The sequence below is a fragment of the Streptomyces nigra genome, from assembly GCF_003074055.1.
GTDB lineage: Bacteria > Actinomycetota > Actinomycetes > Streptomycetales > Streptomycetaceae > Streptomyces > Streptomyces nigra.
In genome coordinates this window covers 737,845-1,194,632 of sequence record NZ_CP029043.1, presented here as the reverse complement: position 1 = coordinate 1,194,632, position 456,788 = coordinate 737,845, and the positions used below count along the sequence as shown (strand labels likewise).

General features: G+C 72.5%; 408 protein-coding genes, 3 rRNA genes, 6 pseudogenes and 4 riboswitches (2 of these 421 only partly in view). Of the genes and pseudogenes, 253 read left to right on the top strand and 164 right to left on the bottom strand.

Features of this window, described 5'->3' with window-relative positions; genetic code table 11:
• The 8 genes from DC008_RS05495 to nusB form a co-directional block, all read left to right on the top strand.
• Positions 1-286, top strand: partial view of a hypothetical protein gene (locus DC008_RS05495; RefSeq protein WP_108705973.1) — the 3' portion only. The gene continues 56 nt to the left of window position 1, outside the view; 286 of the gene's 342 nt are visible here — the last part of the coding sequence; its start codon lies off the left edge, out of view; it ends in the stop codon at positions 284-286.
• 182 nt (positions 287-468) lie between these two features.
• On the top strand, positions 469-1,653 hold the full coding sequence (aroC, locus tag DC008_RS05490; RefSeq protein WP_108705972.1) for a chorismate synthase: 1,185 nt from the start codon (positions 469-471) through the stop codon (positions 1,651-1,653).
• Entirely contained in the window at positions 1,650-2,168 is a 519-nt protein-coding gene (locus DC008_RS05485) for a shikimate kinase (RefSeq protein WP_108705971.1), read from the top strand. Before aroC ends, DC008_RS05485 begins: the two co-directional genes overlap by 4 nt.
• Complete coding sequence (gene aroB / locus DC008_RS05480) at positions 2,165-3,256, top strand: 3-dehydroquinate synthase (RefSeq protein WP_108705970.1); 1,092 nt, start codon at positions 2,165-2,167, stop codon at positions 3,254-3,256. Before DC008_RS05485 ends, aroB begins: the two co-directional genes overlap by 4 nt.
• 168 nt (positions 3,257-3,424) lie before the next feature.
• Positions 3,425-4,270 (top strand): Pro-rich N-terminal domain-containing protein, encoded by an 846-nt coding sequence (locus DC008_RS05475; protein WP_108710576.1) that lies wholly within the window; start codon positions 3,425-3,427, stop codon positions 4,268-4,270.
• Between the two features lie 350 nt (positions 4,271-4,620).
• A complete protein-coding gene (locus tag DC008_RS05470; protein WP_108705969.1) occupies positions 4,621-5,727 on the top strand; it encodes an aminopeptidase P family protein in 1,107 nt (368 codons plus the stop codon).
• A 51-nt stretch (positions 5,728-5,778) separates the two neighbouring features.
• Positions 5,779-6,345: an elongation factor P gene (gene efp / locus DC008_RS05465; RefSeq protein WP_043498973.1), complete on the top strand. Its 567-nt coding sequence runs from the start codon at positions 5,779-5,781 to the stop codon at positions 6,343-6,345.
• Positions 6,346-6,347: 2 nt separating this feature from the next.
• Positions 6,348-6,782, top strand: coding sequence for a transcription antitermination factor NusB (gene nusB / locus DC008_RS05460; protein ID WP_055623771.1), 435 nt, complete (start codon positions 6,348-6,350; stop codon positions 6,780-6,782).
• Positions 6,783-6,997: 215 nt separating this feature from the next.
• Here the strand turns inward: nusB and bldD are convergent, their stop codons facing one another.
• Entirely contained in the window at positions 6,998-7,501 is a 504-nt protein-coding gene (gene bldD / locus DC008_RS05455; protein WP_004002691.1) for a transcriptional regulator BldD, read from the bottom strand.
• A 252-nt stretch (positions 7,502-7,753) separates the two neighbouring features.
• Between bldD and pyrR the strand changes: the two genes are divergently transcribed.
• From pyrR to DC008_RS05385, 14 genes are all read left to right on the top strand, one after another.
• Positions 7,754-8,326, top strand: a complete 573-nt coding sequence (gene pyrR, locus DC008_RS05450) for a bifunctional pyr operon transcriptional regulator/uracil phosphoribosyltransferase PyrR (protein ID WP_108705968.1) — start codon at positions 7,754-7,756, stop codon at positions 8,324-8,326.
• Between the two features lie 101 nt (positions 8,327-8,427).
• The gene (locus DC008_RS05445) at positions 8,428-9,459 is read left to right on the top strand and encodes an aspartate carbamoyltransferase catalytic subunit (RefSeq protein ID WP_108705967.1); all 1,032 of its coding nucleotides are present in this window, start codon (positions 8,428-8,430) and stop codon (positions 9,457-9,459) included.
• Between the two features lie 5 nt (positions 9,460-9,464).
• A complete protein-coding gene (locus tag DC008_RS05440) occupies positions 9,465-10,751 on the top strand; it encodes a dihydroorotase (protein WP_108710575.1) in 1,287 nt (428 codons plus the stop codon).
• Positions 10,748-11,329, top strand: a complete 582-nt coding sequence (locus DC008_RS05435; protein WP_108705966.1) for a PH-like domain-containing protein — start codon at positions 10,748-10,750, stop codon at positions 11,327-11,329. The genes DC008_RS05440 and DC008_RS05435 overlap by 4 nt, the downstream gene beginning before the upstream one ends.
• Complete coding sequence (carA, locus tag DC008_RS05430) at positions 11,326-12,468, top strand: glutamine-hydrolyzing carbamoyl-phosphate synthase small subunit (protein WP_108705965.1); 1,143 nt, start codon at positions 11,326-11,328, stop codon at positions 12,466-12,468. Before DC008_RS05435 ends, carA begins: the two co-directional genes overlap by 4 nt.
• Positions 12,461-15,769: a carbamoyl-phosphate synthase large subunit gene (carB, locus tag DC008_RS05425; protein ID WP_108705964.1), complete on the top strand. Its 3,309-nt coding sequence runs from the start codon at positions 12,461-12,463 to the stop codon at positions 15,767-15,769. The genes carA and carB overlap by 8 nt, the downstream gene beginning before the upstream one ends.
• 52 nt (positions 15,770-15,821) lie before the next feature.
• On the top strand, positions 15,822-16,928 hold the full coding sequence (locus DC008_RS05420) for a quinone-dependent dihydroorotate dehydrogenase (RefSeq protein ID WP_108705963.1): 1,107 nt from the start codon (positions 15,822-15,824) through the stop codon (positions 16,926-16,928).
• Entirely contained in the window at positions 16,925-17,764 is an 840-nt protein-coding gene (pyrF, locus tag DC008_RS05415; RefSeq protein ID WP_108705962.1) for an orotidine-5'-phosphate decarboxylase, read from the top strand. The genes DC008_RS05420 and pyrF overlap by 4 nt, the downstream gene beginning before the upstream one ends.
• A 287-nt stretch (positions 17,765-18,051) precedes the next feature.
• Positions 18,052-18,375, top strand: a complete 324-nt coding sequence (locus DC008_RS05410; protein ID WP_003977346.1) for an integration host factor — start codon at positions 18,052-18,054, stop codon at positions 18,373-18,375.
• Positions 18,376-18,435: 60 nt separating this feature from the next.
• Complete coding sequence (gene gmk / locus DC008_RS05405) at positions 18,436-19,029, top strand: guanylate kinase (protein ID WP_108705961.1); 594 nt, start codon at positions 18,436-18,438, stop codon at positions 19,027-19,029.
• A 50-nt stretch (positions 19,030-19,079) separates the two neighbouring features.
• The gene (gene rpoZ / locus DC008_RS05400) at positions 19,080-19,352 is read left to right on the top strand and encodes a DNA-directed RNA polymerase subunit omega (RefSeq protein ID WP_003988945.1); all 273 of its coding nucleotides are present in this window, start codon (positions 19,080-19,082) and stop codon (positions 19,350-19,352) included.
• 105 nt (positions 19,353-19,457) lie between these two features.
• The gene (gene coaBC / locus DC008_RS05395) at positions 19,458-20,669 is read left to right on the top strand and encodes a bifunctional phosphopantothenoylcysteine decarboxylase/phosphopantothenate--cysteine ligase CoaBC (protein WP_164492265.1); all 1,212 of its coding nucleotides are present in this window, start codon (positions 19,458-19,460) and stop codon (positions 20,667-20,669) included.
• 230 nt (positions 20,670-20,899) lie between these two features.
• The gene (gene metK, locus DC008_RS05390) at positions 20,900-22,108 is read left to right on the top strand and encodes a methionine adenosyltransferase (RefSeq protein ID WP_055623761.1); all 1,209 of its coding nucleotides are present in this window, start codon (positions 20,900-20,902) and stop codon (positions 22,106-22,108) included.
• 129 nt (positions 22,109-22,237) lie between these two features.
• On the top strand, positions 22,238-24,388 hold the full coding sequence (locus DC008_RS05385; protein ID WP_108705959.1) for a primosomal protein N': 2,151 nt from the start codon (positions 22,238-22,240) through the stop codon (positions 24,386-24,388).
• A gap of 98 nt (positions 24,389-24,486) precedes the next feature.
• Here DC008_RS05385 and DC008_RS05380 read toward each other — a convergent pair whose 3' ends face one another.
• On the bottom strand, positions 24,487-25,020 hold the full coding sequence (locus tag DC008_RS05380; RefSeq protein ID WP_108705958.1) for a hypothetical protein: 534 nt from the start codon (positions 25,018-25,020) through the stop codon (positions 24,487-24,489).
• Between the two features lie 312 nt (positions 25,021-25,332).
• On the opposite strand from DC008_RS05380, the gene fmt reads away from it, so the two are divergent.
• Entirely contained in the window at positions 25,333-26,265 is a 933-nt protein-coding gene (gene fmt, locus DC008_RS05375) for a methionyl-tRNA formyltransferase (protein ID WP_108705957.1), read from the top strand.
• 75 nt (positions 26,266-26,340) lie between these two features.
• Positions 26,341-27,759, top strand: coding sequence for an RsmB/NOP family class I SAM-dependent RNA methyltransferase (locus DC008_RS05370; RefSeq protein WP_108705956.1), 1,419 nt, complete (start codon positions 26,341-26,343; stop codon positions 27,757-27,759).
• A gap of 68 nt (positions 27,760-27,827) precedes the next feature.
• Here DC008_RS05370 and DC008_RS05365 read toward each other — a convergent pair whose 3' ends face one another.
• Positions 27,828-29,939 (bottom strand): MMPL family transporter, encoded by a 2,112-nt coding sequence (locus DC008_RS05365; protein ID WP_108710574.1) that lies wholly within the window; start codon positions 29,937-29,939, stop codon positions 27,828-27,830.
• 134 nt (positions 29,940-30,073) lie between these two features.
• Between DC008_RS05365 and rpe the strand changes: the two genes are divergently transcribed.
• The 9 genes from rpe to DC008_RS05320 all read left to right on the top strand — a co-directional run bounded on the left by rpe (position 30,074) and on the right by DC008_RS05320 (position 40,227).
• Entirely contained in the window at positions 30,074-30,760 is a 687-nt protein-coding gene (rpe, locus tag DC008_RS05360; protein WP_108705955.1) for a ribulose-phosphate 3-epimerase, read from the top strand.
• Positions 30,761-30,839: 79 nt separating this feature from the next.
• Positions 30,840-31,883, top strand: a complete 1,044-nt coding sequence (locus tag DC008_RS05355; RefSeq protein ID WP_055623755.1) for a sugar-binding transcriptional regulator — start codon at positions 30,840-30,842, stop codon at positions 31,881-31,883.
• An 85-nt stretch (positions 31,884-31,968) separates the two neighbouring features.
• Positions 31,969-32,286: a barstar family protein gene (locus tag DC008_RS05350; RefSeq protein WP_108705954.1), complete on the top strand. Its 318-nt coding sequence runs from the start codon at positions 31,969-31,971 to the stop codon at positions 32,284-32,286.
• 128 nt (positions 32,287-32,414) lie between these two features.
• Positions 32,415-33,857 carry a GuaB1 family IMP dehydrogenase-related protein gene (locus DC008_RS05345; protein WP_208646097.1) on the top strand — a complete coding sequence of 481 codons (1,443 nt, stop codon included), beginning with the start codon at positions 32,415-32,417 and terminating at the stop codon, positions 33,855-33,857.
• Between the two features lie 407 nt (positions 33,858-34,264).
• Positions 34,265-35,737, top strand: coding sequence for an amino acid permease (locus DC008_RS05340; protein WP_108705952.1), 1,473 nt, complete (start codon positions 34,265-34,267; stop codon positions 35,735-35,737).
• Positions 35,738-35,747: 10 nt separating this feature from the next.
• The gene (locus tag DC008_RS05335) at positions 35,748-36,200 is read left to right on the top strand and encodes an Lrp/AsnC family transcriptional regulator (protein WP_055623753.1); all 453 of its coding nucleotides are present in this window, start codon (positions 35,748-35,750) and stop codon (positions 36,198-36,200) included.
• A gap of 124 nt (positions 36,201-36,324) precedes the next feature.
• Positions 36,325-37,515 (top strand): MFS transporter, encoded by a 1,191-nt coding sequence (locus DC008_RS05330; RefSeq protein ID WP_108705951.1) that lies wholly within the window; start codon positions 36,325-36,327, stop codon positions 37,513-37,515.
• 180 nt (positions 37,516-37,695) lie between these two features.
• Positions 37,696-38,484 (top strand): carbon-nitrogen hydrolase family protein, encoded by a 789-nt coding sequence (locus DC008_RS05325; RefSeq protein ID WP_108705950.1) that lies wholly within the window; start codon positions 37,696-37,698, stop codon positions 38,482-38,484.
• A 42-nt stretch (positions 38,485-38,526) separates the two neighbouring features.
• Entirely contained in the window at positions 38,527-40,227 is a 1,701-nt protein-coding gene (locus tag DC008_RS05320; protein ID WP_108705949.1) for a flavin monoamine oxidase family protein, read from the top strand.
• A 6-nt stretch (positions 40,228-40,233) separates the two neighbouring features.
• Here DC008_RS05320 and DC008_RS05315 read toward each other — a convergent pair whose 3' ends face one another.
• Both DC008_RS05315 and DC008_RS05310 read right to left on the bottom strand, forming a co-directional pair.
• Positions 40,234-41,163: an LLM class F420-dependent oxidoreductase gene (locus tag DC008_RS05315; protein WP_108705948.1), complete on the bottom strand. Its 930-nt coding sequence runs from the start codon at positions 41,161-41,163 to the stop codon at positions 40,234-40,236.
• 82 nt (positions 41,164-41,245) lie between these two features.
• Positions 41,246-41,932 (bottom strand): DUF5995 family protein, encoded by a 687-nt coding sequence (locus DC008_RS05310; RefSeq protein WP_108705947.1) that lies wholly within the window; start codon positions 41,930-41,932, stop codon positions 41,246-41,248.
• 174 nt (positions 41,933-42,106) lie between these two features.
• On the opposite strand from DC008_RS05310, the gene DC008_RS05305 reads away from it, so the two are divergent.
• Positions 42,107-43,228, top strand: a complete 1,122-nt coding sequence (locus tag DC008_RS05305; protein WP_108705946.1) for a glycoside hydrolase family 6 protein — start codon at positions 42,107-42,109, stop codon at positions 43,226-43,228.
• Here the strand turns inward: DC008_RS05305 and DC008_RS05300 are convergent.
• Positions 43,210-44,619, bottom strand: coding sequence for a uracil-xanthine permease family protein (locus tag DC008_RS05300; protein WP_108705945.1), 1,410 nt, complete (start codon positions 44,617-44,619; stop codon positions 43,210-43,212). The genes DC008_RS05305 and DC008_RS05300 overlap by 19 nt on opposite strands.
• Before the next feature lie 145 nt (positions 44,620-44,764).
• Here DC008_RS05300 and DC008_RS05295 point away from each other — a divergent pair, with 145 nt between their 5' ends.
• Positions 44,765-45,223: an acyl-CoA thioesterase gene (locus tag DC008_RS05295; RefSeq protein WP_108705944.1), complete on the top strand. Its 459-nt coding sequence runs from the start codon at positions 44,765-44,767 to the stop codon at positions 45,221-45,223.
• Here DC008_RS05295 and DC008_RS05290 read toward each other — a convergent pair.
• Positions 45,183-46,403: an MFS transporter gene (locus tag DC008_RS05290; RefSeq protein WP_108705943.1), complete on the bottom strand. Its 1,221-nt coding sequence runs from the start codon at positions 46,401-46,403 to the stop codon at positions 45,183-45,185. The two genes, DC008_RS05295 and DC008_RS05290, sit on opposite strands and share 41 nt — an antisense overlap.
• Before the next feature lie 132 nt (positions 46,404-46,535).
• Between DC008_RS05290 and DC008_RS05285 the strand changes: the two genes are divergently transcribed.
• The gene (locus tag DC008_RS05285) at positions 46,536-47,732 is read left to right on the top strand and encodes an ROK family transcriptional regulator (RefSeq protein ID WP_108710573.1); all 1,197 of its coding nucleotides are present in this window, start codon (positions 46,536-46,538) and stop codon (positions 47,730-47,732) included.
• 60 nt (positions 47,733-47,792) lie between these two features.
• Here the strand turns inward: DC008_RS05285 and DC008_RS05280 are convergent, their stop codons facing one another.
• Entirely contained in the window at positions 47,793-48,542 is a 750-nt protein-coding gene (locus DC008_RS05280; protein WP_108710572.1) for an SDR family oxidoreductase, read from the bottom strand.
• 393 nt (positions 48,543-48,935) lie between these two features.
• A riboswitch (FMN riboswitch) is annotated at positions 48,936-49,066 on the top strand.
• A 147-nt stretch (positions 49,067-49,213) separates the two neighbouring features.
• Between DC008_RS05280 and DC008_RS05275 the strand changes: the two genes are divergently transcribed.
• From DC008_RS05275 to DC008_RS05235, 9 genes are all read left to right on the top strand, one after another.
• Positions 49,214-49,831, top strand: a complete 618-nt coding sequence (locus DC008_RS05275; RefSeq protein ID WP_108705942.1) for a riboflavin synthase — start codon at positions 49,214-49,216, stop codon at positions 49,829-49,831.
• Entirely contained in the window at positions 49,828-50,469 is a 642-nt protein-coding gene (locus DC008_RS05270) for a nicotinamide mononucleotide transporter family protein (protein WP_108705941.1), read from the top strand. Before DC008_RS05275 ends, DC008_RS05270 begins: the two co-directional genes overlap by 4 nt.
• Positions 50,466-51,830 carry a bifunctional 3,4-dihydroxy-2-butanone-4-phosphate synthase/GTP cyclohydrolase II gene (locus DC008_RS05265; protein WP_108705940.1) on the top strand — a complete coding sequence of 455 codons (1,365 nt, stop codon included), beginning with the start codon at positions 50,466-50,468 and terminating at the stop codon, positions 51,828-51,830. The genes DC008_RS05270 and DC008_RS05265 overlap by 4 nt, the downstream gene beginning before the upstream one ends.
• 124 nt (positions 51,831-51,954) lie before the next feature.
• Complete coding sequence (ribH, locus tag DC008_RS05260) at positions 51,955-52,440, top strand: 6,7-dimethyl-8-ribityllumazine synthase (protein ID WP_004002733.1); 486 nt, start codon at positions 51,955-51,957, stop codon at positions 52,438-52,440.
• Positions 52,441-52,474: 34 nt separating this feature from the next.
• On the top strand, positions 52,475-52,747 hold the full coding sequence (locus DC008_RS05255) for a phosphoribosyl-ATP diphosphatase (RefSeq protein ID WP_003988914.1): 273 nt from the start codon (positions 52,475-52,477) through the stop codon (positions 52,745-52,747).
• Between the two features lie 52 nt (positions 52,748-52,799).
• A complete protein-coding gene (gene hisG, locus DC008_RS05250) occupies positions 52,800-53,651 on the top strand; it encodes an ATP phosphoribosyltransferase (RefSeq protein ID WP_108705939.1) in 852 nt (283 codons plus the stop codon).
• A 29-nt stretch (positions 53,652-53,680) separates the two neighbouring features.
• Positions 53,681-54,127: a PH domain-containing protein gene (locus tag DC008_RS05245; protein WP_108705938.1), complete on the top strand. Its 447-nt coding sequence runs from the start codon at positions 53,681-53,683 to the stop codon at positions 54,125-54,127.
• A gap of 224 nt (positions 54,128-54,351) precedes the next feature.
• Positions 54,352-55,677, top strand: a complete 1,326-nt coding sequence (locus DC008_RS05240; RefSeq protein WP_108705937.1) for a hemolysin family protein — start codon at positions 54,352-54,354, stop codon at positions 55,675-55,677.
• Positions 55,674-56,768, top strand: a complete 1,095-nt coding sequence (locus DC008_RS05235; RefSeq protein ID WP_108705936.1) for a hemolysin family protein — start codon at positions 55,674-55,676, stop codon at positions 56,766-56,768. Before DC008_RS05240 ends, DC008_RS05235 begins: the two co-directional genes overlap by 4 nt.
• 49 nt (positions 56,769-56,817) lie before the next feature.
• Here the strand turns inward: DC008_RS05235 and DC008_RS05230 are convergent, their stop codons facing one another.
• The gene (locus DC008_RS05230; RefSeq protein ID WP_108705935.1) at positions 56,818-58,677 is read right to left on the bottom strand and encodes an AAA family ATPase; all 1,860 of its coding nucleotides are present in this window, start codon (positions 58,675-58,677) and stop codon (positions 56,818-56,820) included.
• Positions 58,678-59,155: 478 nt separating this feature from the next.
• A complete protein-coding gene (locus tag DC008_RS05225; RefSeq protein WP_108705934.1) occupies positions 59,156-59,803 on the bottom strand; it encodes a uridine kinase family protein in 648 nt (215 codons plus the stop codon).
• A 195-nt stretch (positions 59,804-59,998) separates the two neighbouring features.
• Between DC008_RS05225 and DC008_RS05220 the strand changes: the two genes are divergently transcribed.
• The 5 genes from DC008_RS05220 to DC008_RS05200 all read left to right on the top strand — a co-directional run bounded on the left by DC008_RS05220 (position 59,999) and on the right by DC008_RS05200 (position 65,207).
• On the top strand, positions 59,999-60,952 hold the full coding sequence (locus tag DC008_RS05220; RefSeq protein WP_208645812.1) for a hypothetical protein: 954 nt from the start codon (positions 59,999-60,001) through the stop codon (positions 60,950-60,952).
• A 37-nt stretch (positions 60,953-60,989) separates the two neighbouring features.
• Entirely contained in the window at positions 60,990-62,531 is a 1,542-nt protein-coding gene (locus DC008_RS05215) for an amino acid permease (protein WP_108705932.1), read from the top strand.
• Between the two features lie 243 nt (positions 62,532-62,774).
• On the top strand, positions 62,775-64,154 hold the full coding sequence (locus tag DC008_RS05210; RefSeq protein WP_108705931.1) for a peptidase C39 family protein: 1,380 nt from the start codon (positions 62,775-62,777) through the stop codon (positions 64,152-64,154).
• Between the two features lie 104 nt (positions 64,155-64,258).
• Positions 64,259-64,399 (top strand): SCO1431 family membrane protein, encoded by a 141-nt coding sequence (locus DC008_RS05205; protein WP_107096825.1) that lies wholly within the window; start codon positions 64,259-64,261, stop codon positions 64,397-64,399.
• Between the two features lie 148 nt (positions 64,400-64,547).
• The gene (locus tag DC008_RS05200; RefSeq protein ID WP_108705930.1) at positions 64,548-65,207 is read left to right on the top strand and encodes a TetR/AcrR family transcriptional regulator; all 660 of its coding nucleotides are present in this window, start codon (positions 64,548-64,550) and stop codon (positions 65,205-65,207) included.
• Positions 65,208-65,266: 59 nt separating this feature from the next.
• Here the strand turns inward: DC008_RS05200 and DC008_RS05195 are convergent, their stop codons facing one another.
• On the bottom strand, positions 65,267-66,508 hold the full coding sequence (locus DC008_RS05195; RefSeq protein WP_108705929.1) for a glycoside hydrolase family 18 protein: 1,242 nt from the start codon (positions 66,506-66,508) through the stop codon (positions 65,267-65,269).
• 336 nt (positions 66,509-66,844) lie between these two features.
• On the opposite strand from DC008_RS05195, the gene DC008_RS05190 reads away from it, so the two are divergent.
• The gene (locus DC008_RS05190; protein ID WP_108705928.1) at positions 66,845-68,017 is read left to right on the top strand and encodes an acyl-CoA dehydrogenase family protein; all 1,173 of its coding nucleotides are present in this window, start codon (positions 66,845-66,847) and stop codon (positions 68,015-68,017) included.
• A 460-nt stretch (positions 68,018-68,477) separates the two neighbouring features.
• On the opposite strand, the gene DC008_RS05180 is transcribed toward DC008_RS05190, so the two are convergent.
• Entirely contained in the window at positions 68,478-68,915 is a 438-nt protein-coding gene (locus DC008_RS05180; RefSeq protein ID WP_055623728.1) for a hypothetical protein, read from the bottom strand.
• Between the two features lie 265 nt (positions 68,916-69,180).
• Between DC008_RS05180 and DC008_RS05175 the strand changes: the two genes are divergently transcribed.
• The 4 genes from DC008_RS05175 to fxsA all read left to right on the top strand — a co-directional run bounded on the left by DC008_RS05175 (position 69,181) and on the right by fxsA (position 73,326).
• Complete coding sequence (locus DC008_RS05175; protein WP_004002750.1) at positions 69,181-69,621, top strand: Lrp/AsnC family transcriptional regulator; 441 nt, start codon at positions 69,181-69,183, stop codon at positions 69,619-69,621.
• Positions 69,622-69,678: 57 nt separating this feature from the next.
• Positions 69,679-71,283, top strand: coding sequence for an amidohydrolase (locus DC008_RS05170; RefSeq protein WP_108705927.1), 1,605 nt, complete (start codon positions 69,679-69,681; stop codon positions 71,281-71,283).
• Between the two features lie 524 nt (positions 71,284-71,807).
• A complete protein-coding gene (locus DC008_RS05165; RefSeq protein WP_108705926.1) occupies positions 71,808-72,617 on the top strand; it encodes a polyprenol monophosphomannose synthase in 810 nt (269 codons plus the stop codon).
• Positions 72,618-72,768: 151 nt separating this feature from the next.
• On the top strand, positions 72,769-73,326 hold the full coding sequence (fxsA, locus tag DC008_RS05160) for an FxsA family membrane protein (RefSeq protein WP_108705925.1): 558 nt from the start codon (positions 72,769-72,771) through the stop codon (positions 73,324-73,326).
• Between the two features lie 119 nt (positions 73,327-73,445).
• Here fxsA and DC008_RS05155 read toward each other — a convergent pair whose 3' ends face one another.
• The 4 genes from DC008_RS05155 to yczE all read right to left on the bottom strand — a co-directional run bounded on the left by DC008_RS05155 (position 73,446) and on the right by yczE (position 76,941).
• Positions 73,446-73,820, bottom strand: coding sequence for an RNA polymerase-binding protein RbpA (locus tag DC008_RS05155; protein WP_003977404.1), 375 nt, complete (start codon positions 73,818-73,820; stop codon positions 73,446-73,448).
• A gap of 278 nt (positions 73,821-74,098) precedes the next feature.
• On the bottom strand, positions 74,099-75,460 hold the full coding sequence (locus DC008_RS05150; RefSeq protein ID WP_108705924.1) for an MFS transporter: 1,362 nt from the start codon (positions 75,458-75,460) through the stop codon (positions 74,099-74,101).
• A gap of 60 nt (positions 75,461-75,520) precedes the next feature.
• Complete coding sequence (locus DC008_RS05145; protein WP_108705923.1) at positions 75,521-76,291, bottom strand: glycerophosphodiester phosphodiesterase family protein; 771 nt, start codon at positions 76,289-76,291, stop codon at positions 75,521-75,523.
• The gene (gene yczE / locus DC008_RS05140; protein WP_108705922.1) at positions 76,288-76,941 is read right to left on the bottom strand and encodes a membrane protein YczE; all 654 of its coding nucleotides are present in this window, start codon (positions 76,939-76,941) and stop codon (positions 76,288-76,290) included. Before yczE ends, DC008_RS05145 begins: the two co-directional genes overlap by 4 nt.
• Positions 76,942-77,040: 99 nt before the next feature.
• Here yczE and DC008_RS05135 point away from each other — a divergent pair, with 99 nt between their 5' ends.
• Complete coding sequence (locus DC008_RS05135; RefSeq protein ID WP_108705921.1) at positions 77,041-78,540, top strand: SCO1417 family PLP biosynthesis transcription factor; 1,500 nt, start codon at positions 77,041-77,043, stop codon at positions 78,538-78,540.
• 95 nt (positions 78,541-78,635) lie between these two features.
• On the opposite strand, the gene DC008_RS05130 is transcribed toward DC008_RS05135, so the two are convergent.
• Both DC008_RS05130 and DC008_RS05125 read right to left on the bottom strand, forming a co-directional pair.
• The gene (locus DC008_RS05130) at positions 78,636-80,276 is read right to left on the bottom strand and encodes a hypothetical protein (RefSeq protein ID WP_108705920.1); all 1,641 of its coding nucleotides are present in this window, start codon (positions 80,274-80,276) and stop codon (positions 78,636-78,638) included.
• Between the two features lie 41 nt (positions 80,277-80,317).
• Entirely contained in the window at positions 80,318-80,512 is a 195-nt protein-coding gene (locus tag DC008_RS05125; protein ID WP_004002760.1) for a hypothetical protein, read from the bottom strand.
• Positions 80,513-80,825: 313 nt separating this feature from the next.
• On the opposite strand from DC008_RS05125, the gene DC008_RS05120 reads away from it, so the two are divergent.
• The gene (locus tag DC008_RS05120; RefSeq protein ID WP_055623719.1) at positions 80,826-81,218 is read left to right on the top strand and encodes an ankyrin repeat domain-containing protein; all 393 of its coding nucleotides are present in this window, start codon (positions 80,826-80,828) and stop codon (positions 81,216-81,218) included.
• A 300-nt stretch (positions 81,219-81,518) separates the two neighbouring features.
• Positions 81,519-82,937, top strand: coding sequence for a HEAT repeat domain-containing protein (locus tag DC008_RS05115; protein ID WP_108705919.1), 1,419 nt, complete (start codon positions 81,519-81,521; stop codon positions 82,935-82,937).
• A gap of 267 nt (positions 82,938-83,204) precedes the next feature.
• Here DC008_RS05115 and DC008_RS05110 read toward each other — a convergent pair whose 3' ends face one another.
• The 5 genes from DC008_RS05110 to DC008_RS05090 form a co-directional block, all read right to left on the bottom strand.
• Positions 83,205-84,074, bottom strand: a complete 870-nt coding sequence (locus DC008_RS05110) for a 5-oxoprolinase subunit C family protein (RefSeq protein WP_108705918.1) — start codon at positions 84,072-84,074, stop codon at positions 83,205-83,207.
• A complete protein-coding gene (locus tag DC008_RS05105; RefSeq protein ID WP_108705917.1) occupies positions 84,071-84,688 on the bottom strand; it encodes a 5-oxoprolinase subunit B family protein in 618 nt (205 codons plus the stop codon). Before DC008_RS05105 ends, DC008_RS05110 begins: the two co-directional genes overlap by 4 nt.
• The gene (locus DC008_RS05100) at positions 84,685-85,443 is read right to left on the bottom strand and encodes a LamB/YcsF family protein (RefSeq protein ID WP_108705916.1); all 759 of its coding nucleotides are present in this window, start codon (positions 85,441-85,443) and stop codon (positions 84,685-84,687) included. Before DC008_RS05100 ends, DC008_RS05105 begins: the two co-directional genes overlap by 4 nt.
• A 27-nt stretch (positions 85,444-85,470) precedes the next feature.
• The gene (locus DC008_RS05095) at positions 85,471-86,286 is read right to left on the bottom strand and encodes a putative hydro-lyase (RefSeq protein WP_108710571.1); all 816 of its coding nucleotides are present in this window, start codon (positions 86,284-86,286) and stop codon (positions 85,471-85,473) included.
• Between the two features lie 68 nt (positions 86,287-86,354).
• Positions 86,355-87,671 carry an MFS transporter gene (locus DC008_RS05090; RefSeq protein ID WP_108705915.1) on the bottom strand — a complete coding sequence of 439 codons (1,317 nt, stop codon included), beginning with the start codon at positions 87,669-87,671 and terminating at the stop codon, positions 86,355-86,357.
• 245 nt (positions 87,672-87,916) lie between these two features.
• Between DC008_RS05090 and DC008_RS05085 the strand changes: the two genes are divergently transcribed.
• From DC008_RS05085 to DC008_RS05070, 4 genes are all read left to right on the top strand, one after another.
• Complete coding sequence (locus DC008_RS05085; RefSeq protein ID WP_108705914.1) at positions 87,917-88,621, top strand: GntR family transcriptional regulator; 705 nt, start codon at positions 87,917-87,919, stop codon at positions 88,619-88,621.
• A 244-nt stretch (positions 88,622-88,865) separates the two neighbouring features.
• Positions 88,866-90,392 (top strand): hypothetical protein, encoded by a 1,527-nt coding sequence (locus DC008_RS05080; RefSeq protein ID WP_108705913.1) that lies wholly within the window; start codon positions 88,866-88,868, stop codon positions 90,390-90,392.
• Between the two features lie 109 nt (positions 90,393-90,501).
• A complete protein-coding gene (locus DC008_RS05075) occupies positions 90,502-91,383 on the top strand; it encodes a hypothetical protein (protein WP_108705912.1) in 882 nt (293 codons plus the stop codon).
• A 46-nt stretch (positions 91,384-91,429) separates the two neighbouring features.
• Positions 91,430-96,091, top strand: a complete 4,662-nt coding sequence (locus DC008_RS05070; protein ID WP_108705911.1) for a hypothetical protein — start codon at positions 91,430-91,432, stop codon at positions 96,089-96,091.
• 96 nt (positions 96,092-96,187) lie between these two features.
• Here the strand turns inward: DC008_RS05070 and DC008_RS05065 are convergent, their stop codons facing one another.
• The gene (locus DC008_RS05065; protein ID WP_164492264.1) at positions 96,188-96,715 is read right to left on the bottom strand and encodes a hypothetical protein; all 528 of its coding nucleotides are present in this window, start codon (positions 96,713-96,715) and stop codon (positions 96,188-96,190) included.
• Between the two features lie 417 nt (positions 96,716-97,132).
• On the opposite strand from DC008_RS05065, the gene DC008_RS05060 reads away from it, so the two are divergent.
• The 5 genes from DC008_RS05060 to DC008_RS05040 are packed head-to-tail and all read left to right on the top strand — an operon-like array spanning position 97,133 to position 105,136.
• On the top strand, positions 97,133-100,036 hold the full coding sequence (locus DC008_RS05060; RefSeq protein WP_108705909.1) for a nitrate- and nitrite sensing domain-containing protein: 2,904 nt from the start codon (positions 97,133-97,135) through the stop codon (positions 100,034-100,036).
• Entirely contained in the window at positions 100,033-100,470 is a 438-nt protein-coding gene (locus DC008_RS05055) for a roadblock/LC7 domain-containing protein (RefSeq protein ID WP_055623707.1), read from the top strand. The genes DC008_RS05060 and DC008_RS05055 overlap by 4 nt, the downstream gene beginning before the upstream one ends.
• Positions 100,471-100,479: 9 nt before the next feature.
• The gene (locus tag DC008_RS05050) at positions 100,480-100,875 is read left to right on the top strand and encodes a DUF742 domain-containing protein (protein WP_055623706.1); all 396 of its coding nucleotides are present in this window, start codon (positions 100,480-100,482) and stop codon (positions 100,873-100,875) included.
• A 24-nt stretch (positions 100,876-100,899) separates the two neighbouring features.
• The gene (locus DC008_RS05045; protein WP_108705908.1) at positions 100,900-104,550 is read left to right on the top strand and encodes a hydantoinase B/oxoprolinase family protein; all 3,651 of its coding nucleotides are present in this window, start codon (positions 100,900-100,902) and stop codon (positions 104,548-104,550) included.
• Complete coding sequence (locus DC008_RS05040; protein WP_055623704.1) at positions 104,531-105,136, top strand: GTP-binding protein; 606 nt, start codon at positions 104,531-104,533, stop codon at positions 105,134-105,136. The genes DC008_RS05045 and DC008_RS05040 overlap by 20 nt, the downstream gene beginning before the upstream one ends.
• A 182-nt stretch (positions 105,137-105,318) precedes the next feature.
• Here DC008_RS05040 and glpK read toward each other — a convergent pair whose 3' ends face one another.
• The 4 genes from glpK to DC008_RS05020 all read right to left on the bottom strand — a co-directional run bounded on the left by glpK (position 105,319) and on the right by DC008_RS05020 (position 109,875).
• Positions 105,319-106,830, bottom strand: a complete 1,512-nt coding sequence (glpK, locus tag DC008_RS05035) for a glycerol kinase GlpK (RefSeq protein WP_108705907.1) — start codon at positions 106,828-106,830, stop codon at positions 105,319-105,321.
• 22 nt (positions 106,831-106,852) lie between these two features.
• Positions 106,853-107,578, bottom strand: coding sequence for an MIP/aquaporin family protein (locus DC008_RS05030; protein WP_108705906.1), 726 nt, complete (start codon positions 107,576-107,578; stop codon positions 106,853-106,855).
• A gap of 684 nt (positions 107,579-108,262) precedes the next feature.
• Positions 108,263-109,453: a lipid-transfer protein gene (locus tag DC008_RS05025; RefSeq protein ID WP_108710570.1), complete on the bottom strand. Its 1,191-nt coding sequence runs from the start codon at positions 109,451-109,453 to the stop codon at positions 108,263-108,265.
• Positions 109,450-109,875: a Zn-ribbon domain-containing OB-fold protein gene (locus DC008_RS05020; protein WP_108705905.1), complete on the bottom strand. Its 426-nt coding sequence runs from the start codon at positions 109,873-109,875 to the stop codon at positions 109,450-109,452. The genes DC008_RS05025 and DC008_RS05020 overlap by 4 nt, the downstream gene beginning before the upstream one ends.
• Before the next feature lie 223 nt (positions 109,876-110,098).
• Here DC008_RS05020 and DC008_RS05015 point away from each other — a divergent pair, with 223 nt between their 5' ends.
• Positions 110,099-110,635, top strand: coding sequence for an NUDIX domain-containing protein (locus tag DC008_RS05015; protein ID WP_108705904.1), 537 nt, complete (start codon positions 110,099-110,101; stop codon positions 110,633-110,635).
• Positions 110,636-110,641: 6 nt separating this feature from the next.
• Here DC008_RS05015 and DC008_RS05010 read toward each other — a convergent pair whose 3' ends face one another.
• Positions 110,642-113,017 carry a TIM-barrel domain-containing protein gene (locus tag DC008_RS05010; protein WP_108705903.1) on the bottom strand — a complete coding sequence of 792 codons (2,376 nt, stop codon included), beginning with the start codon at positions 113,015-113,017 and terminating at the stop codon, positions 110,642-110,644.
• Between the two features lie 214 nt (positions 113,018-113,231).
• On the opposite strand from DC008_RS05010, the gene DC008_RS05005 reads away from it, so the two are divergent.
• The gene (locus DC008_RS05005; RefSeq protein ID WP_108705902.1) at positions 113,232-115,199 is read left to right on the top strand and encodes an acetoacetate--CoA ligase; all 1,968 of its coding nucleotides are present in this window, start codon (positions 113,232-113,234) and stop codon (positions 115,197-115,199) included.
• Between the two features lie 103 nt (positions 115,200-115,302).
• Positions 115,303-116,205, top strand: a complete 903-nt coding sequence (locus DC008_RS05000) for a hypothetical protein (protein ID WP_108705901.1) — start codon at positions 115,303-115,305, stop codon at positions 116,203-116,205.
• A 61-nt stretch (positions 116,206-116,266) separates the two neighbouring features.
• On the opposite strand, the gene ptsP is transcribed toward DC008_RS05000, so the two are convergent.
• A complete protein-coding gene (gene ptsP, locus DC008_RS04995) occupies positions 116,267-117,937 on the bottom strand; it encodes a phosphoenolpyruvate--protein phosphotransferase (protein ID WP_108705900.1) in 1,671 nt (556 codons plus the stop codon).
• A gap of 86 nt (positions 117,938-118,023) precedes the next feature.
• The gene (locus DC008_RS04990) at positions 118,024-118,473 is read right to left on the bottom strand and encodes a PTS sugar transporter subunit IIA (RefSeq protein WP_108705899.1); all 450 of its coding nucleotides are present in this window, start codon (positions 118,471-118,473) and stop codon (positions 118,024-118,026) included.
• A 547-nt stretch (positions 118,474-119,020) separates the two neighbouring features.
• On the opposite strand from DC008_RS04990, the gene DC008_RS04980 reads away from it, so the two are divergent.
• From DC008_RS04980 to DC008_RS04920, 13 genes and pseudogenes are all read left to right on the top strand, one after another.
• Positions 119,021-120,546, top strand: a 16S ribosomal RNA gene (locus DC008_RS04980).
• A gap of 311 nt (positions 120,547-120,857) precedes the next feature.
• Positions 120,858-123,981: ribosomal RNA gene (locus DC008_RS04975) — 23S ribosomal RNA — on the top strand.
• Between the two features lie 90 nt (positions 123,982-124,071).
• A 5S ribosomal RNA gene (gene rrf / locus DC008_RS04970) occupies positions 124,072-124,188 on the top strand.
• The 16S, 23S and 5S rRNA genes sit together here, the layout of an rRNA operon.
• A gap of 110 nt (positions 124,189-124,298) precedes the next feature.
• The gene (clsA, locus tag DC008_RS04965; RefSeq protein WP_055622464.1) at positions 124,299-124,910 is read left to right on the top strand and encodes a cardiolipin synthase ClsA; all 612 of its coding nucleotides are present in this window, start codon (positions 124,299-124,301) and stop codon (positions 124,908-124,910) included.
• Between the two features lie 114 nt (positions 124,911-125,024).
• Complete coding sequence (locus tag DC008_RS04960) at positions 125,025-127,520, top strand: mannose-1-phosphate guanyltransferase (protein WP_055622463.1); 2,496 nt, start codon at positions 125,025-125,027, stop codon at positions 127,518-127,520.
• 98 nt (positions 127,521-127,618) lie between these two features.
• Complete coding sequence (locus DC008_RS04955) at positions 127,619-128,539, top strand: DUF881 domain-containing protein (RefSeq protein ID WP_108705897.1); 921 nt, start codon at positions 127,619-127,621, stop codon at positions 128,537-128,539.
• Positions 128,536-128,868: a small basic family protein gene (locus DC008_RS04950; protein WP_003988855.1), complete on the top strand. Its 333-nt coding sequence runs from the start codon at positions 128,536-128,538 to the stop codon at positions 128,866-128,868. The genes DC008_RS04955 and DC008_RS04950 overlap by 4 nt, the downstream gene beginning before the upstream one ends.
• A gap of 5 nt (positions 128,869-128,873) precedes the next feature.
• Positions 128,874-129,725, top strand: coding sequence for a DUF881 domain-containing protein (locus DC008_RS04945; RefSeq protein WP_108705896.1), 852 nt, complete (start codon positions 128,874-128,876; stop codon positions 129,723-129,725).
• Between the two features lie 424 nt (positions 129,726-130,149).
• On the top strand, positions 130,150-130,686 hold the full coding sequence (locus DC008_RS36225) for an FHA domain-containing protein (protein WP_055622460.1): 537 nt from the start codon (positions 130,150-130,152) through the stop codon (positions 130,684-130,686).
• A 39-nt stretch (positions 130,687-130,725) separates the two neighbouring features.
• On the top strand, positions 130,726-131,463 hold the full coding sequence (ftsR, locus tag DC008_RS04935; RefSeq protein ID WP_108705894.1) for a transcriptional regulator FtsR: 738 nt from the start codon (positions 130,726-130,728) through the stop codon (positions 131,461-131,463).
• An 85-nt stretch (positions 131,464-131,548) separates the two neighbouring features.
• On the top strand, positions 131,549-132,022 hold the full coding sequence (locus tag DC008_RS04930; RefSeq protein ID WP_004002801.1) for a bifunctional nuclease family protein: 474 nt from the start codon (positions 131,549-131,551) through the stop codon (positions 132,020-132,022).
• A 262-nt stretch (positions 132,023-132,284) separates the two neighbouring features.
• Complete coding sequence (locus DC008_RS04925; RefSeq protein WP_108705893.1) at positions 132,285-132,944, top strand: MerR family transcriptional regulator; 660 nt, start codon at positions 132,285-132,287, stop codon at positions 132,942-132,944.
• A 54-nt stretch (positions 132,945-132,998) separates the two neighbouring features.
• Positions 132,999-134,415, top strand: a pseudogene (locus DC008_RS04920) (DNA polymerase IV).
• Between the two features lie 236 nt (positions 134,416-134,651).
• Here DC008_RS04920 and DC008_RS04915 read toward each other — a convergent pair.
• Complete coding sequence (locus DC008_RS04915; RefSeq protein WP_208645810.1) at positions 134,652-135,053, bottom strand: PRC-barrel domain-containing protein; 402 nt, start codon at positions 135,051-135,053, stop codon at positions 134,652-134,654.
• Positions 135,054-135,167: 114 nt separating this feature from the next.
• Positions 135,168-135,263: riboswitch (glycine riboswitch) on the top strand.
• A gap of 177 nt (positions 135,264-135,440) precedes the next feature.
• On the opposite strand from DC008_RS04915, the gene gcvP reads away from it, so the two are divergent.
• The 6 genes from gcvP (at position 135,441) to DC008_RS04890 (ending at position 143,153) form a co-directional block, all read left to right on the top strand.
• On the top strand, positions 135,441-138,326 hold the full coding sequence (gene gcvP, locus DC008_RS04910) for an aminomethyl-transferring glycine dehydrogenase (RefSeq protein ID WP_108705892.1): 2,886 nt from the start codon (positions 135,441-135,443) through the stop codon (positions 138,324-138,326).
• A gap of 118 nt (positions 138,327-138,444) precedes the next feature.
• Positions 138,445-138,618, top strand: coding sequence for a hypothetical protein (locus DC008_RS35375; RefSeq protein WP_164492263.1), 174 nt, complete (start codon positions 138,445-138,447; stop codon positions 138,616-138,618).
• Entirely contained in the window at positions 138,615-138,704 is a 90-nt protein-coding gene (gene kdpF / locus DC008_RS04905; protein ID WP_016434100.1) for a K(+)-transporting ATPase subunit F, read from the top strand. Before DC008_RS35375 ends, kdpF begins: the two co-directional genes overlap by 4 nt.
• 8 nt (positions 138,705-138,712) lie before the next feature.
• A complete protein-coding gene (gene kdpA, locus DC008_RS04900) occupies positions 138,713-140,377 on the top strand; it encodes a potassium-transporting ATPase subunit KdpA (RefSeq protein WP_108705891.1) in 1,665 nt (554 codons plus the stop codon).
• Complete coding sequence (gene kdpB / locus DC008_RS04895; protein WP_108705890.1) at positions 140,374-142,479, top strand: potassium-transporting ATPase subunit KdpB; 2,106 nt, start codon at positions 140,374-140,376, stop codon at positions 142,477-142,479. Before kdpA ends, kdpB begins: the two co-directional genes overlap by 4 nt.
• Before the next feature lie 5 nt (positions 142,480-142,484).
• On the top strand, positions 142,485-143,153 hold the full coding sequence (locus DC008_RS04890) for a potassium-transporting ATPase subunit C (RefSeq protein WP_108705889.1): 669 nt from the start codon (positions 142,485-142,487) through the stop codon (positions 143,151-143,153).
• Between the two features lie 146 nt (positions 143,154-143,299).
• On the opposite strand, the gene DC008_RS04885 is transcribed toward DC008_RS04890, so the two are convergent.
• Both DC008_RS04885 and DC008_RS04880 read right to left on the bottom strand, forming a co-directional pair.
• Positions 143,300-143,506: a DUF5999 family protein gene (locus DC008_RS04885; protein WP_108705888.1), complete on the bottom strand. Its 207-nt coding sequence runs from the start codon at positions 143,504-143,506 to the stop codon at positions 143,300-143,302.
• Positions 143,507-143,893: 387 nt separating this feature from the next.
• Entirely contained in the window at positions 143,894-144,496 is a 603-nt protein-coding gene (locus DC008_RS04880; RefSeq protein WP_108705887.1) for a hypothetical protein, read from the bottom strand.
• 557 nt (positions 144,497-145,053) lie between these two features.
• Between DC008_RS04880 and DC008_RS04875 the strand changes: the two genes are divergently transcribed.
• On the top strand, positions 145,054-146,571 hold the full coding sequence (locus DC008_RS04875) for a glutamate-cysteine ligase family protein (RefSeq protein WP_108705886.1): 1,518 nt from the start codon (positions 145,054-145,056) through the stop codon (positions 146,569-146,571).
• A gap of 30 nt (positions 146,572-146,601) precedes the next feature.
• Here DC008_RS04875 and DC008_RS04870 read toward each other — a convergent pair whose 3' ends face one another.
• Positions 146,602-148,374, bottom strand: coding sequence for a substrate-binding and VWA domain-containing protein (locus DC008_RS04870; protein ID WP_108705885.1), 1,773 nt, complete (start codon positions 148,372-148,374; stop codon positions 146,602-146,604).
• A gap of 203 nt (positions 148,375-148,577) precedes the next feature.
• Between DC008_RS04870 and DC008_RS04865 the strand changes: the two genes are divergently transcribed.
• Positions 148,578-149,378, top strand: a complete 801-nt coding sequence (locus DC008_RS04865) for a CPBP family intramembrane glutamic endopeptidase (RefSeq protein WP_108705884.1) — start codon at positions 148,578-148,580, stop codon at positions 149,376-149,378.
• 60 nt (positions 149,379-149,438) lie between these two features.
• Here DC008_RS04865 and DC008_RS04860 read toward each other — a convergent pair whose 3' ends face one another.
• Positions 149,439-150,248, bottom strand: a complete 810-nt coding sequence (locus DC008_RS04860; protein ID WP_108705883.1) for a PhzF family phenazine biosynthesis protein — start codon at positions 150,246-150,248, stop codon at positions 149,439-149,441.
• A gap of 187 nt (positions 150,249-150,435) precedes the next feature.
• On the opposite strand from DC008_RS04860, the gene DC008_RS04855 reads away from it, so the two are divergent.
• Positions 150,436-151,053 carry a PadR family transcriptional regulator gene (locus tag DC008_RS04855; RefSeq protein ID WP_108710568.1) on the top strand — a complete coding sequence of 206 codons (618 nt, stop codon included), beginning with the start codon at positions 150,436-150,438 and terminating at the stop codon, positions 151,051-151,053.
• 150 nt (positions 151,054-151,203) lie between these two features.
• Here DC008_RS04855 and DC008_RS04850 read toward each other — a convergent pair whose 3' ends face one another.
• The gene (locus DC008_RS04850; RefSeq protein WP_108705882.1) at positions 151,204-151,638 is read right to left on the bottom strand and encodes a type II toxin-antitoxin system Rv0910 family toxin; all 435 of its coding nucleotides are present in this window, start codon (positions 151,636-151,638) and stop codon (positions 151,204-151,206) included.
• Positions 151,639-151,895: 257 nt separating this feature from the next.
• Here DC008_RS04850 and DC008_RS04845 point away from each other — a divergent pair, with 257 nt between their 5' ends.
• From DC008_RS04845 to DC008_RS04835, 3 genes are all read left to right on the top strand, one after another.
• Positions 151,896-152,417 carry a Clp protease N-terminal domain-containing protein gene (locus tag DC008_RS04845; protein WP_108705881.1) on the top strand — a complete coding sequence of 174 codons (522 nt, stop codon included), beginning with the start codon at positions 151,896-151,898 and terminating at the stop codon, positions 152,415-152,417.
• Positions 152,418-152,491: 74 nt separating this feature from the next.
• Entirely contained in the window at positions 152,492-153,490 is a 999-nt protein-coding gene (locus DC008_RS04840; RefSeq protein WP_108705880.1) for an EamA family transporter, read from the top strand.
• A gap of 171 nt (positions 153,491-153,661) precedes the next feature.
• A complete protein-coding gene (locus DC008_RS04835; RefSeq protein WP_108705879.1) occupies positions 153,662-154,612 on the top strand; it encodes a DMT family transporter in 951 nt (316 codons plus the stop codon).
• A gap of 103 nt (positions 154,613-154,715) precedes the next feature.
• On the opposite strand, the gene DC008_RS04830 is transcribed toward DC008_RS04835, so the two are convergent.
• On the bottom strand, positions 154,716-155,393 hold the full coding sequence (locus DC008_RS04830) for a pyridoxamine 5'-phosphate oxidase family protein (protein ID WP_164492262.1): 678 nt from the start codon (positions 155,391-155,393) through the stop codon (positions 154,716-154,718).
• Between the two features lie 35 nt (positions 155,394-155,428).
• Here DC008_RS04830 and DC008_RS04825 point away from each other — a divergent pair, with 35 nt between their 5' ends.
• On the top strand, positions 155,429-156,760 hold the full coding sequence (locus tag DC008_RS04825) for an aminotransferase class I/II-fold pyridoxal phosphate-dependent enzyme (RefSeq protein ID WP_108705877.1): 1,332 nt from the start codon (positions 155,429-155,431) through the stop codon (positions 156,758-156,760).
• Between the two features lie 18 nt (positions 156,761-156,778).
• Here DC008_RS04825 and DC008_RS04820 read toward each other — a convergent pair whose 3' ends face one another.
• Positions 156,779-157,714, bottom strand: coding sequence for a DMT family transporter (locus DC008_RS04820; RefSeq protein WP_108705876.1), 936 nt, complete (start codon positions 157,712-157,714; stop codon positions 156,779-156,781).
• A 75-nt stretch (positions 157,715-157,789) separates the two neighbouring features.
• Here DC008_RS04820 and DC008_RS04815 point away from each other — a divergent pair, with 75 nt between their 5' ends.
• Complete coding sequence (locus DC008_RS04815) at positions 157,790-158,692, top strand: LysR family transcriptional regulator (RefSeq protein WP_108705875.1); 903 nt, start codon at positions 157,790-157,792, stop codon at positions 158,690-158,692.
• Positions 158,693-158,699: 7 nt separating this feature from the next.
• Here the strand turns inward: DC008_RS04815 and DC008_RS04810 are convergent, their stop codons facing one another.
• Positions 158,700-159,167, bottom strand: a complete 468-nt coding sequence (locus tag DC008_RS04810) for a pyridoxamine 5'-phosphate oxidase family protein (RefSeq protein WP_108705874.1) — start codon at positions 159,165-159,167, stop codon at positions 158,700-158,702.
• 141 nt (positions 159,168-159,308) lie between these two features.
• Here DC008_RS04810 and DC008_RS04805 point away from each other — a divergent pair, with 141 nt between their 5' ends.
• Positions 159,309-159,959 carry a cysteine hydrolase family protein gene (locus DC008_RS04805; protein WP_108705873.1) on the top strand — a complete coding sequence of 217 codons (651 nt, stop codon included), beginning with the start codon at positions 159,309-159,311 and terminating at the stop codon, positions 159,957-159,959.
• Here DC008_RS04805 and DC008_RS04800 read toward each other — a convergent pair.
• The gene (locus DC008_RS04800) at positions 159,946-160,395 is read right to left on the bottom strand and encodes a Rieske (2Fe-2S) protein (protein WP_055622434.1); all 450 of its coding nucleotides are present in this window, start codon (positions 160,393-160,395) and stop codon (positions 159,946-159,948) included. The genes DC008_RS04805 and DC008_RS04800 overlap by 14 nt on opposite strands.
• A 209-nt stretch (positions 160,396-160,604) precedes the next feature.
• Here DC008_RS04800 and DC008_RS04795 point away from each other — a divergent pair, with 209 nt between their 5' ends.
• The 6 genes from DC008_RS04795 (at position 160,605) to ung (ending at position 166,089) form a co-directional block, all read left to right on the top strand.
• Entirely contained in the window at positions 160,605-161,369 is a 765-nt protein-coding gene (locus DC008_RS04795; RefSeq protein WP_108705872.1) for a HipA family kinase, read from the top strand.
• Positions 161,366-161,815, top strand: a complete 450-nt coding sequence (locus DC008_RS04790) for a DUF3037 domain-containing protein (RefSeq protein ID WP_108705871.1) — start codon at positions 161,366-161,368, stop codon at positions 161,813-161,815. Before DC008_RS04795 ends, DC008_RS04790 begins: the two co-directional genes overlap by 4 nt.
• A 113-nt stretch (positions 161,816-161,928) precedes the next feature.
• Positions 161,929-162,690 (top strand): 3-oxoacyl-ACP reductase FabG, encoded by a 762-nt coding sequence (gene fabG, locus DC008_RS04785; RefSeq protein ID WP_108705870.1) that lies wholly within the window; start codon positions 161,929-161,931, stop codon positions 162,688-162,690.
• Positions 162,691-162,708: 18 nt separating this feature from the next.
• Positions 162,709-163,470, top strand: a complete 762-nt coding sequence (locus DC008_RS04780; protein WP_108705869.1) for an SDR family oxidoreductase — start codon at positions 162,709-162,711, stop codon at positions 163,468-163,470.
• A 212-nt stretch (positions 163,471-163,682) separates the two neighbouring features.
• The gene (locus DC008_RS04775) at positions 163,683-165,263 is read left to right on the top strand and encodes an ABC transporter substrate-binding protein (protein ID WP_108705868.1); all 1,581 of its coding nucleotides are present in this window, start codon (positions 163,683-163,685) and stop codon (positions 165,261-165,263) included.
• 142 nt (positions 165,264-165,405) lie between these two features.
• Positions 165,406-166,089, top strand: coding sequence for a uracil-DNA glycosylase (ung, locus tag DC008_RS04770; RefSeq protein WP_108705867.1), 684 nt, complete (start codon positions 165,406-165,408; stop codon positions 166,087-166,089).
• Between the two features lie 5 nt (positions 166,090-166,094).
• On the opposite strand, the gene DC008_RS04765 is transcribed toward ung, so the two are convergent.
• From DC008_RS04765 to DC008_RS04750, 4 genes are all read right to left on the bottom strand, one after another.
• Complete coding sequence (locus DC008_RS04765) at positions 166,095-166,577, bottom strand: hypothetical protein (RefSeq protein ID WP_108705866.1); 483 nt, start codon at positions 166,575-166,577, stop codon at positions 166,095-166,097.
• A 283-nt stretch (positions 166,578-166,860) separates the two neighbouring features.
• On the bottom strand, positions 166,861-167,346 hold the full coding sequence (locus DC008_RS04760; RefSeq protein ID WP_123953986.1) for a flagellar biosynthesis protein FlhF: 486 nt from the start codon (positions 167,344-167,346) through the stop codon (positions 166,861-166,863).
• 112 nt (positions 167,347-167,458) lie between these two features.
• Entirely contained in the window at positions 167,459-167,971 is a 513-nt protein-coding gene (locus DC008_RS04755) for a DinB family protein (RefSeq protein WP_108705864.1), read from the bottom strand.
• A 56-nt stretch (positions 167,972-168,027) separates the two neighbouring features.
• A complete protein-coding gene (locus DC008_RS04750) occupies positions 168,028-168,618 on the bottom strand; it encodes a TetR/AcrR family transcriptional regulator (RefSeq protein WP_108705863.1) in 591 nt (196 codons plus the stop codon).
• A gap of 81 nt (positions 168,619-168,699) precedes the next feature.
• On the opposite strand from DC008_RS04750, the gene DC008_RS04745 reads away from it, so the two are divergent.
• Together DC008_RS04745 and DC008_RS04740 are read left to right on the top strand one after the other, a co-directional pair.
• A complete protein-coding gene (locus DC008_RS04745; protein ID WP_108705862.1) occupies positions 168,700-169,902 on the top strand; it encodes an FAD-dependent monooxygenase in 1,203 nt (400 codons plus the stop codon).
• A complete protein-coding gene (locus tag DC008_RS04740; protein ID WP_108705861.1) occupies positions 169,899-170,804 on the top strand; it encodes a Gfo/Idh/MocA family protein in 906 nt (301 codons plus the stop codon). The genes DC008_RS04745 and DC008_RS04740 overlap by 4 nt, the downstream gene beginning before the upstream one ends.
• Here DC008_RS04740 and lnt read toward each other — a convergent pair.
• The 3 genes from lnt to DC008_RS35370 all read right to left on the bottom strand — a co-directional run bounded on the left by lnt (position 170,728) and on the right by DC008_RS35370 (position 173,160).
• The gene (gene lnt / locus DC008_RS04735; RefSeq protein WP_108705860.1) at positions 170,728-172,299 is read right to left on the bottom strand and encodes an apolipoprotein N-acyltransferase; all 1,572 of its coding nucleotides are present in this window, start codon (positions 172,297-172,299) and stop codon (positions 170,728-170,730) included. The genes DC008_RS04740 and lnt overlap by 77 nt on opposite strands.
• A gap of 72 nt (positions 172,300-172,371) precedes the next feature.
• Positions 172,372-172,851, bottom strand: a complete 480-nt coding sequence (locus DC008_RS04730; protein ID WP_108705859.1) for a nuclear transport factor 2 family protein — start codon at positions 172,849-172,851, stop codon at positions 172,372-172,374.
• A gap of 84 nt (positions 172,852-172,935) precedes the next feature.
• Entirely contained in the window at positions 172,936-173,160 is a 225-nt protein-coding gene (locus DC008_RS35370; protein WP_164492230.1) for a hypothetical protein, read from the bottom strand.
• Between DC008_RS35370 and DC008_RS36325 the strand changes: the two genes are divergently transcribed.
• The gene (locus DC008_RS36325; protein WP_108705858.1) at positions 173,108-173,383 is read left to right on the top strand and encodes a winged helix-turn-helix transcriptional regulator; all 276 of its coding nucleotides are present in this window, start codon (positions 173,108-173,110) and stop codon (positions 173,381-173,383) included. The two genes, DC008_RS35370 and DC008_RS36325, sit on opposite strands and share 53 nt — an antisense overlap.
• A 231-nt stretch (positions 173,384-173,614) precedes the next feature.
• Positions 173,615-174,109, top strand: coding sequence for a hypothetical protein (locus tag DC008_RS04720; RefSeq protein WP_244221334.1), 495 nt, complete (start codon positions 173,615-173,617; stop codon positions 174,107-174,109).
• Between the two features lie 34 nt (positions 174,110-174,143).
• Here the strand turns inward: DC008_RS04720 and DC008_RS04715 are convergent, their stop codons facing one another.
• From DC008_RS04715 to DC008_RS04705, 3 genes are all read right to left on the bottom strand, one after another.
• The gene (locus tag DC008_RS04715) at positions 174,144-174,323 is read right to left on the bottom strand and encodes a hypothetical protein (protein WP_063885472.1); all 180 of its coding nucleotides are present in this window, start codon (positions 174,321-174,323) and stop codon (positions 174,144-174,146) included.
• Positions 174,324-174,452: 129 nt separating this feature from the next.
• Positions 174,453-175,328, bottom strand: a complete 876-nt coding sequence (locus DC008_RS04710) for an undecaprenyl-diphosphate phosphatase (RefSeq protein WP_108705857.1) — start codon at positions 175,326-175,328, stop codon at positions 174,453-174,455.
• 97 nt (positions 175,329-175,425) lie between these two features.
• Entirely contained in the window at positions 175,426-175,896 is a 471-nt protein-coding gene (locus DC008_RS04705) for a winged helix-turn-helix transcriptional regulator (protein WP_108705856.1), read from the bottom strand.
• 287 nt (positions 175,897-176,183) lie between these two features.
• On the opposite strand from DC008_RS04705, the gene DC008_RS04700 reads away from it, so the two are divergent.
• Positions 176,184-177,353 carry a thiolase family protein gene (locus DC008_RS04700; RefSeq protein ID WP_108705855.1) on the top strand — a complete coding sequence of 390 codons (1,170 nt, stop codon included), beginning with the start codon at positions 176,184-176,186 and terminating at the stop codon, positions 177,351-177,353.
• Between the two features lie 76 nt (positions 177,354-177,429).
• Here DC008_RS04700 and DC008_RS04695 read toward each other — a convergent pair whose 3' ends face one another.
• A complete protein-coding gene (locus DC008_RS04695; protein WP_108705854.1) occupies positions 177,430-178,212 on the bottom strand; it encodes a TVP38/TMEM64 family protein in 783 nt (260 codons plus the stop codon).
• A gap of 48 nt (positions 178,213-178,260) precedes the next feature.
• Between DC008_RS04695 and DC008_RS04690 the strand changes: the two genes are divergently transcribed.
• From DC008_RS04690 to DC008_RS04680, 3 genes are all read left to right on the top strand, one after another.
• On the top strand, positions 178,261-178,983 hold the full coding sequence (locus DC008_RS04690; RefSeq protein WP_108705853.1) for a DNA alkylation repair protein: 723 nt from the start codon (positions 178,261-178,263) through the stop codon (positions 178,981-178,983).
• 274 nt (positions 178,984-179,257) lie between these two features.
• The gene (gene tuf, locus DC008_RS04685; RefSeq protein ID WP_108705852.1) at positions 179,258-180,427 is read left to right on the top strand and encodes an elongation factor Tu; all 1,170 of its coding nucleotides are present in this window, start codon (positions 179,258-179,260) and stop codon (positions 180,425-180,427) included.
• A gap of 137 nt (positions 180,428-180,564) precedes the next feature.
• A complete protein-coding gene (locus DC008_RS04680; protein WP_267145663.1) occupies positions 180,565-181,356 on the top strand; it encodes a spermidine synthase in 792 nt (263 codons plus the stop codon).
• Between the two features lie 20 nt (positions 181,357-181,376).
• Here DC008_RS04680 and DC008_RS04675 read toward each other — a convergent pair whose 3' ends face one another.
• Positions 181,377-182,672 carry an MFS transporter gene (locus DC008_RS04675; RefSeq protein WP_108705850.1) on the bottom strand — a complete coding sequence of 432 codons (1,296 nt, stop codon included), beginning with the start codon at positions 182,670-182,672 and terminating at the stop codon, positions 181,377-181,379.
• Positions 182,673-182,840: 168 nt separating this feature from the next.
• Here DC008_RS04675 and DC008_RS04670 point away from each other — a divergent pair, with 168 nt between their 5' ends.
• Both DC008_RS04670 and DC008_RS04665 read left to right on the top strand, forming a co-directional pair.
• A complete protein-coding gene (locus tag DC008_RS04670; protein ID WP_108705849.1) occupies positions 182,841-183,278 on the top strand; it encodes a DUF4442 domain-containing protein in 438 nt (145 codons plus the stop codon).
• A gap of 166 nt (positions 183,279-183,444) precedes the next feature.
• Positions 183,445-184,095 carry a DedA family protein gene (locus DC008_RS04665; RefSeq protein ID WP_108705848.1) on the top strand — a complete coding sequence of 217 codons (651 nt, stop codon included), beginning with the start codon at positions 183,445-183,447 and terminating at the stop codon, positions 184,093-184,095.
• A gap of 26 nt (positions 184,096-184,121) precedes the next feature.
• Here DC008_RS04665 and DC008_RS04660 read toward each other — a convergent pair whose 3' ends face one another.
• On the bottom strand, positions 184,122-184,658 hold the full coding sequence (locus DC008_RS04660) for a gamma carbonic anhydrase family protein (protein ID WP_108705847.1): 537 nt from the start codon (positions 184,656-184,658) through the stop codon (positions 184,122-184,124).
• 116 nt (positions 184,659-184,774) lie between these two features.
• Between DC008_RS04660 and DC008_RS04655 the strand changes: the two genes are divergently transcribed.
• Positions 184,775-185,572, top strand: coding sequence for an acyltransferase (locus DC008_RS04655; protein WP_108705846.1), 798 nt, complete (start codon positions 184,775-184,777; stop codon positions 185,570-185,572).
• Positions 185,573-185,666: 94 nt separating this feature from the next.
• On the opposite strand, the gene DC008_RS04650 is transcribed toward DC008_RS04655, so the two are convergent.
• Positions 185,667-186,524, bottom strand: a complete 858-nt coding sequence (locus DC008_RS04650) for a DMT family transporter (RefSeq protein WP_108705845.1) — start codon at positions 186,522-186,524, stop codon at positions 185,667-185,669.
• A 103-nt stretch (positions 186,525-186,627) separates the two neighbouring features.
• Here DC008_RS04650 and DC008_RS04645 point away from each other — a divergent pair, with 103 nt between their 5' ends.
• Together DC008_RS04645 and DC008_RS04640 are read left to right on the top strand one after the other, a co-directional pair.
• Positions 186,628-187,200 carry a helix-turn-helix domain-containing protein gene (locus DC008_RS04645; protein ID WP_055622406.1) on the top strand — a complete coding sequence of 191 codons (573 nt, stop codon included), beginning with the start codon at positions 186,628-186,630 and terminating at the stop codon, positions 187,198-187,200.
• A gap of 44 nt (positions 187,201-187,244) precedes the next feature.
• Positions 187,245-187,808, top strand: a complete 564-nt coding sequence (locus DC008_RS04640) for a YbaK/EbsC family protein (RefSeq protein WP_108705844.1) — start codon at positions 187,245-187,247, stop codon at positions 187,806-187,808.
• A 10-nt stretch (positions 187,809-187,818) separates the two neighbouring features.
• Here DC008_RS04640 and DC008_RS04635 read toward each other — a convergent pair whose 3' ends face one another.
• Positions 187,819-188,958, bottom strand: coding sequence for a cation diffusion facilitator family transporter (locus tag DC008_RS04635; RefSeq protein ID WP_208645809.1), 1,140 nt, complete (start codon positions 188,956-188,958; stop codon positions 187,819-187,821).
• A gap of 62 nt (positions 188,959-189,020) precedes the next feature.
• Here DC008_RS04635 and DC008_RS04630 point away from each other — a divergent pair, with 62 nt between their 5' ends.
• A complete protein-coding gene (locus tag DC008_RS04630) occupies positions 189,021-189,380 on the top strand; it encodes an ArsR/SmtB family transcription factor (RefSeq protein ID WP_164492261.1) in 360 nt (119 codons plus the stop codon).
• Between the two features lie 18 nt (positions 189,381-189,398).
• On the opposite strand, the gene DC008_RS04625 is transcribed toward DC008_RS04630, so the two are convergent.
• Positions 189,399-190,622 (bottom strand): 4-hydroxybenzoate 3-monooxygenase, encoded by a 1,224-nt coding sequence (locus DC008_RS04625; protein WP_108705842.1) that lies wholly within the window; start codon positions 190,620-190,622, stop codon positions 189,399-189,401.
• Between the two features lie 59 nt (positions 190,623-190,681).
• Entirely contained in the window at positions 190,682-191,089 is a 408-nt protein-coding gene (locus DC008_RS04620; protein WP_108705841.1) for a CoA-binding protein, read from the bottom strand.
• A 391-nt stretch (positions 191,090-191,480) separates the two neighbouring features.
• Between DC008_RS04620 and DC008_RS04615 the strand changes: the two genes are divergently transcribed.
• The 6 genes from DC008_RS04615 (at position 191,481) to DC008_RS04590 (ending at position 198,996) form a co-directional block, all read left to right on the top strand.
• Positions 191,481-192,200, top strand: a complete 720-nt coding sequence (locus tag DC008_RS04615) for a hypothetical protein (RefSeq protein WP_108710566.1) — start codon at positions 191,481-191,483, stop codon at positions 192,198-192,200.
• Positions 192,197-192,739: a SixA phosphatase family protein gene (locus DC008_RS04610; RefSeq protein ID WP_108705840.1), complete on the top strand. Its 543-nt coding sequence runs from the start codon at positions 192,197-192,199 to the stop codon at positions 192,737-192,739. Before DC008_RS04615 ends, DC008_RS04610 begins: the two co-directional genes overlap by 4 nt.
• Positions 192,740-192,796: 57 nt before the next feature.
• Positions 192,797-193,423, top strand: coding sequence for a YigZ family protein (locus DC008_RS04605; protein WP_108705839.1), 627 nt, complete (start codon positions 192,797-192,799; stop codon positions 193,421-193,423).
• 96 nt (positions 193,424-193,519) lie between these two features.
• On the top strand, positions 193,520-194,683 hold the full coding sequence (locus tag DC008_RS04600; RefSeq protein ID WP_108710565.1) for an FUSC family protein: 1,164 nt from the start codon (positions 193,520-193,522) through the stop codon (positions 194,681-194,683).
• Positions 194,684-194,815: 132 nt separating this feature from the next.
• On the top strand, positions 194,816-195,979 hold the full coding sequence (locus DC008_RS04595) for an exonuclease SbcCD subunit D (RefSeq protein WP_108705838.1): 1,164 nt from the start codon (positions 194,816-194,818) through the stop codon (positions 195,977-195,979).
• A complete protein-coding gene (locus DC008_RS04590; protein ID WP_108705837.1) occupies positions 195,976-198,996 on the top strand; it encodes an AAA family ATPase in 3,021 nt (1,006 codons plus the stop codon). The genes DC008_RS04595 and DC008_RS04590 overlap by 4 nt, the downstream gene beginning before the upstream one ends.
• Here DC008_RS04590 and DC008_RS04585 read toward each other — a convergent pair.
• A complete protein-coding gene (locus DC008_RS04585) occupies positions 198,990-199,436 on the bottom strand; it encodes an Lrp/AsnC family transcriptional regulator (RefSeq protein ID WP_108705836.1) in 447 nt (148 codons plus the stop codon). The two genes, DC008_RS04590 and DC008_RS04585, sit on opposite strands and share 7 nt — an antisense overlap.
• Positions 199,437-199,579: 143 nt before the next feature.
• On the opposite strand from DC008_RS04585, the gene DC008_RS04580 reads away from it, so the two are divergent.
• From DC008_RS04580 to DC008_RS04570, 3 genes are all read left to right on the top strand, one after another.
• The gene (locus DC008_RS04580; protein WP_108710564.1) at positions 199,580-200,062 is read left to right on the top strand and encodes a rhodanese-like domain-containing protein; all 483 of its coding nucleotides are present in this window, start codon (positions 199,580-199,582) and stop codon (positions 200,060-200,062) included.
• Positions 200,063-200,118: 56 nt separating this feature from the next.
• Positions 200,119-200,634, top strand: coding sequence for an immunity 21 family protein (locus tag DC008_RS04575; RefSeq protein ID WP_108705835.1), 516 nt, complete (start codon positions 200,119-200,121; stop codon positions 200,632-200,634).
• Positions 200,635-200,695: 61 nt separating this feature from the next.
• Positions 200,696-201,529: an SDR family oxidoreductase gene (locus DC008_RS04570; protein ID WP_108705834.1), complete on the top strand. Its 834-nt coding sequence runs from the start codon at positions 200,696-200,698 to the stop codon at positions 201,527-201,529.
• A 9-nt stretch (positions 201,530-201,538) separates the two neighbouring features.
• Here DC008_RS04570 and DC008_RS04565 read toward each other — a convergent pair whose 3' ends face one another.
• Together DC008_RS04565 and DC008_RS04560 are read right to left on the bottom strand one after the other, a co-directional pair.
• On the bottom strand, positions 201,539-203,227 hold the full coding sequence (locus DC008_RS04565; protein WP_108705833.1) for a DUF885 domain-containing protein: 1,689 nt from the start codon (positions 203,225-203,227) through the stop codon (positions 201,539-201,541).
• A 78-nt stretch (positions 203,228-203,305) separates the two neighbouring features.
• Entirely contained in the window at positions 203,306-203,797 is a 492-nt protein-coding gene (locus DC008_RS04560) for an Lrp/AsnC family transcriptional regulator (protein ID WP_062668111.1), read from the bottom strand.
• A gap of 93 nt (positions 203,798-203,890) precedes the next feature.
• Between DC008_RS04560 and DC008_RS04555 the strand changes: the two genes are divergently transcribed.
• Positions 203,891-205,099 (top strand): trans-sulfuration enzyme family protein, encoded by a 1,209-nt coding sequence (locus DC008_RS04555; RefSeq protein WP_244221484.1) that lies wholly within the window; start codon positions 203,891-203,893, stop codon positions 205,097-205,099.
• A gap of 75 nt (positions 205,100-205,174) precedes the next feature.
• On the opposite strand, the gene DC008_RS04550 is transcribed toward DC008_RS04555, so the two are convergent.
• From DC008_RS04550 to pdxR, 5 genes are all read right to left on the bottom strand, one after another.
• Positions 205,175-206,623 (bottom strand): GNAT family N-acetyltransferase, encoded by a 1,449-nt coding sequence (locus tag DC008_RS04550; protein WP_108705831.1) that lies wholly within the window; start codon positions 206,621-206,623, stop codon positions 205,175-205,177.
• A 120-nt stretch (positions 206,624-206,743) separates the two neighbouring features.
• Positions 206,744-209,398, bottom strand: coding sequence for a DUF7824 domain-containing protein (locus DC008_RS04545; RefSeq protein WP_108705830.1), 2,655 nt, complete (start codon positions 209,396-209,398; stop codon positions 206,744-206,746).
• Positions 209,395-210,804, bottom strand: coding sequence for an SWIM zinc finger family protein (locus DC008_RS04540; protein WP_108705829.1), 1,410 nt, complete (start codon positions 210,802-210,804; stop codon positions 209,395-209,397). The genes DC008_RS04545 and DC008_RS04540 overlap by 4 nt, the downstream gene beginning before the upstream one ends.
• A gap of 143 nt (positions 210,805-210,947) precedes the next feature.
• Entirely contained in the window at positions 210,948-212,519 is a 1,572-nt protein-coding gene (locus DC008_RS04535) for an alkaline phosphatase D family protein (RefSeq protein ID WP_108705828.1), read from the bottom strand.
• Between the two features lie 451 nt (positions 212,520-212,970).
• Positions 212,971-214,464 (bottom strand): MocR-like pyridoxine biosynthesis transcription factor PdxR, encoded by a 1,494-nt coding sequence (gene pdxR, locus DC008_RS04530; protein ID WP_108705827.1) that lies wholly within the window; start codon positions 214,462-214,464, stop codon positions 212,971-212,973.
• Between pdxR and DC008_RS36550 the strand changes: the two are divergent.
• Positions 214,455-214,916 (top strand): annotated as a pseudogene (locus tag DC008_RS36550) (EamA family transporter); the annotation flags it as partial. The gene pdxR and the pseudogene DC008_RS36550 overlap by 10 nt on opposite strands.
• A 474-nt stretch (positions 214,917-215,390) precedes the next feature.
• On the opposite strand, the gene DC008_RS04520 reads toward DC008_RS36550, so the two are convergent.
• Positions 215,391-216,221, bottom strand: coding sequence for an alpha/beta fold hydrolase (locus DC008_RS04520; protein WP_108705826.1), 831 nt, complete (start codon positions 216,219-216,221; stop codon positions 215,391-215,393).
• A 225-nt stretch (positions 216,222-216,446) separates the two neighbouring features.
• Here DC008_RS04520 and DC008_RS04515 point away from each other — a divergent pair, with 225 nt between their 5' ends.
• Positions 216,447-217,331, top strand: a complete 885-nt coding sequence (locus DC008_RS04515) for an RNA polymerase sigma-70 factor (protein ID WP_108705825.1) — start codon at positions 216,447-216,449, stop codon at positions 217,329-217,331.
• 165 nt (positions 217,332-217,496) lie between these two features.
• Complete coding sequence (locus tag DC008_RS04510; RefSeq protein WP_108705824.1) at positions 217,497-218,258, top strand: GntR family transcriptional regulator; 762 nt, start codon at positions 217,497-217,499, stop codon at positions 218,256-218,258.
• A 66-nt stretch (positions 218,259-218,324) separates the two neighbouring features.
• Here the strand turns inward: DC008_RS04510 and DC008_RS04505 are convergent, their stop codons facing one another.
• The 3 genes from DC008_RS04505 to DC008_RS04495 form a co-directional block, all read right to left on the bottom strand.
• Positions 218,325-219,482, bottom strand: a complete 1,158-nt coding sequence (locus DC008_RS04505) for an ROK family transcriptional regulator (RefSeq protein ID WP_108705823.1) — start codon at positions 219,480-219,482, stop codon at positions 218,325-218,327.
• Between the two features lie 111 nt (positions 219,483-219,593).
• Entirely contained in the window at positions 219,594-220,256 is a 663-nt protein-coding gene (locus DC008_RS04500; RefSeq protein WP_108705822.1) for a response regulator transcription factor, read from the bottom strand.
• Positions 220,257-220,270: 14 nt separating this feature from the next.
• Positions 220,271-221,452: a sensor histidine kinase gene (locus DC008_RS04495; protein ID WP_108705821.1), complete on the bottom strand. Its 1,182-nt coding sequence runs from the start codon at positions 221,450-221,452 to the stop codon at positions 220,271-220,273.
• Between the two features lie 108 nt (positions 221,453-221,560).
• Here DC008_RS04495 and DC008_RS04490 point away from each other — a divergent pair, with 108 nt between their 5' ends.
• From DC008_RS04490 to DC008_RS04480, 3 genes are read left to right on the top strand one after another with little or no spacing between them, the layout of a single operon-like run.
• Positions 221,561-222,487 carry an ATP-binding cassette domain-containing protein gene (locus DC008_RS04490; protein ID WP_108705820.1) on the top strand — a complete coding sequence of 309 codons (927 nt, stop codon included), beginning with the start codon at positions 221,561-221,563 and terminating at the stop codon, positions 222,485-222,487.
• Entirely contained in the window at positions 222,484-223,206 is a 723-nt protein-coding gene (locus DC008_RS04485) for an ABC transporter permease (RefSeq protein WP_108705819.1), read from the top strand. The genes DC008_RS04490 and DC008_RS04485 overlap by 4 nt, the downstream gene beginning before the upstream one ends.
• A 41-nt stretch (positions 223,207-223,247) precedes the next feature.
• A complete protein-coding gene (locus DC008_RS04480) occupies positions 223,248-223,661 on the top strand; it encodes a hypothetical protein (protein WP_108705818.1) in 414 nt (137 codons plus the stop codon).
• A gap of 4 nt (positions 223,662-223,665) precedes the next feature.
• Here the strand turns inward: DC008_RS04480 and mug are convergent, their stop codons facing one another.
• Both mug and purB read right to left on the bottom strand, forming a co-directional pair.
• Entirely contained in the window at positions 223,666-224,214 is a 549-nt protein-coding gene (gene mug / locus DC008_RS04475; protein ID WP_108705817.1) for a G/U mismatch-specific DNA glycosylase, read from the bottom strand.
• 14 nt (positions 224,215-224,228) lie between these two features.
• On the bottom strand, positions 224,229-225,671 hold the full coding sequence (gene purB / locus DC008_RS04470) for an adenylosuccinate lyase (protein WP_108705816.1): 1,443 nt from the start codon (positions 225,669-225,671) through the stop codon (positions 224,229-224,231).
• 309 nt (positions 225,672-225,980) lie between these two features.
• Between purB and DC008_RS04465 the strand changes: the two genes are divergently transcribed.
• Positions 225,981-226,733: a hypothetical protein gene (locus DC008_RS04465; protein WP_123953985.1), complete on the top strand. Its 753-nt coding sequence runs from the start codon at positions 225,981-225,983 to the stop codon at positions 226,731-226,733.
• A gap of 69 nt (positions 226,734-226,802) precedes the next feature.
• On the opposite strand, the gene DC008_RS04460 is transcribed toward DC008_RS04465, so the two are convergent.
• From DC008_RS04460 to DC008_RS04435, 6 genes are all read right to left on the bottom strand, one after another.
• Positions 226,803-227,585 carry an SGNH/GDSL hydrolase family protein gene (locus tag DC008_RS04460; RefSeq protein WP_108705814.1) on the bottom strand — a complete coding sequence of 261 codons (783 nt, stop codon included), beginning with the start codon at positions 227,583-227,585 and terminating at the stop codon, positions 226,803-226,805.
• A 72-nt stretch (positions 227,586-227,657) separates the two neighbouring features.
• Entirely contained in the window at positions 227,658-228,671 is a 1,014-nt protein-coding gene (locus DC008_RS04455) for a hemolysin family protein (protein WP_108705813.1), read from the bottom strand.
• The gene (locus DC008_RS04450; RefSeq protein WP_108705812.1) at positions 228,668-230,011 is read right to left on the bottom strand and encodes a hemolysin family protein; all 1,344 of its coding nucleotides are present in this window, start codon (positions 230,009-230,011) and stop codon (positions 228,668-228,670) included. Before DC008_RS04450 ends, DC008_RS04455 begins: the two co-directional genes overlap by 4 nt.
• Before the next feature lie 143 nt (positions 230,012-230,154).
• Positions 230,155-230,580, bottom strand: a complete 426-nt coding sequence (locus DC008_RS04445; RefSeq protein ID WP_108705811.1) for a GNAT family N-acetyltransferase — start codon at positions 230,578-230,580, stop codon at positions 230,155-230,157.
• Between the two features lie 65 nt (positions 230,581-230,645).
• Positions 230,646-233,219, bottom strand: coding sequence for an ABC transporter permease (locus DC008_RS04440; protein WP_108705810.1), 2,574 nt, complete (start codon positions 233,217-233,219; stop codon positions 230,646-230,648).
• Positions 233,220-233,221: 2 nt separating this feature from the next.
• The gene (locus DC008_RS04435; RefSeq protein ID WP_055622483.1) at positions 233,222-234,070 is read right to left on the bottom strand and encodes an ABC transporter ATP-binding protein; all 849 of its coding nucleotides are present in this window, start codon (positions 234,068-234,070) and stop codon (positions 233,222-233,224) included.
• 213 nt (positions 234,071-234,283) lie between these two features.
• Between DC008_RS04435 and DC008_RS04430 the strand changes: the two genes are divergently transcribed.
• Together DC008_RS04430 and DC008_RS04425 are read left to right on the top strand one after the other, a co-directional pair.
• A complete protein-coding gene (locus DC008_RS04430) occupies positions 234,284-234,523 on the top strand; it encodes a toxin-antitoxin system HicB family antitoxin (protein WP_108705809.1) in 240 nt (79 codons plus the stop codon).
• A 4-nt stretch (positions 234,524-234,527) separates the two neighbouring features.
• Entirely contained in the window at positions 234,528-234,902 is a 375-nt protein-coding gene (locus tag DC008_RS04425) for a hypothetical protein (RefSeq protein ID WP_055622368.1), read from the top strand.
• A 5-nt stretch (positions 234,903-234,907) separates the two neighbouring features.
• On the opposite strand, the gene DC008_RS04420 is transcribed toward DC008_RS04425, so the two are convergent.
• The 4 genes from DC008_RS04420 to bioB all read right to left on the bottom strand — a co-directional run bounded on the left by DC008_RS04420 (position 234,908) and on the right by bioB (position 239,128).
• On the bottom strand, positions 234,908-235,609 hold the full coding sequence (locus tag DC008_RS04420) for a class I SAM-dependent methyltransferase (protein ID WP_108705808.1): 702 nt from the start codon (positions 235,607-235,609) through the stop codon (positions 234,908-234,910).
• Between the two features lie 298 nt (positions 235,610-235,907).
• Positions 235,908-236,624 carry a dethiobiotin synthase gene (gene bioD / locus DC008_RS04415; RefSeq protein WP_108705807.1) on the bottom strand — a complete coding sequence of 239 codons (717 nt, stop codon included), beginning with the start codon at positions 236,622-236,624 and terminating at the stop codon, positions 235,908-235,910.
• Position 236,625: 1 nt separating this feature from the next.
• Positions 236,626-237,906, bottom strand: coding sequence for an adenosylmethionine--8-amino-7-oxononanoate transaminase (locus DC008_RS04410; RefSeq protein WP_108710563.1), 1,281 nt, complete (start codon positions 237,904-237,906; stop codon positions 236,626-236,628).
• A 16-nt stretch (positions 237,907-237,922) separates the two neighbouring features.
• Positions 237,923-239,128, bottom strand: coding sequence for a biotin synthase BioB (bioB, locus tag DC008_RS04405; RefSeq protein WP_108705806.1), 1,206 nt, complete (start codon positions 239,126-239,128; stop codon positions 237,923-237,925).
• 146 nt (positions 239,129-239,274) lie between these two features.
• On the opposite strand from bioB, the gene DC008_RS04400 reads away from it, so the two are divergent.
• The gene (locus DC008_RS04400; RefSeq protein WP_108705805.1) at positions 239,275-240,402 is read left to right on the top strand and encodes an 8-amino-7-oxononanoate synthase; all 1,128 of its coding nucleotides are present in this window, start codon (positions 239,275-239,277) and stop codon (positions 240,400-240,402) included.
• Positions 240,403-240,456: 54 nt separating this feature from the next.
• On the opposite strand, the pseudogene DC008_RS04395 reads toward DC008_RS04400, so the two are convergent.
• Positions 240,457-240,683: pseudogene (locus DC008_RS04395) on the bottom strand (DUF397 domain-containing protein).
• A 9-nt stretch (positions 240,684-240,692) separates the two neighbouring features.
• Positions 240,693-241,559, bottom strand: coding sequence for a helix-turn-helix domain-containing protein (locus tag DC008_RS04390; RefSeq protein WP_108705804.1), 867 nt, complete (start codon positions 241,557-241,559; stop codon positions 240,693-240,695).
• A 213-nt stretch (positions 241,560-241,772) separates the two neighbouring features.
• On the opposite strand from DC008_RS04390, the gene DC008_RS04385 reads away from it, so the two are divergent.
• The gene (locus DC008_RS04385; protein ID WP_055622361.1) at positions 241,773-242,234 is read left to right on the top strand and encodes an ATP-binding protein; all 462 of its coding nucleotides are present in this window, start codon (positions 241,773-241,775) and stop codon (positions 242,232-242,234) included.
• A gap of 162 nt (positions 242,235-242,396) precedes the next feature.
• Here the strand turns inward: DC008_RS04385 and DC008_RS04380 are convergent, their stop codons facing one another.
• Positions 242,397-242,870, bottom strand: coding sequence for a C40 family peptidase (locus DC008_RS04380; RefSeq protein WP_108705803.1), 474 nt, complete (start codon positions 242,868-242,870; stop codon positions 242,397-242,399).
• Between the two features lie 3 nt (positions 242,871-242,873).
• Positions 242,874-243,071: riboswitch (cyclic di-AMP (ydaO/yuaA leader) on the bottom strand.
• Positions 243,072-243,690: 619 nt separating this feature from the next.
• Positions 243,691-244,707: an ABC transporter permease gene (locus DC008_RS04375; RefSeq protein WP_108705802.1), complete on the bottom strand. Its 1,017-nt coding sequence runs from the start codon at positions 244,705-244,707 to the stop codon at positions 243,691-243,693.
• Between the two features lie 108 nt (positions 244,708-244,815).
• On the opposite strand from DC008_RS04375, the gene DC008_RS04370 reads away from it, so the two are divergent.
• From DC008_RS04370 to DC008_RS04340, 7 genes are all read left to right on the top strand, one after another.
• Positions 244,816-245,463 carry a TetR/AcrR family transcriptional regulator gene (locus tag DC008_RS04370; RefSeq protein WP_108705801.1) on the top strand — a complete coding sequence of 216 codons (648 nt, stop codon included), beginning with the start codon at positions 244,816-244,818 and terminating at the stop codon, positions 245,461-245,463.
• A gap of 114 nt (positions 245,464-245,577) precedes the next feature.
• Positions 245,578-245,880 carry an urease subunit gamma gene (locus DC008_RS04365; RefSeq protein ID WP_055622481.1) on the top strand — a complete coding sequence of 101 codons (303 nt, stop codon included), beginning with the start codon at positions 245,578-245,580 and terminating at the stop codon, positions 245,878-245,880.
• A gap of 8 nt (positions 245,881-245,888) precedes the next feature.
• Positions 245,889-246,200, top strand: a complete 312-nt coding sequence (locus tag DC008_RS04360) for an urease subunit beta (protein ID WP_055622357.1) — start codon at positions 245,889-245,891, stop codon at positions 246,198-246,200.
• A complete protein-coding gene (locus DC008_RS04355; protein ID WP_108705800.1) occupies positions 246,193-247,914 on the top strand; it encodes an urease subunit alpha in 1,722 nt (573 codons plus the stop codon). The genes DC008_RS04360 and DC008_RS04355 overlap by 8 nt, the downstream gene beginning before the upstream one ends.
• Before the next feature lie 13 nt (positions 247,915-247,927).
• Positions 247,928-248,602: an urease accessory protein UreF gene (locus DC008_RS04350; RefSeq protein ID WP_108705799.1), complete on the top strand. Its 675-nt coding sequence runs from the start codon at positions 247,928-247,930 to the stop codon at positions 248,600-248,602.
• 64 nt (positions 248,603-248,666) lie between these two features.
• A complete protein-coding gene (gene ureG / locus DC008_RS04345) occupies positions 248,667-249,344 on the top strand; it encodes an urease accessory protein UreG (RefSeq protein WP_108705798.1) in 678 nt (225 codons plus the stop codon).
• The gene (locus DC008_RS04340; protein ID WP_108705797.1) at positions 249,332-250,114 is read left to right on the top strand and encodes an urease accessory protein UreD; all 783 of its coding nucleotides are present in this window, start codon (positions 249,332-249,334) and stop codon (positions 250,112-250,114) included. Before ureG ends, DC008_RS04340 begins: the two co-directional genes overlap by 13 nt.
• Here the strand turns inward: DC008_RS04340 and DC008_RS04335 are convergent.
• The 6 genes from DC008_RS04335 to DC008_RS04310 all read right to left on the bottom strand — a co-directional run bounded on the left by DC008_RS04335 (position 250,107) and on the right by DC008_RS04310 (position 257,718).
• Positions 250,107-250,832 (bottom strand): lysophospholipid acyltransferase family protein, encoded by a 726-nt coding sequence (locus DC008_RS04335; RefSeq protein ID WP_108705796.1) that lies wholly within the window; start codon positions 250,830-250,832, stop codon positions 250,107-250,109. The two genes, DC008_RS04340 and DC008_RS04335, sit on opposite strands and share 8 nt — an antisense overlap.
• A 304-nt stretch (positions 250,833-251,136) precedes the next feature.
• Positions 251,137-252,363: a PP2C family protein-serine/threonine phosphatase gene (locus DC008_RS04330; RefSeq protein WP_108705795.1), complete on the bottom strand. Its 1,227-nt coding sequence runs from the start codon at positions 252,361-252,363 to the stop codon at positions 251,137-251,139.
• Positions 252,364-252,451: 88 nt separating this feature from the next.
• Positions 252,452-254,908 carry a SpoIIE family protein phosphatase gene (locus tag DC008_RS04325; protein ID WP_108705794.1) on the bottom strand — a complete coding sequence of 819 codons (2,457 nt, stop codon included), beginning with the start codon at positions 254,906-254,908 and terminating at the stop codon, positions 252,452-252,454.
• 155 nt (positions 254,909-255,063) lie between these two features.
• A complete protein-coding gene (gene rocD / locus DC008_RS04320) occupies positions 255,064-256,281 on the bottom strand; it encodes an ornithine--oxo-acid transaminase (protein WP_108705793.1) in 1,218 nt (405 codons plus the stop codon).
• Positions 256,278-257,090, bottom strand: a complete 813-nt coding sequence (gene ddaH / locus DC008_RS04315) for a dimethylargininase (protein WP_108705792.1) — start codon at positions 257,088-257,090, stop codon at positions 256,278-256,280. Before ddaH ends, rocD begins: the two co-directional genes overlap by 4 nt.
• A gap of 115 nt (positions 257,091-257,205) precedes the next feature.
• Positions 257,206-257,718 carry an Lrp/AsnC family transcriptional regulator gene (locus DC008_RS04310; RefSeq protein WP_055622347.1) on the bottom strand — a complete coding sequence of 171 codons (513 nt, stop codon included), beginning with the start codon at positions 257,716-257,718 and terminating at the stop codon, positions 257,206-257,208.
• An 89-nt stretch (positions 257,719-257,807) separates the two neighbouring features.
• Between DC008_RS04310 and DC008_RS04305 the strand changes: the two genes are divergently transcribed.
• The 4 genes from DC008_RS04305 to DC008_RS04290 are packed head-to-tail and all read left to right on the top strand — an operon-like array spanning position 257,808 to position 261,907.
• Positions 257,808-258,557 carry a LytR/AlgR family response regulator transcription factor gene (locus DC008_RS04305; protein WP_108705791.1) on the top strand — a complete coding sequence of 250 codons (750 nt, stop codon included), beginning with the start codon at positions 257,808-257,810 and terminating at the stop codon, positions 258,555-258,557.
• Between the two features lie 2 nt (positions 258,558-258,559).
• On the top strand, positions 258,560-258,925 hold the full coding sequence (locus tag DC008_RS04300) for a hypothetical protein (RefSeq protein ID WP_108705790.1): 366 nt from the start codon (positions 258,560-258,562) through the stop codon (positions 258,923-258,925).
• A gap of 52 nt (positions 258,926-258,977) precedes the next feature.
• Entirely contained in the window at positions 258,978-260,690 is a 1,713-nt protein-coding gene (locus tag DC008_RS04295) for a sodium/solute symporter (protein WP_108705789.1), read from the top strand.
• Positions 260,687-261,907 carry a sensor histidine kinase gene (locus DC008_RS04290; RefSeq protein ID WP_108705788.1) on the top strand — a complete coding sequence of 407 codons (1,221 nt, stop codon included), beginning with the start codon at positions 260,687-260,689 and terminating at the stop codon, positions 261,905-261,907. Before DC008_RS04295 ends, DC008_RS04290 begins: the two co-directional genes overlap by 4 nt.
• A 3-nt stretch (positions 261,908-261,910) precedes the next feature.
• Here DC008_RS04290 and DC008_RS04285 read toward each other — a convergent pair whose 3' ends face one another.
• The 5 genes from DC008_RS04285 to DC008_RS04265 all read right to left on the bottom strand — a co-directional run bounded on the left by DC008_RS04285 (position 261,911) and on the right by DC008_RS04265 (position 266,376).
• Positions 261,911-262,081 (bottom strand): hypothetical protein, encoded by a 171-nt coding sequence (locus DC008_RS04285; RefSeq protein ID WP_107096765.1) that lies wholly within the window; start codon positions 262,079-262,081, stop codon positions 261,911-261,913.
• Between the two features lie 45 nt (positions 262,082-262,126).
• Positions 262,127-263,077: a cytochrome c oxidase assembly protein gene (locus DC008_RS04280; protein ID WP_108705787.1), complete on the bottom strand. Its 951-nt coding sequence runs from the start codon at positions 263,075-263,077 to the stop codon at positions 262,127-262,129.
• Between the two features lie 112 nt (positions 263,078-263,189).
• Positions 263,190-264,215: a 6-phosphofructokinase gene (locus DC008_RS04275; RefSeq protein ID WP_108705786.1), complete on the bottom strand. Its 1,026-nt coding sequence runs from the start codon at positions 264,213-264,215 to the stop codon at positions 263,190-263,192.
• A 167-nt stretch (positions 264,216-264,382) separates the two neighbouring features.
• Positions 264,383-265,111: a type 1 glutamine amidotransferase gene (locus DC008_RS04270; RefSeq protein ID WP_055622340.1), complete on the bottom strand. Its 729-nt coding sequence runs from the start codon at positions 265,109-265,111 to the stop codon at positions 264,383-264,385.
• A gap of 26 nt (positions 265,112-265,137) precedes the next feature.
• A complete protein-coding gene (locus DC008_RS04265) occupies positions 265,138-266,376 on the bottom strand; it encodes a MurT ligase domain-containing protein (protein ID WP_055622339.1) in 1,239 nt (412 codons plus the stop codon).
• 113 nt (positions 266,377-266,489) lie between these two features.
• On the opposite strand from DC008_RS04265, the gene def reads away from it, so the two are divergent.
• A complete protein-coding gene (def, locus tag DC008_RS04260) occupies positions 266,490-267,035 on the top strand; it encodes a peptide deformylase (protein WP_108705785.1) in 546 nt (181 codons plus the stop codon).
• A 22-nt stretch (positions 267,036-267,057) separates the two neighbouring features.
• Here the strand turns inward: def and DC008_RS04255 are convergent, their stop codons facing one another.
• Positions 267,058-267,702, bottom strand: a complete 645-nt coding sequence (locus DC008_RS04255; RefSeq protein ID WP_055622337.1) for a TetR/AcrR family transcriptional regulator — start codon at positions 267,700-267,702, stop codon at positions 267,058-267,060.
• A 184-nt stretch (positions 267,703-267,886) separates the two neighbouring features.
• On the opposite strand from DC008_RS04255, the gene DC008_RS04250 reads away from it, so the two are divergent.
• Positions 267,887-269,113, top strand: a complete 1,227-nt coding sequence (locus DC008_RS04250) for an acyl-CoA dehydrogenase family protein (RefSeq protein WP_108705784.1) — start codon at positions 267,887-267,889, stop codon at positions 269,111-269,113.
• A gap of 61 nt (positions 269,114-269,174) precedes the next feature.
• Here DC008_RS04250 and DC008_RS04245 read toward each other — a convergent pair whose 3' ends face one another.
• From DC008_RS04245 to DC008_RS04225, 5 genes are all read right to left on the bottom strand, one after another.
• Positions 269,175-269,411, bottom strand: a complete 237-nt coding sequence (locus DC008_RS04245) for a DUF6213 family protein (protein WP_055622335.1) — start codon at positions 269,409-269,411, stop codon at positions 269,175-269,177.
• A gap of 25 nt (positions 269,412-269,436) precedes the next feature.
• Positions 269,437-270,831 carry an NADP-dependent succinic semialdehyde dehydrogenase gene (locus DC008_RS04240; protein ID WP_108705783.1) on the bottom strand — a complete coding sequence of 465 codons (1,395 nt, stop codon included), beginning with the start codon at positions 270,829-270,831 and terminating at the stop codon, positions 269,437-269,439.
• A gap of 75 nt (positions 270,832-270,906) precedes the next feature.
• Positions 270,907-271,380: an NUDIX hydrolase gene (locus DC008_RS04235; protein WP_108705782.1), complete on the bottom strand. Its 474-nt coding sequence runs from the start codon at positions 271,378-271,380 to the stop codon at positions 270,907-270,909.
• Positions 271,377-272,915: an ATP-dependent DNA ligase gene (locus DC008_RS04230; RefSeq protein WP_108705781.1), complete on the bottom strand. Its 1,539-nt coding sequence runs from the start codon at positions 272,913-272,915 to the stop codon at positions 271,377-271,379. The genes DC008_RS04235 and DC008_RS04230 overlap by 4 nt, the downstream gene beginning before the upstream one ends.
• Before the next feature lie 131 nt (positions 272,916-273,046).
• On the bottom strand, positions 273,047-273,979 hold the full coding sequence (locus DC008_RS04225) for an NAD(P)/FAD-dependent oxidoreductase (protein ID WP_108710562.1): 933 nt from the start codon (positions 273,977-273,979) through the stop codon (positions 273,047-273,049).
• 92 nt (positions 273,980-274,071) lie between these two features.
• On the opposite strand from DC008_RS04225, the gene DC008_RS04220 reads away from it, so the two are divergent.
• From DC008_RS04220 to DC008_RS04195, 6 genes are all read left to right on the top strand, one after another.
• Entirely contained in the window at positions 274,072-274,647 is a 576-nt protein-coding gene (locus tag DC008_RS04220; RefSeq protein WP_108710561.1) for a helix-turn-helix domain-containing protein, read from the top strand.
• A gap of 89 nt (positions 274,648-274,736) precedes the next feature.
• A complete protein-coding gene (locus tag DC008_RS04215; RefSeq protein ID WP_108705780.1) occupies positions 274,737-275,714 on the top strand; it encodes an NADPH:quinone oxidoreductase family protein in 978 nt (325 codons plus the stop codon).
• The gene (locus DC008_RS04210) at positions 275,711-276,892 is read left to right on the top strand and encodes an acyl-CoA dehydrogenase family protein (protein ID WP_108705779.1); all 1,182 of its coding nucleotides are present in this window, start codon (positions 275,711-275,713) and stop codon (positions 276,890-276,892) included. Before DC008_RS04215 ends, DC008_RS04210 begins: the two co-directional genes overlap by 4 nt.
• Positions 276,889-277,971, top strand: a complete 1,083-nt coding sequence (locus DC008_RS04205) for an acyl-CoA dehydrogenase family protein (RefSeq protein ID WP_108705778.1) — start codon at positions 276,889-276,891, stop codon at positions 277,969-277,971. Before DC008_RS04210 ends, DC008_RS04205 begins: the two co-directional genes overlap by 4 nt.
• Before the next feature lie 195 nt (positions 277,972-278,166).
• Positions 278,167-279,030, top strand: a complete 864-nt coding sequence (locus DC008_RS04200; RefSeq protein WP_108705777.1) for a phosphatidylinositol-specific phospholipase C/glycerophosphodiester phosphodiesterase family protein — start codon at positions 278,167-278,169, stop codon at positions 279,028-279,030.
• Between the two features lie 125 nt (positions 279,031-279,155).
• Positions 279,156-279,350 (top strand): hypothetical protein, encoded by a 195-nt coding sequence (locus DC008_RS04195; RefSeq protein ID WP_055622327.1) that lies wholly within the window; start codon positions 279,156-279,158, stop codon positions 279,348-279,350.
• 3 nt (positions 279,351-279,353) lie between these two features.
• Here DC008_RS04195 and DC008_RS04190 read toward each other — a convergent pair whose 3' ends face one another.
• The 6 genes from DC008_RS04190 to DC008_RS04165 form a co-directional block, all read right to left on the bottom strand.
• A complete protein-coding gene (locus tag DC008_RS04190; protein WP_108705776.1) occupies positions 279,354-280,592 on the bottom strand; it encodes a phosphodiester glycosidase family protein in 1,239 nt (412 codons plus the stop codon).
• A gap of 72 nt (positions 280,593-280,664) precedes the next feature.
• Complete coding sequence (locus tag DC008_RS04185) at positions 280,665-281,027, bottom strand: DUF779 domain-containing protein (protein ID WP_055622325.1); 363 nt, start codon at positions 281,025-281,027, stop codon at positions 280,665-280,667.
• A 56-nt stretch (positions 281,028-281,083) separates the two neighbouring features.
• Positions 281,084-281,716 carry a DedA family protein gene (locus tag DC008_RS04180; protein WP_108705775.1) on the bottom strand — a complete coding sequence of 211 codons (633 nt, stop codon included), beginning with the start codon at positions 281,714-281,716 and terminating at the stop codon, positions 281,084-281,086.
• 40 nt (positions 281,717-281,756) lie between these two features.
• The gene (locus DC008_RS04175; RefSeq protein ID WP_108705774.1) at positions 281,757-283,040 is read right to left on the bottom strand and encodes a sugar ABC transporter permease; all 1,284 of its coding nucleotides are present in this window, start codon (positions 283,038-283,040) and stop codon (positions 281,757-281,759) included.
• Positions 283,034-283,807 carry an ATP-binding cassette domain-containing protein gene (locus DC008_RS04170; RefSeq protein WP_108705773.1) on the bottom strand — a complete coding sequence of 258 codons (774 nt, stop codon included), beginning with the start codon at positions 283,805-283,807 and terminating at the stop codon, positions 283,034-283,036. Before DC008_RS04170 ends, DC008_RS04175 begins: the two co-directional genes overlap by 7 nt.
• Before the next feature lie 45 nt (positions 283,808-283,852).
• The gene (locus DC008_RS04165) at positions 283,853-284,941 is read right to left on the bottom strand and encodes a substrate-binding domain-containing protein (protein ID WP_108705772.1); all 1,089 of its coding nucleotides are present in this window, start codon (positions 284,939-284,941) and stop codon (positions 283,853-283,855) included.
• Between the two features lie 441 nt (positions 284,942-285,382).
• On the opposite strand from DC008_RS04165, the gene DC008_RS04160 reads away from it, so the two are divergent.
• From DC008_RS04160 to DC008_RS04145, 4 genes are all read left to right on the top strand, one after another.
• Positions 285,383-287,878 (top strand): SpoIIE family protein phosphatase, encoded by a 2,496-nt coding sequence (locus DC008_RS04160; RefSeq protein ID WP_108705771.1) that lies wholly within the window; start codon positions 285,383-285,385, stop codon positions 287,876-287,878.
• A gap of 20 nt (positions 287,879-287,898) precedes the next feature.
• Complete coding sequence (locus tag DC008_RS04155; RefSeq protein WP_108705770.1) at positions 287,899-288,984, top strand: sugar ABC transporter substrate-binding protein; 1,086 nt, start codon at positions 287,899-287,901, stop codon at positions 288,982-288,984.
• 58 nt (positions 288,985-289,042) lie between these two features.
• A complete protein-coding gene (locus DC008_RS04150) occupies positions 289,043-289,228 on the top strand; it encodes a hypothetical protein (RefSeq protein WP_108705769.1) in 186 nt (61 codons plus the stop codon).
• 113 nt (positions 289,229-289,341) lie between these two features.
• Entirely contained in the window at positions 289,342-290,565 is a 1,224-nt protein-coding gene (locus DC008_RS04145; RefSeq protein WP_108705768.1) for a glycoside hydrolase family 88 protein, read from the top strand.
• Positions 290,566-290,581: 16 nt separating this feature from the next.
• Here the strand turns inward: DC008_RS04145 and DC008_RS04140 are convergent, their stop codons facing one another.
• On the bottom strand, positions 290,582-291,859 hold the full coding sequence (locus DC008_RS04140) for an alginate lyase family protein (RefSeq protein WP_108705767.1): 1,278 nt from the start codon (positions 291,857-291,859) through the stop codon (positions 290,582-290,584).
• A 325-nt stretch (positions 291,860-292,184) separates the two neighbouring features.
• On the opposite strand from DC008_RS04140, the gene DC008_RS04135 reads away from it, so the two are divergent.
• The 3 genes from DC008_RS04135 (at position 292,185) to DC008_RS04125 (ending at position 294,920) form a co-directional block, all read left to right on the top strand.
• Positions 292,185-292,547, top strand: a complete 363-nt coding sequence (locus DC008_RS04135) for a bifunctional 3-phenylpropionate/cinnamic acid dioxygenase ferredoxin subunit (RefSeq protein ID WP_108705766.1) — start codon at positions 292,185-292,187, stop codon at positions 292,545-292,547.
• The gene (locus DC008_RS04130) at positions 292,544-293,704 is read left to right on the top strand and encodes an NAD(P)/FAD-dependent oxidoreductase (RefSeq protein ID WP_108705765.1); all 1,161 of its coding nucleotides are present in this window, start codon (positions 292,544-292,546) and stop codon (positions 293,702-293,704) included. The genes DC008_RS04135 and DC008_RS04130 overlap by 4 nt, the downstream gene beginning before the upstream one ends.
• Before the next feature lie 64 nt (positions 293,705-293,768).
• Entirely contained in the window at positions 293,769-294,920 is a 1,152-nt protein-coding gene (locus DC008_RS04125) for an aromatic ring-hydroxylating oxygenase subunit alpha (RefSeq protein ID WP_108705764.1), read from the top strand.
• On the opposite strand, the gene DC008_RS04120 is transcribed toward DC008_RS04125, so the two are convergent.
• Complete coding sequence (locus DC008_RS04120; protein ID WP_108705763.1) at positions 294,892-295,638, bottom strand: IclR family transcriptional regulator; 747 nt, start codon at positions 295,636-295,638, stop codon at positions 294,892-294,894. The two genes, DC008_RS04125 and DC008_RS04120, sit on opposite strands and share 29 nt — an antisense overlap.
• Before the next feature lie 170 nt (positions 295,639-295,808).
• On the opposite strand from DC008_RS04120, the pseudogene DC008_RS04115 reads away from it, so the two are divergent.
• The 9 genes and pseudogenes from DC008_RS04115 to DC008_RS04075 form a co-directional block, all read left to right on the top strand.
• A pseudogene (locus tag DC008_RS04115) lies at positions 295,809-296,535 on the top strand (GMC oxidoreductase); the annotation flags it as partial.
• The gene (locus tag DC008_RS04110) at positions 296,532-297,374 is read left to right on the top strand and encodes an alpha/beta fold hydrolase (RefSeq protein ID WP_108705762.1); all 843 of its coding nucleotides are present in this window, start codon (positions 296,532-296,534) and stop codon (positions 297,372-297,374) included. The pseudogene DC008_RS04115 and the gene DC008_RS04110, both read left to right, overlap by 4 nt.
• Before the next feature lie 549 nt (positions 297,375-297,923).
• The gene (locus DC008_RS04105; protein ID WP_108705761.1) at positions 297,924-299,015 is read left to right on the top strand and encodes a quaternary amine ABC transporter ATP-binding protein; all 1,092 of its coding nucleotides are present in this window, start codon (positions 297,924-297,926) and stop codon (positions 299,013-299,015) included.
• The gene (locus DC008_RS04100; protein ID WP_108705760.1) at positions 299,012-301,012 is read left to right on the top strand and encodes an ABC transporter permease; all 2,001 of its coding nucleotides are present in this window, start codon (positions 299,012-299,014) and stop codon (positions 301,010-301,012) included. Before DC008_RS04105 ends, DC008_RS04100 begins: the two co-directional genes overlap by 4 nt.
• A 13-nt stretch (positions 301,013-301,025) precedes the next feature.
• Positions 301,026-301,994, top strand: a complete 969-nt coding sequence (locus DC008_RS04095) for an ABC transporter substrate-binding protein (RefSeq protein WP_108705759.1) — start codon at positions 301,026-301,028, stop codon at positions 301,992-301,994.
• A 181-nt stretch (positions 301,995-302,175) separates the two neighbouring features.
• Positions 302,176-304,614 carry a GcvT family protein gene (locus DC008_RS04090; protein WP_108705758.1) on the top strand — a complete coding sequence of 813 codons (2,439 nt, stop codon included), beginning with the start codon at positions 302,176-302,178 and terminating at the stop codon, positions 304,612-304,614.
• Positions 304,615-304,654: 40 nt separating this feature from the next.
• The gene (locus DC008_RS04085) at positions 304,655-305,926 is read left to right on the top strand and encodes a sarcosine oxidase subunit beta family protein (RefSeq protein WP_208645808.1); all 1,272 of its coding nucleotides are present in this window, start codon (positions 304,655-304,657) and stop codon (positions 305,924-305,926) included.
• A 29-nt stretch (positions 305,927-305,955) separates the two neighbouring features.
• Positions 305,956-309,249, top strand: a complete 3,294-nt coding sequence (locus tag DC008_RS04080; protein ID WP_108705757.1) for a sarcosine oxidase subunit delta family protein — start codon at positions 305,956-305,958, stop codon at positions 309,247-309,249.
• A complete protein-coding gene (locus DC008_RS04075; protein ID WP_108705756.1) occupies positions 309,242-309,841 on the top strand; it encodes a sarcosine oxidase subunit gamma in 600 nt (199 codons plus the stop codon). The genes DC008_RS04080 and DC008_RS04075 overlap by 8 nt, the downstream gene beginning before the upstream one ends.
• Before the next feature lie 4 nt (positions 309,842-309,845).
• Here DC008_RS04075 and DC008_RS04070 read toward each other — a convergent pair whose 3' ends face one another.
• Positions 309,846-310,769: a LysR family transcriptional regulator gene (locus DC008_RS04070; protein WP_108705755.1), complete on the bottom strand. Its 924-nt coding sequence runs from the start codon at positions 310,767-310,769 to the stop codon at positions 309,846-309,848.
• Between the two features lie 134 nt (positions 310,770-310,903).
• On the opposite strand from DC008_RS04070, the gene DC008_RS04065 reads away from it, so the two are divergent.
• Both DC008_RS04065 and DC008_RS04060 read left to right on the top strand, forming a co-directional pair.
• Positions 310,904-312,103, top strand: coding sequence for a cysteine desulfurase-like protein (locus DC008_RS04065; RefSeq protein WP_108705754.1), 1,200 nt, complete (start codon positions 310,904-310,906; stop codon positions 312,101-312,103).
• A 104-nt stretch (positions 312,104-312,207) separates the two neighbouring features.
• A complete protein-coding gene (locus tag DC008_RS04060) occupies positions 312,208-312,483 on the top strand; it encodes a hypothetical protein (protein ID WP_055622303.1) in 276 nt (91 codons plus the stop codon).
• Positions 312,484-312,559: 76 nt separating this feature from the next.
• Here DC008_RS04060 and DC008_RS04055 read toward each other — a convergent pair whose 3' ends face one another.
• On the bottom strand, positions 312,560-312,865 hold the full coding sequence (locus DC008_RS04055) for a hypothetical protein (RefSeq protein WP_108705753.1): 306 nt from the start codon (positions 312,863-312,865) through the stop codon (positions 312,560-312,562).
• A 499-nt stretch (positions 312,866-313,364) separates the two neighbouring features.
• Between DC008_RS04055 and DC008_RS04050 the strand changes: the two genes are divergently transcribed.
• Both DC008_RS04050 and DC008_RS04045 read left to right on the top strand, forming a co-directional pair.
• Positions 313,365-314,150: a response regulator transcription factor gene (locus tag DC008_RS04050; protein ID WP_108705752.1), complete on the top strand. Its 786-nt coding sequence runs from the start codon at positions 313,365-313,367 to the stop codon at positions 314,148-314,150.
• 35 nt (positions 314,151-314,185) lie between these two features.
• Positions 314,186-315,610, top strand: coding sequence for a sensor histidine kinase (locus tag DC008_RS04045; RefSeq protein ID WP_244221483.1), 1,425 nt, complete (start codon positions 314,186-314,188; stop codon positions 315,608-315,610).
• A gap of 26 nt (positions 315,611-315,636) precedes the next feature.
• On the opposite strand, the gene DC008_RS04040 is transcribed toward DC008_RS04045, so the two are convergent.
• Positions 315,637-316,845: a metallophosphoesterase gene (locus DC008_RS04040; RefSeq protein WP_108705751.1), complete on the bottom strand. Its 1,209-nt coding sequence runs from the start codon at positions 316,843-316,845 to the stop codon at positions 315,637-315,639.
• A 316-nt stretch (positions 316,846-317,161) separates the two neighbouring features.
• On the opposite strand from DC008_RS04040, the gene DC008_RS04035 reads away from it, so the two are divergent.
• The 4 genes from DC008_RS04035 (at position 317,162) to DC008_RS04020 (ending at position 320,918) form a co-directional block, all read left to right on the top strand.
• Positions 317,162-317,503, top strand: a complete 342-nt coding sequence (locus DC008_RS04035) for an ArsR/SmtB family transcription factor (protein ID WP_108705750.1) — start codon at positions 317,162-317,164, stop codon at positions 317,501-317,503.
• Complete coding sequence (locus DC008_RS04030; RefSeq protein WP_108705749.1) at positions 317,500-319,245, top strand: SulP family inorganic anion transporter; 1,746 nt, start codon at positions 317,500-317,502, stop codon at positions 319,243-319,245. The genes DC008_RS04035 and DC008_RS04030 overlap by 4 nt, the downstream gene beginning before the upstream one ends.
• 171 nt (positions 319,246-319,416) lie before the next feature.
• Entirely contained in the window at positions 319,417-319,770 is a 354-nt protein-coding gene (locus DC008_RS04025; protein ID WP_108705748.1) for an ArsR/SmtB family transcription factor, read from the top strand.
• Between the two features lie 188 nt (positions 319,771-319,958).
• Entirely contained in the window at positions 319,959-320,918 is a 960-nt protein-coding gene (locus DC008_RS04020; protein WP_164492259.1) for a CHAT domain-containing protein, read from the top strand.
• 47 nt (positions 320,919-320,965) lie between these two features.
• Here the strand turns inward: DC008_RS04020 and adh are convergent, their stop codons facing one another.
• The 5 genes from adh to xylB all read right to left on the bottom strand — a co-directional run bounded on the left by adh (position 320,966) and on the right by xylB (position 327,533).
• A complete protein-coding gene (gene adh / locus DC008_RS04015; protein ID WP_108705746.1) occupies positions 320,966-322,489 on the bottom strand; it encodes an aldehyde dehydrogenase in 1,524 nt (507 codons plus the stop codon).
• Positions 322,490-322,631: 142 nt separating this feature from the next.
• Positions 322,632-323,945 (bottom strand): GAF domain-containing protein, encoded by a 1,314-nt coding sequence (locus DC008_RS04010; RefSeq protein WP_108710559.1) that lies wholly within the window; start codon positions 323,943-323,945, stop codon positions 322,632-322,634.
• Positions 323,946-324,027: 82 nt separating this feature from the next.
• A complete protein-coding gene (locus DC008_RS36420; protein WP_382107486.1) occupies positions 324,028-324,414 on the bottom strand; it encodes an N-acetylmuramoyl-L-alanine amidase in 387 nt (128 codons plus the stop codon).
• A gap of 451 nt (positions 324,415-324,865) precedes the next feature.
• Positions 324,866-326,074 carry an ROK family transcriptional regulator gene (locus DC008_RS04000; RefSeq protein WP_108705744.1) on the bottom strand — a complete coding sequence of 403 codons (1,209 nt, stop codon included), beginning with the start codon at positions 326,072-326,074 and terminating at the stop codon, positions 324,866-324,868.
• 13 nt (positions 326,075-326,087) lie between these two features.
• On the bottom strand, positions 326,088-327,533 hold the full coding sequence (gene xylB, locus DC008_RS03995) for a xylulokinase (RefSeq protein ID WP_108705743.1): 1,446 nt from the start codon (positions 327,531-327,533) through the stop codon (positions 326,088-326,090).
• Positions 327,534-327,736: 203 nt separating this feature from the next.
• Between xylB and xylA the strand changes: the two genes are divergently transcribed.
• On the top strand, positions 327,737-328,903 hold the full coding sequence (gene xylA / locus DC008_RS03990; RefSeq protein ID WP_055622291.1) for a xylose isomerase: 1,167 nt from the start codon (positions 327,737-327,739) through the stop codon (positions 328,901-328,903).
• 210 nt (positions 328,904-329,113) lie between these two features.
• A complete protein-coding gene (locus DC008_RS03985; protein WP_108705742.1) occupies positions 329,114-329,533 on the top strand; it encodes a hypothetical protein in 420 nt (139 codons plus the stop codon).
• Here the strand turns inward: DC008_RS03985 and DC008_RS03980 are convergent, their stop codons facing one another.
• Together DC008_RS03980 and DC008_RS03975 are read right to left on the bottom strand one after the other, a co-directional pair.
• Positions 329,534-330,859: an SWIM zinc finger family protein gene (locus tag DC008_RS03980; RefSeq protein WP_108705741.1), complete on the bottom strand. Its 1,326-nt coding sequence runs from the start codon at positions 330,857-330,859 to the stop codon at positions 329,534-329,536. It lies immediately after the preceding gene.
• Entirely contained in the window at positions 330,856-333,813 is a 2,958-nt protein-coding gene (locus DC008_RS03975; protein ID WP_108705740.1) for a DEAD/DEAH box helicase, read from the bottom strand. Before DC008_RS03975 ends, DC008_RS03980 begins: the two co-directional genes overlap by 4 nt.
• Positions 333,814-333,993: 180 nt before the next feature.
• Between DC008_RS03975 and DC008_RS03970 the strand changes: the two genes are divergently transcribed.
• Positions 333,994-334,176, top strand: coding sequence for a hypothetical protein (locus DC008_RS03970; protein WP_053751218.1), 183 nt, complete (start codon positions 333,994-333,996; stop codon positions 334,174-334,176).
• Positions 334,177-334,218: 42 nt separating this feature from the next.
• On the opposite strand, the gene DC008_RS03965 is transcribed toward DC008_RS03970, so the two are convergent.
• The 4 genes from DC008_RS03965 to DC008_RS03950 all read right to left on the bottom strand — a co-directional run bounded on the left by DC008_RS03965 (position 334,219) and on the right by DC008_RS03950 (position 337,805).
• Entirely contained in the window at positions 334,219-335,586 is a 1,368-nt protein-coding gene (locus tag DC008_RS03965; RefSeq protein ID WP_108705739.1) for a tannase/feruloyl esterase family alpha/beta hydrolase, read from the bottom strand.
• 171 nt (positions 335,587-335,757) lie between these two features.
• Positions 335,758-336,618 carry a hypothetical protein gene (locus DC008_RS03960; protein ID WP_108705738.1) on the bottom strand — a complete coding sequence of 287 codons (861 nt, stop codon included), beginning with the start codon at positions 336,616-336,618 and terminating at the stop codon, positions 335,758-335,760.
• 148 nt (positions 336,619-336,766) lie between these two features.
• The gene (locus DC008_RS03955) at positions 336,767-337,063 is read right to left on the bottom strand and encodes a hypothetical protein (RefSeq protein ID WP_055622285.1); all 297 of its coding nucleotides are present in this window, start codon (positions 337,061-337,063) and stop codon (positions 336,767-336,769) included.
• 142 nt (positions 337,064-337,205) lie between these two features.
• Entirely contained in the window at positions 337,206-337,805 is a 600-nt protein-coding gene (locus tag DC008_RS03950) for a class I SAM-dependent methyltransferase (protein WP_108710558.1), read from the bottom strand.
• A gap of 152 nt (positions 337,806-337,957) precedes the next feature.
• On the opposite strand from DC008_RS03950, the gene DC008_RS03945 reads away from it, so the two are divergent.
• From DC008_RS03945 to DC008_RS03925, 5 genes are all read left to right on the top strand, one after another.
• Entirely contained in the window at positions 337,958-338,731 is a 774-nt protein-coding gene (locus DC008_RS03945) for an MHYT domain-containing protein (protein ID WP_108705737.1), read from the top strand.
• 64 nt (positions 338,732-338,795) lie between these two features.
• The gene (locus DC008_RS03940; protein WP_108705736.1) at positions 338,796-341,327 is read left to right on the top strand and encodes a sensor histidine kinase; all 2,532 of its coding nucleotides are present in this window, start codon (positions 338,796-338,798) and stop codon (positions 341,325-341,327) included.
• Entirely contained in the window at positions 341,324-341,761 is a 438-nt protein-coding gene (locus DC008_RS03935; protein ID WP_108705735.1) for a roadblock/LC7 domain-containing protein, read from the top strand. Before DC008_RS03940 ends, DC008_RS03935 begins: the two co-directional genes overlap by 4 nt.
• A gap of 22 nt (positions 341,762-341,783) precedes the next feature.
• Positions 341,784-342,197: a DUF742 domain-containing protein gene (locus DC008_RS03930; RefSeq protein WP_108705734.1), complete on the top strand. Its 414-nt coding sequence runs from the start codon at positions 341,784-341,786 to the stop codon at positions 342,195-342,197.
• A 224-nt stretch (positions 342,198-342,421) separates the two neighbouring features.
• Complete coding sequence (locus DC008_RS03925) at positions 342,422-343,027, top strand: GTP-binding protein (RefSeq protein ID WP_108705733.1); 606 nt, start codon at positions 342,422-342,424, stop codon at positions 343,025-343,027.
• Positions 343,028-343,051: 24 nt separating this feature from the next.
• Here the strand turns inward: DC008_RS03925 and DC008_RS03920 are convergent, their stop codons facing one another.
• Positions 343,052-343,480 (bottom strand): PPOX class F420-dependent oxidoreductase, encoded by a 429-nt coding sequence (locus tag DC008_RS03920; protein ID WP_108705732.1) that lies wholly within the window; start codon positions 343,478-343,480, stop codon positions 343,052-343,054.
• A 96-nt stretch (positions 343,481-343,576) separates the two neighbouring features.
• Here DC008_RS03920 and DC008_RS03915 point away from each other — a divergent pair, with 96 nt between their 5' ends.
• Positions 343,577-343,987, top strand: coding sequence for a roadblock/LC7 domain-containing protein (locus DC008_RS03915; RefSeq protein ID WP_108705731.1), 411 nt, complete (start codon positions 343,577-343,579; stop codon positions 343,985-343,987).
• Between the two features lie 148 nt (positions 343,988-344,135).
• Positions 344,136-345,041, top strand: a complete 906-nt coding sequence (locus tag DC008_RS03910; protein ID WP_108705730.1) for a DUF6397 family protein — start codon at positions 344,136-344,138, stop codon at positions 345,039-345,041.
• Here the strand turns inward: DC008_RS03910 and DC008_RS03905 are convergent.
• Both DC008_RS03905 and DC008_RS03900 read right to left on the bottom strand, forming a co-directional pair.
• Positions 345,028-345,897, bottom strand: a complete 870-nt coding sequence (locus DC008_RS03905; protein WP_108705729.1) for an acyl-CoA thioesterase — start codon at positions 345,895-345,897, stop codon at positions 345,028-345,030. The genes DC008_RS03910 and DC008_RS03905 overlap by 14 nt on opposite strands.
• A gap of 19 nt (positions 345,898-345,916) precedes the next feature.
• Positions 345,917-348,430 (bottom strand): DEAD/DEAH box helicase, encoded by a 2,514-nt coding sequence (locus DC008_RS03900; RefSeq protein ID WP_108705728.1) that lies wholly within the window; start codon positions 348,428-348,430, stop codon positions 345,917-345,919.
• 145 nt (positions 348,431-348,575) lie between these two features.
• Here DC008_RS03900 and DC008_RS03895 point away from each other — a divergent pair, with 145 nt between their 5' ends.
• Positions 348,576-349,370: a metal-dependent hydrolase gene (locus DC008_RS03895; protein WP_108705727.1), complete on the top strand. Its 795-nt coding sequence runs from the start codon at positions 348,576-348,578 to the stop codon at positions 349,368-349,370.
• Between the two features lie 35 nt (positions 349,371-349,405).
• Here DC008_RS03895 and DC008_RS03890 read toward each other — a convergent pair whose 3' ends face one another.
• From DC008_RS03890 to DC008_RS03875, 4 genes are all read right to left on the bottom strand, one after another.
• The gene (locus DC008_RS03890) at positions 349,406-349,669 is read right to left on the bottom strand and encodes a type B 50S ribosomal protein L31 (protein ID WP_108705726.1); all 264 of its coding nucleotides are present in this window, start codon (positions 349,667-349,669) and stop codon (positions 349,406-349,408) included.
• A gap of 87 nt (positions 349,670-349,756) precedes the next feature.
• Entirely contained in the window at positions 349,757-350,227 is a 471-nt protein-coding gene (locus tag DC008_RS03885; RefSeq protein WP_055622272.1) for a DUF5709 domain-containing protein, read from the bottom strand.
• A gap of 293 nt (positions 350,228-350,520) precedes the next feature.
• Complete coding sequence (locus tag DC008_RS03880; protein WP_108705725.1) at positions 350,521-352,308, bottom strand: ABC transporter ATP-binding protein; 1,788 nt, start codon at positions 352,306-352,308, stop codon at positions 350,521-350,523.
• On the bottom strand, positions 352,305-354,143 hold the full coding sequence (locus DC008_RS03875) for an ABC transporter transmembrane domain-containing protein (RefSeq protein WP_108705724.1): 1,839 nt from the start codon (positions 354,141-354,143) through the stop codon (positions 352,305-352,307). The genes DC008_RS03880 and DC008_RS03875 overlap by 4 nt, the downstream gene beginning before the upstream one ends.
• Before the next feature lie 212 nt (positions 354,144-354,355).
• On the opposite strand from DC008_RS03875, the gene DC008_RS03870 reads away from it, so the two are divergent.
• Entirely contained in the window at positions 354,356-355,099 is a 744-nt protein-coding gene (locus DC008_RS03870; RefSeq protein ID WP_108705723.1) for a L,D-transpeptidase family protein, read from the top strand.
• A gap of 58 nt (positions 355,100-355,157) precedes the next feature.
• Here the strand turns inward: DC008_RS03870 and DC008_RS03865 are convergent, their stop codons facing one another.
• On the bottom strand, positions 355,158-355,607 hold the full coding sequence (locus DC008_RS03865; RefSeq protein ID WP_108705722.1) for a MarR family winged helix-turn-helix transcriptional regulator: 450 nt from the start codon (positions 355,605-355,607) through the stop codon (positions 355,158-355,160).
• Between the two features lie 93 nt (positions 355,608-355,700).
• Between DC008_RS03865 and DC008_RS03860 the strand changes: the two genes are divergently transcribed.
• Positions 355,701-357,503, top strand: coding sequence for an ABC transporter ATP-binding protein (locus DC008_RS03860; protein WP_108705721.1), 1,803 nt, complete (start codon positions 355,701-355,703; stop codon positions 357,501-357,503).
• A gap of 43 nt (positions 357,504-357,546) precedes the next feature.
• The gene (gene mltG / locus DC008_RS03855) at positions 357,547-358,401 is read left to right on the top strand and encodes an endolytic transglycosylase MltG (protein WP_108705720.1); all 855 of its coding nucleotides are present in this window, start codon (positions 357,547-357,549) and stop codon (positions 358,399-358,401) included.
• A 101-nt stretch (positions 358,402-358,502) separates the two neighbouring features.
• Here mltG and DC008_RS03850 read toward each other — a convergent pair whose 3' ends face one another.
• Positions 358,503-359,588, bottom strand: a complete 1,086-nt coding sequence (locus tag DC008_RS03850) for an NAD(P)-binding domain-containing protein (protein ID WP_208645807.1) — start codon at positions 359,586-359,588, stop codon at positions 358,503-358,505.
• A gap of 60 nt (positions 359,589-359,648) precedes the next feature.
• Between DC008_RS03850 and DC008_RS03845 the strand changes: the two genes are divergently transcribed.
• The gene (locus tag DC008_RS03845) at positions 359,649-360,071 is read left to right on the top strand and encodes a secondary thiamine-phosphate synthase enzyme YjbQ (RefSeq protein ID WP_108710556.1); all 423 of its coding nucleotides are present in this window, start codon (positions 359,649-359,651) and stop codon (positions 360,069-360,071) included.
• A gap of 19 nt (positions 360,072-360,090) precedes the next feature.
• On the opposite strand, the gene DC008_RS03840 is transcribed toward DC008_RS03845, so the two are convergent.
• On the bottom strand, positions 360,091-360,591 hold the full coding sequence (locus tag DC008_RS03840) for a hypothetical protein (protein WP_108705719.1): 501 nt from the start codon (positions 360,589-360,591) through the stop codon (positions 360,091-360,093).
• 288 nt (positions 360,592-360,879) lie between these two features.
• Here DC008_RS03840 and DC008_RS03835 point away from each other — a divergent pair, with 288 nt between their 5' ends.
• The 8 genes from DC008_RS03835 to tgmB all read left to right on the top strand — a co-directional run bounded on the left by DC008_RS03835 (position 360,880) and on the right by tgmB (position 368,333).
• Complete coding sequence (locus DC008_RS03835; protein ID WP_108705718.1) at positions 360,880-361,284, top strand: hypothetical protein; 405 nt, start codon at positions 360,880-360,882, stop codon at positions 361,282-361,284.
• 84 nt (positions 361,285-361,368) lie between these two features.
• The gene (locus DC008_RS03830) at positions 361,369-361,968 is read left to right on the top strand and encodes a DUF998 domain-containing protein (RefSeq protein ID WP_108705717.1); all 600 of its coding nucleotides are present in this window, start codon (positions 361,369-361,371) and stop codon (positions 361,966-361,968) included.
• 50 nt (positions 361,969-362,018) lie between these two features.
• Complete coding sequence (locus DC008_RS03825; RefSeq protein WP_108705716.1) at positions 362,019-362,744, top strand: hypothetical protein; 726 nt, start codon at positions 362,019-362,021, stop codon at positions 362,742-362,744.
• Positions 362,745-362,983: 239 nt separating this feature from the next.
• A complete protein-coding gene (locus DC008_RS03820; RefSeq protein WP_108705715.1) occupies positions 362,984-363,625 on the top strand; it encodes a sigma-70 family RNA polymerase sigma factor in 642 nt (213 codons plus the stop codon).
• Positions 363,626-363,855: 230 nt separating this feature from the next.
• Positions 363,856-365,250: an FAD-binding oxidoreductase gene (locus DC008_RS03815; protein ID WP_208645806.1), complete on the top strand. Its 1,395-nt coding sequence runs from the start codon at positions 363,856-363,858 to the stop codon at positions 365,248-365,250.
• A 278-nt stretch (positions 365,251-365,528) separates the two neighbouring features.
• Positions 365,529-367,007: an MFS transporter gene (locus DC008_RS03810; RefSeq protein WP_108705714.1), complete on the top strand. Its 1,479-nt coding sequence runs from the start codon at positions 365,529-365,531 to the stop codon at positions 367,005-367,007.
• Between the two features lie 150 nt (positions 367,008-367,157).
• Positions 367,158-367,349 carry a putative ATP-grasp-modified RiPP gene (gene tgmA / locus DC008_RS03805; RefSeq protein ID WP_108705713.1) on the top strand — a complete coding sequence of 64 codons (192 nt, stop codon included), beginning with the start codon at positions 367,158-367,160 and terminating at the stop codon, positions 367,347-367,349.
• Positions 367,350-367,364: 15 nt separating this feature from the next.
• Positions 367,365-368,333 (top strand): ATP-grasp ribosomal peptide maturase, encoded by a 969-nt coding sequence (gene tgmB / locus DC008_RS03800; RefSeq protein WP_108705712.1) that lies wholly within the window; start codon positions 367,365-367,367, stop codon positions 368,331-368,333.
• Between the two features lie 61 nt (positions 368,334-368,394).
• On the opposite strand, the gene DC008_RS35865 is transcribed toward tgmB, so the two are convergent.
• Positions 368,395-370,194, bottom strand: a complete 1,800-nt coding sequence (locus DC008_RS35865; protein WP_244221331.1) for a C40 family peptidase — start codon at positions 370,192-370,194, stop codon at positions 368,395-368,397.
• An 8-nt stretch (positions 370,195-370,202) separates the two neighbouring features.
• Positions 370,203-370,374: riboswitch (cyclic di-AMP (ydaO/yuaA leader) on the bottom strand.
• A 280-nt stretch (positions 370,375-370,654) separates the two neighbouring features.
• On the opposite strand from DC008_RS35865, the gene paaA reads away from it, so the two are divergent.
• From paaA to paaE, 5 genes are read left to right on the top strand one after another with little or no spacing between them, the layout of a single operon-like run.
• Positions 370,655-371,632, top strand: a complete 978-nt coding sequence (paaA, locus tag DC008_RS03790; RefSeq protein WP_108705711.1) for a 1,2-phenylacetyl-CoA epoxidase subunit PaaA — start codon at positions 370,655-370,657, stop codon at positions 371,630-371,632.
• Positions 371,629-371,922 carry a 1,2-phenylacetyl-CoA epoxidase subunit PaaB gene (paaB, locus tag DC008_RS03785; protein WP_055622255.1) on the top strand — a complete coding sequence of 98 codons (294 nt, stop codon included), beginning with the start codon at positions 371,629-371,631 and terminating at the stop codon, positions 371,920-371,922. The genes paaA and paaB overlap by 4 nt, the downstream gene beginning before the upstream one ends.
• Positions 371,923-371,932: 10 nt before the next feature.
• On the top strand, positions 371,933-372,760 hold the full coding sequence (gene paaC / locus DC008_RS03780) for a 1,2-phenylacetyl-CoA epoxidase subunit PaaC (protein ID WP_108705710.1): 828 nt from the start codon (positions 371,933-371,935) through the stop codon (positions 372,758-372,760).
• Complete coding sequence (paaD, locus tag DC008_RS03775) at positions 372,754-373,263, top strand: 1,2-phenylacetyl-CoA epoxidase subunit PaaD (protein ID WP_108705709.1); 510 nt, start codon at positions 372,754-372,756, stop codon at positions 373,261-373,263. Before paaC ends, paaD begins: the two co-directional genes overlap by 7 nt.
• Complete coding sequence (paaE, locus tag DC008_RS03770) at positions 373,263-374,378, top strand: 1,2-phenylacetyl-CoA epoxidase subunit PaaE (protein ID WP_108705708.1); 1,116 nt, start codon at positions 373,263-373,265, stop codon at positions 374,376-374,378. The genes paaD and paaE overlap by 1 nt, the downstream gene beginning before the upstream one ends.
• Positions 374,379-374,451: 73 nt before the next feature.
• Here paaE and DC008_RS03765 read toward each other — a convergent pair whose 3' ends face one another.
• The gene (locus DC008_RS03765; RefSeq protein WP_108705707.1) at positions 374,452-374,844 is read right to left on the bottom strand and encodes a DUF5997 family protein; all 393 of its coding nucleotides are present in this window, start codon (positions 374,842-374,844) and stop codon (positions 374,452-374,454) included.
• 58 nt (positions 374,845-374,902) lie between these two features.
• Between DC008_RS03765 and DC008_RS03760 the strand changes: the two genes are divergently transcribed.
• Complete coding sequence (locus tag DC008_RS03760; RefSeq protein WP_108705706.1) at positions 374,903-375,682, top strand: LysR family substrate-binding domain-containing protein; 780 nt, start codon at positions 374,903-374,905, stop codon at positions 375,680-375,682.
• Position 375,683: 1 nt separating this feature from the next.
• On the opposite strand, the pseudogene DC008_RS03755 reads toward DC008_RS03760, so the two are convergent.
• Together DC008_RS03755 and DC008_RS03750 are read right to left on the bottom strand one after the other, a co-directional pair.
• A pseudogene (locus DC008_RS03755) lies at positions 375,684-376,371 on the bottom strand (HAD family hydrolase).
• A 19-nt stretch (positions 376,372-376,390) separates the two neighbouring features.
• Positions 376,391-376,870, bottom strand: a complete 480-nt coding sequence (locus tag DC008_RS03750; RefSeq protein ID WP_108705705.1) for an Lrp/AsnC family transcriptional regulator — start codon at positions 376,868-376,870, stop codon at positions 376,391-376,393.
• A gap of 198 nt (positions 376,871-377,068) precedes the next feature.
• Here DC008_RS03750 and DC008_RS03745 point away from each other — a divergent pair, with 198 nt between their 5' ends.
• Together DC008_RS03745 and DC008_RS03740 are read left to right on the top strand one after the other, a co-directional pair.
• Positions 377,069-378,565 (top strand): FUSC family protein, encoded by a 1,497-nt coding sequence (locus tag DC008_RS03745; protein WP_108705704.1) that lies wholly within the window; start codon positions 377,069-377,071, stop codon positions 378,563-378,565.
• 87 nt (positions 378,566-378,652) lie between these two features.
• The gene (locus DC008_RS03740) at positions 378,653-379,702 is read left to right on the top strand and encodes a lactonase family protein (protein ID WP_108705703.1); all 1,050 of its coding nucleotides are present in this window, start codon (positions 378,653-378,655) and stop codon (positions 379,700-379,702) included.
• Positions 379,703-379,769: 67 nt separating this feature from the next.
• Here DC008_RS03740 and DC008_RS03735 read toward each other — a convergent pair whose 3' ends face one another.
• The 4 genes from DC008_RS03735 to DC008_RS03720 all read right to left on the bottom strand — a co-directional run bounded on the left by DC008_RS03735 (position 379,770) and on the right by DC008_RS03720 (position 383,714).
• Positions 379,770-380,693, bottom strand: a complete 924-nt coding sequence (locus DC008_RS03735; RefSeq protein ID WP_107096759.1) for a sirohydrochlorin chelatase — start codon at positions 380,691-380,693, stop codon at positions 379,770-379,772.
• Between the two features lie 120 nt (positions 380,694-380,813).
• Positions 380,814-381,824: an N-acetylglucosamine kinase gene (locus DC008_RS03730; protein ID WP_108705702.1), complete on the bottom strand. Its 1,011-nt coding sequence runs from the start codon at positions 381,822-381,824 to the stop codon at positions 380,814-380,816.
• Entirely contained in the window at positions 381,821-382,498 is a 678-nt protein-coding gene (locus DC008_RS03725) for a uracil-DNA glycosylase (RefSeq protein WP_108705701.1), read from the bottom strand. The genes DC008_RS03730 and DC008_RS03725 overlap by 4 nt, the downstream gene beginning before the upstream one ends.
• A 73-nt stretch (positions 382,499-382,571) precedes the next feature.
• A complete protein-coding gene (locus DC008_RS03720; protein WP_108705700.1) occupies positions 382,572-383,714 on the bottom strand; it encodes a WD40/YVTN/BNR-like repeat-containing protein in 1,143 nt (380 codons plus the stop codon).
• Between the two features lie 185 nt (positions 383,715-383,899).
• On the opposite strand from DC008_RS03720, the gene DC008_RS03715 reads away from it, so the two are divergent.
• Positions 383,900-384,487, top strand: a complete 588-nt coding sequence (locus DC008_RS03715) for an Rv1733c family protein (RefSeq protein ID WP_108705699.1) — start codon at positions 383,900-383,902, stop codon at positions 384,485-384,487.
• A 141-nt stretch (positions 384,488-384,628) separates the two neighbouring features.
• Here the strand turns inward: DC008_RS03715 and DC008_RS03710 are convergent, their stop codons facing one another.
• Positions 384,629-386,323, bottom strand: coding sequence for a DNA alkylation response protein (locus DC008_RS03710; RefSeq protein ID WP_108710553.1), 1,695 nt, complete (start codon positions 386,321-386,323; stop codon positions 384,629-384,631).
• A 75-nt stretch (positions 386,324-386,398) separates the two neighbouring features.
• Between DC008_RS03710 and DC008_RS03705 the strand changes: the two genes are divergently transcribed.
• Positions 386,399-387,160 (top strand): PaaX family transcriptional regulator C-terminal domain-containing protein, encoded by a 762-nt coding sequence (locus DC008_RS03705; protein WP_108705698.1) that lies wholly within the window; start codon positions 386,399-386,401, stop codon positions 387,158-387,160.
• 64 nt (positions 387,161-387,224) lie between these two features.
• On the opposite strand, the gene DC008_RS03700 is transcribed toward DC008_RS03705, so the two are convergent.
• Positions 387,225-388,304 (bottom strand): NADH:flavin oxidoreductase/NADH oxidase, encoded by a 1,080-nt coding sequence (locus DC008_RS03700; RefSeq protein ID WP_108710552.1) that lies wholly within the window; start codon positions 388,302-388,304, stop codon positions 387,225-387,227.
• A gap of 147 nt (positions 388,305-388,451) precedes the next feature.
• Here DC008_RS03700 and DC008_RS03695 point away from each other — a divergent pair, with 147 nt between their 5' ends.
• Positions 388,452-388,811 carry an ArsR/SmtB family transcription factor gene (locus tag DC008_RS03695; RefSeq protein ID WP_108705697.1) on the top strand — a complete coding sequence of 120 codons (360 nt, stop codon included), beginning with the start codon at positions 388,452-388,454 and terminating at the stop codon, positions 388,809-388,811.
• Between the two features lie 200 nt (positions 388,812-389,011).
• Here DC008_RS03695 and DC008_RS03690 read toward each other — a convergent pair whose 3' ends face one another.
• Positions 389,012-390,355: a ferredoxin--NADP reductase domain-containing protein gene (locus DC008_RS03690; RefSeq protein ID WP_108705696.1), complete on the bottom strand. Its 1,344-nt coding sequence runs from the start codon at positions 390,353-390,355 to the stop codon at positions 389,012-389,014.
• Positions 390,356-390,555: 200 nt separating this feature from the next.
• On the opposite strand from DC008_RS03690, the gene DC008_RS03685 reads away from it, so the two are divergent.
• The gene (locus DC008_RS03685; RefSeq protein ID WP_108705695.1) at positions 390,556-391,011 is read left to right on the top strand and encodes a DUF6214 family protein; all 456 of its coding nucleotides are present in this window, start codon (positions 390,556-390,558) and stop codon (positions 391,009-391,011) included.
• A 79-nt stretch (positions 391,012-391,090) separates the two neighbouring features.
• On the opposite strand, the gene DC008_RS03680 is transcribed toward DC008_RS03685, so the two are convergent.
• Positions 391,091-391,774: a DUF305 domain-containing protein gene (locus DC008_RS03680; RefSeq protein WP_108705694.1), complete on the bottom strand. Its 684-nt coding sequence runs from the start codon at positions 391,772-391,774 to the stop codon at positions 391,091-391,093.
• A 63-nt stretch (positions 391,775-391,837) separates the two neighbouring features.
• Here DC008_RS03680 and DC008_RS03675 point away from each other — a divergent pair, with 63 nt between their 5' ends.
• The gene (locus tag DC008_RS03675; RefSeq protein ID WP_108705693.1) at positions 391,838-393,334 is read left to right on the top strand and encodes an LVIVD repeat-containing protein; all 1,497 of its coding nucleotides are present in this window, start codon (positions 391,838-391,840) and stop codon (positions 393,332-393,334) included.
• Here DC008_RS03675 and DC008_RS03670 read toward each other — a convergent pair.
• The 4 genes from DC008_RS03670 to DC008_RS03655 form a co-directional block, all read right to left on the bottom strand.
• On the bottom strand, positions 393,322-394,014 hold the full coding sequence (locus DC008_RS03670) for a TetR/AcrR family transcriptional regulator (protein WP_108705692.1): 693 nt from the start codon (positions 394,012-394,014) through the stop codon (positions 393,322-393,324). The two genes, DC008_RS03675 and DC008_RS03670, sit on opposite strands and share 13 nt — an antisense overlap.
• Positions 394,015-394,169: 155 nt before the next feature.
• Entirely contained in the window at positions 394,170-394,874 is a 705-nt protein-coding gene (locus tag DC008_RS03665) for an HAD family hydrolase (RefSeq protein WP_108705691.1), read from the bottom strand.
• Positions 394,875-394,962: 88 nt separating this feature from the next.
• The gene (locus tag DC008_RS03660; protein WP_108705690.1) at positions 394,963-395,667 is read right to left on the bottom strand and encodes a phosphatase PAP2 family protein; all 705 of its coding nucleotides are present in this window, start codon (positions 395,665-395,667) and stop codon (positions 394,963-394,965) included.
• A gap of 169 nt (positions 395,668-395,836) precedes the next feature.
• Positions 395,837-396,376 carry a DUF5134 domain-containing protein gene (locus DC008_RS03655; protein ID WP_108705689.1) on the bottom strand — a complete coding sequence of 180 codons (540 nt, stop codon included), beginning with the start codon at positions 396,374-396,376 and terminating at the stop codon, positions 395,837-395,839.
• A gap of 143 nt (positions 396,377-396,519) precedes the next feature.
• Between DC008_RS03655 and DC008_RS03650 the strand changes: the two genes are divergently transcribed.
• Together DC008_RS03650 and DC008_RS03645 are read left to right on the top strand one after the other, a co-directional pair.
• Positions 396,520-397,986, top strand: coding sequence for an FUSC family protein (locus tag DC008_RS03650; protein ID WP_244221330.1), 1,467 nt, complete (start codon positions 396,520-396,522; stop codon positions 397,984-397,986).
• The gene (locus DC008_RS03645; RefSeq protein ID WP_108705687.1) at positions 397,983-398,519 is read left to right on the top strand and encodes a MarR family winged helix-turn-helix transcriptional regulator; all 537 of its coding nucleotides are present in this window, start codon (positions 397,983-397,985) and stop codon (positions 398,517-398,519) included. Before DC008_RS03650 ends, DC008_RS03645 begins: the two co-directional genes overlap by 4 nt.
• Before the next feature lie 15 nt (positions 398,520-398,534).
• On the opposite strand, the gene DC008_RS03640 is transcribed toward DC008_RS03645, so the two are convergent.
• On the bottom strand, positions 398,535-398,927 hold the full coding sequence (locus DC008_RS03640; RefSeq protein WP_108705686.1) for a VOC family protein: 393 nt from the start codon (positions 398,925-398,927) through the stop codon (positions 398,535-398,537).
• A 71-nt stretch (positions 398,928-398,998) separates the two neighbouring features.
• Between DC008_RS03640 and DC008_RS03635 the strand changes: the two genes are divergently transcribed.
• A complete protein-coding gene (locus DC008_RS03635) occupies positions 398,999-399,550 on the top strand; it encodes a GNAT family N-acetyltransferase (protein WP_108705685.1) in 552 nt (183 codons plus the stop codon).
• Positions 399,551-399,575: 25 nt separating this feature from the next.
• On the opposite strand, the gene DC008_RS03630 is transcribed toward DC008_RS03635, so the two are convergent.
• The gene (locus DC008_RS03630; protein ID WP_055622228.1) at positions 399,576-400,259 is read right to left on the bottom strand and encodes a glycerophosphodiester phosphodiesterase; all 684 of its coding nucleotides are present in this window, start codon (positions 400,257-400,259) and stop codon (positions 399,576-399,578) included.
• A 388-nt stretch (positions 400,260-400,647) separates the two neighbouring features.
• Here DC008_RS03630 and DC008_RS03625 point away from each other — a divergent pair, with 388 nt between their 5' ends.
• The 4 genes from DC008_RS03625 (at position 400,648) to DC008_RS03610 (ending at position 404,565) form a co-directional block, all read left to right on the top strand.
• A complete protein-coding gene (locus DC008_RS03625) occupies positions 400,648-402,045 on the top strand; it encodes a DUF6421 family protein (protein ID WP_108705684.1) in 1,398 nt (465 codons plus the stop codon).
• Positions 402,046-402,095: 50 nt separating this feature from the next.
• Positions 402,096-402,845, top strand: coding sequence for an SDR family oxidoreductase (locus tag DC008_RS03620; protein ID WP_108705683.1), 750 nt, complete (start codon positions 402,096-402,098; stop codon positions 402,843-402,845).
• Positions 402,842-403,912, top strand: a complete 1,071-nt coding sequence (locus DC008_RS03615; RefSeq protein ID WP_108705682.1) for a threonine aldolase family protein — start codon at positions 402,842-402,844, stop codon at positions 403,910-403,912. The genes DC008_RS03620 and DC008_RS03615 overlap by 4 nt, the downstream gene beginning before the upstream one ends.
• An 80-nt stretch (positions 403,913-403,992) precedes the next feature.
• A complete protein-coding gene (locus DC008_RS03610; RefSeq protein WP_164492258.1) occupies positions 403,993-404,565 on the top strand; it encodes a transglutaminase-like domain-containing protein in 573 nt (190 codons plus the stop codon).
• A 7-nt stretch (positions 404,566-404,572) separates the two neighbouring features.
• Here the strand turns inward: DC008_RS03610 and DC008_RS03605 are convergent, their stop codons facing one another.
• Together DC008_RS03605 and DC008_RS03600 are read right to left on the bottom strand one after the other, a co-directional pair.
• Positions 404,573-405,301, bottom strand: coding sequence for a lysophospholipid acyltransferase family protein (locus DC008_RS03605; RefSeq protein ID WP_108705680.1), 729 nt, complete (start codon positions 405,299-405,301; stop codon positions 404,573-404,575).
• Positions 405,302-405,488: 187 nt separating this feature from the next.
• Positions 405,489-405,905 carry a DUF4395 domain-containing protein gene (locus DC008_RS03600; protein WP_108705679.1) on the bottom strand — a complete coding sequence of 139 codons (417 nt, stop codon included), beginning with the start codon at positions 405,903-405,905 and terminating at the stop codon, positions 405,489-405,491.
• A 76-nt stretch (positions 405,906-405,981) separates the two neighbouring features.
• Between DC008_RS03600 and DC008_RS03595 the strand changes: the two genes are divergently transcribed.
• From DC008_RS03595 to DC008_RS03570, 6 genes are all read left to right on the top strand, one after another.
• Positions 405,982-406,395 (top strand): thioredoxin family protein, encoded by a 414-nt coding sequence (locus DC008_RS03595; RefSeq protein WP_055622221.1) that lies wholly within the window; start codon positions 405,982-405,984, stop codon positions 406,393-406,395.
• Positions 406,396-406,605: 210 nt separating this feature from the next.
• Positions 406,606-407,115 (top strand): flavin reductase family protein, encoded by a 510-nt coding sequence (locus tag DC008_RS03590; protein ID WP_108705678.1) that lies wholly within the window; start codon positions 406,606-406,608, stop codon positions 407,113-407,115.
• Between the two features lie 242 nt (positions 407,116-407,357).
• Entirely contained in the window at positions 407,358-408,146 is a 789-nt protein-coding gene (locus tag DC008_RS03585; RefSeq protein ID WP_108705677.1) for an electron transfer flavoprotein subunit beta/FixA family protein, read from the top strand.
• 51 nt (positions 408,147-408,197) lie between these two features.
• Positions 408,198-409,160, top strand: a complete 963-nt coding sequence (locus tag DC008_RS03580; RefSeq protein ID WP_108705676.1) for an electron transfer flavoprotein subunit alpha/FixB family protein — start codon at positions 408,198-408,200, stop codon at positions 409,158-409,160.
• A gap of 189 nt (positions 409,161-409,349) precedes the next feature.
• On the top strand, positions 409,350-410,648 hold the full coding sequence (locus DC008_RS03575) for a DUF6986 family protein (protein ID WP_108705675.1): 1,299 nt from the start codon (positions 409,350-409,352) through the stop codon (positions 410,646-410,648).
• Between the two features lie 290 nt (positions 410,649-410,938).
• Complete coding sequence (locus DC008_RS03570; RefSeq protein WP_108705674.1) at positions 410,939-412,756, top strand: serine/threonine-protein kinase; 1,818 nt, start codon at positions 410,939-410,941, stop codon at positions 412,754-412,756.
• On the opposite strand, the pseudogene DC008_RS03565 reads toward DC008_RS03570, so the two are convergent.
• Positions 412,702-413,558: pseudogene (locus tag DC008_RS03565) on the bottom strand (hypothetical protein). The gene DC008_RS03570 and the pseudogene DC008_RS03565 overlap by 55 nt on opposite strands.
• Before the next feature lie 6 nt (positions 413,559-413,564).
• Positions 413,565-414,614 carry a LacI family DNA-binding transcriptional regulator gene (locus DC008_RS03560; protein WP_108710551.1) on the bottom strand — a complete coding sequence of 350 codons (1,050 nt, stop codon included), beginning with the start codon at positions 414,612-414,614 and terminating at the stop codon, positions 413,565-413,567.
• A gap of 216 nt (positions 414,615-414,830) precedes the next feature.
• Between DC008_RS03560 and DC008_RS03555 the strand changes: the two genes are divergently transcribed.
• The 4 genes from DC008_RS03555 (at position 414,831) to DC008_RS03540 (ending at position 418,593) form a co-directional block, all read left to right on the top strand.
• On the top strand, positions 414,831-415,784 hold the full coding sequence (locus DC008_RS03555) for an ROK family protein (RefSeq protein WP_108705672.1): 954 nt from the start codon (positions 414,831-414,833) through the stop codon (positions 415,782-415,784).
• 97 nt (positions 415,785-415,881) lie between these two features.
• Positions 415,882-416,874, top strand: a complete 993-nt coding sequence (locus DC008_RS03550; protein WP_108705671.1) for a TIGR01777 family oxidoreductase — start codon at positions 415,882-415,884, stop codon at positions 416,872-416,874.
• 194 nt (positions 416,875-417,068) lie between these two features.
• Positions 417,069-417,404 (top strand): hypothetical protein, encoded by a 336-nt coding sequence (locus DC008_RS03545; protein WP_235071902.1) that lies wholly within the window; start codon positions 417,069-417,071, stop codon positions 417,402-417,404.
• Between the two features lie 145 nt (positions 417,405-417,549).
• Complete coding sequence (locus tag DC008_RS03540) at positions 417,550-418,593, top strand: NUDIX hydrolase (RefSeq protein WP_108705670.1); 1,044 nt, start codon at positions 417,550-417,552, stop codon at positions 418,591-418,593.
• Positions 418,594-418,657: 64 nt separating this feature from the next.
• Here the strand turns inward: DC008_RS03540 and DC008_RS03535 are convergent, their stop codons facing one another.
• The gene (locus tag DC008_RS03535) at positions 418,658-420,013 is read right to left on the bottom strand and encodes a dipeptidase (protein WP_108705669.1); all 1,356 of its coding nucleotides are present in this window, start codon (positions 420,011-420,013) and stop codon (positions 418,658-418,660) included.
• 133 nt (positions 420,014-420,146) lie between these two features.
• Between DC008_RS03535 and DC008_RS03530 the strand changes: the two genes are divergently transcribed.
• The gene (locus DC008_RS03530; protein ID WP_108705668.1) at positions 420,147-421,385 is read left to right on the top strand and encodes a geranylgeranyl reductase family protein; all 1,239 of its coding nucleotides are present in this window, start codon (positions 420,147-420,149) and stop codon (positions 421,383-421,385) included.
• Between the two features lie 31 nt (positions 421,386-421,416).
• On the opposite strand, the gene DC008_RS03525 is transcribed toward DC008_RS03530, so the two are convergent.
• Positions 421,417-421,869, bottom strand: coding sequence for a nitroreductase/quinone reductase family protein (locus DC008_RS03525; protein ID WP_108705667.1), 453 nt, complete (start codon positions 421,867-421,869; stop codon positions 421,417-421,419).
• Positions 421,870-422,024: 155 nt separating this feature from the next.
• Between DC008_RS03525 and DC008_RS03520 the strand changes: the two genes are divergently transcribed.
• The 3 genes from DC008_RS03520 to DC008_RS03510 all read left to right on the top strand — a co-directional run bounded on the left by DC008_RS03520 (position 422,025) and on the right by DC008_RS03510 (position 424,734).
• Entirely contained in the window at positions 422,025-422,717 is a 693-nt protein-coding gene (locus tag DC008_RS03520) for a TetR/AcrR family transcriptional regulator (RefSeq protein WP_108705666.1), read from the top strand.
• Between the two features lie 92 nt (positions 422,718-422,809).
• Positions 422,810-424,072 (top strand): sensor histidine kinase, encoded by a 1,263-nt coding sequence (locus DC008_RS03515; RefSeq protein ID WP_108710549.1) that lies wholly within the window; start codon positions 422,810-422,812, stop codon positions 424,070-424,072.
• Positions 424,069-424,734: a response regulator transcription factor gene (locus DC008_RS03510; protein ID WP_055622205.1), complete on the top strand. Its 666-nt coding sequence runs from the start codon at positions 424,069-424,071 to the stop codon at positions 424,732-424,734. Before DC008_RS03515 ends, DC008_RS03510 begins: the two co-directional genes overlap by 4 nt.
• Here DC008_RS03510 and DC008_RS03505 read toward each other — a convergent pair.
• The 3 genes from DC008_RS03505 to DC008_RS03495 form a co-directional block, all read right to left on the bottom strand.
• A complete protein-coding gene (locus DC008_RS03505; protein WP_108705665.1) occupies positions 424,695-424,979 on the bottom strand; it encodes a DUF6332 family protein in 285 nt (94 codons plus the stop codon). The two genes, DC008_RS03510 and DC008_RS03505, sit on opposite strands and share 40 nt — an antisense overlap.
• A gap of 48 nt (positions 424,980-425,027) precedes the next feature.
• The gene (locus DC008_RS03500) at positions 425,028-426,245 is read right to left on the bottom strand and encodes an MFS transporter (RefSeq protein ID WP_208645804.1); all 1,218 of its coding nucleotides are present in this window, start codon (positions 426,243-426,245) and stop codon (positions 425,028-425,030) included.
• A 71-nt stretch (positions 426,246-426,316) separates the two neighbouring features.
• The gene (locus DC008_RS03495) at positions 426,317-427,264 is read right to left on the bottom strand and encodes a methionyl-tRNA formyltransferase (protein ID WP_108705663.1); all 948 of its coding nucleotides are present in this window, start codon (positions 427,262-427,264) and stop codon (positions 426,317-426,319) included.
• A 252-nt stretch (positions 427,265-427,516) separates the two neighbouring features.
• Between DC008_RS03495 and DC008_RS03490 the strand changes: the two genes are divergently transcribed.
• The 8 genes from DC008_RS03490 to DC008_RS03455 all read left to right on the top strand — a co-directional run bounded on the left by DC008_RS03490 (position 427,517) and on the right by DC008_RS03455 (position 447,585).
• Positions 427,517-428,872: a lysine N(6)-hydroxylase/L-ornithine N(5)-oxygenase family protein gene (locus tag DC008_RS03490; RefSeq protein ID WP_108705662.1), complete on the top strand. Its 1,356-nt coding sequence runs from the start codon at positions 427,517-427,519 to the stop codon at positions 428,870-428,872.
• Between the two features lie 48 nt (positions 428,873-428,920).
• On the top strand, positions 428,921-429,976 hold the full coding sequence (locus DC008_RS03485) for a FecCD family ABC transporter permease (protein ID WP_108705661.1): 1,056 nt from the start codon (positions 428,921-428,923) through the stop codon (positions 429,974-429,976).
• A complete protein-coding gene (locus tag DC008_RS03480; protein WP_235071744.1) occupies positions 429,973-431,076 on the top strand; it encodes a FecCD family ABC transporter permease in 1,104 nt (367 codons plus the stop codon). Before DC008_RS03485 ends, DC008_RS03480 begins: the two co-directional genes overlap by 4 nt.
• 24 nt (positions 431,077-431,100) lie before the next feature.
• The gene (locus DC008_RS03475) at positions 431,101-431,937 is read left to right on the top strand and encodes an ABC transporter ATP-binding protein (protein ID WP_108705660.1); all 837 of its coding nucleotides are present in this window, start codon (positions 431,101-431,103) and stop codon (positions 431,935-431,937) included.
• Between the two features lie 108 nt (positions 431,938-432,045).
• On the top strand, positions 432,046-433,104 hold the full coding sequence (locus tag DC008_RS03470; protein WP_108705659.1) for an iron-siderophore ABC transporter substrate-binding protein: 1,059 nt from the start codon (positions 432,046-432,048) through the stop codon (positions 433,102-433,104).
• Positions 433,105-433,147: 43 nt separating this feature from the next.
• Positions 433,148-434,980 (top strand): ABC transporter ATP-binding protein, encoded by a 1,833-nt coding sequence (locus DC008_RS03465; RefSeq protein WP_108705658.1) that lies wholly within the window; start codon positions 433,148-433,150, stop codon positions 434,978-434,980.
• 7 nt (positions 434,981-434,987) lie between these two features.
• On the top strand, positions 434,988-445,901 hold the full coding sequence (locus tag DC008_RS03460; protein ID WP_108705657.1) for a non-ribosomal peptide synthetase: 10,914 nt from the start codon (positions 434,988-434,990) through the stop codon (positions 445,899-445,901).
• Positions 445,888-447,585, top strand: a complete 1,698-nt coding sequence (locus DC008_RS03455) for an ABC transporter ATP-binding protein (RefSeq protein WP_108705656.1) — start codon at positions 445,888-445,890, stop codon at positions 447,583-447,585. The genes DC008_RS03460 and DC008_RS03455 overlap by 14 nt, the downstream gene beginning before the upstream one ends.
• A gap of 16 nt (positions 447,586-447,601) precedes the next feature.
• Here the strand turns inward: DC008_RS03455 and DC008_RS03450 are convergent, their stop codons facing one another.
• A complete protein-coding gene (locus DC008_RS03450; protein WP_108705655.1) occupies positions 447,602-448,705 on the bottom strand; it encodes an alpha/beta hydrolase-fold protein in 1,104 nt (367 codons plus the stop codon).
• Positions 448,706-448,832: 127 nt separating this feature from the next.
• Between DC008_RS03450 and DC008_RS03445 the strand changes: the two genes are divergently transcribed.
• The 4 genes from DC008_RS03445 to lpdA all read left to right on the top strand — a co-directional run bounded on the left by DC008_RS03445 (position 448,833) and on the right by lpdA (position 453,261).
• Positions 448,833-449,042: an MbtH family protein gene (locus tag DC008_RS03445; protein WP_108705654.1), complete on the top strand. Its 210-nt coding sequence runs from the start codon at positions 448,833-448,835 to the stop codon at positions 449,040-449,042.
• Between the two features lie 134 nt (positions 449,043-449,176).
• Positions 449,177-450,655 (top strand): glutamate-cysteine ligase family protein, encoded by a 1,479-nt coding sequence (locus DC008_RS03440; protein ID WP_108705653.1) that lies wholly within the window; start codon positions 449,177-449,179, stop codon positions 450,653-450,655.
• Between the two features lie 184 nt (positions 450,656-450,839).
• Positions 450,840-451,700 carry an SCO2400 family protein gene (locus DC008_RS35365; RefSeq protein ID WP_164492256.1) on the top strand — a complete coding sequence of 287 codons (861 nt, stop codon included), beginning with the start codon at positions 450,840-450,842 and terminating at the stop codon, positions 451,698-451,700.
• A 148-nt stretch (positions 451,701-451,848) separates the two neighbouring features.
• Positions 451,849-453,261: a dihydrolipoyl dehydrogenase gene (gene lpdA / locus DC008_RS03425; protein ID WP_108705651.1), complete on the top strand. Its 1,413-nt coding sequence runs from the start codon at positions 451,849-451,851 to the stop codon at positions 453,259-453,261.
• Here the strand turns inward: lpdA and DC008_RS03420 are convergent.
• Entirely contained in the window at positions 453,258-455,132 is a 1,875-nt protein-coding gene (locus tag DC008_RS03420) for a glycoside hydrolase family 5 protein (RefSeq protein WP_108710547.1), read from the bottom strand. The genes lpdA and DC008_RS03420 overlap by 4 nt on opposite strands.
• Positions 455,133-455,399: 267 nt before the next feature.
• Between DC008_RS03420 and DC008_RS03415 the strand changes: the two genes are divergently transcribed.
• Together DC008_RS03415 and DC008_RS03410 are read left to right on the top strand one after the other, a co-directional pair.
• A complete protein-coding gene (locus DC008_RS03415; RefSeq protein WP_108705650.1) occupies positions 455,400-456,176 on the top strand; it encodes a class I SAM-dependent methyltransferase in 777 nt (258 codons plus the stop codon).
• Positions 456,177-456,311: 135 nt separating this feature from the next.
• Positions 456,312-456,788, top strand: partial view of a galactose-binding domain-containing protein gene (locus DC008_RS03410; RefSeq protein ID WP_244221329.1) — the 5' portion only. It continues 1,587 nt past the right edge of the window; 477 of the gene's 2,064 nt are visible here — the first part of the coding sequence; its start codon is at positions 456,312-456,314; the stop codon falls past the right edge of the window.

Sequence of the window (456,788 nt, the reverse complement as noted above, 5' to 3'; positions counted from 1 at the left end):
CCAGTTCATGCCGGACTGGATCCAGATTCCCGTCCTGAGCCTGATCGTGCTCCTCGTGGTGGGGTCCTGGGTCTTCAAGGGCAAGCGCAAGCTCGACCAGCGGCGTGCGCGGCGCCAGGGACAGGCGCCCGTCATGGCGCCCCAGCCCGCGCAGGCCAGGGGAGCGGACTTCCTCGGTCCGTACGCCCCGCAGCAGCAGCCCCAGCAGCCCGCCGGGCAGCCGAGCGGCGCCGACTTCCTCGGCTCCTACGCCCCGCCGCGCGGCCAGGGTGAGCCCTCCGTCTGACCTCGCGGCCGTCCGTCGGCTGTCCACCGGCCGTCCGCCAGATGGACCGGCGGCCGGTGGCCCGGCCCGGACGTGGGAGGATCGGAGGTGGCGGGCCCGGGCCGCGCACCTGGCCGCCGTCGCGGTACGCGCAGACGCGCGTACGCAGTGCAGTACCAGGGCGCGAGCATCGAGGAGCACCGTTGAGCAGGTTGCGCTGGCTGACCGCGGGGGAGTCCCACGGCCCCGCACTCGTCGCGACGCTGGAGGGCCTTCCCGCCGGCGTGCCGATCACCACGGAGATGGTGGCGGACCACCTGGCCCGGCGCCGCCTCGGCTATGGACGCGGTGCGCGCATGAAGTTCGAGCGCGACGAGGTCACCTTCCTCGGCGGCGTCCGGCACGGCCTCACCCTCGGTTCCCCGGTCGCGATCATGGTGGGCAACACCGAGTGGCCCAAGTGGGAGCAGGTCATGGCGGCCGACCCGGTCGACCCGGAGATCCTGGCCGGGCTCGCCCGCAACGCCCCGCTGACCCGGCCCCGCCCCGGCCACGCCGACCTCGCCGGCATGCAGAAGTACGGCTTCGACGAGGCCCGGCCGATCCTGGAGCGGGCGTCCGCCCGGGAGACGGCCGCCCGTGTGGCACTGGGCGCCGTGGCGCGGTCGTACCTCAAGGAGACGACCGGCATCGAGATCGTCAGCCATGTCGTCGAGCTGTGCTCCGTCAAGGCCCCGCAGGGCGTGTACCCGACCCCGGCCGACGTCGAGAAGCTGGACGCCGACCCGCTGCGGTGCCTGGACGCCGACACCTCCAAGGCGATGGTCGCGGAGGTCGACCAGGCCCACAAGGACGGCGACACCCTGGGCGGAGTCGTCGAGGTCCTCGCCTACGACGTCCCGGTCGGCCTCGGCTCGCACGTGCACTGGGACCGCAAGCTGGACGCCCGGCTCGCCGGTGCCCTCATGGGCATCCAGGCCATCAAGGGCGTCGAGCTCGGCGACGGCTTCGAACTGGCCCGCGTGCCCGGCTCCAAGGCGCACGACGAGATTGTGCGGACCGAGGACGGCATCCGGCGCACCTCAGGCCGCTCCGGCGGCACCGAGGGCGGTCTCACCACCGGTGAGCTGCTGCGGGTCCGCGCCGCGATGAAGCCGATCGCCACCGTTCCGCGCGCCCTGAAGACCGTCGACGTCACCACCGGCGAGGCCGCGCAGGCCCACCACCAGCGCTCCGACGTCTCCGCGGTCCCGGCCGCCGGCATCGTCGCCGAGGCCATGGTGGCGCTCGTCCTCGCGGATGCGGTCGCGGAGAAGTTCGGCGGCGACTCGGTCGCCGAGACCCGCCGCAACGTCCGGTCGTACCTCGACCACCTGGCCATCCGATGAGCGGGGCGCCCGTGGTGGTGCTGGTCGGGCCGATGGGCGTGGGCAAGTCCACCGTCGGCGGGCTGATGGCCGAGCGGCTCGGCGTCGGCTACCGCGACACCGACGACGACATCGTGGCCGAGCAGGGCCACACCATCTCCGAGATCTTCGTCGACGACGGCGAGGCCGCCTTCCGCGCGATGGAGAAGCAGGCCGTACGCCGGGCGCTCGAGGAGCACGACGGCGTCCTGGCGCTCGGCGGCGGGGCGGTCCTCGACGCCGGCACCCGGGCCCTGCTCGCCGGACAGCGGGTCGTCTACCTCTCCATGGACGTCGAGGAGGCCGTGAAGCGCACCGGCCTCAACGCCGCCCGCCCGCTGCTCGCGGTCAACCCGCGCAAGCAGTGGCGCGAGCTCATGGAGGCCCGCCGCCCGCTGTACGAGGAGGTCGCGACGGTCGTCGTGGCCACCGACGGCCGCACCCCCGAAGAAGTCACCGAAGCCGCGCTGGACGCACTGGAGTTGAAGGACGCATGACCGAGGCAGTGACGCGGATCCAGGTCGGCGGCAGCGCGGGCAGCGACCCGTACGAGGTCCTGGTGGGCCGTCAGCTCCTGGGCGAGCTGGGCGGGTTGATCGGGGACCGGGCCAAGCGGGTCGCGGTCATCCACCCGGAGGCGCTGGCCGAGACCGGTGAGGCGCTGCGGGCCGACCTGGCCGGCCAGGGCTTCGAGGCGGTCGCCATCCAGGTCCCGAACGCGGAGGAGGCCAAGACCGCCGAGGTGGCCGCCTACTGCTGGAAGGCGCTCGGCCAGTCCGGCTTCACCCGCACCGATGTCGTCGTCGGCGTCGGCGGCGGCTCCACGACGGACCTCGCCGGCTTCGTGGCCGCGACCTGGCTGCGCGGCGTGCGCTGGATCGCCATCCCCACCACCGTGCTGGCCATGGTGGACGCGGCGGTCGGCGGCAAGACCGGCATCAACACCGCCGAGGGCAAGAACCTCGTCGGCGCCTTCCACCCGCCCGCCGGGGTCCTGTGCGACCTGGCCGCGCTGGACTCCCTGCCCGTCCACGACTACGTCTCCGGGCTCGCGGAGATCATCAAGGCGGGCTTCATCGCCGACCCGGCGATCCTGGAACTCATCGAGGCGGACCCGCAGGCCGCGCGCACCCCCGACGGCCCGCACACCGCCGAGCTGATCGAGCGCTCGATCCGGGTGAAGGCCGAGGTCGTCTCCTCGGACCTCAAGGAGTCCGGCCTGCGGGAGATCCTCAACTACGGCCACACGCTGGGCCACGCCATCGAGAAGAACGAACGCTACCAGTGGCGGCACGGTGCCGCCGTCGCCGTCGGCATGCACTTCGCCGCCGAACTCGGGCGCCTGGCGGGGCGGTTGGACGACGCCACCGCCGACCGGCACCGCACGATCCTCGAGTCCGTCGGGCTGCCGCTGCACTACCGCTACGACCAGTGGCCCAAGCTGCTGGAGACCATGAAGGTCGACAAGAAGTCCCGCGGTGACCTGCTGCGCTTCATCGTCCTGGACGGCCTGGCCAAGCCGACCGTCCTGGAGGGACCGGACCCGGCCGTCCTGCTGGGCGCGTACGGCGAAGTCGGCCAGTAAGTCCACGGACGCACGATTGTGCCCGATTCGCCTGTGGCGATGGGCACTTCGGACCGCCCCCGGCCGTTCACCAAACGACGGCCAGGGGCGGTACCGTTCGGTAGGGAGCGGGGCCGGGCCCCGCTGCCAGCGCCAATGGCCATGGACGACGAGACGGAGTGGCACCGGATGCAGCACGCAGTGGGTTCTCCGCTGCCGCCGCCCCACCAGCCGGGGCACGGCTGGTCGCCGGCCGCGCACCACCCCGGAGCGCAGGGAGCCCAGCAGGGGTCCGCGCCGCAGCAGGGGTCCGCGCCCGTGCCGCCGGGCTTCGCACCCCCGGGACCCCCGGCGCCCGCCCCGCAGCACGGCTACGGCCCGCCGGCGCCCGAGACCACGGGCCATGTCCCACTGCCGCCCGGCGGCCCCGTCGGCATGCCCAGCGCCCCGCCCGCCACCACGGCCCCCGACCCGGCGTCCACGACCCTCGCGGTGCTGCTCATCGGCCCGGCCGGCGCGGGCAAGACGAGCGTCGCCAAGTACTGGGCGGACCACCGCCGGGTGCCCACCGCCCACATCAGCCTCGACGACGTCCGCGAATGGGTCCGCTCCGGCTTCGCCGACCCCCAGTCCGGCTGGAACGACCACTCCGAGGCCCAGTACCGCCTGGCCCGCCGCACCTGCGGCTTCGCCGCGCGCAACTTCCTGGCCAACGGGATCTCGTGCATCCTCGACGACGCCGTCTTCCCCGACCGGCCGGTTGTCGGCCTCGGCGGCTGGAAGCGCCACGTCGGCCCCGGCCTGCTGCCGGTCGTCCTCCTCCCGGGCCTGGAGATCGTCCTGGAGCGCAACGCCGAACGCTCGGGCAACCGCCGCCTCACCGACGAGGAGGTCGCCCGCATCCACGGCCGCATGGCCGGCTGGTACGGCTCGGGTCTCCCCATCATCGACAACTCCCAACTGGACGTCCCCCAGACAGCCCAGATCCTCGACGAGGTCCTCTCCCGCTCCATCGCCAGCCCCCCAGCCTGGTAAGCACCGGCACGTCTCGAGGGGCGCGGGGAACCGCGCGGGGAACCCCCACGGGCCGGAGACCGACGAACGAGGCTCACCACCCACCCCCCTGGCGGCGCGGGGAACTGCGCGATCAACCCCTACGGGCCCGAGGCCGACGAACAAGCCCGACCACGCACCTCCCCAGGGGCGCGGGGAACTGCGCGCTCAACCCCCACCGGCCCGAGGCGTGAAGGCAAGCACGACCACCCCCCAGGGGCGCGGGGAACTGCGCAAGCACCCCCACCGGCCGAGGCCGACAACAACACCCGCACCGCCCACTCAGCGGCTCCCAACCGGCGCCAACCCCGCGGAGCTCATACGCTCGGGTCATGTCAGAGGTGTACGCCACCCGCCGCTCCCGCCTGAGGGACCGCTGCCAAGCCAGCGGCAGCGCCACCGCGCTGATCTCCCGCCCCGCAAACGTCCGCTACCTCGCGGGCGCCGCCCCGCGGGGAGCCGCGCTGCTCCTCGGCAAGACCGAAGACCTGCTCGTCTGCGCCGAGCCGCCCGACGAGCGCCCCTACGAGGGCCGCCCCGACGAGGCACTGCTGATCCACACCCTGCCCCGCCCCGGCGGGGACGCCGCCGTCGCCGCCGCCCGCCTCGCCGCGGCCCAGGGCGCGGACTCGCTCGCCGTGGAGGAGCACCACCTCACCGTCTCCCGGCACCGGGCCGTCCACGAGACCGCGCCGCAACTGCGCCTGGCCGGCCTCGGCACCGCCGTGGAACAGCTCAGGGTCGTCAAGGACGAGGAGGAGATCTCCTGCCTCAGGATCGGCGCGGAGATCGCCGACCAGGCCCTCGGTGAACTCCTGGAGTCCATCCTGGTGGGCCGCACCGAACGCCACCTCGCCCTGGAGCTGGAGCGCCGCCTCGTCGACCACGGCGCCGACGGCCCCGCCTTCCCGACGGCCGTCGCCACCGGCCCGCACTCCGGCCGCCGTGCGCACCGGCCCACCGACCGCAGGGTCGAGGAGGGCGACTTCCTCTCCGTCTGTCTCGGCGCGACCTACCGCGGCTACCGCTGCGAGATCGGCCGCACCTTCGTGATCGGCACGTCCCCCGCGGACTGGCAGATCGAGCTGTACGATCTCGTCTTCGCCGCTCAGCGCGCCGGACGGGAGAGTCTGGCGCCGGGTGCGGCGTACCGTGACGTGGACCGCGCCGCGCGCCAGGTCCTGGACTCCGCGGGGCACCATGAGGGCCTGCCGTCGCTCATGGGCCACGGTGTCGGACTCGAAATCGACGAGGACCCGCAGTTGGCCCCCGCGGCCATGGGTAAACTGGACGCTTGCGTGCCGGTCACCGTCGAACCGGGGGTCCACCTCCCGGGCCGGGGCGGCGTCCGGATCGATGACACGCTCGTCGTCCGCCCCGAGGCGGACGGCGGACCCGAGCTACTCACCATCACGACCAAGGAGCTGCTCGCCCTGTAGGCAGGTGCGTGCGCCGGGGTCGTCCACGTCAGTCCAGGAGATTCCGCAACCGTGGCTTCCACGAACGACCTCAAGAACGGCATGGTGCTCAAGCTCGAAGGCGGCCAGCTCTGGTCCGTCGTCGAGTTCCAGCACGTCAAGCCCGGCAAGGGCCCGGCCTTCGTGCGCACCAAGCTCAAGAACGTGCTGTCCGGGAAGGTCGTCGACAAGACCTTCAACGCCGGCGTGAAGGTCGAGACGGCCACCGTCGACAAGCGCGACATGCAGTTCTCCTACATGGACGGCGAGTACTTCGTCTTCATGGACATGGAGACCTACGACCAGCTCATGGTCGACCGCAAGGCCGTCGGCGACGCCGCCAACTTCCTGATCGAGGGCTTCACCGCCACCGTCGCGCAGCACGAGGGCGAGGTGCTCTTCGTCGAGCTGCCGGCCGCCGTCGAGCTGACCGTCCAGGAGACCGAGCCGGGTGTCCAGGGCGACCGCTCCACCGGTGGCACCAAGCCCGCCACCCTGGAGACCGGCCACCAGATCCAGGTCCCGCTCTTCATCACCACCGGTGAGAAGATCAAGGTCGACACCCGCACGAGCGACTACCTCGGCCGGGTGAACAGCTAACCGTGGCTGCCCGCAACACGGCCCGTAAGCGCGCCTTCCAGATCCTCTTCGAGGGCGACCAGCGCGGCGTCGGCGTCCTCACCGTCCTCGCGGACTGGGTCCGGCTGTCCCGCGAGGACACCCGGCAGCCGCCGGTCAGCGAGTACACGATGCAGCTGGTCGAGGGGTACGCCGAGCGCGCCCGGCGGATCGACGAGCTGATCGCGCAGTACTCGGTCGGCTGGACGCTGGACCGGATGCCGGTGGTGGACCGGAACATCCTGCGCCTCGGCGCGTACGAACTGATCTGGGTCGACGAGACTCCGGACGCGGTCGTGCTGGATGAGATGGTCCAGCTGGCGAAGGAGTTCTCCACGGACGAGTCGCCGTCGTTCGTGAACGGCCTGCTCGGCCGCTTCAAGGATCTGAAGCCGTCGCTGCGCCGCGAGGACGCGTAGCTTCCGGTCAGTCCGATCGGTCCGGTCGGATCGATCAGGCGAACACGTCGAAGGGCCCGCAGCATCCGCGCTGCGGGCCCTTCGGCATGTCCCGGCACCCGGCCCCAGGACGCGGCTCCCAGGGCCGCAGAAGGCCGCCGGGGTGGCCGCAACCAAGCGGTTCCGGCCACCCCGGCGGCACGTTTCTGCTGAGTGGGCCCAAGCCTGGGGGAGGCTCAGCTCTCCTCGGCGTGGGAGACCGCGCGACGCGCGTCCGCGTCGAGGACACCCCAGCTGATCAGCTGCTCGGTGAGAACCGAGGGGGACTGGTCGTAGATGACGGCGAGTGTGCGCAGGTCGTCCTGGCGGATCGACAGCACCTTGCCGTTGTAGTCACCGCGCTGCGACTGGATCGTCGCCGCGTACCGCTGGAGCGGACCCGCCTTCTCGGCCGGCACATGGGCCAGCCGCTCCAGGTCCAGGACCAGCTTCGGCGGCGGCTCGGCGGCCCCGCCCGGCGTGGTCCCCGGCAGGAGCTCCTGCACCGGCACGCCGTAGAAATCCGCCAGCTCTGCGAGCCGCTGCACGGTCACGGCGCGGTCCCCGCGCTCGTACGAACCGACCACGACGGCCTTCCAGCGGCCCTGGGACTTCTCCTCGACACCGTGGAGGGAAAGGCCCTGCTGGGTGCGGATGGCCCGGAGCTTGGCCCCGAGCTGTTTGGCGTATTCGCTGGACATATAGCTCCCCGGCACTGGGTCGACGCGACTGGCTTGGCTTCCATGCCGCGCGGTTGGTAACTCACTGTGAGGTTACGCAGCGTTACTCTCGTGCGTCAAGCCGAATGGTCCACACCGACGCTTCCGCTTCGCCGCCGGCCGATTGGGCCAGGGGGTGACAGGGGGTGTACCGGGGGCCTGCTACCGTGGATGGCGCAAACCAGACGTCCTTTAAGGTCCGTCCCGTGAGGCGGAGAAGGAGGTCCCTTTCGTATGGACAGGCAGCAGGACACCTCGACGTCCGACGCCCGGCCCGTGCTTGAAGGCCCTGACATCGCGCGGGTGTTGACCCGCATCGCCCACGAGATCGTCGAACGCGCCAAGGGCGCCGACGACGTGGTGCTCCTCGGCATCCCCACCCGGGGCGTCTTCCTCGCCCGGCGGCTCGCCGCCAAGCTGGAGGAGATCACCGAGCGCAAGATCCCGGTCGGTTCGCTCGACATCACCATGTACCGGGACGATCTGCGCATGCACCCGCCGCGTGCGCTGGCCCGCACCGAGATCCCCGGTGACGGCCTCGACGGCCGCCTCGTCGTCCTCGTCGACGACGTGCTCTTCTCCGGCCGCACCATTCGCGCCGCCCTCGACGCCCTGAACGACATCGGCCGCCCGCGCGCGGTCCAGCTCGCCGTCCTCGTCGACCGCGGTCACCGCGAGCTTCCCATCAGGGCCGACTACGTCGGCAAGAACCTCCCCACGTCGTTGCGGGAGACGGTCAAGGTCCAGCTCGCCGAGGAGGACGGTCGCGACACCGTGCTGCTCGGTGCCAAGCAGACCCCCCAGTAGCGCCGCACGGCGTACGCCGCCGTCGTACGCCCGCTCAGTGCGCCCCGGCGCGCCCGTCTGCCCGAAATCTCCTTCATGAACTGCCTTACGGAGCCTGACAGATGCAGCGTCATCTCATCTCGGCCGCCGACCTCACCCGCGACGACGCCGTCCTGATCCTCGACACCGCCGAGGAGATGGCCCGGGTCGCCGACCGGCCGATCAAGAAGCTGCCGACCCTGCGCGGCCGCACCGTCGTCAACCTCTTCTTCGAGGACTCCACGCGCACGCGTATCTCGTTCGAGGCCGCGGAGAAGCGCCTGTCCGCGGACGTCATCAACTTCACCGCCAAGGGCTCCAGCGTGTCCAAGGGCGAGTCCCTGAAGGACACCGCCCAGACCCTGGAGGCCATGGGCGTGGACGCCGTCGTCATCCGGCACGGGGCCTCCGGGGCGCCGTACCGACTGGCCACCTCCGGCTGGATCGACGCCCACGTCATCAACGCAGGCGACGGCACCCACCAGCACCCCACCCAGGCCCTGCTGGACGCCTTCACGATGCGGCGCCGGCTCGTCGGCCGGGACGCCGGGATCGGCCGCGACCTCGACGGGCGGCGCATCACCATCGTCGGTGACGTCCTGCACAGCCGGGTCGCCCGCTCCAACGTCGATCTGCTGCACACGCTCGGCGCCGAGGTCACCCTGGTCGCCCCGCCCACCCTGGTGCCGGTCGGTGTCGAGACCTGGCCCTGCGAGGTGTCGTACGACCTCGACGCCGTCCTGCCCAAGTCCGACGCCGTGATGATGCTGCGCGTCCAGCGCGAGCGCATGAACGCCGCCTTCTTCCCGACCGAGCGCGAGTACTCGCGGCGCTACGGCCTCGACGGCGACCGCATGGCCCGGATGCCGGAGCACGCCATCGTGATGCACCCCGGCCCGATGGTCCGCGGCATGGAGATCACCGCCGAGGTCGCCGACTCCGACCGCTGCACCGTCGTCGAGCAGGTCGCAAACGGAGTCTCCATCCGCATGGCCGTCCTGTACCTGCTGCTCGGCGGCAACGAGCCCGCCGTCACCCACACCCGCCCGCCCGTCGCCCACCACCCTTCCGACGAGCGCTCCGCGCACACCCCTTTCACGGCCGAGGAGAAGTGAAGACGATGAGCAAGACCCTGATCCGTGGTGCGAAGGTGCTCGGCGGCGAGCCGCAGGACGTGCTGATCGACGGCGGCATCATCGCCGAGGTCGGCGCCGGGCTGAGCGCCGAGGGCGCCGAGGTCGTCGAGGCGGCCGGCAAGGTGCTGCTCCCCGGCCTGGTCGACCTGCACACCCATCTGCGCGAGCCCGGCCGCGAGGACTCCGAGACCGTCCTGACCGGCACCCGCGCGGCGGCCTCCGGCGGCTACACGGCCGTCTTCGCCATGGCCAACACCTTCCCCGTCGCCGACACCGCCGGCGTGGTCGAGCAGGTCTACCGGCTCGGCCAGGAGCACGGCTACTGCGACGTGCAGCCCATCGGTGCCGTCACCGTCGGCCTGGAGGGCCGCAAGCTCGCCGAACTCGGCGCCATGCACGAGTCGGCCGCCGGTGTCACCGTCTTCTCCGACGACGGCAAGTGCGTCGACGACGCCGTGATCATGCGCCGCGCCCTGGAGTACGTGAAGGCCTTCGGCGGCGTCGTCGCCCAGCACGCGCAGGAGCCCCGCCTCACCGAGGGCGCCCAGATGAACGAGGGCGTCGTCTCCGCCGAGCTGGGCCTCGGCGGCTGGCCGGCGGTCGCCGAGGAGTCGATCATCGCCCGGGACGTCCTGCTCGCCGAGCACGTCGGCTCCCGCGTCCACATCTGCCACCTGTCGACCGCCGGGTCCGTCGAGATCGTCCGCTGGGCCAAGTCCCGGGGCATCGACGTGACCGCCGAGGTCACCCCGCACCACCTGCTCCTCACCGACGAGCTGGTGCGCACCTACAACCCGGTCTACAAGGTGAACCCGCCGCTGCGCACCGAGCGGGACGTCCTCGCGCTGCGCGAGGCGCTCGCCGACGGCACGATCGACATCGTCGCCACCGACCACGCCCCGCACCCCCACGAGGACAAGGACTGCGAGTGGGCCGCCGCCGCCATGGGCATGGTCGGCCTGGAGACCGCGTTGTCAGTGGTGCAGGAGACCATGGTGGACACCGGGCTCCTCACCTGGGCCGGGGTCGCCGAGCGCATGTCCGCCAAGCCCGCCGAGATCGGGCAGGCCAAGGGCCACGGCCGCCCCGTCTCGGCTGGTGAGCCCGCCAACCTCACGCTCGTCGACACGGCATACCGTGGGTCCGTGGACCCCGCGGGCTTCGCCTCGCGCAGCCGCAACACCCCGTACGAGGGGCGTGAGCTGCCGGGTCGTGTCACCCACACCTGGCTCCGGGGCAAGGCCACGCTCGTCGACGGGAAGCTCACGTGACACCTGCAACACTCCTCGCAGCCGGACTCGCCGCGGGCCAGAAGTCCGCCGAGGTCACCGACTGGGCCGCCCGCGTGGGCTGGGTCGTCGGACTCGGTCTGTTCGTCGCGCTCGTCTACTGGCTGATGCGCGAGGGCTGGAAATGGCGCGGCACGCTCCAGAGCGACCTGCCCGCGCTGCCCAGCGCGCCGGACGACCCGGGCCCGGCGAGACTGAGCATGAGCGGCCGCTACCACGGCTCCACCACCGCCGGTCAGTGGCTGGACCGCATCGTGGCGCACGGCCTGGGCACCCGCAGCCGGGCCGAGCTCACCCTGACGGACGAGGGACTGGACGTCGTACGCCCCGGCGCGGCCGACTTCTTCGTCCCCGCGGACCGGCTGCGCGGCGCCCGGCTCGACAAGGGCATCGCCGGCAAGGTCCTCACCGAGGGCGGCCTGCTCGTGGTGACCTGGGCGCACGGCGACCGGCTGATCGACTCCGGGTTCCGCTCGGACCACGCGGCCGAGCACACCGCCTGGGTCGACGCCCTCAACTCCATGACCAACGACAGCACCACGGAAGGCGCCGAACGATGACCACCTCCACAAGGGGAGCCGGCAAGGTTCCCGCGGTACTCGTTCTGGAGGACGGCCGGATCTTCCGCGGCCGAGCCTACGGGGCCGTGGGGGTGACCTTCGGCGAGGCCGTGTTCTCCACCGGTATGACCGGCTACCAGGAGACCCTGACCGACCCGTCGTACCACCGCCAGGTCGTCGTGATGACCGCCCCGCACGTCGGCAACACCGGCGTCAACGACGAGGACCCCGAGAGCAAGCGGATCTGGGTCGCCGGATACGTCGTCCGCGACCCCGCGCGCACCCCCTCCAACTGGCGCTCGCGGCGCTCCCTGGACGACGAGCTGCGCGCCCAGGGCGTCGTCGGCATCTCCGGCGTCGACACCCGCGCCCTCACCCGGCATCTGCGCGAGCGCGGGGCCATGCGCGTCGGGATCTTCTCCGGCAACGCCCTGCCCGACGAGGGCACGATGCTCGCCGAGGTCCGCCAGGCCCCCGAGATGGAGGGCGCCGACCTCTCCGCCGAGGTCGCCACCGAGGAGGCGTACGTCGTCCCCGCGATCGGCGAGAAGAAGTTCACCGTCGCCGCCGTCGACCTCGGCATCAAGGGCATGACCCCGCACCGGATGGCCGAGCGCGGCATCGAGGTCCACGTGCTGCCCGCCACGGCGACCGTCGACGACGTGTACGCGGTGAACCCGGACGGCGTGTTCTTCTCGAACGGCCCCGGCGACCCCGCCACCGCCGACCACGCCGTCTCCGTGATGCAGGGCGTGCTGGAGCGCAAGACCCCGCTCTTCGGCATCTGCTTCGGCAACCAGATCCTCGGCCGCGCCCTCGGCTTCGGCACCTACAAGCTGAAGTACGGCCACCGCGGCATCAACCAGCCGGTTCAGGACCGCACCACCGGCAAGGTCGAGGTCACCGCGCACAACCACGGCTTCGCCGTGGACGCCCCGCTCGACCAGGCGTCCGAGACCCCCTACGGCCGCGCCGAGGTCTCCCACGTCTGCCTGAACGACAACGTGGTGGAGGGGCTGAGGCTCCTCGACCGCCCGGCCTTCAGCGTCCAGTACCACCCCGAAGCGGCAGCGGGCCCGCACGACGCCGCCTACCTGTTCGACCGCTTCGTATCTCTGATGGAGGGCCAGCGTGCCTAAGCGCACCGATATCCAGTCCGTCCTGGTCATCGGCTCCGGCCCGATCGTCATCGGCCAGGCCGCCGAGTTCGACTACTCCGGCACCCAGGCGTGCCGCGTCCTCAAGGCCGAGGGCCTCAGGGTCGTCCTCGTCAACTCCAACCCGGCGACGATCATGACCGACCCGGAGATCGCCGACGCCACCTACGTCGAGCCGATCACCCCGGAGTTCGTCGAGAAGATCATCGCCAAGGAGCGCCCCGACGCGCTGCTGCCGACCCTGGGCGGCCAGACGGCCCTCAACACGGCGATCTCGCTGCACGAGGCCGGCACCCTGGAGAAGTACGGCGTCGAGCTGATCGGCGCCAACGTCGAGGCCATCAACAAGGGCGAGGACCGCGACCTGTTCAAGGAGGTCGTCGAGGAGGTCCGCAAGAAGATCGGCCACGGCGAGTCCGCCCGCTCGGTGATCTGCCACTCCATGGACGACGTGATCCAGGGCGTCGAGACGCTCGGCGGCTATCCGGTCGTCGTCCGCCCCTCCTTCACCATGGGCGGCGCCGGCTCCGGCTTCGCGCACGACGAGGAGGAGCTGCGCCGTATCGCGGGCCAGGGCCTCACGCTCTCGCCGACCACCGAGGTGCTCCTGGAGGAGTCCATCCTCGGCTGGAAGGAGTACGAGCTGGAGCTGATGCGCGACAAGCACGACAACGTCGTGGTCGTCTGCTCCATCGAGAACTTCGACCCGATGGGCGTGCACACCGGCGACTCCATCACCGTCGCCCCGGCGATGACGCTCACCGACCGCGAGTACCAGACCCTGCGGGACATCGGCATCGCCGTGATCCGCGAGGTCGGCGTCGACACCGGCGGCTGCAACATCCAGTTCGCGGTGAACCCCGAGGACGGCCGGGTCATCGTCATCGAGATGAACCCGCGCGTGTCGCGCTCCTCGGCGCTCGCCTCCAAGGCGACCGGCTTCCCCATCGCCAAGATCGCCGCCAAGCTGGCCGTCGGCTACACGCTGGACGAGATCCCGAACGACATCACCCAGGAGACCCCGGCCTCCTTCGAGCCCACGCTCGACTACGTGGTCGTGAAGGCCCCCCGGTTCGCCTTCGAGAAGTTCCCCAGCGCCGACTCCACCCTCACCACCACCATGAAGTCGGTCGGCGAGGCCATGGCCATCGGCCGCAACTTCACCGAGGCCTTCCAGAAGGCGCTGCGCTCCCTGGAGAAGAAGGGCAGCCAGTTCACGTTCGTCGGCGACCCCGGCGACAAGGACGAACTGCTGCGCGAGGCGGTCCGGCCCACCGACGGCCGTATCAACGCGGTCATGGGGGCCATCCGCGCGGGCGCCACCCCGGAGGAGGTCTTCGACGCCACGAAGATCGACCCGTGGTTCGTCGACCAGCTCTTCCTCATCAAGGAGATCGCCGACGAGCTCGGCGAGTCCCCCGAGCTGACCCCCGACCTGCTGGCCGAGGCCAAGCGGCACGGGTTCTCCGACCAGCAGATCGCCGAGATCCGCGGGCTGCGCGAGGACGTCGTCCGCGAGGTGCGGCACGCGCTCGGCATCCGCCCGGTCTACAAGACGGTCGACACGTGCGCCGCCGAGTTCGCCGCCAAGACCCCGTACTTCTACTCCTCCTACGACGAGGAGACCGAGGTCGCGCCGCGCGAGAAGCCGGCCGTCATCATCCTGGGCTCCGGCCCCAACCGCAGCGGCCAGGGCATCGAGTTCGACTACTCCTGCGTCCACGCCTCCTTCGCGCTGTCGGACGCCGGGTACGAGACCGTGATGGTCAACTGCAACCCGGAGACCGTCTCCACCGACTACGACACGTCCGACCGGCTGTACTTCGAGCCGCTGACGCTGGAGGACGTGCTGGAGATCGTCCACGCCGAGCGGCAGGCCGGACCGGTCGCCGGTGTCGTCGTCCAGCTGGGCGGCCAGACCCCGCTGGGCCTGTCGCAGGCGCTGAAGGACAACGGCGTGCCGATCGTCGGCACGTCCCCCGAGGCCATCCACGCCGCCGAGGACCGCGGGGCGTTCGGCCGCGTGCTCGCCGAGGCGGGCCTGCCCGCCCCCAAGCACGGCACCGCGACCACCTTCGCCGGCGCCAAGGCCATCGCGGACGAGATCGGCTACCCGGTCCTCGTGCGGCCCTCCTACGTCCTCGGCGGACGCGGCATGGAGATCGTCTACGACGAGACCCGGCTGGAGTCCTACATCGCCGAGTCCACCGAGATCAGCCCGTCGCGGCCGGTCCTCGTCGACCGGTTCCTGGACGACGCGATCGAGATCGACGTCGACGCGCTCTACGACGGCACCGAGCTCTACCTCGGCGGCGTCATGGAGCACATCGAGGAGGCCGGCATCCACTCCGGCGACTCGGCGTGCGCGCTGCCCCCGATCACCCTGGGCGGCTTCGACATCAAGCGGCTGCGTGCCTCCACCGAGGCCATCGCCAAGGGCGTCGGGGTGCGCGGACTGATCAACATCCAGTTCGCGATGGCCGGCGACATCCTCTACGTCCTGGAGGCCAACCCGCGCGCGTCCCGCACGGTCCCCTTCACCTCGAAGGCGACCGCGGTGCCGCTGGCCAAGGCCGCCGCCCGGATCTCGCTGGGCGCGACCATCGCCGAGCTGCGCGCCGAGGGCCTGCTGCCGAGGAGCGGCGACGGCGGCGAGCTGCCGCTCGACGCGCCGATCTCCGTCAAGGAGGCCGTCATGCCCTGGTCGCGCTTCCGCGACATCCACGGGCGCGGCGTCGACACGGTCCTCGGCCCGGAGATGCGCTCCACCGGCGAGGTCATGGGCATCGACAGCGTCTTCGGCACGGCGTACGCCAAGTCGCAGGCCGGCGCGTACGGCCCGCTGCCCACCAAGGGCCGCGCGTTCATCTCGGTCGCCAACCGCGACAAGCGCTCGATGATCTTCCCGGCGCGCGAGCTGGTCGCCCACGGCTTCGAGCTGATGGCCACCTCCGGCACCGCCGAGGTCCTCAAGCGCAACGGCATCAACGCCACCGTCGTGCGCAAGCAGTCCGAGGGCACGGGCCCGAACGGCGAGAAGACCATCGTCCAGCTCATCCACGACGGCGAGGTCGACCTCATCGTCAACACCCCGTACGGCACCGGCGGCCGGCTCGACGGCTACGAGATCCGTACGGCGGCCGTGGCACGCTCGGTGCCGTGCCTGACGACGGTCCAGGCGCTCGCCGCCGCCGTCCAGGGCATCGACGCCCTCAACCACGGCGACGTGGGCGTCCGATCGCTCCAGGAACACGCCGAACACCTGACCGCGGCCCGCGACTAGCAGTAGACGAGGGGGACACCGGAAACGGTGTCCCCCTCGTCATGAGGGAATCATGTACAAGATCTTCTTCACCTGCTTCTTCCAGCGGATGGACCCGGAGCAGGCCCACCACCTCGCCTTCCGATGGATCCGTCTCGTCGCCCGCGTCCCCGTGCTGCGCACCTTCGTCGCCGCGGCCCTCGCGCCCCGCTACAAGGAGCTGCGCACCGAGGCGTTCGGGCTGCGCATGCACGGGCCGTTCGGGCTCGCCGCCGGCTTCGACAAGAACGCCGTCGCGATCGACGGCATGTCGATGCTGGGCTTCGACCACGTCGAGATCGGCACGGTCACGGGGGAGGCCCAGCCGGGCAACCCCAGGAAGCGGCTGTTCCGGCTCGTGCCGGACCGGGCGCTGATCAACCGCATGGGGTTCAACAACGAGGGCTCGCTGGCCGTGGCGGCCCGCCTGGCGTCCCGTACGCCGGTCTTCAGGACCGTCGTGGGCGTCAACATCGGCAAGACCAAGGTCGTGCCCGAGGCCGAGGCCGCCGCCGACTACGTGAAGTCGGCCGAGCGGCTGGCGCCGTACGCGGACTACCTGGTCGTCAACGTCTCGTCGCCCAACACCCCCGGTCTGCGCAATCTGCAGGCCACCGAGTCGCTGCGGCCCCTGCTGACGGCCGTGCGCGAGGCCGCCGACCGTGTGGTGACCACCCGCCGGGTGCCGCTGCTCGTGAAGATCGCGCCGGACCTCGCCGACGAGGACGTCGACGCCGTCGCCGACCTGGCCGTCGAACTGGGCCTGGACGGCATCATCGCCACCAACACCACCATCGCGCGCGAGGGGCTCGGCCTGACGTCCGACCCCGCCCTGGTCGAGGAGACCGGTGGACTCTCCGGAGCGCCCCTCAAGGCACGCTCGCTGGAGGTCCTGAGGCGCCTCTACGCGCGCGTGGGCGACCGGATCACCCTCGTGGGGGTCGGCGGCATCGAGAACGCCGAGGACGCCTGGCAGCGCATCCTGGCGGGCGCCACCCTCGTCCAGGGCTACAGCGCCTTCATCTACGAGGGCCCCTTCTGGTGCCGCACCCTGCACAAGGGGCTCGCGGCCCGCCTGCGCACCAGCCCGTACGCCACCCTCGCCGACGCGGTCGGCGCCGACGTGAGGAAGACGGTATGACCGAGCCCTTCGGCAGTCGACTGCGCCGTGCCATGGACGAGCGCGGCCCCCTGTGCGTGGGAATCGACCCGCATGCATCCCTGCTCGCCGAGTGGGGTCTGGGCGACGACATCGCCGGCCTGGAGCGGTTCAGCCGCACGGTCGTGGAGGCGACCGCCGACCGGATCGCCGTCCTCAAGCCGCAGAGCGCGTTCTTCGAGCGCTTCGGCTCGCGCGGGGTCGCCGTCCTGGAGAGGACGGTGGAGGAGGCGCGGGCGGCCGGCGCGCTGGTCGTCATGGACGCCAAGCGCGGCGACATCGGCTCGACGATGGCCGCGTACGCCGAGTCCTTCCTGCGCAAGGACTCGCCGCTGTTCTCCGACGCGCTGACGGTGTCGCCGTACCTCGGCTACGGCTCGCTGTCCCCGGCGGTCGCGCTGGCCCGCGAGAGCGGCACCGGTCTGTTCGTGCTCGCCCTCACCTCCAACCCGGAGGGCGGCGAGGTCCAGCACGCGGTCCGCGCGGACGGCCGGGACGTCGGCGCGACGATGCTCGCCCACCTCGCCGCGGAGAACGCGGGGGAGGAGCCGCTGGGCTCCTTCGGGGCGGTCGTCGGCGCCACGCTCGGTGACCTGTCGTCCTACGACCTCGCCATCAACGGACCGCTGCTCGCGCCCGGCATCGGCGCCCAGGGGGCGACGCCCGCGGATCTGCCCAGGGTGTTCGGCGCGGCGGTGCGCAACGTCGTCCCGAACGTCAGCCGGGGTGTGCTGCGGCACGGCCCCGACGTGGTCGCTCTGCGTGACGCCGCGTCACGCTTCGCCGACGAGGTGCGGGCGGCCGTCGCGGGCGTCTGAGCGCCGCAGCTGACGTCGAAGTGGGCCGCGGAGTCCTCCGATGAGTGCTCCGCGGCCGACTTGAGTCTGGATACATCCTCAAATCCGGGGCAGTATGTCTTAAATGTCCGGCCTGACGGAGGCTGACCAGGACTTTTCCGCTGTTCTCGCTGACTCTTGCGGACTTGCCCGCTAGTCTCCGACGAGAGTCAGTGGGCAAGCGTGTTGCTCGTGGCTCCCCAGGTGTGGGGCGACTAGGTTCCTCACCGGTCCGTATCCGACAGTTCGACATCCGAGGTGACGTAGGCGTGGCTCTTCCGCCCCTTACCCCTGAACAGCGCGCAGCCGCGCTCGAAAAGGCCGCCGCGGCGCGCCGGGAGCGGGCCGAGGTCAAGAATCGACTCAAGCACTCCGGCGCCTCCCTTCACGAGGTCATCAAGCAGGGCCAGGAGAACGACGTCATCGGCAAGATGAAGGTCTCCGCGCTGCTCGAGTCCCTGCCGGGCGTGGGCAAGGTCCGCGCCAAGCAGATCATGGAGCGACTCGGCATCTCCGAGAGCCGCCGCGTGCGGGGCCTCGGTTCCAACCAGATCGCCTCCCTTGAGCGTGAGTTCGGCAGCACCGGCTCCTGAGTCCCGGCTCCCCGGGACCTGGGGTCCCGGGCGGTCCGCGATTGCTGGAATAATCGCTGCATGGCTGTAACACCCCGGGGGACGACCCCCGAGCCCCCGGACGCACGTCCGCGGCTGACCGTGCTCTCCGGCCCCTCCGGGGTCGGCAAGAGCACGGTCGTCGCCCACATGCGCAAAGAACACCCCGAGGTCTGGCTCTCGGTGTCGGCGACGACCCGCAAGTCCCGCCCCGGCGAGCAGCACGGAGTCCACTACTTCTTCGTCACCGACGAGGAGATGGACAAGCTGATCGCCAACGGCGAGCTGCTGGAGTGGGCCGAGTTCGCCGGCAACCGCTACGGCACGCCGCGTGCGGCGGTGCTGGAGCGGCTCGACGCCGGAGAGCCGGTGCTCCTGGAGATCGACCTCCAGGGCGCCCGGCAGGTCCGCGAGTCGATGCCCGAGGCCCAGCTCGTGTTCCTGGCCCCTCCCTCCTGGGACGAGCTGGTGCGCAGGCTCACCGGACGGGGCACCGAGCCGCCCGAGGTCATCGAGCGCCGCCTGGAGGCGGCGAAGATCGAACTGGCGGCCGAGCCCGAGTTCGATGTGACGTTGGTCAACACCTCCGTCGAGGACGTGGCGCGCGAGCTGCTAGCCTTGGTGGACGTTGTGTGATCGTGTCCGATCGCATGACTGAATCTTTCCCATCCATCGGAAGGTAGAGCGTGTCCTCTTCCATCTCCGCGCCCGAGGGCATCATCAACCCGCCGATCGACGAGCTCCTCGAGGCCACCGACTCGAAGTACAGCCTCGTGATCTACGCGGCCAAGCGGGCCCGCCAGATCAACGCGTACTACTCGCAGCTCGGCGAGGGCCTCCTCGAGTACGTCGGTCCGCTCGTCGACACGCACGTCCACGAGAAGCCGCTCTCGATCGCCCTCCGGGAGATCAACGCGGGTCTTCTGACGTCCGAGGCCGTCGAGGGCCCGGCGCAGTAAGTACGATCTTCAGCTTGACGCTGACTTTTCCACAGGCCCGGCGGCGCGTCCGCCGGGCCTGTGGTGTGTAGTGGAGTCGTACACAGCCGAGTCCGGGGAGAGACGGTGGACAAGCCGAAGGTCGTTCTGGGGGTCAGCGGCGGCATCGCCGCGTACAAGGCCTGTGAGCTGCTGCGCCGGTTCACGGAGTCCGGCCATGACGTGCGCGTCGTGCCCACCGCCTCCGCCCTGCACTTCGTCGGTGCCGCCACCTGGTCCGCCCTCTCAGGCAACCCGGTCTCCACGGAGGTCTGGGACGACGTCCACGAAGTGCCCCACGTCCGGATCGGCCAGCACGCCGACCTGGTCGTCGTCGCCCCCGCCACGGCCGACATGCTCGCCAAGGCCGCCCACGGCCTCGCGGACGACCTGCTGACCAACACCCTGCTCACCGCCCGGTGCCCGGTCGTGTTCGCCCCGGCCATGCACACGGAGATGTGGGAGCACCCGGCCACCCAGGAGAACGTGGCGAGCCTGCGCCGGCGCGGCGCCGTCGTCATCGAGCCTGCCGTCGGCCGTCTCACCGGTGTCGACACCGGCAAGGGCCGGCTGCCCGACCCCGGGGAGATCTTCGACGTCTGCCGCCGGGTGCTGGCCCGGGGCGTCGCCGAGCCCGACCTCACGGGCCGCCATGTCGTGGTGAGCGCCGGCGGCACCCGCGAGCCCCTCGACCCCGTCCGCTTTCTCGGCAACCGCTCCTCCGGCAAGCAGGGGTACGCCCTCGCCCGCACCGCCGCCGCCCGGGGCGCCCGGGTCACCCTGGTCGCCGCCGACACGGGGATGCCCGACCCGGCCGGTGTCGACGTGGTGCCGGTCGGCACCGCCGTGCAGATGCGGGAGGCCGTCCTCAAGGCCGCCGCCGACGCGGACGCCGTGGTGATGGCCGCGGCCGTCGCCGACTTCCGTCCGGCCTCGTACGCCGCCGGGAAGATCAAGAAGAAGGACGGCCAGGAGCCCGAGCCGATCGTCCTGGTGCGCAACCCCGACATCCTGGCGGAGATCGCGGGCGACCGGCCCCGGGACGGCCAGGTGGTCGTCGGCTTCGCCGCCGAGACCGACGACGTCCTGGCCAACGGCCGCCGCAAGCTGGAGCGCAAGGGCTGCGACCTCCTCGTCGTCAACGAGGTGGGGGAGCGCAAGACCTTCGGCTCCGAGGAGAACGAGGCGGTCGTCCTGGGCGCCGACGGCAGCGAGACCCCCGTGCCGCACGGCCCGAAGGAAGCCCTCGCCGACATCGTGTGGGACCTCGTCGCGCGTCGTCTGGACGGTGTCGTCTGACACACCCGGGAGGACGTCCGGCGTCCGGCCGATTCGGGCGTGGCGCCTCTGGCCACTGCCGTGTGCGATTGGCAGAATGCCCGTGCCGCAGGTCACAGCCCTCCCGAGAGGCGAGACAGGGGGTCCGTGACCGGGCGCGACAGATAAACTGTCCACGGACGACGCCGGGCGCAGCCCCCGTCCCGTCCACCAATGATCAGCCAGCAGCCGCTGCAACCCCAGGGAGCGTTGTGTCCCGTCGCCTGTTCACCTCGGAGTCTGTGACCGAGGGTCATCCCGACAAGATCGCTGACCAGATCAGCGACACCATTCTCGACGCGCTGCTGCGCGAGGACCCCTCGTCCCGCGTCGCCGTCGAGACGCTGATCACGACCGGCCTGGTGCACGTGGCCGGAGAGGTCACGACCAAGACGTACGCGGACATCGCGACGCTGGTCCGGAGCAAGATCCTCGAGATCGGCTACGACTCCTCGAAGAAGGGCTTCGACGGCGCCTCCTGCGGTGTCTCGGTCTCCATCGGCTCGCAGTCGCCCGACATCGCGCAGGGCGTCGACGCGGCCTACGAGGCCCGGGTCGAGGGCGACGAGGACGAGCTGGACCGCCAGGGCGCCGGTGACCAGGGCCTGATGTTCGGCTACGCCACCGACGAGACGCCGACGCTGATGCCGCTGCCGATCTTCCTGGCGCACCGGCTGTCCAAGCGCCTCTCCGAGGTCCGCAAGAACGGCACCATCCCCTACCTGCGCCCCGACGGCAAGACGCAGGTCACCATCGAGTACGACGGCGACAAGGCCGTCCGCCTCGACACCGTGGTCGTCTCCTCGCAGCACGCCTCGGACATCGATCTCGACTCGCTGCTGGCTCCCGACATCCAGGAGTTCGTGGTCGAGCCCGAGCTGAAGGCCCTCCTCGACGACGGCATCAAGCTCGACACCGAGAACTACCGGCTGCTGGTCAACCCGACCGGCCGCTTCGAGATCGGCGGCCCGATGGGCGACGCCGGCCTCACCGGCCGCAAGATCATCATCGACACCTACGGCGGTATGGCCCGCCACGGTGGCGGTGCCTTCTCCGGCAAGGACCCGTCCAAGGTGGACCGCTCGGCCGCCTACGCGATGCGCTGGGTCGCGAAGAACGTCGTGGCGGCCGGTCTGGCCTCCCGCTGCGAGGTCCAGGTCGCGTACGCGATCGGCAAGGCCGAGCCCGTGGGTCTGTTCGTCGAGACCTTCGGCACCGCCAAGGTCGACGCCGAGAAGATCGAGAAGGCCATCGACGACGTCTTCGACCTGCGTCCGGCCGCGATCATCCGCGACCTCGACCTGCTCCGCCCGATCTACGCCAAGACGGCGGCGTACGGTCACTTCGGCCGTGAGCTTCCCGAGTTCACCTGGGAGCGCACGGACCGCGTGGACGCGCTGCGCAAGGCCGCCGGTCTGTAGGCAGGTCCGCAGTTCTTCACGCCGAGGCCCGGTGCCCTTCTCTGGGGACCGGGCCTCGGCGTGTGGGCGGGCGGCCCCGAGGGGGACGGGCGACGCCGGATGTCAGTGGCTTTTGGTAGGAATGCAGGCGTGAGCAGCGAGGACGAGCAGCCGGCAGGCGGCGCCGACGGGGCGCCGCCCGAGCAGCTTGCCCTCATCCGGGAGAGCGTGCGCAAGGCCAAGGTGCCCCGCGCCAAACCCCGGACCTGGCGCGGCGCCCCGCTCGCCAAGGAGTTGCCCGTGGCGCGGGTGCTGGTCGACAAGGGTGTGCTGCACCTCGACCGCTACTTCGACTACGCCGTGCCCGAGGAGCTCGACGAGCAGGCGCAGCCCGGGGTGCGGGTGCGGGTGCGGTTCGGCGCCGGGGCGCACAACGTCCGCGACGGGCGCCGCGAGGGCGGTGGGCTGCGGGACGGCTATATCGTCGAGCGCCTCGCCGAGAGCGACTACCAGGGGCCGCTGGCCGCCCTCGCCCAGGTGGTGTCGCCGGAGCCCGTCCTCGACCCCGACCTGCTCGCCCTCGCCCGCGCCGTCGCCGACCGGTACGCCGGGAGCCTCGCCGACGTCCTGCAGCTGGCCATCCCGCCCCGGCACGCCCGCGCCGAGGCGCGCACGCTGCCGCCGCCCCCACCGCCGCCCTCCGCGCCGGACCCCGGCCCCTGGCAGCGGTACGAGCATGGGCCGCGGTTCCTGGAGGCGCTGGCGGCCGGGAGGTCGCCGCGTGCGGTATGGACCGCGCTGCCCGGGCCGCAGTGGGCCCAGGAGATCGCCCTGGCGGTCCGCGCCACCCTCGCGTCCGGGCGGGGCGCTCTGGTCGTCGTGCCGTCCGGGCGCTCGGCCGCCCGGGTGGACGCCGCGCTCACGGAGACCCTGGGGGAGGGACAGCACGCGCTGCTGACCGCCGACGCGGGCCAGGAGCGCCGCTATCTGGAGTGGCTGGCCGTGCGGCGCGGGTCCGTCCGGGCCGTGGTCGGCACCCGTGCCGCGATGTTCGCCCCGGTGCGCGACCTCGGGCTCGTGGTCGTCTGGGACGACGGGGACTCCAGCCACAGCGACGACAACGCGCCGTTCCCGCATGTGCGGGAGGTGCTGGAGCTGCGGGCGGCGGGCGGCAAGTGCGGGTTTCTGCTGGGGAGTTGGACCTGCACCGTGGAGGCGGCCCAGCTGGTCCGCAGCGAGTGGGCCGTACCGCTCACCGCGGACCGCGAGCGGGCGCGGCGCCTCACCCCGCTCGTGCGGACCGTCGGCGACGGGGACCTCGCCCGCGACGAGGCCGCCCGCGCCGCCCGGCTGCCGTCCCTGGCCTGGCAGGCCGCCCGGGAGGGGCTGCGGCACGGCCCGGTCCTCGTCCAGGTGCCCCGGCGCGGTTACGTCCCCCGGCTCGCCTGCGACCGGTGCCGGGAGCCCGCCCGGTGCCGGCACTGCGCGGGCCCCCTGGAGGCGAGCGGCGGTGGCGGTGCCCTGTGCTGCGCCTGGTGCGGGCAGGACAGCCCCGACTGGCACTGCCCCCAGTGCGGCGGGTTCCGGTTGCGCGCCCAGGTCGTCGGCGCCCGCCGGACGGCCGAGGAGCTGGGGCGGGCGTTCCCGGCGGTGCCGGTGCGCACCTCGGGGCGTGAGCATGTGCTCGACACCGTGCCGGACGGCCCCGCCCTGGTGGTGAGCACACCGGGCGCGGAGCCGGTGGCCGAGGGCGGGTACGCGGCGGCGCTGCTGCTGGACGGCTGGGCGATGCTCGGGCGGGCGGACCTGCGGTCCGGCGAGGAGGCCCTGCGACGCTGGATCACCGCCTCCGCGCTGGTCCGGCCGCAGGAGGCGGGCGGCACCGTGGTGATCGTCGCCGAGGCGACGCTGCGTCCGGTCCAGGCGCTGGTGAGGTGGGACCCGGTGGGGTTCGCCGTACGGGAGCTGTCCGAGCGCGCCGAGCTGGGGTTCCCGCCGGTGTCCCGGATGGCGGCGGTGTCCGGTCCGCCGGACGCCCTCGCGGAGTTCCTGGCGGGGGTCGAACTGCCGGGCGACGCGGAGGTGTTGGGACCGGTGCCGCTGCCGGTCACCCCGGCGGGCCGCCCCCGCCGCCCCGGCGGCCCACCACCCGGCGAACAGTGGGACCGTGCTCTGGTCCGGGTCCCCCCCGGCACCGGCGCGGCACTGGCGGCGGCGTTGAAGTCCGCACGGGCGGCACGGATGGCCCGGGGCGGGGGCGAACCGGTACTGGTACGGATCGATCCGCTGGACATCGGCTGAGAGGCGACGGGGGCCGGGCCCGTTGGGCATCCGGTGCGCCGCGGCGACAAGGGTCTGCCCTCCCGGGTGCGCTCCGGGAGGGCAGAGTCGAGGGGGTGTCAGCCGTTGCGGGGGCCGGGGAAGGCCGTCGGCCTGGCCTCGTCGCGCAGGGCGGGGCTGCCCGCCGTCGGCTGCGTCGGCATCGAGCGGGCGGCGGGGACCGTCGGCAGGGCGGTGGAGACGTTGACCGCGCGGGTGCCGGTCGGCTCGCTCGTGCGCTCCGCCTCGGCCGCGGCCTGGGCGGCGGCGCGGCGTGCGCCGTAGCGGCGGTGGACGGCCTGCTTGGTGACACCGAGGGCGGAACCGACCGCGTCCCAGGAGAAGCCGAGCGAACGGTCGAAGTCCACGGCCGCCGTGACCAGGGTCTCGACACTGTCCCGCAGCTCCTGGGCGAGGCGGACCGTCGGAGCGGGGGCGCGCCCGTAGACGACGAAGCCCGTGGACGGGCCGGAGCGGCGCGGGCGGTAGACGTTGCCCAGCTGGGCGGTGAGGGTACGCAGTGCGTCCACCTGCCGGCGGACCCGCTCGATGTCCCGCACCAGCAAGTGCAGGCTGGCCCGAGCCTGGGCGTCGTGGGTTGCGTGGTCGGCCATGAACAAGCCTCTCGAACCGGCGTGAAAAGGGGCGGGCCGCCATGTCGGCGTCTGCGGCCCGATGGGGTCAACTCTTTCTTGACCAACGCGGAAGCGCTCCGCTGGTCACGCTGTGGGGGCGTGTGGGCATATGCCTACGCCCGGCGGAGGGGTGCGCGCCGCGACGGCCCGCAGGTGGGACCGGCTTCCCGAACGGCCGGTGTTCCCGCGTGAGTCACAAGCCCCCGCACCCGTAGACGTGAGTCACAAGCCGCCGCACCCATAGACTGGTGCGTCGCCCAGCCGCCCCCGCCCGAGAGGCCCCGCCCACCCATGAAGCTCGTCTTCGCCGGCACCCCCGAGGTCGCCGTTCCCGCTCTGGACGCTCTGATCGCCTCCGGGCGGCACGAGGTGGCCGCCGTCGTCACCCGGCCCGACGCGCAGGCCGGACGGGGACGCCGGATGGTCGCGAGCCCGGTGGCCGAGCGGGCCGCCGAGGCCGGGATCGAGGTGCTGAAGCCCGCCAGGCCGAAGGACCCCGAGTTCCTGGAGCGGCTGCGGGAGATCGCGCCCGACTGCTGCCCCGTCGTCGCCTACGGCGCCCTGCTGCCGCGTGTCGCCCTCGACATCCCCGCCCACGGCTGGGTCAACCTGCACTTCTCGCTGCTGCCCGCCTGGCGCGGCGCCGCCCCCGTGCAGCACGCCATCATGGCCGGCGACGAGATCACGGGCGCCTCCACCTTCCTCATCGAGGAGGGCCTGGACTCCGGACCGGTCTACGGCACGGTGACCGAGGAGATCCGGCCCACCGACACCAGCGGCGACCTGCTGACCCGTCTCGCCTTCGCCGGTGCCGGGCTGCTCGCCGCCACCATGGACGGCATCGAGGACGGCACCCTGAAGGCGGTGCCCCAGCCCGCCGACGGCGTCACCCTCGCCCCCAAGGTCAACGTCGAGGACGCCCACATCGACTGGAGCGCCCCCTCGCTGCGCGTCGACAGGGTCGTGCGCGGGTGCACGCCCGCGCCGGGCGCCTGGACCACGTTCCGCGGCGAACGCCTCAAGCTCATCCAGGTGCAGCCGGTGCCGGGCCGCGACGACCTCGCGCCCGGCGAAATCGCCGCCGGGAAGAACAACGTGTACGTCGGGACCGGTTCGTACGCCGTCGAGCTGCTGTGGGTGCAGGCGCAGGGCAAGAAGCCCATGCGCGCCGCCGACTGGGCGCGCGGTGTGCGCATCGCCGAGGGCGAGCGCGTCGGGGCGTAGCCGCGCGCACGCCGGGCCCGCGGTGGGACGTAGGCTGGTCGTATCTCTCGTCCAGCTATCCGGAGCACCTTTTTCGTGAGCGACACCTCCCGTCGGCCCCGCAGGCCCGGCAAGCCGTACCGTCGGCCCCAGAAGGACCCCGTCCGCATCCTCGCCTTCGAGGCGCTGCGCGCCGTGGACGAGCGGGACGCGTACGCCAACCTCGTGCTGCCGCCGCTGCTGCGCAAGGCCCGGGAGAAGGGCGACTTCGACGGACGGGACGCCGCGCTCGCGACCGAGCTGGTCTACGGCACCCTGCGCCGGCAGGGCACCTACGACGCCGTCATCGCGGCCTGCGTGGACCGGCCGCTGCGCGAGGTCGACCCGCCGGTGCTCGACGTGCTCAGCCTCGGCACCCACCAGCTGCTCGGGACGCGCATCCCGACCCACGCCGCCGTGTCCGCCTCGGTCGAGCTGGCCCGGGTCGTGCTGGGCGACGGACGGGCGAAGTTCGTCAACGCCGTGCTGCGCAAGGTCGCCCAGGACGACCTGGACGGCTGGATCGAGCGGGTCGCGCCGCCCTACGACGACGACCCCGAGGACCATCTGTCGGTCGTGCACTCGCACCCGCGCTGGGTCGTCTCGGCGCTGTGGGACTCGCTCGGCGGTGGCCGCGCCGGTATCGAGCGTCTGCTGGAGGCCGACAACGAACGGCCCGAGGTGACGCTGGTCGCCCGCCCGGGCAGGGCCACGACCGAGGAGCTGCTGGCCGAGGAGGCCGCGGTGCCGGGGCGCTGGTCCCCGTACGCCGTGCGGCTCGCCGAGGGCGGGGAGCCGGGCGCGATCGAGGCCGTGCGCGACGGGCGCGCGGGCGTGCAGGACGAGGGCAGCCAGCTCGTCGCGCTCGCCCTGGCGAACGCGCCGCTGGAGGGCCCGGACCGGCGCTGGCTCGACGGGTGCGCCGGACCCGGCGGCAAGGCGGCGCTGCTCGGGGCGGTGGCCGCCCAGCGGGGCGCCCTGCTCGTCGCCTCCGAGAAGCAGCCGCATCGTGCGGGGCTCGTGGCCCGTGCCCTGGCCGGCAACCCGGGGCCGTACCAGGTGATCGCCGCCGACGGGACGCGGCCCGCGTGGCGGCCGGGCAGTTTCGACCGTGTGCTCGTGGACGTGCCCTGCACCGGGCTGGGCGCCCTGCGGCGCAGGCCCGAGGCGCGGTGGCGCCGACGGCCCGAGGACCTGGACGGGTTCGGGCCGCTGCAGCGGGGACTGCTGCGCAGCGCGCTGGACGCCGTGCGGGTGGGCGGCGTCGTCGGCTACGCCACCTGCTCGCCGCACCTCGCCGAGACCCGGGCGGTCGTGGACGACGTGCTCAAGCAGCGGACCGGCGTCGAGATGATCGACGCGCGCGATCTGCTGCCGGGCGTGCCCGAGCTGGGTGACGGACCGGACGTCCAGCTGTGGCCGCATGTGCACGGCACGGACGCCATGTACCTGGCGCTCATGCGGCGCGTGGCCTGACGCGCGCGGCCACCGCGCCTGACGCGCGCACCTCGCCTCACGCGCATCCCGCCCCCTACGCGCACCGCCTACTCGCGCGCGGGCGGGGCCGCCGTCGGCTCCAGCCGGTTCGGCCACCACACGGGCGGGCCCACGTCCAGGAACAGGGACGTCACCAGGACCGAGCGCACGATGAACGTGTCCAGGAGCACGCCCAGGGCCACCGCGAAACCGATCTCGGCGAAGGCGACCATCGGCAGGGTGCCGAGCGCGGCGAAGGTGCCCGCCAGGACCAGACCGGCCGAGGTGATGACCGCGCCGGTCGCGGCGAGCCCCGTGACCACGCCGGGCCGGGTGCCCTGGTGGGTGGCCTCCTCGCGGATGCGTGTGGTGAGGAAGATGTTGTAGTCGATGCCGAGGGCAACGAGGAACACGAAGACGAACAGCGGGAAGTCCGTCGCCTCGCCCGCGTAGTCGAAGACATGGCGGAACGCCAGCGCGCTGATGCCGAGGGCAGCCGTGAACGACAGGATCACCGTCCCGACGAGCAGCAGCGGGGCGATCAGCGCCCGGAGCAGGACGCACAGGATCAGCAGGACCACGAGCAGCACCAGCGGGATGATCAGGATGTTGTCGTGGGTGGTCGCCCGGTCCATGTCCAGCAGGGCCGCCGTGCCACCGCCGACCTTCGCGTCGGCGTCCGGTACGGCGTGCACGGCGTCCCGGACCCGCTCGACGGTCTCCTTGGCGGCCTGGCTGTCGGCGGGGGCGGTCATCGTCGCCTCGAAGAGGACCTTGCCGTCCCAGGAGGGCCGGGTGCCCGGCGGCAGCCCCAGCGACGTGGGCACGACGCCCTCGGTCTCCGCCACGGCCCGTCCCACCTGCACGGCCTGGGCCCGGTTGCTGACGATGACCAGCGGGTCGCCGCTGCCCGCCGGGAAGTACCGTTCCGACACCTCCTGCCCGGTGATCGAGTCCGGCTTGTCCGTGAACGCGTCGGCGTTGCTCAGGCCCTCCGCGCGCAGCTGGATGAGGCCGAGCGAGCAGATCGCCAGCGCGACGGCCGTGGCCACCCAGGTGACCCGCGGCCGGTGCGAGATACGCCGGCCGAGGCGGGCCCAGACGCCCCGCTCGTCGGGGTTCTCGGTGCCGAGGTGCGGGATCACCGGCCAGAAGATCCACCGGCCGAAGATCACCAGCAGCGCCGGGAACAGGCTCATCATCGCGATCAGCGCGACCGCGACGCCGATCGCCGCGACCGGGCCGAGGCCGCTGGTGGAGTTCATCTCCGCCGCCAGCAGCACCAGCATGCTCACCACGACGGTCGCGCCGGACGCGATCACCGCGGGGCCGGCCCGGTGCAGGGCGCGCGCCATCGCCTCGTGGCGGTCGTCGTGGCGGCGCAGTTCCTCCCGGTAGCGGGCGACGAGCAGCAGGGCGTAGTCGGTCCCGGCGCCGAACACCAGCACCGTGAGGATGCCCGCGCTCTGGCCGTTGACGGTCAGGCCCGCGTGCTCCGCCAGCAGGTAGATGAGGGCCTGCGCGGTGAACAGGGCGACGATCACGGAGACCAGCGGGACCAGCAGCAGCGAAGGACTCCGGTACGTGATCAGCAGCATCACGATGACGACCCCCATCGCCGCGAACAGCAGCGTGGAGTCGATGCCCTCGAACGCCTCGGCGAAGTCCGCCGAGGTGCCGCCCGGGCCCGTGATGTGCACGGCGAGCCCGGCGCCGCCCGTGCCCACGACGTCCCGGATCGACTCGACGGCGGGCGAGATGCGCTCCCAGCCCTTCTCGTCCATGGTGATCGGCACCAGCACCTGCGCCGCGCGCGGATCGGTCTCCCGGTCGAAGACGGGACCGCGGGTCTCGGCACCCCGGATGCCGTGGTCGGTCAGCCGCTTGAGCTCGGACACGTCCTCGGCGATCTCCGCCCGGTCCCGGGCCGTCAGCCCGCCGTCACGGGCGTAGACCACGACCGCCGGGATCTGCTCCGGCCGGAAGTTCTCGGAGAGATGGAGGACCTGGGTGGATTCGGCGGAGCCCGGCAGCCACGAGGCCGCGTCGTTGTCCTGCGCGTCGGTCAGCTTCTGGGCCAGCGGCGCCGTCCCGAACAGGACGACCAGCCACAGCACCAGGACGACCCATTTCGAGCGCCGGCCGCACACCAGGTGCGCCACGCCCCGCGTTCCGGTCATGGCCACCCCCGCAGCCGTCCGACGAGCCGGTCGGCCCCCCAGTATGGCGTGCGCGGCCCGGCCGCGGCATACGCCGATCGCCTCAGGTCTGGACCGGGGGTAACAATCTCGCCCGGGCATGGCAGGCTTGGGTCATGGCCGCGCAGATCAACCCCAGCATCCTGTCCGCCGATTTCGCCCGCCTCGCGGACGAGGCCAGGGCGGTCGAGGGAGCCGACTTCCTCCACGTCGACGTCATGGACAACCATTTCGTCCCGAACCTCACCCTCGGCGTGCCGGTCGTGGAGTCGCTGGCCCGTGCCACGCACACCCCGCTGGACTGCCATCTGATGATCGAGGCGCCGGACCGCTGGGCGCCCCAGTACGTCGAGGCGGGCGCATCCTCCGTCACCTTCCATGTCGAGGCCGCCGCGGCTCCCGTCCGGCTGGCCCGGGAGATCAGGGCCAAGGGCGCCCGTGCCTCCATGGCGCTCAAGCCCGCGACCCCCATCGAGCCGTACGAGGACCTGCTCCCCGAGCTCGACATGCTGCTGATCATGACGGTCGAGCCCGGATTCGGCGGCCAGGCGTTCCTCGACATCATGCTTCCGAAGATTCGCCGCACCCGCGAGTTGATCAGCAAGCACGGTCTGCAGCTCTGGCTCCAGGTGGACGGCGGGGTCTCGGCGTCCACGATCGAGCGATGCGCCGAGGCGGGCGCCGACGTGTTCGTCGCCGGCTCGGCGGTCTACGGGGCCGACGACCCGGCGCAAGCGGTCCGCGCGCTGCGGGACCGGGCCGACGAGGCCACCAGGACGGCCGCCTGGGCGTGCGGCCACTGAACCAAGGGAACGTGAACGCCCGCCCATCAGGGCGGATCAGCAGCGCCGGATCTGCAAGGATGAACGGCGAATCCAGAGTGTGAACAGCAGTGAGGAGATCGCCGTGTCGGGTATGTCGGCGGGCCGGTCAGCCATGCGGATGGGACCCGCTGAGCTGGTGCAGGCGGCGGCCATGGCCCGCCGCTTCTACCTCGAGGGGAAGTCCAAGATCCAGATCGCGGAGGAGTTCGGCGTCAGCCGCTTCAAGGTGGCCCGGGTCCTGGAGACCGCTCTCGAACGGGATCTGGTGCGCATCGAGATCCGCGTGCCGGCCGAACTGGACGCCGAGCGCTCGGACGCGCTGCGCGCCCGGTACGGCCTGCGGCACGCCGTGGTCGTGGAGTCCCCGGCCGACGCCGAGGAGACCCCCGACCCGGAGAACCTGGGAGAGGTGGCCGCCGACCTGCTCGGCGAGCTGGTCGACGAGGGGGACGTGCTCGGTCTGGCCTGGGGCCGGTCCACCATCCACATGGCCGCCGCCCTCAACCGGCTGCCACCGTGCACCGTGGTCCAGCTGACCGGCGTGTACGACGCCGGGACCGCCGAGCGCGGCTCGGTGGAGGCCGTCCGGCGGGCCGCGCAGGTCTCGGGCGGCGACGCGCACCCCATCTACGCGCCGATGCTGCTGCCGGACGCGGCCACCGCGGAGGCGCTGCGGCACCAGACGGGCATCGCCCGGGCCTTCGAGTACTTCGACAAGGTCACGGTCGCCTGCGTCTCCATCGGTTCCTGGGAGCCGGGCATCTCGACGGTGCACGACATGCTCAGCGACGAGGAGCGGGCGCACTACGCCTCGCTCGGCGTCGCCGCCGAGATGTCCGCGCACCTCTTCGACGCCCAGGGCCGCCGGGTCGGCCGGGACCTCGGCGAACGGTGCATCACCGTCAAGGCCGACCAGCTCCGCCGTATCCCCGAGGTCGTCGCGATCGCGGGCGGTGCGCGCAAGGCGGCCGCGATCGACGCGGTGCTGCGCTCGGGGCTCGTCACCAGCCTGGTGACGGACACGTCCGCGGCGGACGTGCTGATGGCGGCGGGCCCGACGCCCAAGCCGGCGCTCAGCAGGTCGGACCCGGACGGGAACTGACGGTATGCCGGAGAGGGGGCGGCCCGGTGCCGCCCCCTTCGCGTATCGACGATTCATCATCGACGATCATCGGAGCGGTGCACGGATGACGGAGCTCGTGGTCACGCTGGACCTCGACGGGGTCACGGACAAGGCGGCGCTGATGGACCGCTGCGCCGAGTCCCTGCGGCTGCCCGACTGGTTCGGGCGCAACTGGGACGCGCTGGCGGACTCCCTGTCCGACCGGACCGTCTGGCCGCAGGACGCCCCGGAGCGGGGGCTCTGGGTCGTCGTACGGAACTGGCGGTCCTACGCGGCGGCGCGGCCCGAGGAGTGGCGGGTGGCCCGGGACGTGTTCACGGAGGCGGCGGACCGCACCCGGGACCTCACCGTGCTGCTCGACCTCGGAGGTTCCTCCAAGTAGGGGTGCGGCCTGCTTGGACGATGTGACCGTTCAGGGCGTTCCGGTCAGCATGGGACAATGAAGTACGTGCTCTTCCCCCTGGCTGTCCTGTCCGGGGGCCACCTCTGATCGACTGGGATGTGCAGCACGTGCGTTCCCTCAACGACATCCAGCCCCCGTACGACCTGACGTACGACGACGTCTTCATGGTCCCGAGCCGCAGCGCGGTCGGTTCGCGGCAGGGCGTGGACCTCAGCTCCCCGGACGGCACGGGTACCACCATCCCGCTGGTCGTCGCCAACATGACCGCCATCGCCGGCCGCCGGATGGCCGAGACGGTCGCCCGGCGCGGTGGGCTGGTCGTCATCCCGCAGGACATCCCCATCGAGGTCGTCACCGAGGTCGTCACCTGGGTGAAGAGCCGTCACCACGTCCTGGACACCCCGATCGTGCTGGCCCCGCACCAGACCGTCGCCGACGCGCTGTCCCTGCTGCCCAAGCGCGCCCACAACGCCGGGGTCGTCGTCGACGACGACCACCGTCCCGTCGGCGTGGTCACCGACGCCGACCTGTCCGGCGTCGACCGCTTCACGCAGCTCGAGGTCGTCATGTCCCGCGACCTGCTCCTGCTGGACGCCGACATCGACCCGCGCGAGGCCTTCAACAAGCTCGACTCCCACAACCGCCGCTACGCGCCCGCCGTCGACGCCGACGGCCGGCTCGCGGGCATCCTGACCCGCAAGGGCGCCCTGCGCGCCACCCTGTACAGCCCGGCCGTCGACGCCGCCGGCAAGCTGCGCATAGCGGCCGCCGTGGGCATCAACGGCGATGTGGCCGGCAAGGCCAAGCAGCTGCTCGACGCGGGCGTGGACACCCTGGTCATCGACACCGCGCACGGGCACCAGGAGTCGATGATCGCCGCGATCCGGACCGTGCGGGCGCTCGACCCCCGGGTGCCGATCGTCGCGGGCAACATCGTCGCCGCCGAGGGCGTGCGCGATCTGATCGAGGCCGGCGCGGACATCATCAAGGTCGGGGTCGGCCCCGGCGCCATGTGCACCACCCGCATGATGACCGGCGTCGGCCGCCCGCAGTTCTCGGCGGTCCTGGAGTGCGCGGCCGAGGCGAAGAAGTACGGCAAGCACGTGTGGGCCGACGGTGGTGTCCGGCACCCGCGCGACGTCGCCATGGCGCTCGCCGCCGGCGCGTCCAACGTGATGATCGGCTCCTGGTTCGCCGGCACCTACGAGTCGCCGGGCGATCTGCAGCAGGACTCGAGCGGGCGGCTCTACAAGGAGTCGTTCGGCATGGCGTCCGCGCGGGCCGTGGCCAACCGCACCTCGGAGGAGTCGGCGTACGACCGGGCCCGCAAGTCGCTGTTCGAGGAGGGCATCTCGACGTCCCGGATGTTCCTCGACCCGGCCCGCCCCGGTGTGGAGGACCTGATCGACTCGATCATCGCGGGCGTGCGGTCGTCCTGCACCTACGCGGGCGCCGGCTCGCTCGAGGAGTTCGCGGAGAACGCCGTTGTGGGCATCCAGAGCGCGGCCGGATACGCCGAGGGCAAGCCCCTGCACGCCAGCTGGAGCTGATGTCTCTTCAAACGGCCCCTGCCGTCCCGTAGTTCGGGAGGGCAGGGGCCGTTTCGTGTGCCGGTGTGCGCCGGACGGCTCGGGTCCTGCCGTGCTCGGGCGGCCGCGGGTGCGTGGGGGTTGTTCGCGCAGTTCCCCGCGCCCCTTCCGGTGCCTGTGGTGAACGCCCCTGATCGGTCGCCCTGTGCAACGGTCGAAAGACCCGCCGCAACGAAACCCCGCCGAGTCGCCGGACACGCAATGATCTTGCGGGTATGCGCAAGGTTGCTGCATTTCACCCGCAACGTCGAAGCTCATAGGCTGTCGCCTCGAACGTGGCGTGGCAGGGACCCCGCTCGGTGGGTCCCCGCCCTCAGGGGTGCCACCGGTCCCTGCCGCCCTGACCGGCAGCGACAAGGAGCCAGCACGTGCTCGACCAAGGCGCACCCCCGCAGGACAGAGGCCAGACAACCGCCCCCGCCCCCGTTGGCCTCGGAGCGCGCCTGATGCGCCGCAAGCCAGTGGAACACCTGGTCGCGGAGGGTGGCCAGGGCGAGGGAGGGTCCCTGCGGCGCTCCCTCGGACTGTGGCAGCTCACCATGATCAGCATCGGTGCCACCCTCGGCACCGGCATCTTCGTCGTCCTCGGCGACGCGGTCCCGGAGGCCGGCCCCGCGGTCACCGTGGCCTTCGTGATCGCGGGTCTGACGGCCCTCTTCTCGGCCCTGTCGTACGCCGAGCTGGCAGGCAGCATCCCCGTCGCCGGCTCGTCGTACTCGTATGCGTACGCAACGATGGGCGAGCTCGTCGCCTGGGTCTGCGGCTGGTGTCTGGTCCTGGAGTACGGCGTCTCGGTGGCCGCCGTCGCCGTCGGCTGGGGCGAGTACCTGAACGAACTGCTCGACGGGACCATAGGCGTCACCATCCCGGCGCTGCTGTCCTCGGCGCCCGGCGAGGGCGGGATCATCAACCTGCCGGCGCTGGTCGTCGTCCTGCTGGCGATGGTGTTCCTGCTCGGCGGGGTCCGCGAGTCCGCCCGGGCCAACACGATCATGGTCGCCGTGAAGATCGCCGCGCTGGTGCTGTTCTGCGCGGTCGGCTTCACCGGCTTCAAGTCCGGCAACTACGAGGACTTCATGCCGCTCGGCATGGCCGGGGTGAGCGCCGCGGGCGCCACGCTGTTCTTCTCCTACATCGGCTTCGACGCCGCCTCCACCGCGGGCGAGGAGGCCAAGAACCCCAAGAAGGACCTGCCGCGGGCGATCATGCTCTCGCTGATCATCGTGACCGCGCTGTACGTCCTCGTCGCCGCGGTCGCCGTCGGCGCCTGGAACTGGACGAAGTTCGAGGGCTCCCAGGCCTCCCTCGCCGCGATCATGACCGACGTCAGCGGCCAGTCCTTCTGGGGCACGCTGCTCGCCCTCGGCGCGGTCATCTCCATCGCCAGCGTGGTCCTCACCGTCCTCTACGGCCAGACCCGCGTGCTGTTCGCCATGTCCCGCGACGGCCTGGTCCCCAAGGCGCTCGGCAAGGTCCACGCGAAGACCGGCGCCCCCCGCCTCAACACGGTGATCGTCTCGCTGTTCTGCGGCGCCCTGGCCGCCCTCGTCCCGCTCGGCAAGCTCGTCGACGCCACCAGCATCGGCACGCTCTTCGCCTTCGCGCTGGTCAACATCGCGGTGATCGTGCTGCGGGTGAAGCGGCCGGAGCTGGAGCGCACCTTCCGGGTGCCGTTCGGGCCGGTGCTGCCGGTGCTCGGCTTCCTGTTCTGCGCGTACAACATGTTCAGCCTCGACACCGTCACCTGGGTGGTCTTCGGGTGCTGGATGGCCGCCGGACTCGTGTTCTACTTCCTCTACGGGTATCGCCGGTCCCGTCTCGCCGTGCCTGAAGTGAAGTGAACCGCCCGCAGTGCTGAACGATCTCGACGAACGCATCGTGCACGCCCTCGCCGAGGACGCCCGCCGCTCCTACGCCGACATCGGGCAACTGGTCGGCCTGTCGGCGCCCGCCGTGAAGCGGCGCGTGGACCGGCTGCGGGCCACCGGGGCCATCACCGGCTTCACCGTCCGCGTGGACCCGTCGGCCCTCGGCTGGGAGACCGAGGGGTTCGTCGAGATCTACTGCCGGCACAACACCTCGCCGGAGACCATCCGGCGAGGTCTTGAGCCCTACCAGGAGGTCGTCGCCGCGTCGACCGTGACCGGTGACGCGGACGCCGTCGTGCAGGTGTTCGCCTCGGACATGCGGCACTTCGAACGGGTCCTGGAGCGGATCGCGGGGGAGCCGTTCGTCGAGCGGACCAAGTCGGTGCTGGTGCTCTCCCCGCTGCTGCGCCGCTTCTCCTCCGGCTCGCCCACCTGAGAGCCGCCAGGGCGCCTATCATCGGTGTCATGACCTGGCGACATTGATCCACCCGCCGCGCCTCCCGAGGCCCGCCCCGGACGCCGTATCCCCGGTGTCCGAGACGTCCCTTCGGGAAGGCCCCATGTCACTCTCACCCACGCGTGTGCCCACGACCGGCGTACGGCGTCTGACGGCCACGCTGTACGGCTACGCGTTCCTCGACGACTTCGTCCTGCTCTACCCGGTGTACGCGCTGCTCTTCGCCGGCACCGGCCTGTCGCTCCACGAGATCTCCTCGCTCTTCGCCCTGTGGTCGCTCACCTGTGTGCTGCTCGAGGTGCCCTCGGGCGTCTGGGCCGACCGGGTCTCCCGGCGCCGGCTGCTGTGGATCGGCCCGCTCCTCACGGCCACCGGCTTCGCGCTGTGGGTGGCCGTCCCGTCGTACGCCGCCTTCGCCGTCGGCTTCGTGCTGTGGGGCGCCGGTGGAGCGCTCGGCTCCGGGGCGCTGGAGGCCCTCGTCTACGACGAACTGGACCGGTGTGGCGCCGCAGGCCGGTACGCGCACGTCATGGGCCGGGCGCGTGCCGCGCGGCTGCTGGGCACCGTGGCCTCCCTCGGCCTCGCCGGTCCCGTGCTCGCCCGGGGCGGCTACCCGGCCGTCGGCGGCGCGAGCGTCCTGGCCTGCCTGCTGACCGCCGCGCTCGCCACCCGGTTCCCCGAGCGGCGGAAGCGTCCCGCCACCGCCCACGGAGGCTGGGCCGAGACGCTGCGGACCGGGCTCGCCGAGGCGCGCGGCGACCGTGCCGTACGCGGCGCGCTGCTGCTGATCCCGGCCGTCGCGGCGGTGTGGGGCGCGCTGGACGAGTACGTCCCGCTGCTGATCCGCGACCTCGGGGTGACCGAGGCGGCCGTGCCGTACCTGGTCATGCTGGTCTGGGCCGCCGTCACCGCGGGCGGCCTCCTCGCCGGGCCCGCCGAGCGGCTCGGCACCCGGGGGCTGGCCGCACTGCTCGCGGGCGCGGCGCTCGCCCTCGCCGTGGGTGCCGCGTCGGGCACCCTGGCCGGGATCGTCCTGGTCGGGCTCGCCTTCGCCGGGTTCCAGCTGGCCGAGGTGCTCGCCGACGTCCGTCTCCAGCACCGGATCGCGGAGGCCCGCCGGGCCACGCTCACCTCGGTGGCGAGCCTGGGCACCGAGCTGGCCACGGTCGCCGCGTTCGGCGCGTACGCGCTGCTCGGCACGGATCTCTCCCACGGCACCGTCTTCGCGGTGCTGGCGATTCCGTACGTCGTGACGGCGGTGGCGCTGACCAGGGCCGAGGCCGCCCCGGCGTGACGGTGAAGGGTGCGGGGGACGGCTCCCGCACCCGGGCCGCGCAACGAATCGCCGCGAAGGCGTCCACGGACGCAACGAAGCGCTCACCGGCGCGCAACGGCTCCTTCTTGTCCCTGTCGGGCGCCCGACCGTACCTTCTACATGGCCCACACAACCACCCTTTCGCCCCGGTGAGGACACATGCGCACCGCCCTGCTCCAGAGCTCCGGCCGGCCCGGCTCCACCGTCGAGAACCTCAAGGTCCTCGACGAGGCCGCGGGCCGCGCCGCCGCCGCGGGCGCCGGGCTGCTGGTGGCGCCGGAGATGTTCCTCACCGGGTACGCGATCGGCGACGAGATCGCCCGGCTCGCCGAGCCCGCCGACGGCGACGGCGCCGACGCGGTCGCGGAGAGCGCGGCCCGGCACGGCCTGGCGATCGCCTACGGCTACCCCGAGCGGGCCGGCGACACCGTCCACAACTCCGCGCAGCTGATCTCCGCCGACGGCACCCGGCTCGCCAACTATCGCAAGACGCACCTCTTCGGCTGCTTCGAGCGCGACCACTTCACGCCGGGGGACCAGCAGGTCGTCCAGACCGAGGTCGACGGCGTCCGCGTCGGCATCCTGATCTGCTACGACGTCGAGTTCCCGGAGAACGTCCGCGCCCACGCGCTGGCCGGCACCGAGCTGCTGATCGTCCCGACCGCGCAGATGCACCCGTTCCAGTTCGTCGCCGAGTCGATGATCCCGGTGCGGGCCTTCGAGAACCAGATGTACGTCGCGTACGTCAACCGGGTCGGCCGGGAAGGGGAGTTCGAGTTCGTCGGGCTCTCCACGCTCGCCGGGCCCGACGGGATCGCCCGCACCCGCGCGGGCCGCGCCGAGGACCTCGTCCTCGCCGACGTCGACCCCGCCCTCGTCGCCGCCTCCCGCGAGGCCAACCCGTATCTGCAGGACCGCCGCCCCGGCCTCTACGGGTCCCTCGTCTGACCCTCCCCGCTCTTCCCCGCAGTCGCAAGGAGTCCGTACCCCATGACGTCCACGGTGCCCACCGCCGTCCAGCACGCCGACGAGCAGCAGCCGCCGATCACCATGTTCGGCCCGGACTTCCCCTACGCGTACGACGACTTCCTGAACCACCCGGCCGGCCTCGGCCAGATACCCGCCACCGAGCACGGCACCGAGGTCGCCGTCATCGGCGGCGGCCTGTCCGGCATCGTCGCCGCCTACGAGCTGATGAAGATGGGCCTCAAGCCCGTCGTCTACGAGGCCGACCAGATCGGCGGCCGACTGCGCACCGTCGGCTTCGACGGCCCCAGCACCGAGGGCCTGACCGCCGAGATGGGCGCCATGCGCTTCCCTCCGTCCTCCACGGCCCTCCAGCACTACATCGACCTGGTGGGCCTGGAGACCCGGCCGTTCCCCAACCCCCTCGCCGAGTCCACCCCGTCGACCGTCGTCGACCTCAAGGGCGAGTCGCACTACGCCGAGACGATCGAGGACCTGCCGCAGGTCTACCGCGACGTCGCCGCCGCCTGGAACAAGTGCCTGGAGGAGGGTGCCGACTTCTCCGACATGAACCAGGCCATGCGGGAGCGCGACGTGCCGCGCATCCGCGAGATCTGGGCCGAGCTCGTCGAGAAGCTCGACAACCAGACCTTCTACGGCTTCCTCTGCGACTCCGAGGCGTTCAGGTCCTTCCGGCACCGCGAGATCTTCGGCCAGGTCGGCTTCGGCACCGGCGGCTGGGACACCGACTTCCCGAACTCCATCCTGGAGATCCTGCGCGTCGTCTACACCGAGGCCGACGACCACCACCGCGGCATCGTCGGCGGCTCCCAGCAGCTGCCGCTGCGCCTGTGGGAGCGCGAGCCGGAGAAGATCGTCCACTGGCCGTACGGGACCTCCCTGAAGTCCCTGCACGCCGACGGCGCGCCCCGCCCGGCCGTCACCCGACTGCACCGCGCCGCCGGCAACCGGATCACCGTGACCGACGCGACCGGAGACATCCGCACCTACCGGGCGGCGATCTTCACCGCCCAGTCCTGGATGCTGCTCTCCAAGATCGACTGCGACGACTCGCTCTTCCCGATCGACCACTGGACCGCGATCGAGCGCACCCACTACATGGAGAGCTCGAAGCTGTTCGTGCCCGTGGACCGGCCGTTCTGGCTGGACAAGGACGAGGAGACCGGGCGGGACGTCATGTCGATGACGCTCACCGACCGTATGACCCGCGGCACCTACCTGCTGGACGACGGACCGGACAGGCCCGCCGTCATCTGCCTCTCGTACACCTGGTGCGACGACAGCCTGAAGTGGCTGCCGCTGTCCGCGAACGAGCGGATGGAGGTCATGCTGAAGTCGCTCGGCGAGATCTACCCGAAGGTCGACATCAGGAAGCACATCATCGGCAACCCGGTGACCGTCTCCTGGGAGAACGAGCCCTACTTCATGGGCGCGTTCAAGGCCAACCTGCCCGGCCACTACCGCTACCAGCGTCGCCTGTTCACGCACTTCATGCAGGACCGGCTGCCCGAGGACAAGCGGGGCATCTTCCTCGCCGGCGACGACATCTCCTGGACCGCCGGCTGGGCCGAGGGCGCCGTCCAGACCGCGCTGAACGCGGTGTGGGGCGTCATGCACCACCTGGGCGGCGGCACGGACTCCACCAACCCGGGCCCGGGGGACGTCTACGACGAGATCGCGCCGGTCGAGCTGCCGGAGGACTGACCTCGCTCAGAGCCCGGCCGCCCGCACCTTCTCGTACACCTGCGCGGCGACGTCCTTGAGCTCCTGGGCGTCCCGCAGGGTGGTCTGCAGGTCGAGCAGGACCTCGTCGACGCCGACCTCGGCGTACGCGGCGAGGTCCGCCACGATCTGGTCGGCGCTGCCCTGGAAGGGCTGGCGGTCGTCGCCCTCGTAGGGCGTGGCGGAGTACAGGGCGTTCACCCGGGGCACCCGCTCGATCGGCCGCGTACGGCCCCGCTCGGCCGCGATGTCCTGGAGCCTGCGCCACCCGGCGGCGTACCCCTGTACGTCCATGGCGACCGGGATCCAGCCGTCGCCGAGGTCGACGACCCGCCCGAGGGCACGGTCGCCGCCCGCGGCCACCAGGACCGGGATCGGGCGCGCCGGCTTGGGGCCGACCACGGCCGCGTCGATCTTCGTCGTACGGCCCTCGAAGGACACCGGGTCCGGGCCCCACACGGCCCGGCACACCTTGATGACCTCCTCCAGGAGGCCGCCGCGCCGGTTGTGCGGCCCGATGGCCGCGGCGGCGAACTCGTCGGTCGACCAGGCCGTGCCCAGGCCCGCCACGACCCGCCCGCCGCTCGCCGCGTCCAGGGTGGCGAGGGCCTTGGCGAGCTGGACCGGGCCGTGCAGCGGGGCGACCACGACACCGGTGCCCAGGCGGACCCGCTCGGTGACGGCGGCGGCCAGGGTCAGCGTGACCAGGGGGTGGGCCATGCCCCGGTACCAGTCCGGCCAGGGCAGCCCCGGCACGTCGTACAGACCCTGGGTGGGCGACTCGGGGACCAGCAGCCGCTCGTAGACCCAGACGCTGTCGTACCCGGTCCGCTCGGCGGCGCGGGCCACGTCCGTCACATCCTTGGCCAGGTCGTACTGCCGCAGTTGGGGAAGACCGAGTCCGAGGCGGATGGCCATGGCGCTGAGCTCCTTCGCGATCGGCGGACCCCCATCGGCCAACGTACTGCGGGCCCGGGGAACCGCCACTCGGCGCCGGCCCTCAGTCCGGCAGCGGGGTCAGCAGCATTCGTCCGGCCAGCCCCACGGCGGCGTCCAGCCGCTCGGTGAACTCCCCGGCCAGCTCCGGGAGTCGGCGCAGCGCCCACAGGGCACGCGCCGCCGACCATGTGGCGTCCCGCGCCCGCTCCAGACTCCACGAGCCCAGCAGATGGGTGAGCGGGTCCGCGATCTGGAACAGGTCGGGACCCGGCATCAGCTCCTCGCGGATGTGCTCCTCCAGCGAGACGAGCAGATCACCCACCCGGTCGAACTCGTCCTCCAGATCGGTCGGTTCGCAGCCGAGGCTACGGCAGGCGTCCACCACGGCGAGCGCCAGATCGTGCCCGATGTGCGCGTTGATGCCCGCGAGCGCGAACTGCAGCGGGCGTACGCCCGGATGGCGGCGCATCTGGAACAGGGGCCGCCAGCAGGCGGGCGGACGCCCGGCCTCCTCGGCGGTCTCCACCGCCGTGAGATACCGTTCCGCGAACCGCACGTCCAGGGTGATCGCGGCGCGCGCGTCGGCGAACCGGCCGGTGTCGATGTGCCGGTCGACCGCCTCGGTGACGGTGAGGTAGACGCGGTTGAAGACCGCGACCCCGTCGCGCTCCGGCAGCCTCGCGTCGAGGGCGCGCATACGGGAGAGGACGGCGTCCACGGGTGTGGTGAATTGTTCGCATTGCGCCATGGGGGCAGATTCCCAGCTTTAGGGTGGCCGGAGTGACGGCGGGCCCGGCGCTTCCCCAGAACGGGGGAACGCGCCCCGCCGTGGGGGAGGGGGAGCAGGACGGTGGCAGGCTCACGCGCCCGGCGACTGGCGTCACGCAGGGATGCGCGCAGAAGGTCCGCACGGCGCAGCGCCATGGTCGCGGCGGCCTCGGTCGTGGTGGCCGCCGGGGCGACGACCGGGCTGATCTCCGCCGTGGACGGCGGCCCCGATCCCGCTCAGGCCGGGCCGTCCGGCACGCGGTCGGTGCGTCTCGACGCGCTGCCCGTCGCGCCGTCCCCGTCGGCCTCGCCGAGCGCGTCCCCGTCCCCGTCGGCCTCCCCGAGCCCGCGGCGGACGCCGTCCGCGACACCCTCGAAGACTCCTGAACGCACGCAGCGCGCGGCACCGGTCTCGACCCGGCTCTACCGGCACCCCGACTCCCAGGTGCTCGAGTGGGTCCGCGACCACACCGGCGACCCCCGGCACGCCGTCATAGAGTCCCGGATCGCCGCGCAGCCGGCCGCCGTCTGGTTCGCCGACTTCACTCCGGGCACCATCACCGCCCGGGTCCGCGCGGTCACCTCGGGCGGCGCCGCGCAGGGCCGCACCCCGGTGGTCGTGCCGTATGTGATCCCGGACCGGGACTGCGGCGGGTACTCCGAGGGCGGGGCGCCCGACCTGGCCGCGTACGACGCGTGGATCGACCGGTTCGCCGCAGGGCTGGGCTCCGGTGACGTCGTCGTGGTCCTGGAGCCCGACTCCGTCGCCCAGTCCGAGTGCCTCTCGGAGCGGGAGCGCGCCGCGCGCTTCGCGTCCCTGGCCCGGGCCGGACGGGTCATCAAGTCCGCCAACCCCCGGGCCCGGGTGTACTACGACGCCGGGCACTCCGGCTGGCACTCGCCGGCCAAGCAGGCGGCGTGGCTGCGGCAGGCGGGCGCCGCGTCGGCCGCGTCCTCCGACGGCGTCTTCAGCAACGTCTCCAACTTCCACACCACGGCCGCCGAGATCGCCTACGACCGGCGGGTCCTCGACGCCCTCGGCGGCGGCCCGGGGCTGGGTGCCGTCATCGACACCAGCCGCAACGGCGCCGGTGCCCCGCCGGACGGCGAGTGGTGCGACCCGTCGGGCCGCAAGCTGGGCCGGGCGCCCACGCTGGCGACCGGCGAGGCCCGGATCGACGGCTATCTGTGGGTGAAGCTGCCGGGGGAGTCGGACGGCTGCAAGGGGGAGCCCGGTACGTTCACCGCCTCCTACGCCTACGAGCTGGCGCGCTGAGGGCCCTCGCCGGCCGCGTTGCCCTCGTCGTACGACGACGTGCCCTCGTCGAGCAGCGGGTGCTGCGTCCGCAGATGCGCCGGGGCGAACGCCCGCAGCGCGTGGTAGCCGGTGATGACGACGAGCGTGCCCAGCGCGATACCGCTCAGCTCGAAGGTGTCGGTGATCTTCAGCGTCACGTTGCCGACGCCGATGACGATGCCCGCGGCGGCCGGCACCAGGTTGAGCGGATTGCGCAGGTCCACCTTGGCGTTGATCCAGATCTGCGCGCCGAGCAGGCCGATCATGCCGTAGAGGATGACGGTGATGCCGCCGAGGACACCGCCGGGGACGGCGGCCACGACCGCGCCGAACTTGGGGCAGAGCCCGAAGAGGAGGGCGAAGCCTGCGGCGGCCCAGTAGGCGGCGGTCGAGTAGACGCGGGTCGCGGCCATCACGCCGATGTTCTCGGAGTACGTCGTGTTGGGCGGGCCGCCCACGGCGGTGGACAGCATCGAGGCGGCGCCGTCCGCGGAGATCGCGGTGCCCAGCTTGCCGTCCAGGTTGTCGCCGGTCATCTCGCCGACGGCCTTGACATGCCCGGCGTTCTCGGCGACCAGGGCGATGACCACGGGCAGCGCGACGAGGATCGCGGACCACTGGAAGGACGGGCCGTGCAGATCGGGCAGGCCGATCCAGTCGGCGCGGGAGACGCCGGACAGGTCGAGCCGCCAGTGGTCGGTGAGCTTGCCGCTCGCGTCGACGGAGTGGATACGGCCGAAGACCCGGTCGAACACCCAGGACAGGCCGTAGCCGAGGACCAGGCCCAGGAAGATCGCGATCCGGGACCAGAAACCGCGCAGGCAGACCACGGCCAGACCGGTGAACAGCATCACCAGCAGCGCCGTCCACTGGTCCTGCGGCCAATAGGTGGAGGCCGTCACGGGGGCGAGGTTGAAGCCGATCAGCATCACCACCGCGCCGGTCACGATCGGCGGCATCGCGATGTGGATGATCCGCGCCCCGAACCGCTGCACCGCCAGGCCGACCAGGAACAGCGCCGCGCCGACCACGAGGACCGCGCCGGTCACGACCGCGCTCGACCCGCCGTCCGCCCGGATGACGGCCGCGACGCCCACGAAGGACAGCGAGCAGCCGAGGTAGCTGGGCACCCGGCCGCGCGTGGCCAGCAGGAAGATCACGGTCGCGACACCCGACATCATGATCGCCAGGTTGGGGTCGAGACCCATGAGGACCGGGGCCACGAAACTGGCGCCGAACATCGCGACCACGTGCTGGGCGCCGAGCCCGACCGTGCGCGGCCAGGACAGCCGCTCGTCGGGGCGGACCACGGCGCCGGGCGCCGGAGTGCGTCCGTCGCCGTGCAGTTTCCAGCGGACGCCGAGATCCATGGTGCGGTTTCGCTTTCGTCGTGCGAACGAGGGGGCCGGACCATTGTCGGGTACACCGACCGGGCCGCCGACCCGGGGCCACCTCGGCTTCTGAGCGTCCGCTTAGGATGGGTGAATCTTCTAGTACCTCCCCGGGAGTCCCGCCGTGACCGCCGAAGCCCTGCCCCTGTCCGCCCCGTCCCACGGCCGGCTCGTGCCCGTCACCGTGCACTTCGACGACCTCGACGCGCTCGGGCTGCTGCACAACGCGCGCTACCCGCTGATGGTCGAGCGGGCCTGGACCGAGCTGTGGCACGAGCACGGCTTCCGCTTCGAGGGCGACTGGGTGGCCGCGGGCGACGCCTGCAACGCCGTCAAGGAACTCCGCATCACCTATGAGGCCCCGGTGACCAGGCCGGGCACCTACGCCGTGCACCTGTGGCTGGAGCGGCTGGGCACCACCGGGCTGACGTACGGCTTCCGCTTCTGCTCGGCCGACGGCGCGATGACCTACGCGCACGGCAGCCGGGTGCTGGTCCGGCTCGACGCCAGGACGCTGCGCCCGGCGCCGTGGAGCGAGGAGTTCAGGGCCGCGGGTCGCGAACTGCTGCGTCCGGGCGGCTGACCTTCGGGCGGTCGCGGTCGGCGGTGCGCAGGACGCCCGCGAACAGCGCCAGGCCCGAGGCGAGCAGCGTGACCAGGCAGAAGGACACCATCAGACTGGTCAGCTGGGCGAGCCCGCCGATCGCGCTGGGGGCGACCAGCCCCGAGGTGTAGGTGATGGTCGCGACGCCCGCGATGGCCAGGGACGGGTTCGAGCCGCTGCGGCCCGCCGCCGCGAAGCACAGCGGCACGACCACCGCGATCCCGAGGCCCAGCAGCGCGAACCCGGTCATCGCCAGGGCCGGCGCGTCCGCGACCACGACCAGCAGCCCGCCGAGCGTGGCGAGGACGCCGCTGAACCGGACCGTGCGCACCGAGCCGAAGCGGTCCACCACCCGGTCGCCGGCGATCCGGGCGATCGCCATCGTGAGCGTGAAGCCGGTCGTGCACGCGGCCGCCAGGCCGGCCGAGGTGTCCAGCTGGTCCCGCAGATACACCGCCGACCAGTCCAGGCTCGCGCCCTCCGCGAAGACCGCGCAGAACCCGACCGCGCCGATCAGCAGCGCGGACCGGGGAGGCAGCGCGAACCGCGGCGGCGCCTCCTCGTCCTCGGCGGCCTGCAGGTCGAGCACCCACTGGCAGGCGGCCACCCCGAGCACCGTCAGCACGGCCGCCGCGAGCGCGTGGTGGACGCGGGCGTCCGAGCCCAGATGCGCCGCGAGGGTGCCGGCCGCGGAGCCGATCAGGGCGCCCGCGCTCCACATGCCGTGCAGCCCGGACATGATCGAGCGGCCCAGGCGGCCCTCCACCTCGACCCCGAGGGCGTTCATCGCCACGTCCGCCATGCCCGCCGTGGCGCCGAACAGGAACAGGGCCACGCAGAGCGTGAGCAGGTCGGGTGCCAGCGAGGGCAGGGTCAGGGCCAGCGTCCACAGGGCCATCAGCCCGCGCAGCGCGTTGCGGGCGCCGAAGCGGTGGCTGATCCTGCCCGCGAGCGGCATCGCCAGGGAGGCGCCGAGCGCCGGGAACGCCAGCGCGAGACCGAGCTGGCCGGCGCTGACCCCCGCGTGGTCCTGGATCCACGGCACCCGGGTCGCGAAGGACCCCGTGACGGCGCCGTGTGCGGCGAAGACGGCGGCCACGGCGTACCGGGCACGCCTGACCTCCCGCAGGTCGTAGACCTTTCCACCGGTCCCACCCATGAAGTGACCCCCTCCTGGCCTCCGCGTCCGCGCGGTCCGGCCGTAAACTATCAGGAACCCTGCCTGATAGATAGAGTGCCCGAGCGCCGCCCGCCGCCGCGCGCGGCCCCGCCGATCTGGAAGGATCCCGGCATGCCCGCATCCCCGAGCACCGCCCGGGCCATCAACGACCGGCTCGCCCTGCGCCTGCTGCAGCGCGAAGGCCCACTGACGGCCGGACAGTTGAAGCAGCTGACCGGGCTGTCCCGGCCGACCGTGGCCGACCTCGTCGAGCGCCTGACCGACGCCGGGCTGATCACCGTCGTCGGCGAGGCCGGCGAGCAGCGGCGCGGCCCCAACGCCAAGCTGTACGGCATCGTCGCCGGTCGTGCCCATCTCGCCGCGCTGGACGTCCGTACCGAGGGGGTAGCGGTGGCCGTGTCCGATCTGGTCGGCACCGTGCTCGCGGAGGCGTCCGTGCCCATCGGCGGCGACACCGGGACCGGGCCCGCCGTGGAGCGGGCGGTGGCTCTCGTCGAGCGCGCGGTGAAGGAGGCCGGAGCGGACCGGCCGCACACCGTGGGCATCGGCGCCCCCGGCCTCATCGACCCGGCCAGCGGCGAACTGCGCGACTCCTCGGGCCTGCCGCAGTGGCACCGCGCCCTCGTCGCCACCCTCCAGGAGCGCTTTCCCGACGCCCGCGTCAGCGTCGAGAACGAGACCAACCTCGCCGCCCTCGCCGAACAGCGCGACGGCGCCGCCCACGACCGCGACACCTTCGTCCTGCTCTGGCTCGGACACGGCACCGGCGCCGCCGTCGTCCTCGACGGGAAGCTGCGCCGCGGGGCGTCCGGCGGAACCGGCGAGATCGGCTTCCTGCCGGTGCCCGGTACGACGGGACTGCCGTCGGCGACCGACTGCGCGGGCGGCTTCCACTCGCTCGCGGGCTCGGCGGCGATCACACGGCTGGCGGCGGAGCACGGATTGGCCGCCGAGGGCGCCCACGCCCCGGACGCCGCCCGCCTGGTGGGAGAAGCGGTGGCGCGGACCGGCGACGACGGCGACGCCGGGCGCTTCCTCGCCGTCCTCGCGGACCGGATCGCGCTGGGCGTGGCCTCCGTCGTCGCCGTCCTCGACCCCGGTTGTGTGGTGCTCGGCGGTGAGGTCGGGCAGGCCGGCGGCGCCCCGCTCGCCGCGCTGGTCGAGGAGCGGGTACGGCGGATGTCCCCGCTGCCGGCCGCGGTGCGCCCGAGCGCCCTCGGCGGCACCGCGGTCCTGCGCGGCGCGCTCCTCACGGCCCGGGACCGGGCACAGGACGAGCTGTTCGCGCCACCAGGGCGGAGTGCCTAGGGTCTCTTGTTCTGGATCATGCCAGACGCCGCGAGCCCGGCCTGATCCAGCCGAGAGAACCTAGCCCCGATGGCCAGACCGCCGGTCCAGGTACTCCTCGAACGTCCCCTTGCCCACCGCGTGCTCCGGAGCGAGATGCCCGCCGGCGCGGAAGGCGCGGTACGCCGCGCCCCACAGCGGCACGCTCACGACGAGCCGCCTGCGGCCGGTGGCCTTGAGGTGGGAACGGGCCAGCGAGTCGAAGGTGCGCACCTCGGGGCCGCCGATGTCCGCCACCCGCCCGGCGGGCTCGCCCTCGGCCAGTCCGGCCAGCCGGTCCGCGACCTCGGCCACCTCGATCGGCTGGTCCTTCACCCGGGCCGGCAGCAGCACGACCGGCAGCTTGGCGAGCGCCCCCAGCATCCGCGCGAGCAGATCGTGGAACTGGGTCGCGCGCAGTACCGTCCAGCCCAGCCCGGACTCCTCGACCAGCCGCTCCACGGCGTGCTTGCTCCGGTAGTAGCCGAACGGCACCCGGTCCACGCCGACGATCGAGATGTAGACGAGGTGCCGCACCCCGGCCCCGCGCGCGGCCGCGATCAGATGCCGCGCCGCCTCCTCGTCCCCGCCGTTCGGCGAGCTGGCGCAGTGCACCACCGTGTCCACGCCCGCCATCGCGGCGTCCAGACCGGGCCCGCCCTTGCGCAGGTCGACGGCGTACGGCTGGGCGTGCCGGCTGAGCACCCGCACCTCGTGCCCGTCCGCCCGCAACCGCTCGGTGACGAGCCTGCCGAGCGTTCCGGTCCCGCCGGTCACCAGCATCGTGGTCATCGTGTTCAGCCCCTTCGCGACGCGGACACTCCCGGTTCGGAGCATCCCTCGCAGTCCTCGACGGAGCATCCCGGGGAGATGTGACATCCCGCGGACGAAAAAAAGGGGGGCGGTTGGGGAGACCCGGCGGCGGGCAAGGGCCGTCGTCACCGCCGCCGGGCGCTCTCGTGGGGGCGGCAGGGCGCCGAGTCCCCGCCGCGCACCGCTGACAGTAGAGAGGACTAGACCAGAGCGTCAATAGGTATGGACCAATCCCAAGCGTGCTCGCGCACATGGGAGTTGAGGGCATCGCCGGCCGCCGGGAAAGTCCAGCGAAGCGCCCTGTGAGCCACCCCACACCCTTCGCCCGTATGGACGCCCACCGGTCGTGGCACACTGGCCATGTACCACAAGCAGCGCACTCCGGGGTCGGTGAAATTCCGAACCGGCGGTTACAGTCCGCGACCCGGTCGCCTCCAGCGACCGGTTGACCAGGTGAAATTCCTGGACCGACGGTTAAAGTCCGGATGGGAGGCAGTGCGCGGCGGGCGAGCCTGTGTGCGCGCCGCCGTACCGGTTCGTCCAAGGGGCGGACCCTCGTCCGGCGTCGCCCCCGGTGTTCTCGCTCGTCCATTCCGCCGTCATCGGCAGCCCCGGAGTCCGTGCCCCTATGAGGCAGGAGGACCCGGGAAGTGTTCACCGGAATCGTCGAAGAGCTGGGCCACGTCACGGCCGTCGAGACCCTCGGTGACGCCTGTCGCTTCCGACTGCGCGGTCCCGTCGTCACCGAGGGCGCCAAGCACGGCGACTCCATCGCGGTCAACGGCGTCTGCCTCACGGTCGTCGACCACGAGGGCGACGAGTTCACCGCCGACGTCATGGCCGAGACCCTCAAGCGCTCCAGCCTGGGCGCCCTCACCGTGGGCTCCCGCGTCAACCTGGAGCGGCCCACCGCCGTCGGCGACCGGCTCGGCGGGCACATCGTCCAGGGACACGTCGACGGCACCGGTCAGGTCCTGGAGCGCACCCCCTCCGAGCACTGGGAGATCGTGAAGATCTCCCTCCCCGCGGACCTCTCCCGCTACGTCGTGGAGAAGGGCTCCATCACCGTCGACGGCATCAGCCTCACCGTCGTCGACGCCGGACCCGACTACTTCACCGTCAGCCTCATCCCGACCACCCTCGACCTGACCACGCTCGGCCACAAGCGGCCCGGCGACCCGGTCAACCTCGAGGTCGACGTCATCGCCAAGTACGTCGAGCGGATGCTGGGCGACCGCCTCTCCTCCGAAGGGACGGCCACCCGGTGAACTCCCTGAACTCCGAGGCCTTCACGCTGTTCGGCCAGCACATCCTCTGGTCGGACATGATCGGCAACCTCTTCGGCCTGGCCGCCCTCGCCCTCGGCTGGCGGCGCTCCCTGTGGACCTGGCCCGTGCAGTTCCTCGCCGGACTGATCCTCTTCGGCGCCTTCTTCGGGCACCTCACCGGCAGCGCCGGCAAGCAGGCCGTCGTCATGGTCGTCGCCCTGTACGGCTGGTGGCAGTGGCAGCGCGGCAAGGGCCGCGGCGAGGACGGCCACATCGCCGTCCGGTTCGCCACCTGGCCCGAGCGAGCGGCCATGCTCGGCGCCGCCGCCGTCGGCACCGTCGGGGTCGCGCTGCTGTTCAGGGCGTACCCGACCCTGTCCTGGGACCCCTGGCCCGACGCCTACATCTTCGTCGGCACCGTCGTCGCCATGTACGCCCAGGCGCGCGGCATGGTCGAGTTCTGGTTCGCCTGGCTCCTCGTCGACCTCGTCGGCGTCCCCCTCAACTTCGCCAACGGCTACGCCTTCTCCGGCTTCGTCTACGTCATCTACGGCGCACTCGTCCTGTGGGGCATGCGCGACTGGTGGCTGCGCTCCCGCAACGGCGCGCGGCCCGTCCTGGAAGGAGCGCCGGCATGACCGCGGCACCGATTCTGTACAGCGCCGAGAGCGCCGAGGACCTGCGGCTCGACCCGATCGAGCGCGCCATCGCCGACATCGCGGCCGGCCGGCCCGTCGTGGTCGTCGACGACGAGGACCGCGAGAACGAGGGCGACCTCGTCATCGCCGCCGAACACGCGACCCCCGAGATCGTCGCCTTCATGATGAGCGAGTGCCGCGGACTGATCTGCGCGCCCATGGAGCCCGACGAGCTCGACCGGCTCGAACTGCCGCAGATGGTGGCGGACAACACCGAGTCGATGAAGACGGCGTTCACGGTCTCCGTCGACGCCTCGGCCGAACACGGTGTCACCACCGGCATCTCCGCCTCCGACCGGTCCACCACGCTGCAACTCCTCGCGAGCGGCACGGCCCAGCCGTCGGACCTCGTCCGCCCCGGCCACATCTTCCCGCTGCGCGCCCGGCCCGGCGGCGTCCTCGTCCGCGACGGACACACCGAGGCCGCCGTCGACCTGGCCCGGCTCGCCGGACTGCGCCCGGCCGGCGCCATCGTGGAGATCGCCGGCGAGGACGGCGAGATGCTGCGGCTGCCCGAGCTGATCCCGTTCGCCCGCAAGCACGGCCTGACCATCGTCTCCATCGCCGACCTGGTCGCCTACCGTCGCGAGGCCGAGCACCCGAAGGCCGTCGAGCCGACCGCCCCGGACGACGAGCGGCTCGCCGCCGACTCCACCGTCCGGCGTGAGGCCGAGGTCCATCTCCCCACCGCCCACGGCACGTTCACCGCCTACGGCTACCGCTCCACCGTCGACGGCGTCGAGCATGTCGCCCTCGTCCACGGCGAGATCGGCGACGGCGAGGACGTCGTGGTCCGCGTCCACTCCGAATGCCTCACCGGCGACGTCTTCGGCTCCCAGCGCTGCGACTGCGGCCCCCAGCTGGAGGCCGCCCTGGACCGCATCCAGGAGGAGGGCCGCGGTGTCGTCGTCTACCTGCGCGGCCACGAGGGCCGGGGCATCGGCCTGATGTCCAAGCTGCGCGCCTACGAGCTTCAAGAGCGCGGCCGCGACACCCTCGACGCCAACCTGGAGCTCGGCCTGCCCGCCGACGCCCGCGACTACGGCGCCGGCGCGCGCATCCTGGCCGACCTCGGGGTGCGCAGCGTCCGTCTGCTGACCAACAACCCCGACAAGTCCGACGCCCTGCTCGCCCACGGCATCCAGGTCGCCGAGCGGGAGCCGATGCCCGTCCAGGCGGGCGAGCACAATCTGCGGTACCTGCGCACCAAGCGCGACCGGATGGGGCACGACCTGCCCTGGCTGGACCCCGAGCCCGTGGTCCCGGCCCCCACCACCCTGTCCACCTGCACCACGCAGTAGGGCCGGCAGGACCAGTAAGACCAGTAAGACCAGTAAGACCAGTAAGACCAGCAGGACCAGTAAGACCAGCAGGACCAGTAAAACCAGCAAGACTTGTAAGACCACACCGAGGAGACACGAGAACGTGAGCGGCAAGGGCGCACCGGAGCTGTCCGTACGCAATGTGGGTGACCTGCGGGTCGCCGTCATCGCGGCGCAGTGGCACGAGAAGGTGATGGACGGACTGGTCGACGGCGCGCTGCGCGCCCTGCACGACCTGGGGATCGACGAGCCGACCCTGCTCAGGGTCCCCGGCAGCTGGGAGCTGCCGGTCGTCGCCAAGGTCCTCGCGGGCCGCGGCTACGACGCGATCGTGGCGCTGGGTGTCGTCATCCGCGGCGGCACCCCCCACTTCGAGTACGTGTGCCAGGGCGTCACCCAGGGCCTCACCCAGGTCTCGGTCGACACCGGCGTCCCCGTCGGGTTCGGCGTGCTGACCTGCGACACCGAGGAGCAGGCCCTGGACCGGGCCGGGATCGAGGGCTCCTCCGAGGACAAGGGGCACGAGGCGGTCACCGCGGCCGTGGCCACGGCGGCGACCCTGCGCTCAGTATCCGAACCCTGGCGCTGACGAACGGCACATGTGGCATAGGCTGAGCGTCACCATGTCCAAGAAGACGTTCGAGGAGCTCTTCACCGAGCTCCAGCACAAGGCAGCCCAGGGCGATCCCGCCACCTCCCGTACCGCCGAACTCGTCGAGAAGGGCGTCCACGCCATCGGCAAGAAGGTCGTCGAGGAGGCCGCCGAGGTCTGGATGGCCGCCGAGTACGAGGGCAAGGAAGCCGCCGCCGAGGAGATCTCGCAGCTGCTCTACCACGTCCAGGTGATGATGGTCGCCCGCGGGATCTCCCTGGACGACGTCTACGCCCACCTCTGAGCCCCGCCGCCCCGCACCCCACCGCACCCGCGAAACGAAGGAAGCCGACCTCATGCTGCGCATCGCCGTCCCCAACAAGGGTTCACTCTCCGGCCCTGCGGCGGACATGCTGCATGAGGCCGGCTACCAGCAGCGCCGCGAGTCCAAGGAACTGCGCACCGTCGACCCGGAGAACGACGTCGAGTTCTTCTATCTGCGCCCCCGCGACATCGCGATCTACGTCGCCTCGGGCCAGCTCGACATCGGCATCACCGGCCGCGACCTGCTGATCGACTCCGGCGCGGACGCCGAGGAGATCCTGCCGCTCGGCTTCGCCCGCTCCACGTTCCGCTTCGCCACGAAGCCGGGCACCGTCGGCGGCGACCTGAACGACCTCCAGGGCAAGACGATCGCCACCTCCTACGAGGGCATCGTCGCCAAGTACCTCGCCGACCACGGCGTGGACGCCTCCGTCGTGCACCTCGACGGCGCCGTCGAGACCGCCATCCAGCTCGGCGTCGCCGAGGTCATCGCGGACGTCGTCGAGACCGGCACCTCACTGCGCAACGCCGGCCTGGAGGTCGTCGGCGAGCCGATCATGAAGTCCGAGGCGGCCGTCATCCGCCGTACCGGCGCGGAGCCCGACGACCCCAAGGTGCAGCAGTTCCTGCGCCGTCTCCAGGGCGTCCTGGTCGCCCGGACGTACGTGATGATGGACTACGACTGCCGCGTCGAGCAGCTGGAGAAGGCCGTCGCCCTCACCCCGGGCCTGGAGTCTCCGACCGTCTCGCCGCTGCACAACGAGGGCTGGGTCGCCGTCCGCGCCATGGTCCCGGCCCGCGAGGCCCAGCGGATCATGGACGACCTGTACGACATCGGCGCCCGCGCCATCCTGACCACGGCGATCCACGCCTGCCGCCTCTGACACACGAGATGTCTTCCGAGAGCCCCGACATGTCCGAGCTGCCCCCGCTTCCCGTCACCTTCCGGCCCGGCCGCACGCGCGTCATCCTGCTCACCGCGGGCGCCGCGATCTTCGTCGTCATCGCGGCGGTCGCGCTGCTGCTGGAGAAGCTCGGACCGGGGGAGCGGCTCAGCTTCATCCTCACCGGCGCCCTGATGTTCGGCGTGCTCGCCCTGCTGGCGCGTGTCCGGGTGGTCGCCGACGAGGCCGGTGTCACCGTGGTGAACATCGCATCGCGGCGCCGTCTGGCCTGGGCCGAGATCGTCCAGGTCAATCTGCGCCCCGGCGACCCGTGGGTGTTCCTGAACCTGAGCGACGGCACCAGCCTGCCCGCGCTCGGCATCCAGCCCGGTATCGCCAAGGCCAAGGCCATCGCCGACGCCCGCGCCCTGCGCGCCCTCGCCGAGGCCCGCTCCGTGGAGGGCCCACAGGGCTGACCCGATACCCATAGGGGCGTACTCGGCAGCGCTCGCCCTGCCGCAAGTGCCCCTGTCTTGATTAATCTGGTGGCGGAGGCGTTCTCACGACGCCTCCGCCTCTCGTGGGTCCGACCGGTCCTTCGAAGGCCCCTGCTACCCGAGGAGTGATTCCCTCCAGCGATGGACGGATCGTCCTGTAGTACCTGCGCCGCCCGCCCCCGACATACCGGGGCGGCGGCATCATGAGTACCCCCCTGCTGCTCCTGGCAGCCGCGTTCCTCCTGATCCTCGCCAACGGTTTCTTCGTGGCCGCCGAGTTCGGCCTGGTCACCGTGGAGGCCACGGACGCCGAGCAGGCCGCCGCCGAGGGCGACCGACGGGCCCACCGGGTCGTCGCCTCCCTCCGGGAACTGTCCTTCCAGCTCTCCGGCACCCAGCTCGGCATCACCATCACCTCCCTGGTCGTCGGCATGCTCGCCGAACCGGCCCTGGCCCAGCTGCTGGGCGGCCCGTTCACCGCGATCGGCGTCCCCGAGGGGGCGGTGTCCGGTGTAGCCGTGGTCGTCGGCATGCTGCTGGCCTCGGCCGTGCAGATGGTGATCGGCGAGCTCGTGCCCAAGAACTGGGCGGTGTCACGGCCCCTGCAGGTCGCGCGCTTCGTCGCCGGCCCGCAGCACGTCTTCGCCCGGCTGTTCCGCCCGGTGATCGCCGCGCTGAACTCCGTCGCCAACCGGCTGGTCCGGGCCATGGGCATCGAGCCCGCCGAGGAGCTGGCGTCCGCCCGCACCCCCGGCGAGCTGGTCTCCCTGGCCCGTCACTCCGCGCAGGCCGGCGCCCTGGAGCAGGACACCGCCGACCTGTTCGTGCGGACCCTGTCCCTCGGCGAGCTGACCGCGCAGCATGTGATGACCCCGCGGGTGAAGGTCAGCGCGCTCCAGTCGTCGGCCACCGCCGAGGACGTGGTGAACCTGACCCGTGCCACCGGCCTGTCCCGCTTCCCGGTCTACCGGGAGCGGATCGACGAGATCGTCGGGATGGTCCATCTGAAGGACGCACTGGCGGTCCGTTCGGGGGACCGGCTGCGCACTCCCCTCGGCCGGATCTCCCGCCCCGCCCTGCTGGTCCCCGAGACCCTGCCGGTCCAGCCGCTCCTCGGCCGGCTGCGCAGCGAGCAGCCCATCGCCGTCGTCGTCGACGAGTACGGCGGCACGGCCGGCGTGGTGACCCTGGAGGACATCGTCGAGGAGATCGTCGGCGAGGTCCGCGACGAGCACGACGGGCAGGACCTGCCCGAACTCGCCGCGGCCCCGGCCGAGGACGGCCGCCCCGCCTGGGAGGCCGACGGCAGCTGCCGTGTCGACATCCTGCAGCGCATAGGACTCGACGTGCCCGAGGGCCCGTACGAGACCGTCGCCGGACTGGTCGCCGATCTGCTCGGGCGGATCCCGGCCGTCGGCGACAAGGCGGAGCTGCCGGGCTGGCGGCTGTCCGTGCGCCGGGTCGGGCACTACCGGGCCGAGCGGGTCCGGCTGGTGCGCACCGGCGCCGTCGTGGAGGTCGCCCGATGAGCGTCCTCCAACTTCTCTTCGCGGCCCTGCTCGTGCTCGCCAACGGCTTCTTCGTGGGCGCCGAGTTCGCCCTGGTCTCGGTCCGCCGCAGTCAGATCGAACCGCTCGGCACGGCCCGCGCCCGCCAGGTGCTGTACGGCCTGGAGCATCTGCCGCAGATGATGGCCGCCGCCCAGTTCGGCATCACCGTCTGCTCGCTGACGCTCGGCGCGGTCGCCGAGCCGACGGTGGCGCATCTGCTGGAGCCGGTGTTCGAGTGGGTGCGTCTGCCCGAGGGCATGATCCATCCGCTGACCTATGTCATCGCGCTCGCCGCGGTCGTCTTCTTCCATCTCGTGATCGGCGAGATGGTGCCGAAGAACCTGGCCATGGCGGCACCGGAGAAGGTCGCGCTCTGGCTGAGCCCCGGCCTGGTGTACTTCGCCCGCTTCTGCCGGCCGATCACCGTCGCCCTCGGCGCGGTCGCCAACTCCATCCTGCGGCTGTTCCGCGTCGAGCCGAAGGACGAGGTCGAGGCGGTGTTCACCAGCGAGCAGCTGAACCGGCTCGTCGAGGACTCCGGCCAGGCGGGACTGCTCGACCCCGAGGAGCAGGAGCGGCTCGAGGACGCCCTGGAGCTGGGCTCGCGCCCGGTGACGGACGTCCTGCTCCGGCGCGAGTCGCTGGTCACCGTCAGCCCCTCGGTCACCCCCGGCCAGATCGTCGCCCTCACCGCCCGCACCGGCTACTCCCGGTTCCCGGTCGCGGCAGAGAACGGCGCCGGCGCCTTCATGGGCTATCTGCATGTGAAGGACGTCCTGGACCTGGAGGAGTCCGAGCGGGCGGTGCCGCAGCACGTGTGGCGCCCGATGACGACCCTGCGCTCCGAACTGCCCCTGGACGACGCCCTGACCGTCATGCGCCGGGCCGCCACCCATCTGGCCCAGGTGGCCGACGCGTCCGGCCGGGTCCTCGGCCTGGTCGCGCTGGAGGACGTACTGGAGCTGCTGGTGGGCGAGGTCCGCGACCCGGCCCACCGGGAGCTGCCGGAGGGCCGGGTCACCGGTCCCCGGCTCAGCACGGGAGAACCGGAGGAGGCCATGGCCGGCTGAACCGGCCGCAAGGCCTGACAGCCGGACGGCCGCAAGGCCGCAGGATCCGTCAGCGGGCGGACGGATCCTGCGGCCCCCGCCCCGACAGCACCTCGCCGTACGCCTGCATCAGATCGGGCAGCCGCAGGGTCGCCAGCTCCTCGCGGGTCAGCGCACCGGGGTACGTCGACAGCCGCAGATCCCGGTAGGCGCAGCTCTTCTCGTACAGCGTCCGCAGGAACCGCCCGTTGCCCAGCTCGTCGATCCACCCCTGGTCGACCACATGCCCGGCGATGGACCGCAGCTCGTCCAGCGCCTCCTCGTCCCACAGGTCGCCGTTCTCGGCGGCCAGCACCTCGCCGATCGCGGTCAGTTCCAGCGGCCGGTACGAGGGGAAGTCGACGCGGGTGGTGAACCGGGAGGAGAGCCCGGGGTTGGCGGCCAGCAGCCGGTCCATGCCCTCGGGATAGCCCGCCAGGATCACGACCAGATGGTCGCGGTTGTCCTCGGCCCGCTTCAGCAGCACCTGCAGGGCCTCGTCGCCGTAGGCGTCGCCCTTGCCGTAGCCGGTGTTGGACAGCGAGTACGCCTCGTCCACGAAGAGCACGCCGCCGAGCGCCGAGTCGATCAGCTCGTTGGCCTTCACGGCGGTCTGCCCCAGATACTCGCCGACCAGGTCTGCCCGCTGGGCCTCCACGAGGTGGTCGCCGCCGAGCAGCCCGAGCGCGTAGAAGACCCGGCCCAGGATGCGGGCGACCGTGGTCTTGCCGGTTCCGGAGGGGCCGGAGAAGACGAAGTGCCGCTTGGGCGGCTGCACCGGCAGGCCCTGCCCGGCCCGCAGCCGCGCCATGTTCAGCTGCGCCGACAGCGCCTTCACCTGGCGCTTGACCGGCTCCAGCCCCACCATGCGCTCGAGTTCGGCCAGCGCCTCCTCGAGCAACGCGGGGTCGGTCGGCCCGGCGGGCAGCGACTGCGCGGGCACGGCAGCCTTCTCCCGCACCGCAGGATCCGCCACCGACGGCAAGGGCCCGGCCGGCGGCTCGGGCTCGGACAGCCGCAGATCGCGTCCCTCGACGCCGAACAGCGGATCGAGTCCCTCGGTGCCGTCGACGTCCTGCCCGAACCCGGCCAGCGTGATCGCGGCGAGGTCGGCGGAGTCGTCGTACCCGTCTCCCTCGGCGATGGCGGCGAGCCGGGCCGAGGTGTCCATGAAGGCCGGGTCGACGCGGTGCACCGCCCGGTAGAGGGGGAGCGCCGCCGCCGAGCGGCCGGTGCCCTCGAGCGCCCGGGCCAGCCAGTAGCGCAGCTCCTTGCGCTGCGGCTGCTCGCTGCGGCACCGCATCAGCGCGGCCGAGAGCAGCGGTTCGGCCTGCCCGTACATCTCCAGCCGCACCCGTGCCATGCCGCCGAACAGACCGGCCTCGATGCCGAGCATCGGGTCGTCGAGCAGCGGGTCGGTGTGCCGGACGAGCTGCTCCCAGTCCTTGACCAGATAGGCCCGGCAGGCGTGCAGAAAGCGGACCTGGTGGTCGGTGTCCACGGGCGGCAGCCCGGCGAGCGCGCGGTCCAGCTCGGGGACGTGCCGTCCGTCCAGCCAGTGCGAGGCGTGGGCCAGCAGCAGATCGCGCGGGCTCTCCAGCACCGGCTGCACCCACCAGCCCAGCCAGTACCAGGAGTTGAGCGTACGGCGGTGCCGGGCGCGCTGCTCCCCGAAGCGGTCCCGGTGCCGGAACATCCGCAGCAGCGCGGTCGTCGTGTCCACCCGCAGCGCGTGCAGGCCCAGCCAGCCGTCGGCCATCCCGGGATCGATCCGCACCGCGGTGCGGAACTCCTCCTCCGCCTGCGGATACGCTCCCATCGTGTAGGCGTCCACACCTCGCAGCCAGGCGAGGTCGGCCGGGGCCTCCGGGCCCTGCGTGCCGAAGTCCATCACGTCCCCCACAAACCGTGCCCCCCGTCGGTTGGCCGACCGCTCGCCCCCGGCCGCCGGTATCGAACCGCCGTACCGCGGACCGGAGTTGCCACGGTGCGCAGAGCAGCCGTCCGTAGGTCGCACCGTGGGCATCGTACCTGCGAGGGCGTGGTGCGCCCCAGGGTGCGGCACAGGCCGTCGGGGGTGGTGGGAGCACATCGGGGGAGCGCGCGGCGGTGACCGAGGGTGATCGGATCGCCCCTCTCGGCGCCGGGAAACGCCGTCCGGGCAGAACGAAGCCCCCGATCACGGGGGAACAACCGGGGGCTTCGCGTCTGGAGAGCGGTTTCTCTTGTCCGCTCATTGAGAACGTAAGACCTGTACGGCCCTTGGGTCAAGCCGAGTTGAGGCACTCCGGGAAGTCGCCGGGGAGCGTGCCTTCACAAGTTCAGCACATTGTCGATGGGTCGTCACGGTGGGTGACAGGACGGTCGGTTCAGGGCGTCACGGCAGGCCCGGGAGTCACCTTGAACCCCTTCAATCCCGGCTCACCCTCTTCTCTCGGCTCTCCCTGCCGGACCAGGAGGTCGGCGAAGGGCCGGGAGGGGTCGGCGGCGAAGTGCGCGCGCTCGGCCGTGACCCAGCCGTCCCAGAACTCCCGCTGTTCCTCCCCGTCGCGGGCACGGCCGCGGGCCCAGGACTCCTCGGCCGGCAGCTCCATCCACAGCAGCCGGGCCAGATACGGCCGCAGTGCGCGGCGGCCCGCGCCCACTCCCTCGACGACGACCACGGGATCGGGCGGCAGCGCGACCGGGGTTCCGAAGCGGCGGGCCCGCCAGTCGTAGGGGGCGTAGTGGGCGGTGCGGCCGCGGGTGAGCGGCTCGATCACCTGGGCGATGAGCCGGTCGGTCCAGCCGAACAGCTGGTCGTGACAGGCGAGATCGTCGAGATGGAGGACCGGGGCACCGCCGAGGGAGCGCGCCAGCTCCCCGGCGAACGTGGACTTCCCGGAACCGGCGTGCCCGTCGACGGCGATCAGCCGGACCGGGCCGCAGGAGGGGGACAGCCGGCGGAGCCGGGAGGCGAGGTCGTGAATCGTTCTTCCCGAAGTCGGAGGGAGTGCTGGACCGAGGTGCCGCAACATTCTAGTGGGCGGCCGGAACCGAGTCCGGACCGTGATGAGAAAACGTGTCGCTTTGAACTACTCCGCGATTTCTCCATTGCCGTCGAAAAACTCCGGCCAACCACGGTGAAATCGATGTTCCGGAGGTGGGCGACGCTGAGTAGGGTGCCTGGTGCACAACGGTGACGTGTCACAACGGGGGATGGGCTGGGACCGATGACCGCGGGGTTATTCGAGGGGCAGTACGTGTGGCATCCGGCGGCCGACGACCGGGTGCTCGCGCGCGTTTGCGTCGAGGTCCGGGCCGGGCGATATCTGGGCGCCCGCGAGGCATTGGCGGAAACCCGCGGCGACTTCGCGCTGCGGGCCCACCGCTCGCTGGTCCTCGCCTCCGAGGCCGCCGACTCCGACCTGGTGGAACGCTGGCTGGCGGAGGAGCCCGGCCCCGAGGCATCCCTGCTGTGGGCGCGGGTCGCGGTCGTACGGGCCCTGCGCGCGGCCGACGCGCACGACCCGCGGGCCGAGGCCCTGGAGCGGATCGCGCTGGCCGCCTGCGACCGGGCCGCGCACACCGACCCCGCCGATCCGACCCCCTGGGTGGCCAAGCTGGCGATGGCCCGGCTGCACCGGCTGCGGGACGCGGCCCCGAGGGGTCTGCTCACCGCGCCGCCCGGGCCGTGGCGCCTCTTCGCGCACGTCCTGTCGCTCGACCCCTGGCACCGCGAGGCCCATCATCGCTTCCTCGCCTGCTTCTTCCCCCGCCACGGCGGGTCGGTGACGGCCGCCTGGGACGTGGCCGCCTTCCTCGGCCAGCGCGCCCCGGCCGGCTCGGCCCTGGGGCTGCTGCCCCTGGTCGCCCTCGTCGAGTGCTACGACCCGACCCGGCTGCTCGCCGACCGAGTCTGGGAGCAGCCGCAGTGGCGCGCCACCGCGGTCGCCCTGCACCGCGACTGGCTGCCCACCGTGGCCGACTACGCCTTCACCCCGGTCCTCGACCTCGCGTACCTCGCGCACGCCCTGGTCATGGCCCGGCGTGAGGAGGAGGCGCGTACGGCGTTCACGGCCATGGGGCCGTACGCCTCGCGCATGCCCTGGGCCGCCTTCGGCGACCCGGCCGACGAGCTGTCCCGGGCGCGCCGAGCCTGTGGGCTGCCCGTCCCGGGCACCTGACGGCCCTCCACCCCCCACCGAGAGGAAGGTCCGACCCGTGTCCTCACGGATATCGGCCTCGCGTGCCCGGGCGCGCGGGGCAGTGGATCCGATCGCCCTGGACGACGACGCGACCCTGCATGCGATGGGTTATCCGAGGAAACTCACACGTCGTTTTCAGGCGTTCGACAATTTCGCCATATCCTTCACCGTCATCAATGTCGTAGCCGGAATCTTCTCCGGTTTCGGATTCGGTTGGAATGCGGGCGGTCCCGCAATTCTCGTCTTCGGCTGGATCGGTGTCTCCGTCATGGTGCTCTTCGTGGGGGCATCGATGGCGGAAGTCGCCTCGGCCTATCCGACGAGCGGTGCCCTGTATTTCTCGGCGGGGAAACTCGCCCGCCGGCACAAGGGTGCCTGGTCCTGGTACACGGGCTGGCTCAACTTCGCCGGCCAGGTCGGTGGGACGGCCGCCACCGGGTACGCCGCCGCCATCTTCCTGCAGGCCCTGATCACGCTGCAGTGGCCCGGCTACGAGCCGACCGGCCACCGGACGGTGCTGATCACGGCCCTGATCATCGTGGCGCAGGGGCTCGCCAACACCTACACCGTGCAGCTGGTCGCCGTGCTGAACCGGATCTCCGTGTGGTGGCTGCTCATCGGGCTGGCGGTCATCGTGACCGCCCTCGTCACCGTGCCCGATCAGCACCAGCCGGCGTCGTTCGTCACCCATTTCGCGAACAACACCGGTTTCACGACAGGCCTTTACGGCGGCATGCTCGGACTGCTCGTCACCAGCTGGACGTTCACCGGCTTCGACGGCAGCTTCCACATGTCCGAGGAAACGGTCCGGGCGACCGTCAACGCGCCGAAGGGGATCACCCGTTCCATCGCCTCCTCGGCACTGGCCGGTCTCGTACTGATGTGCGCCCTCGTCTACAGCGCCCGGGACTACGACCGGGTGGCGGCGGCAGACTCCCCTCCCGTGCGCATCCTGATCGACGGGGTCGGTCTGGCCGCCGCGAAGGCACTGCTGCTCATCGTGATCGGCGCCATGCTGTTCTGCGGACTGGCCAACCTCACCAGCAACGCCCGGCAGATCTTCGCGTTCTCCCGGGACGGCGCGATGCCGGGCTCCCGCTGGTGGCACTCGGTGTCCCCGCGCACCCGCACCCCGGTGAACGCGGTGTGGCTCGCGGTCGGCTGCTCGCTCGTGCTGGTCCTGCCCGGCTGGTGGTCGCGCACGGCGTTCACCGCCATCGTCAGCATCAACGTCGTCGGGCTCTTCCTCGCCTACGGCATCCCGATCCTGCTGCGGCTGCGGCTCGGCGACGCCTTCCAGCCCGGCCCCTGGCACCTGGGCCGCTGGGGCCGGCCCGTCGGGGTGGTGGCGGTGGCCTGGATCCTGTTCAGCAGCGTGCTGTTCATGCTGCCGCACGCCGCGCCGATCACGGTGACCTCGTTCAACTACGCCCCGGTCGTCCTGGCGGGCGTCCTGGGCGTGGCGACGCTGTGGTGGTTCACCTCGGCGCGGCGCCGCTTCCACGGCCCGGTGAGCTACGGCCGCCCCGACGAGGTCGCCGCCATGGACCTCGTCTGAGGCCGCGTCACAGGCCCCCGGCGTACGCCGTCCCGGTGTACGCCGGGGCCCGGGCGCACCCGGGCCGGGGTCGGACATGACAGGCACGTCCGTACACAACCGCAGGTCATGCCAGTGGTCGAGACCAATATTGGCGGGCGCGCCCGGGGTCGAAGTGCTGGCGGACGGTGCCTCATGCAGCCATAGTTGCCGCACACCCGTGCACCGGACCCACCCGACTCGACACCTGGGGGTCTCCCGCCCATGAGCTCAGCCGAACAACCGTCCCGCAGAATCGTTCTGGCGGCAGCGGTGGCCACCGCCGTCACCGGCGCCGCGGGACCCGCGGCCGCCGCCGGCACCGCCGTCGGGCCCGACACCGGCCGGCCCGGCCGCCCCGACCGGGCCGCCGCCCGCCAGGTCGACAACCATGCCTGGACCTCGTACACGGACTGGCGCGGCGGCACCGCCGCGGGCACCCGCGCCGTCGCCGGCGCCCGCCCCGGCCTGGTGATCGGCACCCCCGCGGGCACCACCGACCACACGGATCCGCACACCGGGAAGACGGCCCGCTGGGAGTACGCGACCTGGACGTCCCCCGTCCACCGCCTCTCCGTCCCGGCGACCGAGGCCATCGCGTCCTGGAACGCGCACACGCCGGCCGGGAGCTGGATCCAGATCGAGCTCAAGGGGACCTACTCCGACGGCACCGCCACCCCCTGGTACGTCATGGGGCGCTGGGCGGCCGGCGACCAGGACATCCGCCGCACCTCCGTCGATGACCAGAGCGACGACCGCAGCAGCGTCTGGACGGACACCTTCGCGATCGACGACCCGGCGACCGGGCTGCGCCTCGCCTCGTACCGGCTGCGGCTGACCCTGTACCGCAAGCCCGGAACCAAGGTCACCCCGAAGGTCTGGCTGGCCGGTGTGATGGGCTCCGACGTGCCGGACCGCTTCACCGTCCCCGCCTCCGAACCCGGCCTCGCCCGCGAGCTGAAGGTCCCGCGCTACTCGCAGGAGCTGCACGTCGGCCAGTACCCGGAGTACGACAACGGTGGCGAGGCCTGGTGCAGCCCCACCTCCTCGCAGATGATCATCGAGTACTGGGGCGGTCGGCTCACCCCCGAGCAACTGGCCTGGGTGAACCCGGAGTTCACGGACCCGCAGGTCTGCCATGCCGCCCGTTTCACCTACGACCACCAGTACGAGGGCTGCGGGAACTGGCCGTTCAACGCGGCCTACGCGGCCACCTTCGATGGCCTCCAGGGCGTGGTCACCCGGCTCGGCTCGCTGACCGACCTGGAGACGCTGATCGCCGCCGGCATCCCGGCCATAACGTCCCAGTCGTTCCTCGCGGAGGAGCTGACCGGGGCCGGATACGGCACCTCCGGGCACCTCATGACCGTCGTCGGCTTCACCGCCGACGGCGACGTGATCGCCAACGACCCCAACTCGCCGACCAACGAGGCCGTGCGGCGCGTCTACCAGCGGCGCGAGTGGGAGAACATCTGGCTCCGGACCAAGCGCTACAACGCGAGCGGCAAGGTCGTCTCCGGCACGGGCGGCGTCTGCTACCTGTACTTCCCGGCGCGGCCGACGCCCCGCCAGCGTGCCGCGCTCGCGGCGGTGGGCGTGCGCTGAGCCGATCCGACAGGGCTCCGGGCCGACCGGGGCCCTGTCTGCTCAACGGCGCTGTGGGCAACGTCTCGGCCGCACAGGCGGTTGGCGGTGGCAAGGTGGGGCATATGACCGCGCACTCCACCTCGGCGGGCCGCGTCCGCACGGGCGGACCCCGGGAAGACGGCCCCAAGATCTTCGAGCACCTCATGGGCTGGACCCTCGTCGTGGTGCTCGCCATGCTCGTCACTCAGCTCGGACTGCTGTGAGCTGACCCACATCGGGCCTCCGGGCCGGACATATACCGACCCTGCCGTGAGCGGACCCGTCAGCCTCGATCACACTCGAACAGGCAGCTGGCGCACGTCTGCCATACTGCCGGGATGTCCCGCCGCCCGTTGGATAACAGGGTCGAAATTGAATATTAGTCAACAGCGCGACGCGGCCCGTCCCAGGGCCCGCGGCACCGAGCGTTCGATGGCGCGCCGTGCCGAACTCATCGCCATCGGGCGGAAGCTGTTCGCCGACACGTCCTACGACGCGCTCTCCATGGACGACATCGCCCGGCAGGCCCATGTGGCCAAGGGGCTCATCTACTACTACTTCCAGTCCAAGCGCGGCTACTACCTCGCGATCATCCAGGACTCCGTGGCCGACCTGGTCACCTTCGCGGCGAGCGGCGGCGAGCTGGAGCCGGTGGACCGTGTGCACCGCACCATCGACAGCTATCTGCGCTACGCCGAGCACAACCAGGCCGCGTACCGCACGATCGTCAGCGGCGGCGTCGGCTTCGACACCGAGGTGCACTCCGTCCGGGACGGCGTGCGCGAGGCGATCGTCGCCACCATCGCGGAGGGCGCGTACGGCCGTACCGACATCGCCCCGCTCGCGCGGATGGGCCTGCTGGCCTGGGTGTGCAGCGTGGAGGGTGCCACCCTCGACTGGATCGACCGCCCCGAACTGTCCCGCGACACCATGCGCGAGCTGCTGGTGAAGACCCTGGGCGGATCCCTGCGCGCCGTCGAGGAGCTCGACCCCGCCTACCGGGCCCCGCAGCCGGCACGCCGCGCGCCCTGACCGGCACGGCAAGGGGCGGAGGCTCGTGGTCCTCCGCCCCGAGTCCCCCGTCGGACCGGTTACCTGATGGCCTTGATCAGCTCGCCGTTCGCGGTATCGCCGCTCAGCTCCCAGAAGAAGGTGCCGCCGAGGCCCTGCTGGTCCTTGTAGGTCATCTTCGTGCCGACGGTGGCCGGGGTGTCGTAGCTCCACCACTGGTCACCGCACTTGGCGTACGCGGTGCCGCCCACCGTGCCGGTCGCCGGGCACCTGCTCCTCAGCACCTTGTAGTCCTCGATGCCCGCCTCGTACGTGCCGGGCGCGGCGCCCGTCGCGGTGCCGCCGGGTGCCGACTGCGTGACGCCGGTCCAGCCGCGGCCGTAGAAACCGATGCCGAGCAGCAGCTTGGACGACGGGACGCCGAGGCCCTTGAGCTTGGCGATGGTCGCCGAGCTGTGGAAGTCGGCCTTCGGGATGCCGGAGTACGAGGTCAGCGCCGAGTGCGGAGCCGTGGGACCGGTCGCGTCCCAGGCGCCGAAGAAGTCGTACGTCATCGGGTTGTACCAGTCGACGTACTGGGCGGCGCCCGCGTAGTCCGCCGCGTCGATCTTGCCGCCGCTCGTGGCGTCCGCGGTGATCGCCGCGGTGACCAGGTTGCCGGAGCCGAACTTGGCGCGGACCGCCGACATCAGGTTCCTGAACGCGTCCCGGCCGCTGGTGTCGCAGGTGGCGCCGCAGGCGTTCGGGTACTCCCAGTCGATGTCGATGCCGTCGAAGACGTCGGCCCACTTGGAGTTCTCGACCAGGTCGTAGCAGGACTGCGCGAACGCGGCCGGGTTGCGGGCGGCCTCACCGAACCCGGTCGACCAGGTCCAGCCGCCGAAGGACCACAGGACCTTCAGGCCCGGGTGCTTCTTCTTCAGCTCGCGCAGCTGGTTGAAGGTGCCGCGCAGCGGCTGGTCCCAGGTGTCGGCGACGCCGTCCACCGACTCGGCGGCGGTGTAGGTGCGTTCCGTCGCGGCGTAGGAGTCGCCGATCGCGCACTTGCCGCCGGTGACGTTGCCGAAGGCGTAGTTGATGTGGGTCAGTCTGTCCGCGGACCCGGACGTCTCGATGTTCTTGACGTAGTACTTGCGGTCGTACGTGCCCCATTCGGTGAAGTAGCCGACGACCTTGGAACCGGCGGCGGCCCGTGGGGCGGGGGAGGCGGGCTCGGCGGTGGCGGGGCCCGCCCCGGCGAGCAGTCCGGCGCCGAGGACCGCCGCGCAGGCGGCGGACACGAGCGCCAGGAACCGGGAGCGTGGGGGGTGTGAGAAGTGCATCGGGGTGTGTCTCCTCCGTGGGGAGAGGGGAGCTGAGCCGATTGGCATGAACGCGATGATGGGAACCGCTCCGTCACGGTAGGAGGACTAGACCAGTACGTCAATGGTTCGGACCAATCCGCCTGCCATAACGTGCTGGACACGTCTCGGAGTGAGCGGTCGTTAACTGGTGACGGCATGCGTCCGATCGGGCATACTCACAGCGCACAGCCGCTGGTCAGCAGCCTCCGAGACCCGGAGTTGGCGAGCATCGGACTGGCACCCGAGAGACCTGGCGGAGCCGCCATACCCACGGCGATACGTCCGCCGACGTGCCCGACAGGGAGGATCGTCGCCATGACCGACCGCGCCCCGCAGCCGGTGGACCGCCTACTGCCCTCGGACGAGGCCCGGGATCTGATCTCGCTCGTCCGCGACATCGCGCAGCGCGAGATCCGCCCGAAGGCCGCCGAGGAGGAGGAGGCCGGACTCTTCCCGCGCAAGGTCTTCACCCTGCTCTCCGACTCCGGCCTGCTCGGCCTGCCCTACGCCCACGAGTACGGCGGGGGCGACCAGGAGTACGAGGTCTACCTCCAGGTCCTCGAGGAGCTCGCCGCGGCCCGCCTCACCGTCGGACTCGGGGTGAGCGTGCACACCCTCGCCAGCTACGCCCTCGCCGCCTACGGCACCGAGCAGCAGCGGAGCCGGTTCCTGCCGGCGATGCTCGGCGGCGGCCTGCTCGGCGCCTACTGCCTGTCCGAGCCGGCGTCCGGCTCCGACGCGGCCTCCCTGCGCACCAAGGCGGTCCGGGACGGCGACGACTGGGTGATCACCGGCACCAAGGCGTGGATCACCCACGGCGGCGTCGCCGACTTCTACACCGTCATGGCCCGCACCGGCGAGGAGGGCCCGCGCGGCATCACCGCGTTCCTGGTGCCCGGCGACGCCGAGGGGGTCGGCGCGGCACCGCCGGAGAAGAAGATGGGTCTGAAGGGCTCGCCCACCGCGCAGGTCCACTTCGACGGCGTCCGGGTCGGCGACGACCGGCGCCTCGGTGAGGAGGGCCAGGGCTTCGCGATCGCCCTGTCCGCGCTCGACTCGGGCCGGCTCGGCATCGCGGCCTGCGCGATCGGCGTGGCCCAGGCGGCGCTGGACGAGGCCGTCACCTACGCGACCCAGCGTCGGCAGTTCGGCAAACCGATCGCCGACTTCCAGGGCCTGCGCTTCATGCTCGCCGACATGGCCACGCAGATCGAGGCCGGCCGCGCCCTGTACCTGGCCGCCGCGCGGCTGCGGGACGAGGGCCGGCCGTTCGCCAAGCAGGCCGCCATGGCGAAGCTGCACTGCACCGACACCGCGATGAAGGTCACCACCGACGCCGTCCAGATCCTCGGCGGGTACGGCTACACCGCCGACTTCCCGGCCGAGCGGTACATGCGCGAGGCCAAGGTCCTGCAGATCGTCGAGGGCACCAACCAGATCCAGCGGATGGTCATCGCCCGTCACCTAGCGGGTCCCGAGTCACGCTGAACTGCCCGCGCTTGACCTGCGGCGCCGCGAGCCGGATCCACTCCGGGTCGTGGTGTCCGGGCAGCGTCCGGCCGCGGTCCGCCCACATCCGCATCAGGTCGCGGTAGATGGGCGGATCCTGCTGCTGCGGGGGCGCCGGCGGCTGAAGCGTTCCCGTGGGGCGCGGCACGAAGACGCGTCGCTGGGGCCCGGTCGCGGAGTAGGTGGGGGGCATACCCGGGCAACGCGGAGGCAGCCGGACAAGTCACCGCCCCGGGGATTCGGGCGTGCGTTCGCGGCCACACCCGTCACGGCGGGTAGGGCCCGCGCGCGCACGCCGAACGTCAACACGCCCCGGCGCACGGCCTGTTGACGGGCGGCGTGCGCACGACTCCCGCACCACGGCGCGCAGTGCGGTGCCATGGTGCGGGGCGGTGAAGAGACTTCAGGAACGCGCGCGGCGAGGCGTGTGGACGCCCGCTCAGGCGGCGTGGCGGCGCATGACCGGCACCCGCATGGGCCGTGAGCCCGGGCCGCCGACGTGCGAGAAGGGCTGGGTCCGCCAGTCGAGCCCCTGAGGGAGCGTCAACAGCAGGGCGGTGTCCTGCTCCTGGGGCTCCGCCGACTCGTCCGCGGAGCGGGCCTCGGAGGCCGGGCGGCCGGTCCCCGCGCAGACGGTGAGGCCGAACGGGTTCCACGGCGAGGCGCACAGCGCGTGCTCGGGCAGGACCTCCTCGTCCGCCAGCAGCGCGATCGGCTGCGCGCAGTCCGGGCAGATCACCCGGTACATCTCGAAGGTGTCGTACGCGTCGAGTTCGTCGTCCTCCAGGGCGTCGGGTTCGACACCCTCCGGAGCGGGCTCGACGACGAGCTGCCGGCGCTTGGGTGCCGTACGACCAGGACGCTTAAGACTCTGCATGGGATTCTCCCCCTCGGGCTGGGCCGTGAAGGCGCTGCGGCCTCGACCACAGCAAGCACTTCCCTCCGGCCCAGGGCGTTAATCACGAGCCCATCACGGAGCCTGCTCGGCGCCTGTGGCCTTCGTCACATGCCGCCCGCAGGTGCCCGCGGCGGCCGGTTTGTCCCCCGGCGGACCGGCGGCGGCCCGGTGCCGACATCACGAAGCGGGCATGACCTGGGACGCGAGGTATCCGAGGAGATCACGAGCCCTGTAGGTTCTTGCCATGGAGGAGCTGGACCGACAGATCGTGCAGCTGCTCGTCAAGGACGGGCGGATGAGCTACACCGACCTGGGCAAGGCCACCGGCCTGTCCACGTCGGCCGTGCATCAGCGGGTGCGCCGGCTGGAGCAGCGCGGCGTCATCCGCGGCTATGCCGCGGTCGTGGATCCGGAGGCCGTGGGACTGCCCATGACCGCCTTCATCTCGGTGAAACCCTTCGACCCCAGCGCCCCCGACGACATCGCGGACCGGCTGGCGGGCGTGCCCGAGATCGAGGCCTGCCACAGTGTGGCCGGCGACGAGAACTACATCCTCAAGGTCCGGGTGGCGACCCCGCACGAGCTGGAGGAGCTGCTGGCCAGGCTGCGCTCGCTGGCGGGCGTCTCGACCCGCACGACCGTGGTCCTCTCCACGCCGTACGAGGCACGGCCGCCGAGGATCTGACGGCCCTCCCGGCGACCCCCGTCCGAGGGCGCCCGGCCGAGGCGCGAGACTGTTCCCATGAGTGAGAGCACCGCCCAGCCGCAGACCGTCCTCCTCCGCCGCGGAGAGGTCCACAGCCCCGCCGATCCGTTCGCCACCGCGATGGTCGTGGAGCGCGGCCAGATCGCCTGGGTCGGCTCCGAGGGGGCCGCCGACGCCTTCGCGGACGGTGTGGACGAGGTCGTCGACCTGGACGGCGCGCTGGTCACCCCGGCGTTCACCGACGCGCATGTGCACACCACCGCGACCGGTCTCGCGCTGACCGGGCTCGACCTCTCCGGTGCCCCCTCCCTGGAGGCCGCCCTCGCCCTGGTGCGCGAGTTCGCCGCCGCCCGCCCGGGCGACCGTGTCCTGCTCGGGCACGGCTGGGACGCCGCCCGCTGGCCCGGCGGCCGCCCCCCGACGCGCGCCGAACTCGACGAGGCCACCGGCGGCCGCCCGCTCTACCTCTCCCGGATCGACGTCCACTCGGCGGTCGTCACGACGGCCCTGCTCGAGATGTCCCCGGGCGCCGCCGGCGCGCCGGACGCCCCGCTCGTCGCCGACGCGCACCACTCCGTCCGCGCCACCGCCCTGGCCGCCCTGACCGCGGCCCAGCGCACCGAGGCCCAGCGGGCCGCCCTCGTGCACGCCGCGTCCCTCGGCATCGGCACCGTCCACGAGTGCGGCGGACCCGACATCTCCTCCGAGGACGACTTCACCGGCCTGCTCCGGCTCGCCGCGGAGGAGAGCGGCCCGCGCGTCGTCGGCTACTGGGCCGAACAGGACGTCGACAAGGCCCGCGAGCTCGGCGCCATCGGCGCGGCCGGCGACCTGTTCGTCGACGGCGCCCTCGGTTCGCACACCGCCTGCCTGCACGAGCCCTACCGCGACGCCGGGCACACCGGTACCGCCTACCTGGACGCGGCCGCCGTCGCCGCCCATGTCGTCGCCTGCACCGAGGCGGGCCTCCAGGCGGGCTTCCACGCGATCGGCGACGCCGCCGTGACCGCCGTGGTCGACGGGATGCGCGCCGCCGCCGACAAGGTCGGCCTCGCCCGGATCCGCGCCGCCCGCCACCGCGTCGAGCACGCCGAGATGCTCACCCCCGAGACCGTCGCCGCCTTCGCCGAACTCGGCCTGACCGCCTCCGTGCAGCCCGCCTTCGACGCCCTGTGGGGCGGCGAGGACGGTATGTACGCCCAGCGCCTGGGCGTAGAACGGGCCCGCGCCCTCAACCCGTTCGCGGCCCTGCTGCGCGCCGGGGTGCCGCTCGCGTTCGGCTCGGACAGCCCGGTCACGCCCCTGGACCCCTGGGGCACGGTCCGCGCCGCCGCGTTCCACCGCACGCCGGAGCACCGGGTGTCGGTGCGCGCCGCGTTCACCGCGCACACGCGGGGCGGCTGGCGCGCCGTCGGGCGGGACGACGCCGGCGTCCTGGTGCCGGGCGCCCCCGCCGACTACGCCGTGTGGCGCACCGGCGCCCTGGTGGTCCAGGCGCCCGACGACCGGGTCGCGCGCTGGTCGACCGACCCGCGCTCCGGCACCCCCGGCCTTCCCGACCTGTCCCCGGGCCGTGACCTGCCGGTCTGTCTGCGCACGGTGGTGGGCGGACGCACGGTCTTCGTACGGCCGGGCGAGTGATCTACCGGGGTGGCGTGCGCGGCCCCGACCCGCGCCACGGCGTCGTACGACCTGGGAATCCCTTGCGCTGACCTGGGACGCTTCCGAAAAGCCGCAGGTCGCACGCCTGTTGACAGGCGGAGGTCCGGGGCCGGTAGGTTCGGCGGCGTCCACCACCGGACGCCCGACCGGACCACCGGGGAACTTCCGGGAACCCGTCGCAACGCCGCTGGGTCAGGGACGGTGTGCCGCACCGGCGCACCGCCACTGGGAGCCAGGCTCAGCGCCGGCGCGGCGACGACGGAACGTTCCGGCCTGTCGGGGAGGTGTGACCCGGGTGGGGCCCGGGCGCTCAGTAGACAACGGCTTCAGGTCGACCCGCAGCCGGCGGGTCCCAGGTCGGCCCGAAGGGCGCCGGGCCCCCATCCGCAGACGGCCGCGCACCGCTCCCGCGCATCCACCGCCCCCGTACGACCGTGCCGTCACGTCGGCGCAGGCCGCGCCCACTATGGTGGACCTCTGCGGACGGACATGAAGGGGCAGCAGTGAACGACGGCGACGGGACCCTCGCGGCACAGGACCGGGGGAGACAGTTCGGGCCGCTCGGCACGGCATTGGTGATCATCCCGACCTACAACGAGGCGGAGAACATCAAGGCCATCGTCGGCCGGGTCCGCGCGGCGGTCCCCGACGCGCACGTGCTCGTGGCCGACGACAACAGCCCCGACGGCACGGGCAAGCTCGCGGACGAGCTGGCCGTCGAGGACGATCATGTCCAGGTCCTGCACCGCAAGGGCAAGGAGGGCCTCGGCGCGGCCTATCTCGCGGGCTTCCGCTGGGGTCTGGAGCACGGCTACGGCGTGCTGATCGAGATGGACGCCGACGGATCCCACCAGCCCGAGGAACTGCCCCGGCTGCTGACCGCGCTCAAGGGGGCCGATCTGGTCCTCGGGTCGCGCTGGGTGCCGGGCGGCCGGGTGGTGAACTGGCCCAAGTCCCGTGAGTTCATCTCCCGCGGCGGCAGCCTCTACTCCCGTCTCGCCCTCGACCTGCCCCTGCGGGACATCACGGGCGGCTACCGCGCCTTCCGCCGCGAGACCCTGGAAGGGCTCGGCCTGGACGATGTCGCGTCCCAGGGCTACTGCTTCCAGGTCGACCTGGCCCGCCGTGCCGTCAAGGCCGGCTACCACGTCGTCGAGGTCCCGATCACCTTCGTGGAGCGCGAGCTCGGCGACTCCAAGATGAGCCGCGACATCCTCGTCGAGGCGCTGTGGCGGGTCACCACCTGGGGTGCGCGGGAGCGCGTGGGCAAGCTCGTCAACCGCGCCAAGCCGTCCGCGCCGCAGCGGCCGTAAGGGCTGTCCCGTCATTCCCGGTGGATCGGCGCGCGGCGTCGGATGCGGTGCATCGCAAGGCGTCGCGCGCCCGCCGGGAATGACGGGACAGCCCTTAGGCACAGGGCCGCCTCTTATACCGCTCTGAACCGGGCCCAGGCACACTGGACCCATGACGACTGGCGCACCCACTCCCACCTCGCCCGCCCGGCCCCGGCGGTCCCGTCGGCGCGGCCTCCTGCCGCTGGGCGTCGCCGCGTGGCTGGTGCTGGAGATCTGGCTGCTGACGGTGGTGGCGGACGTGGCCGGCGGGCTCACGGTCTTCCTGCTGCTGGTCGCCGGACTCGTGCTCGGCTCCGTGGTCGTGAAGCGGGCGGGCCGACGTGCGTTCCAGGCGCTGAACGAGGCGCTCCAGCGGGGCGGGACCCCGGAGCGCGGCGGCGGCAACGGCCTGATGATGCTGGGCGGCCTGCTGATCATGCTGCCGGGCCTGGTGTCGGACGCGCTGGGCCTGCTCCTGCTGATCCCGCCGGTGCAGAAGGTGGTCGGCCGGCTGGCGGAGCGGACGTTCGACCGCAAGCTCCGCGAGGCGACGGGCGGGTCGTTCGGCGACGCCTTCCAGCAGGCGCGCATCCACCGCCCCGACGGCAAGGTCGTCCAGGGAGAGGTCGTCCGCGAGCGGCCCGGGGACGACGAGCCGCAGGACCCGCGCCCGCCGCTGACGCGCTAGCGCGGCCGGCTCCCGTACAGCGTCCGGCTTCAGCACAGCGTCCGGCTTCAGCACAACGCACAAAACCGCAGGTGCCGTGGGCACCTGCGGTGTATGTGCGCTCGTTCGGCCGAGGTCCGCTAGGCGGACTTGCGGCTGTCCCGGGGATGAACGGCGATGTTCATCGCCCCTGACCGGAGAACGGCGAGACGCTCCTCGAGGACCTCTTCGAGTTCCTCGCGGGTACGCCGCTCCATCAACATGTCCCAATGCGTACGCGCGGGCTTGGCCTTCTTCTCCTCAGGGCCGTCGCCGTCGACGAGGAGTGCCTGGGCCCCGCAGACCTTGCACTCCCACTCCGGCGGGATCTCCGCCTCGACCGAGAAGGGCATCTCGAACCGGTGCCCCTTCTCGCATGCGTACTCCACGGCCTGGCGCGGGGCCAGGTCGATGCCGCGGTCCGTCTCGTAGCTGGTCACCACGAGGCGCGTGCCGCGAAGAGCTCGCTCACTCATGAATCGTGCCTCCCGGGCTTGTCGCCCACAGGACAGGTGTCGCTGTCGTCGTCATCCGGTCAACGTCCGGTCGGCGGTAAAGATTCCCGTTCCGAGTCACGTTCCGGGTCATGCGTCGCCGTCGTAGCCGCAGCCTTGCTGACCAATGTCGTACCCACCGGCGCCCGGTTTGTCACATCTGTTAGGAGATGTGACCCAGCGTTTCGGCATCTTTGACGCGCAGTAACGGTACGCCTGGTAGGCCAAACGCGTACACTACCGCCCTTTCACTCCGAACGCTAAATCGTGGGCGGTACGGGGTTGCCCGCCTCGCTGATCGCCCGCCGTACGGGTACCCGCGCGAGCAGGATGAACCCGATCACGAAGAAAGCCACGAGCGAGATGATCGCGTCCCGGTAGCTCCCGGTGACCTGGTAGGTCAGACCGAACAGCAGCGGACCCAGCCAGCTCATGCCCCGGTCGCTGATCTCGTACGCCGAGAAGTACTCGGCCTCCTTCCCGGGCGGCACCAGGTGGGAGAACAGGGAGCGCGACAGCGCCTGGCTGCCGCCGAGGACCAGTCCGATCCCGGCCGCCAGCACGAAGAACCACACCGGCGCCCCGGCCGGCAGGAAGTATCCGGCCGCCAGCGTGAGCGTCCAGGCGACCAGCGAGCCGAGGATGGTCCGCTTCGCCCCGTGGACGCGGGCCAGCCGGCCCATGGTCAGCGCGCCGGCCACCGCGAGCACCTGCACCAGCAGCACGGCCCCGATGAGGGTGGACTGGCTGAGCCCCAGCTCCTTGGAACCGTAGACCGACGCCTGGGTGATCACCGTCTGGATGCCGTCGTTGTAGACCAGATAGGCCAGCAGGAAGGCGAGCGTCAGCGGGTGCCGGCGCATGTCGCGCAGGGTCGCGGCGAGCTGCCGGAACCCCGTCGTCGTACCGCGCTGCAGGCCGGCCTTCTCGGCGGACGGCCCGCGGTCGCGCAGCCGCAGCAGCGGCACCAGCGCGAAGACGCCCCACCACAGGCCGGCCGAGGCGAGGCAGATACGGACCGCCATGCCCTCGGAGACCCCGAAGGTCTCGTGCCCCAGATACAGGGCGAGGTTCACGACCAGCATCAGCGAGCCCGCCGCGTAGCCGAACGCCCAGCCCCGGGAGGAGACGGCGTCGCGCTCCTCGGGAGGGGCGATCTGCGGCAGGTAGGAGTTGTAGAGCATCATCGCGACGGACTGCGCGGCGTTGGCCACCACGAGCAGCAGGCCGCCGAGCAGGTAGCGGTCCCCGTCCAGCAGGAACATCGCCGTGGTCGCCGCGGCGCCCGTGTAGGCGGCGGCCGCCAGGAGCGGCTTCTTGCGGCCCGTCCGGTCGGCGGCGGCCCCGACCAGCGGCATCACCAGCACGGCCACGACGACCGACAGGGACACCGAGTACGCGAAGAACGACCCCGCACGCACCGGGACGCCCAGCGGGTGGACGAATCCGTCCGCGTCGGCCGCCGCCTCGGCGACCGACGTCAGATACGGGCCGAGGAACACGGTGAGCACGCTCGTCGAGTAGACGGAGCAGGCCCAGTCGTAGAAATACCAGCCGCGCTGTTCGCGGCGCCGTCCGGCGGCGTCGTCGGCCGCCTCCGTGCGCACGGTATCGGTGCCCACCCCGTGCCCTCGCTTCCCCGTGGAGATCCCGCGCGAGGGCGGAGCCGTACGGGACTCGGGTCAGACCCAGACGCCCCGGTCCTCCATGACCTTGCGCAACGTGTCGATGTGATCGGTCATGATGCCATCCACTCCCAGGTCCAGGAGCCGGTGCATCCGCTCCGGATCGTTGACGGTCCACACGTGCACCTGGAGCCCGCGCGCGTGAGCCGTCCGCACGAAGCGGTGGTCGACGACCTGGACGCCGGACTGGGCCTCGGGAACCTGGGCGGCAACGGCCGAGCGGCGCAGCGCGGCAGGCACGCCCCACGAGCGCAGCCTCAGATTGAGCACCCCACGTGTGCCGTACGACGTCGCCAGGCGCGGGCCCGCCAGGCGCTGTGCGCGCACCACGCGCGCCTCGGAGAAGGAGCCGACGCAGACGCGGTCCCAGGCGTTCGCCCGCTCGATCAGCTCCAGGAAGGGGTGGAGCGCCGGCTCCGCCTTGAGGTCGACGTTCCAGCGGACCTCGGGGAACGTCTCCAGCAGCTCCTCGAACAGCGGCACCGGCTCCCGGCCGGCCACCCGGGCCTGCCGCACCTCCGCCCACGGGAGGTCCGCGATCCGGCCCGCGCCGTCCGTCACCCGGTCCAGCGTGGCGTCGTGGAAGGCGACGAGCCGTCCGTCGCGTGTGGTGTGGACGTCGGTCTCGATGTACCGGTAGCCCTCTTCCACGGCGCGGCGGAACTGCAGTGCCGTGTTCTCCAGGCCGTCCGCCGCCCCGCCCCGGTGGGCGAAGGGGAGGGGACCGGGATGGTCGAGGTAGGGGTGGCGTATCCGCGGGGTGCTCACGGACGCAGTATCGCTCCTTCGGGTCGCGCGCCGGCAACGACGGTGCGGCTGCCGGACGCCCCCGGGACGGCGAACACCCGCAGGAACAGCTGGGCGAGCGGTCCGATGGACAGCGCGTACAGGATCGTGCCGACGCCGACGGTGCCGCCCAGCGCGAAGCCGGTCGCGACGACCGTGATCTCGACGGCCGTGCGCATCAGCCGGATGGAACGCCCGGTGCGCTGGTGCAGGCCGGTCATCAGGCCGTCCCGGGGGCCCGGGCCGAAGCGGGCGGCGATGTAGAGGCCGGTCGCCACGCCGTTCAGGACGATGCCGATCACCAGGAGCGGGATCCGTGCGGCCAGGGCGCTCGTCTCGGGGAGGAGCGCGAGGGTGCCGTCCATCGCGAGGCCCACCACGAACACGTTGGAGACGGTGCCGAGGCCCGGACGCTGGCGCAGCGGGATCCAGAGCAGCAGCACGGCCGCGCCGACGATGATCGACATGACGCCGATGGTCAGGCCTGTGCGTTCGGCGAGACCCTGGTGGAGGACGCCCCAGGGCTCCAGTCCGAGCCCGGCGCCGACGAGCATCGCCGAGCTCACTCCGTAGAAGGCGAGCCCGGCGTACAGCTGGGAGAGCCGTCGTGCCAGATGCCGCTGGGTGGACAATTCAGCCCCCTGGTGGTGGTAGTGGCCTGGTACGTGACACCCTGTGGCTTGGGATGCAACGCCATCCATGGCCAATTCGAAGTAGGTGGACTGGTAGTCATGGCGCAGTGGACTTCCGCGGTGGGTGCCGCGCAGCTCGCCCGTCTCCTCACCTCGCAGCAGGACCGCCCCGCCGGACCCGGTACCCGGCGTCCGCCCGCGTACCGGGCGCTGGCCGACGGTATCCGGCTGCTCGTCCTGGAGGGCCGTGTCCCGGTCGCCGCCCGTCTGCCCGCCGAGCGGGAGCTGGCCCTCGCGCTGTCCGTGAGCCGGACGACCGTGGCCGCAGCCTATGAGGCGCTGCGTGGTGAGGGGTTCCTGGAGTCACGGCGCGGGGCCGGGAGCTGGACGGCCGTACCGGCCGGCAATCCGCTGCCCGCGCGCGGGCTGGAGCCGCTGCCGCCCGAGGCGCTCGGCTCGATCATCGACCTGGGGTGCGCGGCGCTGCCCGCCCCCGAGCCCTGGCTGACCCGTGCCGTCCAGGGCGCCCTGGAGGAGCTGCCGCCGTACGCGCACACGCACGGCGACTATCCCGCCGGGCTGCCCGCGATGCGGGCGATGATCGCCGACCGGTACACGGCACGCGGCATTCCCACCATGCCCGAGCAGATCATGGTGACGACCGGCGCGATGGGCGCCATCGACGCGATCTGCCATCTGTTCGGCGGGCGCGGCGAGCGGATCGCAGTCGAGTCGCCGTCCTACGCCAACATCCTCCAGCTGATGAGGGAGGCGGGCGCCCGGCTGGTGCCCGTCGCGATGGCGGAGGGGCTGGCCGGCTGGGACATGGACCGGTGGCGGCAGGTCCTGCGGGACGCGGCGCCGCGCATCGCCTACGTCGTCGCCGACTTCCACAACCCCACCGGCGCCCTGGCCGACGAGGACCAGCGCCGGCGGCTCGTGGACACCGCCCGGTCGGCGGGGACCGTGCTGATCGCCGACGAGACCATGAGCGAGCTGTGGCTCGACCCGGACCTGGAGATGCCCCGTCCGGTGTGCGCGTTCGACCCCGCCGGGTCGACCGTCATCACCGTCGGCTCGGCCAGTAAGGCGTTCTGGGCCGGTATGCGGATCGGCTGGGTCCGGGCCGCCCCGGACGTCATCCGCAGCCTGGTGGCCGCCCGGGCCTACGCCGACCTGGGCACGCCCGTGCTGGAGCAGCTCGCCGTCAACTGGCTGTTCGGCACCGGCGGCTGGGAGCAGGCGGTTCAGGCGCGGCGCGTCCAGGCCCGCGAGAACCGGGACGCGCTGGTGGCCGCCGTCCGCCGGGAACTGCCCGGCTGGGAGTTCGAGGTGCCGAGCGGCGGCCTCACCCTCTGGGTCCGCACCGGCGGTCTGTCGGGCTCGCGCCTCGCGGAGGCGGGCGAGCGCGTCGGCGTCAGGGTGCCGTCCGGGCCCCGCTTCGGTGTGGACGGCGCCTTCGAGGGGTATGTGCGGCTGCCGTTCACCGTGGGTGGCGCGGTCGCCGAGGAGGCCGCGAGCCGGCTGGCCGCGGCGGCGCGCCTGGTGGAGAGCGGGGTCACGGGCGGCGCCGAGACGGCGCGGCCCTTCGTGGCCTGACCGGGCCGCGCCCGGTCCTCCGCGCCCGGTCCTCCGCGCCCGGTCCTCCGCGCCCGGTCCGCGCCCGGTCGGGGCGCGGCAGGACGACTTGTGGCTCAGGACGACTCGGCCACCACGGCCTCGACCGGGACCGGCTCCGGCTCCGGCTCGGGGTCCGCCTTCGTCAGGCTCGGGGACGGCTCCGCCTCCATCGGCGTGGTGCGCTCGGGCAGCAGGTCCAGGACCGCCTGCCGGTGCGCCTCGCTCGTCGCGTCGTCGTACGGGTCCGGGGTGGCCGGCACCTGGAGGCGGTGGACCGGGCCGGTGCCCAGACGGGCGTAACCGCGGCCGGGCGGGGTGTCGGCGACCGGGGTGGTGTGCGGGGGAGCGCCGAGGACGGACTCCAGCTGCTCGGCCGTCGCCGGGCCGAGCACGACACGCGCGCGGGTGTGCTGCCGTACGGGGTCGCCGAGGGCGTCCAGGGCGTCCCACTGCTCGGCCACGACCACCGTGATGCCGGCGGCGCGGCCGTGCCGCAGGGGCACCTGGAGCAGGGACTGCGGGTCCTTGCGGCCGTCGGCGGCGGCCAGGTGCGTGAAGACGGTCGGGCGGTCCAGCAGGACCCACAGGGGGCGCTTGGTGTCCTCGGGCGGCGGGTTGCCGGCCTGGCGGGCCCGGTTGACGGCGATCAGGCGCCGTTCCGTCTCGGTCGCCACCCATTCGATGCTGGCCACCGCCCCGGCCAGCCCGCACTCCACGGCCAGGACACCGTCGCGGCCGGTGAGACAGGCGTACTCGCCGGTGCCGCCGCCCTCGACGATGACCACGTCGCCGTGCTGGAGGGCCTGGAGCGCGATGGAGCGCAGCAGGGTGGACGTGCCGCTGCCGGGCTGCCCTACGGCCAGCAGATGCGGCTCGGTGGAGCGCAGACCGGTGCGCCACACGACCGGGGGGACGTCGCGCTGATGGCCGCCGTGGGTGAGCGGCAGGGTGCGGCGGACCCGGGTGGCGTCGGTGAAGCCCAGCACGGTCTCGCCCGGTGCCGTGACGAAGCGCTGCGCGGCGATGTCCGTGGGCAGCGGGGCGAGCGCCGACACCGTCAGCTCGTTGCCCTCCTCGTCCCAGTCGAAGTGGTACTCCCGGCCGCGTCCGGCCTTGGAGGTCAGCAGATGCTCGATCCGGGTACGGGCCTGCGTCTCGCCGTCGGTGAAGTAGGCCGGGTAGCGGATCAGCAGCCGGGCCACCCGGCCGGTGGCGTCGAACTCGTACTCGGGCAGGGCCTTCTCCCAGTCGCCGCCGTGGGAGTACAGCGGCTCGGGATCGTCGGGAGCGGAGAAGTACGGGACGAGCGCCTCGTACAGCGCCTTCAGCCGCTCCGTCCGCGACGGGTCGGGGCCGTCGGGAGCCGCCGGCTTGCGGTCCCTGCCCTGCCAGGCTGCCGCCGCCATCAGGGTGATGACGGCGAGCAGCGGCCCGTACGGCACGAGCGCGACGACCAGGACCACCGAGGCCACCAGGAAGACCAGCGCACCGCGCTTGTCCTTGGGGGTCTCGGTCCATCTGCGCCGTCCGGCGGCAGCCAGCCGGCGCAGACCGCGGGTGATCGTGATCAGCGGGTGCAGGACGTCGGAGGCGCTGTCGCCCGCCGTCCGGGCCAGCTCCCGGCTACGGGCGAACTGCGTCCGGGCCAGCTCTCGGCTCCGGGCGAACTGTGCGCTGCCGGTGCTCAGGATGCGGGGGAGGGGGCGGCGGGCCACTGCTGTCTCCTACGAGTGCGTACGGGCGGGAGGGGGCGGCGTCAGAACTGGATGCCGCCCAGGAGGCTCGCCAGGCTCTCGCCGCCTGCCTTGATGCTCGGGGCGATGGCCGTGCTTGCCAGATAGAAGCCGAACAGGGCCGAGATCAGGGCGTGCGACGCCTTCAGCCCGTCCTTGCGGAAGAAGATGAAGACGACGATGCCGAGCAGTACGACGCCTGAGATGGAGAGGATCATCTGAGTGCTCCTGGTTTGTGGGGACAGTCACCATGAGTACTTCCAGGCTCACAGGATGTATCCATACGATAAAAGGTGCAACTGGGTGAAATCCCGCTGATTTCCCCCGGTCGGCGGAGTGTCCTTGGCCGGATGAGCCGGGCTCCTGCGCCCCACTGTGTCTGCGATGATCTTTGCCGCGGACGCATCGGGTCATGTGCCGCGCGAGCCAGTACCCTGGCGAATCACCCGTACGGCCGCGCCCCACTCGCCCGGCCGTACCCTGCTCCCCGCAGAACACCAGTCCCCGTGCACGCAGGAAGGCGGTCCGGTCATGAGCGAAGCCCCCGACCCCGAGGTCGTGGAGCTGGCGACCAAGATCTTCGATCTGGCCCGGCAGGGGGAGACCGAGCAGCTCGTGGCGTATGTGGACGCGGGCGTTCCGGCCAACCTCACCAACGACCGCGGCGACTCCCTCGTGATGCTCGCCGCCTACCACGGGCACGCCGACGCGGTACGCGCCCTCCTCGCGCGCGGGGGCGAGGCCGACCGCGTCAACGACCGAGGCCAGACACCACTCGCCGGTGCGGTCTTCAAGGGCGAGACCGAGGTCATCAAGGCCCTCCTGGAGGGCGGCGCCGACCCGGCGGCGGGGACGCCGTCCGCCGTCGACACCGCCCGGATGTTCGGCAAGACCGAACTGCTCGAGCTGTTCGGCGCGCACTGATCCGACGGTTCTGACCAGCGCGAACACGGAAAACGGGGGAGGCGGTACAGGGCCGCCGTAATTTCGGTCGCGGCGGACGGAAGTGCCGAGTCATCATGACGTCGTGATTCACGGACGCGAGGGCTGGGCAGGTGTTGCCGCACCGCGCGGGCCGTGATCGGTCCGCATGGGCCACCGACGAGAGGCAGAGGAAGATGGTCTACAGCAAGCAGGAAACGGCGGGCGCCCCGACGTGTTGTCACGCGGCCAGGTGAAGCAAGAACCCCGGTTGCGTCGACGCTTGATGTGAGGCTGTTTCCCATGTTCGAACCGGTCATAGCGCCCAGCGGTACGCTGCTCGGCCTGCTCCAGCGGGGCCGCGGCGACGGAACGCTGCACGCGCTCACCGCCCCCCGCGCCGAGGCGCTCGCGGCCCTCGACCAGTGCGTGCTGCACGATCCCCGGCACGAGTGGCAGGTGGAGAACCGCTCCCTCTACTACGCCCGCCTCTACCTCGACCTGAACGGCGAGCTGGACGCGATCGAGGCCCATCTCTTCGACGTCGAGGACGCCCTGGACTCGGACGAGTCACGTACCGGGCTCGCCCTCGCCGTCCTCGGCCATCTCGCGTCCTACGGGCGCCGGGACGCCCTCGAACTGCTCCGCAGGTACGCCGCCTCGGGCTCGAACTGGGCCTGGGCCCTGGACGAGCTCGCGCTCAGGGACGACGACGCGGGTCTGCGCGCCCTCGCCGCGCCCGTCCTGGCGCGCTTCCCCGCCGATCCCGAGGGCGACGCCGAGCTGGCCGTCGCCGTACGCGACGCCTTCGAGCCGCGGCCCTGGCGGCTGTGGGCCGACGATCCCCGCCCGTCGATCGCCACGCGCGTGCGTGCCGCGCACGAGACGGGCTGCTTCGACCGCTGGCAGCGCCAGATGAGCCCCACCGGGCCCCGCCCGGGATGGAGCGTGCAGGCGGTCTTCGACTGGGCCCAGCAGGGCCTCGACCGCGGCGCCGCGCTGCATGTGCCGGCCGCCCGGTGCCTGTCGGCCGTCGCCGGGCCCGAGGACCGGCCGCAGATCGTCGAGGCGGCCCGGGACGGCGGCGACGGAGCCCGCTGCACGGCGCTGCGCTACCTCGCCGACACCGACGACCCCGAGGTGCTCGACCTCGTCGAGGCCGCCGTCGTCACCGGCTCACCGGTCGTCGTGGAGGCCGCCGTCGACGCCTTCGAACGCATGCGCAGTGTCGCCGCCGTCGACCGCGCGCGGGGCTGGGCCCGGCGCCCCGATCCGCTGGGCGCCGCGGCCGGACGGCTGCTCGCCTGCCGGGGCGGCGCCCAGGACAAGGATCTCGTCCTCGCCGCGCTGCGCGAGGCCGTCCGCGGCGAGGGCCCCGACGCGCCCACCCTGTGGACCCTCGTGGACGGTACCGGACGCCTCGGCATCGCCTGTGCCGCCCCCGTCCTGCGCCACATCTACCGGGAGACCGCCTCCTCCCATCTGCGCGGCCGCACCGCCCGCGCCCTCGCCGCCACCGACCCCTCCTTCCCCGCCGGCTTCGCCGTCGAGTGCCTCTGGGACTGCGAGGAGAGCACCCGCGAGATCGCCGCCCGGCACGCCGAGACCGGCGACACCCGGGTCGTGGAGCGCCTGCGCCGCCTCGCCGCCGATCCGGCCGAGGAGGACGAGGTACAGACGGCCGTACGCAGCCGGATCGGGCCGGACGCGACTACGGGCTGACGCGGCGCGTGGCGCGTGCCGCGGGGTGCGATGTGCGCGCTTGTGAAGGCCGGCGGGGTCGGAACCGCCGGCCTTCGGCGTTCGTCGCCGGCCCGGGGGATCGGTGGGGCGCCTACGGCCGGTTCAGCGGCGGCGTACCGGGACCGAGCGGGTCGGGGTGCAGAGCCGTGCGCAGCCGGGTGGGGCCGGACGCGGCCACGGCTGACGCGGAAGCGTGCACTGTGGAGGAGGCCGGCGGGGTCGGAACCGCCGGTCTTCGCGGCCGGATCAGCGGCGGCGTACCGGGACGAATCGGATCGGGGTGCCCGGAGGGGCCTGGGCCGCCGCCGGGAGGTCGGATGCGCGGACCACGGCGATCACCGGGTAGCCACCCGTGGTCGGGTGGTCGGCCAGGAAGACGACGGGACGGCCGTCGGGCGGGACCTGGATCGCGCCCAGGACCATGCCCTCGCTGGGCAGCTCACGGGTGACCGCCCGCTCCAGGGTCGGGCCCTCGGTGCGCAGGCCGATGCGGTTGCTCGCCGGGGACACGCGGTAGGGGCGAGAGGTGAAGACGCGCACCGCCTCGGGGGAGAACCAGTCGTCGCGCGGGCCGAGCGTGACGCGCAGGACCAGTTCGGTGGGCGGCGCCGGCTGCGGAGCGACATCCACGCGCGCGTGGAGGCCCGCAGGGCGGCCCAGGGGCAGGACCGCGCCGTCCGTGAGGGGCGGCGGACCCAGACCGGACAGGAGGTCCGTGGAGCGGCTGCCGAGCACCGGCTCGACGGCGACGCCCCCGGAGACGGCGAGATAGGTGCGGACGCCCGAGACGGCCGGGCCGACGTCCAGCAGGGCGCCCGCCGGCACGCGCACCGGAGCGCCCCACGCGGCCGGGCGGCCGTCCACCGTGACGCGGCAGGGCGCGCCCGTCGCCGCCACCGTGACCGTCGAACGCGGCCGTACCGTACAGCCGTTGAGCGTCGTCTCCAGGACGGCGGCGTCGGTGGGGTTGCCGGCCAGCCGGTTGGCGAGCGCCGCCGCGGGCGGGTCGAGCGCACCCGAGCGGGGCACGCCGAGGTGGGCGTGACCGGGTCGGCCCAGGTCCTGCACGGTGGTCAGGGCGCCGGCGCGGACGACGGAGAGCGCGTGGTCGGTCATGAGCCGTCCACCCGGACGAACCGCACGCGCGTACCCGGTGCCAGCAGGGCCGCAGGCATCCGGGTGTGGTCCCACAGCACCGCGTCCGTCGTGCCGATGAGCTGCCAGCCGCCCGGCGAGGACCGCGGGTACACGCCCGTGTACGGCCCCGCCAGGGCCACCGCGCCCGCGGGGACGGCGGTGCGCGGGGTCGCCCGGCGCGGGACGTCGTACCGCCGGGGCAGCCCGGTCAGATAGCCGAAGCCGGGGGCGAACCCGCAGAAGGCGACGCTGAACTCGGTGTCCGCGTGGATCCGGGCCACCTCCCGCGGCGACACCCCCCAGAGCGCGGCGACGTCGCCGAGGTCGGGTCCGTCGTAGCGGACGGGGAGCCGGACGACGTCACGCGCGTGTGCCGGGGCGGGAGGGACGTCGGACAGGGCGAGCTCGACGGCGAGGCGGTCCGGGTCGGTGAGGCCGTCCAGCAGGACCGTGCGCGCGGCGGGGACGATCTCACGGACCGCCAGCGAGCCCTCGGCACGGCGGCGCAGCAACTCCGCGTGCAGCGCCCGGGCCTCCTCGCCCGAGGAGACCTCCACCAGCAGCGCGTCGACACCGACGGGCAGCGTCCTCATACGAAGGCCTCCACGCGGACGCCCGACTCCTCGAGGCGGTCCCGCACCCGGCGGACCAGCTCGACGGCGCCGGGGGTGTCGCCGTGCAGGCACAGCGACCGCGCGCGTACCTCGACCCGGGTCCCGGCGTGGGAGGTGACCGCGCCGGCGCGGGCCAGCCCCAGCGAGCGTGCCACGACGGCCTCCGGGTCGGTGACCACGGCGCCGTCCAGGCCGCGCGGGACGAGCGTGCCCTGCTCGGTGTACGCCCGGTCCGCGAACGCCTCGGTGACCGGGGGCAGTCCGGCCTTGTCCGCCAGCTCCAGCAGCCGGGAGCCGGGCAGACCGAGCACCGGCAGGGAGGCGTCCGCGAGGAGCACGCCGTCGATCACGGCACCCGCCTGCTCCTCGTCGTGCACGACGCGGTTGTAGAGGGCGCCGTGCGGTTTCACGTACGCTACGCGCGCGCCGGCGGCCCGCGCGAAGACCTCCAGGGCGCCGATCTGGTACGCCACTTCGGCCGCCAGTTCGGCGGGCGGCACGTCCATCGCACGCCGCCCGAACCCCGCGAGGTCCCGGTAGGAGACCTGGGCGCCGATCCGCACCCCGCGCGCGGCCGCCTGCTCGCACACCCGCCGCATGGTGGCCGCGTCCCCGGCGTGGAAGCCGCAGGCCACGTTGGCGCTGGTGACGACCGACAACAGCCGTTCGTCGTCGGTGAGCCGCCAGCGGCCGAAGCCCTCACCCAGGTCGGCGTTCAGATCGATCGAGGTCATGAGTGGGTCGTTTCCCCGGTTCCGTGGTCAGGCGACGATGCGGTACTGCTCGTCGCGGGCGTCGGTCAGGAACATCTGACCCGGTGCATGCGTGATCGCGAACGGCGGGCGCGACGCCATCACCGCGGCCTGCGGAGTGACCCCGCAGGCCCAGAACATGGGGATGTCGCCGGGCTCCAGGTCCACCGGGTCGCCGAAGTCGGGGCGAGCCAGATCCGCGATGCCGAGGGCGGCCGGATCGCCGCAGTGCACGGGAGCGCCGTGCACCGCGGGCAGCAGCCCGGTCTCCCGCAGGGCGGCCGCCACATGCTGCGGCGGCACCGGGCGCATCGACACCACCATCGGTCCGCTCAGCCGCCCCGCGGGACGGCACGGTCGACCGGTGACGTACATCGGGACGTTGCGGCCCTGTTCGACATGGCGGATCGGGACACCGGCCTCGCCCAGCGCCGACTCGAAGGTGAAGCTGCACCCGATCAGGAACGACACCAGGTCGTCGCGCCAGTGGGCGCGCACGTCCGTCGGCTCGTCCACCAGCTCCCCGTCCCGCCAGACCCGGTAGCGCGGCAGATCGGTGCGCAGATCTGCGCCGTCCGCGAGGACCGTCGTCCAGGAACCGGCGTCCGTGACGTCGAGCACCGGGCAGGGCTTCGGATTGCGCTGGCAGAACAGCAGCATGTCGTAGGCCCAGTCGGCGGGCACGGAGATCAGGTTGGCCTGGGTGTGGCCGGCCGCGACCCCCGCAGTGGGGCCCGCCAGCCCGGCCCGGAAGCGGGCCCGGGCCTCGGCGGGGCTCCACGCGCGCGCGTGCGGGTCGAGGAGGGTGACCGGGGAGTCGTCCACGCCGGTGGCGGCGGAGAGGTCGACACGGGTGGCGGCGGAGCCGTCGACGCCGGGTGGGACCGTGCTGTTCACACCAGCTCCTTCCCACGCGTCTCCGGCAGTCCGAGCAGGGCCAGCGCCGCGAGGCCGTAGCCGATCGCGCCGAACACCAGCGCGCCCCCCACGCCCCAGCTGTCGGCGAGGAAGCCCACCATGGTGGGGAAGACGGCGCCCACCGCGCGGCCGGTGTTGTACGTGAAGCCCTGTCCCGTGCCGCGCACCGCCGTCGGATACAGCTCGCTCAGATACGAACCGAAGCCGCTGAAGATCGCCGACATGCAGAACCCGAGCGGGAAACCGAGCACCAGCAGCAGGGTGTTGGCGCCGGACGGGATGTTCGCGTACGCCAGGATGCAGACGGCCGACAGGAGCGCGAACAGCCAGATGTTGCGCCGGCGGCCCAGCAGGTCCGTGAGGTAGCCGCCGGTCAGATAGCCCGCGAAGGCACCCGAGATGAGGAAGGTCAGGTACCCGCCGGTGCCGACGACGGACAGCTCGCGCTCGGTCTTCAGGTAGGTCGGCACCCAGGTCGCCAGGGTGTAGTAGCCGCCCTGGACACCCGTGGACAGCAGGCCCGCGAAGACCGTCACCCGCAGCAGGCCGGGCTTGAAGATCGCGGTGAACGAGCCCTTCTCCGCGCTCTGTTCGCGTACGGCGACGGCCTCGGGGGCGTCCTGCACACGCCGGCGCATCCAGATCACGAGCAGCGCGGGCAGCGCGCCGGTCCAGAACATCACGCGCCACGCCAGGTCGTCCCCGACGAACGAGAAGACCAGGGTGTACATGACCGCCGCGAGGGCCCAGCCGACGGCCCAGGAGCTCTGGATCGCCCCGAGGGTGCGGCCCCGGTTGCGGGCGCTCGCGTATTCGGCGACCAGGATGGCGCCGACCGCCCACTCACCGCCGAAGCCCAGGCCCTGGAGGGCGCGGAAGACCAGGAGCCACTCGTAGCTGGGGGCGAAGCCGCAGGCCACGGTGAACACCGCGTAGGTGACGACCGTGAGCATCAGGGCCCGGACGCGGCCGATCCGGTCGGCCAGCACACCCGCGAGGGCGCCGCCTATCGCGGAGACGACCAGGGTGACGGTGGTGAAGAGGCCGGTCTGGCCGCTGTCCAGACCGAAGTACGCGGCGAGCGCCACCATGCTGAGCGGCAGGGTGAAGTAGTCGTACGAATCCAGGGCATAGCCGCCGAAAGCGCCCGCGAAGGCGCGGCGTCCGCGCGGTCCCAGGTCGCGCAGCCAGCCGAACGCGCCGTCAGCGCCCGTCTGCGGGGCGGGGGTGGCGGGGTGGGCGGTGTCCTGGGGAGCGGTCTTCGAGGTCTGCGGTGGAGGGGTAGTGCTCATGGGCACCTCGCAGTGAAGGGGTGGGTGGGGACGGGGGCGGGCCGGGTGGGGCCCGCCGTGGTGCCGGGTGTGGGGGATGGGGGCCGGCGATTCAGGGGAGCGGGAGCGGATTTGGGATGAAAGGGGCGAACTGTTCTGAACGGGATCGGGTGGCCCCGAACAGTGACCAGCAAGGTAGAGGATCGTTGAACGATCCTTCAATACCCCTGTTGTTTCGTTCTCCTGACTGCGGTTGAATTCCGGGCATGGCAGAGCAGTTGGGCGGACTGGCCGACGACCGTGCCCTCCTGGGGCGGACGAGCACGGCGGAACGGGTCTCGGACATCCTCAGGAGCCGTATCGCGGAAGGCTTCTTCCCGCCCGGGACCCGGCTGTCGGAGGACAGCATCGGCGGGGCGCTCGGTGTGTCCCGCAACACACTGCGCGAGGCGTTCCGCCTGCTCACCCATGAACGGCTGCTCGTGCACGAGTTGAACCGGGGGGTGTTCGTCCGGGTTCTGACCGTGGAGGACGTGGAGGACATCTACCGCACCCGGCGCCTGGTCGAGTGCGCGGTCGTCCGCGGGCTCGGCGAGCCGCCGTACCCCCTGGAGGGGCCCGCCGAAGCCGTCGCCGAGGGGCAGCGTGCCGTCCGCGAAGGTGACTGGAAAACGCTGGGGACGGCCAACATCCACTTCCACCGCGAACTGGTCGCGCTGGCCGGCAGCGAACGCACCGACGAGCTCATGCGCAGCGTCTTCGCCGAGCTGCGGCTCGCCTTCCACGTCGTGGACGACCCCCGCCGGCTGCACGAGCCCTACCTCGCCCGGAACCAGCAGCTCCTGGAGGCGCTGGAGGCGGGCGACAAGGCGGAGGCCGAGCGGATCCTCGCCGTCTACCTCGACGACTCCCTGGAGCGGGTGGTCGAGGTGTACCGGCGGCGGGTGGGGGAGGGGGAGATCGTTCCCTGAGACGGGTTCCCGGTTCCGGGTCCCGAGGCGGGGCTCCCGGTCTTCAGACGGAGTCGCCGGTCCTCAGACGGAGTCGCCGGTCCTCAGGCGGGGTTCCCGGTCCTGAGGCGGGCGCCATCGGTCCTGAGGCGGGGTTCCCGGGGGCGGACGGCGTGACGCGGGGCCGCTCGGAGGGGCTCGCGCCCGCCGGAGGCGATCCGTGCCGTTTGGATCGTTGTCAGACCTAGGACCTAGTCTGTGCACCGTGACTTCGCCTGCATCGACGGACCGCGTTCCGCCCCAGCTCAGCGCGGGGCCGCGCCCCGCGCCGGGCCCGGCCGCCGACGAGGGCCTGGCGCGGCGGCTGCGCGCGCTCGCCTGCACCGCGCCGCTGCACGACCTCGACGCCCGCAAGGCCAATCTGGCGGGCGAGTACTCGGTGTACGGCATGGCCGAGGTGGCCCTCGCCGCCATCGACCTGGTCACCCTGAACATGGACTTCGACACGGGCGCCGACCACGACCAGATAGTCGCCAGACTCATTCCGCGCATCGCCGCCCAGGCCCCGCGGCGCCCCGTCGCCGAGCACGAGCGGGTGGCCCGCTGGGTCCTGGAGAACCTGATCAACGTCGGCAGCGTCGACCGCGGCTTCCGGGCCGTGTACGGCACGTTCACGCCGGACGGCAGCTATGTCCGCCGTGACTACGACTTCAAGCTGATCGAGGAGGTCCCGGGGCCCGGCGGCACCGTGTACCTCCGTACGACCGACGAGGCCGTCAACGTCTTGGTCGGCGCCCTGGACACGGACGTCACCAGCGCCCAGATCGCCGCCGAGGTCAAGCTGGAGGTGCTGATCAACCGCGGGCGCCTCGCCGACGCCCAGCTGGCCGCCGAGCAGGCCCGGTACCGCACCGTGCAGTACTCCGAGACCCTGCGCCGCGCCCTGGACGCCACGCGTCGCAACGTCCGGGCGGTCGACTGGCTGAACGCCGTCCCGGACATGATCGCGGAGGCCCTCGACCACGTCGCCGACCGGTACCGCCACGAGAACGCGATCCTCACCAACATCCGCAAGGCCCGCGACGAGACCGAGGACCCGGAGCACAAGCGCCGCGCGGCCGAGCTGGTCGACATCGTCAAGGACTGCATCCGGCGGCACACCCAGCTCCAGTCCCGGCTGCTGGAGGCCGGACCGCTGTTCCGCGCCGAGCAGGACCGGCAGGCCTTCGCCACGCCCCTGACCACCTCGGGCATGGACCTGTACGGGCATCTCGTCGCGCCCCTACTGCCGCTGCCGCTGGAGCGGGCCGTCCGGGTCACGGACGCCTTCTTCGCGCACGGCACCGGTCTGCGGACGCCGGTGTCGGTGCGGCTGGGCGACCTCGTCGACATCCTGCTCACCCCGCCCGTGGAGCGGGAGCATCTGGGCGCAGAGATGCCCGAGCCGGACCTCATCGCGACACCGGACGACAGCCGGTTCAGCGAGGAGCAGCTCGCCGCCGCCATGGAACTGCTCGACCTGCCGGCCGACGCCCCCCGCCGGCTGTCCGGCCTGCTCGCCGAGGCGCGCCGCCAGGATCCCGAACTGCCGTACCTGGTCGCCCTGCTGGCCGTGCACGCCGCAAGCCCCCCGGTGGGCACGGCATACCGCCAGGGCGAGGAGAAGCTGCTGTTCGCCGTGGACGACGGGACCGAGCTGGACGACCCCGAGTTCGGCGGCGCCGACCTCATCGTCGGCATGGCACTGCTCGACGCGGCCGGCATGGCCGCCGACCGGACGGAAGCGGCATGAGCCGTACCGGGCGCCGGGCGACTCGGTACCCACGCCGAGGCCCCGGCGCGCACCGCCATGACGCCGTACACCGCCTGACCCCGCACCACCCCCACAAGGAGCCGCGACCGTGACCGAGCACGTCGATCGGAGTGAGCCGGAGGCCGCCGCGCCAACGGCGCCCGCGGCCGTCACCCCCGCCGACGCCGCCGACGCGGCGCGGCTCGTCTCCTTCGGGCTCCAGCCCAAGCTGCAGCCCGCGCGCGACCAGGAGTACACCGAACTGCTGCGCCGCTACCGCGAGGACCCGTCCTTCGCGCGGCTCGCCGACGCCGTCGCCACGGGCCTGGGTCTGGTCGTCCTGGAGGTGTCCCCGCGCGCGGGGATGGCGGTCACCGCCGCCGAGGACTCGGTGTTCGCCGTGCGCATGAGCGACTACGCCCGCCGGACGTCCGCCGACGGCGGCGACCGCTTCCTGCACGGGCTGGCCCATCTCGCCGTCGCCGCCATGGCGTTCCCCCGTCCCGAGGACCTCGCCGACGACGGCTACATCGGGCGCGTCACGGTCAACGGCGTCGACGCCTTCGTCCGGCAGGCCTGCCGCCGGCTGGAGGAGCGCGCCGAGGAGCAGGGGGAGAACACCGACCCCGCCACGGACGCCCCCGGCCTGGAGGCCGCCTGGCGCATCTGGATCAGACGCAGCGCCACCGGCGCCACCAAGGACGCCCGGCGGCTCGCCGGTTCCACCACCGGCATCGTCGGCAAGGCCGTCGCCTTCCTCACCGACTCCGGCTTCCTCCAGCGCACCGGCGACGACCATGGCGGCACCTACCGCACCACGGCCCGCTACCAGCTCCAGGTCCGTGACATGGCGGGCAGCGCCGCCATGACCGAGCTGCTGGAGCTGGGCGTCGTCCCGGTCACCGACGGCACACCTACCCTGCTGCCCGCCGAGGACACCGACGCCCTGGACCTGGTCGCCGACGCCGGGCTGCCGTTCCACTCGGCCTGAGCCCCACCGACCTCCCCCACCTGCCGAAGACTTACGAGAGTCCGCCATGTACGAGCTGTCCCGGGTCCGCCTCTACTCCATCGGACCGGCCGGTGCGCGCTACGCCGACACCGTGCTTGACCTGCGCGGTGTGGGCGAGCCCGTGCCCGACCCCGCGCCCACCCAGGCGGAGTTCTTCGAGGAGGAGCCGGTCGGCCCGCCGCGCCGCCCCGCCCCCGCGGGCGTGCTCTTCCTGGAGAACGGCGGCGGCAAGTCGGTCCTGCTCAAACTGATCTTCTCGGTGATGCTGCCGGGCCACCGCAACACCCTGGGCGGCGCCAGCTCCGGAGTGCTGCGCAAGTTCCTGCTCGCCGACGACTGCGGGCATGTCGCCCTGGAGTGGCAGCACACCCTGACCGGCGAGTGCGTGGTGGTCGGCAAGGTCAGCGAGTGGCGGGGCCGCCAGGTCTCCAACGACCCGCGGAAGTTCGCCGAGGCCTGGTACTCCTTCCGCCCCGGCCCTGGTCTCAGCCTGGACAACCTCCCCGTCGCCGAGTCCACCGCCGTACGCCCGCCGGGCGAGGGGCAGTCCGGCGCACAGGGCCGTCGGCGCACCATGAAGGGCTTCCGGGACGCCCTGACCGAGGCGGGCAAGGCGTATCCGCACCTGGAGGTGCACTGGGAGGACATCCACGACCGCTGGATCGAGCACCTCGGTGACCTGGGCCTCGACCCCGAACTCTTCCGCTACCAGCGGGAGATGAACGCAGACGAGGGCGAGGCGGCCGGCCTCTTCGCGGTCAAGAAGGACTCCGACTTCACCGACCTGCTGCTGCGGGCCGTGACCGACACCCGGGACACCGACGGGCTCGCCGACCTGGTGAGCGGTTTCGGCAACAAGCTGGGCCGGCGCGCCGAGCTCATCGCCGAACGGGACTTCACCGCCGGGTCCGTCGACCTGCTCGGCCGGATCGTCGATGCCGCCGAGACGCGCACCCGCGCGCGGGACGTCCACGCCGGCGCCGAGCGCCGCACCCGCGCCCTGGCCCGGCGCCTCTCCGCGCGGGGCACGCGGGAACGCGTCCGGGCCGCCGACCTCGCCCAGCGGGTCACCGAGGCCGCCCACGCCGTCACCCACGCCGAGTCCGCGCGCGAGCGCAGCGCGCTGATCGCCGCCGAACTCGCCTACCGGCACGCCTCGCTGGCGCTCGCCGCCGCCGAGAAGTCCGCCGCCGCGCAGAAGCGCGAGCTGGCCGACGCGCGCACCCTGCACGCCGCCTGGCAGGCCGCCGAAGTCGTCCTGCGGCATCGCGCCGCCGCCGACCGGGTGGCGCGCGTGGCCGCCGCCATCCAGGAGGCCGAACGCGACGCGGCCCCCGCGCTCGCCGCCCGCGCCAAGGCCGCCGTCGACCTCGTACGGGCCCTGCACGCGGCCGCCGAGCGCGCCGAGGCGCAGGCCAACGAGGGCGAGGAGCGCTCCGCCGCGCTCCAGGAGGCCGGCGAGTCCGCCCACCGCGACTCCACGGCCGCCGCCACCGAGGCGCAGCGCGCCCGCAGCGAGGCCGGGCATCTGCGGCAGCGGCTGACCGAGGTCGAGCAGGAGACCGCCGAGGCCGTCCGCGCGGGCTGGCTCGACGACAGCGCACCCGACGCCGATCCGGCCCGTGCCGCGCTCGCGGCGAGCGACGCCGAGAAGACCGCCGTCGCCGCCTGGGACACCGCCCGCGAGGCATCCCGCCGTGCCTCGGAGCACGCGCGCGAGGCGGCCTCCACGGAGTCCCGCGCCGAGCTGACGGCGGCCCGCGCGGCCGATGCCGCCCTGGCCGCGGAGCGTGCCTACGACGCCGAACGCCGTCTCGCCGAGAGCCTCGCCGCCGAGGAGCGCCTGGTCGAACTCCTCGGCCTCTCCGGCGACTCGGGCCCCCGGCGCGGCTCGGTACCCGCCCCGCGCGCGGGCGACCAGGCCGCCGCGAAGGCGCGCACGGACGCGGGCGGCGGCGTGGACGGCGCGCTCACGCCGGAGGACCTCGACCGGTTCGCCGACGAACTGCGCGAACTGCTCGACGACGCCGTCTCCGCCGCCGAGCGTCAGCTCTTCGACCTACGGACGGCCGCCGCCGACGACGCCCGCATCCTCGGCGCGCTCGGTGACGGCGGACTGCTCCCGCCCGGCCCGGACGTCCTGGCCACGGTGGAGTTCCTCGGCGAACAGGGCATCCCCGCGCTGCCGGGCTGGCGCTACCTCGCCCAGGCCGTCGACCCCGTCGACCACGCACGGGTGCTCGCCGCCCGCCCCGAACTCGTCGACGGCGTGATCATCACCGACCCCGGCACCCATGCCCGGGCCCGCGAGGCGCTGGCCGACGCCGCGCTGCTGCCCCGGTCCACCGTCGCCGTCGGCACCGCCGCCGCGCTGCTCGCCCCCACCCCGGCCGCCGACGCGCCGGACACGGACGTCTTCCTCGTCCCGCCGAACCCGGCCATGCACGACGAGCACGCCGCCGACGAGGAACGCCAGGCGCTGCGGGCCCGGGCGACCGAGCGCGACGAGGAGATCCGCGGCCTCGCCGCCCGCCTCGGCAAGGACCGGGAGCTCGCGGCACGCCTGGCCTCCTGGCGCACCGGCTGCCCGGCCGGCCGGCTCGTGGAACTGGCCCAGGCCGCCCGGGACGCGCGTGCGTTCGCCGAGGAGTCCGAGGCGGAGCTGGCCGAGGCCCGGAGCGTACGCGCCGAGGCCGACGAGGCCGCCGCCGAAGCCGCGGCCGTCCGCGACGAACGCCAGGAGGCCGCGCAGAAGGCGCGGCGCGCCGCCGACGCTCTGGCGGGCCTCGCCTTCCGGCTGCGCGAACGGGCCGGCTGGCAGGTCCGGCTGCGGGAACTCGCCGACGAGGCCGCCGAGTCCGAAGCACGCGCCCAGTCCTGTCTGGAGCGTGCCCGCGCCGCCGACGAGGACCGCCGCGCCGCCCAGCGCGCCGCCGACGACGCCCGCCGCACCGCCCGCGCCCTGCGCGCCGAGCGCTCCGAGATCGCCGGCGCCCCCGACGACGTACCGGACGGCGACGCGGACTCCCCGAAGGCCTCCCTGCCGGCGCTGCGCGAGGCGTACCGGGCCGCATCCCAGGTGTACGAGAAGGTCGGCGTCGGCGCCGACCTGCGCGCTGAGCAGGCCCGCGCGGAGAGCGACGAGAGCGCGGCCCGCGCCGAGCTGGACCGGCTGAGCAACAAGGTCCGCACCCGGGCCGAACAGCTCCTCGAATCACCGGACGGCTCCGACGGCCCGTCCAGGCAGGCGGCCGTCTCGCGCGCGGAGGAGCTGGTCCAGCTCCTGGAGACCCGGATGTCCGGCGCCAGCGAGCAGCTGGGCCGGCTGCGCGGCGAGGCCGAGCGCCACGCCCCTCAGGAGGGCGAGGCGCACACCGAGCTGCCGGAGGAGCTGCGACCGCGCGACGCCGAACACGCCCAGTCCCTGCTGCGCACGGCGACCACCGAACTCGCCTCGCACACGGAGGCCCTCACCCAGGCACGCGACGCGCACACGGAGTTCCTGGACGCCCATCGCGCCGCCGAGGACGCGGCGGGCGGGTTCGACGAGATCGCCGCGATGCTGCGCGATCTGTTGCGCGAGCACACCTCCGACGAGGAGCAGGAGGCCGTCGAGCCCTATCCCGGAAGCCTGGAGGAGGCCCGGCGGTCCGCAGCCGAGGCCCGCCGGTCGCTGCGCGGCTGCGCCGCCGACCTCTCCGCCGCCGAGGCCGGAGTGCGCGAGGCCGGCGACGTCCTCGTCCGGCACGCCAACTCCACCCGCTACGAGCAGGTCCGCACCCCGGCCCGCCAGCAGATCCGCGAGCTGCCCGCCTCCGCGCTCCCCGAGCACGCCCAGAAGTGGGCGGACGCCTTCGCCCCCCGGCTGCGCGTGCTCACCGACGAACTGGCCCAGCTGGAGCGCAACCGCGACTCGATCGTCGACCGTCTGCGCGGCCTCGTGGAGTCGGCCCTGGCGACCCTGCGGTCGGCCCAGCGGCTGTCCCGGCTGCCCGAGGGGCTCGGCGAGTGGTCCGGGCAGGAGTTCCTGCGCATCCGCTTCGAGGAGCCAGACCAGGCCACCCTCACCGAACGGCTGGGCGAAGTCATCGACGAGGCGACCCGGGCCGCCGTGAAGAAGAACTCCGACCTGCGCCGGGACGGGATGTCTTTGCTTCTGCGGGGTGTCGCCGCCGCGCTCCAGCCGAAGGGCGTCGCCGTCGAGATCCTCAAGCCGGACGCCGTGCTGCGCGCCGAGCGGGTGCCCGTCGGGCAGATGGGCGACGTGTTCTCCGGAGGCCAGCTGCTCACGGCGGCCATCGCGCTGTACTGCACCATGGCCGCCCTGCGGTCCAACGACCGGGGCCGGGACAAGCACCGGCACGCCGGCACGCTCTTCCTGGACAACCCCATCGGACGGGCCAACGCCACGTATCTGCTGGAACTCCAGCGCGCCGTGTCCGACGCGCTCGGCGTCCAACTGCTCTACACCACCGGCCTGTTCGACACGACGGCCCTCGCGGAGTTCCCGCTCGTGATCCGGCTGCGCAACGACGCCGATCTCAGGGCCGGCCTGAAGTACATCAGCGTGGAGGAGCATCTGCGTCCCGGACTGCCGCAGCAGCAGGCGGGCGAGGCGGGGCACAGCGAGATCACGGCCACCCGGATGTTCAAGCGGCCCGCGCCCGTGGACACCCAGGGGGTGTGAGTCGCGCTGCCCTGAAACAAGGTGCGGGAGGCATGCCTCGGCTCTTCGACGGAGCCGGGGGAGCGCTCGGGCGACCGGCCCGGTGGCCGGCGGGCGTCAGGGGTGCGACAGCTGTCCCGCCCCGGCCCGCCTGCGTATGCGCGCCTGGGCCCGCTCGGCCGACCGCGCCTGCCGCCGGGCCGCACGCCGCTCACGCCGCAGGGACCGGGCCGTGCTGGCGGGCGTCGACACCACACCGTGCCGCTGGTTCCACACCTGCCGGGTCACCCAGACGTCGAGGGCGGCCCAGGTCGCCACGACGACACTGACCACACTGCTGATGACCATCGGAAAGGCCAGCCAGGACCCCGCCAGGGTGCACAGGAACGCCACCATCGCCTGGATCAGCGTCACGGAGACGATGAGCACCGCCCGCACCGCGGCCGTCCGCACCGGATCGGGCATCCGCCGCCGCGGCGCCGGGTCCTCCACCCACAGCGGCCGGCAGTACGGCCTCTCATCACGTTCGGCGCGCTCTCCGTCGCCCACCGGAATGTCGCGATCCCGTACCCCGGGCTCCCGCCGCACGCGGTGCACCGCAGCGCTGCCCCGGGACACCTCGCGCTGCTCCGCCGTAACCGTCACCGTGTCACTCCCCACCGTCCGCGGACCGCTCGCCCGCAACCCAAGACCCAGCCCCTCAGCGACTGCCCGGCTTGCGCTGTTTTACGCGGCCGGGGGGCAGGATGCGGCTCTCGTGGTCCAATCCGCCCCCATTTCCCATGGATAAGGACGATCGACACCTCGTGAAGATTCCCGCTGGAGAGAGATTTCCGGCCAACTGGCCGACGAGGCGGGCCGGAACGCCTCACCGGGGCGCCCGGCGTTTGCTGGAGGTAATTCCCGTAATGCCCGGACAACTCGCCATGTCTCGTCACCCGTGCGGAAGTTCAGGCTCCGGATGTCTCTTCGAGTTACCAGTGCGTCGGTAGTAGGCTCGCGCCCATTGTTGACGCACAGGTGTGCCCCCTGGTCGGCAGGGGGACCGAGCTGGGGGAGGCCATGCGCTTTCGCGGGAAGTCGATCCGCCGGAAAATGGTGGCGCTGCTTCTCGTGCCGCTGGTGTCCCTGACCGCCATCTGGGGATTCGCCACGGTACTCACCGGGCGAGAGGTGACCCAGCTGTTCACGGTCTCCTCCCTCGTCGAGAAGATCGGCTACTCCACCGAGGACGCCGTCCGCGTCATCCAGCAGGAGCGCCGGCAGGCCCTCGTCTACCTCGCCGACCGCCGCGCCTCGGACGCCCTGTCCGCCCTGCGGGAGAGCCGCAGCGCCACCGACACCGCCGTCGCCGAGATCCGCAGGAACGCCAAGGACCCCGACGTCCGCGACGGCCTGGACGCCGGGGACACCCAGCGCCTCACCACCATGCTGGACGCCTTCGACGGCATCGGGCCGCTGCGCCGCAGCGTCGAGGACGGCACGGTGAAGCGCGCCGAGGCCCTCCACCAGTACAACCTCCTCGTCGACCCCTGCTACGCCCTCCTCGCCTCCCTCGACGGCATCGACAACGTCGCCATGGACAAGGAGGCCCGCGCCCTCCTCAACATCACGCGCGCCCGCGAACTGCTCTCCCGCGAGGACGCGTTGCTCAGCTCCGCCCTCGTGGTCGGCCGGCTCACCCGCGACGAGATCCGCGACGTCTCCGATCTCATAGCCCAGCGCACCCTGATGTACGACCTGAGCCTCACCGACCTGCCCTCGGCCGAGCGCCAGCGCTACGAGCACTTCTGGAAGAACGGCCTCACCGCCCCGCTCCGGGTCGCCGAACAGTCCGTCATCTTCTCCCAGCCCGGACGCCCCAGCACCGTGGACGCCCAGGACTGGGACACCGCCGCCGGCGATGTGCTGGAAGAGCTCGGCAAGCTCAACGACGAGGCCGGCGACCGCTACCAGGACCGCGTCCGCCCCGTCGCGATGGGCGTCATCGTGAAGGCCGTCGTCGCCGGTGTCCTCGGGCTTCTCGCCGTGCTGTTCTCGCTGTTCCTGTCCGTCCGGATCGGCCGCGGCCTCGTCCGCGACCTGCGGCAGCTGCGCCTCGACGCCCACGAGGCCTCCGGGGTCCGGCTGCCCAGCGTGATGCGCCGGCTGTCCGCCGGCGAACAGGTCGACGTCGAGACCGAGGTCCCGCGCCTCGCCTACGACAAGAACGAGATCGGCGACGTCGGCCAGGCCCTCAACACCCTCCAGCGGGCCGCCGTCGAGGCCGCCGTCAAGCAGGCCGAGCTGCGCGCCGGCGTCTCCGAGGTCTTCGTCAACCTCGCCCGCCGCAGCCAGGTCCTGCTGCACAAGCAGCTCACCCTCCTCGACACCATGGAACGCCGGACCGAGGACACCGACGAACTCGCCGACCTGTTCCGGCTGGACCACCTGACCACGCGTATGCGCCGACACGCCGAGGGCCTGGTCATCCTCTCCGGCGCCGCCCCGTCCCGGCAGTGGCGCAAACCCGTCCAGCTCATGGACGTCGTACGCGCCGCCGTCGCCGAGGTCGAGGACTACGAGCGCATCGAGGTACGCCGGCTGCCCCGCGTCGCCGTCACCGGACCGGCCGTCGCCGACCTCACCCACCTCGTCGCCGAACTCCTCGAGAACGCCACCGTGTTCTCCCCGCCGCACACCGCCGTCCAGGTCCACGGCGAACGCGTCGCCAACGGCTTCACCCTGGAGATCCACGACCGCGGCCTCGGTATGGCCGCCGACGCCCTGCTCGACGCCAACCTCCGGCTCGCCGAGACCCCTGAGTTCGAACTGTCGGACACCGACCGGCTCGGTCTCTTCGTGGTCAGCCGGCTCGCCCAGCGGCAGAACGTCCGGGTCTCGCTCCAGCCCTCGCCGTACGGCGGCACCACCGCCGTCGTCTTCATCCCGGACGCGCTCCTCACCGACGACGTCCCGGACACCAACGGCATCGGCTTCCGCCTGGACCGCCCCACCCCCTCGAAGGAGGCCGAACTGGAGGAGTCGCGGCGAGCCGCGCTCTCCAAGGTCCCGGCCCGCTCTCCGGGCCTGCCGGCGGCGCTCCTCGACGGCCCCGTGGAGTTGGAGGCCCCCGTCGATCTCGACGCCCTCAGCGACTTCCCGGACCCCCTCGACGAGGAGGACGGCGAGCGCGGCGGCCTCTTCCACCCCCGGCGCGCCTTCGGCCACTCCGACGACGACCCGGCGAGCCGGCGCGGGGAACGTGGTCCCGTCACCGGCGTCCACGACGCCTCGGACGGCGAGGACGACCCGAACGCCCCGGTCCCGCTGCCCCGGCGCCGGACCCCCAAGCTGGTCAGCTCGCACGGACGCCCCGTCAGCGACCACCGGCCACGCCTGGACAAGACCGAGACGGACTCCTCGTACGGTCCGAGCCGCCCGCCGTCCGACGGCCCCGCCCCGCTGCCCACCCGGCGCCGTGGCACGGGCCCGCGGCGCGGCATCGCCGGTGCCACGGAACCGCAGCGGCCCGGTGGCCCCACCGACTCCTCGCGTCTCACCGACTCCGCCCGCTCCGGCGGATCCGCCCGCTTCGACTCCGAAGCACCGCGCACCGCCGGACCCGACACCGGCGCGCGCGAGCCCGCCGCCCTGACCGGACGGGCCCGGCGCCCCGAGATCGCGGCCGCGGGACCGGACGACACCACCCAGGGCCGGACCACCGCCCCGCAGCCGCCCGAAGCCGACACGGGCGCGCTGCCCCGGCGGGTCCGGCAGGCCAGCCTGGCGCCCCAGCTCAAGAAGGCGGCCGCCCCCCGCCCCGCGGCGCCGGACCCCGGCGAACGGGACGCGGACGAGGTACGCAGCCGTATGGCCTCACTCCAGCGCGGCTGGCAGCGGGGCCGCAAGGAGAACGCCGCGGGCGACGACACCGCCCCGGGCGGCACAGCACCACAGGGAACGACAGAGGGGGACGGTCGATGACCGCACCAAAGGCGACCGACCACGCCACGACCACCCAGAACGGCGAGCTGAACTGGCTCCTCGACGACCTGGTGGACCGGGTCGCGAGCATCCGCAAGGCCGTCGTACTCTCCGGAGACGGCCTGCCGACCGGCGCGTCGAAGGACCTGACCCGCGAGGACAGCGAGCACCTGGCCGCCGTCGCCTCCGGGTTCCACAGCCTCGCCAAGGGCGTGGGCCGGCACTTCGAGGCCGGCAGCGTCCGGCAGACCGTCGTCGAGCTCGACGACGCCTTCCTGTTCGTGACGGCCGCCGGTGACGGCAGCTGCCTCGCGGTGCTCTCCGACGCCGACTCCGACGTCGGCCAGGTCGCCTACGAGATGACGCTCCTCGTGAAGCGGGTCGGCGTGCATCTGGGGACCGCACCGCGCACCGAACTGTCCTCGGGCGGGTAGTGGGAAGGCATGAGCGCTGACGGTCAGGGAAGAAGCCACTGGTTCGACGACGAGGCCGGACCGGTCGTCCGCCCCTACGCGATGACACGCGGCCGCACCACGAGTGCGGCCCAGCACCGCCTCGACCTGATCGCGGTCGTCATCACGGAACCGCACACGGGCGACCCGGAATCCGACGCGTCGCTCTCCCCGGAACACGTGGAGATCGTCGGACTGTGCCGTGAGGCCCCGCAGTCCGTCGCCGAGCTCTCCGCCGAGCTCGACCTGCCCGTCGGCGTGGTGCGGGTCCTCGTCGGCGACCTCGTGGACGCGGAATTCGTCCATGTGAACCGCCCCGTACCACCGGCCGAGATGGTCGACGAGAGTATTCTGCGCGACGTGATCGACGGCCTGCGGGCGCTGTGAGCGGCGCGGAAGCGGGGTAGAGACGTGACAGCCTGGCAGTTCTGGGTCGACCGGGGCGGCACCTTCACGGACATCGTCGCGCGCCGCCCGGACGGCCGGCTGCTCACCCACAAGCTCCTGTCGGAGAACCCCGCCCGCTACGCGGACGCGGCGGTCGCGGGCGTCCGCGAGCTGCTCGACGGCTCCACCGCCCCCGTCGAAGCCGTCCGCATGGGCACGACGGTCGCCACCAACGCCCTCCTCGAACGCAGGGGCGAGCGCACCCTGCTGGTGATCACCCGGGGCTTCCGCGACGCCCTGCGCATCGCCTACCAGAACCGCCCCCACATCTTCGCCCGCCGCATCGACCTCCCCGAGCTGCTGTACGAGCGGGTCGTCGAGGTCGACGAACGTATCGCGGCCGACGGGACCGTCCTGTGCCCTCCCGATCTGGAGGCACTCGCCGGCCCGCTCCAGGAGGCGTACGACGACGGCATCCGGGCCGTCGCCGTGGTCTGCCTGCACAGCCATCTGCACCCCGGGCACGAACAGGCCGTCGGCCGGCTCGCCAAGCACATCGGCTTCCCGCAGATCTCGCTGTCCAGCGAGGTCAGCCCGCTGATGAAGCTCGTGCCCCGCGGGGACACGGCCGTCGTCGACGCCTACCTGTCGCCCGTCCTGCGCCGCTATGTCCAGCAGGTCGCCGACGAACTCCACGGCGTACGGCTGATGTTCATGCAGTCCAACGGCGGTCTCGCCGAAGCAGGGCAGTTCCGCGGCAAGGACGCCATCCTCTCCGGTCCGGCGGGCGGCATCGTCGGCATGGCCCGGATGTCGCAGCTCGCCGGGTACGACCGGGTCATCGGCTTCGACATGGGCGGCACCTCCACCGACGTCTCCCACTTCGCCGGCGACTACGAGCGCGTCTTCACCACCCAGATCGCCGGGGTACGCCTGCGTGCCCCCATGCTCGACATCCACACCGTCGCGGCGGGCGGCGGCTCGGTGCTGCACTTCGACGGATCGCGCTACCGGGTAGGGCCGGACTCGGCGGGCGCGGACCCGGGACCCGCCTGCTACCGGGGCGGCGGCCCGCTCACCGTCACCGACGCCAACGTCATGCTCGGCCGTATCCAGCCCGCCCACTTCCCCGCCGTGTTCGGCCCCCGGGGCGACCAGCCGCTCGACGCCGACCTCGTCCGGGAACGCTTCACCGCGCTCGCCGCCGAGATCCGGGAGAGCACCGGCGACGACCGCACCCCCGAGCAGGTCGCCGAGGGCTACCTGCAGATCGCGGTCGCCAACATCGGCAACGCCGTGAAGCGGATCTCCGTCCAGAAGGGGCACGACGTCACCCGCTACGCCCTCACCACCTTCGGCGGCGCCGGCGGCCAGCACGCCTGCAAGGTGGCGGACTCCCTCGGCATCCGGACCGTCCTCGTACCACCCATGGCCGGTGTCCTCTCCGCGCTCGGCATCGGCCTCGCCGACACCGCGGCGATGCGGGAACAGTCGGTCGAGGCACCGCTGGAGCCCGCGTCGATGGGCGGCGTCCACAAGACGGCGGACGACCTGGAGGCTGCGGCGCGCGCCGAACTCCTCGACGAGGACGTCCCCGCCGACCGCATCCGGGTCACCCGCCGCGCCCAACTGCGCTACGACGGCACCGACACCGCCCTCACCGTCGAACTCACCGACCCCGACACCATGCGGCGGGCCTTCGAAGAACGTCATCGCGCCACGTACTCCTTCACGCTCGACCGCCCGATCGTCGTCGAAGCCCTCTCCGTCGAAGCCACCGGCATCACCGAACCCCCCGATCTGTCCGCTCTCGCGTCCCGCTCCACCGCCCCCGAGGGCAGCCCGGAGGGCCCGCGCACCGTCCCCCTCCACACAGGCGGCACCTGGCGTGACGTCCCCCTGCACCGCCGGGAACAGCTGGCTCCCGGGGCCCTGGTCACCGGCCCGGCGATCATCGCCGAGTCGGGTGCGACGACCGTCGTCGACGACGGCTGGCGGGCCGGGACGTCCGACGACGGGCATCTGGTCATGGAACGCGTGGCGGTCACGGAGAGTTCCGATCTGGACACAAAAGCCGACCCGGTTCTGCTCGAGGTCTTCAACAACCTCTTCATGTCCATCGCGGAGCAGATGGGCGCCCGCCTCGAATCCACCGCCCAGTCCGTCAACATCAAGGAGCGCCTGGACTTCTCCTGCGCGCTCTTCGACCCCGACGGGAACCTGGTGGCCAACGCCCCGCACATCCCCGTCCACCTGGGATCCATGGGCACGAGCGTCAAAGAGGTCAACCGCCGCCGCGGCGCCGACATGCGTCCGGGCGACACCTACGCCGTCAACGACCCGTACCACGGCGGCACCCACCTCCCCGACGTCACCGTGATCACCCCGGTCTTCGGCACCGACCCGGCGGCTGACACGGAGGGTGAACAGCGCATCCTCTTCTACGTCGCCTCGCGCGGCCACCACGCGGAGATCGGCGGCATCGCCCCGGGCTCGATGCCGGCGAACAGCCGCACCATCGACGAGGAGGGCGTCCTCTTCGACAACTGGCTGCTCGCCGAGAAAGGCCGCTTCCGCGAGGCGGAGACCCTCCGCCTGCTCACCGAGGCGCCGTACCCCTCCCGCAACCCCAGGACCAACCTCGCCGACCTGCGGGCCCAGATCGCGGCCAACCGGAAGGGCGCCGACGAAGTCGCCCGCATGATCGACGACTTCGGCCTCGACGTCGTCCAGGCCTACATGCGGCACGTCCAGGACAACGCCGAGGAAGCCGTCCGCCGCGTCATCGACGCCCTGGACGACGGCGAGTACTCCTACGAGACCGACTCCGGCGCCGTCATCCGCGTCAGCGTGCGCGTCGACCGCGTCCACCGCACCGCAACCGTCGACTTCACCGGTACGTCCCCCCAGCTGACCAGCAACTTCAACGCCCCCTTCGCGGTCGTCAACGCCGCGGTCCTGTACGTCTTCCGCACCCTGGTCGCCGACGACATCCCCCTCAACGACGGCTGCCTGCGCCCCCTGCGTATCGTCGTACCGGCCGGCTCCATGCTCGCCCCGGAACCCCCGGCCGCCGTCGTCGCGGGCAACGTGGAGACCTCCCAGGCGATCACCGGCGCCCTGTACGCCGCACTCCGCGTCCAGGCCGAGGGCTCCGGGACCATGAACAACGTCACCTTCGGCAACGAACACCACCAGTACTACGAGACGGTGGCCTCCGGCTCCGGCGCGGGCGACGGCTTCCCCGGCGCCCCCGTCGTCCAGACCCATATGACCAACTCCCGCCTCACCGACCCCGAGGTGCTGGAGTGGCGGCTGCCCGTACGGCTCGACGAGTTCGCCGTACGGCCCGGCAGCGGCGGCGCCGGACGGTGGCGCGGCGGAGACGGCGCCGTCCGCCGCATCCGCTTTCTCGAACCCATGACCGTCTCGACGCTGTCCCAGCACCGCAGGGTGCCGCCGTACGGCATGGTGGGCGGCGCCCCCGGCGCCCTCGGCGGCAACCGCGTCGAACACGCGGACGGCACCGTGACCACACTGGCCGGAAGCGACTCGGCCGACGTCGGCCCCGGCGACGTACTCGTCATCGAAACCCCCGGCGGCGGAGGCTACGGCCCACCGCCGCGCGACCCCCATCAAGCAGGAGAAGAGATCGATGATCTTCGGGCGTTCTGAGCGCGGGAAGCCTCCGGTCGAGCCCGTCACGCTCAAGATCCTCGTGGCCGGCGGCTTCGGCGTGGGCAAGACCACGCTCGTCGGCGCGGTCAGTGAGATCCGGCCGCTGCGCACCGAGGAGCTGCTCACCGAGGCCGGACGGCCGGTCGACGACACGAGCGGAGTCGAGGGGAAGCGCACCACCACGGTGGCCATGGACTTCGGCCGGATCACCCTGCGCGAGGACCTGGTGTTGTACCTCTTCGGCACACCCGGGCAGGAACGGTTCTGGTTCATGTGGGACGAGCTGTCCGAGGGGGCGCTCGGAGCCGTCGTCCTGGCCGACACCCGCCGCCTCCAGGACTGCTTCGCGGCCGTCGACTACTTCGAGCGGCGCGCCATCCCCTTCGTCGTCGCCGTCAACTGCTTCGAGGGAGCCGCCCGTTACCCCGCGGACGACGTACGGCAGGCCCTCGACCTCGATCCGGACGTCCCGCTGCTGCTGTGCGACGCCCGGGACCGTGAGTCGGTCAAGGAGGTTCTGATCGGGGTCGTACAGCACGCCATGGCGTTCCAGGCGGAGCGCCGCCAGGCCGTCACCACCTGAGCCCGCCGTCGAACCGACGAGGGCCGCGGCCCGTACCCCCGCCGACCGGGGTACGGGCCGCGGCCCGTGGGCCGGCGCGCCTGTGGGTTCGCGCGGCCCGAACACGCGTGTGCCCCGTCCGGGGATCCTTACACCGGGACCGGCACCCCCATAGGGAAGGGCCGGTCCCGGGAGCGCAGGCCTCAGCCCTCGCCGTCCTCCTCCCAGCCGAAGCTCTTCTCCACCGCCTTGCGCCAGTTGTGGTACTCGCGGTCCCGCTCCTCGGCCGACATGGACGGCGTCCACTCGGCGTCCTTCGCCCAGTGAGCCTTCAGTTCGTCCAGGTCGTTCCACACGCCGGTCGCCAGCCCCGCCGCGTACGCGGCACCCAGGCAGGTCGTCTCCGAGATCTTCGGCCGGATCACCGGCACGTCCAGCACATCGGCCTGGTGCTGCATGAGCAGGTTGTTCTTCGTCATGCCGCCGTCGACCTTCAGGCTGGTGATGTGCACCCCGGAGTCCTGGACCATGGCGTCCACGACCTCGCGGGTCTGCCAGCTCGTCGCCTCCAGCACCGCCCGGGCCAGATGGGCCTTGGTGACATACCGGGTCAGACCGGTGACGACACCGCGTGCGTCCGAACGCCAGTACGGCGCGAAGAGCCCGGAGAAGGCGGGCACGATGTACGCGCCGCCGTTGTCCTCGACGCTCGCCGCCAGCGGCTCGATGTCGTCGGCGGTACGGATGATGCCGAGCTGGTCGCGGAACCACTGGACCAGCGCGCCCGTGATGGCGATCGCGCCCTCCAGGCAGTACACCGGCGCCTCGCTGCCGATCTTGTATCCCATGGTCGTCAGCAGCCCGCTCTTCGACGGCACCGGGCGGTTGCCGGTGTTGAGCAGCAGGAAGCTGCCGGTGCCGTAGGTGTTCTTCGCGCTGCCGACGTCGTAGCAGGCCTGCCCGAACACGGCCGCCTGCTGGTCGCCGAGCGCGGAGGCGACCGGCACCCCGGCGAGCTGCCCGACGGCCGTGCCGTACACCTCGGAGGACGACTTGATCTCCGGCAGCATCGCCTCGGGGACGTTCATGGCCGACAGGATCGACGGGTCCCACTGCAGGGTCTGCAGATTCATCAGCATGGTGCGCCCGGCGTTCGTCACGTCGGTGACGTGCTTCCCGCCGTCGGTGCCGCCGGTGAGGTTGTAGATCAACCACGAGTCGATCGTGCCGAAGGCGATCTCCCCGCGCTCGGCCCGGTCCCGCAGACCGGGCACGTTGTCCAGCAGCCAGGCCGCCTTTGGCCCGGAGAAGTAGCTGGCCAGCGGCAGACCGGTCTGCTCGCGGAAACGGTCCTGTCCCTCCGCGCCGCCCAGCTGCTGGCACAGCTGGGCCGTGCGCGTGTCCTGCCACACGATGGCGTTGTGCACCGGCTTGCCCGTCGCGCGGTCCCACAGGACGGTCGTCTCGCGCTGGTTGGTGATGCCCAGCGCGCTGAGCTGGTGAGCCTTCAGCCCCGCCTTGGCGAGCGCGCCGGCGACGACCGCCTGCACCTTGGACCAGATCTCGGTCGCGTCGTGCTCCACCCAGCCGGGCTTCGGGAAGATCTGCCGGTGCTCCCGCTGGTCGACGGCGACGATGGCGCCGTCGTGGTTGAAGACGATGCAGCGGCTGGAGGTGGTGCCCTGATCGATAGCGGCGACGAACTTGTCCGTCATGACGTCCCCTTCGTCGTTTCCGTCAGAAAGCTGCGTTGAAGATGAGCCCCGACAGCGCCCCGCCGATCAGCGGTCCGACCACCGGAATCCACGCGTAGCCCCAGTCCGACGTCCCCTTGTTGGGGATGGGCAGCAGGGCGTGGATGATGCGCGGGCCCAGGTCACGGGCCGGATTGATCGCGTATCCCGTGGGACCGCCGAGCGACAGACCGATGCCGACCACCAGGAACGAGACGATCAGGATGCCGGTCCCGGAAAGGACCAGTCCCTTCGTCAGACCGAATGCCAGGATCGGCAGCACCAGCCCGATGGTCGCGATGATCTCCGTGATCAGGTTCGCCACGGGATGCCGGATCGCCGGCGCCGTGGAGAAGATCCCCAGCGTCGGTTGTGCGATGTCCTTGTCGGCGTTGGCCTGGAACTGCGCGAAGTAGACCAGCCAGCACAGCACCGCCCCCAGCATCGCGCCCACCATCTGGCCCGCGATGTACAGGGGCACCTTGTCCCAGTCGCCCGTGTCGATGGCGATCCCCAGGGTCACGGCCGGATTGAGATGGCCTCCGGACAGCGGGGCGGCGGTGTACGCCCCCGCCATGACGGCGAAACCCCATCCGAACGCGATGACGATCCAGCCACCGTCCTTCGCCTTCGAGTAGTTGAGTACGACGGCGGCGACCACGCCGGCGCCGAAGAGGATCAGGATCGCGGTGCCTATGACCTCACCGACGAAGATGTCTCCATTGCTCATGGCGGCTCCTAGGCCTGGCCGGGACGATCGGCCCCGGTTTCTCCGTGCGGGGTGCGTTCCCTTGGCGACTTCAGCCGGAGGCGGGGCGTGTCCCGCGCCCCGTCCGGCGTCCGTGACGAGCGTGCCGTCGCAACCGAGTCGCCAGTGGGGGAAGGGGCCTTGATACGGGCGCAACCGCGCGGCGCGCTGCGTGGATACGCCGACAAAATATGGGGCGATGTCGGCTGACACCGGGAAGTGTTCACCGGCGTCCGAGGGGCGTCAAGGTTGCGGACGCCGGCGGTTGTGGGGCGTGCCGACGGCTCACGGACCGTCACGGACCCGGCCCGCGGCACGCCCGCTCGGGTACGGGACGAACGACGGGGCCCTGCACGGATCGACAGGCAGGACAGCTCCTGCCGAGCCGGACAGTGGCCACTGACCATGGCTCACTTGAAGCTCGTACGGATGGCTTCCGCCGACCTCGTGACAGAAGAATCTCACCCTCTGCCCAGGTCCGCCACCGCCCGCGTAGGCGGCCGACCGCGTCCTTCGCTCCGGTAGGGGGCCGGAGCGGGATCGACCGGCCACGCGTCACGGTCACGCACCGACGTCAGGCCGGGACCGCCCCGCCTCTCCGCCACGTGCTGGAGTCGGGCGGGGATCGGCCGCGCCACGGTCACGCACCGGAGCCGGCCCGGCCCCTCACCGCACCGCGACCACCGCGGACCCGTGCCCGAACAGCCCCTGGTTCACCGCCATGCCCACCCGGGCTCCCGGGATCTGCCGGTCGCCCGCGGCCCCACGCAGCTGCCACGTCAGCTCGCACACCTGAGCTATGGCCTGGGCGGGGACCGCCTCCCCGAAGGACGCCAGACCGCCGCTCGGATTCACGGGTATCCGGCCGCCCGGCGCCGTCGAGCCGTCCCGCAGCAGCTTCACGGCCTCGCCCGCACCGCACAGCCCGAGATCCTCGTACCACTGCAACTCCAGGGCGGTGGACAGGTCGTAGACCTCCGCGAGGGACAGATCCTCGGGGCCCACCCCCGCCTCCTCGTACGCCGCCCGCGCGATCGACTCCCGGAACGTCTCCGGCGCCGGAGACACCGCTACGGCGGAGTCCGTCGCGATGTCGGGCAGGTCCAGCACGGTGTTCGGGAAGTGCGGTGTCACCGTGGACACCGCGCGGATCCGCACGGCGTCACCGGCGCCGTGCCGGCGGGCGAAGTCCAGGCCCGCCAGGACGAGCGCGGCCCCGCCGTCGGAGGTCGCGCAGATGTCGAGGAGCCGCAGCGGATCGGCGACCACGGCGGACGCGGCGACCTCCTCGGCGGTGACGGCTCTGCGGTAGCGGGCGTACGCGTTCCGGGCGCCCAGGGCGGCGTTCTTCACCTTGACCTGCGCGAAGTCCTCCAGGGTGTCCCCGTGCACGGCCATCCGCCGGCGCGCGTACAGCCCGAAGTATGTCGGGTTCGTCGCCCCGAGCACCCGGAAGCGCAGCCAGTCCGGGTCGTCCGGCCGGTCACCGCCCGCCGGCCGGAAGAACCCCTTGGGAGCCGCGTCGGCGCCCACCACGAGCACCACGTCCGCCAGCCCCGCCAGGATCTGCGCCCGCGCTGTCGCGATGGCCTGCGCCCCGGAGGCACAGGCCGCGTAGACACTCGTGACGCGCGTGCCCTGCCAGCCGAGCGCCTTCGCGAACGTCGCCCCGGCCACATACCCCGGATAGCCGCCACGCACGGTGTCCGCGCCGACCACCGATCCGATGTCCCGCCACTCCAGCCCCGCGTCGGCGAGCGCCGCACGGGCCGCCGTCACCCCGTACTCGACGAAGCTGCGTCCCCACTTCCCCCACGGATGCATGCCCGCGCCGAGCACCGCCACGTCCCCCGTCATACCCCCGCCCCCGTCGGCCGCCACTGCCAGGTCGTCCAGGTCGTCTCCGCGTCCTCGTGCAGCACACCGGGGACGACCTCCACCTCCGTGCCCACCGTCAGATCGGCGACGGTGACCCCGGGAGCAGCCTGCCCCAGCACCACGAGACGCTCGGCCGCCAGCTCCACAGCGATCAACGTGTACGGCACCCACGGGAGTTCCCGATCGGTCACATAGGGTGACGGAGGCCGGTAGCGGCTGTCGGTGTACGACCAGACGTGCCCGCGCCGCGACAGCGGCGCCTCCATCAGCCGGCCGCCGGGGCAGTGCGGGTTGCGGCAGTGCGTGTCCTCCCGGGGGAAGAAGACCGTGGAGCAGGCGGAGCACCGCGTGCCCAGCAACCGGAAGCCCTCCCCGTCACCGGTGAACCACCCGGCGATCACGGGCGTGCACGTACGTGGCATGAGCCCTCCCGACGCTTTTCCTGACGGTCCGTCAGAAGTTTGCCAGAGGCAGCCGCGGAATGGCAGGGGAGCGCACACCAACCGCCCGGACCCCGCGCGCGAAGGGTGCATTCCACCCCATCCGCGCCCCCGTGTGCCCGTCCGACGAACAACAGACCGGCCCCCGGAGGACGCCCTTCCACTGATCGGATACAGTCCGCGCGTGTCCGAATCTCAGTACTCCGCCCCCAACTCCGCAGCGAACTCCCACTGTTCGAGCTGCGGCGCGCCCTACGGAGAGGGCGTCTCCGGCTGGCCGCGCACCTGCTCCGCGTGCGGCACCGTGGCCTACCGCAACCCGCTGCCCGTGGCCATCGCCCTCCAGCCCGTGTACGACACCAAGGGGACAGCCCTGGTCGTCATCACCCGGAGCATCGCCCCCGCGCGCGGGGGGATCGCCCTGCCCGGCGGCTACATCGACGACCGGGAGGACTGGCGCCAGGCCGTCGTCCGCGAACTCAAGGAGGAGACCGGCCTCGACGCCGCCGCCCGCGACGTACGGCTCGTCGACGCCATGAGCTCGCCCGACGGCCATCTGCTGCTCTTCGGCCTGCTCCCCGAGCGGCCCGCCGACCGGCTCCCCGAATCCGCCGCCACCGACGAGACCGAGGGATGGCAGCTCCTGCGCCGGCCCGAGGAACTCGCGTTCCCGCTGCACACGCTGGCCGTCCAGGCGTTCTTCGAGGGCCGCTACATCTGAGCCCGGCTACAGCTGAGCCCGGCCCCCGCCGAGCCCGCGGACCCGCACCGGGCGCGGTGACGCGATCACGCCGTCCTCGTGCTCCAGCTCGACGACCAGTTTCCCGCCCTCCCAGCGGGTGACATAACGCTCGATCTCCGGCTCCTCCCAGCCGTCCCCCGGATCCGGAACCACCAGCCCGCCCCCGGTACGCCCGGGGGCGGGAGCCCACACCTCCAGCTCCAGCCCGCCGTCGTCCCCCCGCACGGGGACGACGGCGCCCGAACGCGCCAGCACCGGGATCCGTGACGGCGGCGCGTCGACGACCACCTCCCCGGGACCCTCGTACGCCCTCTCCGTCGCCGTGTCGTACCAGCGCCCCCTGGGCAGCCGCACCGCACGCCGTTCGACGCCCCGCTCCAGCACCGGCGCGACCAGCAGACCGTCACCCAGCAGGAACGCGTCCTCGCAATCACGCAGCCGCCGGTCCTCCGGCGCCGACCACCACAGGGGACGGACATAGGGCGCGCCCGTACGGCCGGCCAGATGCGCCAGCGTCACGAAGTACGGCGCCAGCCGGCGCCGCTCGACGAGCGCCACGCGCGCGTGCTCCAGCACCTGGGGGCCGAACTCCCACGGCTCCCTGCGTCCCGCCCGCAGACTCGCGTGGGTGCGGAACAGCGGCAGATAGGCGGCCATCTGGAACCAGCGCAGATACAGCTCCGGTGACGGGAAACCGTCGAAGCCGCCCACATCGGGTCCCGAGTACGGCACCCCGCACAGCCCCAGCCCCAGTACCAGCGACAGCGACGCGCGCAGCCCCGGCCAGCCCGTGGCCACATCCCCGGACCACGCACCTCCGTAGCGCTGCATCCCCGCCCAGCCGGACCGCGAGAACACGAAGGGCCGCTGCTCCGGCGCCAGGTCCCGCAGTGCTTCGTAGCCGGCTCTGGCCATGTTCAGCGCGTACACGTTGTGCGCCTCCCGGTGGTCCCCGCCCCTGCCCTCCAGCGCGTGCCGGGCCGAACGGGGCAGCGTCGACTCCCCGAAGGCCGCGAACGACGTCGGCTCGTTCATGTCGTGCCAGAACCCCGCGAAGCCCTGCCCGAGCCGCTCCTCGTACAGAGCGCCCCACCATCGACGTACGCGCGCGTGCGTGAAGTCCGGGAACACCACCTCGCCCGGCCAGGCCACCCCGCGCACCACACCGCCCGCCGCGTCCCGCACGAACACGTCCTCGGTCGTCCCGCCGTCGTACACGTCATGGCCGGGCTCCGCGCTGACGGCCGGATCCACGATCGACACCAGGCGCACGCCGTCCCCGCGCAGATCCTCGGCGAGCTCCGGCAGCTTCCCGTACGCCTCGCGGTCGACCGAGAACACCCGGTGCGCGTCGTAGTGGTCGATGTCCAGATGGACCGCGTCCAGCGGAAGTCCCCGCTCCAGGTAACCCGACACGATCCGGCGCACCTCGCCCGCACCGCCGAAACCCCACCGCGCGTGATGGTGCCCCAGCGCCCACGAGGGAGGCGGCGTCGGCGCACCGGTGAGCGAGGCCCAGACGAGCAGCACGCGCGCGGGGGTGCCCACCACCACCCAGCAGCGCAGCGGCCCGCCCTGCATGCGCAGCTCACTGGCCCCCGGGCGGTCATGCCCGGAGCCGGCGCCCTCCTCACCCTCGCGCAGCGTCACCGTGCCGTCCCAGGACGTGTCGTGGAACGCCAGATGCGTCGCCGCGTCCGCCACCACCACCTGCACCGGCATCGTGATGTACAGCGGATCGTCGCCAGGACCGAACGCACGGCCCGGGTCCGTGTTCCACAGCCGGTACGTGCCGTTCCGCAGCCGGGGCCCGGACGCCCGCCCGCCCAGACCGAAGAACCGGGCGTCCGCGGTCACCTCGGAGCGCTGCGTCCACCGCGCCACCCCGCCCCCGACCGGCTCCCACCAGCGCGGCGGCAGCTCGCGGCGCACCAGCACGCCACCGGGCGTCTGCACCTCCACCGCACCGTGCCTGGAGATCACCACCGTCACCCGCTCGGCCACCACCCGCCAGCCGCCCTCCGTGTCCGGCTCCAGCACCGCCCTGGCATCGGGCTCCGGAGAACCGGCGAGCGCGTACGACGGCTCCGGCGAAGCCCCGTCCCACCCCCAGAAGACCGCCCCGTTCACCGCGACGATCACACGCAGCTCGGAACGGCTGAACCGGATGACCCCGCCCCCCGGACCGGGCCGCACCTCCTGCACGGTGCCCGGCACCCGGGCGCGCTCCGCACCCCGCGGCGGCAGCCCGGCGGCGTCGGCACGCCGGGCACGCCACGCCGCCCTCATGGTGCGTACGGCGTGGGTCGTCCCCACAGCGCCTACCGCCCTCATCGAACGCACCAGGTCACGACCGTTCATGCTGCTCAGCCTGCCATCGAGGACCCCACGCGCGGAGGGCCGTTCAACTGCCGTTCACTCGTGCCCGGACCACATCTTCACGACACGGACTATGTGCGGTGCACCCTGGTGCCGAAGTCGATCACATGGCATCGTCCGTGTCATCCGCGTCACGCGCACACCCCCGCCCGTGCGCGGCCGACGCACACGACGCGCAGAGTCCGGGAGCCACCCCATGACGATCGAGAACGCCCAGCCGCTGTGGCAGCCAGATCCGCAGCGCATCGCCGACGCCCAGATCACCAAGTTCCAGGCCTGGGCCGCCGAGCACCACGGAGCCCCGGCCCAGGGTGGCTACGCCGCCCTGCACCGCTGGTCGGTCGACGAGCTGGACACCTTCTGGAAAGCCGTCACGGAGTGGTTCGACGTCCGCTTCACGAGCCCCTGCACGCGCGTGCTGGGCGACCGCTCGATGCCCGGCGCCCAGTGGTTCCCCGGCGCCACCCTGAACTACGCCGAGCACGCCCTGCGCGCCGCCGAGACCCGCGCCGACGAACCGGCCCTCCTGCACGTCGACGAGACCCATGAACCCCGCCCTGTCACCTGGGCGGAGCTGCGCCGCGAGGTCGGCTCCCTCGCCGCCGAACTGCGCGCCCTCGGCGTACGTCCCGGAGACCGCGTCAGCGGCTACCTGCCCAACATCCCGCAGGCCGTCGTCGCCCTGCTCGCCACGGCCGCCGTCGGCGGCGTCTGGACCTCCTGCGCCCCCGACTTCGGCGCCCGCAGTGTCCTCGACCGCTTCCAGCAGATCGAACCGGTCGTCCTGTTCACCGTCGACGGCTACCGCTACGGCGGCAAGGAACACGACCGCCGCGCCGTCGTCACCGAGCTGCGCCGCGAACTGCCGACCCTGCGCGCGGTGGTGCACATCCCGCTCCTCGGCACCGAGGCACCCGAGGGCGCCCTGGAATGGTCCGCCCTGACAGCCGCCGACCAGGAACCCGTCTTCGAGCAGGTGCCCTTCGACCACCCCCTGTGGGTGCTCTACTCCTCCGGGACCACCGGCCTGCCCAAGGCCATCGTCCAGTCCCAGGGCGGCATCCTCGTCGAACACCTCAAGCAGCTCGGCCTGCACTGCGACCTCGGCCCCGGCGACCGGTTCTTCTGGTACACCTCGACGGGCTGGATGATGTGGAACTTCCTCGTCTCCGGCCTCCTCACCGGCACCACGGTCGTCCTCTACGACGGCAGTCCCGGCTACCCCGACACGGGCGCCCAGTGGCGGATCGCCGAACGCACCAGAGCCACCCTGTACGGCACCTCGGCCGCCTACGTCATGGCCTGCCGCAAGGCCGGCGTGCACCCGTCCCGCGACTTCGACCTGTCCGCGGTGCGATGCGTCGCCACCACCGGATCGCCCCTGCCGCCCGACGGCTTCCGCTGGCTCCACGACGAGGTCCGCGACGACCTGTGGATCGCCTCCGTCAGCGGCGGCACGGACGTGTGCTCCTGCTTCGCCGGAGCCGTCCCCACCCTGCCCGTCCACATCGGCGAGCTCCAGGCCCCCTGCCTCGGCACCGACCTGCAGTCCTGGGACCCCAGCGGCAAACCCCTCGTAGACGAGGTCGGCGAACTCGTCGTCACCAACCCGATGCCGTCCATGCCGGTCCACTTCTGGAACGACCCGGAAGGCACCCGGTACCACGACAGCTACTTCGACACCTACCCCGGCGTATGGCGCCACGGCGACTGGATCACCGTCACCTCACGCGGCTCCGTCGTCATCCACGGCCGCTCCGACTCGACCCTCAACCGCCAGGGCGTCCGCATGGGATCCGCCGACATCTACGAGGCGGTGGAACGCCTGCCCGAGATCAAGGAATCCCTCGTCATCGGCATCGAGCAGCCCGACGGCGGCTACTGGATGCCCCTGTTCGTCCACCTGACGCCCGGCGCCGTCCTCGACGACGCCCTCCTCGGCCGCATCAAGCAGACCATCCGCGAACAGCTCTCCCCGCGCCACATCCCGGACGAGATCATCGAGGTCCCCGGCGTCCCGCACACCCTCACCGGCAAGCGCATCGAGGTCCCGGTCAAGCGCCTCCTGCAAGGCACCCCGCTGGACAGGGCGGTCAACCCCGGCTCCATCGACAACCTCGACCTCCTCCACTTCTACGAGGACCTGGCCCGCAAGCGCGCCTGACCAACCCCGCCTGACAACCGGCCCCGGACCGCCCGGGGCCGGTTGTCAGTGGCGCTGGTTACTGTGAGTGAGCATTGATCGACCGCTGCTCACAGGGGGAACCATGACGGACACCGACCGCCGCACGATGCGACACGTCCTGCGCCGCGAGATCGCCGGCACGATCGGCCTGCTCACCGACGAACACGACTTCCGAGCCATGCGGCGGTACCGCAGCTTCACCTTCGACGACCACACGACCTACCTCGAACACGTCGAGGCGCTGCTACGAAGCCGCGCGGCCCAGGGCACCCACACCACCATCGCCCTCTTCGACCCGGAGGACTACGCCGTCTTCTGCGCCGGCACCGGCCTCGAACCCGACACCCCGGCCAGCCGCACCCGCTTCACCGCCGAACTCGCGACCACGGGCCCCACCGTCCCCTACGACGGCCGGCCCCTCACCGAACTGGTCCCGGTCCTCGTCGACGAAGCCGTCCGACAGGCCACCTGGGAGTACGCCGCGACGCTTCTGGCACGCGTCGGCCCCTGCGTCACCTGCGGCGAGGACATCGGCCGCGCGGCCTTCACCCGCGCCTCGGCCCTCATCACCCGCATCCTCGGCACCGCGCCACCGGGCAACCGTCACCTCGTGTGCAGCGTGACGGGCACCCCGGAAACTCTCCTCGCCGTCCTGCACGCCGACCAGGACCCCGACGGCACCCCGCAGCTCGACGAGGCCGAACTGCTGGAGTTCACCACCGTCCTCGCCCTCGGCCTGGCCACCGGCGGCCCCGGCGGGCTCGTCATGCGCACCAGCACCCCCGGCACCACCGACCGCATCTACGGTTGGCGGCTGCGCGGAAACCAGGGCTCCGGCCTCGTCCCCCTCACCGCCGGCGAGGTCTTCGACGCCTACTGCACCGACGTGGAGTCCGGCGACCTCGTCTCCCCGGAATCCGGCGTCGACTACTGCGTACCGCCGGACCTCGGAGACGGCGGGACGCCACCGGCACACCACCACTGACGCGAACGGGGCGCCCCACCCGAAGGCGGAGCGCCCCGTCGAAGCGCCGAACGTGTCCGGCTCACTCGCCCGACAGCACCGCCTGAGCGGCGTTGCGCGCCTCCTCGGCGCTGTCCGCCGCACGAGCCGCAGCCGCCGCACGCTCGCACTGGGCCAGCGTGTACTTCGCCAGCGTCGCCCGGACATACGGGATCGACGCCGACCCCATGGACAGGGAGGTGACCCCCAGACCGGTCAGCACACACGCGAGCAGCGGGTCAGACGCGGCCTCACCGCACACACCACAGCTCTTGCCCTCTGCCTTCGCCGCCTCGGCGGACAGCGCGACCAGGTCGAGCAGCGCGGGCTGCCACGGATCCTGCAGACGGGACACCGCACCCACCTGACGGTCCGCGGCGAAGGTGTACTGGGCCAGGTCGTTCGTCCCCAGCGACAGGAACTCGACCTCCTGCAGGATGGACCGGGCCCGCAGCGCGGCCGACGGGATCTCGACCATCGCGCCGAACTTGGCCCGCAGCCCCGCCTCACGGCAGGCGTCCGCGAACGCCTTGGCGTCGGCGCGGTCGGCCACCATCGGGGCCATGACCTCGAGGTAGACCGGCAGCCCCTCGGCCGCCTTGGCCAGCGCCGTCAGCTGGGTCCGCAGCACCTCCGGGTGGTCCAGCAGCGTCCGCAGCCCGCGCACGCCCAGCGCCGGGTTCGGCTCGTCGGCGGGCGTCAGGAAGTCCAGCGGTTTGTCCGCACCCGCGTCCAGGACACGCACGACGACGCGTCCCTCGGGGAAGGCCTCGAGCACCTGGCGATAGGCCGCGATCTGCTTCTCCTCGGACGGCGCCTGCTTGCTGTCGTCGAGGAAGAGGAACTCGGTGCGGAACAGACCCACACCCTCGGCCCCGGCCTCGACGGCCGCTGGCACATCGGCCGGCCCGCCGATGTTGGCCAGCAGCGGCACCTTGTGGCCGTCCGCCGTCGCACCCGGCCCGGTCGAGGCGCTGAGAGCGGCCTTGCGCTCGGCGGCAGCGGCCTCCAGTTCGGCGCGCTTCTCCGCACTCGGCTCCACGAAGACGTCACCGGTGCTGCCGTCCACCGCGACGACCGTGCCCTCCGCGAGCTCACCGGCACCCGGGAGCGCCACCACGGCCGGCACACCGAGCGCCCGCGCCAGGATCGCGCTGTGGCTGGTCGGCCCGCCCTCCTCGGTCACGAACCCGAGCACGAGCGTCGGGTCCAGCAGCGCCGTGTCGGCCGGAGCCAGATCACGGGCCACCAGCACATACGGCTCGTCGCTGTCCGGGACACCCGGCATCGGGACGCCCAGCAGCCGGGCGACGATGCGATTCCGCACGTCGTCCAGGTCGGCCACGCGCCCGGCCAGGTACTCACCGGCACCGGCCAGGAGCTCGCGATAGGCGGCGAACGCGTCGTACACGGCACGCTCGGCAGTGCTGCCGACGGCGATACGGCGATCCACGTCGGCCATGAGCTCGGGGTCCTGGGCCATCATGGCCTGCGCCTCGAGGACCGCCTGGGCTTCCCCGCCCGCCAGGTTGCCGCGCGCCATGAGGTCGGCGGCCACCGCCTCCACGGCCTTACGAGCGCGCCCCTGCTCGCGCTCCGCGTCCTCAGCCGGGATCTGCTTGGCCGGCGGCTCCAGGACCGCCGTACCCATGTGCCGTACCTCGCCGATCGCCACACCGTGGCTCACGCCGACGCCTCGCAGCGTTGTCTCCATCTCACCCGTCTCCGTTGGCGCGGCGGGCCCCGCCGCCGCGGTGGTTGTCATCGCTACCTGTGCGCCGCCCTACGACGGCGCAGAAGTCACTGCCAGGCGAAGAGACTGTCGCCGGCCTTCACCTCGCCGCTCTCGCGGAGGTCGGAGAGGGCCTCGGCCGTGGCCTCGAGCGCCACGACCGGACACACGGGGGACTTGCCGGCGGCCTCGACCGCAGACGGGTCCCAGCGCACGACGGCCTGGCCGCGCGTCACGGTGTCGCCCTTGCTCACCAGCAGCTCGAACCCCTCGCCGTTCAGCTGCACGGTGTCGATGCCGAGGTGGGTGAGAACGCCGTGACCCTGGTCGTCGACCACGACAAAGGCGTGCGGATGAAGAGAGACGATGACTCCGTCCACCGGAGACACGGCCTCGGAGGGCTCACGGACGGGGTCGATCGCGGTACCCGGGCCGACCATGGCCCCGGAGAAGACCGGATCCGGTACGGACGCCAGTCCTACGGCGCGTCCGGCGAGCGGGGACGTCACGGTGGTCATGGGAGCCTCCCAGGGGTGGAGATCCGTAGGGCCGTCTCTGCCTGTGCGGGACGGCACTGCTGAGCAGGGTATGTCACATGAAGTGCCGATTCCGCGTGAGCACCTCAGAGTGGTCTAGACCATACAGCAATCCGATTTGCACCCGCTCGTCGGCCGCGTGTACAGTCGTACTCCTGCCAGGGGGTGACCGACGCCAGCGTGCGTCGTGACCCGGCAGCAACCAAACGATGTCAGATCCAGTTCTCGGATCCCTTTCTGCATGCCTGCGGATCGGTGGTCAGAGGGACGGAGCAACACTGATAGAGTCTGGAACACCGAAGGGAAGCGCCCGGAGGAAAGCCCGAGAGGGTGAGTACAAAGGAAGCGTCCGTTCCTTGAGAACTCAACAGCGTGCCAAAAGTCAACGCCAGATATGTTGATACCCCGTCTCCAGCATCTGCTGGGGCGAGGTTCCTTTGAAAAAACACAGCGAGGACGCTGTGAACGTCGGGATTATTCCTCCCGATGTTCCGCTCTCGTGATGTGTGCACCCGATCACGGGTAAACATTCACGGAGAGTTTGATCCTGGCTCAGGACGAACGCTGGCGGCGTGCTTAACACATGCAAGTCGAACGATGAACCACTTCGGTGGGGATTAGTGGCGAACGGGTGAGTAACACGTGGGCAATCTGCCCTGCACTCTGGGACAAGCCCTGGAAACGGGGTCTAATACCGGATACTGAGCCACTTGGGCATCCAAGTGGTTCGAAAGCTCCGGCGGTGCAGGATGAGCCCGCGGCCTATCAGCTTGTTGGTGAGGTAATGGCTCACCAAGGCGACGACGGGTAGCCGGCCTGAGAGGGCGACCGGCCACACTGGGACTGAGACACGGCCCAGACTCCTACGGGAGGCAGCAGTGGGGAATATTGCACAATGGGCGAAAGCCTGATGCAGCGACGCCGCGTGAGGGATGACGGCCTTCGGGTTGTAAACCTCTTTCAGCAGGGAAGAAGCGAAAGTGACGGTACCTGCAGAAGAAGCGCCGGCTAACTACGTGCCAGCAGCCGCGGTAATACGTAGGGCGCAAGCGTTGTCCGGAATTATTGGGCGTAAAGAGCTCGTAGGCGGCTTGTCACGTCGGTTGTGAAAGCCCGGGGCTTAACCCCGGGTCTGCAGTCGATACGGGCAGGCTAGAGTTCGGTAGGGGAGATCGGAATTCCTGGTGTAGCGGTGAAATGCGCAGATATCAGGAGGAACACCGGTGGCGAAGGCGGATCTCTGGGCCGATACTGACGCTGAGGAGCGAAAGCGTGGGGAGCGAACAGGATTAGATACCCTGGTAGTCCACGCCGTAAACGGTGGGCACTAGGTGTGGGCAACATTCCACGTTGTCCGTGCCGCAGCTAACGCATTAAGTGCCCCGCCTGGGGAGTACGGCCGCAAGGCTAAAACTCAAAGGAATTGACGGGGGCCCGCACAAGCGGCGGAGCATGTGGCTTAATTCGACGCAACGCGAAGAACCTTACCAAGGCTTGACATACACCGGAAACGTCCAGAGATGGGCGCCCCCTTGTGGTCGGTGTACAGGTGGTGCATGGCTGTCGTCAGCTCGTGTCGTGAGATGTTGGGTTAAGTCCCGCAACGAGCGCAACCCTTGTCCCGTGTTGCCAGCAGGCCCTTGTGGTGCTGGGGACTCACGGGAGACCGCCGGGGTCAACTCGGAGGAAGGTGGGGACGACGTCAAGTCATCATGCCCCTTATGTCTTGGGCTGCACACGTGCTACAATGGCCGGTACAATGAGCTGCGATACCGCGAGGTGGAGCGAATCTCAAAAAGCCGGTCTCAGTTCGGATTGGGGTCTGCAACTCGACCCCATGAAGTCGGAGTCGCTAGTAATCGCAGATCAGCATTGCTGCGGTGAATACGTTCCCGGGCCTTGTACACACCGCCCGTCACGTCACGAAAGTCGGTAACACCCGAAGCCGGTGGCCCAACCCCTTGTGGGAGGGAGCTGTCGAAGGTGGGACTGGCGATTGGGACGAAGTCGTAACAAGGTAGCCGTACCGGAAGGTGCGGCTGGATCACCTCCTTTCTAAGGAGCACTTCTAAGCCAGGCTTGCCTGGTTCAGAGGCCAGTACATCAGCGAATGTCTGATGCTGGTTGCTCATGGGTGGAACGTTGACTATTCGGTCCTGACCTCGGGTCGGTGGCTGCAAGTACTGCTCTTCGGAGCGTGGAACGCACGATCATCGGACAGGGACGGACCGGGCACGCTGTTGGGTGTCTGAAGGTACGGCCGCAAGGTCGCCTTCAGTGCCGGCCCCGGTAAAAGTCTGCTTAGGCGGGCTGTGACGGGTGGTTGGTCGTTGTTTGAGAACTGCACAGTGGACGCGAGCATCTGTGGCCAAGTTTTTAAGGGCGCACGGTGGATGCCTTGGCACCAGGAACCGATGAAGGACGTGGGAGGCCACGATAGTCCCCGGGGAGTCGTCAACCAGGCTTTGATCCGGGGGTTTCCGAATGGGGAAACCCGGCAGTCGTCATGGGCTGTCACCCTTGCCTGAACACATAGGGCAAGTGGAGGGAACGCGGGGAAGTGAAACATCTCAGTACCCGCAGGAAGAGAAAACAACCGTGATTCCGGGAGTAGTGGCGAGCGAAACCGGATGAGGCCAAACCGTATGCGTGTGAGACCCGGCAGGGGTTGCGCATTCGGGGTTGTGGGATCTCTCTTGATCAGTCTGCCGGCTGGTCGACGAGTCAGAAACCGTTGATGTAGGCGAAGGACATGCGAAAGGTCCGGCGTAGAGGGTAAGACCCCCGTAGTCGAAACGTCAGCGGCTCGTTTGAGAGACACCCAAGTAGCACGGGGCCCGAGAAATCCCGTGTGAATCTGGCGGGACCACCCGCTAAGCCTAAATATTCCCTGGTGACCGATAGCGGATAGTACCGTGAGGGAATGGTGAAAAGTACCGCGGGAGCGGAGTGAAATAGTACCTGAAACCGTGTGCCTACAAGCCGTGGGAGCGTCGGGCGAGCACTTGTGCTTGCCTCGTGACTGCGTGCCTTTTGAAGAATGAGCCTGCGAGTTTGCGGTGTGTTGCGAGGTTAACCCGTGTGGGGAAGCCGTAGCGAAAGCGAGTCCGAATAGGGCGATTCAGTAGCGCGCTCAAGACCCGAAGCGGAGTGATCTAGCCATGGGCAGGTTGAAGCGGAGGTAAGACTTCGTGGAGGACCGAACCCACCAGGGTTGAAAACCTGGGGGATGACCTGTGGTTAGGGGTGAAAGGCCAATCAAACTCCGTGATAGCTGGTTCTCCCCGAAATGCATTTAGGTGCAGCGTCGTGTGTTTCTTGCCGGAGGTAGAGCACTGGATAGGCGATGGGCCCTACCGGGTTACTGACCTTAGCCAAACTCCGAATGCCGGTAAGTGAGAGCGCGGCAGTGAGACTGTGGGGGATAAGCTCCATGGTCGAGAGGGAAACAGCCCAGAGCATCGACTAAGGCCCCTAAGCGTACGCTAAGTGGGAAAGGATGTGGAGTCGCAGAGACAACCAGGAGGTTGGCTTAGAAGCAGCCACCCTTGAAAGAGTGCGTAATAGCTCACTGGTCTAGTGATTCCGCGCCGACAATGTAGCGGGGCTCAAGCGTACCGCCGAAGTCGTGTCATTGCGATATGTACCCCCAACGGGGATCGTGATGGGTAGGGGAGCGTCGTGTGCCGGGTGAAGCAGCACCGGAAGGTAGTTGTGGACGGTTCACGAGTGAGAATGCAGGCATGAGTAGCGATACAAACGTGAGAAACGTTTGCGCCGATTGACTAAGGGTTCCTGGGTCAAGCTGATCTGCCCAGGGTAAGTCGGGACCTAAGGCGAGGCCGACAGGCGTAGTCGATGGATAACCGGTTGATATTCCGGTACCCGCTGTGAAGCGTCAAACATCGAATCCAGTGATGCTAAGCCCGTGAAGCCGCCGGCTGAGTCTTCGGACGAGGTCGGAGTGGTGGAGCCGGTGACCCGAGCTGGTAGTAGGTGAGTGATGGGGTGACGCAGGAAGGTAGTCCATCCCGGGCGGTGGTTGTCCCGGGGTAAGGGTGTAGGACGGTGTGTAGGCAAATCCGCACACCATTGAGTCTGAGACCTGATGCCGAGCCGATTGTGGTGAAGTGGATGATCCTATGCTGTCGAGAAAAGCCTCTAGCGAGTTTCATGGCGGCCCGTACCCTAAACCGACTCAGGTGGTCAGGTAGAGAATACCGAGGCGTTCGGGTGAACTATGGTTAAGGAACTCGGCAAAATGCCCCCGTAACTTCGGGAGAAGGGGGGCCACATCCGGTGAGAGGACTTGCTCCTCGAGCTGGGGGTGGCCGCAGAGACCAGCGAGAAGCGACTGTTTACTAAAAACACAGGTCCGTGCGAAGCCGTAAGGCGATGTATACGGACTGACGCCTGCCCGGTGCTGGAACGTTAAGGGGACCGGTTAGTCCGATTTCGGTCGGGCGAAGCTGAGAACTTAAGCGCCAGTAAACGGCGGTGGTAACTATAACCATCCTAAGGTAGCGAAATTCCTTGTCGGGTAAGTTCCGACCTGCACGAATGGCGTAACGACTTCTCGACTGTCTCAACCATAGGCCCGGTGAAATTGCACTACGAGTAAAGATGCTCGTTTCGCGCAGCAGGACGGAAAGACCCCGGGACCTTTACTACAGTTTGATATTGGTGTTCGGTTCGGCTTGTGTAGGATAGCTGGGAGACTGTGAAGCTTGGACGCCAGTTCAGGTGGAGTCGTCGTTGAAATACCAGTCTGGTCGTGCTGGATGTCTAACCTGGGTCCGTGATCCGGATCAGGGACAGTGTCTGATGGGTAGTTTAACTGGGGCGGTTGCCTCCTAAAGAGTAACGGAGGCGCCCAAAGGTTCCCTCAGCCTGGTTGGCAATCAGGTGTTGAGTGTAAGTGCACAAGGGAGCTTGACTGTGAGACCGACGGGTCGAGCAGGGACGAAAGTCGGGACTAGTGATCCGGCGGTGGCTTGTGGAAGCGCCGTCGCTCAACGGATAAAAGGTACCCCGGGGATAACAGGCTGATCTTCCCCAAGAGTCCATATCGACGGGATGGTTTGGCACCTCGATGTCGGCTCGTCGCATCCTGGGGCTGGAGTCGGTCCCAAGGGTTGGGCTGTTCGCCCATTAAAGCGGTACGCGAGCTGGGTTTAGAACGTCGTGAGACAGTTCGGTCCCTATCCGCTGTGCGCGTAGGAGTCTTGAGAAGGGCTGTCCCTAGTACGAGAGGACCGGGACGGACGAACCTCTGGTGTGCCAGTTGTCCTGCCAAGGGCATGGCTGGTTGGCTACGTTCGGGAGGGATAACCGCTGAAAGCATCTAAGCGGGAAGCCTGCTTCGAGATGAGGACTCCCACCCACTTGATGGGGTAAGGCTCCCAGTAGACGACTGGGTTGATAGGCCGGATCTGGAAGCACGGTAACGTGTGGAGGTGACCGGTACTAATAGGCCGAGGGCTTGTCCTCAGTTGCTCGCGTCCACTGTGTTGGTTCTGAAACCACGAACAACCCCATGCCATGGTCACGGTGTGGTGCGGTTGGACAGTTTCATAGTGTTTCGGTGGTCATAGCGTGAGGGAAACGCCCGGTTACATTCCGAACCCGGAAGCTAAGCCTTACAGCGCCGATGGTACTGCAGGGGGGACCCTGTGGGAGAGTAGGACACCGCCGAACTCCTTTTAGAGCTCTGGCTCTTGGGCATCACTGCCCGAGAGCCAGAGCTTTTTTGCGTTGAGGTAGGGTCGGGGAGCATCGTTGGTTCGTTTACCACAGGAGGCCCCCGGGTGGAGGTCCAGGAGACCCGTGTCCAGACAGACCGGGTGCTCACCATCCCCAACATCCTCAGCATGGCGCGGCTCGTTGGTGTGCCGCTGTTCCTGTGGCTGATTCTGCGGCCCGAGTTCGGTGGGCCCAAGAGTGACGGCTGGGCGCTTCTGGTGCTGGCCCTGAGCGGTGTCAGTGACTACCTGGACGGCAAGCTGGCCAGGCGCTGGAACCAGATCAGCAGCCTCGGCCGGCTTCTCGACCCGGCCGCCGACCGGCTCTACATTCTTTCGACTTTGGTCGGCCTCACATGGCGCGAGATTCTCCCGCTGTGGTTGACCGCGGTACTACTGGCGCGCGAGCTGGTTCTGCTGGTCATGGTCGGCATCCTCAGGCGGCACGGCTATCCGCCGCCCCAGGTGAACTTCCTGGGGAAGGCGGCCACCTTCAACCTGATGTACGCCTTCCCGTTGCTGCTGCTCAGTGACGGTAGTGGTTGGATCTCGTCACTCGCTGCTATTTTCGGATGGGCGTTCGCCGGATGGGGTACAACGCTCTATTGGTGGGCAGGAGTCCTCTACGTGGTACAAGTCCGCCGCCTCGTTCGCGCGGACGCCGCCATGGCCGATTGAACTCGCCGATTGCAGAGGGCGTAGCGGCTCGATGGCCCGCTCGGGAAAAGTGCGGGACAATCTGGACGGGTGAAGTCGGCTAGACCGTCGTCTCTGGAGGAGGACGCTTCCGACATGAAGGCCGTCGTGATGGCCGGGGGTGAAGGCACACGCCTTCGCCCCATGACCTCGAGCATGCCCAAGCCGCTCCTGCCGGTGGCCAACCGGCCGATCATGGAGCATGTGCTGCGGCTGCTCAAAAGGCATGGGCTGAATGAGACCGTCGTCACCGTCCAGTTCTTGGCGTCGCTCGTCAAGAACTACTTCGGTGATGGCGAAGAGCTCGGTATGGAGCTCACGTATGCCAATGAGGAGAAGCCACTCGGTACCGCCGGAAGCGTCAAGAACGCAGAGGAAGCACTGAAGGACGATGCTTTCCTTGTGATCTCCGGCGACGCCCTGACGGACTTCGACCTCACCGAGCTCATCAACTTCCACAAGGAAAAGGGCTCGATGGTCACCGTCTGTCTGACGCGTGTGCCGAATCCGCTGGAATTCGGTATCACGATCGTCGACGAGGAGGGCCGCGTCGAGCGCTTCCTGGAGAAGCCGACCTGGGGCCAGGTCTTCTCGGACACCGTGAACACCGGTATCTACGTCATGGAGCCCGAGGTATTCGACTATGTCGAGGCCGATGTGCCCGTCGACTGGTCCGGTGACGTCTTCCCGCAGCTGATGAAGGAGGGCAAGCCGATCTACGGCTATGTCGCCGAGGGCTACTGGGAGGACGTCGGTACGCACGAGAGCTATGTGAAGGCTCAGGCGGACGTCCTGGACGGCAAGGTCGACGTCGAACTCGACGGCTTCGAGATCTCTCCCGGCGTGTGGGTGGCGGAGGGTGCCGAGGTGCACCCTGACGCCGTCCTCCGTGGGCCGGCGTACATCGGTGACTACGCCAAGGTCGAGGCCGGTGCCGAGATCCGTGAGCACACGGTCGTCGGCTCCAACGTCGTCGTGAAGAGCGGTGCCTTCCTGCACAAGGCCGTGGTGCACGACAACGTGTATGTCGGGCAGCACAGCAATCTGCGTGGCTGTGTCGTCGGCAAGAACACCGACATCATGCGGGCCGCGCGGATCGAGGACGGCGCCGTCATCGGTGACGAGTGCCTGATCGGTGAAGAATCGATCGTTCAGGGCAATGTGCGGGTCTACCCGTTCAAGACCATCGAGGCCGGTGCCTTCGTCAACAACTCGGTGATCTGGGAGTCCAGGGGCCAGGCGCATCTCTTCGGTGCCCGCGGTGTCTCCGGCATCCTGAACGTCGAGATCACGCCCGAGCTGGCCGTACGGCTGGCGGGAGCGTACGCGACGACCCTGAAGAAGGGGGCCACCGTCACGACGGCGCGTGACCACTCCCGTGGTGCACGTGCGCTGAAGCGGGCGGTGATCTCCGCGCTGCAGGCCAGCGCCATCGACGTACGAGACCTGGAGAACGTGCCGCTGCCGGTCGCGCGGCAGCAGACCGCGCGGGGCAGTGCCGGCGGCATCATGATCCGTACGACGCCAGGCGTGCCCGACTCGGTGGACATCATGTTCTTCGACGGGCAGGGCGCCGACCTGTCGCAGGGCAGTCAGCGCAAGCTGGACCGGGTCTTCGCGCGGCAGGAGTACCGGCGTGCGTTCCCCGGTGAGATCGGCGATCTGCACTTCCCGGCCAGCGTCTTCGACTCCTACACCGGGTCGCTGCTGCGCAACGTCGATACGACGGGTATCGCCGAGTCCGGGCTCAAGGTCGTCGTGGACGCCTCGAACGGCAGCGCCGGTCTGGTGCTGCCCAGCCTGCTGGGCAAGCTCGGCGTGGACTCCCTGACGATCAACCCCGGTCTCGACGAGTCCAGGCCCACCGAGTCCGCCGACACGCGGCGGTCCGGGCTGGTGCGGCTGGGTGAGATCGTGGCGTCGGCGCGGGCCGCGTTCGGTGTGCGGTTCGACCCCGTCGGCGAGCGGCTGTCGCTGGTCGACGAGAAGGGGCGGATCGTCGAGGACGACCGGGCCCTGCTCGTCATGCTCGACCTGGTGGCCGCGGAGCGGCGCAGCGGGCGTGTGGCGCTTCCGGTGACCACCACGAGGATCGCCGAGCAGGTCGCGGCCTATCACGGGACACAGGTGGAATGGACGACGACGTCGCCCGACGACCTGACCCGGGTGGGCGCCGACGAGGCGACGATCTTCGGCGGTGACGGCCGGGGCGGTTTCATCATCCCCGAGTTCAGCAGTGTCTTCGACGGCACCGCCGCGTTCGTACGGCTGATCGGGCTGGTGGCGCGCACCCAGCTCACCCTCAGCCAGATCGATGCGCGGATCCCGCGGGCGCACGTCCTCAAGCGGGACCTCGCGACCCCGTGGGCGGTCAAGGGCCTCGTGATGCGGCGCGTCGTCGAGGCGGCCGGGGATCGCTTTGTCGACACGACCGACGGTGTGCGCGTCGTGGAGACGGACGGCCGCTGGGTGATGGTGCTGCCCGACCCGGCCGAGGCGGTCACCCATCTGTGGGCCGAGGGTCCGGACGACGCGTCCGCCCAGGCGCTGCTCGACGAGTGGGCGGCGGTGGTGGACAGCGCCGGACGCTGAGTCCCGCGTAGACACATGTGCCGGACAGGCCCCCCTGAAAGGGGCCTGTCCGGCACACGCGGTGGGGCCATTCGGAGTATCGGCGGCGACGTGCGACCATGTGCGGCATGCCGCAGCCCCCCGTTCGGAGCACACCCACGCGCCCGCCGCGTCCGGACGCGTCCATGTCGCTGCTCACCAACGTCATGGACCACAGTCTCGACGACGGCTACGCGGAGGCCGCCGCCCGTAAGCAGGCCGCCGGCGAGGGCGGGCTTCCCAAGACGCTGCGGGCCAAGCTGGGGCTCGCGGTCGGCCTGGTGCTCGCGGCGCTCGTGGTGACCGTGGGAGCGGCGCAGGCGCGCGTGGCGGCGCCCGTCGTGGCCAAGGAGCGCGAGGAGCTCGTCGACCGCGTCGAGAAGGAGACTCAGGCGGCGGACGAGCTCGAGGAGACGGTCGACAAGCTGCGGGCCGATGTGAACGCGCGGCAGCGCGAGGCGCTGAAGTCGGGCGGGCACGGCGAGCAGGCCGACCTCGTCAGCGTCCTGTCCGGCGCCGTCGAGGTGCGCGGACCGGGCGTGAAGCTGGTCGTGGACGACGCCAAGGAGGCGGGTTCCCCCGCCGGCGGTGACGCGCGCGGGGCGTCCGGCTTCTCCGACACCGGGCGGGTCCGCGACCGCGACATGCAGCGCGTCGTCAACGGGCTGTGGGAGTCGGGCGCGGAGGCCGTCTCGATCAACGGGCAGCGGCTGACGGCCCTGTCCGCGATCAGGGCCGCGGGCGACGCGATACTGGTCGACAACAGGCCGCTGGTACCGCCGTACACGGTGCTCGCGGTGGGGGACGGGGAGCGGCTGAGCCGCGCTTTCCAGGACAGCGCCGACGGCCTGTACCTGAACGCCCTGCAGGAGAACTTCGGGATCAGGACCAACATCTCCGCGCAGGAGGATCTCCGGCTGCCCGCGGCGCCGAGTGTGATCGTCCGTACCGCACAACCGGCACAACCGAACACCGAGACAACTGAGAAGGGCACATCGTGATCGCCGTACTGGGCCTCGTCGTGGGCGTCGTGGCCGGCCTGTTGGTCCGGCCCGAGGTTCCGGCGGTCGTCGAGCCGTATCTGCCGATCGCCGTCGTGGCGGCTCTCGACGCCGTCTTCGGCGGTCTGCGGGCCATGCTCGACGGCATCTTCGACGACAAGGTCTTCGTCGTGTCGTTCCTGTCGAACGTCGTCGTGGCCGCGTTGATCGTGTTCCTGGGCGACAAGTTGGGTGTGGGCGCGCAGCTGTCCACCGGTGTCGTCGTGGTGCTCGGCATCCGGATCTTCTCCAACGCCGCGGCGATCCGCCGGCACGTCTTCCGGGCGTGAGGCCGATGAGCAACGAGGACGCGACCCGCGAGAACCGGCTGCGCGAGGAGCTGCCCGAAGAGGTGCGCCCCGACGCCGACGAGGCCCCTGAGGCCCCTCAGACGGCCGAGGAGGACGGCGGGCGGTCCGCCGAGCTGACCGGCCGGCAGCGGCTGGTGAAGGGCCTGTGGCCGCCGCGCGTGAGCCGGGCCCAACTGATCGTGGCGGTGCTGCTGTTCGGCCTCGGCTTCGGTCTCGCCGTGCAGGTCGCGTCGAACAGCGACGGCGACAGCGCCCTGCGCGGGGCACGCCAGGAAGATCTTGTTCGCATCCTCGATGAACTCGACGACCGAACTCAGCGTCTTGAGGACGAGAAGCAAGGTCTCGAGAAGCAGCGCGACGAACTGGAGAACAGTTCCGACCAGGCCGAGGAGGCCCGCAGGCAGACGGTCGAGAAGGAGAGGCAACTCGGCATTCTGGCGGGCACCGTGGCTGCCGAGGGACCCGGCATCAGGATCACCATCGACGACACGAAGGGGACGGTCGAGGCGGACATGCTGCTCGACGCGATCCAGGAGCTGCGCGCGGCCGGGGCGGAGGCGATGCAGGTGAACGGTGTCCGCATCGTCGCCGGCACCTATCTGTCCGACGCGGGCAACGCCGTGAGTGTCGACGGGAACAAGATCAACGCCCCGTATCGTTTCAAGGTCATCGGCAAGCCGCAGGACCTGGAGCCGGCGCTCAACATCCCTGGAGGCGTGGTCCAGACACTCGAGAAGGAGCAGGCCGTCGTGACCATCGAGCGGTCTGACAAGATCGTTGTGGACGCCTTGCGAGCGGCGAAGCGGCCTGACTACGCTCGGTCGTCCTCCCGGTGAACCGGCGGTGCATGGGGGACATCCGGCAAGGGCATGAGGTTGCGGGGGGTCGACGCACCGATTGGGTGGTGCGTGGTGGAAACTGTCTGGCGGAGACGGACGTTGTGAAGATGTCCGGGTCGGCCAATAGGTTCAGTCAGGGTTCGTCCTGCCCCACGGGCGGGTCTGTTTCGGTCAAGGGGAATCGCCCGTGAAGTTGTTTGGGAAGCTGTTCGGCAAGAGTGCGCGAGACGAGAACGCGACCACTCGTCACCGCGCACAAGGGGACGAGGATGGGCAGCGCCCCCTGTTCAGGGACCAGGTCCCTGGACCGGGCGGTGACATTTCCGGAGGTCAGGGCGCGCCGTCGGTTGACCCTGGCCAGTCCGGCGACATAGGTTTCGGACAACCGTCAACCTCACGTACGGGTGGAGGGTTTTCCCCGATGTCGGCCCTGGTGTGTACGAGGTGCGGTAACCGCAACGCGGAGAACAGCCGCTTCTGCTCCAACTGCGGCGCGCCGCTGCGTGCCGGCGCGGCGCCCGAGCGCCCGTCCGAGACGACGTCGACGATCTCCATCTCGGGCATCGAGGCCTATGACGCCGAGACCACGGGACAGACGCAGATCCCCGCGCTCTCCCCGGAGGCCCAGGCCGCCGTCGACGCGCTGCCGGTGGGCTCCGCGCTCCTGGTCGTGCGTCGTGGACCGAACTCGGGCAGCCGCTTCCTGCTGGACGGCGATCTGACCACCGCCGGGCGGCACCCGCAGAGTGACATCTTCCTGGACGACGTGACGGTCTCGCGTCGGCACGTGGAATTCCGCCGCGCCCAGGACGGCTCGTTCACGGTGGCCGACGTCGGCAGCCTGAACGGCACGTACGTCAACCGCGAGCGGATCGACCAGGTCGCTCTGAACAACGGCGACGAGGTGCAGATCGGCAAGTACCGGCTGGTCTTCTACGCGAGCCAGCAAGGCTACTGACCTCCCCCGGACCCGTCCGGGGAGACCCAGGGAAGGTCCATGCTGAAAACACCGGGCGGCGGTGCCGGGCACGGCGCCGCCGCGACGGACGGTCGGCCGATGAGCATCGGCACGGTGCTGACCGTGCTGCGCGAGGAGTTCCCTGACGTCACGATCTCCAAGATCCGTTTCCTGGAGTCGGAAGGGCTGGTCGAGCCGCGGCGCACACCGTCGGGTTATCGCAAGTTCGGCCCGCAGGACGTCGAGCGGCTGCGCCATGTCCTGCGGATGCAGCGCGACCACTATCTGCCCCTCAAGGTGATCCGCGAGCACCTGGACGCCATGGAGCGCGGCGAGGCCGCGGCCCTGCCCGCCCTGTGCCGGCAGCGGGACGGCGACGGGATCCTGGAACCGGTCGGGGAGCCCACCGCCGCCCGCATCGGGCGGGCGCAGCTGCTCGCCGCGGCCGGGATCGAGGAGCGGGAACTCGCCGAGTGGGAGTCGTACGGGCTGATCACCCAGCTGCCGGACGGCGCCTACGACGCGGAGGCGGTGACCGTGGCCACGCTCGTGGCGGAGCTGGGGCGCTTCGGCATCGAGCCGCGGCATCTGCGGGTGATGAAGGCCGCCGCGGACCGGGAGGCCGGCCTCGTGGATCAGGTCGTGGCACCGCTGAAGCGGCATCGCAACCCGCAGACCAGGGCTCATGCCGAGGCCAGGGCCAAGGAGCTGGCGGGGCTCACCGTCCGGCTGCACGCCGCGCTGATGCAGACGGCGCTCGGGGTGCGGCTGCCCTGAGCGGGGCATGCACGGATCGGCCGGATCGGCCACCCGATCCCGGCCCGACTACCCAAACGTCCCGAGCACGGCCTAGGGTTGCTGTGTGAACGAGCTCGATGTCGTAGGTGTCCGGGTCGAAATGCCCTCCAACCAACCGATCGTGCTCCTGCGCGAAGTGGGAGGCGATCGCTACCTCCCCATCTGGATCGGGCCCGGGGAGGCGACGGCGATCGCCTTCGCCCAGCAGGGAATGGCCCCCGCACGACCGCTGACCCACGACCTGTTCAAGGACGTGCTCGAGGCCGTCGGCCAGGAGCTCACCGAAGTGCGCATCACCGATCTGCGGGAAGGTGTGTTCTACGCCGAGCTGGTGTTCGCCAGCGGTGTCGAGGTGAGCGCCCGTCCCTCCGATGCCATAGCGCTGGCCCTGCGCACCGGAACGCCGATCTACGGCAGTGACGGCGTGCTCGACGACGCGGGTATCGCGATCCCGGACGAGCAGGAGGACGAGGTGGAGAAGTTCCGCGAGTTCCTCGACCAGATCTCGCCGGAGGACTTCGGTACCAGCAGTCAGTGAGACGGCGTGGGCGGTCCCGCCCGACCTGGTCGGAGCGGTGCGGCCCGCGGTCCGTCACGGCCCGTGGGCCGGGCATGTGCCACGGGCGAGGGAAGGCGTCATGGAGCCCGGTTCAGGCACATTCGGCTAGCCTTTCCCCGCGGCAAGGCACGGGAAACCACTCGTAGGGTGATTATCACTCGGCGTGCCGAGTGTGGCGATCGTTGACGCACCCCCGGTGACTGCCTACCGTCGAGAAGGCAGGTCAAGGACGGAGGTCGGCGTGAGAAGCAGCGGCGGCGGTACGGCTGGGGGTGCACCCGAGCGCGGCCTCGGGGCGAGCGGCCCGTACCCGCTTCACGGCAGCGCTGTCCAGGGCGGTGCGGCCGATCACGCGCAGCGACCGACGGCCGTGCCGAGCAGCGGCGGAGGGGCGGCGTCCATGGCATCCGAGGAGATCGGGTACCGGGGTCCGACGGCCTGTGCGGCCGCCGGGATCACGTACCGGCAACTGGACTACTGGGCCCGCACCGGTCTCGTCGAACCGAGTGTGCGGCCCGCGTACGGATCGGGGACGCAGCGTCTCTACAGCTTCCGGGACGTCGTCGTCCTCAAGATCGTGAAGCGTTTCCTCGACACCGGTGTGTCCCTGCAGAACATCCGGACCGCCGTCCAGCATCTGCGCGAGCAGGGCTTCCACGACCTCGAGCGGCTGACGCTGATGAGCGACGGCGCGACGGTGTACGAGTGCACCTCGCCGGACGAGGTCCACGCGCTGCTCCAGGGCGGCCAGGGGATCTTCGGGATCGCCGTGGGCGTGGTGTGGCGGGACGTCGAGAGCGCGTTGTCGCAGCTGCACGGGGAGCGGATCGACACCGGCGAGACGCTGGTCGGGCACAACCCGGCCGACGAGCTGGCGCGGCGGCGCAATCGCGCGGTCTGAGGACGCGGTCCCGGAACGCGAGCGTTGTCAGTGCCGTAGGGCAGCATCGGAACTGTGAGAAACGCGCCCACCATCCTGCACCTCGACATGGATGCCTTCTACGCGTCGGTGGAACAGGCGTCCAAGCCGAGCCTGCGCGGGAAGGCCGTGATCGTGGGCGGGCTCGGGCCTCGCGGGGTGGTCGCCACGGCCTCGTACGAGGCCCGGATCTTCGGGGTGCACTCCGCCATGCCGATGGCGCAGGCGCGGCGGCTCGCGCCCAACGCCGCGTATCTCGTGCCTCGCTTCCGGATCTACCGGGATGTCAGCGAGCGGGTGATGGGTCTGCTGCGGGAGCTGTCGCCGCTGGTGGAGCCGTTGAGCCTGGACGAGGCGTTCGTCGACCTGGAGGCCGGGGGAGTGGCCTGGGACGCCGAGTCCGCCCGGCTGGTGGGGGGGAAGCTGCGCTCCGACATACGGGCGGCCACCGGGCTCGCCGGGTCGGTGGGGCTGGCCGCCTCGAAGATGGTCGCGAAGATCGCCTCGGAGGAGGCCAAGCCGGACGGGCTGGTGCTGATCGAACCGGGGACCGAGCGGGGGCTCCTCGGGCCGATGTCCGTGCGGGTCCTGCCGGGGGTGGGGCCGGCGACCGGGGACCATCTGCGGCGGGCCGGGATCCACACCGTCGAGGAGATCGCCGAGGCGGGTGAGGACGAGCTGGTGCGGCTGCTGGGGAAGGCGCACGGGCACGCCCTGTACGCGATGGCGCTCGCGCACGACGAGCGGCCCGTGGTGGCCGAGCGGGAGGCGAAGTCCGTCTCGGTCGAGGACACGTACGACGTGGACATCCATGACCGGGTGCGGGTGGGGCTGGAGGTGCAGCGGCTTGCCGACCGGTGTGTGCGGCGGTTGCGGGGGCCGGCCTTTCGGGGCGCACCATTGTGCTGAAGGTGCGGCGGTACGACTTCTCGACGCTGACGCGGTCGGAGACGTTGCGGGGGCCCACGGATGATCCGGCGGTGGTGCGGGAGGCCGCGGCGCGGTTGCTGGAGGGGGTGGATACGACCGGGGGTGTGCGGTTGCTGGGGGTCGGGGTGAGTGGGCTGGCCGACTTCACGCAGGAGGACTTGTTCGCTCAGGCGGCTGGGGAGGTGGCCGTGGAGGGGACGACCTCGGCGGGGGTGGTGCTGTGGCTGAGGAGGCTCTCGGTACTTCTGGGGCCGCTGTGGAGGGGGATCGGGACGGTGACGCCGAGGGGGAGGCGCAGCCGCAGCCGGCCGAGCGGCGGTGGCATGCGGGGCACGATGTGCGGCATGCCGAGTACGGGCACGGGTGGGTGCAGGGGAGTGGGGTCGGACGGGTGACGGTGCGGTTCGAGACGCCGGAGTCGGGGCCGGGGCGGGTGCGGACGTTTCGGGTCGATGACCCGGCGTTGGAGGTGGCGGAGCCGTTGCCGTTGGTTGCGGCGGAGACGCCTGTGGCGCCGGGGTAGTGGCGCGGGGCGCTGTGCCCGCGCTTATGGGGTGTCGCTGCGCCCACCACGACTGCCCTCAGCTGGGTGGGCCGGGGGTCGCCAGCGTTGCTGCCAGGGGCGTGGTGCTGGGCCGCGCCTACGGGTGCCGCTGCGCCCAACCGTGCCGCCCCTGCGGCACGACTGCCCTCAGCTACGGCTGAGGCCTCCCGCTGGCTCGCAGCTACGGGGCATGCGGCCCAGCGGCAGGGTGGGGGTCAGGTGTGGGGGTGGGGGGTTCGGGGGAGTTCGGGGGTTCGAGGGGCCAGGGTGCCGAAGTCGATGTCGGGGGGTGGGGGGCCCGGCGGGGCCACGTCGAGGCCGTAGTGGTGGTAGAGCTGGAGTTCCTGCTCGGGGGAGAGGTGGCGGCCCACGCCGAAGTCGGGGGCGTCCTTGATCAGGGCCCGGTCGAAGGGGACGTGCAGGGCGCCCTCCACCAGTTCGCTGGGCTCCAGGGGGACGAAGGCGTCGCGGGAGAAGAGGCCGGTGCGTATCGCCGCCCACTCCGGTACGCCGGTCGCGTCGTCCAGGTACACCTCGTCGATGGTGCCGATCTTGGTGCCGTTGCGGTCGAAGGCCTTGCGGCCGATCAGGTTGCGCGGATCGATGTCGGTCTGCACGGTCCCTCCACTTGGTCGCAAGTCATCCGTAAGCACTACGAAAAGGCAGATCCGTGACGGCGGCCACTCGAAGGTCCGTGCGGTGCCCCCGCTGGTAGGCTTGGCAGCGGCTGCTGACCCCGTGCGGGAGAGTCCTCCGGAGATCGCCGGAGGCGCCGAAGGAGCAAATCCTCCCCGGAATCTCTCAGGCACACGTACCGCACGGACGAGGTCACTCTGGAAAGCAGGGCGGGTGTCGACGGCTCCCGCCCTCACCGACGGTGAAAGCCGGGGCCCTCAGGGCGCCCCGGTGAAGCTCTCAGGTTGAGATGACAGAGGGGGAGGCCGTCCGGGCACCCGCGCCGTGGTGCCCCTCGAAGGTCGCGTCAGACCATGGAGGCCTCCGCAATGACCGCCCATCGCATTCCGCTCTCCGAGCTCGAGCAAGGGATTCCCTTCGAGCAGCGTCACATCGGTCCCGATTCCGAGGCGCGGGCCAAGATGCTCGCCCATGTCGGGTACGGCTCGCTCGACGAGCTGACCGCTGCCGCGGTCCCGGACGTGATCAAGAACGCCGACGCCCTCGACCTGCCCGGTGCCCGCACCGAGGCCGAGGTGCTGGCCGAGCTGCGCTCGCTCGCCGACCGGAACCAGGTCCTGGACTCGATGGTCGGGCTCGGCTACTACGGGACGTTCACCCCGCCGGTCATCCTGCGCAACGTCATGGAGAACCCGGCCTGGTACACGGCGTACACGCCGTACCAGCCCGAGATCTCCCAGGGCCGGCTCGAGGCCCTGCTGAACTTCCAGACGATGGTCGCCGACCTCACCGGGCTGCCGACGTCCGGCGCCTCCCTGCTCGACGAGGGCACCGCGGCCGCCGAGGCCATGGCCCTGTCGCTGCGCATGGGCAAGAACAAGAAGGGCCTCTTCCTAATCGACGCGGACGCCCTTCCGCAGACCATCGCCGTGATCCAGACCCGCGCCGAGCCCACCGGCATGGAGGTCGTGGTCGCCGACCTCAGCGAGGGCATCCCCGCCGAGGTCGCCGAGCGCGAGATCAACGGCGTGCTCCTGCAGTACCCGGGCGCCTCCGGGGCCGTACGGGACCTCACGCCCGTCATCGAGCAGGCCCATGGGCTGGGCGCCCTGGTGACCGTCGCCGCGGACCTGCTGGCGCTCACGCTGCTGAAGTCGCCCGGCGAGCTCGGCGCGGACATCGCGGTCGGCACCACGCAGCGGTTCGGTGTCCCGATGGGCTTCGGCGGGCCGCACGCCGGTTACATGGCGGTCCGCGAGAAGTTCGCGCGCAGCCTGCCCGGCCGCCTCGTCGGTGTGTCCGTCGACGCCGACGGCAACAAGGCGTACCGCCTCGCGCTGCAGACCCGTGAGCAGCACATCCGCCGTGAGAAGGCCACCAGCAACATCTGTACCGCCCAGGTGCTGCTCGCCGTGATGGCCGGCATGTACGCCGTCTACCACGGCCCGGACGGCCTGAAGGGCATCGCCGCCCGCACCCACCGCTACGCCACGATCCTCGCCGCGGGCCTGTCGGCCGGCGGGGTCGAGGTCCTGCACGGCTCGTTCTTCGACACCGTGACCGCCCGGGTGCCCGGCAAGGCCGCCGACATCGTCGCCGCCGCCCGGGACCACGGGGTGAACCTGCGCCTCGTCGACGCCGACCACGTGTCGGTCGCCTGCGACGAGACCACCACCCGCGCCCAGGTCTCCGCCGTGTGGAAGGCGTTCGGCGTCGAGGGCCGGATCGACGCGCTGGACGCGTCGGCCGGCGAGGGGCTGCCCGGCGCGCTGCTGCGCGGCGACGAGTATCTGACGCACCCCGTCTTCCACCAGCACCGCTCCGAGACCGCGATGCTGCGCTACCTGCGCCGGCTCGCCGACCGGGACTACGCGCTGGACCGCGGCATGATCCCGCTGGGCTCCTGCACGATGAAGCTCAACGCGACGACCGAGATGGAGCCGGTCACCTGGCCCGAGTTCGGCCAGCTGCACCCGTTCGCGCCCGCCGAGCAGGCGGAGGGCTACCTCACGCTCATCCGTGAGCTGGAGGAGCGTCTCGCCGAGGTCACCGGCTACGACAAGGTCTCGCTCCAGCCGAACGCCGGTTCACAGGGCGAGCTGGCCGGTCTGCTCGCCGTACGCGGCTACCACCGGGCCAACGGCGACGAGCAGCGCACCGTCTGTCTGATCCCGTCCTCCGCACACGGCACGAACGCCGCCAGCGCCGTGATGGCCGGTATGAAGGTCGTCGTCGTCAAGACCGCCGAGGACGGCGAGATCGACGTCGAGGACCTGCGGGCGAAGATCGAGAAGCACCGTGACGAGCTCGCCGTGCTGATGATCACCTACCCGTCCACGCACGGGGTGTTCGAGGAGCACGTCGCCGACATCTGCGCGCAGGTGCACGAGGCCGGCGGCCAGGTGTACGTCGACGGCGCCAACCTCAACGCGCTGGTGGGGCTGGCCAAGCCCGGCCACTTCGGCGGCGACGTCTCGCACCTGAACCTGCACAAGACCTTCTGCATCCCGCACGGCGGCGGTGGCCCGGGCGTCGGCCCGGTCGGTGTGCGCGCCCACCTGGCGCCGTACCTGCCGAACCACCCGCTGCAGCCCGCGGCCGGTCCCGAGACGGGCGTCGGCCCGATCTCGGCCGCGCCCTGGGGCTCCGCGGGCATCCTGCCCATCTCCTGGGCGTACGTCCGTCTCATGGGCGGCGAGGGACTGAAGCGGGCCACGCAGGTGGCCGTGCTCAGCGCCAACTACATCGCCAAGCGGCTCGAGCCGCACTACCCGGTGCTCTACACCGGTCCGGGCGGCCTCGTCGCGCACGAGTGCATCATCGACCTGCGGCCGCTGACCAAGGCCACCGGCGTCAGCGTGGACGACGTGGCCAAGCGCCTCATCGACTACGGCTTCCACGCGCCGACGATGTCCTTCCCGGTGGCCGGCACGCTGATGATCGAGCCGACCGAGTCCGAGGACCTGACCGAGCTCGATCGGTTCTGCGACGCGATGATCGCCATCCGCGCCGAGATCGAGAAGGTCGGCTCGGGCGAGTGGCCCGCCGAGGACAACCCGCTGCGCAACGCCCCGCACACCGCCGGTGCGCTCGGCGGCGCGTGGGAGCACGCGTACAGCCGCGAGGAGGCCGTCTTCCCGGCCGGGGTGTCCGCCGCCGACAAGTACTGGCCGCCGGTGCGCCGCATCGACCAGGCCTTCGGCGACCGGAACCTGGTGTGCTCCTGCCCGCCCATGGACGCGTACGAGGGCTGACCGTCCGCTGACCCGAAGGGCTCCGCCCCTGGCCGCACCGGCCGGGGGCGGAGCCCTTTCGCGTGCCATCTGGGTCGGGGCGCCGTATGGGTTGCGTCAAGGCGGTGCCGAGGGCCGTATGGGAGCCGTCAACGGCGGTCGTTTCCGGCCACGGAGGGCGTTTCCTCGAAGCGTCCCCGTCCGAACGACCTTCACCCAGGAGTCCACGATGGCCGATCTGGCCTTCGTCGTCACCACCATCGCGTGCTTCGCCCTGGTGGCCCTCGTCGCCAAGGGGGTGACGAAGCTGTGACCGCCGAGAACATCGTCGGCCTCGTCGTGGCCGTCGCCCTGCTGGGCTATCTCGTCCTCGCCCTGATCTTCCCGGAGAGGTTCTGAGAACGCAGATGGGTCCCGTCCTCGCCGGCGTCCTCCAACTGCTGGCCCTCACCGCAGCCCTGGCGCTCGCCCACAGACCGCTCGGCACCTACATGGCCCGGGTGTACTCCGCGGACCGGCACTGGCGTGCCGAGAAGTGGATCTACCGGTGCATCGGTGCCGACCCCGACCGGCAGATGCGCTGGACCGCGTATCTGCGCGGTGTCCTCGCCTTCTCCGCCGTCGGCGTCCTCCTCCTGTACCTGCTCCAGCGGCTGCAGGGCGTACTGCCCGGGTCGCTCGGGTTCGCCTCCATCGACCCGGACCAGGCGTTCAACACGGCCGTCTCCTTCGTGACCAACACCAACTGGCAGTCGTACTACGGCGAGCAGGCCATGGGCCATGTCGTGCAGACCGCCGGGCTGGCCGTGCAGAACTTCGTCTCCGCCGCCGTCGGCATGGCCGTCGCCGTGGCGCTGGTGCGCGGGTTCGCGCGCTCGCGCACCGGTGAACTCGGCAACTTCTGGGCCGACCTGGTGCGCGGTGTCGTCCGCGTCCTTCTCCCCCTCGCCGCCGTCGCCGCGCTCGTGCTCGTCGCCTGCGGGGTGCTCCAGAACTTCTCCGGCATCCACGAGGTCGGCCAGTTCCTGGGCGGCCCCCGGCAGTGGAACGGCGGCGCGGTGGCCTCGCAGGAGGCCATCAAGGAGCTCGGCACGAACGGCGGCGGCTACTTCAACGCCAACTCCGCGCATCCCTTCGAGAATCCGACGCCGTTCTCGAACCTCTTCGAGATCTTCCTGATCCTCCTCATCCCGTTCGCGCTGACCCGGACCTTCGGCGTCATGGTCGGCTCGGTGCGGCAGGGGTACGCGATCCTCGGCACGATGGCCGCCCTCTGGCTGGGTTTCACCGCCCTGATGATGTGGACCGAGTTCAGCCACCACGGCCCGGCGTTCGACCTCGCGGGCGGGGCCTACGAGGGCAAGGAGGTGCGCTTCGGCGTCGGCGGCTCGTCGATCTTCGCCGTGGCGACCACCCTGACCTCGACCGGTGCCGTCGACTCCTTCCACTCCTCGTTCACCGGCCTCGGCGGCGGCATCACCCTGCTGGGCATGATGCTGGGCGAGATAGCGCCCGGCGGCGTGGGCTCCGGTCTCTACGGCATGCTGATCATGGCGATCATCGCGGTGTTCCTCGCCGGACTGATGGTCGGCCGCACGCCCGAGTACCTGGGGCGGAAGATCGGCTCCCGGGAGATCAAGGCGGCCGCCTGCTACCTCCTCGTCACCCCGGCGCTGGTCCTCGTCTTCACCGCGCTCGCGATGGCGCTGCCGACCCCGGCGCACTCCATGACCAACAGCGGGGCGCACGGCTTCTCCGAGATCCTGTACGCCTACACGTCCGCCGCCAACAACAACGGCTCGGCCTTCGCCGGGCTGAACGCGGACACGCCGTGGTTCAACACCACGCTCGGCCTGTGCATGCTGTTCGGCCGTTTCCTGCCGATGGTGTTCGTCCTGGCCCTGGCCGGCTCGCTCGCCGGACAGCGGCCCGTCCCGGTCACCTCGGGCACCCTGCGCACCGACAAACCCCTGTACGCCGGTCTGCTCGTCGGCACGATCGTCGTCGTCACCGGTCTGACCTACTTCCCGGCCCTCGCGCTCGGACCGCTCGCCGAGGGGCTGGCGTCATGAGCATCGAGTCACAGAAACAGAGCACCATGTCCCCTTCCCCTCTCGCGCCCAGCCAGGACGCGCCGGCCGGGCCCAGGCCACCCCAAGGACGCGTCGGCGCGGGCCTGTTCGACCCGAAGCAGCTCCTCAGGTCGCTGCCGGACGCCTTCCGCAAGCTCGACCCACGCGTCATGGTCAAGTCGCCCGTGATGTTCGTGGTGTGGGTCGGTTCGGTGCTGACCACGGCGTTCGCTCTCGCCGATCCCGGCGACTGGTTCGGCTGGACCATCAGCGCCTGGCTGTGGCTGACGGTGATCTTCGCCAATCTGGCGGAGGCCGTCGCCGAGGGCCGCGGCAAGGCGCAGGCCGACACCTTGCGCCGGGCGAGGACGGACACGGTGGCGCGCCGGGCCGACGGCACGGTCGTCCCCGGCACCGAACTGCGCGTCGGCGACCTCGTGGTGTGCGAGGCCGGTGACGTGATCCCCGGCGACGGGGACGTCGTCGAGGGCGTCGCGTCCGTCGACGAGTCCGCGATCACCGGTGAGTCGGCGCCGGTCATCCGGGAGTCCGGCGGCGACCGTTCCGCCGTCACCGGCGGGACGAAGGTCCTCTCCGACCGGATCGTCGTCCGGATCACGACCCGGCCCGGCGAGACGTTCATCGACCGGATGATCGGCCTGGTCGAGGGCGCCGCCCGGCAGAAGACACCGAACGAGATCGCGCTGACCATCCTGCTGGCCTCGCTCACCATCGTCTTCCTGCTCGCCTGCGCCACCCTGCCCCCGCTGGCCGGCTACGCGGGCGCGCAGCTGCCGATGGTCGTGCTGGTGGCCCTGCTGGTCTGCCTGATCCCGACCACGATCGGCGCGCTGCTCTCCGCCATCGGCATCGCGGGCATGGACCGGCTCGTGCAGCGCAATGTGCTCGCCCTGTCCGGGCGGGCCGTCGAGGCCGCCGGTGACATATCGACGCTGCTGCTCGACAAGACCGGCACCATCACGCTGGGCAACCGCAGGGCGGCCGAGTTCGTGCCGATCGGCGGGGCGACGGCCGCCGAGGTGGCCGACGCGGCCCAGCTGTCCTCGCTGGCCGACGAGACACCCGAGGGCCGTTCGGTCGTCGTGCTCGCCAAGGAACTGTTCGGGCTGCGCGAGCGGGAGTTGACGGGCGCCGAGTGGGTCGCGTTCACCGCGCAGACCCGGATGTCCGGGGTGGACGTCCCCGGGCACAGGATTCGCAAGGGCGCCGCCGGGGCCGTCGTCGCCTGGGTCGCGGAACGCGGCGGCGACGTGCCGGGCGCGGCGTGGGAGGTGGCCGACCGGATCGCCGAGGCGGGCGGGACGCCGCTGCTGGTCGCCGTCGAGGACGCGGCCGGAGCGCGGGTGCTCGGCGCCGTCCACCTCAAGGACGTCGTCAAGGACGGTCTGCGCGAACGCTTCGCGGAACTGCGCCGCATGGGCATCAGGACCGTCATGATCACCGGCGACAACCCGCTGACCGCCAAGGCGATCGCCGAGGAGGCGGGCGTCGACGACTTCCTCGCCGAGGCCACGCCCGAGGACAAGATGGCGCTCATCAAGCGGGAACAGGCGGGCGGCAAGCTCGTCGCGATGACCGGTGACGGCACCAACGACGCGCCCGCGCTCGCGCAGGCGGACGTCGGCGTGGCCATGAACACCGGTACGTCGGCCGCCAAGGAGGCCGGCAACATGGTCGACCTCGACTCCGACCCGACCAAGCTGATCGAGATCGTCGAGATCGGCAAGCAGCTGCTCATCACGCGGGGCGCGCTCACCACCTTCTCCATCGCCAACGACGTCGCGAAGTACTTCGCGATCATCCCGGCGCTGTTCGCGGCGGTCTACCCGGGCCTGGACAGGCTCAACATCATGGGCCTGTCCTCCCCGCACTCCGCGATCCTGTCGGCGGTCGTCTTCAACGCGCTGATCATCGTCGCGCTGGTGCCGCTGGCGCTGAAGGGCGTGCGCTACCGGCCGGTCAGCGCGGACCGCCTGCTGCGGCGGAACCTCACCGTCTACGGACTGGGCGGCCTCATCGCGCCGTTCGCCGGCATCAAGCTCATCGACGTGCTCCTCTCCCTCATCCCCGGAATCGGCTGAAGGCCATGAACCACTCCCTATCGAACACGGCCCGTCTGCTCGGGGCGGGCCTGCGCGCCCTCCTCGTCCTCACCCTGGTCACCGGCGTCCTCTATCCGCTGGCCGTCACCGGCATCGCGCAGGGACTGTTCCCCGGCAAGGCGAACGGCTCCGAGGTGCGGGCGGACGGCAAGGTCGTCGGCTCCTCGCTGATCGGGCAGGCGTACGACCTGCCGCTGAAGAAGGGCCAGGAGACTCCGGCGCCCGACCTCAAGTGGTTCCAGGGCCGCCCGCAGAACGGCCTCGGCAGCAACAACGTCAACACGCAGTACCGCCTCATCCTGTCCGGCGCGACCAACCGGTCCGGCGACAACCCGGAGCTCGTGCGGTGGGTGAAGGAGGCCAAGGCGGCCGTCGTCAGGGACAACTCGACCGCCGGGTACCGGGTGAAGCCGTCCCAGGTGCCCGCGGACGCGGTGACGTCCTCCGGTTCCGGACTGGACCCGGACATCTCCCCGGAGTACGCCGCACTCCAGGTCCACCGGGTCGCCGAGCGCAACGGCCTGTCCACGGGGCAGGTGCGGAAGCTGGTCGAGGCCCACACCGAGGGCCGTACGCTCGGCTTCATCGGGGAGCCCCGGGTCGACGTGCTCGAACTCAACATCGCGCTGCGGGACTTGGTGGGCGGGAGCTGACGGGGGCCGTCCGCCCGGCTACCGTGCGTGATCGGGGCCGGACACACGTGGGGGCCGGCTCGCAGTCGGAGTCTGCGACCGGCCCCTGGGAGTACTCCGGGCGTGCGGCGCGCGCCGCCCGGTGCCGCGGGGATCGTCCGGGACGACTACGCGGCGGTGACCACCTTGCCGGCGCCCAGCGGACGGTGCGGGGCGATGATCTTGCCGTCCGGCAGGAGTTCACCGGTGTCCTCGAAGAGGAGAACACCGTTGCACAGCAGGCTCCAGCCCTGCTCCGGGTGGTGCGCCACGAGACGGGCGGATTCCCGGTCGGCGGATTCGGCTGAGGGGCACGGTGGTTGGTGCTGGCACATGGAGGGGATCTTTCGCTCTGTCGTGACGGATGAGATGGCTGATGTGTCTGTCTCGCGGCGTGAAACGTCGTTCATGGCCGCCCCCCGTTGTTAAGTCGGTCTGGACCCAGTGTTGCCCTACGGGCGGTCATCCGCAGGGATTTCGCAGCACCGCTTCTCACAGGTTGATGACGCATCACCCGCGCGGGCGGTTCACCCCAACCGCACTGTCCCTTCGGATGGTTCCGCCTGGTCGGATGGGGCTAGTCCGGGGTGGCCCGGGTGGTGCTGCGACACGTCTGAGCGGGGGTGTCGCTCGGGCGAGTCGCGGCGCTCCTCGGGCCGTGATGCCGCGTACCCCGCCACCCGGAGTGGATGGCGGGGTACGCGGGCCTCGCGCCCGTGCCGTCAGGCCGGCGAGCCGAGCAGGGGTGGCAGGGGCGGCAGCGGAGCCGGGGTGGCCCGCAGGGTCAGGACGGGCAGCAGGTCGGCCACCCGGTGCGGCACATGGGAGGCGACGCCCGGAGGAGCGGGGGCCAGCGGGACGAGGACGTCGGCGGGGTCGGGGTGGCCCGTGGCGGCGTCGGCGGTGCTGTCGCCGTGCAGCCACAGCGTGAGCATGTAGAGGCCGGGGAACGACAGCAGCCGCGGCTGGTACGGCTGCGTCAGTGTCTCGGCCTGGCGCAGCGCGCGCTCGGTGGAGGCGATGTAGGGGCCCTCGAAGAAGTGGGAGAAGGCCCAGCCGTCGGGGGTCAGCCGGGTCTCGGCGGCGGCCACCGCGCGTTCCCCGCAGCGGATCAGGAAGCGCCAGCCCGCCAGCCGGGTCGTGGACATGCCCGCCGGGGTGAGCTCGTCCAGCACATGGACGGGCAGCGGGAGTTCGGGGGTGGCGGGTCCCTGTGCGGCGCGCAGGGAGGGTGTTCGGGCCTCGCTGACGGCGGTGGGGGAGCCGAGCGCGGTCAGGACGGAACGCAGGGCGGGCGCGGGAGCCGGGGGAACATGCAGCGGCATGGTGGGTCGCCTCTCATTCGACAGGCACGATGGCGCGAGGGCGGGGCAGGGCGGACAGCGCTGTCTGCTCGGGGGGAGGCCAGAGGTGCCGGGGAGCCGGGGTCCTGAAGCGCGGGGGATGTCGGGCCTGCCGTACGTCACCTGGACGACAGGTACGGGGACCGCGGGTGCCGACCCTCTGCCTGATAGCGCAGTTTATACGACGACGGTTCAGATGATGTTTCATCTAGCCGGTCCCGGTGTACACGGCAAGAGTGCATTCGGTCGGCGATATGCGGGAGAAAATCCCCATTCCCGGCCGAAGGTGTGGTGGTGACCTCGAAAAACGTCCGGGGCGCGGTCGGCCAATTGTCGTCGGCGTTTTTCACGACTTCGTGAACGCCCGGAAACTGCGCTGTGCCGCTTGCCCGGTGAATGTGCCGCCGGTCACAGCGGAACAGACTAGCGGGCCACAGGCCCGGGCGGGGACGTTATCGATCGCCTTGGCTGGGCATCATCCCACCTGACCCGCGAGACCGGCGGCCGATCCTCGGCCCGCCCATCCGAGGAGGGACCCGATGGGGGAGAAGGTCGTGGCAGGTCGGTTCGACCTGTCCGATCGTCAGCACTACCGTGACAAGCTGCGGCAGTGTCTGACGGGGCTGGAGCGGCTGCTGGAGGAGCGGCGGTTCGACCGTCCCAGGAATCTCCTGGGGCTGGAGATCGAGCTGAATCTCGCCGGCGCCGACGGTATGCCGAGAATGTTGAACGGGCAGGTACTCGAACGTATCGCCAGCCGTGACTTCCAGACCGAACTCGCGATGTTCAATCTGGAGGTGAACATAGCCCCGCACCGTCTGGAGGGCCGTGTTTTCGACCAGCTCGGCGAGGAACTCCGTACGTCACTGGCATATGCCGACCGAAAAGCGGGCGAGGTCGACGCCGGAATCGTGATGATCGGTATTCTGCCGACCCTCGACCGCGACGACCTGGTCTCCTCGAATCTCTCCGCCGTGGACCGTTACGCGCTCCTCAACGAGCAGATCGTGGCCGCCCGCGGCGAGGACTTCACCCTCGACATCGACGGCGTGGAACGCCTGACGTGCACCTCGAAGTCCATCGCCCCCGAGGCCGCCTGCACCTCGGTGCAACTGCACCTCCAGGTCACCCCGGGCCGCTTCGCCGACGTCTGGAACGCCGCCCAGGCGGTCGCCGCCGCGCAGATCGCCGTCGGCGCCAACTCGCCGTTCCTCTTCGGGCGCGAGCTGTGGCGGGAGTCCCGCCCACCGCTGTTCCAGCAGTCCACCGACACCCGCCCACCCGAGCTCCAGGCGCAGGGCGTCCGGCCGCGCACCTGGTTCGGGGAGCGCTGGATCACCTCGGCGTACGACCTCTTCGAGGAGAACCTGCGCTACTTCCCCGCGCTGCTGCCGATCTGCGACGACGAGAACCCGCTGGAGGTCCTGGACGCCGGCGGCACCCCCACCCTCGCGGAACTCGTCCTGCACAACGGCACCGTCTACCGCTGGAACCGCCCCGTCTACGACATCGCCGACGGCGTCCCGCATCTGCGCGTGGAGAACCGCGTCCTGCCCGCCGGGCCCACCGTCACCGACGTCATCGCCAACGCGGCGTTCTACTACGGCGTCGTCCGCGCCCTCGCCGAGGAGTCGCGGCCCGTGTGGACCAGGATGCCCTTCGAGGCGGCGGCCGCCAACTTCGACGCCGCCTGCAAGGACGGCATCGACGCCCGGCTGCTCTGGCCGCGCCGGGGTCGGCACGGTGCCATGGCCGAGGTCGACGCCGTCAGCCTCGTCCGCGACGAACTGCTGCCACTGGCCGAGGTGGGCCTGGACGCGTGGGGCGTCGAACCGGCCGACCGGGACTTCTACCTGGGCGTCATCGAGGAGCGCTGCCGTCGGCGCACCAACGGCGCGTCCTGGCAGGCGGCCACCTTCCACCGGGCGCTGGAGTCCGGGCTGGGCCGGGACGCCGCGCTGGCCGCGACGACCCGGCGCTACCGGGAGCTGATGCTCCGCGGCGAGCCCGTGCACACCTGGCCGGTGGGCCAGCCGGAGCCGGTGCCCGCGGTGTGAGGACCGTTCGGGAGATCGTGTCGGCGGCCGTCAGCCCCGCCGGTCGGGGGAGGCCGCCTTCACGATCGCCTTGAGGATCGCCGTCTCCATCTGGGCCGGGTCCGTCACCTCGTGGCCCGAGCCCCCGGTCGCCTTCGCGATCCGGTCCGCCTCCTCGCGGTCGGCGTCCGGACCCACGGCGATCATGATGAGGGGGAGCGGGCGCTTGGCATCGGCCAGCTTCCCGAGACGGGAGAGGAGCGCGGACCGCGAGATGCTGCCCGGGTCCTCGTTGACGCCGTCCGTGAGGACGACCACGGCGTTGAACCGGCCCTTCGCATAGGAGGACCTCGCCGCCTCGTACGCGGCGAGCGTCGTGTCGTACAGGCCCGTCGCGCCCTCCGGCACCGGCTTCAGCCGGTCGACGGCCGCCGACAGCCGGTCCCGCTGCGTGACGTCGCCCTCGCTGTCGCCGAGGCGCCCGGCCGGCACCCGGACCCGGTAGTCCTTGGTGCCGTCCAGGGCGGTGGAGAAGTCCCACAAACCGATCTCGTCGTCCGCCGTGAAGGTGTTCAGCGCGCGCCGCAGCGACGCCCTGGTGACGTCCATCCGGGACCGCTCGGTGCCCGGCACCCGCTCCTCCATGGACGCGGAGGCGTCCACGACCATGGTGATCCGCGCGCTGCGCACGGTGATCTCCCAGACGCCGAGCGCCTCCTGCAGGGCGACCGCCGTCACCGGCCGGTCCACCGGCTCCGCATACGGCTGCGGGGCGCTGCCGCCGGCCCGTGCGACCAGGCCGTCCGGCACCTTCTCGTCCGAGGTGCGGAAGCCGTACCGCTCCAGCAGGCGCTGCTGCTCCGGGTCGTCGAGGTAGCTCATGAACCGGATCGCCGCCCGGCTCTCGTCGGTGGTCAGCCCGGTCTGGTCCAGCAGCGCGTACGGGTAGTCGAGCCGGGGCGCGCCGTCCTCCGGGTAGAAGAAGTCCAGGTCACGGGCGTCCTCGGTGGCCGCGTTGTACTTGAAGGCGGCCTGCTCGCTGAGGACCACCGCCTGGTTGCGCCGGGGGTTGGCCGTCTCGCTGTCCGAGGCGTCACGCGGCAGGCTCTCCAGGATCTGCCCGCCGCCCTCGGTGACCCGCTCCGACAGCGCCTTCATCAGAGCGGCCGCCCGGGTGTCCCCGCCCTCCGTCGCGTCCGCCGCCGCGCTCACCCGGGTCAGTGCGAGCAGCCCGGCAGCGCTGCGCGCCGGATCGCCGGCTCCGAGCCGCACGGGGCCGTCGCCCAGCGTCTCCCCGGCCAGCTCCGTCCAGGTGTACGTCCGGCGCGGCCAGCCCAGCCTCTTCGCGGCGGCCGGGACCATGGCGACCCCGACCGGTGAGGCGGCGACATTGCCGATCGTGGAGACCTCGGCCGTCCCGCCGTCCGCCGTGAGCCGCTGTACCCAGGCCTGCGAGTCCGGCACCCACACCTCGGCGCCCGGGTCCTCGTCCGCCGACAGCGCCTCGGCGATCCGATGCGGCTCCCGCGCGGTCACCGTCACCGCGACGCATCGCCCGTCCGAGGTGAGACCGGCCCGCCGGGCCCGCTCCGCGGCCGTCTTCAGCGCGGGCGCCACCTCGGGGGACGCGGCCAGCGTCAGCCGTACCGCGTCGTCCTGGCACGAGGTGCCGAAGGTCAGCAGGCCCTCCTCGACCGCCGCTGCGGTGCCGCCGGCCACCGTCAGCGCGACCGCCGTCACCAGGGCCAGCCTGCGCCTGAAGGCGCGTCGACCGGGGTCGCCGCTGCCCGCTCCATACTGATCGGGCAAGCTGTGACGTCCCATGACGGTGGTGCCCCTCCCTGTCGCCCCGCCCGGTCCCGCGCCGCACTCCGGCCGCGGGCGGGCGGCGGGGCGGCGCCGGCGGAGCGCCCCGTACGGAAACCCCGTCCCCCGACGGCGGGCCCCGCACGGTCCTCGATACTTTTTTCGAGACCCTAGCGGGGCCGCGATGAGGATGAGGCGGGATTAGCCAACTGGAGGCAGGTGTGCAGGGCGAGGCAGGTCCCCTGGCCGATCCCTTTCCGAACGAGCGGCCCGCACGGCGGATCCTCCGTGACGAGACGCTGCTCGTCCTGGCCCTCTCGCTCGGCGCGAGCGGGGTGTCCGCCCTGATCAGTTTCGTCGGGTCCGTGACGAAACCGGGCGGCCTCAAGGACCAGGCGGCCACGCTCAACGCCTCGGCCGCACCGGGCCGTCCGTGGCTGGATCTGGCGTGGCAGCTCTTCGGGATCGCCAGCGCGCTGGTGCCCGTCGCGCTGGTCGCGCACCTCCTCATGCGGGAGGGCCGGAGCATGCGCACGCTCGGCTTCGACCGCGGGCGCCCCTGGTTCGACCTGGGACGTGGGGCGGGGATCGCCGCCGTCATCGGCAGCACCGGCATCGCGTTCTATCTCGCCGCCCGCGAGCTCGGCTTCAACCTCACCGTGGTGCCCGAGGCGCTGCCCGACGTGTGGTGGAAGTACCCGGTGCTGATCCTGTCGGCCCTGCAGAACGCCGTCCTCGAAGAGGTCATCGTCGTCGGCTATCTGCTGCGGAGGCTGGGGCAGCTGGGCTGGACGCCGGCCGCCGCGCTGGTGGCCAGCTCCGTGCTGCGCGGCTCGTACCACCTCTACCAGGGCGTCGGCGGCTTCATCGGCAACATGGTGATGGGCGTGGTCTTCGTCCTGCTCTACCGGCGCTGGGGGCGGGTGGGCCCGCTGGTCGTCGCCCACACCCTGCTCGACATCGGGGCGTTCGTCGGATACGCCCTGCTCGCGGGCCGGGTGGACTGGCTGCCGACGCCCTGACCCGACGGCATACCGAAGGGGGCGTACGACTCGGTCGTACGCCCCCTTCGACGTGTCTGCCTAAGCGTTGAGCTCGCCCTCGATGACCGTGACCGCGCGGCCCCCGAGGAGCGTGCGCTCGCCGCGGAGTTCGACGCGGACGTGCCCGGGGCGCCGGGACGCCTGCAGACCCGTGAGCTCGGTACGGCCGAGGCGCTCGGACCAGAACGGGGCGAGGGCGGTGTGGGCGCTGCCGGTGACGGCGTCCTCGTCGATGCCGACGTTCGGGAAGAACCCGCGGCTGACGAAGTCGTGGCCGTCGGCGGGGTCCTCGGCCGCCGCGGTGGCGATGACGCCGCGCTCGGAGTGCCCGCCGAGCGCCCGGAAGTCGGGGGTCAGGGCGCGGACCGTCTTCTCGTCGGGGAGTTCGACGAGCAGATCGCCGACGAACGGCCCCGTGTCGAAGGCGCACAGCGGCTCGGCGCCCAGGGCTTCGACGAGCCCGTCGGGCACCGGCACCGGGGTCAGCGGGGCCGTCGGGAAGTCCAGCGTGATCGAACCGTCCGCGCGGGGCGTGGCGACGAGGACACCGCTGCGGGTGGCGAACCGCACGGGGCCCTCGTGGGCGCCGGTCCCGAACAGGACGTGGGCGGTGGCGAGGGTCGCGTGACCGCACATCGCGACCTCGGCGGCGGGTGTGAACCAGCGCAGCGCCCAGTCGGCCTCGCCGCCCTCGGGCAGCGGGTGGGCGAAGGCCGTCTCGGGGTGGTTGACCTCCATGGCCACGTCCTGGAGCCAGGCGTCCGCCGGGAAGGCGTCGAGGAGCAGGACCCCCGCCGGATTGCCGGAGAAGGGGCGGTCGGTGAAGGCGTCGACGATTCGAATCCGCATGTCGTCGACGGTAGGGGGTTCCGGGAGCGGGGGGCCAAGGCCAATCGGAGGGTGCTGGACCGGTCATGGGGACGGCGGGCGACGCGGATGGGGGTTGCCGGGCGGCGCGGAAGGGGGTTGTCGGGCGACCGTTCCCGATATATCGTTGAAGCATCGCGACAGATCAACGATGGATGGAGTGATGGCGATGCGTTCCCATGGATACGAGCGTGGACACGGTGGTCATGGTGAGCACGGGCACCACGGCCGAGGCGGCTTCGAAGGGCGCCGTGGCGCCTTCGGTCCGTTCGGACCCGGTGGCTTCGGTGGACCCGGATTCGGTCCCGGCCCGTGGGGGCCCCGGGGTCGGGGTGGACCTCGGGGGCGGGCCCGGCGCGGTGACGTGCGGGCCTCGATCCTGGCCCTGCTGAAGGACCGCCCGATGCACGGTTACGAGATGATCCAGGAGATCGCCGAGCGCAGCGGCGGGGCGTGGAAGCCCAGCCCCGGCTCGGTGTACCCGACTCTCCAGCTGCTGGAGGACGAGGGCCTGATCGTCAGTGAGAGCGAGGGCGGCAAGAAGCTGTTCGCGCTGACCGACGCGGGCCGCGAGGCGGCCGAGGCCGGCCCGGAGGCCCCCTGGGAAGAGGCTTCCCGGGGCGTCGACTGGGAGGCGCTGGGCGAGATCCGGCAGGCCGGCTTCGGCCTGATGGAGGCCTTCGGTCAGGTCTGGAAGACGGGCACGAAGGAGCAGCGCGAGAAGGCGCTCGCCGTCATCGGCGAGGCCCGCAAGAAGCTGTACCTGATCCTGGCCGACGAGGACTGAGCGAGGGCTGAGCGGGGCTCGCCGCCTGCCCGCCGCGGTGCCTGTGGCCCTCCCGCCGCGGTGCCCGTGGCCTGCCCGCCGCGGTGAAGGAAGCGCCCCGTGGAGCGATCCGCGGGGCGTTTCGCGTCGCCCGGCCGGACCGGGACGGCGTCAGGCGACCAGCCCGGCCAGCTTGCGCAGCGACTCGTTCAGGGCCGCCGTCGCCGAGTCCTTGAGCTTGCCGGCCATCAGCGACACGGCCGCGCCCGTGAACTCCCCGTCGATCCTCAGCGTCGTGGCGGAACCGCCGGACTCGGGCGTCAGCGTGTACCGCGTGACAACCGTGACCGCCATCGGTCCCTTGCCGCGGATGGCCAGCGTGCGGGCCGGCTCCAGTTCCTCGATGGTCCACTCGACCTCCGCCGGGAAGCCCATCAGCTTCATGTTCTCCTGGAAGGTCCCGCCGACCTCGAGGGCCGAGGGGCCGCCGGCCGGGAAGTTGGTGTGGGTCGCGTTCCACTCGCCGTACGACGGCCAGTCCGTCAGCTGTGCCCAGACTTTCTCGGCGGGTGCCTCGATGCGTGCCTCCGCGCTGACTTCGGCCATGCGACCACCTCTTCGTGTCGGGCTCGGGTGTCGCGGAACGTAGCCGTGAGGCCCGCAACATTCAAGAGTGATGAACCGTCAGATGCGCGGCTCGGACCGACATGTGGAGGGCAAGGCGGCGCGCGCCGCATCGCCGTCTTCCGTCAGATCTCCTCCCCAAGGAGGAGATTTCCGTCCCGGGAGTCCACTTCGCGTGGGACGCCGAGATGGTTCCCCTCGTGGATGCCCGGCAGCGAAACAGTTGATGGGGTGAACATGTGCAGCCCCGTATCCCCCGGCAGTCCACCCAGGAACAGGACTCCCGGCGCCAGGACGCCGCCCGGCCCAGTGACGAGCTGACGGCGGTGGTCTCCGGCGCGCGCCGCCGGGCGGTCCGGGACGGGGACCGGCACGTCGACACGGCCCATCTGCTGCACTCGCTCCTCGAACACGACCCCGCCGTCCACGCCGTCCTCGGCGAGGGGCCGCAGGTCGCCCGGCTGCTCGGCTATCTCGTCCAGCGCAGCATCGGCTACGGCCTGCGCTGGCAGGGCACCGTCGAGGACTCCGGGGCCGTACCCGTCGTACCGGACGCCGACGGTCTCTCGCCGCTGGCGGCGGACGCCATGCACGACAGCAGTCTGCGGGCCGCCCACCGCGGCGACCCGCTGGCCCGCGGCCTCGACCTGCTCGGGGCGCTCGTGCGGGACCCGCGCGCCGGCGCCGTGGAGGTGCTGCACCGCGCCGGCGTCGACGTGGACGACCTGCGGGCCCGCATCGACAAGGAGGGTGTGCTCTAGGGCGTCCGCGTCCAGCCAACGAGACAGGTGTCACCGGGGATGACGCTCATGTCATCGCCTGTCATCATGGGCCGGTGCGCACGTCTGAGAGCGGCCTGGCAGGCCGCGGCAAAGGGATCGGGCTCGGTCTCGCGATCGTCTCCGCGATCGCCTTCGGTGGTTCGGGTGTCGCGGCGAAGCCGCTGATCGAGGCGGGGCTCGACCCGCTCCATGTGGTGTGGCTGCGGGTCGCGGGCGCGGCCCTCGTGATGCTGCCGCTCGCCGTGCGCCATCGCGCCCTGGTCCGCCGTCGGCCGGCCCTGCTCGCGGGGTTCGGACTGTTGGGTGTGGCCGGTGTGCAGGCGTTCTACTTCGCCTCCATCTCCCGTATCCCGGTCGGTGTCGCGCTGCTCGTGGAGTACCTGGCGCCGGCGCTCGTCCTCGGCTGGGTCCGGTTCGTGCAGCGGCGGCCCGTCACCCGCGCCGCCGCCGTCGGTGTCGTCCTCGCGGTGGGCGGGCTCGCCTGTGTCGTCGAGGTGTGGGCGGGACTCGGCTTCGACGCCCTCGGGTTGCTCCTCGCGCTCGGCGCCGCCTGCTGTCAGGTCGGCTACTTCGTCCTGTCCGACCAGGGCAGCGACTCCGGCGCCGACGCCCCCGACCCGCTCGGCGTCATCGCGTACGGCCTTCTGGTCGGCGCCGCCGTGCTCACCGTGATCGCCCGCCCGTGGGCGATGGACTGGGCCGTGCTCGGCGGCACCGCGCACATGGACGGCATACCGGTCCCGGCCGTGCTGCTGCTGGCCTGGATCGTCCTCCTCGCCACCGTCATCGCCTATGTCACCGGCGTGGTCTCGGTCCGTCGGCTCTCGCCGCAGGTCGCCGGGGTCGTCGCCTGCCTGGAGGCGGTCATCGCGACCGTCCTGGCCTGGTTCCTGCTCGGCGAGCACCTGTCCGCCCCGCAGATCGTCGGCGGTGCCGTCGTCCTGGCCGGTGCTTTCATCGCGCAGTCGTCGGCACCCGCGAAGGGGGCGCCGCAGCCCGTGGCGGCCGGCGGGGTCGATACCGAGTTGTCCGAGCGGGAGAACGTCGCCTAAGGTGCCGATCATGCCGTTGACACGCGTTCTTCCGCCTCCGGCCGCCTGAGGCGGGCCTTCCGGATCGTCCGCCCGGCCGTGCCGGGCGGTGCCGTGCTGCCCGCAGACGTGTTCCCCGGACCCCGCTGAGCCGGGTCCGTCCACCTTCTGCGCGTTCCCGGAGAACCACTCGTGTCTCACACCGCTCTGTCCGGCCTGCCCGTCGGGCGTGGCCTGCTCTTCCTGATCGTCGCCGGCGCCGCCTGGGGCACCGCGGGTGCCGCCGCCTCCCTGGTCTACCGGGCCAGTGACATGGGGCCGGTCACGCTGTCCTTCTGGCGCTGTGCGGTCGGCTTCGTGCTGCTGCTCGCCGTCCATCTGATGCGTCCGCGCACCCGCGCCGCCGACCCTGCGCCGCTGCGGCGCAGGCTGTCGCGGGCCGGGGCCACGGGCCTGGGCCTCGCCGTCTTCCAGACCGCCTACTTCGCGGCCGTCGAGGCCACCGGTCTCGCCGTGGGCACCGTCGTCACGCTCGGCGCCGGTCCCGTGTTCATCGCGCTCGGCGCCCGGCTGATGCTGGGCGAGCGGCTGGGGCGCGGGGGAGTGGCCGCCGTGGCCGGCGCGCTCACCGGGCTCGGGGTGATGGCGCTCGGCGACGCCGGGGCGACCGTACGGCCCTCCGGTGTGCTGCTGGCGCTGCTGTCCGCGGCGGGGTACTCCGTGATGACGCTGCTGACGCGCAAGTGGGGCCGCGACGGAGGGGCCGACGCCGCCTCCACGTCCGTGTGGGCCTTCGCGGTGACCAGCGTGTGCCTGCTGCCGTTGGCCCTGGCCGAGGGACTCGTCCCGCACGCGGCCGAACCCGCCCGGGTCGGCTGGCTCCTGCTCTACATCGCGGCCGTGCCGACCGCGCTGGCCTACGCCCTCTACTTCGCGGGGGCGGCCGCCGTCCGCTCGGCCACCGTGTCCGTGATCATGCTCCTGGAGCCGGTCAGCGCGGCGGTGCTGGCGGTGCTCCTGCTCGGCGAGCAGCTCACGGTGGCGACCTGTCTGGGCACCCTGCTGATGCTCGGGTCCGTCGTCGGGCTCGCGCTGGCGGAGGCCAGGGGGGCCCGCCGGGACCGCCCGAGCCCGGCGGTGTGACCGGCGGGGGCCCGTCGCCGGGCGGGGAGCCCGCCGGGACCCGCCCGGCGGTGTGACCCCGCGGGGCCCCGCCGGCCGAGCGAGGCACCCGCGTCCTCGGCCCTCAGGCGAGGTACTCCGGCAGCGCCGTCCCGGGGGCGAGGGCGGGGTCGCCGACGGGGGTGTCGTAGCCCTTGCGCAGCGGGACGACACCGGCCCAGTGGGGGAGCGCCAGGTCCTCGGGTTCGTCGTTGACACCGCCGGTGCGGAGCTTGGCGGAGACCTCGGCCAGGTCGAGGCGGATCACCGCGGTGGCCGCCAGCTCCTTCTTGTTCGCCGGCCGGGAGTCGGCGGACCGGCCCGGTACGACGTGGTCGACCAGGGCGTCCAGGGCGAGCCGCTTCTCCTCGGGGTCGGTCACCTGGTGGGCGGTGCCGTGCACCACGACCGAGCGGTAGTTGATCGAGTGGTGGAAGGCCGAGCGGGCCAGGATCAGCGCGTCCACGTGCGTGACCGTCAGGCAGACGGGGAGTCCGGGGTCGGGCTCGCCGGTCATCCGCAGCGGGCGCGAGCCCGTGGAGCCGTGGACGTAGAGCGTCTCGCCGACGCGGGCGAACAGTGTGGGCAGCACGATCGGGGCGCCGTCGCGGACGAAGCCGAGGTGGCAGACGTAGGCCTCGTCGAGTATCGCGTGCACCAGTTCCTGGTCGTACGACGCCCGTTCCGGGGAGCGGGTGGGGACGGTGCGGTCCGTCGGCGTGTAGGCGCCGGGCGGCGGGGTCGGCTGCTGGGTCACCTGCATGGCGCTCTCCATTGCACTAGTGCATAATGTTGTTTGTGCTAGGAGAATATCGGATCGAAGGCCGGCGGGCGACGGAGATTGCGTCGAGCGTCGAGCGCGGGGTCGGCACGGGCGAGCTGGAACCCGGCCAACTGCTGCCGCCCATGCGGGAGTTGGCCACAGACCTGGGCGTGAACCCGAACACGGTCGCCGCCGCCTACCGCGTCCTGCGGGAGCGCGGCGTCATCGAGACCGCGGGGCGCCGGGGCAGCCGGGTGCGGCCCCGGCCCGCCACGACCGGACGCGAGTACACCCGGGTCGAGGTGCCCGAGGGCGTCCGGGACGTGGCGAGCGGCAACCCCGACCCGGCGCTGCTGCCGTCGCTGGCGCGGGCGTTCGCCGCCGCCGGCGAGCGGGGCGACCGCGAGCCCGTCCTGTACGGCGCCGATCCCGTGGAGCCCGAGCTGGCGCGCCTCGCGCGGGCCGGTCTGGACGCCGCCGGGGTGCCGCCGGGGCCGCAGGCCGTCGCCTCGGGCTCCCTCGACGCCATCGAGCGCGTCCTGGAGGCGCACTTCAAGCCCGGCGACACCGTTGCCGTCGAGGACCCCGGCTGGGGCGGCCTGCTCGATCTGATCCCGGCCCTGGGGCTGCGGCTCGCCCCCGTGGGCGTCGACGACGACGGGCCGCTCCCCGAGGACGTACGCCGGGCCCTCGCCTCCGGCGCACGGGCCCTGATCGTCACCGACCGCATGCAGAACCCCACCGGCGCCGTCGTGAGCGCCACGCGCGCGCGTGCCCTGCGCTCGGTCCTGCGGGACCACCCCGACGTGCTGCTGATCGAGGACGACCACGGGCACGGGATCGTCGACCAGCCGCTGCATCCCCTCGCGGGCGGGACCCGGCACTGGGCCTTCGTCCGCTCGGTCGCCAAGGCGTACGGACCGGACCTGCGGCTCGCCGTGCTGACCGGCGACGACGTCACCGTGGACCGGGTGCGCGGACGGCAGCGGCTCGGCGCGGGCTGGGTCAGCCGGCTGGTGCAGCGGGCCGTGGTCCGGCTGTGGACCGACGGCGGACACGACCCGGCGGCCGTGGCGGCGGCGTACGGCGAGCGCCGGGATCTTCTGCTGCGGGCGCTGGCCGAGCGCGGCATCGAGGCCCATGGGCGCAGCGGTCTCAACGTCTGGGTGCCGGTGCCCGACGAGACCGGGGCCGTGTCCCGGCTGCTGCACGCAGGGTGGGCGGTCGCCCCTGGCGCCCGTTTCCGCACGGCGGCCCCGCCCGGCATCAGGATCACGACGTCGACCTTGCGGCCGGACGAGGCCGGGCCGTTGGCCGACGCGGTGGCGGCGGCGCTGGGACCGGGACCGGTGCGGAGCTACGTCTGAGCCCTGGTCGTCGCCGGGTCAGGTGCCCCGCTTCACCTGGGTCAGGGCCGCCCCGGCCAGGACTATGACCGCCCCGACCGGAGTCGACCAGGCCAGGGACTCGCCCAGGACGGCCACGCCCGCCGCTGTGGCGATCACCGGGATGAAGTACGTGACCATCTGTGCCGTGGTCGGCCCGACCTCCGCGACCAGGCCGTACTGGATCAGCACCGCCAGCCCGGTGCCGAGCGCGCCCAGCGCGACCACCGCCAGCAGGGGCAGCGGCGAGAAGTGCGCCGGGAAGGATGTGAACAGCGGTGTGACGATCGCCAGTTGCACCGTGGCCAGCAGCAACTGGGCGCCGGTCAGCGCCAGATGCGACGAGCCGTTCCCGGCCAGGGTGCGGCGGACGTAGATCCAGCCGATCGGGTAGCTGAGCGAGGCCAGCAGTGCCATCGCCGTGCCCTTGGCGTCCAGTCCGTGGAAACCCTGCCAGGCGCCCAGCACCGTCAGCACGCCGATGAACCCGATCCCCAGCCCGGCGACCCGCACGCGCGTGGGCCGGTCCTCGGAGAGGGCGACCATCGACAGGGCCATGCCCCACAGCGGCGAGGTCGCGTTGCAGATGCCCGCGAGCGTCGACGGGATCGTCAGCTCGGAGTACGCGAACAGCGAGAACGGCAGCGCGTTCAGCAGGAATGCGGCCACCGTCAGATGCCCCCAGGTGCGCGCCCCGCGCGGCAGCCGCTCCCGCTTGACCGCCATCGCCGCCGCCAGCACCGCCGTACCGAACACCAGCCGTCCCAGGGTGACCTGGAAGGGCGCGAACCCGTCGGTGCCCACCTTGATCAGCAGAAAGCTGAAACCCCAGATCAGGGAGAGGGCGGCGAAGCGCAGCCGCCAGTCGAGGCGGGGGCGGGAGCGGGGGAGGTCCGGTGCGGCGGCCGGAGTGCGTGACGGGGTGGCGGTGGTCATGGCATCTACGATGCGGCACGATGATCTCGTAGCACAATCGAGATTTCGCGCACGATATCTCGTAGCATCGCTTACATGTTGAATCTGGAGCGCCTGCGCACCCTCGACGCCCTCGCCCGGCACGGCTCGGTCAGTGGCGCGGCCGAGGGGCTGCACATCACGACCTCGGCCGTCTCCCAGCAGATGTCCAAGCTGGAGCGCGAGGTCGGTCAGCGGCTGCTCGCCAAGAACGGCCGGGGGGTGCGGCTCACCGACGCGGGGCGGCTCCTCGCCGACCACGCGGCGCGCATCCTCTCGCAGGTCGAACTCGCCCAGTCCGACCTGGAGGCGCAGCGCGGGCAGGTGGTCGGCGAGCTGCGGCTCGTCGCCTTCCCCACCGCGCTGCGCGGGCTCTTCCCGGCCGCGCTCTCCGCCCTGCGCGCCGAACACCCGGCGCTGCGCGTGCACTCACGCGAGCTGGAGCCCGAGGGCGGGGTCGCGGCGGTGGTCCGCGGGGACGCCGATCTCGCCGTCGTCCTCGACTGGTACAACAAACCGCTGCCGATGCCCGAGGGCCTCGCGAAGGCGTCCATCCTCAAGGACCGCGTCGAGATCGCCATGCCCGAGGGGCATCCGCTGGCCGGGCGCAGCGAGGTCACCATGGAGGACTTCGCGGACGACGAGTGGGTCGCCTGGCCGGAGGGCGAGTTCTGCCACGAGTGGCTGCTCTACACCCTGCGCACCGAGGGCATCGAGCCGCGCATCGCCCACCGCGCCGAGGAGCACCACACCCAGCTGGCCCTCGTCGCCGCAGGACTGGGCGTCTGCGTGGCGCCCCGGCTCGGCCGGGACCCCATGCCGCCCGGGGTGCGGGCGGTGCCGGTGCGCGAGAGCGTCCACCGCCACATCTACGCCGTGTGGCGCACGGACGCCGACCGCCGCCCCTCGATCCGGGCGGCGGTGCGGGCGCTGCGCTCGGCGGCGGAGGACACCGTCTGAGCGCTCGCTACGCCGAGCCCAGCTTCCGGAAGTCCCAGGACACGATCTTCTCCGGGGTCAGCCGGACCCAGGCGTGGCGCCCGTCGTGCGGCATCTCCTCGATGCCGAAGTTCTTGCGGGCGAACAGCGTCTCGGGCACGTCGAGTTCGGCGCACAGCTCGCCCACTCGCGGGGCCTCGCCCACGAAGTCGACGGTGCCGGACAGCTCCACCCCGCGCAGCTGCTCGTACTCCTCGCCCGTGTCGACCACGATCGCCACCCGAGGATCGCGGCGCAGATCGGCCCACCGCTTGCTGCGGACCACCGAGTACAGCCACAGCGACGTACCGTCCCACGCGAACCACAGGGCGCTGACATGCGGAAAGCCGTCGGCGGACACCGTGGCGACCCGGCAGGTGCGCTGCTCGGTGAGGAACGCGTCCAGCTCGCCCGGCGACATCATGATCTTCCGGCCCCGGCGCTGAGTGACGGTCATACGGCCCCCTCTTCCTTCTCCCACGTCGTGCCAGAGGAGAGATCCTCTGACATCACGTCAGAAAAGGATGAGTCGTCTTCCGTCCCCACGCAATGGTGGCTACGCTCACCGCCCACGCCGCCGCCGGCCCCTGGGGGAGCCATGCCGCAGCACACCGAGCTCAGCGAACTCCTCGACCCCGCGACCACCGTCCTGCTCACCGTCGAGTGCCAGAACGGCGTCGTCGGCCCGGACAGCGCCCTGCCCGAACTCGCCGAGGAGGCCCGCGGATCGGGCGCCCTCGCCCGGGTCGCCCGGCTGGTCGACGCCGCCCGCACGAGCGGCGTGCAGGTGATCCATGCCGTCGCCGAACGCCGCCCGGACGGCCGCGGCGCCAACCGCAACGCCCGGCTCTTCCGCGCCGCCGAGCGGCTTCCCGTCCGGCAGCTGTCCGGCACCGACGCGGTCCGGGTGGCGGCGCCGATCGAGGTCGCCGACGAGGACCTGGTCGTACGACGGCTGCACGGCCTGTCCCCCATCCAGGGCACGGATGTCGACGCCCTGCTGCGCAACCTCGGCTGCCGCACGCTCGTCGTCGCGGGCGTCTCGGCCAATGTGGCCGTGCCGAACGCCGTCCTCGACGCGGTGAACCGCGGCTATGTGGTGGTCGTCCCCCGTGACGCCATCGCGGGGGTACCCCCCGAATACACCCCCGCGATGATCGCCCACACCCTCGCGCTCGTCGCCACCGTCGTCACCACGGACGAGGTACTGGACGGCTTCGCGCGGGCGGCGCGCGTCAGGCCAGCGTGATGGAGCCGCCGGCCACGTCGATCTTCTTGGCGGGCAGCGGCTGGGTCGCCGGGCCCTTCTTCACGCTGCCGTCCAGGACAGAGAACTGGCTGCCGTGACAGGCGCAGGACAGCGTGTCCTCCTTGAGGTCCGTCATGGGGCAGTTCTGGTGTGTGCAGATCGTCGAGAAGGCCTTGAAGTCACCGGCCGCCGGCTGCGAGACGACCACCTTCTCGGCGTCGAAGACCTTGGCGCCGCCCTCCGGGATGTCCGCCGTCTTCGCGAGCGCGGCACCGCCGCCACCGCCCGCCGCCGCTCCCTGCTCCGTGGACGAGCCGGACGCCTCGTCCTCGGACCCGCACGCGGTCAGCGCGACGGCGAGCCCCGCCGCGCCCACCGCCGCCACGACGGTACGGCGGCTCGGGCCCGGCTTCGGCTGTACTGATTCGCTGGTCATGCTGACGTTTCCTTCCGGTCATCCGTGATCTGCCGAGAGGTACGGTCCCTGGGGACCCCCTGTTCAGACGCTGCGGAAATCCTGTCGTGCCCGGCCTCGGACGCGGGTAAAGAGGAGCTGTCGGTCCGCTGTCGACAGCTGTCGGTCCGCTGTCGGCGCGGCGGCACACCGAGCCCCGGACCGCACCTCCCCGCCAGTAACCTGGGGCGATGCTCAAGGAAGTCATCGCGACCCGCTACGTCACGCCCCTGCGTGAGGGCGGCTCGCTGCCGGGACTCGTCGAGGCCGACGACCTCGGGACCTACGTCATGAAGTTCGCCGGGGCCGGACAGGGCCGCAAGACGCTGGTGGCGGAGGTCGTCTGCGGCGAACTCGCCCGCCGGCTCGGCCTGCGGGTGCCCCGGCTGGTCACGATGGAGCTCGACCCGGTGCTGGGGCTCGGCGAGCCCGAACAGCAGGTGCAGGACCTGCTCCGGTCCAGCGGGGGCACCAACCTCGGCATGGACTTCCTCTCCGGCGCGCTGGGCTTCGACCCGCTCGCCTTCGAGGTGAGCCCCGAGGAGGCCGGCCGTGTCCTGTGGTTCGACGCGCTGGTGAACAACGTCGACCGCTCCTGGCGCAACCCCAACCTGCTGATGTGGCAGGGCGAACTGTGGCTCATCGACCACGGCGCCACGATGATCTGGCATCACAACTGGCCCGGCGCCGACGCCTCCGCCGCCCGCCCCTACGACGCTTCGGACCACGCCCTGGCCCGGTTCGCGCCGGACCTCGCGGGCGCCGCCGCCGAGCTGGCACCCAGGGTCACCGAGGATCTGCTGACCGAGGTGACCGCCGAGATCCCGGACGTCTGGCTGGCCGGTGAACCGGGCTTCGACACCGCCGACGACCTGCGGCGGGCCTATGTGCGGCCGCTGCTCGCGCGCGCGGCCGCCGTCCACGAGCGCGTCACCGGAATCGAGGAGGTCGCGTGAGCGAGCGGCACATCCACATGGCCGGCCATGTCGTCGAGCGCCACATCATCCGCGGCGGCGAGGCGAACGAACGGGACGTCTTCGAGTACGCCCTCCTGCGCGTCGTCCCCCGGGTCGAGCGCGGCGAGTGCGTCAACGCCGGTGTCCTCGTGTACTGCCGGGCCCGCGGCTACCTGGGAGCCCGCACCCACCTCGACGAACGGCGGCTGCTCGCCCTCGACCCGGACGCGGACGTGGCGGGTGTACGGGCCGCCCTCGACGCGGTCGAGCGCGTCTGCGGCACCGGCGAGACGGCGGGCCAGGCCGCCGGCGACGACGCGGGACGCCGTTTCCGCTGGCTGATCGCGCCCCGCTCGACCGTGGTGCAGCCCGGGCCCGTGCACACCGGGCTCACCCTCGACCCGGCGGCCGAGACGGAACGGCTGCTGGATCGTCTGGTGCGGTGAGGGGCAGGTAATGGATCACATGCGCGCGGTGGCCGTTGACACCGCGTGCCAGGACTTCTAGCGTCACGTCCATCGAAGGTACTAAGCGGTCGCTCACCTGAGGAGAGTCACTGATGTCCACCACTGAGCAGCGGGTCGCCGTCGTCACCGGCGCAGCGCGCGGCATCGGCGCCGCCACCGCCGTACGGCTGGCCGCCGAGGGCCGCGCGGTCGCCGTCATCGACCTCGACGAGGCCGCCTGCAAGGACACCGTGGAGAAGATCACCGCGGCCGGCGGCACGGCCCTCGCGGTCGGCTGCGACGTGTCGGACGAGGCGCAGGTGGAGGCCGCGGTCGCCCGGATCGCCGACGAGCTGGGCGCCCCGACGATCCTGGTCAACAACGCCGGTGTGCTCCGTGACAACCTGCTGTTCAAGATGAGCGTCTCCGACTGGGACACCGTCATGAACGTGCATCTGCGCGGCGCCTTCCTGATGTCGAAGGCCTGCCAGAAGCACATGGTGGACGCGGGCTTCGGCCGGATCGTCAACCTGTCGTCGTCCTCCGCGCTCGGCAACCGCGGCCAGGTCAACTACTCCGCCGCCAAGGCCGGTCTGCAGGGCTTCACCAAGACCCTCGCCAAGGAGCTCGGCAAGTTCGGCGTCACCGCCAACGCGGTCGCCCCCGGCTTCATCGCCACCGAGATGACCAAGGCCACCGCCGACCGCGTCGGCATGGGCTTCGAGGACTTCAAGGCCGCCGCCGCCACCCAGATCCCGGTGGCCCGCGTCGGCGAGCCCGAGGACATCGCCAACGCCATCGCCTTCTTCACCGGCGAGGCCGCCGGCTTCGTCTCCGGCCAGGTCCTGTACGTGGCCGGCGGACCGCTCGACTAGGGCCGAGGAGCCACCGACATGACTGAACTTCCCGCACTCTCCGGCAAGGTCGCCCTCATCACGGGCGCCAGCCGCGGCATCGGCTACGGCGTCGCCGAGGCGCTCGTCGCCCGCGGCGACCGCGTGGTCATCACCGGCCGCAACGAGGACGCCCTCAAGGAGGCCGTCGAGCAGCTCGGCGCCGACCGGGCCGTGTACGTGGCCGGCAAGGCGCACGACGAGGCCCACCAGACCGTGGCCGTCGAGCGCGCCATGGAGTCCTTCGGCCGCATCGACCATCTGGTCAACAACGCCGGCACGAACCCGGTGTTCGGGCCGATCGCCGACCTCGACCTGGGTGTCGCCCGCAAGGTGTTCGAGACCAACGTGATCTCGGCGCTCGGCTTCGCGCAGAAGACCTGGCACGCCTGGCAGAAGGACAACGGCGGCGCGATCGTCAACATCGCCTCCGTGGCCGGCATCGCGCCCTCGCCGTTCATCGCCGCCTACGGCGTCAGCAAGGCCGCGCTGATCAACCTCACCCAGCAGCTCGCCCACGAGTTCGCGCCCAGGGTGCGGGTCAACGCGATCGCGCCGGCCGTGGTGAAGACGAAGTTCGCGCAGGCCCTGTACGAGGGCCGCGAGGAGGAGGCCGCCGCGGCCTACCCGCTGGCCCGCCTCGGCGTACCGTCCGACATCGGCGGCGCGGCTGCCTTCCTCACCTCCGACCAGTCCGACTGGGTCACCGGACAGACGCTCGTCGTCGACGGCGGCATCTTCCTCAACGCCGGCGTCGGCTGATCCGCACCGCTCCGGCACCGTCTTTCGCCGGTCCGACAAGGGCGCCGCTGTACGACAGTGGCGCCCTTGTGCGTGTATCGGACGATCGGCGACTCTCTGACAACGTAGTCAAACCACATACGCAAAAGTGCTCCCAAGACGAGAGGTTCACAGGCCGTGAGCCTGCGGTATGTTTTGCCGACCCTTGGTATGGCAGATCGAGGAGCGTGCGCGTGTTCAAGCGGATCCGACGCCTGCGTCAGGTGGCGGCCATCGCATCCATAACGTCCCTGGTGGCTGGATGCGGTGTCCTCTCATCCGACTCCTCGGAGGAGCAGGGCCCGATCATCGTGGGGACGACGGCTGCACCAAGCACCCTCGACCCCGCCGCGGCCTGGGACAGTTCCTGGGAGCTGTTCCGGAACATCTATCAGACGCTGCTCAGTTACCCCTCGGGGGCGAGCGCGCCCGAGCCGGACGCCGCGGAGGAGTGCCGGTTCACGGACGGCTCCAACAAGAAGTACCAGTGCGAACTGCGCGAGGGTCTGAAGTTCTCCGACGGGCACGCGCTGAACGCGCAGGCCGTCAAGCACTCGATCGACCGCATCCGGAAGATCAACGTCAACGGCGGCCCGGCCGGACTGCTCGGCAGCCTCGACCGCGTCCAGGTGCTCAACGACCGCGAGGTCGTCTTCCACCTCAACAAGGCCGACGCCACCTTCCCGTTCGTGCTCGCCACACCCGCGATGTCGATCGTGGACCCCCAGGAGTACCCGGCCGGCAAGCTGCGCGAGGAGAGCTCGATCGTCGGCTCCGGCCCGTACAACCTGCAGTCCTACGACGAGGGCAAGCAGGCCGAACTCGTCAAGAACGACACCTACAACGGGTACGCGGAGCGGAAGAACGACGCGGTCACCATCCGCTACTTCCAGGACTCGCCCACCATGGTCGGCGCGCTGCGCGACAAGGAGCTCGACGTCGCCTTCCGCGGTCTCAACGCCGATGACATCGTCGAGCTCCAGGCCGACGACAAGGACGAACTCCAGATCACCGAGGGCTTCGGCACCGAGATCAACTACCTGGTGTTCAACCCGAAGGACCCGACGGCCGGCAAGACCGCCGTCCGCAAGGCCATCGCCCAGATCGTCGACCGCCCCGCGATCGCCCACAAGGTCTACAAGGACACCGTCGAGCCGCTGTACTCGATGGTCCCCAAGGGCCTGACCGGCCACACGACCGGCTTCTTCGACGACTTCGGCGACCCCAGCAAGGCCAAGGCCCGCAAGATCCTCACCGAGGCGGGCATCACGACGCCGGTGTCGCTGACCCTCTGGTACACCAGCGACCGCTACGGCTCCTCCACCAAGGCCGAGTTCGAGGAGCTGAAGCGCCAGCTGGAGAAGTCGGGGCTCTTCCAGATCACCCTCAAGAGCCGCCCGTGGAAGACCTACGTCTCCGGCTACCAGAAGGGCGAGTACCCGGTGTTCGGCCGCGGCTGGTTCCCCGACTTCCCGGACGCGGACAACTTCATCGCGCCCTTCGTCGGAGACCAGAACGCCCTCGGCACGCCCTATGTCTCGCCGAAGATCACCGAGACGCTGCTGCCCAGCTCCCGCGCCCAGAGCGACCGCGCCAACGTCGTCAAGGACTTCGAGGAGGCGCAGCGCATCCTCGTCGACGACGCGCGGCTGCTGCCGCTGTGGCAGGGTCGCCAGTACGTGGCGGCCAGCACGGAGATCTCCGGCTCGGAGCGGGCCCTCGACCCGTCGACGATCATGATGGTGGGCGAGCTGTACCGCAAGACCAGCTGGTAGACACGCTCTTCCCCGGGCCACGGGGGCGGGACGTACGGTCCGCGAGGCGATTGTCAGTGGCCGCCTGTAGGTTCGGAGAATCAACAGGCGGCCCTTGGCCGTGGACCGCACACCGTCCGCCGCACACCGTAAGGAAGTTGACGTGACCGACATCGCCATGCTGCCCGAGTCCTGGCGCGGGGTTCTGGGCGACGAACTGCAGCAGCCCTACTTCAAGGAGCTGACGGAGTTCGTCGAGGAGGAGCGGGCGAAGGGTCCCGTCTACCCGCCGCGCGAGGAGGTCTTCGCCGCCCTCGACGCGACGCCGTACGACAAGGTCAAGGTGCTCATCCTCGGCCAGGACCCGTACCACGGCGAGGGCCAGGGCCACGGCCTGTGCTTCTCGGTCCGCCCCGGCGTGAAGACCCCGCCGTCACTGCGGAACATCTACAAGGAGATGCAGGAGGAGCTCGGCCTCCCCATCCCCGACAACGGCTATCTGATGCCCTGGGCCCAGCAGGGCGTCCTGCTGCTGAACGCGGTGCTGACGGTCCGCGCCGGCGAGGCCAACTCGCACAAGGGCAAGGGCTGGGAGAAGTTCACCGACGCCGTGATCCGCGCCGTGGCGAGCCGTCCCGACCCGGCGGTGTTCGTCCTGTGGGGGAACTACGCGCAGAAGAAGCTCCCGCTCATCGACGAGACCCGGCACGTGGTCGTCAAGGGCGCCCACCCCTCGCCGCTCTCGGCCCGCAAGTTCTTCGGCTCCCACCCGTTCACGCAGATCAACGAGGCCGTTGCCGGGCAGGGCCACGAGCCGATCGACTGGCGCATCCCGAACCTGGGCTGAGCTGACTAGGGCGCGTCCCCCAGGCGGCGCTCCAGCCGGCGGATCTCCGCCCGCACCCCGTCCCCGTAGCTGTCGTCGCCCAGTGCCCCGGCCGCGCCCCGCGCCCGTCGCAGATGGGCCCGCGCGGCCTCGGCGCGGTCGAGCTTGACGTAGTCGGCCGCCAGGTTCAGATGCAGGGAGGGGTACAGCGCCTTCAGCGCGGGGACGCTGCGGGGGCCGCCGGCGGGCCCCGCTCCGCCGGCGCTCTCCGCCTCGGTCAACGCCCGCAGGTCCCAAGCCAGTTCGTCGGTGGGATCGTCGTGGGTGTCGGCCAGATAGTGGGCCAGGGTGCAGCGGTGCAGGGGGTCGCCGTCCGCGCCGAGCTCGGTCCACAGATCGAGCAGACGGCGCCGGGCCTCCTCACGGTCACCGGCGTGATGCAGGATGACGACCTGCCCGATGCGTGTCAGCACGGCTTCGGCAGCCGTGCGCTCCTGTCGCTCCGTCACCGCGTCCTCCGGGCCCTCGTCGGCTGGTCCCTCCTGACGCTAAGGGCTGTCCCGTGATTCCCGGTGGATCAGCGCGCGGCGTCGGATGCGGTGCATCGCAGGGCGGAGGGCAGTGCGCATACCGGATGTATGCGGACGACCCGGCAACGCGGCGAGCGTGCGGGCCAGGCGTCGTGAGCCGGGCTCCACTTTTGTTCGGAGCTCTTAGCCGCCCGCCCCGGCGATCCCGGTCAGGCGGCCCGTACCCGGCCCGCCCATACGGACAGGGGAGGGCCGGGCGGGCTCACCGGCCGTACGCCTGGTCGCAGATGCGTGCCTCCTGGCTGTCGGGCCGCCAGCCGCCGTACTTCCGGCCGAGCGCGCAGACGTCGGCGTTCCCCCCGGCGTCCTGGGGGAGGTGCCGGGTCACGTCGGGCACCGTGACCCGCGGCTCCCGCGGGGCGGTGGTGGGCGCCGGGCGGCGCGGGGCCCGCTGCTCCGGCTGGGGGCGCGGGGCCGCCGGGGCCGGCCGGGAGGTGTGCGACGGTGCCGCTGGGGCGGCGGACCGCTTCGGGTCCGGGCGCCGGGAGGGGCCGATGAGCGCCAGCGCCTCACGGGCCGGCGCCTGGACGACCTCGGGGTGGGTGTGCCCGCTCGGCAGGGGCGGGGCGGGCCGTACCGGTGTCGCCCGGGGTGCGGAGGCCGGCGGGGCCTGGACCGTCGTACAGCCCGTGAGGGCCGAGACGGCCGCGGTGACCAGAAGCGTCGCGGTGGTCGTCGATCGATGCACCCGCTCCACTCTGGTGGGTGCCGGGGCCGCCCGGAGAGCGGACAGGCGCAGGTTGCTCCGCACGGGTGATCTCCGGCCCCGTACGGGCGGCCCCGGCCCCCTCAGGGTGACGTCACTCGCCGGTCGCGCCGTCGATCCGCTCGCGCAGCAGGTCGGCGTGCCCGTTGTGACGGGCGTACTCCTCGATCATGTGCGTATAGATCCAGCGCAGGTTGTAGCGCTCGCCCGTGCGGGCGTGGGCGCCCTCCGACATGTCGTCCAGGCCGAAGCGCGCGGCGTGCTGCCGGGCCTTGTCGATCTCCGCCTGCCAGCCGTCGTACGCCTGATCCCAGGTGTCGCCGGGGGAGAAGTGGAACTCGCCGTCGGGGTCGGCGTCGCTGTAGTAGACCGGGCCGGCGTCCTCGGCGGCCATGACCCGGCGGAACCAGCTGCGCTCCACCTCCGTCATGTGCCGGACCAGTCCCATGAGGGTCAGCTCGGACGGCTCGGCGGAGGGGGTGCGCAACTGGTCCTCGGTCAGGCCCTCGCACTTCCACGCCAGGGTCTGCCGGTGGTACTCGAGCCAGCCCTCCAGCATGGTGCGCTCGTCGGCGGTGGTGGACGGTTCATGGCGTTCGGTCGTCATCCGAGCATGATCGCCCAACTCGGCCCCGGTCACCAGGAGTTTCCCGGGCGGCGAGGTCAGGGACCGGACATCCCCGCGACAAGTTCACGCAGTCCGGCCCTGACCTCCTCCAGGCTCGGCACCTCGGAGCTGAAGGAGCCGGCCACACAGCTGAAGAGCAGTCCGTCCGCCCACGCGACGAGGGAGAGCACATGGCGCCCGGGGGCCGGTGAGCCGGCCGCGGTGAGCAGCGCGCCGAGCTGGTCGCGGAAACGGCGGCCGGTCGCGTCGAAGTACGCCCGCAGCTCGGGCCGGCGCGTGGCCTCCAGGGCCAGTTCGTAGCGGGCCAGCGTCAGCTCGCGGTGGCAGGTCAGCGAGCGGTGGGTCGCCAGGGCCAGCCCGTCGGCCAGGGCGTCGAGGCCGCCGCGCGGGTCGGGCATCTCCTCCAGGGCCAGCACCCGCGCCTCGCGCTCGGCCAGCCGGCGTACCGCCAGCTCCAGCAGGGCCTGCCGGGTGCGGGCCACATTGGACGTCGAGCCCTGCGGCAGGCCCGCCGCCTCGTCGACCGCCCGGTGGGTGAGCCCGCGCATCCCGCGCTCGGCCAGCAGCGCGAGGGCGGTGTCGGCGACGAGATCGGCGCGGGCGGCGGACGGCGTGCGTACGGACATGGGGCCAACCTACCCGTCGCACTACGTCTGTAGTACGGTCGAAACGTCGGGCACTACACCTGTAGTCACTCTGGAGGAGTCATGGCACCCACCGGAAGGGCCGTCGTGATCGGCGGTGGTATCGGCGGCCTGGCCGCGGCGGCCGCACTGCACCAGAAGGGCTGGGCCGTCACCGTCCTGGAACGGGCACCCGGCCTGGAGCCGGTCGGCGCCGCCATCTCCCTGGCCCCCAACTCGCTGCGCGCCCTCGACGTCATCGGGGCCGGTGACGAGATCCGTGACCTCGCCTCCCGGATGGACGACGGAGGACTGCGCACCCCCTCCGGACGCTGGCTCGCCCGCACCGACGCCGACGCCCTGGCCCGGCGCTTCGGCGGCCCCCTCGTCCTGCTGCACCGCGCCACCCTCGTCACCAGCCTCGCCACCCGCCTCCCCGCGGACGCCGTACGCACGGGCATCCCCGCCACGGTCGCCGACCCCGGCGACGCCACCCGCCCCGCGCGCGTCGGCACGCCCGACGGCGAGTTGGAGGCCGACCTCGTGGTGGCCGCCGACGGCATCCGGTCCGCCGTACGGGACGCGCTGTTCCCCGGCCACCCCGGGACCGTCTACTCCGGATTCACCACCTGGCGGCTCCTGATCCCCGTGCCCGGCGTCGACTTCGCCTCCCACGAGACCTGGGGCCCGGGCCGCATCTGGGGCTCCCACCCGCTCAAGGACGGCCGGGTGTACGCCTACGCCGCCGCCGTCACCCCCGCCGGCGGGCGGGCCCCCGACGACGAGAAGGCCGAACTGCTGCGCCGCTACGGCGACTGGCACGACCCGGTGCCCGCGATCCTCGCCGCCGCCCGCCCCGAGGACGTGCTGCGCCACGACGTCCACCACATCGCCGAGCCGCTGCCCGCCTTCCACCACGGCCGGGTCGCCCTCGTCGGCGACGCCGCGCACGCCATGCCGCCGACCCTCGGGCAGGGCGGCAACCAGGCCATCGAGGACGCCGTCGTCCTGGGCCATCACGCCGGCGACCTCGCCGCCTACACCGCCGCCCGCCTGCCCCGGACGACGGCCATCTCCCGCCAGGCCGTCCGGGCGGCCCAACTGAACATGATGACCGGCCGGGCCGCCGGCGCCGTACGGAACGCGGCGCTGGCCGCCGTGTCGAAGGCGGCGCCGCTGCTGTTCCTGAAGGGCTTCGAGGGCATCGCCGACTGGCGGCCGCCGCAGGCGCCGTATGCTGCCCGCAAGACCCCGGACGGCGATCACCCCAAGGAGCACACCCCGTGAAGGTCGGCTGCATCGGACTAGGTGACATCGCGCAGAAGGCCTACCTGCCGGTGCTCGGGGTGCAGCCGGGGATCGAACTGCATCTGCAGACCCGTACGCCGGCCACGCTCACCCGCGTCGCCGACGGCCTGCACCTCCCCGACGCGCAGCGCCACACCGACCTCGAGTCGCTGCTGTCCGCCGGGCTGGACGCCGCCTTCGTGCACGCCCCCACGGTCGCCCACCCGGAGATCGTGACCCGGCTGCTGGAAGCCGGGGTGCCGACCTATGTCGACAAGCCGCTCGCCTACCGGCTGGACGACTCCGAGCGGCTGGTGACGCTCGCCGAGGAGCGCGGCGTGAGCCTCGTGGTCGGCTTCAACCGGCGTTACGCCCCCGGCTACGCGCAGTGCGCCGACCATCCGCGCGAGCTGATCCTCATGCAGAAGAACCGCGTCGGGCTGCCCGAGGAGCCCCGCGCGATGATCCTCGACGACTTCATCCACGTCGTGGACACCCTGCGCTTCCTGGTGCCCGGACCGGTCGACGACGTGACGGTGCGCGCCCGCACCGAGGGCGGGCTGCTCCACCACGTCGTGCTGCAGCTGTCGGGCGAGGGCTTCACCGCGCTCGGCGTGATGAACCGGCTCAGCGGCTCCACCGAGGAGATCCTGGAGGTCTCCGGGCAGGACACCAAGCGGCAGGTCCTGAACCTCGCCGAGGTCGTCGACCACAAGGGCCAGCCCACCGTGCGGCGGCGCGGCGACTGGGTGCCGGTCGCCCGCCAGCGCGGTATCGAGCAGGTCGTCCTGGCCTTCCTCGACGCCGTGCGGGCCGGGAAGGTGCTCAGCGCCAGGGACGCGCTTGCGACCCACGAACTGTGTGAGCGGGTGGTACGGGCGGTTCAGGAGCAGGCCGCCTGAACCGGGGCCGCAGACCGCGCGTCGCCTCGCCCAGGCACCACAGGGCGACGATCAGCACCGCCGCGTGCAGCGGCCAGTCGCCGAACCGGACGTACGGCGTGACCCCGTCGGCCAGCGGCACCTCGAAGACGGCGCTCGCGCCGGCGCTCGTGCCCACCCAGGACCCGACGCGCTGCCCGTCCGGGCCGTACACGGCCGACACACCGGTGAGCGTCGCGTGCACCATGGGGCGGCCCGTCTCGGCGGCCCGCAGCGCCGCCAGCGACGCGTGCTGCTCGGGAGCCCAGCTCTGCTGGAACGTCGACGTCGCCGACTGGGCGATCAGCACCTCGGCGCCGTCGTCCGCGAGATGGCGGCTCATGTCGGCGAAGGCGGACTCGAAGCAGACCATCGGGCCGACACGCAGGCCGTTCCCGACGTCCATCACCACCTGCTCGGTGCCCTGCCTGCGGTCCTCGGCGGCCGCCTTGCCCACCGAGGTCGCCCAGCCCAGCATCGAACGCAGCGGGATGTACTCGCCGAACGGCACCAGCCGCATCTTGTCGTAGCGGTCACCGGTCGGGCCGTCGGGGCCGACCAGGACGGAACTCTTGTAGATGCCGGGCCGGTCGGAGCGCCGCGCGTCGACGTTCACCAGGACGTCCGCGCCGGTCTCGCGGGACAGGGCGGCCAGCCGGCGCGACAGGTCCGGCCGGTCGGCCAGGTCGAAACCGACGCTGCTCTCGCCCCAGACGACCAGATCGACGTCCTGGCCCGCCAGTTCGTGGGTCAGGCGCTCCTCGCGGTCGAACCGCGCGTCCGGTCCCTTCACGACGCCCGGCTGCACGACCGCGATCCGCACCCGGTCGTCGACGTGCGGGCGCGGCGCCCACATCCAGGCGGCCGACGTGCCGACGGCCGCCGCGGTCAGTCCGGCCACCGCCGGGACGCGGGCCGCCCGCTCCGTCAGCACCACGGCGAGCGCCACGTTCACGGCCACCACCAGATAGCTGACCAGCCACACGCCGCCCACCGAGGCGAGGCGCAGCGCCGGACCGACGTCCCACTGGCTCGCGCCCAGCACGCCCCACGGCCCGCCGAGCCCCTGCCAGGACCGCACCAGCTCGATCAGCAGCCAGCCCGACGGCAGCAGGACGAGCGCCGCCGTGGCGCGCGCCGGCGTCTGCCCCGCACCGAGCAGCCGGTGCACCAGCCAGCCCCAAGGCGCCCAGAGCGCGCCCAGCAGGGCGGCGATGACGAAGGTGAAGACGTGCAGGTTCGGCAGCAGCCAGTGGTGCATCGCCAGCATGAAGCCGAACCCGCCCCACCAGCCGTCGTATGCCGCGCGCCGGCCCGTGGGCGCACCGCGCAGCAACGCGATCCACGGGATCAGGGCGACGTACGCGAACCACCAGAGCGACGGCTGGGGAAAGGCGAGCACGGGCAGGGCGCCCAGGGCCGCGGCGATGGCCGAGCGCCGCCATGGTGAGGCGAGCCGGCGACTGATCGTCTTCATGCAGCGCCTCCTACCCCGTCGTCCTTCCAGTGTGCGCACAGGACCGGTACCGGGACATCCGGCCGCCGCCGGTCAGCCGACGCCGGCCGGTGCGGTCCGCTCGGGCGTACGGCGCCACTTCTCCTCGATGACGACCTGGCGCAGCCGCCAGCCGTCGTCGGTGCGCACCAGACCGAAGGCGTACCGGCCGCCGCTGACGAAGTCCGGCGCCCCCGCTCCCTCGCCGGCCAGCCGCATGGGGTTGACGTAGTCCGCCCGTACGTCCGCGGTGTCCCCGACGTCCTGCTCGAGGACGCCGAAGCGCACCCGGCGGTTGACGATCAGGTGCTGCCGTACCGAGAAGGCCCGCATGCTCTCGGCCAGCCACACCGCGACCGTCCCGGCGTCCCCCTCGGTGCCCCCGGCCGAGCGGTAGTCGGCACGGCCACCCGGGGCGAAGAGGCCGCGATACGCCTCCCAGTCGCCGTCGTCCACGGCCACCGCGTACTCGCTGATCAGCTCGTCGACGGCCAGTCGGTCCCTGAGGGTGGCGAGCTCCACACGCTGCGTCATCGGCTCAGTGTTGGGCATGGGGCGCGGCGCGCCAAGAGGGCGTGCGGGGATATCAGGGCGCGGCCGGTCGTCGGGTGGGCGGGGCTACGCCCCAGCCCCTGGGCGCGTGGTGGCCGTAGGGACCGCGGGCACGGCCGAGTCGGGGTCGACGCCGGCGAAGGCCAGGCCGATGACGAACCCCGCCACCTCCTCCGGCTGACGGACGCGGTCCAGGGTTCCCAGCGTCGCCAGGAGCCCGCCCACGTCCCGCACCAGGGTGCCGTCGCCCCGCAGTGCCGCCGCATCGTCGCCGCACACCGCCACCGTCACCGGGGACCTGGGGTCCTCGGTCGGGGTGGTCCACCGGTCGGCGGGGGAGAGGTGGAACGCCCTGCACCGCCTGCTCGCGAACGGTTTGATCGAACGCCACGCCCAGGCTGGGGTGCAACCACGCGTGGAGTACGACCTGACCGCCTTGGGACGCAGCCTGGTCGAGGGCCCGATGGCGGCATTGGGTCGCTGGGCTCTGGAGCATGCCGACGAGCTGTTGTAGGCGCGGGAGCGGGGGTGAGGGGCGTCAACTCGGTTGGAACGTCCGGTCCCAGCGTGGATCATGAGCGCTGTGAAGAGGTGGACGAAGAAGACGGCCCGCGTCGAGGAACCGGAGCCTGAGCCCGGGCTCTTGGCGTACCAGAGGGCGATGCGCGATCGGCTCCTCGCGGCTCCGGTGGTGTCCCCGCCCGAACCCTGACGACGCGTCTTCGACCATGCGTACGGCCGGCCGGTGGGCGGGCTCTTCGGGATCGGCTTCGCCACGCATCCCGGCAGCGGGCACGATCTGGTGATGGTCGTCTCGCACGACGGTCATGGCCTGTTCGACACCGTGACCGGCGAGATGGTCGCCCGGAATCACCACCCGGACGAGGAGGACGCCGTCCCCGACGGGGTCGCCGACCTCTCCTGCCCCGGACTGGGGCCGGTCGCAGGGAGTCGGGTGCGCATCGCGGAGCTGTTCGGCGGAGGGCTGCACACCACCACTGAGGACGGCTGGACCCTGGAGGTCGTCGCGCCGGCCTGGCCGCACGAACGGGTCCTGTTGTCCCGTGACGGGGGGTTGCCCCATGCCGGGCCGCACGAAGAGCAGTGGTGGCACATCTACCACGCCCACCACTCGGAACTTCGAACTGCCGGATTCTCCCCCTCCGGCGAGACCATCGCCGTGGCGACAAGCAGCGACCTGGCCCTGTGGGCACGCCGAGCCGAGCAAGGCTCTCACTGAGGGTTCGTCACTCCCCGGGCTTCGGCTCGTCGCTTCAAGCGGCCTGGACCACCTCGGCGCGGATGGCGGCCGCCCACTCGACCACCAGCAGTTCGTACTCTTCCCGTTCCTGGGCCGAGAGGGAGCCGCCCGCGCGCATCCACAGGGCGCGGATCGCCTCGTTCACCTCGGCGGCGGAGCGCACGGAACCAGGGTCTAAGGAACTGGGGGACATGGCGTCAAGCCTAGGGGCAAGCGCTGACCGTGCGCTACCGGACGGCTACACGCCACGTATGTCTTCGGTCACGAATACGGCCAAAAACGTTTGCACACCGGCGAGTCGGTGGCTGGCGAGTCGCGCGGGTCAGCCTGCCGACTCCGCCGCGTGCGGGCTCAGGACGCCCGCCGCGACCAAGGCGATGATGACCAGGCCGAGAACCACCCGGTAGTACACGAACGGCATGAAGCTCTTCGTCGAGATGAACTTCATGAACCATGCGATGACCGCGTATCCGGAACCGAAGGCGATCACCGTGGCGAAGATCGTCGGACCCCAGGACACATGGTCGTTCTCCAGGGCGTCCTTGAGTTCGAAGAGGCCCGAGGCGAGCACGGCGGGGATCGCGAGCAGGAACGAGTAACGGGCCGCGGACTCACGCCGGTAGCCCATGAAGAGGCCGCCGCTGATGGTGGCGCCGGAGCGGGACACGCCCGGGATGAGTGCCATGGCCTGGCACAGGCCGAAGATGAGGCCGTCCCTGACGTTCAGGTCCTCCAGCGACTTGCGCTCCTTGGCGGCGCGGTGCCTGCCGCCGGACTCGTCACGTGCCGCCAGCCGGTCGGCGATGCCGATGATGACGCCGACCACGATCAGCATCGTCGCCGTGATGCGCAGATCCCGGAACGGGCCCTCGATCTGGTCCTTGAACGTCAGGCCGAGGACGCCGATCGGAATGGAGCCGACGATGACCAGCCAGCCCATCTGGGCATCGTGGTCGCGCCGCATCTCCTTGTCCGTCAGCGACTTCAGCCACGCCAGGATGATCCGCCCGATGTCCTTGCGGAAGTAGATCAGGACCGCTGCCTCGGTGCCGATCTGCGTGATCGCGGTGAACGCCGCGCCGGGGTCCTCCCAGCCCGAGAACGCCGCGGTCAGTCGCAGGTGCGCACTGGAGGACACGGGGAGGAATTCGGTCAGCCCCTGGACGAGTCCGAGGATGAGGGATTCAAACCAAGACATGAAGTTACGGAGTCCAAGCGCTGATCGTGGGTGTCGAGGGGCAGCGTAGCGCCCCTCGGTGAACACCCCCGTCACAGGGCTCGCGCGTGGTCCGTGGTCAGGCGGCCGTGGGTCCCGACACCGACCAGCCCGGCGCCTGGGGGTGCGCCGTGAGGTCCTCGTGGCGGACCGTCTCCCCGCAGGCCCGGCAGGTGACCTCCGGGAGCAGTTCATTGCCGCAGCTGTGCTCGATCACCATGGGCCGGTCGTCGTCCTGGCGCAGATGGCGGTCGCCCCAGGCCATGAGCGTCATCAGGACTGGTTCCAGTTCCAGGCCGGCCTGCGTGGGCCTGTACTGGAACCGCTGCGGGCGCTCGCTGTACACGCGCTTGGTGAGGATCCCGGCGTCGACCAGTCGCCGCAGCCGGGTGGAGAGCACGTCGCGCGGGGCGCCGATGTTGCGGACGAGCTGGTCGAAGCGGCCGTTGCCGAGGCATACCTCGCGCAGGACGAGCAGGGAGTACTTCTCGCCGACCAGGGCCAGCGTGTCGGCGATCGAGCAGGGGCGGGGGTCCTTGGTGGCGGCCATGCCGGTCAGTTTAGGGAAGTGAGCGTCTGGTTTTCCAACCCGGCGGTTCAGACGGGCTGTGCGGCTCTGCTGCTTTGCTGTGCGGCTCCGCTCTGTGGTCCTGCTCTGTGGCCCTGCTCTGTGGTCCTGTGCAGCCCCGGCTGCGGGTTTGGTCCTCCTGCGGGTTTGATTTTCCAACTTACGGCGCTATGGTGAGTTCAGATTTCCTACTCACCAGTAGTCCCGCTCCGGTAATCCCGCTCCGGCTCACGCCGGTAATCGGCTCGCGCGCCAAGGAGGCCCGCACCATGCGAGACGCAGTCATCGTCGAAGCCGTACGCACCCCCATCGGCAAGGGCAAGCCGAACGGCTCCCTCGCGCACGTCCACCCCGTCGAACTCCTCGCCCACACGCTGCGCAGCCTCGTGGAGCGCTCCGGTGTCGACCCGGCGCTGATCGACGACGTCATCGGCGGCACCGTCGACCAGGTCGGCGAGCAGGCCATGAACACCACGCGCTACGCCGCCCTGTCCGCCGGGTTCCCCGAGACCGTGCCGGCGACCACCGTCGACCGCCAGTGCGGCTCCTCCCAGCAGGCCGTGCACTTCGCCGCCCAGGGTGTCCTGTCCGGCGCGTACGACATGGTCGTCGCATGCGGTGTGGAGTCGATGAGCCGGGTGCCGATGTGGTCGAACGTCCCGCCCGGCAAGGACCCCTTCGGTCCCGGCATCGCCGCCCGCTACCCCGACGGGCTCGTCCCGCAGGGCATCAGCGCCGAACTGATCGCCGCCAAGTGGTCCCTCACCCGCGAACAGATGGACGCGTTCGCCGTCAGCTCCCACCACCGGGCCGCCGCGGCCTGGCAGCAGGGCCTGTTCGACGCCGAGGTCGCGCCCCTGGACGGCGTCTCACGTGACGAGAGCGTCCGGCCCGGCACCACGGCCGAGATCCTCGCCGGCCTCAAGGCCGCCTACCACGACCCGGTGTTCGCCGAGCGGTTCCCGCAGATCGAGTGGAACATCACCGCGGGCAACGCCAGCCCCATCAACGACGGCGCGTCCGCCGTGCTCATCACGTCCTCGGAGACAGCCGCCCGCCTCGGCCTGCGGCCCCTCGCCCGGCTGCACAGCTTCGCCGTCACCGGCTCCGACCCCGTCCTCATGCTGACCGGTGTGATCCCGGCGACCGACAAGGTGCTGCGCCGGGCGAACCTGTCCATCGCCGACATCGACCTGTTCGAGGTGAACGAGGCGTTCGCCAGCGTGGTGCTCGCCTGGGGGCAGGAGACGGGCGCGGACCTCGCCAAGGTCAACGTGCACGGCGGCGCGATCGCGCTCGGCCACCCGCTCGGCGCGAGCGGCACCCGGCTCACGACGACCCTGGTCCACGCGATGCGCGAGCGCGGCGCCCGCTACGCCCTGCAGACGATGTGCGAGGCCGGCGGGCTCGCCAACGCGATGATCCTCGAAGCCGTATGACCGAAGCCGTATGACCGAAGCCGTATGACCGAAGCCGTCTGACGGAAGCCGTCCGAGCGACGGCGACAGCGGCGGCTCAGCGGCCGCGCAGGTGGTGGCGCTTGCGCCAGGCCACCACCACGCCCGCCAGCGCCGGTACGGCGATACAGGCCAGCGCGATCAGGAACGCGGGCGACGTCGGCGTCTGGGCACGCGCCCCGGCGACGACGTACGCGGCGGTGTTCGGGATCGACCCGAGGGCCGTCGCCAGCAGGAACGGGACGTACCCCATGCGGGAGACGGACGCGGCGTAGTTCGAGGCCCAGAACGGCACCCCCGGGAAGAGCCGCACCGCCAGCATCGAGCGGAAGCCGTGCCGGCTGAACTGCCCGTCCGCCGCCTTCAGCACGCGTCCGCGCAGCAGCGGCCGCAGCGCGTCCTGGCCAAGCAGCCGGCCCAGCCCGAAGGCGACCCCCGCCCCCAGCACCGTGCCCGCGAGCGCCGCGCCAAGCCCCAGCTGGGAGCCGAACAGCGCGCCCGCCGCCAGATTCAGCAGGGGGCGTGGCACGAACGCCACCGTGACCAGCCCGTACGCCACCGCGAACAGCACGACCGCGGCCGCGCCCTCGAGGTGCGCCGGCCAGCCGTCCGACAGAAGTCTCTGCGGCTCGAAGAGCAGCACGCAGGACGCCCCCGCGGCCAGCAGCAGCACGAGCGCCGACAGCCGCGACCAGGGCGAGAGCAGGGCTCTGCCGCAGCGCGCGGCGAGACCGGCGGGCGTGGACGCGAGCGGGGGGACGGGGACGGCGAGCTCCGTGGTGACGGCCCGGGGAGAGGCCGTCGCGGTGCCCCCAGAGCGGGTGGTGGCATCGTCGAGCATTCGGCGACAGTAACCGAAGTGGACGTGTGATCGCCGTATGGTCGTTCCATGAGCGTGACAGGTGCGGGGGTGCCGGACGTGCCGCGCAGCGTGCTCGCCGACACGGTGATCGAGCGGCTGACCGCCGTCTACGGGGCCGCCGCCGATCCGGAACGGGCCGCCGCCATGCGGACGTACATGAAGGACGTCGCCCCGTTCCTCGGCATCCCGAGCCCCGAGCGCCGTGCCCTGTCCCGCTCGGTCCTCCAGGGCACCCCGCGCCCCGACGAGCGTGACTGCACCGCCGTCGCGCTGCGCTGCTGGCGGCTGCCCGAGCGGGAGTACCAGTACTTCGCCGTCGACCTTCTGCGCCGGCATGTGCGACGGCTGTCCTCGGGCTTCCTCCCGGTGGCCCGGTACCTGGTGACCACCGTGCCGTGGTGGGACACCGTGGACGCGCTCGCCGCGCACGTCGTCGGCGGGCTCGTCGCGGCCGACCCGGCGCTGACCGCGGACATGGACGCCTGGATCGAGGACGACGACCTGTGGGTCGTCCGCACCGCCCTCCTGCATCAGCTGCGGTACGGGGAACGCACCGACGCCGGGCGCCTGTTCGCCTACTGCCTGCGCCAGGCGGGCCACCCCGACTTCTTCGTCCGCAAGGCCATCGGCTGGTCTCTGCGCGAGCACGCCAAGACCGACCCCGACGCCGTACGGGACTTCCTGGCGCGCGAGGGCGGGCGGTTCGCCCCGCTGTCCGTGCGTGAGGCGCTGAAGAACATCGGCGCCTGAAGGTCCTGGTCGGGCACGGAAAATCATTCGACGCCGGGGGCGGGCTAGGCGATGATCGACGTCATGTTCCGGTACGCCTTCGTTCTCGCCGCATCCGCAGTCGCGGATACGCCGAAGGCTGCCGTCCTCGTCTTCCTGGCCGCCGTCGACGGCGCCCGAAGCTGACCCTCTCCGGAACGTCCGGCGGACCCCGCAGGGGGAGGGTCGGCGGCACCACGGGGTCCCCACTCTCCTCGCCGGGAGTTCCTGAGTCTTCCCACTTCGGAGTACACCCATGTCCAAGACGGCGTACGTGCGCACCAAGCCGCATCTGAACATCGGCACGATGGGCCACGTCGACCACGGCAAGACCACCCTGACCGCCGCCATCACCAAGGTCCTCGCCGCGCGGGGCTCCGGCACCTTCGTGCCGTTCGACCGGATCGACCGGGCGCCGGAGGAGGCCGCCCGCGGCATCACCATCAACATCGCGCACGTCGAGTACGAGACCGACACCCGGCACTACGCGCACGTCGACATGCCCGGCCACGCCGACTACGTGAAGAACATGGTGACCGGCGCGGCGCAGCTCGACGGGGCGATCCTCGTCGTCTCCGCGCTGGACGGCATCATGCCGCAGACCGCCGAACACGTGCTGCTCGCGCGGCAGGTGGGCGTCGACCACATCGTCGTCGCGCTCAACAAGGCCGACGCCGGCGACCCGGAACTGCTCGACCTCGTCGAGCTGGAGGTCCGGGACCTGCTCAGCGAGCACGGCTACGGCGGCGACGCCACGCCCGTCGTACGGGTCTCGGGGCTGAAGGCGCTGGAGGGCGACCCCCAGTGGACGGCGGCCGTCGAGGCGCTGCTCGACGCGGTGGACACGTACGTTCCGATGCCGGAGCGGTACGTGGACGCGCCGTTCCTGCTGCCCGTCGAGAACGTCCTGACCATCACCGGCCGGGGGACCGTGGTGACCGGTGCCGTGGAGCGGGGGACCGTCCGTGTCGGCGACCGGGTCGAGGTGCTCGGGGCCGAGGTGGAGACCGTCGTGACCGGCCTGGAGACCTTCGGCAAGCCGATGGACGAGGCCCAGGCCGGTGACAACGTGGCGCTGCTGCTGCGCGGTGTCCCCCGGGACGCCGTCCGGCGCGGGCACGTGGTCGCCGCGCCGGGCAGTGTGGAGCCCCGCAGCCGCTTCACCGCCCAGGTGTACGTGCTGTCGACCCGCGAGGGCGGCCGCTCGACGCCGCTGTCCACCGGGTACCGGCCGCAGTTCTACATCCGCACCGCGGACGTGGTGGGGGACGTCGACCTCGGCGAGGCGGCGGTCGCGCGGCCCGGCGAGACCGTCACCATGACCGTCGAGCTGGGGCGCGAGGTGCCGCTGGAGCCCGGCCTCGGGTTCGCCATCCGTGAGGGCGGCAGGACCGTCGGGGCGGGGACGGTGACCGCCGTCGGGTGAACGGACGGGGGGCCGTACGACCGGGACGACCGGTCGTACGGCCCCCGTGCCGGTGCCCGGCGGGCGCGGCCCACAATGGGGGAGTGAACGACTCCAGACCCGTCGCCGGTGCCACCGAGCACGGCTTCGCCAAGCTGATGCCCGACGTCGACCGGGAACGGGCCTGGCTGCTCACCGTCGACGGGGCGCCTCAGTCGTACGTCGACCTCGACGAGCCGACGCATCTGGAGTTCGAGTACGCGCGCAGGCTCGGGCACGCCCTGGACACCGTGGTGGAGCCGGGGCGCGCCCTGGACGTGGTGCATCTCGGGGGCGGCGCGCTCACCCTGCCCCGGTATGTGGCCGCGACCCGGCCGGGGTCCCGGCAGCAGGTCGTGGAACTCGACGGCGCGCTGCTGGAGCTGGTCCTGGAGCATCTGCCGACGCCCGCCGGCGCGGACATCACCGCGCACGCCGCCGACGCGCGCGCGTGGCTCGACGCCGCCCCGGCGGAGTCGGCCGACGTCCTCGTCGCCGACGTCTTCGGCGGCTCCCGGGTGCCCGCACACCTGACGTCCGTCGAGTACGCCCGCGCCGCCGCACGGGTGCTCCGCGGTGACGGCGTCTACCTGGCGAACCTCGCCGACGCCGCGCCGTTCGCCTTCGTGCGCTCCCAACTCGCCAACCTGGCCACCGTCTTCCGGGAGCTCGCCCTGATCGCCGAGCCGGCCGTGCTGCGCGGACGCCGCTTCGGCAACGCGGTCCTGGTCGCCGCGCACCACCCCGTGGACGTGCCCGCCCTGGCCCGGCTGACCGCGGGCGACGCGTTCCCGGCCCGCGTGGAACACGGGGCGGGGATAAGGACGTTCATCGGCGCGGCCCGTCCGGTGCACGACGAGGAGGCCGTCCCGTCGCCCGAGCCGCCGGAGGGGGCGTTCGGGATCGGCTGATGGGCAGGCGGCGGCCGCTCTCAGCCGACTTCTTCGGCCGGGGTCTGCGCCGGGGTGGCGGTGTCGCTCGTCGTCACCGGCTTGCTGCGGCGGCGCAGATTGCGGACGTCCGGTACGCACAGGACCGCCGCCGTGACCAGGACGATCATCGCCGCGCAGCCCCAGAGGGCCGACGTGCGTCCGAACGCGGTCTCCGCCGGGCCGGCGAGGGCCGTCGCCAGCGGGACCATGGCGACCGAGCCGAACCAGTCGTAGGCGGAGACCCGGGACAGCTTGTCCTCCGGTATCTCCTGGTGGAGCGCGGTCATCCAGGAGACGCCGAACACCTCGAGGGTCACACCGGTCAGGAACATCACCGCGCACAGCGCGCCCACCGGCACCGGCACGGCGAGCGCGGCGGAGGGCAGTGCCAGCGGGAAGACGCACAGCGTGCCGGCGAGCAGGAGCCGGCGCGGCTGCCAGCGCGTCATGAGCAGCGCGCCCGCCACCGTGCCCGCGCCGAAGAAGCCCAGGGCCACGCCCCACGGACCGGCCCCGCCGAGATGGTCCCGGGCGACGAGCGGACCGTAGACGGCGTCGGCCGCCGCGACCACGGCGTTGGCGATCGAGAACTGGACCACCACGGCCCACAGCCACGGCCGTCCCGCGAACTCCCGCCAGCCCTCGCGCAGATCGGCCAGCATGCCGCCGCCGGGCACCCGTCGTGGCACCCGGCTCACGTCGAGCAGGGCCCGCATCGCCCCGGCGACCGCGAAGGCCGCCGCGTCCGCCGCCAGCACCCAGCCGGGGCCCATCGCCGCCACCATAGCACCGCCGAGCGCGGCGCCCCCGACGGCGGCGCCCTGCATCGCCATCCGGAACACCGCGAACGCCCGGCCCGCCTGGTCCCCCCGCACGGACGACAGCAGCATGCCCTCGGCCGCCGGGCTGAAGAACGCCTGGCCGGTGCCGCCGAGCGCGGTCAGCAGCATCATCTGCCACAGCTCGGCCTCGCCGGTGAGGACGAGCGCGGCGAAGAGCGCCTGCGAGACGCAGTTCAGGGCGTTGGCCGCGACCATCACCCGGTGCCGGGGCAGCCGGTCCGCGACGGCGCCGCCGATCAGCAGGAAGAGCACGAGGGGCAGGGTCCGCGAGGCCGCGACCAGGCCCACGTCACCGCCGTCGCCGCCCGCCTCGAGGACGGCGAAGGCGGCGGCGATCAATGCGCCGTTGCTGCCGAGGTTGGTGACGAACGCCGAGGCGGTCAGCAGGCTGTAGTTGCGGCTCGCCCATATCGGGCGGCGGGAGCGGCGGGAGTCAGGGGCGGCGCGGGTCACCGGCCGACTATCGCCGCCCGGCCCCCGGTTTGCCAAGCCGATACGCAGGTCACGGGCGGATGGCCGTGCGTATGCGCGGTCCGCGGTGAGGGGTGCGTCACGGCGGCCCGCAGACTCTGTCGCCTCTTCCTACTCGCTAGTAACGTGCCCGCCATGAGCGCAGACCAGATGTCCGTCGGCGAGATGCTCGCCGCCACCGTGCCCATGGCCCGGACCCTGAACCTCGAGTTCGTGGAGACCACGCCCGAGCGGGCCGTGGTGGTCCTGCCGGATCAGAGCGCGTTCCACAACCACGTGGGCGGGCCGCACGCCGGCGCCATGTTCACCCTCGGCGAGTCCGCGAGCGGGGCCATCGTGCTGTCCGCGTTCGGCGACCAGCTGGCGCGCGCCGTGCCGCTCGCCGTCAGCGCCGAGATCGCCTACCGCAAGCTCGCCATGGGAGCCGTCACGGCCACCGCGACCCTGGGCCGCCCGGCCGCCGAGGTCGTCGCGCAACTCGACGCCGGTGAGCGGCCCGAGTTCCCGGTGACCATCGAGATCCGGCGCGGGGACGGCGCCGTCACCGGAGAGATGACCGTGGTCTGGACCCTGCGGCCGAACAGCTGAGCCCAGCGGCGGTCGCCGGCACGGCACGCGCGCGTCGGACGCCTGATTCGTATGCAACCCCAGGGGCGCCAGGGACGTCCCACAGAGCGGGTAGGCTTCCCCGACGCGCGCCCACCGCTGAGCGGGCGCCCGGGAACGAGGATCAGGCACACGAGAGGAAGCGGCGTTGCACGTCCAGGAATGGCTCGAAACGGTGCCCCCGCTGGCGATCTATCTGCTGGTCGGCCTGGTCATCGGACTGGAGAGCCTGGGCATCCCGCTGCCCGGCGAGATCATCCTGGTGTCGTCGGCGCTGCTCGCCTCGCAGCACGGCGACATCGACCCGTTCGTGCTCGGCGCCTGCGCGACCGCCGGCGCGATCATCGGTGACTCCATCGGCTACGCCATCGGCCGCAAGGGAGGCAGACCCCTGCTGGCCTGGCTGGGGGCCAAGTTCCCCAAGCACTTCAGCGAGGGGCACATCGCGACGGCCGAGCGGTCCTTCCAGAAGTGGGGGATGTGGGCGGTCTTCTTCGGCCGGTTCGTCGCCCTCCTGCGCATCTTCGCCGGTCCCCTCGCGGGCGTCCTGCGCATGCCGTACTGGAAGTTCCTGACGGCGAACGTGCTCGGCGGCATCGTCTGGGCCGGCGGCACGACCGCCGTCATCTACTACGTCGGGGTGGTCGCCGAGTCCTGGCTGAAGCGCTTCTCCTGGCTGGGCCTGGTCGCGGCGGTCGTCATCGGCCTCGCGTCGTTCCTGATCGTCAAGCGCAAGGCCGCCAAGGCGCAGACCGCCCACCAGGAAGCGGAACCCGCGCCGGTCCCCGTGGGCGACTGAGCACCCCGAGGCCCGGCGCGGCGCTCTCAGCCGCGCCCCTCGTGCTCCTCCCGGTGCGCCTTGGCCAGTTCGGCGTACATCGTGCCGTTGAGCGTGACCCCCTGCCGCTCCTCCTCGGTGAGCGGCCGCTTCACCTTCGCCGGCACACCCGCCACCAGCGACCCCGGCGGCACGACCATCCCCTGCGGCACGAGCGCCTGCGCGGCGACCAGCGAGCCCGCGCCGATCACCGCGCCGTTCAGCACGGTCGCGCCCATGCCGACGAGACAGTCGTCCTCGACGGTCGCCCCGTGCACCACCGCGTTGTGCCCCACGGACACCCGCGCGCCCACGCACACGGGGAAACCGGGGTCGGCGTGCAGCGTGCAGTTGTCCTGGATGTTGGCCTGCTCCCCGACGGAGATCGCCTCGACGTCGCCGCGCACCACGGCGCCGTACCAGACGCTGGCGCCCGCCTCCAGGGTCACGTCCCCGATCACGGACGCGGTCGGCGCGATGAACGCGGACCCGTCGATCCTGGGCTCCCGTCCCGCGATCCCCATGACCAGTGCCTTGTGCGTCATCGCCCTCTCCTCAACCGCGAACGTCGTCGACACAGCGCACCGTACGCCACCCGGTAGGGCGAAGATCACAGCCCTTCGGACTCATCCCGACCGCGAACGCTCAGTACCGTGAGGCCGTGCCCAAGCGCAAGAACACGTTCTCATCCTGGCGACGCCGACTGGCGCAGCGCGCCGTCCACGCGGGCTGGGCGTGGGCGCAGCGCACGGGTTCGGTGACGGCGGAGCACCCCGGCCGCTTCCGGTTCGGCTCCCTCGGCGAGGCCACCCGGCTGGCCTTCCCGCTCGGCACGGTCTTCGGTGAACCGTGGATCCATCTCGGCTCGCACTGCATCGTCGGCGAGCAGGTCACCCTCACGGCCGGTCTGATGCCCGACCTCGACCTCGGCCCGGAGCCGATCCTGCGCATCGGCGACGGCGTCGTCCTCGGCCGCGGCAGTCATGTCATCGCCGACACGACGGTGACCATCGGCAGCGACTGCTACTTCGGCCCGTACGTCTACGTCACCTCCACCAACCACTCCTACGACGACCCGCACGAGCCCATCGGCCGGCAGTGGCCGCGGATGGAGCCGGTCGCGATAGGACCCGGCTGCTGGATCGGCACCGGCGCGGTGATCCTGCCGGGCGCGACGATCGGGCGGAACGTGGTGGTCGCCGCCGGCGCGGTCGTCCGCGGCACGGTCCCCGACCACGCCGTGGTGGCGGGCGCGCCCGCCCGTGTCGTACGGCGCTGGACGCCGGAGGACGGCTGGCAGCCGCCGCTGCGCACCCCGGCGCCGGTGCCGATCCCGGACGGCGTCACCCCCGGTCAGCTCCAGGCGCTCGCCGGCCTCGACGAGGAGACAGTGGCACGGCTGGCGGAGCTGGACGAGTGCGCGACGGCCGAGCTGGCGGAGCCGGCCGCCGAGTCCTGACGCGGCCGTTACACCCGGGCGCCGAGTCCTGACGTGGCCGTTTACACCCGGGCGCCGACTCCTGACGTGGCCCTCCCACCCCGGCGCCGCTCGGCTAGCCGGCGGCCAGCAGCACCGTGCCCACCAGGGCGAGCCCTGCGCCCGCCGCCTGCACGACCGCCAGCCGCTCCCGCAGCACGCCCCGCGCCGCCAGAGCCGTCACCACCGGGTAGAGCGAGGCCAGTACGGCGGCCACGGTCACCGGGCCATGGTGTGCGGCGACCACATAGGTGCCGTTCGCGGCGACATCGGCGAGACCGACGAAGGCGAGCGCGGGCAGCGAGCGCCAGGGGAAACCGTCGTCCGGGAGGGCGGGCGCGCCGCGCCGCACCGAGACATACAGCGCCAGCCCGCCCGCCCCCACATTGACGACGCGCTGCACGAACAGCGCCAGGAACAGGCCGGTGATGGTGGTCGACGCCTCCGCGACCAGCACGAAGACCGTGCCGAAGCCGAAGGCCGCGATCAGCGTCAGCAGGATGGCCTGCCGCTGGACGGGAGCGCCCCGCAGCTGCGGTCCCCCCGCCAGCACCACGCCGAGCACCGCCACCGCGATCCCCGCCGTCTGGATCAGTCCGGGCCGCTCGCCCAGGAGGAGACCCGCCCCGACCGGGACGGCCACGCCGACCGTGCCGAGCGGGGAGACCACGCCCATGGGGCCGAGCGCGAGCGCCTTGTAGAAGCACAGCAGGGCGACCGGCCCCACCAGGCCGGCCGCGACCGCCCACCAAAGCCGTGGCCCCGCCTCGCTCCAGGCGCCCGTGGCCAGGACGATCACACCGAGGACGGCCGCCGCGATCGTCTGCGAGACGACGACCACCGTCAGTGCGGGGGTGCGCCGGGTCAGCACGCCTCCGCCGAAGTCCGCCAGACCCCAGAGCAGGCTGGTGGCCAGAGCGAAGAGTGCTGTCACAGAGGCCTCGCAGTACAGTTCGGTGCACGATCGGGTGCACCACACGATAGTGCTCTCTGATGAACCCTGTCATCCAGAATATTGGACTCCGCAAGGACGGAATGTGTCGGACCTCGACCTGCTGACCCAGTCCCTGGCGCGCAACGTCAAGCATTGGCGGACGATGCGCGGCTTCACGCTGGACGTGCTCGCGACACGGGCGGGCGTCAGCCGCGGCATGCTCATCCAGATCGAGCAGGCCCGCACCAACCCCAGCCTCGGCACCGTCGTCAAGATCGGCGACGCGCTCGGCGTCAGCATCACCACGCTCCTCGACTACGAGCAGGGGCCCAGGGTGCGGGTCGTCCCGCCCGACCAGGTCGTACGGCTGTGGCACACCGAGGCCGGCAGCCACAGCCGGCTCCTCGCCGGGGCGGAGGCGCCCGGCCCGCTGGAGATGTGGCAGTGGCGGATGATGCCCGGCGAGAGCACCAGCTCGGACCCGCACCCGGCCGGCACCGTCGAGATCCTGCACGTCACCTCCGGCGAACTGACCCTCACCGTCGACGGCGTGGAGCACCGGGTGCCGGCCGGCGCGAGCGCCACCTTCGAGGCCGACGCGCCGCATGTGTACGGCAACAAGGGCGACGTCCCCGCCGAGTGGATGCTGGCCGTCTCCGTGCCGCCCGCACGCTGAGACGTCCCTCCCGGCGTCCGCGGAGAGCCTGTTAGCGTGCCGCCATGGACGCACCCATCGGTCACTTCGACACCGTCACACCCGCTCCCGAGTGCCTCGACGAGCTGATCAGCCCCGTCGCCGACGCCGTCCGGAACTGGCAGGGCAGCGTCCCCGCCGAGCAGATCCTCCACGTCGACACCGACCCGCGGTGGGCCGACACCGCCGTCTTCGTCGAGCACTACGGGCAGGACCTGCTCGAGGCGTCCGCGAACTGCGTGGTCGTCGCAGGCAAGCGCGGCGGGGAGACGACCCTGGCGGCCTGCCTCGTCCTGTCCACCACCCGAGCCGACGTGAACGGCGTCGTGCGCCGCCGGCTCGGCGCCCGCAAGGCGTCCTTCGCCTCCATGGACACCGCCACCGGCGAGACCGGCATGGAGTACGGGGGCATCACCCCGATCGGCCTGCCCGAGTCCTGGCCCCTGCTGGTCGACCCGGCCGTCGTCGACCTCCCGTACGTGCTGGTCGGCAGCGGACGCCGGCGCGGCAAACTGCTGGTCCCGGGCAAGGCGTTCGCCGAACTGCCGGGAGCGGTCGTGCTGGAAGGGCTCGGGGTCGCCGCCGGCTGAGGCGCCGCTCTCACGCGGTCATGTGATGCGCGAGCGCGTGGTGCGGGTCCGCCTCGCCCGCCACCGGCGCCGGATCGGCGTGCACCAGGGCCGCGGTGAGCCGGGGGACGGCGTGCAGCAGCGCGTGCTCGGCGTCGACCGCGATGGCGTGCGCCTGACGCACCGTCGCCTCGCCGTCCACGACCACCGCCACCTCGGCGCGCAGCCGGTGCCCGATCCAGCGCAGCCGCAGTTCGCCGACCTCCCGGACGCCCGGGACATCGCGGAGGGCCCCCTCGGCCCGGTCCACCAGAGCCGGGTCCACGGCGTCCAGCACACGCCGGAACACCTCGCGCGCCGCGTCACGCAGCACCAGCAGGATCGCGGCCGTGATCGCGAGCCCGACGACCGGGTCGGCCGGCCGCCACCCCAGGGCCGCGCCGGCCGCGCTCGCCAGCACCGCGAGTGACGTGAACCCGTCGGTGCGGGCGTGCAGTCCGTCGGCGACCAGCGCCGCCGAGCCGATGGCACGGCCGACCCGGATCCGGTACCGGGCCACCCACTCGTTCCCGGCGAAGCCGACGAGTGCCGCCACCGCCACGACCGGGATGTGCTCCATGGGGCGCGGGTCCAGCAGGCGGGCCACGGCCGTCCAGCCCGCGAAGGCCGCGGACGCGCCGATGGTGAGGACGATGACGAGGCCCGCCAGGTCCTCGGCGCGGCCGTACCCGTAGGTGAAGCGGCGGGTCGCCGCGCGCCGGCCCAGGACGAAGGCGATCCCGAGCGGTACGGCCGTCAGCGCGTCGGCGGCGTTGTGCACCGTGTCGCCCAGCAGCGCCACCGAACCGGAGACGGCCACGACGACCGCCTGGGCCAGCGCCGTCACGCCGAGGACCGCGAGGGAGACCCACAGCGCCCGCATCCCACGGGCCGACGACTCCAGCGCGGAGTCGAGCTTGTCGGCCGTCTCGTGGGAGTGGGGGCGTAGGCGGTGGGCCAGGCGGTGGGGGAGGGAGGCCCGGATGTGCGGGCTTTCGTGGGTGTGCGGATGCCCGTGGGTGTGCGGATGCCCGTGGGTGTGAGGGGGCCCGCCATGCCCGCGCCGGCCCTCGTCGTGCTCGTGCCCGTGGTGCCCGTGCCCGTCCTGCCCATGCGCGTGATCGTCGCTCACGGCGATCCCCTTCCGATGCGCGGAGGTGGACGGCCGGCCGCCCACGGGGCCATTATGTGCGTATGAGCGCACGCATGCACCTATCACCTGCGCACGGTGCGCATCCGCGCAGCCCGGGCGAGGAGCAGTTCGCGCTCGCCGCCGAGCTCCTGGCCCTGCTCGGCGACCGCACCCGGCTCGCCCTGCTGCACGCCCTCACCGCAGGGGAGGCCGACGTCACGACGCTCACCGAGGCGTGCGCGGCCGCCCGGCCCGCCGTCAGCCAGCACCTGGCCCGGCTGCGGCTCGCCGGGCTGGTGGACACGCGCAAGGAGGGCCGGCGGGTGATCTACTCCCTGCGCGACGGGCATCTGCGCCGCCTCGTCGACGAGGCCCTGAACGTGGCGGACCACCGGCTCAGCGACCGGCCGCCGCACGACTGAGGTGCGCCGGGGCGACCGTCAGCGGGTGGCGGGCTGCCCGAGGTACTGCTCGGCGAACGCCCGAGCCGCCACCGGAGAGGCGAACACCCGACGCAGCCGCGCCAGCGTCGTGCCGGCGCGATACGGGTCGCCCGACGAGACGCCGTGGTACACCTCGGACAGCCAGTGCGAGAACTCCTGGTAGTCCCAGACCCGTTCGAGGCAGGCGGCGGAGTATCCGTCCAGGCCGGCGCTGTCGCCCTTCGTGAGGTGGGCGGCGAGTGCGTCGCCGAGCAGGAAGGCGTCGTGCAGCGCGAGGTTCATGCCCTTGGCGGCGATGGGCGCGGTCAGATGCGCCGCGTCGCCCGCCAGCAGAAGCCGCCCGGACACCATCGGCTCCACCACGTAGTTGTGCATCTCGAGGACGCGCTTCTCGATGAGCCGCCCCTCGGTCAGCGGCGGTGCGCCGTCCGCCCCGAGCCGCTCCCGGAGCTCCTCCCACACCCGGTCCTGCGGCCAGTTCTCCGGGTCGTCGTCCGGCGGACACTGCAGGTAGTAGCGGGTCACGTCGGCACTGCGCGGCATATGGCCGGCGAACCCGCGCGGATGCATGCCGAACACCACGCAGTCCGCCGACGGCGGCGCCTCGGCGAGCAGGGCCAGCCATCCGATGCCGTAGTCGCCGCGGGACGTCCGGGCGCGGCCCGCCGGTATCGCGTCCCGCGTCACGCCGCGCGCGCCGTCGCACCCCGCGACGAAGTCGCACCGCACCACCTCGCGCCGCCCTGTCTCCGGGCAGACGTAGGACACCGAGGGGTGGTCGCCGTCCACGTCGTGCAGTTCGACGTCCCGCACGCCGAAGCGGATCTCGCCGCCGCGTACGTCCGCGTACTCCCGCACCAGGTCCGTCACCAGGAACTGCTGCGGATACACCCAGTGATGAACGCCCGTCAGCTCCGTGTACGCGAACCGGTGGCGGCGCCCGTCGAACCGGAACTCGCACTCCGTATGCCGCTGAGCCCGCCGCAGCAGGGTGTCCGCCAGCCCGCGCCGCTCCAGTCCACGGACGGCCCCCTCCTCCAACACCCCGGCGCGCGGCCGCTGTTCGATGACGGCGCGGGTCTCGGTCTCCAGGACCAGGCAGTCGACGGACGCGGCCCGCAGGATGTTGCCGACGGTCAGACCGGCCGGGCCGGCGCCCACGATCACCACCGGAAAGCGGTGCTGGGCAGGGGAGTTGATGTGGGGGGAGGTCGAAGTCACCCGAGCATTATGGAGCGGCCGCCCGGGGGAGGGGAGACGGGTGGCGACCGGGCGTCCGGTCAGCCGAGGCGGGGTATCTCGATCGCCGGGCAGCGGTCCATGACCATCTCCAGGCCCGCCGCGCGCGTGCGGTCGTAGGCCGCCTCGTCGATGACGCCGAGCTGGAACCAGACCGCCCTGGCGCCCTTGGCGACCGCCTCGTCGGCGACCGCGCCCGCGAGGTCGCTGTTCACGAAGACGTCGACCACGTCGACGTCGAAGGGGATGTCCGCGAGCGACGCGTAGCCCTGCTCGCCGTGGACCGTCTCGGCCTTCGGGTGGACCGGCACGATGCGCTTGCCGTAGCGCTGGAGCACGTCCGCGACGCCGTACGCCGCCCGTCCCCGGTTGGACGACAGGCCCACGACGGCCCACGTGTCGCCGAGTTCACCGAGGGTCCTGCGGACCGCCGCGTCGTCTCCGTACACCGCCGGCCTCCTTCTGTGTCGTCGTTCAGCTGGGGAAGGCGAAGGCAGTCGCCTTGTCCCACGCCTTCGCCTTCCCCAACGGATGACGGGTCGTGACGATTCCCGCTGCCGGCGTGTCGTTCAGCTGGCGCGTCGATCCGGAAGCCCGCCCGCACGCCTGTCCGGTCGGGCCGGTGCGCAGTACCGTGCGGGCAGTCCGCACGGCAGGGGGTGGCGATGCCCGGGTACGACAGCACCCACGCGCGCGTGGGCGGGCCGTGGCCCTATGGGTGACCGGCCCATGGACGACCGGCCCACCGACGCGGCCCCCGGGGACCCCGGAGCGCGGCACGCCGCGCGGGAAGCGGGCCGGACGGCTGCGGACGGCCGCTCGGGCGCCTACGCTCGCTCCGTGCTGCGCATCATCGACGCCCGAACCGGCCAGCCCGTCGACGCCGCGCCCGCCCGGCGGGGCCTGACCCGCGTCGAGGCGCATACCGAGGGCTTCGACGTCACCGCCCTGCGGGTCCTGCTCGTCGCGGACCTCCTCGTGCGCGCCCTGGAACTCGGGGGCACACCGGTGTGGGCGCTGCTCGACGAGGAGCGGCAGCAGGCGGAGCTGCGGGCCGGAGCCGCCGCGCTCGGCATCCGGCCCTTCGAGGACGGCCGGGACGCCGCCTCCGGGCTCGGCGAGACACAGGTCCTGCACGTCGTGCGCGAGGGCGGCGCGGAACCGGACGGCGTCCGCGTGGCCGTCGCCGCCGTGCACGCCTCCGCGCCGCCCGAGGACGCCGACCCCGCCGTCCTGCGTCTCGCACTGCTCGGCCGGCGCCGGGGCGTCCCCCTGTCGCTCGACGCGGACACGCTCGACGAGGCCCACGCGACCCTCGCGCGCTGGCGGCACGCCGTCGCCGACTGGGCGCGGCGGCCGTCGCGCCCCGTGCCCGACGAGGTGCGGACCGAGCTGCGCACCGCCTGGGAGGACGACCTGGACATCCCCGGGGTGCTCGGCGTCCTGCGCTGGGTGGAGAGCGCGCCGGACCTGCCGGACGGCGCCCGCTTCGAGACGTTCGCCCACGCCGACCGCCTCCTCGGCGTCGACCTCACCCGGGACCTGGGGAGCCCGCGGTGAGCGCCCACATCGGGGCGGGCCCGCTGCGCCGGCTGGTCGTGCTGCGGCACGCGAAGTCGGCCTGGCCGGACGATCTGCCCGACCACGAGCGGCCGCTCGCCGCGCGCGGCCGGCGCGACGCCCCGGTCGCCGGCCGGCTGCTCGCCGAGGCCGACTGCCTGCCGGACCTCGCCCTGTGCTCCACCGCCGTACGCGCGCGGCAGACCTGGGACCTGGCGTGCGCCCAATGGGGGACACCGCCGCCGGTCCGTCACGACCGGCGGCTGTACGCGGCGGGCGTCGCCGACCTGCTGGCCGTCGTGCACGAGGCGCCCGCCGAGGTCGCGACACTGCTCCTGGTCGGCCACAACCCCGGTCTGGAGGAACTGGTCCTCGACCTCGCCGGGGACGGCCTCGACGATCTGCTGGACGAGGTCGGCACGAAGTTCCCGACGGCCGCCGCGGCCGTCCTGGCCTGGCACGGTCCCGCCTGGCGCGACCTCACGGCGGGCACGGCCCTGCTGACGGACGTCATGGTGGCGCGGGGACGGAAGGGCTGACCGGGCGGGCACGCACGCGCGTGCCGGGCCGGACGAGGAGCGGCTTAGGCTGGCCGGATGCAGGACGAGTACCGCACCGTCGCCCGCGCGGGTGTGCACGAGACCGAGATCAACCGCTCGCGCTTCATCTGCGCGCTCGCGCCGGCCGCCACCGAGCAGGAGGCGCAGGACTTCGTCGCGCGCGTGCGCAAGGAGCACGCGGACGCCACCCACAACTGCTGGGCCTACGTCATCGGCGCCGACGCCTCCGTCCAGAAGGCCAACGACGACGGCGAGCCCGGCGGCACGGCCGGGCTCCCCATGCTCCAGATGCTGCTGCGCCGCGACATGCGGTACGTCGTCGCCGTCGTCACCCGCTACTACGGCGGCGTGAAGCTCGGCGCGGGCGGCCTGATCCGGGCCTACGGCGGAGCGGTCGGCGAGGCGCTGGACGCCGTGGGCACGCTCACCCGGCGCCGCTTCCGGCTCGCCACCGTCACCGTCGACCACCAGCGCGCGGGCAAGGTGCAGAACGACCTGAGGTCCACCGGCCGCGACGTACGGGACGTCCGGTACGCCGAGGCCGTCACCCTCGAGATCGGGCTGCCCGACGCCGACGTGGAGGCGTTCCGGGCCTGGCTCGCGGACGCCACCGCGGGCACGGCCGTCCTCGAACTCGGCGGGGAGGCGTACGGCGACGCCTGACCCGGCGTGCCCCCACGCGCGTGTGAGGCCCGCCACACGCCGCGTCGATCGGGTCGTGGGCCGCATTCATCGCGCCGTATGTGGCACCTGCAGGGCATGGGGATGAGCGAGACGGCGGTACGCGCCCGGCGCGGTGCCCGCAGCCTGGGAGAGCCGGTCCGGCGGGCGTGGACCCGGCCGGGCCCCGAACGGGACGTGGCGATCCAGGCCGGCAAGGCGGCCCTGGCGGCCTGCGTGGCGTGGCTGGTGGCCGGCTGGTGGCTCAAGGCGCCGAACGCGTTCGTCGCGCCCTGGGTGGCCATCGTGCTGGTGGAGTCGACGGTCTTCCGGTCGATCGCGCGCGGGCTGCAGCAGCTCGCGGCCATCGCCACGGGCACCGTCGTGGCGACCGGCGTGGCCATGCTGCTGAACTCCCCGACGCTGGCGATGGCCTTCGTGCTGCCGGTCGTGGTGCTGCTCGGCAACTGGGGGCGGCTCGGCAGCCAGGGGATCTACGCCGCCACCGGCGCGCTGTTCGTGCTGACCAGCGGCCCCGTCACGCTCATGGCGTCGGCCACCCGGATCGCCGAGGCGTGCTTCGGCGCGTTCGTGGGCATCGCCGTGAACGCGCTGATCCGGCCGCCGGTGTATCTGCGCGGCACGCGCGTGGCGCTGGAGGAGGCGGCCGACGAGGCCCGGCGGATCCTGGAGGCGGTCGCGGACCGGCTGGCCGCCGGCGAGTGGGACAGCGAGCCCGCGCGGGAGCTGCACGAGCGCGCGCTGCGCCTGTTCCGGCTCGTCGAGCAGGCCCGCTCGGCGGTCGGCTGGAGTCGGGAGAGCCTGCGCGTCAACCCGCGCCGCCGCAAGCTCGCGGAGGCACCGCCCGGCCAGGAGTACGACGACGCGGTGACCGTCCTCGACTACGTCGCCGTGCATACCTCCGGCGTCACCCGGGCGGTGCTGGAGTCCAGCGACGGCGGACGCCCGCAGCCCCGGCCGGGCCCGGCGGTCAGCGAGGCGTACGCCGGCTTCCTGCGCGGCAGCGCCCACGCGATCTGCCTGTACCCGCAGAGCCGGTTCGCCCCGGGCGGCTACGACGCGAAGGTGGACGAGGAGCTGCGCCAGGTCGTCGACGACATGCGCCGCACCCTGGACGATCTGCACCGGCGGCTGCCCGACGGCGTGCTGGAGGACCCCGAGGCCCTGGCCACCTACGGCACCCTCCTGACCCAGGCCCGCCGGCTCGCGGACCAACTGGTCACCGGGGAGCGCGTTTCCTGACATGTCTGAAATGACGTACCCGGTACGGCGGATGACCGGCCGGTGCGGACGTGCCCGCGGGAACGTGCGAGACCGGGCGATACGGGAGTAACCGCCTGCGTTGTCGGACCCGGCCGATAGGGTCGGGGGATCATGAGACTGCTGCACACCTCCGACTGGCACCTCGGCCGCGCGTTCCACCGGGTCAACATGCTCGGCGCCCAGGCCGAGTTCATCGGGCACCTCGTCTCCACCGTGCGCGAGCACGACGTGGACGCGGTGCTCGTGTCGGGGGACGTGTACGACCGGGCGGTGCCGCCGCTCGCCGCCGTGGAGCTGTTCGACGACGCGCTGCACCGGCTCGCCGACCTGGGTGTGCCCACCGTGATGATCTCCGGCAACCACGACTCCGCGCGCCGGCTCGGCGTCGGCGCCGGCCTCATGGGCCGCGCCGGCATCCATCTGCGGACCGACCCGAAGACCTGCGGCACCCCCGTGGTCCTGGCCGACGACCACGGCGGCGTCGCCTTCTACGGGCTGCCCTATCTGGAGCCGGCCCTCGTCAAGGACGGCCTCGGCGTCGACAAGGCCGGGCACGAGGCCGTGCTCGCCGCCGCCATGGGACAGGTCCGCGCCGACCTCGCCACGCGCGCCCCCGGCACCCGCTCGGTCGTCCTCGCCCATGCCTTCGTCACGGGCGGCGAGCCCAGCGACAGCGAGCGGGACATCACCGTCGGCGGGGTGGCCGCGGTGCCCGCCGGCGTCTTCGACGGCGTCGACTACGTCGCACTGGGGCACCTGCACGGCTGCCAGACCATCGCCGAACGCGTCCGCTACCCGGGCTCCCCGCTGCCGTACTCGTTCTCGGAGGCCGGACACCGCAAGAGCATGTGGCTCGTCGACCTGGACGCGGGCGGCGCGGTCACGGCGGAGCGGATCGACTGCCCGGTGCCCCGGCCCCTGGCACGGATCCGGGGGACCCTGGAGGGCCTGCTCGCCGATCCGGCCCTGCGCCCGCACGAGGAGTCCTGGGTGGAGGCCACGCTCACCGACGCGGTGCGCCCCACCGACCCCATGGCCCGCCTCGCCGAGCGCTTCCCGCACACCCTCAGCCTCGTCTTCGACCCCGAGCGCGTGCCCGGAGAGCCCGCGGTGTCCTACGCGCGCCGGCTGGCCGGACGCAGCGACCAGGAGATCGCGGAGGACTTCGTGACCCATGTGCGCGGCGCCGGACCCGACGCCCATGAACAGGCCGTCCTGCGGGACGCGTTCGACGCCGTGCGCGCCGACGAGGCCGTGCGGGAGGTGGCCCGGTGAGGCTCCACCGTCTCGATCTGACGGCCTTCGGGCCCTTCGGCGGCACCCAGTCCGTCGACTTCGACGCGCTGTCCCAGGCAGGCCTGTTCCTGCTGCACGGACCGACCGGCGCCGGCAAGACCTCCGTCCTGGACGCCGTCTGCTATGCGCTCTACGGCTCCGTGCCCGGCGCCCGGCAGAGCGGCCAGGGCCTCACCCTGCGCAGCGACCACGCGGCGGCCGGCACCCGCACCGAGGTCCGCCTCGAACTCACCGTCGCCGGACGCCGTCTCGAGATCACCCGCCAGCCCCCGTGGGAGCGCCCGAAGAAGCGCGGCACGGGCACCACGCTCGACAAGGCCCAGACATGGCTGCGCGAGTACGACCCGCGCGCCGGCGCATGGAAGGACCTCAGCCGCTCCCACCAGGAGATCGGCGAGGAGATCACCCAGCTCCTCGGCATGAGCCGCGAGCAGTTCTGCCAGGTCGTCCTGCTGCCCCAGGGCGACTTCGCGCGCTTCCTGCGCGCCGACGCCGAGGCGCGAGGCAAACTGCTGGGCCGCCTCTTCGACACCCACCGCTTCGCCGAGGTCGAGAAGCGCCTCGCCGAACGCCGCCGCACCACCGAGGCCCGCGTCCGCGACGGCGACGCCGCGCTGCTGGCCGACGCCCACCGTATGCAGCAGGCGGCCGGGCACGCCATGGAGCTGCCCGCACTCACCCCCGGGGAACCCGGGCTCGCCGAGGCCGTCCTCACCGCCGCCGCCGTCGCCCGCAGCACCGCCCGCGAGGAACTCACCGTCGCCCAATGCCGCCTGGCAGCAGCCGAGGACGCCCAGGCCGACGCCGACCGCGCCCTGGCCGACGTACGCGAAGTGGCGCGGCTGCAACGGCGGTTCGCCGAGGCACAGGAGCGCGCCCGCGCGCTGGAGACCCGGGCCGACGCCCACCGTGCCGCACAGGCCCGTATGGACCGGGGCCGCAAGGCCGAGGCGGTGGCACCGGCCCTCCAGCTGCGCGACGCGGCCGAGGCCGAGCACCGCAGGGCGGCCGCCTCCCAGGCACGCGCGCGTGACCTGCTGCGGGACGCCCTCGGCGACGACACCCGCCTCAAGGCCGTCTTCGACGACGGCGGCGCGGCCGGTTTCGCGGGCGCCGCGCGCCGGGCCGCCGAGGAACTGGGCGGCCTGGAATCGGCGCGCCGAGGCGAGCTGCGCCTGAGCGAACTCGTGGCCGAACGCGATGAACTGGACCGCCAGGAGCGGGCCGACGACGACGTCCGGGCCGAGGCGGAGACCTGGCTCGCGGGCTGGGAGGAGACCCGGACCCGCCTGCAGACGGCGATCGAGACCGCCCAGGAGGCCGCGCACCGCGCCGACCAGCTCGCCGCCCAGCGCGAACCGGCCCGGCAGCGGCTCGCCGCCGCCCGCCTGCGCGACCAGCTCGCCGGTGACACGGAGACCGCCGCCGCCCGTGTCGCACAGGCCCAGGAGCGGGCCCTCGCCGCCAAGGCGCACTGGCTCGACGTCAGGGAACGCCGCCTCAGCGGCATCGCCGCCGAACTGGCCGCGCAGCTCCAGGACGGCCAGGCATGCGCCGTCTGCGGCGCCACCGAGCACCCCGCGCCCGCCCGCAAGGACGCCGGCCATGTCGACCGCGAGGCCGAGGAACGCGCGCTGGCCGCCACCCGGCAGGCGGAGGAGCGGCTCGCCGAGGCCGAGCAGCACCTCGGTGTCGTCCGCGAGGCGCTGGCCGCCGCCACCGCCGAGGCCGGCGACCTGCCGACCGACCGCCTCGCCGAAGCCGCCGAGGACGTGGAGCGGCAGTACGCGGTGGCCCGCCGGGACGCCTCCGCGCTGCACGCCGCCCACGAGGAGCTGCGCCGCGCCGAGGGGGAACACGAGCGGCGCACCGCCGCCCGGCAGCAGGCGGACGTACGGGCCGCGGCACGGGTCGGCCACCGTGAGCGGCTGGACCGCGAGCAGGCCGGTCTGGAGGCCGAGCTGACGCAGGCGCGCGGCACCGCCGCCAGCGTGACCGCGCGCGCCACCCAGCTGGAGCGGCAGGTGGCCCTGCTCACCGACGCCGCCGACACCGCGCGCGCCGCGGAGGACACCGCCCGGCGCCTCAAGGACGCCGACGCCCGGCTGGCCGACGCCGCCTTCCGCGCCGGCTTCGACACCCCGCGGGACGCGGCCGACGCCCTCCTCGACGACGCCACCCACCGCGAGCTGCAACGGCGCCTGGACGCCTGGCAGTCCGAGGAGTCCGCCGTCCGCGCGGTGCTCGCGGAGGCCGACACCGCGTCCGCCGCCCGGCGTCCCCCCGCGGACCTCGCGGCGGCGGAGCGCCCCGCCGAGTCCGCGGCCCGGCGGACCCGCGACGCCGCCTCCGCCCGGGACGCGGCCGCCCGCCGCCGCACCGAACTCGACCGCCTCTCCACACGCGCGGCGCGCGCGGTACGCGATCTCGCCCCGCTGCGCACGGAGTACGAGCGGGTGGCCCGCCTCGCCGCTCTCGCCGCCGGCACCTCGGCGGACAACGAACGCAGGATGCGGCTGGAGTCCTACGTGCTCGCCGCCCGCCTGGAGCAGGTCGCCGCCGCCGCGACCGTCCGGCTGCAGCGCATGTCGTCCGGCCGCTACACCCTCGTCCACTCCGACGACCGCACCGGCCGCGGCCGCAGCGGCCTCGGGCTGCACGTCGTCGACGCCTGGACCGGACGCGAGCGGGACACGGCGACCCTGTCGGGCGGCGAGACCTTCTTCGCCTCCCTCGCCCTCGCCCTGGGCCTCGCCGACGTCGTCACCGACGAGGCGGGCGGGGTGCGCCTCGACACCCTCTTCATCGACGAGGGCTTCGGCAGCCTCGACGACCAGACCCTCGACGAGGTCCTCGACGTCCTCGACTCACTCCGCGAACGCGACCGCAGCGTCGGCATCGTCAGCCACGTCCCCGACCTGCGCCGCCGCATCCACGCCCAACTGGAGGTCGTCAAGGACCGGACGGGATCGGTGCTCCGCCAGCGCGGTCACTGACCGACCGCCCGCCGGGGCAGCGGTGAGGAGTACACCACGCTCGTCGTCACCGAACCCAGGGCGCCGATCCGGCCGGAGACCTCCTCCAGGTGCCGCATCGAGCGGGCCATGACCTTGATGACGAAGCAGTCGTCGCCCGTGACGTGATGGGCCTCCAGCACCTCCGGCGTGACGGCGACCAGGTCGTGGAAGGGCTTGTAGTTGCCGTGGGGATAGCGCAGGCGGACGAAGGCCAGGATCGGCAGGCCCAGTCGCTCGGGGTCGACGACCGCCGCGTACCCCTGGATGACGCCCGCCTCCTCCAGCCGGCGCACCCGCTCGGTGACCGCGCTCGCGGACATGGAGACGGCGCGGGCGAGTTCGGCGTAGCTGGCGCGGCCGTCCCGCTGGAGGACGTCGAGGATGCGCCAGTCGGTGGCGTCCGGGGAATACGCGGTCATGACCGAGAGATAGCAGAGGATTCACCGGCGGATCAAGGAGAGCGCCGGGGAACGCCCCTTCAGGGCGGCGGCCGGCGACCGTAGATTTTCGATCATCAGAAGGCCGGGATTCCGGCCCGCCGATCGATCCGAAGGGCATGATCATGACCGCCGCCGTCCCCGCCGTGAACCCCGTCCTGCGCGTCGCCCCCGCCGCGCCCGCCGAAGCCGTCGCCCACTTCCGGGCGAGCCTCGCCTTCCACGCGGACGTGGCCGACGTCGCCGCCGGGCTCGCGGCCGGCGGCGACCCCGGATTCGTCGTCCTCGACTCCCGGTCCACCGCGGCCTGGGACCAGGGGCACGTCCCCGGCGCCGTGCACCTGCCCACCGCGCTCATCGCGGAGCAGGCCGGGGACCTGCTCGACCGGGCCGTGCCCGTGGTGACGTACTGCTGGGGCCCGGGCTGCAACGGGGCGACCCGCGCCGCACTCGCCCTCGCCGAACTCGGCTACCGGGTCAAGGAGATGCTCGGCGGCTTCGAGTACTGGGTGCGCGAGGGCTTCGCGTACGAGACCTGGGAGGGCCGCGAGAGCCGGCCCGCCGACCCGCTCACCGCCCCCGCGACCGACGCGGACTGCGGCTGCTGAGGCGCCTGTTGGACACCATGACCCGTGCGGCGGCCCTGCGTGTAGGTTCTGCTGCCATGGTGACTTACGCGGAACCGGGGACGCTGGAGTGGATCGAGTCGGGCGGCGGCCCGCTGATAGCCGTGCCGGAGACGGTTCTTCCGTTCTGGGCCGGCGCCGACGGCGACGAGACCGCCTCGGACTACGACCGGGCCTGCGAGGTCGACACCGCCGTCGGCCTCCTCCCCGTCGGGGACGGCGCCGCCCTGGTCCTCGGCGACGAACCCGCGTCCACCGCCTACCTCCCGGCCCACGGCGTCTTCGTCCGGTGGTGCGCCGCCGACTCCGAGGCGGACCTGCTCGCCGGGGTGCCGTCCGCCCTGGCCACGGCGGACTGGGGGCACGAGGTCCACTGGAAGGTGGCAGGCCCGGTGGTGCTGTTCGACTCGGCGTGGCCGGGCGGGGAGACGGAACGGACCGAGCATCTGCGGGTGCCCCTCACCCCGGGGACGTACGCCGTCCGCGCCTCGCACGCCCGGCCCGGCCCCGAGACCTGGCTGATCCTGGTCCAGCTGCGGAGACTCGCGCACTGAACCGAAGGGCGCCCCGATAACCAGGTGCGTGGCCCGGGAGCGACCCGCATGATGATCTGTCATGCCGCGACTTCCCCACCCCAGCACCGACGAACTGCGCCGCGACCCGCTGCCGTTGCGCGGCCGTACCGCCCTGGTGACCGGCGCCAGCCGGCGCGGCGGCATCGGGCACGCCGTCGCCCGTCGGCTCGCCGCCCACGGCGCGAGCGTCTACCTGCACCACCACGTCCCGCACGACGCCGCCATGCTCTGGGGCGCCGACCGTCCCGAGGACGTCGTGGCCTCCGTGCGCGAGGCGCTCGGCGACCCCGGCGCACGCGTCGTGGCCGGTCCCGGCGACCTCTCCGACCCGGCCGCACCCGCCGAACTCATCGCCACGGCCGCCTCGGCGCTCGGCGGCCGCCTCGACATCCTCGTCGCCAACCACGCCCTGAGCGGCGGCGACGGCACACTCGACGAGATCGACGCGGCCATGCTGGACGCCCACTGGACGGTCGACACCCGCTCGGTGCTCCTGCTCGTCCAGGCCCACGCACGGCTCCGGCCGGCCGGTCCCGGCGGACGCGTCGTCATGATGACGTCCGGGCAGGACATCGCGGGCGGCATGCCCGGCGAGATCGCCTACGCCCTCCAGAAGGGCGCCCTCGCCTCGATCACCCGCTCCCTGGCCACCACGCTCGCCGAGCGCGGAATCACCGTGAACACCGTCAACCCCGGCCCCGTCGACACCGACTACCTGACCGGCGACGCCTACGACGCCGTCGCGGAGCGCTTCCCCGGCGGGCGGTGGGGGCTGCCCGACGACCCGGCCCGCCTCATCGCGTGGCTGGCCACGGACGAGGCGGGCTGGATCACCGGCGAGGTCGTCAACTCCGAGGGCGGCTTCCGGCGTTGACTGCCGCTGCTAGAGCGCGGCCAGTTCGTCCACCAGGTCGTCCAGGCCCAGCGACCCCTGGGACAGGGCCGCCATGTGCCACGCCTTGAGGTCGAAGGCGTCGCCGTGCCGCTGCCGCGCCTTCTCACGGCCGAGCAGCCAGGCACGTTCGCCCAGCTTGTAGCCGATGGCCTGACCCGGGATGGTCAGATAGCGGGTCAGCTCGCTCTCCACGAAGTCCGCCGGGCGGCTGCTGTGCGCGCCGAAGAACTCCTGCGCCAGCTCCGGCGTCCAACGCTCGCCCGGGTGGAACGGCGAGTCCGCCGGGATCTCCAGCTCCAGGTGCATACCGATGTCGACGATGACGCGCGCGGCCCGCATCATCTGCGCGTCCAGATAGCCGAGCCGGTGCTCCGGGTCCGTGAGGAAGCCCAGCTCGTCCATCAGCCGCTCCGCGTACAGCGCCCAGCCCTCGACGTTGGCGCTGACCATGCCGATGGAGGCCTGGTAGCGGGAGAGGTTCCCGGCGACGTACGCCCACTGCGCCAGCTGGAGGTGATGCCCCGGCACACCCTCGTGGTACCAGGTGGAGACGAGGTCGTAGACCGGGAAGCGGGTCTGGCCCATCGTCGGCAGCCAGGTGCGGCCCGGCCGCGAGAAGTCCTCCGACGGAGGCGTGTAGTAGGGGGCCGCCGCGCCGCCGGGCGGGGCGATACGGGACTCCACCTTCCGTACCGGCTCGGCGAGTTCGAAGTGCGTGCCGTCCAGCTTCTCGATGGCCTCGTCCATCAGGCCCTGCAGCCAGTCGCGGACCTCGTCCACGCCCTCGATGTGCTTGCCGTGCTCGTCGAGGTGCGCCAGCGCCACCCACGGGGTCGCCGCACCCGGCAGGACGCGCTCGGCCTCCTTCCTCATCTCGCCGAGCAGCCGGTGGTACTCGGACCACCCGTAGGCGTACGCCTCGTCCAGGTCCAGGTCGATGCCGTTGAAGTAGCGCACCCAGCGGGCGTACCGCTCGCGGCCCGCCGTGTTCGGTGCGCCCTCGATCGCCGGCGTGTACACGTCCCGCATCCAGTCCCGCAGCCCGGCCACGGCTGCCGTCGCCGCCCTGGCGGCCTCGTCCAGCTCGGTGCGCAGCGCCTCGGGGCCGCCGGCGGCGAAGTCCTCGAACCAGCCGCGCCCGCCGTCCGGGCCCGCCCACTCGGTGAGCTGCTCGACGAACGTGGCCGTCGGCCGCGGCGCCGCGTACAGCTCCCGCTCCAGGCCGAGCTCCAGGGACTCCCGGTAGCCCGCGTAGGCCGCCGGCACGGCGCGCAGCCGCTCGGCGATCGCCGCCCAGTCCTCGTCGGTCTCGCTCGGCGTCACCGTGAAGATCTCGCGGACCGTGTGGGCGGGCGTCGCCATGTTGCCGACCGCGCGCAGCCCCTCGTCGGCGTCGTGCACGGCGAGTTCGGCGGTGAGCCGCTCGCGCAGCAGCCGCGCGCACCGGCGCTCGCTGTCGCTGTCCGCGCCGGGCCTGCGCTCCGCCTCGTCGAGGCGCGCGAGCGTGGCGCGCTGCAGTTCGGCGAGCGCCTCCTGGCCGGCCGGGGACAGGTCGGGCAGCCTGCTGCTGCTCTCCTTCACTCCCAGGTAGGTACCGGTGAACGGGTCGAGGGCGACGAGTTCGTCGACATACGCGTCGGCGACCTCACGGGGCAGTGGGGTGTTGGTGTCGGACATGCCGCCATCCTCGTACGACCGCCGCCCCCGCGTCAGCCCGGACGGCGTCCGCGGCACCCCTCACCGGCCCGATTTCGCTCAGGGCGTGCCCCTCGGCGCGCCGGGTGGCAACAGCGGCCCACAGTCCCACTGCTGGAAGATCAGCCGGGTCTCCACCCGCGCCACCTCACGGTGCGCGGTGAACTCGTCCAGCACCAGACGCTGCAGATCCGTCATGTCCGCGACCGCGACATGGACGAGGTAGTCGTCCGGTCCCGTCAGATGGAAGACGCTCCGGGACTCCGGCAGCGCCCGGATCCGCTCCACGAACGGCCCGACCAGCTCCCGGCGGTGCGGCCGGACCTGCACCGACAGCAGGGCCTCCAGACCGCGGCCCAGTTTGGCGGGGTCGAGCCGGAGCTGATGGCCGAGGATCACCCCCGAGCGCCGCAGCCGCGTCACCCGGTCCAGACACGTCGACGGAGCCACGCCCACCTGCGCCGCGAGGTCCCGGTAGGTGGCCCGGGCGTCGTTCTGCAGAAGCCGCAGCAGATGCAGATCGACCGGATCGAGTACGACAGATTCCGCCATTGGCCGAACGTAACACGGGATTCAGCCGCATGGATCCGGTCACTGTTCACTCTTCCGCTCATGGACCCAGCGAGCAGGGAGGCGAACGAGCGTATGTCCGGGTACGACGACGCACGCACCGCAGCAAGAGCACTGGCCACCGAGGCCGTGCACGCCGGCCGCGACGACCTCGCCAGGCAGGGCCTGCACGCCCCGCCGATCGACCTGTCGACCACCTACCCCTCGTACGACAGCCGCGGCGAGGCCGCCCGCATCGACGCCTTCGCCGCCACCGGCGCCGAGCCGGACGGCCCGCCCGTCTACGGCCGCCTCGGCAACCCGACCGTCGCCCGCTTCGAGACCGCCCTCGCCCGTCTGGAGGGCACCGACGCCGCGGTCGCCTTCGCCAGCGGCATGGCGGCCCTGAGCGCGGTGCTCCTCGTACGGGCCTCCATGGGCCTGCGCCACGTCGTCGCCGTACGCCCCCTGTACGGCTGCAGCGACCATCTGCTCACCGCCGGGCTGCTCGGCTCGGAGGTGACCTGGACCGACCCCGCGGGCATCGCGGACGCGCTGCGCCCCGACACCGGCCTGGTCATGGTGGAGACCCCGGCCAACCCGACCCTCGCCGAGGTGGATCTGCGGGCCGTCGCCCACGCCTGCGGCTCGGTGCCGCTGCTTGCCGACAACACCTTCGCCACCCCCGTCCTGCAGCGCCCCGCCGAGCACGGCGCACGGCTGGTCCTGCACAGTGCCACCAAGTACCTCGGCGGACACGGCGACGTGATGGCGGGCGTCGTGGCCTGCGACGAGGAGCTCGCCGGACGGCTGCGGCAGATCCGCTTCGCCACCGGCGGCGTCCTGCACCCGCTCGCCGGCTATCTGCTGCTGCGCGGCCTCGCCACGCTCCCCGTACGGGTGCGCGCCGCCTCCGAGAGCGCCGCCGAACTGGCCCGCCGGCTCGCCGCCGACCCGCGCGTCGCCCGGGTCCACTACCCGCGCATCGGTGGCGCCATGGTCGCCTTCGAGGTGAAGGGCGACCCGCACGAGGTCATCGCCGGTGTCCGGCTGATCACCCCCGCCGTGAGCCTCGGCAGCGTCGACACCCTCATCCAGCACCCGGCGTCCATCAGTCACCGCATCGTCGACGCGGACGACCGCCGGGGCGCCGGCGTGAGCGACCGGCTGCTGCGGATGTCCGTGGGCCTGGAGGACGTCGACGACCTGTGGGCCGACCTGGACCAGGCGCTGGGCGGTACGGCATCCGAGGCCGACGCCACCTCCTATGACACCGGCACGCGGGCACCCGCCGGCGCCCACTGACCCCGGCCCGGGCCCCGCTCTCGTCGTCCTGACGGGGGGAGAGCGGGGCACCGGCCGGTTTCCTGACTGACCGCGCTACGTCGCCGACGTGGTGCCGAACTCGCCGGTGCCCGACAGATGAGGGGCGGCCGGCCGGGAAGTGCCCAGCCGGGCGGTGATCACCAGGGTGCCCTCCTCGATCTGGTAGTCGAGCGGGAGACCCAGGGAGCGCATCGCCGCCACCATCGCGGTGTTGGACGCCTGCGTCACGGCGTAGACACTCTCGCAGCCCGCCTCGACCGCCATCGCCACCAGCCGTGACAGCAGCTCACCACCGATCCCGCGCTGCTGCCAGGCGTCCTCGACGAGCAGCGCGACCTCCGTCTCGTCGCCGTCCCACAGCAGATGCCCGAGCCCGACGACCCGGCCGGAGGCCGTCTGCACGGCGAGGGTGCGGCCGTAGCGGGGGCTCAGCAGATGGTTCAGATAACGGTCGGCGTCCCCGACCGGGCCGTGGTAGCGCATCGAGAGCGTCCGTGCCGAGCAGCGGTCGTGCATCTCCCGCGCGGCCCGCAGGTCGCCGGTGTCCGCTCGGCGCACGGTGATCGCGTCGCCCTCGGAGAGAGTCAGGACGTCCTGGCCGGCCGGGACGCGCGGGCCGAGCCGGGCGTCCAGCTCCACCAGCGCCCGCGCCCGCGCGAACTCGGTCGGGGTGAACGGGAGATACGGCCGCTCCACCGTGATCACCCCGCCCTCCGGCGCCCGCAGACGCATCACGGTCTCCTCCAGCACGCCCTCCACCGGCACCGGCGACGGCCCCCGGCCACCTGTGGCGGGCACGCCGGGCAGCTGGCGGATGGTGCACCGCCCCAGCAACTGCCGCAACGCCAGCGGTAGTTCCGCCGCGTCCAGGGCCGTCCGGGTGGCGAGACCCAGCACGCGGGTCGGCGCGTCCACCAGATCGTGGGTGTCGGCCCGCTCGATCCAGGTCCGGATGCCCCCGGCCGCCGCGACCGCGCCGACCAGACCGTCCGCGTCCACGTCACCCGGCGCCCGCAGCAGGAACTCGTCCACCGTGCCCTCGGCGAGCGGATGCGTCTGGAGGCTGAGGATGTCCACGCCGAGCCCCGCCAGTGCCGTGCACAGCGCGGCCAGGGAACCCGGCTCGTCCTTCACCGTCGTCCGCATCCGCCACAGGACGCTCGCCGCGCGGCGCCGCGCCACACCCTCTTCCGGCCCCGACTGCCCGGCCCGCTCCACGCTGGGCGGCCGGGCACCGGTATCGCTCGAAGGCGGTGCGTGACCGTGGCGGCGTGCCCACCGTGCGCGGACACCGGCCGCCACGAACAGTGCCGCCGCGACCGGCAGCGCCGTGGACAGCGGCAGGGGCCAGGACGCGCCGGGGCCCCGGTCGAGCAGGTGGACCACGACGCCCGTCACGGCCGCCGTCGTCAACAGGGCCGCCAGGCGCAGGGCGTTGCTCCGCCCCGGGCGGACCGGCCGGCCGTTCTTCGCTCGTGTCACATCACATATGTCTCGGCTCATGCAGCCACTGTGAAGGAACGGTGTTGCGTGATCACGAACGTTTTGTGACCGGGCGGTAAAGACCCCCTTTGTCCCTGTTTCTACTTTTGTGTTGTCAAGTACCCGTCCCTCGGTGGGACTTCAGGCGGCCGCCCCCGGCGTCAGGGCCGTGCGCAGCCGCCGCGCCTGGCCGGTCAGCCGGGACGATCCACGACGGTCCGCCAGATCCGTCAGATGTGGCACCTCGCCCCGGGCCCCCGTCCGCTCGGCGCACTCGGCGGCCACGGCCAGCAGATCCGCCAGCCCTCGCGCCGGAGCCGCAGCCGTGCCGGTCGCCACGTCCGCCAGCAGCACCGGCAGCGTGTGCCGCAACGTCTCCCAGACGGTGCCGTACGCCCCCGTGGACACCGCCGTGCGCAGCGATTCGACGAGCCGTGACGGCTTGACCGCCCCGCGCCGGGCCAGCTCACCCAGGTCCGTGCCCAGCCCGGCCGTGTCCAGCTGCCCGCGTGACGCCAGCACCAGCATCGCGTCGACGGCGGCGAGACGGTCCTCCGGGTGCCGTGCGCCGAGCCCATGGGCCACACCGAGACGCACGGCCCGACCGGCCTCCCCGCCCGACTCGGCGATCAGCGGCAGGATCGCCGCCTCGCCCCGGCTGTCGTGGATCGCCGTGGACGCGATGTCGCCCAGCACCCGGGCCGCCACCAGCTCGCGTGCCTCGGGGAGCAGGGCGAGCCAGTGCGGGCGTATGCCCTCGTGCCAGTGGGGGCAGGCCCAGCGCGCCGGTTCACCGGTCACCGGTTCGCCCAGCGAGCCGAACGCCTCCGGGAGGCCGTCCCCCGACTCGGGTATCTCGTCCGCTTCGACGAGGACACGGTCCTCCGCTGTCCGGCGCCGGCAGGTCGGCGTGGGCGGGGCGGAGGCCAGCCATTCCGCCAGCCGCTTCCCCTCCGCCGTGCCCAGCGCGGCCGCCCGCTCCGCCGCCGCGGCGGCCCGTGCCCGGTCGCCGCGCCGGACCCGCAGCAGCGCCAGCGCGAAGTCGGTCTCCGACACCCGCGCCCCGAGGCCCCGGTAGTCGTCGAGACGCGTCACCAGGTCGTCCGGCTCCAGCAGCCCCGTGCTCCAGGTCGGCTTCGACAGCAGGAACGGCAGGGGTTCGGTGCGGACGCGATGGGCCAGCTCCCAGACGCGGGTCTCGAAGGCCCGGGCCAGCGGGGCGTGGACGCACCCCGCGCTCACCGGCCCGTGCACGAGGACGCTGTGGAGGGCCGCGGTGGGGACCGCTCCGGCCAGGGTGGCCAGGAGCAGCTCCAGCGCCTGTGACGGCACGGTCAGCCCATGGGGGTGGGTGAAGGACGTCTCCACCGGATGGGACCGCGCATCGGCCCCGTACCACCAGCGGCGCGCCAGCACGGGTGCCAGCGCCTCCAGCAGCCCTTCGCGGTCCCGGTGCGTCTGGCGCACCAGCCCGTCGAGGGCCCGTTCGAACGTCGCCACGTCACCGTCGGCCGCGAGCAGCGCCCCGATCTCCTCGGCGAGTTCCGCGACCGACGCGGGCGCCGGGGCCAGCCGCACCGGCTGCGGCGCGGGCGGCAGGACCTCCTCGTAGGCGTGCGTCTCCGGCACGTCGAGGACGACCCCGAGGGCGTCGGCCGCCCGCTTGCGCAGCGCCGGAATCAACTGCTCCGCCGCCGAGCGCAGTTCGTCACGGACCGCGTCCGTGCCGAGGGCGCGACGGTGCCGCTCGACCAGCTTCAGGGCGCGCTCCTGCGCCTCCGAGTCCTCATGTCCGAACGCCTGGGCGACGGCGGGCAGCAGCGCGTCGGCGGTCGAGGCGTCCCGGGCCAGTACCTTGCCGAGCAGGATCAGCTGAGCACGGACGATCTTCTTCTCGGTGCGGAACAGGACCGCACCCGACATCTCGGCCAGCCGGCGGGCGGGCAGCTCGCCGTCCAGGGCCAGCGCCGCCAGCACCGACTGCGCGTGCGCGGCCACCGGGGACGGCCCGTCCGACGCCAGCGCCAGCCAGTCGGCGACGCGCTCGCGCTCCTCGTCACGGGTCAGCTCGAAGGCCTGGAGCACCCGCAGGAACATCCGGTGGTCGGAGGCGGGACCGCCCCGCAGCAACCGGGCCACGCACGCATCGACCGTCGCCCTCCGGTCCAGCGTGCCCTCGACGGTGAGCCGGGCCAGCGCCCCGCTCCAGCCGTCCTTCCCCTCGCTCGACGCCCAGGCCAGCCGGCCCCCGACGTCGGCCGTCTCGAACAGCGCGGCCACCAGCGGCGTCAGATGGGGGTCCGTGCGCAGCCGCTCCAGGATCGTGTCCCCGCGCTGCCAGACATGGCCGATGTGCTCCACCCAGCCGTGCACATACGCCTCGGTCGTCGGCACCGGGCACCCGGACAGCCGCACCAGCCCCGCCATCAGCTCGTACGGCACCCGGGAGGTGGCCGGCCGCGCGGCCAGGCGGTGCGCCACATCGGCGAGCCACGCCGGGGAACGGTCGCCGAGCAGATCGATCAGCACCCCCGGGGAGGCGGACCACCACCGCATGTCGGACGCCGCGATCCAGGCGGCCACCCCGGCCGCCCCGGTCTGGCAGGCGGTGCCCGCCGCGTGCAGCGCCGGATAGACCCGGCGCGCCTCGGCGGTCCAGGGGTCGGCCCGGAGTTCCTTGCGCAGCGCCCGCAATCGGGGGAACTCCGCCCGTCGTTCGGCGTCCGTCATCCCGTCGAGGAGGCTGACCACCTCCGCCGAGCGACCCGCGCGTACCGCTTCGACCAGCGCACTCATCGCGCACCCCCGCCGGCCGCGACCCCGTCACGCTCGACGGCGGCGGCGCCCCGCCGCACCATCCGGACCGCGAGCGCGTGCTTGCACGGTCCCCGTCCACCCCGGTACTTGGCCCACCAGAGGCAACTGCAGCTGAGCACCCCCGACTCGTCCCGCACCCGGTGCACGTGCCCGTCCTCGGCCGTCACCGTGCCGATGCCGCCCTGGAGGGTGACCGCGCCGGCCGCCACGAGGGCCCTTGCCGCCCGCAGCCTCGGATTGTGGCGCTCCGCGCGCTCCGCGTCGTACGGCAGCTCCCGGTGGAAGTAGGCCGCCTCCGCAGTGTCGTAGCCGACCCGGCCGGAGGTGCCGAGACGGACCAGGGCCGCCCGCACCCGCTCCGGTGTGAGCCCCGAGGAAGCCGCCAGGTCGGCGACGTCGATCCGGGGCTCCCAGGCCAGCAGCACCGCGACCAGCTCCGCGTCCTCGGCGGCCTCGTCGGTGGCGAGCGCGTCGAGGACGCCGCCCTCGCCCGAGAAGCCGCGCGCGGCGTCCGGCGACAGGGTCAACGTCAGCCGCATCCCCGGCAGCACGGCCTCCCACGCGCTCGCCGTGCCGGCCGAACCGCCGGTGAGCGCGGGCCCGTACACCCGCAGGGCGGTGGCATGCCGCAACACCCGCTGGAGCGCGGCCAGCCGCTCCGGGCCGGGCAGGCACACCGCGCCCGGCACCGCGCGGGTGGTCGGCCGCAGGCTCCTCCCGGAGGGCACCACCCAGCGCGCCCCGACCGAGGCGCCCCGCGCACCGTCACGCGGCAGCGAGCGCAGGAACCGCACCGCCTCGGCCGCCGGCAGCTCCGCCCGGAGATCGAAGCCGGCCGCGACGACCTGGGCCTCCGCGAAGCCGCGCAGCCAGCGGTCCGGCAGAGGCACCTTCTTCTCCACGACCGGGCCGTCCACGGTGGTCACCGCCAGCTCGTCCGGGCCCACGCGCAGATGCAGCGGATCGTCCGCGCCGATCCTGGACAGCGCCTCCCGGAGCGGGTTGTTGACGTCGACGTTCGTCGTGCCGTGCCCCACCTCGCCGCCGTCGAGGCCCGGCTCCAGGACGTCCAGACGCGCGTACACCCCGCAGCAGCCGGAGAAGGACTCGAAACGCAGCCGGTCGCCGTTGCCCGTCACCACCGGGTCCAGGGAGGTGGGCGCCTGCCGCTGGTAGTACCGGGTGACCGCCACGTCCGCCACCGCGAGCAGACCGGCCGACGCCACCTGGGGAGACGTCAGAAAGCCCGTGAAGAACCTCGGGTGGTCCTCGACGCCCGAGGGCGTCGCGCCCCGGGACGTCTCGAGTCCCAAGTGCTGTCCGTCCGCCGCGGACCGCAGCGCGGAGGATCGCCGATAGGCCACGGCCTGGAGTGATCGCGTCATGGGAAAGACCGTAGAGGCCACCACTGACAACGGGCCCCGATCTGCGAAGACACCGCCGGATCACCGGTGTTGCGGCATTCGGGGGCCGTGCCGCGCACCGTGGGATGACACCGGTGCGCGACACATCTCCCAGGGTAGAGGAGTCACTGACCGACGCGGCCCGGCTGCAGGACCTTGGTGAACAGCACGGTGCCGTCCGCCTCACGCAGCCGCACCGTCAGCTCGCCGCTGTCGCCGTCGATCTCGACCTCGCCGAAGAACTGGTAGCCGCCGGCGGGGGAGACGTTGGACACCGTCGGGGCCTTGAGGAAGACCCGCTCCGGGCCGAAGGTGCCGTCGAGCCGGGTCGCCGGGAACGCACCCGCGTTGAGCGGTCCCGAGACGAACTCCCAGAACGGCTCGAAGTCGTTGAAAGCCGCCCGCTCCGGCCGGTAGTGCTGCGCGGAGGTGTGGTGCACGTCGGCGGTCAGCCACACCGTGCCCGTGATCCGCCGGTGCTTGATGAACCGCAGCAGCTCGGCGATCTGCAGTTCCCGTCCCAGCGGGGCGCCCGGATCGCCCTGCGCCACCGCCTCGACGTCCGGCCTGCCGTCCCCGGTGTCCGGCACCACCAGGCCCAGCGGCATGTCCGAGGCGATCACCTTCCACACCGCCCGCGAACGCGACAGCTCCCGCTTGAGCCACGCCAGTTGCTCGGCGCCGAGGATGCCCTGCGGATCCGTGGGCTGGGTGCCGGGGGAGTTGGCGTTGCGGTAGGAGCGCATGTCGAGCACGAACACGTCGAGCAGCGGGCCGTGGTGGACGACCCGGTGGACGCGCCCCGACGGGCGGCGCAGAGTCGCCACGGGGAAGTACTCCGAGAACGCCCGCCGGGCCCGCGCCGCGAGGACGTCGACGTTCTTCTCCGTGTAGCGGGCGTCGGTGAGGATCTCACCCGGGTACCAGTTGTTCAGCACCTCGTGGTCGTCCCACTGCACGATGGACGGCACCTGGGCGTTGAACCGTCTGAGGTTCGTGTCGAGCAGGTTGTAGCGGAAGGCTCCCCGGAACTCGGCCAGCGTCTCCGCCACCTTGGACTTCTCCTCGGTGGTGACGTTCCGCCAGACGCTGCCGTCGGGCAGGGTGACCGAGGAGCCGATCGGCCCGTCGGCGTAGATGTTGTCGCCGCTGCACAGGAAGAAGTCGGGGTCCAGCCGGGCCATCGCCTCGTAGATGCGGTAGCCGCCGAAGTCCGGGTTGATGCCCCAGCCCTGCCCGGCCAGATCGCCGGACCACAGGAATCGCACACCGTCCCGGCGCCGGGCGGAGGCCGTGCGGAACGTGCCGGCGACGGGCTCCCCGGTGCGGCGCGGATCGTCCGGGTCGGCGAGCAGCACCCGGTAGTGGATCTGCTCCCCGGCGGGCAGGCCGTGCAGCCGCGTCGTACCGGTGAGGTCGGTGCCGGGGCCCAGCAGCGGGCCGTGCCATCTGCGTGTCCTGCGGAACGACTCGGTCGCCGACGTCTCGACGATCATCCGGGCCGGGCGGTCCGAGCGCACCCACACCAGTCCCGAGTCCGTCGTCACATCGCCCGTCTGCACACCCCAGCCCGCTCGCGGCCGCCCCGCCCGGGCGAAGGCCGGTGCGGAGCCCAGGGCCGTGGGCAGGGTGAGGGCCGCCGACGCGGCCAGCGAGCCGCGCAGAACGCCGCGGCGGTCCGGGAGCGGAAGGGACATGGCAAGCCTCCAGGGACGTGATCCGGCCGGTGTGCAGAGCCACAACTACTGGTGCGCCTGGGCATTCACGGAAACCACAAGTGAACAACCGGTCCCGCCGGGAGGGAACCGGGCGTCGACCGAACGGCCCAGGCGCCGCGTGGTTCCGGCCGCGCGAGGGAGATCACCGGCCGAGCTCGTGCGCTCCCGCCACCAGCTCCACCTCCGCCCGAGAAGGGTCACCGGCCTCACCGTTCCGCTCCCACCGCACCGAGGAGGGTCACCGGCCGAGCGCTCCCGCTCCCACCGCCCCCGCCATCAGCCCCACCCCCGCCCGAGAAAGGTCACCGGCCGGGCCCTCCCGCTCCCACCGCCCCCGCCATCAGCCCCACCCCCGCCCGAGAAAGGTCACCGGCCGGGCCCTCCCGCTCCCACCGCCCCCGCCATCAGCCCCACCCCCGCCCGAGAAAGGTCACCGGCCGGGCCCTCCCGCTCCCACCGCCCCCGCCATCAGCCCCACCCCCGCCCGTATCCGCCCGGGCGGCAGGTGCGCGTACCCCAGCACCAGCCGTACCCCCGGCTCCTCCCCGTCCTCCCCGGCACGCGCGTGCGTGTAGTGCGTCAGAGGGCGTACGGCCACCCCGGCCTGCGCCACGCGCGCGAGGAACCGTTCCTCGGGGCCGTACCGCGCCGGCAGGGCCGCGATGACGTGCAGACCGGCGGCGATACCGGTGACCCGGGTGCCAGGGAAGTGCGTGCCGAGCGCCTCGACGAGCGTGTCGCGGCGCTCCCGGTACGCGCGCTGGCAGCGGCGCAATTGCCGGTCGTAGTCCCCGCGCTCCACGAACCGCGCGAACACCGCCTGGTCGAGCGTGGGATGACCGAGGTCCATGGTCCGCTTGCGCTCGACGACCTCCTCGGCCAGCGCCTCCGGCACCAGCAGCCAGCCGAGCCGCAGTCCGGGCGCGAGGGACTTGCTGACCGAGCCGCTGTAGGCGACCCGTTCCGGGTCGAGCCCCTGGAGCGCGCCCACGGGTGCCCGGTCGTACCGGAAGTCGCCGTCGTAGTCGTCCTCCAGCACGAACCCGTCCACCTCCCGCGCCCAGTCCAGCAGTTGGGCGCGGCGCCGGGCCGAACAGGCGATGCCCGTCGGGAACTGGTGCGCGGGTGTCGTGACCAGGCACCGCACCCCCGACTCCCGCAACGGCCCCAGGGCCGGCCCCTCGCCGTCCAATGGCAGCGGCACGGCCCGCACCCCGGCGGCGGCGTACAGGCCGGCGTGCTGCGGGCTCCCCGGGTCCTCGACGCCGACCTCGCGGATCCCGCGCGCGTGCAGCACGGAGCCGAGCACCGCCATGGCCTGCGACACCCCGGACAGCACCACGATCCGCTCGGGGTCGGCGACCACGCCCCGGCGCCGCGCCAGGAGCGCGGCCAGCGCGGTCCGCAGCCGGGGCAGCCCGCGCGGATCCGGGTAGCCCAGTTCCTGGTGGGGGAGTTCGGCCAGTACAGAGCGCTGCGCCGCCGCCCAGGAGGCCCGTGGGAACAGCGAGACGTCCGGGGTGCCGGGCACGAAGTCGGCCAGGTCCCCGGCGGGGCGTGGCGCGTGGTCACGCGCGCGGGGCGGCGCGGCCCGCGTGGCACCCCCGACCCAGGTCCCGGCGCCCCGGCCGCTGCGCAGATACCCCTCCGCCGTCAGCTGCTCGTACGCCTCGGTGATCAGCCCGCGCGACACCCCGAGGTCGGCGGCGAGATCGCGGCTCGACGGCAACCGGGTGCCCGGCGCCAGCCGCCCCGACCGCACCGCCTCGCGCAACGCCTCCCGCAACGACCGCCCACGCGCGCGTGCGGGCGCCTCGACGGCGGGCAGCAGCACCTCCCAGGCGGGTGAGTGCGCCTCGCCCGGCGAGCCGTCCGCGCCGGACGCAGGAGAGGGCCGTGCGGAATTGGTCCCCGATGACGTCATGGAAGTGGACCTTAAACCGGGCCGCCGCCGTTCCTAGCGTCACTGCCATGAACGCCACCACCACGCGCGGCGCCCTGCTCGCCGCGCTCGCCTGTGTCCTCGTCGGAGGATCCTTCACCGCCAACAGCCTGCTCGGCGACTACCCGTACGCCGGCGGCCAGTTCCTGCGCTACGCGCTCGCCGGCGTGCTGCTGGTCCCGCTCGCCGGCCGCGGCGCCACTGCCCGGCTGCGGGCGCTCACGGCCCGTCAGTGGACGCGCCTCGCAGTGCTCGCCGCCGTCGGCATGGTCGGTTTCAACCTGGCCGTCCTGGCCGCCGAACGCACCGCGGAGCCCGCCGTCCCCGGCGTGTTCGTCGGCTGCGCGCCGGTGGTCGTGGCCGTCCTCGTCCCCCTCCTGGACGGCCGCCGCCCGCAACGGGCCGTCCTGTACGGGGCGGCGCTCGTCGCGGTCGGTGCCTTCACGGTGCAGGGCTGGGGCCGCACGGACGCCGCCGGGATCGCCTTCTCGGTGTGCGCCCTGGTCGGCGAGGTGGGCTTCGCGGTCCTCGCCGTGCCCGTCCTGCGGCCCCTCGGGCCACGGCTGCTGTCCGCGACGGTCTGCGGCGTCGCGGCGGTCCAGGCCGCGGTGGTCGGACTCCTCGTGGACGGCACCGCGTGGCTGCCCCGGCCCGACGCGACCGAGACCGCCGCGCTGCTGTGGCAGGCGGCGATCGTCACCGTCGTCGGTTTCGTGTGCTGGTACATGGGCATGCAGCGGATCGGCGCCGAGCGGGCCACGCTCTTCTCGGGGCTCATCCCGGTGGCCGCCGCCTGCACCGCCCCGCTGGCCGGGACGGGCTCGTACGGCGCCGTCCAGGCCGTCGGCAGCGCCCTGGTCGGTGCCGGGGTCGCCCTGGGCTCCGGCGCGCTCAGGCCGCGGCGCCGGTCAGCGGCTGCCGTCGAGGATGACGCGCGCGACGAGGGCCGGGTCGTCGTTCATCGGGCAGTGGCCGCAGCCGGGCAGCCGGACGAGCCGCGCCTTGGGGATGACGCGCTTGGCGCGCACGCCCTGACGGGGGATGAGCAGCCGGTCCCGGCTGCCCCAGGCCACGGTCACCGGGACGTCGGGGATGTCGTCCAGGAACTGGACGGCCCGGCCGGACCGCAACGTCTGGTCGAAGCCCGTGGCCCCGGCCAGCGCGAGCGTCTCGGCGACCACCGCCTCGGGTGAACGGCGACCCGGACGGGCGTAGATCGTGCTGGTCAGGGCCGTACGGCCGGCCGCCGACCGGGACAGGCGCTCGACCACCGGCAGCGGCATCCGCCGGGAGATGTGCCGCATGGCGAGGAGCACGCCGAACGCGTAGCGCCGCTCGGCCGGGGACCAGAAACCCGCGGGGGACAGGGCCGTGACGGACCGGGCGAGCTTCTCGCGTCCGAGCTCCAGCGCGATCAGGCCGCCCAGCGAGTTGCCCACCACATGCGGACGGTCCAGCTCCATTGCCTCGCAGAACGCGCCGAACACGGCCGTCGTCGTGGCCAGGTCGTAGGCGAGCCCGTCCGGCAGGCCGGGGGAGGTGCCGAAGCCGGGCAGGTCCACCGTGATGACGTCACGTTCGGTCGCCAGGATGTCGAGCACCGGGTCCCAGACCTGCCGGTGGTGACCGATGCCGTGCAGCAGGAGCAGCGGTTCGCCGCGGCCCACGCGCGCGTAGTCGACGGTCACGTCGCGCGGCCCGGCTGGCGACGCGACCTGGAAGGAGACGGTGGCGGACATGACGGTGCTCCTACTCTGAACCCGGCTGGACACGCCGACGGACGGCCGTAGACAGCTTGTCAGCAATTGCTACCGACGGGTAGACCCCGGCGTGCACCACCCCACCCGGACGTCATCCGTCCGCATGCTGAGCCCACTTCCGGCCCCCGCGATCGGGACGGACATCACGTGCCCGCCCGCCCGTATCGCCTGGACACGTCCCACCCCGTCGGCTGGGATGGAGCCGTGACCACCGACGCCGGAACCGATGTCTTCGAAGAACACCGCCCCGTCCTCCTCGGGGTCGCCTACCGCATGCTCGGCCGGGTCGCCGACGCCGAGGACGTGGTCCAGGAGGCCTGGCTGCGCTGGTCCCGGGCCGATCGGTCCGAGGTGCGCGAGCCGCGCGCCTACCTGGTGCGCGTCACCACCCGCCTGGCCATCGACCGACTGCGCCAGGTCAAGGCGCGCGGCGAGACCTATGTCGGCCCGTGGCTGCCCGAGCCGTACGTCACCGACTTCGGCGACCGCGTCCCGGACACCGCGGAGCGGGCCGTCCTCGCCGACTCCGTCTCCCTCGCCGTCCTGATCGTCCTGGAGTCCCTGTCACCGCTGGAGCGGGCGGTGTTCGTCCTGCGCGAGGCCTTCGGCTACCCCTACGCCGAGATCGCCGCCATGCTCGACCGGGGCGAGGCGGCGGTACGTCAGCTCGCCGGGCGCGCCCGGCGGCACGTCGACGAACGGCGGCCCCGCTACGAGGTCGACCCCGTCCAGCGGCGCGATCTGACCGAGCGGTTCCTCGCCGCGGCGGCCGGCGGCGACCTGGAGCAACTGATGTCGCTGCTCGCCCCGGACGTCCGGCTCATCGGCGACAGCGGAGGCAAGGCCAAGGCCCCGCTGCGGATCCTGGAGAGCGCCGACCACGTGGGCCGTTTCCTCGCCGGCGTCGCACAGAAGGGCCTCGCCGACGCCACGTTCCACTTCCTGGAGGTCAACGGCGGCCCCGCCCTGCTCATCCGGACCGCCGGAGCGCCCGACAGCGTCTTCCAGGTGGACGTCCGGGACGGGCGGATCCACACGGTCTACGTCATCCGCAATCCCGACAAACTCAAGGTGCTCGCCGACGTCTGACGGGCCGTGGGCCCCTCGTGAAGGCGTGCTCACAGCCCGTGAGCGGCCCGGGTGATTGGTATTGACCAAGGGTGAGGGCCGTCCTATGGTCGCTGACAAGTGCAACAACCTTTAATAAACAAGGCGCTGAAACGCCGCCGGGCCACGGCGATTGCGGAGGACAGGGTGGGGACCACGCAACTGGAAACGGTGCCGGAACCGAAGTACTGGCATCTGAGGACCGTGCTCAGCGAGGCACTGGAATCGGAGTTCTCGGTGGGCGAGATCCTGCCCAACGAACGCGACCTGGCCGCCCGTTTCGGCGTCGCCCGGGCCACGCTCCGCCAGGCACTGGAACAGCTCGAACTCGAAGGCAGGCTGCAGCGCCGCCGCGGTGTCGGCACGACCGTCGCCCCGCCGCGCGTGGGCGTGGCCGTGGGCACCGAGCAGCACGCCTGGCCGGGGGCCGGCGAGGACGGCTGGCAGGCCACGGACAGCGCCCTCGCGGTGCCGCCCGCCACGGTCGCCGACGCGCTGGTGACCGGCGCCGAGGACCCCGTGCACATCGTCCGCCGCTCCCGGGTGACCCACGGTCAGCCGGTCGCCGCCGAACTGCTCTACGTACCTCAGTCGTCGGTGCCGGACCTCTCTGCCATCGACGCCCCGTCGGGTGCGGCACGCGCGCGTGCGGTGCTGCGCGAGCTGCAGCGCCTGGAGCTGGACGGCCAGGAGAGCGCCGTCGAGCTCGGCTCGGCCCGTGCCGACGAGGCCAGGGAACTGGACCGGCTCACCGGCGCGCCCGTGCTCGTCGTCACGACCCGCTACCTCGCGCACGGCCGGACCGCCGCGCTCTCCGTCGCCACCTACCGCGCAGACACCTGCCGGCTGACCTTCGGCGACACCGGGGGCGTGGAGATCCACCAGGACCCGGAGCGCCGGGCCTCCTGAGCACCGGACGAAAGCGTGCCGTCGCCCGCTGAGCCGTCCGGCCGTCGCCTCCCGGCGGCCGCGCGCTCAGCGGCGGCCCGTGACCGTCCCCTCCACCGCGAACAACTGCTCCTCCACATGGTCGAGGGCGAGCCGCAGCGCGCCGGTCGCCACGGCGGCCTCACCGAGGAGGGACAGCGTGACGTTCGGGGGGCGCAGACAGTAGCGGGACAACTCCCGCCGCAGCGGCTCCAGGACACCGTCAAGCCCCGCCGCCCAGCCGCCCACCACGACGACCTCCGGATCCAGGGCGAGGACCAGGGCGGCCACATCGTGGACGAGACGCTGGATGAACCGCTCCACGGCCTCCAGAGCGCGCTCGTCGCCCTCACGCGCCTGGGCGAAGACCGCAGCCACGGCCCGCTCGTCGAGCGGGCGCAACGGCTCGTCCGTGGTCGACAGCAGCGTCTCCGGCGTCGCCTCACGGCCCAGCATGTGCAGCGCGCCGATCTCCCCGGCCGCGCCGCCGAACCCGCGGTGCAGCTTCCCGCCGATCAGCGAACCGGCGCCCGGACTCAGCCCCGCCAGCACGAACACCACGTCGTCGGACTCGGTCGCCGACCCCTTCCAGTGCTCGGCGACCGCCGCCGCGTTGGCGTCGTTCTCCACCAGCACCGGGCACTTGAACGACCGGCTCAGCCGCTCGCCCAGCCGCAGCCCGGTCCAGCCGGGCAGCGCGGCACCCAGCCGTACGGTGCCGTCGGCCTCCACGATGCCGGGCGTCGCCACGCCCACGGCCCGCAGCGACCCGCGCGCGACCCCCGCCCGGCGCAGCAGCTCCACGACCGCCGTCCGCACCTTGTCCAGCCGCTCGTCGGCCCCGGCCGCCTCGTCGACGTCCTTGGTGGTGGCGCCCATGACGCGGCCGTCCAGGTCGGCGAGGAGGGCGGCGACCCGGTGCGCGCCGATGTCCAGGCCGAGCAGATGACCCGCCTCGGCACGGAACCGGAACCGCCGCGCGGGCCGCCCCTGCCGGCGGGCGACACTGTCGTCGGCCGCCTTCTCGACGACGAGCCCCGCCTCGATGAGCCCCTCGACGACCCCCTCGACGGTGGGCCGGGACAGCCCCGTCACCCGGGTGATCTCCGTCAGCGTGGCGGCATCCGTGGCACGCAACGCGTGCAGCACCACCGCGGAGTTGATCCTTCGCAGCAGCGAGGGATCCCCACCGGTCAGCTGCCCCAAAGGTCCGTCCTCCCAGCTCGTGCGCGTGTTGGGCGGATGCTACTCGTCGGCGCCCACCCCTGCGAGTGCCGTACGCCACAGGGAACGCGGGACTCCCTTCGCCCGGCCCCCTCACCCCGGCGCGACGAACCCCGACTCGTACGCCGTGATCACCGCCTGCGTCCGGTCGCGCGCCCCCAGCTTCGCCAGTACGGCGCTCACATGCGACTTCACCGTCTCCGTGCCCACGACGAGCCGCGCGGCGATCTCGGCGTTCGACAGGCCCCGTGTCATCAGCCGCAGGACCTCCGCCTCCCGGTCGGTCAGCCGGGCCCGCTCCAGCGCCGCCCGCGCCGCGCGATTGCCGCCGTCGTCCCCGTAGCGTGCGGCCAGCTGCCGCACCGAGGCCGGGAACAGCAGCGACTCGCCCGCGGCGACCAGCCGTACGGCGTGCACGATCTCCGCCGGCCGGGCCCGCTTCAGCAGGAAGCCGTCCGCTCCGGCGCGCAGCGCCTCGTAGACGTACTCGTCGTTCTCGAACGTGGTGATCACGACGATCTTCGGCGGCTCGGCGACCGTACGCAGCACCGCGCGCGTGGCCTCGATGCCGTCCAGCAGCGGCATCCGCACATCCATCGCGACGACGTCCGGTCGCAGCTCGCGCACCAGCGGGATGACCGCCGCCCCGTCGGCGGCCTCGCCGACCACCTCGATGTCGCCCTGCGCCTCGAGCACGGTCCGCAGACCCGCGCGTACGAGAGGCTCGTCGTCCACGAGGAGAACGGTGACCGGCATCCGGTCAGACTAGATCACCTCACCGGCAGCTCGACGTGCACCTGCCAGTCGTCCCCGACGGGTCCGGCGCTCGCGCGGCCACCCAGCAGGGCGGCGCGCTCGCGTATGCCCCGCAGGCCGCTGCCTCTTGCCGGGTCCGGCGGATCTGCGGGCAGCGGATTGCGCACGTCGAGACGGAGGGTGGCTCCCTCCACGCTGACCCGGACCCGGGCCGGGACGGGCCCCGCGTGCCGCAGCACATTGGTGAGCGACTCCTGGAGGATGCGGTAGCCCTCCCGTGAGACCGGCCCCGGAACGCCCTCCAGAGGGCCCGTCAGATCGGCGTCCACCTCGGCGCCGGACGCCCGCGCCGACTCGAGGAGACGGTCCGCGTCCGTCAAGGTGGGCCGGGACCCTGCGGGCTTCCCGGATTCCCGCAGGACGCCGAGGACGCGCTCCAGGTCCTCCAGCGCGGCCCGGCCGGTCTCCTCGATGGCGTCCAACGCCCGCCGGGTGAACGCCGGATCGTCCGCCGCGCGGGCCGCCCCGGCCTGGAGGACGGCCACCGTCAGGGCGTGCCCGATCGAGTCGTGCAGCTCCCGGGCGATACGGGTCCGCTCCAGAAGCTGCTCGGTACGCTCCTCCAGAGCCGCCAGACGCTCGGCAGGGGAGGGCCCGAGCAGCCGTACGGCCAGGGCCGTGACCAGCGTGCCCGATCCCCGGACAGCCGTCGCCAGCGCCGCGAGCAGCACGGGCACGAACGCGATGTGCCAGGCCTGGGGCGGACCGAGCAGGCCTACGGCCCCGCCACCGGGCCGGTCACCCGCCGCGGCGACCACCAGATCCACCACGGCGTAGAGCAGTTGGGCGACCAGGAGGCTGGTGGCACAGCCGAGCAGCAGCCGGGCCTCCAGCCACAGCACGAGCCGCCCACGGTCCTCCCAGGTCGACGAAGGCGCGACGACGATGCCGTCCCCACCCCCACCCCCATCCCGGTCGGAAGGATGTCCGGTCAGCAACAGCCGGGCCTGCAGCCCCTCCACCGTGCGCATCGCCGGCACCAGCCCGGCGGGCACCAACGCGGCGGCGGCCACCGCCCAGATCCACCACGCGTCGGTCACGAACTGCAGCACGGCGGGCCACACGACCGCCACGAACAGATGCAGCAGCCGTGTGTACGTCACCGCCCGGCCGAACGGGCGCAGCAGACCGGCCATGGCGCCATCGTGCCAGCCGCCACCGACAACGGACCTCCCCCGCACGGGGGAGGCGATCTCCACCCGCGGGGGAGGACCCGGCGCACCCGAGGCGGCCACGCTGAGGCCATGACCAGCATCGAAGTCCAGGCACTCACCAAGGAGTACGGTCGCAGACGAGCCGTGGACGACCTCACGTTCACCGTCCGCCCCGGCCGCGTCACCGGCTTCCTCGGCCCCAACGGCGCCGGGAAGTCCACCACCTTGCGTCTCGTGCTCGGCCTCGACCGGGCCACCTCCGGCACCGCCACCATCGGCGGCCGCGCGCACGCCACCCTCGAGGACCCCCTGCGCACGGTCGGCGCCCTGCTCGACGCCGGCGCGGCGCACGGCTCCCGCACCGGCCGCGACCACCTGCGGGTGCTTGCCGCCAGCAACCGGATCCCGGCGTCCCGGGTCGCCGAGGTGCTGGCGCAAACAGGGCTCACCCCGGTCGCGCGGCACCGGGTGCGGACGTACTCCCTGGGCATGCGCCAGCGGCTCGGTATCGCGGCGGCGCTCCTCGGCGACCCCGAGGTCGTGCTGCTCGACGAGCCGTCCAACGGCCTCGACCCGGAGGGGATCATCTGGATCCGCGAGCTGCTGCGCCGTCTCGCGGGCGAGGGACGCACGGTCCTCGTCTCCAGCCATCTGATGGGCGAGACCGCGACGTTCGCCGACCACCTGGTGGTCCTGGGCCGCGGCCGGCTGCTGGCCGACACCCCGATGCGGGACTTCATCAGCGCACGCGTGGAGCCACGCGTCCGCGTCCGCACCAGCGACGCCGAGGCGCTGGAGACGCTGCTCGCCCGGCACGGCCTCGACGCCGTCCGGCATGAGTACGGGCACTGGACGGTGCGCCACGCGCGCGTGGACGCCGTCGGACGCCTCGCCTCGCAGGCCGGCGTCCCGATCCTCGAACTCGCCGCCGAGGAGGCGACGCTGGAGCAGGCGTACCTCGACCTCACCTCGGAGGCCACCGAGTTCACCGCACAGCCGCAGGAGGTCTCACGATGACGCACGCGCCCGTGCTCCACTCGGAGTGGCTCAAGATCCGCACCCTGCGGTCCCTTCCGGCGGCGCTCCTCGCGCTGTTCGCGGTCACCACGGCGGTCTCCGCGCTCGCGGGCGCCGACGCGGCCGACGACCCGCAGTCCGACCCGCTCTTCACGGCGCTGTCCGGGGTCCTGCCCGGCCAGATCGCCGCCGTCTCCTTCGGCGCCCTCGCCATGGCGGCGGAGTACCACGGGGGTGCCCTGCGGCTGTCGCTGGCCGCGGTACCGCGACGCGGCCGCTGGTTCGCCGCGAAGGCCACCGCCGTCGCCGTACCGGTGCTGCTCACCGGGCTCGTCACGGCCGTTGCGGCCCTCGGCGCGGCCCGCGCGCGGGGCGGCGCGGCGGACGGCCTCACCGGCTCCGAACAGGCGCGCGCGATCGTCGGATGCGCCGTCTACCTCATGCTCATGGCCCTGTTCGCGGCGGGCCTGACCGCCGTGCTGCGCAGCGGGGTGGCCGCACTGTCCGTCCTGGTCCCGTTCATCCTCGTGGTGTCGTTCGTCGTCGGCGACTCGGTGGGCACCGTCGCCGACTTCCTCCCGGACAAGGCGGGGCAGACCGTTCTTCACCGGACGTACGACGGCTCCCTCGGACCGTGGTCAGGGCTCGCGGTGGCCGCGCTGTGGACGGCCGCCGCGCTCGCCGCCGGTGCGTGGTGCGTGCGGCGCAGGGACACCTGACGCCACGCCAATTGTCAGTGGGGGCGGCGATACTGCACCCCATGGACGTCGTGAAGGACCTGGCCCTGACCGACTCGTTGTGCACCCGGGAGTTCCCGGCCCGGTGCGACGGGACGGCCCCCACCCTGGGCGGTCCCGGCTACTTCCTGGTGGTGCTGGGGGCCGCCACCGGCCGGACGGCCGCCGACCTGTACGCCCACGAGGCCGCGCTCATAGAGCGGTTCGAGGAGCGCTGGGGGGAGGGGTCGCGCTGGGGGAGTGTCACACTGCTGGAGCGCGGGGCCCGGGGCGAGGAGATACCCGAGCCCTGGGCAGAGCTCGGCACGCGCGCGGACGACCTGCGGACCTGGCGGGCGCCGGGCAGCGGACGCTGGATCAGCCTCGCCGTCGCCGACCGGGACCCGGAGGCGGCCCCCGAGCTGCTGCTGATGGTGACCGACACGGACCCGCCCTGACGGGTCAGTCCGCCGCGGCCATCCGCAGCCGCGCGAACTCCTCCGCCATCGTCGCCGCCGTCCAGTGCGCGTTCAGCCCGCTCGGGTTGGGCAGCACCCACACCCGCGTCCGCCCGATCACCCGGTCCTGCGGACCCACCTGGGCCTTGCGGTCGTCGAACGCCGCCCGGTAGGCGGTCACCCCGACGACGGCCAGCCAGCGCGGCCGCAGCCGCTCCACCTTTGCGGCCAGCAGCCGCCCGCCCTCGCGGTACTCCTCGGCGCTCAGCTCGTCGGCCCGGGCGGTCGCCCGCGCGACGACGTTCGTGATGCCGAGCCCGTACGACGGCAACTCGTCCTGCTCCGACGGCTTCAGCCGCCGCGGGGTGAAGCCGGACAGATGCAGCACCGGCCAGAAGCGGTTGCCCGGGCGGGCGAAGTGGTGGCCCGTCGCGGCCGTCATCAGACCGGGGTTGATCCCGCAGAACAGCACGCGCAGGCCGTCCGCGACCACGTCCGGGACGAGACGGTCGCGGGCGGCCTCCAGCTGCGCGGGGGTGAAGCGGGGCGGCATGCCGTGCGGCGGGGTCAGAGGATCGCGCCGGGCGTGTAGCCGGCGGCCTCCGGGCGCTGCTTGACGATCTCCTCGACCCGGCTGACGACCACACCGACCTGCGCGGCGGCGGCGCCCGTGAAGGACAGCTTGTCGGCCATCAGCGCGTCCAGCGCCGCCCGGTCCAGCGGGATGCGCTCGTCGGCGGCCAGCTTGTCGAGCAGTTCGTTGCGCTCGGCGCCCTGCTCCCGCATGGCGAGGGCGGAGGCGACTGCGTTCTCCTTGATCGCCTCGTGCGCGACCTCACGGCCCACACCGGCGCGCACCGCGCCCATCAGCACCTTGGTGGTGGCGAGGAACGGCAGGTAGCGGTCCAGTTCGCGGGCGACGACGGCCGGGAAGGCGCCGAACTCGTCGAGGACCGTCAGGAACGTCTCCAGCAGGCCGTCCAGCGCGAAGAACGCGTCCGGCAGCGCGACCCGGCGCACCACGGAGCAGGACACGTCGCCCTCGTTCCACTGGTCGCCCGCCAGCTCGCCGGTCATCGAGGCGTAGCCGCGCAGGATCACCATGAGGCCGTTGACGCGCTCGCAGGAGCGGGTGTTCATCTTGTGCGGCATCGCGGAGGAGCCGACCTGACCCGGCTTGAAGCCCTCGGTGACCAGCTCGTGCCCGGCCATCAGGCGGATCGTCTTGGCCAGCGAGGACGGCGCCCCGGCGAGCTGCACCAGCGCGGTGACGACCTCGTAGTCCAGCGAGCGCGGGTAGACCTGCCCGACCGACGTGAACGCCTGGGAGAAGCCCAGATGCGCGGCGATCCGGTCCTCCAGCTCGGCGAGCTTCACCGGGTCCCCGCCGAGCAGGTCGAGCATGTCCTGCGCCGTGCCCACCGGGCCCTTGATGCCGCGCAGCGGGTAGCGGCCCAGCAGCTCCTCGACGCGGCCGTACGCCACGAGCAGCTCGTCCGCGGCGGTCGCGAAGCGCTTGCCGAGGGTGGTGGCCTGGGCGGCGACGTTGTGGGAGCGGCCGGCCATGACCAGTTCGGCGTACTCGCCGGCCAGCTTGGCGAGGCGGGCCAGCACGGCCACCGTACGGTCGCGCATCAGCTCCAGCGACAGACGGATCTGGAGCTGCTCGACGTTCTCCGTGAGGTCGCGGGAGGTCATGCCCTTGTGCACGTGCTCATGCCCGGCGAGGGCGTTGAACTCCTCGATCCGCGCCTTCACGTCGTGCCGGGTGACCTTCTCGCGCTCGGCGATCGACGCGAGGTCGACGGTGTCGAGGACACGCTCGTAGTCGGCGAGCGCCTCGTCCGGCACCTCGATGCCGAGGTCCTTCTGGGCCCGCAGCACGGCGAGCCAAAGCTGACGCTCGAGCTTCACCTTCTGCTCGGGGGACCAGAGCGTGGCGAGCTCGGTGGAGGCGTAGCGTCCGGCGAGGACGTTCGGGATGCGGGGCTTGGCGAGCGCAGAAGTCACGTGCACGGAGTTTACCCGCCGCCCCTCCGGCCCCGGGCGCCGCTCCGCCCGAGCGCCCCAGGTCAGGGGCCCGGCCCCTGGGAAGCCGGCGGTGGCGGGTCGAACGGGTGAATTCCCCGGCCGTGGCCGCGTCCCGGTTTCCGGGGGCCTTCACAACTCGTTCATAGTCTGCAGGTCGTGGCGAGTTCGCGGCCACGCGTCACTTCTCCGGCCACGACCTCTCGAATTCCGGCGAGCGACGAATCCGTGTCGATGACCGACGTCGGCCTCCCTTTCCGTCCGATTCCGTCCGAAAGAAAGACAACGAGAATGCGACAGGCTCTGACCAGGGGATTGATCGTGGCCGCCGCCGCGACGAGCGCCCTGTCCCTGTACGGCACCGGCGCGTCCGCGGCCCCGCGTGTACACGGCACCGTGGTGAAATCCGCCGTCGTGCTGCCGGGCCACGCGAAAGCGTCGGACCCGGACGGGCTGAACCAGCTGGACGACAAACTCGGCGCCATGGACGAGCAGCTCGACGGCGTGGACAAGAGGATCGACGACCTGGAACTCCCGGGTGCGGCCCCGGAGCCCGCCGCCTCCGGTCAGGGCACCGCCTCCTACGGAACCGACGAGCCGTCCGGTGGAAGCTACGGCGCCGATGAACCGACCGGTGACGCGGGCTACGGCAAGGAGCCGGGCGGATACGGCTACGGCTCCGACGAGCCGTCGGACGAGGGCCCCGGCTACGGCGACGAGCCCACCGAGCCCACCGGGCCCGGCTACGGATACGGCGACGAGCCCGACGAGCCCACCGGGCACGGCTACGGCTACGGGTACGGCGAGGAGCCGAAGTCCCCCGAGCCCGAGCCCACCCCCACCCCCACCCGCCCCGCCTCCCCGACGCCCACTCCCCACGAGCCCCGCCCGGAGCCCTCGCAGACCCCGCCCGCGGGGCCGGAGCGCCCGCACCTGCCCGAGACCGGCTCCGGCGGCATCGTCGGAGGCATCGCAGCCAGCGGCGCCCTGCTGATCGCCGGCACGGCCCTGTACCGCCGCAACCGGGCCGCCGCCCGCCGCTAGAGAACCCCCGACGCCCCTGCCGCGCCCGAGAGGCACGGCAGGGGCGTCGTCACGACCACAGGGGACTCGCTACGCGGACGGCCCCTCGTAGGGCAGCAGCTCCGGCCGCTTCGCCGGCAGTCCGTCGCCCGAGGAGCGCCCGGTCAGGCGCCGCCCTATCCAGGGCAGCAGATGCCGGCGGGCGAAACGCGCGTCCGCGATCCGTCGCGCCACCCAGCGCGGCGGCACCGTGGCCGGCAGCGGCGTACGCCACTCGGTGTCGTCCGGGTCGTAGCCGAGCTCCTGCCACACGGCCTCCGCGACCCGGCGATGCCCGTCGGCCGTCAGATGGAGCCGGTCCACGTCCCACATACGGGGATCGCTCAGCGACGGCGCCCCGTACAGGTCGACGACGATCGCGCCGTGCCGCTCCGCCAGCTGGTCCACGCAGGCGAACAGCTCCTCCATACGGGGCCGGAACCGCTCCAGGACCGGCCCCTGCCGGCCGGGGCTGCGCATGAGCACCAGCTGCCGGCAGGCCGGGGCGAGCTTCTCCACGGCCTCCTCGAGCAGGCCGCGCACCCGGCCCATGTCGCACTTCGGGCGCAGGGTGTCGTTCAGTCCGCCGACGAGCGTGATCACGTCGGCGCCCATCGCGGCCGCGACATCGACCTGCTCGTCGACGATCTGCCCGATCAGCTTCCCGCGCACGGCTAGGTTCGCGTACCGGAAGCCGGGCGTCTGGGCGGCCATCCGGCCGGCGAGGAGATCGGCCCAGCCCCGGTACGAACCGTCCGGAAGAAGGTCCGACATGCCCTCGGTGAAGGAGTCGCCGACGGCGACAAGGCTGCTGTAAGTGGGATTCGTCTGCATGGCGACGGAAATGGTATCCGGGGCTCCATACCCAGCGGTCGGTCGGCCCGGGAATCCCTTCCGTCAGCGCCGTCAGGTGCGCTGCCCGAACAGCTCCCGCAGGACGTCCTCCATGGTCACCAGCCCGGCGAGCCGCCCGTCGGCGCCGAGGACGGCCGCGAGGTGGGTACGGCTGCCCCGCATGGCCGTGAGCACGTCGTCCAGCGGTGTGCTCTCCCGGACGCGGGCGATGGGCCGCATGTCCCGGATCTGGAACGGCACGTCCCGCGGGGAGGCGTCGAGCGCGTCCTTGACGTGGAGGTAGCCGACGATACGGCGGCCCGAGTCGACCACCGGGAAACGCGAGAAGCCCGACCGCGCCGACAGCTCCTCCAGCTCCTCCGGGGTGACGCCGACGTGCGCGTAGACGACCCGCTCCAGCGGGAGCACCACGTCGCGCACCGGACGGCGGCCCAGCTCCAGCGCGTCGTGCAGGCGCTCGCGCGCACGCTCGTCGATGAGGCCGGCCTCGCCCGAGTCCCGCACCATCCGGGCCAGCTCGGAGTCCGAGAAGGTCGCGGTGACCTCGTCCTTCGTCTCGACGCGCAGCAGCCGCAGCAGCGTGTTGGCGAACGCGTTGATCGTGAAGATCACCGGGCGCAGCGCCCGCGACAGCGTGACCAGCGGCGGGCCCAGCAGCAGGGCGCTGCGGACCGGCTCGGCCAGGGAGATGTTCTTCGGCACCATCTCGCCGAGCAGCATGTGCAGATACGTGGCCAGCGTCAGCGCGATCACGAAGGAGACCACGTGACCGGCGCCCGCGGGGACGCCCATCGCGTGGAACACGGGCTCCAGCAGATGCGCGATGGCGGGCTCCGCGACGATGCCGAGCACCAGGGTGCACAGGGTGATGCCGAGCTGTGCGGCGGCCAGCAGCGCGGACACGTGCTGCAGTCCCCACATCACGCTCTTGGCGCGGCGGTCCCCCCGCTCGGCGTAGGGCTCGATCTGGGAGCGGCGCACCGAGATCAGCGCGAACTCGGCGCCCACGAAGAAGGCGTTGACGACCAGCGTCAGCAGGCCGATGAACAGCTGTACGGCGGTCATCGCCCGTCCTCCTGCGTCTCGTGCTCCGACGGTGCGTCGAGCGGGGGGTGCAGCAGCACCCGCGCGGCCCGGCGGCCCGCGGCGTCCACCACGTCCAGCCGCCATCCGGCGACCTCGACCGTGTCACCGACGGTGGGGATCCGGCCCAGCTCGGTGGCGACCAGGCCGGCCAGGGTCTCGTAGGGCCCCTCGGGGGCCTTCAGGCCGACGCGCGCGAGCTGGTCGGTGCGCGCCGAGCCGTCGGCCGAGTACAGCGGCCGTCCCTGCGGGTCGGTGCCGGCGGGCGCGATGTCGGGGGTCTCGTGCGGGTCGTGCTCGTCGCGGACCTCGCCGACGACCTCCTCGACGATGTCCTCCAGCGTGGCCACGCCCGCGGTGCCGCCGTACTCGTCGATGACGACGGCCATGGTGCGCTTGCCGGAGAGCCGGTCGAGGAGCCGGTCGACGGTGAGGGTGGCCGGGACGAGCAGGGGCTCGCGCATCAGCTCGGCGACCGGGGTGCGCGGCCGCTCCTCGGCGGGCACCGCGAGGATGTCCTTGATGTGGGCGGTGCCCACCACCGAGTCCAGGGTGTCGCGGTAGACCGGGAAGCGGGACAGGCCGGTCGCCCGGGTCGCGTTCGCCACGTCCTCGCAGGTCGCCTGGGCGTCGAGGGCGACGACCTGGACGCGCGGGGTCATCACGTTCTCGGCGGTCAGATCGGCGAGGTTCAGGGTCCGTACGAACAGTTCGGCGGTGTCCGCCTCCAGCGCGCCCTCGCGGGCGGAGTGCCGGGCCAGCGCGGCCAGTTCCTGAGGGCCACGCGCGGCGGCCAGTTCCTCGGTGGGCTCCACGCCCATCCGGCGCACTATGCGGTTCGCCGTGTTGTTCAGATGGGTGATGAAGGGGCGGAAGACGGCGCTGAACCAGCGCTGCGCGCTGCCCACCCGCTTGGCGACGGCCAGCGGGGAGGAGATCGCCCAGTTCTTCGGGACGAGTTCGCCGACGACCATCAGGACGACCGTCGACAGGGCCGTGCCGATGACGAGGGCGATCGAGCTGGCCGTCGAGGGGGAGGCCCCCATGGACTTCAGCGGGCCCGCCAGCAGGGCGGCGATGGACGGCTCGGCGAGCATGCCGACGACCAGGTTGGTGACGGTGATGCCGAGCTGCGCGCCGGAGAGCTGGAAGGTCAGATTCCGTACGGCTTTGAGGGCGCCCGCGGCGCCCCGCTCGCCGCGCTCCGCCGCGCGTTCCAGCTCGCTGCGCTCGACGGTCGTCAGGGAGAACTCCGCCGCGACGAACGCGCCGCACGCGAGCGAGAGCAGGATCGCCACCAGAAGGAGGAGCACTTCGGTCATCGGGTCACCTCCGTCCCATGGTCGGACAGGGAGGGAACGAACGCGCGATATCTAAAACTGGGAGGCTCGCCCATGGGCGGAGGCTCACACCTTTCACTGGAGGACCGAAGTGGCGCTCCAATAGTAAAGGATCGGCAAAGCGGTCAGTCGGTGAAGTGCTTCACCCACCGCCGCCACTGGTCCTCGGGCGTGTACCCCGCCGCGCGCCAGGCATGATGCGCACGCGCGTTCCGTTCCAGCACCATCGCGTCACCGCGCCGCCCGCCCAGCGCCACGAACCTGTCCTCGGCGGCGGCCAGCAGCGCCGAGCCGATGCCCTGCCGGCGCCGGTCCGGGTGCACCGCCAGCCGGTACAGATGGCAGCGCCAGCCGTCGAAGCCCGCGATCACCGTGCCGACCAGTTCGCCGTCCCGCTCCGCAAGGATCAGCGCCTCGGGGTCGCGAGCGACCAGGCGCTCCACACCGTCCCGGTCGTCGCTGATGCTGGTGCCCTCGGCCGCCGTCTTCCAGAAGGCCAGCACGGTGTCCAGGTCGCCGGCCGTGGCCGGGCGCATACGAAGATCATCCATGGTCCGATCCCACCACCGGGGCCGGGGCTCCACAGAGGTTTCCGGTATGTGGACGCCGTAGGCGGTCACTCGTGCGCGATCGCGTCCAGCACGTTCATCCGCGAGGCGCGCAGCGCGGGCAGCAGCGCCGCCACGACCCCCACCACCGCTGAGCCGATCACCACCGCGACGATCGTGCCCCAGGGGATCGCCAGCGCCGTCATGCCCTGCAGGGCCAGCACCTGCTGGGCGCACACCCCCCACACCAGCCCCAGCGCGAGCCCGAGGACGGCGCCGAACACGGCGATCACCACCGACTCCAGCCGGATCATCCGGCGCAACTGGCGCCGGGCCAGCCCGATGGCCCGGAGCAGCCCGATCTCACGGGTCCGTTCCACCACCGACAGGGCGAGCGTGTTCACGACGCCGAGCACCGCGATGACGATCGCGAGGCCGAGCAGGGCGTACACGAGATAGAGCAGGACGGCGATCTGGTCGTGCACCAGCTCCTTGTAGTCGGCGACGTCCCGGACCTGCACCTGCGGATACGGCTCGAGGGCCTTCTCCAGAGCGGCCCGCAGCGCGTCCGCGTCCGTGCCGGGGGCGCGGTTCACGTACACGGCCGCGTCCTGGCCGCCCGGTGCGTACTTCTCCAGCGTGGCCAGGCCGAAGAACACACCGCCCTGGGTGCCGAACCCCTCGGTGGACTCCTGGTCGGTGAGGGCGCCGACCGTCAGCCGTGCCTGCCGTCCCCCCTGGAACTCGACGGGCACCGCGCTGCCGACCCGCACCCCGTGCTCCTCGGCGAACTCCCGGTCCATCCCGAGATGCCCGTCCGCGAGCGCGGCGGCCGTGTCCCCGCGCGCATAGGTGAGATGGGCGACCTCGTCGAGCTCGGACTCGTACCCGGCGGCGGTGGTCCGCACCCGGTCGCCGTCGGGCAGCCGCAGCGCGATCGTCGTGACCTGCGAGCGGACGACCAGCCCGACGCCCTCCGTCGCGCGGATCCGGTCGGTGATCTCCCGGGGGAAGGGCACGAAGTTGCCGTCCTGCACGACGAAGTCGGCGCCGAGCGTCTTGTCGATCTGCTGGTCGAACGACTGTGTCATCGAGGCGCTGGCCACCGACATCCCGCCGACCAGGGCGAGCCCGATCATGAGCGCCGCCGCGGTGGCCCCCGTACGGCGCGGGTTGCGCAGGGCGTTGCGCTGGCTCATCCGGCCGACCGGCCCGAACAAGGCCGGGAAGGCGCCGCCGAGCACCCGGATGACAGGACGCACCAGCAGCGGGCCCGCGACGACCGCGGCGACGAGCGTGAGCAGGATGCCGAGGCCCAGCAGGGAGGCGGCCGTGGACGTCTCCGAGGACAGGGCGGCACCCACGAGCGCGGCCGCCCCCGCCGCCCCGACCACCGAGCCCGCCACCGCGCGCAGCCGCAGCGGGCGGCCCACGTCCGCGATCTCCGCGTCCGCCAGGGCCGCCATCGGCGACACCCCGGCCGCCCGCCGGGCCGGGAGGTACGCGGCGACGAACGTGACGCCCAGCCCGACGACGTACGCGGCCACCGGTGTGCCCCAGCCGATCACCATATCGCCGGTCCTGATGCGCATGCCGAGCAGGCCCATCAGCTCGATCAGTCCGATCGCGAGGCCGATGCCGGCCGCCAGCCCCGCCGTCGAGCCGAAGAGACCCAGCAGCAGGGCCTCGGTGAGGACCGAGCGGCGCACCTGGCGGCGGTCCGCGCCGAGCGCGCGCAGCAGCCCCAGCTCCCGCGTGCGCTGGGCGATCAGCATGGAGAACGTGTTGACGATCAGGAACACGCCCACCAGGACGGCGACGCCGGCAAAACCCAACATCACGTACTTGATGACGTCGAGGAACGTGCCGAGCCGCTCGACGTCCGACTTGGCCTGCTCGTCGGCGGTGCGCAGTTCGTAGGCGTCGGCGTCGGAGCCGAGGGCCTGCGCGACCCGCCGCTTCAGCTCCGGGTCCGGGACGCCGTCGGCCGCGTCCACGGAGACGGCGGTGGCCGCGTCCGGGTCGCCCAGCAGCCGTTTCTGCGCGGTCGCCGTGTCGAAGAAGACCAGGGCGGCACCGGGGTTGGTGGTGGTGAAGGTCGCGATGCCGACGACCCGCACCGGGAAGGAGCCCCGCGGCCCGATGACCGTGAGCCGGTCGCCGACCCGCACGTCCGTCCGATCGGCGGTGTCCGCGTCGAGCAAGACCTGCCCGTCTCCGCGCGGCGCGTGTCCGGAGGTGAGTTCCACGGGGCTGCGGTCCGTCGGGTTCCAGACGGCGGCCAGGGTCGGCGCGCCCGACGTCGGGCTGACCCGCTCGCGGTCCGCGTCGACGACGGTGATGCCGTCCACGTCGACCTCCGAGCGGGCCGCCGCGACACCGTCCACCCGGGAGAGGCGGCCGGCGAGCGCGGCCGGCAGCGTCGGGGTGCGCCCGGAGGGGATCGTCTCGTCGAACGACTCCTTCGGCGTGACGGTGACGTCCGCAGCCGTCGAGGCGAACAGGCGGTCGAAGGTACGGCCGACGGTGTCCGAGAAGATCAGGCTGCCCACGACGAACGCCACCGACAGGAGCACCGCCAGCGCGGACAGCGCCAGCCGCCCCTTGTGGGCGAGGAAGCTCCTGAGTGTCGCTTTGAGCACGGTCAGCCCTTTCCGAGCGCCGGGCCCTCCCCGGCCTCGACGCCGCCCGGTGCGCGCCCGCCGTCCTCGGACGCGCCGCGGATCACGTCGAACCGCTTCATCCGCTCCAGCACGGCCTCGGCCGTGGGCTGCGGCATCTCGTCGACGATCCGCCCGTCGCCGAGGAAGAGCACCAGGTCGGCGTGGGCGGCGGCACCCGGGTCATGGGTGACCATGACGACCGTCTGGCCCAGCCGGTCGACGGCCTCGCGCAGGAACCCGAGCACCTCCAGGCCCGCCCGCGAGTCCAGGTTGCCGGTGGGCTCGTCGGCGAAGATCAGCTCCGGGCGCGAGGCGAGCGCACGGGCGCAGGCGACGCGCTGCTGCTGGCCGCCGGACAGCTGGGAGGGCCGGTGCCGCAGCCGGTCGCGCAGCCCGAGCGTGTCGATGACCTGGTCCAGCCATGCCTCGTCCGGCCTGCGGCCGGCGATGTCCATGGGCAGGGTGATGTTCTCCGCCGCCGTCAGCGTCGGGATGAGGTTGAACGACTGGAACATGAACCCGATCCGGTCCCGCCGCAGTCGGGTCAGCTCACGGTCCTTCAGCCCCGTGATCTCGGTGTCGCCGAGCCAGACCCGGCCCGCCGAGACGTCGTCCAGACCGGCCAGGCAGTGCATCAGTGTGGACTTCCCGGACCCCGAGGGCCCCATCACCGCCGTGAACCGGCCGCGCGCGATGTCGACGTCCACCGCGTCGAGGGCGAGCACGGTGGTCTCGCCGGACCCGTACGCCTTGGTCAGATCGCGGGCGCGGGCCGCCACCCCGCCGGCCGGCGCGGGACCCGGGACGTACTGCGCAGCTGCTGTGGACAAGGCCGCCTCCTCACGGGACGCCACGACGGCCGCCGGGACGCCGCCCCTATTCGTCGCCGCCGAGCCTAATGTGATCCACCGCACACCGGGTATCCTCCTGCGGTGCCGCGCCGTCTCCGACCCAGGTGGGGGCCCCGAGACCGGTGTAAGGGGCACCATCCCGCCGCCCGGAGGGAGCTTGCCGTGCTAGCGCCTGCGCGCTAGCTTCGAAGTATGGCGAAGACCCAGCTGAACGTGAGAGTGGACGAGGGCACGGCCCGCGCCGCCCGCGAACGTGCCCTGGCCCGCGGGATGAGCGTGAACCGCTACATCGAGGAGCTGGTCCGCCAGGACACCGGCGAGGTCGGGCATACGTTCGTGGAAGCCGCCGCGGACTTCATGAAGCAGTACGAGTCGGTGTTCGCCGACGAGTTCGGGGCCGAGCGCGAGGGCCCGCGCGAAGGGCGCCACTGATCCGTTGAGCCAGCTGACCATCGATCTCGCCTGGCTGCTCATGGTCGCCGAGAAGCGCACACCGGGGGACCCCCGGGTCACCGACTGGGGTGCCCTCGTCGCCGCCGTCGCCCGCCATCAGGCCGAGATATTCGACGTCCCCGTGTACGACAGCCCGCAGGCCCGCGCGGCCTCCCTGCTGCAACTCCTCGTCCACGTCCCCGCCCTGGAGCGCTCCAACGCGATGTTCGCGTCCGCGGTCGCCTACGCCTACCTCGTGGCCAGCGGCCTGAAGGTCGTCACTTCGCCCGAGCAGGTGCGCGACCTCGCCCGTCTGGTGCACAGCGGCGAGGCGTCGGTCCAGGACATCGCGCGGGAACTGGAGAGCTGGAGCCTGTGATGGTCCTACCGCCCGGCTGACGCCTCGTCGGCCGGCGGCCGCCACGCCGTGCCCAGAGCGCAGTACGACGCCGGAAGGACCGGCCCGTTCTCCGGGACCATCAGCCGCCGGTACGGGCCGAGTTCGAAGCCGGCCCGCCGCAGGGCCGCCACCGGATCGCGCGAAAGATGGCAGCCGCCGGCGACCAGCGGCCACACCGTCCGGTCCAGGACGCGCTGGGTGCGCAGCATCGCGGGTCCGCCGCCCCGGCCGTGCTCGAAGAACCGCACGGTCCCGCCGGGCCGCAGCACCCGGCGCACCTCCGCGAGGGCCCGCGGCACGTCCCGCACACTGCACAGCACCAGCGACAGCACCACCGCGTCGAAGCCCTCGCTCTTGACCGGCAGCGCCTCCGCCGTGCCCGGCACCACGTCCACGGGCACCTCGGCGCGCAGCGCCGCCTCCACCGCCAACCGCCGCAGCACGCGCTCCGGTTCGATGGCGACGACCTCGGAGACGGTGCTCGGGTAGTGGGTGAAGTTCAGGCCGTTCCCGGCGCCGATCTCCAGCACCCGGCCCGACAGCCCGTCCAGCAGCCGCTCCCGGATCCGGGCCAGGCCCATCCTGGTCTCGGCGCCGACGCTCGCCCGGGCGTAGTAGCGGGCGAACACCGGATGGTGCACGGCGTCGCGTGGACGGGTGCCCGCACGGGCGGAGCGCAGGGCCATGGGACCTCCCGGGCAGAACGGGACTCACTCCCGATTCTCCCCCGAACGGGGCGGACGCACCCCCGCTTCACGCATCCGCCGCGTCAGGGCCCGCTCAGAACCCCGTCCGCTTCGCGCATCCGCCCGTCCCTGCCCCTTCAGAGCCCGTCCGCTTCGCGCATCCGCCCGTCCCTGCCCCTTCAGAGCCCGTCCGCTTCGCGCATCCGCCGCGTCAAGCCCCATCCGCTGTGCGCGTCCGCCGAGTAAAGCCCCGCTCACCGCCCGGTCCGCTGCGCGCGTCCGCCGCGTCAGGCCCCGCTCACAGCCCCGTCCGCTCCCGGAACGCGTCCGCGTCCCATCGGCCGAACAGCCGGGGTGCCAGCCACTCCGGTGCGCAGGCGCGGAAACCGGCGGACGGCAGCCCGCCCGCGCCCGCCGGCACCGCGCCGAGCAGCGGCGCCCCCGACACCTCCGGAAGGTCGGCCACATTGCACCGCGACGCCAGATCCGGTTCGCCGGGCCAGCTGCCGATGACCACGCCGAGCGGGTCCAGCCGCCGGCGCCGCAGCTCACGAGCCGTCAGCGCGGTCGTGTTCAGGGTGCCCAGGCCGGCCGACGCCACCACCAGGACGGGTGCCGCCAGCAGCTCGGCCGCGTCGGCCAGGGTGCCGCCCGCCTCGTCGAAGCGGACGAGGAGCCCGCCCGCCCCCTCCACCAGCACCAGATCGTGCTCGGCGGCCAGCTTCGCGGCGGCCTCGGCGATCTCCGCCGGACGGACCGGGGCCCGGCCCGCCCGCCGCGCCGCCGTCGCCGGAGCCAACGGCTCGGGATAGCGGGCGAGTTCGGCCGTCGTCACCGGACCGGCCAGCCGCGCGACCTCGGCCGCGTCACCGTCCTCGTCCGGTCCGACGCCCGTCTGCGCGGCCTTGAGCACCGCGACGGTACGGCCCGAGGCCAGCGCCGCCGCGGCCACCGCGGCGGTCGTGACCGTCTTGCCGACCTCCGTGCCCGTGCCCGTGACCACCAGTACCGGCATGTCAGCCCTCTCCCGCTGCCGCGCACACCGCGCGGGCGATCCGTGCGACGTCCGCGTCGCCCGTGACGTACGGCGGCATCGTGTAGACGAGGTCGCGGAACGGGCGCAGCCACACGCCCTCACCTACGGCGGCCGCCGTCGCCGCCCGCATGTCCACCTCGTGGTCCAGCTGGACGACGCCGATCGCGCCGAGGACCCGTACGTCCTTGACGCCCGGCAGGTCCGCCGCGGGTGCCAGACCGGCCCGCAGGCCCGCCTCGACGCGCCGGACCTCGGCCTGCCAGTCCTGGCCGAGCAGCAGCTCGATCGACGCGCAGGCCACGGCGGCCGCCAGCGGGTTGCCCATGAACGTCGGGCCGTGGGCGAGCACCGGGACCTCGCCGCGCGAGATGCCGTCGGCGACACGGGACGTGCACAGCGTCGCCGCCATCGTCATATAGCCGCCGGTCAGGGCCTTGCCCACACACATCACATCAGGCGTCACCGCCGCGTGGTCCGCCGCGAACAGCGCGCCCGTACGCCCGAAACCGGTCGCGATCTCGTCGAACACGAGCAGCACGCCGTGCGCGTCGCACGCCTCGCGCAGCACGCGCAGATACGCGGGGGAGTGGAACCGCATCCCGCCCGCGCCCTGCACCACGGGCTCCACGATCACCGCCGCCAGTTCGTCCGCGTGCCGCTCGATCAGCGACCGCAGCCGTTCGGCGTACGCCTCGTCGTACTCGGCCGGGGGCGCGTCCGCGAACAGCTGGCGAGGGAGCACGCCCGACCACAGCTCGTGCATCCCGCCCTCGGGGTCGCACACCGACATCGGCTGCCAGGTGTCGCCGTGGTAGCCGCCGCGCCAGGTCAGCAGCCGCCGCTTGCCGGGCCGGCCCAGCGAACGCCAGTACTGCAGGCACATCTTGACGGCGACCTCGACCGACACCGACCCGGAGTCGGCCAGGAAGACATGCTCCAGACCCTCGGGAGACAAGTCGACAAGGAGCTTCGCCAGCCGTACGGCGGGCTCGTGCGTGAGCCCGCCGAACATCACATGGCTCATCCGCGCCAGCTGCTCGTGCGCCGCCTCGTTGAGCACCGGGTGGTTGTAGCCGTGGATGGCCGACCACCACGACGACATGCCGTCGACCAGCTCGCCCGAGCCGTCGGCGAGCCGCAGCCGCACCCCGCTCGCCGACTCCACGACGAGCGGTTCGGCGCGGCCGGGCATCGGGCCGTACGGATGCCAGACGTGCCGCCGGTCGAGCTCCAGCAGCTCGGGCACGCTCAGACCGGACATGCTCAGGCCGGGCAGATCAGGCATTGGGCGCGAGATCCGTCCCTGCGCCCCGCCGCCGTACGGCGACCAGATCGGTGCGCGGCTCGGCGGCCGGCGCGGCGGGCTCCGCGGCGGCCGTACCGCACACCCCGCCGTCCGCGTGCGAACCGCAACCGCCGCCCTCGTGGGACCCGCAGCCCGCGCTCGCGTGCGATCCGCAGCCGCCCCCGCCCGCGGTCGCCCGGTGCTCCGGCAGGGTGACCTCGCCGGCGCCCTCCACCTCGAAGCCGGCGTCCGCGATCATCTCCAGGTCGGCCCTGCCGGCCTGGCCCTCGCTGGTGAGGTAGTCGCCGAGGAAGATCGAGTTGGCCAGGTGCAGCGCGAGGGGCTGCAGGGTGCGCAAGTGCACCTCGCGGCCGCCCGCGATACGCACCTCGACGTCCGGGCACACGAACCGCACCATCGCGAGGATCCGCAGACAGCGCTGCGGGGTGAGGTTCCACTCCTTGGCGAGCGGGGTGCCCTCGAACGGGATCAGGAAGTTGACCGGCACCGAGTCCGGGTCCAGCTCGCGCAGCGCGTAGACGACGTCGACCAGGTCCTCGTCGCTCTCGCCCATGCCCGCGATCAGCCCCGAGCAGGCGGACAGACCGGCCGCGTGCGCCTTGTTCACCGTGTCCACCCGATCGGCGTACGTGTGGGTGGTCGTGATCTCCCCGTACGTGGACTCCGAGGTGTTGAGATTGTGGTTGTAGGCGTCCGCGCCGGCCTCGCGCAGGCGCTCCGCCTGCCCGTCCGAGAGCAGCCCGAGGCAGGCGCACACCTCGACGCCCTCGTTGCCGTCCTTGATGGCCTTGATGGTCTCCGAGACCCGGTCCACGTCCCGGTCGGTCGGGCCGCGCCCGGATGCCACGAGGCACACCCGCTTGGCGCCACCCGCCAATCCGGCGGCCGCGGCCTGGGACGCCTCGTCCGGCTTCAGCCAGGTGTACTTGAGGATCCCGGCGGTGGAGCCGAGCCGCTGCGAACAGTAGGAGCAGTCCTCCGGGCACAGGCCCGACTTGAGGTTGACGAGATAGTTCAGCTTCACCCGCCGGCCGAACCACTTCCGGCGCACCTTGCCGGCCGCGGCCACCACGTCGAGCAGGTCGTCGTCGGAAGTGGCGAGAACGGCGAGCGCTTCCTCGCGGGTCGGCAGCTCGCGCCGAAGCCCCTTGTCCACCAGCGTGTTCAGCAGGTCCATGGGAGCTGATCCTGACGTACGGAGGGGGCCGGAGCCAAGGTGAGTTTGCACAACCCTGTCGATTCGATGTGTGGGTATTGCCACACCGTGGGCGGCGGTCCCGGCCGCTAGTGTCTGTGCACTGCCTACAAAAGCCCGGAGGAGCCATGGCGTTCGGCTGGATCGACGGACAGGCGGACCAGCGCCGCCGCGCCGGACTGGTACGGACCCTGCGGCCCCGCCCCGCCGACTCCCCGCTCCTCGACCTCGCGAGCAACGACTACCTGGGCCTGGCCCGGAACCCCGAGGTCGTCGAGGGCGCCGCGCGCGCCGCGCGCACCTGGGGCGGCGGCGCGACCGGCTCACGGCTCGTCACCGGTACGACGGAGCTGCACACGGAGCTGGAGGACGAGCTGGCCCGCTTCTGCGGCTTCGAGGCGGCGCTCGTCTTCTCCTCCGGCTACGCGGCCAACCTCGCCGCGGTCACCGCGCTCGCGCCGCACGGCTCGCTGATCGTGTCGGACGCGGGCAACCACGCCTCGCTCATCGACGGCTGCCGCCTGTCCCGGGGCACCACGCAGGTCGCCGCCCACGCCGACCCGGACGCCGTCCGCAAGGCGCTGCGCACGCACGACGGCCCCGCCGTGGTCGTCTCCGACACCGTCTTCTCGGTCGACGGCGACGCCGCCCCGCTGGCCGCCTACGCCGATGTGTGCCGGGAGCACGGCGCCGGGCTGGTCGTGGACGACGCGCACGGTCTCGGCGTCCTCGGCGACGGCGGCCGGGGTGCCCCGTACGCGGCGGGGCTCGCGGGCGCGCCGGACGTCGTCGCGACCGTCACGCTCTCCAAGTCGCTCGGCAGCCAGGGCGGTGCCGTGCTGGGGCCCGCCCGGGTGATCGACCATCTGGTCAACGCGGCGCGGACGTTCATCTTCGACACCGGTCTCGCCCCGGCGGCGGCGGGCGCGGCCCTGGCGGCGCTGCGGCTGCTGGACCGGGAGCCCGAACGGGCCGCGCGGGCCCGCGCGGTGGCGGGCGAACTGCACACCCGGCTGACGGCCGCGGGTCTGGAAGCGGTGCGTCCGGACGCCGCGGTCGTCTCCGTGCGGGCGCCGTCCCCGGAGGGGGCCGTGCGGTGGGCCGCCGACTGCCGTGCGGCGGGTCTCGCCGTGGGCTGCTTCCGTCCGCCTTCCGTGCCGGACGGCGTCTCACGGCTGCGGCTGACCGCCCGCGCGGACCTCTCCGAGGGGCAGATCGAACGCGCTGTACAGGTCATCGGTACGACACGACCATGAGTCGGCGTGACACGGCCGGGCGGAACCGGGACGGGCAGAAACGATCAGAAATGGTCAGGACTGGAGTGCGGCCGTGAAGCCCGCCCAGCTCTCGGGGAGAAGAGCAGCGCGGGGCCGGCCGGATCCTTGGAGTCGCGCACGGCCAGCAGGCCGGTCCAGGGGCCCGCGTGCGGCCGGGCCGTCTCGACGCAGTTGTTCGCCCCGGTGCTGTAACTGCTGCGCAGCCATCGTGCGTCCGGGAGTTCGGTGCTCGACCTGAGGTTCCGAGGCAGTGCGGTCATGGTGCCTCCTTACGCGCCGCCACCTATCGCGGCGATGTGATCCAGCGATTCCTCGGGCGAAAGGGCGTGGAGCCGAAGGGTGTCGAAGGCCTCCGTGTAGGCCTGGAGGTCTTCTTTCCGTTCGAGATAGAGGCTACTCGTCAAGTGGTCGAGAACAACCACGTCCAGATCAGAAGTGCTCGAAAATGAGAAGATAACGAAAGGCCCGGTGACGCCGACATGCTCACCGGCCGTGAACGGCAGCACCTGCAGGGTGACTTGGGGCAGCCGCGCCGCCTCCACCAGCCGCTCCAGCTGGCGCCGCATCACCTCGGGGCCTCCGACCTCCCGGCGCAGCACCGCCTCGTCCAGCACCGCGCTGAACCGCAGCGGCGGATCGGCCCGCAGCACCTCCTGCCTGGCCAGCCGCACCGCGACCAACGCGTCGATCCGGTCGTCGGTGCCGTCGTCCGTCCCGCCGGTCGCCGCCCGGGTCACCGCCCGCGCGTACTCGGGCGTCTGCAACAGGCCGGGCACCACGGACGTCTCCAGCGTGCGCATCGCGCGGGCCTGGGACTCCAGACTGATGAAATCCCGGTACGCCGGCGGCAGGACCCCGCGGTAGGCGTGCCACCAGTGGTGCCGCCCGGCGCCGTCGGAGCCGGCCAGCGCCAGCAGCACCTCCCGGAGCCGCGCGTCCCGGACACCGTAGGCGTCGAGCAGTAAGCGCACATCGGCCGGTTTCACCCCGCTGGCACCGGTCTCGATACGGCTCACCTTGGACTGGTGCCAGCCCACCAGGCGGGCCGCCTCCCCACTGGTGAGCCCGGTCCCGGTGCGTAACGCACGCAGTTCCGCGCCCAGTTTCCGGCGGCGTACCGCCGGGCCGTGCTGCATGGGCAACTCCTTACTCCGACCGGGCCGCCCAAATACGGTCTGCCGTCGCAGAGTTCACCGCTTCGAGCGACAGATATATGCATATCTTGGCGGATCGCCACCCGTGACCGCCGCGGTGATGGCAGTCTGGCGGCGAAGCACCAGTCCGGGACCGTACTCGAACCCTCCGCTCCGTGTCGGACTGCGGTCCCGTGGGAAAGGGACGACGTCGCCATGGCAGACCATCTGGAAGCATCCGTCACTCTGCCGAGCGATCCCGCCTCGGTCTCCGCGGCCCGGTCCTATGTGGTCACCACACTCGCCGAGTGGGGACTGCCGTCGGACACGGACACGGCGGACACCATCCGGCTCATCGTCTCCGAACTCACCACGAACGCGGTACAGCACACCCTGGGGCAGTCGCCCACCTTCACGGTGGACCTCGAGCTCGACCGTGACGAGCAGCTGCGCATCGGGGTGACCGACAGTCATCCCCGGTTCCCCAAACGGCTTCCGGCCGCCGTCCAGCAGGACAACGGCCGGGGCATGGTGATCATTCGCTGGCTGACCGCCGAGTGCGGCGGCCGGCTCCGGGTGTGGCCGACCCGTGAGGGCGGCAAGACGGTCTCCATCGAGCTGCCGTGGACCGTACCGGCCTCGCCGGTCACGGTCGCGACGCCGCAGGACACCCCCTAGAAGCGCCGCGTGGCGCCGCACCGGGCGCCATGCGGCCCGCTCCGCCCCCGTCGGCCCCGGGAGGCCCCGGAGGCGCCGGAGTGCCCGGCCCGTGCCGGACGCCCTCCGCGCCCCGGGAGGGCGCCGGCGGGGGTGGGGGCGCCGTCGGCGCCCCCACGAGGGTCACTTGACCCGGCCGTACCAGACGCTCCTGGTCCAGATCTTCTGCAGCCGGACCACGTCACCGCTCTTGGGGGAGTGCCAGATCTTGCCCTTACCCGCGTAGATGCCCACGTGGTAGACGTACGACCCCGAGTGGAAGAAGACCAGGTCCCCCGCCTTGCGGTTCGAGGCGGAGATGTGGCGGGTCTTGTTGTACTGCTGGGCCGCCGTGCGCGGCAGCTTCTTGCCGGCCTTCTTGAACGAGTACAGCGTGAGCCCGGAGCAGTCGAACCGGTTCGGCCCCGTGGCGCCCCACTTGTACGGGGAGCCCTTCTTCGAGGCCGCGATCTGAAGTGCCTTCGTCGCCGGCGTGGCGGCCTGCGCCTCCGAGGCGAGACCGGGCGTCACGATCGAGCCGCCCACCGCGGCGAGAGTGAGGGCCGAGGCCGTACCGGCCCTGGCCATGAGCGACGGGACACGATTGAGCGCAGTCATGCGCAACCCTTCGTCAGCCGCCTGTGAAGGATGACCTGTCGGATTCGGGCTGGCGAAGTTGCCCGGCCGCAATGTCGCGGCTTCACCCCAAGGGTTGCTCGGTTCGAACGAACGTCCGTACCGGCGACCCGTCTTGCTCGGGTCCTCCACTCCTGCCGATCCACTCCTGTCGACCGGTCATCCGGGCGGCGGCAGGACTCGGCGTCCGCCCGGATCGCCCCGCCGCTGCGGCGGGGTCTTGTCGTCAGTCAGGGATCTTGGCGCACGGAAGAACGAAAATCCCAACGGAACCGGGGATTTGTGGTGTTACTCACCACTCACCCGTTCGGGTGGACGCTACTGCGTTCGAGGTCGTCGCCGGATACCCGACGAGCCCCGGACCAGCGGCGGAAGGCTCAACCCGGGCTGTGCGTCCCGTCCCTGACGCAAGCCGTACGAGCGCGTGGACGGAGTGCGGAATACGCCGATGGGGGGTACGCCATTCGGTCCGTTTCGGCGCGTCGGCGGACGTTCCGAGCCGGGCGGCGTGCCCGGGACGCGGCTGTGGCGCCGTCAACTGTCGGAGCGCGCCACCGGCGTGGCACGAGCCGTGCGGCGCCGCCCGTCCGGGACGCGCGGCGCACGCTCCAGCGCCCGTACGCACGGTCCCGTCCCGCCCGACGCCGCGTCAGCGCCGGCGCGCCCCGGGGTGACGGCCGATCAACTCGTCCGCCGGAACCGGGACGTACGGCCGTTCGCGTGGTCACGGCCGCCGGAGACGCCGAGGCCGTGCGCCCCCGTCCGCTACAGCGGGGGCGCACGGCCGGTTCGCGGGGCCGGGTCAGGCGGCGGTGGCCGGTTCCCGGGCGGTGGTCGGCTCCGGGCTGGTGCCGTCGGCCTTGAGGCGGTCTCCGAGGAGGACCGCGCCGAGGCCGACGGCGGCCCACCAGGTCAGGGTGAGGGCGGGGCCGACCGCCGCGGCGCCGTCGAAGAAGGACACCGACCGCAGCAGGGTCGTGCCCGCGCCCGGCGGCAGCCACTGGCCGATGGTGCCGACCGGCTCCGGCAGCATCCGGGGCGCCGACGCCGCCCCGGAGAACGGGTTGCCGATCAGCATGACGGTGGCGGCCATCAGGCCGACGCCGGCCGGTCCGAGGAGGGCGGCGAGCCCGGCGACGGCGGCGCTCACGGCGAGGGTCATCAGCGCGAACACCCCGGCCTCCGCCCACCAGTCACCGGTGATCACACCCAGCCAGCTGTGCGCCAGCGCGGCGGCGATCAGGCCGATCAGGGCTGCGACGCCCGCGAGAGCGCCCGCGGCGCCCAGACCGCGCAGCCCCAGCAGGGTGACGGCGGCCCCCGCCGCCAGGCCCGCGAGGGCGAGCGGCAGCACGCTGGAGTTCAGGGCCGCCCCGCGCGGGTCCTCCTCGGGTGCGGGCACCACGTCGACGGTCTCCACCTGCGTCCCCTCGGCGGCCGCCTGTCCGGCCACCGCCTGCTGCAGCAGCTGGGCCACGGCCGGGCTCGCGGCGGACGCGGTCAGCAGCTTCGGCCCCTGGGGTGTCACCACGACCGCGCCGTACACGTCCCGGTCCTCGATGGCCTCGCGGGCGGCCGGCTCGTCGGCGTAGCGGTGCACGTCGAACGCGCCGTCGTGGGCGGACAGCTGTCGCTCCACCTGCGTCACGGCCGCGGCGGGCCCCGCCACGCCGAGCGGGAGGTCGCGCGGCGCGGTGCGGGCGGCCGGCCAGGCGAACGCCCACAGGGCGAGGGCGGCCAGTACGGGGACGAGCACGACCACCGCGACCAGGCGCCGGGGTGCGGGCTTCCTGGGCGGTGTGGCGGACGGCGAGGACATGGGATCTCCCGTGATCTCAAAAAGAAGGATCGTTCGTTTTTGGTGAGTCCACCGTGCTCCCCGATGTCGATGCTTGTCAAGAAGGAATGTTCGTTTTAGCTTGAGGGCATGGCCCGCGTATCCCAGGAACACCTCGACGCACGCCGCCGCCAGATCCTCGACGGCGCCGCCCTCTGCTTCGCCCGCAACGGCTTCCACGCCACCTCGATGCAGGACGTGCTGAAGGAGGTCGACCTCTCGGCGGGGGCCGTCTACCGGTACTTCAAGGGCAAGGAGGAGCTGATCGGCGCGATCGTCGCCGAGGTGCTCGGCTCGGTCCGCGCGGCGTTCGAGGAGGCCGCCCGGCAGAGCCCGCCCCCACCGCCGGACGAGCTCGTCGCCTATGTCCTCGGCCACACGCTCGCCGCCCGGGAGTCCCTGGTCGTCGACGGCAAGCCCGCCTTCCCCCGGCTCGTCGTCCAGGTGTGGACGGAGACCCTGCGCAACGACGAGCTCGCGGCCATCCTGCGCGAGGGCTACGGCTCGGTGCGCGCCGCCTGGGCCCGGATCGTCGAGGGCTACCAGGAGGCCGGGCTGATGCGGACGGACGTGGACCCGGACCATGTCGCCCGCACGATGATCGCCTCCGTGCTCGGCTTCATCGCCCAGCAGTCCCTGTTCGGGCCCGCGCCCGTGGACGTCCTGCAGCAGGGTCTGCGCGCCCTGATGAGCATGCGGTACGACGACGCCGCCCCCTCCGGCCCCGCGCGGGGTTAACGCGCCCGAAACGCGGTCCAACTAGCCTGCCGACCCACGTCGTCGGGCCCTCGCCCGAGGGCGTCGGCCACCGGACCCCGCAGGTCCGGAGCGAGGACTGTGAGGTGGGACGCCGTGCAACTGACCCCGCACGAGCAGGAGAGGCTGCTCATCCATGTGGCGGCCGACGTCGCCGAGAGGCGCCGGGCCCGCGGGCTCCGGCTGAACCACCCCGAGGCCGTCGCCCTCATCACGGCGCACATCCTGGAAGGCGCTCGCGACGGCCGTACGGTCGCCGAGCTGATGTCCTCCGGCCGGACCCTGCTCACCAGGGACGACGTCATGGAGGGCATCCCCGAGATGATCCACGACGTCCAGGTCGAGGCGACGTTCCCCGACGGGACCAAGCTCGTCACCGTCCACGACCCGATCGTCTGAGGGCGGCCATGACACCCGGAGAAGTCCTGTTCGCCGAGGGCCCGATCGCATACAACGAGGGCCGCGAGATCACCCGGCTGACCGTCCTCAACGCCGCCGACCGGCCCGTCCAGGTCGGCTCCCACTACCACTTCGCCGAGGCCAACCCCGGCCTGCGCTTCGACCGCGCCGCGGCCCGCGGCAAGCGGCTGAACGTCGCCGCCGGCACCGCCGTGCGCTTCGAGCCCGGCATCCCCGTCGACGTCGAACTCGTCCCCCTCGCCGGCGCCCGCGTGGTGCCCGGACTGCGCGGGGAGACCGGAGGTGCCCTCGATGCCTGAGATCTCCCGCGCCGCCTACGCCGACCTGTTCGGGCCGACCACCGGCGACCGCGTCCGGCTCGCCGACACCGATCTGCTCATCGAGATCGAGGAGGATCGTTCCGGCGGTCCCGGACGCGCCGGTGACGAGGCCGTGTTCGGCGGCGGCAAGGTCATCCGCGAGTCCATGGGCCAGTCCCGGGCCACCCGCGCGGACGGCACCCCGGACACGGTGATCACCGGAGTGGTGATCGTCGACCACTGGGGGATCGTCAAGGCCGACCTCGGCATCCGCGACGGCCGGATCACCGGCATCGGCAAGGCCGGCAACCCCGACACCATGGACGGTGTGCACCCGGACCTCGTCATCGGCCCCGAGACCGAGATCATCGCGGGCAACGGCCGGATCCTCACCGCCGGCGCCATCGACGCGCACGTCCACTTCATCTGCCCGCAGATCGCCGACGAGGCGCTCGCCTCCGGCATCACCACCCTCGTCGGCGGCGGCACAGGCCCCGCCGAGGGCTCCAAGGCGACCACCGTCACGCCGGGCCCCTGGCATCTGGCCCGGATGCTGGAGGCGATGGAGCAGTACCCGCTCAACATCGGCCTCCTGGGCAAGGGCAACACCGTCTCGCACGAGGCGATGCTCTCCCAGATCCAGGGCGGCGCCGTCGGACTGAAACTGCACGAGGACTGGGGCTCGACCCCGGCCGTCATCGACGCCTCCCTCACCGTCGCCGACCGGACCGGCGTCCAGATCGCCATCCACACCGACACCCTGAACGAGGCCGGTTTCGTCGGCGACACCCTCGCCGCCATCGGCGGACGCGGCATCCACGCGTACCACACCGAGGGCGCGGGCGGTGGGCACGCGCCGGACATCATGACCGTGGTCTCCGAGCCGCACGTCCTGCCCAGCTCCACCAACCCGACCCGCCCCTACACCGTCAACACCGCCGAGGAACATCTCGACATGCTGATGGTGTGCCACCACCTGAACGCGGCCGTGCCCGAGGACCTGGCCTTCGCCGAGTCCCGCATCCGGCCGTCCACGATCGGGGCCGAGGACGTCCTCCACGACCTCGGCGCCATCTCGATCATCTCCTCCGACTCCCAGGCCATGGGCCGCGTCGGCGAGGTCGTCCTGCGCACCTGGCAGACCGCGCACGTGATGAAGCGGCGGCGGGGCGCCCTGCCCGGCGACGGCCGCGCCGACAACCACCGCGTACGCCGGTACGTGGCCAAGTACACGATCAACCCCGCGCTCGCGCAGGGCCTGGCCCGCGAGATCGGCTCCGTCGAGACCGGCAAGCTCGCCGACCTGGTGCTCTGGGAACCCGCCTTCTTCGGCGTCAAGCCGCTCCTCGTTCTCAAGGGCGGGCAGATCGCCTACGCGCAGATGGGCGACGCCAACGCGTCCATCCCGACGCCGCAGCCGATCCTGCCCCGGCCGATGTTCGGCGCGACCGGCCGGGCGCCGGCGGCGAACTCGGTCAACTTCGTGGCCCCGCTCGCCCTCGAGGACGGGCTCTCCGAACGCCTCGCGCTCGGCAAGCGGTTCGTGGGCATCGAGTCGACGCGCGCCGTCACCAAGGCCGACATGCGCGAGAACGACGCCCGGCCCGATGTGCGCATCGACCCCGACAGCTTCGCCGTGCACATCGACGGGGAGCTGGTGGAGGCCGCGCCCGCCGCCGAACTGCCCATGGCCCAGCGTTACTTCCTCTTCTGAGGGCCGGCCGACGATGACACGGGCCACGCTTCTCGTCCTGGCCGACGGCCGCTTCCCCGCCGGGGGACACGCCCACTCCGGCGGTGCCGAGGCCGCCGTCCGCGCCGGGCGGATCACCGGCGCCGCGAGCCTGGAGGACTTCTGCCGGGGCCGGCTGCACACGGCCGGGCTCGTCTCGGCCGCGCTCGCGGCGGCGGCCGCGGCCGGGCTGGACCCGGTGGAGCTGGACGCGGCCGCCGACGCCCGTACGCCGTCACCGGCACTGCGGACCGCCGCGCGCAGGCTCGGCCGGCAGCTGCTGCGGGCCGGCCGCGCGACCTGGCCGTCCCCCGAACTCGACGCACTCGCCACCCGGTTCCCCAAGGGCGCGCACCAGCCCGTGGTCCTCGGCACCGTCGCCCGCGCCGCGGGTCTCGACGCGCCCGACGCGGCGTACTGCGCCGCGTACGAGGGCGTGAGCGGGGCCGCCACGGCGGTCGTACGGCTGCTCGGCCTGGACCCCTTCGAGGCCACGGCCGTGCTGGCGCGGCTCGCCCCGGAGCTGGACCGTGTCGCGGACCGGGCGGTGGAGGCGGCCCGGCGCGCGGCGGACGAAGGCGTCGACGCCCTGCCCGCGGCCTCCGCGCCCCTGCTGGAGATCGCGGCGGAGGCCCACGCGGCCTGGCCGGTCCGCCTCTTCGCTTCCTGAACCGACCGTTCCCGACCCGACGGCCCTTCCGCGCCAGGGCCCCCACCCACAGGAGCCGTGACTCATGCACCTCGACCACACCCACGACGGCCCCGCCGCCCTCAGCGCCGACGCGCGCCGCCCCGACGGCTCCCGCCGCGCCCTGCGCCTCGGTCTGGGCGGTCCCGTCGGCTCGGGCAAGACCGCCACGGTCGCCGCCCTGTGCCGGGCGCTGCGCGAGGAGCTGTCCCTCGCCGTCGTCACCAACGACATCTACACCCGCGAGGACGCCGAGTTCCTGCTGCGCGAGGCCGTGCTGCCGCCGGAGCGGATCACGGCCGTCGAGACGGGCGCCTGCCCGCACACCGCCATCCGGGACGACATCTCCGCGAACCTGGAGGCCGTGGAGGATCTGGAGGACGAGGTGGGGCCGCTCGATCTGATCCTCGTGGAGTCCGGCGGGGACAACCTCACCGCGACCTTCTCCAAGGGGCTCGTGGACGCCCAGATCTTCGTCATCGACGTGGCGGGCGGCGACGACATCCCGCGCAAGGGCGGCCCCGGCGTCACCACCGCCGACCTGCTCGTCGTCAACAAGACCGACCTCGCCCCGTACGTCGGCTCCGACCTGGCGCGGATGGCGGCGGACGCCAAGGCGCAGCGGGCCGAACTCCCCGTCGTGTTCCAGTCGTTGAGGAGCGAGCCGGGTGTCCGGGACGTCGCCGACTGGGTGCGGGCGCGGCTGGCCGCGTGGACGGCGTGACCGCCAGGGTGCGGGCCCGCGCCCGGATCGTCGCCCGGCCGGACGGACGGGGCGGCACCGCCCTGCCGGTCCTCGAAGGCGCCGGGCCGCTCGCGCCGCGCCGGACCCGGGGCTCCGGCGGGGAGGCGCACGTCCTGATCGTGGGGGCGATGAGCGGGCCGCTCGGCGGCGACCACTTCACCGTCGGCGCGGAGGTACTGGCCGGGGCGAGCCTCCGTGTCGGTTCGGCGGCCGCCACCCTCGCACTGCCGGGACAGGGCAAGGGCGGAGCCCGCTACGACGTCCGCCTCTCGGTGGCCGACGAGGCCGAACTGCGGTGGCTGCCGGAACAGCTGATCTGCGCGCGCGGCAGCGACCTGACCGTGACGACCGAGGTCGACGTCGGTGCCACGGGGCGGCTCGTGCTGCGCGAGGAGCAGGTGCTCGGACGGGTGGGGGAGGAGCCGGGACGCCTGGCGAGCCGGATCCGGGTGCGGGTCGCGGGGCGGGTCGTCCTCGACCAGGAGCTGGAGTGCGGGCCCGGCGCTCCGGGCGGCTGGGACGGGCCCGCCGGGCTCGGCGGCCACCGCACGGCCGGGCAACTCGTCGTCGTACGGCCCGAGTTCGCGGACTCTCCGGTGGCGCCCCGGATGCTGGGGGAGAGCGCCGCCGTCCTGCCGCTGGCCGGACCGGCGGTCCTGGTCAGCGCGGTCGCGCCGGACGCGATGCGGTTGCGCGCGACGCTCGACGAGGCGCTGGCCCTGCTCGGTCAGGCGCCCCCGGTCATCTGAGGGGCAGCCGGGGGAAGCGCCGGCCCTGCTCGGCCTTGGCGGCGGCCTCCTCGGCCTTCGCGACGGTGGCGTACTGGTCGACGTACTCCTGCTCGGAGAGCGACAGGATGGCGTACATGATCTCGTCGGTGACGGCCCGCAGGATCGCCTTCTCGTTCTCCATCCCGGCGTAGCGGGAGAAGTCGAGGGGCTTGCCGAAGCGGATGGTGACGGGGTGGACGTTCGGGATCACCTTGCCCGGCGGCTGGGCCTCGAACGTGCCGATCATCGCGCACGGGATCACCGGGACGCCGGCCTTCAGCGCCATCACGGCCACGCCGACCTTGCCCTTGTAGAGACGGCCGTCGTGCGAGCGGGTGCCCTCGGGGTAGATGCCGAGCAGCTCGTCCTTGCGCAGCACCCCGAGGCCCTCGCGGATCGCGGCCTGGCCGGCCTCCTTGCCGGTGCGGTCGACCGGGATCTGCCCGGCGCTGCGGAAGAAGGCCGCCGTCAGCCTGCCCTTGATGCCGGGGCCGGTGAAGTACTCCTTCTTGGCGAGGAAGGTGATGCGCCGCTTGAGGATCGCGGGCATCAGGAAGTGGTCCGAGAAGGACAGATGGTTCCCGGCGACGATGGCCGCGCCCGTGGCCGGCACATGCTCCAGACCCTCGATACGGGGCCGGAACACCAGTCGCAGCAGCGGGCCCAGCAACACGTATTTGAGGACGTAGTAGAACAAAGGGGCGCTCCTCACTCGGGCGGATCAGCTCGGGCCGCCATGTTCTGGCAGGTCAGCCAGCGTGCAGTGGGGCTGTCAGTGTAGGCGCCGGGCCGGACCACCGGAACCGGCGCGGACCGGCGGCGTCCCGGCACATGACGGCACGTCAGCGGGCGGACGGACGGCGGGTGTCGCGTGTGGGGAGGACCGCCGGACCAGCCTCGTCCCCGGGGCCCGGCACGGCAAGCCGATCCCGGGCTTTGGCGTGATCACGGCGGCTCGGGCGGTGGACCCGCCCGGCCGTGGCGGAGCCGCTCGACCCGCATCACAGCCGCACGATGACCAGGGCCGTGTCGTCCGTGGCGCCGCCCGGCGGCAGCAGCTGCAGCAGGACGGCGTCGGCCAGTTCCTCGGGGGTGTCGGTGCGGTGCTCGACCAGCGCGTCGGCGAGCCGGCCGAGACCGACGTCGATGTCCTCCCGCCGGCGCTCGATCAGACCGTCCGTGTAGAGCGCCAGCGTGGCGCCGTCGCCGTACGAAGTGGCGGCCTGCGGACGCCGTATCGGGTCGGGGCGGGCGTCGAGCGGGGTGTCGGTGGCCTGGTCGAGGAACTCCACCCGGCCGTCGGCGTGCACCAGGACGGGCGGGGGATGGCCGGCGCTGCTGTAGGCGATGGTCCGGGCGTCGAAGTCGATGAACGTCGTGACGGCGGTGGCCGATTCGGCCCCGTCCACGACGTGCGCGTACCGTCCGAGCACGTCCAGCGCCTGCGCCGGGCCGTCGGCCACCCGCGACGAGGCGCTCAGCGCGCTGCGCAGCTGCCCCATGACGCCCGCCGCCCGCAGCCCGTGCCCGACGACGTCGCCCACCGAGACCCCGATGCGGTTGCCGCCGACCAGGTCCACCAGGTCGTACCAGTCGCCGCACACGTTGAGCGCGCCGACCGCGGGCCGGTAGCGGACGGCCGTGCGATGCCCGCCCACCTGCCGGCCGGCGGGCAGCATCGCTTCCTGGAGGGCCAGCGCCACCTCGCGCTCACGGGCGTGGGCCTGCCGCAGCCGCTCGTTGAGCTCCTGGAGCTCCCGGGCGCGCGTGTACAGCTCGGCCTCCAGGATCCGCGCCCGGCTGTCGCCGCCCGCGCCGCCCCGCACCCGGATCAGCTCGGTGACCTCCTCCACCCGGTGCAGGATGTACGCGACCTTCCCGTCCGGGCCGGCGACGGGCGCGTTGACCGGGCTCCAGTAGCGCTCCTCCCAGTGCCCGGGGTTGCCCGCGTCCTCCACGTCGTAGCGCTGGAGCGCCATGGCGTCGCGCTCGCCGGTCTCCGCCACGCGCTGCATGGACGCCCGCACGTTGCTCATCCCGGTCGCGGCGGGGTTGTCGGGGTTGTCCGGGAACACGTCGAAGATGTAGCGGCCGACGAGCTGCTCCCTGCTGCGCCCGGACAGCCGCTGGAAGTCGTCGTTGGCGTCGACGTAGATCAGATCGGTGTCGAGCAGGGCCACCATGCCGGGCAGCGCCTCGAAGACCGCCTTGTAGTCGACCTCGTCCATGGCACCCGCCTCACCGCCGTGATCCGACCAGTTTCGCACGCTATGCGCTGTATGTGCCGATGTTCCGCATCCGGTCCGGTCCGGCAGGTCAGGGCGGTGCGTCCGTCAGCGACTGCTCGGCCCAGATGATCTTCCCCTCGGGGACGAACCGGGTCCCCCACTGCTGGGTGAACTGCGACACCAGCAGCAGCCCGCGCCCCCCTTCGTCCGTGGTGCGGGGATGGCGCAGATGCGGCGCGGTCGCACCCCCGTCGTAGACCTCGCAGAACAGCGCGCGCTCCTTGATCAGACGCAGCCGGATGGGGCCCGTGGCATACCGGATCGCGTTGGTGACCAGCTCGCTGACCACCAGTTCCGTCGTGAACGCCAGGTCGTCCAGGCCCCACTCCGCGAGCTGCCGGGTCGCGGTCCGGCGGGCGTCGGCCACCCCGGCCGGGTCCGCGGGCAGGTCCCATTCGGCGACCTGCCCGTCGCCGAGCACCCTGGTGCGCGCCATCAGCAGGGCCACGTCGTCGTACGGCCGGTCCGGGACCAGCGCGTCCACGACGGTCCTGCACTGCAGCTCCAGCGAATCGGCCCGTTTCTCCAGGGCCTGCCGCAGCCGCTGCCGGTCGGCGTCCACGGTCCAGCGCGCCCCGGCGGCCAGCAGCCCGTCCGTGTGCAGGGCCAGGGTGCTGCCCGCCGCCAGTGCCAGCTCCACCGACTCGAAGGGCGGGCCGCCCACCCCGAGCGGCGGCCCCTGCGGCAGGTCCACGAAGGCGACATGCCCGTCCGGCATCACGACCGCGGGTGCCGGATGCCCAGCGGCGGCCATCGTGCACGTCCCGTCCACCGGGTCGTACACCACGTAGACGCACCCGGAGCCGACCCCCAGGGTGTTGTCGGCCTCCGCCGTCCGCGGTTCGACGCCCTCCTCCCGGGCCGCCCGCGCCACCAGGTCGTCGAGATGAGCCAGCACCTCGTCGGGTGGCAGATCCAGCGCTGCCAGTGTCCGTACGGCCGTCCGCAGCCGCCCCATCGCCGCCGCCGCGTCGATGCCGTGCCCCGGCACCTCGCCCACGACGAGGGCCACGCGCGCGCCCGACAGGGGGATGACGTCGTACCAGTCGCCGCCGAGGCCGGTCAGCTCGTCGGCCGGGCGGTAGCAGGCGGACACCTCCAGGGCGTCCTGCTCCGGCAGCCGGTGCGGCAGCAGGCTGCGCTGCAGGACCAGCGCCGCGTCGCGTTCCCGGGTGTAGCGCCGGGCGTTGTCGATGCAGACCGCCGCCCGGGACACCAGGTCCTCGGCCAGGCTGAGGTCGTCCTCCTCGAAGGGCTCCTGGCGGTGGCGCCGGAAGAACGTGGTCAGGCCGAGGGTGACGCCCCGCGCGCGGATCGGCACGATCATCGCGCTCTGCAGCCCGAGTTCCAGGAAGATGGCGGTCCCGCCGCCCTGGGCGTGCTCCGCCCACGCCTCGCCCAGCGGGTCCAGCTTCGGCTCCCGCCAGGACCGCTCCGTCCTGAGGGTGCGGATCGGCGGCGACCCCGCCGGATAGGTGACCACCTCGCCGATGTCGACGACCGCCTCCGGCGCGCGCCGGCTGACCGACCGGTAACCGGCGCGCCGCAGCGGCACCCGGCCCGCCTCCGCCGGCTCGTCCGACGGCTCACCGCCGCTCAGCACCGACTCCAGCAGATCCACCGCGACCACGTCGGCGAGCCCGGGCACGGCCACGTCGGCCAGTTCCTGCGCGGTGCGCGTGACGTCCAGCGTGCGGCCGATGCGCTCTCCCGCCCGGTCGAGCAGGGCCAGACGCTGGCGGGTGCGGTGCCGGTCGGTGACGTCCTCGACCGTGTAGTACACGCCCATCGGGTTGCCGTTGCCGTCGTCGAGCCGGGTGAACGACATCATGTGCGCGGTCTCCCGCAGCGGCGCAGAGCGGACCTGCCCGACATGCTCGTAGCCGACGACGGGCTCGCCGGTGAGCAGCACCCGGCGGATCTGCGCCTCGATGTTCTCGGCGTCCAGGCCGGGCTGGATGTCCCCCAGCCGCAGCCCGAGCCGGGTGCTCGGGGGCCCGCCGCCGAACTGGGTGAGGGCGGGGTTCGACCAGACGAACCGCAGATCGGTGTCGACGACGGCCACCCCGACGGGGGAGCGGGTCACCATCTGCTCCAGCACCTGCCGGCTCATGTCCCAGCCCGGCGCCCCCGCGAGCTCCGACAGGAGCAGCAGCCGGCGTGTGGAACCGCCGGCGTCCAGGGCCTGCGTGATGCGGGCCATGAGCCGCAGCCGCGTCCCGTCGGCGCGCACCGCCGAGATCAGCCCGGCCCAGCCGCCCTCCCGGCGGCACCGCTCCATCAGCTCCGGCACCCGGTCCGCGTCCGGCGCTGCGAGCACCGCGGCGACATCGCGGCCCACGATCCGTTCGGCGGTGTGCCCGAGCAGCCGTTCGGCCTCCCGGGTCCATCCGGTGACCACGCCCTGGGCGTCGAGCAGTACAGGCACGGCGTCCGCCACGTCGAACCCCTGCCGGGTCACGCTCCGCTCGTCATCCGGACCCACGGCCGACCTCTCTGTCGCTGAGAGCGGTCTACCACCACTTGTCCCCATCTTCGCCCTTCCCCGCACCCGTGCCTCTTCGCGGGGGCCGTGCGTGTGGGAACGACGCCGTACGGCCGCCCGGGTGGACCACCCGGGCAGCCGTACGCGGGAGAGTGCTACGCCAGCACCTTCTCCAGGGCCGCGAGCGCGCCCCGCAGCTCGTCCGCCGTGATCGTCAGCGGCGGGGCCAGCCGGATCGTGGAGCCGTGGGTGTCCTTGACCAGGACGCCCTCGGCCATCAGCCGCTCACCGATCTCCCGGCCGGTGCCGAACGCCGGGTCGATGTCGACGCCCGCCCACAGGCCGCGGGCGCGGTAGCCGACGACACCCTTGCCGACGAGCGCCGCGAGACCGCCCCGCAGGACCACGCCGAGTTCGGTGGCCCGGCGCTGGAACTCGCCGGTCTCCAGCAGTTCCATCACCGCCGTGCCGACCGCGGCCGCCAGCGGGTTCCCGCCGAACGTCGAGCCGTGCTCGCCGGGCCGCAGCACCCCGAGCACGTCCCGGCGCCCGACGACCGCCGAGACCGGCACGATGCCGCCGCCCAGCGCCTTGCCCAGCAGCACCAGGTCCGGCACGACCGACTCGTGCTCCACGGCCAGCGTGCGCCCGGTGCGGCCGAGACCCGACTGGATCTCGTCGGCGATGAACAGACAGCCCTTCCGGCTGGTCAGCTCACGCACCCCGGCCAGATAGCCCTCGTCCGGGATGACGACCCCGGCCTCGCCCTGGATGGGCTCGATCAGCACCGCCGCGGTCGTCTCGTCCACCGCCGCCTCCAGCGCCGGCAGATCGTTGTACGGCACGATCCGGAAGCCCGGCGTGAACGGCCCGAAGCCCGTCCGCGCGGTCTCGTCCGTGGAGAACGACACGATCGTCGTCGTCCGGCCGTGGAAGTTGTCCGCCGCGACCACGATCGTCGCCCGGTCGGCGGGGACGCCCTTCACCTCGTACGCCCACTTGCGGGCCACCTTGATGCCGCTCTCCACGGCCTCGGCGCCCGTGTTCATCGGCAGCACCATGTCCTGGCCCGTCAGCGCCGCCAGCCGCTCGGCGAACCCGGCGGGCCGGTCGTTGTGCAAGGCGCGGGAGGTAAGCGTCAGCCGGTCGAGCTGGCGGTGCGCGGCCTCGGTCAGCGCCGGATGGCGGTGGCCGAAGTTCAGCGCCGAATAGCCGGCGAGCATGTCGAGGTAGCGGCGGCCCTCCACGTCCTCGACCCAGCTGCCCTCGGCACGGGCGACGACCACCGGCAGCGGATGGTAGTTGTGCGCCAGGACCGGCTCCTCGGCGCGGATCAGATCGGCGGACGAACGGGTCTGCGCGGGCGCGGTCATGAGCGGATCTCCTGAGTGCAGCACTTGATGCCACCGCCGGCCTTGCGGAACTCCGACAGGTCGACGGGGACGGGGACATAGCCGCGGTCGTCCAGCCGGGCCGCCAGGGCCTCGGCCTGCGGCGCGATGAAGACGTGACGGCCGTCGGACACGGAGTTCAGCCCGAACGCGGACGCGTCCTCCCGGGTCGCGAGCACCGCGTCCGGGTAGAGCCGCGCGAGCACCTCGCGGCTGCCGGCCGAGAACGCCTCCGGGTAGTAGACGATGTTGTCGTCGTCCAGCACGAACAACGCCGTGTCCAAATGGTAGAAGTACGGGTCCACCAGCGTCAGGCTGATCACCGGGTGGCCGAAGAACTCCTGCACCTCGCGGTGCGCCTCCCGGGTGGTGCGGAAACCGGTCCCGGCGAGCACGTAGCGGCCCGTCCAGACCAGGTCGCCCTCGCCCTCGCACACCGACGCCGGGCGGTGGACGTCGAAGCCCGCCGCCTTGAACCACATGTCGTAGTGCGTGGACTCGGGGCGCCGCTCGGGCGCGTGGAAGAGGGAGCCGAAGACACGGCCGCCGACGACGACCGCCGAGTTCGCGGCGAAGACCATGTCGGGGAGACCGGCGACCGGCTCCACGACGTCCACCGCGTGACCGTGCGAACGGTAGGCGCTGATCAGTGTGTGCCACTGCTCCCGCGCCAGGTCGACGTCGACGCGGACGTCCGGTCGCATCCAGGGGTTGATCGCGTACCGCACGGCGAAGTGTCTGGGTTCGCAGACGAGGAAGCGCCGCCGGCGCGGCACACGGGTCTCGGGCACGAAGGGGTTCCTCCGCTTCCTACGGTGTCGATGAGGATCGACTCCAACGGTAGAAACCGACGCCGACGAGCGACAAGGAACGGGAATTGCGTGTCCACGCAGCGATGCTGCGCATTTATTGCGGTTCACGCAGGAGTGCTGCGTCGGAGGGTGCGGGCTGGCTCGCGCCCGCCTCCGGGCTCTCCGGGATGAGGTGGGACAGCACCATCACGCTGATCGTCTTGCGGATGAACGGCTCCACACGGATGCGCTCCAGCACCTCCTCGAAGTGCTCCACGTCCCGCGCCCGCACATGCAGCAGCGCGTCCGCGCCGCCCGTCACCGTCATCGCCGCGGTGATCTCCGGATGGTTGCGGACCACCTCCGCCAGCCGCCGCGGCGGCGCCGCGCCCTCGCAGTACACCTCGACGTACGCCTCCGTGCGCCAGCCCAGCGCCGATGGGCGGACCGTGGCCGTGAACCCGGTGATCACGCCCGTCTCCCGCAGCCGGTCCACCCGCCGCTTGACGGCCGTCGCCGACAGCCCGACGCTCATGCCGATCTCGGCGAAACTCGTCCGGGCGTTCGCCATCAGAGCGGTGATGATCTTCCGGTCGAGATCGTCGAAAGAAGCCGCGCCGCTGTTCATGAGGGCACTGTAAGCGCCCGGGCACCCAGCGCGAACGTCGCCTCCCGGCACATGTCCAGCGGCGCTCGTTGCTCCTACACTCCCGTTCCATGTTGCGCGCGCTGGCTGTCGACGACGAACGCCCCTCGCTGGAGGAACTGCTGTACCTCCTCAACGCCGACCCGCGGATCGGCAGCGCGGAGGGCGCCGGCGACGCCACCGAGGCGCTGCGCCGCATCAACCGCGCCCTGGAGTCGGGCCCCGGCGGGGCGGAGGCCATCGACGTCGTCTTCCTCGACATCAACATGCCCGGGCTAGACGGCCTCGATCTGGCCCGGCTGCTCACCGGCTTCGCCGAACCGCCGCTCGTCGTGTTCGTCACCGCCCACGAGGACTTCGCCGTCCAGGCCTTCGACCTCAAGGCCGTCGACTACGTCCTCAAACCGGTCCGCAAGGAACGCCTCGCCGAAGCCGTCCGCCGGGCCGCCGAACAGCGCGGCGCCACCCCCCGGATACCCGTCAGCGAGCCCGACCCCGACCATCTCCCGGTCGAGCTCGGCGGGGTGACCCGCTTCGTCCCCGTCGACGACATCACCCATGTCGAGGCCCAGGGCGACTACGCCCGCCTGCACACCGGCAGGGGCAGCCACCTCGTGCGCATCCCCCTGTCCACCCTGGAGGAGCGCTGGCGCTCCCGCGGGTTCGTCCGCATCCACCGCCGCCATCTCGTCGCCCTGCGGCACATCGGCGAACTGCGGCTCGACGCGGGCAGCGTGAGCGTCGTCGTCGGCTCCGAGGAACTCCAGGTCAGCCGCCGCCACGCCCGCGAACTGCGCGACCTGCTGATGCGGAGGACGTGACGATGCCCAGCAGCCCCGCCGACCGCCGTGTCGTCGTCACCGGCCCGCCCCGGCGCACCCGGACCCGCCGTGTCTCCGGCTACTACCGGCCCCGCACCGAGATCGACGAGCAGACCACCCTCGGCCACACCTACGTCCGCTCCCTGATGCGCACCCAACTGCGCACCGCCCTCGCCGTGCTCGCCGTCCTCGGCCTGCTCGTCGGCCCGCTGCCGCTGCTCTGCGCGGCGATGCCGCACGCCCGCCACCTGGTCTGGGCGATCCTCGGCTTCGGCCTGTACGCGCCGCTCGTGCTGCTGGCCCGCTGGTTCGTCCGCCGCGCCGAACGCAACGAACGGGACTTCGTACGGCTCGTCGAGGACCGCTAGCGCGCGCACCAGCCCGTCGACCCGAGACCCGAGACCAGGAACCGATCCGGCCGTGAACTCCAGCTACGCCGTCCCCGCCGTCGCCCTCGTGGCCCTGGCGACCGTGCTCGTCGGCGCCTTCGGCCTGCGCATATCCCGCACCACCTCCGACTTCTACGTCGCCTCCCGCACCGTAGGACCCCGCCTCAACGCCGCCGCGATCAGCGGCGAGTACCTCTCCGCCGCCTCCTTCCTCGGCATCGCCGGGCTGGTCCTCGTCCAGGGCCCCGACATGCTCTGGTACCCGGTCGGCTACACCGCCGGTTATCTCGTCCTGCTGCTGTTCGTCGCCGCCCCGCTGCGCCGCTCCGGCGCCTACACGCTGCCCGACTTCGCCGAGGCCCGGCTCTCCTCGCAGGCGGTACGGCGGCTCGCGGGCGCCTTCGTCGTCGGCACCGGCTGGCTCTACCTGCTGCCCCAGCTCCAGGGCGCCGGGCTGACCCTGACCGTCTTCACCGGGGCGCCCGACTGGGTCGGCGGACTCGTCGTCGCCGTCGTGGTCGTCGCCATCGTCGCCGCCGGCGGTATGCGCAGCATCACGTTCGTACAGGCCTTCCAGTACTGGCTCAAGCTCACCGCGCTGCTGGTCCCCGCCCTCTTTTTGATCCTCGCCTGGCAGGGCGACGGCGCGCCCCGGCACGCCTTCGACGAACCCGCGAATTTCCGCGAGCAGCGCGTCGTCCGCGTCGACGACACCATCACGATCAGACTGCACAGCCCTCTGACGGTCACCGTGGACGGCACCGTCGACGGCCGCGTCCACGACGACCGTCGGGTACGGCTCGACGCCGGCGCCCACCGCGTCAAGAACGGCACCCGGCTGACCTTCGCCCGCGGCGACGAGGTCCCCGCCCGCGACCACGGCACCGGCGGCGGACTGTCCCCCTCACAGGCCGAGAGCCGCGGCGAACGCCCGCTGTACGCCACGTACGGGCTGATCCTCGCCACCTTCCTCGGCACCATGGGGCTGCCGCACGTCGTCGTCCGCTTCTACACCAGCCCCCACGGCGTCGCCGCCCGCCGCACCACGGTCGCCGTGCTCGGCCTGATCGGCGCCTTCTACCTGCTGCCCCCGGTCTACGGCGCCCTGGGCCGGCTCTACGCCCCCGAGCTCACCCTCACCGGTGACGCGGACGCCGCCGCGCTGCTGCTGCCCGGACGCATGATCGGCGGCGTCGGCGGGGAACTGCTGGGCGCGCTCGTCGCGGGCGGCGCCTTCGCCGCGTTCCTGTCCACCGCGTCCGGTCTCACCATGGCCGTCGCCGGAGTCCTCACCCAGGACGTCCTGCCCTCCCGGGGCGTACGGCACTTCCGGCTCGGGACCGTCCTCGCCATGGTCGTCCCGCTCGCCGCGAGCGCCCTGGTCGGCGGGCTGCCCGTCGCCGACGCCGTCGGCCTGGCCTTCGCCGTGTCGGCGTCCTCCTTCTGCCCGCTGCTCGTCCTGGGCATCTGGTGGCACCGGCTGACCCCGCCCGGCGCGGCCGCCGGGATGCTCGTCGGCGGCGGCTCCGCCCTGCTCGCCGTCGCCGCCACCATGGCCGGCTTCCCCAAGGCCGGGGCGCTGCACGCGCTGCTCGCCTGGCCCGCCCTCTGGTCGGTGCCGCTCGGCTTCCTCACCATGATCCTGGTGTCCCTCGCCACCCCGGGCAGGGTGCCGCCCGGCACCGCGGCGATCCTCGCCCGCTTCCATCTGCCCGAGGAACTGAGAGCGGAGGTCAAGGCATGAGCGGCTTCGTCGCGGGCCTGTGCGTGGCCATCCTGCCGCTGCTCGCCGCGGGCTTCTGGCTGGGCCGGCGCACCGCCCGCCCGCAGAGCCTCGGCGACCTCGGCACCCCGGTCGAGCACGCCACCTTCGAGACCCTGCACACCGCGTCCCTCGCCGCGCCCCCGCTGCGCGCCGGACTCACCGAGGAGACCGCCCGCAAGTCCGCCCGGCGGCTGCGCTCCCTGCTCGGCACCGACGCGCTGTGCCTGACCGACCGCACCGACGTCCTGGTCTGGGACGGCGTCGGCCAGCACCACCGCACCCAGATCATGGAGCTGCTCGCCGGGCCCCTGGAGTCGGGGCGAGGCGAGGCGCTGCCGCTCGACTGCGACAGCCCCGACTGCCCGGTGCGCTGGGCGGTCGTCGCCCCGCTCACCGTCGACGACCGCGTGCACGGCGCCCTCGTCGCCTGCGCGCCCCGCGAGTCCGCCGTCCTGGTACGCGCGGCGGCCGAGGTCGCCCGCTGGGTGTCGGTACAGCTGGAGCTGGCCGACCTCGACCGGTCCCGCACCCGGCTCATCGAGGCCGAGATCAAGGCACTGCGCGCCCAGATCTCCCCGCACTTCATCTTCAACTCGCTCGCCGTGATCGCCAGCTTCGTGCGCACCGACCCCGAGCGCGCCCGCGAGCTGCTGCTCGAGTTCGCCGACTTCACCCGGTACTCGTTCCGCCGGCACGGCGACTTCACCACCCTCGCCGACGAGCTGCACGCCATCGACCACTATCTGGCGCTGGTGCGGGCACGCTTCGGCGACCGCCTCGACGTCACCCTCCAGATCGCCCCCGAGGTCCTGCCGGTGGCCCTGCCCTTCCTGTGCCTCCAGCCGCTCGTGGAGAACGCCGTCAAGCACGGCCTGGAGGGCAAGGGGGCGTCGTCGGCGTCCGCGAAGTGCCGGATCGGCATCACCGCCCAGGACGCCGGCGCCGAGGCCCTCGTCGTCATCGAGGACGACGGCGCCGGGATGGACCCCGACGCGCTGCGCCGCATCCTCGCCGGCGAGGTCAGCCCGTCCGGGGGCATCGGGCTGTCCAACGTCGACGACCGGCTGCGGCAGGTCTACGGCGACGAGTACGGGCTCGTCATCGAGACCGCCCCGGGCGCGGGCATGAAGATCACCGCCCGGCTCCCGAAGTACCAGCCGGGCGTGCACTCCGGCGGACGGCTCACCGCCCCCTGAGACTCAGGTGCTGCGGCTGACGACCATCCCCAGCGTGATCAGGCCCAGCACCACCCACCCGAACCACAGCCAGCCGTTGCTCCCGAGGGCGACCGTGTACGCCGTCACCATCACCAGGGCGCCTACCGTCAGCGCCCCCATCGCCTTGGTGGAACCGTCCGCGGAACCGGGCATCGCGACACCCTCCTAAGGTTCGGTTCCCTCCATGGTGCCCCGATATCAGTTCCCGCGTGCGTTCAATGAGGCGAGATAGGCGTTGTACGCCTCCAGTTCCTTGTCGCCGTCGCGGTCGGCGGCGCGGTCCTTGCGGCGGGCCTGACGCTGCTCGGAGCGGTACCACTGGAACAGCAGCGCGATCAGCACGAGCACGGACGGGATCTCGCTGAAGGCCCAGGCGATACCACCCGCCGCGCCCTGGTCGGAGAGCGCGTCGATACCGAGGGAGGCCGGCGGGTTCTTGAACGTCTCCACCATGGGGACGGACCCCATCATCAGCGCGATGCCGAAGAACGCGTGGAACGGCATGCCCGCGAACAGCTCCAGCATCCGCATCAGATGGCCCGGCCGGTGCGGTCCGGGGTCCACGCCGATGATCGGCCAGAAGAACACCACGCCGACCGCGAGGAAGTGCACCATCATCGCGGTGTGCCCCGTCTTCGAGCCCATCAGGGTGTCGAACAGCGGCGTGAAGTACAGCGCGTAGAGGCTGGCGACGAAGATCGGGATGGTGAACGCCGGGTGCGTCACGATCCGCATGTACCGGCTGTGCAGCAGCGCGAGCAGCAGCTCACGCGGCCCCTTGCTGCCCCGGGCCGCGGGCGGCAGCGCGCGCAGCGCCAGGGTGACGGGCGCGCCGAGCAGGATCAGGATCGGCGACAGCATGCTGATCACCATGTGCTGCACCATGTGCACGCTGAACATGACCATGCCGTACTCGTTCAGCCCGGTGCACATGACCAGCAGCACGGTCAGCACACCGACGACGTACGACACGGTCCGGGTCACCGGCCAGGCGTCCCCGCGCCGCCGCAGCCGGACGACACCCCACGCGTACAGGCCGAGCCCCACCAGGCAGGCGATGAGGAAGAACGGGTCCGTGGACCACGCGAGCCCTCGCTCCAGCGTGAACGGCGGCAGATCCGACATCGTGCCGTGGCCGCTGTGATCCATCCGACGGCTCCTGTTTCGTGGGGGTTGTGCGTTTCTGTCCGCACACAGACTAGGACTGCCCCCGGCCGCGCTCGCGGCCGGGGGCAGACTCGTCAGATCAGTGCGGTGTCGCCTACAGGACGCACTCGGCTTCCTCGTAGCGGTCCCCGGGGACCGTCTTCAGCGTCTCCACGGCCTCCGCCAGCGGCACCATCTCGATGTCCGTGCCGCGCAGCGCCGTCATGTGCCCGAACTCGCCGCGGTGCACGGCCTCCACCGCGTGCCAGCCGAACCGCGTCGCCAGCACCCGGTCGTACGCGGTCGGGGTGCCGCCGCGCTGCACATGCCCGAGGATCACCGGACGCGCCTCCTTGCCGAGGCGGTGCTCCAGCTCGATCGACAGCTGGCGGGCGATCCCGGCGAAGCGCTCATGGCCGTAGACGTCCTTGCCGCCCTCGTCGAAGGCCATCGTGCCGGGCGCCGGCTTGGCCCCCTCCGCGGCGACGACGATCGCGAACCGCTTGCCCGCCTCGAACCGGGCGCCGACCCGCCGGGTCAGCTCGTCGATGTCGAAGGGCCGCTCGGGGACGACGATGGCGTGCGCGCCGGCCGCCATGCCGGAGTGCAGCGCGATCCAGCCGGTGTGCCGGCCCATGACCTCGACGACGAGGACGCGCTGGTGGGACTCGGCGGTGGTCTTCAGCCGGTCCAGGGCCTCGGTGGCCACGGTCACGGCGGTGTCGAAGCCGAAGGTGACGTCGGTGACCGCGATGTCGTTGTCGATGGTCTTCGGCACCCCGACGACCGGCAGGCCGCTGTCCGACATCAGCCGGGCCGCCTTGAGCGTGCCCTCGCCGCCGATCGGGATGATCGCGTCCAGGCCCAGCTCCGCGACATGGCCCTTGGCCCGCTCCACGCCGTCGCGCAGATGGGAGGGCTGGACACGGGAGGATCCGAGGATCGTGCCGCCGCGGGCGAGGATGCCGCCCACCGCGTCGAGGTCGAGCTTGAGGTAGTCGCACTCCAGGAGGCCCTTCCAGCCGTCCCGGAAGCCGATGACCTCGTCGCCGTGGTCGACGACGGCGCGGTGCACGACGGACCGGATGACGGCGTTCAGGCCGGGGCAGTCGCCGCCGGACGTGAGGACACCAATGCGCATAGCCCGAAAACCTTCTCCACGTGGGCCGGGACCGGACCACGCTGTCCGGCTCGAATTCCCCGCCACCCTAGCGGCACAGGGGGGCGGGGCCGAACCGTGCGTCCGCCTGCTGGACGGCCCCGCTCACCTGTGCGGACTCGCTGTCAGACGGGCTGCCGCGGCCCGCGTCAGGCGGGCTGCTGCGCGGCCGCGATGCGCTCGTCGCGCAGCGCCTCGTACCAGCGGTCGTCGGTCGGGGGCAGCGCGTTCACGTCGAGCGCCAGCTTCAGCAGCAGATCGGCGATCTGCGGGTTGCGCGCGAGGACCGGGCCGTGCATGTACGTACCGAAGACGGTGTCGTTGTACGCGCCCTCGGTGCCGTCGCCCGTGCCGTTGCCGTTGCCGAAGCGGACCTGGGCGAACGGGCGGGCGGTCGGGCCGAGGTGGGTGACGCCCTGGTGGTTCTCGAAGCCGGTCAGCGGGGGCAGGCCGAGCCGCGGGTCGATGTCCGCGAGCACGTCGCCGACGCAGCGCGCGCCCTCGCCGCGCACCGACACCACGTCGATCAGCCCGAGACCGGGCTCGCGCTGGCCGAGGTCGTTGATGAACTCGTGGCCGAGGATCTGGTAGCCGGCGCACACCGAGAACACGATGGCGCCGTTCTCCACGGCCCGGAGCAGGCCGCCGTCCCGGCGCAGCCGCTCGGCCGCGAGCCGCTGCGGCCGGTCCTCGCCGCCGCCGATGAGGTAGATGTCCCCGGAGGTCGGGATCGGCTGGTCGCTGCGCACGTCGAGACGGGCCACGTCGAGGCCGCGCTGCCGCGCCCGGCGCTCCACCACGAGGACGTTGCCCTGGTCGCCGTAGGTGCTGAGCAGGTCCGGGTAGATCCAGACGACCCGCAGTTGGTTGTCGCTCACTTGAAGTCCCCTGAAAGTCTCTTGGCTCAGTTGCCGACGCGGCGGCGCAGGTCCTGGAACGCGGTGTAGTTGGCGATGACCTCGATCCGGCCCGGCGGGCAGGCCCGTACGGCCTCGTCGAGCGTGTCGAACACCTGGAACTGCTGGTTCGCCACCTCCAGACGCACCGCGAGGTCGAGCCGGCGGTCACCGACGACGCAGATCGGGTGGCCGGACAGCCGCGTGTAGTCGACGTCCCACAGCCAGGAGGTGTCGGTGCCGTCGGCGCCGCGCGCGTTCACCGAGAGGATCACCGGGGTCGGCGGCGGGTCGATCAGGGAGAACGTCTCCAGCCAGCCCGCCGGGTTCTTCGCCAGCAGCAGACGCAGGTCGCGCTCCATGAACTGCACGACGTCGTACCGTCCGGCGACGGCCTGCACGCTGTACATCCGCTCCAGGGCGACCTGCGGGGGCACGCCGAAGACGGCGGCGACGGCGGCCGAGGAGGCGGCGTTGGCCTTGTTGGCCCGGCCGGGCAGCTGCAGCCGGATGGGCCACGCCGAACCGTGCGGGTCGAGCACATGGTCGCCGGAGAGCGCCCAGCTCGGCGTCGGCCGGCGGAAGCCGCACTCGCCGCAGAACCAGTCGTCGCCCGGCCGCTGCATCACACCGCCGCAGGACGGGCAGGACCAGGCGTCGTCCTTCCACATCTGCCCGGCGGCGACCCAGATCACGTTGGGGGAGGAGGACGCGGCCCACACGACCAGCGGGTCGTCGGCGTTGGCCACGACCACGGCCTTCGAACCGGCCAGGCCCTCACGCCAGTTCTCGGCGAGCATCCGGGTCTCGGCGGCCCGGTCCAGCTGGTCGCGCGAGAGGTTGAGCAGCGCGATGCACTTCGGGTCGGTGTCGCGGGCGACTCCGGCGAGGTACTTCTCGTCGACCTCGATGACGCCGTAGCGCGAGTCCGAGCCGCCGGCGAGCGCCGAGGTGATGCCGGCCGGCATGTTGGCGCCGAGCGCGTTGGAGACGACCGGCCCGGCGGCCCGCAGCGCCTCCGCGATCAGCCGGGTGGTCGTGGTCTTGCCGTTGGTGGCGGACACCAGGACCACGTCCAGGTTCTGCGCCAGCCGGGCGAGGAGGTCGGGGTCGAGCTTGAGCGCCACCCGGCCGCCGATCACCGAACCGCTGCCGCGCCCTGCGGCGCGTGATGCAGCCGCGACCGCCTTGCCCGCGGTCACGGCCAGCTTGGCCCGCGGCGAGAGCGGGTCCGAGTTGCCTGCCATCAGATCTCGATCCTCCTTGCGTACGCGCCGCGCCTGAAGCCCAACGGCACCGTGGTGGTGGTCAGCCTATTCGAGATCCAATCGCACTCCCGAATCGCCGTACCCTTGCGGCCATGCGCAACAGCTCCATTCCGGGCACCCGTGGGCGAGTCCGGCCCCTCACCCTGCTCGGCGACCCCGTCCTGCACACACCCTGTGCGGAGGTCACCGCATTCGGACCGGAACTCGCGGATCTCGTGGAGGACTTGTTCGCGACGATGTACGCCGCGCAGGGCGTCGGCCTCGCGGCGAACCAGGTGGGGGAGTCCCTGCGGGTCTTCGTCTACGACTGTCCCGACGACGAGGACGTCCGCCATCTCGGCCATGTGGTGAACCCGCGGCTGGTCGAGGCGGACGGCGTGGTCGTCCGGGGCCCGGAGGGCTGTCTGTCCCTGCCGGGCCTTGAGGCGGGCACCGAGCGGTACGACCACGCGGTGGTCGAGGGGTTCACGATGTCGGGCGAGCCGGTCACCGTGCACGGCACCGGGTTCTTCGCCCGCTGCCTCCAGCACGAGTGCGACCACCTGGAGGGCCGGGTGTACGCGGACCGGCTGAGCGGACTGCGCCACCGGCGGCTGATGCGCCAGGTGGCACGGGCCCCCTGGCACCGGTCCGGCTGACCGCCCGCGGGCGGTCCCGGCGTCAGAAGCCGGGTCCGCCGATCTTGTCGCCCGCCGCGGCGAGCCGCCCCCACAGCAGGTCGGCCAGGCTGCGCACCAACTCCGCCCGGGAGCACGGCCGCTCGCCGAGCCACCAGTCCCCGGCGGCGTGCATCATGCCGACGATGCCATGGCCCCAGACCCGGGCCAGCTGCTGGCTGCCGGGGCCGAGGTCGAGGCGCTCCTCGATGACGGTGGCCAGTTCCTCGCCCATCCGCCGCAGCAGCGGGGCGGAGTGCTTGCCGACGTCGAAGCCCTGGTCGCCGGTGTGGCCGCCCTCCGCCGGATGCATCAGGAACCGGTAGACCTGGGGGCGGGCCTCGATGGCCGCCAGATAGGTGTCGAGCGTGGACTCGACGCGCTCGCGCCGGTCGGCGGGCGCGTCCAGGGCGGCCCGCAGCGAGTCCAGCAGGGCGTCCGTGTGCCGCTTGGCCAGGGCCGCGTAGAGCCCGCCCTTGTCGCCGAAGTGGCGGTACAGGATGGGCTTGGTGATGCCCGCCTCCGCCGCGATGGCGTTCATCGAGGCCTGCGGGCCGTCCCGCAGCACCACTCTGTCGGCGGCCTCCAGCAGCTCGCGCCGACGTCGGTCGGCGGACCGCTGCTGATCCGTCCGCTGCGTGGTGTCCATGAGCTCTCCCCACCCGTACTGGTTCGGTGACGCCTGCGCAAAGTAACACTCAACCAGGCATGACCCTCGAACGGGCTGCCGAGGGCGCATCGCGGGTTGACTTTACCTACCGACGGGTAACAAACTAGGGTTACCGCTAGTAACAAGCATGCAGCGGGCATGCGCGTACGCCGCTGGAGGGGTCATGGCCGAGTTCACCATGGAGCTCAACGACGAACAGAAGGAGGTCCGGGACTGGCTGCACGGCTTCGCGGCCGATGTGATCCGCCCCGCGGCCGCCGAATGGGACGAGCGTGAGGAGACTCCCTGGCCGGTGATCCAGGAGGCCGCGAAGGTCGGCATCTACTCGCTCGACTTCTACGCCCAGCAGTACTTCGACCAGACCGGCCTCGGCATCCCCATGGCGATGGAGGAGCTGTTCTGGGGCGACGCGGGCATCGCCCTGTCGATCGTCGGCACCGGTCTCGCGGCCGTCGGCGTCCTCGCCAACGGCACCGAGGAGCAGATCGGCACCTGGGTGCCCCAGATGTACGGCGACGCCAACGATGTCAAACTCGCGGCGTTCTGCTCCTCCGAGCCCGACGCCGGCTCCGACGTCGCCTCCATGCGCACCCGGGCCGTGTACGACGAGACCAAGGACGAGTGGGTGATCAACGGCACCAAGACCTGGGCGACCAACGGCGGCATCGCCAACGTCCACGTCGTCGTCGCCGTCGTCGACCCGGAGCTCGGCTCCAAGGGCCACGCCTCCTTCATCGTCCCGCCGAACACGCCGGGCCTGTCCCAGGGGCAGAAGTTCAAGAAGCACGGCATCCGCGCCTCGCACACCGCCGAGGTCATCCTCGACAACGTGCGTGTGCCCGGCTCCTGCCTGCTCGGCGGCAAGGAGAAGCTCGACGAGCGCCTCGCGCGGGCCCGTGAGCGGGCCAGGACGGGCGGCGAGCGTGTGAAGAACGCCGCGATGGCCACCTTCGAGGCGTCCCGGCCGGCGGTCGGCGCGATGGCCGTCGGCACCGCCCGCGCCGCCTACGAGGTCGCCCTGGACTACGCGACGACGCGTGAGCAGTTCGGGCGCCCGATCATCGACAACCAGGGCGTCGCCTTCCAGCTCGCCGACATGCGCACCCAGATCGACGCGGCCCGGCTGCTGGTGTGGCGGGCCTCGTGGATGGCGATCAACGGCAAGCCGTTCACGGCGGCCGAGGGGTCGATGTCGAAGCTGTTCGCGAGCGAGACGGCGAAGAAGGTCACCGCGCAGGCCATCCAGATCCTGGGCGGCAACGGCTACACCCGGGAGTACCCGGTGGAGCGCATGCACCGGGACTCGGCGATCTACACGATCTTCGAAGGGACGAGCGAGATCCAGCGGCTGGTGATCGCCCGCACGCTGTCGGGCATGTCGATCCGCTAGAGCGGTGGACGGGGGCCCGCGTGCGGCGCGCGGGCCTTCGTCCTGACCGGCGAGACATCCCCTACGGGGTGGTGCCGCTGCTGTGGGCGATGCAGGCCACGTCGATCCGGTCCGCGAGCTTGGCCAGCTCGATGGTCAGCGCCGCGACCGTGTCCTCGTCGAGTCCGTCCGCGCCGGCCTCCACGAGGTGCAGCCACCGGCCGCCCACCGTGCGCAGCAGCTTGCTCACGTCGGCGGCGGCCACCTGCAAGGTCCCCCGGTCGTCGACGATCAGCGGCAGAGTAACTTCGCGGTTCACAGCTGGGATCGTAGTCGCGCTGCGCTCACGCGCCCTGCCAAACCGTAGTGATGTTGCAGAACTCCCGGATTCCGTGCCCGGACAGCTCACGGCCGAAGCCGGACCGCTTCACCCCGCCGAACGGGAACGCCGGATGGGACGCCGTCATGCCGTTGACGTACACGCTGCCGGCCTCCAGATCCCGTACGAAGCGCTCCACCTCCGCGTCGTCGCGTGTCCAGACGTTCGAACTCAGGCCGAACGGCGAGTCGTTGGCGATCAGCACCGCCTCGTCCAGGTCCGCCGCCCGGTACAGCGTCGCGACCGGCCCGAACGCCTCCTCACGGTGGATGCGCATCTCGCGGGTGATGCCCGTGAGGACGGTCGGCGGGTAGTACCAGCCCGGCAGTTCGGGCCGGCGCAGCGCGTGCCCGCCGCACAGCGCGGTCGCCCCGCTGCGGGTGGCGTCGTCGACGAGTTCCTCCAGATCCGTGCGTCCCTGTTCGCTGGCGAGCGGACCGACGTCCGTGTTCTCGTGCATCGGGTCGCCGACCACCAGCGCCTTCATACCCGCCACGAACCGTTCGGCGAAGGCGTCAAGGACGTCCGTGTGCACGATGAACCGCTTCGCGGCGATGCAGGACTGCCCGTTGTTCTGCACCCGTGCCGTCACCGCGACCTTCGCGGCCCGGTCCAGGTCGGCCGACGGCATCACGACGTACGGGTCGCTGCCGCCCAGCTCCAGCACCGTCTTCTTGATCATCTCGCCGGCGGTGGAGGCGACCGCGCGTCCCGCCGGCTCGCTGCCGGTGAGGGTGGCCGCCTTGACGCGCTCGTCGCGCAGGATGTCGTCCACCTGGGCGGAGCCGATGAGCAGGGTCTGGAAACAGCCCTCGGGATAGCCCGCGCGATGGAACAGGTCCTCCAGATACAGGGCCGTCCGGGGGACGTTGGACGCGTGCTTGAGCAGACCCACGTTGCCCGCCATCAGCGCGGGCGCGGCGAACCGGATCACCTGCCACAGCGGGAAGTTCCACGGCATCACGGCCAGCACCGGCCCCAGCGGGCGGTAGCGGACCCGCACCCGCGAGGCGCCCGAGTCCTTCACGTCCGACTCGGCGGGCTCCTCGTCGGCCAGCAGCCCCTCGGCGCGCTCGGCGTACCAGCGCATCGCCTTCGCGCACTTGGCGGCCTCGGCGCGGGCCTGGGCGATGGGCTTGCCCATCTCGGTGGTCATCATCCGGGCGACGTCGCTCTGGTCCTCGTCGAGGAGGTCCGCGGCGCGGTTCAGCAGACGCGCCCGGTCGGCGAAGCTCGTCGTCCGGTACGTGCGGAACGTGGCCTCGGCGAGCTGGAGCCGGCGCTCGACCTCCTCCTCGCCCATGGCCTCGTACGTCTTGAGCGTCTCGCCGTTCGCCGGATTGACCGTCGCGATGGGCATGACCGACCTCCTGGGGAGCGACCTGTTGCTTCGACCTTCCCGCGCCGCGGTGGGTCCCGCAACGCGTGCTGCTGCTCAGGACGAGTGCTCCGCCAGCCGGTCGAGAAACGCGGCCTGGGCCTTGACGATCACCTCGCGCGCCCGGTCGAGGGACAGCCAGGCCACCCGGTCCAGCTCCGGGAACTCCTGGGTACGGCCCGAGCGCGGCGGCCACTCCATCGTGAACGTGCCCGGTACGACGGCCGCCGGGTCCAGGTCGGCCTCGACCGCCCAGACGGTGACGGTCTTGCCGCCCGCCTGCTTGACCTCGCCCAGCGGGACGGCCTCGCCCTCCGGCGGCGGCAGCCCCAGCTCCTCCTCGAACTCGCGACGGGCCGCGTCCCACGCGGGCTCGTCCGGCGTGTACTCGCCCTTCGGGACCGTCCACGCCCCGGCGTCCCGCCGTGCGAAGTACGGGCCACCCATATGGCCGAGCAGTACCTCCGGTCCGGCGTCCGTGCGGCGGAACAGCAGCAGGCCGGCGCTGCGCCGCTCGCGGGCCGGGCTCACGGCCGTACCCCCGGATGGGCGGCCAGCAGCGACTCGACGGTGTCCGCCTCCTCGGGGCGCTTGTCGTCGCGGTAGCGCAGTACGCGCGCGAAGCGGAGCGTCACGCCGGCCGGGTAGCGGGAGGAGCGCTGCAGTCCGTCGTACGCGATCTCGACGACCAGCTCGGGGCGCACGGTCACCCCCCAGGGGTGTGTGCTCACGGCGAGTTCCTGGAGCCGTTCGGTCTGCCAGGCCAGCAGCGCGTCCGTCATGCCCTTGAACGTCTTGCCGAGCATCGCGAACCCGCCGTCCGCCGTGCGCGCCCCCAGGTGGAGGTTGGACAGCTTGCCGGTCCTGCGGCCGTGCCCCCATTCGGCGGCCAGCACCACCAGGTCCAGGGTGTGCACGGGCTTCACCTTCAGCCAGGACGCGCCGCGCCGGCCCGCGCCGTAGGCGGCGTCCAGCGCCTTGACGACCACGCCCTCGTGGCCGCGCTCCAGGGTCTCGGCGAGGAACTCCTCGGCGCGCGGCAGGTCGTCGAGCCCGGACACCAGGGCGCGGCGCACCCGCATCGGCCCCGGGACCAGCCGGGCCAGCTCCGCGTGCCGCTCGGTGAACGGCAGGTCGAGCAGATCGCGGCCGTCGACGGACAGGGCGTCGAAGAAGACGGGGGAGACGGGGACCTCCCGGGCGGCCGTCGCCACGTCCACCCGGGACCCGACGCGGCCGGCGGTCTCCTGGAAGGAGCGGGGCCGTCCGGTGGCGTCGAACGCGATGACCTCGCCGTCCAGGATGAACCGCTCACCGCGCAACTCCCGCGCCGCCGCGACGACTTCGGGGAGACGGTCGGTGATGTCGTCCAGGGTGCGGGTGTACGCCCGTACGGTGTCGCCGTCGCGGTGCAGCTGGACGCGGATGCCGTCCAGCTTCTCCTCGACCACGCAGTCGCCCAGTTTGCCGACCGCCTCGGACACCGTGGACGCGGTGTGCGCCAGCATCGGCAGCACCGGCCGGCCGACCGTGAGCCGGAAGCGGGCCAGCGCCTCCGGGCCGTCCGCGAGCAGCGCCTGCGCGACGCTCTGCAGGGAACCGGCGAGCATCACCGCCCTGCGTACGTCCGCGGGCGGCGCCCCGGTGGCCTGCGCGAGCCCCTCCACGGCCACGGCGTCCAGGGCGCCCTGGCGGACCTCGCCGGTGATGAGGCCGAGCAGGAAGCGCTGCTCGTCCTCGGTCGCCGCGCCCAACAACTCACCGACGAGGCGGGTCCGTTCGGCCTGCGAACCGGCGCCGGACACCTTGCCGAGCGCGGTGAGGCGGGCGTCGACCTCACGCACGGTCAGGGTGGGCTCGGCGGCCGGGGGCACCGGTCGGCTCAGCACCTTCCAGCCCACGCCGAGCCGCCCCTGGGGCAGCCGTCCCGCCAGATACGGGATGACGAGGGGGACGTCGTCCGCCTCGGCGTCCCGGAAGAGCTCCGCGAGCAGAGCGATCTTCCGGGACCGTGCCGATGTCGCGGCGACCTCTTGGGACACGTTGGCCAGACGGGTCAGCAGCATGCGAACCATCCTGGGGTTTTCGACGCCGGTCCACACCTGCGCGGTTGCGGTGTGTTGGTCCGCTGCGGCGCCGTTGGGGTCTGTCGCGCGGTTCCCCGCGCCCCTTCAGGGCGTTTCTGCTCGCGGCGTTCCTATGATCCGGCGTCCAGGTCTGTGAAGAGGAGCTCGCCGTTGAGGGTGGCCGCGGCGCGGTAGCCGGCCGACGCCGCGTTGATCACCTGCTCGGAGAAGCCCATCGCGTTGCCCGCCGCCCAGACGCCCGGCACCGAGGTGAGGCCGGTGGCGTCGACCACGGGGTAGGAGCCGAACGGGGTCTCGTGGAGCTCGGCGCCGAGCTTCTCCAGCAGACCGGTCTGCGGGACCGGGCGCGGGGCGACGAACAGCACCTCGCGTGTGTGCGGCGTGCCGTCGGCCAGGCGGACGCCGGTGAGCCGGTCGCCCTCGACCGTCAGTTCGGCCACCCGGCCGGGGACCACCTTCACACCGGCCGCCGCGAGCCGGCGCACGTCGTCGTCCGTGAGGTCGGACTCGGCGACCTCGTGCAGGAAGAAGGCCACGTCCTTCGACCACTGCGACACCATGATCGCCTGGTGGGCGCTCAGCGGCGTGGTCGCCAGCACGCCGAAGGCCCGGTCGCGGACCTCCCAGCCGTGGCAGTACGGGCAGTGCAGCACGTCCGTGCCGAAGCGCTCGGCGACGCCGGGGACGGACGGCATCTCGTCCTTGAGTCCGGTGGCGACGATCAGGCGCCGGGCGCCGACGCTCCGGCCGCCCGCCAGCTCGACCGTGAAGTCGCCGGTGTCCCCATCCCGGGAGACGTCCACCGCCCGGTCCCGGACCAGTTCCACGCCGTACCGCGCGATCTCCTCCCGGCCCTTTGCCAGGAACTCGGCGGGCGGCACGCCGTCCCGGGTCAGATAGCCCTGCATATGGGCGGCGGGCGCGTTGCGCGGCTCCCCGGCGTCGACGACCAGGGTGTGGCGCCGGGCGCGGCCCAGGACGAGCGCGGCGGACAGCCCGGCCGCGCCCCCGCCGATCACGATCACTTCGTATGTCTCGGTCACGATGACCACCTCCACCCGCACCGTGCGGCTCGGAATGCGGGATTGACAAACAAGTTTGCCGAAACTGCAATGGCCGTATGACGGACGAGACCATGAGTGACGACGATGTCCTTGCCGGTGTGGGACCCAGGTTGCGCCGGATGCGCAAGGAGCGCGAGGTGACGCTCGCCGCGCTGTCCGAGGCCACCGGCATCTCGGTGAGCACGCTCTCCCGGCTGGAGTCCGGCCTGCGCCGCCCCAGCCTGGAGCTGCTGCTGCCGATCGCCCGCGCCCACCAGGTGCCGCTGGACGAACTGGTCGGCAACCCGGTCGTCGGCGACCCGAGGGTGCGCGCGACCGAGCCCATCGAGCGCTACGGCCGCAAGCACTGGCCGCTCACCCGCCAGCCCGGCGGCCTGCAGGCGTTCAAGGTGCTCGAACCGCAGCGCAGCTGCCCCCCGGAGCCGCGCACCCACGAGGGCTACGAGTGGCTGTACGTCCTGTCCGGCCGGCTGCGGCTCGTGCTGGGCGACCACGACGTGGTGCTCACGGCCGGGGAGGCCGCCGAGTTCGACACCCGGGTCCCGCACTGGTTCGGCTCGACCGGGGAGGGGCCGGTGGAGTTCCTGAGTCTCTTCGGGCCGCAGGGCGAGCGGATGCACGTGAGGGCGCGGCCGCGGCAGGCGTGACGCGACCGACGGTTCCCTGAACGGCAAGCGACCGCTTAGTATGCCAACCGACCCCGGTCAGACGACGCAGTCCCCCGTGGAGGCACCGCATGCAGGCATGGCAAGTGCACGAGAACGGCGAGCCGAGCGAGGTGATGCGGCTCGCGGACGTCGGGACGCCCACGCCCGGCGACGGCCAGGTCCTGCTCAAGGTGCGTGCCGCGAACATCAACTTCCCGGACGCGCTGATGTGCCGGGGTCAGTACCAGGTGCGGCCCCCGCTCCCCTTCACGCCCGGTGTGGAGATCTGCGGCGAGACCGAGGACGGCCGCCGCGTCCTCGCCAACCCCGCGCTGCCCCACGGCGGCTTCGCCGAGTACGCCGTCGCGGACGCCGCCGCCCTGCTGCCCGCGCCCGACGCCCTCGACGACGCCGAGGCCGCCGCCCTGCACATCGGCTACCAGACCGGCTGGTTCGGCCTGCACCGCCGCGCGCGCCTCGAAGCCGGCGAGACCCTGCTGGTCCACGCCGCCGCGGGCGGCGTCGGCAGCGCCGCCGTCCAGCTCGGCAAGGCGGCCGGCGCCCGTGTCATCGGTGTCGTGGGCGGCGCCGCCAAGGCGGCCGTGGCCCGGGAACTCGGCTGTGACGTGGTGGTCGACCGGCACACCGAGGACGTCATCGCCGCCGTCAAGGAGGCCACCGGCGGACGCGGCGCCGACGTCGTCTACGACCCTGTCGGCGGCGCGGCCTACGCGCAGTCCGCCAAGGTCGTCGCCTTCGAGGGCCGGATCGTCGTCCTGGGCTTCGCCAGCGGCACCGTCCCGAGCCCCGCCCTCAACCACGCCCTGGTGAAGAACTACTCGATCCTCGGCCTGCACTGGGGCCTGTACAACACCAGGAACCCCAAGCTGGTCCAGCACTGTCACGAGCGGCTCACCGAGCTGGCCGCTCAGGGCGCCGTCAAGCCGCTGGTGAGCGAGCGCGTCCCGCTGGGCGGGGCGGCGGCCGCCGTGCAGCGGGTCGCCGACGGTGTCACCACCGGCCGCGTCGCCGTGGTCCCGGGACTCACCGAAGGAGGAGCGGCATGACCGACGCCGTCGAACTGCGCCGGCGCACCCAGGAGTTGCTGGCCGCGCACCCGCCGGCCACGACCGACCGCCTGGACTTCCTGCGCGCCCGCTTCGACGCGGGCCTCGCCTGGGTGCACTACCCCGAGGGCCTGGGCGGCCTCGGCGCGCCCCGCTCCCTCCAGGTCGTCGTGGACGCCGAACTGGAGGCCGCCGGCGCCCCCGACAACGACCCGCGCCGCATCGGCATCGGCCTCGGCATGGCCGCCCCGACCATCCTCAAGTACGGCACCGAGGAGCAGAAGCAGCGCTTCCTGCGGCCTCTGTGGACCGGCGAGGAGGTCTGGTGCCAGCTCTTCAGCGAGCCCGGCGCCGGCTCCGACCTGGCCGCGCTCGGAACGCGCGCGGTGCGTGAGAGCGACACATGGGTCGTCAACGGGCAGAAGGTGTGGACGTCCAGCGCCCATCTCGCCCGCTGGGCCATCCTCATCGCCCGTACCGACCCGGACGTGCCCAAGCACGCGGGCATCACCTACTTCCTGTGCGACATGACCGACCCCGGTGTCGAGGTCCGTCCGCTGCGGCAGATCACCGGCGAGGCCGAGTTCAACGAGGTGTTCCTCACCGACGTCCGCATCCCCGACAGCCGCCGGCTCGGCGAGGTCGGTGACGGCTGGCGGGTCGCCCAGACCACCCTCAACAACGAGCGCGTCGCCATCGGCGGCATGCGGCTGCCCCGCGAGGGCGGCATGATCGGCCCGGTCGCCAAGACCTGGCGCGACCGCCCCGAACTGCGTACCCACGACCTGCACCAGCGGCTGCTGAAGCTGTGGGTGGACGCCGAGGTGTCCCGTTTCACCGCCGAACGGCTGCGCCAGCAGCTCGTCGCCGGGCAGCCCGGCCCGGAGGGCGCCGGCATGAAGCTCGCCTTCGCCCGCCTCAACCAGGAGATCAGCGGCCTGGAGGTCGAACTGCGCGGCGAGGAGGGCCTGTTGTACGACGACTGGACCATGCGCCGGCCGGAGCAGGTGAACTTCACCGGCCGCGACGCCGGGTACCGCTATCTGCGTTCCAAGGGCAACAGCATCGAGGGCGGGACCAGCGAGGTCCTGCTGAACATCGTCGCCGAGCGCGTCCTGGGCCTGCCCGCCGAGCCGCGCACCGACAAGGACGTCGCCTGGAAGGACCTCGCCCGATGAGCACACAGCCCGACCTGCTGTACTCCGAGGAGGAAGAGGCGCTGCGGGCCGCCGTGCGGGACCTGCTCGCCGACCACTGCGACGCCCCCGGCGTCATCGCCCGCACCGAGTCCGACGCGCCGCACGACATCGCGGCCTGGAAGGCGCTCGCCGGGACCATGGGGCTCGCCGGTCTGCTGATCCCCGAGGAACTGGGCGGACAGGGCGCCACGCACCGCGAGGCCGCCGTCGTCCTGGAGGAACTGGGGCGGGCCGTCGCCCCGGTGCCGTATCTGACCAGCGCCGTCGTGGCCACCGAGGCGCTGCTGGAGTGCGGGGACGACGAACTGCTCGGCCGGCTGGCGTCCGCGACGACCGTCGCCGCGCTCGCGCTCTCCCTGAACACCGCCGCGGGCGGCGCCTACAAGGCCGTACGCCTTGAAGGCGGCGCGCTGCACGGCGAGTTGACCGGCATCGCGGACGCCGTCGCCGCCGACGTCCTGCTGGTGCCGGCCGACGACGGCGGGCTGTACGCGGTCGACGCCGACGCCGTGACGATCACACCGCGCCCCTCCCTGGACCTGACCCGGCCCGTCGCCACGGTCACCCTGGACGGCACCCCCGGGCGGCTGCTCGGCGACGCCGAACCCGCCGTCCGGCGTGCCCTGCGCGCCGGCGCCGGACTGCTCGCCTCCGAGCAACTCGGCCTGGCCGAGTGGATGTTGACGGAGACCGTCCGCCATCTGAAGGAGCGCAGGCAGTTCAACCGCCCCGTCGGCGGTTTCCAGGCGCTCAAGCACCGGCTCGCCCAGCTGTGGCTGGAGGTCGTCAATCTGCGCGCCGCCGCCCGCGCGGCCGCCGACGCGCTGGCGACCGGCGAGGACACCGATGTGACGGTCGCCGTCGCCCAGTCCTACGCCGCCCCGGTGGCCGTCCGCGCCGCCGAGGAGGCCCTGCAGCTGCACGGCGGGATCGGTATGACCTGGGAGCACCCGGTCCACCTCTATCTGAAGCGGGCCAAGGCCGACTCCCTCGCCTACGGCACGGCGGGCACGCACCGGGAGGCGCTGGCCGAACTGGTCGACCTCCGCGCACCCTGACGCGACGGAGCGGACCCCGCGAGAAGCCCACCCCGACGACCAGGGGTGGGCTTCTCGGCTCTTCCGTGCGCGCTGCGCCGGTGAAGTGAACGAGGGGCGGCGGTTCGGCCAATTCCCGCCCCCGCCCCTGCTGTTCGGGCTCCTCGGGACCGCATACTCACTGCGGTCCCGTCCGGCCCGACACGGAGGCGAAGCATGGCCCTCACCACCCGTCGCAGAGCCCTCACCACCCTCGGCGCCGCCCTCGCCGGCGCGGCCGCCCTCCCCGTGGCCCGCGCGCAGGCCGGCGAACACCCGCACCACCCCCGCCCGTTGTGGCGGGCCCACGCCCACAACGACTACGAGCACCCGCGGCCCCTCCTCGACGCCCTCGACCACCGCTTCGGCAGCGTCGAGGCCGACGTCCACCTCGTCGACGGCCGGCTCCTGGTGGCGCACGACCCCGAGGACCTCGACCCCGCCCGCACCCTGGAGACCCTGTACCTCGACCCGCTCGCCGCCCGCGTCCGCGCCCACCACGGCCGGGTGTACGCCGGTGCCCGCCGCTCCTTCCAGCTGCTGATCGACCTCAAGACCGAGGGCTCCTCGACCTACCTCGCCCTCGACCGGCTCCTCGCCCGTCACCGCCACCTGTTCACGACGTACGCCCACGGCCGGGTGCACCCGGGTCCGGTCACCGCCGTGATCTCCGGGGACCGCGCCGCCCGCGCCCCGATGGAGGCCCAGACGTTCCGCCGCGCCTTCTACGACGGCCGGCTCAGCGACCTCGGCACCGCGGCGCCCGCCTCCCTCATCCCGTTGATCAGCGACAACTGGACGCTCAACTTCACCTGGCTCGGCTCCGGCCCCTTCCCGGACGCCGAGCGCCGCAAGCTGCACGCCCTCACCGACGCCGCCCACTCCCGCGGTCAGCGCGTCCGCTTCTGGGCCACCCCCGACACGCCCGGCCCCGCCCGCGACGCCCTCTGGACCGAACTGCTCGCCGCCGGCGTCGACCACCTCAACACCGACGACCTCGCCGGCCTGGAGGCCTTCCTCGACAGCCACCGCCGTATCTAGCCGTTCGACGCGCAACATCACACGTTCGGAGGACAGGTCAGCCGCCCGGACGAACCCTTCGCTACGCCACACTTGCGGCCGAACGCCGTGAACCGGGCGATTCGGCGTGGCGGAGGAGGTTGACGATGGCCATTTCCATCTCGGTGGTGCTGCTGCTGTTCATTCTGGCGGTGATCTTCATCCGCAACGGCGGGCTGAAGGTCACCCACGCGCTGGTGTGCCTGCTGCTGGGCTTCTATCTGGCCAGCACCAGCATGGCGCCGACCATCCACAGCGGCCTGACCGCCACGGCGGACATCGTCAGCGGCCTCAGGCCCTGAGCGTCAGGACGTCGAGAACACGCCGATGCCGTTGGCGACCGGGCGCTCCGTGCCGTCGGACGGATGGTTGCGCACCGAGACGGCCGATGCGCCCGGCTCACGCGCGACCAGCGTCGAGGAACCGCCGCCGTCCAGGCTGAAGGCGGCCGTCGACCCCAGCGCCCGCATGACCCCGGCCACCTCCGCGATCGTCAGGCCGGTGCGGTACTGCGGCGCGCCGTCCAGCGCGAGCAGCACCACGCGCCGGCCGCCGTCCGCGATGCCGACGGCGGTGCGCACCGCCGACGTCCGGTCGTCCAGGCCGGGCAGCGGCCGTCCGCCGGCCAGCACCGGATACCCGCCGAGCGCGAAGCGGTACGGCACCCGGGACGTCGCCGCCACCAGCCGGTGCCGTACCGCCACCCGCTCGCCCACGAAGAGCTTCCGCAGCTGCCGCGCCCCCTCCTCGCGCCCCACGAGCACGGTCGTGCCCGCGGTGACGGGGCCGCTGCCGGGGGTGTCCGAGGCCGACACGACCCGGCCGCGACGGACCGTGACCTCGTAGGTGTCCGTGCTGCACGGGGCCGCCCGGTCGGTGTCCGTGCCGCACGTGGCCCGCACCCGCGACGCGCTGCCCCAGGCCGGGGTGAACGCCCCGATCGAGCCGACCGGCAGCGCGTACTGGTTCAGACCGCGTAACGCCAGCACGCCCTCCGGGGTGCGTACGGACCCGGTGAGCCGCAGCCGGTCCAGCCGGGCCCGGCGGTCGGCGCCCACCCCGAAGACGTCCTCGGTGCCGGTGCCGGGCGGCAGCGCCGGTCCGAAGCGCTGCCCTGCGGGCACGGCGCCCTTCACGGCCCGGCCCCGCGCGATCGCCGGTCCCACGCTCGCGCCGGTCGCCTGGACGCCGGGGTGCTGCGTCTCGCTGATGTTGAAGAAGTCGCCGTTCACCCCGGCGACGGCGCCCTGCGCGGCCGCCTGCCGGGAGACGGCCGCCCGGGCGGCCACCGCGCCGGGGTGCAGCAGGCCCAGCCGGACCCGCCGGTCGCGCAGGTCGACGGTGAGGACATGGGCGTGCGCGGTGCCCCTGGCCGCCGCGATGTCGAACCGGTCGTAGACCACGCCCGGCGCGATCGTCGTGCCCCGCTGCGCGGCGCCGGCCGGTGCCGCCCCCGTCAGGGCCGCGCCGGCCAGCGAGCCGAGTGCCGTGAGCAGCGTGAGCGCCGCCCGGGCCGTGCCGAATCTTCTCCGACGAAGCGTCACGATCCCCCCTGAGGTCACGTCAAATGTGGCAGGACTCAGGGGAAGTGCACCAGACGGCGATGACCTGCGGCGTCAGCGAGCGCCGACGACGCGGGAACGGATCAGGAAACGCACTCCCTCGGGTGCCTCCAGGGAGAAGCCGCTGCCCCGCCCCTCGACCACGTCGACGATCAACCGGGTGTGCCGCCACGCCTCGTACTGGCTCCGTGACATCCAGAACGTGACCGGCTCCGCCACCCCCTCGACGTCGAGCTCGGCGAGGAGCACGTCGGAGCCGCCCGTGCGGAACTCGCCCTCCGGGTAGCACATGGGCGCGCTGCCGTCGCAGCAGCCGCCGGACTGGTGGAACATCAGCGGCCCGTGGACCGCGTGCAGCCGCCGCAGCAGATCGGCGGCGGCGGGTGTGAGTTCGACGCGCGGGGTCTCCTCATACATGCGCCCAGCGCATCACACCCGACGTTGCGAGGGGGTTGCGGCGTGTGCCGCCGGGGTCAGCGGTCGCGCCGCTCGCGCCGGGCCCGGGCGAGGACCGGCAGGGCGGGCAGCAGGGAGAGCACCACGACGACGGCGATCAGAGGGAGCAGATAGGACTCGATGTCCGGGACGGAGTGGCCCAGGGCGTAGCCGGCCAGGACGAGGCTCTGCGACCAGAGCAGTCCACCGACGATCTGCCACACCGTGAACGTGCGCGCGGGGACGCCGAGCGCGCCGGCCGCCGGGTGCAGGACCGTGCGCACCAGCGGCACGAAACGGCCGATCACCAGCGCCTTGCCGTAGCCGTACCGGGCGAGCAGGGTCTCCGCGCGGGCCGCCGCCTCGCGCACCCGGGGTCTGGAGGTGCGGGCCAGCAGCGCCCGGCCGCCGTGCCGGCCGATCAGATAGCCGACCTGGCCGCCGAGCAGGGCCCCGGCCGCCGCGCACAGCAGGACCTGCCACAGCACGAGGTGCGGTCCCTGGCCCGCGCCGGCCGCGCACAGGACCCCGGCCGGCAGGAGCAGGGTGTCGCCGGGCAGGAAGAAGCCGAACACCAGCAGACCGGACTCGGCGAAGATCACCACCAGGACGCCGAGGGCGCCGAACGTGGCCAGGACCGCGTCGCCGTCGGTCGGGTTGACGGCCATCAACGCCCTCACCTCCCGGCTGCCCGGCGCCGCCCGCGCGGGGTCACGCGCGGCCGTGGGTTTCCTGCGAGCGGCGGGACAGCGCGTCGATGACGACCGCCGCGAACAGCACACCTCCGGTGATCATGAACTGGATGGCCGCGGGGGTGTCCGTGATGGCCATGCCCGAGGCGATCGACTGGATGACGAGCATGCCGAGCACCGCCGACCAGGTGGAGCCCCGCCCGCCGAACAGGCTGGTCCCGCCGATCACGGCCGCCGCGATCGCGTTGAGCAGCAGGACGCCCGAGCCCGAGCTCTGGCTGACCGAGGTGATGCGCGAGGCCAGGAACAGACCGCCGACGGCGGCCATGGTGCCGGACACCGCGAGGACCGCCGTCTGCACCCGGGTCACCCCGAGGCTGGCCCGGCGCGCGGCCTCCACCCCGCCGCCGAGGGCGTACACCTGCCGTCCGTAGTGCGTGCGGCGCAGCACGATGTCGAGGCCGGCCACCACCACGAGGAAGATCAGCAACGCCAGCGGCAGCCCCTGGAAGCGGTTGAGCACATAGGCGGAGACGAAGGCGATCACCGCGAGCCCGCCGGCCCGCGCGACGATCACCTGGAGCGACCGGTGCGGCATCCCGGCGGCCACCCGGCGCCGCCGGTCCAGCCACGACACCAGCAGGACGAGGCCCACCGCCACGGCGGCGATGGCGTAGGCGACGGCGTCCTGGTTGAAGTAGTAGCCGGTCAGCTTGGCCACCAGGCCGTTCTCGTCGAGGTTGATGGTGCCGCTGGTGCCCAGGATGTAGAGCATCAGCCCGTTCCAGGTGAGCAGCCCGGCGAGGGTGACGACGAACGCCGGCACCCGGGTTCTCGCGAAGCTGTAGCCCTGCACGGCGCCCGCGGCGGTCCCGGCCAGGACGGCGATGACGAGCGCCAGCCATTCGGGCACGCCGTTCTGCACGTTCAGCACGGCGAACACGGCCGCCGCGAGCCCGCTGATCGCCCCGACGGACAGGTCCAGCTCGCCGAGCAGCAGGACGAAGACGATGCCCACGGCGATCAGGCCGGTGCCCACGATGTCCACGCTGAGGTTGGACAGGTTCCGCGGGGAGAGGAAGTTGTCGTTGAGGGACTGGAAGGTGATCCAGACGATGGTCAGCACGACCACCACCGGGAGCGAGCCGACCTCACCGGCCCGCAGCCTGCGCCGGCCCTCGGCGATCCACCGCTTGACGGCGTCTCCCGCCGCCCGCCCCCGGGAGCCGTGGCCGTCCCCGGCGGGGGGAGCCGCGGTCCCGGTGGTCCGGTCCTCCGTCCTCGTGGGGGTCCCTTTCACCACGCCGCCTCCTGGTGCGCCGGCCGGCGGGGCGTGTTCTCGGTCGCGCCGGTGATGGACGAGATGATCTGCTCCTGCGAGGCCGTGTTCACGTCGAAGAAGCCGTTGTTGCGCCCCAGCCGCAGCACGACGGCCCGGTCCGCCAGGGCCTTCACGTCGCCCATGTTGTGACTGATGAGCAGCACGCCCATGCCCCGGTCGCGCAGTTCGTCCACCAGGTCCATGACCTCGGTGCTCTGCTGGAGCCCCAGGGACGCCGTCGGCTCGTCCAGCAGGATCAGCCGCGGGTCGCCGAGGAGCGAGCGGGCGATGGCCACCGTCTGCCGCTGCCCGCTGGACAGGGACACCACGGGCGCCCGCAGGTCGGGGACCGCCCGGGTCAGCCGTTTCAGCAGCTGCAGGGTGCGGCGCTCCATCTCCATCTCGTCGAGGAAGCCGTACCGGCGGATCTCGCGGCCGAGGAACAGATTGCCGACGACGTCGAGGTTCCCGCACAGCGCGAGGTCCTGGTAGACGGTGGCGATCCCCAGCTCGCGGGCGTCGGCCGGCCGCCGGATCTGCACCGCGCGGCCCTGCCACTCGATGACGCCCCGGTCGGCGGGGGACACCCCGGAGATCACCTTGACCAGCGTCGACTTGCCGGCACCGTTGTCTCCGAGGAGCGCGACGACCTGGCCGGCCCGGATCTCCAGGTCGATGTCCATGAGGACCTCCACGGCGCCGTAGCGTTTGCTCACGCCGCGCAGGGCCAGCAGTGGGGGAGAGGACACGGGGACGATCTCCTTCCCTGGCGTCCGGCCGGGCCGGACCGGTGGTCAGGTCAGCCCTGCCGTACGGCACGCGGCGGCGAGGTCCGGAATGCAGATCTGGCGGACCGTGTAGACGCCGTCCTTCACCACGGTGTCCTCGATGTTGTTCACGGTCACGGGGACGGGGGCGAGCGTCACCGCAGGCACCTCGTGCCCGTCCCGGGTCGTCACGTCGTCGCCGGCCACCCGGCCCAGGTTCTCCCCGCGGGCCGCCGCCACGGCCATCTCGGCGCCCGCGGTCGCCTCCGGGCGGAACGGCTTGTAGACGGTCATGTACTGCTCGCCGGCGACGATGCGGCGCACGGCGCCGAGTTCCGCGTCCTGTCCGGTCACCGGGGGCAGCGGCCGCACCTGGTTGGCGCGCAGGGAGGCGATGCTGCCGGCGGCCAGCCCGTCGTTGGCCGCGTACACGCCGTCGATGCCCTCGCCGCCCAGGGCCGCGATGGCGGCGGACATGTTCTGGTTGGCCGCCTCCGGCCGCCACTGGAGGGTGTCGTACGCCTTGCCGATCTTCACCTTGCCCCGCAGCACGGACAGCGCGCCCCGCTTGAACAGCACCGCGTTGGGGTCGCTCAGGTCGCCGTTCATCATGACGATCTCGGCGCCGGGCACCTCGTCGCCCATGGCCCGCAGCAGGGCCGTGCCCTGCAGTCTGCCGATCTGCTCGCCGTCGAAGCTGACGAACCCCGAGACCGGCCCCTCGGCCAGCCGGTCGTAGGCGACGACCGGGATGCCGTCCGCCTCCGCCTTGCGGACCGCCGACGCCATCGCCCGGGCGTCCACCGCCACCAGCAACAGCGCGTCGGCGCCGTTCGCGATCATCGAGTCCATCTGCTGCTGCTGGGCCGCCACGTCCGCCTTCGCGTTGGCGGTCTCGACCGTGCAGTCGCCGCAGCGCTCCGCGATCTCCTTCTCCAGCAGCGGCCGGTCCTGGGTCTCCCAGCGTGCCGTCGTGTTGTCCGGCAGGAGGATCCCGATCTTCGGGCCGTCGCCGCCGTCGGTGCCGCCCCCGCCGTCCGACCCGCAGGCTCCGGCGGCGACGGCGGTGGAGGCCGCGAGCAGGGCGACGGCGGTGTCCCGTATGCGAACTCTCATACGGAAGACCTCCCGAACGTGCCGACGCGGCACCGCCGGAGCGGCGATGCCGTGGCGCGGCGGCGGAGCCGGTGGAGTGCGGCGCGGGGCGGCGGAGTCGCCCACCCGCCGGCCGGCTCAGGCGGCACGCGCCCGGCCGGGTGGAAGGCGGGCCGACCGTGCGGCCACGCGCCCGGACCCGGCTGCCGGCCGGTGCGTGCTCCGTGGCAGCGGCAAGACGACCACCTGGTCAGTCTGACACCGGCCAGGTCGAAGGGCGAACGCAGTGATGGCGCCGCCACCGGGGCGCGTCGCACGGCGGACGGAGACGTCCGGGAAGAAATATGTCCGGGTCATCCGGATATGTAATTCTGGTGTCCCGGGTTCCCGTGCGCCCACCGCGTGAGGGTGCCCCCGATCTCCCCCAGCACCTCCGGCAGGGACGGGAGGAAGGTTGCGGACATGCCTCATGACGGCCGTGCCCGGGCCGGAGTTCCGGAGCCGGACGCACCGGAGGCCGGCACCACGGGCACCGGTGCCGCGCTGACCGCGGAGCAGGCCGCCTCGGGCGAGCGCGCCCTGGCCTTCGCCGGCACAGCCCTCGCCGCCGTCTACGTGGCCGACCCGGACGAACCCGAGCTGCGGCTGCTCGACTCGGCCGGCCTGGAGTCCCCCGAACGCCGGCTGCCGCCCACCCTCTCCACGACCGGCGGCTCGGCCGCCGCCCACGCCTTCCGCACCGGCCGGCCGCTGTGGCTGAACGCCGCCGCCCTGGCGTCCTACCCGGAGGGGGCACCCACCCCGCCGCCCCCGCGGACCACCTCCCTCGGTGCGCTCCCGCTGCGCGGCCGGGACGGCTGGCTCGGCTGCCTCGTCGTCGTCGGCACCTCCGCCGACGGCTTCGACGCCGGCCAGCAACGTTTCCTGGAGTGCTACGCCGACACCGTCGGCCGGCTGCTCGACGCCGAACCCGCCGGGTCCGCGCCCACCCTCCTGCTCGCCCGCGCCCTGCACGCCATGCGCGCCGGCTCCTTCGTCCTCGTCCCCGAGACCGGTCTGATCGACGCCGACGAGACCCTGCTCGGCCTGGTCGGCACCACCCCCGACGTCTTCGACGGCAAGGTGGAGTCCCTGCTCGCGCACGCCGTCCCCGAGGACATGCCCGCGCTGATGGCCGTCCTCGAACCGACCACGCAGGCCCCCGTCCGCCGGGAACTGGAGTTCCGCGTCCGCCGCCCCTCCGGCGAGCTGCGCTGGCTCAGCCTGAGCTGCCGGGTGCGGCCCGCCGCCGACGACCGGCCCGAGGAGGTGCTGGGCGTCGTCACCGCCACCTCCGTGGAGCACGGCACCACCGACGACGTGTCCCGGATCCAGTGGCTCACCGCCGCCCTCGACGACGCCGTGACCGTCGAGGACGTCGGCCGGGTCGCCGTCACCGCGCTGCGCGAGCCGCTGGGCGCCGACCGGGTGGCACTGGCCGACATCCGCGACGACCGGCTCGTGGTCACCCTCCTCGACCCGCCCGAACCGTCGGCCTGGCCCCAGGTGTGGCAGGCGCAGTGGCGCTCGGAGTGGCCGGACGCCCCGATCGCGGCCGTACCGACGCTGCAACTCGCCCTGCGGGACGGCCGGATGGACCTGTGGCCCGCCGGGACGCCCCTGGAACCCGCGCTCGCGGGCATCGGCTCCGGAGGGCTGGCCGTGCTGCCGCTGCCCGCCAAGGGCAGTGTCGCCGGGGTGTGCCTGGTCGGCTGGGAGAGGCCGCACGAGTTCAGCCCCGAGGAGCGGTCGCTGCTGACCGCCACCGCCGCGCTGGTCGGGCAGGCACTCAAACGGGCACACGCCCATGACGCCGAGCAGGAACTGGCGACCATGCTGCAGCGCAGCCTGCTGCCGCGGCGCCTGCCCGAGCTGCCCGGCGGCACGGCCGTCGCCCGCTATCTGCCCGCCCGGCGCGGACTGCAGGTCGGCGGCGACTGGTACGACGTCATCGCGCTCTCCGACGACCGGGTCGCCCTCGTCATCGGCGACGTCCAGGGCCACAGCGCGGGCGCCGCCACGATCATGGGCCAGATGCGGACGGCGGTCCGGGCCTACGCCGTCGAGGGGCACCCGCCCGACGTCGTCATGGCGCACGCCAACCGCCTGCTGACCGGCATGGAGACCGACCTCTTCGCCACCTGCTGCTACGTCGAGCTCGACATGGAGGAGGGCAACTTCCTCTTCGTCCGGGCCGGGCACCTGGCACCCCTGCTGCGCCACCCGGACGGCACCACCGAGGAGGTGCTGGTCGAGGGCGGGCCCCCGCTCGGCGTCCTCGCGGACGCGGAGTTCCCCATGACGGCGGTCGCGCTCGGCACCGGCACCGTGCTCGCGCTGGTCACCGACGGTCTCGTGGAGGCGGCCGACCTGCCGCTGGACGTCGGCATGGAGCGCACCCGGGCCGCGCTCGCCGCCGCCGACCCCGCCGATCTGCCCCGCACCGCCGACCAGCTGCTCGGCGACCTCGGCCGCCGCGAGGACGACGTGGCGCTGCTGCTTCTGCGCTACGACGGCATGCGGACCAAGCCGCTGCGGGCCGGCTGGGTGGTGTGGCGGCTGCCCGACGCCGTGATGCACGCCCGCCGGTTCACCGCGCGCACCCTGCGCCGCTGGCATGTCGAGGAGGCGGCCGACGCGGTGCTGCTCGTGGTGTCGGAGCTGGTCACCAACGCCCTCATGCACACCCAGGGCTCGGTCCGCCTCGATCTGATCCTGCGCGGCGACCGGGTGCGGGTGTGCGTCGTCGACTCCTCGCCGCGGGCGCCCGCCAAGCCGGTCGTCGTGGACTGGGAGTCGACCGGCGGCCGGGGGCTGCTGCTGGTGGAGGCGGTGTCGGAGGCCCACGGGTCGTTCCCGGTGGCCGGCGGCAAACAGGTGTGGGCCGAGGTCGCCGTGCCGGGCGGCCGCGCGCCCTGAACCGGACGAGGGGAGCTGTGATGCGCACCCGTACGCTGCACGTCGCCGCGGCGCTCGTCGCGGGTCTGCTGACGGTGCCCCTGGCCGCGTGCGGCTCCGACGAGCGGACCGGCGGCAGCGACGGCTTCACGGTCGGCCTGCTCCTGCCGAACCGGGTGACCCCGCGCTGGGAACTGGCCGACAAGCCGCTCATCGAGAAGCACGTCGAGCGGCAGTGCCCGGAGTGCCGGGTGGAGTACGCCAACGCCGACGCGGACGCGGCCCGCCAGCGCGACCAGGTCACCTCCATGATCACCAAGGGGGTGAAGGTGCTCATCCTCGACCCTGCCGACAGCAAGGCGCTGCGCTCCTCGATCCAGGAGGCGCGCCGGGCCGGGGTGCCCGTCGTCGCCTACGACCGCCTCGCCGAGGGGCCCGTCTCCGGGTACGTCAGCTTCGACGGCGCCCGCGTCGGCAGACTCCAGGGCGAGGCGCTGCTGACGGCGATGAAGGCGCGCGGCGACGGCCGGACGGTCGTGATGATGAACGGCGACCCGAGCAGCGCCAACGCCGGGTGGTTCCGCCGTGGCGCCCTGTCCGTCCTGGCGGGCCAGGTGACCGTCGCCCGGTCCTACGACACCGCGGGCTGGAGCCCGGAGAGCGCCCACGCGAACATGTCGGCCGCGATCTCCGCGCTCGGGGCGGACCGGATCAGCGGGGTCCTGGCCGCCAACGACGCCATCGCCGCCGGGGTGGTCTCCGCGTTCCGCAAGGCCGGGGTCGACAAGCCGCCGCCGGTCACCGGGCAGGACGCCGACCTGGAGGCCGTACGGCGCATCGTCGCGGGCGAGCAGTACATGACGGTGTACAAGCCGTTCGAGAAGGAGGCCGAGGCGGCCGCCGCCATGGCCCTGGCGCTCGGCCGGGGCGAGTCCGCGGAGGACGTCGCCACCACGACGATCGACAGCGCCACCCGACGGGACATCCCGGCCACCCTGCTGACCCCGACCGAGGTGACCGCGCAGGACGTGGAGCGGACCCTGGTGCGGGAGGGTGTCTACACCGTCGGGCAGATCTGCGTCCCGGAGCTGCGGGCCGCCTGCGACCGGCTGGGGCTGACCCGCTGAGCTGGTCGGCGGCCCGCGCCGGGGGGAGCATGGAGACAACCGTCGAGGGAGGTCGGCCATGAAGAGCGGAGCCTCGTACTACGACCGCTGGCTGTACTCGCACACCCCGTCCCAGGCCGAGGGTGAACGCGACGAACCGGCGGAGCGCGCGGCCACGGAGCAGCACCCGGAGGTCCCGAGGACGGAGCCGTCCCAGGCGGAGGGCGAGCGGGACGACGTCAAGGAGCCTCATCCGTTCAGGTGACCGTTCCGTCTGTTCAGGTGGATGAACATCGCCCACGTGGGTGTACAGTGCGGCACGGCTCATGCAAGGCTCGGTCAACTCCGTTCCCCCACCGAGCAGTTGGAGGAGTCCGCATGAGTCTTTCCCGGCGTACTGTGCTGGCCACGGCGGCCGGAGCCGCGACGGCCGGTGCGTTACCGGCACCGGCCGCGGCCGCGGCGACGACGGCACCCGCATCGGCCCAGCGCACCCTTCGCGAGGCGGCCGACTACGCGGTCGACAAGCTCGCCGCCGTCTCACCCACGGTGACCGCCTTCCCGGTGGGCACCAGATTCGAGAAGTGGGTGTACTCCCAGAACGGCGACTGGGTCGGCGGCTTCTGGCCGGGCACGCTGTGGATGGCGTGGCTGTACAGCGGCGACGACGCGTTCCGCACCCGGGCCCTCGCCTCGGCGCAGAAGCTGGCACCCCGCCAGAACGACACCGGCACCCACGACCTCGGCTTCCTCTTCTATCCGTCCTGGGTGACCGCGTGGCGTCTGACCGGGGACGACGCCTGGCGGGCCGGAGCGTTGAAGGCGGCGGGCACGCTCATCCGCCGGTACAACCCGCGCGGGCGTTTCATCCGGGCCTGGGGCGGCCTCGACGACCCGAACAACGCCGGCCGGGTCATCATCGACACGATGATGAACCTCGACCTGCTGGCGTTCGCGAGCGAGCAGACCGGCGACGAGACCTACCTGGACATCGCCGTCGAGCACGCGAGGACCGCGCGGCGCGTCTTCCCCCGCCCCGACGGCTCCACCCCGCACGTGTACGACTTCGACCCGGCCACCGGCGCCCCGATCGGGCCCGACACGGTCCAGGGCTACAGCCCCACCTCCTGCTGGTCGCGCGGACAGGCGTGGGGCATGTACGGGTTCACCACCATGTACCGCAGGACCGGCGACCGCGACTTCCTCGCCACCGCCCGCGCCCTCGCCGACCACGCCATCGGCGCCCTCACCCCGGACCACATACCGGTGTGGGACTTCCGCGCCCCGCAGCAGCCCCACGACGTCAAGGACGCCTCCGCCGGCGCCGTCATGGCCTGCGCCCTGCTGGACCTGGCCGCCGTCACCGGGAGGCAGCGGTACCGCGAGGTGGCGCTGCGCATCCTCACCGCGCTGGCGGAGACGTGCCTGACGACCTCCTCGGCCCGGGCGGACGCGGTGGTGGCCCGCTGCACCCGCAACCGCCCGGCCGAGGACGGCGTCGAGATCTCCCTCCCGTACGCCGACTACTACCTGCTGGAGGGCATCCTGCGGGTGCTGCGGCCCGCCGACGTCGACCGGGCGATCGACCTCTCCACGGTCTGACCCGCGGGGCCGCCGGTCACCCCGCGATCGAGTCCAGCTGTTCCGCCGCCGGGCGCAGGGCCCACAGATCGCCGCCCGGCGGCTCCTCGAGCAGTGGGACGGCCTGCCGTGCCCGGCGGTCCCCGGCGTCGGCCGCCGCGTGCACGACGTCCGTCGCCGCGAAACGGTGGAACTCCAGCTCCGGATGCGGCCAGGGCGCGGCACCGGTCGCGGCGGGCAGCAGATAGTCCACGGCCTTGAACAGGCTCTGCCCGTCCGGTCCCCGGTACGCCCACAGATCGACGCCGACATGACGGCCGATCGCCGCGAGACGGGTGTAGGCGACCAGGTCGAACGTCGAGTAGTGCCAGCTCCGGGTGCGGGCGAGTTCCTGGGGCTGCCCGCCGTCGGACGCGATCTGCGGCGCGATACGCCGGGGGCCCACGTCCCGCACGGTCCGCCGGGCCAGCTCCCGGTCGCCGGTCGCCGACGCCAGCCCGGCGAGCAGCAGATCGTAGAAGGTGCCGTGGTTGTTGGCGGCCGCGGCCTCCTGCCGGCCGAAGTCGCTGTCCCGGAGCCAGGTCAGGAAGTCGGCGTTCCACTGCCGCATGGCGGCCCGGTCGTCCGCCGTCCAGCCGGGAGCGCCCGTCTCCAGCAGGGCGACCGCGTCGAGGACGGCGGTGTACGACTGGGAGAAGTCGATGATGCCGATGGCGCGGCCGTCGTACCGGCACGGGATGAACTGCGCGTGGTCGAGGTTCGGGTTCATCCTGGTGGCCGGGTCGAGGAACCAGGTGCGCAGGACGCGCGCGGCCTTCTCGGCGTACCGGCGGTCCCCGGTGTAGTACCAGGCCAGGGAGAGGTCGTAGGACGAGTCGAAGGTCTTCTCCACGTCCTGGCGGTCGGTGCCGGAGTCGACCTCGGGATTGCGCTGACCGTCGCGCTGCTCGTACGGGCAGCCCCACGGGTTGTCCGCGGTCGGGGCAGTGGTGGGCCACCAGTAGGGGGCCTGGCTCAGATAGTCGTGGACGTCGCCGCCGGGGGCGGGCCGGGGTTTGTCGACGACCGTCCACGGGCCCTGGTCCAGCCAGGCGTCGGCCCGGACGCGCAACGCCCCCACCGCGCGCCGGAGTTCGGGGTCCCCGTGGTCGAGGCGGACCTTCGTCCGCTGCATGCGGGAGCCGTCCAGGACGACGGTGTGCGGTACGCGGGGCGTGTGCCGCTCCCGCGCGTCGGCCGTCGCGGCCGGGACGGCGCCCGTGGTGAACGCGGCCAGCGCCATCAGCAGGACACCCCATCGGGACGTCGCTCTCATCTCCAGCCTCCGAGTCGCTCAAAGCCATAACGGCCATATACATGAACGCTGTTCAGGAATACGTTCGCATGAGCATGGCATGAAGGGGCCCCCTGCGGAACGGGCCGTGCGGCGGTCCGTCGTGGACGGGCGGTCGCGAGTGTCGTCCCGGCTGGTCGCTCTCGCTGGCGCCGATTCCGTTGTTTTCGCAGGTGGTTCGGGATCTTCGGAGGGTCCGGAGAGGGGCTGGATCGGTGCCCGGTGACTCCTTGACAACGCTTCTGGGCCGCCTCCAGACTGGCGTTGCGTTCACCGCAATCCGTTTCGCTATACGCACCGAGGTGTCATGATGATTCCCGTGTGCCGTCTTGCGGATCTGCCGCGAGGCGAGGTTTTCCGGCTCGATCTCGATCCGCCGGTCTCGGTGTTCCACACCGACGACGGTGAACTCTTCGCCATCGACGACACCTGCACCCATCAGGACGCCTCGCTCGCCGACGGCTGGCTGGAGGGCAGTGCGGTCGAATGCCCGCTGCACGCCTCGGCGTTCGACCTGCGGACCGGGGCGGTCGACGGCCCGCCCGCCCGGCGCCCGGTGCGGACCCACGAGATCGTCGTCGTTGACGGTGTGATCCACGTCCGGCTCTCCACCGCGGCACGCGACCTGCCGCCCTGCGTCACCGTCCGGGTGGCCGGCGGTCCCGCGTGAGGACCGTCGCCGTGGTCGGCGCCTCCCTCGCCGGACTGTCGGCCGCGCGCTCCCTGCGCCGGCGCGGCTACGACGGCCGGCTCGTCCTCGTCGGGGACGAACCCCATCGCCCTTACGACAGGCCCCCGTTGTCCCAGGAGTTCCTCACGGGGACCGTCGACGAGACCGACCTCGCCCTGGAGACGGACGACGAGGACCTGGGCGCCGAATGGCTGCTCGGCACCCGGGCCGTCGCCCTCGACCCCACCACCCGTGCCGTCCGGATCGCCGACGGCCGGGAGATCCGGGCCGACGGCGTGGTCGTCGCCACCGGCGCCGCCGCCCGCACCCTGCCCGGCACCCGGGGTCTGACCGGAGTGCACACCCTGCGCACCCTGGACGACGCCCGTGCCCTGCGAGCCCAACTCACGCCCGGCGTACGGCTGGTGGTGATCGGCGCGGGCTTCGTCGGCGCCGAGGTCGCGTCCACCGCGCACGGCCTCGGACTCGACGTGACCGTCGTGGAGGTGGCCCCCACACCCCTCGCCGGACCGCTCGGCGCGGCCATGGGCGCCGTCGTGTCCGGCCTGCACACGGACCACGGGGTGCGGCTGCTGTGCGGAGTGGGCGTCAAGGGGCTGAGCGGAGAGCGGCGGGTGACCGCCGTCCTGCTCGAGGACGGACGGACCGTCCCGGCCGACGTGGTCGTGGCCGGCGTCGGCGCCCGCCCCTGCGTCGCCTGGCTGACGGGCTCCGGCATCGCCCTGGGGGACGGCGTCACCTGCTCGGCGCACGGGAGTACAAGCCTCCCCGGAGTGGTCGCGGTCGGGGACTGCGCCGACTGGTACGACCCGCGGGCCGGCCGGCACCGCCGCGTCGAGCACTGGACGAGCGCGCGTGAACGCGCCGACACGGCGGTCGCCGCCCTGCCGGCCGAGGGGGCGGCACAACCGGGAGCCCCCAGGCCGCCGTACTTCTGGTCCGACCAGTACGGCGTCCGCATCCAGTTCGCGGGGCACGCCGCCGGTGCCGACAGCGTGACCGTGGAGGAGGGGGGCGCCGAGAGCCGCGACGTCCTCGCCGTGTACCGCCGGGCCGGGCACCCCGTCGCCGCGCTCGGGATGAACCGCCCACGCCTCTTCACCCGCTGGCGCAGGCAGCTCGCCGCCGCCTCCTGACCGGCGCGGCCGCCCCCGCCCCGCGCGTGAACTCACCCTCCCCGACGTCCCCGAGGAGCGCACCGTGACTCCGACCGGCCTGCCGGACAGCCTGATCGCCACCCTCCCCGGCTCCGCCTACACGGACCCCGGCGTCTTCGCCCAGGAGCAGGAGCGCATCTTCGAGGCCATGTGGTGCTGCGTGGCGCGCGCCGCCGACCTGCCCCGGCCCGGCGCCTTCCGCACCGTCGACGTGGGCCGGGAGAGCGTCCTCGTCACCCGGGCCCGCGACCACGGCGTCCGCGCCTACCTCAACGTGTGCCGGCACCGCGGGGCCCGGCTCGTCACGGAGGACGGCGGCGAGGTGCGGCGGGCGTTCAGATGCCCGTACCACGCCTGGACGTACGGACTCGACGGCACGCTCGTCGCGGCCCCCAACCTCAGCAGGATGCCCGACGTCGGGCGCGGCACGTACGGCCTCGCGACCGTGGCCGTCCGTGAATGGCTCGGCTATGTGTGGGTGTGCCTCGCACCGGAACCGCCGTCCTTCGAGGAGGACGTGATCGGAGACGTCGTCACCCGCCTCGGCGACCTCCCGTCCCTGGAGCGCTACGGCATCGAGGAGTTGGCGGTGGGCCGGCGGATCGCCTACGACGTACGGGCGAACTGGAAGCTCATCGTCGAGAACTTCATGGAGTGCTACCACTGCGCCACCATCCACCCCGAACTCACCGAGGTGCTGCCCGAGTTCGCCGACGGCTACGCCGCCCAGTACTACGTCGGCCACGGCGCCGAGTTCGGCGCGGACGTCCGGGGCTTCACCGTCGACGGCTCCGAGGGCCTGGACCGGCTGCCCGGCATCGCCGGGGAACAGGACCGCCGCTACTACGCGATCACCGTCAAACCGCAGGTGTTCATCAACCTGGTCCCCGACCATGTGATCTTCCACCGGATGTACCCGGTCTCCGTCGATCGCACCCTCGTGGAGTGCGACTGGCTGTACCTCCCGCACGTCGTCGACGGCGGCGCGGACGTCAGCCGGTCGGTGGAGCTCTTCGACCGGGTCAATCGGCAGGACTTCGCGGCCTGCGAGCGCACCCAGCCCGGGATGAGCTCCCGCCTCTATGCCCAGGGCGGCGTGCTGGTGCCCAGCGAGCACCACATCGGGGCCTTCCACGCCTGGGTGACGGAACGCCTGACGGAAGGCGTCAGCCCAGGAACCCCATCCGGTGGCTGATCTCCTCGGCGCCCTTGAGCAGCACCGGGGACAGCTCGTGCATCCGCTGCTCGGTGAGCCGGTACGCCGGGCCGGAGGCGCTGAGCGCGGCGATGACGTTGCCGTCGCGGTCGCGCACCGGTGCCGCCATGGCGTGCAGACCGATCTCCAACTCCTCACGCGTGAGCGAGTATCCGCGCTCCCGCACCGCCGCCAGATCCTTCTCCAGCTTCGTCCGGGCCGTGATGGTGTGCGGGGTGACCTTCTTCAGGCCGGCCCGGGCGAGCAGCGCCGCGCGTTCCTCGGCGGGCAGATGCGCGAGCAGGATCTTGCCGCTCGAGGTGGCGTGCAACGGGGTCAGCTGGCCCACCCAGTTGTGCGCGGTGATGGCACCCGGCCCACGCACCTGGTAGAGGTTGATCGCGTAATGCTCCTGCATCACCGCGATGTTGACGGTCTCGCCCAGCTCCTCCGCGAGACGCTCGCAGATCGGGCGGCCCTGCTGGGTGATGTCGATACGGCCCGTGACCGCCCCGGCCAGCCGGACGATGCCGAAGCCGAGCCGGTACTTGCCGCGCTCCCCGGCCTGCTCGACCAGCCCGCGGGACTCCAGCGCGCCAAGGAGCCGGAAGGCGGTGGACTTGTGGACGTCGATCTCGGCGGCGACCTCGCTCACCCCCGCCTCGCCACGCTGCGCGAGGATCTCCATGACAGTGATGGCGCGGTCCACCGACTGCACGCCGCCCGCCTGCGACGTCGGCGTCTCCGGGTCAGGGCTGTAGTTGCTCACAGTGAAACTATACGCGCAGTAAACAACACGGTTACCGGGCGGACATGTCTCGATCGGGTCTCCACGTTGCGCCGTCCGCAACCTGGTGCGTATCACGCGTCGCGTCTGGCATGCCTGGCGACGACGTGAGGAAGCAGGAGGGCTTCGCCGCCTTCGACCGCACCCTGCACCGAGGCCGCCGGCTCTCCGCCTCGAAGGCGTACCTGAGGCCCGCGACGGCGCGGCCCAACCTCACCGTGCGGACCCGCGCCCTGGTCACCCGCGTCCTCTTCGAGGGCGGCCGGGCCGTGGGCGTGGAGTACCGGCGCGGCCCGAGCGGCTTACGGCAGGTCCGCGCCGGCGAGGTGATCCTGTGCGGCGGCGCCATCAACTCCCCGCAACTACTCCACCCTCTCCACCGAACAGGACCGCCGCGAGTGGGTGGAGGCCGTCCGCGTCGCCCGCGACATCCTCGGCCGCCAGGCGCTCGCCCCGTACGACGCGGGCGAGATCTCCCCGGGCCCGGAGGTGGAGACCGACGAGCGGATCCTCGACCGGGTCGCCCGGGAGGGCGAGACGGCCCTGCACCCGTCCTGCACCTGCCGGATGGGCACCGACGACCTGGCCGTCGTCGACCCGGCGAGTCTGCGCGTCCACGGCCTGGACGGACTGCGGGTCGTGGACGCCTCGGTCATGCCGTACGTCACCAACGGCAACGTCCACGCGCCCGTCATGATGATCGCCGAGAAGGCCGCCGACCTGATCCTCGGCAGAGAGCCCCTGGCCCCCGCGAAGGTCGCGTTCCACCGGCACCGCGGCGAGAGTGGAGGGACCGTGTCCACCGACCTCCACCCGGGAGAGGAATGACCACCGGAACCGACTGGCCGCTCACCCACACCTTCACCAGCACGTCCGGCGCCGTCCGCTGGGACCGGCTGGGCCCGCCCGACGGCCCCCCGGTCGTCCTGCTGCACGGCACCCCGTTCTCGTCGTACGTCTGGCGGGGCGTCGCCCGCGCGCTCGCCCGGGACCACCGGGTCCACGTCTGGGACATGCCCGGGTACGGGCGGTCCGAGAAGGCGGCCGGACAGGACGTGTCCCTGGCCGCCCAGGGCCGCGTCCTCGCCGAACTGCTCGCCCACTGGGGCCTGGAGGAACCGCTCGTCGTCGCGCACGACATCGGCGGCGCCGTCGCCCTGCGCGCCCACCTCCTGCACGGCGCCCGCTACCGGGCCCTCGCCCTCGTCGACCCGGTCGCCCTCGCCCCGTGGGGCTCGCCGTTCTTCCGCCTGGTCCGCGAACACGCCGCCGTGTTCGAGCAGTTGCCGCCCGCTCTGCACGGCGCCCTCGTGCGCGCGTACGTCTCCTCCGCCAGCGCCCCCGGGCTGCGCCCCGGCGTCGTCGAACGGCTCGTCGAGCCCTGGCTGGATCCGTCCGGGCAGGCGGCGTTCTACCGGCAGATCGCACAGGCCGACCAGCGCCACACCGACGAGATCCAGAGCCGTTACGGCGACATCGCGATCCCCGTGCTCGTGTGCTGGGGCGAGGAGGACACCTGGATCCCGGTCGCGAAGGGGCGCGAACTGGCCGCGCTCGTGCCCGGCGCGCGGTTCGAGCCGCTGGCGGGTGCGGGACACCTCGTCCAGGAGGACACCCCGGCGGAACTCGTTGCCGCGCTCCTCGGATTCGTCGCACAAGTCCCTTAGTCCACTGGGAAGTTGGGAGCCGTGGCACCGGCGTCCGGGAGTCGCCGCGTTCGGCGCGCGGTGCCGTGGGGAAGGCATGGCATACGCGATCGTCATCCGTCGCCCCCTTGACGCCGGTCGGCCGATTCGCAAAGGTGTTCCACCACAAGCAATCGGGTGCACATTGCGCAACGACTTCTGTCGAAAGGCTCGGCGCGTGGCAGACCTGTTCGTGGACGGCGCGTGGCGGGGCCCGGTGGCCGGAAACCACCGGGCGGTCCGACGCCCCGCCGGGTGCACCCCCACGGCGACGCGAGCCTCTGCCTCACGCGGCGACGGCGGCGCGCGTGCCGAGGCGCCCGGACCGTCCGGGCGGCTGAACCGGCCCCACCGGCCCAACCGGTCCCGCGCCCCACGCCCCCGACGCGGCGACACCGGCCCGTCGGACGCGGACCACGCACCGAGGCCGGCCCGTCCGGACGCCTTCCGCATGCCCCCATCCGCCCGGCAGCACATCCATCACCGGCCGCAGCACCGGATCCGCGGCTGAACGCCGAAACGAGGTCGACCGTGACCACTCACACCGAGGTGCCGCCGCAGCGGCGCGGCCCGTCCGAGGACCCGGACTCCACCCCGGTCGTCTCCGTACGCGGGCTGTGGAAGGTGTTCGGGCCGAAGGCCGACCGGGTGCCGCACTCCGAGGAGCTGCGCGGACTGACCCGCCGTGAACTCATGGACCGCACCGGCTGCACCGCCGCCGTGCGCGACGTCCACTTCGACGTCGCACCCGGCGAGGTCTTCGTCGTCATGGGCCTGTCCGGCTCCGGCAAGTCCACCCTGGTGCGCTGTCTCACCCGGCTGATCGAACCCACCGCGGGAGAGGTCGTCTTCGAGGGCGAGGACATCAGCGGCGCCGACACCGCCCGGCTGCGGGAGCTGCGGCGCCGCAAGTTCTCCATGGTCTTCCAGCACTTCGGGCTGCTGCCGCACCGACGGGTCGTCGACAACGTGGCGTTCGGACTGGAGATCCGCGGCATGAGCCGCGGCGACCGCCTTCGCCGCGCGCAGGAGGTCGTCGAACTCGTCGGGCTCGCAGGCTACGAGAACGCCTACCCCGACCAGCTCTCCGGCGGTATGCAGCAACGCGTCGGCCTGGCACGGGCGTTGGCGGGCGACCCCGACGTCCTCTTCTTCGACGAGCCCTTCTCCGCGCTCGACCCGCTGATCCGCCGCGACATGCAGAGCGAGGTCGTCCGGCTGCACCGCGAGGTCGGCAAGACGATGGTGTTCATCACCCACGACCTGTCCGAGGCGCTCAAGCTCGGCGACCGCATCCTGATCATGCGGGACGGCCGGACGGTCCAGTGCGGCACCGGCGACGCCCTCGTCGGCGCCCCCGCCGACGACTACGTCCGTGAGTTCGTCGAGGACGTGCCACGCGGTGACGTCCTGACCCTGCGCTGGATCATGCGCCCGCCCCAGGACGGTGACGCGCTCGACGGCCCGGAGCTGGGCCCGGACGTCGTGGTGCGCGAGGCCACCCGGGCGGTGCTGGCCGCCGACCGGCCCGTCAAGGTCGTCCGGGACGGCGAACTCCTCGGCATCGTCGGCGACGAGGAGATCCTCGCCGTCGTCGCCGGAGGGGACGGCGGCACCCGATGACCGTCGCCGTGGAGAGACCCGAGGAGACCGGCACCGACGCACCCGGCCCCCCGCCCCGGACCGCGCGCAGGCCCGGCCGTCCCCTCGTCATGGCCGCGATCCTCGTGCTCTGGCTGCTGCTCTTCGCCGTCCTGCGCGGCCGGCACACCCTGTCCCTGGCGGCCGCCGACCTCACCGATCTGCACCGCTGGTTCAACGACGTCAACGACTCGATCGGCGCGGACCGCAACTCCGACCCGCTGTTCCTGTACTTCTTCAACGAGATCCGGCTCGTCGTCGACACCCTGGTCACCTTCGTCCAGGAGCTGATCTCCCAGTCGGGGGCCGGCCGTCCCGTGCCGCAGATCGGCTGGCTGGGGGTCGTCGGCCTCGCCGGATACGTCTCCTGGGCCGTCGGCCACTGGAAGGTCGCGCTGCTCGCCGTGGCCGGTTTCACCTTCCTCGGCCTCCAGGGGCTGTGGCAGGAGAGCATGGACACCCTGGCGCTGACACTCTCCGCCGTACTCGTGGCCCTGCTCCTCGCGATCCCGCTCGGGGTGTGGGCGGGCCTGTCCGACCGGGTCCACCGGATCGTGACGCCGTTCCTCGACTTCATGCAGACGATGCCGACCTTCGTCTACCTCGCCCCGCTCACCCTGTTCTTCCTCATCGGCCCGGCCTCCGCGACCATCGCGACCCTCATCTACGCGGCGCCGCCCGCCATCCGCCTCACCGCGCACGCCATCCGCTCCGTGCCGACCACCACCGTCGAGGCGGCCGACTCGCTGGGCGCCACCCGGCGGCAGACCCTGACGAAGGTGCTCCTGCCGATGTCCGCGCGGACCGTCGTCATGGGCGTCAACCAGACCATCATGGCCGCCCTCGCCATGGTGACCGTCGCCGCCCTGATCGACGCCCCCGGCCTCGGCAAGACCGTCGTCCAGGCCCTCCAGTCGCTCGACGTCGGCACGGCGTTCAACGCGGGCCTCGCCATCGTCGTCATGGCCATCGTGCTGGACCGCGTCACCACCGCCGCGGGCGCCCGCCAGGAGGCCGCCCGCCACGCGCACGGCCGTACGGCCGCCTGGCGGCGCCCCCTGCTCGGCGCGGGCGCGGCCGTCACGGCCGTCCTCGTGTATCTGTCCCACACCTATGTCTGGGCGGCCGAGTTCCCCGGCGAGGGCGGTGTCGGCAGCGCCATCTCGCGGGGCGCGGACACCGTGACCACCTGGGCGCAGGACCACCTCTCCGGACTCACCAACGCCTTCCGCGACGCGCTCACCACCGGCCTGCTCAACCCGTTCCAGACGCTGCTCACCGACTCCCCGTGGTGGCTGGTCGGCGCGGCCCTCATCGCCCTCGGCGCCGTCCTCGGCGGATGGAGCGCCGGCCTCACCACGGCCGTCTGCGTGGGTCTGCTCGTCGGCACCGGACTGTGGTCGGACAGCATGACGACCCTGGCGTCGACCGTCGTCGCCACGGTCCTCGTGATGGTCCTCGGCATCGGCCTCGGCGTGTGGATGGGCCGCAGCGCCCTCGTCGACCGGTTGCTGCGGCCCACCCTCGACGCGGCCCAGGTCTTGCCGCCGTTCGTCTATCTCGTGCCGTTCCTCGCCCTGTTCGGCGCGACCCGCTTCACGGCGATCGTCGCCGCCGTCGTCTACGCGGCACCCGTCGTCGTGAAGATCGTCGCGGACGGGGTGCGGAACGTGCCGGCGGCCACCGTGGAGGCGGCCACCTCCGCCGGGTGCACCACCTGGCAGATCGTCACCAAGGTGCAGCTGCCCATGGCACGGAGCGCCCTGACGCTCGCGACCAACCAGGGCCTGATCTATGTGCTGTCGATGGTCGTGGTGGGCGGTCTGGTGGGCGCGGGAGCCCTCGGCTACGACGTGGTCGCCGGGTTCTCGCAGGGACAGCTGTACGGGAAGGGACTCGCCGCGGGGCTCGCCATCGTCCTGCTCGGCGTCATGTTCGACCGGATCACCCAGGCGGCGGCTCGCCGCACCAGCGCATAAGGAGCACCCCACCATGGCACGACATTGGCGGGCCGGCGCGGCCGGTACGGCCGTCCTCGCCCTCACCCTCACCGCGTGCGGCGGCGCGAAGGTCGGCGACGACTCCGCGGGCTCCGGCGGCTCGTCCGGCTCCGGCTCCTGCGGCACCTTCAACCTCGCGGTCAACCCGTGGGTCGGCTACGAGGCCGACGCGGCCGTCGTCGCGTACGTCGCCGAGCACGACCTCGGCTGCACGGTCCGGCAGAAGGACCTCAAGGAGGAGATCGCCTGGCAGGGCTTCGGGACGGGCGAGGTCGACGCCGTCATCGAGAACTGGGGCCACGACGACCTCAAGAAGAAGTACATCACCGACCAGAAGACCGCCGTCGACGCCGGGCCCACCGGCAACAAGGGGCTCATCGGCTGGTACGTACCGCCGTGGCTGGCGAAGGAGCACCCCGACATCACCGACTGGAAGAACCTGAACAAGTACGCCGACGAGTTCCGCACCTCCGAGTCGGGCGGCAAGGGCCAACTCCTCGACGGCGACCCGTCGTTCGTCACCAACGACGAGGCCCTGGTGAAGAACCTCAAGCTGGACTTCAAGGTCGTGTACGCGGGCAGCGAGACCGCGCTGATCCAGGCCTTCCGCAAGGCGGAGAAGGACAAGGAATGGGTCATCGGCTACTTCTACGAGCCGCAGTGGTTCATGTCCGAGGTGCCCCTCGTCAAGGTGAAGCTGCCGCCCTACACGGACGGCTGTGACGCCGACGCCGAGAAGGTCGCCTGCGACTACCCCGAGTACGAACTGGACAAGATCGTCAGCGCGAAGTTCGCCAAGTCGGGCAGCCCCGCCTACGACCTGGTGAAGAACTTCACCTGGACCAACGACGACCAGAACACCGTCGCCAAGTACATCGCCGTGGACAGGATGAGCCCCGAGGCGGCGGCGAAGAAGTGGGTCGAGGCCAACCGCGACAAGGTGGAGGCCTGGCTCAAGTAGACGCCCCGGGAAGCCCGGTGGCCGCAGCGCGCGACCTGCGCCCGGCCACCGGGCTTCCGTGCTTCCCGGAGCCCTTCCACCACGTCACCCGCGCCCTTGACACCCCCTGGCACGGCGGGCACATTGAGTTGCGCGACCCGAGGCACGTTGCGCACAGAGCAACTCAAGCGGAGGTGCGGCGATGGCGGGACCCCGAGTGGTCATCATCGGAGCGGGAGTCGTCGGAGCGGCCCTCGCCGACGAGATCTCCGCCCGGGGCTGGACCGACGTGACCGTCGTCGACCAGGGCCCCGTCCCCGCCACCGGCGGCTCCTCCTCGCACGCCCCCGGCCTGGTCTTCCAGACCAACCCCTCCAGGACCATGACCCACCTGGCCCGCTGCACCGTCGAGAAACTCACCTCCCTCGACGTCGACGGCGAGCCCTGCTTCCTCCAGGTCGGCGGGCTCGAAGTGGCCACCGGCCCCGAGCGGCTGGCCGAACTGCGGCGCCGGCACGGCTGGGTCACCGCCTGGGGCGTCGAGGCCCGCCTGCTGACCCCCGACGAATGCGTCGCCGCGCACCCGCTCCTCGACCCCGCCCGCGTCCTCGGCGGACTCCTGGTCCCCACCGACGGCCTCGCCCGGGCCGTCCTCGCCGTCGAGGCACAGCTCCGCCGCGCCCGCGCCCGCGGCGTACGCGTCCTCGACCGCCACGAGGTCCTCGGCATCCGCACCGCCGACGGCGAGATCACCGGCGTCCGCACCGACCACGGCGACCTCGACGCGGACATCGTCGTGTGCTGCGCCGGCATCTGGGGCCCCCGCATCGCCCGCATGGCAGGCATGAACCTGCCGCTGACCCCACTCGCCCACCAACTCGCCTGGACCGGACCCGTCCCCGCCCTCGCCGGCCAGAGGGAGGAGGCGGTCCGCCCGATCCTGCGCCACCAGGACGCCGGCCTCTACTACCGCGACCGCTTCGACCGCCTCGGCATCGGCTCCTACGGACACCGCCCGATGCCGGTCCGCGCCGACGACATCCTCCCCGTCGACGCCGCCGGCGGCATGCCGTCCGTCCTCGACTTCACCGAGGACGACTTCGCGCCGGCCTGGACCGAGACCCGCTCCCTGCTGCCCGCCACCCGGGAGGCGAAGGTCGAGGACGGGATCAACGGCCTGTTCTCCTTCACCACCGACAACTTCCCGCTCCTGGGGGAGTCCCCGGACGTCAAGGGCTTCTGGGTCGCCGAGGCCGTCTGGGTCACCCACAGCGCCGGCGTCGGCCGGGCCATGGCCGAATGGCTGGTCGACGGCCACTGCTCCTCGTTCGACCTGCACGAATGCGACGTCAACCGCTTCGAACCGCACCAGCTGGCACCGGAGTACGTCCTGACCCGCGGCTGCCGGAACTTCGTCGAGGTGTACGACATCCTCCACCCCCTCCAGCCGTCCGGGGAGCCGCGCCCGCTGCGCACCAGCCCCTTCCACGTCCGCCAGCGGGAGCACGGCGCGTACTTCCTGGAAGCGGGCGGCTGGGAACGCCCGCAGTGGTACGCGGCCAACGCCCGTCTCCTGGACGGCCGTTCCATCCCCACGCCGGACGACTGGGCGGCCCGCTACTGGTCGCCGATCGTCGGCGCCGAGGCCCAGGCCACCCGCGAGACCGTCGCCCTGTACGACATGACGCCCCTCAAACGCCTGGAGGTCAGCGGCCCCGGCGCCGCCGCCCTCCTGGAACGCCTGTGCACCGGCCGGGTCGCCAAGTCGGTCGGCTCGGTCACCTACACCCTCCTCCTCGACCACGACGGGGGCATCCGCAGCGACATCACCGTCGCCCGGCTCGGCCGCGACCTCTTCCAGGTCGGCGTCAACGGCAGCCTCGACCTCGACTGGATCACCCGCCATCTGCCCGCCGACGGCACCGCACAGGTCCGCGACATCACCCCGGGCACCTGCTGCGTCGGCCTGTGGGGCCCACGCGCCCGCGACATCCTCCAGCCCCTCACCGAGGACGACTTCTCCGACACCGGCCTGAAGTACTTCCGCGCCCGCCGCACCCACATCGGCAGCGTCCCGGTGACGGCGCTACGGCTGTCGTACGTCGGTGAACTCGGCTGGGAGCTCTACACCACCGCCGACCTGGGGCTGCGCCTGTGGGACACCCTGTGGCGGGCCGCCGAACCGGTCGGCGGCATCCTCGCAGGGCGGGGCGCCTTCAACAGCCTCCGCCTCGAGAAGGGCTACCGCTCCTTCGGCACCGACATGACCTTCGAGCACGACCCCTACGAGGCCGGCCTCGGCTTCGCCGTCCGCCCCGACAAGGACGACTTCATCGGCAAGGCCGCGCTGGAGCGTCGGCGGACCGACGTCCGGCGCCGGCTGACCTGCCTCGCCATCGACGACCCCCGGTCCGTCGTGATGGGCAAGGAGCCCGTGTACGACGGCGACCGCGTCGTCGGCTACGTCACCAGCGCCGGGTACGGCTACACGGTCGGCACCGGCGTCGCCTACGCGTGGCTCCCGGCCGAACGCGCCGTCCCCGGAAGGGCCTTGGACATCGGCTGGTTCGGGCGGCGCGTGAAGGCGGTCGTGGCGGAGGAGCCACTGTTCGACCCGGCGATGACCCGGCTCCGGGGATGAACCCACCGTGCCGCGGCCTTCACAGGCGGACGGAGACCCCATGAACGGCTTCGGCACCTCGGAGGCCGACGTCCCGGGCCCCCCGGACCTCCGCGGCCACCCGGACCTCCCCGGCCATCCCGACCGGCTCTGGCGCACCCCCGACCTCAAGAAGTCGTACGACGTGGTGATCGTCGGCGGCGGGGGACACGGCCTGGCCACCGCCCACTACCTGGCCCGCAACCACGGCATCACCGACGTCGCCGTACTGGAGAAGGGCTGGCTCGCGGGCGGCAACATGGCCCGCAACACCACGATCATCCGCTCCAACTACTTGTGGGACGAGAGCGCCGGCATCTACGAACACGCCCTACGGCTCTGGGAGCGACTGGAGCAGGAGCTCGACTACCCCCTGCTGTTCTCCCGGCGAGGTGTACTGAACCTCGCGCACAGCCTCCAGGACGTCCGCGACGGAGTGCGCCGCGTCGAGGCCAACCGTCTCAACGGCGTCGACGCGCAATGGCTCGACCCCGACGGCGTCAAGGAGGTCTGCCCGATCGTCGACACCTCGCCCGACGTACGCCACCCGGTGCTGGGCGCCACCTACCAGCCGCGCGCCGGCATCGCCAAGCACGACCATGTGGCCTGGGGCCTCGCCCGGTCGGCGGACGCGGCGGGCGTCGACATCGTCCAGAACTGCGAGGTCATCGGACTCGACATCACCGGCGGCCGAGTCGTAGCAGTCCGCACGAACCTGGGACCCGTGGCAGCCGGCCGGGTCGCCCTGTGCTCGGCGGGCCACACCTCCGTCCTCGCGGCCATGGCCGGCATCGAACTCCCGCTCCAGAGCCATCCGTTGCAGGCCCTGGTCTCCGAACTCCTCGAGCCGGTCCACCCCACGGTCGTCATGTCCAACGCCGTCCATGTCTACGTCAGCCAGGCCCACAAGGGCGAGCTGGTGATGGGCGCCGGCATCGACGCCTACCCCTCCTACACCCAGCGTGGAGCCTTCCACATCATCGAGGAGCAGATGGCGGCCGCCCTCGAACTCTTCCCCGTGTTCGCCCGCGCCCACGTCCTGCGCACCTGGGGCGGCATCGTCGACGTCAGCCCCGACGCCTCACCCATCGTCGGCCTCACCCCCGTGGACGGCCTCTACCTCAACTGCGGCTGGGGGACCGGCGGTTTCAAGGCGACCCCCGGTGTCGGCTGGGTCTTCGCGCACACCATCGCCCACGACCGGCCGCACGCCCTCAACGCCCCGTTCTCCCTCGACCGTTTCACCACCGGCGCGCTCGTCGACGAACACGGCGCGGCCGCGGTGGCCCACTAGAACCGGCAGCCAGCCCCGGGAGCCGACCCATGCTGCTCATCCCCTGCCCGTGGTGCGGGCCCCGCGACGAGGCCGAGTTCCACCACGGCGGCCAGGCCCATGTGCCCTACCCCGAGGACCCGGCCGCTCTGTCCGACGAGGAGTGGGCCCGCTACCTGTTCTTCCGTGCCAACCCCAAGGGCCCGTCCGCGGAACGCTGGATGCACGGGGCAGGCTGCCGCCGCTGGTTCAACGCGATTCGTGACACGTCGACGAACGAGATCCTGCTGGTGTATCGGGCGGGTGAGGAACGCCCGGAGCCACCGGAACGGGCGGAGCCGAGGCGGGCGGTGCCGTCAGACCGTCCTGCTCTCCAGGACGAGACCGATTCAGGCTTTTCAGCCCGTCCGACGTCTGAGGACGAGGCCCGTCCAGGGCCGAAGCGGGGGTCCGGGGGCGGCAGCCCCCGGGGGACGGGAACGGGTAGGGGCGGCAGGGGCGATCCAACCCAACCGTTCCGCCACCCCACCCAAGGCCGAATCAACCGCCGAACCCCCCTCACCTTCACCTTCAACGGCACCAAATACCACGGCTACCAAGGCGACACCCTCGCCTCCGCCCTCCTCGCCGAAGGCGTCATCCAAACAGGCACCAGCGTCAAACTGGGCCGCCCCCGAGGCATCTTCACCGCCGGCGCGGAAGAGCCGAACGCATTCGTCCAGATGGAAGAACCCTTCCCCGAGCCGATGCAACCGGCAACCACCCTCGAGCTGTACGACGGCCTGGCCGCAACCACCCTCCCCACCCCCGGCCGCGGCCGCCTCGCCCCCACCCCCGACCCCGCCCGCTACGACGCCGTACACACCCACTGCGACCTCCTGATCATCGGCGCCGGCCCGGCCGGACTCGCGGCAGCCGCCGCGGCAGCGGACACCGGCGCCCGAGTCGTCCTCGCCGACGACCAGCCCGAGCCCGGCGGCACCCTCCTCACGAGCGCCGACCACCTCGACTGGGTGGAAGAGGTAACCGCCCGCCTCCAGAAGGCCCCCGAGGCCCGCGTCCTCGCCCGCACCACCGTCTTCGGCTACTACGACGACAACCACCTCCTAGCCCTCGAGCGCCGCACGAACCACCTGGGCGCCACCGCCCCCGCCCACCTCGCCCGCGAACGGATATGGCGCATCCGCGCCCGCCGAGTCGTCCTCGCCACCGGCGCCCACGAACGCCCCCTCGCCTTCCCCGACAACGACCGCCCCGGCGTGATGCTGGCCGCCTCGGCCCGTACGTACGTCAACCGGTACGGCGTCCTGCCGGGCCGCGAGGCCGTCGTGTTCACCACCAACGACACCGCGTACCCGGCGGCGCTCGACCTAGCGGCGGCCGGCGTGCACGTCGCCGCCGTCGTCGACACCAGACCCGACGCAGGGGAGTGGGCCGCCCACGCCGAGGCAGCCGGCATCGAGGTACTCCCCGGCCACACCGTCACCGGCACGGCAGGCACCGCCCGCCTCACCACCGTGACGGTCGCCCCCTCCGAACACCCCTCCCGCCAACGGCGATCGCCCGCCGACCTACTCCTGGTCTCCGGCGGCTGGAACCCGGTAGTGCACCTCTTCAGCCAGTCCGGCGGCACCCTCCGCCACGACCCGGTGCTGGGCGCCTTCGTCCCCGACCGGACACGCCAGGCGGTCGAGGCCGTGGGCGCCGCCAGCGGCGTACTCGACCTGAAAACCGCCCTGAAGCAGGGCTCGGACGCCGGCGCCCGAGCCGTCGAGACCGAGGGCCACCCACCCGCACCCACGCCCCCACGTCTGCCGGACCCCGCACCGCAGCCCCGCCCAACACCCCCCATGCGCCTGTACGACATCCCCGGCGACGGCGACGACGCCGGCCCCCGCTTCGTGGACCTCCAACGCGACGTCACCGTCGCCGACCTGGCCCGCGCCACCGGCGCCGGACTGCGCTCCGTCGAACACACCAAGCGCTACACCACGGCCGGCACCGCGGCCGACCAGGGCAAGACCTCGGGCGTCCTGGCGAGCGGCGTCGTCGCCGGACTGCTCGGCATCGACATCGCCGACCTCGGCACGACGACGTTCCGCCCGCCCTACACACCGGTGTCGTTCGCCGCGCTCGCCGGCCGGGACCGGGGCGCCCTGCGCGACCCGGTGCGCACCACAGCCCTGCACGAGTGGCACGTCGCGCACGGCGCCCTCTTCGAGAACGTCGGCCAGTGGAAACGCCCCTGGTACTACCCGCGCGACGGCGAGGACATGACGGCCGCCGTGCTGCGCGAGTGCCGGGCCGCCCGCGAGGGAGTGGCCTGCATGGACGCCTCCACTCTCGGCAAGATCGACGTCCAGGGCCCGGACGCCGGCGTGTTCCTCGACCGGCTCTACACCAACCTGATCAGCACCCTGCGGCCCGGCACGATCCGCTACGGCGTCCTGTGCCGCCCGGACGGCATGGTCTTCGACGACGGCACGGTCACCCGCCTCGCCCCGGACCGCTTCCTCGTCACCACGACCACCGGCAACGCCGCTGCCGTCCTGGACTGGATGGAGGAGTGGCTGCAGACGGAGTGGCCGAAGCTGAAGGTGCACTGCACTTCGGTGACCGAGCAGTGGGCCACGGTGGCCCTGGCCGGCCCGCGGTCCCGCGCGGTGCTGGCCGCCCTCGCACCACAACTCCCGATCGAAGCCGCCGACTTCCCCTTCATGGCCTGGCGCGACGCGACCGTCGCCGGCATCGAGGCCCGGGTCTGCCGGATCAGCTTCTCCGGCGAACTCGCCTACGAGATCAACGTGTCGGCGTGGCACGCCCTCGCCCTCTGGGAGGCGGTGCACACGGCCGGCGCCCCGTACGGCATCACCCCGTACGGCACCGAGACCATGCACGTGCTGCGGGCCGAGAAGGGCTACCCGATCATCGGGCAGGACACCGACGGCACGGTCACCCCGCAGGACCTCGGCATGCACTGGGTGGTGTCCCGCAAGAAACGCGACTTCGTCGGCAAGCGGTCCCACACCCGCGCCGACACCGCCCGCCCCGACCGCAAGCACCTGGTGGGCATCCTGCCCGACGACCACGACACCCTGCTCCCCGAAGGCACCCATCTGATCGCGGACGGTGTGCTGCCGACCCCGCCGGTCCCGACGCTCGGCCATGTCACCTCCAGCTACCGCAGTGCCGCACTCGGCCGCACCTTCGCGCTCGCCCTGGTCAAGGGCGGCCGTGACCGTGTCGGGGAGCGGCTGTTCGCCCCCGTCGGCGGCCGGCTGGTCCCGGTGACCGTCGCCCACCCCGTCCTCTACGACCCCGAGGGAGCCCGCCGCGATGGCTGACCCCGCCCCGCGCAGCCCGCTGGCCCGGCACGCGCACCGCCTGACCGCCGCCACCCGCGCCTCACAGGGCGCGGTCCGGCTGGCCGAGATCCCCTTCCTCACCCAACTGGACATACGCCTCGACCCGAAGGGCCCGGCGGCCGGCGCCGTAGGCCTGGCCCTCGACCTGCACCTCCCCACCCAGCCCAACACCGTCGCCCGCGCCGGGCACCTGACCGCGCTGTGGCTGGGCCCGGACGAGTGGCTGCTGGTGGCGCCACCGGGCGCCGAGCGGCACCTGGAGCGCCGTGTCCGGGAGGCCGCGGGGGAGGAGTCGGTCTCGGTCACCGACGTCTCCGCGCAGCACACCACGCTCCTCGTCTCCGGCGCCCGCGCCCGCGACCTGCTCGCACACGGCTGCTCCCTCGACCTGCACCCACGGGCCTTCGGCCCCGGCCGGTGCGCCCGCACCCGACTGGGCCGCACACAGGTCGTCCTGATCGCCCGGGACACACACCGGGCCGGTTTCTGGGTGCTGGTCCGCTCGACGTTCGCCACCTACCTGACGGACTGGCTGCTGGACGCGGCGACGGAGTATCTCCGGGACGCCTGAGGACCTACGCCCCGACGTCCCGCAGCGCCGCTGTCAGCAGGGTGACCAGCTCGTCGGCGATCGGGGGCCGGGTACCGGGCCGGCTCACGGCCAGCACCTCCCGGCGCATCGGTGCCGACCCCGGCGGCAGCACCACGCGCTGCACGCCGCCCCCGCCGTGCTCACCGTCGATCAGGCTGGCCGGGATCCAGCCGACGGCCAGGCCCGCCCGGATCATCGCCAGCATGCTGTGCAGATCCTCGGTCTCCAGCGTGACCTCGGGGGCGATGCCCAGCTCACCGGCCCAGCGGTGCAGCAGCCGCCGGTCGGGGCTGTGCGCCAGACCGGACGTCCACTCCCGGTCCAGGCAGTCCTCCAGGGCGAGCGGGCGGCCACCGGGCTGCGGGCCGGCGACGAGGACGAGCGGTTCGTGGCCGAGCGAGGTGAGGGACAGTTCGGCGGACGCGACGGGCGGGTCCTCGGGGAGATACCGGTAGGCGATGAGCAGATCGAGGTCGCCGGAGCGCACCCTGGGCAGCCCCGCGTGCGTCTCCACGATGATCAGCCGAACCCGGACGCCCCGCTCCCGGGGCCGCAGCGCGGACAGCACGTCCGGGAACAGATGGCTCACCGCGCTCGGGTACGCGCCGACGCGCAGTTCGGCCACCTCTCGGCGGGCGATGCCGTCGGCGGCGTCCCGGAAGCGGGCGGTCGCCTCGAACAGGTCCGCGGCGGCACCGGCCAGCGACCGTCCGGCGGAGGTGAGGATCAGCCGGCTGCCCGGACGGCGGACCAGCAGCTCGACCCCCAGGTCACGTTCCAGGGCGGCGACGTGCTGCGACACCGCGGACGGCACATAGCCGAGCGCGGTCGCAGCCGCGGCCATGGAGCCGTGCTCGACCACGGCCAGGAAGGTGGACAACAGCTTCAGATCCGGCTGGTCCTTCATGACGCACCGCCTCGCACGAGCCCTCGCCCCATCATGAAACGTGAACTCTCCCTTCGCGATCCATCGCTTTACGTGTCGCACGGCCGGGTGCCAGAGTCTAGGTGTCCACGGCGTCCCGACCGAAAGCCGAGGCCATGGCCATCGACCTGACCGCACTCCGGGCCCACTTCCCCTCCCTTCGGGACGGACTGGCCTTCTTCGACGGACCCGGCGGGACCCAGACCCCGCGCCCCGTCGCCCACGCCATCGCGGCCACGCTGAGCGCACCGCTCTCCAACCGGGGCGCGGTCAGCCCGTCGGAGCTCAACGCCGAACGAGCCGTCGCCGACTTCCGCGCCGCCTACGCCGATCTGCTCGCCGTGCCCGCGCGGGGCGTCGTCCACGGGCGCAGCGCCACCCAGCTGACGTACGACTTCTCCCGGCATCTGGCCAAGGACTGGGCGCCCGGCGACGAGATCGTGCTCAGCCGCCTGGACCACGACTGCAACGTCCGCCCCTGGATCCAGGCCGCCGAACGGGCCGGGGTCACCGTGCGCTGGATCGAGATCGACGCCGGGACCACCGAGCTGGACCTGGACTCGTACGAGCGCGCGCTGTCCTCCCGCACCCGCCTGGTCGCGGTGACCGCCGCCTCGAACGTACTCGGCACCAAGCCGCCTCTACGCCGGATCGCCGACCTGGCGCACGAGGCCGGCGCGCTGGTGTACGTGGACGGCGTGCACTACGCCGCGCACGCCCTCGTGGACATACCGGCCCTCGGCGCCGACCTGTTCGTATGCTCTCCGTACAAATTCCTCGGCCCGCACTGCGGTGTGCTCGCCGCCGCTCCCGAACTGCTGGAGACGCTGCGGCCGGACAAGCTCCTGCCGTCCACCGACGCGGTGCCGGAGCGCTTCGAGTTCGGCACGCTGCCGTACGAGACGCTGGCGGGCGCGACGGCCGCCGTGGACTTTCTCGCAGCCCTGGACCCCGCGGCCGAGGGCGCGCGCCGGGAGCGGCTCGCGCACTCGCTGGCCTCGCTCCACGAGCACGAGACCGTGCTGCGCGCCCAATTGGAGGACGGACTGCGCGCACTCGGTGACGCCGTGACCGTCCATGCGAAGGCGGCCGACCGCACCCCGACCCTGCTGATGACTCTGGAGGGACGCGACGCCCGAGCGGCGCAGGCGCATCTGGCGGCGCGCGATGTGGTGGCTCCCGCCGGGTCGTTCTACGCCTACGAGCCCTTCACCGCGCTGAAACTGCCCGACCCCGCGCTGCGCGTCGGTCTGGCGCCGTACAACACGGCCCAGGAGGTGGACCGTTTCCTGGAGGGGCTGGCGTCCTTCCTCTGACACGGCGCGCCAAAAGGCAATTTGGGACATTTCTCATTAATCTCCGTAAATCGTGAGGGGTCACTCTCTCGCGATTCGCATCCACCTCGCTCCACGGAGATCACATGCTCAAGCTTCGCAAGGCCGCCGTCATGGTCGCCGCCCTCGGCAGCGTCAGCTTCCTCGCCGCCGGCACCGCCCACGCCGACGGCCCGCAGGGCAACGCGTACAACGTCCAGCAGAGCACCGAGTGCAAGTCGCACGACCTGAACATCGACATCCTCGGTGTCGTCGGTCTGCTCAACGGCGTCCTCGGCAGCGGCGTCAACGGCGAGGGCGACTCGGGCGCGCAGAGCACGCACCTCGGCTCGGAGATGGGCTGCAACAACAGCGCCTTCTGAGCGAACCCCTACCGGGGCCACCAGCCAGGCGATCGGCATCAGCCGGTCGCCTGGCTGTCGCGTTTCCGGAGCCGTCTCAGCTCTCCTCGTCGTCGTCCTCATCGTCATCGTCATCGTCGAGGTCGTCGTAGTCGTCGTGGTCGTCGTCGTCCGGTGACGCGCTGCCTTCGGGCTGTTGCCGTTCCGCCGGTTCCGAGGGGGAGTCCGACGGTGGGGACGGTGCCGTCGTCTCGCTGGGGGAGCCGGCGTCCTCCGAGGGGGCCACGATCGACGTGCCGTCCCCGGCGGGCCGCGTCTCGTCCGAACTGAACGTGATGCCGTCGGTGATCATCGACATCACGAAGAGGACGCCGAGGAGGACGCCCCCCCGCCAGCGCGGCACTGGCGGCCGTCGCTCTGCGGTCGCCCAGCCGCTCCCACAGCCCCACGCGGTCCTCACCGATCAGGTCGTCGGCCTGGCGGATGGTGTGGACGTCCTGGCGCGTGGCGGAGGCGTCCGTCGTGTCGGAGTGCGCGAACCGCGAGGATCCGGCTTCGGGGTCGCGTGACACGGTGTCCTTTCTCTCTGCGGGACAGGGCCGTGGTGCGAAACCGCCGGCGGGCTGCGCCGCGCACCGGCCGGTCCGCCCCCACCTCAGGAGCGCGGCTGACGGCGACGGGCCAGTGGACGGTCGAGGAACCTCCAACGTTCTGCCTGTTCCATGGTCGTCACAACGGCGGTGCCTCGCCACGAGAGTGATCCCACAACAACTCCGGTGAACGACAGGTGCCGTGCGCACGTACTCGACGGCGGCGGGCCGTGCGCCGCCCAGACCCATCCGCCTGCCTGCCGCACGCGCCGCTCACTCCCCGCCCTCTCAACCCCCTTGGGAGTCCGCCGAATGCATGTCTTGCTGATCGAGGACGACGATCGGGTGGCCGGTCCCCTGAAGGAAGGGCTGGGCCGTTTCGGCTTCACGGTCGACCGTGCCCGCACCGGAGCGGAAGGGCTCGCCGCCGGACCCTGCGACATGGTGCTGCTGGATCTGGGTCTGCCGGACGTGGACGGCATCGAGGTGTGCCGGGCGCTGCGGCTTCGCTCCCAGGTGCCCATCATCATGATCACCGCCAGGAGCGACGAGGTCGACCGGGTCCTCGGTCTGGAGATCGGTGCCGACGACTACATGTCCAAGCCGTTCGGTGTCCGTGAGTTGATCGCCCGGATCAGGGCCGTCACCCGGCGCTCGCAGAGCGCCTTCGCCGAGGGTCCGCCGACCGCGGCCGCGACCGGGCCCACCACGCTGGGCCGCCCGACTCCGGGCCTCCAGCGGATCGGCCCGCTGACGGTCGACCGCCGGACCCGTCAGGTGCACCTCGGTCGGGAACCGGTCGCCCTGTCCCCGAAGGAGTACGACCTGCTGGTGTGCCTGGCCGACGACCCCGGCGCCGTCTGCACCCGGCAGCACATCCTGGACACCGTGTGGCAGCCCAACTACTTCGGTCCCACCAAGACGTTGGACGTCCACATCGCCGCCCTGCGCCGCAAACTCGGCGACTCCGGCTGGATCGACACCATCCGCGGCGTCGGGTTCCGGCTCCAGCCGCCCGACGCCGCGCGGGTGCCGCCTCCCGCCGCCCCCGAGTCCGCCGTACCGGCGTGGCAGGGGACGGGGGAGAACTTCCGGTGACCCGCCGGCTCCTGCTCAGCTAGCTCAGTGTGACCATGCTCGTCCTGCTCGGCCTGGAAGTGCCTCTCGGCTACTTCTACGCCCGAGGCGAGGTGTCCCGCTTCACCGGCGACGGACGGCACTCGGCCGAACTGCTCGCCCAGGCCCTGGAGGTCCGGGTCGAACGGCGCGCCACCTCGGACGTCCCGGAACTGGTGTCCGACTTCATCGAGGGCAACGGCAGCCATGTCCTCGTCGTCGACGCCACCGGTAAGGTGCTCGCCGACTCGGACGAGGCCATCGCCGTCGGCACCGACCTGTCCGCCCAGCCCGACATCGACGCCGCCCGGCGCGACCGCTCGCTGTCCACCACCCGCGAGAACCGCGCCGTCCAGGGCGACACGTTCACCGTCACCGTGCCCGGCTCCTCCGGTACGACCGTCCGCTGCGTGGTCCGCGTCTCCTACCCGGTCGCCCCGGTCACCGCGAAGATCCACGGCATCTGGACGACCCTGGCCCTGATCGGCCTGGGCCTGCTCGTGGCCGTCGCCGCCATCGCCTTCGCGCTCGCCCACTGGGCCACCGGACCCGTACGGGCCCTGGAGCACGCCACCGCCGAACTCGCCGACGGCAGCCTGAAGGCGCCGCCCACCACCTCGCAGGGCCCGCCCGAACTCCGGCGCCTCGCCCACACGTTCACCCGGACCGCGACCCGGCTGCAGCATCTGCTCCAGGCACAGCGGGCGTTCGCCTCCGAGGCCTCCCACCAGCTGAAAACCCCGCTGACCGCGCTACGGCTGCGGCTGGAGAACTTCGAGCCCTACCTCGATCCGCGCGCCCACGGCAGCCTCGAGGAGGCGGTGGGGGAGGTGGAACGCCTCGGCCGTATGGTGCACGGACTGCTGGCCCTGGCCCGGCTCGAGAACTCCGCGACCGCCCCGGAGGCCACCGACCTCGACGCGGTCGTGGCCGACCGCGCGGCCACCTGGACCGCCTTCGCCGCCGAGCACCATGTCGACATCATGGTGACCGGAGACCCGGCCGGCCGGGTCTGGGCGGTCCCCGGTGCCCTGGAGCAGGTCATCGACAACCTGCTCTCCAACGCCCTCCGGGTCACCCCGCCTGGCACCGCGATCACGCCGGCCACCCGGCGCACCGGCGACGAACGCTCAGGCGGGGGACGCTCCGGCGGTGTCGAACTCCATGTGATCGCCCAGGGACCCGGTATGAGCGAGTCGGAACGGGAACGCGCCTTCGACCGGTTCTGGCGGGCCGCCGACTCCTACCACGAGGGCACCGGCCTCGGCCTGCCCATCGTGCGCCAACTCACCCGGGCCGGCGGCGGCGACGTCATCCTGAAGGTCGCACCCGGCGGTGGTCTGGACGCCGTGGTCCGGCTGCGCCCCGTGGTGGAACAGCCCACCGGCACGCCCCGCCGCGCACGGTCGGGCCAACGGGAGGAATGGGTCTCGGTGTTCTGACGGGCGCGTCTGCGCGCCGGCGCCCTTCAGTGCTCGCCGTGGAGCACGAGCAGGGTGATCTCGCTGGGTGCGAAGACCCGGAAGGGCGGGCCCCAGAAGCCGGTGCCACGGCTGGTGTAGAGCTGGGTGCGGGTGCCGTGCCGGCTGAGCCCGGCGAGAGCGGGCTGGTCGAGTCGGACCAGGTGGTGGAAGGGCCAGATCTGGCCGCCATGGGTGTGTCCGGACAGCTGGAGGTCGACACCGGCGGCCGCCGCCCGGTCCACGAACTTCGGCTGGTGCGCCAGGAGCAGCACGGGCAGGTCGGGGTCGGCGCCCGACAGGGCCGCGGCGACGTCGGCCCGGTGACCGGGCAGGCCGGAGGACTGGGCGGTGACGTCGTCCACGCCGGCGACGACGAGGGTGTCACCGCCGCGTTCGAGCAGCAGATGGCGGTTGCGCAGCGGCTCCCAGCCCAACTCGTCCATCAGGTCGACCCAGCCCTGGGCCTCGCTGTAGTACTCGTGGTTGCCGGTGACGTACACCTTGGCCCGCGAGGCGCGCACCGTGCCGAGCGGGGCGGCCTGGGCGCGGCGGCGGTCGGCGGTGCCGTCCGCGATGTCGCCGGTGTGGCACACCACGTCGGCGTCCAGGCCGTTCACCGTCTCGCAGACCCGCGCGGACCAGCGGGCGCGGTCGAGAGGGCCGTAGTGGGTGTCGGTGACGAGGGCGACCCGCAGGCCGTCCAGCCCGGCGCCGAGCCGGGGGAGCCGGACGTCGACCTGCCGCACGCGGGGGACGCGCCGGGCCTCCGCGTAGCCCCAGGCGAGCAGGACGGCGGTGACGCCGAGGACGGCCCAGGTGACGATCCGGGCCCGGTCCTGTCCCTCGCCGACACCGGCCAGGGCGAGCGCGATCCGCAGCGGCACGCCCAGCAGCACCGACCAGGTGAACAGCACCCAGCTGCCGCCCAGCAACGAGTCGCCGAGGACGGCCGCCCGGTCCTGCTGGCGCCGCCCGTGACCACGCGCCATCGCGACCGGCATGACCACGAGGCCCAGTACGAAGAGGGCGGTGCCGGTGAGCGTGACGGGGAGCGGCCACTGCTGACCGGTGTGCAGGAGCACCCAGCACGGCACGGCCCACAGCAGGACGGGGGCGATCGCGGGGAGGTAGCGCATCACGCGGTACAGCAGCCGCCTCGGCCGCGGGGTCCGCGTCTCGCCGTCGGTGGATCGGGTGTTGCTGGTGTCGGTCACGCGTCCCCTCCAACGAACTGCCGTCTTTCCGCACTGTATCCGCCGCCCTCGGGACCTGTGCGGGCTGGCCGGGCATGGGGCGCAGCGGGTGGGCGGCCGCACGGGGTGAGCCGCACGAGGGGGGCCGTCTGTGGAAAATGCTGAATTGCAAAATTACGCAATTGCATAGATGCTGTTGTTGCTGCTCACGCAAAGGCGTGCCGACGCAAGGGTGTGCAGACGCCAGGACGCACCGACGACAGGACATGCCGACGCCCGGGTGCCGCACCTCCACAGGCCCCCGCCCGGGGTGCCGTCCGCAGGAAGCCGAGGGGTCGTGTCCGTTCCGCTGTACCAGGCCAAGGCCGAGTTCTTCCGGACGTTGGGGCATCCCGTCCGTATCCGGGTCCTGGAGCTCCTGCAGGACGGGCCGATGCCGGTCAGGGACCTGCTGGCCGCCATGGAGATGGAGGCGCCCGGCCTGTCGCAGCAGCTCGCGGTGCTGCGACGGTCCGGCATCGTCACCTCCACCCGGCAGGGCTCCACAGTCGTCTACGAGCCGGCCGGCGGTGACGTCGCCGACCTCATGCGCGCCGCGCGCCGCATCCTGACCGACATGCTCGCCGGACGGGGCGAACTGCTGGCCGAGCTGAAGGAAGCCGAGGTCGTCGCGCGATGACCTCCGGTGCCCGCCGGGTGTGGACCCGGATCACCTCCCTGCTCCCCGGCCGCGACGACCTCGCCGACGTACGGCGCGACCCGCGCCGGGACCTCCTCGCGGGGCTGACCGTCGCGATCGTGGCGCTGCCGCTCGCCCTCGGCTTCGGGGTCTCCTCCGGGCTGGGCGCCGAGGCGGGCCTGGCCACCGCCGTCGTCGCGGGCGCCCTGGCCGCCGTCTTCGGCGGCTCGAACCTCCAGGTCTCCGGACCCACGGGGGCGATGACCGTCGTCCTGGTGCCGATCGTCGGCACGTACGGCCCGACCGGCGTGCTGACGGTGGGCCTGATGGCCGGCGTGCTGCTGGTGGCCCTGGCCGCGCTGCGCGCCGGGAAGTACATGCGGTACGTGCCCGCCCCGGTGGTCGAGGGCTTCACCCTCGGCATCGCCTGCGTCATCGGCCTCCAGCAGATCCCCAACGCCCTGGGCGTGCCCAAGCCCGAGGGCGACCGGGTCCTGGTGGTCACCTGGCACGCGGCCGAGGAGTTCGCCCACTCCCCGAACTGGACCGCCGTCGGCCTAGCCGTCGCCGTGGCCGCCGTCATGCTCGCGGGTGCCCGGTGGCGGCCTACCGTCCCCTTCTCGATCGTCGCGGTGATCGCCGCCACCGTCGTCGCCCAGCTCGCGCACCTGGACGCGGCGCAGCCGATCGGCGACCTGCCGTCCGGCCTGCCCGCCCCGACCCTCGCCTTCCTCGACCCCGGCGCGCTCGGCTCCCTGCTCGCACCCGCCGTCGCGGTCGCCGCCCTCGCCGCCCTTGAGTCCCTGCTGTCGGCCTCGGTCGCCGACGGCATGACCGTCGGACAGCGGCACGACCCCGACCGGGAACTCTTCGGACAGGGCCTGGCCAACATCGCGTCCCCCCTGTTCGGCGGCGTCCCCGCGACCGGTGCCATCGCCCGCACCGCCGTCAACGTCCGCACCGGCGCGACCTCACGGCTCGCCTCCCTCACCCACGCCGCCGTCCTGGCCGTGATCGTCTTCGCCGCAGCGCCCCTCGTCTCCAGTATCCCGCTGGCCGCGCTGGCGGGCGTTCTGCTGGCCACCGCGATCCGCATGGTCGAGGTCGGCTCCCTGCGGGCCATGGCCCGAGCCACCCGCTCCGACGCCGTGATCCTCGTCCTCACCGCCGTCGCCACCCTGGCCCTGGACCTCGTGTACGCCGTGATCATCGGCCTCGTCGCCGCCGGCGCCCTCGCCCTGCGGGCGGTGGCCAGGCAGGCCCGACTGGACCAGGTCCCGCTGGACCGAGGCGACCACAGCGCCGAGGAGCACGCCCTGCTCGCCGAGCACATCGTGGCCTACCGGCTCGACGGCCCCCTGTTCTTCGCCGCCGCCCACCGCTTCCTGCTCGAACTGACCGAGGTCGCGGACGTCCGGGTGGTCGTCCTGCGCATGTCGCGGGTGTCGACGATGGACGCCACGGGCGCCCTCGTCCTGAAGGACGCGGTCGAGAGACTGACCCGCCGCGGCATCCTCGTCCTCGCCTCCGGCATACGGCCCGGCCAACGCCAGGTCCTGGACTCCGTGGGCGCGCTCGAACTGCTCCAGCCCGACGGCCGGGAGTACGCCACCACCCCGGAGGCGATCCGCGCCGCCCGCGACCACCTGGAACTGACGGGAGTCCTGTCGGCCGACACGGTCCCGCAGCAGCCGGCACCGAAGGCCTCGCTGCCGTCGGAGTCCCAGGAAGAACCCGCCTGACCGGGCCGGCGTCCGGGCGCTCAGGCAGTGCGGGACCCTTCTGCCCGATTGCTAATGTTGGCAATTCGAGAGGTCGTCACCACAGAACAGCGGTGCGCCCGGAACCGAGCGCGGAATCGGCGGTGCCGGCTCTGCCGGCGAGGATGGCAGCATGGACACGGAGGCGGCACGATGAGCACGCCGCTGTACCAACTGAAGGCCGAGTTCTTCAAGACGCTCGGGCATCCCGCCCGCATCCGGGTCCTGGAACTCCTCAGCGAACGCGAGCACGCGGTCGCGGAGATGCTGCCCGAGGTGGGCATCGAACCCCCGCACCTCTCCCAGCAACTGGCGGTCCTGCGCCGCGCCAACCTCGTCACGACCCGCAGGGAGGGCGCCACCGTGTACTACTCCCTGGCCACCCCCCAGGTCGCCGAACTCCTGCGCGTCGCCCGCACCATCCTCTCGGGCGTCCTCACCGGCCAGGCCGAACTGCTGGCGGATCTCCAGGCGGGGTCCGGCCCGACGGCCGAACCGCCGTCCTGACTCGGCCCGGGCGCGGACCGGTGCGAGCGCCGCTGGAGCGAGGTGCCGTCCTCATCACTCCCGACGGCACCGCCGAATAGGTCGCCCTGCCGGCCACCTCCGGCGACGACGAGGCGCTGGCCGGATACATCGAGGCCCTGCGATCCCGCACACGCCCCGCCGACGACCCAGAGGCACGCACCGAGGCCGTGGCGCGATGGCGAGAGGCGCTGCGGGAGTTGGCAGAACGGACGGGACGCAGCCACCTCGCTCCGCTGCTCCACACGCTGACGCGCCGTTGCGGACGGCGCACCGACGGCCGCCACCGGGTCGTTCTCGTCCCGGTGGGCGATCTCGCGTTCGTGCCGTGGGCGGCGGCCGTCCTGGACCGAGGGGTCCCCGCCATGGACCGGCTGGTGATGACCATGGTCTGCGGAGCCCGACAGTTCATCGCCGCCTCGGAGCTCCCCAGGGTCGGACCGGCCCGCACCGCCCTCCTCGTCAACGGCCTCACCGGCAAGGAGGCGACGTGGGCCGCGACGGGCCTGCTGCACGAGGCGGTCTACCCCGACGCGGTCCGCCCGTCCACCGAGGAGACCACCGTGCCCTGGCTGCTCGGGCACCTGTCCGACGAGCACTTCGACGTCGTGGACATCGCCGCTCATCTGGCCGCCGACGTGACCGAGTCCTGGCGCGCCCGGATCGTCCTGCCAGGTGGGGGACTGGGGATCGACCGGATCGGCGCGCTGGACCTCACCGGTGAGGGTGTTTCCGGTGCCTCGGGCGGCGTATGCGTGTCACTCGCGTGCTGTGCCAGCAACGTCAGTCTCAGCCACCCGGACGAGGGCTTCACGGTGGCCTCGGCCTTCCTCGCCGCCCGAGCGAGCGCGGTCATCGCCTCGCTGTGGCCGTTGACCAACGCCACCACGGGCTTTCTGATGACCGTCTTCCACTACCACCTGAGCGTGGGCCGCGAGCCCGCCGAGGCGCTGCGTCGTGCCCAGCGCTGGATGCGCGACCCCGACCGGCGCGTCCCGGGAGGCTTCCCGGAACCGCTCGCCGAAGCCTTCGCGGACCGGGTCGCCCGGGTCGAGGCCGCCCTGCGCAGACGCGGAGACACCATGACGTCACCGGCCCACTGGGCGGGGGTCGTCCACATGGGCCGGTGAGAGGGGGTGTCGGGTGTCCGGAAGGAGCGGGTCCAGAAGAGGCGGGTCTAGAAGAAGCCCAGCTTCTTCGGCGAGTAGGAGACCAGGAGATTCTTCGTCTGCTGGTAGTGCTCCAGCATCATCTTGTGCGTCTCCCGGCCGATCCCGGAGCCCTTATATCCGCCGAATGCGGCATGTGCCGGGTACGCGTGGTAGCAGTTCGTCCACACCCGGCCCGCCTGGATGGCCCGCCCCGCGCGGTACGCCGTGTTCACGTCGCGGGTCCACACACCCGCGCCGAGGCCGTACAGCGTGTCGTTGGCGATCTTGATGGCGTCGTCGAAGTCGTCGAACGACGTCACCGACACGACCGGTCCGAAGATCTCCTCCTGGAAGATCCGCATACGGTTGTCGCCCTCGAAGATGGTCGGCTGGACGTAGTAGCCGCCCTTCAACTCGCCCTCGTGCTCGAGGCGCTCCCCGCCCGTGAGGACCTTCGCGCCCTCCTGCCGGCCGATGTCGAGGTAGGAGAGGATCTTCTCCAACTGGTCGTTGGACGCCTGCGCGCCGATCATCGTGTCCGTGTCCAGCGGATGACCGGTCTTGATCTGCTCGGTCCGCGCGACCGCGGCCTCCATGAACTCCGCGTACTGGCCCCGCTGCACCAGCGCCCGGGACGGACAGGTGCAGACCTCGCCCTGGTTGAGAGCGAACATCGTGAAGCCCTCGAGCGCCTTGTCCCGGAAATCGTCGTTCGCCGACCAGACGTCGTCGAAGAAGATGTTCGGGGACTTGCCGCCGAGCTCCAGCGTCACCGGCGTGATGTTCTCCGAGGCGTACTGCATGATCAACCGGCCCGTGGTGGTCTCACCGGTGAACGCCACCTTCGCCACCCTCGGGCTGGACGCCAGCGGCTTGCCCGCCTCCACACCGAAGCCGTTGACGATGTTCAGCACGCCGGGCGGCAGCAGATCGGCGACCAGGCTGAGCCAGTAGTGGATGGACGCCGGGGTCTGCTCGGCCGGCTTGAGCACCACCGCGTTGCCCGCGGCCAGCGCCGGCGCAAGCTTCCACGTCGCCATCAGGATCGGGAAGTTCCACGGGATGATCTGCGCGACGACGCCCAACGGCTCATGGAAGTGGTACGCCACCGTGTCGTCGTCGACCTCCCCGAGCGTGCCCTCCTGCGCCCGGATCGTGCCCGCGAAATAGCGGAAGTGGTCGATGGCCAGCGGGATGTCGGCCGCCAGCGTCTCGCGCACCGGCTTGCCGTTCTCCCAGCTCTCGGCGACGGCCAGCCGCTCCAGGTTGGCCTCCATCCGATCGGCGATCTTCAGCAGGATGCCGGCCCGCTCGGTGACCGCCGTACGGCCCCACGCCGGAGCGGCCGCGTGCGCCGCGTCGAGCGCCCGCTCCACGTCCTCCGCCGTGCCCCGCGCGATCTCGGTGAACGGCTGACCGGTCACCGGCGACGGGTTCTCGAAGTACTGCCCCCGGCTCGGCGGCACATACTCACCACCGATGAAGTGGTCGTAACGCGCCTGGTAGGAGACGATCGCGCCGTCGGTGCCGGGCGCCGCGTAACGGGTCATCTTGCTCTGCCTCCCGAAGAAGCGCTGCCCGCCGTTGGGCAGCTCGCACCGCGAGGCTAGGAGCGGCGAGGTTGCAACCAGGTTGCGTGCCCCCCGCCCGGCCCCCGCCCCCCCCGCCGCCCCGCCCCGCCCACGGCCGCGCTCACCACGGCGAACGGCGCTCCCGTACGGGGCCGGCCGTCAGTTCGTGCTCCAGCGCAGCCAGCCGCGACAGTACGGCCGGTATCGGCCGGACCGCCGCCAGCGCCCGCCACACGTCGAGGTCGTCCTCACCCCACGGCGCGTGTGCCCAGTCGGCCAGCAGGTCCGGGTCGCGACGGGCGATCAGGGCCGTCCGCAGCCCGTCGGCCAGGCGGCGCCTGAGCCGCACCACCGCCGGCGCCTGCGAACCCGGCAGCAGCGGCCCGGCGTACGCCGTCGCCGCCGCCGTGACCGCGCCCGCCTCCAGCCGCCGTTCCACGACCGCCACGTCCGACTCCACCGGCACCAGCAGGCGGTAGGGCCGCGAGCCCAGCAACGACGGGCCCAACGTCCGGCGCAGCCGGGCCAGTTCGGCGCGCAGGGTCACCGGCGTCACCGACTCGTCCTCGTACAGCGCGCACAGCAGCTCGTCCCCCGTCAGCCCCTCCGGATGACGTGCCAGCAGCACCACTATCTCGCTGTGCCGCCGGCTCAGCCTGATCCTGCGGCCGGCGACGAGCAACTGCGCCTCATCCCGCCCCAGCGCCGTCAGTTCCGGCGCGCCCACCGGGTCGTCCTGGGGGCCGAGCAGCGCCAGATGGGACTCCGCGGCCCGGGCGACCGCCTGCACGAACCCCAGACTGTGCGGATGCGCGAGCCCGTCCCCGCCCGTGATGTCCACGGCCCCGAGGACCCGCCCGGTGCGCGGATCGTGCACCGGCGCCGCCGCACACGTCCACGGCTGCACCCGGCGGATGAAATGCTCCGCCGCGAACACCTGCACGGGACGGTCCACGGCGACCGCCGTCCCCGGCGCGTTCGTCCCCACGGCCGTCTCCGCCCAGCGCGCCCCCGGCACGAAGTTCATCCCGTCCGCCTTGCGCCGGGTCGCCGGATGCCCCTCGACCCACAACAGTCGGCCGTGCGCGTCGCACACCGCGAGCAGATGCTCCCCGTCGGCGGCGAACGTGCCCATCAGCTCCCGGAACAACGGCATCACCCGCGCCAGCGGATGCTCCGCCCGGTAGGTGCCGAGGTCGCCGTCCGCCAGCTCCACGCTCGCCGTGCCGTCCGGACCGACCCCCGCCCGCGCCGATCGCCGCCACGAGTCCGCCACCACGGCACGTACCGGCCTCGGCACGGTGCCCACCGCGGTGAAGGTCTCATGGGCGCGGCGCAGCACTCGGACACGTTCGGCAGGGTCGGTCCCGGGCTCCAGGGCCACCCATGGATCGGACACGTCGGCCTCCCCGGACGGCGATGCGGCTGGGGACATCGTCACGCCGGGTAGGCGTGCCGACAACCACTTCGACGCCGCTCACTCGAACGATGTCCCGGCGGCGCGGCCGTACGAACCCTCAGGCGGCGTCGACCAGACGTAGGTAGCGCGCCCAGTCCCAGTGCGGTCCGGGATCGGTGTGGTCGCTGCCCGGCACCTCGTGGTGCCCGATGATGTGCGCGCGGTCCTTGGGTATCCCGCGCCGGGCGCATATCGCGGCCGTGAGGCGGGCGGAAGCCTCGTACATGACGTCGGTGTAGTAGGACGGCTCGTCCACCCAGCCCTCGTGCTCGATGCCGATGCTGCGCTCGTTCTCCTCCCAGTTCCCCGCGTGCCAGGCGATGTCGGACTCGCGGACGCACTGCGAGATGTGCCCGTCGGAGGACCGGACGACGTAGTGCGCGGACACTTTCTTCCGTCCGGCCTCGAAGAGGAACAGGGTCTTTCGGTAGGCGGTCTGGGTCATGTGGATGATCACGCGGTCTATGGGGCGGACCGTCCCGGGGGCCACGGCCGTGTACGCGCTTCTGCCCGCCGGCCTCCACTCGGCGGACGGCTGATCCGGTCCGGGGACATGCGCCCCGGCCGGCCGCTCGGGAAGCAGGACGTAGGGGACTGCGGCGAGTGCGGTCCCCTGTAGGACCCGACGTCTGTTGAGGTGCGGACGTACGCGCTCCACGACGTGAACCGCCTTTCTCAAGGGGTGGGGTGTGGGCGGGAGCCCAGAGGAGAGGAGAGGGCGACGCCCGCCCGGGTTCCTCACCCGGCCCGTGCGGGCGGCGTGTGAATCAAGGTACGGCCCCGAACCACCAGGCAGAAGGGCTGATCCGGTTTCCGTGGACGGCCCGCGACTTGTGGACAACTCGCTCACTCGTGTGAGTGAACTGGGCCTCGCGCAGGCGGAATTCAGGCCCGAATCAGGCCCGCGTGGCCACCGACGCCGGGTCGTCCAGCACCGCCCGCACCACCGCGTGCGCGGCCCCGAGCAGCGGACCCTCCGGGCCCAGCTTTGACACGGACACCGGACAGGCGGGGCCCGCGGTCCGGCGGTCCAGTTCGGACTCCAGCGACGGCAGAAGCCACGGCGCCAGCGCGGCCAGGGCGCCGCCGAGCACCACCGTGCGGGGGTCGAGCAGATTGACCGCGCCCGTCAGCGCGATGCCGAGCGCCGTCCCCGCCTCGCGCAGTGCGCCCCGTACGTCCTCGTCCCCTGCGGCTGCCCGCCGCGCCAGCAGCCCCACCTGGTCCTCGCCCGGTTCGAGTCCGGCCGCGCGCAGCACCGCCTCCTCACCCGCGTACTGCTCGAGGCAGCCACGGCCCCCGCACGGGCACGCCGGTCCCTCGGGCTGGACGGGGACATGCCCCAGCTCGCCCGCGAATCCACGGGTCCCGTGCAGCAGTGATCCGTCCACGACGACCGCGGCGCCGATGCCGATCTCCGCCGACACGTGCAGGAAGTCCGGCGGGGTCTCGTCGCCCAGCCACAGCTCGGCGAGGGCGCCGAAGTTGGCCTCGTTGCCGACCGTGAGGGGCACGTCGGTGGCGAGCAGGTCGCCCAGGTCGGCGTCCCGCCAGTCGAGGTTCGGGGCGCGGACGACGGTGCGGGCGTCGCGGGCCACGAGACCCGGCACGGCCACCGCCAGACCGGCGGGCCACAGCCCCTCACGGCCCGCCTCCGCGACGACCTGGTCCACCAGCTCGCGGAGTTCGGCGAGCACGGGCTCGGCGGCCCGGCCCCGGTTCGCGGCATGCCGCACCGCGCGGGCCCGCACCTCGCCACGCAGATCCACGGCGCAGACGGCGAGATGATCCACGCCGACCTCCGCGCCGATCCCGGCCGGACCGTGCGCGCTGACCGCCAGGGCCGACCCGGGACGGCCGACCCTGCCGGGCCGCTCGGGACCCAGCTCCTCCAGCAGGCCCGAGCGGATGAGCTCGTCGACCAGGGTGGACACCGCAGCGCGGGTCAGCCCGATACGGGAGGCCACGGCAGCGCGCGAGAGCGGTCCCTCGGCGCTGACCGTGTGCATCACCCGGGCCAGATTGCGGCGGCGCATGCCCTGCTGGGTGTCGGGCAGCGTGCGCCCGGCCCCGGCCGGGTTGACCTCGTGCAGCGGTGCGGTCATGCCTCCGTCTTCCTCAGTGCGCCTCAGGGCTCCGCTCCAGCAGCGGGGCCGCGTCGGAGAGTACCCCGCTGATCCTCGCCAGCGTCTCGTCGTCCCGCTCCACGGCGTCCAGCACCGGCCCGCGCGCGGTGTTCCAGCGCCGGGCGACCGCGGCCGGGTCCTCGCCGGTCAGCAGCCCGGCGGCCTGCGCGGCGGCGCCGAGCGCGACCAGCTCCTTGGCCTCCGGGACCTGAACCGGGCGTCCCGACAGCCGGCGGACGGTCTGCTGCCAGGCCGTGCCCCGGGCGCCCCCGCCGATCAGCAGCAGCGGAACCGAACGGTCCGCGTCCTCGTCGAGCACCAGGTCCAGGGCGCCCAGCAGCGCGTGGACGGCACCGTCGTACGCCGCCTGCAGAAGCTGCCCCGGAGTGGTGTCGTGCCGCAGGCCGTGCAGCACACCGGACGCGTGCGGCAGATTCGGCGTCCGCTCGCCGTCCAGGAAGGGCAGGAAGGTCAGGTTCGACACCGGTTCCACGGCCTCCCGGTCGAGGCCCAGCAGGGCGGCGAGCTTGTCGACGGCGAGAGTGCAGTTCAGCGTGCAGGCGAGCGGCAGCCAGTCGCCGTGCGCGTCGGCGAAGCCCGCCACGGTGCCGGTCGGGTCCGCCGGGCGCCGCCGCGACACGGCGTACACGGTGCCCGAGGTGCCGAGGCTGAGGACCGGCGCGCCGGGGAGCAGGCCGAGGCCCAGCGCCGCCGCCGCGTTGTCGCCGGTGCCGGGCGCCACCAGGGTGCCCTTGGAGAAGGGCAGGTCGTGGCTGTCGCGCACGGTGCCCGCGACCTCGCCGGGCCGGACCACACGGGGCAGCAGCGCCGGGTCCAGGCCGACGTGCTCCAGGATCCCGGCGTCGTACGTCTCCGTCTCCGACGCCCACCAGCCCGTGCCGGAGACGTCGCCCCGGTCGGTGGTGCCCTGACCCGTCAGACGCTCGGTGAGGTAGTCGTGGGGGAGGCGCACGGCCCGCGTGGCTCGCACCGACTCCGGCTCGTTCTCGGCCAGCCACGCCCACTTCGTCACCGTGAACGAGGCCGTCGGGACGGAGCCCGTCCGGTCCGCCCAGACCTTCGCACCGCCCAGCTCCTCCGTCAGGCGGCGGGCCTGCGGCGCGGAGCGCACGTCGTTCCACAGCAGAGCCGGACGCACCGGCTCACCGTGCTCGTCCAGCGTGACCAGACCGTGCTGCTGCCCGCCGATCGACACGGCGGCCGCCTCACGCGCGGGCTGGCCGCACTGGCGCAACGCCTCGCACAGGGCGTCGTACCACTGGCGGGGGTCGCTCTCGCGGCCCGCGCCGGACGTGACGGTGTGCGGTGCCTGGCCGCTCGCGACGACCCGCCCGGTCGACACGTCGACGACCAGCGCCTTGGTGGACTGGGTGGACGTGTCCACGCCGACGACGAGCGGACCCTCGGCTGCTGACATCGGGTTCTCCCTTTTTCCGCGGCTCTGCGGCTCTCTGACCTGCTGTTTTGTGGCCGTCCGGCGCGTGGCGACCCGGATCCGGCCCTTTCGGGGACATCGTGTCCCTTCCCAGGGACGCGTTGGCATACTAATTTGTAAACCGCCATGACGAAATAGTCGTAGCGAGTCGTTCAAGCAGTCGTCAGTAAGCAAGGAGCCGCGTCATGAGCTACCAGCCCACCCCCGAGGACAGGTTCACCTTCGGTTTGTGGACCGTCGGCTGGCAGGGACGGGACCCGTTCGGCGACGCCACCCGCAGCGCCCTCGACCCGGTCGAGACGGTGCAGCGCCTGGCCGAGCTCGGCGCCCACGGCGTCACCTTCCACGACGACGACCTGATCCCCTTCGGGTCCTCCGACACCGAGCGCGAGGCGCACATCAAGCGCTTCCGCGAGGCCCTCGACGCCACCGGCATGAAGGTGCCCATGGCGACGACCAACCTCTTCACCCACCCCGTCTTCAAGGACGGCGGCTTCACGGCCAACGACCGCGACGTGCGCCGCTACGCCCTCCGCAAGACGATCCGCAACATCGACCTGGCCGTGGAGCTCGGCGCCGAGACCTACGTCGCCTGGGGTGGCCGTGAGGGCGCCGAGTCCGGTGCCGCCAAGGACGTGCGGAACGCGCTCGACCGCATGAAGGAGGCGTTCGACCTCCTCGGCGAGTACGTCACCTCCCAGGGCTACGACATCAAGTTCGCGATCGAGCCCAAGCCGAACGAGCCCCGCGGCGACATCCTGCTCCCGACCGTCGGCCACGCGCTGGCGTTCATCGAGCGCCTCGAGCGTCCCGAGCTGTACGGCGTCAACCCCGAGGTCGGCCACGAGCAGATGGCCGGACTCAACTTCCCGCACGGCATCGCCCAGGCGCTGTGGGCGGGCAAGCTGTTCCACATCGACCTCAACGGCCAGTCCGGCATCAAGTACGACCAGGACCTGCGCTTCGGCGCCGGCGACCTGCGCTCCGCATTCTGGCTGGTCGACCTTCTGGAGAGCGCCGGTTACACCGGTCCCCGGCACTTCGACTTCAAGCCGCCGCGGACCGAGGACTTCGACGGCGTGTGGGCGTCGGCCGCGGGCTGCATGCGCAACTACCTGATCCTCAAGGAGCGCGCCGCCGCCTTCCGCGCCGACCCGGAGGTCCAGGAGGCCCTGCGCGCCGCCCGTCTTGACGAGCTCGCCCAGCCGACCGCGGCGGACGGTGTCAAGGGCCTGCTCGCCGACCGTTCGGCCTTCGAGGAGTTCGACGTCGACGCGGCCGCCGCACGCGGGATGGCGTTCGAGCACCTCGACCAGCTCGCGATGGACCACCTGCTGGGCGCCCGCGGCTGACGCCACGCACGCGCGCGTGTGCACCGCCTGGCGAGGGACGGGCGGTGCACACGCGGTGCTGTTCGGCCGTGCGGCTGCGGCCATGATGGGCCGTTCGGTGCGGTCATGAATCGAGCGATTGTTCCGGAATCATGAGGTCCATGGCCGGGACCCGTCCCAACTCCCTTGACGGGGTCGCGAATCGGCCCTGGCCTTGCGACCCTTGACGGTATGGCCACGCCCCCCGTACCGCCTCAGCCGCCAGGACCGCCCCCGGGCCACACGCCTCCGGGCGGTTTCGGCCCGCCCACCGACGGCTACGGCAGCGGAGGGCCGCCCCCGTACGGTGGCGGCGGTCCCAGGCGTCCCCGCAATCCGCTGATCGTCCTGCTCGTCGCCGTGGTCGCCGTCGCGGCCGTGGTGGCGGCCGTCGTACTGGCCACGCGCGGCGGGGACGACGACGGCTCGCCGGCCGGGACGACCACGGGCCCTTCGCCCCGGCCGTCCCTCAGCATCCCCAGCGAGCTGCCGACCCGGCTGCCCAGCGAGCTCCCCACGTCCCTCCCGTCAGGGTTCCCCAGCGATCTGCCGAGCGGCTTCCCGAGCGGTCTTGAATCGCTCCTGCCGTCCCTGGAGGGCGCGTTGCCGTAGTCACGGGCCCTCGGGCACCAGGGGGCCGTCGGTCCGGTGACCGTCGGGTTGCGCGGTGGCCAGTGCCGTCGCGGGGTCCCGCGCGGGTGCTCCGGCGGGCACCCACCGGCCCGCCTCCTCGCGGTAGGGCCACCAGCGGCCGTCGCGTCCCAGGCGGAGTTGGGCGGGTGCGTCCTCCACCGTCCAGCGGTTTCCGTCACGCCGCAGCGGTGGCCGTTCGTCCTCGTCCCAGGCCGACTCCAGAGCGGCACGCGCGCGTGCGAGCGCCTCGCCCTCCACCTGCCACTCCTCGTCGTGCACGGACAGGGCCGCCTCACCACCGAGCCGCCACGCGCGTACGGCCGTCTCCAGCCCTTCGCGACCACGCCCCGAACCCTCGGCCAGCCGCTCGATCACACCTGCGTCCGACGCGCCCGCGGCGAGACGCGCCGCGTCCTGAGCGACCGTCAACTCCGAGACCGTCCCCGGCGTGGTTCGCAGCGCCTCCGCCAGCATGCGGTGCGCCTCCCCGGCCGTGCCGGCGGCCAGGACTTCCAGGGCGGCGGGGTCCACGCCCGGCACGCCCGGTGCGGCCTCGGTGTCCAGGGAGGGCGGTACCCCCGGTTCCGTGGGCAGTTCGGGCAGGGCGGGCAACGGCGGCAGGATGTCACCGGTCGCGTACGCCTCCGTGGCGTCCACGCCCGGCCGCGCGCGGGACGCGGGGGAGTCCCGTGTCCCGTCGGCGGACGCCGTGTCGCCGCGGACCTGGAGATCGGCCAGGAGGGTCTGTTCACCCCGCCCGCGCATCAGGAACAGGACGAAGGGGTCCTCGTCCAGCAGCCGTGCCACCTGGTAGCACAGGGCGGCCGTGTGCTCGCAGTGGTCCCAGGCACCACACGCGCACTCGGGCTCCAGCTCGCCCAGCCCGGGCAGCAGATCGATCCCCGTGACCGAGGCGTCCTCCACCAGATGCGGCGGCATCTCCCGGTCCAGCAAGGCCGCGACATGCCCCGCCCGCTCCACGGCCATGTCCAGGAATCGCTCCCACTGCGCCTCGGCCAGCGGCTCCACCAGCACGTCCGCCCGGTGCGCCGTACGGTCGCGGCCCCGCACCATGGCCGTGATGCGCCCGGGCCGCACCGACACGACGCCGACCGCTCCCGCGCGCGCGAGCCTGCGTCCCGCCTTGAGCTGCCGGAGATCCAGAGCCGACTCCTCCAACGCCGTCAGCCAGGCCTGACCCCACCAGGTGGCGGCGAAGCCCCTCCCGCGCGCGGGAGGGAACGCGGCGAACGTGCGCTCCACATCGGTGCTCCGTCCCTCCGTATCGTCCTCGCGTCCGGTCATCGTGCGCCCCCTCGCAGTTCCACCAGTTCGGCCAGCTCCGCGTCCGTGAGCTCCGTCAGGGCCGCCTCGCCGGCACCCAGTACGGCGTCCGCCAGTGCCTGCTTGGGGCCGAGCATGTCGGCGATACGGTCCTCGACGGTGCCCTCTGTGATCAGCCGGTGCACCTGCACGGGCCGGTTCTGGCCGATCCGGTACGCGCGGTCGGTGGCCTGCGCCTCCACGGCCGGGTTCCACCAGCGGTCGTAGTGCACGACGTGCTCGGCGCGCGTGAGGTTCAGCCCGGTGCCGGCGGCCTTCAACGACAGCAGGAAGACGGGCACCTCGCCGTCCTGGAAGCGCCGCACCATACGCTCGCGCTCGACCAGGCTCGTTCCGCCGTGCAGGAACTGCACGGCGATGCCCCGGGCCGCCAGGTGCCGTTCGATCAGCCGTCCCATCCCGACGTACTGGGTGAAGACCAGCACGTTCGCCTCCTCGGCGAGGATGGTGTCCAGCAACTCGTCGAGCAGCTCCAGCTTTCCGGACCGTCCGGCGATCCGCGGCACGTCCTCCTTGAGGTACTGCGCGGGGTGGTTGCAGATCTGCTTCAGCCCCGTCAGCAGCTTCACGATCGCACCGCGCCGCGCCATGTCGTCGGCGCCGGCGATCGCCGCGAGGGCCTCCCGGACAACGGCCTCGTACAGGCCCGCCTGTTCCGCGCTCAGCGACACCGTGCGATCCGTCTCCGTCTTCGGCGGCAGCTCCGGCGCGATCCCCGGGTCGGACTTGCGCCGGCGCAGCAGGAACGGGCGTACGAGGCGGCCGAGACGTTCCCCGGCGGCCGGGTCCCGACCGCTCTCGACCGCGTCGGCGTACCGTCTGCGGAACGTGCCGAGGCGGCCCAGCAGACCGGGTGTCGTCCAGTCCAGGATCGCCCACAGTTCCGACAGGTTGTTCTCGACGGGGGTGCCCGTGAGCGCCACACGCGCGCGTGCGTCGATGGAACGCAACGCCCGCGCGGTCGCCGAGTACGGGTTCTTCACATGCTGGGCCTCGTCCGCGACGACCATGCCCCAGGGGACCGTCGCGAGCCGGTGCGTGTCCTGACGCATCGTCCCGTACGTGGTGAGCACGAACTCGCCCTGTCCCACGGACGCGAGGTCACGCCGGGCCCCGTGGAAGCGACGCACGCGCGTGCCGGGCGCGAACCTCTCGATCTCGCGCTGCCAGTTGCCCATCAGGGACGCCGGGCACACGACGAGCGTCGGCCCGGCCGACGAAGGGTCGCCCTGCCGGTGCAGGTGCAGCGCGATCAACGTGATCGTCTTGCCCAGGCCCATGTCGTCCGCCAGGCAGCAGCCCAGTCCCAGGGACGTCATGCGCGCCAGCCAGCTCAGGCCCCGCCGCTGGTAGTCCCGCAACGTGGCGGCGAGGGCGGGCGGCTGGTCGATCTGCTCCTGCCCCTCGGGGTCCGCGAGCCGTTCCCGCAGCGCGGTCAGCCAGCCCGTGGAACGCACCTCCACCTGACGGCCGTCGACCTCGATCGACCCGGTCAGGGCCGCTCCGAGCGCGTCGATGGGCTTGAGGTCACGTCCGCCCCGCGCGTGGGCGCGCCGCACCTCGTGAGGATCGACAAGGACCCACTGGTCGCGCAGACGCACCACCGGACGGCTCGCCTCGGCGAGGCGGTCCAGTTCCTCGCTCGTGAGCCGCTGGTCGCCCAGGGCGAACGACCAGTCGAAGGAGAGCAGGGCGTCGGCGGACAGGAACGCGGGTGCTCCGGAGGAGAGTGCGCCCGGACCGGTCGCGTCGTCCGGCGGACCGATCACCGCGTGCGTGGTCAGCTCACGGGCGAGGCCGAGGCCCTTGGGCCAGTGCACCTCGACGCCGATCCCGGACAACCGGTGAGCGCCTTCCCGGAGCAGGTCCGTCACCTCGTCGTCGGCGAGGGCGACGGCGTCCGGGACGGCCGCGGAGAGCAGCGGCGACAGGGGAGCCCAGGCCCGGGCGGCGCGGCGCAGCGCCAGCAGGGTGTCCATACGCGCGCGTGGCTCGAACCTGTCGGAGCCGCCCCACACCTCCACCGCGTCCGCGACCAGCGTCGGGTCGCTCACGCTGTGGACCTGGAGCACGGCCCGGAACGACGGCGCGTCGCCGCTCTGGAACGTCGCGTCGAACTCGGCGCCACCGGCGAACTCCACGCGCAGGGACAGCCGTACGCCCGCGTCATGGCCGGCCGCGACGTCGGAGGCCCAGGCGCGCAGCCCCGGCAGGTGCTGGGGAGGCGTCGCCGCGTAGGCCGGCCCGCCGGTGACGAGCGGTGCGGCGGGGGAGCGCGGGAGCGTGTCGGCGACCGCGTCCAGGAAGGCGCGGACCAGCCGCTCGGGGTCCGGCAGCCTCAGCGGCTCCTCGCCGGGCAGCGGCAGCGCGTGCGCCTCGGGCGGCATCGCGGCGGCGAGCAGCCGGATGCGCTCGATGTCCTCGGGGGGCAGCGGCCCGGCCCGCCACGCGTCGTGGTCCTCGGCCGAGAGGCCGGGCAGCAGCAGGCCACGGGCCACGACATGCAGGGCGAGGACGGCCGCCGTGCCCCAGAAGACGCCCGCACGGGCGGCCTGGGGCGACCTACGCGCGCGGGTGAGCACCGGCAGCGCGGCGCGGACGGGGAGCAGCAGCGCCGGTACGGTCACCTGCTCCGCGCCGTCCTCACCCGGCACGACGACGGACAGCTCCTCGACGCTCCCGCCGGGGAGAGTGGGTACTGCGCCGCCGTCGGACCGCCAGAAGGCGACCCGACCGGCGCGGGCGGGCTCGCCCGGGAGGAACACGACGTTGCAGGAGGACAGGTCGGGGACGTCGGACGAAGTTGCCTTTGCCTCGGGAAGCCTCGGCACGACTGAGCAGCACTCCTCAAATTTGACTACTCGAAGACGAGTCGCCGAGGCTACACCATTCGACCGTCCGGCGGGTACGGTCATGGTGTGACCCAGGTCACCCCGTCCACGAGGCGGCCTCAGCGGTGACTGCGGATCAAGGTGACCCGCGACCACTAGGGGCCGGACCTCAGGGTCGTCTCAGGGGTGCGGTGCGGAACTGCCGGAGACGCGGGCCCGTTTTCAGGTCAGAGAGCGGCAGTGGCCGCGAAGGAGGCGACGCACATGTCGAAGAACGCCAAGATCGCCGCAGGAGGTGTGGCGGTCGGTCTCATCCTGCTGATCTGGCTGCCCTGGTGGGCGGCACTCCTGATCGTGCTCGGGGTCCCGGCCGCCGCCTACCTCACCCTCGATCCGTCACAGCGGCGCAGGCTGCGGCGTGCCACCCGCAAGGAGCTCGGTCGCTGACCGGCCCCTTTGCGGGCCCCTCGAGGGTGGCGGGCCAGACGCCTACAGCGCGCAGGAGTTCACGACGTCGCCGTCCACCGGCCTGACCACCGTGTGGTCCGCGGGCGGGCGCACACCTCGCTCCACCCAGGAGACCAGCCTGTCGAAGGCGGACCGGTAGCAGGGAAGGATCGGCCGGAGCCGGTCCGGATAGGAGTCGTACAGGCCGTCGACATGGGTGCCGCCGGTGACGGTGACATAGCTGTGCAGCCGGCCGCGTCGGCTTCCGTCGACCATGCGCGCGTACACGTCGGAGTCGGCGGCCTTGGGCAGCAGGGTGTCCAGATCGCCGTGCAGGGTGATCAGGGGGCGGCCGATGCGTCCCGTCAGCGCGACGCGGGCCACGGCGCGATGCACGGAGGCGGGCCGGGAGGCGTAGTCGTAGGAGGCGTCGGAGGCACAGGGCGCCAGGATCTGGTCGGTTGTGGTGCCGGCCGAGGCTCCGGGGCAGGCGGGGTCGTACGCGGGGTCGAACTCGGCGCGATAGATCTTCTGCGTGATGCCCCAGTACGCCCGCTCGTGATACGGCCACAGGAATTCGGAGCCGCGGGCGAAGCCGGCGGCGTACAGGTCCTCGTCGCGCGCGGAGCCCAGCATCCGCGCCACGGCGGTCGGCAGGGAGGTGAGGAGGCTGGGGCCGTTCACCGTCCACAGCGCCCCCTCCCAGTCCACGCCACCGTCGTAGAGCTCGGGGTGGTTCTCCAGCTGCCAGCGGGTGAGGTAGCCGCCGTTGGAGATGCCGGTCATGTACGTCCGGCGGGGAGCGTGCCCGTAGCGCTGGGCCACGGCCTTGCGCGCGGCCCGGGTGAGCTGGGTGGTCCGCGTGTTCCACTCGGCGATCGCGTCACCGGGACGCCGGCCGTCGCGGTAGAAGTCGGCTCCGCTGTTGCCCTTGTCGGTCGCCGCGTAGGCGTACCCCTGCGCCAGCACCTGGTCGGAGATCGCCGTGTCCGTCGCGTACTGCTTGCGGGTCCCCGGCGCCCCGGTCACCACGAGGCCGCCGTTCCACCGGTCGGGCAACCGGATCACGAACTGCGCGTCATGGTTCCAGCCGTGCGTGGAGTTGAAGCGGGAGGAGTCCGGGAAGTAGCCGTCGATCTGGACGCCGGGGACGCCCGACGGCTTCCGGGTGTCGCGTGCCGTCAGCCCGGCCTGGTCGGCCATGTCGGTGTACGGGGTGCCGGCGAGGCCCGTCGTCGTCAGATCCGCGAGGCACGCGGTCTGCTGGAAGGAGGCTCCCGGTACCCGTAGACGGTCCTGGCGGGCGCAGTGCTGCTCGGTACCCGTCGCGGCCGAGGCGGGGCCGGGCCCGCCGAGGGTCGCGGCCAGCAAGGTGGCGGCGAGGAACGGGACGGCTCTGGACAGGCGCATGGCAGCACTCCTGGCGGAAGAGGGACGGCACATGAAGCGGGCAAGCCTCGAGGGCTGCCCCATGGTGCGGTCCCGGCTCCGCCTCATCCATGGGCTGGAACCACATGGAACGCGACTGCCGAATGGGTCCCCACGACAGGGGGCGTGTCCGCGGACGGCGGACCGGCCGGCTCAGCTCGGGCGGACCGCCATCTTGTCGAGCGCTTCCAGCAGCCCGGGCAGCTCGGGGCCACGGCCCACCGGCAGGACCTCGCCGGGCTCGTCGTCCAGCAGCACGAACGCGATGTCGTCGGTCCGGGCGACCATGGACCAGCCGGGGCCGTCCGCCCGCAGGGTGCGGGCGTCACCGGAGGCGAAGGACGAGCGGACGCGGCCGAGCGGCGGCGGGGAGTCCACGTACGCGCGTGCCTCGGCGAGCACCCGCCGGATACCGCTGTGCCCTCCCGGAGGGGCGGCCTTGCCCTTCTCCCCTCTCTCGTCCTCGCCGTCTTCCGCGTCCGCGGAGGAGGCGGCGGTGCCGGGCGCCGCGAAGTCGTCGTCGCCGATCTGCTCGCGCCACATCGCCCACTGGAGGGCGATCTCGTCGGCGCCGAGGCGTCGCTGCGCCGGTCCCCACACGCTCGTGTCCGGCGGGGTCAGCGGCGGGCCGTCCGCGATCTCGGGGTCCGGGTCGTGCGGCGCGGGCACGTTGGGGGCGGCCACGGCGACCGCGAGGGGCCACCCGGGAAGGGCGGCCACGACCGTGCGCTCGTCCGGCGACAGGTCGTACTCCATCCCGCAGTCCCAGGACGCGATGGCCACCGCCACCAGGGAGACGTCGTCGATGACGACCGTCCACCGGGCGCCTTCGCCGTCCTGGCCGAGCACCAGGCCGTAACCGTCGGCGAGCGGGGCGAGCCCGAGCGCCGCGCAGGCCTCCGGATAATCGTCGCCCAGCACGCTCGGGAACTTCGCCGGCGTCAGCAGCACCGCCGTGAGCACATAGAGCGCATCGTCCGCGGCGGCGACGGCCTCCTCGTCCGTCCCGGCCATCCCAGCCTCCCCATCGGTTGGTCCATCGGCGCGCACCCTAGTGCGCCCGCAAGCCCCTTGTCACGACTCCCAGACACACCCGGGCCTGCAGGTTTCCGGCCGCACGGGGCGAAATCCACCGCGAACGCCACCCATGACGAGCCCTATGTCACGCCGCCGGAAGCCCCAGGAGCGCCCGAGCGACGGCCTGCGGAGACTCCTCGCGCTCACGGGCGAGGGTGAGGACGGCCCGGCAGGCCAGCTCGCTCACCCCGAAGGACAGGGCCTCAGGAGACACCCAGCCGCTGGCCTCCTCTATTCGCTCCTCGTCGTCCGTCGCGCGGGCCGAGACATACACGGCGGCCGCCTCGAACAGATTGTGCGTGCCCGAGTCCTTGCGGCTGTCCGGCTCCAGACGCATGGAGCGGAAGACTCTGGCCGACGACTCGCGCAACCTGTTCCACATATGGACACCTTCCCCCTGTCGGACGCATGACCGCGACCACGGATGTCGAACGCTCATCTTCCGGTCCCCCAACCTAGGAGCCGGGGTCACCGCTGCATAAGGGGGCCTCGCCGCCGCGGGACCCGCACAAACCTCGAGGCGGTCAGGATGTCCGTGTCGCCAGAGTCAGGAAGCGGTCGTCCTCGTCGACGTACGACGTCATACGCCACCCGGAGCCGGCGAGGAGCGGCCGCAGGTTGGCCTCGGCGCGCAGATCGTCCGGGGTCAGCCGGCGGCCGTGCCGGGCCGCCAGCGCCGCCCGGCCGATCGGATGGAACAGCGCCAGCGTGCCGCCGGGGCGCACGACCCGGGCCAACTCCCGCAGGTTGTCCGCCGGATGCGGCAGATGCGCGATGAGGCCCGCCGCGAACACCGCGTCCAGCGACTCGGCCCGCAACGGCAGGGCGGCCACGTCGGCGAGCAGCAGCCGCCCGTCCCGGTCGCGTCCGGCGTCCAGGGCGGCCTCCAGCATGGCCGGGGTGAGATCGACCCCCAGGACCACTCCCGAGGCGCCCACGGCAGCGCGCAGCGGCGGCAGAGCGCGGCCGGTGCCGCAGCCCGCGTCGAGCACACGATCGCCCTCGCCCAGGCCCAACTCGGCGACGGCCGCCGCGTAGACGGGCCCGTCGTCCGGGAAGCGGCTGTCCCAGCCGGCGGCTCGGGCGGTGAAGAACTCCTGCACGTGTGTGTGGTCGTCGCTCATGTTCCGCATGATCCCTCACCGGCACGGATGACGCCGCTGTGCACATGTTCGAGCCTCAGGCGGTCGTTCCGGCGCATCTCCGGGTCATATTCCAACACCTTTCGAAATGCGCCCCCTTCGTGCGCCCGTGCCCCGGCTAGCGTCCCGGGGCCATGGGACACCTGGACCACGCCGCTCTCGGCTGGCTGACCCCCGCACTGTCGTACGTGATGGCGTGCACGGGCGCCGCGCTGGGACTGCGGTGCACCGTACGAGCGCTCGGCGCCACCGGCCGCTCCCGCCGCAACTGGCTCGTCACCGCGGCCTCGGCGATCGGCACCGGCATCTGGACCATGCACTTCGTGGCCATGCTCGGCTTCAGCGTCAGCGGCACCGACATCCGCTACGACGTGCCGCTCACCGTGCTGAGCCTTCTCGTCGCCATGGCCGTCGTCTGCGGCGGGGTCTTCGCCGTCGGCTACAGCAAGGACCGCACGCGCGCGCTGTTCCTCGGCGGCCTGACCACCGGACTCGGGGTGGCGAGCATGCACTACCTGGGCATGGCCGCCGTACGGCTCAACGGCGACATCACCTACGACCCCACCCTGGTCGGGCTCTCGGTCCTGATCGCCGTCGCCGCGGCGACGGCCGCACTGTGGGCCGCGCTCAACATCAAGTCGCCCGTCGCGGTCGCCATCGCCTCACTGATCATGGGCGCGGCGGTCAGCAGCATGCACTACACCGGGATGTTCGCGGTCCGCGTGGACGTCGTCCCGGCCGGTGGGGTCCTGCCCGGGGCCACGGCGATGCAGTTCATCTTCCCCCTCGCCGTCGGCCTCGGGTCCTACCTCTTCCTGACCTCCGCCTTCGTCGCGCTGTCGCCCGCCAAGGCAGAGCGTGACGCGACCGCTCCGGCCCCCCGCCCGCTGGGACGCGCCGCCGGCTGACCGTGCCCACGGGGCCGCACGGCCCGTCGGAGCAGGTCACGAACCACTCCCGATCGAGGAGGCCATGCGTACACCCCGCAGCAGCACCGCAGTCGACGCCGGATCACCGTCCCCGCCGCCCGTGCGCGGACGCCGCGCGCACGCCGGACCACCGGCCGACGAAGGCCCCGAGGACACACCGGGCGTCGGCGCCGGGACCGCGCCCCCGCGCGCGGGACGCGCCCTGCGCCCCCGCACGGTCCGCGCCAAGATCGTCTGCCTGCTGATGGTCCCGGTCGTCTCGCTGCTGGCCCTGTGGGCCTTCGCCAGCGTGACCACCGCACAGGACGTCGCCCGGCTGCGCCAGCTCCAGCGCGTGGACGACGGCATCCGGAACCCCGTCGCGGCCGCCGTCGCCGCGCTCCAGGCCGAGCGTGCGGCGGCGGTCCGGTACGCGACCGATCCGTCCGCCGGACGCGCGGCCGACCTCAGGAAGGCCGCCGAGGACAGTCGCACCGCGGTGGGCAAGCTCCGGCTCGGGAAGCGCAACACGGTCGCCGACGGTGAGGAGTTCCCCGCCGGCGTGGCCCCGCGCCTGAAGGACTTCGTGACGGGCGCGGAGCGGCTGAGCGTGGTGCGGGACGACGTCCTCGACCACCGCTCCCGCTGGCAGGCGGCGTACGGGCAGTACACCGAGAGCATCGGGAGCGCCTTCGCCGTACTGGGCGCGCTGACCGGCGTCCAGGACGCCGAACTCGGCTCCGACGCGCGCGTGCTGCTCGAGTTCGCCCGCGCGGGAGAGGCGCTCGCCCAGGAGCAGGCGGTGCTGGACAGCGCGCGCCTCGCCGGGCGCCTCGACGGACCGCGGCTACGGCTGTTCACCGGCGCCGTCGGTGTCCGCCGTACGCTCACCGACTCCGCCGTCGCCGACCTGAGCGGCACCCAACGCGCCGCCTGGCGGCGTCTCGCCACCGGCGAGGACTACGCGACCGTCACGGCCCTGGAGGACACGGTCACCGCCACCCCGCCCGGCTCACCGGCGCCTGGCACGACCGCCGGGCCGGGGGCCGGCTGGAGCGCGGCACACACGCGCGTGCAGAGCGCGATGCGGACCATCCAGCAGGACGCCGGACGCGCGGTCGCCGACCGCGCCGACCCGTTCACCCGGGGGCTGCTCACCCCGGCCGGCGCCGCCGTGCTCTTCGGGCTGCTCGCCGTCGCCGCGTCCCTCGTCATCTCCGTGCGCATCGGCCGCGGGCTCGTCGTGGAACTCGTGACCCTGCGGGACACGGCTCTGGAGATCGCCCGCCACAAACTCCCCGAGGCCATGCGGAGACTGCGCGCCGGCGAGGAGATCGACGTCCGCAGCGAGGCACCGCCAGGACCACCGGCCGAGGACGAGACCGGCCAGGTCGGCGAGGCCCTGAACACCGTGCACCGCGCGGCCCTGCGGGCGGCCGTGGAGCGCGCCGAACTCGCCAGCGGTGTCTCGGGGATCTTCGTGAACCTCGCACGCCGCAGCCAGGTCCTCGTGCACCGGCAGCTGAGCCTGCTGGACAGCATGGAGCGGCGCAGCGACGACCCGAACGAACTGAGCGACCTCTTCCGGCTCGACCACCTCACCACACGGATGCGGCGCCACGCCGAGAGCCTGATCATCCTCTCCGGAGCGGCCCCGGGGAGGGCCTGGCGGATGCCGGTCTCCCTCACCGACGTGGTGCGCGCGGCCGTCTCGGAGGTGGAGGACTACGCGCGCGTAGAGGTACGCCGGCTCCCGGAGGCCTCCGTTCTCGGAGCGGCCGTCGCGGACCTCACCCACCTCCGGGCCGAACTCGTGGAGAACGCGGCCCAGTTCTCGCCCCCGCACACGCGTGTGCGCATCACCGGCGAGCCCGTCGGCAACGGGTACGCCGTCGAGGTCGAGGACCGTGGCCTCGGCATGGGCAAGGAGGCCCTCGAGGAGGCCAACCGGCGGATCGAACAGTCCGAGGCGCTCGACCTGTTCGACAGCGACCGACTCGGCCTGTTCGTCGTCAGCCGGCTCGCCGCCCGGCACCACATCAAGGTGCACCTGAGCACCTCGCCCTACGGCGGCACCACCGCCGTGGTGCTGCTGCCCACGGCGCTGCTGCACGCCGGCCCGACGGAACGTTCCGCCCGGGCCCACGCCCACGCCGCGGCCGACGCCGCAGGGCCCGCGGAACACGACTACGCGCGCGGGCCCGAGCGGCGCCAGGAGTCCGTCCCCACGGCCGCCGAACGCCCGGCCCTGGTGGCGTCCGCGCCGCCCGCGCCCGAGCCGACCCGCACCTCACCCCCCGGAGTCACGACCTTGCGACTTCACCGGCCCCCGGACGACTCCGGCACCACCGACGACCTGCCACGGCGGGTGCGGCAGGCGAACCTCGCGCCCCAGCTGCGCGAACGCCGGACGGACGAGCCCGCGCGGACCGGACCGGAGGACGGGCCCGATCACGGGCGGACCCCCGAGATGGTCAGGGACCGCATGGCCGCCTACCGCGAGGGGTGGACACGCGGCGGCGGCAGGCCGCCCGGCAGCGGAACCCCATCCGACCCCGCACTGCGCCACGAAGGCAGCGAAGGAGATTTCGCATGATCCCGGAACCGAGCATGAGGGCCGCCGGCCGGTCCGGCGAACTCGACTGGCTGCTGGACGACCTGGTGGCACGGGTGAGCGAGGTACGGCACGGCGTGGTGCTCTCCAACGACGGGCTCGCGGTCGGCTCGTCGTCCGATCTGCGCCGCTCCGACGCCGAGCATCTCGCCGCCGTCGCCTCCGGGTTCCATTCGCTCGCCAAGGGCACCGGCCGCCACTTCGGGGTCGGCGGAGTGCGCCAGACCATGGTCGAGATGGACGACGCCTTCCTCTTCGTGGCGGCGGCGGGCGACGGCTCCTGCCTCGCCGTCCTGACCGCGGTGACCGCCGACATCGGCCTCGTGGCCTATGAGATGGCGCGGATGGTCAAACGCGTCGGCGAGCACCTGCGCACCCCGACCCGCACCACCACCCGGCCGCCCGCCGGGGGCTGAGAGCGAAGGGCGGCCGGCGCACATGAACGCGCAAGACCAGGACCACCGGCGCGAGCAGGGCAGCCAGTGGTACGACAACGAGGCCGGGCCCCTGGTGCGTCCGTACGCCATGACGGGCGGACGCACCCGACCCGGGCCCGCCGGGGTGCGGTTCGACCTGATCGCCCTCGTCACCCTCGCCGGCACCGCACCCGAGGGCGACGACGACAGCACCCTCGGGCCGGAACACCGCGCCCTGATCGAGCTGTGCCGGCCGGAGACCCAGTCGGTCGCGGAACTGGCGGCGGGCGCCGACCTGCCCGTCGGCGTGGTCCGGGTGCTCCTCGGCGACCTCCTCGAACGCGGGCGGGTCACCGTCAGCCGCCCGGTCCCGCCCGCCCACCTGCCCGACGAACGCATCCTGCGCGAGGTCATCGAGGGCTTGCGTGCGCTGTAGCCACCCCGCGCGCGGGACACCGACAAGAGGGGAGGGTGTGAGATTTCCGAACCCACGCGGTCCGTACGGCCCTCCGCGCGCACCCGTACGGACATCGAACAGGTACGAGACGGTCGCATCGGGCAAAAAGCGGTCCAACCCCACGAAGCGGAGGGTCCGTTGTCATGATGCTGACTTCGCGCAGTGACGTCGACCGATGCCGGCACTCCAGAGAGAAGTGATCGATGGTCTCCGAGCACTCCGACGCCTTCGACGGCGACACGTCCGCCCTGGCGTTGAAGATCCTTGTCGCCGGCGGGTTCGGCGTGGGCAAGACGACCCTGGTGGGCGCGGTCAGCGAGATCAAGCCGCTGCGCACCGAGGAACTGCTCAGCGAGGTGGGGCAGTCGGTGGACGACACCGACGGCGTGGACCACAAGGTCACGACGACGGTCGCCATGGACTTCGGGCGCATCACCATCCGGTCCGGCCTGTCGCTCTACCTCTTCGGCACCCCCGGCCAGGACCGCTTCTGGTTCCTGTGGGACGAACTCTCCCAGGGCGCCCTCGGGGCCGTGGTCCTCGCGGACACCCGCCGCCTGGAGGACTGCTTCCCCGCCGTCGACTTCTTCGAGCACCGGCACATCCCGTTCGTGGTGGCCGTGAACTGCTTCCCCGGCGCCCGGTCGTACGGCGCCCAGGACGTCGCCCGCGCCCTGGACCTCGACCAGGGGACACCGGTCGTCCTCTGCGACGCCCGGGACCGCGACTCGGGCAAGGAGGTGCTGATCCGCCTCGTCGAGTACGCCGGGCGGATGCACACCGCCCGGCTGCTCGACTCCGTCGGCTGACCGGCCCCGCCGGGTGCCGCCGGATCAGTCGGCGACGCCGCGCTCCGCCAGCACCTTGTCGATCGAGACGCGGACGAGGAGTTCACCGGGCACGCCGTTGCGGGCCCCGAACTCCTCGGCGCGGTCCTCACCCATGTAGCGGGCCCCGATCCGCCCGGCCCAGTGCCGCAACTCGCCCAGATCCTCCGACACCCGCGCGCGCCCCTGGATCACCACGAAGGAGTACGGCGGACGGTCGTCGTCCACGCACAGCGCCACGCGGCCGTCACGGACGACGTTGCGGCCCTTCACGCTGGACGCGGCGGTGTTGAACACCAGATCGTCCCCGTCCAGCACGAACCAGATCGGCGTCACATGCGGGCTGCCGTCGGCCCGCACCGTGGAGAGCTTTCCGGTGCGGGTGCCCTGCGAGACGAACGCCCGCCATTCGTCCTCGGTCATCTTCTTCGCCATGCCCCCCATCCTCCTTGCCCGGGGGCCGGATGGTCCGGAATGGTGTCGAGAAGTTCCTCCGGTGCCGGAGGACGCATCTACACGGGGAGACCGACCATGGCGCAGAACCAGAAACTAGGCTGGCTGCTGGACGACCTGACACAACGTGTCGACCATGTGCGACACGCGCTGGTGCTGTCGAACGACGGGCTGGTGACCGGGGCGAGCAAGGGACTCAGGCGCGAGGACGCCGAGCACCTCGCCGCCGTCTCGTCGGGGCTGCACAGCCTGGCCAAGGGCTCGGGGCGGCACTTCGGCGCGGGCAGAGTGCGGCAGACCATGATCGAGTTCGATGACGCGGTCCTGTTCGTGACCGCCGCGGGGGCGGGCAGCTGCCTGTGCGTGCTCAGCGGCGCGGAGGGCGACATCGGGCAGATCGCCTACGAGATGACCCTTCTCGTCAACCGGGTAGGTGAGCACCTCGACGTGGACGCGCGCATGCCGGGAGCGGCCCCGCTCCCGGACTGACCTCCGTCTTCCGAGTCCCTGACCTGCTGTTTCGTCGACCCCGACGGAGTTATCCACAGGCTCGCCACGCGATGCGGCGGCCGGGCTACATTTCTGTCACGGGGCACGCACCGAGCGTGACCGATCGACTCCACGGGGGAGACACACCATGCCCGGCGACACCATCACGACAGCGCACGACCGCTCCTGCACGCCGAGCCGTGCGGCACGGGAACTCGGGCTCAGGCGGAGCGACCTGGACCTCGCCGTCCACCTCGGCCTGATCCGGACCGTCCCCGGCGAGGGCGGGGGCGGCGCCCGCCGCGTCACCCGGTCCGAGATCGACCGGGTGCGCTCGGCGGACGGCTTCCCGGACGCGCTGCTCGCACGGATCGAGGTCGTCGGTACGGCCGAGGGCGCGCGGCTCCTGGACATCCCCGCCGGCCGGTTCACCCGCCTCGCCCGCCTGGGCCTGGTCGTCCCGACCAAGTGGTACCTGAACCGGTACCGAGCCGTCGTCTGGCTCTATCTCGCGGAGGAGCTGCGGCGGTTCGCCGCTGACGAGGAGAACGTCCCGCTCCTGAAGGCCCGCCGGATGCCCGAGGGACCGCGGGCCCTGCTGGACGCGGGTGTGGACCTGCGACCGCGCAACTGGCGGGGGCGGCACCGGGGCTTCCTGCTGCGCCAGTCGCAGGACCCTTGGGAGAGAGCCGGCGCGTACGCCGCGTTCCTCGACCCGGTCGAGATCGCGGAGGCCGTCCCCGACCCCTACGAGCGCTCGCATCTGGGCCGCTTCCGGCCCGGCCCGCCGGTGGCAGGCGCTCCGGGAACACCCGCCGCACGCATCGCCGAGCGGATCATGACCGCGGCCGACGCGGACGAGATCGGCCTGCTGCGGACCGAGTTGGCGGCGCTCGTGCGGGAGGCGCGGGAGGCCGGTCCCGCACCGCGCCCCACGCCACGCCGGGCCCCCGCCCCGCCACGGGCCCTCGCACCCCCACTCGGGGGACCGAAGACACCGCGTCGGCTCCTGGGCCGGTTCCGGCGCCGATCCTCCGCGGCTACAGCGCCCTGAACAGTCCCTCCTGGACGACGGACACCAGCAGACGGCCCTCCCGGTCGTAGATCCGGCCCCGGGCGAGTCCCCGCCCGCCGACCGCGATCGGCGACTCCTGGTCGTAGAGGAACCACTCGTCCGCCCGGAAGGGCCGGTGGAACCACATGGCGTGGTCCAGCGAGGCCATGTCGAAGCCCCGCTTGCCCCACAGGGGTTCGACCGGGATGCGCACGGCGTCGAGGAGCGTCATGTCGCTGGCGTACGTCAGCGCGCAGGTGTGCACCAGCGGATCGTCGCCCAGCGGCCCGACCGCGCGCATCCACACGGCGCTGCGCGGATCGGCGCCCTTGACCTCGTCGTCGGTCCAGCGCAGCCGGTCGACATAGCGGATGTCGAAGGGCTGGCGCCGGGCCATCCGCTCCAACTGCTCCGGCAGTGCGCCGAGATGCTCACGGATCTCGTCCGTGACCGTCGGCAGCGACTCGGGCGCCGGGACCTCGCGGGCCGGCGGCAACTGATGCTCGAAGCTTCCCTCTTCGGGCTTGTGGAAGGAGGCGGTGAGATTGAAGATCGTGCGGCCCTGCTGCACGGCGGTGACCCGGCGGGTCGTGAACGACCTGCCGTCCCGGACCCGCTCGACCTGGTACACGATCGGCACCCCGGGCCGTCCCGGGCGAAGGAAGTACGCGTGCAACGAGTGCACGGGGCGGTCGCCCTCGGTGGTGCGTCCGGCCGCGACCAGCGCCTGGCCGGCCACCTGGCCGCCGAACACCCGCTGCAGCGACTCCTGCGGGCTGCGGCCACGGAAGATGTTGACCTCGATCTGCTCCAGGTCGAGCAGGTCGACGAGCCTTTCGGCCGGGTTGGTCGTCATGGGTGCGTCTCTCCTGAGCTCACAGCTGGCCGACGTCGGTGACACGGACGACCGCGCGGCCCTCCGCGTCGGAGGCCGTGAGATCGACCTCCGCGCTGATGCCCCAGTCGTGGTCGTCGTTGGGGTCGTCGAAGATCTGGCGGACCCGCCACAGCCGGTTCGCCGGCTCCTCCTCGATCACCAGGAGCTTGGGACCGCGGGCGTCCGGCCCGGTGCCGAGGTCGTCGTACTCGTCCCAGTACTTGTCCATCGCCTCGCCCCACGCGTCGGCGTCCCAGCCGGACTCCGCGTCCATCTCGCCCAGCTCCTCGACGTGGTCGAGCGCGGCGAGCTCCACCCGCCGGAACATGGCGTTGCGGACCAGGACCCGGAAGGCACGCGCGTTGGTGGTGACCGGCTTGACCTCGTCGGCCTTCTCCTGGGCCTCCTCGGCGGTCATCACCTCGGGGTTGGCGAGCTGCTCCCACTCGTCGAGCAGGCTCGAGTCGACCTGCCGCACCATCTCGCCCAGCCACTCGATCAGGTCCTGCAGATCCTCGGACTTCAGGTCGTCGGGGATGTTGTGGTCGAGGGCCTTGAAGGCGCTGGCGAGGTAGCGCAGCACGATGCCCTCGGTACGGGCCAGCTCGTAGAACGACACCAACTCCGTGAACGACATCGCGCGTTCGTACATGTCCCGCACGACGGACTTCGGGGACAGCGGATGGTCGCCGACCCAGGGGTGGCTCTTGCGGTACGTGTTGTACGCGTGGAAGAGCAGCTCCTCCAGGGGCTTGGGGTAGGAGATGTCCTGGAGCCGTTCCATGCGCTCCTCGTACTCCACGCCGTCCGCCTTCATCGCGGCGACGGCCTCGCCCTTCGCCTTGTTGAGCTGGGCGACGAGGATCTGCCGCGGGTCGTCCAGCGTGGACTCCACGACGGACACCATGTCCAACGCGTACGACGGCGACTCCGGGTCCAGCAGCTCGAACGCGGCCAGCGCGAAGGTCGACAGCGGCTGGTTGAGTGCGAAGTCCTGCTGGAGATCGACCGTGAGCCGGACGATACGGCCGCTCGCGTCCGGTTCGTCGAGCTTCTCGACGATGCCGCCGTCCAGCAGCGACCGGTAGATCGCGATCGCGCGCCGGATGTGCCGCAACTGCTGCTTGCGGGGCTCGTGGTTGTCCTCCAGCAGATGCCGCATCGCCTCGAAGGCGTTGCCGGGACGGGCGATCACCGACAGCAGCATGGTGTGCGTGACCCGGAAACGGGACGTCAGCGGCTCCGGCTCGGAGGCGATCAGCTTCTCGAAGGTGTTCTCCGTCCAGCCGACGAACCCCTCCGGGGCCTTCTTGCGGACGACCTTGCGGCGCTTCTTCGGATCGTCACCGGCCTTGGCGAGGGCCTTCTCGTTCTCGATGACGTGCTCGGGAGCCTGCGCCACCACCAGGCCCGCCGTGTCGAAGCCGGCCCGCCCGGCCCGGCCCGCGATCTGGTGGAACTCACGGGCGCGCAGCGTCCGGACCCGGCTGCCGTCGTACTTCGTCAGAGCCGTGAACAGCACCGTGCGGATGGGTACGTTGACACCGACGCCGAGGGTGTCGGTACCGCAGATGACCTTCAGCAGCCCGGCCTGCGCGAGCTTCTCCACCAGACGCCGGTACTTGGGCAGCATGCCGGCGTGATGGACGCCGATGCCGTGCCGGACGTACCGGGAGAGGTTCCGGCCGAACTTCGTGGTGAAGCGGAAGTTGCCGATCAGCTCGGCGATCTGGTCCTTCTCCTCACGCGAGCACATGTTGATGCTCATCAGCGCCTGCGCCCGCTCCACGGCCTGCGCCTGGGTGAAGTGGACGATGTAGACCGGCGCCTGCTTGGTCTCCAGCAGTTCCGTCAGGGTCTCGGTGAGCGGTGTGAGGCGGTACTCGTAGGAGAGCGGCACCGGCCGGGTCGCCGAGCGGACGACGGCGGTCGGCCGGCCCGTGCGCCGGGTCAGGTCCTGCTCGAACATCGAGACGTCGCCGAGCGTCGCCGACATCAGGATGAACTGCGCCTGCGGCAGCTCCAGGATGGGGATCTGCCAGGCCCAGCCGCGGTCCCCCTCCGCGTAGAAGTGGAACTCGTCCATCACGACCTGGCCGACATCGGCGTTCTTGCCGTCGCGCAGCGCGATCGACGCGAGCACCTCCGCGGTGCAGCAGATCACGGGGGCGTCGGCGTTGACGGACGCGTCGCCCGTCAGCATCCCGACGTTCTCCGTGCCGAACAGCTTGCACAGCTCGAAGAACTTCTCCGAGACGAGCGCCTTGATCGGCGCGGTGTAGAAGGTGACCTCGTCACGGGCCAGCGCCGCGAAGTGGGCGCCCGCCGCGATCATGCTCTTGCCCGAGCCGGTGGGCGTCGACACGATCACGTTCGCGCCGGAGACCACCTCGATCAGCGCCTCCTCCTGATGGGGGTAGAGCGTGAGACCACGCTCCCCGGCCCACGACTCGAAGGCTTCGTAGAGGGCATCGGGGTCGGCGGTCTTCGGCAGCTGATCGATGAGGGTCACCCACCCATCTTGCCTGCCCGGTGCCCGCACAGGGGAATCGGCTGTGGGAACGAAGATCGCGAACGCTACGCTGTGTCGCCGACCGCAGGTCAGCGGACCGGGTCAACTGGACAGCGGCACACGAGGAATGGGGCGGGCAACGGCGATGATGGGACCAGCGCACTCACTGTCGGGGGCCGCCGCCTGGCTGGGCGTCGGAGCGGCCGCCGCCGCCATGGGCCACGGGATGCCGTGGCCGGTGCTCCTCACCGGTGCTCTCATCTGCGCCGGAGCCGCCCTGGCACCGGACCTCGACCACAAGGCGGCCACCATCTCGCGGGCCTTCGGACCGCTGTCGCGCTGGCTGTGCGAGATCGTCGACAAGCTCTCGTACGCCGTCTACAAGGGCACGAAGAAGCCGGGCGACCCGCGGCGCTCGGGCGGCCACCGCACGCTCACGCACACCTGGCTGTGGGCGGCCCTCATCGGCGGCGGCACCTCGGCCCTGGCACTGGCGGGGGACCGCTGGGCGGTGCTGGCGATCCTCTTCGTCCACCTGGTGCTGGCCATCGAGGGCCTGCTGTGGCGTGCGACGAGGGGCGCGAGCGCCGATGTGCTGGTGTGGCTGCTCGCCGCGACCAGCTCCTGGATCCTGGCGGGTGTCCTCGACAAGCCCGGTCACGGTTCGGACTGGCTGTTCACGGCACCGGGCCAGGAGTATCTGTGGCTGGGGCTGCCCGTCGTGCTGGGTGCCCTGGTGCACGACATCGGGGACGCGCTCACGGTGTCCGGCTGCCCGATCCTGTGGCCCATCCCGGTGGGACGCAAGCGCTGGTACCCGTTGGGCCCGCCGAAGTTCATGCGCTTCCGGGCCGGCAGCTGGGTGGAGCTCAAGGTGCTGATGCCGGCGTTCATGGTGCTGGGCGGGGTGGGCTGCGCGGCGGCGCTGAACGTGATCTGACCGGGCGGCGATCCGCCCGCCGCCCGGACGCCGGGTCAGCCGCCCTGGCCGGCTCCGCCGCCTCCGTAGCGCCGCTCGAACGCGGCGACGCGGCCCTCGGTGTCCACCGTGCGGGCCTTGCCCGTGTAGAAGGGGTGGCTCTCCGAGGAGATCTCGACGTCCACGACCGGGTAGGTCTGGCCGTCGTCCCACTCGATGGTCTGCTCACTGGTCGCGGTGGACCGGGTCAGGAAGGCGTAGCCGGCGGCCCGGTCACGGAAGACGACCGGGTGGTAGTCGGGGTGCTTGTCCTGCTGCATGCGTACTCCTCGTGTGACGGCGGCGGGCCGGAAGGGGAGGCGGAGGTCCGGAGGACGGGTGCCGGACCGCACGGACCGGGGGAGGGCTCAGCCGGACAGGGCGTCCTCGTCGACGATGTGCATCGCGGCCTCCTCCGCGGACGCGGCCGCACCGTCGATACCGACGTCGGTGGCGACGAGTGCGCTCTCCTCGTCCTCATGGGCACCCTCGTCCGGTGCCACGAGCCGTCCGGAGCGCGCGGCGCCGACCTCCTCGTCGAGCAGTTCACCGTCGGTGTCCTCGGCGTCCCCCATACCGTCGCCGTCGGGGGTGGCGAGGTCGGGCAGCTCCTCGGCGAGCCGCTGATCGAGGCTCTCGCCCCGGTGGCGCTCGGCGGCGGTGACACCGTCGTGCTCCACCGCCCAGGGGCGTTCCGGAGGGGACCAGCCGCGGTCGAGGGGATCGTCGACGCCGTCCTCCTCCAGCGTGTCCTCCGCGTCGAGGAGCCCGGTGTCCTCGCGCTGCTCGTCGCTGTCGGGCTGGTAGACGTCGTCACCCCATCCGTCGGCGCTGTTCACGGGTACCTCCAGGTGGTGGGGAAGGGCCCGAGGTCACCGCGGTCGACGGCGTGGCGCCGCGACGCGGGGCACAGGCCGCACCCGGCGCGAACCGCGAGGTTCCCGGGTGCTCCCCGAACCGGTGCCGATATCCAGCCTTCCACCCCTTTTCACCCCCGCGCAACGGCACGGCCGGGGCGAGTGGTCCCGGACCCGCCGGACCTCACCGAGCCGCGCCGTACTCCGGGGGCCCGGGGCGCCGGGCCCCCGGAGTACGGCGCGGCTCGCGCCGACCGCCCTCTCCCGCGTCGCCGTCACCCGTGCCAGGACCGCCACAGCGCCGCGTAGGCGCCGTCCGCCGCCACCAGCTCCGTATGGCTGCCCAGCTCGCTGATGCGTCCGTTCTCCACGACGGCGATCAGATCGGCGTCGTGGGCGGTGTGCAGGCGGTGGGCGATGGCGACGACCGTGCGGCCGTCCAGGACCCGGGCCAGCGAGCGCTCCAGGTGACGGGCGGCCCGGGGATCGAGGAGCGAGGTCGCCTCGTCCAGGACCAGGGTGTGGGGATCGGCCAGCACCAGCCGGGCCAGCGCGATCTGCTGGGCCTGGGCCGGGGTGAGCGCGAACCCGCCGGAGCCGACCTCGGTGTCCAGGCCCTCGTCCAGCGCCCGGGCCCAGGTGTCCGCGTCGACCGCGCGCAGCGCCTCCCACAGCTCGGGGTCGCCGGCGCCGGTGCGGGCGAGCAGGAGGTTGTCGCGGAGGGAGCCGACGAAGACGTGGTGCTCCTGGTTGACCAGGGCCACATGGGAGCGGACGCGCTCGGCGGGCATCCGGGACAGTTCGGCACCGCCGAGGGTGACGTGGCCGTCCCGGGGCGCGTAGATACCGGCGAGCAGCCTGCCCAGGGTGGACTTGCCGGCGCCCGAGGGGCCGACCAGGGCGAGCCGGGTGCCGGGCGCGACCTCCAGGGAGACCTTGCGCAGCACGTCCACGCCCTCCCGGTAGCCGAAGTGCACACGGTCGGCGTGCACGTCCCGTCCGTCCGGCGTCAGCCGCGCGTCCCCGGCGTCCGGCTCGATGTCCCGGACCCCGACCAGCCGGGCCAGGGACACCTGCGCCACCTGGAGCTCGTCGTACCAGCGCAGGATCAGTCCGACCGGGTCCACCAGCATCTGGGCGATCAGCGCACCGGTGGTCAGCTGGCCGACCCCGATCCAGCCCTGCAGGACGAACACCCCGCCGATGAGCAGGACGGAGGACAGGACGGTCACATGGGTGACGTTGATGACCGGGAACAGCACCGACCGCAGCCACAGGGTGTAGCGCTCCCAGGCGGTCCACTGCTTGATCCGCAGGTCGGACTGCTCGATCCGGCGTTCGCCGAGCCGGTGGGCCTCCACCGTGCGCCCGGCGTCCACGGTCTCGGTGAGCGCGGCGGCCACGGCGGCGTACCCGGCGGCCTCCGACCGGTAGGCGGACGGTGCCCGCCGGAAGTACCAGCGGCAGCCCGCCACCAGCAGCGGCACCGCGACCAGGACGGCGGCGGCGAGCGGGGGAGCGGTCACGACGAGCCCGCCAAGGAGCAGGGCCGCCCAGACCACACCGATCGCCAGTTGCGGCACCGCCTCGCGCATCGCGTTGGCGAGACGGTCGATGTCCGTGGTGATCCGGGACAGCAGATCGCCGGTCCCGGCCCGCTCCAGCACACCCGGCGGCAGCCCGACGGACCGGACGAGGAAGTCCTCGCGCAGATCGGCCAGCATCCGCTCGCCGAGCATCGCCCCGCGCAACCGCACCTGCCGGACGAACGCGGCCTGGACGAGAAGTGCGGCGACGAACAGGCCGACGGTGAGTTCCAGACGGAGTTCCCGCCCGGCGGCACCGTCGGACACACGCTCCACCAGCCCGCCCAGCAGCCAGGGCCCGACCATGGAGGCGACGACCGCGACGGTGTTCACCAGGACGAGGAGCAGGAACGCGCGGCGGTGCCTGCGGAACAGCTCGGCCACATAGGCGCGTACGGTCGCGGGGGCGCCGACCGGCAGCGTGTGCGCCGTCGTCGGGGCCGCCGGGTCGTAGGCCGGAGGCGCAACGCCGATCATGCCGACTCCTCGATCTCTTCCAGTTCCTTCATGACGTCGACCAGGGCGGAGCCGTGCGCGGCCGCCACCGGCCGGTCCCCGTCCCGGTGGTGGTCCCGGCCATCGTCGGGCTCGCGGGTCACGACGGCCCGGTACCGCGGCTCGGAGTGCAGCAGGTCGCGGTGGACGCCGACGGCGACGACCTCGCCCTCATGGACGAGGACGACCCGGTCGGCGCGGTCCAGCAGCAGAGGCGAGGAGGTGAACACGACCGTGGTGCGCCCCGCCCGCAGGTCCCGTACGCCCTGCGCGATCCGCGCCTCGGTGTGGGAGTCGACGGCCGAGGTCGGCTCGTCGAGGACCAGCACCTCCGGGTCCGTCACCAGCGACCGGGCGAGCGCGAGCCGCTGGCGCTGCCCACCGGACAAGGACCGCCCGCGTTCGGTGATCCGCGCGTCCATCGGGTCCGCGGCGTCGACCGACCCCTGGACCAGAGCGGCCAGGACGTCCTCGCACTGGGCGGCGGCCAGCGCCGGTTCCGGGGCGACGGCCCCCGACTTGGGCACGTCGAGGAGTTCGCGCAGGGTGCCGGAGAGCAGCACCGGGTCCTTGTCCTGCACCAGGACGGCCGTACGGGCGGAACCCAGCGGCACCTCGTCCAGGGGCACGCCGCCCAGCAGGACGGACTCGCTCTTCTCCGAGGGGTGCCCGCCGAGCCGTTCGGCCAGCCGTCCGGCGGCGTCCGGGTCGCCGCACACCACGGCCGTGAACCGGCCCGCGGGGGCGAGCAGTCCGGTCGCCGGGTCGTACAGGTCGCCGGACGGCAGTTCACCGCCGGTCAGGGTGCCGCCGGTGTCGGTGGCCCGCTCCAGGGACAGCACCCTCGCCGCACGGCGGGCCGACGGCCGCGAGAAGGAGTACGCCATCGCGATCTCCTCGAAGTGCCGCAGTGGGTAGGTGAGGATCATGACCGAGCTGTAGACGGCGACGAGTTCGCCGACGTCGACGCGGCCCTGACCGGTGAGCCGGACGCCGTACCAGACCACGGTGATCAGCAGCAGGCCCGGCAGCAGGACCTGGATGGCGGAGATCAGGGACCACATACGGGCGCTGCGCACCGCGGCGTGGCGCACCTCCTGGGAGGCGGCGCGGTAGCGGTCGAGGAAGAGTTCCTCGCCGCCAATGCCCCGCAGGACACGCAGGCCGGCGACGGTGTCCGAGGCCAGTTCCGTGGCGCGGCCCGCCTTCTCGCGCTGCACGTCGGCCCGCCCGGTCGCACGCGGAAGCAGCGGAAGGACGGCGAGCGCCAGCACGGGCAGGCCCACCGCGACGATCACGCCCAGCGCGGGCTGGTAGACGACGAGCCCGACACAGACCAGCACGATGGTGACCGCGGCCGCCGTGAAACGGGACAGCGCCTCCACGAACCAGCCGATCTTCTCGACGTCGCCCGTCGACACGGCCACGACCTCGCCGGCCGCGACCCGCCGGGTCAGCGCCGAGCCCAGATGGGCGGCCTTGCGGGCCAGCACCTGCTGGACGCGGGCGGCGGCGGTGATCCAGTTGGTGACGGCGGCGCGGTGCAGGAAGGTGTCGCCGAGCGCGCTGCCGGCACAGCACAGCGCCAACAGCCCGCCCGCCAGGGCGAGTCGGCCGCCGGAGCGGTCGACGACGGCCTGGATGGCGACGCCCACGCAGAACGGCAGCGCGGACACCGACAGGAAGTGGAGCATGCCCCAGGCGAGGGCCTTGAGCTGGCCGTCCAACTGGTTCTTGAAGAGCCACCACAGGAAGCGGGGCCCGGAGCGTGCGTCGGGCACACCCGGGTCGGGATACGGAAGGTCTTGAATCTGCATGACGTCCCAGTGGCTCGTGGCAGGGAGGGGAGGAGAGCGGGTGCGTGGGCGGCGGCCTCGCACGGCGGCAGCAAACCGTGACAGGTTGACGTCGGGGCGTGGCCGCGCGCAAACGGTTTTCCGCGGTGCCGCTCGGATCCGGTCCGGGCCGGTCCCGCCTCGGACCGCCCGCCTTCCCGCCCTCGGCGGGTCCTCGGTGCGACCATGGGCCGATGCGCACCACCGGCACTCGACGGACGGTGGCCGCGGCGGCCGCCGTCGCGTCCGTCCTGACGATCCTCACGGCGTGCGACGGCGCGCGGCCCGGCGCGGGCGCGGGCGCGGAAGCCGCCCGGACGGCACGGACACCCTCGGCCGACGTGGCGGAGCCGACGCGCATCCCCGGCGTCGGCGACCACTGGCACGCACGCATCCCCGCGACATCGAGGCAAGCCGTGGCGGTCTACGGCGACGGCAGGAACTCGGCGGACGCCACGGTCGTGTACTACCGCAAGCAGGGCCCCACCTGGGAACGGGTGCGCAGTTGGCCCGCGCACAACGGCAAGAAGGGCTGGACCACCGACCACCACGAGGGCGACAACCGCAGCCCGGTCGGTGTGTTCACGCTGAGCGACGCGGGCGGCGTACGCGCGGACCCGGGCGCCAAGCTGCCGTACACGCGTTCACCGGCGTTCGCGGCACCGCGCTGGTGGGCCGCGTCGCACTGGCACGACTTCGACTACGTCATCGCCATCGACTACAACCGGATCAGGGGCACGTCCCCCAACGACCCCACCCGTCCCGAGGGTCGGCGCAAGGGCGGAAGCATCTGGCTGCACATGGACCACGGCAGTGGCACGTCCGCCTGCGTCAGCGTGTCCGAAACGGCCATGCGGTATCTGCTGCGCACGCTCGATCCGGCGCGGCATCCCGTGATCGTCATGGGCGACAGAGCCGGCCTGCGACGCTCGCGCTGACACGGCGATCGCGCTGCCCCTGACCCGCAAGCCGACTCCCACCGATACCGCGGCGCGCTCAGCAGCCGCGACCCGTGCCCCCGTCCACCAGAGTGTCCAGCAGACCGCCCAGGACCTTCCGCTGGTCGTCCGTCAGCGGCGCGAGGATCTCCTCCGCGGCCGAGCGCCGCGCCCGGTGCAGTTCGCGCAGCGTGGTGCGCCCGTCGTCGGTGAGTTCGATGCGGATCACCCGACGGTTCGTGGGGTCCGGGACCCGGCGTACCTTCCCGCTCGCCTCCAGCGCGTCGACCAGGGTCGTCACGGCGCGCGGGACCACCTCCAGCCGTTCGGCGAGGTCGGCCATCCGCGGGGGCGCTTCGTAGTGCGCGAGCGTACGCAGCAGACGGGACTGCGCGGGAGTGATGCCGACGCCGCACTCCTTCAGGTGCCGTTTCTGGATCCGGTACACCCGGCGGGTGAGGCGCAGCAGCTGCTCGGCGAGCGGGCCGTCGGCATCGGGCATGGTCATGCGGGAACAATATCAGGACTGCATTCATTGTGAGCATAGGTAACAATGAGCTAAGCTCCGTCAGTCCGCGCCTGCCCACCTCCGTAGGAGCCCATGCACCCCGACCGCGAACCCAGCTGGACCCCACCCGCAGCCGACCCCGAGCAGCCGCGGCAGGTCCGCCGTATCCTGCGGCTCTTCCGCCCGTACCGAGGCCGCCTCGCGGTCGTCGGCCTGCTGGTCGGCGCCTCGTCGCTGGTCGGCGTCGCCACGCCGTTCCTGCTGAAGGAGATCCTCGACGTAGCGATCCCGCAGGGCCGCACCGGTCTGCTCAGTCTGCTGGCGCTCGGCATGATCCTCAGCGCCGTCCTCACCAGCGTCTTCGGTGTGCTCCAGACGCTGATCTCCACCACGGTCGGACAGCGCGTCATGCACGATCTGCGCACCGCCGTCTACGGCCGACTCCAGCGCATGTCGCTCGCCTTCTTCACGCGCACCCGCACCGGCGAGGTCCAGTCCCGCATCGCGAACGACATCGGCGGCATGCAGGCGACGGTCACCTCCACCGCGACCTCCCTGGTCTCCAACGCGACCAGCGTGGTCGCCACCATCGTCGCGATGATCGCGCTCGACTGGCGGCTCACCCTCGTGTCGCTGCTCCTGCTGCCCGTCTTCGTCTGGATCAGCCGCCGCGTCGGCAACGAACGCAAGAAGATCACCACCCAGCGGCAGAAGCAGATGGCCGCGATGGCGGCCACCGTCACCGAGTCGCTCTCCGTCAGCGGCATCCTGCTCGGCCGCACCATGGGCCGCTCCGACTCGCTGACCAAAGCGTTCTCCGACGAGTCCGAGCAACTGGTCGACCTCGAGGTGCGCTCCAGCATGGCGGGCCGCTGGCGGATGGCGGTCATCACCATCGTCATGGCCGCCATGCCGGCCTTCATCTACTGGACCGCGGGCCTGGCGCTCCAGCTCGGCGGCCCGCAGGTCTCCATCGGCACGATCGTCGCGTTCGTCTCGCTCCAGCAGGGCCTGTTCCGGCCCGCCGTCAGCCTGCTCTCCACCGGCGTCCAGATCCAGACCTCGCTCGCGCTCTTCCAGCGCATCTTCGAGTATCTCGACCTCCCCATCGACATCACCGAGCGCGAGGACGCCGTCCACCTCGACCGCGTCAAGGGCGAGGTCCGCTTCGAGGGCGTCGAGTTCCGCTACGACGGCAAGGGCGGCCCGATCCTCGACGGCATCGACGTCACCGTCCCGGCCGGCAGCAGCCTCGCGGTCGTCGGCCCCACCGGCGCCGGCAAGTCGACCCTGGGCCACCTCGTGCCCCGCCTGTACGACGTGACGGGCGGCCGCGTCACCCTCGACGGCGTCGACGTGCGCGACCTGGACTTCGACACCCTCGCCCGGGCCGTGGGCGTCGTCTCGCAGGAGACGTACCTCTTCCACGCGTCCGTCGCCGACAATCTGCGTTTCGCCAAGCCGGACGCCACCGACGAGGAACTGCACGCGGCGGCGAAGGCGGCCCAGATCCACGACCACATCGCCTCGCTGCCCGACGGGTACGACACCGTCGTCGGCGAACGCGGCCACCGCTTCTCCGGCGGCGAGAAGCAGCGCCTCGCCATCGCCCGCACCATCCTGCGGGATCCGCCGGTGCTCATCCTCGACGAGGCGACCAGCGCCCTCGACACCCGTACCGAGCACGCCGTCCAGCAGGCCATCGACGCCCTCTCGGCCAACCGCACCACGGTCACCATCGCCCACCGGCTGTCGACCATTCGGGGCGCCGACCAGATCGTGGTCCTCGACGCGGGGCGCCTCGCCGAACGCGGTACGCACGAGGAGCTGTTGGCGCGCGACGGCCGCTACGCCGCGTTGGTCCGCAGGGACGCACAACTGGAGCCGACGAGGTGACGATATGCCGCTTTTGTGACGTTGTGCGGGTTACCGTTCCCGCATGTATCTGAACACTCCGTCACGGAGCACCATCCGACTCACGCGCCGGGGCCGTATCGCCCTCATCGCCGCAGGCGCCGTCGTGGCCGGCACCGCCGTGGCGGTGCCGCTGCTGATCACCGGCGAGGAGGAACCGGCGCCGCCCACCTCCCTCGTGATCCCGCCCGGTTGGCGCGCCGGCCAGGTCTACGCGGCGGTCGACAAGGCCCTCGCCCTTCCGCCCGGCAGCACCAGGAAGTCTTTGGGCAAGGCGAACCTCAAACTGCCGAACGAGGCCGACGGCAACCCGGAGGGCTACTTCTTCCCGGCGACGTACTCCCTGGAGCGCGACGGCACCCGGGTCACACCGGAGACGCTGCTCGCGGACATGGTCGCCAAGGCCGACCAGAAGTTCAGCCGCGCGCCGATCGCCGCCGGGGCCCAGCGCAACGCCATGAACGTCTACCAGGCGGTCACCATCGCGAGCATCATCCAGGCCGAGGCCACGACCAAGGCCGACATGGCCAAGGTTGCGCGGGTCGTCTTCAACCGGCTGGAGCGCGGCATGCCGCTGCAGATGGACTCCACGGTGAACTACGCGCTGAAGCGTTCCTCCGGCCGCACCAGCCAGGCCGACACCCGGATCGACAGCCCCTACAACTCGTACCAGCGCATGGGCCTGCCGCCCACGCCGATCGCCAACCCGGGCGAGGAGGCCATGCGCGCCGCCGTCAATCCGGCCACCGGCGACTGGCTGTACTTCGTCACCGTCAAGCCCGGCGACACCCGCTTCACCGCCGACTACGCGGAGCACCAGCGCAATGTGGCCGAATCCGACGCGCGCCGCAGCAAGGCCGCGCCGTCCCCCAGCAGCTGACCGGCAGGTCGGCCCCCTCACTCAGTGGGTCGGCCCCGCGCCCCCGCCGCTGACCTTCAGGCCGGCCCCGCACTCAGGCCGCTGAACCGCCGAACGGCCGATCACGCCGCCACCGGCTCCTCCGACAGCAGCCGTCTGATGTCCCGGACGGCCGCGCGGCCCGCGCGGTTGGCGCCGATCGTGCTGGCGGACGGCCCGTAGCCGACGAGATGGATCCGGGCGTCGGCGACCGCGCGCGTCCCCTCCACCCGGATGCCGCCGCCCGGCTCGCGCAGCCGCAGCGGCGCAAGATGATCGATGGCGGCCCGGAACCCGGTCGCCCACAGGATGACGTCGGCGGCCACCTGCCGCCCGTCCTTCCACTCCACGCCGTCCGGTGTGATCCGGTCGAACATCGGCTGCGGGTCCAGCACGCCGTCGGCGATCCCCTGCCGCACGGGCTCGGTCAGCGGCAGCCCGGTGACCGACACCACGCTCTTGGGCGGCAGCCCCTGCCGGACCCGCTCCTCGACCAGTGCTACGGCCGCCCGGCCCAGGTCCTCGGTGAAGGGCCCTTCCCGGAAGACCGGCGGACGCCGGGTCACCCAGGTCGTGGCCGCCGCGTACGGGGCGATCTCCATCAGGTGCTGCGTGCCCGACGCGCCACCGCCGACCACGATGACCCGCAGCCCCGCGAAGGCCTCCGGCCCGGGGTACTGCGCCGTGTGCAACTGCCGCCCCCGGAACGTCTCCTGACCGGGATAACGCGGCCAGAACGGCCGGTCCCAGGTGCCGGTCGCGTTGATCAGCGCCCGTGCCGCCCAGGTCCCGGCCGAGCTCTCCACGCGCAGCCGGCCGTCGGCGCCCTCGCGGACGGCCCGCACCTCCACCGGGCGCCGGACGCGCAGGTCGAACGTCCGCTCGTAGTCCGCGAAGTACTCCGCGATCACCTCGGACGACGGCCGCTCGGGGTCCGCGCCGGTCAGCTCCATACCGGGCAGCGAGTGCATCCCGTGCACCTTGCCGTACGTCAGCGAGGGCCAGCGGAACTGCCAGGCGCCGCCCGGACCGGGGGAGTGGTCGAGCACCACGAAGTCACGACCGGGCTCGAACCCGGTGCGCCGCAGGTGGTAGGCGCTCGACAGCCCCGCCTGACCGGCGCCGATGACCACCACGTCGACCGTCTCGACCGCCTCAATGCTGTTCACATCTCAACCAACGGACCGGCGGGCACGGATCTTCCCGTGGGATGAGCCAGGATGGACGGCATGTCAGACGCCTTCACCACCCGAGTCCTGAACATCGCCTCCGGCTCCTCGGAGCGGGTCGTGGATCTCACCCGCGACTGCGAGTCCTTCCTGCGGGAGGCCGCCGGGGGCCGCGACGGCCTGCTGAACGTCTTCGTGCCGCACGCCACGGCCGGCATCGCGATCATCGAGACCGGCGCCGGCAGCGACGACGACCTCCTCGCCGCGCTGCACACCCTGCTGCCCGCCGACGACCGCTGGCAGCACCGGCACGGCAGCCCCGGCCACGGCCGCGACCACGTCCTCCCCGCGATCGTGCCGCCCCACGCGACGCTGCCGGTCGTGGGCGGACGGCTCGAACTCGGCACCTGGCAGTCCGTGTGCCTCGTGGACACCAACCGCGACAACCCGAACCGGCAGGTCCGCCTCAGCTTCCTCGGCTGAGAGGAGAGACGCCGGCCGGTCACAGCAGGGCCGCACGCCTGTCCCGCGCGGCCGGCGCGGCACGGCCCTGGAGGCGGGACAGCTCGCCCGCGCAGCGTTCGAGGGCCACCTCCATGACCTCCGGGATGTTCAGCGTGCCGGAGCCGTCCGGCGGGATCAGCCAGCGCAGCGCACCCCAGCGGCAGTGCGGGGCGGGAGCGGCGATCCACGAGCCCGCCCCGAGCAGCCGCACGCCGGTGCCGACCCACACCGTCCGCGGCTCCGGCGGCAGCAGGAAGCCCACTCGGCGGCGCCGGGTGTCCAGCAGGCAGGGGCCGCGGTCCAGCAGCGGCAACTCGTCCAGCAGGTCCGCCACACGCAGGCCCAGCTCCTCGGGCACGACCAGCACGTCCCAGAAGCGCCCCGCCGCGAGGAGGGCCACGCCGGTCGTGCCGTTCTGCCACTCGTGCTTGCAGGCGCCTGGATCCGCCGAGGCCGCGGCCAGCCACTCCATCGACCTCGTCCACTCCGTCAGTGCCATGTAGGAAGCCTCCCGATGTGAGCGGTGAAGGCCTCAGTGGACCGGGTGACGGGTGCTGCGGCCATACGGCGGAGCGCAATTCCCCGTATGGGGCGAGCGCCCGCGCGCCAAACAGGCGGAAGGTGGAACGCGCGCCCCGGACCGGGCCGTGCGCGCCCGGCGCCGCACCGGACCCCGCACCGTTTTGACGCGATCCCTGTGGGCCGTACGGGGGACGGTCTCACCCGACCGGGTGGTGGCGGTGGCATCGCGCGTACCACCGGCGCACGCCGAACCGTTTGCTCTGGCATGGACAACAGAGACACGGCGCGGCGTGTCCTGGGCAACGATTCCGCGCCCCTGTCGTACGTCGTACCGCCCACCGGCACACCCGGTGGCCGCCCCTCGATCTACGCCGCGCTCGTCGCGGAGTGGCGGGCCAACGGCCGCACCGTCCCCACACGTCTGGACACACGGCGGGACTTCTCCGCCACCGGACTCGGGTCCGCCGGCACCTCCTGGGCGGCCGGCCGGTGGCGCGGCCCGGCCGGCACCAAGGAACCGGAGCGGGGGACCGAACGGTCCTTCGCCACCACCGAGCGGGTCCCCGCCGTAGTCGTCCCCCGGGGGCTGCCAGGCCCGGTGAACCTGTGGGAGTGGGACGGCGCCGCCGGTCACGTCAGCGTCGTCGCCCCTCCCGTCGCGGACGACTGAGCCACCACCCCACCCGCCCCACCCCCAGAACCCCTCCGCGTGTACGTCGCGAAACCGGCTATAAGTCGGCTATACGGTAGTTTGATGCGACTTGTGCCTACGTGGGCTCTGCTGTCGTCGGGATCCGCGCCGGTCGTACTGATCGGGGGCTGGCTGATCGCGGCGCATCTCGAAGGGCCGGCATACGACCCGGTGACCCAGACCATCAGCGTCCTGGCGGCCTACGGGGCCCGGGGATTCTGGGTGATGACCTCGGCGCTCGCCGCCCTCGGCGTCTGCCACCTCTGTACCGCCCTCGGACTGCGCCCCGCGGCGCTCCCCGGCCGGCTCGCCCTCGGCGCCGGCGGCATCACGGCGGTCGTGGTGGCGTTGCTGCCGCCGCCGAGCAGCGGCGGCTCCCTCAGCCACGGAACGGTCGCAGGGATCGGGTTCGCCTTCCTCGCGGTGTGGCCCGTACTGGCCGCGCACCGGGGTGCGACGGCGCCCTGGGGGCTGCGTCCCGTCCCCGCGTTCACGGCGACCGCCGTGATGCTGGGCAGCGCCGCCTGGTTCATGATCGAGATGGAGCAGGACGGCGCCGCCGGGGTGGCCGAGCGGCTGGTGACGGCCATTCAGTCCGTGTGGCCGTTCGTGGTCGTCGCCTCGTGCCTGTGGCATCGGCACCGCCGTGCTGTCCCCCAGTGATGTGTATCCACCGCTGACGAGCCGGCCCGGGATGCGAGGATGAGGCCGTCATGGGTGCTGGGTGGGGCGTACGCGCGTTACGGGCCGCGGTGTTCGCGTCCGTCTGTGTGCTGCTCGCCGCCCTCGGTCACACCCTGATGTCGGGTGCCGCCGTCCCGTGGTGGACGCTCGTCGCCGGTCTGCTGGCGACATGTGGCGTGGGCTGGTGCCTCGCCGGCCGGGAACGGGGACTGCCGCTGGTCGTGTCCGTCGTGGTCGTGGCCCAGGGCGCGCTGCACGCGGTGTTCGAGCTGGCGCAGGGCGTCGGTGTGGGTGAGGCGTCGGCAGGCATGGGCCGCGGGCCCATAGGCGAAGACCACACGGCTCTGCACCAGACAGCGCTGCACCACACGGGTCCGGACCACATGGGTGCGGCCCACACAGCGCACACGGTGGTGGACAACATGGGCGCGGCCCCCACAGGCACGCCGCCCATGTCCATGGCCCACGACATGAGCGGTGACGCTTCGCTCGCCATGTTCGCCGCCCACACACTCGCCGCCCTGCTCTGCGGCCTGTGGCTGGGGCACGGCGAGCGGGCCGCGTTCCAGATCCTGCGGGCCGTCGCCGGCTGGCTGGCCGCACCGCTGCGCCTGATCCTCCTCCTGCCCGCGGCGCCACCCGACCGCCCACGGCTTCGGCCGCGGCGGGCTCGCTCCGAGCGGGCACCGCGCCTGCTGCCGCTCGTCCACACCATCACCTCTCGGGGGCCGCCGGCGGGGCCCGCTGTCGTCTGAGACAGCCGGTTGCCCCGAGGCCACCCGGTCCCGTGCCGTGACGATTCGGCGACACGGAGACACGGCGACATGCCGATACCGGCCGTGCCTCGGGTCCACGGTCGTGCGCCCGTACGGCCGTGGCCGTGCCCTGCATCCCCGGGCCCTCCGGCACCGCGTGTGCGTCTGTCTGCCCTGCACCGTCATGCGCCGTCGTGCATCCGCCGTGCCGGAGTCCGGGCTACCCGAGAAGGACTCAGGTGATCACTCCTGCCCTGCCCGCCCCGCGCGTGCCCCAGGACGAGCCGGCGACCACGTGGGCGCTGGCTGCCCGCGCCGGCGATCCGGACGCCGCCGAGCGTTTCGTCCGCTCCCTGCACCGGGACGTCGTACGGTACGTAACCCATCTCTCGGCCGATCCGCAGGCCGCCGACGACCTGGCGCAGGACACGTTCCTGCGGGCGCTCGGCAGTCTGCACCGGTTCGAGGGCCGTTCGTCGGCGCGCACCTGGCTGCTGGCCATCGCGCGGCGCGCGGTGATCGACAGCCACCGGTACGCGGCCACCCGGCCCCGGCTGTGCGACACCGACGACTGGACGCGCGCCGCCGAACGCGCCCAGCCCGCCGGTCTGCCCGGCTTCGAGGAAGGGGTCGTGCTGCTCGACCTGCTGGACGCGCTGCCCGACGAACGGCGTGAGGCGTTCGTGCTGACCCAGCTGGCCGGACTGCCGTACGCGGAGGCCGCCGAGCGGAGCGACTGCCCCGTGGGGACGGTCCGTTCACGCGTGAACCGAGCCCGCGCCACGCTCGCCCGCCTCCTCGCCGAAGCCGAAGCAACGGCCGACGCCGAAGCCGAAGCTAAGGCTGAAGCCGAAGCCGACCGAGAGGCCGTCGCCGCCTGATCAGGGACCGGTCCGCCCCCACCCCACACCCCCGGCGGGCCGGTCCACGATCGACGTGCGTCCGCCCCACGACCGGAGAACACTGGAGAACGGCGGGACGAGGCGTCCTGCCGACATCTGCACGAGGTGCGAACGGATCAGCCGCACCGTGCGCCCCTGCTCCCGCCCGGACGACGGAGGCCGGGTGCCGCCATCCGTGGCTCACCGACTTCGAGCGAAGGGGTCCGGCCATGGGCGCCATCAACGCAACGGCACTCGAGGAACTGCGCGCGGGAATGCGGGGACCCGTCATCACCCCGCAGGACCCTCAGTACGACGAGACCCGCAAGATCTACAACGCGATGATCGACCGGCGTCCCGCCGCGTTCGCGCAGTGCGTGGACGTCGCGGACGTGCGCACGGCGATCGCCTGCGCCAGGGACACCGGGGTGGAGCTCGCGGTGCGCGGCGGCGGGCACAGCGGGCCCGGCCTCTGCCTCGTGGACGACGCGCTCGTCCTCGACCTGTCGGCCATGCGCGGGGTCCGGGTCGACCCCAAGACGAAGACCGCGCAGGTCGCCGGTGGGGCACAGCTCGGGGATCTCGACCACGCGGCCCACACGTTCGACCTGGGTGTGCCGGCCGGCATCGTCTCGATGACCGGCGTCGGCGGCCTGACGCTGGGCGGCGGGCACGGGTACCTGACCCGCAAGTACGGCCTGACGATCGACAATCTGACCTCGGCCGACGTCGTGCTCGCCGACGGCAGCTTCGTCACCGCCTCAGAGGAGGAGCACCCCGATCTGTTCTGGGCGCTGCGCGGCGGCGGCGGGAACTTCGGGGTGGTGACGTCGTTCACCTTCCGTCTGCACCCGGTGGGCACGGTCGGGTTCGGCGTGACGGTGTGGCCGGTCGACCGGACGCCCGAAGTGCTGCGATGGTACCGGGACTTCCTGCCCGCGGCGCCGGCGGACCTGTACGGGTTCTTCACCCTGTTCTGCATCCCGCCCGGCCCCCCGTTCCCGGAGACGATCCATGGACAGAAGATGTGCGGTGTCGTCTGGTGCTACACCGGTGATCCGGAGAGCGACCAGTTCGAGCGGGTACTGGCCCCGGTGAACGACCCGGCCCCGCCCGCCTTCCACTTCAGCGCGCCCATGCCGTACCCGGCCGTGCAGAGCATGTTCGACGAGCTGATCCCGAAGGGCTACCAGTGGTACTGGCGCGGTGACTTCTTCGACTCGATCAGCGACTCCTCGATCGACGTGCACCACAAGTACGGGGAGAACATCCCCACCCCGCTGTCCCTGATGCACCTGTATCCCGTGGACGCCGCCGCCCATCAGCCGGGGCCCGACGACACGGCCTGGGCGTACCGGGACGCCGTGTGGTCCGCCGTGATCGCGGGCGTCGACCCCGACCCCGCCAATGCCGATGTCATCCGTGACTGGGCGGTCGCGTACCAGACCGAATTGCACCCGTACTCCATGGGCGGCTCGTACATCAACTTCATCGGTGAGGGGGAGGGGACGGACCGCGTCCGGAACACCTACCGCGGGCACTACGACCGGCTCGCCGCCGTCAAGCGGACGTACGACCCGGACAATTTCTTCCGCGCCAACCAGAACATCCCCCCGGCCGCCTGAGCAGCCAACCGCTCCCCACCTACACGCCCCGGCCGTCGTCGGGGCGTGTCGACGGGCAGGCCCGCGTGCCCCTCAAGAGGCCCGTGCCGCCCGGTCGGTGATCGACTGGAGGGCCGTACGGCACCGGCGTACGGTCGAAAGGTGGCGGGCAGCCAGTCCGATTCCGACCCGGCCCCCGAACCCCCGCCCACGGCGATGCGATGAGCCCTTCGGAGCCGACACCCCAAGCAGCGACCACCCCGCAGGACGCGGAGCGGAACAAAGGCCATGGCAACGCCATGGCGCTGTTCGTCATCGCCTCCTGTCAGCTGATGGTGGTGCTCGACATCACCATCGTGAACATCGCCCTCCCGGACATCCAGCGGTCGCTCGACTTCTCGACGACCAGCCTGTCCTGGGTGGTCAACGCCTACACGCTCACCTTCGGCGGACTGCTCCTCCTCGGCGGCAGGATGGGCGACATCCTGGGCCGGCGGCGGGTGTTCGTCTTCGGTGTGCTGCTCTTCGTCCTGGCCTCGCTGCTCGGGGGACTGTCCCAGAACGAGTGGCAACTCCTCAGCGCCCGCGCCCTCCAGGGCGTCGGCGGTGCCATCGCCTCCCCGACCTCGCTCGCGCTGATCAGCACGACGTTCCCCGAAGGGCCCCAGCGCAACCGGGCGTTCGGGGTGTTCGCCGCGGTGTCGGCGGGCGGCGGCGCGATCGGGCTGCTGGCCGGCGGCATGCTCGTCGAGTGGCTCAACTGGCGCTGGGTGCTGTTCGTCAACGTGCCCATCGGCCTGCTCATCGTGCTCGCCACACCTCGTTGGATCCGTGAGTCCGAGCGGCACGCCGGGCACTTCGACATCCTGGGCGCGATGACGTCGACCATCGGCATGGTGCTGCTCGTCTACGGCTTCATCCGGGCCGCGCAGGACGGCTGGCGGGACGGGCTGACGCTCGGCTCGTTCGGGGCGGCCGTCGTCTTCCTGCTGCTGTTCATCCTGGTCGAGCAGCGGTCCAGACAGCCGATCACGCCGCTGCACATGTTCGCCGACCGCAACCGCGCGGGCACCTACGGCATCATGCTGAGCCTCGCCGCGGCGATCTTCGGGATGTTCTTCTTCCTCACACTGTTCGTACAGAACGTGCTGAACTTCAGCCCGCTTCAAGCGGGGCTGGCCTTCCTCCCGGTGAGCGCCGTCATCGCGGTCGGCGCCGGACTCGCCTCCCAGCTGCTTCCCAAGTACGGGCCCAAACCCTTCATGGTGACGGGGGCGATCCTGGCCGCCGCCGGGCTGGCCTGGCTGACCCTGACCGACGTCCATTCGACCTACCTGGGCAGCATCCTCGGGCCGATGCTGGTCTTCAGCCTCGGCATGGGCATGGAGTTCGTGTCCCTGACGCTGATGGCGCTGTCCAACGTGACCCCCGCGGAGACCGGAGCCGCATCCGGGCTGCTCAACGCCACCCAGCAGGTCGGCGGATCACTGGGACTGTCGATCCTGGTCACCATGTACGGGACGGCCAGCAACAACGAGGCCGAGAAACAGATCCCGGCCTTCCTGGCCCAGGCCACCCCGCTGGAACGGCTGCGCTTCGAACGCACCGGGCAGCTCCCGGCGCGGTTCGCCGACGAGATCCTCAGCGCCGGTGTCTCCGCCGCCTTCATCACGGCCGCGATCTTCACGGCGATCGCCGCGGTCATCGCCCTGCTCGTGATCCAGGTGCGCCCGTCGGACCTCGAACGCCTCCAGGGCGGCGGCGTACCGGCGGCCTGACCGGCACCCCGCGGAGCCCCAACGCGGTTCCCGCATCGCCCCGTTGGGTGTGACGACGTTCACCCCCATGTGGCTGGATGTAGTGAATGCGTTACACAACAGGCGCGTAAGGGACGGTAGCGCAGGCATCACGCGACCGCGGAGGTTTCGATGCGACCTTTCACCCTGAACTACGCGTTCCCCACAGGAGTCACCCAGGCGGTGACGCCGTACACGTTCGACCCGGCCCGGCAGTTGAACATGCTGCCCGACGGCCGCCCGGCCGTCAGCGACCCGGATCTCCTCCTCGCCGCCGGCACGACGACCTCCACGGCCGGTTCCGCCACCCACTTCGACGACTGACGAACCGGCCGGCGCATGACGGTACTGATCCTCACGTCCGAGGAGGACGTGACCGCCGACATGGTGGTGAGCGAACTGCACGCCACGGGCACGCCCGTGCTGCGGCTGGACCCGGCCGACCTGCCCGGCAAGGCCGTGCTGTCCGCGGACTACGCCCACGGCGACTTCGACGGGCATCTGTCGGTCAACGGCCATGTGCTGTCGATGGGAGGGCTGCGCTCCATCTGGGTGCGCCGGCCCGGTGAACCGGCCGCCCACGCGCCCGACCCCTCGCCCTGGCTGACCGCCGAGACCCGGCAGGCGCTGTACGGCATGCTGCACTCCGCCGCCGCACGGTGGATGAACCATCCCCGCAACGCCGACCAGGCACGGCTCAAGCCCTGGCAGCTCAGACTCGCCCACCTCAGCGGATTCGCCGTACCGCCCACGGTGTTCACCACGGCACCGCGGCTGGCGCGCGCTTTCGTCGAGCAGCACAAAGAGGTCGTCGTGAAGTCCGCCTCCGGACCGCCGCCCGGCGAGCCGCCGCTGGCCCTGCCCACCACGCTGATCGGCCCCGACGCGGACTTCTCCGCCGTCGCGGCCGGGCCGGCCCTGCTCCAGCGGTACGTCCCCAAGCGGGCGGACATCCGGCTGACCTGCGTCGGCACCGGACTGTTCGCCGCACGCAAGACCGCCGAACCCGACCAGATCGACGGCCGGTACGGCGACACCGGGCATCCGTGGGAACCGGTCCCGGTGCCCGACCGGATCGGCAAGTCGGTGCAGGAGTACGTCACCCTGGCCGGACTGGCGTACGCCGCCTTCGACTTCGCGGAGGACGAGGACGGCATCTGGTGGTTCCTGGAGTGCAACCAGGGGGGTCAGTTCGGCTTCGTCGAGCTGGAGACCGGGCAGCCGATCGCGGCCGCGGTCGCCCACTGGCTGGCGCTGCAGCGCCGCCCGGACCGGCGCGGCAAGGAAGCCGGCATCGGGCGCCCCTGAGCCCTTACGACCACCCACGACCGCACCCCCGACACACCACGGCGTCGGGGGTGCGGTCGTCTCACGCGGGCCGGATCGCGCTGTGGATCGCGTCCTCGCCGGCGTAGTGGATGGACTCCTCGCGGATGACCGTGCCGGGGCCGGGGGCGTGGATCATCATGCCGTTGCCGGAACAGATGCCGACGTGACCGGCGTGGTACAGGACCAGGTCGCCGGGCTCCAGGTCCGTGAGCGCCACGCCCTGACCGGCGGTGGCCTGCTCCTGGGCGGTGCGGGGGAGCGCGATACCGGCGGCCTTCCAGGCGGCCTGGGTGAGGCCGGGGCCGTCGTAGGTGTTCGGTCCCGTCGTGCCCCAGACACAGGGCTTGCCGATCTGAACCCGGGCGAACTCCAGGGCCCGCAGGGCCCGGCTGTCCTGCGGGGCCGCAGGGGTCGGAGCGACCGCCGGATAGCTGCCGGTCTGGTCCACGGCCGGGAAGCCACCCGTCTGCGCGACCGCCGGATAGCTGCCGCTCTGGTCCACGGCGGGGAAGCTACCGGTCTGACCGACAGCCGGGAAACTCCCGGTCTGCGAGACCATCGGGAAGCTCCCGGACTGGTCCACCATCGGGAACCCAGCGGTCCGGTCGACCACAGGGAAGCTCCCGGTCCGGTCGACCGCCGGGAAGCCGCCGGTCTGGTCCACCATCGGGAACCCAGCGGTCTGGTCGACCACAGGGAAGCTCCCGGTCCGGTCGACCGCCGGGAAGCCGCCGGTCTGGTCCACCATCGGGAACCCAGCGGTCCGGTCGACCACAGGGAAGCTCCCGGTCTGGTCGACCGCCGGGAAGCCGCCGGTCTGGTCGACAGCCGGGAAGCTCCCCGTCTGACCGGCCGCAGTCGCGGAGAAGCCCGCGTCAGGCACGCCGTACCCCTGAGAGGCACCCAACTCCGACCCGGCGACAGGAGTTGCCGTGAGATAGGCAGCCGAGGCGGCCGAAGTCTCCGAGGGCTGCCCCGCCCAAGCCGTCGACCCCGGTGGAACCGTCGTCAGATCGGCGGGGCTCTGCGCCTCCAGGGCGTCCCACTGGTTCTGCGCAGAAGCAGGCGCAGCGGCAGCAGCAGGGACGGCGGCCGCCGGCGCCTCGATCGCCGCCAAGGACCGCCCGGTGTACGCCGACAGCAACTCACGCGCCTGCGACAACTTCCGCTGGCTGCGCTCCTTGGTCGTACGCAGGGAGGCCCGCTGATCGACCTCACTCTGCACGGCAGGTGCGACGGGCGCCGCAGGCAGTGCGAGCGCGCCCCCCGCCTCACCCCCCGCGGGCAGAGCCGCCACAGGCCCCGCCGTCAGCTCACCGACAGCCGCCGAACGCGAGGCACCGGACGTCAACTCGGCGACAGGGGCACCCGATCCAGCAGGCAGCTCCAGAGCCGTACGCCCCGATATCTCGCGCGCCCCTTCACCCCCGCCCGACGGGCGCGCACCCCGCGCCGGGGCGGCGGGCCGTTCCGGCATCCGGTCCTTCGGCAGGGTGGCCGGCATCGTCGGACCGAGCTTGGACCGGGCGACGTCGAACCACTGCCGGGCCACGTCGTCGAGCGGGGCGGCGCCACGGCCGCGGTCACCGTCGCGTCCGGAGGCCGCCGGACCGCCCGCGCGCTTGCGCGGTCCTGTGGACGAGGCGCGGGTGGCGTTGAAGGTCCCCGTGTCGGTCTCGGCCCGGTCGTAGAGCGAACTGACCCGCCGGCTGACCTCCTCGCGGCTCGGCCCCTCGTCCGCCTGGGCGGCGCCGGTCGACTGGCCGAACAGGGCCACCGAGGTGAGGGCTGCTGCCGAGGCGAGCGCGGAGTTGCGCATGCCGGTGCGTTCCGGCGCCATGGGCGACGTGCTCCTTCCGTACTCCGCCTACCGAGTTAGCTGACGGGTTCGGGCGTTTCGCGTCGGAAGGTGTGCCCTACGACCCGGCCCGTCACGGCCTCGGGTCGATTCACCCCATGATTCGGTTGGGTCCTCGGCTCCGCGGCCCCGAAGGGCGCGCCGACTCGGCGGAGGTCGCACGTCCCGGCGGGGATCGCCGGAGTTCAACGCGCGTCCTGGGCGGTAACTTAGCCAACTTGTGTGCCTGCAGTGAAGATTGACGTGTGAAATGTCCGATACGTTTTTGTGACCTTCGACGCTTGTGACGGCGGCCGGCCGCCGTCGCCGCGCCATGTACCTGCGTGAATACGGAGGGTGGCGGCGCTCGCGATCCCCTCCGCCGCCCGGACGAGGTCTTGCCCAGCCCTCCGAAACACGTCACACTGGTACCGAACGAATGGTCGGTTGGGAAGCGGGAGCGATGACGACCTCACACTCCGCCGAGGCGCCCCCACAAGGGCCGCTTGAGGAGCACTTCGACGCGACGATCGCGCGCGACCAGCGCATCGAGCCGCGGGACTGGATGCCGGACGGCTACCGCAACACGCTGATCCGGCAGATCGCGCAGCACGCCCACTCGGAGATCATCGGCATGCAGCCGGAGGGGGAGTGGATCACCAAGGCGCCCTCGCTGCGCCGCAAGGCGATCCTCTTCGCCAAGGTGCAGGACGAGGCCGGACACGGTCTGTACCTGTACTCGGCGGCCGAGACCCTGGGCGCCGACCGCGCCGACCTGACCGAGCGGCTGATCGAGGGTCGCCAGAAGTACTCCTCGATCTTCAACTACCCCACGATGAGCTTCGCCGACGTCGGCGTGATCGGCTGGTTCGTGGACGGCGCCGCGATCTGCAATCAGGTACCGCTGTGCCGCAGCTCCTACGGGCCGTACGCGCGCGCGATGGTGCGGATCTGCAAGGAGGAGTCGTTCCACCAGCGGCAGGGCTACGAGCTGCTGATGACGATGATGCGCGGCACCGACGCCCAGCGTGAGATGGTCCAGGACGCGGTGAACCGCTGGTGGTGGCCCTCCCTGATGATGTTCGGCCCGCCCGACGACTCCTCGCCCAACTCGGCCCGCTCGATGGCCTGGAAGATCAAGCGGCACAGCAACGACGAGCTGCGCCGGCGCTTCGTCGACATGACGGTCCCGCAGGCCGAGAAGCTCGGCGTCACCCTGCCCGACCCGGAGCTGCGCTGGAACGCCGAGCGCGGCCACCACGACTTCGGCACGCCCGACTGGGACGAGCTGATGCGGGTCATCAAGGGTGACGGCCCGTGCAACGCACAGCGGATGGAACAACGCAGGAGCGCCCACGAAGAGGGCGCCTGGGTGCGGGAGGCGGCCACCGCCCACGCGGCCAAGCAGGCCGCCCGCGCGGAGAAGGGAGCGGTGGCATGAGCACCGGAAAGCAGGACTGGCCGCTGTACGAGGTGTTCGTCCGGGGCAAGCGCGGACTGAACCACGTCCACGTCGGCTCGCTGCACGCCGCCGACGACCGGATGGCGCTGACCCACGCCCGCGATCTGTACACGCGGCGCAACGAGGGCGTCAGCATCTGGGTCGTGCGCTCCGAGCACATCGCCGCCTCCACGCGCGACGAGAAGGACCCGTTCTTCGAGCCCAGCGCCGACAAGGTCTACCGCCACCCGACCTTCTACGACATCCCCGACGACGTCCCCCACATCTGAAGGAGAGGGCATGAGTGACGACCACGTCTATCTGACCCTCGCCGAGGGACACGAGGACGACACCCGCTGGGCCTACGGCACCGGCTTCGAGGACCCGCTGCACGGCGTCGACACCACCGTGCCGCACGACGTCGACGCCGCCGCCCTGGCCGCCCTGTGCGTCGCCCTCGGCGACGACGCGCTCGTCTCGGCGCAGCGCCTGGGGGAGTGGGTCACCCGCGCCCCCGAGCTGGAGGAGGAGGTCGCGCTCGCCAACATCGGCCTCGACCTGCTCGGCCAGGCCCGGCTGCTCTACTCCCGCGCCGGCCAGACCGACGGCACCGGTCGCGACGAGGACGCGTACGCCTACTTCCGTGACGCGGCCGACTTCCGCAACGTCCGCCTGGCCGAACTGCCCAACGGCGACTTCGCGTTCACGATCGTCCGGCTGCTGGTGCTGTCCAGCTGGCGGCTCGCGCACTTCGAGCGGCTGGCGTCCCACCCGGACCCCGTGCTCTCGGCGATCGCCACCAAGGGCGCCAAGGAACTGCGCTACCACCGGCAGTACGCCGCCGAGTGGGCGGTGCGCCTGGGCGACGGCACCGAGGAGTCCCACCGCCGTATGCGCCGTGCCCAGGAGCAGGTCGCGCCCTACCTGGGCGAGCTGTTCACCGCGTTCGACGTACGGCTGGAGGTCGTCGCCGACCTCAAGCAGGTCACCGACGCGGCCGGACTGCCGATGCCCGTGTACCGCCCGCTGCCCGGCTGCGGACGCGAGGGCGAGCACACCGAGCACCTCGCCCCGCTCCTCGCCGAGTTGCAGGGCGTCGCCCGCGCGCACCCGGAGGCGACATGGTGACGACGCTCCTCGACGCCCGGCGCGCCCGGCACATCGCCGCCCAGGTGCCGGACCCCGAGCTGCCCATGCTCACCCTCGCCGACCTGGGCGTCCTGCGGGACGTCGAGATCACCGAGGACGGCACGGTCGTCGCGAGCCTCACCCCGACCTACTCCGGCTGCCCGGCGATGGCCGAGATGCGGGCGGACGTCGCGGCACGTCTGCGCGCCGCCGGATACCCGCGCGTGGAGATCCGCACCGTCCTCGACCCGCCGTGGACCAGCGACTGGATCACCCCGGCCGGCCGCGCCAAGCTCGCCGAGCACGGCATCGCCCCGCCCGGCCCCGCGCCGCGCGGCGGCCCCGTCGCGCTCGTGCTGTCACCGACCCGGCACGCCGTGGCCTGCCCGCGCTGCGGCTCGGCGGACACCGAGGAGACCTCCCGGTTCGCCGCCACGTCCTGCAAGGCACTGTGGCGCTGCCGGGCCTGCAAAGAGCCGTTCGAGTACGTCAAGGAGATCTGATGGAAGGCCTCAGGGAAGCACAGACGGCCGCCGCGCCCGGCCCGCGCGCCCGCCGCCGTCCGGCCTTCCACAAGCTGCAGGTCGCCGCCGTGCAGCCGCTGTGCTCCGACGCGGTCGCCGTCAGCTTCGACATCCCGGACGGGCTGGCCGAGGAGTTCGCGTTCGCGCCCGGTCAGTCGCTGACGCTGCGCCGCGAGATCGACGGGCGCGACGAGCGGCGGTCGTACTCGATCTGCTCGCCCGTCGGCGCGCGTCCGCGCATCGGCGTACGGGTCGTGCCCGGCGGGCTGTTCTCGTCCTGGCTGGTCCACGACGTACAACCCGGCGACGTCGTCGAGGTGATGGCCCCCACCGGCGCCTTCACCCCCGACCTCGGCACCCCCGGCCACCATGTGCTGATCGCGGCGGGTTCCGGCATCACCCCGATGGTGTCCATCGCGGAGTCCGTCCTGGCCGCCGACCCCCGTTCGACGGTCACCCTCCTCTACGGCAACCGCCGCACGGACACGGTGATGTTCGCCGACGAGCTGGCCGATCTGAAGGACCTGTACCCGGCGCGGTTCCAGCTCGCCCATGTGCTCTCCCGCGAGCCGCGCGAGGCCGAGGTGCTGTCCGGGCGCATCGACGCCGAACGCCTCGCCACGCTCGTCGAGGCACTGGTCGACGTGCACACGGCCGACCACTGGTGGCTGTGCGGGCCGCACGGCATGGTGCGGGACGCGCAGCGGGTGCTGGCCGGCCTCGGCGTCCCGGACGAGCGTGTGCACCAGGAGCTCTTCTACGCCGACGACGAGCCGGTGCGCGAGGCGCGGCACGTGGAGAGCGGGCCGGAAGGCCCCGTCAGCCAGGTCACGATCACCCTCGACGGGCGCTCCACCACGGCGGCCCTGCCGCGCGACCGGACCCTGCTGGACGGCGCCCAGCAGACCCGCCCCGACCTGCCGTTCGCCTGCAAGGGCGGGGTCTGCGGCACCTGCCGGGCCCTGGTCACCGACGGCAAGGCGGACATGCGGCGCAACTTCGCGCTGGAGACCGCCGAGGTCGACGCGGGGTATGTGCTGACCTGCCAGTCGTACCCGGTCTCCGAGTCGCTGACCGTGGACTACGACAGCTGACGTCCGGCTGACGCAGACGCGCCCCGGTGACCGCCCTCCTGCGGTCACCGGGCGCGCTTCGCGTGCGTGCGGGTCAGGCGTCCTTCGACGCCCGCTCGGCGTCGCGCTGCCGCAGCCGGGCCGCCTCCTTGCGGACCTCGGCCTGGGTGGCCCGCTCCTTGGCCAGCCACTCGGGCTGATCCTGCTTCAGGGCCTCGATCTGCTCGGTGGTCAGGGCCTCAGTGACACCGCCGCGGGCGAGCCCCGCGATGGACACGCCGAGCTTCTGCGCGACGACCGGGCGCGGGTGCGGGCCGTCGCGGCGCAGGTCGAGCAGCCACTGCGGCGGGTCGGCCTGGAGCGCGTTCAGCTCCGCGCGCGTGACCTCGCCCTCCCGGAACTCGGCGGGGGTGGCTTCGAGGTACACACCCAGCTTCTTCGCCGCGGTGGCGGGCTTCATGGACTGAGTGGTGTGGTGCGACGTCATGGGGTCCAGGGTATCCACCGGGTGAACCTCCGCCGACCACGGCCGGTAACCTGGCCAGGTGACAGGCTCGGCGGCACCCTCCTCGTTCCGGCTCGCGTACGTCCCGGGAGTGACACCCGCGAAATGGGTGCGGATCTGGAACGAACGCTTCCCCGACGTCCCCCTCACCCTCCACGCGGTGACCGCCGCCGAGGCGCCCGGGCTGCTGCGGGACGGCGGCGCCGACGCCGGGTTCGTACGGCTCCCGGTCGATCGGGACTTCTTCAGCGCGATCCCCCTCTACACCGAGTCCACGGTGGTCGTCGTCCCCAAGGACCACGTCATCTCCGCCGTCGAGGAGGTCACCACCGAGGACCTCGCCGACGAGGTGGTCTTCCACCCCCTGGACGACGTCCTCGGCTGGGAGCGGCCGCCCGGACAGCCCGGCTTCGAACGGCCCGCGACCACCGCGGACGCCGTGGAGCTGGTCGCGGCCAACGTCGGCCTGCTCGTCGTCCCCCAGTCGCTGGCCCGCCTCCACCACCGCAAGGACCTCACCTACCGCACCCTGGTCGACGTCCCGCAGTCGAGCGTCGCCCTGTCCTGGCCGGAAGAGGCGACCACCGACCTGGTCGAGGACTTCATCGGCGTGGTCCGCGGCCGTACGGTCAACAGCACCCGGGGGCGTACGACGTCACAGGCCCCGGCCGCCAAGGAGCAGCCCCGGCGCAAGCGCCCCGAGTCCGGTGGAGGCGCCGCACGCGGCGGAGCCGGCCGTCGTGGCACCTCGGGCGGGACCAAGGGTGCCAAGGGCAGCAAGGGCGGCGCCCAGCGTGGCAAGCCGCGGCGCCGCTCCTGAGCTAGGCAGCCCCGCGCAGCCACGCGTAGGCCGACCGGGCCGAGAACTCCTTCTGCCCCACCGCGCAGCAGCAGCTCGGCGGTCGCGAACTGCGGGCCGTCGGCCTCGGCGGCCACATAGGGCACGGCAATACACCGCATCCCCGCCGCGTGTGCGGCGGCCACACCCGGTGCCGCGTCCTCCAGGACGACACACGCCGACGGGTCCGTGCCGAGGCGCCGGGCCGCCTCCAGGAAGACGTCCGGGGCGGGTTTGCCCTGAGCCACCTCGTCGGCGGAGACGACGGTGCGCAGGTGGGCGTCCAGGCCGGTGCCGGTCAGGATCGCGGTGATGGCCTCGCGCGACGAGCCCGAGGCGACGGCCATCGGGACACCGTCGGCGGCCAGCAGCTCCACGAACGCGCGCATCTCGGGGTAGACACGGATGCCGCCGGCGGCGAGGTCCAGATAGTGGCGGTTCTTGGCGGCGAGCAGGTCGCCGACGCCGGCCCGCAGACCGTAGGCGTCCTTCCAGAGCGTCACCGTCTCCAGGGTGCTGATCCCGACGTACTTCTCATGGTCGGCCCAGGTGAAGCCGGTCACGCCGTGCTCGGCGAGGAGCCGTCGGCCCGCCTCGAAGTACAGGGGCTCGCTGTCCACGAGTGTTCCGTCGAGATCGAAGATGACCGAAGTGCCGCCGAGATCGCTCATGGCCCCAGGATGTCAAAGGTCACCCGCGCGCCGACGCCCGCCCGACCGACTCCAGGAGCGGCAGCAGCCGGTGCGGGACGCGTTCGCGCAGCGCCACCTCCGTGCGGGTGCGGACCACGCCGGGCAGACTGATCAGCTTCTGGATCACGTCCTCCAGATGCGCGTTGTCCCGGGCCACGACCCGGGTCAGCAGATCGCCGCCGCCCGTGATCGAGAACGCCTCCACGATCTCCGGCACGGCGGCCAGTTCGGCGCCCACGTCGTCGAGGTGCCCCTGGGTGACCTCGATGTGCACGAACGCCAGTACCGGGTGGCCCAGGGCGGCCGGCGACAGCGTCGGCCCGGTGCCGGTGATCACCCCGTCCCGCTCCAGCCGGTCCAGCCGGGCCTGGAGCGTGCCGCGCGCGACTCCGAGGATCCGGGCGTACTCCCGCACACTGGTGCGCGGCTGCTCCAGCAGCAGCCGCAGGATGCGGGTGTCGAGCTCGTCCACAGCCATGCTGCCGACCCTTCTCGCTGTTCGATCCTGGTCCGATGGCTCGCCGATGGACGATCCAGGACCGGAATGTCTGTACCAATGGCCCACTCTAAGGGAGACCGCTTGAGCCAGTCGGCCCGGTGATGCTCCAATGGGACGGTCGATGGCGCTGCGGATCCCCGCGGCGCCTTTTCTGTGCCGTCCATCAGGGGGTTCACATTGCTGAAGAGGGTGTTCGTGGCGCCGGACCCGGGGCGCGTACGGCTGCGCTTCGCCGCCCGGGGCGTCCTCGGCATCGGCTTCGCGGTGCTCGTGAGCGGACTCGCCGGACACACCCTCGTCGGCATGGTCACCGGTGGCCTCGCCGCGCTGCTCGCCCTGTTCACGGTCACCGACGCGACCGTGCGCGGGCAGGCCGTCACCACCGCGCTGCTGCCCCTCGCCGGTCTGCCCGTCCTCGCGGCGGCGGCCGAACTGCACGACCAGCCGGTCGCCCGCGACCTCACCTTCCTCGCGGTCGTCGGCGCCGGCGTCTACGCCCGCCGCTGGGGGCCGCGCGGCCACAGCCTGGGCGTGTTCGCCTTCATGACGTACTTCGTGGCGCAGTTCCTGCACGCGACGCCCGGGCGGCTGCCGGAGCTCTACGCCGCCCTGCTGCTGTCCGTCGCGAGCGCGGCCGCCGTGCGCTTCGGCCTGTGGTGCTACGAGCGCCGGACGCCCCCGGCGGCCGTCCCCGCACCGCCGGGCGGCCGCGGCCTCGCCCGGGTGACCACCCGCCAGGCCGTCCAGGCCACCGCGGGCGCCGGATTCGCCCTCGTGGTGGGGCAGGTGGTCTCCGGAGAGCGCTGGTACTGGGCCGTCGGCGCCACCTGGTGGATCTTCGTCAACACGACCTCCCGCGGCGAGACCCTCGTGCGCGGCTTCCGCCGGGTCATGGGCACCGTCCTCGGCATCGGCCTCGGCTTCCTCGTCGCCGTACCCCTGCAGGGCGCCCATCTGCCCACGGCCGTCCTGCTCGCCGCCTGCGTCTTCGGCATCTTCTACTCGGCCGCCGTCTCCTACACCTGGATGATGCTCTGCGTCACGGTGCTCGCCGAGCTCCTCTACGGCCTCCTCGGCGTCCTCGAGCCCGCCCTGCTGGCGGTGCGGCTCGCGGAGACAGCCGTGGGAGCCGTCGGCGCCGTCCTGGCCGTGCTCCTCGTCCTGCCCGTCACCACCCACGCCATCACGGACGCCTGGATCCAGCGGGCGCTGCGCTGCGTGCACTCGGCCACCGCCGAGGCCGCCGCCCGCCTCGCCGGCGACGAGAGCGCCGACCCGGCCCAGCGGGTGGCCGAGCTGGAACAGCTGCTCGCCCGTGTACGGCTCTCGGTCGCCCCGCTCGTGCACCCGCTGAACCCCCTGCCGGCCCGCAAGCGGCGCGCCCGCCACGTCCTGTCCCTGCTGGACGACTGCGTCCGCGAGGTGCGCGGCCTGGCCGCCGTCGCCGCCGACCCGGAGGCCTCGCACGACGCCCGCCTCGCCGCCGCCTGCTGGCGCGTGGAGAGCGCCGTGGAGGCCCTGACCGGCGGCAACGCGGCCATCGCGGCCCCCACCGACCGCCCGACCGCCACGGACCCGGCCCTGGCCCACCTTCACAGCCTCGAACAAGCCCTGTCCGAACTGGCCCACCCCCTGCGCACCGCTTCGGAGCGGCGCCTGGTGGCGGCGGAGTAACAGGGCCGGACACGACTCGGGGCAGTCGGCTTCGAGTGATCCACTGCTACCGTCGGCCGCACGGGACGCGAGCGGAAGGGGACAGCGGTGGCAGACGCCGGCAAGCGGGGGAGACGGGCCTACATCGGGTCGTTCACGGCGGCCGGAGGCGCGGGGATCAGCACGGCGGCCGTCGCCGACAACGGGGCGCTGACCGTGCTGACCGGCGTACGGGACGTGCCCGACCCCTCGTACCTCGCCCTCGCACCCGGCGGCGACACGCTCTACGCGGTCAGCGAGACGGCCGAGGGCGCCGTGGCCGCGTACCGGGTGACCGGGGACGGGCCGGAACGGATCGGCTCCCCGGTGGGGCTGGACGCCAACGGCCCCACCCACCTCGCCCTCCACGACGGGCACGTCGTCACCGCCAACTACGGCTCCGGCAGCGTCACCGCCGTCCCCGTCCGCTCCGACGGCTCCCTCGCGGGCGGCCCGCTCGCCGTGCTGCGGCACACCGGCTCCGGCCCCTGCACACCGCGCCAGCAGGGCCCGCACGCCCACCAGGTGCAGCCCGACCCGAGCGGCCGCTGGATCGTCAGCGTCGACCTCGGCACCGACTCGGTCCGGGTGTGCACCCTGTCCGACGGCACCCTCGCCCTGCACCGCGAGATCGCCCTGCGGCCCGGCTCCGGCCCCCGCCACCTGGCCTTCCACCCGCTCCGCCCGTACGCCTACGTCGTCAACGAGCTGAGCCCGACCGTCACGGTCTGCCACTGGGACGGCGACGACGGCACCCTGAAGCCGCTGACGGAGCACCCGGTGCTCGTGGACGCCTCCTCCGGCGACGCGTACCCGTCGGGCATCGCGATCTCGCCGGACGGCCGCTTCCTGTGGGTCGCCACCCGTGGCGAGGACGTCCTGTCGGCCTTCGCCGTCGACGACGAGGAGCTGCGGCTGGTCGGCACGGTGTCCTGCGCGGGGCACTGGCCGCGCGCCCTCACCGAGGCCGACGGCGTCCTGTACGTCGCGAACGAGCGGTCCGGCGACGTGGCCTGGTTCTCCGTGGACCCCGAGTCCGGGCTTCCGCGCCACCAGGGCTCCGTCGAGGTGCCCGCCGCCTCCTGCGTGGTCGTCGGCGAGGCCCCGGACGCGGTCTGACCGTACGCCGAAGGGCCCGCTCCCTGTGAGGGGGGCGGGCCCTTCGGCGTCACGATCTCCGGGGGCGTCAGCGCACCGGCGTGCCCTGCGCCTGCTGCGGGGCGATGCCCAGCGCCGTCGTGTACTGCGACAGGGCCAGCTTGCCGATCGCCGGGTACGGGCCGAGCGCCTCGGCGGCGGAGCAGCCCACCTCCCGCGCGGCCTCCTCGATCAGGGCGGCGTCGATCTCCGGGCCGATCAGATACGGGGCCAGGGCCAGCTGCTGCGAACCGGAGGACCGCAGCTGCTCGGCGACCGCCGCGATCGAGCCCTCCTGGTCCAGGGCCGCCGCCATCACCGGCACGGCGAGCCGCGCGGCGAGCAGCATGCCGGTGATGCCGGCCGCCTGCACGGCCTCGTCACCGCCGACCGAGGCCAGGATGATGCCGTCTGCGGCCGTGGCCACGGTGAACAGGCGCGCCCGGTCGGCGCGGGCCAGACCTGCCTCCGACAGGCGCACGTGCAGGGCCTCGGCGAGCAGCGGGTGCGGGCCGAGCACATCGGTCAGATCGGCCGCCACACGGCTGTCCATCACGGCCTGGCGGATGACGCGCAGCAGCGCGCTGTCCGGGCCGGCGAGCAGCGGCACGACCACGGCGACGGGGCCCTCGGGCTCCTTGGCCTCCACACCCGCGGCGATCGCCTGCTCGTAACGGGCGGTGCGCTCCTCGGCGGCCCGCGTGAGCACCGACTGGAGCGTGGGGAACTCCCCGTCGTCACCGTCGACGTACCCGATGCGGGCGTCGAGGCCGGGAAGCTCGGAGCGGGCGATGCTCACGACCTCCTCGGCGAGGCCGCGGGTGGCGGCACTCGGTGTGCCGGGCACCGCGAGGACGAGCGCGGGCGCGCCTTCAGGAGCCGCCAAGGGCTCGGGTCGGCGGTGCCGCCCGGGCTGGCGGGGTCGCGGCATTCGTACTGGCAGGCCGGACGCGGGTCCAGTGGGGGAGCTCATGGCGCCGCATGTTACTGGTTTCCTGGGCTCCCCTGTTCGGGGAGGGTGCAGGTGAGCGGTATCCGTCCGCTTTTGTCGGATTGGTTGACGCGTAGAGGGGGATCGCGCGACCCCGGAAGATCACTCCTCGTCGCCCTCTGTCACGGTCGCCCCCTCGATCACGGTCAGCATCGCCGGGTCGCCGGGCAGTGTCAGTCCACCCGTCACCAGGTCGGTCGCGAGGCATACGGACCCCTCCAGCGGGTCCCCGGCGGCCGGCACGCGCCGCGCGTGCGGCAGCCGTCGCGCCATCTCCTCGTCCAGCGGGCCGAGCAGCGGGTCCCCCAGCTTCAACAGGCCACCGGTGAGCGCGAGATGCGGTGTGCCCGACGACGGGCAGACGGCCGCCGCCGAGTCCGCCACATGGCGCGCGGCGGCCCGCAGCACGTCCACGGCCACCGGGTCCCCGTCGGCCGCGCAGGCGGCCACCCGCGGGGCGAACGAGGCGAGGACGGCCGCCCGGTCCGTCCGCGGATACACCGCGCCCGGCAGCCCTCGCACCGGCCCGAACTGCTCCTCGGCGGCCGCCAGCAGCGCGGCGGAACCGCCGGAGCGCCCGTCGTGCGCGCGCAGCGCCGCCTCCAGTCCGGCCCGCCCGATCCAGGCGCCGCCGCCGCAGTCGCCGAGCAGATGCCCCCAGCCGTCGGCGCGCTGCCATGCCGTCAGATCGGTGCCGATCGCGATCAGACCCGTACCGGCCGCGACGACGGCACCGGGCCGGGAGCCCAGGGCACCCACATAGGCGGTAATGGCGTCGGCGGCGAGAGCGACCCGCCGGATGCCGAACGCCCGCTCCAGCGCGACAGGCAGCTCGTCCCGCAGGGCGTCCCCGAGGGAGGCGAGCCCCGCCGCACCGATCGCGGCGGCGCCGAGCCGGCTGACCCCTGCGTCGGCGGTCAACGCACGCACCATGGGCACCAGTTGTCCCATGAGGTGGTCGGGGTCGAGCCCTCGGTCCCCGGTCCGCAGGGGCTCGCGCGACTCTCGCCGGGCCAGCACCCCGCGTCCGGCCTCACCGACGACGACGCGCAGCCCCGAACCGCCGGAATCGACGGCCAGGAACCCGGCCGGCCCGCCCCCGGAACCGGTCACGGCAGACGCCAGTCCACGGGCTGACCGCCCTGCTGGATCAGTAGGTCGTTGGCCCGGCTGAACGGACGCGAGCCGAAGAATCCGCGGTCGGCCGACATCGGCGAGGGATGCGCCGACTCCACCGACGGAAGGGTCCCGAGCAGCGGACGGCAGTTGCGGGCGTCGCGGCCCCACAGGATGGACACCAGAGGCTTGCCGCGCGCGGCGAGCGCGCGGATCGCCTGCTCGGTGACCTCCTCCCAGCCCTTGCCGCGATGCGCTGCCGGTTTGCGCGGGGCCGTGGTGAGCGCCCTGTTGAGCAGCAGCACGCCCTGCTGGGTCCAGGGCGTCAGATCGCCGTTGGACGGCTGCGGCAGCCCCAGGTCGGAACCCAGCTCCCGGTAGATGTTGATGAGACTGCCGGGCAGCGGACGTACCTCGGGAGCCACCGAGAACGACAGACCGACGGCGTGCCCCGGGGTGGGGTAGGGGTCCTGACCGACGATCAGGACCCGCACCTCGTCGAACGGCTGCTGGAACGCCCGCAGGACGTTCGGCCCGGCCGGCAGATAGGTGCGTCCGGCCGCGATCTCGGCGCGCAGGAAGTCCCCCATCGCGGCGATCCGGTCGGCGACCGGTTCCAGGGCCTTCGCCCAGCCCGGTTCGACGATTTCATGCAAGGGTCGTGGAGCCACGGGCGTCACCCTACTGCCGTACGGGTGGCGCCGATCAACCGGTGGCCGGAGGCCGCCCGTAAGCCGCGCGCGGTCATCCGATCACCGCCGCCCTGACGCACAGCACATCCGGCAGATGGGAGGCGAGCTGGCGCCAGGAGTCGCCGTCGTCGGCCGACGCGAACACCTCGCCGTTGCGGTTGCCGAAGTACACGCCCGCCGGATCGGCGTCGTCGGTGCACAGCGCGTCCCGCAGCACCGTGCCGTAGTGGTCCTCCTGCGGCAGCCCCGCCGTCAGCGGCTCCCAGGTCCCACCCGAGTCCGCCGTACGGAAGACGCGGCAGCGCCGCTCCGCCGGCACGCGGTCGGAGTCGGCCTGGATCGGGAACACGTACGCCGTCCCGCCGCGCCGCGGGTGGGCGGCTGCCGCGAACCCGAACGTGGACGGCAGGCCCTCGCCGATGTCCGTCCAGTGCCCGCCCGCGTCGTCGCTGCGGTACACCCCCCAGTGGTTCTGGAGGTACAGGCAGTCCGCGTCCTCGGCGTCCTGCGTGACCTTGTGGACGCACTGGCCGAACTCGGGGTTCGGATCCGGCAGGAACACCGCCGAGACACCGGAGTTGGACGGTGTCCAGCTCGCCCCGCCGTCGGTGGTGCGGAACACGCCCGCCGTGGAGACGGCGACCGTCAGGGTCTTCGGGTCGCGCGGGTCCGTGACCACGGTGTGCAGGCCCTCGCCCCCGCCGCCCGGCACCCACTTGGACCGGGTCGGGTGCTCCCACAGCGGCCGGACCAGCTCGAACGTCTCGCCCCGGTCCTCCGAGCGGTACAGCGCGGCCGGTTCGGTGCCCGCGTACACCACGTCGGGCTCCGCGGCGGCCGGGTGCAGCTGCCACACCCGCTCCAGCGAGGCCCCCGTGTCCTTGGGGAACTTGACCGCCGGCTGGGCCGGTTCGGTCCAGGTGCGGCCCAGGTCGTCCGAGTGGAACACGGACGGGCCCCAGTGCGCGCTGTCGCCGCCGACGAGGAGCCGGGTGCGGTCGCCCCGGGTGTCGACGGCGACCGAGTACACCGCCTGCGCGTTGAAGTACGGACTCTCGTCGAACTCCCAGGTCCCCCCTCGCCTCCGGCCGATGAACAGGCCCTTGCGTGTGCCCACTGCGAGCAATACCTCGGTCATGACGGTCACCTCCGCGACGCCTTTGTCCCAGACATCGGCCAGTCTGCACCCCACCACTGACAGTCACCCCCGCGAAGGGCGACACCGCAGGTCGGAGCGGCGATGACACGTATCGCGTGACGCGGCCCACGCCCGTGTCCGTCCCGCGGCGTGAGCAACCGCGCGCCGGGGCCCGTATGGGTGTGAGCCGGCCCGGCACGTCCGTGCCGCGCGTCCGTGCGCTCGTGAGGAGGCAGCCGCCTATGGCGTTCCGTGGTCGCAGGGTGTGGCTGTGGCGGTGGCGGCGCAATCCGCTCAAGCGCCGCGCCGACGCGCTCGAGTCGTGGGTCCTGCTCGCCGTCTGGGCGGCCATGGTCCTCGCCGGCGTCCTCACCTGCCAGACGACCGCCGACACCGTGGAGCGGGGCCTGGCCCGCGAACGGGCCGAGTGGCGGCCGGTCGTCGCCCTGCTCGGCGACGACGCGCCGGGCCGGGCCGGCGCCCGCACCGGCTCGTCGAACGCCGAGCGGGTCTGGGCCGAGGTCCGCTGGAGCGCGCCGGACGGCTCCCCGCGCTCCGGCCAGGCCCGCGTCCGCCCCGGCAGCCCGGCCGGCACACCGGTCACCGTGTGGACGGACCCGGAAGGACATCTGGTCGGCCGCCCCGCCACCCCCGCCGAGGCGCACACGCGGGCGACGCTGGTGGGCGGCCTGGCGGGCCTGTGCGCGGCCGCCGTCCCGTTCGTCGCGGGCCGCGCCCTGCGCACCCGCCTGGAGAGCCGCCGGATCGAGTGGTGGGGCCGGGAGTGGGCCCGCTTCGGGCCGTCCTGGGGCGGACGCCCCACCTGGTGACGGCGGCTCCCCGGTGGGGGCCCGGGTGGCGAGGCGCCCGCGGTGGTGACGGCGGCTCCCCGGTGGGGGCCCGGGTGGCGAGGCGCCCGCGGTGGGGCCCCGGTGTGGTGCGGGCCCGCCACCTGATGCGCGGCGCGGCCCTCAGACGCCGTCCGGCAGGGCCCGCGCCAGGATCGTGTCGAGGTCCGCGCTGTCGGGGAGGGTCCCGAAGGCGTGACCCCAGTCGCCGCCGAGCCGGGTCGCGCAGAACGCGTCGGCGACCGCAGCCGGGGCGTGCCGGACCAGCAGGGCGGCCTGGAGGGTCAGGGCCATCTGCTCGACCAGGCGCCGGGCCCCGGCCTCCGTCCCCTCGGCCAGCCCGGCCTTGAGCCGGGTGACGGAGGCGTCCAGCCGGGCGTCCGCCCCGCGCGCGAGGGCCAGCTCGGCGAAGAGCGCGTCGGCGGTGGCCGGTTCCCGGCTCAGCGCCCGCAGCACGTCCAGGGCGTTGACGTTCCCGGAGCCCTCCCAGATCGACAGCAGCGGTGCCTCGCGGTAGTGGCGGGGCATGCCCGACTCCTCGACGTAGCCGTTGCCGCCCAGGCACTCCAGCGCCTCCGCGGTGAACGCCGGGCCCCGCTTCGTCACCCAGTACTTGCCGACGGCGGTGGCGATCCGGCGGAACGCCGACTCGGTGCCGTCGGGGTCGTCCCCGCGCACCGACCGGTCGGCGGCGCCCGCCAGCCGCAGCGTCAGGGTCGTCGCCGCCTCCGACTCCAGCGCCAGGTCGGCCAGGACGTTGCGCATCAGCGGCTGGTCGATCAGCCGGGCTCCGAACGCGCTGCGGTGGCGCACATGGTGGCCCGCCTCGACGAGCGTCTTGCGCATCAGCGTCGCCGAGGACATCACACAGTCGAGCCGGGTGCAGTTGACCATCTCGATGATGGTCTTGACGCCCCGCCCCTCGGGCCCGACGAGCCAGGCGACCGTCCCGTCGAACTCCGGTTCGGAGGACGCGTTGGAGCGATTGCCGAGCTTGTCCTTGAGCCGCTGGATACGGAAGGTGTTGCGGCTGCCGTCCGGCAGGACCCGCGGCACCAGGAAGCAGGACAGACCGCCGGGGGCCTGCGCGAGCACCAGGAAGACGTCGCACATCGGGGCCGACGTGAACCACTTGTGCCCGCGCAGCGTGTACACGCCGGGCTCCGCGGACGGCCACGCCGTCGTCGTGTTGGTCCGGACGTCGGAGCCGCCCTGCTTCTCGGTCATCCCCATGCCGGCGAGCAGGCCGCGCTTCTCCGTCGGCACCCGCAGGCCGGGGTCGTACTCCCGGCTGGTCAGCAGCGGTTCGTACACCTTGGCGAGCTCGGGCTGCCGGCGCAGCACGGGGACGGCCGCGTACGTCATCGACGTCGGGCAGCCGTGCCCGGCCTCGGTGTGTCCCCACACCAGCCCGCCCGCGGTCCGGGCGACGTGCGCGCCGGGCCGGTCGTCCGCCCAGGGCGCCGCCGCGAGGCCCTCGCCGACCGCGACCCGCATCAGGTGGTGCCAGCTCGGGTGGAACTCGACCTCGTCGACGCGATGGCCGTACCGGTCGTGGGTGCGCAGCTCGGGCTCGTGGCGATTGGCCAGCTCGCCCCACTCCTGCGCCTCGGCGCTGCCGGCCCGCAGGCCGAGCCGCCGGATGCCCTCCTCGGCCCAGCCGGCGCCCTCGCGCCGCAGGCCCTCCAGCAGCGCGATGTCCTGCGACGCGTCGTAGGGCGCCAGCGGCGGGGGCTGGTTGGAGACGTCGTGGGTGGCGTACGGCCCGGACCGGTCCTGCGGGTCCACGGGCTGCTCCTGGGCGGGTGTCGAGACCATGCCGCCCATGTTGCACCACCTCTACGGCCGCAGCAATACTGTAATACGCCGATCCGGCACGTAAGCTACCCGGTCATGGGCGAGGACGTGGCACAGCGGGGTGACGAGGTGGAACTGCGCCCGTTGTCCGCCCGCTCGGTCGTCCTCAGCCTCCTGCTCGGCCTGCACCCCCCGGAGCTGCCCGTACGGGAACTGGTGCGCGCCGTCGAGCCGTTCGGCATCGCGGGCACCACACTGCGGGCGGCGCTCAGCCGTATGGTCGCCGCCGGCGACCTGCGCCGCGCGGACGGCGTGTACGCGCTCAGCGACCGTCTTCTGGAGCGGCAGCGCCGCCAGGACGACGCCGTCCATCCGGAGACCGGGGTCTGGGACGGCGACTGGGAGATGGTCGTGGTCACGGCCACCGGACGCGACCCGGCCGACCGCGCCGAACTGCGCGCCCGGCTGACCCGGCTCCGCCTCGCCGAACTGCGCGAGGGCGTCTGGCTGCGCCCGGCCAATCTGCGCCGCCCTCTGCCGGAGGCCCTCGACGAGGTCGCCCAGTGCTACCGGGCCCGGCCCGACCTGGCCGCCCGCGACCTGGCCGCCGCCCTGTGGGACCTGGACGCCTGGGCCGCCACCGGGCACGCCCTGCTCGACCATGTCGCCCGCGCCGACACGCCGTCCGCGCGCTTTACCGCCTTCGCCGCGGTCGTACGGCATCTGCTGGCCGACCCGGTGCTGCCGCCCGCCCTGCTCCCGGACGACTGGCCGGGCGCGGGCCTGCGCGCCGCATACGCGCGCTACCGGCGGGAGATGGCCGGCGAGGCGCGCGGGCCGGCGTCCGAAACGGTGTAGCGGTCCCGAGGTGGCGGGCCGTGACCGTGTGGTGCGGCCGCCGGCCGCCGGGCCTCGATGTGGGTCAGACCGACCGGTGGTACTGGTCGGGCACACTCACCTCGCCACCCAGCTCGCGCGCCGCATGGCGGGCGAAGGAAGGGTTCCGCAGCAACTCACGGCCGAGCAGGATGGCGTCCGCCTCGCCGTTCGCGAGGATCTTCTCCGCCTGCTCGGCGTCGGTGATCAGCCCCACCGCGGCGACCGGCAGGGGAGTCTCGGTCTTGACTCGCGCGGCGAACGGCACCTGGTAGCCCGGGCCGACGGGGATCTTGGCGCTGGGGGAGTTGCCACCGGTCGAGACGTCGAGCAGGTCGACGCCGTGGGCCTGCAGATCGGCGGCGAGGCGGACCGTGTCCTCGTCGGTCCAGCCGTCCTCGCCCAGCCAGTCGGTGGCGGAGATCCGGAAGAACAGCGGCTTGTCCTGCGGCCACACCGCGCGCACGGCGTCCACCACCTCGAGGGCGAGACGGGTGCGGTTCTCGTACGAGCCGCCGTATTCGTCCGTGCGGTGGTTGGAGTGCGGGGAGAGGAACTCGTTGATCAGATAGCCGTGGGCACCGTGGATCTCGGCGACATCGAAGCCGGCCGCGAGGGCGCGGCGGGCGGCGTCCGCGAACTGCCGGACCACGTCACGGATCTCGTCGACCGTCAGCTCGCTCGGCACCAGGTGTCCCTCGGCGAAGGCGATCGCGCTGGGCGCGACCGGCTGCCAGCCGTGGGCGTCCGCTCCCACCGCCCCGCCGCCCTCCCAAGGGCGCCCGGTCGAACCCTTGCGCCCGGCGTGGGCGAGCTGGATGCCCGGCACGGTGCCTTGGGCCCGCAGGAAGTCCGTGACCCGGCGCAGCGCCTCGACCTGCCGGTCGTTCCAGATGCCCAGGTCGTACGGGGTGATCCGGCCGTCGGGGTGGACGGCGGTGGCCTCGACGAGGATCAGGCCCGTTCCGCCGGTCGCGCGGGCGGCGTAGTGCGCGAAGTGCCAGTCGTTCGCGGCGCCCGTGTCGGGGCCCTCCGGTGCGGCCGAGTACTGGCACATGGGCGCCATCCACACACGGTTGGGGATGGTCAGGTCGCGCAGGGTGTAGGGCTCGAAGAGCGCACTCACGGCGGACTCCATTCGTCACGGGACCGGTGGTCGACTCGTACGATAGGCATCGTAGTACGGTGGATGTCAAACTACGAGAGGTCTCGTACAATGAACCGAACCGAGTGAGGGACTCCGCGTCAGCGGGCCCGACGAACTGGAGCCGCCGTGACCAGCCCCGCCGTCAGCAGCCGAGACCTGCCGCACCCGGCGCGCGAGGAGATCCGTCTCGAAGGGGTGCTGCACGCCCTGTCGGATCCGATGCGGCTGCGGATCGTGCGCGAACTCGCTTCGGTCGGCCATGAGTTGACGTGCTCGCACTTCGACCTGCCCGTCACCAAGTCGACCACCACGCACCACTTCCGGGTGCTGCGCGAGAGCGGCGTGATCCGGCAGATCTACCGGGGCACGGCCAAGATGAACGGCCTGCGCGACGACGACCTGGACGACCTCTTCCCGGGGCTCCTCGACGCGCTCCTCGACGCGGCCGGCCGACAGGCCGCACGGCTCGGTGAGGACGGGGCCTGAGCCGTGTCCGCGAAGTCCCGCCCGGCGCCCCGCGCGATCGAGGGCCTCTCGTTCGGATCATGCCGGGCTCGCGGGGTCCGGCACCGCACCTCGCCGCGTTGTCGTCGGTTGCCATGGCTCCGCCATGGCGCCCTCCTCCGCCTTGCGATGCGCGGCACCGGACCCCGCTCCCTGATCCGGCCTGATCCAAAAGAAAGACCCTAGGCCCCGCCGCCCTGCGCCGCGCGCATCAGTGACTGCCAGTCGGGGAGCTTGACCGTGCCCCGGCCGAGCGACGCGCCCAGTTCCGCCTCCGCCCGCTCGATGGCGCACCAGCCCTGCCAGCGCACCGGGTCGATCCCGGCCGCCCGCAGGGCCGTGACCGGCTCCTCCGGCACGGACTTCCCCTCCAGCGCGGCCGCGTCCGCCAGCAGGGAGGCGACCGTCTCCTTCGCGCACGGACGGTTGGTGCCGATGACGCCGGTCGGCCCCCGCTTGATCCAGCCGGCCACGTACTCGCCCGGCGTCACCGCCCCGTCGCGCAGCACCCGCCCGTCCCGATGCGGCACCGTGCCGGTCGCGGGGTCGAACGGCAGCCCCTCCAGCGGCACACCGCGATAGCCCACCGACCGCAGCACCAACTGCGCCTCGACGTCCTCGAACCGGCCCGTGCCCGTCACACCGCCCCGCCCGTCCGGTGCCGTCCGCTCGAACCGCACGGCACCCACGCCGCCGTCGGCGGGCAGGAGTTCGACCGGGCGCAGGAAGAAGCGCAGCCGGATACGGTGCCGGGCGGCCCGCGCCGGGGCCTCGGCCCAGGCGTGCAGCACCTCCACGTTGCGGCGCTGCGGCGCGGGCAGCGCGGCGGGCTCGGCGCACGCCGGGTCCATCGCCAGCTCCCGCCCGTCCACCACGACCTCGGTGTCCGGCAGCGCGCCCAGCTCGCGCAGCTCCTTGGTGGTGAAGCGGGCCTGCGACGGGCCGCGCCGGCCCACCATGCTGATCTCGGACACCCGGCTCGCGGCGAGGGCGGTGAGCGCGGCGTGCGGGATGTCGGTGGGGCTCAGCTCGGCCACGCCGCGCGCCAGCATCCGCGTCACGTCGACCGCGACGTTCCCGACGCCGATGACCACCGCGGAGCGCACCCCGGTCAGAAACCCGTCGGCGGCGGCGTCGGGATGCGCGCTGTACCAGGACACGAACTCGGTCGCCGACCAGCTGCCCGCCAGATCCTCGCCCGCGATCCCGAGGCGCCGGTCGCCGGCGGCGCCCACGCAGTACACCACCGCGTGGTACAGCTCCCGCAGCCGTGCCGCCGGTACGCCGTCCGGGCCGACCGGCACCCCGCCGAGGAACCGGACCCGCTCGTGCTCCAGCACCGTGCGCAGGGTGTTCTGCAGGGACTTGATCTTCTCGTGGTCGGGTGCCACCCCGTACCGCACGAGGCCGTACGGGCACGGCAGCCGGTCCAGGACGTCGACGAGCGCGCCGGGATGCTGCTGGACGAGCCCCTGGGCGGTATAGCACCCGCTGGGGCCGGAACCGACGACGGCGATCCTGAGCACGGCGGAACTCCTCGGTCATGGAAGGTCGGGAGTCGCTCTCGACTCCCAGCATCGCACCGCCGCCGCTCCGCTGACAGGGTGCTGTGCCGTGCGCGGGGAGCGTGTTCGTTCGTTATGGAATGTGATCATGCGGTTACGTTGCGTGTGTGCTGGAAGCATCCTTTCTTAATCTTTCCGATCGTTGTGCGACAGACGGCACCGTGTCCGTGTGGCCCGCGTGGGAAGTGCGGGACGGCGCCGGGGCCACCTCGTGGCTGGGTGTCCGCTTGGAGTTCGGTGACGGCGCACATGTCGACGCGGTCGCCGTCGTCGGTGAGGGCGGCGTCTACCTGGAGGACGTCCGGGCCGTACCGGCGCTCTCGCTGGACGACCTCGCGGCGCTCGCCGACTGGATCGAGGATCCGCTCTCCCAGGCGTGCGGTGTCGCGGGGCGGCAGGGCGACGGCTCCGCGGCGAGCCGGGCGCGCCCTGAGTGGCCGCTCGGTGTCGAGGGGCAGTGGCTCGTCGCGCGGGAGTACCGCCAGGCCCAGGAACGGGGCGCGGACCCCGTTCTGGCGGTGATGGGCGCGACCGGGCACAGCCGCCGCCGGTCGCTGCGGCTCATCGGCCAGGCGCGCGACGCGGGATTCCTGCCACCGCGCCGCGCCCGCCGCTGACGCCGGTCGGCGGCCCCGGGTCCACTGCCGACGCCCCTCGACGCACCCCTGTTCGGCTCGTCCGGCTCCTCCGGCTCGGTCAGAGCAGATCCCGCATCCGCGAGATCTCGGTCGTCTGCTGTGCGACGACGTCGTCGGCCATCTCCTCGACCTGGATGTTGTTGCCCTGCGCCTTCACATCGGTGGCCATGGTGACCGCCCCGTCGTGATGGGTGATCATCAGGGTGAGGAAGAGCTGGTCGAACGCCTGCCCGCGCGCGGCGCGCAGCTTCGCCAGTTGCGCCTCGGTCGCCATGCCCGGCATCGGCGCGTGCGCGTGCTCGTGGCCTTCGGCCTCGGTGCCCTTGCCGTGGGTCTTCAGCCAGCCCTTCATGGCGTCGATCTCCGGGCCCTGTGCGGCGGCGATCCGCGACGCGAGCTTCTTCACCTTCGCCGACTCCGCCCGCTCCGGCACGAGTTCGGTCATCAGCAGGGCCTGCTCGTGATGCTGGATCATCATGCGCGCGTAGGAGACGTCGGCGGAGTTGGGGGAGTCGTCCTCGGAGCGCTGCCGTGCGGCCTCCTCCGCGGACAGCACCTTGTTGGGCTCGCCCGGCTCACCCGGCACGATGACCGAAGGCCCGCTGTCCGCGGGCGACTTGGCGTCGGTGGCGGAGTCGCAGGCTCCCAGCGCGAGCACGAGGGCGGCCGCGGCCAGGGCGACGCGGGCCCGGCGCCATGAAAGCGGTGTCACATCTGCCTGGTCCCCTTTTGATATGGGCATGCTGAGACGATACTCGGGCGTGCGTGAACCGTTCCAGTGCGAACGGCACAAGGGAGGAAAACAGTGATCCTGTTCGGCAATTCCCGAACCCGACGCAGACACCTGGGAGTTGTGGCCGTCGCCGCCGGACTCCTCGGCGCTCTGCTGACCGCGCAGCCGGCGACCGCGACCCCCGACCCCGGGGACGGACCCGCCCAGGAGCAGAAGATCTCGGAGAGCACCCGTGCCGAGGTGCGCAAGGCGCTGAAGGACGGCGAGATACCCGGCCAGGACGAGATCGTCCACTCCGCCAACATCCGGCACGTGGCGAACGTCCCCAAGGACGCCCTCCAGGGCACCAACTCCGACCTCGCCTTCCAGGGCAAGTACGCCTTCGCGGGCAACTACGACGGCTTCCGTATCTTCGACATCAGCAACCCGAGGGCCCCGAGGACCGTGGCGCAGGTGCTCTGCCCCGGCTCGCAGAACGACATCACCGTCTCCGGCGACCTCCTCTTCCTGTCCACCGACTCCTCGCGCAGCGACAGCAGTTGCAACAGCACCACCCAGCCCGCCACCGAGAAGTCGTCGTGGGAGGGCATGAAGGTCTTCGACATCAGCGACAAGCGCAACCCGAAGTACGTCGCCGCCGTCGAGACCGCCTGCGGCTCGCACACCCACACGCTGGTGCCCGAGCGCAAGAACGTCTACATCTACGTCTCGTCCTACTCGCCCAGCGCCACCTACCCGGACTGCCAGCCGCCGCACGACGGCATCTCCGTCATCAAGGTGCCGCGGCACGCGCCCCAGAAGGCGGCGGTCATCGACTTCCCGGTGCTCTTCCCCGGTGAGGGCCCGGACGGCGGCGGCAACCCCGGCACGCCCGGCCGCGTCAGCAAGACCACGGGCTGCCACGACCTCACGGTCCTGCCGTCCGAGGACCTGGCCGCCGGTGCCTGCATGGGTGACGGCATCCTGCTGTCGATCAAGAACCCGGAGCGCCCGAAGGTCATCGACCAGGTGCGGGACGACGTGAACTTCGCGTTCTGGCACTCGGCGACCTTCAACCAGAAGGCGAACAAGGTCGTCTTCACCGACGAGCTCGGCGGTGGCGGCGCGGCCACCTGCAACGCCGAGATCGGCCCGGACCGCGGGGCCGACGGCATCTACGACATCGTCGGCAAGGGCGACAAGCGCAAGCTGGTCTTCCGCAGCTACTTCAAGATCCCCCGGCACCAGGCCGACACCGAGAACTGCGTGGCGCACAACGGCTCCCTGATCCCGGTCAAGGGCAAGGACCTCATGGTCCAGGCCTGGTACCAGGGCGGCATCTCGGTCTGGGACTTCACCGACTCCAAGCGTCCGAAGGAGATCGCCTACTTCGACCGCGGCACCCTGACCACGGACACCCTCCAGCTCGCGGGCTCGTGGTCGGCGTACTACTACAACGGCTACATCTACTCCAACGAGATCGCGCGCGGCCTGGACGTCCTGAAGATCGACGACCGCCGCACGGACCCGGCCCGCCGGATCCACCTGCGTGAGCTCAACGTCCAGACGCAGCCGGACTACTTCGACTGACCGTTCGGACGGCCGGGTTCGTCACCGCTCCCGGTCGCGAAGAACCGTGACAGATCCTCGGCGCACGTTCCGCCGGACGCGGCCTCCGCGTCCGGCGGGACGCCCATCTCCCAGTCCAGCCGGTAACGCTTGAACAACTCCGCCCGCAGCACCGGCACCTGCATCGGGACTCCCGGCACCAGCGCCGCGAACACCGCGCCCATCAGCAGGGCGCGCAGCATCGGATAGTCCGCGTCGACGTCCCGCGAACCGTACCGCTCACAGGTCTCCCGCAGCAGCTCGGCCAGCCGCCGCTGCTCCGGGCACTGCACAAAGCCCTCCGCCTGCAGAATGCCCGCCATGTGCTGACGCATCAGCACCGGCCGGTCCCGGGCCAGACCCAGCACGGCGTCGATGGCCCGCGCCATCCGCTCGCGGCCGTCCTCGGTGCGGGGCTCGCGCTCCAGCGCCTCCTCCAGCGTCCGGTGCATCAGCCGGTGCACGGCCGACTGCACCAGCTGGCGCTTGCCGGGGAAGTAGTACGACACCAGTCCGCGCGCCGATCCGGCCCGGTCCGCGATGTCACCCAGGGTGGTCGCGTCGAACCCGCGTTCGCCGACCAGCTCCACCGCCGCCTGGAGGAGCCGTTCCCGGGAACGCCGCCGCAACTCTTCATTGACCGAGGCGCTGCGCGGGGACATCCTGTAACTCCTGCGTTGACTGGCTGCCAGCCAACTATACTCAGCGCAGTCCGTCCGGAGCCGTAGCGCCCGGTCGGGGTCTGTCGTCCGCCCTGGGCGACGCGGGGGATCGTCCAGGGCGGACTCGACGGCGTCTGCCTGCCGCCTTCCGATTCCTACGGCCGCGGGCCGCAGCCCACGAGGTCCAGGACCGGCAGCAGGGCGTCCGGGCGTTCTGTCGCCGGGAGGTGGTCCACGAAGTGGACCGTGCAGCCCAGGGCTGCCGCGCCGCCGTCCGCGCGGTGGCTGTCGCCGACCATGACGGCGTCCCGGGGGTCGGCGCCCAGTGCCTCGCAGGCCACTGTGAACAGGCGGCGGTCGGGTTTCTGGACGCCGTGCTCGAAGGACAGGACGTAGGCGTCGACATAGGGGTCGAGTCCATGTGCCCTGAACACAGGGCGCAGGTCCCAGCCGATGTTGCTGACCACAGCGACGCCCACGCCGCGTTCGCGCAGCGTCCGCAGCACGTCGGCCGCGTCCGGGTAAGGGGCCCAGGCGGCCGGGGTCATGTGCCGGTCGTACAGCAGGTCGTGCAGACGGTCGTCCGGCAGCCGTACCTGCCGTGAGAGGCCGGTGTACGCGGCCCGGTGCAGCTCCTCGCTCGTGTCCCGCACGCCCCACACGCTGGCGACCTCCTCGGGCAGCCAGGAGGGCGGGGCGCCGCCGGGGAGCGCTCCCATCACCTCCAGGGCCCGCGCCGCCTCCAGCAGCTCGGCCTCGGGGAGGTCCCAGGGGGCCTCGGCGAGGGTGCCGCGCAGCCATGACTCGGTGGACTCGACACGGAAGAGCGTCCCGGAGAAATCGAACAGCACTGCGGTCATGGGTGTGATCGTAGGTGGCCGTTCGGTGCGGTGAGGCAAGATCGCGCCATGGGGCGGGGAGGGGGTGGGCAGGCGCGTGCGGGGAACGTCAGGTGAGTACGTCGTCGGTCGGTTGTGCCCGGTCTCGTGAGCGGCGGACGTCCACGCCCACCGCCAGGACCACCACCAAGGCGCCCAGCAACCAGCCTCCGACGACGTCCGTGGTCCAGTGGACGCCCAGCCACACCCGGGTCAGTCCGACCCCGGCCACCGACACGACCGCCACCGCGACCGCCGTGTGCCAAACGGGGCCGACGACGCCGTACCGGTGCAGCAGCCAGAGCAGGAGGCCGCAGACGACCGTCGCGGTCATGGCGTGTCCGGACGGAAAGGCGGCGTAGTGGGCGGAGTCCACGGGGTCGGGCCACACCGGGCGGGGCCGGTCGACGGCTGCCTTCAGTGTCTGCTGGACCAGTGTGGCCAGCGCACATGTGACCACCAGCCATACCGCCGTCCAGCGTGCGGCGTGGCGCCACACCAGCCAGATCGCCACCAGGAAGGTCAGGATCCGCATCGTCCACGGGTCCCACACCCAGTCGGTCAGGATGCGGCAGGCTTGCGTCATCGCGTCCGCATCTACGGCCCAGCCGTGTGATGTGTCCGCGATGTCGGCGTCGAGGCGCATCAGCGGGTTCCAGCGGAGCGCGACGAGGGCGAGCAGGAGTGCCGAGGCGAGGCCGAGGGCGCCGGCCCAGCGGGGGACCGTGCGCTCGGCCCTCGGGTGGGGCGGGGACTCGACGGATCGGGTGGGCATACAGGGATCCTCGCCGACTCGTGGGGCGGGACTCCACTACCAATGGTGCGTCCGCGGCCCGCGCCGCGGCCATTCCGGCCGCCCCCAGGATGAACACCGTGGTCCACCACATACCCAGGGCCACCCCGCGTATCCGTGCGCTTCTGTACGGCCGCCCGGCGGAACCCGTTCAGAGGGTCAGCAGCATCGCCAGCATCGCGATCCCCATGGACAGCCGGCACGCGCGCGCCAACTCCGGGCGGTCGCCCCAGCCCACCCCCGGCCCGCCCGCCGCGACCGGCACCATCCGCACGCCGGAGACGAGTACATAGCCCGTGAAGTAGGCGAGCAGGACGCCCGTCAGGAGCGGGACGCCCGCCTCACCGTGGCCACCCCCGCCCCCGGGCGAGGCGGCCATCGCCAGGGACATGTAGACCATGGCCGCGGCGCCCACCAGATGGTGCAGATGGTGTCCGCCGGCCCGCGCCGACCACAGCGCGTGCAGCGCCGCCGCGCCGAACACGGCCGCGTAGACGGGCCAGGCCCAGTCGGGCGGAGTGAACACCGCCGCGGGCACCGCCATCACCGCCATGCCGAAGCCCATCAGCGCCTCGCCGCCCGCGGCCCGGCGCTGCTCCTCCACATGGCTGCGCATCCGCAGCAGGCAGTAGGCGCCGGTCACCGCGCACAGCGTGACCAGCAGCCAGCCGGGCGAAGCCGGTCCGTGCACGCGTACCTCCCCGCTCGACGGTTCGGACAGTGCGTCGATGCCCGGGCGAGGTGGGGGCCACGCGGGCGCAGAGGTGTACACGGGGAGCGTTCGGAGGTGCATCACATTTGATTCACGGGTAAAACACTCGCTAAAGTAATGAAGTGAGTAGTCGAATTCCGCTTGAGGTCGCCCGAGTGCTGCGCCTCGGCCGGCCCCCGGAGATCTGGTTCAAGCCCGCCCTGAGCGTGGTCGCCGCCGTCGCCCCGCCCAACCTCACCCTGGTGGTGCTGGACCGGCTCGACCTGGCGATGTACACGATGGCCGGATCCCTGTGCGCGCTCTACGCCCACAACCGCCCCTACGCCGCCCGCGCCCGCACCCTGGCCTGGGTGCTGCTCGGCATGCTCGGCGGTCTCGCCGCGGCCCTGCTCGCCGCCTCGCTCACCGGCAGCGCCGTCGTCCTCGTCACCGTCGGCGCGGTCCTGGCCGCCGCGCAGAAGGTGCTGTGCGACGCCACCCGGATCGGCCCGCCCGGCAACGTCATCCTCACCTTCGTCAGCTCCGCCGCCCTGTTCGTGCCCCAGACGCTCGCCGAGATCCCCGGGCACCTCGCCCTGGGCACCGCCGCCGGCGCCTGGGCCTGGCTGGTCGGCATGGCGCCCGGCCTGCTGCGCCCGCACGGCCCCGAGCGCCGGGCCACCGCGGCGGCGCTCCGCGCGGCGGCCATGTACGCCGAGACCGCCGGTGAGCACGACAGCGCCGAGCACGACCGCGCCGGGGCCGTCGGCGAGCACGTCCGCGCGAACGCCGTAACCGCCCTGGCCGCCGCCCGCCACGCCCTGCTCGCCGCCGGCCGCGCCACCGACCTCCGCCAGGCGCTCGGCCGCCTCCTCGACCGTGCCGAGATCGCGCTCGCGGCCCCCGCCGACGCCGACCCGGACCTGCTGCGCGCCTGGGCCCGGGACCTGCGCGGGACGCGGCCCGTACCGCTGGTCGACGACCTCACACTCCTGCGGGGCGAACCCGTTCCGCAGGACCCGCTGTGGGCACGGGTCCGCCCGCTCGGCCGGTTCGCCCTACGCACCGCCCTGGGCTGCGCGTTCGCCGGTTACGCCTCCCTCGCGCTGGGCGTCGGCCGCCCGTACTGGGCGCTGGTCACCGCCGCCTCGCTCTACCAGGCCAGCTTCACGCTGACCTGGGGGAGGGGAGTCCAGCGTGTCGTCGGCAACCTCCTCGGCGTCCTCCTCTTCGCCGCCCTCGTGCCCCTCGCGCACACCGGCGGCCTCGCCCTAGTCCTGTGCTGCGCCGCCCTGAACTTCGGCGCCGAGGCCCTCATCGGCCGCAACTACTGGCTCGGCAGCGTCTGTGTGACCCCCATGGCGCTGCTGATCACCGAGTTCGCCGGCTTCCAGGACCCGGGACGGCTCATCGGCGAGCGCGTGCTGGACACGATCGTCGGCGCGCTCATCGGTCTGCTCGCCGCCCTGGCCGTCCCGGACCGCGCCCGCGCGCGGGTCGTGCGAGCCGGGCGCGGGACACCCCGTACGCTCGCCGGGGCGGAGCACCGCGAGGTGCCGCACCCGGACCAGCGCACACAGAGCGACACGACGGAGGGCGTACGGCCATGACGGCGACGAACGGCGGGCCGACCGGGACGCGACAGGACACGGTGGCCGCCGTGGTCCGCCAGTGGCGGACCGTGCACCCCGACCTCGACACCGCCCCCATGGAGATCATCGGCCGGATCAACCGCTGTGCCGCCCTGCTCCAGCAGGCCGAGGACGCGCCGCTGCGCCGGGCCGGCCTGAGCCGTGCCGAGTTCGACCTGCTGGGCGCGCTGCGGCGCACCGGCCACGAACTCACCCCCAGCGAGCTCACCCGGGAGACCTTCTCCTCCGGGGCCGCCGTCACCAAACGCCTCAAGGCGCTCAGCGAACGCGGACTGGTCGAGCGGCGCGGTGACACCCGGGACCGCAGGGTCGCCCACGTCCGCCTCACCGACGCCGGCCGGGACCTCGTCGACGGCATCCTGCCCGAGCAGCTCGCCTACGAGACGGCCGTCCTGTCCGACCTCGACCCCGACGGCCAGGAAGAACTCGCCTCCCTGCTGGGTGATCTGCTCACCCGGCTGGAGGGGCGGCTCGGCAGCCTGCGGGCCTGACGGGCGGGCCGTCGCTCAGATGCCCGGGCGGTAGCGCAGCGGATGTTCCGCCGGCACCTCGACCAGCACGATCGGTGTGCCGTCCGGGTCGGCGAGCCACATCTCGATCAGGCCCCACGGCTCTCGCAGCGGCGGCCGGACGATCTCGACGCCCTTCGCCACCAGCTCCTCGTGCGCGGCCGCCACGTCCTCGACCTGCATCCACAGCCGCACCGCCGGTGAGGCCGGCGTCTCGGACCGGCCGGAGACCTCCAGGAAGCCCCCGCCGAGGAAGTAGACGGTGCCGCGCTCGGCGCCCGTCCCGAACTCGCGGTACACCGCGAGGCCCAGCTGCTCGCCGTAGAACACTCGGGACCGCTCGGGGTCGGTGGGACGCAGGAGGGTCCGGCCGCTCAGTACATGCACCATGCGGCCGCACAGTAGTGGCGCGTTAGGCTCTGCGGTGCCCGAGCCGCGCCCGAGACGGGGGAGAACGCACCATGGACACCGCCGCGCCCGACGCCCGCGCCGGAATGGTCTTCCGGGACGCCACCGACGCCGACGTGGACTCGATCGTCGCGCTCGTCGAGTCGGCCTACCGCGGGGACTCCAGTCGCGCCGGCTGGACGACCGAGGCCGACATCCTCGTAGGGCGGCGGACCGACCCCGAGGGCGTCCTGGAGGTCGTCAAGTCGCCGGACAGCCGGCTGCTCACCGTCGAGCGCGACGGCCGGATCGTGGCCTGCTGCCAGCTCGAGCACCGCGGGACGTACGCGTACTTCGGGATGTTCGCGGTCAGCCCGGAGCTGCAGGGCGCCGGTCTGGGCAAGGTGATCATCGCGGAGGCGGAGCGGCAGGCCCGCGCCACCTGGGGTGTGACCGAGATGCACATGACGGTGATCTCGGTACGGAACGATCTGATCGCCTGGTACGAGCGGCGCGGTTACCGCCGTACGGGCCGGATGACGCCGTTCCCGTACGGCGACGAGCGCTTCGGCATCCCGCAGCGCGACGACCTCCAGTTCGAGCTGCTGGTCAAGGGGCTCGGCTGAGCGGTACGCGCTCCTGCGGGGGCGGCTACGCGGTGAAGCGGCCGGTGCGCTTGATCTCCGGGTAGTCGGTGGTCGCGCCGTCCAGTTCCAGGGCGCGGACGAGCCGCAGATGATCCTGCGTGTTGACGACCCAGCCGATGATCCTGAGGTCGGCCTTGCGGGCGTGCTCGACGATCTCGAGGGTGAGGCGGCGGATGTTGAGGCAGACCGTCGCCGCGCCCACGGCGACCGCGCGGTCCACGATGTCGGTGCCGTAGCGGCTGGCGATCAGCGCGGTGCGGATCCCGGGCACCAGGCGGGCGATCTCGGCGACGGCGTCGTCGTGGAACGAGGACACCTCGACACGGGAGACGAGATCGCGGCGGGTGATCACCTCGGCGAGCGCCCGGGCCGCGGCCACGTCCTTGATCTCCGCCTGCAGCGGCGTCCGTACCGCGTCCAGCACCTCTTCGAACACCGGTACGCGCTCCCCGCGGCCCGCGTCCAGGGCGCGCAGCTCGGCGAGGGTCTTGTCGGCGATCGCGCCGGTTCCGTCGGTCGTGCGGTCCACGTCGGTGTCGTGCATGACGACGAGGGCGCCGTCCTTGCTCAGGTGGAGGTCGAGTTCGATGACGTCGAGGCCGGCCTGCTGGGCGGCGACGAAGGAACGGAGGGTGTTCTCGGGTTCGAGACCCATGACTCCGCGGTGACCGATGGTAAGGAAGTTCAAGACTCAACTCGCTTCCGTCGACGGCGGCTCGGCACGCAGGCGAACCGGAGGGCACTGTTCGCGTGGCAGCCCGAGCCTAGTGGCCGCCGCGCGTGATGAACCCCACATGTGCGCGGGGTTCGCGCTGCGTGACATGGCACGGCTGGCGCACAGGGCGGTGGGCCGTCACCCTGGGGTGGGCGAGTCCTGTGGGGATTGACCGGGGCTTGCCGGGTAGGAGCGACGTATGCCCATCTGACGGCGGCTCAATCACGTTCCCCGGGTCCGACAGGAAAAAGTGCGGTGACCTTGAGGGTGTGCAGGATAATTTCCCGAGCCTCCTCTTGCTGGGAGGAACCTCGTATGTATACGGTCTCTTTACGCGAGGTTCTCCCGTGGAGGATGGGACATGACGGAAATTCTTGTGCAGGCGGCTTCGGGGGACCAGGTTCCTCCCGTGACCAGGGTGGTGGAGCACCCGGCATGGCCCGTGCTCAAGGATGCCGTGGAGCGGATCCGGCCATGGCAGTCCAAGGACGGGTCGATCGACTTCTCGGCCGAGGGCGCGCCCGAGCGCGGTGACGCCGAGGCCGCCGTACGGCGTGTCGTCGAGGCCGTGGAGGAGCTTTCGCCGCTCCTGCCGCACGATGCCGCGTACCACCAGGCCCTGGTGAAGGACCTGACCCGCTGGGCCGAGGGCGGCTTCGCCATACCCGACTTCCTGGACTCGCTGCTGGCCTTCCAGCCCGCCGCGGACCGTGCGGACGGCCTCCAGCACCTGGTCGTCTTCCCGATGTACACGCAGAACGGCAACCCCGACCGCAACCTCGAGGCCGTCGTCCTGCGCATGGTCTGGCCGGACTGGCTGGCCGAGCTGGAGCGCACCCGCTACGACAACCCGCTGTTCTGCGGCATCAAGTTCGAGGACTTCACCGCGGGCTACGACACCAACTCCGCGGTCCTCTTCCCCGAGACGATCGCCGTGCGCGAGGCGCCCGAGCGCTTCACCTGGGGTGGCATCTTCTGCGACCGCGAGGCAGCCCGCTTCCGCCGCGTCACCGACGCCGCCGTCGACATCCTGGGCCTGGAACTGCCCGAGGACATCGCCGCGATGGTCCACGACCAGAAGCGCTGCGAAGAGGCGTTCGTCCTGTGGGACATGGTCCACGACCGCACCCACAGCCACGGCGACCTGCCGTTCGACCCCTTCATGATCAAGCAGCGCCAGCCGTTCTGGATGTACGGCCTGGAGGAGCTGCGCTGCGACCTGACCGCCTTCAAGGAGGCCGTGAAGCTGGAGGCCGAGGGCGTCTCCCAGGCCCGTGACGTGCAGTTCGCCGTCCTCTTCGACCGCATGTTCCGCTTCCCGGTCACCGGCGAGCGGGTGCGCAACTACGACGGCCTCGGCGGTCAGCTGCTCTTCGCCTACCTGCACAAGCACGACGTCGTCCGCTGGACGGACAACAAGCTGCACATCGACTGGGACCGCGCCCCGCAGGTCACCAACCAGCTGTGCGCCGAGATCGAGAAGCTGTACCGCGACGGCATCGACCGCCCGAAGCTCGTCCACTGGTTCGCCGGCTACGAGCTGGTCTCCACCTACCTGGCCCCTCACCCGGGATCCAAGTGGGCCAAGGGCCCCGACGCCCTCGACCTGAGCCAGCCGCCCCGGAAACTCGTCGATGACGTGCTTCCGGACGAGTTTCCGCTGAGCATGTTCTATGAGGCCCTGTCCAAGAAGCTCAAGAACGTGATCGCCTCGACCCGGGGCATCACCGCGGACGACGCCGAGCGGATCGCCGCGTGAGCGACCGCGACACAGGCGACACGGCTCAGGCTGCCCAGGAGGCGAGGCGCATGGTGGGGAACGGTGCACTCAACGGTGCGGTGATCGCGGTGGCCGGAGCGGGCGGACCCGCCGGCCGGGCGGCACTGCGGCGGCTCGCCGAGGCGGGCGCCACCGTCGTCGGCGCGGACAACGACCCCGAGCGCCTCGCCGAGGCCGTCGACGCGGCCCGCTACGCGTCGGGCGGGGCGACCGTGACCGGGGAGACGGTCGACCTGCTCGACCTGGAGTCCTCGCGTGACTGGGCGCTGCGCACCGAGAAGGAGTTCGGGCGGGTCGACGGGCTCGTCCACCTCGTCGGCGGCTGGCGCGGCAGCGAGACGTTCATCAAGACCAGCCTCGACGACTGGGACTTCCTGGAGCTGCTGCTGATCCGCACGGTGCAGCACACCTCGCTCGCCTTCTTCGAGGCGCTCCAGCGCAGCGACCGGGGGCGCTACGTGCTGATCAGCGCGGCCGGCGCCACCAAGCCGACCGCGGGCAACGCGTCGTACGCCGCCGCCAAGGCCGCCGCCGAGGCGTGGACGCTCGCGCTCGCGGACGCCTTCCGCAAGGCGGGGGGCCCCGGGGGCCCGACCTCGGCGGCTGCCATCCTGGTGGTCAAGGCGTTGGTCCACGACGCGATGCGCGCCGACCGCCCCAACGCGAAGTTCGCGGGCTTCACGGACGTCCACGACCTGGCCGACGCGGTCGTGGGCGTCTGGGACCAGCCCGCCGCCGAAGTGAACGGAAAGCGCCTGTGGCTGACCGAGAAGCCGTGAACCCTCCGAAGACCGACGCCCGCCGTCACCACGACCCGGACGTCCGCGGCTTCGCCAGCGACAACTACGCCGGCGCCCACCCCGAGGTGCTCGCCGCCCTGGCCCTCGCCAACGGCGGGCACCAGGTGGCGTACGGCGAGGACGTCTACACGGAGAACCTCCAGCAGATCGTCCGCGGGCACTTCGGTGCCACGGCGGAGGCGTTCCCGGTCTTCAACGGCACCGGAGCCAACGTCGTCGCGCTCCAGGCGGTCACCGACCGCTGGGGCGCCGTGATCTGCGCCGAGAGCGCCCACATCAACGTCGACGAGTGCGGGGCGCCCGAGCGGGTCGGCGGACTGAAGCTGCTCACGGTGCCCACCCCGGACGGCAAGCTCACCCCCGAGCTGATCGACCGGCAGGCGTACGGCTGGGACGACGAGCACCGGGCCATGCCCCAGGTCGTCTCGATCACCCAGAGCACCGAGCTGGGCACCCTCTACACCCCGGCGGAGATCCGGGCGATCTGCGAGCACGCCCACGCGCACGGTATGACGGTGCACCTGGACGGCTCGCGGATAGCCAACGCCGCCGCCTCGCTGGACGTCCCCATGCGGACGTTCACCAACGCGGTCGGCGTCGACCTCCTCTCCCTCGGCGGCACCAAGAACGGCGCCGTCTTCGGTGAGGCCGTGGTCGTGATCAACCCCGACGCCGTGCGGCACATGAAGCATCTGCGCAAGCTGTCCATGCAGCTGGCGTCCAAGATGCGGTTCGTGTCGGTGCAGCTGGAGGCGCTGCTCGCCAAGGACCTGTGGCTGCGCAACGCCCGCCACTCCAACGAGATGGCCCAGCGGCTCGCCGAGGGCGTACGCGCCGTCCACGGGGTCGAAATCCTCTACCCGGTGCAGGCCAACGCCGTCTTCGCGCAGCTCCCGCACGATGTGGCCGAGCGGCTCCAGAAGAAGTTCCGCTTCTACTTCTGGGACGAGGCGGCCGGCGTCGTGCGCTGGATGTGCTCCTTCGACACCCGCGAGGACGACGTGGACGCCTTCGTGGCGGCGCTCAAGGAGGAGATGGCCCGCTAGCCGCTCACGTTCTGCATAGGTATGCGGTCATTCGAAAAGTCATTGACTCTCGGATGGCCGCATCCTTACGCTCTGCCGTCATGGAGCTCATCCAGGAAACCTCCGACCTCTCCGCCTACTTGGCCGCTGACGAGGTCATCGACCATGACAGTCCGGTGGTGCGGCAGGCGGCTGCGCGGCTCGCCACGCAGGCCGAGGACTCGTATGCCTATGCGCGGCTGGCCTTCGAGTTCGTACGGGACACCGTCCCGCACTCCCAGGACTCCGGCGACCCGCGTGTCACCTGGCGCGCCTCGGACGTACTGAAGCAGGGCACGGGAATCTGTTACGCCAAGTCCCATGCCCTCGCGGCCCTGCTGCGGGCCGAGGACATCCCGACGGCGCTGTGCTACCAGAAGTTCGACGTCGTCCACGGCCTGGTCGCCGTCCGCTTCGGCGGCGCCTGGCACCGCCAGGACCCGCGGGGCGACAAGCCCGGCGTGACCACGCGATTCTCCCTGGACGGCGAGCAGTTGGCCTTCCCGGTGGATCCGGACTCCGGCGAACTGGACTACCCGACCCTGTACGCCGAGCCGCACCCGGCGGTCCTTCAGGCCCTCCGGGCCGCGAGGGACCGGGAGCACCTGTGGGAGCTGCTCCCGACCGCACTCTGAGCAGGGGTCAGCGGGCCTCGGCCGCGCGGACCTGCTCCGGGGTGGGCGCGGTGCCGCCGAGATGGGCCGGCATCCACCAGGTGTCGTTCGCGTCCTTGGGGCGGACCGGGTAGGCGCGCTGGGCGGCCTCCAGCAGCTCCTGGACGCGCTCGCGCAGCTGGCGGGTGATGGCCCCGGCGTACTTCTCCCGGGACGCCTCGATGGCCTCGCCGACCCGGATGGTGATCGGGATGTGGCTGCGCTTGAAGTTGCGCGGGTGGCCCTTGGTCCACAGCCGCTGGGTGCCCCACACGGCCATCGGGATCAGGGGCACGCCGGCCTCCTGGGCGAGGCGGGCGGCGCCCGACTTGAAGCTCTTCAGCGTGAAGGACTGCGAGATGGTGGCCTCGGGGAAGACCCCGACGATCTCCCCGGAGCGCAGCGAGTCCAGCGCGTGGGCGTATGCCGCCTCACCCTGCTCGCGGTCCACGGGGATGTGCTTCATGCCCCGCATGAGCGGGCCGGAGACGCGGTGCCGGAACACCGACTCCTTGGCCATGAAGCGCACGAGCCGCTTCTGGGGGAGCGCCGCCAGGCCGTTGAAGACGAAGTCCAGGTAGCTGATGTGGTTGCTCACCAGCACGGCGCCGCCCGAGCGCGGAATGTTCTCCGATCCCTTGCAGTCGATCTTGAGGTCCCACACCTTGAACAGTGTCTGGGCGAAACCGACGACAGGACGGTAGACAAGCTCTGCCATGGACGGGGTGGACCCTTCCTTCAGTGCCTGGGAAGGAAGCTCCCAGAGGTAAGTTACGCAGCCGTAGGTTTACGGCTTGTCGCCGATCGTGCCCGAAGAACGGCCGAGGGCCAAGCCCAAGTGCCCGGATGCCGCGAGATCCTCGTCACGTCCCCACCTTGATCCACCTCGTGCTTTGGATCGCCCTTTACCCGGCGCGCACCGTCATCCGCCGTACGAGCAGGTACATCTCACACCCCAGGCAGTACCCGAAAACGGCGTTGAGGAACGCGGCGGCCAGGGCGGCGCCGGTGGCGGCCAGGCCGAGCCACTGCGGTCCCAGCGTGTAGCCGACGAGCCCGACGACCGCGAAGACGAGGCCCACGGCCTGCGCGAAGCGCGGCGGCTCCGGCGCCTCGAAGGCGGTCGGCGGCCCGAGCCGCGGCCGCACCACCCGGCGGAACAGCACCCCGTAGGGCGACCGCCCCACCCCGCCCGCGGCGCCCAGCGCGAACGCCAGCGTCTGCCAGGCCAGCAGCCAGGCGCTCCCCGTGACCAGGACGACCGCCAATACCACGGTCGTCACGGCCGCCCCGAAGCGCGGCCCCCTCACATCGATGTCCATGAATCAAGCATTCCGCAACGGACAGACTTCCGGGAGACGGGAATCTTTGCAGTCCTGTGAATGCTTGAGCAGGGTGATGACCGGACTCATGGTGTGCGTGGCGGTGCTGGCGGTGGCGAGCGCCTACGGAGTGCTGCAGCGGCGGCGGAGCGGGAGGGTACGGGTGCGCGGGCGCGACGACGGAAAGCGGCTCGGCGCGGGCGAGTTGGGCGGCGAGCTCGGCGAGCGCGCCACGCTCGTACAGTTCTCCAGCGCCTTCTGCGCCCCCTGCCGGGCCACCCGGCGCGTGCTGGGCGAGGTCGCCGGCATCGTCCCGGGCGTGCGCCACATCGAGATCGACGCCGAGGCGCACCTCGACCTCGTACGGCGGCTCGACATCCTCAAGACGCCGACCGTGCTGGTCCTGGACGCCGACGGGGCCGTGGTGCGGCGGGCCACCGGGCAGCCCCGGAAGGCCGACGTCATCGCGGCTCTGGGTGAGGCGGTCTGAGGGGCCGTGCGGCCGAGGGTGAGTCATCTCCCACATGCCGGGACGCACTTGACTGTGCGGACCACCTATCGTCAGCCTGACACGTATGGGTGAGGAACTCCTTCTCTTCGGCCGGGCCCCCGCCGAACCGGCCCGCACCGTGGGCGCGCGCTGTCCGGGCTGTTGAACCGCCCCGGACCGCCCCGCATCCCCTCGCAGAAGGACAACTCCATGACGGCCTCTCCCGGCCTGGACACCGCTCAGCTCGCCTCTCCCGATCTGCTCCGCTCCGTCTTCCGGCGCCATGCCGCCGGTGTGGCGGTGATCACCGCACGCGGTGAGCAGGGCCTCGCCGGCTTCACGGCGACCTCCCTCAGCTCCGTCTCCGCCGAGCCTCCGATGCTGTCCTTCGGCGTCGGCGCCGGTGCCTCCAGCTGGCCGGTCATCGCCGCGACGGACCATGTCGGCGTCCACATACTCGGCGAGCACCAGCAGGACCTGGCCGCGACCTTCGCCCGCAGCGGTGCCGACCGCTTCGGGCCGCCGACGGTCTGGCGGGAGGGCCCCGAGGGGGTCCCGGTGCTGGACGGGGTGCTCGCGTGGATGGTGTGCCGGGTGGTGGCGCGCGTGCCCGCGGGCGATCACCGCATCGTGCTCGCCGAGGTCGTCCGCGGCGACCCCTCCGGGCAGGGCCGTCCGCTGCTGTACCACCAGGGCCGGTTCAACGGCCTGCGTGACTGAGGTCACCGGGGGCGTGTGACCGGACAGGCGCCGCGGGCGTTCTGCGAAGCCGTCGGATTCCGATTACGCTGCGTTGCAAAGGTCACAGTTCAAAGCGCTTGCTTAGCGGGAACGAACTGGGTGTACTGACGAGTAATATCTCGCTCGGAGCGCGGGTCGCCCCGATCGGGATCGGCCACTTGGGGCGCCTATGCTGCCTGCAAGAGGCAGCAGAGAAATGTCGACGCAGTAGGAGAGCCGGCGTGAGCTTGAGGATCGTTGTCACCGTGAAGTACGTGCCCGACGCCACTGGCGACCGGCACTTCGCCGATGACCTGACCGTCGACCGGGACGACGTGGACGGTCTGCTCTCCGAGCTCGACGAGTACGCCGTCGAACAGGCGCTGCAGATCTCCGAGAACTCCGACGACGACGTCGAGGTCACCGTCCTGACGGTCGGCCCCGAGGATGCCAAGGACGCCCTGCGCAAGGCGCTGTCCATGGGTGCCGACAAGGCCATCCACGTCGAGGACGACGACCTGCACGGCACCGACGCCATCGGCACCTCCCTGGTGCTGGCCAAGGCGATCGAGAAGGCCGGCTACGACCTGGTCGTCTCCGGCATGGCCTCCACCGACGGCACCATGGGCGTCGTCCCGGCCCTGCTGGCCGAGCGCCTGGGCGTCCCGCAGGTCACCCTGCTGTCCGAGGTCACCGTCGAGGACGGCACCGTCAAGGGCCGCCGTGACGGCGACGCCGCCTCCGAGCAGCTGGAGGCCTCCCTGCCGGCCGTCGTGTCCGTCACGGACCAGTCGGGCGAGGCGCGCTACCCGTCCTTCAAGGGCATCATGGCCGCCAAGAAGAAGCCGGTGGAGTCCTGGGACCTGTCGGACCTCGACATCGAGGCCGAGGAGGTCGGTCTCGAGGGCGCCTACACCGTCGTCGACGGCGCGGCCGAGCGTCCGGCCCGTACCGCCGGCACGATCGTCAAGGACGAGGGCGAGGGCGGCAAGCAGCTCGCCGAGTACCTCGCGAGCCAGAAGTTCGTCTAAGGCTCGACACGCCGACCGCCCCTCAACTTCGTTTCGCAGGAGAGCAATCCCATGGCTGAAGTTCTCGTCTACGTCGACCACGTGGACGGCGCCGTCCGCAAGCCCACCCTGGAGCTGCTGACGCTGGCCCGCCGCGTCGGCGAGCCCGTCGCCGTCGCGCTGGGCAACGGCGCCGGTGACACCGCCGCCACCCTCGCCGAGCACGGCGCCGTCAAGGTCCTCACCCACGAGGCCGCCGAGTACGCCGACTACCTGGTCGTGCCCAAGGTCGACGCCCTCCAGGCCGCCGTCGAGGCCGTCTCCCCGGCCGCCGTCCTCGTGCCGTCCTCCGCCGAGGGCAAGGAGATCGCCGCCCGTCTGGCGCTGCGCATCGGCTCCGGCATCATCACCGACGCCGTCGACCTCGAGGCCGGCGACGAGGGCCCGGTGGCCACCCAGTCGGTGTTCGCCGCCTCCTTCACCACCAAGTCCCGTGTCTCCAAGGGCACCCCGGTCATCACGGTCAAGCCGAACTCGGCCGCCGTGGAGGCCGCTCCGGCCGCCGGTGCGGTCGAGGCCCTCTCCGTGACCTTCTCCGCCGCCGCGACCGGCACCAAGGTCACCGCGCGCACGCCGCGTGAGTCGACCGGCCGTCCTGAGCTGACCGAGGCCGCGATCGTCGTCTCCGGCGGCCGTGGCGTCAACGGCGCCGAGAACTTCGCGATCATCGAGGCGCTCGCCGACTCGCTCGGCGCGGCCGTCGGCGCCTCGCGTGCCGCGGTCGACGCCGGCTGGTACCCGCACACCAACCAGGTCGGCCAGACCGGCAAGTCGGTCTCGCCGCAGCTGTACATCGCCTCCGGCATCTCCGGCGCGATCCAGCACCGCGCGGGCATGCAGACCTCGAAGACGATCGTGGCGATCAACAAGGACGCCGAGGCCCCGATCTTCGAGCTGGTCGACTACGGCGTCGTCGGCGACCTGTTCGACGTCGTGCCGGCCCTGACCGAGGAGATCAACGCCCGCAAGGGCTGATCTCCCACCGGCTGCGCCCGAGGCCCCCGTGACCGTTTCCGACGGTCACGGGGGCCTCGTGCGTCCGATGATGGGAGGGAGGCGGGCGGACCGCCGCCCGTGGACACGGTGTTGACCAGCCGGAAGGACTCCGGATACCGTCATTCAACGGATTGTTGATTCCGTATCGCGGAAGCGGAGGGTGTGGGAATGGGCCAGCAGGAGAAGGTGACGACGAGCCTCGCGGGTGCCGTCAGCGAGGAGATCGACGCCTCCCTCGCCCCGGTCGACGCCGAGCTGGAGCGCCGCTACCCCGGTGATCCCGGCACCCGTCAGCCCGTCCACACCGTCTACGTCCCCGGCGACGTCTTCGCCGCCGACACCGTAGGCACCTGGGGCGACCGGGCGCTCGCCTCGCTCGACGAACACGCCCCGGACGCCGCGTCCTTCGCGGCCGCGCTCGGCCTCTGCGACGACCTCGCCGAGCCGGTGTACAGCCGGGTCCGCGCCAAGCTGGAACGCGAGCCCGTGGAAGACCTGCGGGTCGACTTCGAGGACGGCTACGGGCCCCGCCCCGACACCGAGGAGGACGAGACCGCCGGCCGAGCGGCCCGGCTGATCGCCCAGGCCTACCGGGACGGGACGGCCGCCCCGTACATGGGCATCCGTATGAAGTGCATGGAGGCGCCCGTACGTGCCCGGGGCATCCGCACCCTCGACATCTTCCTCACCGGCCTGATCGAGGCCGGCGGGCTGCCCGGCGGACTGCTCCTCACCCTGCCCAAGGTCACCTATCCCGAGCAGGTCACCGCCATGGTGCGCCTGTTGGAGGCGTTCGAGAAGGCCCACGGCCTGGACGCCGGCCGGATCGGCTTCGAGATCCAGATCGAGACCAGCCAGGCCATCCTCGCCGCCGACGGCACCGCCACCGTCGCCCGTATGATCCAGGCCGCCGAGGGACGTGCCACCGGACTGCACTACGGCACCTTCGACTACAGCGCCTGCCTCGGCGTCTCCGCCGCGTACCAGGCCGGCGACCACCCGGCCGCCGACCACGCCAAGGCCGTCATGCAGGTCGCTGCGGCCGGCACCGGCGTCCGCGTCTGCGACGGCTCGACGAACGTCCTGCCCGTCGGCCCGGCCGAGAAGGTCCACGCGGCCTGGCGGCTCCACTACGGCCTCACCCGCCGCGCGCTCGCCCGCGCCTACTACCAGGGCTGGGACATGCACCCCGGCCACCTCCCCACCCGGTACGCGGCCGTCTTCGCCTTCTACCGCGAGGGCTTCGAACAGGCCGCCGCCCGTCTCGCCCGCTACGCCAACCGGGCCGGCGGCGACGTCATGGACGAGCCCGCCACCGCCAAGGCACTGAGCGGCTATCTGCTGCGCGGGCTGGACTGCGGGGCTCTGGACATCGGAGAGGTGGCCCGACTGACCGGGCTGACGCGTGCCGATCTGGAGGGGTACGCGTCGCCTCGGCGCGGCGATCTGACGGCTTCGGGAAGCTGAAGCGGGTGCCGGCCGGCGGGGTCGCGTGACCGCTGCGCGGCCGGGGCATCGGCGAGGTGGTTCGGCTCCTCGGGCTGACCCGTGCGAGACGGGGGAGGGGTACGCGTCGCCTCGGCGCGGCGGCCTGACGACATCGGTAAGCTGACGTCGCCGCCGTTCGGGCGGGTCGCGTCGGCGCACGTACGCCGTTGTTCGCGCCCCCGGGCGCCCGGCCCTCGGTCGCCCACGCCGTCACACGCGCCCCGTAGGCTGTACGGCACGCAAGGACGGGCCACAGGACGGGGTTGCGGGTGTCTTCGGGGGAGAACGGACAGGTGGAGGAGCCCGGCAGGCTGCTGGCCGGACGCTATCGGGTGGTGGCACAGCTCGGACGCGGCGGCATGGGGGTCGTCCGGCGGGCGGTCGACGAGGTCCTCGGCCGTGAGGTGGCCGTCAAGGAACTCCGTACCTTCTCCGACGCCGGCGGTCCCGAACTCGCCGATCTGCGGCTGCGGATGCGGCGCGAGGCCCGCGCGGCGGCCCGGATCCGGCACCCCGGCGTCGTCGCCGTGCACGACATCGCCGAGGTCGACGGCCGTCCACTCATCGTCATGGAACTCGTGGACGGACCCTCGCTGGAGGCGGTGCTGCGCGAACGCGGCACCCTCGACCCGTACGAGGCGGCCCGCATCGGCGCCAAGGTCATGGACGCGCTGGCCGCCGCCCACCGGGCCGGTGTCCTGCACCGGGACGTCAAGCCCGGCAACATCCTGCTGGAGACCTCCGGCCGTGTCGTCCTCACCGACTTCGGCATCGCGACGATGGACGACCCTGGCGACGGCTCCGCGACCCAGCTGACCCGCACCGGTCAACTCGTGGGCTCTCTCGACTACCTGGCGCCCGAGCGGGCCCAGGGCGCCGAGCCGGGACCCTCCTCGGACGTCTGGGCGCTCGGCGCCACGCTGTACGCCGCCGTCGAGGGCTCGGCGCCCTTCCGGCGCACCTCGACCTTCTCCACGCTCACCGCCATCGTCGGCGAGCCCCTGCCCGCGCCGCGCCGGGCCGGGCCCCTCGCCCCGGTCCTGGAACGCCTGCTGGACAAGCGCCCCGAGTCCCGCCCCGAGGCCGAGGAGGCCCGCGACCTCCTCCAGACGGTGGCGGACGCCGGCACGGACACCCCGACGACGGCGTTGCGGGGGCCCTCGGTGGCGGCGGACACCTCCGGCGCCCCGGCCGGTGACGGTGTTCCTGCCTCCGGGCTGCCGGGCGCTCCCCGCTTCGGAGTCGGCGGGCAGGACGCCGACGGGCCCACGGCATCGCAGGGCTTCGGGGCCGCCGCCCAGGACGGTCCTACGGCCCCGGGCCATGGGCCTGTCGACCCAGGGCAGCAGCCGTACCCCGGACCGCACAACCCCAGCTCCACCAGCCCCCTCGCCCCCTCCTCCGGTTCACGCTCCCGCCGTCGCGTGCTGCTCGCCGCCGCTGCCGTCGCCCTCGTCCTCGCCGTGAGCGGGACGACCGTCGCCCTGCTCAGCAACCGCGACGGCAAGTCCGGGACCGAATCGGCGGGGACCGCGTCCCCCACGACCACCGGCCCGTCCGTACGGGCCAACGGCAGCCAGGAGACCGGCCGTACGGGCGACGCCGGGCTGACCGAGCGGGACGAGGCGGCCTCGTCCGACCCCACCGGCGACGAGAGCCGGTCAGCCGACCGGAAGCCCTCCGAGCGGCCCGACGACGCCACCCCCAGTAGGACGGCGGGCGGTGCCCCCGGCGCGGGCGACGACGGCGAGGGCGAGGGCGACGGCGGGCCGACGGGCGGGGGCGACGACCCCTCCACGCCCGCCGCGGCCTGCCACCCCATCGGCGGCGGCAAGTACAACTGCGAGGTCTGGAGGACGGCGGACTCCTACACCGCCGCCGGCGCCAAGGCGGGCATCCTCAACGCGGGCACCAACTACTTCTACTGCCAGCAGAACCTCGGCCGTCGCGAGACGTCCGGCCGCTGGACGAACGTCTGGTGGGCGAAGACCGACGACGACAGCGGCAACACCGGTGTCTTCGTCAGCGACGTCTACATCAAGGGCGGCGACAACGACGAGCCGGTGCCGGGCCTCCCGGTCTGCTGACCTCGGCCCCGGACGGCCGTACGGCTCAGACGTACGGCTCGAGCCCCGACGGCGTCACCAGCTTCTCGCGCGCGAACACCTCTGTGCCGAGCGCGCACAGGCGTATGTCCGCACGCACCCGGGCGCTGAACTCCTCCGGGGTGACCCCGAACAGCTCCCTCAACCGAACCGACCCCGACAGCAGTTCGGTGAGCAGCGGCCGCTGGCCGGGGTGGGTGCGCGGGGCGCCGGTGCCGTCGTGCAGGACGCCGTGGCGGTTGACGTAGACGTGGGCGCCGGGGAGTGACGTGCCGTCGGCCAGGACGATCCCTACGTCCGGCGCGGGCAGCCAGGCGCGGGCGTAGTTGCCGTCGGGCCGGGGCACGCCCTCGCTGGCGTCGATCACCGCGAGCTGTTCGTCGTCCAGCCAGGTCAGGAACAGTTCGGTGACCCGGCCGGGCGCGAGGAACGGCGCGGCGGCCAGATAGCCGAGGCGGCTCACATGCGCGGAGACGCCCACCGCGAGTCCCGTCACCCGCGTCTTCACCAGGGGCACCGGCGAGTCGATCCCGAACGCCTCCATCTTCCGGCGCAGTTGGGCGGGGCAGGCGTTGGAGCCCACGGCGAGGACCGGGGTCCGCCCGTCGTGCACCAGGCGGTCCAGGGGCAGCAGCAGATCACCGTCGAGGAGCGCGGAGTCGTTCGGCCAGGCGCCCGGGTAGAGCAGCGGATGGTCGTGGGGCGACTCGGCCAGGCCCAGCGCCTCCAGCGTGCGGCCGCCGTCCCCGGTCCTCGCCTCCGCCCGCCCGGACGCGCCGTCCATCCCCGCTCAGCTCTCGGGCGGCAGCTCGCCGGAGCCGCGGGTGACGAGGCGGGTCGGCAGCTCGATGCGCTCGGGGGCGACCAGCGTGCCGTCCAGCTGGCTGAACAGCCGCTCGGCGGCGGTGCGGCCGAGGGCGGCGGCGTCCTGCGCGACCACGGTGACACCGGGCTGCAGCAGATCGGCGAGCTCGATGTCGTCGAAGCCCACGAGGGCGACCCGGCGGCTCTGCGCGGCCAGGACCCGGATGACGGTGACGGTCACCCGGTTGTTGCCGGTGAAGATCGCGGTGACGGGGGAGGGCCCGGTGAGCATGTCCTCCGCGGCCCGGCGCACCCGATCCGGGTCCGTCACCCCGAGCGACATCCAGGCGTCCTCGACCGGTATCCCGGCGTCCTCCATGGCGGCCCGGTAGCCGCGCAGCCGCTCGGCGGCCGTGTGGATGCGGGGCATGTCGCCGATGAAGCCGATCCGGCGGTGCCCGTGGGCGATCAGGTGGGCGACGCCGTCGCGGGCGCCGCCGAAGTTGTCGGACAGGACGCAGTCGGCGTCGATCTGCCCCGCCGGACGGTCCACGAACACGGTCGCGACGCCGGCCTTCAGCTCGGGCTCCAGATACCGGTGGTCGTCACCGGCCGGGATGACCACCAGGCCGTCCACGCGCCGTGCGCACAGCGCGAGCGCCAGCTCCTGCTCACGGTCCGGGTCCTCGGCGCTGGAGCCGTTGATGAGCAGGGCGCCGTGCGCCCGGGCCACCTCCTCCACCGCCCGGCTCAGCGGACCGTAGAAGGGGTCCGCGAGATCCTCCAGGACCAGTCCGATACTCGCCGTACGGCCCTTGCGCAGCACCCGGGCGCTGTCGTTGCGGCGGAAGCCGAGGGCGTCGATGGCCTCCTGGACGCGGCGCTCCGTCTCCGGTGTGACTCCGGGCTCCCCGTTGACCACGCGCGAGACGGTCTTCAGACCGACTCCGGCACGCGCGGCGACGTCCTTCATGGTCGGACGGTTGCCGTAGCGGCTCTCGGGAAGTCGGTCGGATCGGCGGATGGTCTCGGGCACGATGCGGTGTCCTGTCCTGTTCTCGTCCACGGAGCTGCGGCGGTCCATGGGCTTGTATGAGGATGTGGCGTCGAGCATAGAGCCTGGACAACGTTGTCAGATCCGGGAGACACTGTCCACCGCAATCTCCGGCCTGCGCCCCCACCGCCAGACCGGCGCGTCCGATTCCCGTCGTGGGCGGGAGTTCCGAATGGTTGACGGGGAGAACTGAATCAGATGCACAACGACCTCGTGGCTGCGCTCGACATCGGCGGCACCAAGATCGCCGGAGCGCTGGTGGACGGTCACGGCACCATCGCCGTCCGGGCGCAGCGCCCGACCCCGGCGCAGGAGGACGGCGAGACCGTGATGCGGGCCGTCGAGGAGGTCGTCCAGGAGCTCGCCGCCTCGCCGCTGTGGGGGCAGGTCGCGGCGCTCGGGATCGGCAGCGCGGGACCGGTGGACGCCTCGGCGGGCACCGTCAGCCCCGTGAACGTCCCCGGCTGGCGCGGCTACCCGCTGGTGCGCCGGGTCAGGGAGGCGACCGGCGGGCTGCCCGTCGAGCTGATCGGCGACGGCGTGGCCATCACCGCCGCCGAGCACTGGCTGGGCGCCGCCCAGGGGCACGACAACGCGCTGTGCATGGTGGTCTCCACGGGTGTCGGCGGCGGTCTGGTGCTGGGCGGGCGGCTGCACCCCGGGCCTACCGGCAACGCCGGTCACATCGGCCACATCAGCGTGGATCTCGACGGTGACCTGTGCCCGTGCGGCGCGCGCGGCTGCGTGGAGCGCATCGCGAGCGGCCCGAACATCGCCCGCCGGGCCCTGGACGCCGGCTGGCGACCGGGCCCGGACGGCGACACCTCCGCCGCCGCGGTGGCCGCCGCCGCACGGGAGGGCGACCCCGTCGCCGTGGCCTCCTTCGAGCGGGCCGCGCGGGCCCTGGCCGCCGGGATCGCGGCCACCGCGACCCTCGTCGAGATCGACATCGCGGTGATCGGCGGGGGCGTCGGCAAGGCGGGCGACGTGCTGTTCGCACCGCTGCGCAAGGCACTCGCCGACTACGCCACGCTCTCCTTCGTCCAGCGCCTGACCGTCGCGCCCGCGCGCATGGGCACCGACGCGGGGCTGGTCGGCGCCGCCGCGGCCGCGCTGGCCGGCCGGACGGGCGTGGCGGCGGCGGGAGTCTGAACCGACCCCCCGGGGGCGCCATCGGCGATGGCCGCCAATGTTTTGAACACGTTCAACAATGGGCTAGGGTCGACCTCGGGCGATGAGAGGGGACCCCATGAAGATCGTGATTCCCGGTGGCACCGGGCAGGTCGGCACCATGCTGAACCGTGCGCTGAGCGCGGCCGGTCACGAGGTCGTCGTCCTGACCCGGCGTCCGGGCCGGGCCGGCGAGGTCGGCTGGGACGGTACGACGCTGGGGGCGTGGGCCGCGGAGATCGACGGCAGCGACGTCGTCGTCAACCTGGCCGGGCGCAGCGTCAGCTGCCGCTACACCGCGCCCAACCTCAAGGCGATGATGGACTCGCGGGTCCGCTCGACCGAGGTCGTCGGCGAGGCGATCGCGGGCGCCGCCCGGCCGCCGCGGGTCTGGCTGCAGATGAGCACGGCCACCGTGTACGCCCACCGCTTCGACGCGCCCAACGACGAGGCGACCGGCGTCATCGGCGGCCAGGAGCCCGACGTGCCGGGCTACTGGTCCTACAGCGTCGACATCGCCAAGGCGTGGGAGCGGGCCCTGGACGAGGCCGACACCCCGGACACCCGCAAGGTGGCCCTGCGCGCCGCGATGGTGATGAGCCCGGACCGGGGCGGGGTCTTCGACGTCCTTCTGCGGCTGGTGCGCCTGGGGCTCGGCGGTCCCGTCGCGGGCGGCCGGCAGTACGTCTCCTGGATCCACGAGCACGACTTCGTCCGTGCCGTCGAGTACCTGATCGCCCGGGACGACCTGTCCGGGCCGGTCAACCTCGCAGCCCCGGAGCCGCTTCCGCAGCGCGCCTTCATGAGCGCCCTGCGCTCCGCCGCGCACGTCCCCGTCGGCCTGCCCGCCACGAAGGCGATGGCCGAGATCGGCGCCTTCGCCCTGCGCTCCGACACCGAACTGCTGCTCAAGAGCCGCCGGGTGCTCCCCGGCCGACTCCTCGACACCGGCTTCGACTTCACCCACCCGACGTGGCCGGAAGCGGCGAGGGAACTGCTGGCGCGGCGTGCTTCGGTGCGGCGCGGGGCAGGGATCGGACCGTCGTCCGATCGGTCCCGGGCGGGGGCGTAACCGCCGGACCCTGCCGAGTGGTCGGAGGCGGCCGAGGGGCTCCTGCGGCGGCGCGTGAGGCCGGGTGTGGGGCGAGGCCGCCGACGCCGTCGGGAGCGGGCGCGGGGGCCTCGGGTGGACGGAGGGCCGGCCGTCGTCCGATCCCTCCCGGTCCTGGGCGTGACCGGTGGGGCGTTTTGGCAGTTGGACCGGGCATGAAGAAGCGCAGCATGCTCGCCATCGCCTCCCTGGCCACCGGATTCGTCGTCGCCGCCGTCACCCCGTCGCACTCGGCGGAGCCGGCGGGCCCTCCCGGCACCGGCAACGGCGCCCCCGACACCGGGCTGCCCGGTCTCACCGGCGGGCAGATCAAGGCCGCCGGGCTGGACATGAGCGGCAAGAAGATCGACGGGCTCGGCACGACCGGTGCGACCAAGCTGGCCGGGGTCGACGTCGATCAGGCCCTGGACACCTTCGGCAAGGCCGTGAACCGCGAAGCGGACCGGGCCGTGAACGACGCCCCGCACGGCACCTCGGGGAAGAAGGGCTGACGAGCCCCGCCGACCCGCCCGCACGGCGCCGTACCCCGCACCCGAGCGGAGGGCGGCGCCGTCGTCATGCGCCCTCTCCTGGGAGTGGTTTCCGTGGCAGTGTGGAGCGGGCAAGCCACAGGGGGCCAACAGAAGAGGGGGAAACGTGATCGTCTGGATCAACGGCGCGTTCGGTGCGGGGAAGACCACCACCGCACGGGAGCTGATCGAGCTGATCCCGAACAGCACGCTCTTCGACCCCGAGGTCATCGGCGCGGCGCTCAGCCATCTGCTGCCACCCAAACACCTGGCCGAGGTCGGCGACTTCCAGGACCTGCCGATCTGGCGGCGCCTGGTGATCGACACCGCGGCGGCGCTGCACGCCGAGCTCGGCGGGACGCTCGTGGTCCCCATGACCCTGCTCCGCCAGGAGTACCGCGACGAGATCTTCGGCGGTCTCGCCGCTCGCCGGATCACCGTCCAGCATGTCCTCCTCGCCCCGGCGGAAACGATCCTGCGCGCCCGGATAGCGGGCCGGGACATCCCGCCCGACGCGTCCGACGGCGAGATACGCGTCCGGCAGTGGTCCTACGACCACATCGAGCCCTACCGTGCCGCGCTCGCCGCGTGGCTCGTGGCGGACGCCCACCCGGTCGACAACAGCTACCTGACGCCGTACGAGACCGCCGTGCGGATCGCCGGGGCGGTCGGCAGCGGCGAGGTGCCCGTCTGCGACATCGTGCAGACGCCGGAGCCCACCGCAGAGACCCTCGCCGCCGGGGTGCTCCTCTTCGACGAACGGGACCGCGTCCTGCTGGTCGACCCCACGTACAAGGCCGGCTGGGAGTTTCCCGGCGGTGTCGTCGAACCCGGTGAGGCGCCCGCGCGCGGCGGTATGCGCGAGGTCACCGAGGAGACCGGGATACGGCTCCAGGACGTGCCGCGGCTCCTGGTGGTCGACTGGGAGCGGCCCGAGCCGCCCCGCTACGGCGGTCTGCGGCTGCTGTTCGACGGCGGCAGGCTGGACTCCACCGACGCCGAACGGCTGGTGCTGCCCGGCCCCGAGCTACGGGAGTGGCGCTTCGTCACCGAGACCGAGGCCGCCGACCTGCTGCCCCCGGTGCGCTACGAGCGGCTGCGCTGGGCGCTACGGGCCCGCGAGCGAGGGGCGGCCCTGTACCTGGAGGCGGGCACCCCCGCACCGTCCTGAACCGGCGGGGCCTCACCGCCCTGACCGGGCGGGGGCACCAGGCGTGCCCCCGACCCGGACGCGCTCAACTCCCCGCGTAGTTCCGCAGGAACAGGGCCTCCGTCACCGACAGGCGCTCCAGCTCCTGCGGGGACACGCTCTCGTTCACGGCGTGGATCTGAGCCTCCGGCTCGCTCAGGCCGATCAGCAGGATCTCCGCCTCCGGGTACAGCGCGGCGAGCGTGTTGCACAGCGGGATCGAGCCGCCCTGCCCGGCGTACTGCATCTCCTCGCCCGGGTAGGCCACCGCCATCGCGTCGGCCATCGCCCGGTACGCCGGGCTGGTCGTGTCGGCGCGGAACGCCTGGCCCTGCCCGATCTGCTCGGTGCTCACCCGCGCGCCCCACGGGGTGTGGGCCTCCAGATGGGCCTGAAGAAGCTTGGTCGCGTGGGCCGCGTCCACGCCCGGCGGCACCCGCAGGCTCACCAGCGCGCGGGCGCTCGCCTGCACGGACGGGGTGGCGCCGACCACCGGCGGGCAGTCGATGCCGAGGACCGTCACGGCCGGGCGGGCCCAGATCCGGTCGGCGACCGTGCCGGAGCCGATCAGCTCCACCCCGTCCAGCACCTTGGCGTCGGCGCGGAACTGCGCCTCGTCGTACTGCAGCCCCTCCCAGGACGACTCCCCGGTCAGCCCGTCGACCGTCGTCGAGCCGTCCTCGGCGCGCAGCGAGTCCAGTACGCGGATCAGCGCGCCCAGCGCGTCGGGCGCGGCCCCGCCGAACTGACCGGAGTGCAGGTTCCCGGCGAGGGTGTCGATCTGCACGCGGACCATCGTCATTCCGCGCAGCGTCGTCGTGACCGTCGGCAGGCCGACCCGGAAGTTGCCCGAGTCGCCGATCACGATGGTGTCGGCCTTCAGCAGCTCGGGGTGCGCCTCGGCGTACCGCTCCAGGCCGCCGGTGCCCATCTCCTCGGAACCCTCGGCGATCACCTTCACGTTGACCGGGACGCCGCCGTCCGCCTTCAGCGCGCGCAGCGCCAGCAGATGCATGATCACGCCGCCCTTGCAGTCGGCGGCGCCGCGTCCGTACCACCGGCCGTCGCGCTCGGTCAGCTCGAAGGGCGGGGTGCTCCACCCGGCCTCGTCCAGCGGGGGCTGCACGTCGTAGTGGGCGTACAGCAGCACGGTCTTCGCGCCCTCGGGGCCCGGCAGATACCCGTACACCGACTGCGTGCCGTCGGGGGTGTCCAGCAGGGCGACGTCCTCGAAGCCCTCGGCGCGCAGCGCGTCGGCCACCCAGCGGGCCGCCCCCTCGCTCTCGCTCCGCGGGAACTGGTCGAAGTCCGCCACCGACTTGAAGGCCACCAGTTCGGTGAGCTCCGCCTTCGCCCTCGGCATCAGCGAGGCGACGGTCTCGGCGACCGGAATCGACGACATGGGCACGCTCCTTGTGGGTGCGACGTTGTACGCGTGAGTGCTGTGATCCTCCCACAGTGGCCTGCGACGACGCCCGCCGTAGGATGCGGGGGGTCAGCATCGGGCGGCGAACAGAGCGGAGCAGTAGGCCATCGTGAGCAGCGAGAACTCTTCGGCGGACGACGTGCGGCAGGTGTGGGACGTCGTCGTGGTGGGAGCGGGTCCGGCGGGGGCCTCGGCCGCCTACGCGGCGGCGGTCGCCGGGAGGCGCGTCCTGCTGCTGGAGAAGGCGGAGCTGCCCCGGTACAAGACGTGCGGCGGAGGCATCATCGGCCCCTCGCGCGACTCCCTCCCGCCCGGTTTCGACCTCCCGCTGCGCGATCGCGTGCACGCGGTGACCTTCACGCACAACGGCCGCTTCGCCCGCACCCGCCGCTCCCGGCAGACGCTGTTCGGGCTGGTCAACCGCCCCGAGTTCGACCAGGCGCTGGTCGAGCACGCGCAGAAGGCCGGCGCCGAGCTGCGCACCGGCGTCACCGTGCAGCGCGTCGAGCAGCACGGCTCGGCCGTGCCGGACCGCCGCTGTGTCGCCCTCGTCCTGCAGGGCGGAGAGACCGTGCTCGCCCGTGCCGTGGTGGGCGCGGACGGCAGCGCCAGCCGCATAGGGGCGCATGTCGGGGTGAAGCTCGGCCAGGTCGACCTCGGTCTGGAGGCGGAGATCCCGGTGCCGGAGACGGTCGCCGAGGACTGGAAGGGGCGGGTGCTCATCGACTGGGGCCCGATGCCCGGGAGTTACGGCTGGGTCTTCCCCAAGGGTGACACCCTCACCGTCGGGGTCATTTCCGCCCGCGGTGAAGGCGCCGCGACCAAGCGGTACTTGGAGGAGTTCATCGGGCGGCTCGGGCTCGCCGGGTTCGAACCGAGCATCTCCTCCGGACATCTGACGCGCTGCCGCGCGGACGACTCGCCGCTCTCGCGCGGGCGGGTCCTGGTCTGCGGGGACGCGGCGGGCCTGCTGGAGCCGTGGACCCGCGAGGGCATCTCCTTCGCACTGCGGTCGGGCCGGCTGGCGGGGGAGTGGGCGGTCCGGATCGCCGAGGCGCACGACGCCGTCGACACCCGGCGCCAGGCGCTGAACTACGCGTTCGCCGTCAAGGCGGGCCTCGGCGTGGAGATGAGCGTCGGCAAGCGGCTGCTGACGGTGTTCGAGCGCCGCCCCGGCCTCTTCCACGCGGTGCTGACCGGGTTCCGGCCGGCCTGGAAGGCGTTCATGGACATCACCCGGGGGACGACGACCCTGGCCGAGATCGTCCGCACCCATCCGATGGCCCACCGCGCCCTGAGCGCGCTGGACCGCCGCCAGGCGCCCGCGGACGAGCAGCCGACCTCCTGACGGCGCCGGGGCGCCACCCGCGCCGCCCCCGTCATCCGTCGACCGTGATCCGGAAGACGGGGTGGTCGGGGGCGCAGGCCACGATCTCCTCGTCGGTGGACTTCGCGGTCACGCCCTGGAAGTACTGGTTGACCTCCCAGCCCCACTTCTCCAGGTAGGTCCGCAGGATCGGGAGCTTCTCCTCGTCGGGGAGCTCCACCGCGGTGAACGTCCGCAGCTTGCGCCCGACCCGCAGCTCCCCGCCGCCGGCGACGCGCATGTTGCGCACCCACTGGGAGTGCCCGCGCGCCGAGACGAGGTACTGCGCGCCTTCGTACTGGTGCGGGTTGACCGGGATGCGCTGCATCTTGCCGCTCTTGCGGCCGCGCACGGACATCTCCGCCGTGCCCGCGATGCTCAGGCCGTGCCGGGCGAGCCAGCCGACGACGTTGTTGAAGCGGACGGCGAGCGGGCTGCCCTTGAGGTAGTACGGCGACGACGACATGGTGACCCCTTGGATCGGACGGAGAACCATCTGGCTCCGCGACTCCGAGAGCACTGCTCTCGCTTGAGAGCAGTGTGCACGAGGATGGCGATCCAAAGCAAGAGCAGTGCTCTCGAATGTGTGCACTGCTCTGTTCTCGTGGGAGACTGCACGGCATGAGCAGCACCGCACAGGGCGCCCGCGCCCGCGCCAGGACGGAAGTCACCGCCGCCATCAAGGAGGAGGCGCGCAGACAGCTCGCGGCGGAGGGCGCCGCACGGCTGTCGCTGCGTGCCGTCGCCCGTTCCCTCGGCATGGTCTCCTCCGCGCTCTATCGCTACTTCCCGAGCCGCGACGACCTGCTGACCGCACTCATCATCGACGCCTACGACTCCCTCGGCGAGGCCGCCGAGGGGGCGAACGAACGGGTCGCGGACGCCGAGCCGCTCGAGCGCTGGACGGCGGTCGCGGAGGCCGTCCGCCTCTGGGCGCTGGAGCACCCGCACGAGTACGCGCTGATCTACGGATCGCCGGTGCCCGGCTACACCGCCCCCGTCACCACGGTCCCACCGGCCTCCCGCGTCGGACTGTTGTTCATCGGCATCGTCCGCGACGCCCACCACGAGGGCGTCCTGGCCGACGCCCCCGAACTGCCGGACGACCTGACCGCCGAGGCCGGGCGCATGGCCGCCGACCTCGCCCCCGACCTGCCCCCGGCGACGGTCGTGGCCCTCATCGCCGCCTGGTCCGAGCTGTTCGGTCTGGTCGGCTTCGAGCTGTTCGGCCAGTTCAACAAGGTCGTCGAGGACCGGCGCCCGTTCTTCCGGCACGGGGCGATCCGTATCGCCCACGAGGTCGGCCTGCGCTGACCCGCCGGCCCACCCGTACTTCCCGGGGAGTACGCGTGATCGCCACGCGCGGGTGACGCCGCGCCCTGGTCCGCGCGTCTAGCGTGGCCACCATGGACGAGCAGCAGGCACACCGGCCCGGCGGTCCACCGACGGGGTGGCGCCACGGGCCGCCGCCGTGGAACCGCTGGGACGACGGCGTGCGCGGCCCGCGCCGGCCGTGGCGCTCCACCGTCCTGGTGACGGCGTTCGTGCTGGTCGGTTCCTCCTTCGCGGCCCGTGGCCAGCACGAGGACCGCCTGGACCTCGACCCCTTCGCACGGGTGCTGCTCGTCGTGGCGTCGGCCCTGCTGCTGTGGCGCAAGCGGTACCCGGTGCCCGTGGCCTTCGGCACCGCGGCCGCCGTCACGGTCTATCTGGCCGCCGGCTATCCGTACGGCCCTGTCTTCCTCACCGTGGCGGTGGCCTGCTTCAACGCCGTCGTCACCGGGCACCGGTGGGCCGGCTGGACGGCGATCGGGGCGGTGTGGGCCGGGCACGTCCTCGTGGGGCACTGGCTGTACCGGTGGCTGCCGCCGTCCGGGGACGGGGCCGCGCCCTGGGAGCAGGAAGGTGTGGTCGCCGCCTGGGTCGTGGCGGTCGTGGCGGTGTCGGAACTGGCGCGGGTCCGCCGGGAGCAGTGGGCGAAGGAGCGCGCCGAGCGGGCCCAGGCGGCCCGGCGGCGCGCCGACGAGGAGCGGCTGCGGATCGCCCGCGAGCTGCACGACGTCCTCGCCCACAGCATCTCCGTCATCAACGTCCAGGCCGGGGTCGGCCTCGCGCTTCTCGACACCGACCCCGAGCAGGCGCGCACCGCGCTCACCACCATCAAGGCCCAGAGCAAGGAGGCGCTCGGCGAGGTCCGCCAGGTCCTCGACACCCTCCGCACGCCCGGCGACGCCCCGCGCGCTCCGGCCCCGGGTCTCGCCCGTCTGCCCGAACTCGTGTCCCAGGCGGCGGGTGCCGGGCTCACCGTCGAGGTCGAGGGCGAGCCGCCACGGCTTCCCCCGGGCACGGATCTGGCGGCCTTCCGGATCGTCCAGGAGGCCCTCACCAACGTCGTACGGCACTCGGGGGCGCGGCGCGCGCGGGTGCGGTTCGAGCAGGCGGACGGGGCGACGCTGCGGTTGTGCGTGGACGACGACGGGCCCGCGACCGGCGCCGACGCGGGCGGCAGCGGCAACGGGCTGGCCGGAATGCGGGAGCGTGCCGCCGCGCTCGGTGGCACGATCGAGGCGGGTCCGCGCGGCGACGGCGGTTTCCGCGTGCTGGCCGTCGTGCCGCTCACGACGTCGAAACGGGCGAAGAACACGACCCCTCAGGAGGAGGACCGGTGATCCGCGTACTGCTCGCCGACGACCAGTCGCTCGTGCGGGCCGGTTTCCGGGCGCTGCTCGACGCGCAGCCCGACATCGAGGTCGCCGGGGAGGCCGCCGACGGCGAGGAGGCCGTCCGCTCGGTGCGCGAACTGCGGCCGGACGTCGTGCTGATGGACATCCGGATGCCCGTGCTCGACGGGCTCGCCGCGACCCGCCGGATCACCGGGGACAGCGCGCTGGAGGACGTGAAGGTGGTCATGCTCACCACCTTCGAACTGGACGAGTACGTCTTCGAGGCGATCCGCTCCGGCGCCTCCGGCTTCCTGGTGAAGGACACCGAGCCGGACGAACTCCTGCGCGCGGTCAGGGCGGTGGTCGACGGCGACGCGCTGCTGTCGCCGGGGGTGACCCGGCGGCTCATCGCCGAGTTCGCGGCCCGCTCCAAGGAGCCCGCGGCCGCCGACGCCCTCGCCCGGCTGACCGAACGGGAACGCGAGGTGATGGCGCTGGTCGGCATCGGCCTGTCCAACGAGGAGATCGCCCGCCGCCTGGTGGTCAGCCCGCTCACCGCGAAGACCCACGTCAGCCGCACGATGGTGAAGCTGGGCGCCCGCGACCGGGCCCAACTGGTGGTGCTGGCCTACGAGTCCGGGCTGGTCCGGCCCGGCTGGCTGGGCTGAGCGCCCGGCCGGAACCGCATCAGCACGCTCACGACCCGGACGACGAACAGCACGGCGGCGACGGTGGCGCCCACACCCACGAGGGCGCGGCGCACCCCGTCCGGCAGGTCGAAGACGAACACCGGTCCCACGACCGCGCCGAACACCACGGCCGCCGCGAACACCGCGCTGCACAGCGCGTATACGATCTCGACGGTGATCGCGTCCCGCTCGGCCTGACCGCGCCGTCCCCCGTGGTCACTCATGGGGCGAGTCTCACACCGGAGCCGGGCCGGAACAAGCGGGCCCTCGGCTCACGCCGCGCCCGGCCGCTCCGGCACCGCGCGCCCCGTCCCGGCCCCGATGAGCGTGGCGATCGCCGCCAGCAGGGCGACGCTGGTGAGGGCGACGGGAAGGGAGAACCAGTCCGCCATGAACCCGATGGCGGGCGGCCCGAGCAGCATGCCGCTGTAGCCGAACGTGGAGGCCAGGGCCACGCCGCTCGGCCCGGCGACCGTGCCGGCGCGTTCGACGGCCACGGGGAAGAGGTTGGCGAGGCCCAGCCCGGTGACCGCGAAGCCCAGAAGGGCCGCCCACAGGGAGGGGGCGAGGGAGCCGAGCAGCATCCCGAGGGCGGCGGTCGCGCCGCCCGCGACGACGGTCCGGGTGTGGCCGAGCCGTTCGAGCAGGGTCGTGCCGGTGAGCCGGCCGACCGTCATGGACAGCGCGAAGAGGGTGTAGCCGAGGGCGGCGACGCCGGGCGCGGCACCGAGGTCGTCCTCCAGGTGCAGCGCTCCCCAGTCGGCCATGGCCCCTTCGCCGTACGCCGTGCAGCCGGCGATCAGCCCGAAGACGATCACGAGGCGGCGGGTGCGCGGGTCCTTGCGACCGGGCGTGGCGCTCGGACGGCCGGGGGCGGCGGTGACCGGCGGGGCGTGCCGCAGCAGGGTGCGGCCCGCGACGGCGGTGACGACCAGACCGATGACGGTGAGGGCCAGCAGATGCCGCGTGGGGGAGAGGGAGCCGGCGACCAGTCCGCCGAGTCCGGCGCCGGCCATGCCGCCGAGGCTGAACGCCGCGTGGAAGCTGGGCATGACGGGCCGCCCCAGGGCGGTCACCAGGTCGACGGCCGCACTGTTGAAGGCCACGTTGATACTGCCGTAGGCGGCGCCGAAGAGCAGGAGCACCAGGCCGAGGGCGAGTGCGGAGTGGGTCAGCGGGGGCAGGGCGACACTGAGGCAGAGCAGGACCGCGCAGACGACGGTCACCTGGTGGCTGCCGTAGCGGCGGCACAGGCGGCCGGTGAACACCATGGTGACGACGGCCCCGGCCGACACCCCGAGGAGGGCAAGACCGAGCGCGCTGGCGGAGGCGCCCGTCTGCTCCTTGATGGCGGGGATGCGGACCACCCAGCCCGCGAAGAGGAAGCCGTCGAGGGCGAAGAAGACGGTGATGGCGATCCGGAGACGGCCGAGCGGGCTGAGGGGGCGGGGCACGACGCTGTGCGCCCGCGATTTGTTTATTTGCGGCACAAAAGCAGGCTAGGCGGGGTCCAGGGATGCGGCAAGGGCTGCTCACCTGTGCGTTCGCCGGATCACACGCCTCAGGGGGCGGCGGTGAGGTAGCCGCCCATGGAGGTGAAGTACTCGGTCGCGGGCAGTTCGCGGCCGTCCTCGGTGCGGACCCGGGTGATCGCCAGGCCGTGGTTGCGGCCGGCGCGGGCGTCGGCGCCGGCGACGATCACCACGCCGTCGCCCTCGCGGTAGAAGACGCGCCCGGGGGTGCCGCCGTAGCGCCCCTCGGAGACGACGGCGGACAGCACCTCGAGCCGCCTGCCCCGGTGGAAGGTGAAGGCGCTGGGATACGGCTCGGACTGGGCGCGCACCAATCGTTCCAGGTCCTCGGCGGGCCAGGTCCAGTCCATGCGGCTGTCCTCGACGGACCGCTTGTGGAAGAAGCTGGCCCGGGAGCGGTCCTGTGGTGTGAACCGTGTCTGTCCCGAGGCGATGAGGTCGAGGGCGCCGAGGGTGACCGGGGCGATGAGGCCGACGGTCCGGTGGAACAGGTCGGTGGCGGTGTCCCGTGGCCCGACCGGGACCGCCTCCTGGCGCACGATGTCACCGGCGTCCAGCTCCTCGTCCATGAGGTGCGCGGTGACGCCCACCTCGGACTCGCCGTTGATCAGCGCCCAGATCAGCGGGGAGAAGCCGGCGTACTTCGGCAGCAGCGAGTCGTGCACGTTCAGGGTGCCGTGGCGCGGGAGTCCGAAGACCTTCGGAGGGATCCAGGTGCGCCAGTTGTTCGCCACGATGATGTCCGGGTCGGCCTCCTTCAGGCGGGCCAGGAGGTCGTCGTCGTCCGGGCGGTCGCGGATCAGGACCGGCACGCCGTGTTCCTCGGCGAGGTCGGCGACGGAGTCGTTCCAGATCTTCTCGTAGGCGTGCTCGCTCTTCGGGTGGGTGACGACCAGGACCACGTCGTGCTCGGAGTCGAGGAGGGCCCGCAGGGTCCGGTGCCCCCACGTCTGGTATCCGAACATGACGACCCGCATGGAGTTCCTCCTCGGAGCAGGGGCTGGTCGTCGCTAGTAAAGCGAGGCTTACCTAACTCGTCAACGGGGCCTATTCTGCGGCCTGTTGAACGCTTTCGCGCACAAGTACCCCTCTGGACAGGCCGCCTGACGTGAGCTTAGCCTTACCTAAGTTCCGGGCGGCCCCGGCGTGCCCGAGCTGTCGTACTTCCCCGCTGCACGTCAATGGCGGCCTGCCTCCGCAGGGCCGCCGCCCCGCACGATGGGAGTGACATGGCACAGGCTCGTCCCGGCGGCACCCCCACCATCCACGACGTCATCGGCATCGGCTTCGGGCCGTCCAACGTGGCCATGGCGATCGCGCTCAGCGAGCACAACGCCGGCCCCGGCGGGCTGCCGCTCCGCGCCCACTTCTTCGAACAGCAGCCGCGCTTCGGATGGCACCGGGGCATGCTCATCGACGACGCCACCATGCAGGTCTCGTTCCTCAAGGACCTGGTGACGCTGCGCAACCCCGCCAGCGACTACAGCTTCGTCTGCTACCTCAAGAGCAGGGGCCGGCTGATCGACTTCATCAACCACAAGAGCCTCTTCCCGCTGCGGATCGAGTTCCACGACTACTTCGAGTGGGCCGCCGCCCGCGTCGACGACCTCGTCTCCTACGGCCATGAGGTCGTCGGTGTCATGCCCGTCCTGCGCGACGGCGTCGTGGAGCACCTGGACGTCACCGTCCGGTCGGCGCAGGGGCTCGCCGTGCACCGCGCCCGCAACCTCGTCCTCGGCACCGGTCTGCGTCCCCTGATGCCGGACGGCGTGGAACGCTCCGACCGGCTGTGGCACACCTCCGAACTCCTCGGCCGGGTCGCCGCGTGGGAAGGCCCGCCGCCCGGGCGGGTCGTCGTGGTCGGCGCCGGGCAGAGCGCCGCCGAGAACGTCGCCTATCTGCACCGCCGCTTCCCGGACGCCGAGATCTGCGCCGTCTTCTCGCGCTACGGCTACAGCCCCGCCGACGACAGCGGCTTCGCCAACCGGATCTTCGACCCGGAGGCCGTGGACGCCTTCTACACCGCGCCGGAGAGCGTCAAACGCCGGCTGATGGACTACCACGGCAACACCAACTACTCCGTGGTGGACATCGACCTGATCGACGACCTGTACCGGCAGATGTACCGGGAGAAGGTGCTCGGCACCGAGCGCCTGCGCTTCCTCAACGTCTCCCGGCTCACCGACGTCAAGGAGACCGAGGACGACAGGGTAAGCGCCACGGTCACCTCCCTCGTCACCGGCGAGGAGACCCGGCTGGACGCCGACGTCGTCGTGTTCGCCACCGGTTACGGCCCGGCCGACCCGGTGGGGCTGCTCGGCGAGGTGGCGGACCACTGTCTGCGCGACGACGAGGGCCGCGTCCGCGTCGAACGCGACTACCGCGTCGCGACCGACGACTCCCTGCGCTGCGGCATCTACCTCCAGGGCGGCACGGAACACACCCACGGCATCACCTCCTCGCTGCTCTCCAACACCGCCGTCCGCGTGGGCGAGATCCTCGACTCGCTCCTCGACCGTGACCCCGGCCCGGCACCCGAAGGGCCCCGCGCGGTCGTCGACGGCACCGGCAGGCCCGCCCGGTAGACACACGCCGGCCCGGCCCCACGGAGCGGAGGGACGACCCACGTCCAGATGAACGCCACAGCCGAACGCACGGCGACCCAGCGCATGACCCCGATCCGCGGCAGGCGGGTGGGCGGACTCGCCGTGCTCGGCGCGGTCCTGGTGACGGCCGCCGCGGTGTCCCTGGCGGTCGGGGCGCGGGCGCTGACCCCGGCCGAGGTGTGGCACGGGCTGTTCGCGGCGCCGGACCCCGACCAGCGGCTCACCGAGATCCGGCTGATCGTGCGGACGGTCCGGGTGCCGCGCACGGTGCTCGCGATCGTGGCGGGCGTCGCCCTCGGGGTCGGCGGCGCCCTGATCCAGGGCCACACCCGCAACCCGATCGCCGACACCGGTCTGCTCGGGGTCAACGCCGGAGCGTCCTTCGCCGTGGTCACGGTGACCGCCGTGTTCGGGCTGTCCGGCCCGTTCCAGTACCTCTGGTTCGCCTTCCTGGGCGCCGCGCTCGCCGGAGTCGTCGTCTTCGGGCTGGCGAGCCTCGGCCGGGGCGCGGGCCATCCGCTGACCCTCGCCCTCGCCGGGCAGGGCGTCGCCGTCTTCCTCGCGGCCATGACCACCGCCGTCGCGCTGTCGGACCAGAAGTCGCTGAACGCGCTGCGGTTCTGGAACGCCGGCTCCGTGGCCGGCGTCGGCTTCGACGTCATCGGACCGGTGAGCGCGTTCGTCGCGGCCGGTCTGCTGCTCGCGTTCGTCACCCTGCCCGCCGTGAACCTGCTCAACCTGGGCGAGGACGTGGCGCGCGGCCTCGGCGTCGACGTCGCGCTGAGCCGGACCCTCGGCATCGCCGCCATCACCCTGCTCGCGGGCGCGGCGACGGCGGCCTGCGGGCCGATCGCGTTCCTCGGGCTCATGGTGGCGCACCTCGCCCGCTCGCTCACCGGTCCCGACTACCGCTGGCTGGTCCCGTACGCCGGCCTCCTCGGCGCGATCGTGCTGCTGCTCTGCGACAGCGTGGGCCGGCTCGTGGTGCGGCCCGGGGAACTGGACGCCGGGGTGCTCGTCGCGCTGGCCGGCGCCCCGTTCTTCGCGGCGCTGGTGTGGCTCGGAAAGGTGAGGAACACGTGAGCGGGGCGAAGGCGCTGCGATCAGGGCCGCCGGACGCGGCGACGGCGCCGGTGCTGCCCGGCGTCCGGCTCGGCCCGGTGTCGTTCGTGTGGCGGCCCTGGCAGGTCCTGGTCACCCTGCTGCTCGCCGCGGTGACCTTCCTGCTGTTCTGTGTGTCGATCGGCGTCGGGGACTTCCCGATCGCCCTGCCCCGGGTCGTCGCCACCCTCCTCGGCCGGGGCGAGCGGATCGACGAATTCGTGATCACGGACCTGCGGCTGCCGCGCGCCCTGGCCGGTCTCGTCGTCGGTGTGGCGCTCGGGGTGTCCGGGGCGATCACCCAGTCCGTCGCCCGCAACCCGCTGGCCAGCCCGGACATCCTCGGCATCACCGGCGGCGCCGGTGCCACCGCCGTGTTCCTGGTGACGGTCTCGGGCGGTGCCTCCGCAGCCGTCATGAACACGGTCGGGCTGTCCGCGGCGGCCCTCGCCGGGGGTCTCGGCACCGGTCTGCTGGTCTACTTCCTCGCATGGCGGCGCGGCATCGAGGGACTGCGGCTCATCCTCATCGGCCTGTCGGTGAGCGCCGTGATGGAGGCGGTCACCACCTGGCTGCTCACCACGGCCGACATCCGGGACGTGGCCCAGGCCCAAGCCTGGCTCATCGGCTCGCTGGACAACCGGTCCTGGGACGAGGTGCGGCTCGCCCTGTGGGGCACCGTCGTCCTGCTCGCCGTCGTGGCGGCCACCGCCTTCCCGTTCCGCCCCCTGCACCTGGGCGACGACGTGGCGGCCGGACTGGGCGTGCGCTTCGCGGCGGTACGCGCGGTCGTGCTGCTGTGCGCGGTCCTGCTGGCCGGTGTCGCGGTGAGCGCGGCGGGGCCGGTGCCGTTCGTGGCCCTGGTCGCCCCGCAGGTCGCGATGCGCCTGACGCGCTGTCCCACCCCGCCGCTCGCGGCGTCCGCCGTGACGGGCGCGCTGCTGCTGCTCGGCTCGGACCTGGTCGCCCGGACGGCTCTGCCCGTCGGCCTGCCGGTCGGCGTGGTCACGGCGGCGATCGGCGGCCCCTTCCTCGTCCATCTGCTGGTGCGGGCCAATCTGCGCAGGGACGGTACGGCGTGAACAGGCGGAGAAAGAGGGGGAGTCGTGGCCATCCACTCCATCACCGGGAGCCCGGCCGAGGTCGCCGGGGCGCGGCTCGCGGCCCGGTCCGTCACGGTCGGGTACGGCGCCCGGCCGGTCATCGAGGGACTCGACGTCGAGATCCCGCCCGGCGTGATCACCACGATCATCGGCCCCAACGGCTGTGGGAAGTCAACCCTGTTGCGGACCCTGGCGCGGCTGCTCAAGCCGGCCGAGGGGGCCGTCGTCCTGGACGGCGAGGACATCGCCCGGCTGCGCACCCGGGACGTGGCCCGCAGGCTCGGTCTGCTGCCGCAGGCGCCCGTCGCGCCGGACGGGCTGACGGTCGCCGACCTGGTGGCCCGGGGCCGTCATCCGCATCAGAGCCGACTGCGGCAGTGGTCCTCCGACGACGCCGAGGTGGTGGCGCGCGCCCTGGCCATGACCGGGGTGTCCGACCTCGCGGACCGCCCCGTCGACACGCTGTCCGGTGGTCAGCGCCAACGGGTGTGGATCTCGATGACGCTGGCCCAGGGGACCGGTCTGCTGCTCCTGGACGAGCCGACCACCTACCTAGATCTGGCGCACGCCGTCGAGGTGCTGGACCTCGTGGACGATCTGCACGAGTCGGGCCGCACCGTCGTGATGGTGCTGCACGACCTCAATCTGGCCGCGCGCTACAGCGATCACCTCGTGGTGATGCGGGACGGGGCGGTCCTCGCGCAGGGTGCGCCGCGGGACGTCGTCACGGCCGAGCTGATGCGGGAGGCGTTCGGGCTGCGCGCCCAGGTGATCGAGGACCCGGTGGGCGGCCGTCCGCTCATCATCCCGATCGGTCGCACACACGTACAACTTCCTTAGGCGGTAGGCAAGTTGACGTACTTAGGCTAGGTTTACCTTACCTGCATGAAGGTACGGTTTCGCTGCCTCGGACGGGGCTCGACAGCGCGACAGGCAAGGGGATTTCGGATGCTCCTGCACACCACTTTGCGGAAGAGGCCCCGGCGGCGGACGGCGGCGCTGCTGTCCGCCGCGGTCCTCGGCGCCGGCCTGCTCGCCGGCTGCGGATCCGACGACGACACGCCCGGCGAGGACCGCGGCGCCACCAAGGCGGCGGCCGGCGCCTTCCCGGTCACCGTGGAGCACGCCTTCGGCACGACCGAGATCACCGAGGCCCCCGAACGCGTCGTCACCGTCGGCTACACCGACGACCAGACCGTCCTCGCGTTCGGCATCAAGCCCGTCGGCATGACCGACCAGTACCCCAACCCCGCCGGCCGCAGCCCCGACATCAACACCCAGTGGCCGTGGGTGAAGGACAGATGGGGCGACACGAAACCAGAGGTCGTCATGAAGAACGGCGACTCCGGCCCCAACTACGAGAAGATCGCCGCCCTGCGCCCCGACCTGATCATCGCGGTCTACTCCGAGATCGACCGGGCCGGCTACGACAAGCTCTCCCGCCTCGCCCCCACCGTGGCCCGCACCAAGGCCGAGAAGGAACTCTTCAGCGCCCCTTGGCAGGACAACGCCCTGCACATCGCCAAGGCGCTCGGCCGGGCCGAGGAAGGCGAACGCAGGGTCAAAGACATCCAGGCCCAACTCGACCGGGCCGGCAAGGACCACCCCGAGTTCGCGGGCCGCACCGCCGTCGCGCTGTCCTGGTACGAGAACTCCGTGGCCCCGTTCACCTCCACCGACGTCCGCGGCCGGCTCGTCTCCGGCATCGGCTTCACGTACCAGAAGAAGATCGACGACATCGCCGACGGCAGCTTCTACACCAAGCTGTCGCCCGAACGCCTCGACCTCGTCGACGTCGACCACATCTTCGTCATCAACGACAAGGCCGACACCGAGGCCCTGAAGAAGTTCGAGCTGTTCACCAACCTCGACGCCGTGAAACAGGGCAACGTCTCCTACCTGCTCGACAGCGAGGGCCCCGCGGTCGGCGCCGCCATCTCCCAGGGCACCCTGCTGTCCATGCCGTACGCGGTGGACGAACTCGTGAAGTCCGCGGCCGGCCGGTGATGCCGGCCGGCACCCCCAGCCCCCGGCCCATCGAGGCCGCCGTATGACCACCGTCGACTCCCGTCCCGCGCCGGCCGTGCTGCGCACCGCCGGCGCGCGCGAGGCCGGCCGCTGGGTCGCGGCGCACTGCCGCGAGCGGCCCTGGCCGACCACCGCCACCGTGCTCACCACGGTGGCGGGCGCCGCCCTCCAGGTGCTGCCCGTGCTCCTGCTCGGCCGGATCGTCGACGCGGTCGCCGACGGCGGGCCGCGCTCGGTGCTCGTCACCGTCGGGACGCTGACGGTGGCCGCCGCGCTGCTCGGCGCCGCAGCCACCGCCGCGTCGGCCTACCTCATCGGCCGCCTCGGCGCCGACCTGCTGGCGCGGCTGCGCGAAGGGGCCGTCCGCGCGGTGCTCGCCATGCCCGGCGACCGCGTCGAGCAGGTCGGCAGGGGAGACGTCCTCTCCCGCGTCGGCGACGACGTGGCCGTCGTCTCCAAGGGCATCCGTACGGCCGTCCCGACCGTGTTCTCGGCGGGCGTGCTGGTCGCCATCGCCACCGCCGGCATGTTCGGCCTGGACTGGCGGCTCGGCCTTGCGGGCGCCGGTGCCCTGCCCGCCTACGCGCTGGCGCTGCGCTGGTATCTGCCCCGGTCCGCCCCGCTGTACCGGCGGCAGCGGCTGGCGCAGGCGGACCGGGCGCAGGCCCTGATCAGCGCCCTCGACGGGATCGACACGGTCCGCGCCCACCGGCTGGAGGAGCCCTTCCGGGAGAAGGTCACCGCCGCGTCCTGGCGGGTGCGCGAGCTCGGCATCGACGTGTTCCGCCTCTTCGGCCGGTTCGTCGGCCGGGAGAACCGCGCCGAGTTCATCGGGCTCGTCCTGATCATCGGTGTCGGTTACGCGCTGCTGGAGGCCGGTGCCGCGAGCCTCGGCGAGGTCGCGGCGGCCCCCCTGCTGTTCCACCGGCTGTTCACCCCGCTGGGACTGATCATGTTCACCTTCGACGAGGCGCAGAAGTCGGGCGCGAGCCTGACCCGGCTGGTCGGCGTCCTGGGGGAGGAGGCCGGGGAACGCCTCGTCGGAGACCCCGCCGTCGCACCGCCGGGCCAGGTCCCGCACCCGGTGGTGGTCCGCGGTCTGACGTTCCGTTACCCCGGCGGCGAGGAACCGGTCCTCAGGGACATCGACCTGACCATCCCGGCGGGCGGCTCCCTCGCACTCGTCGGCGCGACCGGAGCGGGCAAGTCGACACTCGCCGCCCTGGTCGCGGGCATCGGCATCCCGCAGTCCGGGTCGGTACGGATCGGACCGGCCGATCTCGCCGAGCTGGACGAGGCGGGGGCCCGCGCCCTGGTGAGCATCCTGACGCAGGAGACCCATGTCTTCTCCGGGCCGCTCGCCGACGACCTGCGGCTGTCCGCGCCCGGGGCGACCGACGCCCAGCTGTGGGAGGCGCTGCGCACGGTCGGAGCCGACAGCTGGGTCCGGCTGCTCCCCGACGGCCTGGACACACCCGTCGGTGAGGGCGGCGAACGCCTGGACGTCACCAAGGTCGCCCACGTCGCTCTGGCCCGCCTGGTCCTGGCCCGGTCACCCGTCGTCGTGCTCGACGAGTCCACCGCGGAGGCCGGCAGCGAGGGGGCCGCCGAACTGGAACGCGCGGTGCGCGCCGCCTGCGCGGGCCGCACCACCCTGTTCGTGGCCCACCGGCTCACCCAGGCGGTGGCGGCCGACCGGATCGCCGTCCTGGACGCGGGACGGGTCGTCGAACAGGGCACGCACGAGGAACTGGTCGCCCTGGGCGGCCGGTACGCCCGTCTCTGGCAGGCGTGGCGCGAAGGCGGCCGGGCGGGCCCGGAGGGGCTCCCACAGGACTTCGGGAAAGGGTGCTGAGTCTTCGATGAGCGAACCGGACGCACGGCTCGTACGGCTCTCTCCCGCACGCCTGACCGAGGTGCGCGGGCGGACCGGCGACCACTCCGACACCACCATCACCCGGGCGTGCGCCATCGCCCTGTCCTACTGGGCCCGCGGCCACGGCTGCGACGGCCTCGACCTCACCCCCGGCACGCTGTTCGCCGACGTCCTCGGCTGGGCCGAACACGGCGGACAGGGCCCCGCCGACTGGCCGATCGACGCCGACGGCCGCGGCATCCACGTCCCGGACGGCGTCGATCCGTCCGAGGCGCAGCTCGCCCTCGACGACCTCGCGGACTTCCCCGACCGGCCCCTCGGCACCGTCGGCCCGGCCGGCGCCGCCGACCGGCTGGCGGCACTGGCCCGCTGGAACGACACCCGCGTCGACCGGATACGCCCCACCCTCATGGCGCTGTTCCTGGAGCAGGCCCGCCGCAGGCCGGACGCGATCGCCGTGGTCGACGAACGCCGAGCCCTGACCTACCGTCAGGTCACGGAACTCTCAGCCCAGTTGGCCCACCACCTGATCGCGCGCGGACTCACCGCCGAACAGGTCGTCGGCATCTCCCTCGCCCGTTCCGCCGAGCTGGTGGTCGGACTGCTCGGCGTCCTCCGCGCCGGCGGCGCCTTCGTCCCGCTCGACCCCCAGTGGCCCGCCGCACGCCGGGCCGTCGTCGTCCAGGACGCCGATATCGTCCTCCAGCTCAACGCCACCGGCACGCACGACCGTGCCGAACCCCCGGCCGTGGCGGTCGACCTGGACGAGTGGAGCCACGGCACCCACCCGGCCACGGACCCCGGTCTCTCCGTCCACGGCGACCGGCTCGCCTACGTCATCTTCACCTCGGGGTCCACCGGCCGCCCCAAGGGCGCCATGATCCGGCACGAGGCGATCAGCGAGCGTCTGCTGTGGCAGAGCGGCGAGATCCTGCGCTTCGGCCCCACCGACGCCTCCCTGTTCAAGGCTCCCCTGTCCTTCGACATCTCCATCAACGAGATCTTCCTGCCGCTGGTGAGCGGCGGCCGCCTGGTGGTCCTGCGCCCGGGCGGCGAACGCGACCCGCAGCATGTGCTGAGCGTGATCGCCGAGCAGCGCGTCACCTTCACCTACCTGGTGTCGTCCATGCTGGACGTCCTCCTGGAGATCGCCGGGGACTCCGGCGGCCTCGACAGCCTGCGGCACGTCTGGTGCGGCGGCGAGGTCCTGACCCCCGAGCTGTACGAACGGTTCCGCGCCCGGCTCGACATCCCCCTCTACCACGGCTACGGCCCCGCCGAGACGACCATCGGCGTCTCCCACGTCATCTACCGGGGCGCCGCCGAACGCCTGTCGACGTCCATCGGCAAGGCCAACCCCAACACCCAGCTGTACGTCCTCGACCGCGAACTGCGGCCCGTCCCGGTCGGCGTCGGCGGCGAACTCTACGTCGGCGGGCTGCTGCTGGGCCGCGGCTACGCCGGCGCGCCCGGCCTCACCGCCTCCCGCTTCGTGGCCAATCCGTTCGCCGACGACGGTTCGCGCCTCTACCGCACCGGCGACCTCGCCCGGTACGCCCCCGACGGCTCCCTCGACTTCCTGGGCCGCGCCGACAACCAGGTCAAGATCCGCGGGATGCGCCTGGAGATCGAGGACGTCGAGACCGGCCTCGCCGAGCACCCCCGCGTCCGTCACACCTGCGTCGTCGCCCGCAAGAACACGGCGGGCGGCACCTATCTCATCGGCTATGTCATCCCCACCACCGGGAACGAGGACCTCACACCGGACGACGTCAGGGCGTGGGCCACCACCCACATGGTCGACCACATGGTGCCCGCCCACATAGTCGTCCTGTCGCGCTTCCCGCTCACCGCCAACGGCAAGCTCGACCGCGACGCACTCCCGGACCCCGACCTCGGCACGGCCACGGTCGCCCGCCCCACCACCGACGCCGAACGCACGGTCTGCGCGGCCGTGGCAGCCGTCCTGGGACGCGACGAGGTCGGCGTCGACCAGGACTTCTTCCGGCTGGGCGGCGACAGCATCCTCGCCATCTCCCTGCTGAGCGCACTGCGTGACGCCGGACTCCACGTCACCGCACGGCAGATCTTCGCCCACAGCACCGTCGGTGCGCTCGCTGCCGTCGCGAGCCGCCAGGACACCGCACCCCTGGACCACCGCGACATCCCGACCGGCCCCGTCGTCGGCTCGCCCATCGTGCAGTGGCTCGGCGAGACGACCGACGCCGTGGACGGCTTCGTCCAGTCGGTCGTCCTCAACACCCCGCCCGCGCTCACCGCCGGGACACTCGACGCGATCCTGACGGCCGTGGTCCGCCACCACCCCATGCTCCGGGCCCGGCTCGTACGCGGCGAACGCTGGAGCTTCGACATCCCCGAGGCCGGGGACACCACCGCCGACTGGCAGGAGAGTGACCTCCCCCTCGGCGCCTGCGTCGCGCTCGCCACGGAGGGACTCGACCCGGCGGCCGGTGTGATGCTGCGCGCCATATGGCGCCGCACCACACGTCAACTCGTCCTCGTGGCCCACCATGTGGTGGTCGACGGGGTGTCCTGGCGCATCCTGATGGACGACCTCGCCATGGCGTGGCGCCACATGTCCGCGGGGACGCCCATCGAACTGCCCCCGACCGGAACGTCGTTCCGCCGCTGGACCCAGCTCCTCGAACTCGCCGCGTTCGACGCGGACAGCTCCGTCCACCGGCGCCCGCTGCCCGCCGAGGACCAGCCGCTGGGCCGGCGGCCCCTCACCCCCGCCGACACCGTCGCCACCGAACGGACGGCCACCGTCGCCGTCGACGCCCGTACGACGGCCGCGCTGCTCGGCGAGATCCCCGCGAGGTTCCACGCGGGCGTGGACGACGTCCTGCTCACCGCGCTCGCCGTCGCCCTCGCCCGCCGGCGCCGGGACCTGGGGCAGCGCCAGACCTTCGCGCACATCGAGCTGGAGGGGCACGGCCGCGAGACCGGGTTCGTCGCCCGGGCGGCCGGCCTCGAACCCGAACTGTCGCGCACGATCGGCTGGTTCACGACCCTGTGCCCGGTGACCGTGGACCCCGGCACGGCCCCCGACCTCACCGACCCGGCCTATCTGACCTCGGCCCTCAAGGCCGTCAAGGAGGACCTGGCCCAGGTGCCGTACCACGGCATCGCGTACGGCGCCCTGCGCCACCTGACACACACGACGTTCGACAACCCGCCACCACAGGTGCTGTTCAACTACCTGGGCCGCTTCGCAGGCGGATCCGATGTCGACTGGCAACTGGCCGTCGCAGCAGGTCAGCTGGGCGAGCGACGCGATCCGCGGATGCGTCTGCCGCGCGCCCTGGAGTTCAACGCGGTCGCCGAGCCCGGGCCGAGCGGCGCCCACGAACTCGTCACGACTCTGTCCTGGCCGGACGGCATGTTCACGGACGAGGACATCGCCGCACTCGGCGGCCACTTCCGTACGGCCCTGGAAGGACTGGCCGCCCTCGACCCCACGGGCGGCCACTCACCCAGCGACTTCCCGCTGGTGCCGCTCACCCAGGCCGACGTCGACGCCCTGGACGGCCCGGCCCTGCGGGACATCCTGCCGCTCACCCCGCTGCAGGAGGGCCTGTACTTCCACTCCGTCTACGACGACGACGCGGCCGGCGCCTATGTCGAGCAGCAACTCCTCACCCTGGACGGCGACGTGGACCCCGAGCGGCTCGCGGACGCCGCCACCCGGCTGCTCGCCCTGTTCCCCAACCTGGCCGCGCGGTTCGTCGCCCTCACCGACGGCCGGGTCGTCTCCGTCCTGGAGCGGGACGTACGGGCCCCCTTCACCACCCTGGACCGCCCCGGCATCGGCGACGACGAGCTGCGTGAACTCGCCGAGCGGGACCGCCGCGCCGGGTTCGACCTGGCCACGGGCCCGCTGATGCGGTACACGCTGGTCCGATGCGGACCGGGCCGCAGCGTCCTCGTACAGACCGTGCACCACGTCATCGCCGACGGCTGGTCCGTCCCGCCGATGCTGCGGGCCCTGCTGGACGAGTACCACGCGCCCGGCAGCCGGTACCCGGCCGACGGCTTCGCCGACCATGTACGCCGGCTCGCCGCCCTCGACGACGAGGTGAGCGACCGCGTGTGGCGCGAGCGGCTGGCCGCACTGCCCGGCCCCGCGCTGGTCGCCGAGGGGCACACCCCCTCGGACCGGTTCGCCGACGTCTGCGTGGTGCCCGACGGGGACCCCGACACAGCCGCGCGCACGGCCGGAGTCCCGCTGAGCGTGGCCGTGCACAGCGCCTGGGCGCTGACCCTGGGCGGCATCCTGTACCGCGACGACGTGGTGTTCGGGTCCACCGTCTCCGGCCGGGACGCGGACGTGCCCGGCATCGAGGACATGGTCGGCCTGTTCATCAACACCGTGCCCGTGCGGGCCCGCTGGACCGGCACCACCACGGCCCGGGACCTGCTGGCCGAGGTGCGCGCCCACCAGAGTGCCGTCCTGGCGCACCAGCATGTCTCGCTCGCCCGGATCGCACGCCAGGCGGGGACCGGCACGCTCTTCGACACGCTGGTCGTGTTCGACGTCGCCCCCGACGTGGCCGGGCTGCGGCGCCCCGGTGACACGCTGGTCGTCACGGACATCGTGAACGAGGGCGCCCCGCACTACCCGCTGACCCTGGTGGTGGAGCGCGACTCCGACGGCCGCTCCCGCTTCCGGCTGATCCATGACGCGGCTCTGCTCCGCGAGACCGGGGCCCGGTCGATCCTCGACACGTTCACGTCGACCCTGGCCGCTCTCCTCGACCGCCCGGACACGGCGGTACGCGACCTGCGGGCACCGTACGTTCCATGGGAGACGGCCCCCACGACCCTGGCCGACCGCTTCGACGCCGCCGCCCGCCTGGACCCGGACGCCACGGCCGTCACCGAGTGCTCCCTGGACGGGGCCGGGCGGTCGATGACATACGGCGAACTGGCGTCCAGCAAGAACGAGTTGGCGGCCGTCCTGCGGGCGGCCGGGGTGCGGCCGGGCCGACGGGTCGCCGTCGCCGTTCCACGCTCCGCCGCACAGACAGTCGCTCTTATCGCCGTCGTCAGCGCGGGCGGCGCCTACGTCCCGCTGGACCCGGCGTACCCCGACGAACACCTGCGGTACGTCCTGTCCGACGCGGCCCCGCACGTCGTCCTCGTGGCCCCTGAGCTGCGCGAACGCTTCGCCGGGCTGCTGGCCCGGGCGGGATCGGAGGCGCGCGTTCTGGTTCCGGGCGACGACGAGGTGCCGACTGCCTCCGACGGCCCCCGCCCCGCACCGCACGACCCCGCCTATGTGATCTACACGTCCGGCTCCACCGGCCGCCCGAAGGGGGTCGTCGTCCCGCACTCCGCCGTGACCTCCCTGCTCGACCGGACCCGGCCGCTGATGGACACCGGTCCGGACGACGTCTGGGCGCAGTTCCACTCCGCGTCCTTCGACTTCGCCGTCTGGGAGCTGTGGGGCGCGCTGACGCGCGGCGCCGAACTCCTCGTCCCCGACCACGCGTTGACCCGCTCCCCGGTCGACTTCCACCGGCTGGTGCGGGAGCGCGGGGTGACCGTGCTCAACCAGACGCCGTCGGCCTTCTACCAGTTCGCCGAGGCCGACCGGGCGGCCGGGGTCCCGCTGTCCGCCCTGCGCCGGGTCGTCTTCGGCGGCGAGGCCCTGGACCTCGGCCGGCTGCGCGGTTGGGTCGACCGGCACGGCACCCGGACACCCGAGCTCGTCAACATGTACGGCATCACCGAGACCACGGTCCACGTCACCCACCGCGCCCTGACCGACGAGGACTTCGCGCACGACACGGGCGCCAGCCCCATCGGCGGCCCGATCCCCGGCCTCGTCACCCACCTGCTGGACGAGCGGCTCAGGCCCGTGCCGCCCGGTCGTGTCGGTGCCGTCTACGTGTCCGGCGACCAGGTGTCCCTCGGGTATCTGGGCAGGCCCGCGCTCACCGCCGCCCGCTTCGTGGCCGACCCGTTCGCGGCGGACGGCTCCCGCATGTACCACACGGGCGACCTCGCCATACGCACCCTCGACGGCGAGCTGGAGTTCGTCGGCCGGGCCGACGACCAGGTGCAACTGAAGGGCTACCGGATCGAGTTGGGCGAGGTCGAGGCCGCGATCCGGGGCCTGGACGGCGTGACGGACGTGGCCGTCACCGTGGCCGCGAGCGACGACCACCTGATCGCCCACCTCGTGGGCGAGATTCCCGGCGACCTCACCGCCCTGCTCTCCGCGAAGCTGCCCGCGCACATGGTCCCGGCCCGGGCCGTACGGATCGACGCGCTGCCACTCACCGTCAACGGCAAGCTGGACCGCGCGGCCCTGACCGTGCCCGCCACCGAGGACGACACTCCGGCGGCCCTCAGCACCGACGGCGGGCTGGCCGCGCTCGTCGACCTGTTCACCGAGACGCTGCCCGGCGTCCCCGTGGACGCCGACACCGACTTCTTCCGGGCCGGAGGCGACAGCATCGTCGCCCTCACCGTCGTCAACCGGGCCAGGACGCGCGGTCTGCCGCTCACACCCCGGGACGTCTTCCTGCTGCGCACCCCGCGCGCCCTCGCAGGCCACCTGGCGACGACCGCACCGCAGCCCGCGCCCACCCCCACGCGTCGCCGTACCGACGGGGCCTTCCCGCCCACCCCGATCATGCTGCGGCAACGCGAACTGGGCGGCTCCCTCGCCCGGTTCGTCCAGGCCAGGACCCTGGTGGCCCCCCAGGGCACCACGCTCGCCGACATTGAGCGGGCCGCACGTGCCGTCGTGGCCGCACACCCCGTGCTCAGGCTGAGGCTGCGCGTCGAGCACGGCGTGTGGACCCTCGCCACGGAACCGACCCGCGAGGTCACCGTCGTACGACCCGACCGGCCCGACCCCACCCACGGATCGGCCGACCTGCTCAACCCCGCCCACGCCGCCGACCAGGCCGCCGACCGTCTCGACCCCGTCTCCGGTGACGTCATCGCCTTCGCCTGGCTGGAGGCGAGCCGTACGCTCGTCGTCACCGTCCACCACCTCGCCATCGACGCCGTGTCCTGGCTGGTCCTCCTCGACGACCTCACCGCGGCCCTGCGCGGCGACCCTCTGCCGCCCCCCACCACCTCGTACGCCGAGCACGCCGAAGCCCTCATGCTCACCTCCGCCCGCACGGCCGGTGACCTCGGGCACTGGCTCAGCACCCTCCAAGCGCCGCCGCTGCTCGCCGACGTCCAAGGCAGCCGCCGCACCCGGGTCGTCGTGCCCTCCGACGTCACCGCGCGCCTCACGCGCACCGCACTCGGCGTCGGCACCACCGAACTGCTGTGCGGCGCCCTGCGCACCGCGCTCACCCGGATCCAGGACACGCCCACCGACCTGGCCGTGGAGCTGGAGCACCACGGCCGGGTGCCGGCGTCGGTCCACCACGACTACAGCCGCACCGTCGGCTGGTTCACCGCGATCGCCCCGGTTCGGCTGACCGCCCACACCGACCCGCTCACCGCCGCCCGCGAGGTCGCCGCGCGCCGGCCCGGCGAGCACGCCCACGTCGGCTACGGGCAACTGCGCCACCTCGACCCGCAGACCGCCCCGCTGCTCACCGCCCGCCCCCAGGTGCTCTTCAACTACCTCGGCCGGGCGAGCGAGTCGCAGGCGATCCACCTCGATCCCGGGGATCAGCAGAGCCCGTACGCGGTCGAGGTCGACGCATGGCTCGAAGGCGACGCCGAACAGCCGGCCCTGCACGCCGAGTTCACGCTCGCCGACGGCGTCCCCGACGATCTCGTCCGGCACTGGCACGCCGACGTGGAGCGTCTCGCGGACGCCGTGGCCTCCGCCGAGCGCACCGCACCGGTCACCCCGCTCCAGCGCGGCCTGTACTTCCAGGCCCAGCTTGCCGGCGCGGCGGCCGGGCACTATGTGGCGCAGAGCTGGTTCACCTTCGACCGCCGTCTCGACCCGGACGCGCTGACCGACGCCATGGCTCACGTGATCGCCCGTCACCCGGGTGTCGGCGCCGGCTTCACCACCGACGCCGACGGCAACCCCGTCCAGACCCTCGCGCCGGGCCGCCGGGTCGAAGTCCGCATGCTCGAAGTCTCAGACACCGAGGTCGACGCACTGCGCGCACGGGACCGGGCCACCGGCTTCGACCTCGACGCGCCCCCGCTGATCCGGCTGACCGTGGTCCGCCTGCCCGGCGGGCACGACGGGCTGCTGCTCAGCCACCACCTGCTGCTGTGGGACGGCTGGTCCCGGGAGATCGTGCTGCGCGAGCTGTTCGAGGCCTACCGGGCCCTCCTCGCGGGCGAGACCCTCGATCCCACCCCGGCCGTCCCCTCGTTCGAGGAGCACGCGCGGGCCCTCGACGCCCGGGACCCCGCCGACGCCGAGCGGTTCTGGGCCGGGCACCTGGCCGGGCTGCCCGGGCCGACCCTGCTCGCAGGGCCCGCGCCGGACCTCGCCGACGACCTGCCGGGCACCCTCGTACACACGCTGTCCACCGAGTCCTCCGACCTGCTGAAGGACGCCGCCAAGGCCCACGGGGTCACCCTGAACACTCTGCTGACCGCCGCGTTCGGACTGTTTCTCGGGGCGCGCACCGGACGGGCCGACGCCGTGTTCGGGGTGACCGTGTCAGGACGGGACGGCGACGGTCTCGCGGACATGGTCGGCGTCCTGCTCAACACCGTGCCCCTGTGGACGCGGCCGCGGCCCCACGACACCGTGCGCGCCTGTCTGACGGCCGTGCAGGAGGCGCGGGTCGGGGCGATGGAGCACGAGCATCTGGGGCTCGGCGAGATCCAGCGGGCGGCCGGGCACGACACGCTCTTCGACAACCTGTTCGTGCTCCAGAACTTCCTGGACCTGGACGCCTTCGCCGCGATGAACGCCCGGCACGGCATCACCTCGGTCCGGGCCGACGACTCCACGCACTACCCCTTCACCTGGGTCGTCACCCCCGGCGACCGGCTGACGGTCAAGCTGGAGCACCGGCACGGCGACACCGCGAGCGCCCGGCTCCTGCTCGACGACTATCTGCGGATGCTCGACGGACTGGCCCGGACGACCGGCCCGCTGGGCGCCCTGCCCGGGCTTGCTCCCCGGCCCGTCCCGGGCGAGCGCACGCCGATCGGCACCGACACCGTCGTGGACCGGTTCGACCGGGCGGCGGACCGGCACCCCGGGCGGACCGCCCTGGTCGCCGCCGGAGAGACCCTGACCTTCGCCGAACTGCGCGACCGCAGCCGGGAGGTCGCGGGTGTGCTCGCCCGGCCCGGCATCGGCCCCGAGACCACCGTCGGCCTCGCGATCCCGCGCTCCCTGGACTCGATCGTGGCCCTGTTCGCCGTGCTGCGTGTGGGCGCCGCCTATGTGCCGCTGGAGCTGGACCACCCCGACGAGCGCATCGCCGCGATCCTCGCGGACGCCCGGCCGGACGTGATCCTCACCGTGCGGTCCGTCGCACCCCGGCTCACCGGCGACCTGATCGAGCTGGACGCACCCCTGCCGGACGCGGAGCCGTTCACGACGTTCGCGCCGGACGACCCCGACCGGCTGCGGCACCCCGCGTACACGATCTACACGTCCGGGTCGACGGGACGGCCCAAGGGCGTCGTGACCGAGTACGCCGGACTCACCAACATGCTCGTCAACCACCGGCGCCGCATCTTCGACCCCGTCCTGGCCGAGCACGGCCACCGTGTCTTCCGCGTCGCGCACACCGTCTCGTTCGCCTTCGACATGTCGTGGGAGGAGCTGCTGTGGCTCGCCGACGGCCATGAAGTGCACATCTGCGACGAGGAGTTGCGCCGGGACGCGCCCCGGCTCGTCGCGTACTGCCTGGAGCACGCCGTAGACGTCGTCAACGTGACCCCCACCTACGCCGGGCAGCTGCTCGCCGAGGGCCTGCTCGACGACCCGGGCCGGCGGCCCCCGCTGGTGCTGCTGGGCGGCGAGGCCGTCACCCCGGCCCTGTGGCGGAGGCTCGCGGACACCGAGGGGACGGTCGGATACAACCTGTACGGGCCGACCGAGTACACCATCAACACCCTCGGCGCCGGCACGTTCGACTGCGCCGACCCGGTGGTGGGCGTCCCCATCGACAACACCGACGTGTACGTCCTCGACCCCTGGCTGCGGCCCGTCCCGGACGGCGTCCCCGGCGAGCTGTACGTGTCGGGCGTCGGTATCGCGCGCGGCTATCTCGGGCAGCCCGCCGGGACCGCGCACCGCTTCGTGGCCTGCCCGTTCGGCGCGCCCGGCGAGCGCATGTACCGCACCGGGGATTTGGTGGCCCGGCGGCCCGACGGGCATCTGACGTACCTGGGCCGCATCGACCGGCAGGTCAAGATCCGCGGCCACCGTGTCGAACCGGGGGAGGTGGAGGCCGCGTTCGCGGCCCACCCGGCGGTCCGGCAGGCCGCCGCCGTCGCCCAGCCCGACCCCCAGGTCGACGGCGCGTACCGGCACGCCGCCTATCTGGTCCTGGCGGACGGCGCCGACCTGGCCGCCGTCGCCGGCGAGGCGGGCGCCGCGCTGCCCGACTTCCTGCGGCCCACGCACTACGCCGCTGTCGACGCCGTCCCGCTGACGGTGAACGGGAAGGCCGACACCGAGGCCCTGCCCGAGGCACGCCCGCTCGGCGCGCTCACCACAGCGGGGGAGCGGGGGCCGAAGACCGCGACGGAGACCGCGGTGTGCGAGGCCTTCGCCGAGGCACTGGATCTGGACGACGACGAGGTGAGCGCGGTGGGCGACTTCGTGGCCCTGGGAGGCCACTCCATGCTGGCGGTGCGGCTGGTCGGGCTGCTCCGCCGCGAGTTCGGTCCGGTGCTCACCCTCCGCGACCTGTTCACGCTCCGCACCCCCGAAGCGATCGCCCGGCACCTCGATGAACACGCCTGACCAGGGGCCCCGCACCGGGGCCGAGATCCTGCGCACCGCCCTGCGGCGCAACGTCGGCGCCATGGCGAGCGGCACCCTCCTCATGGGCCTGTACCAGGCGGGGGAGACCGCCTTCCCGATCGCGCTCGGCCTGATCGTGGAGCACGCCCTGCGCGACCGCGCCCCCGAGGCCCTCGCGCTGTCGGTCGCCGCGCTGGCGGTGATCATCACGACGGTGTCCCTGTCGTGGCGGTTCGGGATGCGCGTCCTGCAGAAGGCCAACACCACGGAGGCGCACCGCTGGCGGGTGCGGGTCGCCTCCCACGGGCTGCAGCCGGTGGCCCGGGACGTCGATCTGAAGTCCGGCGAGATCCTCACCGTCGCCACCGAGGACGCCGACCAGACGGCCGACATCATCGAGGTGGTGCCGCTGCTCATCAGCTCCCTGGTGGCGGTGCTGGTCGCGGCGGTCGCGCTGGGCATCGCCGACCTCCGGCTCGGACTGCTGGTCGTCGTGGGCACCGTGGCGATCCTGACGGTGCTCAGCGTGCTGTCCCGGCGGATCGGGGCGAGCACGCGCGAGCAGCAGGCGCGGGTGGCGCGGGCGGGCGCGAAGGTCGCCGACCTCATCACCGGACTGCGCCCCCTGCACGGCTTCGGCGGGAACCACGCCGCGTTCCGCTCGTACCGGACGGTGAGCACGGAGGCCAGGCGCCAGGCGGTCACCGTCGCCAAGGTGAACGGCGTGTACGCGGGCACCGCACTGGCCCTGAACGCCGTCCTCGCCGCCGCCGTCACCGTGCTGGCGGGCTGGCTGGCGTTCGAGGGCCGGATCGGCGTCGGCGAACTCGTCATGGCGGTGGGGCTCGCGCAGTTCATCATCGAACCGCTGAAGATGTTCTCCGAGATGCCGAAGTACGTGATGATCGCGCGGGCCTCGGCCGACCGCATGGCCCTCGTCCTGAGCGCCCCGCCGGTGATGACCCCCGGCGACGGGCGCCCCGCCCCTGCTCGTGGCCTGGAGGTGGACGGTGTCCGCCACGGGGCGCTGCGCGGACTGAAGTTCCACGTCCAGGCGGGGGAGTTCGTCGCGATCGCCGCCTACCGGCCGCGCGCGGCGGCCGACCTGGCGGCGGTGCTGGCGGTGAACGTCCCGCCGGACGCGTACGAGGGCGAGGTCCGGGTCGGCGGGCGGCCGCTGCCGGAGCTGTCCGTGGCGGCGGTCCGCGAGCATCTGCTGGTGAACCCGTACGACGGGGAGATCTTCGCGGGCACCCTGCGCTCCAACATCGACCCGTCGGGCACCGGCCGCCCGGTCCGCGAGGCCGTCGAGGCGTCCCTGCTCACCGATGTCGTGGCCCTGCACCGCGACGGACTCGACCACGCCGTGCGCGACCGGGGCGCCAACCTCTCCGGCGGCCAGCGGCAACGGCTGTCCCTGGCCCGCGCCCTGTTCGCCGGCCCCGACATCCTGGTCCTGCACGACCCGACGACCGCTGTCGACGCCGTCACCGAGCAGTTGATCGCCCGCAACATCGCGAGAGTGCGCCGCGGCCGCACCACCCTCGTCATCACCGCGAGCCCGGCCCTGCTGGACGCCGCCGACCGGGTCCTCGTCCTCGACGACGGCGTCGTCACGGCCGAGGACACCCACCGCAACCTCCTGGCCCGCGACGCGGACTACGGCAGGGCGGTCGCCCGGTGACGGGCGCGGCGGACGCTCAGGTGGCCTCCAGCGTCCAGGCCACGTCCCGGAGCAGGGCGTGCCGCCACCCCGCCCGGTCATGGCCGGAGGGCGACCGGGACACCCGTACGGCCGCGCCGGCCTTTCCGCACAGCTCCTCCACCAGGGCGCAGTGGGGGAGCATCCGTCGCTCGTGCTCGCCCACGTCGAACGCGATCCGCAGCCCGGACAGATCGGTGCCCCCCCGCAGCAGCGCGGCGACGGTCCCGCCCACCTCACCGCCCAGCGGGTCCGGTCCTTGCGCGGCGCCCGGCGCCCACCAGAAGGCACCCGACTGGCACGCGACCCGCGTGACCAGCTCCGGGAAGCGCAGCGCGGCGTACAGGGCGCTCAGCCCGCCGAGGCTCTGCCCGGCGACCACGAGCCGGTCCTGGTCCGCCGGCACTCCCGCCTCCGCCACCAGCGGCAGCAACTCGTCCCGGACCGCCTCCCACAGCCCGGGACGGCAGGCGAACTCCGTCACCCGGTCCCCGGCGGGCAGGAACACGAGCGTGACCGGCGGCATCGCGCCGGCGGCGAAGGCCGCCTCGAACGCGGTCGTCGCCGGATGCAGATGGAGCCAGTCGTCGCCGTCGAGCAGCAGGACGACCGGCCCGCCGCCCCCGACCGGCTGCACCCGCACGGTGCGCCGCCCGCCGAGCCGGCCGCCCGTCCAGCGGATCCGGGTGCGCGGCAGCGGGAGGACGTCGTCGGCGCCCACCGGAGGCCAGTACGGCTGCGGTGGGCAGTCCGGCGTGGCGGCGACGGACCGGTCCCCGCCCACCCCGGCAGGGTTCAAGGGGTCCGCGTACGCCTGGCCGCCGGACAGGAACCAGTACGTCATCCGCAGTCGCGTGGGCAGGGCGACCTCGGCGTACCAGCAGTCCGTGTCCGCCCAGCGGCGCAGCGGCACCCGTTCCGGACGGCTCTCGAAGTGGATGCTCGCCGGGGAGCCCCGCCACAGGAAGAGGGTCCGCCAGCCGCCGTCGCCGTCGGGGACCGAGGCGGGCGCCCCCGCGCGGGACCAGAAGGCGCCGGTGCCGGGCGCATCCGGCAGGCCGTACGGGGCGAAGGGATGCTGGACGTCGGGCGCGCGGCGCATACGTCTCCTTCGATCCAGGGGACCTTGTGGGACGGGGAGGGACACACTAGGCTCGCCAATTAGGCAAGGCTAACCTAAGGTTGACGGTCTGTCAGTGGTCCGGTCGGGATCCGAGGAGGCGCCGAGCATGAGCACCAACCCCTTCGACGACGACGAGGGCCGCTTCCTGGTCCTGGTGAACGACGAGGGCCAGCACTCGCTGTGGCCGTCCTTCGCCGAGGTGCCCGGAGGGTGGGCGGCCGTGTTCGGGGAGGACTCCCGGCGGGCGTGCCTGGACTACGTCGACACGCACTGGACCGATCTGCGGCCCCGGTCCCTCGCGCGGGTCCAGGATTAGTTTGTTCCTCGGCGGCACAAAAGGGCTCCGGGTCCTCTGCAGGGCGGCTTCCACGTCGTCGGCTGTCCGGGTCGCCTCCGAGGTGGGACTCTGGGACCGGAAAGGTGACCGCCGAGGGAACTCGGGAGGGCCCCATGGGACGCGATGTGCCGGCCCGGGTGTTCACGCGCGAGGACCGCCGCCGCTACCGGGAGAAGATGCACACCTGTCTCGACGTGCTGGCGCAGATGCTGCGCGAGTCGACGTTCGAGAGCGAGCGCCCGCGCGTCGGGCTCGAGATCGAACTCAACCTCGTCGACGACGACGGACTGCCGGCGATGCGGAACACCGAGGTCCTCCAGGCCATCGCCGACCCCGCCTGGGACAGCGAGCTGGGCCGCTTCAACCTCGAGATCAACATCCCGCCCCGGGAGCTGACGACCGGCGGCCCAGGCGCCTGGGAGCAGGCGATCCGCGACGCCCTCAACCACGCCGAGGACCGCGCCTCGGCCGTCGGCGCCCATCTGATCATGATCGGCATTCTGCCGACCCTCGGCGAGGACGACGTCGGCGAGGCCGCGCTGTCCGGCGACCCGCGCTACCGGCTGCTCAACGAGCAGATCTTCGCGGCCCGCGGCGAGGACCTGCGGATCGTCGTGGACGGCGAGGAGCGCCTGTCCACGTACGCGGACACGATCACCCCGGAGGCCGCCTGCACCAGCACGCAGTTCCACCTCCAGGTCTCGCCGAGGGAGTTCGCGGACTACTGGAACGCCGCCCAGGCCATCGCCGGGGTGCAGATCGCCCTGGCCGCGAACTCCCCGTACCTCTTCGGCCGTGAACTGTGGCGGGAGACCCGTATCCCGCTGTTCGAGCAGGCCACGGACACCCGTCCGGTGGAGATCAAGGCGCAGGGCGTACGGCCGCGGGTGTGGTTCGGCGAACGCTGGATCACCAGCGTCTTCGACCTGTTCGAGGAGAACGTGCGCTACTTCCCGGCGCTGCTGCCACTGTGCGACGACGAGGATCCGCGCCTGCTGCACGAAGACGGCCGGGTCCCCGAACTGGGCGAGCTGACCTTGCACAACGGCACCATCTACCGCTGGAACCGGCCCGTCTACGCCGTCACCGACAGCGGACCGCATCTGCGCATCGAGAACCGCGTCCTGCCCGCGGGCCCCACCGTCTCCGACACCATCGCCAACGGCGCCTTCTACTACGGCCTCACCCGCGCCCTGGTCGACGAGGACCGGCCCGTCTGGTCGCGGATGTCGTTCGCGGCGGCCGAGGAGAACCTGCACACCGCCGCCCGCGACGGCATCGACGCCCGTCTGTACTGGCCGGGCGTGGGCGAGGTCCCCGTCACCGAACTCGTCCTGCGGCGGCTGCTGCCGCTGGCCCACAGGGGCCTGGAGCTGGCCGGGATGGACACGGCGTGGCGGGAACCGCTGCTGGGCATCATCGAGCAGCGGTGCGTCACCGGGCGCAACGGCGCCCTGTGGCAGGCGGAGACCGTGCACCAGCTGGAGAAGGGCTCGTCCACCGACCGGCGGGAGGCTCTGCGCCGGATGACCAGGTCGTACATGGACTACATGCATCTCAACGCGGCCGCGCACACCTGGCCCGTCGACTGACGGGCCCCGGGCCGGACCCCGGCGCCCCCACACTTCCCGCCGGATCTGCGCAGGAGTATCACTCAGGCTGCACACAGCCCGTCCATGGTCTCGTTAGCGTTCTGGCCGTCCGGCCTCCGGCACGGACACGACCAGGCCGCGGCCGAGCAGGCCCGATGGCGCAGTCAACCCAGGAAGACCACCGATGGACTACTGCTCCTCGTGCCGCCGGCACCTCAACGGGGCGCTCGTGTGCCCCGGGTGCGGCGCCTACGCCCCGGACATCGCTCCCTCCGTGGCGGGTCCCGCCCGGCCCGCGACACCGGGCCCGGCCGCGACCGGGAGGCAGCCGGACCCCGGCCCCTGGTTCGACGCCTCCTTCCACGACGGGGCCGCGCACGCGGCGGCCCTCGACGACGACCCCTCCGACCTGCCCGAGGACGTGGAGGGCGCCGAGGGCGTGACCGGCGCGCCCCAGGGCCGGGCGGCCCGGCGACGCCAGCGGGCCCGCTGGAAGAAGAACCAGCGCCGAGCCGTGGTCGCCACCGCCGTCGCCCTCGTCGGCGGCGGCCTCACCCTCACCTCCCTGGACCGCCAGTCCGGCGACCGCGCCCAGGCCGCCACCGCGCCGGAACAGCCGCACACCGAGCTGTCCCGGCAGCGGCACATCGAGCCCAGCGGCCCGGCGCAGAGTGCCCCCGACGGCTCCGAGGCCCCGCGCGGCGACACCTCGTCCCCGAAGCCGTCGGCCACCGATGTGGCGCGCGAGCCCGTGTCCTCCTCGCACACCACCCGTCGGGTCACCCGCCCGGACGCCCCCTCCAGTTCCACCACGGCCGCTTCGCAGGCGCCCCGGACCCAGCAGTCCACTCCGCCGCCCGCCGCCACGACCCCGGGCACCGGTGGCGGCGGCACCCAGGCCGGCGGACAGCAGCAGTCGGCGGAGCCGGCCCCCTCGGACGACACGGGCACCGGCGCCACCCCGGCGCCCGACAACCCCCAGGGGCCGCAGGACAACACCTCGCCCGCACAGCTCTGCGTGCTGAACCTGCTCTGCCTCGGCTGACCCCCGCCCCCACCCTCCTGAGATCACCGTCACGCTCCGGTGACGCCGCGAAACCCTGCGTCTGCGTCCATGCTGGAAGGAGTCGGCCGCCGCCCCGGCGCGCCCGGCACCGCAGAAGCAGGTTGTGGCACTCAGGAGGGAACTCCCCATGGTCGAGCAGGACGAGCGCTTCGACGTCGTGGTCCTCGGCGCCGGACCGGGCGGCTACGTGGCCGCCGTCCGCGCCGCGCAGCTGGGCAAGCGCGTCGCGGTCGTGGAGGAGAAGTACTGGGGCGGCGTCTGCCTGAACGTGGGCTGCATCCCCACCAAGGCGCTGCTGCGCAACGCCGAACTCGCGCACATCGTCACCCGTGAGGCGAAGACGTTCGGCATCCAGGCGGAGGGGCAGATCACCTTCGACTACGGCGAGGCGTTCCGGCGCAGCCGCAAGGTCGCCGACGGCCGGGTCAAGGGCGTCCACTACCTGATGAAGAAGAACAAGATCACGGAGATCGACGGCCGCGGCACCTTCCTCGACCCGCACACCCTCCAGGTGGCGGGCTCCGACGGCACCACCCGCACCGTCCGCTTCGACCACTGCGTCATCGCCACCGGGGCCACGCCCAAGCTGCTGCCCGGCACCCGGCGCACCGACCGCGTCGTGACCTACGAGGAGCAGATCCTCACCGACGAGCTGCCCCGGTCCATCGTCATCGCCGGCGCCGGCGCGATCGGTGTGGAGTTCGCCTATGTGCTGCACAACTACGGTGTGAAGGTCACCATCGTCGAGTTCCTCGACCGGATGGCCCCGCTGGAGGACGCCGAGGTCTCCGCCGAACTCGCCAAGCAGTACCGCCGGCTGGGCATCGACGTGCTCACCTCCACCCGGGTCGACGCCGTCGACGAGTCCGGCGAGCAGGTGCGCGTGACCGTCACCGGCAAGGACGGCGCCCAGCAGGTCCTGGAGGCCGACAAGGTGCTCCAGGCCATCGGCTTCGCCCCCAACATCGGCGGCTACGGCCTGGAGAACACCGGTGTACGGGTCACCGAGCGCGGCGCCATCGACGTCGACGGCCGCTGCCGTACGTCCGTCCCGCACCTCTTCGCCATCGGGGACGTGACGGCGAAGCTGATGCTCGCGCACGCCGCCGAGGCGATGGGCGTCATCGCCGCCGAGACCATCGCCGACGCGGAGACGATGGAGCTCGACTACACGATGATCGCGCGCGCCACCTACTGCCAGCCCCAGATCGCCAGCTTCGGCTGGACCGAGGCACAGGCCCGTGAGCAGGGCTACGACGTGAAGGTGGCGAAGTTCCCGTTCACCGCCAACGCCAAGGCGCACGGCCTCGGCGACGCGACCGGCTTCGTCAAGCTGATCAGCGACGCCAAGTACGGCGAACTCCTCGGCGGCCACCTCATCGGCCCGGACGTCACCGAGCTGCTGCCCGAGCTGACCCTGGCCCAGCAGTGGGACCTCACCGTCCACGAGGTCGCCCGCAACGTCCACGCCCACCCGACCCTCGGCGAGGCCCTCCAGGAAGCGATCCACGGCCTCTCCGGCCACATGATCAACCTCTAGGCGAGCGGACGGCAGTACAGCGCGTCCGGGGTCCGGGCCGAGCCGATCCGGCCGGTGTACGCGATCCCGGCCGCGTACTCGCCGTCACCGCACTGCCCCTTGTACCGGCCGTACGCGAAGTCGCCGCCCTTGGGCGCCGTCCCGCGCGCGTCCCCCCGGTCGAACCAGACCGTACGGCCGCCGGTGCCCAGCGTGCCGGGTCGCGCGGTGACGCACAGGGCAGCCGAGACCGCCGCCCCGCGCACGCTGTACCCGGCGAGGAACTGCCCGTCGGCGCACTGGAGTTTGGTGTACCCGGACGCCCAGTCGCCGCCGGGGCGGACGTGCCGCTCGTCGCGGACCACCTCGTGCCCGAGGGCCGGGCCGCCCAGGTCTGCGGCGGTCACGTCCGAGCACAGTCCGCGGTTCCCGGTGTGCGCGAGCCCGAGCAACCGCTGACCGTCGGGGCAGACGGCCTTGCGGGCGCCGGAGTCGAAGTCGGGGAGCTCCCGCATCCGGCGTGACGCCACGAAGTCGCGGTGGTCGGGGCTGAGCTGGGACCACTCGGCGGCCCGGGGTACCGGTCCGGTGCGGCCGGGTGCCTCGACGAGCCGCCGCCACGCCGGGGCGCGCCAGTCGTCACCGTCGTACACGCCCATCCGGTGTCCGGCGGCGTCCCAGTGCAGCAGGGCCCAGCCGTTGCCGCCGCGGTTCTCGTGCCAGCCGACGAGCGGCCAGAAGGCGAAGTCGGCGTCGGTGCGCACGAGATGGTCGACGAAGTTCTCGAACCAGGCGCGCGGCCTCGCGGCGGTCTCGGCGCGCCCGCCGACGCCGAACTCGCTGATCCAGACGGGAGCGGTGAACTGCCGGTCCTGCTCGGCGGCGACGAAGAACGCCTGCCGGTTCAGCACGGCGACCAGTTCGTCCGGGCTCAGATCGCGGTAGCGGGGGTCGCTGGTCTCGCCGAGGCCGGTGGCGCCGCTGTGCCGGGGGCCCGTGTAGTCGTAGAAGTGGGCCGAGTACACGAGCTTGCCGGAGTCGACGAGGGTGTGGGAGAGCTGGCGGGCGGGCTCCAGGGTGGGGCGTTCGTGCGGAAGGCCGTCGACGGGGATGCCGGTCCAGTTGATGCCCTCGACCACGATGAGCAGGTCCGGGTCGGCCTCCAGGAGGATGCGGTCGCCGACGCGCTGGGACGCGGCGAACCAGTCGTGGTCGTCGCCGAGGCCCCAGTTGGGGTCGTCCCACACCGAGCGGCGCACCTCGTTGTAGAGGTCGGCGCCGACCACTCGGGGGTTGTCCCGGTACCGGCGGGCCATGAACAGCCAGTCCTCCTCCCACTCGGCGATCGAACGGCTCGCGTTCCAGCGCTCGTTGCCGTCGACGCCGCAGCACCACCGGGTCGTGTTGGTGTGGTTGTTGAGGATGACCGCGAGCCCCGCGCCGGTGAGGGCGCGCACCACCGCGTCGTACACCTGGAGCGGTGTCCTGCCGCGCAGGGCCGGGTTGGCGGCGACGGCGTCGTCCGTCACGGGGCGGGTGTCGTGGACCATCTCGTTGGAGAAGGGCAGCCGGACGCTGTTGATGCCGATCTCCTGGAAGCCCGCGATGATCTCGGCCATCGGGGCGCGGTCGAGGCCGAGCGGGATCCGGCCGGAGTTCTCGCCCGCGTGGTGGTTCGCGTCGTCCTCCGTGTCGCCGGAGCCGTTCCATGTGCCGCTGGCGCCGTGCCAGTTGCCGGAGCGCAGCTTGAACCGGTCGCCGTCCGCGTCGACGATCCAGCGGCCCCGGGTGCTCAGCGGCGGCGTCCAGCCCTCCGCCACGGGCGCCGGGGAGGACGCGGGCACCCCGGCGGCGGGCGGCGTGGCCGCCTGGGCGTGGGGGAGCGAGGTCATCGGAGCCACGAGGAGCGCGGCGGCCAGGGCCGCCCTCACCAAGGAAGCACGCACGGCCACCCTCCCGCCCTATTGTCATGACTGTGTCACGACGATCGACGCCCACCACGGTAATGCACCAACGGCCGTACGACACCTAGGAGTTCACGCCGCGAGCACACCCCCCGGAGGGCTTCCCCCGGCGGCCCCCGGCGCCGTCCCTGTGGCGCGTGGCCGCCGCTGTGCGCATCCTCGGTGGTAACGCGTCCCCAGGAAGGCACGAACCCCATGCCGGCCAAGAACCTCACCACCAACCGCGCCGCCCTCGGCCACCGTCTGCGCTACGCCCTGCACCACCCCGAGCGCGTCCCCCGCCACCTGGCCCGCACGGCCCGGGACCTGTGGCTGCGCCGCCGCCACCGGGACCACGTCTCCTACTACCGCGCCGTGATGCGCTCCGACACCCGCGCCGACCCGGACGCGGCCGTCGGCAGCGCGAACCGCGAGCGGTGGCTGGCGCTCGGCGCGATGCAGTTCGACTATCTGGTCGGGCATGGTCTGCGCCCCGAGCACCGGATGCTGGAGATCGGCTGCGGCAATCTGCGCGCCGGCTGGCGGTTCATCCGCCATCTGGAGCCCGGCCACTACTACGGCATCGACATCTCGCCCGACATCCTGTTCGCCGCCCAGGACACCGTCGTGCAGATGGGCCTGCAGGACCGGCTGCCCACCCTCACCCCCGTGCGCGACCTCAGTCTGGCGTTCCTGCCCGACGCCCACTTCGACGTGGTGCACGCCCACAGCGTCTTCTCGCATTCGCCGCTGCCCGTCATCGACCAGTGCCTGGCCCATGTGGGACGAGTGCTGACACCCGGCGGCTGGTTCGACTTCACGTTCGATCGAACAGAGAGGGAGGAGCACCAGGTCCTGCGGGAGGACTTCTACTACCGCACCGAGACGCTGCTGGCGCTGGCCGAGAAGCACGGGCTGCGGGCCCGTTTCATGGCGGACTGGGAGCGGCTCCCGCACGGGCAGTCCAAGATCCGCGTCAGTCACCCGGAGTGAGCGCCCCACATCCCGTCAGTAGGTCATCCGTCCCGGACTATTGACTCGTTCGGCGGTACTCGCGATCCTCGTCGCACATTGAGCGAGGTCATGACAACACGGCCTCGCACCGTCGCCGACCGAGGGACGTGGGCCGTGACCAGTGCCGGACGCCCGTACCGCAGACGCAAGAACGTCACCGTGGTGTCGCTCCTCCTGCTCGTGCTGTCCCTGGCGCTCGGCCCCGCCCCGAGCGCCTCGGCCGGATCCGACTGGTGGACGCCCACGGCCCGGCCCGCACCGGACTCCGGCATCGGGGTGACCGGCGAGCCCTTCACCGGCACCGACGCCCGCGGCGAGGTGCGCGGCTTCGTCGACGCCCACGACCACATCTTCTCCAACGAGGCCTTCGGCGGGCGCCTGATCTGCGGCAAGCCCTTCTCCGACAAGGGCGTGGCGGACGCCCTGAAGGACTGCCCCGAGCACTACCCCGACGGTTCGCTCGCCGTCTTCGACTTCATCACCAAGGGCGGCGACGGCCGGCACGACCCGGTCGGCTGGCCCACCTTCAAGGACTGGCCCGCCCACGACTCGCTGACCCACCAGCAGAACTACTACGCCTGGATCGAGCGG

What these genes read in the sequence shown, in the direction of transcription:
- DC008_RS05485 (WP_108705971.1), top strand. Translation starts at nt 1,650, where the DNA reads ATGAGCGGGGCGCCCGTGGTGGTGCTGGTCGGGCCGATGGGCGTGGGC.
- aroB (WP_108705970.1), top strand. Translation starts at nt 2,165, where the DNA reads ATGACCGAGGCAGTGACGCGGATCCAGGTCGGCGGCAGCGCGGGCAGC.
- DC008_RS05475 (WP_108710576.1), top strand. Translation starts at nt 3,425, where the DNA reads ATGCAGCACGCAGTGGGTTCTCCGCTGCCGCCGCCCCACCAGCCGGGG.
- DC008_RS05470 (WP_108705969.1), top strand. Translation starts at nt 4,621, where the DNA reads ATGTCAGAGGTGTACGCCACCCGCCGCTCCCGCCTGAGGGACCGCTGC.
- bldD (WP_004002691.1), bottom strand. Translation starts at nt 7,501, where the DNA reads ATGTCCAGCGAATACGCCAAACAGCTCGGGGCCAAGCTCCGGGCCATC.
- pyrR (WP_108705968.1), top strand. Translation starts at nt 7,754, where the DNA reads ATGGACAGGCAGCAGGACACCTCGACGTCCGACGCCCGGCCCGTGCTT.
- DC008_RS05445 (WP_108705967.1), top strand. Translation starts at nt 8,428, where the DNA reads ATGCAGCGTCATCTCATCTCGGCCGCCGACCTCACCCGCGACGACGCC.
- DC008_RS05440 (WP_108710575.1), top strand. Translation starts at nt 9,465, where the DNA reads ATGAGCAAGACCCTGATCCGTGGTGCGAAGGTGCTCGGCGGCGAGCCG.
- carA (WP_108705965.1), top strand. Translation starts at nt 11,326, where the DNA reads ATGACCACCTCCACAAGGGGAGCCGGCAAGGTTCCCGCGGTACTCGTT.
- DC008_RS05420 (WP_108705963.1), top strand. Translation starts at nt 15,822, where the DNA reads ATGTACAAGATCTTCTTCACCTGCTTCTTCCAGCGGATGGACCCGGAG.
- pyrF (WP_108705962.1), top strand. Translation starts at nt 16,925, where the DNA reads ATGACCGAGCCCTTCGGCAGTCGACTGCGCCGTGCCATGGACGAGCGC.
- gmk (WP_108705961.1), top strand. Translation starts at nt 18,436, where the DNA reads ATGGCTGTAACACCCCGGGGGACGACCCCCGAGCCCCCGGACGCACGT.
- DC008_RS05380 (WP_108705958.1), bottom strand. Translation starts at nt 25,020, where the DNA reads ATGGCCGACCACGCAACCCACGACGCCCAGGCTCGGGCCAGCCTGCAC.
- fmt (WP_108705957.1), top strand. Translation starts at nt 25,333, where the DNA reads ATGAAGCTCGTCTTCGCCGGCACCCCCGAGGTCGCCGTTCCCGCTCTG.
- DC008_RS05365 (WP_108710574.1), bottom strand. Translation starts at nt 29,939, where the DNA reads ATGACCGGAACGCGGGGCGTGGCGCACCTGGTGTGCGGCCGGCGCTCG.
- rpe (WP_108705955.1), top strand. Translation starts at nt 30,074, where the DNA reads ATGGCCGCGCAGATCAACCCCAGCATCCTGTCCGCCGATTTCGCCCGC.
- DC008_RS05350 (WP_108705954.1), top strand. Translation starts at nt 31,969, where the DNA reads ATGACGGAGCTCGTGGTCACGCTGGACCTCGACGGGGTCACGGACAAG.
- DC008_RS05330 (WP_108705951.1), top strand. Translation starts at nt 36,325, where the DNA reads ATGTCACTCTCACCCACGCGTGTGCCCACGACCGGCGTACGGCGTCTG.
- DC008_RS05325 (WP_108705950.1), top strand. Translation starts at nt 37,696, where the DNA reads ATGCGCACCGCCCTGCTCCAGAGCTCCGGCCGGCCCGGCTCCACCGTC.
- DC008_RS05320 (WP_108705949.1), top strand. Translation starts at nt 38,527, where the DNA reads ATGACGTCCACGGTGCCCACCGCCGTCCAGCACGCCGACGAGCAGCAG.
- DC008_RS05315 (WP_108705948.1), bottom strand. Translation starts at nt 41,163, where the DNA reads ATGGCCATCCGCCTCGGACTCGGTCTTCCCCAACTGCGGCAGTACGAC.
- DC008_RS05310 (WP_108705947.1), bottom strand. Translation starts at nt 41,932, where the DNA reads ATGGCGCAATGCGAACAATTCACCACACCCGTGGACGCCGTCCTCTCC.
- DC008_RS05305 (WP_108705946.1), top strand. Translation starts at nt 42,107, where the DNA reads ATGGTCGCGGCGGCCTCGGTCGTGGTGGCCGCCGGGGCGACGACCGGG.
- DC008_RS05300 (WP_108705945.1), bottom strand. Translation starts at nt 44,619, where the DNA reads ATGGATCTCGGCGTCCGCTGGAAACTGCACGGCGACGGACGCACTCCG.
- DC008_RS05290 (WP_108705943.1), bottom strand. Translation starts at nt 46,403, where the DNA reads ATGGGTGGGACCGGTGGAAAGGTCTACGACCTGCGGGAGGTCAGGCGT.
- DC008_RS05285 (WP_108710573.1), top strand. Translation starts at nt 46,536, where the DNA reads ATGCCCGCATCCCCGAGCACCGCCCGGGCCATCAACGACCGGCTCGCC.
- DC008_RS05280 (WP_108710572.1), bottom strand. Translation starts at nt 48,542, where the DNA reads ATGACCACGATGCTGGTGACCGGCGGGACCGGAACGCTCGGCAGGCTC.
- DC008_RS05265 (WP_108705940.1), top strand. Translation starts at nt 50,466, where the DNA reads ATGACCGCGGCACCGATTCTGTACAGCGCCGAGAGCGCCGAGGACCTG.
- DC008_RS05255 (WP_003988914.1), top strand. Translation starts at nt 52,475, where the DNA reads ATGTCCAAGAAGACGTTCGAGGAGCTCTTCACCGAGCTCCAGCACAAG.
- hisG (WP_108705939.1), top strand. Translation starts at nt 52,800, where the DNA reads ATGCTGCGCATCGCCGTCCCCAACAAGGGTTCACTCTCCGGCCCTGCG.
- DC008_RS05245 (WP_108705938.1), top strand. Translation starts at nt 53,681, where the DNA reads ATGTCCGAGCTGCCCCCGCTTCCCGTCACCTTCCGGCCCGGCCGCACG.
- DC008_RS05240 (WP_108705937.1), top strand. Translation starts at nt 54,352, where the DNA reads ATGAGTACCCCCCTGCTGCTCCTGGCAGCCGCGTTCCTCCTGATCCTC.
- DC008_RS05235 (WP_108705936.1), top strand. Translation starts at nt 55,674, where the DNA reads ATGAGCGTCCTCCAACTTCTCTTCGCGGCCCTGCTCGTGCTCGCCAAC.
- DC008_RS05230 (WP_108705935.1), bottom strand. Translation starts at nt 58,677, where the DNA reads ATGGACTTCGGCACGCAGGGCCCGGAGGCCCCGGCCGACCTCGCCTGG.
- DC008_RS05225 (WP_108705934.1), bottom strand. Translation starts at nt 59,803, where the DNA reads ATGTTGCGGCACCTCGGTCCAGCACTCCCTCCGACTTCGGGAAGAACG.
- DC008_RS05220 (WP_208645812.1), top strand. Translation starts at nt 59,999, where the DNA reads ATGACCGCGGGGTTATTCGAGGGGCAGTACGTGTGGCATCCGGCGGCC.
- DC008_RS05210 (WP_108705931.1), top strand. Translation starts at nt 62,775, where the DNA reads ATGAGCTCAGCCGAACAACCGTCCCGCAGAATCGTTCTGGCGGCAGCG.
- DC008_RS05205 (WP_107096825.1), top strand. Translation starts at nt 64,259, where the DNA reads ATGACCGCGCACTCCACCTCGGCGGGCCGCGTCCGCACGGGCGGACCC.
- DC008_RS05195 (WP_108705929.1), bottom strand. Translation starts at nt 66,508, where the DNA reads ATGCACTTCTCACACCCCCCACGCTCCCGGTTCCTGGCGCTCGTGTCC.
- DC008_RS05190 (WP_108705928.1), top strand. Translation starts at nt 66,845, where the DNA reads ATGACCGACCGCGCCCCGCAGCCGGTGGACCGCCTACTGCCCTCGGAC.
- DC008_RS05180 (WP_055623728.1), bottom strand. Translation starts at nt 68,915, where the DNA reads ATGCAGAGTCTTAAGCGTCCTGGTCGTACGGCACCCAAGCGCCGGCAG.
- DC008_RS05175 (WP_004002750.1), top strand. Translation starts at nt 69,181, where the DNA reads ATGGAGGAGCTGGACCGACAGATCGTGCAGCTGCTCGTCAAGGACGGG.
- DC008_RS05170 (WP_108705927.1), top strand. Translation starts at nt 69,679, where the DNA reads ATGAGTGAGAGCACCGCCCAGCCGCAGACCGTCCTCCTCCGCCGCGGA.
- fxsA (WP_108705925.1), top strand. Translation starts at nt 72,769, where the DNA reads ATGACGACTGGCGCACCCACTCCCACCTCGCCCGCCCGGCCCCGGCGG.
- DC008_RS05155 (WP_003977404.1), bottom strand. Translation starts at nt 73,820, where the DNA reads ATGAGTGAGCGAGCTCTTCGCGGCACGCGCCTCGTGGTGACCAGCTAC.
- DC008_RS05135 (WP_108705921.1), top strand. Translation starts at nt 77,041, where the DNA reads ATGGCGCAGTGGACTTCCGCGGTGGGTGCCGCGCAGCTCGCCCGTCTC.
- DC008_RS05125 (WP_004002760.1), bottom strand. Translation starts at nt 80,512, where the DNA reads ATGATCCTCTCCATCTCAGGCGTCGTACTGCTCGGCATCGTCGTCTTC.
- DC008_RS05120 (WP_055623719.1), top strand. Translation starts at nt 80,826, where the DNA reads ATGAGCGAAGCCCCCGACCCCGAGGTCGTGGAGCTGGCGACCAAGATC.
- DC008_RS05115 (WP_108705919.1), top strand. Translation starts at nt 81,519, where the DNA reads ATGTTCGAACCGGTCATAGCGCCCAGCGGTACGCTGCTCGGCCTGCTC.
- DC008_RS05110 (WP_108705918.1), bottom strand. Translation starts at nt 84,074, where the DNA reads ATGACCGACCACGCGCTCTCCGTCGTCCGCGCCGGCGCCCTGACCACC.
- DC008_RS05105 (WP_108705917.1), bottom strand. Translation starts at nt 84,688, where the DNA reads ATGAGGACGCTGCCCGTCGGTGTCGACGCGCTGCTGGTGGAGGTCTCC.
- DC008_RS05100 (WP_108705916.1), bottom strand. Translation starts at nt 85,443, where the DNA reads ATGACCTCGATCGATCTGAACGCCGACCTGGGTGAGGGCTTCGGCCGC.
- DC008_RS05090 (WP_108705915.1), bottom strand. Translation starts at nt 87,671, where the DNA reads ATGAGCACTACCCCTCCACCGCAGACCTCGAAGACCGCTCCCCAGGAC.
- DC008_RS05085 (WP_108705914.1), top strand. Translation starts at nt 87,917, where the DNA reads ATGGCAGAGCAGTTGGGCGGACTGGCCGACGACCGTGCCCTCCTGGGG.
- DC008_RS05070 (WP_108705911.1), top strand. Translation starts at nt 91,430, where the DNA reads ATGTACGAGCTGTCCCGGGTCCGCCTCTACTCCATCGGACCGGCCGGT.
- DC008_RS05060 (WP_108705909.1), top strand. Translation starts at nt 97,133, where the DNA reads ATGCGCTTTCGCGGGAAGTCGATCCGCCGGAAAATGGTGGCGCTGCTT.
- DC008_RS05055 (WP_055623707.1), top strand. Translation starts at nt 100,033, where the DNA reads ATGACCGCACCAAAGGCGACCGACCACGCCACGACCACCCAGAACGGC.
- DC008_RS05050 (WP_055623706.1), top strand. Translation starts at nt 100,480, where the DNA reads ATGAGCGCTGACGGTCAGGGAAGAAGCCACTGGTTCGACGACGAGGCC.
- DC008_RS05040 (WP_055623704.1), top strand. Translation starts at nt 104,531, where the DNA reads ATGATCTTCGGGCGTTCTGAGCGCGGGAAGCCTCCGGTCGAGCCCGTC.
- glpK (WP_108705907.1), bottom strand. Translation starts at nt 106,830, where the DNA reads ATGACGGACAAGTTCGTCGCCGCTATCGATCAGGGCACCACCTCCAGC.
- DC008_RS05030 (WP_108705906.1), bottom strand. Translation starts at nt 107,578, where the DNA reads ATGAGCAATGGAGACATCTTCGTCGGTGAGGTCATAGGCACCGCGATC.
- DC008_RS05025 (WP_108710570.1), bottom strand. Translation starts at nt 109,453, where the DNA reads ATGACGGGGGACGTGGCGGTGCTCGGCGCGGGCATGCATCCGTGGGGG.
- DC008_RS05010 (WP_108705903.1), bottom strand. Translation starts at nt 113,017, where the DNA reads ATGAACGGTCGTGACCTGGTGCGTTCGATGAGGGCGGTAGGCGCTGTG.
- DC008_RS05005 (WP_108705902.1), top strand. Translation starts at nt 113,232, where the DNA reads ATGACGATCGAGAACGCCCAGCCGCTGTGGCAGCCAGATCCGCAGCGC.
- DC008_RS05000 (WP_108705901.1), top strand. Translation starts at nt 115,303, where the DNA reads ATGACGGACACCGACCGCCGCACGATGCGACACGTCCTGCGCCGCGAG.
- ptsP (WP_108705900.1), bottom strand. Translation starts at nt 117,937, where the DNA reads ATGGAGACAACGCTGCGAGGCGTCGGCGTGAGCCACGGTGTGGCGATC.
- DC008_RS04990 (WP_108705899.1), bottom strand. Translation starts at nt 118,473, where the DNA reads ATGACCACCGTGACGTCCCCGCTCGCCGGACGCGCCGTAGGACTGGCG.
- DC008_RS04960 (WP_055622463.1), top strand. Translation starts at nt 125,025, where the DNA reads ATGAAGGCCGTCGTGATGGCCGGGGGTGAAGGCACACGCCTTCGCCCC.
- DC008_RS04955 (WP_108705897.1), top strand. Translation starts at nt 127,619, where the DNA reads ATGTGCGGCATGCCGCAGCCCCCCGTTCGGAGCACACCCACGCGCCCG.
- DC008_RS04945 (WP_108705896.1), top strand. Translation starts at nt 128,874, where the DNA reads ATGAGCAACGAGGACGCGACCCGCGAGAACCGGCTGCGCGAGGAGCTG.
- DC008_RS36225 (WP_055622460.1), top strand. Translation starts at nt 130,150, where the DNA reads ATGTCGGCCCTGGTGTGTACGAGGTGCGGTAACCGCAACGCGGAGAAC.
- ftsR (WP_108705894.1), top strand. Translation starts at nt 130,726, where the DNA reads ATGCTGAAAACACCGGGCGGCGGTGCCGGGCACGGCGCCGCCGCGACG.
- gcvP (WP_108705892.1), top strand. Translation starts at nt 135,441, where the DNA reads ATGACCGCCCATCGCATTCCGCTCTCCGAGCTCGAGCAAGGGATTCCC.
- DC008_RS35375 (WP_164492263.1), top strand. Translation starts at nt 138,445, where the DNA reads ATGGGAGCCGTCAACGGCGGTCGTTTCCGGCCACGGAGGGCGTTTCCT.
- kdpA (WP_108705891.1), top strand. Translation starts at nt 138,713, where the DNA reads ATGGGTCCCGTCCTCGCCGGCGTCCTCCAACTGCTGGCCCTCACCGCA.
- kdpB (WP_108705890.1), top strand. Translation starts at nt 140,374, where the DNA reads ATGAGCATCGAGTCACAGAAACAGAGCACCATGTCCCCTTCCCCTCTC.
- DC008_RS04890 (WP_108705889.1), top strand. Translation starts at nt 142,485, where the DNA reads ATGAACCACTCCCTATCGAACACGGCCCGTCTGCTCGGGGCGGGCCTG.
- DC008_RS04885 (WP_108705888.1), bottom strand. Translation starts at nt 143,506, where the DNA reads ATGTGCCAGCACCAACCACCGTGCCCCTCAGCCGAATCCGCCGACCGG.
- DC008_RS04880 (WP_108705887.1), bottom strand. Translation starts at nt 144,496, where the DNA reads ATGCCGCTGCATGTTCCCCCGGCTCCCGCGCCCGCCCTGCGTTCCGTC.
- DC008_RS04875 (WP_108705886.1), top strand. Translation starts at nt 145,054, where the DNA reads ATGGGGGAGAAGGTCGTGGCAGGTCGGTTCGACCTGTCCGATCGTCAG.
- DC008_RS04870 (WP_108705885.1), bottom strand. Translation starts at nt 148,374, where the DNA reads ATGGGACGTCACAGCTTGCCCGATCAGTATGGAGCGGGCAGCGGCGAC.
- DC008_RS04860 (WP_108705883.1), bottom strand. Translation starts at nt 150,248, where the DNA reads ATGCGGATTCGAATCGTCGACGCCTTCACCGACCGCCCCTTCTCCGGC.
- DC008_RS04855 (WP_108710568.1), top strand. Translation starts at nt 150,436, where the DNA reads ATGCGTTCCCATGGATACGAGCGTGGACACGGTGGTCATGGTGAGCAC.
- DC008_RS04850 (WP_108705882.1), bottom strand. Translation starts at nt 151,638, where the DNA reads ATGGCCGAAGTCAGCGCGGAGGCACGCATCGAGGCACCCGCCGAGAAA.
- DC008_RS04830 (WP_164492262.1), bottom strand. Translation starts at nt 155,393, where the DNA reads ATGCAGGTGACCCAGCAGCCGACCCCGCCGCCCGGCGCCTACACGCCG.
- DC008_RS04820 (WP_108705876.1), bottom strand. Translation starts at nt 157,714, where the DNA reads ATGACCACCGCCACCCCGTCACGCACTCCGGCCGCCGCACCGGACCTC.
- DC008_RS04815 (WP_108705875.1), top strand. Translation starts at nt 157,790, where the DNA reads ATGTTGAATCTGGAGCGCCTGCGCACCCTCGACGCCCTCGCCCGGCAC.
- DC008_RS04810 (WP_108705874.1), bottom strand. Translation starts at nt 159,167, where the DNA reads ATGACCGTCACTCAGCGCCGGGGCCGGAAGATCATGATGTCGCCGGGC.
- DC008_RS04805 (WP_108705873.1), top strand. Translation starts at nt 159,309, where the DNA reads ATGCCGCAGCACACCGAGCTCAGCGAACTCCTCGACCCCGCGACCACC.
- DC008_RS04800 (WP_055622434.1), bottom strand. Translation starts at nt 160,395, where the DNA reads ATGACCAGCGAATCAGTACAGCCGAAGCCGGGCCCGAGCCGCCGTACC.
- DC008_RS04795 (WP_108705872.1), top strand. Translation starts at nt 160,605, where the DNA reads ATGCTCAAGGAAGTCATCGCGACCCGCTACGTCACGCCCCTGCGTGAG.
- fabG (WP_108705870.1), top strand. Translation starts at nt 161,929, where the DNA reads ATGTCCACCACTGAGCAGCGGGTCGCCGTCGTCACCGGCGCAGCGCGC.
- DC008_RS04780 (WP_108705869.1), top strand. Translation starts at nt 162,709, where the DNA reads ATGACTGAACTTCCCGCACTCTCCGGCAAGGTCGCCCTCATCACGGGC.
- DC008_RS04755 (WP_108705864.1), bottom strand. Translation starts at nt 167,971, where the DNA reads ATGACGACCGAACGCCATGAACCGTCCACCACCGCCGACGAGCGCACC.
- DC008_RS04750 (WP_108705863.1), bottom strand. Translation starts at nt 168,618, where the DNA reads ATGTCCGTACGCACGCCGTCCGCCGCCCGCGCCGATCTCGTCGCCGAC.
- DC008_RS04745 (WP_108705862.1), top strand. Translation starts at nt 168,700, where the DNA reads ATGGCACCCACCGGAAGGGCCGTCGTGATCGGCGGTGGTATCGGCGGC.
- lnt (WP_108705860.1), bottom strand. Translation starts at nt 172,299, where the DNA reads ATGAAGACGATCAGTCGCCGGCTCGCCTCACCATGGCGGCGCTCGGCC.
- DC008_RS04730 (WP_108705859.1), bottom strand. Translation starts at nt 172,851, where the DNA reads ATGACGCAGCGTGTGGAGCTCGCCACCCTCAGGGACCGACTGGCCGTC.
- DC008_RS04715 (WP_063885472.1), bottom strand. Translation starts at nt 174,323, where the DNA reads ATGTCCCCCAGTTCCTTAGACCCTGGTTCCGTGCGCTCCGCCGCCGAG.
- DC008_RS04710 (WP_108705857.1), bottom strand. Translation starts at nt 175,328, where the DNA reads ATGTCTTGGTTTGAATCCCTCATCCTCGGACTCGTCCAGGGGCTGACC.
- DC008_RS04705 (WP_108705856.1), bottom strand. Translation starts at nt 175,896, where the DNA reads ATGGCCGCCACCAAGGACCCCCGCCCCTGCTCGATCGCCGACACGCTG.
- DC008_RS04700 (WP_108705855.1), top strand. Translation starts at nt 176,184, where the DNA reads ATGCGAGACGCAGTCATCGTCGAAGCCGTACGCACCCCCATCGGCAAG.
- DC008_RS04695 (WP_108705854.1), bottom strand. Translation starts at nt 178,212, where the DNA reads ATGCTCGACGATGCCACCACCCGCTCTGGGGGCACCGCGACGGCCTCT.
- DC008_RS04690 (WP_108705853.1), top strand. Translation starts at nt 178,261, where the DNA reads ATGAGCGTGACAGGTGCGGGGGTGCCGGACGTGCCGCGCAGCGTGCTC.
- tuf (WP_108705852.1), top strand. Translation starts at nt 179,258, where the DNA reads ATGTCCAAGACGGCGTACGTGCGCACCAAGCCGCATCTGAACATCGGC.
- DC008_RS04680 (WP_267145663.1), top strand. Translation starts at nt 180,565, where the DNA reads ATGCCCGACGTCGACCGGGAACGGGCCTGGCTGCTCACCGTCGACGGG.
- DC008_RS04670 (WP_108705849.1), top strand. Translation starts at nt 182,841, where the DNA reads ATGTCCGTCGGCGAGATGCTCGCCGCCACCGTGCCCATGGCCCGGACC.
- DC008_RS04660 (WP_108705847.1), bottom strand. Translation starts at nt 184,658, where the DNA reads ATGACGCACAAGGCACTGGTCATGGGGATCGCGGGACGGGAGCCCAGG.
- DC008_RS04640 (WP_108705844.1), top strand. Translation starts at nt 187,245, where the DNA reads ATGGACGCACCCATCGGTCACTTCGACACCGTCACACCCGCTCCCGAG.
- DC008_RS04630 (WP_164492261.1), top strand. Translation starts at nt 189,021, where the DNA reads ATGAGCGCACGCATGCACCTATCACCTGCGCACGGTGCGCATCCGCGC.
- DC008_RS04605 (WP_108705839.1), top strand. Translation starts at nt 192,797, where the DNA reads ATGCAGGACGAGTACCGCACCGTCGCCCGCGCGGGTGTGCACGAGACC.
- DC008_RS04600 (WP_108710565.1), top strand. Translation starts at nt 193,520, where the DNA reads ATGGGGATGAGCGAGACGGCGGTACGCGCCCGGCGCGGTGCCCGCAGC.
- DC008_RS04595 (WP_108705838.1), top strand. Translation starts at nt 194,816, where the DNA reads ATGAGACTGCTGCACACCTCCGACTGGCACCTCGGCCGCGCGTTCCAC.
- DC008_RS04585 (WP_108705836.1), bottom strand. Translation starts at nt 199,436, where the DNA reads ATGACCGCGTATTCCCCGGACGCCACCGACTGGCGCATCCTCGACGTC.
- DC008_RS04580 (WP_108710564.1), top strand. Translation starts at nt 199,580, where the DNA reads ATGACCGCCGCCGTCCCCGCCGTGAACCCCGTCCTGCGCGTCGCCCCC.
- DC008_RS04575 (WP_108705835.1), top strand. Translation starts at nt 200,119, where the DNA reads ATGGTGACTTACGCGGAACCGGGGACGCTGGAGTGGATCGAGTCGGGC.
- DC008_RS04570 (WP_108705834.1), top strand. Translation starts at nt 200,696, where the DNA reads ATGCCGCGACTTCCCCACCCCAGCACCGACGAACTGCGCCGCGACCCG.
- DC008_RS04565 (WP_108705833.1), bottom strand. Translation starts at nt 203,227, where the DNA reads ATGTCCGACACCAACACCCCACTGCCCCGTGAGGTCGCCGACGCGTAT.
- DC008_RS04560 (WP_062668111.1), bottom strand. Translation starts at nt 203,797, where the DNA reads ATGGCGGAATCTGTCGTACTCGATCCGGTCGATCTGCATCTGCTGCGG.
- DC008_RS04555 (WP_244221484.1), top strand. Translation starts at nt 203,891, where the DNA reads ATGTCCGGGTACGACGACGCACGCACCGCAGCAAGAGCACTGGCCACC.
- DC008_RS04550 (WP_108705831.1), bottom strand. Translation starts at nt 206,623, where the DNA reads ATGAGCCGAGACATATGTGATGTGACACGAGCGAAGAACGGCCGGCCG.
- DC008_RS04545 (WP_108705830.1), bottom strand. Translation starts at nt 209,398, where the DNA reads ATGAGTGCGCTGGTCGAAGCGGTACGCGCGGGTCGCTCGGCGGAGGTG.
- DC008_RS04540 (WP_108705829.1), bottom strand. Translation starts at nt 210,804, where the DNA reads ATGACGCGATCACTCCAGGCCGTGGCCTATCGGCGATCCTCCGCGCTG.
- DC008_RS04535 (WP_108705828.1), bottom strand. Translation starts at nt 212,519, where the DNA reads ATGTCCCTTCCGCTCCCGGACCGCCGCGGCGTTCTGCGCGGCTCGCTG.
- pdxR (WP_108705827.1), bottom strand. Translation starts at nt 214,464, where the DNA reads ATGACGTCATCGGGGACCAATTCCGCACGGCCCTCTCCTGCGTCCGGC.
- DC008_RS04520 (WP_108705826.1), bottom strand. Translation starts at nt 216,221, where the DNA reads ATGTCCGCCACCGTCTCCTTCCAGGTCGCGTCGCCAGCCGGGCCGCGC.
- DC008_RS04500 (WP_108705822.1), bottom strand. Translation starts at nt 220,256, where the DNA reads ATGCCGGTCACCGTTCTCCTCGTGGACGACGAGCCTCTCGTACGCGCG.
- DC008_RS04495 (WP_108705821.1), bottom strand. Translation starts at nt 221,452, where the DNA reads ATGGCCGGTCTGCTGCGCCCGTTCGGCCGGGCGGTGACGTACACACGG.
- DC008_RS04490 (WP_108705820.1), top strand. Translation starts at nt 221,561, where the DNA reads ATGACCAGCATCGAAGTCCAGGCACTCACCAAGGAGTACGGTCGCAGA.
- DC008_RS04485 (WP_108705819.1), top strand. Translation starts at nt 222,484, where the DNA reads ATGACGCACGCGCCCGTGCTCCACTCGGAGTGGCTCAAGATCCGCACC.
- DC008_RS04480 (WP_108705818.1), top strand. Translation starts at nt 223,248, where the DNA reads ATGGACGTCGTGAAGGACCTGGCCCTGACCGACTCGTTGTGCACCCGG.
- mug (WP_108705817.1), bottom strand. Translation starts at nt 224,214, where the DNA reads ATGCCGCCCCGCTTCACCCCCGCGCAGCTGGAGGCCGCCCGCGACCGT.
- DC008_RS04465 (WP_123953985.1), top strand. Translation starts at nt 225,981, where the DNA reads ATGCGACAGGCTCTGACCAGGGGATTGATCGTGGCCGCCGCCGCGACG.
- DC008_RS04460 (WP_108705814.1), bottom strand. Translation starts at nt 227,585, where the DNA reads ATGCAGACGAATCCCACTTACAGCAGCCTTGTCGCCGTCGGCGACTCC.
- DC008_RS04455 (WP_108705813.1), bottom strand. Translation starts at nt 228,671, where the DNA reads ATGACCGCCGTACAGCTGTTCATCGGCCTGCTGACGCTGGTCGTCAAC.
- DC008_RS04450 (WP_108705812.1), bottom strand. Translation starts at nt 230,011, where the DNA reads ATGACCGAAGTGCTCCTCCTTCTGGTGGCGATCCTGCTCTCGCTCGCG.
- DC008_RS04445 (WP_108705811.1), bottom strand. Translation starts at nt 230,580, where the DNA reads ATGGATGATCTTCGTATGCGCCCGGCCACGGCCGGCGACCTGGACACC.
- DC008_RS04430 (WP_108705809.1), top strand. Translation starts at nt 234,284, where the DNA reads ATGGCGAAGACCCAGCTGAACGTGAGAGTGGACGAGGGCACGGCCCGC.
- DC008_RS04420 (WP_108705808.1), bottom strand. Translation starts at nt 235,609, where the DNA reads ATGGCCCTGCGCTCCGCCCGTGCGGGCACCCGTCCACGCGACGCCGTG.
- bioD (WP_108705807.1), bottom strand. Translation starts at nt 236,624, where the DNA reads ATGCCGGTACTGGTGGTCACGGGCACGGGCACGGAGGTCGGCAAGACG.
- DC008_RS04410 (WP_108710563.1), bottom strand. Translation starts at nt 237,906, where the DNA reads ATGTCCGGTCTGAGCGTGCCCGAGCTGCTGGAGCTCGACCGGCGGCAC.
- bioB (WP_108705806.1), bottom strand. Translation starts at nt 239,128, where the DNA reads ATGGACCTGCTGAACACGCTGGTGGACAAGGGGCTTCGGCGCGAGCTG.
- DC008_RS04400 (WP_108705805.1), top strand. Translation starts at nt 239,275, where the DNA reads ATGGCGTTCGGCTGGATCGACGGACAGGCGGACCAGCGCCGCCGCGCC.
- DC008_RS04390 (WP_108705804.1), bottom strand. Translation starts at nt 241,559, where the DNA reads ATGCAGCACGGCCCGGCGGTACGCCGCCGGAAACTGGGCGCGGAACTG.
- DC008_RS04385 (WP_055622361.1), top strand. Translation starts at nt 241,773, where the DNA reads ATGGCAGACCATCTGGAAGCATCCGTCACTCTGCCGAGCGATCCCGCC.
- DC008_RS04380 (WP_108705803.1), bottom strand. Translation starts at nt 242,870, where the DNA reads ATGACTGCGCTCAATCGTGTCCCGTCGCTCATGGCCAGGGCCGGTACG.
- DC008_RS04375 (WP_108705802.1), bottom strand. Translation starts at nt 244,707, where the DNA reads ATGTCCTCGCCGTCCGCCACACCGCCCAGGAAGCCCGCACCCCGGCGC.
- DC008_RS04370 (WP_108705801.1), top strand. Translation starts at nt 244,816, where the DNA reads ATGGCCCGCGTATCCCAGGAACACCTCGACGCACGCCGCCGCCAGATC.
- DC008_RS04360 (WP_055622357.1), top strand. Translation starts at nt 245,889, where the DNA reads ATGACACCCGGAGAAGTCCTGTTCGCCGAGGGCCCGATCGCATACAAC.
- DC008_RS04355 (WP_108705800.1), top strand. Translation starts at nt 246,193, where the DNA reads ATGCCTGAGATCTCCCGCGCCGCCTACGCCGACCTGTTCGGGCCGACC.
- DC008_RS04350 (WP_108705799.1), top strand. Translation starts at nt 247,928, where the DNA reads ATGACACGGGCCACGCTTCTCGTCCTGGCCGACGGCCGCTTCCCCGCC.
- ureG (WP_108705798.1), top strand. Translation starts at nt 248,667, where the DNA reads ATGCACCTCGACCACACCCACGACGGCCCCGCCGCCCTCAGCGCCGAC.
- DC008_RS04330 (WP_108705795.1), bottom strand. Translation starts at nt 252,363, where the DNA reads ATGGACGAGGTCGACTACAAGGCGGTCTTCGAGGCGCTGCCCGGCATG.
- rocD (WP_108705793.1), bottom strand. Translation starts at nt 256,281, where the DNA reads ATGACCGCGCCCGCGCAGACCCGTTCGTCCGCCGATCTGATCCGCGCC.
- DC008_RS04310 (WP_055622347.1), bottom strand. Translation starts at nt 257,718, where the DNA reads ATGAACAGCGGCGCGGCTTCTTTCGACGATCTCGACCGGAAGATCATC.
- DC008_RS04305 (WP_108705791.1), top strand. Translation starts at nt 257,808, where the DNA reads ATGTTGCGCGCGCTGGCTGTCGACGACGAACGCCCCTCGCTGGAGGAA.
- DC008_RS04300 (WP_108705790.1), top strand. Translation starts at nt 258,560, where the DNA reads ATGCCCAGCAGCCCCGCCGACCGCCGTGTCGTCGTCACCGGCCCGCCC.
- DC008_RS04290 (WP_108705788.1), top strand. Translation starts at nt 260,687, where the DNA reads ATGAGCGGCTTCGTCGCGGGCCTGTGCGTGGCCATCCTGCCGCTGCTC.
- DC008_RS04285 (WP_107096765.1), bottom strand. Translation starts at nt 262,081, where the DNA reads ATGCCCGGTTCCGCGGACGGTTCCACCAAGGCGATGGGGGCGCTGACG.
- DC008_RS04280 (WP_108705787.1), bottom strand. Translation starts at nt 263,077, where the DNA reads ATGGATCACAGCGGCCACGGCACGATGTCGGATCTGCCGCCGTTCACG.
- DC008_RS04275 (WP_108705786.1), bottom strand. Translation starts at nt 264,215, where the DNA reads ATGCGCATTGGTGTCCTCACGTCCGGCGGCGACTGCCCCGGCCTGAAC.
- DC008_RS04265 (WP_055622339.1), bottom strand. Translation starts at nt 266,376, where the DNA reads ATGGCAGGCAACTCGGACCCGCTCTCGCCGCGGGCCAAGCTGGCCGTG.
- def (WP_108705785.1), top strand. Translation starts at nt 266,490, where the DNA reads ATGCGCAACAGCTCCATTCCGGGCACCCGTGGGCGAGTCCGGCCCCTC.
- DC008_RS04255 (WP_055622337.1), bottom strand. Translation starts at nt 267,702, where the DNA reads ATGGACACCACGCAGCGGACGGATCAGCAGCGGTCCGCCGACCGACGT.
- DC008_RS04250 (WP_108705784.1), top strand. Translation starts at nt 267,887, where the DNA reads ATGGCCGAGTTCACCATGGAGCTCAACGACGAACAGAAGGAGGTCCGG.
- DC008_RS04240 (WP_108705783.1), bottom strand. Translation starts at nt 270,831, where the DNA reads ATGCCCATCGCGACGGTCAATCCGGCGAACGGCGAGACGCTCAAGACG.
- DC008_RS04230 (WP_108705781.1), bottom strand. Translation starts at nt 272,915, where the DNA reads ATGCTGCTGACCCGTCTGGCCAACGTGTCCCAAGAGGTCGCCGCGACA.
- DC008_RS04220 (WP_108710561.1), top strand. Translation starts at nt 274,072, where the DNA reads ATGAGTGACGACGATGTCCTTGCCGGTGTGGGACCCAGGTTGCGCCGG.
- DC008_RS04215 (WP_108705780.1), top strand. Translation starts at nt 274,737, where the DNA reads ATGCAGGCATGGCAAGTGCACGAGAACGGCGAGCCGAGCGAGGTGATG.
- DC008_RS04210 (WP_108705779.1), top strand. Translation starts at nt 275,711, where the DNA reads ATGACCGACGCCGTCGAACTGCGCCGGCGCACCCAGGAGTTGCTGGCC.
- DC008_RS04205 (WP_108705778.1), top strand. Translation starts at nt 276,889, where the DNA reads ATGAGCACACAGCCCGACCTGCTGTACTCCGAGGAGGAAGAGGCGCTG.
- DC008_RS04200 (WP_108705777.1), top strand. Translation starts at nt 278,167, where the DNA reads ATGGCCCTCACCACCCGTCGCAGAGCCCTCACCACCCTCGGCGCCGCC.
- DC008_RS04195 (WP_055622327.1), top strand. Translation starts at nt 279,156, where the DNA reads ATGGCCATTTCCATCTCGGTGGTGCTGCTGCTGTTCATTCTGGCGGTG.
- DC008_RS04185 (WP_055622325.1), bottom strand. Translation starts at nt 281,027, where the DNA reads ATGTATGAGGAGACCCCGCGCGTCGAACTCACACCCGCCGCCGCCGAT.
- DC008_RS04165 (WP_108705772.1), bottom strand. Translation starts at nt 284,941, where the DNA reads ATGAGAGTTCGCATACGGGACACCGCCGTCGCCCTGCTCGCGGCCTCC.
- DC008_RS04160 (WP_108705771.1), top strand. Translation starts at nt 285,383, where the DNA reads ATGCCTCATGACGGCCGTGCCCGGGCCGGAGTTCCGGAGCCGGACGCA.
- DC008_RS04155 (WP_108705770.1), top strand. Translation starts at nt 287,899, where the DNA reads ATGCGCACCCGTACGCTGCACGTCGCCGCGGCGCTCGTCGCGGGTCTG.
- DC008_RS04150 (WP_108705769.1), top strand. Translation starts at nt 289,043, where the DNA reads ATGAAGAGCGGAGCCTCGTACTACGACCGCTGGCTGTACTCGCACACC.
- DC008_RS04145 (WP_108705768.1), top strand. Translation starts at nt 289,342, where the DNA reads ATGAGTCTTTCCCGGCGTACTGTGCTGGCCACGGCGGCCGGAGCCGCG.
- DC008_RS04140 (WP_108705767.1), bottom strand. Translation starts at nt 291,859, where the DNA reads ATGAGAGCGACGTCCCGATGGGGTGTCCTGCTGATGGCGCTGGCCGCG.
- DC008_RS04135 (WP_108705766.1), top strand. Translation starts at nt 292,185, where the DNA reads ATGATGATTCCCGTGTGCCGTCTTGCGGATCTGCCGCGAGGCGAGGTT.
- DC008_RS04110 (WP_108705762.1), top strand. Translation starts at nt 296,532, where the DNA reads ATGACCACCGGAACCGACTGGCCGCTCACCCACACCTTCACCAGCACG.
- DC008_RS04100 (WP_108705760.1), top strand. Translation starts at nt 299,012, where the DNA reads ATGACCGTCGCCGTGGAGAGACCCGAGGAGACCGGCACCGACGCACCC.
- DC008_RS04095 (WP_108705759.1), top strand. Translation starts at nt 301,026, where the DNA reads ATGGCACGACATTGGCGGGCCGGCGCGGCCGGTACGGCCGTCCTCGCC.
- DC008_RS04090 (WP_108705758.1), top strand. Translation starts at nt 302,176, where the DNA reads ATGGCGGGACCCCGAGTGGTCATCATCGGAGCGGGAGTCGTCGGAGCG.
- DC008_RS04085 (WP_208645808.1), top strand. Translation starts at nt 304,655, where the DNA reads ATGAACGGCTTCGGCACCTCGGAGGCCGACGTCCCGGGCCCCCCGGAC.
- DC008_RS04080 (WP_108705757.1), top strand. Translation starts at nt 305,956, where the DNA reads ATGCTGCTCATCCCCTGCCCGTGGTGCGGGCCCCGCGACGAGGCCGAG.
- DC008_RS04075 (WP_108705756.1), top strand. Translation starts at nt 309,242, where the DNA reads ATGGCTGACCCCGCCCCGCGCAGCCCGCTGGCCCGGCACGCGCACCGC.
- DC008_RS04070 (WP_108705755.1), bottom strand. Translation starts at nt 310,769, where the DNA reads ATGAAGGACCAGCCGGATCTGAAGCTGTTGTCCACCTTCCTGGCCGTG.
- DC008_RS04065 (WP_108705754.1), top strand. Translation starts at nt 310,904, where the DNA reads ATGGCCATCGACCTGACCGCACTCCGGGCCCACTTCCCCTCCCTTCGG.
- DC008_RS04060 (WP_055622303.1), top strand. Translation starts at nt 312,208, where the DNA reads ATGCTCAAGCTTCGCAAGGCCGCCGTCATGGTCGCCGCCCTCGGCAGC.
- DC008_RS04050 (WP_108705752.1), top strand. Translation starts at nt 313,365, where the DNA reads ATGCATGTCTTGCTGATCGAGGACGACGATCGGGTGGCCGGTCCCCTG.
- DC008_RS04045 (WP_244221483.1), top strand. Translation starts at nt 314,186, where the DNA reads ATGCTCGTCCTGCTCGGCCTGGAAGTGCCTCTCGGCTACTTCTACGCC.
- DC008_RS04030 (WP_108705749.1), top strand. Translation starts at nt 317,500, where the DNA reads ATGACCTCCGGTGCCCGCCGGGTGTGGACCCGGATCACCTCCCTGCTC.
- DC008_RS04025 (WP_108705748.1), top strand. Translation starts at nt 319,417, where the DNA reads ATGAGCACGCCGCTGTACCAACTGAAGGCCGAGTTCTTCAAGACGCTC.
- adh (WP_108705746.1), bottom strand. Translation starts at nt 322,489, where the DNA reads ATGACCCGTTACGCGGCGCCCGGCACCGACGGCGCGATCGTCTCCTAC.
- DC008_RS04010 (WP_108710559.1), bottom strand. Translation starts at nt 323,945, where the DNA reads ATGTCCCCAGCCGCATCGCCGTCCGGGGAGGCCGACGTGTCCGATCCA.
- DC008_RS36420 (WP_382107486.1), bottom strand. Translation starts at nt 324,414, where the DNA reads ATGACCCAGACCGCCTACCGAAAGACCCTGTTCCTCTTCGAGGCCGGA.
- DC008_RS04000 (WP_108705744.1), bottom strand. Translation starts at nt 326,074, where the DNA reads ATGACCGCACCGCTGCACGAGGTCAACCCGGCCGGGGCCGGGCGCACG.
- xylB (WP_108705743.1), bottom strand. Translation starts at nt 327,533, where the DNA reads ATGTCAGCAGCCGAGGGTCCGCTCGTCGTCGGCGTGGACACGTCCACC.
- xylA (WP_055622291.1), top strand. Translation starts at nt 327,737, where the DNA reads ATGAGCTACCAGCCCACCCCCGAGGACAGGTTCACCTTCGGTTTGTGG.
- DC008_RS03985 (WP_108705742.1), top strand. Translation starts at nt 329,114, where the DNA reads ATGGCCACGCCCCCCGTACCGCCTCAGCCGCCAGGACCGCCCCCGGGC.
- DC008_RS03980 (WP_108705741.1), bottom strand. Translation starts at nt 330,859, where the DNA reads ATGACCGGACGCGAGGACGATACGGAGGGACGGAGCACCGATGTGGAG.
- DC008_RS03975 (WP_108705740.1), bottom strand. Translation starts at nt 333,813, where the DNA reads ATGACCGTACCCGCCGGACGGTCGAATGGTGTAGCCTCGGCGACTCGT.
- DC008_RS03970 (WP_053751218.1), top strand. Translation starts at nt 333,994, where the DNA reads ATGTCGAAGAACGCCAAGATCGCCGCAGGAGGTGTGGCGGTCGGTCTC.
- DC008_RS03965 (WP_108705739.1), bottom strand. Translation starts at nt 335,586, where the DNA reads ATGCGCCTGTCCAGAGCCGTCCCGTTCCTCGCCGCCACCTTGCTGGCC.
- DC008_RS03960 (WP_108705738.1), bottom strand. Translation starts at nt 336,618, where the DNA reads ATGGCCGGGACGGACGAGGAGGCCGTCGCCGCCGCGGACGATGCGCTC.
- DC008_RS03955 (WP_055622285.1), bottom strand. Translation starts at nt 337,063, where the DNA reads ATGTGGAACAGGTTGCGCGAGTCGTCGGCCAGAGTCTTCCGCTCCATG.
- DC008_RS03950 (WP_108710558.1), bottom strand. Translation starts at nt 337,805, where the DNA reads ATGAGCGACGACCACACACACGTGCAGGAGTTCTTCACCGCCCGAGCC.
- DC008_RS03945 (WP_108705737.1), top strand. Translation starts at nt 337,958, where the DNA reads ATGGGACACCTGGACCACGCCGCTCTCGGCTGGCTGACCCCCGCACTG.
- DC008_RS03940 (WP_108705736.1), top strand. Translation starts at nt 338,796, where the DNA reads ATGCGTACACCCCGCAGCAGCACCGCAGTCGACGCCGGATCACCGTCC.
- DC008_RS03935 (WP_108705735.1), top strand. Translation starts at nt 341,324, where the DNA reads ATGATCCCGGAACCGAGCATGAGGGCCGCCGGCCGGTCCGGCGAACTC.
- DC008_RS03930 (WP_108705734.1), top strand. Translation starts at nt 341,784, where the DNA reads ATGAACGCGCAAGACCAGGACCACCGGCGCGAGCAGGGCAGCCAGTGG.
- DC008_RS03925 (WP_108705733.1), top strand. Translation starts at nt 342,422, where the DNA reads ATGGTCTCCGAGCACTCCGACGCCTTCGACGGCGACACGTCCGCCCTG.
- DC008_RS03920 (WP_108705732.1), bottom strand. Translation starts at nt 343,480, where the DNA reads ATGGCGAAGAAGATGACCGAGGACGAATGGCGGGCGTTCGTCTCGCAG.
- DC008_RS03915 (WP_108705731.1), top strand. Translation starts at nt 343,577, where the DNA reads ATGGCGCAGAACCAGAAACTAGGCTGGCTGCTGGACGACCTGACACAA.
- DC008_RS03910 (WP_108705730.1), top strand. Translation starts at nt 344,136, where the DNA reads ATGCCCGGCGACACCATCACGACAGCGCACGACCGCTCCTGCACGCCG.
- DC008_RS03905 (WP_108705729.1), bottom strand. Translation starts at nt 345,897, where the DNA reads ATGACGACCAACCCGGCCGAAAGGCTCGTCGACCTGCTCGACCTGGAG.
- DC008_RS03895 (WP_108705727.1), top strand. Translation starts at nt 348,576, where the DNA reads ATGATGGGACCAGCGCACTCACTGTCGGGGGCCGCCGCCTGGCTGGGC.
- DC008_RS03890 (WP_108705726.1), bottom strand. Translation starts at nt 349,669, where the DNA reads ATGCAGCAGGACAAGCACCCCGACTACCACCCGGTCGTCTTCCGTGAC.
- DC008_RS03880 (WP_108705725.1), bottom strand. Translation starts at nt 352,308, where the DNA reads ATGATCGGCGTTGCGCCTCCGGCCTACGACCCGGCGGCCCCGACGACG.
- DC008_RS03875 (WP_108705724.1), bottom strand. Translation starts at nt 354,143, where the DNA reads ATGCAGATTCAAGACCTTCCGTATCCCGACCCGGGTGTGCCCGACGCA.
- DC008_RS03870 (WP_108705723.1), top strand. Translation starts at nt 354,356, where the DNA reads ATGCGCACCACCGGCACTCGACGGACGGTGGCCGCGGCGGCCGCCGTC.
- DC008_RS03865 (WP_108705722.1), bottom strand. Translation starts at nt 355,607, where the DNA reads ATGACCATGCCCGATGCCGACGGCCCGCTCGCCGAGCAGCTGCTGCGC.
- DC008_RS03860 (WP_108705721.1), top strand. Translation starts at nt 355,701, where the DNA reads ATGCACCCCGACCGCGAACCCAGCTGGACCCCACCCGCAGCCGACCCC.
- mltG (WP_108705720.1), top strand. Translation starts at nt 357,547, where the DNA reads ATGTATCTGAACACTCCGTCACGGAGCACCATCCGACTCACGCGCCGG.
- DC008_RS03845 (WP_108710556.1), top strand. Translation starts at nt 359,649, where the DNA reads ATGTCAGACGCCTTCACCACCCGAGTCCTGAACATCGCCTCCGGCTCC.
- DC008_RS03840 (WP_108705719.1), bottom strand. Translation starts at nt 360,591, where the DNA reads ATGGCACTGACGGAGTGGACGAGGTCGATGGAGTGGCTGGCCGCGGCC.
- DC008_RS03835 (WP_108705718.1), top strand. Translation starts at nt 360,880, where the DNA reads ATGGACAACAGAGACACGGCGCGGCGTGTCCTGGGCAACGATTCCGCG.
- DC008_RS03830 (WP_108705717.1), top strand. Translation starts at nt 361,369, where the DNA reads ATGCGACTTGTGCCTACGTGGGCTCTGCTGTCGTCGGGATCCGCGCCG.
- DC008_RS03825 (WP_108705716.1), top strand. Translation starts at nt 362,019, where the DNA reads ATGGGTGCTGGGTGGGGCGTACGCGCGTTACGGGCCGCGGTGTTCGCG.
- DC008_RS03815 (WP_208645806.1), top strand. Translation starts at nt 363,856, where the DNA reads ATGGGCGCCATCAACGCAACGGCACTCGAGGAACTGCGCGCGGGAATG.
- DC008_RS03810 (WP_108705714.1), top strand. Translation starts at nt 365,529, where the DNA reads ATGGCGCTGTTCGTCATCGCCTCCTGTCAGCTGATGGTGGTGCTCGAC.
- tgmA (WP_108705713.1), top strand. Translation starts at nt 367,158, where the DNA reads ATGCGACCTTTCACCCTGAACTACGCGTTCCCCACAGGAGTCACCCAG.
- tgmB (WP_108705712.1), top strand. Translation starts at nt 367,365, where the DNA reads ATGACGGTACTGATCCTCACGTCCGAGGAGGACGTGACCGCCGACATG.
- DC008_RS35865 (WP_244221331.1), bottom strand. Translation starts at nt 370,194, where the DNA reads ATGGCGCCGGAACGCACCGGCATGCGCAACTCCGCGCTCGCCTCGGCA.
- paaA (WP_108705711.1), top strand. Translation starts at nt 370,655, where the DNA reads ATGACGACCTCACACTCCGCCGAGGCGCCCCCACAAGGGCCGCTTGAG.
- paaB (WP_055622255.1), top strand. Translation starts at nt 371,629, where the DNA reads ATGAGCACCGGAAAGCAGGACTGGCCGCTGTACGAGGTGTTCGTCCGG.
- paaC (WP_108705710.1), top strand. Translation starts at nt 371,933, where the DNA reads ATGAGTGACGACCACGTCTATCTGACCCTCGCCGAGGGACACGAGGAC.
- paaD (WP_108705709.1), top strand. Translation starts at nt 372,754, where the DNA reads ATGGTGACGACGCTCCTCGACGCCCGGCGCGCCCGGCACATCGCCGCC.
- paaE (WP_108705708.1), top strand. Translation starts at nt 373,263, where the DNA reads ATGGAAGGCCTCAGGGAAGCACAGACGGCCGCCGCGCCCGGCCCGCGC.
- DC008_RS03765 (WP_108705707.1), bottom strand. Translation starts at nt 374,844, where the DNA reads ATGACGTCGCACCACACCACTCAGTCCATGAAGCCCGCCACCGCGGCG.
- DC008_RS03750 (WP_108705705.1), bottom strand. Translation starts at nt 376,870, where the DNA reads ATGGCTGTGGACGAGCTCGACACCCGCATCCTGCGGCTGCTGCTGGAG.
- DC008_RS03735 (WP_107096759.1), bottom strand. Translation starts at nt 380,693, where the DNA reads ATGAGCTCCCCCACTGGACCCGCGTCCGGCCTGCCAGTACGAATGCCG.
- DC008_RS03715 (WP_108705699.1), top strand. Translation starts at nt 383,900, where the DNA reads ATGGCGTTCCGTGGTCGCAGGGTGTGGCTGTGGCGGTGGCGGCGCAAT.
- DC008_RS03710 (WP_108710553.1), bottom strand. Translation starts at nt 386,323, where the DNA reads ATGGTCTCGACACCCGCCCAGGAGCAGCCCGTGGACCCGCAGGACCGG.
- DC008_RS03705 (WP_108705698.1), top strand. Translation starts at nt 386,399, where the DNA reads ATGGGCGAGGACGTGGCACAGCGGGGTGACGAGGTGGAACTGCGCCCG.
- DC008_RS03680 (WP_108705694.1), bottom strand. Translation starts at nt 391,774, where the DNA reads ATGCCCATATCAAAAGGGGACCAGGCAGATGTGACACCGCTTTCATGG.
- DC008_RS03670 (WP_108705692.1), bottom strand. Translation starts at nt 394,014, where the DNA reads ATGTCCCCGCGCAGCGCCTCGGTCAATGAAGAGTTGCGGCGGCGTTCC.
- DC008_RS03665 (WP_108705691.1), bottom strand. Translation starts at nt 394,874, where the DNA reads ATGACCGCAGTGCTGTTCGATTTCTCCGGGACGCTCTTCCGTGTCGAG.
- DC008_RS03660 (WP_108705690.1), bottom strand. Translation starts at nt 395,667, where the DNA reads ATGCCCACCCGATCCGTCGAGTCCCCGCCCCACCCGAGGGCCGAGCGC.
- DC008_RS03645 (WP_108705687.1), top strand. Translation starts at nt 397,983, where the DNA reads ATGACGGCGACGAACGGCGGGCCGACCGGGACGCGACAGGACACGGTG.
- DC008_RS03640 (WP_108705686.1), bottom strand. Translation starts at nt 398,927, where the DNA reads ATGGTGCATGTACTGAGCGGCCGGACCCTCCTGCGTCCCACCGACCCC.
- DC008_RS03635 (WP_108705685.1), top strand. Translation starts at nt 398,999, where the DNA reads ATGGACACCGCCGCGCCCGACGCCCGCGCCGGAATGGTCTTCCGGGAC.
- DC008_RS03625 (WP_108705684.1), top strand. Translation starts at nt 400,648, where the DNA reads ATGACGGAAATTCTTGTGCAGGCGGCTTCGGGGGACCAGGTTCCTCCC.
- DC008_RS03620 (WP_108705683.1), top strand. Translation starts at nt 402,096, where the DNA reads ATGGTGGGGAACGGTGCACTCAACGGTGCGGTGATCGCGGTGGCCGGA.
- DC008_RS03610 (WP_164492258.1), top strand. Translation starts at nt 403,993, where the DNA reads ATGGAGCTCATCCAGGAAACCTCCGACCTCTCCGCCTACTTGGCCGCT.
- DC008_RS03605 (WP_108705680.1), bottom strand. Translation starts at nt 405,301, where the DNA reads ATGGCAGAGCTTGTCTACCGTCCTGTCGTCGGTTTCGCCCAGACACTG.
- DC008_RS03600 (WP_108705679.1), bottom strand. Translation starts at nt 405,905, where the DNA reads ATGGACATCGATGTGAGGGGGCCGCGCTTCGGGGCGGCCGTGACGACC.
- DC008_RS03595 (WP_055622221.1), top strand. Translation starts at nt 405,982, where the DNA reads ATGACCGGACTCATGGTGTGCGTGGCGGTGCTGGCGGTGGCGAGCGCC.
- DC008_RS03590 (WP_108705678.1), top strand. Translation starts at nt 406,606, where the DNA reads ATGACGGCCTCTCCCGGCCTGGACACCGCTCAGCTCGCCTCTCCCGAT.
- DC008_RS03580 (WP_108705676.1), top strand. Translation starts at nt 408,198, where the DNA reads ATGGCTGAAGTTCTCGTCTACGTCGACCACGTGGACGGCGCCGTCCGC.
- DC008_RS03575 (WP_108705675.1), top strand. Translation starts at nt 409,350, where the DNA reads ATGGGCCAGCAGGAGAAGGTGACGACGAGCCTCGCGGGTGCCGTCAGC.
- DC008_RS03555 (WP_108705672.1), top strand. Translation starts at nt 414,831, where the DNA reads ATGCACAACGACCTCGTGGCTGCGCTCGACATCGGCGGCACCAAGATC.
- DC008_RS03550 (WP_108705671.1), top strand. Translation starts at nt 415,882, where the DNA reads ATGAAGATCGTGATTCCCGGTGGCACCGGGCAGGTCGGCACCATGCTG.
- DC008_RS03545 (WP_235071902.1), top strand. Translation starts at nt 417,069, where the DNA reads ATGAAGAAGCGCAGCATGCTCGCCATCGCCTCCCTGGCCACCGGATTC.
- DC008_RS03535 (WP_108705669.1), bottom strand. Translation starts at nt 420,013, where the DNA reads ATGTCGTCGATTCCGGTCGCCGAGACCGTCGCCTCGCTGATGCCGAGG.
- DC008_RS03525 (WP_108705667.1), bottom strand. Translation starts at nt 421,869, where the DNA reads ATGTCGTCGTCGCCGTACTACCTCAAGGGCAGCCCGCTCGCCGTCCGC.
- DC008_RS03520 (WP_108705666.1), top strand. Translation starts at nt 422,025, where the DNA reads ATGAGCAGCACCGCACAGGGCGCCCGCGCCCGCGCCAGGACGGAAGTC.
- DC008_RS03515 (WP_108710549.1), top strand. Translation starts at nt 422,810, where the DNA reads ATGGACGAGCAGCAGGCACACCGGCCCGGCGGTCCACCGACGGGGTGG.
- DC008_RS03505 (WP_108705665.1), bottom strand. Translation starts at nt 424,979, where the DNA reads ATGAGTGACCACGGGGGACGGCGCGGTCAGGCCGAGCGGGACGCGATC.
- DC008_RS03495 (WP_108705663.1), bottom strand. Translation starts at nt 427,264, where the DNA reads ATGCGGGTCGTCATGTTCGGATACCAGACGTGGGGGCACCGGACCCTG.
- DC008_RS03490 (WP_108705662.1), top strand. Translation starts at nt 427,517, where the DNA reads ATGGCACAGGCTCGTCCCGGCGGCACCCCCACCATCCACGACGTCATC.
- DC008_RS03485 (WP_108705661.1), top strand. Translation starts at nt 428,921, where the DNA reads ATGAACGCCACAGCCGAACGCACGGCGACCCAGCGCATGACCCCGATC.
- DC008_RS03470 (WP_108705659.1), top strand. Translation starts at nt 432,046, where the DNA reads ATGCTCCTGCACACCACTTTGCGGAAGAGGCCCCGGCGGCGGACGGCG.
- DC008_RS03465 (WP_108705658.1), top strand. Translation starts at nt 433,148, where the DNA reads ATGACCACCGTCGACTCCCGTCCCGCGCCGGCCGTGCTGCGCACCGCC.
- DC008_RS03460 (WP_108705657.1), top strand. Translation starts at nt 434,988, where the DNA reads ATGAGCGAACCGGACGCACGGCTCGTACGGCTCTCTCCCGCACGCCTG.
- DC008_RS03455 (WP_108705656.1), top strand. Translation starts at nt 445,888, where the DNA reads ATGAACACGCCTGACCAGGGGCCCCGCACCGGGGCCGAGATCCTGCGC.
- DC008_RS03450 (WP_108705655.1), bottom strand. Translation starts at nt 448,705, where the DNA reads ATGCGCCGCGCGCCCGACGTCCAGCATCCCTTCGCCCCGTACGGCCTG.
- DC008_RS03445 (WP_108705654.1), top strand. Translation starts at nt 448,833, where the DNA reads ATGAGCACCAACCCCTTCGACGACGACGAGGGCCGCTTCCTGGTCCTG.
- DC008_RS03440 (WP_108705653.1), top strand. Translation starts at nt 449,177, where the DNA reads ATGGGACGCGATGTGCCGGCCCGGGTGTTCACGCGCGAGGACCGCCGC.
- DC008_RS35365 (WP_164492256.1), top strand. Translation starts at nt 450,840, where the DNA reads ATGGACTACTGCTCCTCGTGCCGCCGGCACCTCAACGGGGCGCTCGTG.
- lpdA (WP_108705651.1), top strand. Translation starts at nt 451,849, where the DNA reads ATGGTCGAGCAGGACGAGCGCTTCGACGTCGTGGTCCTCGGCGCCGGA.
- DC008_RS03420 (WP_108710547.1), bottom strand. Translation starts at nt 455,132, where the DNA reads ATGACCTCGCTCCCCCACGCCCAGGCGGCCACGCCGCCCGCCGCCGGG.
- DC008_RS03415 (WP_108705650.1), top strand. Translation starts at nt 455,400, where the DNA reads ATGCCGGCCAAGAACCTCACCACCAACCGCGCCGCCCTCGGCCACCGT.